At 24.8% G+C, this 461,373-nt stretch carries 494 protein-coding genes, 24 tRNA genes, 3 rRNA genes, 2 other RNA genes, 18 pseudogenes, 1 riboswitch and 1 other annotated feature (1 of these 543 cut by a window edge); of the genes and pseudogenes, 337 read left to right on the forward strand and 204 right to left on the reverse strand.

Annotation, left to right across the window (positions count from 1 at the left end; genetic code table 4):
- The 7 genes from prfA to AACK95_RS00290 form a co-directional block, all read left to right on the forward strand.
- Positions 1-845, forward strand: the 3' portion of a protein-coding gene (gene prfA, locus AACK95_RS00260) for a peptide chain release factor 1 (RefSeq protein WP_338980281.1). Its footprint begins 253 nt before the window's first position; the window shows 845 of its 1,098 coding nt (coding positions 254-1,098); its start codon lies off the left edge, out of view; the stop codon is at positions 843-845.
- Between the two features lie 17 nt (positions 846-862).
- A complete protein-coding gene (locus tag AACK95_RS00265) occupies positions 863-1,264 on the forward strand; it encodes a hypothetical protein (RefSeq protein ID WP_338980282.1) in 402 nt (133 codons plus the stop codon).
- 26 nt (positions 1,265-1,290) lie between these two features.
- Positions 1,291-2,130 (forward strand): peptide chain release factor N(5)-glutamine methyltransferase, encoded by an 840-nt coding sequence (prmC, locus tag AACK95_RS00270; protein WP_338980284.1) that lies wholly within the window; start codon positions 1,291-1,293, stop codon positions 2,128-2,130.
- Between the two features lie 239 nt (positions 2,131-2,369).
- Positions 2,370-2,915, forward strand: a complete 546-nt coding sequence (locus AACK95_RS00275) for an L-threonylcarbamoyladenylate synthase (protein ID WP_338980286.1) — start codon at positions 2,370-2,372, stop codon at positions 2,913-2,915.
- A gap of 36 nt (positions 2,916-2,951) precedes the next feature.
- Positions 2,952-3,560: a hypothetical protein gene (locus tag AACK95_RS00280; protein ID WP_338980288.1), complete on the forward strand. Its 609-nt coding sequence runs from the start codon at positions 2,952-2,954 to the stop codon at positions 3,558-3,560.
- 83 nt (positions 3,561-3,643) lie between these two features.
- Positions 3,644-3,892, forward strand: coding sequence for a hypothetical protein (locus tag AACK95_RS00285; RefSeq protein WP_338980290.1), 249 nt, complete (start codon positions 3,644-3,646; stop codon positions 3,890-3,892).
- Positions 3,893-3,954: 62 nt separating this feature from the next.
- A complete protein-coding gene (locus AACK95_RS00290) occupies positions 3,955-4,653 on the forward strand; it encodes a hypothetical protein (protein WP_338980292.1) in 699 nt (232 codons plus the stop codon).
- 76 nt (positions 4,654-4,729) lie between these two features.
- On the opposite strand, the gene AACK95_RS00295 is transcribed toward AACK95_RS00290, so the two are convergent.
- Positions 4,730-5,680 (reverse strand): IS30 family transposase, encoded by a 951-nt coding sequence (locus AACK95_RS00295; protein ID WP_338980293.1) that lies wholly within the window; start codon positions 5,678-5,680, stop codon positions 4,730-4,732.
- Between the two features lie 138 nt (positions 5,681-5,818).
- On the opposite strand from AACK95_RS00295, the gene AACK95_RS00300 reads away from it, so the two are divergent.
- The gene (locus AACK95_RS00300; RefSeq protein WP_338980294.1) at positions 5,819-6,415 is read left to right on the forward strand and encodes a hypothetical protein; all 597 of its coding nucleotides are present in this window, start codon (positions 5,819-5,821) and stop codon (positions 6,413-6,415) included.
- 70 nt (positions 6,416-6,485) lie between these two features.
- On the opposite strand, the gene AACK95_RS00305 is transcribed toward AACK95_RS00300, so the two are convergent.
- Positions 6,486-6,893: a hypothetical protein gene (locus AACK95_RS00305; RefSeq protein ID WP_338980295.1), complete on the reverse strand. Its 408-nt coding sequence runs from the start codon at positions 6,891-6,893 to the stop codon at positions 6,486-6,488.
- A gap of 146 nt (positions 6,894-7,039) precedes the next feature.
- Here AACK95_RS00305 and AACK95_RS00310 point away from each other — a divergent pair, with 146 nt between their 5' ends.
- The 16 genes from AACK95_RS00310 to secA all read left to right on the forward strand — a co-directional run bounded on the left by AACK95_RS00310 (position 7,040) and on the right by secA (position 22,331).
- Entirely contained in the window at positions 7,040-7,234 is a 195-nt protein-coding gene (locus AACK95_RS00310; RefSeq protein WP_338979555.1) for a helix-turn-helix domain-containing protein, read from the forward strand.
- A gap of 269 nt (positions 7,235-7,503) precedes the next feature.
- The gene (locus AACK95_RS07085; protein ID WP_422397148.1) at positions 7,504-7,989 is read left to right on the forward strand and encodes an IS30 family transposase; all 486 of its coding nucleotides are present in this window, start codon (positions 7,504-7,506) and stop codon (positions 7,987-7,989) included.
- Between the two features lie 435 nt (positions 7,990-8,424).
- Positions 8,425-9,069 (forward strand): uracil phosphoribosyltransferase, encoded by a 645-nt coding sequence (upp, locus tag AACK95_RS00315; RefSeq protein WP_308699596.1) that lies wholly within the window; start codon positions 8,425-8,427, stop codon positions 9,067-9,069.
- Positions 9,070-9,353: 284 nt separating this feature from the next.
- A complete protein-coding gene (locus tag AACK95_RS00320) occupies positions 9,354-9,479 on the forward strand; it encodes a hypothetical protein (protein WP_338980297.1) in 126 nt (41 codons plus the stop codon).
- Positions 9,480-10,286, forward strand: a complete 807-nt coding sequence (locus tag AACK95_RS00325; protein WP_338980299.1) for a F0F1 ATP synthase subunit A — start codon at positions 9,480-9,482, stop codon at positions 10,284-10,286.
- A 101-nt stretch (positions 10,287-10,387) separates the two neighbouring features.
- Complete coding sequence (gene atpE / locus AACK95_RS00330) at positions 10,388-10,606, forward strand: ATP synthase F0 subunit C (RefSeq protein ID WP_422397149.1); 219 nt, start codon at positions 10,388-10,390, stop codon at positions 10,604-10,606.
- A 33-nt stretch (positions 10,607-10,639) separates the two neighbouring features.
- Positions 10,640-11,167, forward strand: a complete 528-nt coding sequence (atpF, locus tag AACK95_RS00335; RefSeq protein WP_338980302.1) for a F0F1 ATP synthase subunit B — start codon at positions 10,640-10,642, stop codon at positions 11,165-11,167.
- 12 nt (positions 11,168-11,179) lie between these two features.
- The gene (locus AACK95_RS00340) at positions 11,180-11,722 is read left to right on the forward strand and encodes a F0F1 ATP synthase subunit delta (protein WP_338980303.1); all 543 of its coding nucleotides are present in this window, start codon (positions 11,180-11,182) and stop codon (positions 11,720-11,722) included.
- An 11-nt stretch (positions 11,723-11,733) separates the two neighbouring features.
- On the forward strand, positions 11,734-13,317 hold the full coding sequence (atpA, locus tag AACK95_RS00345) for a F0F1 ATP synthase subunit alpha (RefSeq protein ID WP_338980304.1): 1,584 nt from the start codon (positions 11,734-11,736) through the stop codon (positions 13,315-13,317).
- A 27-nt stretch (positions 13,318-13,344) separates the two neighbouring features.
- Positions 13,345-14,196: an ATP synthase F1 subunit gamma gene (gene atpG / locus AACK95_RS00350; RefSeq protein ID WP_338958301.1), complete on the forward strand. Its 852-nt coding sequence runs from the start codon at positions 13,345-13,347 to the stop codon at positions 14,194-14,196.
- 17 nt (positions 14,197-14,213) lie between these two features.
- Positions 14,214-15,776 carry a F0F1 ATP synthase subunit beta gene (atpD, locus tag AACK95_RS00355; RefSeq protein ID WP_338980306.1) on the forward strand — a complete coding sequence of 521 codons (1,563 nt, stop codon included), beginning with the start codon at positions 14,214-14,216 and terminating at the stop codon, positions 15,774-15,776.
- Positions 15,777-15,790: 14 nt separating this feature from the next.
- Positions 15,791-16,108, forward strand: coding sequence for a F0F1 ATP synthase subunit epsilon (locus AACK95_RS00360; RefSeq protein ID WP_338980308.1), 318 nt, complete (start codon positions 15,791-15,793; stop codon positions 16,106-16,108).
- 5 nt (positions 16,109-16,113) lie between these two features.
- Positions 16,114-16,344: a hypothetical protein gene (locus AACK95_RS00365; RefSeq protein WP_174480957.1), complete on the forward strand. Its 231-nt coding sequence runs from the start codon at positions 16,114-16,116 to the stop codon at positions 16,342-16,344.
- Positions 16,345-16,603: 259 nt separating this feature from the next.
- Complete coding sequence (locus tag AACK95_RS00370) at positions 16,604-18,661, forward strand: PTS transporter subunit EIIC (RefSeq protein WP_338980310.1); 2,058 nt, start codon at positions 16,604-16,606, stop codon at positions 18,659-18,661.
- Between the two features lie 117 nt (positions 18,662-18,778).
- Positions 18,779-19,729: an IS30 family transposase gene (locus tag AACK95_RS00375; protein WP_338980311.1), complete on the forward strand. Its 951-nt coding sequence runs from the start codon at positions 18,779-18,781 to the stop codon at positions 19,727-19,729.
- 217 nt (positions 19,730-19,946) lie between these two features.
- Entirely contained in the window at positions 19,947-22,331 is a 2,385-nt protein-coding gene (gene secA, locus AACK95_RS00380; protein WP_338980313.1) for a preprotein translocase subunit SecA, read from the forward strand.
- Positions 22,332-22,793: 462 nt separating this feature from the next.
- On the opposite strand, the gene AACK95_RS00385 is transcribed toward secA, so the two are convergent.
- Positions 22,794-24,188 carry a peptidase M17 gene (locus AACK95_RS00385; RefSeq protein WP_338980315.1) on the reverse strand — a complete coding sequence of 465 codons (1,395 nt, stop codon included), beginning with the start codon at positions 24,186-24,188 and terminating at the stop codon, positions 22,794-22,796.
- A 145-nt stretch (positions 24,189-24,333) separates the two neighbouring features.
- Between AACK95_RS00385 and pepF the strand changes: the two genes are divergently transcribed.
- From pepF to AACK95_RS00410, 5 genes and pseudogenes are all read left to right on the forward strand, one after another.
- Positions 24,334-26,172 carry an oligoendopeptidase F gene (gene pepF, locus AACK95_RS00390; RefSeq protein ID WP_338980317.1) on the forward strand — a complete coding sequence of 613 codons (1,839 nt, stop codon included), beginning with the start codon at positions 24,334-24,336 and terminating at the stop codon, positions 26,170-26,172.
- 129 nt (positions 26,173-26,301) lie between these two features.
- Positions 26,302-27,291, forward strand: coding sequence for a GMP reductase (locus AACK95_RS00395; RefSeq protein ID WP_338980319.1), 990 nt, complete (start codon positions 26,302-26,304; stop codon positions 27,289-27,291).
- Positions 27,292-27,538: 247 nt separating this feature from the next.
- Positions 27,539-28,504, forward strand: a pseudogene (locus AACK95_RS00400) (IS256 family transposase); the annotation flags it as partial.
- A 104-nt stretch (positions 28,505-28,608) separates the two neighbouring features.
- Entirely contained in the window at positions 28,609-29,559 is a 951-nt protein-coding gene (locus AACK95_RS00405) for an IS30 family transposase (RefSeq protein ID WP_338980321.1), read from the forward strand.
- 193 nt (positions 29,560-29,752) lie between these two features.
- On the forward strand, positions 29,753-31,024 hold the full coding sequence (locus AACK95_RS00410; protein WP_338980322.1) for a hypothetical protein: 1,272 nt from the start codon (positions 29,753-29,755) through the stop codon (positions 31,022-31,024).
- Positions 31,025-31,159: 135 nt separating this feature from the next.
- Here AACK95_RS00410 and AACK95_RS00415 read toward each other — a convergent pair whose 3' ends face one another.
- Both AACK95_RS00415 and AACK95_RS00420 read right to left on the reverse strand, forming a co-directional pair.
- A complete protein-coding gene (locus AACK95_RS00415) occupies positions 31,160-32,398 on the reverse strand; it encodes an IS256 family transposase (protein WP_338980932.1) in 1,239 nt (412 codons plus the stop codon).
- A 275-nt stretch (positions 32,399-32,673) separates the two neighbouring features.
- Entirely contained in the window at positions 32,674-33,786 is a 1,113-nt protein-coding gene (locus AACK95_RS00420; RefSeq protein ID WP_338980324.1) for a hypothetical protein, read from the reverse strand.
- 40 nt (positions 33,787-33,826) lie between these two features.
- On the opposite strand from AACK95_RS00420, the gene AACK95_RS00425 reads away from it, so the two are divergent.
- Together AACK95_RS00425 and AACK95_RS00430 are read left to right on the forward strand one after the other, a co-directional pair.
- Positions 33,827-34,777: an IS30 family transposase gene (locus AACK95_RS00425; RefSeq protein ID WP_338980326.1), complete on the forward strand. Its 951-nt coding sequence runs from the start codon at positions 33,827-33,829 to the stop codon at positions 34,775-34,777.
- 207 nt (positions 34,778-34,984) lie between these two features.
- A complete protein-coding gene (locus AACK95_RS00430; RefSeq protein ID WP_338980328.1) occupies positions 34,985-36,379 on the forward strand; it encodes a hypothetical protein in 1,395 nt (464 codons plus the stop codon).
- Positions 36,380-36,523: 144 nt separating this feature from the next.
- Here AACK95_RS00430 and AACK95_RS00435 read toward each other — a convergent pair whose 3' ends face one another.
- Together AACK95_RS00435 and AACK95_RS00440 are read right to left on the reverse strand one after the other, a co-directional pair.
- Positions 36,524-37,459 (reverse strand): hypothetical protein, encoded by a 936-nt coding sequence (locus AACK95_RS00435; RefSeq protein ID WP_338980330.1) that lies wholly within the window; start codon positions 37,457-37,459, stop codon positions 36,524-36,526.
- A gap of 151 nt (positions 37,460-37,610) precedes the next feature.
- Entirely contained in the window at positions 37,611-37,763 is a 153-nt protein-coding gene (locus AACK95_RS00440; protein WP_338980332.1) for a hypothetical protein, read from the reverse strand.
- A gap of 351 nt (positions 37,764-38,114) precedes the next feature.
- On the opposite strand from AACK95_RS00440, the gene AACK95_RS00445 reads away from it, so the two are divergent.
- The 3 genes from AACK95_RS00445 (at position 38,115) to AACK95_RS00455 (ending at position 39,726) form a co-directional block, all read left to right on the forward strand.
- A complete protein-coding gene (locus AACK95_RS00445) occupies positions 38,115-38,462 on the forward strand; it encodes a helix-turn-helix domain-containing protein (protein WP_338980334.1) in 348 nt (115 codons plus the stop codon).
- A 12-nt stretch (positions 38,463-38,474) separates the two neighbouring features.
- On the forward strand, positions 38,475-39,065 hold the full coding sequence (locus tag AACK95_RS00450; protein ID WP_338980336.1) for an IS30 family transposase: 591 nt from the start codon (positions 38,475-38,477) through the stop codon (positions 39,063-39,065).
- A 73-nt stretch (positions 39,066-39,138) separates the two neighbouring features.
- The gene (locus AACK95_RS00455; RefSeq protein WP_338980338.1) at positions 39,139-39,726 is read left to right on the forward strand and encodes a C-terminal helicase domain-containing protein; all 588 of its coding nucleotides are present in this window, start codon (positions 39,139-39,141) and stop codon (positions 39,724-39,726) included.
- Between the two features lie 65 nt (positions 39,727-39,791).
- Here AACK95_RS00455 and AACK95_RS00460 read toward each other — a convergent pair whose 3' ends face one another.
- Positions 39,792-40,124, reverse strand: a complete 333-nt coding sequence (locus AACK95_RS00460; protein WP_338980339.1) for a hypothetical protein — start codon at positions 40,122-40,124, stop codon at positions 39,792-39,794.
- Between the two features lie 23 nt (positions 40,125-40,147).
- On the reverse strand, positions 40,148-40,768 hold the full coding sequence (locus tag AACK95_RS00465; RefSeq protein WP_338980340.1) for a ribonuclease H family protein: 621 nt from the start codon (positions 40,766-40,768) through the stop codon (positions 40,148-40,150).
- Between the two features lie 174 nt (positions 40,769-40,942).
- Here AACK95_RS00465 and AACK95_RS00470 point away from each other — a divergent pair, with 174 nt between their 5' ends.
- The 5 genes from AACK95_RS00470 to AACK95_RS00485 all read left to right on the forward strand — a co-directional run bounded on the left by AACK95_RS00470 (position 40,943) and on the right by AACK95_RS00485 (position 42,968).
- Entirely contained in the window at positions 40,943-41,137 is a 195-nt protein-coding gene (locus AACK95_RS00470) for a helix-turn-helix domain-containing protein (protein ID WP_338980341.1), read from the forward strand.
- A 165-nt stretch (positions 41,138-41,302) separates the two neighbouring features.
- Entirely contained in the window at positions 41,303-41,674 is a 372-nt protein-coding gene (locus AACK95_RS00475; protein ID WP_338980343.1) for a hypothetical protein, read from the forward strand.
- Complete coding sequence (locus AACK95_RS07090) at positions 41,605-41,892, forward strand: IS30 family transposase (RefSeq protein WP_422397150.1); 288 nt, start codon at positions 41,605-41,607, stop codon at positions 41,890-41,892. The genes AACK95_RS00475 and AACK95_RS07090 overlap by 70 nt, the downstream gene beginning before the upstream one ends.
- On the forward strand, positions 41,893-42,444 hold the full coding sequence (locus tag AACK95_RS00480) for a hypothetical protein (protein WP_338980345.1): 552 nt from the start codon (positions 41,893-41,895) through the stop codon (positions 42,442-42,444).
- Between the two features lie 32 nt (positions 42,445-42,476).
- Positions 42,477-42,968, forward strand: coding sequence for a hypothetical protein (locus tag AACK95_RS00485; protein WP_338980346.1), 492 nt, complete (start codon positions 42,477-42,479; stop codon positions 42,966-42,968).
- A gap of 286 nt (positions 42,969-43,254) precedes the next feature.
- Here AACK95_RS00485 and AACK95_RS00490 read toward each other — a convergent pair whose 3' ends face one another.
- Complete coding sequence (locus AACK95_RS00490) at positions 43,255-44,004, reverse strand: IS30 family transposase (RefSeq protein ID WP_338980934.1); 750 nt, start codon at positions 44,002-44,004, stop codon at positions 43,255-43,257.
- A 6-nt stretch (positions 44,005-44,010) separates the two neighbouring features.
- Positions 44,011-44,154 carry a hypothetical protein gene (locus tag AACK95_RS00495; RefSeq protein ID WP_338980076.1) on the reverse strand — a complete coding sequence of 48 codons (144 nt, stop codon included), beginning with the start codon at positions 44,152-44,154 and terminating at the stop codon, positions 44,011-44,013.
- A gap of 397 nt (positions 44,155-44,551) precedes the next feature.
- On the opposite strand from AACK95_RS00495, the pseudogene rpsJ reads away from it, so the two are divergent.
- The 41 genes and pseudogenes from rpsJ to AACK95_RS00700 all read left to right on the forward strand — a co-directional run.
- Positions 44,552-44,854 (forward strand): annotated as a pseudogene (gene rpsJ, locus AACK95_RS00500) (30S ribosomal protein S10); the annotation flags it as partial.
- Between the two features lie 115 nt (positions 44,855-44,969).
- The gene (rplC, locus tag AACK95_RS00505; protein ID WP_338980347.1) at positions 44,970-45,662 is read left to right on the forward strand and encodes a 50S ribosomal protein L3; all 693 of its coding nucleotides are present in this window, start codon (positions 44,970-44,972) and stop codon (positions 45,660-45,662) included.
- A 23-nt stretch (positions 45,663-45,685) separates the two neighbouring features.
- Positions 45,686-46,315 (forward strand): 50S ribosomal protein L4, encoded by a 630-nt coding sequence (gene rplD, locus AACK95_RS00510; protein WP_422397151.1) that lies wholly within the window; start codon positions 45,686-45,688, stop codon positions 46,313-46,315.
- 1 nt (position 46,316) lies between these two features.
- Positions 46,317-46,610, forward strand: a complete 294-nt coding sequence (gene rplW, locus AACK95_RS00515; RefSeq protein WP_252319250.1) for a 50S ribosomal protein L23 — start codon at positions 46,317-46,319, stop codon at positions 46,608-46,610.
- 24 nt (positions 46,611-46,634) lie between these two features.
- Complete coding sequence (gene rplB, locus AACK95_RS00520) at positions 46,635-47,498, forward strand: 50S ribosomal protein L2 (RefSeq protein ID WP_338980349.1); 864 nt, start codon at positions 46,635-46,637, stop codon at positions 47,496-47,498.
- Positions 47,499-47,512: 14 nt separating this feature from the next.
- Positions 47,513-47,785 carry a 30S ribosomal protein S19 gene (gene rpsS, locus AACK95_RS00525; protein ID WP_338980350.1) on the forward strand — a complete coding sequence of 91 codons (273 nt, stop codon included), beginning with the start codon at positions 47,513-47,515 and terminating at the stop codon, positions 47,783-47,785.
- Positions 47,786-47,797: 12 nt separating this feature from the next.
- A complete protein-coding gene (gene rplV, locus AACK95_RS00530) occupies positions 47,798-48,130 on the forward strand; it encodes a 50S ribosomal protein L22 (protein WP_338980351.1) in 333 nt (110 codons plus the stop codon).
- Between the two features lie 16 nt (positions 48,131-48,146).
- Positions 48,147-48,890 (forward strand): 30S ribosomal protein S3, encoded by a 744-nt coding sequence (gene rpsC / locus AACK95_RS00535; protein ID WP_338958185.1) that lies wholly within the window; start codon positions 48,147-48,149, stop codon positions 48,888-48,890.
- Between the two features lies 1 nt (position 48,891).
- Positions 48,892-49,377, forward strand: a complete 486-nt coding sequence (gene rplP, locus AACK95_RS00540; protein WP_281748520.1) for a 50S ribosomal protein L16 — start codon at positions 48,892-48,894, stop codon at positions 49,375-49,377.
- Positions 49,358-49,852, forward strand: coding sequence for a 50S ribosomal protein L29 (rpmC, locus tag AACK95_RS00545; protein WP_338958179.1), 495 nt, complete (start codon positions 49,358-49,360; stop codon positions 49,850-49,852). The genes rplP and rpmC overlap by 20 nt, the downstream gene beginning before the upstream one ends.
- Positions 49,852-50,130: a 30S ribosomal protein S17 gene (rpsQ, locus tag AACK95_RS00550; protein ID WP_338980352.1), complete on the forward strand. Its 279-nt coding sequence runs from the start codon at positions 49,852-49,854 to the stop codon at positions 50,128-50,130. The genes rpmC and rpsQ overlap by 1 nt, the downstream gene beginning before the upstream one ends.
- Positions 50,131-50,151: 21 nt before the next feature.
- Positions 50,152-50,520, forward strand: a complete 369-nt coding sequence (rplN, locus tag AACK95_RS00555; RefSeq protein ID WP_174480924.1) for a 50S ribosomal protein L14 — start codon at positions 50,152-50,154, stop codon at positions 50,518-50,520.
- Between the two features lie 13 nt (positions 50,521-50,533).
- A complete protein-coding gene (gene rplX / locus AACK95_RS00560; protein ID WP_338980353.1) occupies positions 50,534-50,881 on the forward strand; it encodes a 50S ribosomal protein L24 in 348 nt (115 codons plus the stop codon).
- Positions 50,882-50,902: 21 nt separating this feature from the next.
- A complete protein-coding gene (gene rplE / locus AACK95_RS00565) occupies positions 50,903-51,460 on the forward strand; it encodes a 50S ribosomal protein L5 (RefSeq protein ID WP_174480922.1) in 558 nt (185 codons plus the stop codon).
- A gap of 1 nt (position 51,461) precedes the next feature.
- The gene (locus AACK95_RS00570) at positions 51,462-51,647 is read left to right on the forward strand and encodes a type Z 30S ribosomal protein S14 (RefSeq protein ID WP_174480921.1); all 186 of its coding nucleotides are present in this window, start codon (positions 51,462-51,464) and stop codon (positions 51,645-51,647) included.
- A gap of 13 nt (positions 51,648-51,660) precedes the next feature.
- A complete protein-coding gene (gene rpsH / locus AACK95_RS00575) occupies positions 51,661-52,065 on the forward strand; it encodes a 30S ribosomal protein S8 (protein WP_174480920.1) in 405 nt (134 codons plus the stop codon).
- A gap of 12 nt (positions 52,066-52,077) precedes the next feature.
- Positions 52,078-52,632, forward strand: coding sequence for a 50S ribosomal protein L6 (rplF, locus tag AACK95_RS00580; RefSeq protein ID WP_338980354.1), 555 nt, complete (start codon positions 52,078-52,080; stop codon positions 52,630-52,632).
- 30 nt (positions 52,633-52,662) lie between these two features.
- Complete coding sequence (rplR, locus tag AACK95_RS00585) at positions 52,663-53,013, forward strand: 50S ribosomal protein L18 (RefSeq protein WP_338980355.1); 351 nt, start codon at positions 52,663-52,665, stop codon at positions 53,011-53,013.
- Positions 53,014-53,031: 18 nt separating this feature from the next.
- On the forward strand, positions 53,032-53,736 hold the full coding sequence (gene rpsE, locus AACK95_RS00590; RefSeq protein WP_338980356.1) for a 30S ribosomal protein S5: 705 nt from the start codon (positions 53,032-53,034) through the stop codon (positions 53,734-53,736).
- A 9-nt stretch (positions 53,737-53,745) separates the two neighbouring features.
- Complete coding sequence (gene rplO / locus AACK95_RS00595) at positions 53,746-54,189, forward strand: 50S ribosomal protein L15 (RefSeq protein ID WP_174480916.1); 444 nt, start codon at positions 53,746-53,748, stop codon at positions 54,187-54,189.
- Positions 54,190-55,548, forward strand: a complete 1,359-nt coding sequence (gene secY, locus AACK95_RS00600; protein ID WP_338958165.1) for a preprotein translocase subunit SecY — start codon at positions 54,190-54,192, stop codon at positions 55,546-55,548. It begins immediately after the preceding gene.
- A gap of 9 nt (positions 55,549-55,557) precedes the next feature.
- Positions 55,558-56,223, forward strand: coding sequence for an adenylate kinase (locus AACK95_RS00605; RefSeq protein ID WP_338980357.1), 666 nt, complete (start codon positions 55,558-55,560; stop codon positions 56,221-56,223).
- Positions 56,216-56,998, forward strand: a complete 783-nt coding sequence (gene map, locus AACK95_RS00610) for a type I methionyl aminopeptidase (RefSeq protein WP_338958159.1) — start codon at positions 56,216-56,218, stop codon at positions 56,996-56,998. The genes AACK95_RS00605 and map overlap by 8 nt, the downstream gene beginning before the upstream one ends.
- On the forward strand, positions 56,998-57,318 hold the full coding sequence (infA, locus tag AACK95_RS07095) for a translation initiation factor IF-1 (RefSeq protein WP_348774424.1): 321 nt from the start codon (positions 56,998-57,000) through the stop codon (positions 57,316-57,318). Before map ends, infA begins: the two co-directional genes overlap by 1 nt.
- Positions 57,319-57,339: 21 nt before the next feature.
- Complete coding sequence (rpmJ, locus tag AACK95_RS00620) at positions 57,340-57,453, forward strand: 50S ribosomal protein L36 (RefSeq protein ID WP_174480911.1); 114 nt, start codon at positions 57,340-57,342, stop codon at positions 57,451-57,453.
- 24 nt (positions 57,454-57,477) lie between these two features.
- On the forward strand, positions 57,478-57,876 hold the full coding sequence (rpsM, locus tag AACK95_RS00625; protein ID WP_174480910.1) for a 30S ribosomal protein S13: 399 nt from the start codon (positions 57,478-57,480) through the stop codon (positions 57,874-57,876).
- 17 nt (positions 57,877-57,893) lie between these two features.
- On the forward strand, positions 57,894-58,286 hold the full coding sequence (gene rpsK / locus AACK95_RS00630; RefSeq protein ID WP_252319229.1) for a 30S ribosomal protein S11: 393 nt from the start codon (positions 57,894-57,896) through the stop codon (positions 58,284-58,286).
- An 18-nt stretch (positions 58,287-58,304) separates the two neighbouring features.
- Positions 58,305-59,273 carry a DNA-directed RNA polymerase subunit alpha gene (locus tag AACK95_RS00635; RefSeq protein WP_338958153.1) on the forward strand — a complete coding sequence of 323 codons (969 nt, stop codon included), beginning with the start codon at positions 58,305-58,307 and terminating at the stop codon, positions 59,271-59,273.
- Positions 59,274-59,291: 18 nt separating this feature from the next.
- Positions 59,292-59,657, forward strand: a complete 366-nt coding sequence (gene rplQ, locus AACK95_RS00640) for a 50S ribosomal protein L17 (RefSeq protein ID WP_338980358.1) — start codon at positions 59,292-59,294, stop codon at positions 59,655-59,657.
- A gap of 397 nt (positions 59,658-60,054) precedes the next feature.
- Positions 60,055-60,480, forward strand: coding sequence for a M60 family peptidase N-terminal accessory domain-containing protein (locus AACK95_RS00645; RefSeq protein WP_338980359.1), 426 nt, complete (start codon positions 60,055-60,057; stop codon positions 60,478-60,480).
- A gap of 71 nt (positions 60,481-60,551) precedes the next feature.
- Positions 60,552-61,499, forward strand: a complete 948-nt coding sequence (locus AACK95_RS00650) for an IS30 family transposase (RefSeq protein WP_338980360.1) — start codon at positions 60,552-60,554, stop codon at positions 61,497-61,499.
- A gap of 192 nt (positions 61,500-61,691) precedes the next feature.
- Positions 61,692-62,534: an energy-coupling factor transporter ATPase gene (locus AACK95_RS00655; RefSeq protein ID WP_252320168.1), complete on the forward strand. Its 843-nt coding sequence runs from the start codon at positions 61,692-61,694 to the stop codon at positions 62,532-62,534.
- Complete coding sequence (locus tag AACK95_RS00660) at positions 62,510-63,388, forward strand: energy-coupling factor transporter ATPase (RefSeq protein WP_338980361.1); 879 nt, start codon at positions 62,510-62,512, stop codon at positions 63,386-63,388. Before AACK95_RS00655 ends, AACK95_RS00660 begins: the two co-directional genes overlap by 25 nt.
- Positions 63,389-63,401: 13 nt before the next feature.
- Positions 63,402-64,250 carry an energy-coupling factor transporter transmembrane component T family protein gene (locus AACK95_RS00665; RefSeq protein ID WP_281748540.1) on the forward strand — a complete coding sequence of 283 codons (849 nt, stop codon included), beginning with the start codon at positions 63,402-63,404 and terminating at the stop codon, positions 64,248-64,250.
- A 163-nt stretch (positions 64,251-64,413) separates the two neighbouring features.
- Positions 64,414-64,713 (forward strand): hypothetical protein, encoded by a 300-nt coding sequence (locus AACK95_RS00670; RefSeq protein ID WP_338980362.1) that lies wholly within the window; start codon positions 64,414-64,416, stop codon positions 64,711-64,713.
- Between the two features lie 57 nt (positions 64,714-64,770).
- Complete coding sequence (locus AACK95_RS00675) at positions 64,771-66,009, forward strand: IS256 family transposase (protein WP_338980936.1); 1,239 nt, start codon at positions 64,771-64,773, stop codon at positions 66,007-66,009.
- Between the two features lie 581 nt (positions 66,010-66,590).
- Positions 66,591-66,667, forward strand: a tRNA-His gene (locus AACK95_RS00680).
- A gap of 156 nt (positions 66,668-66,823) precedes the next feature.
- Positions 66,824-67,360 (forward strand): DUF402 domain-containing protein, encoded by a 537-nt coding sequence (locus AACK95_RS00685; protein WP_338980363.1) that lies wholly within the window; start codon positions 66,824-66,826, stop codon positions 67,358-67,360.
- A gap of 342 nt (positions 67,361-67,702) precedes the next feature.
- Positions 67,703-68,584 (forward strand): IS30 family transposase, encoded by an 882-nt coding sequence (locus AACK95_RS00690; RefSeq protein WP_338980364.1) that lies wholly within the window; start codon positions 67,703-67,705, stop codon positions 68,582-68,584.
- 342 nt (positions 68,585-68,926) lie between these two features.
- Complete coding sequence (locus AACK95_RS00695; RefSeq protein ID WP_338980365.1) at positions 68,927-70,216, forward strand: hypothetical protein; 1,290 nt, start codon at positions 68,927-68,929, stop codon at positions 70,214-70,216.
- Positions 70,217-70,273: 57 nt separating this feature from the next.
- Positions 70,274-71,512: pseudogene (locus AACK95_RS00700) on the forward strand (IS256 family transposase).
- Between the two features lie 150 nt (positions 71,513-71,662).
- On the opposite strand, the gene AACK95_RS00705 reads toward AACK95_RS00700, so the two are convergent.
- From AACK95_RS00705 to AACK95_RS00715, 3 genes are read right to left on the reverse strand one after another with little or no spacing between them, the layout of a single operon-like run.
- Positions 71,663-71,857 carry a hypothetical protein gene (locus AACK95_RS00705; protein WP_338980366.1) on the reverse strand — a complete coding sequence of 65 codons (195 nt, stop codon included), beginning with the start codon at positions 71,855-71,857 and terminating at the stop codon, positions 71,663-71,665.
- Positions 71,818-71,952: a hypothetical protein gene (locus AACK95_RS00710; protein ID WP_338980367.1), complete on the reverse strand. Its 135-nt coding sequence runs from the start codon at positions 71,950-71,952 to the stop codon at positions 71,818-71,820. The genes AACK95_RS00705 and AACK95_RS00710 overlap by 40 nt, the downstream gene beginning before the upstream one ends.
- Before the next feature lie 24 nt (positions 71,953-71,976).
- Positions 71,977-72,381: a hypothetical protein gene (locus AACK95_RS00715; protein ID WP_338980368.1), complete on the reverse strand. Its 405-nt coding sequence runs from the start codon at positions 72,379-72,381 to the stop codon at positions 71,977-71,979.
- A 159-nt stretch (positions 72,382-72,540) separates the two neighbouring features.
- On the opposite strand from AACK95_RS00715, the pseudogene AACK95_RS00720 reads away from it, so the two are divergent.
- From AACK95_RS00720 to AACK95_RS00735, 4 genes and pseudogenes are all read left to right on the forward strand, one after another.
- Positions 72,541-72,792, forward strand: a pseudogene (locus tag AACK95_RS00720) (ISNCY family transposase); the annotation flags it as partial.
- A gap of 105 nt (positions 72,793-72,897) precedes the next feature.
- Positions 72,898-73,092: a helix-turn-helix domain-containing protein gene (locus AACK95_RS00725; RefSeq protein WP_338979555.1), complete on the forward strand. Its 195-nt coding sequence runs from the start codon at positions 72,898-72,900 to the stop codon at positions 73,090-73,092.
- Positions 73,093-73,179: 87 nt separating this feature from the next.
- Entirely contained in the window at positions 73,180-73,755 is a 576-nt protein-coding gene (locus tag AACK95_RS00730) for an IS30 family transposase (protein ID WP_338980938.1), read from the forward strand.
- Between the two features lie 93 nt (positions 73,756-73,848).
- The gene (locus AACK95_RS00735) at positions 73,849-74,274 is read left to right on the forward strand and encodes a hypothetical protein (RefSeq protein ID WP_338980370.1); all 426 of its coding nucleotides are present in this window, start codon (positions 73,849-73,851) and stop codon (positions 74,272-74,274) included.
- Here AACK95_RS00735 and AACK95_RS00740 read toward each other — a convergent pair.
- From AACK95_RS00740 to AACK95_RS00775, 8 genes and pseudogenes are all read right to left on the reverse strand, one after another.
- Positions 74,261-75,499, reverse strand: a pseudogene (locus AACK95_RS00740) (IS256 family transposase). The gene AACK95_RS00735 and the pseudogene AACK95_RS00740 sit on opposite strands and share 14 nt — an antisense overlap.
- A gap of 266 nt (positions 75,500-75,765) precedes the next feature.
- Positions 75,766-76,302 (reverse strand): hypothetical protein, encoded by a 537-nt coding sequence (locus AACK95_RS00745; RefSeq protein ID WP_338980371.1) that lies wholly within the window; start codon positions 76,300-76,302, stop codon positions 75,766-75,768.
- Positions 76,303-76,487: 185 nt separating this feature from the next.
- Positions 76,488-76,727 carry a hypothetical protein gene (locus AACK95_RS00750; RefSeq protein ID WP_338980372.1) on the reverse strand — a complete coding sequence of 80 codons (240 nt, stop codon included), beginning with the start codon at positions 76,725-76,727 and terminating at the stop codon, positions 76,488-76,490.
- Positions 76,728-76,799: 72 nt separating this feature from the next.
- Positions 76,800-77,150: a hypothetical protein gene (locus AACK95_RS00755; RefSeq protein ID WP_338980373.1), complete on the reverse strand. Its 351-nt coding sequence runs from the start codon at positions 77,148-77,150 to the stop codon at positions 76,800-76,802.
- Between the two features lie 234 nt (positions 77,151-77,384).
- The gene (locus tag AACK95_RS00760) at positions 77,385-77,621 is read right to left on the reverse strand and encodes a hypothetical protein (RefSeq protein ID WP_338980374.1); all 237 of its coding nucleotides are present in this window, start codon (positions 77,619-77,621) and stop codon (positions 77,385-77,387) included.
- Between the two features lie 61 nt (positions 77,622-77,682).
- Positions 77,683-78,432, reverse strand: coding sequence for an IS30 family transposase (locus tag AACK95_RS00765; protein WP_338980940.1), 750 nt, complete (start codon positions 78,430-78,432; stop codon positions 77,683-77,685).
- A 6-nt stretch (positions 78,433-78,438) separates the two neighbouring features.
- Positions 78,439-78,633 carry a helix-turn-helix domain-containing protein gene (locus tag AACK95_RS00770; protein ID WP_338979555.1) on the reverse strand — a complete coding sequence of 65 codons (195 nt, stop codon included), beginning with the start codon at positions 78,631-78,633 and terminating at the stop codon, positions 78,439-78,441.
- Positions 78,634-78,964: 331 nt separating this feature from the next.
- Positions 78,965-79,477: a hypothetical protein gene (locus AACK95_RS00775; RefSeq protein WP_338980375.1), complete on the reverse strand. Its 513-nt coding sequence runs from the start codon at positions 79,475-79,477 to the stop codon at positions 78,965-78,967.
- A gap of 195 nt (positions 79,478-79,672) precedes the next feature.
- On the opposite strand from AACK95_RS00775, the gene AACK95_RS00780 reads away from it, so the two are divergent.
- From AACK95_RS00780 to AACK95_RS00840, 13 genes are all read left to right on the forward strand, one after another.
- A complete protein-coding gene (locus AACK95_RS00780) occupies positions 79,673-79,969 on the forward strand; it encodes a hypothetical protein (protein WP_338980376.1) in 297 nt (98 codons plus the stop codon).
- Positions 79,970-80,033: 64 nt separating this feature from the next.
- Complete coding sequence (locus tag AACK95_RS00785; protein WP_338980378.1) at positions 80,034-81,380, forward strand: BMP family ABC transporter substrate-binding protein; 1,347 nt, start codon at positions 80,034-80,036, stop codon at positions 81,378-81,380.
- A 333-nt stretch (positions 81,381-81,713) separates the two neighbouring features.
- Positions 81,714-83,021 (forward strand): BMP family ABC transporter substrate-binding protein, encoded by a 1,308-nt coding sequence (locus AACK95_RS00790; RefSeq protein ID WP_338958108.1) that lies wholly within the window; start codon positions 81,714-81,716, stop codon positions 83,019-83,021.
- A 17-nt stretch (positions 83,022-83,038) separates the two neighbouring features.
- On the forward strand, positions 83,039-84,619 hold the full coding sequence (locus tag AACK95_RS00795; RefSeq protein ID WP_338980379.1) for an ABC transporter ATP-binding protein: 1,581 nt from the start codon (positions 83,039-83,041) through the stop codon (positions 84,617-84,619).
- Positions 84,612-86,912, forward strand: coding sequence for an ABC transporter permease subunit (locus AACK95_RS00800; protein ID WP_338980382.1), 2,301 nt, complete (start codon positions 84,612-84,614; stop codon positions 86,910-86,912). Before AACK95_RS00795 ends, AACK95_RS00800 begins: the two co-directional genes overlap by 8 nt.
- On the forward strand, positions 86,912-87,832 hold the full coding sequence (locus AACK95_RS00805) for an ABC transporter permease (RefSeq protein ID WP_338980384.1): 921 nt from the start codon (positions 86,912-86,914) through the stop codon (positions 87,830-87,832). The genes AACK95_RS00800 and AACK95_RS00805 overlap by 1 nt, the downstream gene beginning before the upstream one ends.
- Before the next feature lie 279 nt (positions 87,833-88,111).
- Positions 88,112-88,861 (forward strand): hypothetical protein, encoded by a 750-nt coding sequence (locus AACK95_RS00810; protein WP_338980385.1) that lies wholly within the window; start codon positions 88,112-88,114, stop codon positions 88,859-88,861.
- A gap of 128 nt (positions 88,862-88,989) precedes the next feature.
- Positions 88,990-89,937 (forward strand): IS30 family transposase, encoded by a 948-nt coding sequence (locus AACK95_RS00815; protein ID WP_338980387.1) that lies wholly within the window; start codon positions 88,990-88,992, stop codon positions 89,935-89,937.
- A gap of 161 nt (positions 89,938-90,098) precedes the next feature.
- Positions 90,099-90,536 carry a glycerophosphodiester phosphodiesterase gene (locus tag AACK95_RS00820; RefSeq protein WP_338980388.1) on the forward strand — a complete coding sequence of 146 codons (438 nt, stop codon included), beginning with the start codon at positions 90,099-90,101 and terminating at the stop codon, positions 90,534-90,536.
- A gap of 29 nt (positions 90,537-90,565) precedes the next feature.
- Positions 90,566-90,826 carry a hypothetical protein gene (locus AACK95_RS00825; RefSeq protein WP_338958078.1) on the forward strand — a complete coding sequence of 87 codons (261 nt, stop codon included), beginning with the start codon at positions 90,566-90,568 and terminating at the stop codon, positions 90,824-90,826.
- 44 nt (positions 90,827-90,870) lie between these two features.
- Positions 90,871-92,274, forward strand: a complete 1,404-nt coding sequence (locus AACK95_RS00830; protein ID WP_338980389.1) for an MFS transporter — start codon at positions 90,871-90,873, stop codon at positions 92,272-92,274.
- Positions 92,275-92,422: 148 nt separating this feature from the next.
- Complete coding sequence (locus AACK95_RS00835; RefSeq protein ID WP_338980390.1) at positions 92,423-93,328, forward strand: ABC transporter ATP-binding protein; 906 nt, start codon at positions 92,423-92,425, stop codon at positions 93,326-93,328.
- Entirely contained in the window at positions 93,321-94,184 is an 864-nt protein-coding gene (locus AACK95_RS00840) for an ABC transporter permease (protein WP_338980391.1), read from the forward strand. Before AACK95_RS00835 ends, AACK95_RS00840 begins: the two co-directional genes overlap by 8 nt.
- 113 nt (positions 94,185-94,297) lie before the next feature.
- Here AACK95_RS00840 and AACK95_RS00845 read toward each other — a convergent pair whose 3' ends face one another.
- The 14 genes from AACK95_RS00845 to AACK95_RS00910 form a co-directional block, all read right to left on the reverse strand.
- Positions 94,298-94,429, reverse strand: coding sequence for a BspA family leucine-rich repeat surface protein (locus AACK95_RS00845; RefSeq protein ID WP_338958066.1), 132 nt, complete (start codon positions 94,427-94,429; stop codon positions 94,298-94,300).
- 30 nt (positions 94,430-94,459) lie between these two features.
- Positions 94,460-94,582: a hypothetical protein gene (locus AACK95_RS00850; RefSeq protein WP_338958064.1), complete on the reverse strand. Its 123-nt coding sequence runs from the start codon at positions 94,580-94,582 to the stop codon at positions 94,460-94,462.
- 323 nt (positions 94,583-94,905) lie between these two features.
- Entirely contained in the window at positions 94,906-95,265 is a 360-nt protein-coding gene (locus tag AACK95_RS00855) for a hypothetical protein (protein WP_338980392.1), read from the reverse strand.
- A complete protein-coding gene (locus AACK95_RS00860; protein ID WP_338980393.1) occupies positions 95,198-95,425 on the reverse strand; it encodes a hypothetical protein in 228 nt (75 codons plus the stop codon). Before AACK95_RS00860 ends, AACK95_RS00855 begins: the two co-directional genes overlap by 68 nt.
- Before the next feature lie 170 nt (positions 95,426-95,595).
- The gene (locus AACK95_RS00865) at positions 95,596-95,841 is read right to left on the reverse strand and encodes a hypothetical protein (protein WP_338980394.1); all 246 of its coding nucleotides are present in this window, start codon (positions 95,839-95,841) and stop codon (positions 95,596-95,598) included.
- A gap of 84 nt (positions 95,842-95,925) precedes the next feature.
- The gene (locus AACK95_RS00870; protein ID WP_338980395.1) at positions 95,926-96,456 is read right to left on the reverse strand and encodes a hypothetical protein; all 531 of its coding nucleotides are present in this window, start codon (positions 96,454-96,456) and stop codon (positions 95,926-95,928) included.
- A 9-nt stretch (positions 96,457-96,465) separates the two neighbouring features.
- Positions 96,466-97,521 carry a hypothetical protein gene (locus AACK95_RS00875; RefSeq protein ID WP_338980396.1) on the reverse strand — a complete coding sequence of 352 codons (1,056 nt, stop codon included), beginning with the start codon at positions 97,519-97,521 and terminating at the stop codon, positions 96,466-96,468.
- A 2-nt stretch (positions 97,522-97,523) separates the two neighbouring features.
- Positions 97,524-97,715 (reverse strand): hypothetical protein, encoded by a 192-nt coding sequence (locus AACK95_RS00880; RefSeq protein ID WP_338980397.1) that lies wholly within the window; start codon positions 97,713-97,715, stop codon positions 97,524-97,526.
- A 209-nt stretch (positions 97,716-97,924) separates the two neighbouring features.
- On the reverse strand, positions 97,925-98,248 hold the full coding sequence (locus tag AACK95_RS00885) for a hypothetical protein (RefSeq protein WP_338980398.1): 324 nt from the start codon (positions 98,246-98,248) through the stop codon (positions 97,925-97,927).
- 12 nt (positions 98,249-98,260) lie between these two features.
- Entirely contained in the window at positions 98,261-98,521 is a 261-nt protein-coding gene (locus AACK95_RS00890) for a hypothetical protein (protein ID WP_338980399.1), read from the reverse strand.
- Between the two features lie 35 nt (positions 98,522-98,556).
- On the reverse strand, positions 98,557-98,757 hold the full coding sequence (locus tag AACK95_RS00895) for a hypothetical protein (RefSeq protein WP_338956925.1): 201 nt from the start codon (positions 98,755-98,757) through the stop codon (positions 98,557-98,559).
- Positions 98,758-98,945: 188 nt separating this feature from the next.
- Positions 98,946-99,071 (reverse strand): hypothetical protein, encoded by a 126-nt coding sequence (locus tag AACK95_RS00900; protein WP_338980400.1) that lies wholly within the window; start codon positions 99,069-99,071, stop codon positions 98,946-98,948.
- A gap of 1 nt (position 99,072) precedes the next feature.
- On the reverse strand, positions 99,073-99,411 hold the full coding sequence (locus AACK95_RS00905; protein ID WP_338980401.1) for a hypothetical protein: 339 nt from the start codon (positions 99,409-99,411) through the stop codon (positions 99,073-99,075).
- A gap of 537 nt (positions 99,412-99,948) precedes the next feature.
- Complete coding sequence (locus tag AACK95_RS00910) at positions 99,949-100,173, reverse strand: hypothetical protein (protein WP_338980402.1); 225 nt, start codon at positions 100,171-100,173, stop codon at positions 99,949-99,951.
- 212 nt (positions 100,174-100,385) lie between these two features.
- On the opposite strand from AACK95_RS00910, the gene AACK95_RS00915 reads away from it, so the two are divergent.
- The 12 genes from AACK95_RS00915 (at position 100,386) to AACK95_RS00970 (ending at position 113,734) form a co-directional block, all read left to right on the forward strand.
- Positions 100,386-101,213: a purine-nucleoside phosphorylase gene (locus AACK95_RS00915; RefSeq protein ID WP_338958059.1), complete on the forward strand. Its 828-nt coding sequence runs from the start codon at positions 100,386-100,388 to the stop codon at positions 101,211-101,213.
- Positions 101,188-102,126 (forward strand): tRNA (adenosine(37)-N6)-threonylcarbamoyltransferase complex transferase subunit TsaD, encoded by a 939-nt coding sequence (tsaD, locus tag AACK95_RS00920; protein ID WP_338980403.1) that lies wholly within the window; start codon positions 101,188-101,190, stop codon positions 102,124-102,126. The genes AACK95_RS00915 and tsaD overlap by 26 nt, the downstream gene beginning before the upstream one ends.
- Before the next feature lie 10 nt (positions 102,127-102,136).
- Complete coding sequence (gene coaE, locus AACK95_RS00925; protein ID WP_338980404.1) at positions 102,137-102,730, forward strand: dephospho-CoA kinase; 594 nt, start codon at positions 102,137-102,139, stop codon at positions 102,728-102,730.
- A gap of 189 nt (positions 102,731-102,919) precedes the next feature.
- Positions 102,920-103,085: riboswitch (cobalamin riboswitch) on the forward strand.
- Positions 103,086-103,242: 157 nt separating this feature from the next.
- Positions 103,243-104,262 (forward strand): class 1b ribonucleoside-diphosphate reductase subunit beta, encoded by a 1,020-nt coding sequence (gene nrdF, locus AACK95_RS00930; RefSeq protein ID WP_338980405.1) that lies wholly within the window; start codon positions 103,243-103,245, stop codon positions 104,260-104,262.
- A 17-nt stretch (positions 104,263-104,279) separates the two neighbouring features.
- Positions 104,280-106,886, forward strand: coding sequence for a class 1b ribonucleoside-diphosphate reductase subunit alpha (nrdE, locus tag AACK95_RS00935; protein ID WP_338980406.1), 2,607 nt, complete (start codon positions 104,280-104,282; stop codon positions 106,884-106,886).
- A gap of 200 nt (positions 106,887-107,086) precedes the next feature.
- A tRNA-Ser gene (locus tag AACK95_RS00940) sits at positions 107,087-107,177 on the forward strand.
- 100 nt (positions 107,178-107,277) lie between these two features.
- The gene (gene cls / locus AACK95_RS00945; RefSeq protein WP_338980407.1) at positions 107,278-108,801 is read left to right on the forward strand and encodes a cardiolipin synthase; all 1,524 of its coding nucleotides are present in this window, start codon (positions 107,278-107,280) and stop codon (positions 108,799-108,801) included.
- A gap of 50 nt (positions 108,802-108,851) precedes the next feature.
- Entirely contained in the window at positions 108,852-109,553 is a 702-nt protein-coding gene (locus AACK95_RS00950; protein WP_338980408.1) for an acetyltransferase, read from the forward strand.
- 14 nt (positions 109,554-109,567) lie between these two features.
- Complete coding sequence (locus tag AACK95_RS00955) at positions 109,568-111,352, forward strand: hypothetical protein (RefSeq protein ID WP_338980409.1); 1,785 nt, start codon at positions 109,568-109,570, stop codon at positions 111,350-111,352.
- Between the two features lie 6 nt (positions 111,353-111,358).
- On the forward strand, positions 111,359-112,810 hold the full coding sequence (proS, locus tag AACK95_RS00960; RefSeq protein ID WP_338980410.1) for a proline--tRNA ligase: 1,452 nt from the start codon (positions 111,359-111,361) through the stop codon (positions 112,808-112,810).
- Positions 112,811-112,993: 183 nt separating this feature from the next.
- Positions 112,994-113,242: an MG284/MPN403 family protein gene (locus tag AACK95_RS00965; RefSeq protein ID WP_338980411.1), complete on the forward strand. Its 249-nt coding sequence runs from the start codon at positions 112,994-112,996 to the stop codon at positions 113,240-113,242.
- Positions 113,243-113,251: 9 nt separating this feature from the next.
- Entirely contained in the window at positions 113,252-113,734 is a 483-nt protein-coding gene (locus AACK95_RS00970; protein WP_338980412.1) for a hypothetical protein, read from the forward strand.
- Positions 113,735-113,753: 19 nt separating this feature from the next.
- Here AACK95_RS00970 and AACK95_RS07100 read toward each other — a convergent pair whose 3' ends face one another.
- Positions 113,754-114,062, reverse strand: a complete 309-nt coding sequence (locus AACK95_RS07100) for an IS30 family transposase (protein ID WP_422397152.1) — start codon at positions 114,060-114,062, stop codon at positions 113,754-113,756.
- Positions 113,972-114,691, reverse strand: coding sequence for an IS30 family transposase (locus AACK95_RS00975; protein WP_338980413.1), 720 nt, complete (start codon positions 114,689-114,691; stop codon positions 113,972-113,974). The genes AACK95_RS07100 and AACK95_RS00975 overlap by 91 nt, the downstream gene beginning before the upstream one ends.
- Positions 114,692-115,035: 344 nt before the next feature.
- Between AACK95_RS00975 and AACK95_RS00980 the strand changes: the two genes are divergently transcribed.
- From AACK95_RS00980 to AACK95_RS01000, 5 genes are all read left to right on the forward strand, one after another.
- Positions 115,036-115,716 (forward strand): hypothetical protein, encoded by a 681-nt coding sequence (locus tag AACK95_RS00980; protein WP_338980414.1) that lies wholly within the window; start codon positions 115,036-115,038, stop codon positions 115,714-115,716.
- A 64-nt stretch (positions 115,717-115,780) separates the two neighbouring features.
- Positions 115,781-116,191 (forward strand): hypothetical protein, encoded by a 411-nt coding sequence (locus AACK95_RS00985; RefSeq protein ID WP_338980415.1) that lies wholly within the window; start codon positions 115,781-115,783, stop codon positions 116,189-116,191.
- A 60-nt stretch (positions 116,192-116,251) separates the two neighbouring features.
- The gene (locus AACK95_RS00990) at positions 116,252-116,506 is read left to right on the forward strand and encodes an acyl carrier protein (RefSeq protein WP_174480328.1); all 255 of its coding nucleotides are present in this window, start codon (positions 116,252-116,254) and stop codon (positions 116,504-116,506) included.
- Between the two features lie 25 nt (positions 116,507-116,531).
- Complete coding sequence (locus AACK95_RS00995; protein WP_252319930.1) at positions 116,532-116,993, forward strand: Fur family transcriptional regulator; 462 nt, start codon at positions 116,532-116,534, stop codon at positions 116,991-116,993.
- Between the two features lie 59 nt (positions 116,994-117,052).
- A tRNA-Trp gene (locus AACK95_RS01000) sits at positions 117,053-117,127 on the forward strand.
- Between the two features lie 50 nt (positions 117,128-117,177).
- Here AACK95_RS01000 and AACK95_RS01005 read toward each other — a convergent pair.
- The gene (locus AACK95_RS01005; RefSeq protein WP_338980416.1) at positions 117,178-118,059 is read right to left on the reverse strand and encodes a DegV family protein; all 882 of its coding nucleotides are present in this window, start codon (positions 118,057-118,059) and stop codon (positions 117,178-117,180) included.
- A 399-nt stretch (positions 118,060-118,458) separates the two neighbouring features.
- Here AACK95_RS01005 and AACK95_RS01010 point away from each other — a divergent pair, with 399 nt between their 5' ends.
- A complete protein-coding gene (locus AACK95_RS01010) occupies positions 118,459-118,665 on the forward strand; it encodes a hypothetical protein (RefSeq protein WP_338980417.1) in 207 nt (68 codons plus the stop codon).
- Positions 118,666-118,818: 153 nt separating this feature from the next.
- Here the strand turns inward: AACK95_RS01010 and AACK95_RS01015 are convergent, their stop codons facing one another.
- From AACK95_RS01015 to smpB, 3 genes are all read right to left on the reverse strand, one after another.
- Positions 118,819-119,967 carry an IS256 family transposase gene (locus tag AACK95_RS01015; protein ID WP_422397153.1) on the reverse strand — a complete coding sequence of 383 codons (1,149 nt, stop codon included), beginning with the start codon at positions 119,965-119,967 and terminating at the stop codon, positions 118,819-118,821.
- Entirely contained in the window at positions 119,945-120,082 is a 138-nt protein-coding gene (locus AACK95_RS07105) for a hypothetical protein (RefSeq protein ID WP_422397147.1), read from the reverse strand. The genes AACK95_RS01015 and AACK95_RS07105 overlap by 23 nt, the downstream gene beginning before the upstream one ends.
- 877 nt (positions 120,083-120,959) lie before the next feature.
- Positions 120,960-121,391: an SsrA-binding protein gene (smpB, locus tag AACK95_RS01020; protein ID WP_252320720.1), complete on the reverse strand. Its 432-nt coding sequence runs from the start codon at positions 121,389-121,391 to the stop codon at positions 120,960-120,962.
- A 276-nt stretch (positions 121,392-121,667) separates the two neighbouring features.
- On the opposite strand from smpB, the gene AACK95_RS01025 reads away from it, so the two are divergent.
- The gene (locus AACK95_RS01025) at positions 121,668-122,060 is read left to right on the forward strand and encodes a hypothetical protein (protein WP_174480342.1); all 393 of its coding nucleotides are present in this window, start codon (positions 121,668-121,670) and stop codon (positions 122,058-122,060) included.
- Here the strand turns inward: AACK95_RS01025 and AACK95_RS01030 are convergent, their stop codons facing one another.
- The 5 genes from AACK95_RS01030 to AACK95_RS01050 form a co-directional block, all read right to left on the reverse strand.
- Positions 122,061-122,675 carry a hypothetical protein gene (locus tag AACK95_RS01030; protein ID WP_338958013.1) on the reverse strand — a complete coding sequence of 205 codons (615 nt, stop codon included), beginning with the start codon at positions 122,673-122,675 and terminating at the stop codon, positions 122,061-122,063.
- Positions 122,648-124,924, reverse strand: a complete 2,277-nt coding sequence (rnr, locus tag AACK95_RS01035) for a ribonuclease R (RefSeq protein WP_338980418.1) — start codon at positions 124,922-124,924, stop codon at positions 122,648-122,650. Before rnr ends, AACK95_RS01030 begins: the two co-directional genes overlap by 28 nt.
- A gap of 106 nt (positions 124,925-125,030) precedes the next feature.
- A complete protein-coding gene (gene secG / locus AACK95_RS01040; RefSeq protein WP_174480339.1) occupies positions 125,031-125,294 on the reverse strand; it encodes a preprotein translocase subunit SecG in 264 nt (87 codons plus the stop codon).
- A gap of 170 nt (positions 125,295-125,464) precedes the next feature.
- Positions 125,465-125,635, reverse strand: a complete 171-nt coding sequence (locus tag AACK95_RS01045) for a hypothetical protein (RefSeq protein WP_286642093.1) — start codon at positions 125,633-125,635, stop codon at positions 125,465-125,467.
- A 23-nt stretch (positions 125,636-125,658) separates the two neighbouring features.
- Positions 125,659-126,441 carry a hypothetical protein gene (locus tag AACK95_RS01050; protein ID WP_338980419.1) on the reverse strand — a complete coding sequence of 261 codons (783 nt, stop codon included), beginning with the start codon at positions 126,439-126,441 and terminating at the stop codon, positions 125,659-125,661.
- 170 nt (positions 126,442-126,611) lie between these two features.
- On the opposite strand from AACK95_RS01050, the gene AACK95_RS01055 reads away from it, so the two are divergent.
- From AACK95_RS01055 to ssrA, 5 genes are all read left to right on the forward strand, one after another.
- Entirely contained in the window at positions 126,612-126,896 is a 285-nt protein-coding gene (locus AACK95_RS01055) for a hypothetical protein (protein ID WP_338980420.1), read from the forward strand.
- Between the two features lie 152 nt (positions 126,897-127,048).
- Positions 127,049-127,492 (forward strand): hypothetical protein, encoded by a 444-nt coding sequence (locus tag AACK95_RS01060; protein WP_338980421.1) that lies wholly within the window; start codon positions 127,049-127,051, stop codon positions 127,490-127,492.
- Between the two features lie 85 nt (positions 127,493-127,577).
- Positions 127,578-127,721 (forward strand): MspA/MspB/MIB-like signal-anchor domain-contatining protein, encoded by a 144-nt coding sequence (locus AACK95_RS01065; protein ID WP_286642118.1) that lies wholly within the window; start codon positions 127,578-127,580, stop codon positions 127,719-127,721.
- 224 nt (positions 127,722-127,945) lie between these two features.
- Positions 127,946-128,368 (forward strand): BspA family leucine-rich repeat surface protein, encoded by a 423-nt coding sequence (locus AACK95_RS01070; protein WP_338980422.1) that lies wholly within the window; start codon positions 127,946-127,948, stop codon positions 128,366-128,368.
- Positions 128,369-128,464: 96 nt separating this feature from the next.
- Positions 128,465-128,880: a transfer-messenger RNA gene (gene ssrA / locus AACK95_RS01075) on the forward strand.
- A 135-nt stretch (positions 128,881-129,015) separates the two neighbouring features.
- On the opposite strand, the gene AACK95_RS01080 is transcribed toward ssrA, so the two are convergent.
- Positions 129,016-129,966 carry an IS30 family transposase gene (locus tag AACK95_RS01080; RefSeq protein ID WP_338980423.1) on the reverse strand — a complete coding sequence of 317 codons (951 nt, stop codon included), beginning with the start codon at positions 129,964-129,966 and terminating at the stop codon, positions 129,016-129,018.
- 194 nt (positions 129,967-130,160) lie between these two features.
- On the opposite strand from AACK95_RS01080, the gene AACK95_RS01085 reads away from it, so the two are divergent.
- The 9 genes from AACK95_RS01085 to AACK95_RS01125 all read left to right on the forward strand — a co-directional run bounded on the left by AACK95_RS01085 (position 130,161) and on the right by AACK95_RS01125 (position 131,054).
- Positions 130,161-130,236, forward strand: a tRNA-Cys gene (locus AACK95_RS01085).
- A gap of 107 nt (positions 130,237-130,343) precedes the next feature.
- Positions 130,344-130,420 (forward strand) — tRNA-Arg (locus tag AACK95_RS01090).
- 1 nt (position 130,421) lies between these two features.
- Positions 130,422-130,498: transfer RNA gene (locus tag AACK95_RS01095), tRNA-Pro, on the forward strand.
- Positions 130,499-130,509: 11 nt separating this feature from the next.
- Positions 130,510-130,585 (forward strand) — tRNA-Ala (locus AACK95_RS01100).
- Positions 130,586-130,617: 32 nt separating this feature from the next.
- Positions 130,618-130,694: transfer RNA gene (locus AACK95_RS01105), tRNA-Met, on the forward strand.
- Between the two features lie 7 nt (positions 130,695-130,701).
- Positions 130,702-130,778 (forward strand) — tRNA-Ile (locus AACK95_RS01110).
- Between the two features lie 13 nt (positions 130,779-130,791).
- Positions 130,792-130,881 (forward strand) — tRNA-Ser (locus AACK95_RS01115).
- 21 nt (positions 130,882-130,902) lie between these two features.
- Positions 130,903-130,977 (forward strand) — tRNA-Met (locus AACK95_RS01120).
- Between the two features lies 1 nt (position 130,978).
- Positions 130,979-131,054: transfer RNA gene (locus AACK95_RS01125), tRNA-Asp, on the forward strand.
- Positions 131,055-131,426: 372 nt separating this feature from the next.
- Here the strand turns inward: AACK95_RS01125 and AACK95_RS01130 are convergent.
- Positions 131,427-132,377, reverse strand: a complete 951-nt coding sequence (locus tag AACK95_RS01130) for an IS30 family transposase (protein ID WP_338980424.1) — start codon at positions 132,375-132,377, stop codon at positions 131,427-131,429.
- 219 nt (positions 132,378-132,596) lie between these two features.
- On the opposite strand from AACK95_RS01130, the gene AACK95_RS01135 reads away from it, so the two are divergent.
- The 3 genes from AACK95_RS01135 to AACK95_RS01145 all read left to right on the forward strand — a co-directional run bounded on the left by AACK95_RS01135 (position 132,597) and on the right by AACK95_RS01145 (position 135,552).
- Positions 132,597-133,208 carry a hypothetical protein gene (locus AACK95_RS01135; protein ID WP_338980425.1) on the forward strand — a complete coding sequence of 204 codons (612 nt, stop codon included), beginning with the start codon at positions 132,597-132,599 and terminating at the stop codon, positions 133,206-133,208.
- A 22-nt stretch (positions 133,209-133,230) separates the two neighbouring features.
- Positions 133,231-134,856: a hypothetical protein gene (locus AACK95_RS01140; RefSeq protein WP_338980426.1), complete on the forward strand. Its 1,626-nt coding sequence runs from the start codon at positions 133,231-133,233 to the stop codon at positions 134,854-134,856.
- Between the two features lie 234 nt (positions 134,857-135,090).
- Positions 135,091-135,552, forward strand: a complete 462-nt coding sequence (locus tag AACK95_RS01145; protein WP_338957920.1) for a hypothetical protein — start codon at positions 135,091-135,093, stop codon at positions 135,550-135,552.
- A 198-nt stretch (positions 135,553-135,750) separates the two neighbouring features.
- Here AACK95_RS01145 and AACK95_RS01150 read toward each other — a convergent pair whose 3' ends face one another.
- Positions 135,751-136,701, reverse strand: coding sequence for an IS30 family transposase (locus tag AACK95_RS01150; RefSeq protein WP_338980427.1), 951 nt, complete (start codon positions 136,699-136,701; stop codon positions 135,751-135,753).
- A gap of 243 nt (positions 136,702-136,944) precedes the next feature.
- Here AACK95_RS01150 and AACK95_RS01155 point away from each other — a divergent pair, with 243 nt between their 5' ends.
- The 4 genes from AACK95_RS01155 (at position 136,945) to AACK95_RS01170 (ending at position 141,395) form a co-directional block, all read left to right on the forward strand.
- Entirely contained in the window at positions 136,945-137,565 is a 621-nt protein-coding gene (locus AACK95_RS01155; protein WP_252319172.1) for a hypothetical protein, read from the forward strand.
- Between the two features lie 23 nt (positions 137,566-137,588).
- Positions 137,589-139,169 carry an AAA family ATPase gene (locus AACK95_RS01160; protein WP_338957914.1) on the forward strand — a complete coding sequence of 527 codons (1,581 nt, stop codon included), beginning with the start codon at positions 137,589-137,591 and terminating at the stop codon, positions 139,167-139,169.
- A gap of 14 nt (positions 139,170-139,183) precedes the next feature.
- The gene (locus tag AACK95_RS01165) at positions 139,184-140,671 is read left to right on the forward strand and encodes a VWA domain-containing protein (RefSeq protein ID WP_338980428.1); all 1,488 of its coding nucleotides are present in this window, start codon (positions 139,184-139,186) and stop codon (positions 140,669-140,671) included.
- Between the two features lie 88 nt (positions 140,672-140,759).
- Entirely contained in the window at positions 140,760-141,395 is a 636-nt protein-coding gene (locus AACK95_RS01170) for a hypothetical protein (protein WP_338980429.1), read from the forward strand.
- Between the two features lie 23 nt (positions 141,396-141,418).
- On the opposite strand, the gene AACK95_RS07110 is transcribed toward AACK95_RS01170, so the two are convergent.
- On the reverse strand, positions 141,419-141,817 hold the full coding sequence (locus AACK95_RS07110; protein ID WP_422397154.1) for an ankyrin repeat domain-containing protein: 399 nt from the start codon (positions 141,815-141,817) through the stop codon (positions 141,419-141,421).
- A gap of 104 nt (positions 141,818-141,921) precedes the next feature.
- Between AACK95_RS07110 and AACK95_RS01175 the strand changes: the two genes are divergently transcribed.
- The 3 genes from AACK95_RS01175 to AACK95_RS01185 all read left to right on the forward strand — a co-directional run bounded on the left by AACK95_RS01175 (position 141,922) and on the right by AACK95_RS01185 (position 145,130).
- Positions 141,922-142,872: an IS30 family transposase gene (locus AACK95_RS01175; protein WP_338980430.1), complete on the forward strand. Its 951-nt coding sequence runs from the start codon at positions 141,922-141,924 to the stop codon at positions 142,870-142,872.
- Positions 142,873-143,083: 211 nt separating this feature from the next.
- Positions 143,084-144,385 (forward strand): hypothetical protein, encoded by a 1,302-nt coding sequence (locus tag AACK95_RS01180; RefSeq protein ID WP_338980431.1) that lies wholly within the window; start codon positions 143,084-143,086, stop codon positions 144,383-144,385.
- Positions 144,386-144,506: 121 nt separating this feature from the next.
- Positions 144,507-145,130: a hypothetical protein gene (locus tag AACK95_RS01185; RefSeq protein WP_338980432.1), complete on the forward strand. Its 624-nt coding sequence runs from the start codon at positions 144,507-144,509 to the stop codon at positions 145,128-145,130.
- A 19-nt stretch (positions 145,131-145,149) separates the two neighbouring features.
- Here the strand turns inward: AACK95_RS01185 and AACK95_RS01190 are convergent, their stop codons facing one another.
- Positions 145,150-146,100, reverse strand: coding sequence for an IS30 family transposase (locus AACK95_RS01190; RefSeq protein ID WP_338980433.1), 951 nt, complete (start codon positions 146,098-146,100; stop codon positions 145,150-145,152).
- 302 nt (positions 146,101-146,402) lie between these two features.
- On the opposite strand from AACK95_RS01190, the gene AACK95_RS01195 reads away from it, so the two are divergent.
- The 17 genes from AACK95_RS01195 to rrf all read left to right on the forward strand — a co-directional run bounded on the left by AACK95_RS01195 (position 146,403) and on the right by rrf (position 166,933).
- Positions 146,403-146,478 (forward strand) — tRNA-Phe (locus tag AACK95_RS01195).
- A gap of 132 nt (positions 146,479-146,610) precedes the next feature.
- The gene (gene nagA, locus AACK95_RS01200; protein WP_338980434.1) at positions 146,611-147,804 is read left to right on the forward strand and encodes an N-acetylglucosamine-6-phosphate deacetylase; all 1,194 of its coding nucleotides are present in this window, start codon (positions 146,611-146,613) and stop codon (positions 147,802-147,804) included.
- Positions 147,805-147,831: 27 nt separating this feature from the next.
- Positions 147,832-148,581 (forward strand): glucosamine-6-phosphate deaminase, encoded by a 750-nt coding sequence (gene nagB / locus AACK95_RS01205; RefSeq protein WP_338980435.1) that lies wholly within the window; start codon positions 147,832-147,834, stop codon positions 148,579-148,581.
- Between the two features lie 16 nt (positions 148,582-148,597).
- A complete protein-coding gene (gene tpiA / locus AACK95_RS01210; protein WP_338980436.1) occupies positions 148,598-149,347 on the forward strand; it encodes a triose-phosphate isomerase in 750 nt (249 codons plus the stop codon).
- A gap of 41 nt (positions 149,348-149,388) precedes the next feature.
- Positions 149,389-150,765, forward strand: a complete 1,377-nt coding sequence (locus AACK95_RS01215; RefSeq protein WP_338980437.1) for a hypothetical protein — start codon at positions 149,389-149,391, stop codon at positions 150,763-150,765.
- Between the two features lie 17 nt (positions 150,766-150,782).
- Positions 150,783-152,318, forward strand: coding sequence for a 2,3-bisphosphoglycerate-independent phosphoglycerate mutase (gene gpmI / locus AACK95_RS01220; RefSeq protein WP_338980438.1), 1,536 nt, complete (start codon positions 150,783-150,785; stop codon positions 152,316-152,318).
- A gap of 191 nt (positions 152,319-152,509) precedes the next feature.
- Positions 152,510-153,436 (forward strand): hypothetical protein, encoded by a 927-nt coding sequence (locus tag AACK95_RS01225; RefSeq protein ID WP_338980439.1) that lies wholly within the window; start codon positions 152,510-152,512, stop codon positions 153,434-153,436.
- Between the two features lie 29 nt (positions 153,437-153,465).
- Entirely contained in the window at positions 153,466-153,729 is a 264-nt protein-coding gene (locus AACK95_RS01230; RefSeq protein ID WP_338980440.1) for a hypothetical protein, read from the forward strand.
- A gap of 248 nt (positions 153,730-153,977) precedes the next feature.
- The gene (locus AACK95_RS01235) at positions 153,978-154,481 is read left to right on the forward strand and encodes a hypothetical protein (RefSeq protein WP_338980441.1); all 504 of its coding nucleotides are present in this window, start codon (positions 153,978-153,980) and stop codon (positions 154,479-154,481) included.
- Complete coding sequence (locus tag AACK95_RS01240) at positions 154,469-155,794, forward strand: hypothetical protein (protein ID WP_338980442.1); 1,326 nt, start codon at positions 154,469-154,471, stop codon at positions 155,792-155,794. The genes AACK95_RS01235 and AACK95_RS01240 overlap by 13 nt, the downstream gene beginning before the upstream one ends.
- A 119-nt stretch (positions 155,795-155,913) precedes the next feature.
- The gene (gene eno / locus AACK95_RS01245; RefSeq protein WP_338957874.1) at positions 155,914-157,218 is read left to right on the forward strand and encodes a phosphopyruvate hydratase; all 1,305 of its coding nucleotides are present in this window, start codon (positions 155,914-155,916) and stop codon (positions 157,216-157,218) included.
- A gap of 106 nt (positions 157,219-157,324) precedes the next feature.
- The gene (locus tag AACK95_RS01250; protein ID WP_338980443.1) at positions 157,325-158,377 is read left to right on the forward strand and encodes an ATP-dependent 6-phosphofructokinase; all 1,053 of its coding nucleotides are present in this window, start codon (positions 157,325-157,327) and stop codon (positions 158,375-158,377) included.
- Positions 158,378-158,395: 18 nt separating this feature from the next.
- Positions 158,396-159,802, forward strand: coding sequence for a pyruvate kinase (gene pyk / locus AACK95_RS01255; RefSeq protein ID WP_338980444.1), 1,407 nt, complete (start codon positions 158,396-158,398; stop codon positions 159,800-159,802).
- A gap of 43 nt (positions 159,803-159,845) precedes the next feature.
- Complete coding sequence (gene thrS / locus AACK95_RS01260) at positions 159,846-161,780, forward strand: threonine--tRNA ligase (protein WP_338980445.1); 1,935 nt, start codon at positions 159,846-159,848, stop codon at positions 161,778-161,780.
- 312 nt (positions 161,781-162,092) lie between these two features.
- Positions 162,093-163,614: ribosomal RNA gene (locus tag AACK95_RS01265) — 16S ribosomal RNA — on the forward strand.
- Between the two features lie 192 nt (positions 163,615-163,806).
- Positions 163,807-166,744 (forward strand): 23S ribosomal RNA (locus tag AACK95_RS01270).
- Between the two features lie 82 nt (positions 166,745-166,826).
- Positions 166,827-166,933 (forward strand): 5S ribosomal RNA (gene rrf / locus AACK95_RS01275).
- The 16S, 23S and 5S rRNA genes sit together here, the layout of an rRNA operon.
- 82 nt (positions 166,934-167,015) lie before the next feature.
- Here the strand turns inward: rrf and AACK95_RS01280 are convergent.
- A complete protein-coding gene (locus AACK95_RS01280; RefSeq protein ID WP_338980446.1) occupies positions 167,016-167,288 on the reverse strand; it encodes a hypothetical protein in 273 nt (90 codons plus the stop codon).
- Between the two features lie 278 nt (positions 167,289-167,566).
- Between AACK95_RS01280 and AACK95_RS01285 the strand changes: the two genes are divergently transcribed.
- From AACK95_RS01285 to AACK95_RS01355, 15 genes are all read left to right on the forward strand, one after another.
- Positions 167,567-168,670, forward strand: a complete 1,104-nt coding sequence (locus tag AACK95_RS01285; protein WP_338980447.1) for a DNA alkylation repair protein — start codon at positions 167,567-167,569, stop codon at positions 168,668-168,670.
- Between the two features lie 146 nt (positions 168,671-168,816).
- Positions 168,817-169,566, forward strand: a complete 750-nt coding sequence (locus AACK95_RS01290; protein WP_338980448.1) for a hypothetical protein — start codon at positions 168,817-168,819, stop codon at positions 169,564-169,566.
- Positions 169,566-170,036, forward strand: a complete 471-nt coding sequence (locus AACK95_RS01295) for a hypothetical protein (RefSeq protein WP_338980449.1) — start codon at positions 169,566-169,568, stop codon at positions 170,034-170,036. The genes AACK95_RS01290 and AACK95_RS01295 overlap by 1 nt, the downstream gene beginning before the upstream one ends.
- A gap of 316 nt (positions 170,037-170,352) precedes the next feature.
- Positions 170,353-170,895, forward strand: a complete 543-nt coding sequence (gene infC, locus AACK95_RS01300) for a translation initiation factor IF-3 (protein ID WP_338980450.1) — start codon at positions 170,353-170,355, stop codon at positions 170,893-170,895.
- Between the two features lie 16 nt (positions 170,896-170,911).
- Positions 170,912-171,100 (forward strand): 50S ribosomal protein L35, encoded by a 189-nt coding sequence (gene rpmI, locus AACK95_RS01305; protein ID WP_338959025.1) that lies wholly within the window; start codon positions 170,912-170,914, stop codon positions 171,098-171,100.
- 16 nt (positions 171,101-171,116) lie between these two features.
- The gene (gene rplT, locus AACK95_RS01310; protein WP_338980451.1) at positions 171,117-171,476 is read left to right on the forward strand and encodes a 50S ribosomal protein L20; all 360 of its coding nucleotides are present in this window, start codon (positions 171,117-171,119) and stop codon (positions 171,474-171,476) included.
- A 145-nt stretch (positions 171,477-171,621) separates the two neighbouring features.
- Positions 171,622-172,482: a YwaF family protein gene (locus AACK95_RS01315; RefSeq protein ID WP_252320318.1), complete on the forward strand. Its 861-nt coding sequence runs from the start codon at positions 171,622-171,624 to the stop codon at positions 172,480-172,482.
- Positions 172,483-172,513: 31 nt separating this feature from the next.
- Positions 172,514-173,017: a dUTP diphosphatase gene (locus tag AACK95_RS01320; RefSeq protein ID WP_338980452.1), complete on the forward strand. Its 504-nt coding sequence runs from the start codon at positions 172,514-172,516 to the stop codon at positions 173,015-173,017.
- A 35-nt stretch (positions 173,018-173,052) separates the two neighbouring features.
- On the forward strand, positions 173,053-173,760 hold the full coding sequence (locus AACK95_RS01325; RefSeq protein WP_338959036.1) for a SprT family zinc-dependent metalloprotease: 708 nt from the start codon (positions 173,053-173,055) through the stop codon (positions 173,758-173,760).
- A 69-nt stretch (positions 173,761-173,829) separates the two neighbouring features.
- Positions 173,830-174,516: an RNA methyltransferase gene (locus AACK95_RS01330; RefSeq protein WP_338980942.1), complete on the forward strand. Its 687-nt coding sequence runs from the start codon at positions 173,830-173,832 to the stop codon at positions 174,514-174,516.
- Positions 174,517-174,580: 64 nt separating this feature from the next.
- Positions 174,581-175,645 carry a phenylalanine--tRNA ligase subunit alpha gene (gene pheS / locus AACK95_RS01335; RefSeq protein WP_252320310.1) on the forward strand — a complete coding sequence of 355 codons (1,065 nt, stop codon included), beginning with the start codon at positions 174,581-174,583 and terminating at the stop codon, positions 175,643-175,645.
- Positions 175,646-175,669: 24 nt separating this feature from the next.
- Positions 175,670-178,075, forward strand: a complete 2,406-nt coding sequence (pheT, locus tag AACK95_RS01340) for a phenylalanine--tRNA ligase subunit beta (RefSeq protein ID WP_338980453.1) — start codon at positions 175,670-175,672, stop codon at positions 178,073-178,075.
- Between the two features lie 75 nt (positions 178,076-178,150).
- Positions 178,151-179,572, forward strand: a complete 1,422-nt coding sequence (locus AACK95_RS01345; protein ID WP_338980454.1) for an MATE family efflux transporter — start codon at positions 178,151-178,153, stop codon at positions 179,570-179,572.
- Positions 179,573-180,030: 458 nt separating this feature from the next.
- Positions 180,031-180,540 (forward strand): hypothetical protein, encoded by a 510-nt coding sequence (locus AACK95_RS01350; RefSeq protein ID WP_338980455.1) that lies wholly within the window; start codon positions 180,031-180,033, stop codon positions 180,538-180,540.
- Positions 180,541-180,657: 117 nt separating this feature from the next.
- Complete coding sequence (locus tag AACK95_RS01355) at positions 180,658-181,860, forward strand: IS256 family transposase (protein ID WP_338980944.1); 1,203 nt, start codon at positions 180,658-180,660, stop codon at positions 181,858-181,860.
- Positions 181,861-181,901: 41 nt separating this feature from the next.
- On the opposite strand, the pseudogene AACK95_RS01360 reads toward AACK95_RS01355, so the two are convergent.
- Positions 181,902-182,234 (reverse strand): annotated as a pseudogene (locus tag AACK95_RS01360) (transposase); the annotation flags it as partial.
- A 57-nt stretch (positions 182,235-182,291) separates the two neighbouring features.
- A complete protein-coding gene (locus AACK95_RS01365) occupies positions 182,292-183,209 on the reverse strand; it encodes an agmatine deiminase family protein (protein ID WP_338980457.1) in 918 nt (305 codons plus the stop codon).
- 483 nt (positions 183,210-183,692) lie between these two features.
- On the opposite strand from AACK95_RS01365, the gene AACK95_RS01370 reads away from it, so the two are divergent.
- The 6 genes and pseudogenes from AACK95_RS01370 (at position 183,693) to AACK95_RS01395 (ending at position 189,225) form a co-directional block, all read left to right on the forward strand.
- Entirely contained in the window at positions 183,693-184,325 is a 633-nt protein-coding gene (locus AACK95_RS01370; protein WP_338980458.1) for a hypothetical protein, read from the forward strand.
- A 72-nt stretch (positions 184,326-184,397) separates the two neighbouring features.
- Positions 184,398-185,348 carry an IS30 family transposase gene (locus tag AACK95_RS01375; protein WP_338980459.1) on the forward strand — a complete coding sequence of 317 codons (951 nt, stop codon included), beginning with the start codon at positions 184,398-184,400 and terminating at the stop codon, positions 185,346-185,348.
- Between the two features lie 147 nt (positions 185,349-185,495).
- Complete coding sequence (thyA, locus tag AACK95_RS01380; protein WP_338980460.1) at positions 185,496-186,365, forward strand: thymidylate synthase; 870 nt, start codon at positions 185,496-185,498, stop codon at positions 186,363-186,365.
- Positions 186,365-186,853, forward strand: coding sequence for a dihydrofolate reductase (locus AACK95_RS01385; RefSeq protein WP_338959497.1), 489 nt, complete (start codon positions 186,365-186,367; stop codon positions 186,851-186,853). Before thyA ends, AACK95_RS01385 begins: the two co-directional genes overlap by 1 nt.
- Positions 186,854-186,924: 71 nt before the next feature.
- Positions 186,925-187,596, forward strand: a complete 672-nt coding sequence (locus AACK95_RS01390) for a lysophospholipid acyltransferase family protein (RefSeq protein WP_338980461.1) — start codon at positions 186,925-186,927, stop codon at positions 187,594-187,596.
- Positions 187,597-187,984: 388 nt separating this feature from the next.
- A pseudogene (locus tag AACK95_RS01395) lies at positions 187,985-189,225 on the forward strand (IS256 family transposase).
- 83 nt (positions 189,226-189,308) lie between these two features.
- On the opposite strand, the gene AACK95_RS01400 reads toward AACK95_RS01395, so the two are convergent.
- Complete coding sequence (locus tag AACK95_RS01400; protein WP_338980463.1) at positions 189,309-190,259, reverse strand: IS30 family transposase; 951 nt, start codon at positions 190,257-190,259, stop codon at positions 189,309-189,311.
- Between the two features lie 175 nt (positions 190,260-190,434).
- On the opposite strand from AACK95_RS01400, the gene AACK95_RS01405 reads away from it, so the two are divergent.
- On the forward strand, positions 190,435-190,647 hold the full coding sequence (locus tag AACK95_RS01405) for a hypothetical protein (RefSeq protein ID WP_338980465.1): 213 nt from the start codon (positions 190,435-190,437) through the stop codon (positions 190,645-190,647).
- Positions 190,648-190,719: 72 nt separating this feature from the next.
- Complete coding sequence (locus AACK95_RS01410; RefSeq protein ID WP_338980463.1) at positions 190,720-191,670, forward strand: IS30 family transposase; 951 nt, start codon at positions 190,720-190,722, stop codon at positions 191,668-191,670.
- 12 nt (positions 191,671-191,682) lie between these two features.
- On the opposite strand, the gene AACK95_RS01415 is transcribed toward AACK95_RS01410, so the two are convergent.
- A complete protein-coding gene (locus tag AACK95_RS01415) occupies positions 191,683-192,027 on the reverse strand; it encodes a hypothetical protein (protein ID WP_338980467.1) in 345 nt (114 codons plus the stop codon).
- 300 nt (positions 192,028-192,327) lie between these two features.
- On the opposite strand from AACK95_RS01415, the gene AACK95_RS01420 reads away from it, so the two are divergent.
- Positions 192,328-192,987, forward strand: a complete 660-nt coding sequence (locus AACK95_RS01420; protein WP_338980469.1) for a hypothetical protein — start codon at positions 192,328-192,330, stop codon at positions 192,985-192,987.
- Between the two features lie 39 nt (positions 192,988-193,026).
- Here AACK95_RS01420 and AACK95_RS01425 read toward each other — a convergent pair whose 3' ends face one another.
- Positions 193,027-193,977: an IS30 family transposase gene (locus tag AACK95_RS01425; protein WP_338980470.1), complete on the reverse strand. Its 951-nt coding sequence runs from the start codon at positions 193,975-193,977 to the stop codon at positions 193,027-193,029.
- 153 nt (positions 193,978-194,130) lie between these two features.
- Between AACK95_RS01425 and ruvX the strand changes: the two genes are divergently transcribed.
- The 4 genes and pseudogenes from ruvX to AACK95_RS01445 form a co-directional block, all read left to right on the forward strand.
- The gene (gene ruvX, locus AACK95_RS01430) at positions 194,131-194,556 is read left to right on the forward strand and encodes a Holliday junction resolvase RuvX (RefSeq protein WP_338980471.1); all 426 of its coding nucleotides are present in this window, start codon (positions 194,131-194,133) and stop codon (positions 194,554-194,556) included.
- Positions 194,557-194,572: 16 nt separating this feature from the next.
- On the forward strand, positions 194,573-194,914 hold the full coding sequence (locus tag AACK95_RS01435) for a hypothetical protein (RefSeq protein WP_338980472.1): 342 nt from the start codon (positions 194,573-194,575) through the stop codon (positions 194,912-194,914).
- An 82-nt stretch (positions 194,915-194,996) separates the two neighbouring features.
- Positions 194,997-196,235: an IS256 family transposase gene (locus AACK95_RS01440; RefSeq protein ID WP_338980946.1), complete on the forward strand. Its 1,239-nt coding sequence runs from the start codon at positions 194,997-194,999 to the stop codon at positions 196,233-196,235.
- Positions 196,236-196,266: 31 nt separating this feature from the next.
- Positions 196,267-196,530, forward strand: a pseudogene (locus AACK95_RS01445) (uridine kinase); the annotation flags it as partial.
- A gap of 98 nt (positions 196,531-196,628) precedes the next feature.
- Here AACK95_RS01445 and AACK95_RS01450 read toward each other — a convergent pair.
- From AACK95_RS01450 to AACK95_RS01460, 3 genes are all read right to left on the reverse strand, one after another.
- Complete coding sequence (locus AACK95_RS01450; RefSeq protein WP_338980474.1) at positions 196,629-196,841, reverse strand: hypothetical protein; 213 nt, start codon at positions 196,839-196,841, stop codon at positions 196,629-196,631.
- Positions 196,842-197,792 (reverse strand): IS30 family transposase, encoded by a 951-nt coding sequence (locus tag AACK95_RS01455; RefSeq protein WP_338980475.1) that lies wholly within the window; start codon positions 197,790-197,792, stop codon positions 196,842-196,844.
- A gap of 278 nt (positions 197,793-198,070) precedes the next feature.
- Positions 198,071-201,139: a DNA polymerase III subunit alpha gene (locus tag AACK95_RS01460; protein WP_338980476.1), complete on the reverse strand. Its 3,069-nt coding sequence runs from the start codon at positions 201,137-201,139 to the stop codon at positions 198,071-198,073.
- 366 nt (positions 201,140-201,505) lie between these two features.
- Between AACK95_RS01460 and AACK95_RS01465 the strand changes: the two genes are divergently transcribed.
- Together AACK95_RS01465 and AACK95_RS01470 are read left to right on the forward strand one after the other, a co-directional pair.
- Positions 201,506-202,228: an ankyrin repeat domain-containing protein gene (locus AACK95_RS01465; protein ID WP_338980477.1), complete on the forward strand. Its 723-nt coding sequence runs from the start codon at positions 201,506-201,508 to the stop codon at positions 202,226-202,228.
- Between the two features lie 142 nt (positions 202,229-202,370).
- Complete coding sequence (locus AACK95_RS01470; RefSeq protein ID WP_338980948.1) at positions 202,371-203,609, forward strand: IS256 family transposase; 1,239 nt, start codon at positions 202,371-202,373, stop codon at positions 203,607-203,609.
- Positions 203,610-203,715: 106 nt separating this feature from the next.
- Here the strand turns inward: AACK95_RS01470 and thiI are convergent, their stop codons facing one another.
- Genes thiI through AACK95_RS01490 form a run of 4 tightly spaced genes read right to left on the reverse strand, consistent with a single transcriptional unit; the run spans position 203,716 to position 208,101 of the window.
- Entirely contained in the window at positions 203,716-204,888 is a 1,173-nt protein-coding gene (gene thiI / locus AACK95_RS01475; RefSeq protein WP_338980478.1) for a tRNA uracil 4-sulfurtransferase ThiI, read from the reverse strand.
- A gap of 23 nt (positions 204,889-204,911) precedes the next feature.
- Positions 204,912-206,606, reverse strand: coding sequence for a hypothetical protein (locus AACK95_RS01480; RefSeq protein WP_338980479.1), 1,695 nt, complete (start codon positions 206,604-206,606; stop codon positions 204,912-204,914).
- A 44-nt stretch (positions 206,607-206,650) separates the two neighbouring features.
- The gene (locus AACK95_RS01485) at positions 206,651-207,424 is read right to left on the reverse strand and encodes a type III pantothenate kinase (protein ID WP_338980480.1); all 774 of its coding nucleotides are present in this window, start codon (positions 207,422-207,424) and stop codon (positions 206,651-206,653) included.
- A gap of 2 nt (positions 207,425-207,426) precedes the next feature.
- The gene (locus tag AACK95_RS01490; protein WP_338980481.1) at positions 207,427-208,101 is read right to left on the reverse strand and encodes a DNA integrity scanning protein DisA nucleotide-binding domain protein; all 675 of its coding nucleotides are present in this window, start codon (positions 208,099-208,101) and stop codon (positions 207,427-207,429) included.
- A gap of 230 nt (positions 208,102-208,331) precedes the next feature.
- On the opposite strand from AACK95_RS01490, the gene AACK95_RS01495 reads away from it, so the two are divergent.
- From AACK95_RS01495 to AACK95_RS01505, 3 genes are all read left to right on the forward strand, one after another.
- Positions 208,332-208,877, forward strand: coding sequence for an IS30 family transposase (locus AACK95_RS01495; RefSeq protein ID WP_338980482.1), 546 nt, complete (start codon positions 208,332-208,334; stop codon positions 208,875-208,877).
- A gap of 58 nt (positions 208,878-208,935) precedes the next feature.
- Positions 208,936-209,088 (forward strand): hypothetical protein, encoded by a 153-nt coding sequence (locus AACK95_RS01500; protein ID WP_338980483.1) that lies wholly within the window; start codon positions 208,936-208,938, stop codon positions 209,086-209,088.
- Between the two features lie 86 nt (positions 209,089-209,174).
- Positions 209,175-210,125, forward strand: coding sequence for an IS30 family transposase (locus AACK95_RS01505; RefSeq protein WP_338980484.1), 951 nt, complete (start codon positions 209,175-209,177; stop codon positions 210,123-210,125).
- Positions 210,126-210,237: 112 nt separating this feature from the next.
- On the opposite strand, the gene gmk is transcribed toward AACK95_RS01505, so the two are convergent.
- Positions 210,238-210,816: a guanylate kinase gene (gene gmk / locus AACK95_RS01510; RefSeq protein ID WP_338957663.1), complete on the reverse strand. Its 579-nt coding sequence runs from the start codon at positions 210,814-210,816 to the stop codon at positions 210,238-210,240.
- A 14-nt stretch (positions 210,817-210,830) separates the two neighbouring features.
- Complete coding sequence (locus tag AACK95_RS01515) at positions 210,831-211,388, reverse strand: RsmD family RNA methyltransferase (protein WP_338980485.1); 558 nt, start codon at positions 211,386-211,388, stop codon at positions 210,831-210,833.
- A 101-nt stretch (positions 211,389-211,489) separates the two neighbouring features.
- On the opposite strand from AACK95_RS01515, the gene def reads away from it, so the two are divergent.
- Both def and AACK95_RS01525 read left to right on the forward strand, forming a co-directional pair.
- Positions 211,490-212,080 carry a peptide deformylase gene (gene def, locus AACK95_RS01520; protein ID WP_338980486.1) on the forward strand — a complete coding sequence of 197 codons (591 nt, stop codon included), beginning with the start codon at positions 211,490-211,492 and terminating at the stop codon, positions 212,078-212,080.
- Between the two features lie 160 nt (positions 212,081-212,240).
- Complete coding sequence (locus AACK95_RS01525) at positions 212,241-213,953, forward strand: ribonuclease J (RefSeq protein WP_338980487.1); 1,713 nt, start codon at positions 212,241-212,243, stop codon at positions 213,951-213,953.
- A 72-nt stretch (positions 213,954-214,025) separates the two neighbouring features.
- Here the strand turns inward: AACK95_RS01525 and AACK95_RS01530 are convergent, their stop codons facing one another.
- The 6 genes from AACK95_RS01530 to AACK95_RS01555 all read right to left on the reverse strand — a co-directional run bounded on the left by AACK95_RS01530 (position 214,026) and on the right by AACK95_RS01555 (position 218,868).
- Positions 214,026-214,874: a hypothetical protein gene (locus AACK95_RS01530; RefSeq protein WP_338980488.1), complete on the reverse strand. Its 849-nt coding sequence runs from the start codon at positions 214,872-214,874 to the stop codon at positions 214,026-214,028.
- Between the two features lie 148 nt (positions 214,875-215,022).
- Positions 215,023-215,514 carry a hypothetical protein gene (locus AACK95_RS01535; RefSeq protein ID WP_338980489.1) on the reverse strand — a complete coding sequence of 164 codons (492 nt, stop codon included), beginning with the start codon at positions 215,512-215,514 and terminating at the stop codon, positions 215,023-215,025.
- A complete protein-coding gene (locus AACK95_RS01540) occupies positions 215,515-216,210 on the reverse strand; it encodes an IS30 family transposase (RefSeq protein WP_338980950.1) in 696 nt (231 codons plus the stop codon).
- A gap of 3 nt (positions 216,211-216,213) precedes the next feature.
- Entirely contained in the window at positions 216,214-216,465 is a 252-nt protein-coding gene (locus AACK95_RS01545) for a helix-turn-helix domain-containing protein (RefSeq protein WP_338980490.1), read from the reverse strand.
- Between the two features lie 72 nt (positions 216,466-216,537).
- Positions 216,538-218,373 (reverse strand): ankyrin repeat domain-containing protein, encoded by a 1,836-nt coding sequence (locus tag AACK95_RS01550; RefSeq protein WP_338980491.1) that lies wholly within the window; start codon positions 218,371-218,373, stop codon positions 216,538-216,540.
- A 69-nt stretch (positions 218,374-218,442) separates the two neighbouring features.
- Complete coding sequence (locus AACK95_RS01555; protein WP_338980492.1) at positions 218,443-218,868, reverse strand: GNAT family N-acetyltransferase; 426 nt, start codon at positions 218,866-218,868, stop codon at positions 218,443-218,445.
- Between the two features lie 116 nt (positions 218,869-218,984).
- Here AACK95_RS01555 and AACK95_RS01560 point away from each other — a divergent pair, with 116 nt between their 5' ends.
- The 9 genes from AACK95_RS01560 to AACK95_RS01595 all read left to right on the forward strand — a co-directional run bounded on the left by AACK95_RS01560 (position 218,985) and on the right by AACK95_RS01595 (position 224,265).
- Positions 218,985-220,184: a hypothetical protein gene (locus AACK95_RS01560; RefSeq protein WP_338980493.1), complete on the forward strand. Its 1,200-nt coding sequence runs from the start codon at positions 218,985-218,987 to the stop codon at positions 220,182-220,184.
- Positions 220,185-220,292: 108 nt separating this feature from the next.
- Complete coding sequence (locus AACK95_RS01565) at positions 220,293-220,433, forward strand: hypothetical protein (protein ID WP_338980494.1); 141 nt, start codon at positions 220,293-220,295, stop codon at positions 220,431-220,433.
- A 342-nt stretch (positions 220,434-220,775) separates the two neighbouring features.
- Complete coding sequence (locus tag AACK95_RS01570) at positions 220,776-221,066, forward strand: SemiSWEET family sugar transporter (protein WP_338980495.1); 291 nt, start codon at positions 220,776-220,778, stop codon at positions 221,064-221,066.
- Positions 221,059-221,364, forward strand: a complete 306-nt coding sequence (locus AACK95_RS01575) for a SemiSWEET family sugar transporter (RefSeq protein ID WP_338980496.1) — start codon at positions 221,059-221,061, stop codon at positions 221,362-221,364. Before AACK95_RS01570 ends, AACK95_RS01575 begins: the two co-directional genes overlap by 8 nt.
- A gap of 42 nt (positions 221,365-221,406) precedes the next feature.
- The gene (gene plsY / locus AACK95_RS01580) at positions 221,407-222,120 is read left to right on the forward strand and encodes a glycerol-3-phosphate 1-O-acyltransferase PlsY (protein ID WP_338980497.1); all 714 of its coding nucleotides are present in this window, start codon (positions 221,407-221,409) and stop codon (positions 222,118-222,120) included.
- A gap of 167 nt (positions 222,121-222,287) precedes the next feature.
- Complete coding sequence (rpsO, locus tag AACK95_RS01585) at positions 222,288-222,554, forward strand: 30S ribosomal protein S15 (RefSeq protein ID WP_338980498.1); 267 nt, start codon at positions 222,288-222,290, stop codon at positions 222,552-222,554.
- A gap of 210 nt (positions 222,555-222,764) precedes the next feature.
- Positions 222,765-222,917: a hypothetical protein gene (locus tag AACK95_RS01590; RefSeq protein ID WP_338980499.1), complete on the forward strand. Its 153-nt coding sequence runs from the start codon at positions 222,765-222,767 to the stop codon at positions 222,915-222,917.
- A gap of 17 nt (positions 222,918-222,934) precedes the next feature.
- On the forward strand, positions 222,935-223,228 hold the full coding sequence (locus tag AACK95_RS07115) for an ankyrin repeat domain-containing protein (RefSeq protein WP_422397155.1): 294 nt from the start codon (positions 222,935-222,937) through the stop codon (positions 223,226-223,228).
- Between the two features lie 86 nt (positions 223,229-223,314).
- Positions 223,315-224,265, forward strand: coding sequence for an IS30 family transposase (locus AACK95_RS01595; RefSeq protein ID WP_338979845.1), 951 nt, complete (start codon positions 223,315-223,317; stop codon positions 224,263-224,265).
- A 487-nt stretch (positions 224,266-224,752) separates the two neighbouring features.
- On the opposite strand, the gene AACK95_RS01600 is transcribed toward AACK95_RS01595, so the two are convergent.
- The 5 genes from AACK95_RS01600 to AACK95_RS01620 form a co-directional block, all read right to left on the reverse strand.
- Positions 224,753-224,986, reverse strand: a complete 234-nt coding sequence (locus AACK95_RS01600; RefSeq protein WP_422397156.1) for a YneF family protein — start codon at positions 224,984-224,986, stop codon at positions 224,753-224,755.
- A gap of 16 nt (positions 224,987-225,002) precedes the next feature.
- Entirely contained in the window at positions 225,003-227,009 is a 2,007-nt protein-coding gene (tkt, locus tag AACK95_RS01605; protein WP_338980501.1) for a transketolase, read from the reverse strand.
- Positions 227,010-227,217: 208 nt separating this feature from the next.
- Entirely contained in the window at positions 227,218-228,456 is a 1,239-nt protein-coding gene (locus tag AACK95_RS01610) for an IS256 family transposase (RefSeq protein ID WP_338980932.1), read from the reverse strand.
- Positions 228,457-228,682: 226 nt separating this feature from the next.
- Entirely contained in the window at positions 228,683-229,177 is a 495-nt protein-coding gene (locus tag AACK95_RS01615; protein WP_338980502.1) for a hypothetical protein, read from the reverse strand.
- The gene (locus AACK95_RS01620; RefSeq protein WP_338980503.1) at positions 229,107-229,877 is read right to left on the reverse strand and encodes a hypothetical protein; all 771 of its coding nucleotides are present in this window, start codon (positions 229,875-229,877) and stop codon (positions 229,107-229,109) included. The genes AACK95_RS01615 and AACK95_RS01620 overlap by 71 nt, the downstream gene beginning before the upstream one ends.
- Positions 229,878-230,183: 306 nt before the next feature.
- Between AACK95_RS01620 and AACK95_RS01625 the strand changes: the two genes are divergently transcribed.
- Positions 230,184-230,510 carry a hypothetical protein gene (locus AACK95_RS01625; protein ID WP_338980504.1) on the forward strand — a complete coding sequence of 109 codons (327 nt, stop codon included), beginning with the start codon at positions 230,184-230,186 and terminating at the stop codon, positions 230,508-230,510.
- 163 nt (positions 230,511-230,673) lie between these two features.
- On the opposite strand, the gene AACK95_RS01630 is transcribed toward AACK95_RS01625, so the two are convergent.
- From AACK95_RS01630 to AACK95_RS01670, 9 genes are all read right to left on the reverse strand, one after another.
- Positions 230,674-230,913 carry a hypothetical protein gene (locus AACK95_RS01630; protein WP_338980505.1) on the reverse strand — a complete coding sequence of 80 codons (240 nt, stop codon included), beginning with the start codon at positions 230,911-230,913 and terminating at the stop codon, positions 230,674-230,676.
- A gap of 62 nt (positions 230,914-230,975) precedes the next feature.
- Positions 230,976-231,602 (reverse strand): hypothetical protein, encoded by a 627-nt coding sequence (locus AACK95_RS01635; RefSeq protein WP_338957690.1) that lies wholly within the window; start codon positions 231,600-231,602, stop codon positions 230,976-230,978.
- A 182-nt stretch (positions 231,603-231,784) separates the two neighbouring features.
- Positions 231,785-232,534 carry an IS30 family transposase gene (locus AACK95_RS01640; protein ID WP_338980952.1) on the reverse strand — a complete coding sequence of 250 codons (750 nt, stop codon included), beginning with the start codon at positions 232,532-232,534 and terminating at the stop codon, positions 231,785-231,787.
- Positions 232,535-232,540: 6 nt separating this feature from the next.
- Complete coding sequence (locus AACK95_RS01645) at positions 232,541-232,735, reverse strand: helix-turn-helix domain-containing protein (RefSeq protein ID WP_338979555.1); 195 nt, start codon at positions 232,733-232,735, stop codon at positions 232,541-232,543.
- A 76-nt stretch (positions 232,736-232,811) separates the two neighbouring features.
- The gene (locus AACK95_RS01650) at positions 232,812-232,976 is read right to left on the reverse strand and encodes a hypothetical protein (protein ID WP_338980506.1); all 165 of its coding nucleotides are present in this window, start codon (positions 232,974-232,976) and stop codon (positions 232,812-232,814) included.
- A gap of 643 nt (positions 232,977-233,619) precedes the next feature.
- Positions 233,620-233,982, reverse strand: coding sequence for a hypothetical protein (locus tag AACK95_RS01655; protein ID WP_252318892.1), 363 nt, complete (start codon positions 233,980-233,982; stop codon positions 233,620-233,622).
- A gap of 24 nt (positions 233,983-234,006) precedes the next feature.
- Positions 234,007-234,426 (reverse strand): HIT family protein, encoded by a 420-nt coding sequence (locus AACK95_RS01660; RefSeq protein WP_338980507.1) that lies wholly within the window; start codon positions 234,424-234,426, stop codon positions 234,007-234,009.
- Positions 234,427-234,477: 51 nt separating this feature from the next.
- The gene (locus AACK95_RS01665; RefSeq protein WP_338980508.1) at positions 234,478-236,193 is read right to left on the reverse strand and encodes a hypothetical protein; all 1,716 of its coding nucleotides are present in this window, start codon (positions 236,191-236,193) and stop codon (positions 234,478-234,480) included.
- A gap of 16 nt (positions 236,194-236,209) precedes the next feature.
- Positions 236,210-238,249 (reverse strand): hypothetical protein, encoded by a 2,040-nt coding sequence (locus tag AACK95_RS01670; RefSeq protein ID WP_338980509.1) that lies wholly within the window; start codon positions 238,247-238,249, stop codon positions 236,210-236,212.
- 300 nt (positions 238,250-238,549) lie between these two features.
- Here AACK95_RS01670 and AACK95_RS01675 point away from each other — a divergent pair, with 300 nt between their 5' ends.
- From AACK95_RS01675 to AACK95_RS01700, 6 genes and pseudogenes are all read left to right on the forward strand, one after another.
- Positions 238,550-239,833: an aminotransferase class V-fold PLP-dependent enzyme gene (locus AACK95_RS01675; RefSeq protein WP_338980510.1), complete on the forward strand. Its 1,284-nt coding sequence runs from the start codon at positions 238,550-238,552 to the stop codon at positions 239,831-239,833.
- Positions 239,820-240,278 (forward strand): Fe-S cluster assembly sulfur transfer protein SufU, encoded by a 459-nt coding sequence (gene sufU / locus AACK95_RS01680; protein ID WP_338980511.1) that lies wholly within the window; start codon positions 239,820-239,822, stop codon positions 240,276-240,278. Before AACK95_RS01675 ends, sufU begins: the two co-directional genes overlap by 14 nt.
- Positions 240,262-240,822, forward strand: coding sequence for a 5-formyltetrahydrofolate cyclo-ligase (locus tag AACK95_RS01685; protein ID WP_338980954.1), 561 nt, complete (start codon positions 240,262-240,264; stop codon positions 240,820-240,822). The genes sufU and AACK95_RS01685 overlap by 17 nt, the downstream gene beginning before the upstream one ends.
- Positions 240,823-241,162: 340 nt before the next feature.
- Complete coding sequence (locus tag AACK95_RS01690) at positions 241,163-241,345, forward strand: hypothetical protein (protein WP_338980512.1); 183 nt, start codon at positions 241,163-241,165, stop codon at positions 241,343-241,345.
- Positions 241,323-242,240: an SGNH/GDSL hydrolase family protein gene (locus AACK95_RS01695; protein ID WP_338980513.1), complete on the forward strand. Its 918-nt coding sequence runs from the start codon at positions 241,323-241,325 to the stop codon at positions 242,238-242,240. Before AACK95_RS01690 ends, AACK95_RS01695 begins: the two co-directional genes overlap by 23 nt.
- Positions 242,241-242,279: 39 nt before the next feature.
- Positions 242,280-243,599 (forward strand): annotated as a pseudogene (locus AACK95_RS01700) (oleate hydratase); the annotation flags it as partial.
- An 82-nt stretch (positions 243,600-243,681) separates the two neighbouring features.
- Here the strand turns inward: AACK95_RS01700 and AACK95_RS01705 are convergent.
- The 4 genes from AACK95_RS01705 to AACK95_RS01720 are packed head-to-tail and all read right to left on the reverse strand — an operon-like array spanning position 243,682 to position 245,151.
- Complete coding sequence (locus tag AACK95_RS01705) at positions 243,682-244,044, reverse strand: hypothetical protein (protein WP_338980515.1); 363 nt, start codon at positions 244,042-244,044, stop codon at positions 243,682-243,684.
- A gap of 9 nt (positions 244,045-244,053) precedes the next feature.
- On the reverse strand, positions 244,054-244,317 hold the full coding sequence (locus tag AACK95_RS01710; protein ID WP_338980516.1) for a hypothetical protein: 264 nt from the start codon (positions 244,315-244,317) through the stop codon (positions 244,054-244,056).
- A 41-nt stretch (positions 244,318-244,358) separates the two neighbouring features.
- Complete coding sequence (locus tag AACK95_RS01715; protein WP_338980517.1) at positions 244,359-244,541, reverse strand: hypothetical protein; 183 nt, start codon at positions 244,539-244,541, stop codon at positions 244,359-244,361.
- A 13-nt stretch (positions 244,542-244,554) separates the two neighbouring features.
- A complete protein-coding gene (locus AACK95_RS01720) occupies positions 244,555-245,151 on the reverse strand; it encodes a hypothetical protein (RefSeq protein ID WP_338980518.1) in 597 nt (198 codons plus the stop codon).
- A gap of 40 nt (positions 245,152-245,191) precedes the next feature.
- Here AACK95_RS01720 and AACK95_RS01725 point away from each other — a divergent pair, with 40 nt between their 5' ends.
- Positions 245,192-245,575: a helix-turn-helix domain-containing protein gene (locus tag AACK95_RS01725; RefSeq protein WP_338980519.1), complete on the forward strand. Its 384-nt coding sequence runs from the start codon at positions 245,192-245,194 to the stop codon at positions 245,573-245,575.
- Positions 245,556-245,903 (forward strand): IS30 family transposase, encoded by a 348-nt coding sequence (locus AACK95_RS01730; RefSeq protein ID WP_338980520.1) that lies wholly within the window; start codon positions 245,556-245,558, stop codon positions 245,901-245,903. The genes AACK95_RS01725 and AACK95_RS01730 overlap by 20 nt, the downstream gene beginning before the upstream one ends.
- Positions 245,904-246,151: 248 nt before the next feature.
- On the opposite strand, the gene AACK95_RS01735 is transcribed toward AACK95_RS01730, so the two are convergent.
- The 8 genes from AACK95_RS01735 to AACK95_RS01770 all read right to left on the reverse strand — a co-directional run bounded on the left by AACK95_RS01735 (position 246,152) and on the right by AACK95_RS01770 (position 249,676).
- Positions 246,152-246,424 (reverse strand): hypothetical protein, encoded by a 273-nt coding sequence (locus AACK95_RS01735; protein WP_338980521.1) that lies wholly within the window; start codon positions 246,422-246,424, stop codon positions 246,152-246,154.
- A gap of 105 nt (positions 246,425-246,529) precedes the next feature.
- Positions 246,530-246,658, reverse strand: coding sequence for a hypothetical protein (locus tag AACK95_RS01740; protein ID WP_338957714.1), 129 nt, complete (start codon positions 246,656-246,658; stop codon positions 246,530-246,532).
- 1 nt (position 246,659) lies between these two features.
- Positions 246,660-246,848, reverse strand: a complete 189-nt coding sequence (locus AACK95_RS01745; protein WP_338980522.1) for a hypothetical protein — start codon at positions 246,846-246,848, stop codon at positions 246,660-246,662.
- On the reverse strand, positions 246,848-246,973 hold the full coding sequence (locus tag AACK95_RS01750; protein ID WP_338957716.1) for a hypothetical protein: 126 nt from the start codon (positions 246,971-246,973) through the stop codon (positions 246,848-246,850). Before AACK95_RS01750 ends, AACK95_RS01745 begins: the two co-directional genes overlap by 1 nt.
- A gap of 1 nt (position 246,974) precedes the next feature.
- The gene (locus AACK95_RS01755) at positions 246,975-247,838 is read right to left on the reverse strand and encodes a hypothetical protein (protein WP_338980523.1); all 864 of its coding nucleotides are present in this window, start codon (positions 247,836-247,838) and stop codon (positions 246,975-246,977) included.
- Between the two features lie 126 nt (positions 247,839-247,964).
- On the reverse strand, positions 247,965-248,168 hold the full coding sequence (locus AACK95_RS01760; RefSeq protein ID WP_338980524.1) for a hypothetical protein: 204 nt from the start codon (positions 248,166-248,168) through the stop codon (positions 247,965-247,967).
- Between the two features lie 59 nt (positions 248,169-248,227).
- Positions 248,228-248,503, reverse strand: coding sequence for a hypothetical protein (locus AACK95_RS01765; RefSeq protein WP_338980525.1), 276 nt, complete (start codon positions 248,501-248,503; stop codon positions 248,228-248,230).
- Between the two features lie 225 nt (positions 248,504-248,728).
- Positions 248,729-249,676: a rolling circle replication-associated protein gene (locus AACK95_RS01770; RefSeq protein WP_338980526.1), complete on the reverse strand. Its 948-nt coding sequence runs from the start codon at positions 249,674-249,676 to the stop codon at positions 248,729-248,731.
- Between the two features lie 120 nt (positions 249,677-249,796).
- Here AACK95_RS01770 and AACK95_RS01775 point away from each other — a divergent pair.
- From AACK95_RS01775 to AACK95_RS01785, 3 genes and pseudogenes are all read left to right on the forward strand, one after another.
- Positions 249,797-250,269: pseudogene (locus AACK95_RS01775) on the forward strand (oleate hydratase); the annotation flags it as partial.
- A 322-nt stretch (positions 250,270-250,591) separates the two neighbouring features.
- A complete protein-coding gene (locus AACK95_RS01780) occupies positions 250,592-250,969 on the forward strand; it encodes a S1 RNA-binding domain-containing protein (protein WP_338980527.1) in 378 nt (125 codons plus the stop codon).
- Positions 250,970-251,139: 170 nt separating this feature from the next.
- Positions 251,140-252,450 carry a glucose-6-phosphate isomerase gene (locus tag AACK95_RS01785; RefSeq protein WP_338980528.1) on the forward strand — a complete coding sequence of 437 codons (1,311 nt, stop codon included), beginning with the start codon at positions 251,140-251,142 and terminating at the stop codon, positions 252,448-252,450.
- A 105-nt stretch (positions 252,451-252,555) separates the two neighbouring features.
- Here the strand turns inward: AACK95_RS01785 and AACK95_RS01790 are convergent, their stop codons facing one another.
- From AACK95_RS01790 to AACK95_RS01800, 3 genes are all read right to left on the reverse strand, one after another.
- Positions 252,556-253,506, reverse strand: coding sequence for an IS30 family transposase (locus tag AACK95_RS01790; protein ID WP_338980529.1), 951 nt, complete (start codon positions 253,504-253,506; stop codon positions 252,556-252,558).
- Between the two features lie 161 nt (positions 253,507-253,667).
- Positions 253,668-253,856, reverse strand: a complete 189-nt coding sequence (locus AACK95_RS01795; protein ID WP_338980530.1) for a hypothetical protein — start codon at positions 253,854-253,856, stop codon at positions 253,668-253,670.
- 445 nt (positions 253,857-254,301) lie between these two features.
- Complete coding sequence (locus AACK95_RS01800; protein ID WP_338980531.1) at positions 254,302-254,730, reverse strand: hypothetical protein; 429 nt, start codon at positions 254,728-254,730, stop codon at positions 254,302-254,304.
- Positions 254,731-255,013: 283 nt separating this feature from the next.
- On the opposite strand from AACK95_RS01800, the gene AACK95_RS01805 reads away from it, so the two are divergent.
- From AACK95_RS01805 to AACK95_RS01835, 7 genes are all read left to right on the forward strand, one after another.
- Positions 255,014-255,089, forward strand: a tRNA-Val gene (locus tag AACK95_RS01805).
- A 7-nt stretch (positions 255,090-255,096) separates the two neighbouring features.
- Positions 255,097-255,173 (forward strand) — tRNA-Thr (locus tag AACK95_RS01810).
- Between the two features lie 11 nt (positions 255,174-255,184).
- Positions 255,185-255,269: transfer RNA gene (locus tag AACK95_RS01815), tRNA-Tyr, on the forward strand.
- Between the two features lie 10 nt (positions 255,270-255,279).
- Positions 255,280-255,354: transfer RNA gene (locus AACK95_RS01820), tRNA-Gln, on the forward strand.
- Between the two features lie 16 nt (positions 255,355-255,370).
- Positions 255,371-255,445, forward strand: a tRNA-Lys gene (locus tag AACK95_RS01825).
- 6 nt (positions 255,446-255,451) lie between these two features.
- Positions 255,452-255,539: transfer RNA gene (locus AACK95_RS01830), tRNA-Leu, on the forward strand.
- Positions 255,540-255,604: 65 nt separating this feature from the next.
- A tRNA-Leu gene (locus AACK95_RS01835) sits at positions 255,605-255,686 on the forward strand.
- 73 nt (positions 255,687-255,759) lie between these two features.
- On the opposite strand, the gene AACK95_RS01840 is transcribed toward AACK95_RS01835, so the two are convergent.
- On the reverse strand, positions 255,760-256,797 hold the full coding sequence (locus AACK95_RS01840) for a hypothetical protein (protein ID WP_338980532.1): 1,038 nt from the start codon (positions 256,795-256,797) through the stop codon (positions 255,760-255,762).
- A 310-nt stretch (positions 256,798-257,107) separates the two neighbouring features.
- On the opposite strand from AACK95_RS01840, the gene AACK95_RS01845 reads away from it, so the two are divergent.
- From AACK95_RS01845 to AACK95_RS01860, 4 genes are all read left to right on the forward strand, one after another.
- Entirely contained in the window at positions 257,108-258,058 is a 951-nt protein-coding gene (locus AACK95_RS01845; RefSeq protein WP_338980055.1) for an IS30 family transposase, read from the forward strand.
- A 139-nt stretch (positions 258,059-258,197) separates the two neighbouring features.
- A complete protein-coding gene (locus tag AACK95_RS01850; RefSeq protein ID WP_338980533.1) occupies positions 258,198-262,547 on the forward strand; it encodes a PolC-type DNA polymerase III in 4,350 nt (1,449 codons plus the stop codon).
- Between the two features lie 31 nt (positions 262,548-262,578).
- A complete protein-coding gene (locus tag AACK95_RS01855) occupies positions 262,579-263,394 on the forward strand; it encodes a Pr6Pr family membrane protein (RefSeq protein WP_338980534.1) in 816 nt (271 codons plus the stop codon).
- Between the two features lie 83 nt (positions 263,395-263,477).
- Entirely contained in the window at positions 263,478-264,317 is an 840-nt protein-coding gene (locus tag AACK95_RS01860) for a class II fructose-bisphosphate aldolase (RefSeq protein ID WP_338980535.1), read from the forward strand.
- A 169-nt stretch (positions 264,318-264,486) separates the two neighbouring features.
- On the opposite strand, the gene AACK95_RS01865 is transcribed toward AACK95_RS01860, so the two are convergent.
- The 5 genes from AACK95_RS01865 to AACK95_RS01885 all read right to left on the reverse strand — a co-directional run bounded on the left by AACK95_RS01865 (position 264,487) and on the right by AACK95_RS01885 (position 268,716).
- Positions 264,487-265,608 (reverse strand): site-2 protease family protein, encoded by a 1,122-nt coding sequence (locus AACK95_RS01865; RefSeq protein ID WP_338980536.1) that lies wholly within the window; start codon positions 265,606-265,608, stop codon positions 264,487-264,489.
- A gap of 24 nt (positions 265,609-265,632) precedes the next feature.
- Complete coding sequence (locus AACK95_RS01870; RefSeq protein ID WP_338980537.1) at positions 265,633-266,646, reverse strand: phosphatidate cytidylyltransferase; 1,014 nt, start codon at positions 266,644-266,646, stop codon at positions 265,633-265,635.
- 34 nt (positions 266,647-266,680) lie between these two features.
- Positions 266,681-267,190, reverse strand: coding sequence for a ribosome-recycling factor (locus AACK95_RS01875; RefSeq protein WP_338980538.1), 510 nt, complete (start codon positions 267,188-267,190; stop codon positions 266,681-266,683).
- A 169-nt stretch (positions 267,191-267,359) separates the two neighbouring features.
- A complete protein-coding gene (locus tag AACK95_RS01880) occupies positions 267,360-267,608 on the reverse strand; it encodes a hypothetical protein (RefSeq protein WP_252319735.1) in 249 nt (82 codons plus the stop codon).
- A gap of 229 nt (positions 267,609-267,837) precedes the next feature.
- Positions 267,838-268,716: a hypothetical protein gene (locus AACK95_RS01885; protein ID WP_338980539.1), complete on the reverse strand. Its 879-nt coding sequence runs from the start codon at positions 268,714-268,716 to the stop codon at positions 267,838-267,840.
- A 199-nt stretch (positions 268,717-268,915) separates the two neighbouring features.
- On the opposite strand from AACK95_RS01885, the gene AACK95_RS01890 reads away from it, so the two are divergent.
- A complete protein-coding gene (locus tag AACK95_RS01890) occupies positions 268,916-269,866 on the forward strand; it encodes an IS30 family transposase (RefSeq protein WP_338980540.1) in 951 nt (316 codons plus the stop codon).
- Between the two features lie 115 nt (positions 269,867-269,981).
- Here AACK95_RS01890 and AACK95_RS01895 read toward each other — a convergent pair whose 3' ends face one another.
- Positions 269,982-270,881: a hypothetical protein gene (locus tag AACK95_RS01895; RefSeq protein WP_338980541.1), complete on the reverse strand. Its 900-nt coding sequence runs from the start codon at positions 270,879-270,881 to the stop codon at positions 269,982-269,984.
- 323 nt (positions 270,882-271,204) lie between these two features.
- Positions 271,205-271,342, reverse strand: coding sequence for a hypothetical protein (locus AACK95_RS01900; protein ID WP_338980542.1), 138 nt, complete (start codon positions 271,340-271,342; stop codon positions 271,205-271,207).
- Between the two features lie 534 nt (positions 271,343-271,876).
- Here AACK95_RS01900 and nusA point away from each other — a divergent pair.
- The 4 genes from nusA to rbfA are packed head-to-tail and all read left to right on the forward strand — an operon-like array spanning position 271,877 to position 275,579.
- A complete protein-coding gene (gene nusA / locus AACK95_RS01905; RefSeq protein ID WP_338957112.1) occupies positions 271,877-273,052 on the forward strand; it encodes a transcription termination factor NusA in 1,176 nt (391 codons plus the stop codon).
- An 18-nt stretch (positions 273,053-273,070) separates the two neighbouring features.
- On the forward strand, positions 273,071-273,361 hold the full coding sequence (gene rnpM / locus AACK95_RS01910; RefSeq protein WP_338957115.1) for an RNase P modulator RnpM: 291 nt from the start codon (positions 273,071-273,073) through the stop codon (positions 273,359-273,361).
- A gap of 27 nt (positions 273,362-273,388) precedes the next feature.
- Positions 273,389-275,218: a translation initiation factor IF-2 gene (gene infB, locus AACK95_RS01915; RefSeq protein WP_338957117.1), complete on the forward strand. Its 1,830-nt coding sequence runs from the start codon at positions 273,389-273,391 to the stop codon at positions 275,216-275,218.
- 1 nt (position 275,219) lies between these two features.
- Entirely contained in the window at positions 275,220-275,579 is a 360-nt protein-coding gene (gene rbfA, locus AACK95_RS01920) for a 30S ribosome-binding factor RbfA (RefSeq protein ID WP_338980543.1), read from the forward strand.
- A gap of 46 nt (positions 275,580-275,625) precedes the next feature.
- Here rbfA and AACK95_RS01925 read toward each other — a convergent pair.
- Positions 275,626-276,405: pseudogene (locus tag AACK95_RS01925) on the reverse strand (IS256 family transposase); the annotation flags it as partial.
- Positions 276,406-276,490: 85 nt separating this feature from the next.
- Between AACK95_RS01925 and AACK95_RS01930 the strand changes: the two are divergent.
- Positions 276,491-276,637: a hypothetical protein gene (locus AACK95_RS01930; protein WP_338980544.1), complete on the forward strand. Its 147-nt coding sequence runs from the start codon at positions 276,491-276,493 to the stop codon at positions 276,635-276,637.
- A 21-nt stretch (positions 276,638-276,658) separates the two neighbouring features.
- Here the strand turns inward: AACK95_RS01930 and AACK95_RS01935 are convergent, their stop codons facing one another.
- On the reverse strand, positions 276,659-276,877 hold the full coding sequence (locus AACK95_RS01935) for a hypothetical protein (RefSeq protein WP_338980545.1): 219 nt from the start codon (positions 276,875-276,877) through the stop codon (positions 276,659-276,661).
- A gap of 40 nt (positions 276,878-276,917) precedes the next feature.
- On the opposite strand from AACK95_RS01935, the gene AACK95_RS01940 reads away from it, so the two are divergent.
- From AACK95_RS01940 to AACK95_RS01960, 5 genes are all read left to right on the forward strand, one after another.
- A complete protein-coding gene (locus AACK95_RS01940; protein ID WP_338979399.1) occupies positions 276,918-277,868 on the forward strand; it encodes an IS30 family transposase in 951 nt (316 codons plus the stop codon).
- Positions 277,869-279,167 (forward strand): hypothetical protein, encoded by a 1,299-nt coding sequence (locus AACK95_RS01945; protein ID WP_338980546.1) that lies wholly within the window; start codon positions 277,869-277,871, stop codon positions 279,165-279,167.
- A 4-nt stretch (positions 279,168-279,171) separates the two neighbouring features.
- Positions 279,172-279,573, forward strand: a complete 402-nt coding sequence (locus AACK95_RS01950; protein ID WP_338980547.1) for a hypothetical protein — start codon at positions 279,172-279,174, stop codon at positions 279,571-279,573.
- 156 nt (positions 279,574-279,729) lie between these two features.
- Positions 279,730-280,635 carry a hypothetical protein gene (locus AACK95_RS01955; RefSeq protein ID WP_338980548.1) on the forward strand — a complete coding sequence of 302 codons (906 nt, stop codon included), beginning with the start codon at positions 279,730-279,732 and terminating at the stop codon, positions 280,633-280,635.
- An 89-nt stretch (positions 280,636-280,724) separates the two neighbouring features.
- Positions 280,725-281,963: an IS256 family transposase gene (locus tag AACK95_RS01960; protein ID WP_338980956.1), complete on the forward strand. Its 1,239-nt coding sequence runs from the start codon at positions 280,725-280,727 to the stop codon at positions 281,961-281,963.
- A gap of 74 nt (positions 281,964-282,037) precedes the next feature.
- Here AACK95_RS01960 and AACK95_RS01965 read toward each other — a convergent pair whose 3' ends face one another.
- From AACK95_RS01965 to AACK95_RS02010, 10 genes are all read right to left on the reverse strand, one after another.
- Positions 282,038-282,385, reverse strand: coding sequence for an IS30 family transposase (locus AACK95_RS01965; RefSeq protein ID WP_338980549.1), 348 nt, complete (start codon positions 282,383-282,385; stop codon positions 282,038-282,040).
- 4 nt (positions 282,386-282,389) lie between these two features.
- Positions 282,390-283,628 carry an IS256 family transposase gene (locus AACK95_RS01970; protein ID WP_338980959.1) on the reverse strand — a complete coding sequence of 413 codons (1,239 nt, stop codon included), beginning with the start codon at positions 283,626-283,628 and terminating at the stop codon, positions 282,390-282,392.
- Positions 283,629-283,710: 82 nt separating this feature from the next.
- On the reverse strand, positions 283,711-283,869 hold the full coding sequence (locus tag AACK95_RS01975) for a helix-turn-helix domain-containing protein (protein WP_338980961.1): 159 nt from the start codon (positions 283,867-283,869) through the stop codon (positions 283,711-283,713).
- Between the two features lie 155 nt (positions 283,870-284,024).
- Positions 284,025-285,767 (reverse strand): aspartate--tRNA ligase, encoded by a 1,743-nt coding sequence (gene aspS, locus AACK95_RS01980; RefSeq protein ID WP_338980550.1) that lies wholly within the window; start codon positions 285,765-285,767, stop codon positions 284,025-284,027.
- The gene (gene hisS / locus AACK95_RS01985; RefSeq protein WP_338980551.1) at positions 285,751-287,043 is read right to left on the reverse strand and encodes a histidine--tRNA ligase; all 1,293 of its coding nucleotides are present in this window, start codon (positions 287,041-287,043) and stop codon (positions 285,751-285,753) included. Before hisS ends, aspS begins: the two co-directional genes overlap by 17 nt.
- Before the next feature lie 259 nt (positions 287,044-287,302).
- Positions 287,303-289,555 (reverse strand): RelA/SpoT family protein, encoded by a 2,253-nt coding sequence (locus tag AACK95_RS01990; protein WP_338980552.1) that lies wholly within the window; start codon positions 289,553-289,555, stop codon positions 287,303-287,305.
- Positions 289,556-289,568: 13 nt separating this feature from the next.
- Positions 289,569-290,090, reverse strand: coding sequence for an adenine phosphoribosyltransferase (locus tag AACK95_RS01995; protein WP_252319153.1), 522 nt, complete (start codon positions 290,088-290,090; stop codon positions 289,569-289,571).
- A gap of 9 nt (positions 290,091-290,099) precedes the next feature.
- Positions 290,100-293,264: a protein translocase subunit SecDF gene (gene secDF / locus AACK95_RS02000; protein WP_338980553.1), complete on the reverse strand. Its 3,165-nt coding sequence runs from the start codon at positions 293,262-293,264 to the stop codon at positions 290,100-290,102.
- A 121-nt stretch (positions 293,265-293,385) separates the two neighbouring features.
- Positions 293,386-294,330, reverse strand: coding sequence for an AAA family ATPase (locus tag AACK95_RS02005; RefSeq protein WP_338980554.1), 945 nt, complete (start codon positions 294,328-294,330; stop codon positions 293,386-293,388).
- Positions 294,320-294,697: a helix-hairpin-helix domain-containing protein gene (locus tag AACK95_RS02010; protein WP_338980963.1), complete on the reverse strand. Its 378-nt coding sequence runs from the start codon at positions 294,695-294,697 to the stop codon at positions 294,320-294,322. Before AACK95_RS02010 ends, AACK95_RS02005 begins: the two co-directional genes overlap by 11 nt.
- 150 nt (positions 294,698-294,847) lie before the next feature.
- On the opposite strand from AACK95_RS02010, the pseudogene AACK95_RS02015 reads away from it, so the two are divergent.
- Positions 294,848-295,201 (forward strand): annotated as a pseudogene (locus AACK95_RS02015) (transposase); the annotation flags it as partial.
- A gap of 852 nt (positions 295,202-296,053) precedes the next feature.
- Here AACK95_RS02015 and AACK95_RS02020 read toward each other — a convergent pair.
- Positions 296,054-297,004 carry an IS30 family transposase gene (locus AACK95_RS02020; RefSeq protein ID WP_338980556.1) on the reverse strand — a complete coding sequence of 317 codons (951 nt, stop codon included), beginning with the start codon at positions 297,002-297,004 and terminating at the stop codon, positions 296,054-296,056.
- Positions 297,005-297,044: 40 nt separating this feature from the next.
- Here AACK95_RS02020 and AACK95_RS02025 point away from each other — a divergent pair, with 40 nt between their 5' ends.
- The 15 genes from AACK95_RS02025 (at position 297,045) to AACK95_RS02095 (ending at position 307,896) form a co-directional block, all read left to right on the forward strand.
- Positions 297,045-297,383, forward strand: a complete 339-nt coding sequence (locus AACK95_RS02025; protein ID WP_338980557.1) for a hypothetical protein — start codon at positions 297,045-297,047, stop codon at positions 297,381-297,383.
- 2 nt (positions 297,384-297,385) lie between these two features.
- A complete protein-coding gene (locus tag AACK95_RS02030; protein ID WP_338980558.1) occupies positions 297,386-297,706 on the forward strand; it encodes a hypothetical protein in 321 nt (106 codons plus the stop codon).
- Entirely contained in the window at positions 297,682-297,843 is a 162-nt protein-coding gene (locus tag AACK95_RS02035; RefSeq protein ID WP_338980559.1) for a hypothetical protein, read from the forward strand. The genes AACK95_RS02030 and AACK95_RS02035 overlap by 25 nt, the downstream gene beginning before the upstream one ends.
- Complete coding sequence (locus AACK95_RS02040; protein ID WP_338980560.1) at positions 297,843-298,088, forward strand: hypothetical protein; 246 nt, start codon at positions 297,843-297,845, stop codon at positions 298,086-298,088. The genes AACK95_RS02035 and AACK95_RS02040 overlap by 1 nt, the downstream gene beginning before the upstream one ends.
- 1 nt (position 298,089) lies before the next feature.
- Complete coding sequence (locus tag AACK95_RS02045; RefSeq protein WP_338980561.1) at positions 298,090-298,914, forward strand: hypothetical protein; 825 nt, start codon at positions 298,090-298,092, stop codon at positions 298,912-298,914.
- A gap of 16 nt (positions 298,915-298,930) precedes the next feature.
- Positions 298,931-299,089, forward strand: coding sequence for a hypothetical protein (locus tag AACK95_RS02050; RefSeq protein ID WP_286640945.1), 159 nt, complete (start codon positions 298,931-298,933; stop codon positions 299,087-299,089).
- A gap of 40 nt (positions 299,090-299,129) precedes the next feature.
- On the forward strand, positions 299,130-299,318 hold the full coding sequence (locus AACK95_RS02055; protein WP_338979693.1) for a hypothetical protein: 189 nt from the start codon (positions 299,130-299,132) through the stop codon (positions 299,316-299,318).
- A gap of 1 nt (position 299,319) precedes the next feature.
- Positions 299,320-299,505, forward strand: coding sequence for a hypothetical protein (locus AACK95_RS02060; RefSeq protein WP_174480219.1), 186 nt, complete (start codon positions 299,320-299,322; stop codon positions 299,503-299,505).
- A gap of 17 nt (positions 299,506-299,522) precedes the next feature.
- Positions 299,523-299,900: a hypothetical protein gene (locus AACK95_RS02065; RefSeq protein WP_338980562.1), complete on the forward strand. Its 378-nt coding sequence runs from the start codon at positions 299,523-299,525 to the stop codon at positions 299,898-299,900.
- Between the two features lie 18 nt (positions 299,901-299,918).
- Positions 299,919-301,103, forward strand: coding sequence for a hypothetical protein (locus AACK95_RS02070; protein ID WP_338980563.1), 1,185 nt, complete (start codon positions 299,919-299,921; stop codon positions 301,101-301,103).
- 14 nt (positions 301,104-301,117) lie between these two features.
- Positions 301,118-302,836, forward strand: a complete 1,719-nt coding sequence (locus AACK95_RS02075; RefSeq protein ID WP_338980564.1) for a hypothetical protein — start codon at positions 301,118-301,120, stop codon at positions 302,834-302,836.
- A 3-nt stretch (positions 302,837-302,839) separates the two neighbouring features.
- Positions 302,840-304,537: a hypothetical protein gene (locus AACK95_RS02080; protein ID WP_338980565.1), complete on the forward strand. Its 1,698-nt coding sequence runs from the start codon at positions 302,840-302,842 to the stop codon at positions 304,535-304,537.
- Positions 304,538-304,681: 144 nt separating this feature from the next.
- Positions 304,682-305,929: a hypothetical protein gene (locus tag AACK95_RS02085; RefSeq protein ID WP_338980566.1), complete on the forward strand. Its 1,248-nt coding sequence runs from the start codon at positions 304,682-304,684 to the stop codon at positions 305,927-305,929.
- On the forward strand, positions 305,874-306,626 hold the full coding sequence (locus tag AACK95_RS02090) for a hypothetical protein (RefSeq protein WP_338980567.1): 753 nt from the start codon (positions 305,874-305,876) through the stop codon (positions 306,624-306,626). The genes AACK95_RS02085 and AACK95_RS02090 overlap by 56 nt, the downstream gene beginning before the upstream one ends.
- Positions 306,616-307,896 (forward strand): hypothetical protein, encoded by a 1,281-nt coding sequence (locus tag AACK95_RS02095; RefSeq protein ID WP_338980568.1) that lies wholly within the window; start codon positions 306,616-306,618, stop codon positions 307,894-307,896. The genes AACK95_RS02090 and AACK95_RS02095 overlap by 11 nt, the downstream gene beginning before the upstream one ends.
- A gap of 61 nt (positions 307,897-307,957) precedes the next feature.
- Here AACK95_RS02095 and AACK95_RS02100 read toward each other — a convergent pair whose 3' ends face one another.
- The 5 genes from AACK95_RS02100 to AACK95_RS02120 all read right to left on the reverse strand — a co-directional run bounded on the left by AACK95_RS02100 (position 307,958) and on the right by AACK95_RS02120 (position 311,381).
- Positions 307,958-309,196 carry an IS256 family transposase gene (locus tag AACK95_RS02100; protein ID WP_338980965.1) on the reverse strand — a complete coding sequence of 413 codons (1,239 nt, stop codon included), beginning with the start codon at positions 309,194-309,196 and terminating at the stop codon, positions 307,958-307,960.
- Between the two features lie 57 nt (positions 309,197-309,253).
- A complete protein-coding gene (locus AACK95_RS02105) occupies positions 309,254-309,478 on the reverse strand; it encodes a hypothetical protein (RefSeq protein WP_338980570.1) in 225 nt (74 codons plus the stop codon).
- The gene (locus tag AACK95_RS02110) at positions 309,439-309,573 is read right to left on the reverse strand and encodes a hypothetical protein (RefSeq protein WP_338980571.1); all 135 of its coding nucleotides are present in this window, start codon (positions 309,571-309,573) and stop codon (positions 309,439-309,441) included. The genes AACK95_RS02105 and AACK95_RS02110 overlap by 40 nt, the downstream gene beginning before the upstream one ends.
- A gap of 151 nt (positions 309,574-309,724) precedes the next feature.
- Positions 309,725-311,029: a hypothetical protein gene (locus tag AACK95_RS02115; RefSeq protein WP_338980572.1), complete on the reverse strand. Its 1,305-nt coding sequence runs from the start codon at positions 311,027-311,029 to the stop codon at positions 309,725-309,727.
- The gene (locus AACK95_RS02120) at positions 310,995-311,381 is read right to left on the reverse strand and encodes a hypothetical protein (RefSeq protein WP_338980573.1); all 387 of its coding nucleotides are present in this window, start codon (positions 311,379-311,381) and stop codon (positions 310,995-310,997) included. Before AACK95_RS02120 ends, AACK95_RS02115 begins: the two co-directional genes overlap by 35 nt.
- A gap of 73 nt (positions 311,382-311,454) precedes the next feature.
- On the opposite strand from AACK95_RS02120, the gene AACK95_RS02125 reads away from it, so the two are divergent.
- Positions 311,455-312,615, forward strand: a complete 1,161-nt coding sequence (locus tag AACK95_RS02125) for an Mbov_0401 family ICE element transposase-like protein (RefSeq protein ID WP_338980574.1) — start codon at positions 311,455-311,457, stop codon at positions 312,613-312,615.
- A 1,074-nt stretch (positions 312,616-313,689) separates the two neighbouring features.
- Here AACK95_RS02125 and AACK95_RS02130 read toward each other — a convergent pair.
- Positions 313,690-314,640 carry an IS30 family transposase gene (locus AACK95_RS02130; RefSeq protein WP_338980556.1) on the reverse strand — a complete coding sequence of 317 codons (951 nt, stop codon included), beginning with the start codon at positions 314,638-314,640 and terminating at the stop codon, positions 313,690-313,692.
- 40 nt (positions 314,641-314,680) lie between these two features.
- Here AACK95_RS02130 and AACK95_RS02135 point away from each other — a divergent pair, with 40 nt between their 5' ends.
- The 15 genes from AACK95_RS02135 to AACK95_RS02205 all read left to right on the forward strand — a co-directional run bounded on the left by AACK95_RS02135 (position 314,681) and on the right by AACK95_RS02205 (position 325,532).
- On the forward strand, positions 314,681-315,019 hold the full coding sequence (locus AACK95_RS02135) for a hypothetical protein (RefSeq protein WP_338980557.1): 339 nt from the start codon (positions 314,681-314,683) through the stop codon (positions 315,017-315,019).
- Between the two features lie 2 nt (positions 315,020-315,021).
- Positions 315,022-315,342 carry a hypothetical protein gene (locus AACK95_RS02140; protein WP_338980558.1) on the forward strand — a complete coding sequence of 107 codons (321 nt, stop codon included), beginning with the start codon at positions 315,022-315,024 and terminating at the stop codon, positions 315,340-315,342.
- Positions 315,318-315,479, forward strand: a complete 162-nt coding sequence (locus AACK95_RS02145; RefSeq protein ID WP_338980559.1) for a hypothetical protein — start codon at positions 315,318-315,320, stop codon at positions 315,477-315,479. Before AACK95_RS02140 ends, AACK95_RS02145 begins: the two co-directional genes overlap by 25 nt.
- The gene (locus AACK95_RS02150; protein WP_338980560.1) at positions 315,479-315,724 is read left to right on the forward strand and encodes a hypothetical protein; all 246 of its coding nucleotides are present in this window, start codon (positions 315,479-315,481) and stop codon (positions 315,722-315,724) included. The genes AACK95_RS02145 and AACK95_RS02150 overlap by 1 nt, the downstream gene beginning before the upstream one ends.
- Before the next feature lies 1 nt (position 315,725).
- Positions 315,726-316,550: a hypothetical protein gene (locus AACK95_RS02155; RefSeq protein WP_338980561.1), complete on the forward strand. Its 825-nt coding sequence runs from the start codon at positions 315,726-315,728 to the stop codon at positions 316,548-316,550.
- Between the two features lie 16 nt (positions 316,551-316,566).
- Entirely contained in the window at positions 316,567-316,725 is a 159-nt protein-coding gene (locus tag AACK95_RS02160) for a hypothetical protein (RefSeq protein ID WP_286640945.1), read from the forward strand.
- A 40-nt stretch (positions 316,726-316,765) separates the two neighbouring features.
- A complete protein-coding gene (locus AACK95_RS02165) occupies positions 316,766-316,954 on the forward strand; it encodes a hypothetical protein (RefSeq protein ID WP_338979693.1) in 189 nt (62 codons plus the stop codon).
- A 1-nt stretch (position 316,955) separates the two neighbouring features.
- On the forward strand, positions 316,956-317,141 hold the full coding sequence (locus AACK95_RS02170) for a hypothetical protein (RefSeq protein ID WP_174480219.1): 186 nt from the start codon (positions 316,956-316,958) through the stop codon (positions 317,139-317,141).
- A gap of 17 nt (positions 317,142-317,158) precedes the next feature.
- On the forward strand, positions 317,159-317,536 hold the full coding sequence (locus AACK95_RS02175; protein WP_338980562.1) for a hypothetical protein: 378 nt from the start codon (positions 317,159-317,161) through the stop codon (positions 317,534-317,536).
- Positions 317,537-317,554: 18 nt separating this feature from the next.
- On the forward strand, positions 317,555-318,739 hold the full coding sequence (locus tag AACK95_RS02180) for a hypothetical protein (protein WP_338980563.1): 1,185 nt from the start codon (positions 317,555-317,557) through the stop codon (positions 318,737-318,739).
- Between the two features lie 14 nt (positions 318,740-318,753).
- Entirely contained in the window at positions 318,754-320,472 is a 1,719-nt protein-coding gene (locus tag AACK95_RS02185) for a hypothetical protein (protein ID WP_338980564.1), read from the forward strand.
- Positions 320,473-320,475: 3 nt separating this feature from the next.
- Positions 320,476-322,173 carry a hypothetical protein gene (locus AACK95_RS02190; protein ID WP_338980565.1) on the forward strand — a complete coding sequence of 566 codons (1,698 nt, stop codon included), beginning with the start codon at positions 320,476-320,478 and terminating at the stop codon, positions 322,171-322,173.
- A gap of 144 nt (positions 322,174-322,317) precedes the next feature.
- The gene (locus AACK95_RS02195) at positions 322,318-323,565 is read left to right on the forward strand and encodes a hypothetical protein (protein ID WP_338980566.1); all 1,248 of its coding nucleotides are present in this window, start codon (positions 322,318-322,320) and stop codon (positions 323,563-323,565) included.
- A complete protein-coding gene (locus AACK95_RS02200; protein WP_338980567.1) occupies positions 323,510-324,262 on the forward strand; it encodes a hypothetical protein in 753 nt (250 codons plus the stop codon). The genes AACK95_RS02195 and AACK95_RS02200 overlap by 56 nt, the downstream gene beginning before the upstream one ends.
- Positions 324,252-325,532, forward strand: a complete 1,281-nt coding sequence (locus tag AACK95_RS02205; protein WP_338980568.1) for a hypothetical protein — start codon at positions 324,252-324,254, stop codon at positions 325,530-325,532. The genes AACK95_RS02200 and AACK95_RS02205 overlap by 11 nt, the downstream gene beginning before the upstream one ends.
- Positions 325,533-325,593: 61 nt before the next feature.
- Here AACK95_RS02205 and AACK95_RS02210 read toward each other — a convergent pair whose 3' ends face one another.
- The 5 genes from AACK95_RS02210 to AACK95_RS02230 all read right to left on the reverse strand — a co-directional run bounded on the left by AACK95_RS02210 (position 325,594) and on the right by AACK95_RS02230 (position 329,017).
- Positions 325,594-326,832: an IS256 family transposase gene (locus AACK95_RS02210; RefSeq protein WP_338980965.1), complete on the reverse strand. Its 1,239-nt coding sequence runs from the start codon at positions 326,830-326,832 to the stop codon at positions 325,594-325,596.
- A 57-nt stretch (positions 326,833-326,889) separates the two neighbouring features.
- Complete coding sequence (locus tag AACK95_RS02215) at positions 326,890-327,114, reverse strand: hypothetical protein (RefSeq protein WP_338980570.1); 225 nt, start codon at positions 327,112-327,114, stop codon at positions 326,890-326,892.
- Positions 327,075-327,209, reverse strand: a complete 135-nt coding sequence (locus AACK95_RS02220; RefSeq protein WP_338980571.1) for a hypothetical protein — start codon at positions 327,207-327,209, stop codon at positions 327,075-327,077. Before AACK95_RS02220 ends, AACK95_RS02215 begins: the two co-directional genes overlap by 40 nt.
- A 151-nt stretch (positions 327,210-327,360) precedes the next feature.
- Entirely contained in the window at positions 327,361-328,665 is a 1,305-nt protein-coding gene (locus AACK95_RS02225; RefSeq protein ID WP_338980572.1) for a hypothetical protein, read from the reverse strand.
- Complete coding sequence (locus AACK95_RS02230; RefSeq protein ID WP_338980573.1) at positions 328,631-329,017, reverse strand: hypothetical protein; 387 nt, start codon at positions 329,015-329,017, stop codon at positions 328,631-328,633. Before AACK95_RS02230 ends, AACK95_RS02225 begins: the two co-directional genes overlap by 35 nt.
- 73 nt (positions 329,018-329,090) lie before the next feature.
- On the opposite strand from AACK95_RS02230, the gene AACK95_RS02235 reads away from it, so the two are divergent.
- On the forward strand, positions 329,091-330,251 hold the full coding sequence (locus AACK95_RS02235) for an Mbov_0401 family ICE element transposase-like protein (RefSeq protein ID WP_338980574.1): 1,161 nt from the start codon (positions 329,091-329,093) through the stop codon (positions 330,249-330,251).
- Between the two features lie 275 nt (positions 330,252-330,526).
- Here AACK95_RS02235 and scpB read toward each other — a convergent pair whose 3' ends face one another.
- The 5 genes from scpB to acpS all read right to left on the reverse strand — a co-directional run bounded on the left by scpB (position 330,527) and on the right by acpS (position 335,063).
- Entirely contained in the window at positions 330,527-331,108 is a 582-nt protein-coding gene (gene scpB / locus AACK95_RS02240) for an SMC-Scp complex subunit ScpB (RefSeq protein WP_338980575.1), read from the reverse strand.
- Positions 331,101-331,853, reverse strand: a complete 753-nt coding sequence (locus AACK95_RS02245) for a segregation/condensation protein A (RefSeq protein ID WP_338980576.1) — start codon at positions 331,851-331,853, stop codon at positions 331,101-331,103. Before AACK95_RS02245 ends, scpB begins: the two co-directional genes overlap by 8 nt.
- Before the next feature lie 155 nt (positions 331,854-332,008).
- Positions 332,009-333,331, reverse strand: coding sequence for a hypothetical protein (locus AACK95_RS02250; RefSeq protein WP_338980577.1), 1,323 nt, complete (start codon positions 333,329-333,331; stop codon positions 332,009-332,011).
- Between the two features lie 75 nt (positions 333,332-333,406).
- Entirely contained in the window at positions 333,407-334,714 is a 1,308-nt protein-coding gene (locus AACK95_RS02255; protein ID WP_338980578.1) for a thymidine phosphorylase, read from the reverse strand.
- Between the two features lie 28 nt (positions 334,715-334,742).
- The gene (gene acpS / locus AACK95_RS02260) at positions 334,743-335,063 is read right to left on the reverse strand and encodes a holo-ACP synthase (protein WP_338980579.1); all 321 of its coding nucleotides are present in this window, start codon (positions 335,061-335,063) and stop codon (positions 334,743-334,745) included.
- A gap of 131 nt (positions 335,064-335,194) precedes the next feature.
- Between acpS and AACK95_RS02265 the strand changes: the two genes are divergently transcribed.
- From AACK95_RS02265 to AACK95_RS02285, 5 genes are all read left to right on the forward strand, one after another.
- Positions 335,195-336,055 (forward strand): ribonuclease HIII, encoded by an 861-nt coding sequence (locus AACK95_RS02265; protein ID WP_252319664.1) that lies wholly within the window; start codon positions 335,195-335,197, stop codon positions 336,053-336,055.
- Between the two features lie 106 nt (positions 336,056-336,161).
- Positions 336,162-337,112: an IS30 family transposase gene (locus AACK95_RS02270; RefSeq protein ID WP_338979587.1), complete on the forward strand. Its 951-nt coding sequence runs from the start codon at positions 336,162-336,164 to the stop codon at positions 337,110-337,112.
- Positions 337,113-337,304: 192 nt separating this feature from the next.
- On the forward strand, positions 337,305-339,476 hold the full coding sequence (locus AACK95_RS02275; RefSeq protein ID WP_338980580.1) for a hypothetical protein: 2,172 nt from the start codon (positions 337,305-337,307) through the stop codon (positions 339,474-339,476).
- 157 nt (positions 339,477-339,633) lie between these two features.
- The gene (locus AACK95_RS02280; protein ID WP_174479916.1) at positions 339,634-339,789 is read left to right on the forward strand and encodes a hypothetical protein; all 156 of its coding nucleotides are present in this window, start codon (positions 339,634-339,636) and stop codon (positions 339,787-339,789) included.
- A 169-nt stretch (positions 339,790-339,958) separates the two neighbouring features.
- Complete coding sequence (locus AACK95_RS02285) at positions 339,959-341,197, forward strand: IS256 family transposase (protein WP_338980967.1); 1,239 nt, start codon at positions 339,959-339,961, stop codon at positions 341,195-341,197.
- 40 nt (positions 341,198-341,237) lie between these two features.
- On the opposite strand, the gene AACK95_RS02290 is transcribed toward AACK95_RS02285, so the two are convergent.
- A complete protein-coding gene (locus AACK95_RS02290) occupies positions 341,238-342,476 on the reverse strand; it encodes a DEAD/DEAH box helicase (protein WP_338980581.1) in 1,239 nt (412 codons plus the stop codon).
- A gap of 558 nt (positions 342,477-343,034) precedes the next feature.
- Here AACK95_RS02290 and AACK95_RS02295 point away from each other — a divergent pair.
- Positions 343,035-343,985, forward strand: coding sequence for an IS30 family transposase (locus tag AACK95_RS02295; RefSeq protein WP_338980582.1), 951 nt, complete (start codon positions 343,035-343,037; stop codon positions 343,983-343,985).
- A gap of 129 nt (positions 343,986-344,114) precedes the next feature.
- On the opposite strand, the gene AACK95_RS02300 is transcribed toward AACK95_RS02295, so the two are convergent.
- The 4 genes and pseudogenes from AACK95_RS02300 to AACK95_RS02315 form a co-directional block, all read right to left on the reverse strand.
- Positions 344,115-344,495: a RidA family protein gene (locus tag AACK95_RS02300; RefSeq protein ID WP_252320861.1), complete on the reverse strand. Its 381-nt coding sequence runs from the start codon at positions 344,493-344,495 to the stop codon at positions 344,115-344,117.
- A gap of 527 nt (positions 344,496-345,022) precedes the next feature.
- Positions 345,023-346,262, reverse strand: a pseudogene (locus AACK95_RS02305) (IS256 family transposase).
- A gap of 239 nt (positions 346,263-346,501) precedes the next feature.
- Complete coding sequence (locus AACK95_RS02310) at positions 346,502-347,452, reverse strand: IS30 family transposase (protein WP_338980583.1); 951 nt, start codon at positions 347,450-347,452, stop codon at positions 346,502-346,504.
- A gap of 86 nt (positions 347,453-347,538) precedes the next feature.
- Complete coding sequence (locus AACK95_RS02315) at positions 347,539-347,676, reverse strand: hypothetical protein (RefSeq protein WP_338980584.1); 138 nt, start codon at positions 347,674-347,676, stop codon at positions 347,539-347,541.
- Positions 347,677-347,752: 76 nt separating this feature from the next.
- Here AACK95_RS02315 and AACK95_RS02320 point away from each other — a divergent pair, with 76 nt between their 5' ends.
- The 6 genes from AACK95_RS02320 to AACK95_RS02345 all read left to right on the forward strand — a co-directional run bounded on the left by AACK95_RS02320 (position 347,753) and on the right by AACK95_RS02345 (position 352,416).
- Positions 347,753-348,070: a DivIVA domain-containing protein gene (locus AACK95_RS02320; RefSeq protein WP_338959370.1), complete on the forward strand. Its 318-nt coding sequence runs from the start codon at positions 347,753-347,755 to the stop codon at positions 348,068-348,070.
- A 29-nt stretch (positions 348,071-348,099) separates the two neighbouring features.
- An RNA gene (gene rnpB / locus AACK95_RS02325) (RNase P RNA component class B) lies at positions 348,100-348,449 on the forward strand.
- 31 nt (positions 348,450-348,480) lie between these two features.
- On the forward strand, positions 348,481-348,960 hold the full coding sequence (locus tag AACK95_RS02330; RefSeq protein ID WP_338980585.1) for a CinA family protein: 480 nt from the start codon (positions 348,481-348,483) through the stop codon (positions 348,958-348,960).
- 53 nt (positions 348,961-349,013) lie between these two features.
- Positions 349,014-349,997, forward strand: a complete 984-nt coding sequence (recA, locus tag AACK95_RS02335; RefSeq protein ID WP_338959372.1) for a recombinase RecA — start codon at positions 349,014-349,016, stop codon at positions 349,995-349,997.
- 153 nt (positions 349,998-350,150) lie between these two features.
- On the forward strand, positions 350,151-351,743 hold the full coding sequence (gene rny, locus AACK95_RS02340) for a ribonuclease Y (RefSeq protein ID WP_338980586.1): 1,593 nt from the start codon (positions 350,151-350,153) through the stop codon (positions 351,741-351,743).
- Between the two features lie 220 nt (positions 351,744-351,963).
- Entirely contained in the window at positions 351,964-352,416 is a 453-nt protein-coding gene (locus AACK95_RS02345) for a hypothetical protein (RefSeq protein WP_338980587.1), read from the forward strand.
- A 2-nt stretch (positions 352,417-352,418) separates the two neighbouring features.
- Here AACK95_RS02345 and AACK95_RS02350 read toward each other — a convergent pair whose 3' ends face one another.
- Positions 352,419-353,312, reverse strand: coding sequence for an IS30 family transposase (locus tag AACK95_RS02350; RefSeq protein WP_338980588.1), 894 nt, complete (start codon positions 353,310-353,312; stop codon positions 352,419-352,421).
- Between the two features lie 146 nt (positions 353,313-353,458).
- On the opposite strand from AACK95_RS02350, the gene AACK95_RS02355 reads away from it, so the two are divergent.
- The 7 genes from AACK95_RS02355 to AACK95_RS02385 all read left to right on the forward strand — a co-directional run bounded on the left by AACK95_RS02355 (position 353,459) and on the right by AACK95_RS02385 (position 360,759).
- Positions 353,459-354,697, forward strand: coding sequence for an IS256 family transposase (locus tag AACK95_RS02355; RefSeq protein ID WP_338980969.1), 1,239 nt, complete (start codon positions 353,459-353,461; stop codon positions 354,695-354,697).
- 611 nt (positions 354,698-355,308) lie between these two features.
- Entirely contained in the window at positions 355,309-355,509 is a 201-nt protein-coding gene (locus tag AACK95_RS02360) for a hypothetical protein (protein ID WP_252320689.1), read from the forward strand.
- Positions 355,510-355,578: 69 nt separating this feature from the next.
- A complete protein-coding gene (gene yihA, locus AACK95_RS02365) occupies positions 355,579-356,193 on the forward strand; it encodes a ribosome biogenesis GTP-binding protein YihA/YsxC (RefSeq protein ID WP_338980589.1) in 615 nt (204 codons plus the stop codon).
- Positions 356,194-356,374: 181 nt separating this feature from the next.
- On the forward strand, positions 356,375-357,325 hold the full coding sequence (locus AACK95_RS02370; RefSeq protein WP_338980590.1) for an IS30 family transposase: 951 nt from the start codon (positions 356,375-356,377) through the stop codon (positions 357,323-357,325).
- Between the two features lie 80 nt (positions 357,326-357,405).
- Complete coding sequence (locus tag AACK95_RS02375; RefSeq protein ID WP_338980591.1) at positions 357,406-357,864, forward strand: hypothetical protein; 459 nt, start codon at positions 357,406-357,408, stop codon at positions 357,862-357,864.
- A gap of 263 nt (positions 357,865-358,127) precedes the next feature.
- A complete protein-coding gene (locus tag AACK95_RS02380; RefSeq protein ID WP_338980592.1) occupies positions 358,128-360,425 on the forward strand; it encodes a cation-translocating P-type ATPase in 2,298 nt (765 codons plus the stop codon).
- 61 nt (positions 360,426-360,486) lie between these two features.
- Positions 360,487-360,759, forward strand: coding sequence for a hypothetical protein (locus AACK95_RS02385; RefSeq protein WP_338959512.1), 273 nt, complete (start codon positions 360,487-360,489; stop codon positions 360,757-360,759).
- A 430-nt stretch (positions 360,760-361,189) separates the two neighbouring features.
- Here AACK95_RS02385 and AACK95_RS02390 read toward each other — a convergent pair whose 3' ends face one another.
- The 3 genes from AACK95_RS02390 to AACK95_RS02400 are packed head-to-tail and all read right to left on the reverse strand — an operon-like array spanning position 361,190 to position 363,372.
- Positions 361,190-362,050, reverse strand: coding sequence for a hypothetical protein (locus AACK95_RS02390; protein WP_338980593.1), 861 nt, complete (start codon positions 362,048-362,050; stop codon positions 361,190-361,192).
- Entirely contained in the window at positions 362,050-362,307 is a 258-nt protein-coding gene (locus AACK95_RS02395) for a hypothetical protein (RefSeq protein ID WP_338980594.1), read from the reverse strand. Before AACK95_RS02395 ends, AACK95_RS02390 begins: the two co-directional genes overlap by 1 nt.
- A 9-nt stretch (positions 362,308-362,316) precedes the next feature.
- Positions 362,317-363,372: a hypothetical protein gene (locus tag AACK95_RS02400; RefSeq protein ID WP_338980595.1), complete on the reverse strand. Its 1,056-nt coding sequence runs from the start codon at positions 363,370-363,372 to the stop codon at positions 362,317-362,319.
- A gap of 682 nt (positions 363,373-364,054) precedes the next feature.
- Here AACK95_RS02400 and AACK95_RS02405 point away from each other — a divergent pair.
- Together AACK95_RS02405 and AACK95_RS02410 are read left to right on the forward strand one after the other, a co-directional pair.
- Positions 364,055-364,372, forward strand: a complete 318-nt coding sequence (locus AACK95_RS02405; RefSeq protein WP_338979691.1) for a helix-turn-helix domain-containing protein — start codon at positions 364,055-364,057, stop codon at positions 364,370-364,372.
- 42 nt (positions 364,373-364,414) lie between these two features.
- On the forward strand, positions 364,415-365,005 hold the full coding sequence (locus AACK95_RS02410) for an IS30 family transposase (RefSeq protein ID WP_338980596.1): 591 nt from the start codon (positions 364,415-364,417) through the stop codon (positions 365,003-365,005).
- A 119-nt stretch (positions 365,006-365,124) separates the two neighbouring features.
- On the opposite strand, the gene AACK95_RS02415 is transcribed toward AACK95_RS02410, so the two are convergent.
- The 8 genes from AACK95_RS02415 to AACK95_RS02445 form a co-directional block, all read right to left on the reverse strand.
- Entirely contained in the window at positions 365,125-365,943 is an 819-nt protein-coding gene (locus tag AACK95_RS02415) for a Cof-type HAD-IIB family hydrolase (RefSeq protein WP_338980597.1), read from the reverse strand.
- A 213-nt stretch (positions 365,944-366,156) separates the two neighbouring features.
- Positions 366,157-366,241: transfer RNA gene (locus tag AACK95_RS02420), tRNA-Leu, on the reverse strand.
- Between the two features lie 4 nt (positions 366,242-366,245).
- Positions 366,246-366,321, reverse strand: a tRNA-Lys gene (locus AACK95_RS02425).
- A 56-nt stretch (positions 366,322-366,377) separates the two neighbouring features.
- A tRNA-Glu gene (locus tag AACK95_RS02430) sits at positions 366,378-366,452 on the reverse strand.
- Positions 366,453-366,476: 24 nt separating this feature from the next.
- Positions 366,477-366,551: transfer RNA gene (locus tag AACK95_RS02435), tRNA-Asn, on the reverse strand.
- Between the two features lie 202 nt (positions 366,552-366,753).
- Entirely contained in the window at positions 366,754-367,383 is a 630-nt protein-coding gene (locus AACK95_RS07120) for an IS30 family transposase (protein WP_422397157.1), read from the reverse strand.
- A 3-nt stretch (positions 367,384-367,386) separates the two neighbouring features.
- Complete coding sequence (locus AACK95_RS02440; protein WP_338980598.1) at positions 367,387-367,704, reverse strand: helix-turn-helix domain-containing protein; 318 nt, start codon at positions 367,702-367,704, stop codon at positions 367,387-367,389.
- Between the two features lie 309 nt (positions 367,705-368,013).
- Positions 368,014-368,676: an FMN-dependent NADH-azoreductase gene (locus tag AACK95_RS02445; protein ID WP_338956870.1), complete on the reverse strand. Its 663-nt coding sequence runs from the start codon at positions 368,674-368,676 to the stop codon at positions 368,014-368,016.
- Between the two features lie 535 nt (positions 368,677-369,211).
- Here AACK95_RS02445 and AACK95_RS02455 point away from each other — a divergent pair.
- Together AACK95_RS02455 and typA are read left to right on the forward strand one after the other, a co-directional pair.
- A pseudogene (locus AACK95_RS02455) lies at positions 369,212-370,205 on the forward strand (IS256 family transposase); the annotation flags it as partial.
- 67 nt (positions 370,206-370,272) lie between these two features.
- Positions 370,273-372,117 (forward strand): translational GTPase TypA, encoded by a 1,845-nt coding sequence (gene typA / locus AACK95_RS02460; RefSeq protein WP_338980601.1) that lies wholly within the window; start codon positions 370,273-370,275, stop codon positions 372,115-372,117.
- Positions 372,118-372,177: 60 nt separating this feature from the next.
- Here the strand turns inward: typA and AACK95_RS02465 are convergent, their stop codons facing one another.
- The 4 genes from AACK95_RS02465 to AACK95_RS02480 form a co-directional block, all read right to left on the reverse strand.
- Positions 372,178-372,720, reverse strand: coding sequence for a rolling circle replication-associated protein (locus AACK95_RS02465; protein ID WP_422397158.1), 543 nt, complete (start codon positions 372,718-372,720; stop codon positions 372,178-372,180).
- Positions 372,721-372,723: 3 nt separating this feature from the next.
- Positions 372,724-372,972 carry a hypothetical protein gene (locus tag AACK95_RS02470; protein WP_338980603.1) on the reverse strand — a complete coding sequence of 83 codons (249 nt, stop codon included), beginning with the start codon at positions 372,970-372,972 and terminating at the stop codon, positions 372,724-372,726.
- Positions 372,973-373,186: 214 nt separating this feature from the next.
- Positions 373,187-374,137 carry an IS30 family transposase gene (locus AACK95_RS02475; protein WP_338980604.1) on the reverse strand — a complete coding sequence of 317 codons (951 nt, stop codon included), beginning with the start codon at positions 374,135-374,137 and terminating at the stop codon, positions 373,187-373,189.
- 154 nt (positions 374,138-374,291) lie between these two features.
- Positions 374,292-375,674 (reverse strand): MFS transporter, encoded by a 1,383-nt coding sequence (locus AACK95_RS02480; RefSeq protein WP_338980605.1) that lies wholly within the window; start codon positions 375,672-375,674, stop codon positions 374,292-374,294.
- Positions 375,675-376,198: 524 nt separating this feature from the next.
- Here AACK95_RS02480 and trxA (AACK95_RS02485) point away from each other — a divergent pair.
- Complete coding sequence (gene trxA / locus AACK95_RS02485) at positions 376,199-376,540, forward strand: thioredoxin (RefSeq protein ID WP_199188855.1); 342 nt, start codon at positions 376,199-376,201, stop codon at positions 376,538-376,540.
- A gap of 10 nt (positions 376,541-376,550) precedes the next feature.
- Positions 376,551-377,096 (forward strand): HAD family hydrolase, encoded by a 546-nt coding sequence (locus AACK95_RS02490; RefSeq protein WP_338980606.1) that lies wholly within the window; start codon positions 376,551-376,553, stop codon positions 377,094-377,096.
- Here the strand turns inward: AACK95_RS02490 and AACK95_RS02495 are convergent.
- Together AACK95_RS02495 and AACK95_RS02500 are read right to left on the reverse strand one after the other, a co-directional pair.
- Positions 377,093-378,043, reverse strand: coding sequence for an IS30 family transposase (locus tag AACK95_RS02495; RefSeq protein ID WP_338979845.1), 951 nt, complete (start codon positions 378,041-378,043; stop codon positions 377,093-377,095). The two genes, AACK95_RS02490 and AACK95_RS02495, sit on opposite strands and share 4 nt — an antisense overlap.
- Before the next feature lie 154 nt (positions 378,044-378,197).
- Positions 378,198-379,580 (reverse strand): MFS transporter, encoded by a 1,383-nt coding sequence (locus AACK95_RS02500; protein WP_338980605.1) that lies wholly within the window; start codon positions 379,578-379,580, stop codon positions 378,198-378,200.
- 524 nt (positions 379,581-380,104) lie between these two features.
- Here AACK95_RS02500 and trxA (AACK95_RS02505) point away from each other — a divergent pair.
- Positions 380,105-380,446 (forward strand): thioredoxin, encoded by a 342-nt coding sequence (gene trxA / locus AACK95_RS02505; RefSeq protein ID WP_199188855.1) that lies wholly within the window; start codon positions 380,105-380,107, stop codon positions 380,444-380,446.
- A 10-nt stretch (positions 380,447-380,456) separates the two neighbouring features.
- Positions 380,457-381,281 carry an HAD family hydrolase gene (locus AACK95_RS02510; RefSeq protein WP_338980607.1) on the forward strand — a complete coding sequence of 275 codons (825 nt, stop codon included), beginning with the start codon at positions 380,457-380,459 and terminating at the stop codon, positions 381,279-381,281.
- A gap of 746 nt (positions 381,282-382,027) precedes the next feature.
- Here the strand turns inward: AACK95_RS02510 and AACK95_RS02515 are convergent.
- Positions 382,028-382,618: an IS30 family transposase gene (locus tag AACK95_RS02515; protein WP_338980608.1), complete on the reverse strand. Its 591-nt coding sequence runs from the start codon at positions 382,616-382,618 to the stop codon at positions 382,028-382,030.
- 12 nt (positions 382,619-382,630) lie between these two features.
- Complete coding sequence (locus tag AACK95_RS02520) at positions 382,631-382,978, reverse strand: helix-turn-helix domain-containing protein (protein ID WP_338980609.1); 348 nt, start codon at positions 382,976-382,978, stop codon at positions 382,631-382,633.
- A 279-nt stretch (positions 382,979-383,257) separates the two neighbouring features.
- On the opposite strand from AACK95_RS02520, the gene parE reads away from it, so the two are divergent.
- The 3 genes from parE to AACK95_RS02535 all read left to right on the forward strand — a co-directional run bounded on the left by parE (position 383,258) and on the right by AACK95_RS02535 (position 389,313).
- Positions 383,258-385,180, forward strand: a complete 1,923-nt coding sequence (parE, locus tag AACK95_RS02525) for a DNA topoisomerase IV subunit B (RefSeq protein ID WP_338980610.1) — start codon at positions 383,258-383,260, stop codon at positions 385,178-385,180.
- Between the two features lie 20 nt (positions 385,181-385,200).
- Positions 385,201-387,714: a DNA topoisomerase IV subunit A gene (gene parC / locus AACK95_RS02530; protein WP_338959200.1), complete on the forward strand. Its 2,514-nt coding sequence runs from the start codon at positions 385,201-385,203 to the stop codon at positions 387,712-387,714.
- 159 nt (positions 387,715-387,873) lie between these two features.
- Positions 387,874-389,313 carry an NADP-dependent glyceraldehyde-3-phosphate dehydrogenase gene (locus tag AACK95_RS02535; RefSeq protein ID WP_338980611.1) on the forward strand — a complete coding sequence of 480 codons (1,440 nt, stop codon included), beginning with the start codon at positions 387,874-387,876 and terminating at the stop codon, positions 389,311-389,313.
- A gap of 60 nt (positions 389,314-389,373) precedes the next feature.
- Here AACK95_RS02535 and AACK95_RS02540 read toward each other — a convergent pair whose 3' ends face one another.
- On the reverse strand, positions 389,374-390,324 hold the full coding sequence (locus AACK95_RS02540; protein WP_338980612.1) for an IS30 family transposase: 951 nt from the start codon (positions 390,322-390,324) through the stop codon (positions 389,374-389,376).
- 298 nt (positions 390,325-390,622) lie between these two features.
- Here AACK95_RS02540 and AACK95_RS02545 point away from each other — a divergent pair, with 298 nt between their 5' ends.
- Both AACK95_RS02545 and AACK95_RS02550 read left to right on the forward strand, forming a co-directional pair.
- Positions 390,623-391,573: an L-lactate dehydrogenase gene (locus AACK95_RS02545; protein WP_338980613.1), complete on the forward strand. Its 951-nt coding sequence runs from the start codon at positions 390,623-390,625 to the stop codon at positions 391,571-391,573.
- A gap of 20 nt (positions 391,574-391,593) precedes the next feature.
- Positions 391,594-392,421: a formate/nitrite transporter family protein gene (locus tag AACK95_RS02550; protein WP_338980614.1), complete on the forward strand. Its 828-nt coding sequence runs from the start codon at positions 391,594-391,596 to the stop codon at positions 392,419-392,421.
- Between the two features lie 42 nt (positions 392,422-392,463).
- Here the strand turns inward: AACK95_RS02550 and AACK95_RS02555 are convergent, their stop codons facing one another.
- A complete protein-coding gene (locus tag AACK95_RS02555) occupies positions 392,464-393,414 on the reverse strand; it encodes an IS30 family transposase (RefSeq protein ID WP_338980615.1) in 951 nt (316 codons plus the stop codon).
- A gap of 384 nt (positions 393,415-393,798) precedes the next feature.
- Here AACK95_RS02555 and AACK95_RS02560 point away from each other — a divergent pair, with 384 nt between their 5' ends.
- From AACK95_RS02560 to nusB, 7 genes are all read left to right on the forward strand, one after another.
- On the forward strand, positions 393,799-394,209 hold the full coding sequence (locus tag AACK95_RS02560; protein WP_338980616.1) for a hypothetical protein: 411 nt from the start codon (positions 393,799-393,801) through the stop codon (positions 394,207-394,209).
- 115 nt (positions 394,210-394,324) lie between these two features.
- Complete coding sequence (locus AACK95_RS02565) at positions 394,325-395,098, forward strand: hypothetical protein (protein ID WP_338980617.1); 774 nt, start codon at positions 394,325-394,327, stop codon at positions 395,096-395,098.
- 166 nt (positions 395,099-395,264) lie between these two features.
- On the forward strand, positions 395,265-395,414 hold the full coding sequence (rpmG, locus tag AACK95_RS02570) for a 50S ribosomal protein L33 (RefSeq protein ID WP_174481164.1): 150 nt from the start codon (positions 395,265-395,267) through the stop codon (positions 395,412-395,414).
- An 83-nt stretch (positions 395,415-395,497) separates the two neighbouring features.
- Positions 395,498-396,574, forward strand: coding sequence for an aminopeptidase P family protein (locus AACK95_RS02575; protein WP_338980618.1), 1,077 nt, complete (start codon positions 395,498-395,500; stop codon positions 396,572-396,574).
- Positions 396,575-396,576: 2 nt separating this feature from the next.
- A complete protein-coding gene (gene efp / locus AACK95_RS02580; protein ID WP_174481165.1) occupies positions 396,577-397,140 on the forward strand; it encodes an elongation factor P in 564 nt (187 codons plus the stop codon).
- A gap of 14 nt (positions 397,141-397,154) precedes the next feature.
- Positions 397,155-397,523 carry a hypothetical protein gene (locus AACK95_RS02585; protein ID WP_338980619.1) on the forward strand — a complete coding sequence of 123 codons (369 nt, stop codon included), beginning with the start codon at positions 397,155-397,157 and terminating at the stop codon, positions 397,521-397,523.
- A complete protein-coding gene (nusB, locus tag AACK95_RS02590) occupies positions 397,489-397,893 on the forward strand; it encodes a transcription antitermination factor NusB (protein ID WP_338980620.1) in 405 nt (134 codons plus the stop codon). Before AACK95_RS02585 ends, nusB begins: the two co-directional genes overlap by 35 nt.
- Positions 397,894-397,984: 91 nt before the next feature.
- Here nusB and AACK95_RS02595 read toward each other — a convergent pair whose 3' ends face one another.
- The 5 genes from AACK95_RS02595 to AACK95_RS02615 form a co-directional block, all read right to left on the reverse strand.
- Positions 397,985-398,680, reverse strand: a complete 696-nt coding sequence (locus AACK95_RS02595; RefSeq protein WP_338980971.1) for an IS30 family transposase — start codon at positions 398,678-398,680, stop codon at positions 397,985-397,987.
- 3 nt (positions 398,681-398,683) lie between these two features.
- Positions 398,684-398,884, reverse strand: coding sequence for a hypothetical protein (locus tag AACK95_RS02600; RefSeq protein WP_338980621.1), 201 nt, complete (start codon positions 398,882-398,884; stop codon positions 398,684-398,686).
- A 236-nt stretch (positions 398,885-399,120) separates the two neighbouring features.
- Positions 399,121-399,399, reverse strand: coding sequence for a hypothetical protein (locus AACK95_RS02605; protein WP_338980622.1), 279 nt, complete (start codon positions 399,397-399,399; stop codon positions 399,121-399,123).
- 179 nt (positions 399,400-399,578) lie between these two features.
- Positions 399,579-400,355, reverse strand: a complete 777-nt coding sequence (locus tag AACK95_RS02610; RefSeq protein WP_338980623.1) for a BspA family leucine-rich repeat surface protein — start codon at positions 400,353-400,355, stop codon at positions 399,579-399,581.
- Between the two features lie 120 nt (positions 400,356-400,475).
- Positions 400,476-400,664: a hypothetical protein gene (locus tag AACK95_RS02615; protein WP_338957506.1), complete on the reverse strand. Its 189-nt coding sequence runs from the start codon at positions 400,662-400,664 to the stop codon at positions 400,476-400,478.
- A 135-nt stretch (positions 400,665-400,799) separates the two neighbouring features.
- Between AACK95_RS02615 and AACK95_RS02620 the strand changes: the two genes are divergently transcribed.
- Positions 400,800-401,567, forward strand: coding sequence for an IS30 family transposase (locus AACK95_RS02620; RefSeq protein WP_338980626.1), 768 nt, complete (start codon positions 400,800-400,802; stop codon positions 401,565-401,567).
- A 243-nt stretch (positions 401,568-401,810) separates the two neighbouring features.
- Here AACK95_RS02620 and AACK95_RS02625 read toward each other — a convergent pair.
- A pseudogene (locus tag AACK95_RS02625) lies at positions 401,811-403,051 on the reverse strand (IS256 family transposase).
- A gap of 123 nt (positions 403,052-403,174) precedes the next feature.
- Here AACK95_RS02625 and AACK95_RS02630 point away from each other — a divergent pair.
- Positions 403,175-404,029, forward strand: coding sequence for a DUF1295 domain-containing protein (locus tag AACK95_RS02630; protein ID WP_338980628.1), 855 nt, complete (start codon positions 403,175-403,177; stop codon positions 404,027-404,029).
- Between the two features lie 34 nt (positions 404,030-404,063).
- Here the strand turns inward: AACK95_RS02630 and AACK95_RS02635 are convergent, their stop codons facing one another.
- From AACK95_RS02635 to AACK95_RS02655, 5 genes are all read right to left on the reverse strand, one after another.
- Positions 404,064-405,185: a DnaJ C-terminal domain-containing protein gene (locus AACK95_RS02635; protein ID WP_338980630.1), complete on the reverse strand. Its 1,122-nt coding sequence runs from the start codon at positions 405,183-405,185 to the stop codon at positions 404,064-404,066.
- 20 nt (positions 405,186-405,205) lie between these two features.
- Positions 405,206-407,053, reverse strand: a complete 1,848-nt coding sequence (gene dnaK / locus AACK95_RS02640) for a molecular chaperone DnaK (protein WP_338980632.1) — start codon at positions 407,051-407,053, stop codon at positions 405,206-405,208.
- 14 nt (positions 407,054-407,067) lie between these two features.
- Complete coding sequence (locus AACK95_RS02645) at positions 407,068-407,712, reverse strand: nucleotide exchange factor GrpE (RefSeq protein ID WP_338980634.1); 645 nt, start codon at positions 407,710-407,712, stop codon at positions 407,068-407,070.
- A 15-nt stretch (positions 407,713-407,727) separates the two neighbouring features.
- Positions 407,728-408,741: a heat-inducible transcriptional repressor HrcA gene (gene hrcA / locus AACK95_RS02650; protein WP_338980636.1), complete on the reverse strand. Its 1,014-nt coding sequence runs from the start codon at positions 408,739-408,741 to the stop codon at positions 407,728-407,730.
- Between the two features lie 83 nt (positions 408,742-408,824).
- The gene (locus tag AACK95_RS02655; RefSeq protein WP_338980638.1) at positions 408,825-410,966 is read right to left on the reverse strand and encodes an ATP-dependent Clp protease ATP-binding subunit; all 2,142 of its coding nucleotides are present in this window, start codon (positions 410,964-410,966) and stop codon (positions 408,825-408,827) included.
- A gap of 327 nt (positions 410,967-411,293) precedes the next feature.
- On the opposite strand from AACK95_RS02655, the gene AACK95_RS02660 reads away from it, so the two are divergent.
- The 4 genes from AACK95_RS02660 to AACK95_RS02675 all read left to right on the forward strand — a co-directional run bounded on the left by AACK95_RS02660 (position 411,294) and on the right by AACK95_RS02675 (position 414,506).
- Entirely contained in the window at positions 411,294-412,061 is a 768-nt protein-coding gene (locus AACK95_RS02660; protein WP_338980640.1) for a hypothetical protein, read from the forward strand.
- Positions 412,062-412,165: 104 nt separating this feature from the next.
- On the forward strand, positions 412,166-412,879 hold the full coding sequence (locus AACK95_RS02665; protein ID WP_338980642.1) for a hypothetical protein: 714 nt from the start codon (positions 412,166-412,168) through the stop codon (positions 412,877-412,879).
- 76 nt (positions 412,880-412,955) lie between these two features.
- Complete coding sequence (locus AACK95_RS02670) at positions 412,956-413,906, forward strand: IS30 family transposase (RefSeq protein ID WP_338979395.1); 951 nt, start codon at positions 412,956-412,958, stop codon at positions 413,904-413,906.
- Positions 413,907-414,050: 144 nt separating this feature from the next.
- Entirely contained in the window at positions 414,051-414,506 is a 456-nt protein-coding gene (locus tag AACK95_RS02675) for a DxFTY motif-containing membrane protein (RefSeq protein WP_338980644.1), read from the forward strand.
- A gap of 97 nt (positions 414,507-414,603) precedes the next feature.
- Here the strand turns inward: AACK95_RS02675 and AACK95_RS02680 are convergent, their stop codons facing one another.
- Both AACK95_RS02680 and AACK95_RS02685 read right to left on the reverse strand, forming a co-directional pair.
- Positions 414,604-415,716: a hypothetical protein gene (locus AACK95_RS02680; protein ID WP_338980646.1), complete on the reverse strand. Its 1,113-nt coding sequence runs from the start codon at positions 415,714-415,716 to the stop codon at positions 414,604-414,606.
- A 70-nt stretch (positions 415,717-415,786) separates the two neighbouring features.
- Entirely contained in the window at positions 415,787-416,737 is a 951-nt protein-coding gene (locus AACK95_RS02685) for an IS30 family transposase (RefSeq protein WP_338980648.1), read from the reverse strand.
- A 204-nt stretch (positions 416,738-416,941) separates the two neighbouring features.
- Positions 416,942-417,014: a sequence feature (ribosomal protein L21 leader region), on the forward strand.
- 11 nt (positions 417,015-417,025) lie between these two features.
- On the opposite strand from AACK95_RS02685, the pseudogene rplU reads away from it, so the two are divergent.
- The 5 genes and pseudogenes from rplU to AACK95_RS02710 form a co-directional block, all read left to right on the forward strand.
- Positions 417,026-417,316: pseudogene (rplU, locus tag AACK95_RS07125) on the forward strand (50S ribosomal protein L21); the annotation flags it as partial.
- A gap of 334 nt (positions 417,317-417,650) precedes the next feature.
- The gene (locus AACK95_RS02695) at positions 417,651-417,962 is read left to right on the forward strand and encodes a ribosomal-processing cysteine protease Prp (RefSeq protein WP_281748879.1); all 312 of its coding nucleotides are present in this window, start codon (positions 417,651-417,653) and stop codon (positions 417,960-417,962) included.
- 2 nt (positions 417,963-417,964) lie between these two features.
- Positions 417,965-418,252: a 50S ribosomal protein L27 gene (rpmA, locus tag AACK95_RS02700; RefSeq protein WP_174481212.1), complete on the forward strand. Its 288-nt coding sequence runs from the start codon at positions 417,965-417,967 to the stop codon at positions 418,250-418,252.
- A 102-nt stretch (positions 418,253-418,354) separates the two neighbouring features.
- Entirely contained in the window at positions 418,355-419,527 is a 1,173-nt protein-coding gene (gene coaBC, locus AACK95_RS02705) for a bifunctional phosphopantothenoylcysteine decarboxylase/phosphopantothenate--cysteine ligase CoaBC (RefSeq protein WP_338980652.1), read from the forward strand.
- 105 nt (positions 419,528-419,632) lie between these two features.
- Positions 419,633-420,115, forward strand: coding sequence for a helix-turn-helix domain-containing protein (locus AACK95_RS02710; RefSeq protein ID WP_338980654.1), 483 nt, complete (start codon positions 419,633-419,635; stop codon positions 420,113-420,115).
- Here the strand turns inward: AACK95_RS02710 and AACK95_RS02715 are convergent.
- From AACK95_RS02715 to AACK95_RS02725, 3 genes are all read right to left on the reverse strand, one after another.
- Positions 420,102-420,257, reverse strand: coding sequence for a hypothetical protein (locus AACK95_RS02715; protein WP_338980656.1), 156 nt, complete (start codon positions 420,255-420,257; stop codon positions 420,102-420,104). The two genes, AACK95_RS02710 and AACK95_RS02715, sit on opposite strands and share 14 nt — an antisense overlap.
- Positions 420,258-420,261: 4 nt before the next feature.
- Positions 420,262-421,500 carry an IS256 family transposase gene (locus tag AACK95_RS02720; protein ID WP_338980973.1) on the reverse strand — a complete coding sequence of 413 codons (1,239 nt, stop codon included), beginning with the start codon at positions 421,498-421,500 and terminating at the stop codon, positions 420,262-420,264.
- Between the two features lie 213 nt (positions 421,501-421,713).
- Complete coding sequence (locus AACK95_RS02725; protein WP_338980658.1) at positions 421,714-422,316, reverse strand: hypothetical protein; 603 nt, start codon at positions 422,314-422,316, stop codon at positions 421,714-421,716.
- A 292-nt stretch (positions 422,317-422,608) separates the two neighbouring features.
- Here AACK95_RS02725 and obgE point away from each other — a divergent pair, with 292 nt between their 5' ends.
- The 4 genes from obgE to AACK95_RS02745 are packed head-to-tail and all read left to right on the forward strand — an operon-like array spanning position 422,609 to position 426,494.
- On the forward strand, positions 422,609-423,895 hold the full coding sequence (obgE, locus tag AACK95_RS02730) for a GTPase ObgE (protein ID WP_338980660.1): 1,287 nt from the start codon (positions 422,609-422,611) through the stop codon (positions 423,893-423,895).
- A gap of 23 nt (positions 423,896-423,918) precedes the next feature.
- Complete coding sequence (locus AACK95_RS02735) at positions 423,919-425,010, forward strand: DNA recombination protein RmuC (RefSeq protein ID WP_338980662.1); 1,092 nt, start codon at positions 423,919-423,921, stop codon at positions 425,008-425,010.
- 2 nt (positions 425,011-425,012) lie between these two features.
- Entirely contained in the window at positions 425,013-425,759 is a 747-nt protein-coding gene (gene nadE, locus AACK95_RS02740; RefSeq protein ID WP_338980664.1) for an NAD(+) synthase, read from the forward strand.
- Between the two features lie 12 nt (positions 425,760-425,771).
- Positions 425,772-426,494, forward strand: a complete 723-nt coding sequence (locus tag AACK95_RS02745; protein ID WP_338980666.1) for a YebC/PmpR family DNA-binding transcriptional regulator — start codon at positions 425,772-425,774, stop codon at positions 426,492-426,494.
- A 244-nt stretch (positions 426,495-426,738) separates the two neighbouring features.
- Here the strand turns inward: AACK95_RS02745 and AACK95_RS02750 are convergent, their stop codons facing one another.
- From AACK95_RS02750 to AACK95_RS02765, 4 genes are all read right to left on the reverse strand, one after another.
- Positions 426,739-427,977 (reverse strand): IS256 family transposase, encoded by a 1,239-nt coding sequence (locus AACK95_RS02750; RefSeq protein ID WP_338980975.1) that lies wholly within the window; start codon positions 427,975-427,977, stop codon positions 426,739-426,741.
- Between the two features lie 395 nt (positions 427,978-428,372).
- Positions 428,373-428,684, reverse strand: a complete 312-nt coding sequence (locus tag AACK95_RS02755; protein ID WP_338980668.1) for a non-canonical purine NTP pyrophosphatase — start codon at positions 428,682-428,684, stop codon at positions 428,373-428,375.
- Entirely contained in the window at positions 428,660-428,968 is a 309-nt protein-coding gene (locus tag AACK95_RS02760) for a non-canonical purine NTP pyrophosphatase (RefSeq protein ID WP_338980670.1), read from the reverse strand. Before AACK95_RS02760 ends, AACK95_RS02755 begins: the two co-directional genes overlap by 25 nt.
- On the reverse strand, positions 428,968-429,501 hold the full coding sequence (locus AACK95_RS02765) for a cob(I)yrinic acid a,c-diamide adenosyltransferase (RefSeq protein WP_338980672.1): 534 nt from the start codon (positions 429,499-429,501) through the stop codon (positions 428,968-428,970). Before AACK95_RS02765 ends, AACK95_RS02760 begins: the two co-directional genes overlap by 1 nt.
- A gap of 316 nt (positions 429,502-429,817) precedes the next feature.
- Here AACK95_RS02765 and AACK95_RS02770 point away from each other — a divergent pair, with 316 nt between their 5' ends.
- Positions 429,818-430,291 carry a phosphotransferase gene (locus AACK95_RS02770; protein WP_338980674.1) on the forward strand — a complete coding sequence of 158 codons (474 nt, stop codon included), beginning with the start codon at positions 429,818-429,820 and terminating at the stop codon, positions 430,289-430,291.
- A 176-nt stretch (positions 430,292-430,467) separates the two neighbouring features.
- Here the strand turns inward: AACK95_RS02770 and AACK95_RS02775 are convergent, their stop codons facing one another.
- The 4 genes from AACK95_RS02775 to topA form a co-directional block, all read right to left on the reverse strand.
- A complete protein-coding gene (locus AACK95_RS02775; RefSeq protein WP_338980676.1) occupies positions 430,468-430,740 on the reverse strand; it encodes a hypothetical protein in 273 nt (90 codons plus the stop codon).
- Positions 430,741-430,876: 136 nt separating this feature from the next.
- Positions 430,877-431,761, reverse strand: coding sequence for a riboflavin biosynthesis protein RibF (ribF, locus tag AACK95_RS02780; RefSeq protein WP_338980678.1), 885 nt, complete (start codon positions 431,759-431,761; stop codon positions 430,877-430,879).
- A complete protein-coding gene (truB, locus tag AACK95_RS02785) occupies positions 431,754-432,677 on the reverse strand; it encodes a tRNA pseudouridine(55) synthase TruB (protein WP_338980680.1) in 924 nt (307 codons plus the stop codon). Before truB ends, ribF begins: the two co-directional genes overlap by 8 nt.
- 9 nt (positions 432,678-432,686) lie before the next feature.
- The gene (gene topA, locus AACK95_RS02790) at positions 432,687-434,648 is read right to left on the reverse strand and encodes a type I DNA topoisomerase (RefSeq protein WP_338980682.1); all 1,962 of its coding nucleotides are present in this window, start codon (positions 434,646-434,648) and stop codon (positions 432,687-432,689) included.
- A gap of 246 nt (positions 434,649-434,894) precedes the next feature.
- On the opposite strand from topA, the gene AACK95_RS02795 reads away from it, so the two are divergent.
- Both AACK95_RS02795 and AACK95_RS02800 read left to right on the forward strand, forming a co-directional pair.
- Positions 434,895-435,485, forward strand: coding sequence for a hypothetical protein (locus AACK95_RS02795; RefSeq protein ID WP_338980684.1), 591 nt, complete (start codon positions 434,895-434,897; stop codon positions 435,483-435,485).
- Between the two features lie 156 nt (positions 435,486-435,641).
- A pseudogene (locus AACK95_RS02800) lies at positions 435,642-436,739 on the forward strand (IS256 family transposase); the annotation flags it as partial.
- 32 nt (positions 436,740-436,771) lie between these two features.
- Here the strand turns inward: AACK95_RS02800 and AACK95_RS02805 are convergent.
- Both AACK95_RS02805 and AACK95_RS02810 read right to left on the reverse strand, forming a co-directional pair.
- A complete protein-coding gene (locus AACK95_RS02805; RefSeq protein ID WP_338980977.1) occupies positions 436,772-438,010 on the reverse strand; it encodes an IS256 family transposase in 1,239 nt (412 codons plus the stop codon).
- Positions 438,011-438,092: 82 nt separating this feature from the next.
- On the reverse strand, positions 438,093-439,400 hold the full coding sequence (locus AACK95_RS02810) for a hypothetical protein (protein WP_338980688.1): 1,308 nt from the start codon (positions 439,398-439,400) through the stop codon (positions 438,093-438,095).
- 279 nt (positions 439,401-439,679) lie between these two features.
- Here AACK95_RS02810 and AACK95_RS02815 point away from each other — a divergent pair, with 279 nt between their 5' ends.
- From AACK95_RS02815 to AACK95_RS07130, 3 genes are all read left to right on the forward strand, one after another.
- The gene (locus AACK95_RS02815; protein WP_338979555.1) at positions 439,680-439,874 is read left to right on the forward strand and encodes a helix-turn-helix domain-containing protein; all 195 of its coding nucleotides are present in this window, start codon (positions 439,680-439,682) and stop codon (positions 439,872-439,874) included.
- A gap of 165 nt (positions 439,875-440,039) precedes the next feature.
- Positions 440,040-440,180 (forward strand): hypothetical protein, encoded by a 141-nt coding sequence (locus tag AACK95_RS02820; RefSeq protein ID WP_338980690.1) that lies wholly within the window; start codon positions 440,040-440,042, stop codon positions 440,178-440,180.
- Between the two features lie 20 nt (positions 440,181-440,200).
- Complete coding sequence (locus AACK95_RS07130) at positions 440,201-440,629, forward strand: IS30 family transposase (RefSeq protein WP_422397159.1); 429 nt, start codon at positions 440,201-440,203, stop codon at positions 440,627-440,629.
- Between the two features lie 146 nt (positions 440,630-440,775).
- On the opposite strand, the gene AACK95_RS02825 is transcribed toward AACK95_RS07130, so the two are convergent.
- From AACK95_RS02825 to AACK95_RS02835, 3 genes are all read right to left on the reverse strand, one after another.
- The gene (locus AACK95_RS02825) at positions 440,776-441,834 is read right to left on the reverse strand and encodes an MSC_0882 family membrane protein (RefSeq protein ID WP_338980692.1); all 1,059 of its coding nucleotides are present in this window, start codon (positions 441,832-441,834) and stop codon (positions 440,776-440,778) included.
- A gap of 15 nt (positions 441,835-441,849) precedes the next feature.
- The gene (locus AACK95_RS02830) at positions 441,850-442,161 is read right to left on the reverse strand and encodes a hypothetical protein (RefSeq protein ID WP_338980694.1); all 312 of its coding nucleotides are present in this window, start codon (positions 442,159-442,161) and stop codon (positions 441,850-441,852) included.
- Positions 442,162-442,281: 120 nt separating this feature from the next.
- Entirely contained in the window at positions 442,282-443,466 is a 1,185-nt protein-coding gene (locus AACK95_RS02835) for a prolipoprotein diacylglyceryl transferase (RefSeq protein WP_338980696.1), read from the reverse strand.
- A gap of 278 nt (positions 443,467-443,744) precedes the next feature.
- Here AACK95_RS02835 and AACK95_RS02840 point away from each other — a divergent pair, with 278 nt between their 5' ends.
- Positions 443,745-444,713: a hypothetical protein gene (locus tag AACK95_RS02840; protein WP_338980698.1), complete on the forward strand. Its 969-nt coding sequence runs from the start codon at positions 443,745-443,747 to the stop codon at positions 444,711-444,713.
- A 183-nt stretch (positions 444,714-444,896) separates the two neighbouring features.
- Here the strand turns inward: AACK95_RS02840 and AACK95_RS02845 are convergent, their stop codons facing one another.
- The 4 genes from AACK95_RS02845 to lepA form a co-directional block, all read right to left on the reverse strand.
- On the reverse strand, positions 444,897-446,135 hold the full coding sequence (locus tag AACK95_RS02845; protein ID WP_338980979.1) for an IS256 family transposase: 1,239 nt from the start codon (positions 446,133-446,135) through the stop codon (positions 444,897-444,899).
- Positions 446,136-446,275: 140 nt separating this feature from the next.
- Positions 446,276-446,788, reverse strand: a complete 513-nt coding sequence (locus AACK95_RS02850) for a hypothetical protein (protein ID WP_338980700.1) — start codon at positions 446,786-446,788, stop codon at positions 446,276-446,278.
- A 75-nt stretch (positions 446,789-446,863) separates the two neighbouring features.
- Positions 446,864-447,217, reverse strand: coding sequence for a hypothetical protein (locus AACK95_RS02855; protein ID WP_338980702.1), 354 nt, complete (start codon positions 447,215-447,217; stop codon positions 446,864-446,866).
- Between the two features lie 524 nt (positions 447,218-447,741).
- Positions 447,742-449,550, reverse strand: coding sequence for a translation elongation factor 4 (lepA, locus tag AACK95_RS02860; protein ID WP_422397160.1), 1,809 nt, complete (start codon positions 449,548-449,550; stop codon positions 447,742-447,744).
- Positions 449,551-449,773: 223 nt separating this feature from the next.
- Here lepA and AACK95_RS02865 point away from each other — a divergent pair, with 223 nt between their 5' ends.
- The 7 genes and pseudogenes from AACK95_RS02865 to AACK95_RS02895 all read left to right on the forward strand — a co-directional run bounded on the left by AACK95_RS02865 (position 449,774) and on the right by AACK95_RS02895 (position 454,956).
- A complete protein-coding gene (locus AACK95_RS02865) occupies positions 449,774-450,448 on the forward strand; it encodes a BspA family leucine-rich repeat surface protein (RefSeq protein ID WP_338980706.1) in 675 nt (224 codons plus the stop codon).
- A gap of 38 nt (positions 450,449-450,486) precedes the next feature.
- Positions 450,487-451,077 (forward strand): hypothetical protein, encoded by a 591-nt coding sequence (locus AACK95_RS02870; protein ID WP_338980708.1) that lies wholly within the window; start codon positions 450,487-450,489, stop codon positions 451,075-451,077.
- Positions 451,078-451,139: 62 nt separating this feature from the next.
- The gene (locus AACK95_RS02875; protein WP_338980710.1) at positions 451,140-451,799 is read left to right on the forward strand and encodes an ETX/MTX2 family pore-forming toxin; all 660 of its coding nucleotides are present in this window, start codon (positions 451,140-451,142) and stop codon (positions 451,797-451,799) included.
- Between the two features lie 158 nt (positions 451,800-451,957).
- Complete coding sequence (locus tag AACK95_RS02880) at positions 451,958-452,206, forward strand: hypothetical protein (protein ID WP_338980712.1); 249 nt, start codon at positions 451,958-451,960, stop codon at positions 452,204-452,206.
- Positions 452,207-452,511: 305 nt separating this feature from the next.
- Positions 452,512-452,655 carry a hypothetical protein gene (locus AACK95_RS02885; RefSeq protein ID WP_286641345.1) on the forward strand — a complete coding sequence of 48 codons (144 nt, stop codon included), beginning with the start codon at positions 452,512-452,514 and terminating at the stop codon, positions 452,653-452,655.
- Positions 452,656-452,755: 100 nt separating this feature from the next.
- A pseudogene (locus AACK95_RS02890) lies at positions 452,756-453,898 on the forward strand (IS256 family transposase); the annotation flags it as partial.
- 107 nt (positions 453,899-454,005) lie between these two features.
- Entirely contained in the window at positions 454,006-454,956 is a 951-nt protein-coding gene (locus AACK95_RS02895; protein WP_338980714.1) for an IS30 family transposase, read from the forward strand.
- 12 nt (positions 454,957-454,968) lie between these two features.
- Here AACK95_RS02895 and AACK95_RS02900 read toward each other — a convergent pair whose 3' ends face one another.
- From AACK95_RS02900 to AACK95_RS02915, 4 genes are read right to left on the reverse strand one after another with little or no spacing between them, the layout of a single operon-like run.
- Complete coding sequence (locus AACK95_RS02900) at positions 454,969-455,538, reverse strand: hypothetical protein (RefSeq protein ID WP_338980716.1); 570 nt, start codon at positions 455,536-455,538, stop codon at positions 454,969-454,971.
- A 42-nt stretch (positions 455,539-455,580) separates the two neighbouring features.
- On the reverse strand, positions 455,581-456,528 hold the full coding sequence (gene fmt, locus AACK95_RS02905) for a methionyl-tRNA formyltransferase (RefSeq protein WP_338980718.1): 948 nt from the start codon (positions 456,526-456,528) through the stop codon (positions 455,581-455,583).
- Positions 456,515-458,269: a DUF2779 domain-containing protein gene (locus AACK95_RS02910; protein WP_338980720.1), complete on the reverse strand. Its 1,755-nt coding sequence runs from the start codon at positions 458,267-458,269 to the stop codon at positions 456,515-456,517. Before AACK95_RS02910 ends, fmt begins: the two co-directional genes overlap by 14 nt.
- 36 nt (positions 458,270-458,305) lie before the next feature.
- Positions 458,306-458,914: a hypothetical protein gene (locus AACK95_RS02915; protein ID WP_338959091.1), complete on the reverse strand. Its 609-nt coding sequence runs from the start codon at positions 458,912-458,914 to the stop codon at positions 458,306-458,308.
- 515 nt (positions 458,915-459,429) lie between these two features.
- On the opposite strand from AACK95_RS02915, the gene rpsT reads away from it, so the two are divergent.
- A complete protein-coding gene (gene rpsT, locus AACK95_RS02920; protein ID WP_338980722.1) occupies positions 459,430-459,690 on the forward strand; it encodes a 30S ribosomal protein S20 in 261 nt (86 codons plus the stop codon).
- A 106-nt stretch (positions 459,691-459,796) separates the two neighbouring features.
- Here rpsT and ilvA read toward each other — a convergent pair whose 3' ends face one another.
- Positions 459,797-461,047 carry a threonine ammonia-lyase gene (gene ilvA, locus AACK95_RS02925; protein WP_338980724.1) on the reverse strand — a complete coding sequence of 417 codons (1,251 nt, stop codon included), beginning with the start codon at positions 461,045-461,047 and terminating at the stop codon, positions 459,797-459,799.
- Between the last annotated feature and the right edge of the window lie 326 nt (positions 461,048-461,373).

The following is a 461,373-nucleotide window of genomic DNA, read 5'->3' on the forward strand; positions in this document are numbered from 1 at the left end:
AAGCAAATGAAATTGAATTAGAAAAAGCAGAAAATGAATTAAAACTAACACTAATTCCTAAAGATATAAATGATGATAAAAATGTTATTATTGAAATTAGAGGAGCTGTTGGTGGCGATGAAGCAAATATTTTTGCTGGTGATTTATATCGTATGTATAGTAAGTATTGTGAAATTCAACGATGAAAAATTGAAACTATTGAAGCAAAAGAAGCAATAAATGGTGGATTTAGTTATATTGCTTTTATGATTAAAGGTAAACATGTATTTGCTAAATTAAAGTTTGAAGCTGGTGGACATCGTGTTCAGAGAGTTCCAAAAACCGAATCACAAGGACGAGTTCATACTTCAATTGCAACGGTTGCTGTATTGCCAGAAGTTAATGAAGTTGAAATTAAAATAAATAATTCTGATTTAAGAATTGATACTTATCGTTCTAGTGGTGCTGGTGGTCAACATGTTAATACTACCGATTCAGCAATTAGAATTACTCATATTCCAACAGGTGTTGTTGTAACTTCACAGGACGGACGAAGTCAACATGATAATAAAGATAAAGCAATGCGGGTATTAAGAGCTAAGCTTTATGAAAAAAAAGTTGAAGAAGAACAGGGAAGAATTGGTAATTTAAGAAAAACAGCTGTTGGTAGTGGTGATCGTTCAGAAAAAATTAGAACATACAATTATCCACAAAATAGAGTAACCGATCATCGAATTGGATTATCTTTATTAAAGTTAGATCGTATTATGGAAGGTAATATTGATGAAATTATTATTGCTTTAATTAGTAGTGAACAAAAAGAAAAATTAGAAAATATTGATGAAAATATTATAGTATTAAAGTAAAAAAGGAAGAAATTATTATGGATTTTAAGATTTTAGACTTTAGAACAAAAATTTTGTTTTTAATATCAGTTATTTTTTTATATGCGGCATTAGGAACGTTTATTACATTAACTTTTAGTAGTGGTATTATTCACATTTTATTTTTAGTTTTAACATTATGATTTGCTAATGCATCTAGTTTAATTTTTCATTATTTATTATGAAAAAATTTAGAATTTTTACGAAATATTAATGGTAATAATATTAATAATTTTGGTTTTATTATTAGTATTTGTAGTTACATTATTCTTTTTCCAATTATTTGTTTATTAACAATTAGTTTTTTATTTATTTTTAGTATTATTGTTTTAATTCTCGTTGTTAATAATTTAATAAAAAAAACTTCAAGAAATAATAATTCATCTGTTAATTTTCAATAAAATATTTATTTTTGGAGTATAAATTAATGACTTATAGAGATTATCTTTTATTAGCAAAAAAAATTAATAAAAAAAATGAACAAATTAATAAGATAATTTTATTAAAGTTTATTAATAAAGATTTATCTTGATTATATGCAAATCTTAGTCAAACAATAGCAATAGATTTTTTAGAATCATATTTACAACTAGTTAAAAAATTTGTTGCTGGCTATCCTTTACAATATATTATTGGTTATCAATGATTTCTTGATCATAAGTTTGTTGTTGATAATAGAGTATTAATTCCTCGTAATGAAACCGAAGAACTAGTTAAAAATGTTTTTGTCTATGCGCAAAACATTTTTAATAATGATAATTTAAAAGTATTAGATTTAGGGACAGGCAGTGGTGCTATTGCTATTAGTTTAGCGTTAAAGAAACCTAATTGAAATATAGTAGCAAGTGATATTAGCAAAGATGCATTAACTATTGCTAAGATTAATAATGATAATTTTAACCTAAAAAATATTAATTTTGTTGAAAGCGATATATTTACAAATCTTAAAAATCATAAATTTAATATTATTGTTTCAAATCCACCATATATTGATGAGACAGCAAATACTTTTTCAAAACATAATTTACAATATGAACCAAAATTAGCTTTATTTGCTGATCATAAAGGATTATATTTTTATGAAGTAATTTTTCAACAATGTCATGCAGTTTTAGAAAAATCTTTTTTATTAGCATTTGAATTTGGTTTTGATCAAAAAGAAGCACTAACTATTCTTATTAAAAAGTATTTACCACAATATAATTACAAATTTATTAAAGATATTAATAATAAATGAAGAATGCTATTTATTTGGCAAGCATTATAACATATGCTGAATTATACTTGTAAGTGCAAGTATAATTCAGCATATAAATATTAATCTATATTAAATTAAGATGTTTATTAAACCATTAATGAATGATTTTCCAATCTTTAATTAGTAATTTTAAGGTTTATTTTAAATTACAAATATCATTTATAAGTTTTTTATTCATTATTTTGAAACAACTATTATATTTAAAATAATAGGTGTATAATTTAGTTAAAATTTATAGTGGTGTTTTCATGATAACTTTACAGCAAAATAAAATTAAAGAAATTAGTCAAATCATTGCTAATGGCGAAGTGCTTGCTTTACCAACAGATACAATTTATGGTCTTGTTTGTAAATTTAATGATGACAAAGCTATTAATAAAATTTATCAAATAAAAAAACGTGATTATACTAAAGAACTGCCAATTTTAGTTGCTAGTTGAAAACAAGCTAAAAGCATTGGTATAATTAGCGATCAATTACAGTCATTTTTAATAAATAATTTTAGTGCTGGTAAAGTTACTGTTATAGTTTTAAAACAACCTAGTTTAAACACATCATATTGAATAAATAAAAAGACAATAGCAATTAGAGTTAGTTCTTCACATTTTATTCAAAAATTAATTAAATTAACAGGGCCTTTAGTAGCTACAAGTTGTAATTTAAGTAATGAACAACCAATTAACGATTATCATAATATAAACTTGCCTAACTTAAGGTATAGAGTAGCAGGTGAGATTTTAACAAATAAACCATCAACTATTTTTAATAGTTTTAATGATAAAATTATTAGATAATAATTAGATAACAGTATTAAAAAAGGAGATAATACTATGAATTGATGAATAATTTTAATTATTATTGCATTCAAAACAATATTGATTTTATTAATTGCACTAATTTTATTAATTAAAAAAAATAAACAAAAGAAAATATTAAAAATTACTAAAGATATAAATACTTTATATAAATACTTAAAATTAAAAAAAATAAATACTAAAGAATTACCAGTTTCAATAGAAAAAATTAAAGAAGATATTTATTATAGTGACAAAGTCATTTTGGGAAAGTATGAAGTTCTTAATAAGATTTCTGGCCAAAATATTCTTTTAAAAACTGAATATAGTGATGCCAAAAAATTATTTTTACGTTATAAAATTAAAGACATTAATCTTATCAAATCATCAGATTTTATACCTTTAAATCAAATAGACTTGTTAATTTCACGAAATAATCTTTATTTTATTGATTCTTTTGAACTACAAATAATACCATTAGTTAATGTTAAAAGTATTACATTTTTTTGAGAAAAAAATAATTATATAAAAAATAAACAAAAATATATTGGTATTGAAATTAATTTTCAAAATAAACATTTATTTTTTCTTTTTAATAAATATGAAGAAGCAATTAGTTTTGCTGTTCATGTTATTAGTTTATAACAATTATTATTTAATAATTAAAAATTTTGCTTTTTTTGTGAAAATGATATAATTATACAAAATATATTATTAGGAGCAAAATTATGGCAAAAAAAAACTTTAAATTTAATACTTGAAAGTTTATTCAATTTACTGGCTTTTTTTTAATTACTTTAGGAATTATATTTTCTTTTTCTTCTTTTAAAGTTAGCCTATTGTTATATTTTGGTTTAGTATCAGTATTAATAGGTTCTATTAATATTTTAATTTACTATATTTTTATTGGAACAAATAGTTATAAAAAATATTCAAGAAAACAAAATAATAATAAGTTAATAATCAAAAATAATTAAGAAATATAAAGTTAAAACTAAGAAGATTAGTTTTTTTTCGAGAGAATAATAGGTGAAAAACTATGAGAAAAATATTAAAAGTATTTAAAACGATGTTTTTAACGAGCATTATTTCTTTATCACTTATTGCATGTGATAAGGTAAATGAAGCAAATCAAAAATATGTTGATATTAGTAATATTAATATGGAAGTTACTAATGCTCCTGTTGAATTAAATAAAGATATTTATAATACAGCTTTAATTAAATTTAAAACTAAAGTACAAACTGAAATTAATAAATTAGTTCCAGAAGGAAAAAAACCAGAAAATGGAACCGATTATAAAATAACAATTGTTAATCATAATGATATGTATGCTAAAATTGATAAATTTGAATCACTTGCTGTTAATGTATCTGCTTCAAATAATAGTAATTTTTTAAAAGGTAGTTTTAATGCTTGTGTAAAATTAGTATCAAAAGCTAAAGACATTAGTAATCTTAATATTGATAAGCAAGAAGAAAAAATTAAAATTAATACCACTACTTTTGGTGAAGCAATTGCTTTACGTTGTTTATCATTAATTGAAAGTAAAATTAATGCTATTGTTGCAACAGCAAAACAAAATAGTGACTATATTGTTAATGTAGAAGGTCATACTTTATCAGAATCTATTAAAACATTTGATGATGTTCATATTAATGTTAATACTATTGAAGATGATTATCATTTTTTATTACATGGTAGTTTTAGTTTTGTCTTAGCTTTTGTTAAAGATTAATTTATATTATTTTGGGTAATAAAAAAGAAAACTTGATTTTCATTATTATCATGCTAAATTGTAAAGGTAAGTGCAACTAAATTATTTTTCTATCCAAATATTCGATTGGTGAAAGATAATTTAATATTTTTCTCGGTCTTTGATTTAAAGACAATATAAATTTATGAACTTCATTTTTATTAGTTTTTGAAAAAATAAATTTTTTAGGAAATTTTTCTCTAATTAAACCATTAGTATTTTCATTAGTACCTCTTTGTCAAGGTGAATATGGATTGGCAAAATAAATTTTTACATCTAAATTTTTTTCAAGTTGTTGTCAATTTGAAAATTCTTTGCCACGATCAAAAGTAATAGTTTTAACAATGTTTTTAGGAAGAATTGATAAATAATAACTGACATTTTTATTAATAACTTTAGTAGTTCTGTTTTTAACTAATATTGCTAAAGTAAATCGTGATACTCTTTCAACTAAAGTTATTAAACATGATTTGCTTTTGCCTCTTGATGATACTATAGTATCTCCTTCTCAATGACCAAGTGTTATACGATCATTAACATTTATATCTCGTTCTTTAATTGATTTACCATTAAACTTGCCACGATTTTCTTTAGATTTTCGTTTTTTACCTTTTCTTCTTAAATTTTTACTAGTAACTTTATCAAGCATTCCAAAATAAATTCAAGTATAAATTGTTTTAAAACTAATAACTCACTCTTTATGAAAATTTTTAATTCTGCCATAAATTTGTTCAGGTGATCAACCTAATAGTAATTTTTGTTGTACATATTTTACTAAATTCTTATTTTTAAACTTATGAAAACTAATATGTGATTGTTTTCGATTTTCAGCTTTATTTTGTGCAATTAATGAAAAATAATGATTATTATCTTTATTTCTATTAATTTCTCGAATAATAGTACTAATACTTCGATTAAAATTTTTAGCTATTTCACTAATTTTAAATTTAAATTTCAATTGATTCTCAATATAAATCCTTTCATCTATGCCAAGATGTTTATAACTCATATAAAAACTCCTTACTTTTTTCTAAACTAAATTTAGCATTATGAAATTTTTATATGAGAATTTTTTGCAATTTTATTTACTTGCACTTACAAGTATAATTCAGCTCATAAAAATAAAGTAGTATAGTATGGGGTAAGCATGTCAGAAGTAGAAAAATTATTAACAATGAATTATGAAAATGTTTGTAATTTTTTAAAAAATAAATATGGATGTATTTCAAAAAATTATTTTTCAGATGCAACAATGTCTAAGAAATCACAAGGAATAACAAGGGGAAAAGAAGGTTTATATATTCATCATATTGATGAAGATAAAGCAATTTTGTTATCTACTCCCAAATGAGCTCAAAAGTCACCATTTGCATATCAATATGCTGATCGATTAGTTTATTGTAATTTACTAGAACATTTGGTTTTGCATATTAAAATTTTTGAATATCCTCATCCAAATAAACATAATTTTATGGAAGTTGATGTTGGTGGAATTTATGCTTTTATTGTTCCTGAATTAAATGATATTTATAGTGGTATTCAATATAAACAACCATGAAAACAGAAAGTTACTGAAGTTGTTTTACCATTAAAAGGAGATTATTTTAAATGTATTAAAAAATTAGTAGAACTTGGGTTTTCTTATCCTTTGCTTACTTCTTTTAATCATCAATTTGGTACATGAAATAATAGAAATAATAATAGGTTATATGAAGAAATGAAAAAAATGGGTGTTAAACAGTAACTTTTTTTTATTGTTATTTAATCATAAATAAAAAATGTTAGTAAATTACCAACATTTATTTTTATTAAGTTTATGAAAAAGTTAATTGACAATGATTTTGATTAATTATTGGTAATTGTTCACCATTAATACTTGTTATATCGTTATTTCTTAATAATGGAGTTCTTTCAGATATTTGTTGTTCGTTATTACTTTCAACATTAATATCAGAAATATTTGTTGGAAAACATTTATCATAAATATTTGAAATGGAAGTGCTAATTCCATATCCTAGTTTAGAACCTAAAAATGCTCCAATAAAAGTTGAATCTGTTATACTAACCATTATTCCAAAGAGTGCCATTCCTGCTTCTGGATCATATAAAGCTTCCTTATTTTTTGAAATTAAATCATAATAAAAATAACTTATGCCACTTAGCGCTGCACTACCACCTAATATTCCACCTGTATATGTAAAGTATTTTTGAATTTTTTTCATTTTTTCTCCTTTCAAAATAAAAAAACTATTTATTTTAAAATTGCTGAATTATACTTGTAAGTGCAAGTAAATAAAATTGCAAAAAATTCTCATATAAAAATTTCATAATGCTAAATTTAGTTTAGAAAAAAGTAAGGAGTTTTTATATGAGTTATAAACATCTTGGCATAGATGAAAGGATTTATATTGAGAATCAATTGAAATTTAAATTTAAAATTAGTGAAATAGCTAAAAATCTTAATCGAAGTATTAGTACTATTATTCGAGAAATTAATAGAAATAAAGATAATAATCATTATTTTTCATTAATTGCACAAAATAAAGCTGAAAATCGAAAATAATCACATATTAGTTTTCATAAGTTTAAAAATAAGAATTTAGTAAAATATGTACAACAAAAATTACTATTAGGTTGATCACCTGAACAAATTTATGGCAGAATTAAAAATTTTAATAAAGAGTGAGTTATTAGTTTTAAAACAATTTATACTTGAATTTATTTTGGAATGCTTGATAAAGTTACTAGTAAAAATTTAAGAAGAAAAGGTAAAAAACGAAAATCTAAAGAAAATCGTGGAAGTTTAATGGTAAATCAATTAAAGAATGAGATATAAATGTTAATGATCGTATAACACTTGGTCATTGGAAAGGAGATACTATAGTATCATCAAGAGGCAAAAGCAAATCATGTTTAATAACTTTAGTTGAAAGAGTATCACGATTTACTTTAGCAATATTAGTTAAAAACAGAACTACTAAAGTTATTAATAAAAATGTCAGTTATTATTTATCAATTCTTCCTAAAAACATTGTTAAAACTATTACTTTTGATCGTGGCAAAGAATTTTCAAATTGACAACAACTTGAAAAAAATTTAGATGTAAAAATTTATTTTGCCAATCCATATTCACCTTGACAAAGAGGTACTAATGAAAATACTAATGATTTAATTAGAGAAAAATTTCCTAAAAAATTTATTTTTTCAAAAACTAATAAAAATGAAGTTCATAAATTTATATTGTCTTTAAATCAAAGACCGAGAAAAATATTAAATTATCTTTCACCAATCGAATATTTGGATAGAAAAATAATTTAGTTGCACTTACCTTTACAATTTAGCAATTAAAATAATAGTTTAAAAACTTGTATGAAGTTTTATCTTTTAATTTTAACATAAGATTTTTTTTGATAAAAATAAGACAAAAATTACTATTAATAGTTTATTATAAATATATAATTTTCTATATCAATAAAAGAAATTTATTGAATTTATATTTTAGATTATATTTTTTTAAAATAAAAACAAAGTTATTAAAATAAAATTTATAAATTATATTTTTATTTAGTTAATTTTGAACTATAAGAATGTTATTAACAATTAAAAAAATAATTTTTGAATAAATCTTTTATCTTTTTTCGTTATTTTTATTGTTATTTTATTGATTTATAAATTAAAAGGCGTAAAATTTCATATTAGTATATATTTTAAATTATTGAAAATATACGCATTAAAGATAAAGGAGTGTTTTTAGTGGAAAGTAGTAAAAATCTGTTTATTGTTAATCATCCTTTAATACAAGATAAATTAACAAGAATTAGAAATCACTTAACTCAAAAAAAAGATTTCAAAGAGAATTTAAGCGAAATTGCAACGTTAATGGCTTATGAAGTATTTAAAGATATTCCTCTTGATGAAATTGAAGTTGAAACACCCATTACTAAAGTTATTGGTAAAACATTAACCAAGACAATCATTCTTTCTCCGATTTTAAGAGCAGGATTAGGGATGACAAATGGATTTGAGTATGTAGTACCTAATGCAATTATTAGTCATGTTGGTCTTTATCGTGATGAAGAAACTTTAAAACCACAAAAATATTTTTTTAAATATCCCAAAAATATTAAAAATATAAGTGATGCATTAGTATTTATCTTAGATCCAATGCTTGCTACTGGTGGTACTGCTGATGCTGCTATTAAAGAATTAAAAAAAGTAGGTTTTAAAAATATTACTTTAGTTTCCATTGTAGGAGCACCAGTAGCTATTAAGAAAATTAATCATAATCATCCTGATGTTAAGATTTTTTTAGCAGCGTTGGATAAAGAATTAAATGATGATGGTTATATTGTACCTGGATTGGGTGATGCTGGTGATCGAATTTTTGGAACTAAATAAATATTTTAATGAAAAAAATTAGAAATAACCTTTTTCTTTCAATACTTTTTACAATGTTATGCTATTGATTATTAATTAATGTAGGATTAATTATAACTGTTATAATTAATACAAACCATTGGTTATTAATTGCTGGATTTAATATTGGTTTTATAGGAAGTATGATTGGGTTATGCTTTTTATATTTATCGTCAAAATGATTAACCAGCGGAATACATTTAAAACAAACCTTAGCATATTTTGGATTCTTATTAAGAATGTTAATTTATGGTTCAATTATAGTTTTGAATATTTTCTTTAACTTTGCTAATATTTTTACTATAATTGCCGGAATGTCAATATTAATGGTTGCTACTATTACTGCAACATTATGTGTATATCAAAAAAATAACTTAAAAGAAGGAATTTAAATGGAAACTTTAGCTGGATTGGAAAGTTGGAATTATTTACAAATTATGCCACAATTGGTAACAATTTTGATAACAACAGTCTTTATCAGTGTTATTAGTTATATTTATTATTATAAAATAAAACGAATGAAGCCTGATGAAGATCCAAGAGGTATTGTTTTAGTTGTTGAATTAATAATTAAATCAGTTGAAAAAATTGTTGTTGATGTTCTTGGTGTAAAGTATAAAAACCTGACAGTTTATTTGTTATATGTAATGGGTTATATTTTAATTGGTAATTGATTATCGATTATTGGTCTTGAACCACAGTCATCAATGTATACTGTTACTTTATCAATGGCATTAGTTACTTTTATTGGAATATATTATATTGCTATTAAATTTCAGAAACTTTTATTTTTTAAAAAATTTATTATTAACCCTCTAGAATTAATTACTCAATTTGCACCTTTGATTTCTTTATCTTTTCGTTTATTTGGTAATATTTTAGGTGGAAGTATTATTTTGGCAATGCTTTATGGGGTAACTGCTAATATTTGAAGTAATATCCCAATTATTGGTCAGATGAATTTATTAATTGGTGTAATTGGACCATTCTTACATATTTATTTTGATTTATTTGCTGGAAGTATTCAAGCCTTAATTTTTGGCATCTTAACTCTTGTTTATTGGAAGTTACAAATGGAGGAAGGAAGTTCTCATAAGGGAGAACTTACTATTAAATTACCAAAAAAACTTCGTAAACAACAAGCAATAAATCATGAAGAAGAAATTTATACCGAACGTTCAATTATGGAAAAAAAATAAAATACAAAAAGGAGAATTTATTTATTATGGAATTATTAACAACAGTAATGACACATGTCTTTCATTTTTTTAATCATTTAGCAGCTGATCCTAATGGATTGATGAATTTAAAGTTTGTTGGAGCTGGAATTTCAACTATTTCTTGTGCAGGAAGTGGAATTGGTCAAGGTTTTGCTGCTGGTAAAGCTGTTGAAGCGGTTGCTCGTAATCCTGAAGTAGAATCTAAAATTAGAACACAATTTATTATTGGTGCAGCTATTGCCGAATCAGGTGCTATTTATGGATTAGTTGTTTCTCTGATTTTAATATTTGTAGCATAAGGTATTAAAAAATATTAAAAAGTAGGTGATTTTATGAATTTTAATTTCAATGATTTAGTATCAGGTGATGATATTATTAATCAATTATTTCCCAATCTTCCTGTTTTTATTGCTCATATTTTTGCAACATTAATTTTATTAATGGTACTTTGAAGATGAGTTTATGCTCCGTTTCGTAAGGCTTTACATTCGCGACATTTAGTAATTAAAGAAAAACTTGATGATGCTGCTTGCAAGCAATCATTAGCTAATCAAGATCGTGGTGAAGCTAGTCAAATATTAAAAGCTGCTAAAATTGAAGCTCAGGAAATTATTGCTAATGCACAAAATGATGGTTACAATAAGCGTAAACAAATTATTGATAAAGCGCAAGAAGAGAGTATGCGTATTACTAATCAATCAAATCGTGATTTAGTTCGTGCTCGTAAAGAGGCAGAAGCAAAGATTAACGAAGAAATCAAAGTAGTAGCATTAGAAGTAGCTAAAAAAATTATTGGTGCTGAAATGAATGCTAAAAAACATGAACAATTAATTACTGATTTTATTAAGAATTTGGAATAGTGGTGAAGTTAAATGATAGATGAAGGATTAGCTAATCAATGAAGTAATGGTCTTTTTCAATTAGCAAGAGAAATAAAAAAAATTACTCAATTTGCTGAAGAAAGTAATAAATTAATTGATATTTTTACTACTTATCCAGAATTTATTGATATTACTAGTAGTAGTAATATAACTATTGAAACACGTAAACAAATTATTAGTGAAACTTTTAAAAATCATATTGAACCATATATGTTAAATTTTTTCTTTTTGTTGATTGATGAACATCATTTCCAGTCTGTTCGTTTCATTTTAAAAGAATTTCGCAAATTATGTAATGAATATCAAGATGTAAACTATGGCATTATTTATTCAGTAATAGAACTTTCAAACCAACAAATAAATCAAATAAAATTGAAAATTGAGAAAGTCATTAAACATAAGATTAAAGTCGTTAACAAGATTGATAAATCATTAATTGGCGGTATTAAAGTTAAAGTACGGAATCAAGTTTTTGATGGTTCCGTTAAAGGTCAAATTGATCAATTAAAACAAGAATTATTAAGTCATGAATAGAGGTAAAACAAATGTCCTTAAATGTTAATCAAATTTCAGAAATTATAAAAAGCCAAATTAAAAATTATGGTAAAAAAATTAGTGCTAATGAGGAAGGCATTGTTGTTACTGTCGGTGATGGAATTGCGCTAATTCATGGTTTAGATAAGGCTGTTAATGGTGAATTAGTATTTTTTCCTAAAAGTAATATTTATGGTATGGTTTTGAGTTTAGAAGAAACTGCTGTTGGTGTTACTTTAATGGGGGATGACACAGGTATCAAAGAAGGAGATATTGTTAGTAGAACAGGTAATGTTGTTGAAACACCAGTTGGTAATATGCTTTTAGGAAGAGTTGTTAATGCACTAGGGCAAAAGATTGATGGTAAAGGTCCAATTAAAACTACGAAAACTAGACCGATTGAAAGAATAGCGCTGGGTGTGATGACTAGAAAATCTGTATCAGAACCTTTAGCAACAGGATTATTATCAATTGATGCAATGATTCCGATTGGCAAAGGTCAAAGAGAGTTAATAATTGGTGATCGTCAAACTGGAAAAACAACGATTGCTATTGATACTATTATTAATCAAAAGGGTAAAAATGTCTTTTGTGTTTATGTTGCTATTGGTCAAAAAGCTTCAACTGTTGCTCAAATTGTTGATAAATTAACACAACTAGGGGCAATGGAGTATACAACTATTGTTGCTGCTACTGCTAGTGAAGTTGCTCCTTTGCAATATATTGCTCCTTATACAGGAGTAACTATTGCCGAAGAATGAATGGAAGAAGGTAAAGATGTCTTAATTGTTTATGATGATTTGAGTAAACATGCAGTGGCCTATCGTGCTATTTCCTTATTATTAAGAAGACCACCAGGAAGAGAAGCTTATCCAGGAGATGTTTTTTATCTTCATTCACGTTTATTAGAGCGTGCAGCTAAATTAAATGAAAAACATGGTGGTGGGAGTATTACTGCCTTACCTATTATTGAAACACAAGCCGGTGATATTTCTGCATATATTCCTACTAATGTTATTTCAATTACTGATGGTCAAATTTTTTTAATGTCAGAATTATTTAATGCCGGAATTCGTCCAGCAGTTGATGTAGGTTTATCAGTTTCACGGGTAGGTTCATCAGCACAAATTAAAGCAATAAAACAAGCAGGTGGAACATTAAAATTAGAATTAGCACAATTTCGTGAATTACAAGCTTTTTCACAATTTGGTTCTGATTTAGATGAAAATACTAGAGCTGTTATTGAACATGGTAAACGTGCCATTGAAATTTTAAAACAAAAACAAAATGAACCATTAAATCAAATTGATCAAGCAATTATTTTATTAGCAATTAAAAATAAGGCAATTAAATGATTACCAGTAGAAATGATGGATTTTTTTAAAAAGGAAGTAATAACTTATTTTCAAAAACAACAACGAAAAAGTTATTTAAAGTTACAGCAAGATCAAGCATTTAGTGAAGAGTTACAAGTGAGCATTAGTCAAGGCATTATGCAGGTTGTTTATAATTTGACTAATAAGCTAAATGACTATAATCCTAAAATATATGGTAGTCTTGAAGAATGGGAAACACTAATTAAAACATTCAAATAATGTATTAGGAAGGTAAGGTGAAATATCATGGCTCAAAGCATGGAACAAATTAGACAAAAAATTAAATCTGTTAATACTAGTTATAAAATTACTAAAGCAATGCAACTAGTATCAACAGCTAAATTAAAAAAAGTAGGTAAAAGAATTGAGATGATTAAACCTTATTATTCTGAAGTTTATGATACATTCAATCAACTAATACCTAAATTAAGTAATTCAATTTATTTAAAAACAAAGGATCAAGTTATTAATAAAACAATATGAGTTGTTTTTAATTCTAATTTAGGATTATGTGGTGGTTTTAATAATAATTTAAATAAATTAGTACTAGAACAATATCAACCACAAGATGAAATAGTTGTTATTGGTAGTAAAGGAGTTTCATACTTTACTAATCATCATTGTAAAATTATGCAATCTTATACTGAAATTAACATTCAATCATCATATAATGAGTCGCAAGAGATATCTTTGTTGTTACTTTCTAAGTTTAATAATAAAGAAACTGATGCTATTAAAATTGCATATACAAAATATGTAAATACGGTAACAACAATTCCAACAATTATTGATTTATTACCAATTGTTTCTATTAAAACTAATCAAGAAAGTAATTTAATTCAAACTGATTTTGAACCAGACGCTAATACTGTTATTAATAGTGCTATTCCTTTATATGTTGGTGCCATTGTTTATGGTGCATTAGTAGAATCACAAGTGTCAGAGCAAGCATTACGAAGATTAGCAATGGAAAATGCTTCAAATAATGCCAAAGAAATGAAAGATAAATTATTAGTAAGTTATAATCGTGCCCGTCAAGGTGCTATTACCCAAGAAATTTCAGAAATTATTGGTGGCGCTGATGCCCAATCATCATAATAAAGGAGTAAACTAAAATGAAAAATGCAACTAGTAAAAAATCTATAACAATTAAAGAAAAAAATGTTAGTGATAAAAATTCTTTAAAAAAAGATAACACTAAAGTTATTGCTAAAGTAAAAGCAAAAGTGACTAAAAAAGTAGTTAATAGCAAAGAAAGTGTTAAAACTAGTAAACAATTACCAACTAAACGAAATATTGGAAAAATTGTTCAAATTTCAGGTCCAGTTATTGATATTCGTTTTAATGATAATAGTTTACCTAATTTAAATAATGCTATTAGTATTGATAATAATGGTCAAAAATTAATTGTTGAAGTTGCAAAACATATTGGTGATGATAGTGTTCGTTGTATTTCAATGGGTCCAACTGAAGGATTACTACGTGGTCTTGAAGCAGTTGATTTAGGAATACCAATTAGTGTTCCTGTTGGTGAAGAAGTTTTGGGTAGACTTTTTAATGTATTGGGTGAAGTCATTGATGATGGTAAAGAACTTAAAACTAAATTAAAATATCCTATTCATCGTACACCTCCTAGTTTTGATGAATTACAATCAAAATCTGAAATTTTAGAAACAGGAATTAAAGTTATTGATTTATTAGCACCTTATGCTAAAGGTGGAAAAATTGGTTTATTCGGTGGAGCTGGAGTTGGTAAAACAGTTTTAATTCAAGAATTAATTAATAACATAGCTAAAGAACATGGTGGTATTTCTGTCTTTTCAGGAGTTGGCGAAAGAACACGTGAGGGTAATGATTTATATTATGAAATGCAAGAGTCAGGTGTTATTAGTAAAACTGCTTTAGTGTTTGGTCAAATGTCAGAACCACCAGGTGCTAGAATGCGTGTTGCATTAACTGGTTTAACAATTGCTGAATACTTCCGTGATGAAAAACAACAAGATGTATTATTATTTATTGATAATATATTTCGTTTTACACAAGCTGGTAGTGAAGTATCAGCTTTATTAGGAAGAATGCCTTCAGCAGTAGGGTACCAACCAACATTATCGACAGAAATGGGTGCTTTACAAGAACGTATTGTATCAACAACACGTGGTTCTATTACATCTGTACAAGCAGTATATGTACCAGCTGATGATTTAACTGATCCAGCTCCTGCGACAACATTTACTCACTTGGATGCCAAAATTGTTTTAGATCGTAATATTGCTGCTTTAGGGCTTTATCCTGCTGTTCATCCTTTACAATCTTCATCAAGAATGTTAGATCCTGCTATTGTTGGTCAGGAGCATTATGATGTTGCGCAAAGAGTTATTGAAACAATTCAACGTTTTTCTGAATTAGAACCAATCATTGGTATTTTAGGAATGGATGAGTTGAGTGAAGAAGATAAAAAAATAGTAGCTAGAGGAAGAAGAATTCGTAATTTTTGTTCACAACCATTTCATGTTGCTGAAAAATTTTCGGGTTTAAATGGTATTTATATTCCGATTAGTAAAACTGTTAATAGTTTTAAACAAATTTTAGATGGTGAATGTGATGATTTACCAGAGCAAGCCTTTTTATATGTAGGAACTATTGAACAAGCAATTGAAAAGGCAAAGAAATTGAGATAATTGAAGGTGATAGTATGGCATTAAATCTTAAAATTATTACTCCTGATGGTATTTTTTTCGATGGAGAAGTACAGTGAGTTAATGTTAAAACAACTGAAGGCTATGTTGGTATTCTTGAATGGCATACACCTTTGATTGCTAATATTCAAATATCGAAAATGTCATTTAAAATTAAACAAAAAATTCGTAATTTAACGATTTCTGGTGGACTTTTGGTAACTGATTTACATATGGTTCGTATTATTAGTGATAAAGTTGAATATACATCAATTTTAAAAGAGCAAGAAACAAAGGTATTTGATGAGCGTATTAAAAGGATTAGTGGAGGTTAATAAATATGCATGATTCACATTTAATAAAATGAATAATTGAAATAAGTATTTATCTTTTTAGTTTTATTGCTAGCGGATTTGCTGTAAAAGCAATTCCTTTTAATAAATTTCTTGATCATAAAAGAATAAAAGAATCATGAATTTTATATATGTTAACAACTTTAGTTTTTACTTATTGTATTGGTACGTTAATTATTAAATTTATTGGTTTAGATATTTGGTTTAATTTAAATTAATACTTAAAATTAAAAAAATAAAAATAGTAAGTGTTTTAAAATACTTACTATTTTTTTAATTACAATATATTATTAAAATTTATAGTAGTTATTGATAATACCTATATATATTATAAAATTTCTCCGAAATTACTATTATAGTAGTAAAAAAATCGTTTTTATTTATTTTATTGTTGTTTTTACTATTATATATATATATATATATATATATATATAATATTTTTATCTGTATAGAACAATATAGAATGGAGGTAAGAAAATGAGTAAATTTTTTCATAGTAAACAAACAACTCCTGAGGATAAGAAAAATCCTAGTTTTACTTTTAAAGGAACTTTTAATAAATTAGGTGGCAAAATGTTTGGTAAAATGCAAAACTTATCAAGAGCCATTGTTTTACCAATAGCCACATTACCAATAGCTGGCTTATTGTTAGGAATTGGTGGTGGAGTTGCTAGTGCTTTAAAGCAATTACCTAATCATGATAGTCTTGTTGGTATTATTAATATTTTTTCAATTATGCAATCATCTGGAAACGTTGTTTTTGCTAATTTAGGATTGATTTTTGCTATTTCTATTGCTTTTGGTTTTGCAAAAGCTAGTAAAGGTGTAGCTGCTCTTTCTGGATTTATTACTTTTATTGTTATGACTTCAGTTATTAGTGGCATGTTTTTTTGAAATCCTAAAACAGGAATGTTGGGATTTGATCCATGAGGTTTAGGTGAAGGTGCAAAGATTACTCCAGAAAGTGGTAAATCTTCTGGTTTATTTTCTTCTGTCTTAGGATTATTTCCTACGTTTGATACTTCAGTTTTAGGTGGCATTCTTGTTGGTTGATTAGTATCAGTTGTTCATAATCATTCATACAATATTCGTATGCCAAGAGTATTAGCTTTTTTTGGTGGTGAACGTTTTGTGCCAATTTTAGCTGTTTTTGTTGGAATAGGAATGGGATTAGCTTTTTTCTTTATTTGACCAATGTTATTAATTGCTTTTAGAGAAATTGGTAATGGCTTAGCAGCTGGTATGAATACAGGTCAACTTACTGATGGACAGTTAACTGGTGATAATTTTCATCCAACAGTTGGTGGAGCATTTATTGCAATGTTTTTTGGAATTACTGAACGTTTATTAATACCAACAGGATTGCATCACGTTCAATATGCACCTTTCTGATATACTGGAATTGGTGGTACGTGAACTAATGGATCTGACACATTTGTAGGAGCGTACAATATTTTCTTTGGACAATTTGCTTCTAATGCAGTAGGACACATGAATCAAACACCAGGAACAATGTTTATGAGTGGGCGATTTGCATATATGCAATATGGTTATCCATTTGCAGCGCTTGCTATGTGAATGTTAGCACGACCAGAAAATAAAAAAATGGTTGGTGGTATTTTAGGATCTGCTGCTCTAACTTCTTTCTTAACAGGAGTTACAGAACCATTGTTGTTTTCATTCTTATTTGTAGCACCATTATGTTTTGTTTTCCATGCATTTATGGCAGGAATTAGTTTTATGATGGCGTATTTATTAAATATAGTTGTTGGTCAAGGTTTTGCTGCTGGATTTATTGACTTTTCTTTCTTTGGAATATTACCAAGTATTCTTGGTAAAGAAACAGGCTTCTATTGAGTATTTGCTACTGGATTAATTATGGCACCTGCTTATTTCTTTGGGTTCTATTACATTATTAAGTGAAGAAATTACAAAACTTTAGGTCGTGAAGAAGGAGAATTAGCAACCAACTTAGCTTTACAAAGTGTTGAAAGTTCTTTAGATAAGTCTTCAAAAAAAGGTAGAACAAAAGTAGAAAATTTATTACTTGGACTTGGTGGAACATTAAATATTATTGATGTTAACGCTAAAGATAAAGTATTAGTTGTAACTTTAAAAGATGCAAATATTTATTCAAAAGCTTTATTAAGATTAAGTGGAACTAAAAATATTAAAGTAATTGCCAATAAAGTTGAAATTACTTATCTTGATGGTGCAGAGTCTATTCATAAAACTTTACAAGCAGAAATGACAAAGAAACAAACATTAACACCTGATACTAATAAAGATAAAAATAATGATATGTTAGAAAATATTTTTAAAGGTCTTGGTGGACGAAGTAATGTTAAATTATTAGACAATTGTGCTACAAGATTGCGTGTTACAGTTTTTGATGAAACTAAAGTTGATGATAATATTTTAAAATTAACTGGTGCAGTTGGTATCTTTAAAAAAGGTACAGCTATTCAAGTAATTTATGGGCCACAAGTAGGTAATATTAAAAATGATTTATTAAAAACTTGAACTCCAAAATAAACTATTACTAAAAGCTGAATTATACTTGTAAGTGCAAGTAAATAAAATTGCAAAAAATTCTCATATAAAAATTTCATAATGCTAAATTTAGTTTAGAAAAAAGTAAGGAGTTTTTATATGAGTTATAAACATCTTGGCATAGATGAAAGGATTTATATTGAGAATCAATTGAAATTTAAATTTAAAATTAGTGAAATAGCTAAAAATCTTAATCGAAGTATTAGTACTATTATTCGAGAAATTAATAGAAATAAAGATAATAATCATTATTTTTCATTAATTGCACAAAATAAAGCTGAAAATCGAAAACAATCACATATTAGTTTTCATAAGTTTAAAAATAAGAATTTAGTAAAATATGTACAACAAAAATTACTATTAGGTTGATCACCTGAACAAATTTATGGCAGAATTAAAAATTTTCATAAAGAGTGAGTTATTAGTTTTAAAACAATTTATACTTGAATTTATTTTGGAATGCTTGATAAAGTTACTAGTAAAAATTTAAGAAGAAAAGGTAAAAAACGAAAATCTAAAGAAAATCGTGGCAAGTTTAATGGTAAATCAATTAAAGAACGAGATATAAATGTTAATGATCGTATAACACTTGGTCATTGAGAAGGAGATACTATAGTATCATCAAGAGGCAAAAGCAAATCATGTTTAATAACTTTAGTTGAAAGAGTATCACGATTTACTTTAGCAATATTAGTTAAAAACAGAACTACTAAAGTTATTAATAAAAATGTCAGTTATTATTTATCAATTCTTCCTAAAAACATTGTTAAAACTATTATTTTTGATCGTGGCAAAGAATTTTCAAATTGACAACAACTTGAAAAAAATTTAGATGTAAAAATTTATTTTGCCAATCCATATTCACCTTGACAAAGAGGTACTAATGAAAATACTAATAGTTTAATTAGAGAAAAATTTCCTAAAAAATTTATTTTTTCAAAAACTAATAAAAATGAAGTTCATAAATTTATATTGTCTTTAAATCAAAGACCGAGAAAAATATTAAATTATCTTTCACCAATCGAATATTTGGATAGAAAAATAATTTAGTTGCACTTACCTTTACAATTTAGCATAGTAATTAAAATAATTATAGTAAATTATTTTTTCTAACTTCGAAGAGAAAGAAAAAAATATAATATAAATACAATTTTTTTTGGGTACTAAGTTTTCTAAGTTTTTTTATGTTAAAATAATAAAGATTTTATTACTTTACAAGTAATAATAAGTATAAGTAATAATAAAGAAAAAAATGGTGATTTACTTTATGTGAGATCGTAAAATTTTACGAAAAATTAATAAACAAGTTAAGGCAATAATTAGCCTTGATGAAACAATGAGAAAAATTAAAGATGAAGAATTAGCAAATAAAACAGTTGAATTCAGAACCAGATTGGCAGAAGGTGAGGCTTTAGATGATATTTTAGTTGAAGCTTTTGCGACAATTAGAGAAGCAGCACGAAGAATTAGTGGATTACATCCATATCCTGTTCAATTAATTGGTGGTATTGTTCTTCATAATGGTGATGTTGCTGAAATGCGAACTGGTGAAGGAAAAACTTTAACTGCTGTGATGCCAATTTATCTAAATGCTTTAAGTAGTAAAGGTGTTCATGTTATTACTGTTAATGAATATTTGGCGGTAAGAGATGCTGAATTAAATCGACCAATTTTAGAATTTTTGGGAATTACTATTGGCGTTAGTCTTCGTGATCATTCTACTAATCAAAAACGTGAAGCGTATTTAAAAGATGTTACATATACAACTAATTCGGAATTAGGCTTTGATTATTTGCGTGATAATATGATTAAGGTTTATCCAGAAAAAGTTCAACGTCAGCTTAATTATGCTATCATTGATGAGGCGGACTCTGTTTTAATTGATGAATCAAGAACACCTTTAATTATTTCTGGTGGTTCAAAAAATCGTACTCCTTTATATCAAGCATCAGATGTTTTTGCAAAAACTTTAATACCTGAAGATTATAAAATTGATTGAGAATCACGTCAAATTGCATTAACAGTAACGGGTGTTAATAAAGCTCAAAAACAGTTTAATTTAAAAAATTTATTTGATATTGATAACTCGGAATTATTTCATCATATTCAAAATGCACTTCGTGCTAATCATGTTTTCAAATTAGATGTAGAATATGTTGTTAAAGATGGTGAAATTGTGCTAGTTGATCAGTTTACTGGTAGATTAATGCCTGGTAGAGTATATAGTGATGGACTTCATCAAGCTTTACAGGCTAAAGAAAATGTTACAATTCAACAAGAAACAACAACAGTAGCTACTATTACTTATCAAAACTTTTTCCGTTTATATAATAAATTAAGTGGTATGACAGGAACTGCTAAAACCGAAGAAGAAGAATTTGTAAAAATTTATAATATGAGAGTAATTAAGATTCCTACTAATAAACCAATTATTCGAGAAGATAAACCTGATCATGTTTTTGCTTCATTAAATGCTAAATTTAAATCTTTAATTGCAGAAGTTAAAGAACGACATACTAAAGGACAACCAATTTTGATTGGTACTGCTAATGTTGATGTATCAGAACGAATTGCTAATATGTTAACTTTGGAAGGAATTAAGCATGAGATTTTAAATGCTAAAAATCATGCTCGTGAAGCTGATATTATTGCTAGAGCTGGTGAAAAAGGATCAATTACTTTAGCAACTAATATGGCAGGACGTGGAACTGATATTAAACTTGGTAAGGGTGTTATTGAACTTGGTGGCCTTGCTGTATTAGGTACCGAAAGAAACGAAGCACGAAGAATTGATAATCAATTACGTGGAAGAGCCGGAAGACAAGGTGATCCTGGATTTTCACGATTTTATGTTTCAATTGAAGATGATTTGATGTTACGTTTTGGTGGTGAAAAATTAAAAAAAGCTTTTGCAAGTTTAGGTGAAGACTATATTAGATCAAAAATGTTAACTAGATCAATTACTAGAGCACAACAAAAAATTGAAGGTATGAATTTTGATGCACGAAAAAACTTATTAGATTATGATAATGTTATTGCTCAGCATCGTGAAGCTACATATCATCAACGTGATAATATTTTACTTGCTGATGATTTATTAGATTTAATCAAAAATATGCACAGAACAGTAGCACGTGATTTACTAAATATTTTTAATAAAGTTGTTGGTAGAGAACAGTTTATTGATTATGATGAATTAGTTAAAGGTATTGAAAATAAATTAATTAAGCCTAATGATTTAATAGCAGAAAAGTTAAATCGATTAAGTACTGAAGAAAATATTGATTTAATTGTTGAAAAATCTTATAATTTTTATCTTGAAAAAAGAGAAAAGTTAAATGATGTTATTATAAAACAAATTGAAAATAGTGTTATTTTACAAACTTTTGATCAATATTGAACTAATCACATTGATGCTTTAAGTAAACTGCGTGCAGGAATCCATTTGCTTGGTTATGCGCAGTTAAATCCCTTACAAGCTTATATTGAGGAAGCTTCAAAATTATTTAATCGTATGAAAATCAATGTTGCTCATCAAGTTATTATTATGTTACATAGCATTGATCCAGAACAACATCAGGTCCGTGGTGGTCAAGATGTATTGGATACAGTATTAGCAAGTAATGTTGAAACTAAAACTAAAATTGGATAATCAATCTTTATTTAAAAAACTAAGTATTTTAATACTTAGTTTTTTAAATATGTTTTTTTATTCTATTTGATTTTTTTCTTTATGTTTTCATGACTTCTTTTTAAATATGTTTTTATTTTTTTTACTGTCATAAGTGACTGAAGTTGTTCAATGGGGGAAATTATTACCTTTAGTAATAGCATTACTATTATTCATGGGTACTAAATTTTTAATATAATTAGTTCCATCTGCTGTGGTGGGGCGTTCATAAACAATAGTTCAATTTGCTGAATTATACTTGTAAGTGCAAGTATAATTCAGCATTAAATTAAATGATACTATTGATACAAGTAATCGATTAAATATTAATAAAATTAATAATTCTCAACTACCACCAATATTAAAAACACTACAAAAAATAGAATCAAATATTATTTCAATACCAATTAACTAAAAATATTGTTAAATAACTTTTTTATAACTTTATTTACTTGTACTATAATTTTTCATATATTGAACTAATGTTTTAATTAATACACCCATACCACGATCATTTTTATAAGCAGTTCCCGCAATATCTAAATGTAAAAATGGTTTATCTTCACTAAATTCTTTTAAAAATGCAGCAGCATTTGATGAACCACCATATGGATCTTTAGAAAGATTACTTAAATCAGCTATTTTAGATGAACGCATATTTAAAATATTTTGTTGATGAATTGGCATTCTTCAAATTTCTTCATTAGTTTGTTGTGATGATAAATCAAAATCATTAAATAATTTATCATCAGTAGCAAAAGCACCAGTCATATAACTACCTAATGCAACTAGCATTGCACCAGTTAAAGTTGATAATTCAATAATACGATTTGCTTTTCCTTTACGTAAAGCATATGTCATAGCATCTGCTAATACCAACCTTCCTTCGGCATCGGTATTATTAATTTCTACAGTTTTACCATTCATTGAAGTAAAGACTGTTTCTACTAAAGTAGCATGACTACCAATCTTATTTTCTGTTAAACAAGCAACAGTTACAAAGTTTATTTTTAATTGTAATTTAGCAGCAGCAATGGCAGCATTACATACACTAGCTGCACCCGACATATCAAATTTCATACCTTTCATTGCTGAAGAAGGTTTTAGTGAATAACCACCACTATCAAAAGTAATTCCTTTACCAACTAATCCTAAAATATCATCGGCATGCTGTGGATCACCTTTATATTCTAAAACAACAACACGAGCATCAAAATTACTTCCAGCATTAACTGCTAATAATAAATTCATATTTAGTTCTGTTATTTCTTTTTGCCCTAAAACCTTTACTGATAAATTTTTAATACTTTTTGCTGCATCTTGAATTTTTTTTGCAAAAACTTCGGGATATAACAAATTAGGTGGCATATCTTGGAAATTACGTGCTAAATTAATACTTTCTCCTTGAATTTTGATTTGTTGTTGTGAAGTATAGTTAGGGAATTTTGCTGTTGAAACAACATTATATTTAACTTTTTTTTCTTCATTGTTTTTACTTTTTAAAGTATATTCTTTAAAAGTACCGAATCATAATGCTTCATATATAGTTTGTAAAAGTATACTTTCATCTAAATTACTCGTAACAAAAGATTTGACATCAATATCCAAATCTTGACTATTATTACTACTAAAATTTACAAAAAAATTATAAACATCATTACGAGTTAAGCCCTTACTATCACCTAAATATAGGTAATAAGTTTTATCTTCAGAAATTAATGTTAATTTATTTTTTTCTTTAGCAATCAATTCATGAGGAACTTTATCAGCAAATACCGCTGTTAATTTTAATTTTAATTCAAGTTTACTACTAACATTAAGTAGAATATTTTTATCCATATTTTCACTCCTAAATGGTAATATTAAAATAATTACAATATATCTGAATTAATATTTTCGAAAATTACAACAAAAATAGATAAGTTAAACAATATTATTGTATTATTATTGTATTGTAATATTACCATAGAATGGAGCAAAAACTATGAAGCGTTCTGAATTAAATGAAAAAGATAAAAAAAAGTACTGCTGAGATTTTAAGCATTTATTTATTAATAATGACTCTTGAAAAAAAGCTTTACCTGAGTTTGATAAATTTGCCAATCAACTTTTAACTTTTAAAGGAAAATTAAATAATATTGATAACTTTAAAAAATATTTAGCAATTAGCAAAAAAATATCAATGTTAGGGTCTAAAGTTGTGCAATATTTACATTATGGAGATTTAGATCAAACTAACTTAGAATTGCAACAATTATCTAGTTTATTTGCGACTCAACAAAGTAAGTTATCGGAAAAGTTAGCATGAATTGAACCAGAAATCAAAACTATTGGTTTACAAACTATTAAAAACTGAATTAATAATGACCCCTCATTAATGATATATAAACATGATATGGAAGTTTTCTTTAAATTTGAAAAATTTATTTTAAGTGAGCACGATGAAACTTTACTAAGCAAAGTTAGCAAATCAAGAAGTGCTGCTGGTGGTTTATATGATAGTTTGGTTTATGCTGATAAACAAAAAACAATGTTTAATTATCAAAATAAAGAACAAGAATTAACACAAACTTTATATTTAGACATTTTAGAAAATAGTAATCCAGTAAAAGATCAACAATTAAGAATTGATATTTCAAAAAAATTTTATGAAGATATTAAAAATAAAAAACATTCATTAGCACAAGTTTATGAAAGCATTTTAGAAGTAGCTGTTGAAGAAATAAAAATTCGTAACAACGATAAAGAAAAAGATAATAAAAAACATTTAACTACTTTAGAATATAGTCTATTAAGTGATGATGTACCATTAATACTATATGAAAATTTAATAAAAACAGGACAGAAACACGCTATTTTAGTAGAAGAATTTTATAATTTAAAACGTAAATTTTTTAAATTTAAAAAATTTTATAGTACCGATACTAGTTTAAAAATGACAACAATACTAACCAAAAAATTCAGTGTTGAAGAAGGTATTAATTCAGTCAAAGAAATTTTAAGTATCTTAGGTGATGAATATTTAGAGCAATTAAACTTAGCATTATTACCAGGTAGAATTGACTATTATGAAGACATAAATAAACGAATTGGTGCTTATTCAACGGGTGGTAATGGCGTAGAACCCATTATTTTAATGAATTGAGATGATACTATTAATTCACTTAATACACTAGCTCATGAATTAGGTCATTCTGTTCACACCCTATTTTCAGAAAAATATCAAAAATATCCAAATGCTGACTATCCAATTATTTTAGCTGAAGTTGCTTCAACAGTTAATGAACATCTAGCCTTTGATTATTTATATAATAAAGCCTCAAATAATCAAGAACGCATTTACTTACTACAAACTCATATTGAAACTGTAATTGGTACTTTTTTTCGTCAAATTCAATTTGCTGAATTTGAATGAGAAGCACATAAATTAGTAGAAAAAGAAGTGCCATTAAATGCCGATATTTTGGCTGATTTATTTGAAAATACAGCTAATAAATATGGACAAAAATTATTAGATAAATACGAAGAAAAAGCAAAAGGATACTCATGACCACGAATTCTTCATTTTTTCCACTCACCTTATTATGTTTATAAATATGCTACTTCAATTACCGTTTCTTATAAACTTTATGAAGATGTTAAAAACGGCAAAAAAGAAAATTTACTTAACTTTTTAAAAGCCGGTGGCAGCAAATATCCATTAGATATTTTAAAAGATGCGGGTGTTGATTTAACACAAATTGATGTTTATAACCCATTAATTACTAATTTAAAGAAAATGATTAATCAATTATCAGACTTAATTAATAATAAAGATAATTAAATTGCAAAAAAATAATATATAATACTAATGGTGTTTTAGTCCTTTAGCATTTTATTTAAAACGTTATAAAATAATATGTACATATTTTGACTATTACAATTAGTAAAGACTAAGGAGAATAAATAAAAAATGAATGTGAAATTTGATTTTGAAGATATAAATCTAATTGCAAATAAAGGAATAGTTAAATCACGAAAAGAATGTGATACCAGTCTTAAACTAAATGGTTTTACTTTTAAAATTCCAATTATTCCAGCAAATATGAGTGCTGTCATTAACCAAGAATTATGTATTTGATTGGCTAAAAATAATTACTTTTATGTAATGCACCGTTTTAATATCGATCAAATTAAATTTATTAAAAGTATGCACGAACAAAAGTTATATGCTTCAATTAGCATTGGTGTTAAAAAAGAGGATAAAGAGTTACTTGAACAATTAATCAAACTGAATCTAATTCCGGAATTTATTACTATTGATATTGCTCATGGTCATAGTAATGCTATGGAAGAAATGATTAAATTTATAAAAACTACTTTTGCTAAAACAAATACTAAACCTTTTATTATTGCTGGTAACGTTATGACAAAAACTGCTGTTAAAGATTTAGAAAAATGAGGCGCTGATGCAATTAAATTTGGTGTTGGTCCAGGAAAAGCTTGTATTACTAAACTAAAAACTGGATTTGGTACAGGTGGTTGACAATTAAATGCTTTACAAGATGTTGCCAATAGCACCACTAAACCATTAATTGCAGATGGTGGTATTAGATGTAATGGTGATATTGCTAAAGCAATAGCTTTTGGTGCCACTATGATTATGGCAGGAAGTATTTTAGCGGGTTATGATGAATCACCTGGCAAAATTGTTACAATAAATGGTCAATCTTACAAAGAATATTTTGGATCAGCAAGTATTTTTAACAAAGCGGAAGCAAAAAATATTGAAGGTAAAAAAATACTTGTTCCATATAAAGGTTCAATTGCTGATACTTATAAAGAAATGGAAGAAGATTTACAATCTGCTATTTCTTATGCTGGTGGTAAAGATTTATCTGCATTAACAAAATGTGATTATGTTATTGTTAAAGGTACTATTAATAATGGTGATGATCGTTAATAACTTTTAATTTTTCTTTAAAAACAATTCTGGGTACCCAGAATTGTTTTTTATTAAAATAGAAGCAAATCAAACTGCCTATGATGATAATTGAATTCACTGTGATAATTGTTTAATGATATTAAAGAATCTAATAATTAAATTATTTTTAATGGTAATGTTTAGTAATCTGTATAACTTACAAAAATAACTATGTTTAATTAATTCTAGTAAATATAATTAAATGACTAGAAAGAGTGAGTTACAGATGGCTAAAAAAGATAATTTTAATAATAATGATCCAATATCAAAAGCAGTAGATTTATTATTAGAAAATACTGAAGATTTAACAACAGTTTTTAAAGAAGGGGGTTTATATAAAGAATTAACAAAACGTTTAGTTGAAAAAATGTTGAATTCTGAGATGCAAAATTATTTAGGATATGAAAAAAATCAACATAATAATAGTGACAATGCTCGTAATGGTATAAGTTCAAAAAAATTAATAACTCAACAAGGTAAAATTGAGATTGATGTACCACGAGATCGTAATAGTAATTTTACTCCTGTAATAGTGCCAAAAAGACAGAGAAGATTTGATGGTTTTGATCAACAAGTTCTTTCCTTATATGCAAAAGGTATGACATTATCAGATATTAGAATGCAGTTACAAGAGTTATATCATGGTGCTGATATTAGTGAAAGTGTTATTAGTCAAATTACTGATGATGTGATTGATGATGTCAAAGCATGACAAAATAGACCATTAGAAGGCATTTATCCCATTGTTTATTTTGATTGTATAGTAGTTAAAGTACGACAAGATAAACGCATTATTAACAAATCAGTTTATATAGCTTTAGGTGTTGATTTAGAAGGTAAAAAAGATGTTTTAGGTTTATGAATTAGTGAAAATGAAGGCGCTAAATTTTGATTAGCAAATTTCACAGAAATGAAAAATCGTGGCTTAAATGATATTCTTATTGCTTGTAATGACAACTTAACAGGCATGTCAGAAGCAATACAATCAGTTTATCCTAAAACTGAACATCAATTATGTATAGTTCATCAAATCAGAAATAGTTTAAAATATGTTTCATACAAACATCGAAAATCACTAGTTACAGATTTAAAGCCAATTTATAATGCATGTAGTGAAGAACAAGCAATGCAAGCTTTAGAATCATTTGAAAATAAATGAAATAAACACTATCCTCAAATTGCTAAATCTTGAGCTGAATTATACTTGTAAGTGCAAGTAAATAAAATTGCAAAAAATTCTCATATAAAAATTTCATAATGCTAAATTTAGTTTAGAAAAAAGTAAGGAGTTTTTATATGAGTTATAAACATCTTGGCATAGATGAAAGGATTTATATTGAGAATCAATTGAAATTTAAATTTAAAATTATTGAAATAGCTAAAAATCTTAATCGAAGTATTAGTACTATTATTCGAAAAATTAATAGAAATAAAGATAATAATCATTATTTTTCATTAATTGCACAAAATAAAGCTGAAAATCGAAAACAATCACATATTAGTTTTCATAAGTTTAAAAATAAGAATTTAGTAAAATATGTACAACAAAAATTACTATTAGGATGATCACCTGAACAAATTTATGGCAGAATTAAAAATTTTCATAAAGAGTGAGTTATTAGTTTTAAAACAATTTATACTTGAATTTATTTTGGAATGCTTGATAAAGTTACTAGTAAAAATTTAAGAAGAAAAGGTAAAAAACGAAAATCTAAAGAAAATCGTGGCAAGTTTAATGGTAAATCAATTAAAGAACGAGATATAAATGTTAATGATCGTATAACACTTGGTCATTGAGAAGGAGATACTATAGTATCATCACGAGGTAAAAGCAAATCATGTTTAATAACTTTAGTTGAAAGAGTATCATGATTTACTTTAGCAATATTAGTTAAAAACAGAACTACTAAAGTTATTAATAAAAATGTCAGTTATTATTTATCAATTCTTCCTAAAAACATTGTTAAAACTATTACTTTTGATCGTGGCAAAGAATTTTCAAATTGACAACAACTTGAAAAAAATTTAGATGTAAAAATTTATTTTGCCAATCCATATTCACCTTGACAAAGAGGTACTAATGAAAATACTAATGGTTTAATTAGAGAAAAATTTCCTAAAAAATTTATTTTTTCAAAAACTAATAAAAATGAAGTTCATAAATTTATATTGTCTTTAAATCAAAGACCGAGAAAAATATTAAATTATCTTTCACCAATCGAATATTTGGATAGAAAAATAATTTAGTTGCACTTACCTTTACAATTTAGCTTTTAATAAAAAATAAATTAAATAAACTTTATTTAAAATACTAGATAAAAATATATTGTAAAATACGTTTTATTTCTTTATAATAAATATAAAAATTAATATAAGTTTTTTAAACCATTTACTTTCATTTTAAAGTAAATGGTTTTTTTATTTTGAAAGGGATGAAAAAATGATTAATACAGAAAAATTACCTTTATTAAAGGAAAATGAACATATTAATTATAATGGAATTAATAATTTACATATATCAATAAATCATAATGATTCATCTAGTACTGAAAGTATTATAACTTTAAATGATGTTCAAATAACAAATGCAAGAGAAAATAATAATTTAAACAATTTATTATTTGATGGTGATTCAGTACATACTATTGTTAATTTTAGCAATGATTGAAGGGATACTGATGATCGTTATGGTGGAAAAACACAAAAAAGATTAAATATTAATGGTAATTGAGAATATAATACGAAATTTATAACAGGTGATGTTTTAAATGAAAAAATAGCAAATATTAATAATCAATTATATTTAATGAAAGAAATTATATTAAATGATGGTGCAGTTATTTTAGAATTATCAAATTTAAATGAAAATAAAAAAATTGAAACAAAATATAAAATATACAATAATCAAGAAGAAAGAGAAAACAATAATAATTTAAATAACTTGGATTTAACTACTTTTTTACCAATAAATAAAGAAAAACCTAATTTTTTTAAAAAATTTTTAAGTTCAAAATATATGTTTTTACCTAATACAATTTTTTTAAATTTTGCTTTCGGATCAGTATTATTATTTGAAGCTAAAAATTATTTTCATAAAGAAAAGTTACCTGAAAATCTTTATCATAATTTTTGAGATGTATTAATGAGTGGTATTAGTGGTGTTATAGTAATGAATTTATCTTATTTAAATTACAAACTTATTTCTTTAAAAAATAAATGAAAATACTTATCTTTTTCTTTAGTAATTGGTGGTATTAGTATTTGAGATCAATTTTTATATTTACATGTTAGTGAAGAAAATTTCAACTTCATATCTTTTATAGAAAGAATAAGTATCTTTTTTACTAGTATTTTAATTGAAGAATTAATTTTTGATAAAATTGCTCAACCTTGCATTGAAAAATTATGACAAAATTTAAAAAATCAAAACTTTTCAAAAATTATTAAATATGGTAGTACTGTTAGTATGCTTCTTTTTGTATCAATTTTTAAAAATATATTAACTGGTCTTTATGACGAAGAAAAAGAAATAAATTTAGAAAATATTAAAAAAGCACTTCCACTAACACTATTGACAGTAATTCTTGAAAATACTCTTACTTCTTTTTCTTTTTCTTATTTTGATTGATTTTGAACAAAAATTTCAATTGCAAAAGAAATAGCAACCAATAGTATAAAAGGAATAGAAAGATTTGCTAATCAACAAGCATAAAATTATAGTTTTAAAAAATTAATAAAACAATTTAATTTTCAACCATTTAATGCAAACTTAATAAATGAAAGCGAACCGATAGATCATCCAGATTGAGGCTTTTTAGTAATCTGTGTTTCTTTGTTTTACAAAGTACTAGTTCAGATTAATTCTGTCTTCAAATTTTATCATAAAATGAGCAATTGCTGTATTTCAATTTTGAATGGGCATTGTTCATTTTTTTGTTATATTTTCAATTGCTAAATAAAATATTTTGAAAACTGCCATATCATTTGGAAAAACTTTTTTATTTCTGATGACTTTTCGTAATTGACTATTAACAGATTCAATAGAATTTGTAGTATAAATCACTCTTTTGATTTCTGGAGGATAACTAATAAAAATCATTAAATTATCTCAATTTTTATATCAAGATTTAGCAATTTGAGGATAGTGTTTATTTCATTTACTTTCAAATGATTCTAAAGCCTGCATTGCTTGTTCTTCACTACATGCATTATAAATTGGCTTTAAATCTGTAACTAGTGATTTTCGATGTTTGTATGAAACATATTTTAAACTATTTCTGATTTGATGAACTATACATAATTGATGTTCAGTTTTAGGATAAACTGATTGTATTGCTTCTGACATGCCTGTTAAGTTGTCACTACAAGCAATAAGAATATCATTTAAGCCACGATTTTTCATTTCTGTGAAATTTGCTAATCAAAATTTAGCGCCTTCATTTTCACTAATTCATAAACCTAAAACATCTTTTTTACCTTCTAAATCAACACCTAAAGCTATATAAACTGATTTGTTAATAATGCGTTTATCTTGTCGTACTTTAACTACTATACAATCAAAATAAACAATGGGATAAATGCCTTCTAATGGTCTATTTTGTCATGCTTTGACATCATCAATCACATCATCAGTAATTTGACTAATAACACTTTCACTAATATCAGCACCATGATATAACTCTTGTAACTGCATTCTAATATCTGATAATGTCATACCTTTTGCATATAAGGAAAGAACTTGTTGATCAAAACCATCAAATCTTCTCTGTCTTTTTGGCACTATTACAGGAGTAAAATTACTATTACGATCTCGTGGTACATCAATCTCAATTTTACCTTGTTGAGTTATTAATTTTTTTGAACTTATACCATTACGAGCATTGTCACTATTACTATGTTGATTTTTTTCATATCCTAAATAATTTTGCATCTCAGAATTCAACATTTTTTCAACTAAACGTTTTGTTAATTCTTTATATAAACCCCCTTCTTTAAAAACTGTTGTTAAATCTTCAGTATTTTCTAATAATAAATCTACTGCTTTTGATATTGGATCATTATTATTAAAGTTATCTTTTTTAGCCATCTGTAACTCACTCTTTCTAATCATTTAATTATATTTACTAGAATTAATTAAACATAGTTATTTTTGTAAGTTACACAGATTACTAAACATTACCTCCAGATTCAAATCAACCATCTATCCAAGTTATGTAAAAGTAAAGTCATTAACTTCTCTTTTGATGAAATATAAAAAAATAACACATTTTAGTTAAAAATATTAACTGAAAAAATACATTATATAATAATAAAAAAGTGAATTATTAATTCACTTTTTTATTATTACAATTATTTAATATATTAAAACGAAGAAGTAAACCCCCTATCATCGTTATATCCAATTTCATTGAAACAGCGATTAGGATCCATTTCATTTCAAGATACAGCATGTCTAGATGTTGAAGGTTGAGATTGCATAGTTGCTTGATTTCTTAATCCAGAAATCTTTTGTTTAATTTCATATAATTTTGCCTTTTTTTGTTGTTTAATTTCATTGCTTCTATTATTATTAAAACGACCACAACTAATAATAACTCAAAATTTATTAGAAAAATTTCGCCTTCCTTTATCTGTTTCTAATTTTTGGATTTCTTTTTCTAATTTTTCTAATTGAGCTTGATATTGATTTAAAGTTAATTCATATTTATATTTTTGAAATTGTTTATTCAATCAAATAAAAGGAGATTTTAATAATATTTTTATTTGTGTTTTTATACTTTGTGAATTATAAATTTGTCTTACTGCTGCAAGACAACCATTAATTTCAATATTTTTTTTATTTATACTAAAATTTAATTTTGCAATTTTTTTATCTATTTTTGCAATATCTAAATTTCTTCTACTCATACTACGATTTAAATCACAAATATTTTCCATCTTCAATTTTAATCTTATTTTTAATCTTGCATCTAAAACCTCTTTTTCTGATTTTAGATTTGGACATAATCATCAATTTTCTTGTTTTATTGAAAAAAATTTATTTGCTATTTCAAGTTCATTTCTAGCAATTTTACAAAATATTCTTTTTGTTTTGTATGTTCTTCTTTCTAACTTAACAGTTAATCTTGCTGTTTTTAATTTTAACTTTGATAAAATTAATTTTTTATTTAAATCATGAGCATTAAAATTTTCAATTTGCTGTTCTATATTTGTTCCTTCAACTTCCAATACTCTTATTTCACTATCTAATTTCTCTTCTCGTATCATTTCTTTGGATATCTCTTCATCTAATGCCACTATGTTTTCTTTTCATTTTTTTATCATATATGTTGTTTGTAATTGTTTATTTGGTAATTGATTTTTTAATTTTAATATTTCTTCTCTATTTTTTTCTATTTGTTTTTGTATTTGCTGAATTATACTTGTAAGTGCAAATAAATAAAATTGCAAAAAATTCTCATATAAAAATTTCATAATGCTAAATTTAGTTTAGAAAAAAGTAAGGAGTTTTTATATGAGTTATAAACATCTTGGCATAGATGAAAGGATTTATATTGAGAATCAATTGAAATTTAAATTTAAAATTAGTGAAATAGCTAAAAATCTTAATCGAAGTATTAGTACTATTATTCGAGAAATTAATAGAAATAAAGATAATAATCATTATTTTTCATTAATTGCACAAAATAAAGCTGAAAATCGAAAACAATCACATATTAGTTTTTATAAGTTTAAAAATAAGAATTTAGTAAAATATGTACAACAAAAATTACTATTAGGTTGATCACCTGAACAAATTTATGGCAGAATTAAAAATTTTCATAAAGAGTGAGTTATTAGTTTTAAAACAATTTATACTTGAATTTATTTTGGAATGTTTGATAAAGTTACTAGTAAAAATTTAAGAAGAAAAGGTAAAAAACGAAAATCTAAAGAAAATCGTGGCAAGTTTAATGGTAAATCAATTAAAGAACGAGATATAAATGTTAATGATCGTATAACACTTGGTCATTGAGAAGGAGATACTATAGTATCATCACGAGGTAAAAGCAAATCATTTTTAATAACTTTAGTTGAAAGAGTATCACGATTTACTTTAGCAATATTAGTTAAAAACAGAACTACTAAAGTTATTAATAAAAATGTCAGTTATTATTTATCAATTCTTCCTAAAAACATTGTTAAAACTATTACTTTTGATCGTGGCAAAGAATTTTCAAATTGACAACAACTTGAAAAAAATTTAGATGTAAAAATTTATTTTGCCAATCCATATTCACCTTGACAAAGAGGTACTAATGAAAATACTAATGGTTTAATTAGAGAAAAATTTCCTAAAAAATTTATTTTTTCAAAAACTAATAAAAATGAAGTTCATAAATTTATATTGTCTTTAAATCAAAGACCAAGAAAAATATTAAATTATCTTTCACCAATCGAATATTTGGATAGAAAAATAATTTAGTTGCACTTACCTTTACAATTTAGCATATTCAATTATATTTTTAATAAAAAATAAATTAAATAAACTTTATTTAAAATACTAGATAAAAATATATTGTAAAATACGTTTTATTTCTTTATAATAAATATAAAAATTAATATAAGTTTTTTAAACCATTTACTTTCATTTTAAAGTAAATGGTTTTTTTATTTTGAAAGGGATGAAAAAATGATTAATACAGAAAAATTACCTTTATTAAAGGTAAATGAACATATTAATTATAATGGAATTAATAATTCACATATATCAATAAATCATAATGATTCATCTAGTACTGAAAGTATTATAACTTTAAATGATGTTCAAATAACAAATGCAAGAGAAAATAATAATTTAAACAATTTATTATTTGATGGTGATTCAGTACATACTATTGTTAATTTTAGCAATGATTGAAGGGATACTGATGATCGTTATGGTGGAAAAACACAAAAAAGATTAGATATTAATGGTAATTGAGAATATAATACGAAATTTATAACAGGTGATGTTTTAAATGAAAAAATAGCAAATATTAATAATCAATTATATTTAATGAAAGAAATTATATTAAATGATGGTGCAGTTATTTTAGAATTATCAAATTTAAATGAAAATAAAAAAATTGAAACAAAATATAAAATATACAATAATCAAGAAGAAAGAGAAAACAATAATAATTTAAATGACTTGGATTTAACTACTTTTTTACCAATAAATAAAGAAAAACCTAATTTTTTTAAAAAATTTTTAAGTTCAAAATATATGTTTTTACCTAATACAATTTTTTTAAATTTTGCTTTCGGATCAGTATTATTATTTGAAGCTAAAAATTATTTTCATAAAGAAAAGTTACCTGAAAATCTTTATCATAATTTTTGAGATGTATTAATGAGTGGTATTAGTGGTGTTATAGTAATGAATTTATCTTATTTAAATTACAAACTTATTTCTTTAAAAAATAAATGAAAATACTTATCTTTTTCTTTAGTAATTGGTGGTATTAGTATTTGAGATCAATTTTTATATTTACATGTTAGTGAAGAAAATTTCAACTTCATATCTTTTATAGAAAGAATAAGTATCTTTTTTACTAGTATTTTAATTGAAGAATTAATTTTTGATAAAATTGCTCAACCTTGCATTGAAAAATTATGACAAAATTTAAAAAATCAAAACTTTTCAAAAATTATTAAATATGGTAGTACTGTTAGTATGCTTCTTTTTGTATCAATTTTTAAAAATATATTAACTGGTCTTTATGGCGAAGAAAAAGAAATAAATTTAGAAAATATTAAAAAAGCACTTCCACTAACACTATTGACAGTAATTCTTGAAAATACTCTTACTTCTTTTTCTTTTTCTTATTTTGATTGATTTTGAACAAAAATTTCAATTGCAAAAGAAATAGCAACCAATAGTATAAAAGGAATAGAAAGATTTGCTAATCAACAAGCACAAAATTATAGTTTTAAAAAATTAATAAAACAATTTAATTTTCAACCATTTAATGCAAACTTAATAAATGAAAGCGAACCGATAGATCATCCAGATTCAAATCAACCATCTATCCAAGTTATGTAAAAGTAAAGTCATTAACTTCTCTTTTGATGAAATATAAAAAAATAACACATTTTAGTTAAAAATATTAACTGAAAAAATACATTATATAATAATAAAAAAGTGAATTAATAATTCACTTTTTTATTATTACAATTATTTAATATATTAAAACGAAGAAGTAAACCCCCTATCATCGTTATATCCAATTTCATTGAAACAGCGATTAGGATCCATTTCATTTCAAGATACAGCATGTCTAGATGTTGAAGGTTGAGATTGCATAGTTGCTTGATTTCTTAATCCAGAAATCTTTTGTTTAATTTCATATAATTTTGCCTTTTTTTGTTGTTTAATTTCATTGCTTCTATTATTATTAAAACGACCACAACTAATAATAACTCAAAATTTATTAGAAAAATTTCGCCCTCCTTTATCTGTTTCTAATTTTTGGATTTCTTTTTCTAATTTTTCTAATTGAGCTTGATATTGATTTAACGTTAATTCATATTTATATTTTTGAAATTGTTTATTCAATCAAATAAAAGGAGATTTTAATAATATTTTTATTTGTGTTTTTATACTTTGTGAATTATAAATTTGTCTTACTGCTGCAAGACAACCATTAATTTCAATATTTTTTTTATTTATACTAAAATTTAATTTTGCAATTTTTTTATCTATTTTTGCAATATCTAAATTTCTTCTACTCATACTACGATTTAAATCACAAATATTTTCCATCTTCAATTTTAATCTTATTTTTAATCTTGCATCTAAAACCTCTTTTTCTGATTTTAGATTTGGACATAATCATCAATTTTCTTGTTTTATTGAAAAAAATTTATTTGCTATTTCAAGTTCATTTCTAGCAATTTTACAAAATATTCTTTTTGTTTTGTATGTTCTTCTTTCTAACTTAACAGTTAATCTTGCTGTTTTTAATTTTAACTTTGATAAAATTAATTTTTTATTTAAATCATGAGCATTAAAATTTTCAATTTGCTGTTCTATATTTGTTCCTTCAACTTCCAATACTCTTATTTCACTATCTAATTTCTCTTCTCGTATCATTTCTTTGGATATCTCTTCATCTAATGCCACTATGTTTTCTTTTCATTTTTTTATCATATATGTTGTTTGTAATTGTTTATTTGGTAATTGATTTTTTAATTTTAATATTTCTTCTCTATTTTTTTCTATTTGTTTTTGTATTTCATAAAGTTCATTAATATTTATAATCTTGTCTATTTTTTTAATTTGTTCAAAATGTTTTTTTCTTTCTTTTTCTAATTTTTTTTTTAATCTTTAAAACTATTATTTTGTTTTGTTTTGTTTTTATTACACTATCTATTTTTTTGATTTCTTCTTTAAAAATTTTTGATTCCTTTCTAATTGTTTCTATCACTAACTTCTTCCTTTCTTTTTTATTTAATATAAAAAAAAATCATTATTTTCTTAAAAAAATAATAGATTGAAAACTATATTTAGTTTTTCTTTTACATTGTATATAAATATAATAAATTTACATGATATATACATTAATACTATTTTCTATATACAATTCAATAACTTATAATTCTTTTAAAAATAAATTATTAATAATCTAATATTTACTAATAAAAATAAATTATTTTTTAATTTATATTAATTTTGCTGAATTATACTTGTAAGTGCAAGTAAATAAAATTGCAAAAAATTCTCATATAAAAATTTCATAATGCTAAATTTAGTTTAGAAAAAAGTAAGGAGTTTTTATATGAGTTATAAACATCTTGGCATAGATGAAAGGATTTATATTGAGAATCAATTGAAATTTAAATTTAAAATTATTGAAATAGCTAAAAATCTTAATCGAAGTATTAGTACTATTATTCGAGAAATTAATAGAAATAAAGATAATAATCATTATTTTTCATTAATTGCACAAAATAAAGCTGAAAATCGAAAACAATCACATATTAGTTTTCATAAGTTTAAAAATAAGAATTTAGTAAAATATGTACAACAAAAATTACTATTAGGTTGATCACCTGAACAAATTTATGGCAGAATTAAAAATTTTCATAAAGAGTGAGTTATTAGTTTTAAAACAATTTATACTTAAATTTATTTTGGAATGTTTGATAAAGTTACTAGTAAAAATTTAAGAAGAAAAGGTAAAAAACGAAAATCTAAAGAAAATCGTGGCAAGTTTAATGGTAAATCAATTAAAGAATGAGATATAAATGTTAATGATCGTATAACACTTGGTCATTGGGAAGGAGATACTATAGTATCATCAAGAGGTAAAAGCAAATCATGTTTAATAACTTTAGTTGAAAGAGTATCACGATTTACTTTAGCAATATTAGTTAAAAACAGAACTACTAAAGTTATTAATAAAAATGTCAGTTATTATTTATCAATTCTTCCTAAAAACATTGTTAAAACTATTACTTTTGATCGTGGCAAAGAATTTTCAAATTGACAACAACTTGAAAAAAATTTAGATGTAAAAATTTATTTTGCCAATCCATATTCACCTTGACAAAGAGGTACTAATGAAAATACTAATGGTTTAATTAAAGAAAAATTTCCTAAAAAATTTATTTTTTCAAAAATTAATAAAAATGAAGTTCATAAATTTATATTGTCTTTAAATCAAAGACCGAGAAAAATATTAAATTATCTTTCACCAATCGAATATTTGGATAGAAAAATAATTTAGTTGCACTTACCTTTACAATTTAGCAACTATGCCCAAAGCACAAACCGCAATTTATTATGATACTCTTGAAACTATGAAACAAGAATTATTTTATAATAAAAAATCTAAAATAACTTTTTTACAAATATTTACGAAATTAAGAACTATTTGTTCAACACCTATTAATGAGGGAATGAAAGAATTAGGAGCAAAATTTAATTGACTACTAGACTACTTACATGATAATGAAAATGATTCAATTATTATTTATAGTAGTTTTAGTGATAAAGGAATTAACATTTTAAGTAACATTTTAGATAAACATAAATTAAATCATCAATTAATTACTGGTAAAGTAAATCATGAACAAAGGCTTAAAGCTATTAGTGATTTTCAAAGTAAAAAAGTTAAAATTATTTTATGTAATATTAAATCTACTAATGTTGGTATCACATTAGATAAAGGTGATGTTATGATTTTTCTAGATCGTGAATTAAACCCAACCGAAAATGAGCAAGCTGAAAGTCGCTTTTTTCCAACTCAATTAAACGATAATAAAACTAGAGAAATTATTAATTTATATTGTGCTAATACTATCGATTTAAAAATTAGAGACATCCTTAATAATAAAATTGATATTAATAAAATAATTAATGATCAAGGTATTAAATTTTTTGAATAATTTTATTATGTTTAATAAACTAAACGAGGATTAAAAACAAGATCTGCATTATTATTAGGAATGAATTATTCATCATTAATTTCAAGAATATATTCTTGCAATAAAGGCGCAAATTCGTTTGAAGATTGAAAAGAATGAGTGTTATCAATGATTTGTTGACTTTCAAAAAATTCTCTATAATCACCATTATCTTCTTCATCATTTAAACAACAAAAAAGACCTGAAATAAAACCAAAAAGAGCACCAGTAAAACATCCTGAAAGCACTGTTATAGCTGAAATAATATCAAATTCAAGAATATTTTGTTCTCTTTTTTGATATAGATCAGAAAGAGTAAACAAACTACCTCCAATAATATTTCCTAAACAAGTTGCTAATATTATTTTTTTATTAATCATGTTATTTACCACCTTTTTAACATTTAAATTATTGGTTTAGACATTTTTTTTAAATTAAATGCTTTTCAAGCAAGAGCATCTGCTTCATCATTATATATATTACCACTATGACCTTTAACTCATTTAAAATAAACATTAACATCTTTTGCTATTTTATCATAAAATGCTTTATATGCCTTTGTTTCTACTTTAGTAGTTTTTCATTCACCAGTACATCATTTACTAATTCCAACATAATCATGACAAATTAAAATTGTTTTTATATTATTTTCCAAAGCTAACTGCATTGCCTTTTGTGCACCCATTATTTCTCCAGCAACATTTCTTAATTTTGCTCAATTTTCATCATCAAATTTTTCATAAAATATATCTTTTTTGCCATTATTTAAGAAAACAAGTCCATAAGAAAATTGATTAATTTCTTTTTTAAAACTACCATCAGTATATGCTATTACTTCATATTTATAGTGATTTTCAGATTTTATTTGAATTTTATCATCTAAATAATTTTGAGCTTCTTTTTTAGTTGCAAATTTTTTATACTGAGCACCAGCATAACCTCTAATTTGTGTTTCACATTCATTCCAGTTTTCAAATATTCCAATGACTCTACCTTTTTTTACTGCATAAAATTTACTTGCCATAATTATGACTCCTCTATTGTTTATTTTAATTTTACAATAATATTAAATTTTATCTAATTAAAATTACAACGCTGAATTATACTTGTAAGTGCAAGTAAATAAAATTGCAAAAAATTCTCATATAAAAATTTCATAATGCTAAATTTAGTTTAGAAAAAAGTAAGGAGTTTTTATATGAGTTATAAACATCTTGGCATAGATGAAAAGATTTATATTGAGAATCAATTGAAATTTAAATTTAAAATTAGTGAAATAGCTAAAAATCTTAATCGAAGTATTAGTACTATTATTCAAGAAATTAATAGAAATAAAGATAATAATCATTATTTTTCATTAATTGCACAAAATAAAGCTGAAAATCGAAAATAATCACATATTAGTTTTCATAAGTTTAAAAATAAGAATTTAGTAAAATATGTACAACAAAAATTACTATTAGGTTGATCACCTGAACAAATTTATGGCAGAATTAAAAATTTTCATAAAGAGTGAGTTATTAGTTTTAAAACAATTTATACTTGAATTTATTTTGGAATGCTTGATAAAGTTACTAGTAAAAATTTAAGAAGAAAAGGTAAAAAACGAAAATCTAAAGAAAATCGTGGCAAGTTTAATGGTAAATCAATTAAAGAATGAGATATAAATGTTAATGATCGTATAACACTTGGTCATTGAGAAGGAGATACTATAGTATCATCAAGAGGCAAAAGCAAATCATGTTTAATAACTTTAGTTGAAAGAGTATCACGATTTACTTTAGCAATATTAGTTAAAAAAGAACTACTAAAGTTATTAATAAAAATGTCAGTTATTATTTATCAATTCTTCCTAAAAACATTGTTAAAACTATTACTTTTGATCGTGGCAAAGAATTTTCAAATTGACAACAACTTGAAAAAAATTTAGATGTAAAAATTTATTTTGCCAATCCATATTCACCTTGACAAAGAGGTACTAATGAAAATACTAATGGTTTAATTAGAGAAAAATTTCCTAAAAAATTTATTTTTTCAAAAACTAATAAAAATGAAGTTCATAAATTTATATTGTCTTTAAATCAAAGACCGAGAAAAATATTAAATTATCTTTCACCAATCGAATATTTGGATAGAAAAATAATTTAGTTGCACTTACCTTTACAATTTAGCACACCAAAAACTTTTGAAGGAATAATAGCTGATTATCATTATTGAAAAGATAATCCTGCATGAGAACTTGGCGAAAAATTTAAAGAGGATATGATGCAACGATATAATTCTAATGATATTTCAATTACTGCAATTTTTCCATGAACATGAAAAGAAATACAACAAGTAGGTAAAACAATTTGAGATAATTTTTCAAAAATTGAAAAAGTATATACAGATAGTTCTAGAAAAGAACGTATAGAAATTGTACTTTATGAAAAACCATTTAATTGATTTGATTTTGAATCAGTAAGAATAATAACAGAAGATGAGAAATATTATCCAAATAATCGTCTTGATAATTTAGAAAATGATTTTCCAGATTGAAATAAAGATATAAAAATTAATTTAGGAAAAATTAATCATAACGTTGATAACGAAATTAAAAGTGCCATAAAGAAAAAATATCATAATTTTAAATTATCAGAAGTTTATTTATTGGATAAATCTAATTACTCACACTTTATTGGCTATTTTGAAAAAAAATAATTGTTGGTACTTTTAGTCCCTATTCTTATGGTTTGACAAAACCAACTTTTACCTATGTAACACAAGATAAATTTAATGAAATTTCAAATATTATAGCAAATGATTCAAAAGTTAAACAATGATTTGCACATATAAATGAATGAAATTCTACTTTACCACAAGCAATCAATAATTCTAAAACATTTAATCCTCAAGCATTATATAATTGAAAAAGACAAGAAAAAGAAATAATAAAAGGTTATATAAGAGATTGAAGTTATATTTCAACTTTAATTGAACATGAATTAAAGTTAGATGAATTAAACAAAAATATTCAAGGAATCAAAGCAGATTTTGAAACTTTAAAAAAACAAGTTAATGAACTTGACAACAGACTTCTAAATCTAGAAAATAAATCAAATTTAAATTGTGAAAACACATTAACTATTGTTAATGGTGCTTTAAATACTATTCCCATAATTGGTAATGTTGTTGGTGGTATTACAACAATGGCTTCTGGTGCTTGTGCTATTGGTGGTGTATAATTTTATTTTTTTATATCTTTAAAATCAATTTTAAGGCATCAAATTTGCTGCTCGACAAACGATTTAAAATTTTATATAGTTAAAAAGTATTCACAAAAATAATCTTTTATAAAAAGAATTTTATCTAATTTTAATTTGGTATTAGGTAATGTTTAGTAATCTGTGTAACTTACAAAAATAACTATGTTTAATTAATTCTAGTAAATATAATTAAATGACTAGAAAGAGTGAGTTACAGATGGCTAAAAAAGATAACTTTAATGCTAAATTGTAAAGGTAAGTGCAACTAAATTATTTTTCTATCCAAATATTCGATTGGTGAAAGATAATTTAATATTTTTCTCGGTCTTTGATTTAAAGACAATATAAATTTATGAACTTCATTTTTATTAGTTTTTGAAAAAATAAATTTTTTAGGAAATTTTTCTCTAATTAAACCATTAGTATTTTCATTAGTACCTCTTTGTCAAGGTGAATATGGATTGGCAAAATAAATTTTTACATTTAAATTTTTTTCAAGTTGTTGTCAATTTGAAAATTCTTTGCCACGATCAAAAGTAATAGTTTTAACAATGTTTTTAGGAAGAATTGATAAATAATAACTGACATTTTTATTAATAACTTTAGTAGTTCTTTTTTTAACTAATATTGCTAAAGTAAATCGTGATACTCTTTCAACTAAAGTTATTAAACATGATTTGCTTTTGCCTCTTGATGATACTATAGTATCTCCTTCTCAATGACCAAGTGTTATACGATCATTAACATTTATATCTTGTTCTTTAATTGATTTACCATTAAACTTGCCACGATTTTCTTTAGATTTTCGTTTTTTACCTTTTCTTCTTAAATTTTTACTAGTAACTTTATCAAGCATTCCAAAATAAATTCAAGTATAAATTGTTTTAAAACTAATAACTCACTCTTTATGAAAATTTTTAATTCTGCCATAAATTTGTTCAGGTGATCAACCTAATAGTAATTTTTGTTGTACATATTTTACTAAATTCTTATTTTTAAACTTATGAAAACTAATATGTGATTATTTTCGATTTTCAGCTTTATTTTGTGCAATTAATGAAAAATAATGATTATTATCTTTATTTCTATTAATTTCTCGAATAATAGTACTAATACTTCGATTAAGATTTTTAGCTATTTCACTAATTTTAAATTTAAATTTCAATTGATTCTCAATATAAACCTTTCATCTATGCCAAGATGTTTATAACTCATATAAAAACTCCTTACTTTTTTCTAAACTAAATTTAGCATTATGAAATTTTTATATGAGAATTTTTTGCAATTTTATTTACTTGCACTTACAAGTATAATTCAGCTTTAATAAAAATCTTTATTTTTTACAACTAAATTAATAGTTAAAAGATTATGAACAAAAAACCCATTATTTTTTTTGTATTTTTTGTATTTTGCTATTCCCTTTTACCATTACACTATGTTATACTTACAAGGCGTGATTGTTATTTATAAATGCTGATACACTGATATCAGTTGTCATTATATCACATGTTTTGTTCTTTATTTTATTAAAAATCGTTCTAAGGAGGATATAGCCAATGGCAATCATAGGAGAAAAAGTAAAAATTCGTTTAGAAAGTTATGATCACTCAGCTATTGACCAAATAGCACAGAAAATTAAAGATGTGTTAAAAAAAGAAGGTGCTGAAGTGGTAGGTCCAATTCCATTACCAACTCATAAAGAAATTTTCACTATTCTTCGTTCACCGCATAAACATAAAGATTCACGTGAACAATTTGAAAAGAGAACTCACAAAAGAATTATTGGTGCTCAATTATCACCAAAATCTTTAAATGCTCTAAGTGGACTTACTATCCCTAATAGTGTTAGTATTTCTTTGATAATCGAATCTAAAGATGAAAAAAAATCAACTTTAAATCAAGTATCAAAAAAGATTAATAAAAAAAATTATTAAAATCGATAAATATTAATTATTTACAACATATTCCAAGGAGGAAATTATGAAAGGAATCTTAGGTAAGAAACTAGGAATGTCACAAGTTTTCTTAAACAACGGACAACTAGTTCCAGTAACAATTATCGAAGTACAACCAAATGTAGTAAGTCAAGTTAAAACAAATGTAAAAGACAAATATAGTAGTTTACAACTTGCAACGTTCGATCTTCGCGTTACTTTATCAAACAAACCAACAATCGGACACTTTAAAAAAGCCGACAGCCAACCTAAGCGCTTCGTGAAAGAAATTCGTAACATGAACGGATTTAATCATAAAGATCTTATTAATGTTGCTGACGTATTCACAGCAGGTGAATTCGTTGATGTCCAAGGAACTTCTAAAGGTAAAGGATTTACAGGACGTATTAAACGTCATAATCAATCACGTGGTCCAATGGGTCATGGATCAGGTTTACATCGTCAAATGGGTTCAACAGGTTCTATTAATGCTAACCGTGTGTTTAAATCACAACCAATGCCAGGGCAAATGGGAAATGTTAAACGTAGTGTTGCTAACTTAGAAGTTATTAAAGTAGATAAAGAAAATAATTATCTTTTAGTAAAAGGTTCAGTTCCAGGACCAAAACAAGGCTTTCTTGTTATTAAACAAGCAGTTAAAAAACCAATTCTCAAAACCCCAGTATCATTAGTTGTTAGAAATCAAAATACTACAACCGAAGTTACTAATGGTCAATAAAGTTAATTATGGAGGATAGCAAAATGAAAATTAATGTTGTTAACAACGTTGGAACAAAAGTTAGCGAATTAACTTTAAACGAAAAAATTTGAGGAATTGAACCCCACAAGCAAGCGCAGTTTGATAGTTTATTAAGTTATAATGCTACAAAACGTCAAGGAACACACGCTGTTAAAAGTCGTGCTGAAGTTGCTGGCGGTGGTAGAAAACCATGAAAACAAAAAGGAACAGGGAATGCGCGTCAAGGCTCAATTCGTTCACCACAATGAAAAGGTGGGGGGATTGTTTTTGGACCAAATACTGATCGTAATTATTTAATTGGATTACCAAAAAAAGTAAGAAGATTGGCAATAAAATCAGCATTGGCTGCCAAATTCCAAAATAAAAACATAGTTGTAATTGATGAATTAAACTTTGAAAAACCTTCAACTAAAATTATGTTAGAAACTTTAAAAGTTTTAGAATTAGCAAACAATAAAACACTAATTGTTTCAGGAATAAGCAATAAAGAAACAGTTATTAAATCAGGTCGTAATTTACCTAGAACAACAACAATCGCTGCTAATAGTATTAATATTTACGATTTATTAAATGCTAAAAAAGTATTGTTTACTACTGAGGCAATTAAAATCGTTGAGGAGGCTTTAATTTAATATGCATTTAAGTGAAGTTATAGTAAAACCAGTATTAACTGAGAAAACTTATAAACAAATGGCTGAAGGTATCTATACATTTACTGTTAACCGTAAAGCTAATAAAAGTCACGTTAAAAAAGCCTTTGAACAGATTTTTGAAGTTAAAGTAGCAGACGTTAATATTATTAATAGTAAACCAAAAACTAAAACTGTTGGTAGATTTGTTGGAAAAACATCGGCAGTAAAAAAAGCTCTTATTAAATTAGCTCCTGGTGAACAATTAAGTTTGTTTAGTTCTGAAGAACAAAGCTAATGAGATTGGAAGGAGAAAAAAACAATGGCAATTAGAAAAATTAATCCCACTACTGCAGGAAGACGTAATATGACCGTTCTGGATTACAAACAGAACTTAACTATTGGTAATAGCCCTGAAAAATCTTTATTAGTAAATTTAGTTAAACAAGCTGGTAGAAATAATCAAGGTAAAATTACAGTAAAACATCAAGGTAATGGTCATAAGGTTAAATACCGTATTATTGATTTTAAACGTAACAAAGACAATGTAGTTGGAACAATTAAAACAATTGAATACGATCCAAATCGTAATGCTAACATTTGTCTTATTTCTTATCTTGATGGTGAAAAGCGTTATATCTTAGCACCAAAAGGAATCAAAGTAGGAGATAAGTTATTAAGTGGTGAAAACAGTGATACTGTTAAAATTGATATTACTGTTGGTAACTGTTTACCATTATCACAGATTCCACAAGGAACAGTTGTTCATAATGTTGAATTAAAACCAGGTAAAGGTGGACAAATGGCACGAAGTGCTGGTGGTAGTGTTCAAATTCTTGGTCGTGATGAAACAGCTAAGTATACATTATTAAAATTAACATCAGGTGAAGTTAGAAAAGTATTAAGTAATTGTCGAGCTACAATTGGTACAGTTGGAAATGATGATCATAACTTAGTAAACATTGGTAAAGCGGGAAGAAATCGTTGAAAAGGAATTAGACCTACTGTTCGTGGTAGTGTTATGAATCCAAATGATCACCCACATGGTGGAGGAGAAGGTAAAGCTCCAATCGGAAGAAAAGCTCCAGTAACACCATGAGGTAAAAAAGCATTAGGTTTAAAAACTCGTGATAGTAAAAAAGCATCAAATAAATTAATTGTACGAAGAAGAAATGCAATAAAGTAGGAGGAAAGTAATATATGTCAAGATCTTTAAAAAATGGACCCTTTGCTGATAGTCATTTATTAAACAAAGTGGAAACTCAAAATAAAAATAAATCAAAAAAAATTATTCAAACTTGATCTCGTCGTTCAACAATTTTCCCACAATTTGTTGGACATACATTCGGTGTACATAATGGAAAAACACATTTACCTGTATATGTAACAGAAGATATGGTTGGTCATAAATTAGGAGAATTCGCACCCACACGTAAGTTTGGTGGTCACGGTTCTGACAAGAAAAAGCGTTAGGAGATAGAAATTATGGAAGCAAAAGCTCATTTAGATAAATTACGCATTAGTCCAAGAAAAGTGCGTTTAGTAGCCGATTTAGTTCGTGATAATGCTGTTACCAAAGCTCTAGTAATTTTAGCTCATGAAAAAAAACGCGCAGCACAGCCAATTATAAAATTAATTAATTCAGCAGTTGCTAATGCTGCTAATAACTATGGAATGGAAGCCAACAAATTACGTATTAAGGAAATATTTGTAAATGAAGGTCCAACTATGAAAAGATTTATGCCCCGTGCTCATGGTAGAGCATATCAAATCTTAAAAAGAACAAGTAAAATCACTATCGTGGTTAGCGATAATTAGGAGGTAAATAAGTAATATGGGTCACAAAGTTAGTCCAAATGGATTAAGATATGGTATCAATAAAGATTGACAATCACGTTGATATACAACTAGTAACGAAGATTTAGCAAAATGAATTTTAGAAGACCACAAAATTAGAAAAGCACTATTTGCACATTTAAAAACTTCTGGTGTTTCTAAAATTGAAATTGAAAGAACTAAATCACAAATTACCTTATTTATCCACTGTGTTCGTGTTGGTTCAGTTTTAGGGCAAGGCGGTTCAAACATTGAAGTATTAACAACACTAGTTCGTAAAACAATTAAAAATCGTAAAATAGGTATTAGAATTAATGTTGTTGAAATTAAAAATCCTGATATTGATGCGCAAACAATTGCTAATACATTAGCACAACAAATAAGCAATCGTATGTCACATCGTACAACACAAAAATTAGCAATTCGTAAAGCACTTCGTGCTGGAGCAAAGGGAATTAAAACTCGTGTTTCAGGAAGACTTGGTGAAGCGGATATGGCACGTGTTGAAGGTTATTCAGAAAGTAGTGTTCCTTTAGCAACATTACGTAGTAATATTGATTATGCTACTGCTGAGGCAAAAACAACTTTTGGTCAAATTGGTATTAAAGTTTGAGTATATAAAGGTGAAATTTTATCAGGAACTGACTCAACTCAACCTGAAATTATTTCAAAATATAATCAAAGAAATAATAACAATCGCCGAAATAATTACTCACAACAACCACGTAAGGAGGTAAAGTAAGATGGCTATACCTAAGAGATATAAACACTCTTGCGTCCACCGTTTAAGTTATGAAGGAACTGCAAAAGGTTGTAAAACAGTTGCTTTTGGAACTTACGGACTTCGTGCTGAAGAAGGTTCTTACATTACTGAAAGACAAATTGAAGCAGCCAGAGTAGCAATGACACGTTACATGAAACGTGGTGGAAAAGTTTGAATTAGAATCTTTCCACATTTACCAATTACTAGAAAACCAGCGGAAGTACGTATGGGATCAGGAAAAGGTTCAATTGATCATTGAGTTTCAGTAGTAAAAGCAAAAACAGTTATGTTTGAAGTATCATATCCTAATGAAGCAACAGCACGTGAAGCATTGCGTCTTGCAATGCACAAGTTGCCAATCAAATGTAAAATTGTTACTAGAGAAATAAAACCAACAGAAGAAGTAAAGGTTGCTAAAAATTTAACAACAGAATTGGGTGAAGCAAATGGAAATGCAAGTAATTAAAAATAAATCAACTTTAGAATTACAACAACATGAAGAAACTCTTCGTGCGCAATTGTTTGCTTTACGAATTCAAAGTTCGTTAGGTAAACTAGAAACTCCGCATATGATAAATAATCTTCGTAAGGATATTGCTCGTATTAAAACTGAATTAACTATCAGAATTAATAATGGTGAAAAAATCAAACCATTACATATTAATAAAATGGTATTACCAGAAGAAAATAAAGAAAGCAAAAAAACTAAAAAAGTTGCTAAAGTTGATGATAAAAAAGATATTAAAGTTAAAACAATAACTAAATCAGAAGTTATTAAAGAATCAGATAAAATTGCTAAAAAAGAAGTTACTGAAAAAACAACTAAAGCAAAATCATCAAACAAAGAAGTTAAAAAAGTTACTACTACTAAAGTAGAAAAACCATCTAAAAAACCTACAGTTAAGAAAACTGTGACACCAGCTAAGGAGGACAAAGAATAATGACAAATATTATTCCAAGCAAACAACGTAAAACTTTTGTTGGAATTGTAAGTTCTGACAAAAATGATAAAACAATTACTGTTGTTGTTGAAACTTCAAAACGACATCCAATGTACCATAAAAGTTTTAAGTCAACTAAAAAGTATCATGCCCATGATGAAACTAACCAAGCTAAAATTGGTGACAAGGTTGAAATCATTTCAACTCGTCCACTTTCAGCTCTAAAACGCTTCCGTTTGTTAAAGATTATTGAATTTAAAACAAATAAAAAAGCTTAATTAACCAGGAGGATAAGAAAGATGTTACAAAATCTATCGTGAGCCAATGTGGCTGACAACACTGGTATTAAAGAAGTTATGGTTATTAGAGTTTTGGGTGGTAGTACTAAAAAATTTGCTAAAATCGGTGATATTGTTGTTTGTTCAGCAAAATCAGTAACACCTAATAGTGCAATGAAAAAAGGACAAGTTGTTAAAGCAGTTGTCGTACGTAGTAAATTTGGTGTAAAACGTAATGATGGTTCTTGTGTAAAATTTGATGATAATGCAGTAGTAATTATTAAAGAAGATAAAACGCCACGTGGTACTAGAGTATTTGGTGTCTTGGCTCGTGAAGTTAAAGAGCGTGGTTATAATAAAATTGCTTCTTTAGCAGAAGAAATTGTTTAGGAGGATGAAATAAATGGCAAGCAAAAAGAAACCAGTTATTAGTCTTAATACTAAATTAAAAAGAGGCGACCAAATTAAAATCATTGCAGGAAAGCATAAAGGTCATACCGGACCAATTATCCAAGTACTTCGTGAAAAAAATCGTGTTATTATTGAAGGTATTACTGCTAAGAAAAATAAAAAACCTACCCAAAATGATCAAGAAGGTGGAATTGTGGAAGTAAAAACTAGTGTTCACATTTCTAATGTAATGATCTTTGATGGTAAAAAAGATAAAAAAGTAACAAAAATTGGGTACAAAATTGATAAAGATGGCAAAAAAATTCGTATTGCACGAAGATCTGAAACAGAATTACGATAATAAAGGAGTAACAGCATAAAAATGAATCGTTTACAAGAAAAATATAATAAAACTATTATTCCCCAATTGCAAAAAGAATTAAATTTTACATCAATAATGCAAGTACCCAAAATTGAAAAAGTTGTTATTAATATTGGCGTTGGAGATGCAAGTAGTAATCCAAAAGCCATTGATAAATCAGTATCTGAATTATCAAAAATTACTGGTCAAAAACCAATTATCACTAAAGCAAAAAAGTCAATTGCCGGCTTTAAATTAAGAGCAGGAATGCCAATTGGTTGTAAAGTTACATTACGTGGCGAAAAAATGTATGATTTCCTTGATAAATTTATCTCAATTTCTTTACCAAGAATTCGTGATTTTCAAGGTTTATCAGTTAAAGCATTTGATCAAAATGGTAATTACACTGTTGGTATTAAAGAACAAATTATTTTCCCTGAAATTAATTATGAAGAAGTAGATAAAGTTCGTGGTATGGAAATCTCAATTATTACCACAACATCAAATAATGCAACAGCATTATTGTTATTAAAAAAAATAGGATTACCGTTTAAAAAACAAGGAAAGCAGGTGGCATAAGATGGCAAAAACTTCATTAAAAGTAAGACAAGCCCGTAAATCAAAGTTTAGTACGCAAGCATATACACGCTGTCAAAAGTGTGGCCGTCCTCATGCGGTTATTCGTAAATTTATGTTATGCCGTATTTGTTTTCGCGGTTTAGTATACCAAGGACAAATTCCTGGTATTAGAAAAGCATCATGATAGGAGGTATATAATTATGATGACAGATCCAATAAGTAATATTTTAACAGTTATTCGTAATGCTATTAGCGCTGCGGATAGCAGTAAACATCGAGTAGTTAGTGTACCTTCTTCAAAACAACTAGTTAAGATAGCTGATATCTTGCAAAAAAATGGTTATATTGAAAAATATCGTGTTACTAAAGAAAATCCTAGCAAACCTAAATTAGAACTTTTATTAGTTCATACTGGTAAAAGTCCAATTCTTGGTTTAAAAAGAATATCTAAACCAGGATTAAGAATGTATGCAAAATGTGAAGACTTACCAAGTGTGTTAAATGGTTATGGAATTGCAATCATTTCTACATCAAAAGGTATTATGACAAATAAACAAGCAAAAAAACTTGGTCTTGGTGGCGAAGTTCTTGCTTATGTATGATAAGGAGGAAACTATATGTCACGTATTGGTAACCGTATCCTTACCATTCCAGTAAATACTTCAATAACGCTAGATGCAAGTAACTTGTTAACTGTTACAGGAGCAAAAGGTTCTTTAAAAAAACTATTACCAAATGTTATTAAAATTAACGTTGATAAAGAGAAAAAAACAATTACTACAACAAGACCTGATGATAACAAAAAAAATAAACAACTTCACGGAACAACTAATTCATTAATTAATGGAATGTTAGTTGGTGTATCAACAGGTTTCATGAAAGAATTAGAAATAAATGGTGTTGGATATCGTGCTGCTGTTCAAGCTAATATCTTAAATTTAACATTAGGATATTCTCATCCTATTAAGTTTGAAATTCCGCAAGGAATTACCATTGTTGCTCCTAAACCAACAGTATTACAAATTAGTGGTATTGATAAACAATTAATTGGAGAAGTTGCAGCCAAAATTCGTAAATTCCGTAAACCAGAACCATATAAAGGTAAAGGAATTAAATATAAAAATGAACACATTCGTCGTAAGGAAGGAAAAGCTGCTGGTAAAGGTAAATAATCTTATACTGGCACTTAAGGAGAATAGAAAATGATTAATAAACAACAAGCTCGTAAAGTTCGTCATTATCGTATTCGTAGTAAAATTATGGGTACTAGTGAAAGACCACGCTTAAATATCTTTAAATCTAATAATAGTTTTTATGCTCAAATTATTGACGATACTGCTTCAAATACAATTATTGGTGTATCAACATTAACATTTAAAGATTTAGCATCAAAAAGCAATATAGATGTTGCTACTAAACTTGGAGAAACAATTGCTAATTTAGCTATTAAGAAAAAAATTAAAAAAGTGGTTTTTGATCGTGGTGGATATTTATATCATGGTAAAGTGAAAGCATTCGCAGAAGCGGCGCGTAGTGCTGGATTAGAATTCTAAAAAAGGAGAATTAAAAGTATGAGTTTAGAAAATAAAAAAACAATTATTGATGATAAAGAAAATACTGAAGTTCAAAAATCAGTAGCAAAACCTTCTGTTAAAGCAGAAGTAAAAAATCCTGCTAGTAATGAAAATAAAATTAGACATACTAATTCATCACAACCAAGAAATAGCCACGATAAAAAAGAAAATAAAGTTCGTGAACCACGTAAAAATTTTGAACGTAAACCAAAAACTCCAAGTGAATTTATTGAAAAAGTGATTTGAATCAGAAAAATTAACAAAGTAACAACTGGGGGAAGAAGATTGCGTTTCTCTGCTGCTGTTGCTATTGGTAATGGTAAAGGAGTAGTTGGTTTTGGTATATCTAAAGCCAATGAAGTTCCTGATGCAATTAAAAAGGCAATTGAAGCTGCTCACAAAAATTTAACAACAATTACGATAACTAAAAACAATAATTCTATTGTTCATGAAGTTAAAGGTAAATATTGTGGAAGTGAAATTTTATTAAAACCAGCTAAAGAAGGAATCGGAATTAAAGCTGGTGGATCTGCTCGTGATATTTTAGAATTAGCTGGTATTCATAATATTTATTCAAAAGCATTTAGATCTAGAAATAAAATTAATTTAGCTAGAGCAACAATTGCAGGTCTTGGCAATGTTAAACCAGCAGAATATTTTATAAAAAATAAAAATCTTACTACTAAGCGTAGTAATGGTTAGAGGTGGATTATGGAAACAACATTACATAACTTAAAACCAACACCAGGTTCTCGTAAAGACATTAAACGTTTAGGTAGAGGAACTTCATCTGGAAAAGGTAAAACGGCTGGTAAAGGGACAAAAGGACAAAATGCCCGTACCGGTGGTGGAACAAGACCCGGATTTGAAGGAGGACAAACACCACTGTACCGTCGTATTTCAAAACGAGGGTTTACTAACTTTACTACAACCAATTATAGTATTATTAACTTAGAACAAATTGATTTAATTAAAGAGCATGAAATAACACCTGAACTTTTATTTCAATTAAAATTGATTAGAAGTAAAAAAGATGGTATTAAAGTTCTTGGTAAAGGTAAATTAACAACACCAAAAACAATTAAAGCTCATAAATTTTCAAAATCAGCAATTACTGCTATTGAACAAGCCGGAGGAAAAGCGCAGGTGATCTAAGTGTTCACAACAACCCGTGAATTAATAAAAAAGTATAAAGAAGTTATAATTAGAATTTTATTTACCATTTTTATTTTATTTATCTTTCGTGTTGGAGCATTTATTACAGTTCCAGGAGTAACTTTGAATGAAGATTTAAGTAGCAGTAATAGTAGTGGTATTGAATTCTTTAATTTAATTTCAATGTTAGGTGGTGGTGCTATTAGCAGATTTTCTGTTTTTGCACTTGGAGTCTCACCTTACATTACTGCATCAATTATTGTGCAGTTATTATCAACTGATGTTGTTCCTACTTTAACAAGATGGGCTAAATCAGGCGAAAAAGGTAAGAAAAAATTAGAGTTAATGAATCGAGTATTAACTGTTCCCTTTGCTATTATGCAAGGTTTTGCCACTATCTTTGGCTTACAATCTCAACATATTATTAGTGTTGATTGAAGTTCGGGATCGGGAGCAGCTGGACCAGAAGTTTTCTATTATGTATTAATTCCAGCTATTTTACTAGCAGGGACAATGTTATCATTATGAATGGCTGATCAGATTACTAATCGTGGTATTGGTAATGGAATTTCACTAATTATTTTTGGTGGAATTGCTGCTAATTTACCATTTAACTTAGCTTCAACTTTTAAGTATTGAGTAGGACCAGATACTAATAACGGTGTTATTTTTCAAGGGGCTTTAAAATTTGCTCTTTATTTTGCAGCCTTCCTACTGATTATTCTTGTTGTTGTATTCTTTAGTGAATCAGAGCGACACTTACCAATTCAACAAACTGGTAGTGGTTTAACTTTAAAGGGTGATAAAAGTTCTTATTTACCTTTAAAAGTTAACTCAGCCGGAGTAATTCCTGTTATTTTTTCTTCGGCACTAATTACTGCTCCAATGACAGTGGCACAAATTGTTGATCAAAATAGTGGTTTTGCTAATTTTGCTAGAAATTATTTATCTTTACAGTCGTGGCCGGGAATTAGTATTTTTGCTATAATGACGATTATGTTTACTTTCTTATATGCACAAGTGCAAATTAATCCAGAACAAATGGCTAAGAATTTTCAAAAATCAGGAACTTATATTCCTGGCGTTCAGCCAGGGAAGGAAACAGAAATTTATATTAAAAGAATGTTAAATCGTTTAAGTACGATTGGTTCCTTTTTTTTAACTGCTGTTGCAGTAACTCCATTTTTGATTTCTAAATTTACTAATCTACCTTCTTCATTAGCAGTTGGTGGAACTGGATTAATAATTATGGTTGGAGTAGCATTAGATACAACAAAACAAATTAAGGGACGAATTACTCAACATTCATTCTTAAATTATAAGGACAACAAAGATGTTAAAGAACACTTATGGTCTTAGGGGGTAACGATGAATTTAATTATTTTAGGTCCACCAGGATCAGGGAAAGGGACACAGTCACAGTTTCTGAAAGAACAATATAATTTAATGCATTTATCAACTGGTGATTTGTTTCGTGATGAAATCACAAAACAATCACCAGTAGGTAAAAAAGCTCAAACTTATGTTAATAAGGGTCAATATGTTCCTGATGAGATTACAAATGAGATTATTAGTAATACTTTAAAAAATATTAAACATAATTTTATTCTTGATGGTTATCCAAGAACAATCTCACAAGTAGCATCATTAGACAAAATATTAACAAGTTTGAATGAAACGCTTTCAATGGTATTGTATCTAGATATTAATGAAGAAACAGTTATTAAACGTTTGTCTTCAAGAGTTACTTGTCCTCAATGTAAAGCAATTTATAATCTTAATTTCCTACCACCAAAGATTACTGGTATTTGTGATAATGATGGGGTAAAATTAATTAAGCGAATTGATGATAGTGATGAAAAGACAATTATCAATCGTTTAAAAACTTACAAAGTAGCAACGGTACCATTGGTAGATTCTTATCAAGAACGTGGACTGTTAAGAACAGTGGATGCCAACCAAGATAATAGTGATATTAAAAAACAAATTAAATCATATTTATCATCATTAAAAGGAAATAAAAATAATGGTTAGCATTAAAAGTCAAAGTGAAATTCAAAATATCAAAGCCGCTAGTCAAGTTGTAGCACTTATTCATAAAGAGTTAGCAAAGATAATAAAAGTTGGGATAACGGGTAAAATACTTGATAAAGTGGCAGCACAAATTATTAAAGAAAATAATGCTGTACCTTCTTTTTTAAATTATCATGGGTTTCCTGCCACAATTTGTGTTTCAGTTAATGAACAATTAATTCATGGCATTCCTAATGATAAACCTTTTAAAATGAATGATATTGTGAAAATTGATGCTGGTGCTGCTGTTAATGGTTATCATGCAGATGCTGCCTTTACAATGTGTGTTGGTGGGAAACCAACACCAGAACAAGCAAAACTTATTAATGTGACTAAAGAATCATTAAATAAAGCAATAGCAATTATTGCACCAGGAGTTAGAATTGGTGATATTAGTAACGCCATTCAAACTTATGTAGAAAGCGAAGGCTTTTATTTACCAACATCATATACTGGGCATGGTATTGGTAAAAAACTCCACGAAGACCCAGCTATTCCTAATGTTGGTAAGCCCAACACTGGAATAAAATTGCAGTCAGGAATGACAATTTGTATTGAACCAATGGTTCAAACAACAACTGATAAAATTCTGGTTTTAAGTGATAAGTGAACAGTAGTTGCTGCTGATAAACAGCAGACTGCTCACTTTGAACACACTATCCTAGTAACTAATGATGGATGTGAAGTACTAACAATACTTAATGAAAATCAAAAAAATAATGAGGAATGTAATTAATGGCTAAACCAAAACAAGTAGTTAAACCCAAAGTTCAAAAAGTAAAAAAAACTAATGATAGTACTATTGAATGTGAAGGTATAGTAATAGAAGTCTTACCTAATGCTAGATTTAAAGTAAAGTTGAATGAATATGACTTTACTCCTATTGTAAGACCATCTGGTCGTATGCAAACACATAAAATTAAAATTATCAAAGGTGATCATGTAAAAGTTGAATTATCAACTTATAATTTAACTGAAGGACGAATTACTTTTCGTAACAGAATGGCTACTACACATTTACCGATAAATAAAGATGATGAAAACAAAGAAAACTAATAGTTTAACAGGAGGAAAATGATGAAAGTACAAGCATCAGTTAAAAAAATTTGTGACAAATGTCAACCAATCAAACGTAAAAAACGTAATGTAATCATTTGTGAAAATCCTAAACATAAGCAACGTCAAGGATAGAAATATTAAGGAGGAAAAATAAATATGACATCAAATACTAATAATGCAAGTCGAAGAATTGCGCAAGTAAATATTCCTGGAAATCAACATACAGTAATTGGTTTAACAAGAATTTATGGAATTGGTCGCAGCAAATCTTCAGAAATATTAAAAGAACTAAAAATTGAAGAAACTAAAAAAATTAATGAATTAACAGAAAAAGAATTAAGTTCAATTAGTCAATTAATTGAAAAGAAATATAAAACTGAAGGTGAACTAAGACGTGAAGTGTCTTTAAACATTAAGAGATTAATGGAAATTGGATGTTATCGTGGTATTCGTCATCGTAAAGGATTACCAGCCAGAGGACAATCAACAAAAACTAATGCAAGAACTTGCAAGGGACCACGTAAAACGGTTGCTAACAAGAAAAAAGCAAGTTAATTAGGAGGAAAAAAATAATGAATATAAAAACAACAGTAAAGAAAAAAATTAAAGTTAATCCTAATTTTATTAAAGCAAAAGCATTTATTAAAGCAAGTTTTAATAATACTATTGTTACTATTACTGATCTTAATGGTAATGTTATTGCTTGATCAAGTGCTGGAGCAGTAGGTTTCAAAGGAACTCGTAAATCAACTCCTCACTCAGCACAGTTAGCAGCTGAAGCTGCAGGTAAAACTGCTATGGAACACGGAGTTAAAATTTTAAGTGTTTTTGTTAATGGAACAGGACCAGGAAGAGAACCATCAATTCGTAGTTTACAAGCAGTAGGTTTTGAAATCAAAGATTTAAATGATGTGACACCAATCCCTCATAATGGTTGTCGTCCACCAAAAAAACCAAGAAAATAAAGTAGGTGAAAATAAAACATGGAACAACAATTTTTAAAACCAAAATTTAGTTTAAACAGTGAAAATAGTGCTATTAATTACAGTGAATTTATTGTGAGTCAATTAGAACGTGGTTATGGAACAACTTTAGCTAATGCCTTAAGAAGAACATTATTATCTTCAGTACCAGGTATTTCTGTATATGCAATTAGAATAAGTGGTGTATCTCATGAATTTACTGCAGTTAAAGGTGTAATTGAAAATGTTTCTGAAATAATTTTAAATGTTAAGGACTTAGTTTTAGCTTTTGATGGTGATATTCAAAAGGACGAAAAAATTGCTAATTTAAAAATTAGTATTACTGGTGAACAAGATATTACTGCCGGAGATATTATTTGTCCAACTGATGTTAGAGTAGTTAATCCAGAATTAATTATTGCTCGAACAACTTCAAGAAATGTTCTTTTTGAAATGGAATTAATGGTAAAGAAATCTCGTGGTTATTCTTCATTTGAGGAAAATAAAAAAGAAATTGCTAATAGTTCAGGCATTATTGCTATTGATTCAAACTTTTCACCTGTTGAAAAAGTTGATTATAAAATTGAACCTGTAACTAAAACATTAAAGGGTATTGAATATGAAAAATTAATTCTTCGTGTACAAACTAATGGTTCAGTTAAAGCAGCATCAGCTATTGCAATGGCAGCTAAAATTTTAATGAGTCATATTGAGTTTTTTGTTAATTTAGATGATAATGTTAAAAACTTTGAAGTTATTTCAATTACTAATGAGCAAGAAAATAATGATTTAAACAAAGCCTTAGAAGAATTGAATTTAACTGTTCGTTCATACAATTGTTTAAAACGTGATGGTTATAAAACTTTGGGTGATATTGTAACTAAAAGTTTAGATGAAATTAAACAAATTAAACATTTAGGTTCAAAATCAATTAAAGAAATTGAAGATTGTGTATCAAAACATAATTTAGAGTTTTCTATTAAAAACTAAGAAGGAGGATAAGAAAAAATGTCATATATTAACGATATCGGAAGAAATAATGCTAAAGTAGATGCTGAAATCCGTAATTTAGCAAGTGAATTAATTGTTCATGGAAAATTAGTTTTGTTAGAAAAAAGAGCAAAAAGATTACAAACATTTATTGAACCTTTAGTAACGTTAGCTAAACGTGGTGATTTGCATTCAAGAAGAATGGCAATTGCTAAATTGCGTAAAATTACAACTAAAGAGCATCCAAAGGATGGTGTTATTCCAACATTATTTGATAATATTGCTGAAAGATATAAAGACCGTAAAGGTGGATATACAAAGTTAATTAAAGTAGATAATAGAACTGGTGATAATGCACCAATGGTATTAATTACTTTTGTTTAATTAAAAATATTAAAGCAAGAAAATTTTGGAAAGAGTAAAGCATTTTTATGTTTTCTCTTTTTTATATGTTGACAATTTTAAATAAAATTGTATTTTTTAATACAATTATTGATAAATATTTTTTTATGGTATTTTTATTATTTCAATGTTATATTACATATATAAGTTTTATTTTATAAAAATTTATAGATTATTACTCCTTATTTTTGTAAGGAGTTTTTAGTTTTTTTAATTAAAAATAAAACTTATATATTTGATCGGGATAGTATTTGGATTATTTGTATATAAAACAATAATTATCAAAAAAATATCAGTCAATAATTAAAATTATTTTTGTAAAGAAATTTACTAGATATAGTAATTTTTAAATATTTATCTCAAATAAAGGAGAAAAAATATGAAAAAAATGGTTGTTGCTAATGCACAAGGTATTGTTGAAGAAAATCTTACTAAGGAACAAAGAGTACTTAATCATTCTAAATTTACTCCAACAGGAATTTTTGTAGTTAAAGGATCAAAAATAACAATAAAATTATTAGAAAATGATGAATCTTTACTTAGCATTTTTATTGGACAATGAGGAAGTTATAAAAATTTAAATGATGGTCAAAGTTTAAAACCAAAAGAGTATGTTATTAATGAAGAAAATCAAACTATTATTTCTGAAATAGAAGGTATGTTATATCTGTATAATAAAAGTGAAAGTACTGATTACGAAGTATTAATTACTGCTGAATCAGAAGTAGAAGATCCAACATTTGTTGTTGTATCAACAACAAATGAAGAATTTCGCTGAATTATACTTGTAAGTGCAAGTAAATAAAATTGCAAAAAATTCTCATATAAAAATTTCATAATGCTAAATTTAGTTTAGAAAAAAGTAAGGAGTTTTATATGAGTTATAAACATCTTGGCATAGATGAAAGGATTTATATTGAGAATCAATTGAAATTTAAATTTAAAATTAGTGAAATAGCTAAAAATCTTAATCGAAGTATTAGTACTATTATTCGAGAAATTAATAGAAATAAAGATAATAATCATTATTTTTCATTAATTGCACAAAATAAAGCTGAAAATCGAAAACAATCACATATTAGTTTTCATAAGTTTAAAAATAAGAATTTAGTAAAATATGTACAACAAAAATTACTATTAGGTTGATCACCTGAACAAATTTATGGCAGAATTAAAAATTTTCATAAACAATGAGTTATTAGTTTTAAAACAATTTATACTTGAATTTATTTTGGAATGCTTGATAAAGTTACTAGTAAAAATTTAAGAAGAAAAGGTAAAAAACGAAAATCTAAAGAAAATCGTGGCAAGTTTAATGGTAAATCAATTAAAGAACGAGATATAAATGTTAATGATCGTATAACACTTGGTCATTGAGAAGGAGATACTATATCATCAAGAGGTAAAAGCAAATCATGTTTAATAACTTTAGTTGAAAGAGTATCACGATTTACTTTAGCAATATTAGTTAAAAACAGAACTACTAAAGTTATTAATAAAAATGTCAGTTATTATTTATCAATTCTTCCTAAAAACATTGTTAAAACTATTACTTTTGATCGTGGCAAAGAATTTTCAAATTGACAACAACTTGAAAAAAATTTAAATGTAAAAATTTATTTTGCCAATCCATATTCATCTTGACAAAGAGGTACTAATGAAAATACTAATGGTTTAATTAGAGAAAAATTTCCTAAAAAATTTATTTTTTCAAAAACTAATAAAAATGAAGTTCATAAATTTATATTGTCTTTAAATCAAAGATCGAGAAAAATATTAAATTATCTTTCACCAATCAAATATTTGGATAGAAAAATAATTTAGTTGCACTTACCTTTACAATTTAGCATAAACTAAATTTTATTAGAAAATGAACAATAATTTAACTTCAATTTTGAACAGATATTGTTCATTTTTTTCTTTTTTTATAATTTTTATAAATTATAAATTGATATATATATAAAATTACTGTTATAATTTTACTAGCATAATATTTAAAATGGAGTTAGAAGTAATATGAGTAAATCTAAAATTTCATTAAGTTTAAAAAATGTTGAATTTCGTTATAAACCAGAATACAATAACGCTGTTGATAATGTTAGTTTTGATATTAATCATGGTGAATATATTACTATAATTGGTCATAATGGTAGTGGTAAGTCAACACTTTCAAAAATTATTATTGGTGTTTTACACAAACAAAAAGGTACAATTCAATTATTTGGTGAAACAATTACTAATAAAAACATTAAACAATTACGTCGTCACTTAGGTATTGTTTTTCAAAATCCTGATAACCAATTTATAGGTTCAACTGTTCGTGATGATATTGCTTTTGGCTTGGAAAATCATTTAGTTGAGCCCAGTGATATGCCAGCAATTATTGACAGAGTTTCTAGGGCAGTGGGTATGGAAAAATATTTAGATCATGAACCACTATGATTATCTGGTGGTCAAAAACAACGTGTAGCTATTGCTTCAGTTTTAGCTTTAGAACCTGATATTATTATTTTTGATGAGGCAACTAGTATGCTTGATCCAAAAGGTAAACGAGAAGTTAAAGAAATTATGTTAAAATTACAAGAACAACGCAATAAAACTATTATTTCTATTACTCATGATATGGATGAAATTATTAATGCCGATAAAATTATTGTTATGAATAAAGGTAAATTAGTTCGTTATGGAACTCCATCTGAAATATTAAAAGAATGAGAGTTTTTACAAAGTATTCATTTAGATATTCCTTTTGTTTTAAAAGTATCGTTAGGTTTAAAAAATAAGGGAATTAATATTAATGAAACATTAAGTGAAGAGGAGCTGATTTCTAGCTTATGTCAATTAAATTCAAAGAAGTAAGTTATACTTATTCTCCAAAAACCTCTTATCAATATCAAGCATTAAAAGATATTACTATTGAAATTGTTGAACAAAAAATAGTTGCTATTATTGGTGAAACTGGCAGTGGTAAATCAACTATGATTCAACATATTAATGGTTTATTAGTTCCAATGGCAGGTTCAGTTGCTATTAATGATTTTATTATTAAGGCTAATCAAAAAAAAATTCGTGATATTAAAAAAATACGTAAACAAATTGGCTTAGTTTTTCAATTTCCCGAATATCAGTTATTTGAAGAAACTATTGAACGAGATATTATGTTTGGACCAGTTAATTTTGGTGAGAAAAAAGATAAAGCACGAGAGTTAGCAAAAAAATATATTAATTTGATTGGATTAGACGAAACATACTTATCAAGAAGTCCATTTGATTTGTCTGGTGGTCAAAAACGAAGAGTTGCTATTGCTGGTATTTTGGCATTACAAGGTCATACTTTAATTTTAGATGAACCAACAGCAGGACTTGATCCCGATGGTGAAAAAGAATTAATTAATTTATTTTATGATTTAAATCATAAAGAAAATAAAACTATTATTTTAGTAACTCATAATATGAATCATGTACTAATGGTTGCTGATGAAGTTATTGTATTACATAATACACAGATTTATAAAAAAGCAGATCCAATTACTATTTTTAGAGATAAAAAATTAATTACCGAAACCGGAATTGAGCCACCAAAAATTTATAGTTTTTTATATAAATTAGAAGCAGCAGGATTTGATACATCAAAAATTACTGCTAGAAGTGATTCAGAATTAATTGACCAGTTGTCAAAAATATTATCCAAAAAAAATAGCAATAAAAAGTAAGGAGTAATAAATAATGAAAGTTAGTTTTGGTCGTTATTTACCTTTAAATTCAATCATTCATCGTGTAGATCCAAGAATTAAATTACTAGTTTTAATTTGTTTAATTGCTTCACTTTTTTTTCATACTGGTTTTGAAGGTTACGCTCTTATTGGTTTTACTGTCATAACAATTTTCTTTTGTGCAAAATTACCTTTTATGATGTTATTAAAATTAATGCGCCCCATTTTATTTATGGCATTTATTTTATTTATAATTAACTGTTTTTTAACTGATGGCCCTAATGTTGGAATGATTTGACGTTGGCATGGTATTAAAGTATCGTATAAAGCTATATTTGTTAGTATTTATATTGCTCTTAGAATTTATTTAATGATTTTAATTACAACAATTTTAACAACCACAACTCAACCATTAGATTTAACATTAGCATTAGAAGATTTAATGTTACCACTAAAATTAATTAAATTTCCAGTACATATTATTTCAATGATTATTTCTATTGCTCTTCGTTCAATTCCTACATTATTAGATGAAGCGGGCAGAATTTTAAAAGCGCAAGCATCACGTGGTGTAGATTTAAAGAATGGTCATTTTAAAGAAAAAGTTAAATCGTTAGTATCATTAATTATTCCCTTATTAGTTTCTTCATTTCAAAAAGCAGAAGATTTAGCATACGCTATGGATTCAAGGGGTTATGATCCGCAAGGTAAAAGAACACGTTTTCGTCAATACCATATTGATTTTAAAGATATATTTTTCTTTATTATTGGTGTAGGATTGTTAGCATTTCTTATATCTTATACTTATCATCCAGAAATATTTTGAAGAATTCCATTTATTGATGATTATTATTCACAATAATATATAAAAAAATAATTAAATTTTTATTTATATATTTAGAAAATATTTGTAATTATATTTTTCTTAAGTATAATAATTTTATAAACTTAATATAGTTTTTAACCCGTTGTCTTATTTTAAAGTATATGGGTTTTTTATTTTTTTAAAAGAGGAGAAATTAAGTATGTCTAGAGAATGAAAATTTGAAAGAAGAGATTTTGAAGAAAATCAGAAACGTATTGAAAAAGAAATCCAAGAAAGAATAAAACAAAATGAAGAAGAAAGAAAATTAGAAAAGGCAAAAAATTTACAAGAAGAATGTAAAAGAGCTGAAGAAGAAAAATTAAAAAAAGAAAATAAACTTATTAAAAAAATTAAAAAAAGTAAAAAACACAAAAATAAAAGACATAAAAATAGAAAAGAAGTAAGCATTTTAAAAGAAAAAAGAGTAATGTTTAGTAATCTGTGTAACTTACAAAAATAACTATGTTTAATTAATTCTAGTAAATATAATTAAATGACTAGAAAGAGTGAGTTACAGATGGCTAAAAAAGATAACTTTAATAATAATGATCCAATATCAAAAGCAGTAGATTTATTATTAGAAAATACTGAAGATTTAACAACAGTTTTTAAAGAAGAGGGTTTATATAAAGAATTAACAAAACGTTTAGTTGAAAAAATGTTGAATTCTGAGATGCAAAATTATTTAGGATATGAAAAAAATCAACATAGTAATAGTGACAATGCTCGTAATGGTATAAGTTCAAAAAAATTAATAACTCAACAAGGTAAAATTGAGATTGATGTACCACGAGATCGTAATAGTAATTTTACTCCTGTAATAGTGCCAAAAAGACAGAGAAGATTTGATGGTTTTGATCAACAAGTTCTTTCCTTATATGCAAAAGGTATGACATTATCAGATATTAGAATGCAGTTACAAGAGTTATATCATGGTGCTGATATTAGTGAAAGTGTTATTAGTCAAATTACTGATGATGTGATTGATGATGTCAAAGCATGACAAAATAGACCATTAGAAGGCATTTATCCCATTGTTTATTTTGATTGTATAGTAGTTAAAGTACGACAAGATAAACGCATTATTAACAAATCAGTTTATATAGCTTTAGGTGTTGATTTAGAAGGTAAAAAAGATGTTTTAGGTTTATGAATTAGTGAAAATGAAGGCGCTAAATTTTGATTAGCAAATTTCACAGAAATGAAAAATCGTGGCTTAAATGATATTCTTATTGCTTGTAGTGACAACTTAACAGGCATGTCAGAAGCAATACAATCAGTTTATCCTAAAACTGAACATCAATTATGTATAGTTCATCAAATCAGAAATAGTTTAAAATATGTTTCATACAAACATCGAAAATCACTAGTTACAGATTTAAAGCCAATTTATAATGCATGTAGTGAAGAACAAGCAATGCAAGCTTTAGAATCATTTGAAAGTAAATGAAATAAATACTATCCTCAAATTGTTAAATCTTGATATAAAAATTGAGATAATTTAATGATTTTTATTAGTTATCCTCCAGAAATCAAAAGAGTGATTTATACTACAAATTCTATTGAATCTGTTAATAGTCAATTACGAAAAGTCATCAGAAATAAAAAAGTTTTTCCAAATGATATGGCAGTTTTCAAAATATTTTATTTAGCAATTGAAAATATAACAAAAAAATGAACAATGCCCATTCAAAATTGAAATACAGCAATTGCTCATTTTATGATAAAATTTGAAGACAGAATTAATCTGAACTAGTACTTTGCAAAACAAAGAAACACAGATTACTAAAAAGCCTCGAAAAAAGAAAATTAATATTTTTATAAGTTTTATTTATTTAACTAAGAATACTAGTAATATTTCTTATTTTAGAATAATTATTTATTTTTGTTTGATTTCAAAGAAATACCATTATTATTTGTGATAATTTTTCAATCGTGTTGATTTGTTATGATATAAAATATGTTAATTTTACAAGAGTTTTCTCTTTATTTTCATTTTTATTAAATAAAATATTTTCAATAGGAACACTATTACAAAGTTATTACTATGACTAGTGTTTTAATCAGTAAACTTCCTAATTTCTAAATATAATATGGCTTAAAAGTGTATTAGGATATACACACATAGAAAAGGTATTAAGAGTATTTAAATCAATTATTATGATTAATTATTAATTTTAAATTGTTTTCTAATTGTTAATAGTAACATTGTTTTTTATTATTACTGTTATATACGAAAATTAGATGATTATTTTTGTAGTTTTATGAAAAAAAATATTAAAAAATCATAAATTTATTGTATAATATTTAACGGTTTTACTTATAGAAACTAATATGGCGACTGTGGCGTAGCGGTCTAGCGCATCAGTTTGTGGAACTGACATTCGCGGGTTCGAATCCCGTCAGTCGCCCCATTTAATAAAATTATGTTTTTTTACTACTCCTTTTTGGAGTTTTTTCTTTTTTAAATAAATATTATTATAAATTTATTTTCGCTTTTTATTTACTAAATAAATAATGGTATAATTATTATGTTTTATGATTTGCAGAAAGTTGAGGTTTAAATGTATATGTACCTTAAAGAAGGGCAAATACTTTCAATTCATGCATATAAGCATAATGGCGATTTATATCGTAGTTGAAATAATTCAATTGTTTTAGAAGATACTGAAAAATATTTAGTTTTAGTAAATGAGAATGTAACAATTACTGAAATTAATGGTCGTAAATGAACAACCGTTGATCCAGCAATTTGGTTATTTTTTAAAAATGATTGATACAATATTATTTGTATGATTCGTAATGATGGTGTTCATTATTATTGTAATATTGCCAGTCCTTTTATTTTAGATTCGCAAACAGTTAAATACATTGATTATGATTTAGATGTTAAAGTATTTCCTAATCGTTCTTATAAACTGTTAGATTTGAAAGAATTTAAAACTAATCGTCGAATATGAAAGTATCCAATACCTTTACAAAATATATTATGACAAAATATAAATAAATTAAAAAAAGGAATTAAGAAAAATGAAATTAATTTATTTAATGATGATGTAATTTTAAATTATTGAAAAAGTTATGAAGACCAAAGTTTACAAAAATAGTAAGAACATATGTTCTTACTATTTTTGATATTAAAACTTTTTATAACTAAATTAAATTTTTTTATAAAATAGGTAATGTTTTTGCATAATTATGTTCTCTCATAATACTGTTTATATTACTTTTTTTACTTTTATCTTCAATACTATTATTTATATTTTGAATATCTATATCATTAAATTGTATTTTCTTTTTGTAATTATGATAATTAATAGCATATGTTTTTAATTTTTTTATTTCGCTGAATTATACTTGTAAGTGCAAGTAAATAAAATTGCAAAAAATTCTCATATAAAAATTTCATAATGCTAAATTTAGTTTAGAAAAAAGTAAGGAGTTTTTATATGAGTTATAAACATCTTGGCATAGATGAAAGGATTTATATTGAGAATCAATTGAAATTTAAATTTAAAATTAGTGAAATAGCTAAAAATCTTAATCGAAGTATTAGTACTATTATTCGAGAAATTAATAGAAATAAAGATAATAATCATTATTTTTCATTAATTGCACAAAATAAAGCTGAAAATCGAAAACAATCACATATTAGTTTTCATAAGTTTAAAAATAAGAATTTAGTAAAATATGTACAACAAAAATTACTATTAGGTTGATCACCTGAACAAATTTATGGCAGAATTAAAAATTTTCATAAAGAGTGAGTTATTAGTTTTAAAACAATTTATACTTGAATTTATTTTGGAATGCTTGATAAAGTTACTAGTAAAAATTTAAGAAGAAAAGGTAAAAAACGAAAATCTAAAGAAAATCGTGGCAAGTTTAATGGTAAATCAATTAAAGAACGAGATATAAATGTTAATGATCGTATAACACTTGGTCATTGAGAAGGAGATACTATAGTATCATCAAGAGGCAAAAGCAAATCATGTTTAATAACTTTAGTTGAAAGAGTATCACGATTTACTTTAGCAATATTAGTTAAAAACAGAACTACTAAAGTTATTAATAAAAATGTCAGTTATTATTTATCAATTCTTCCTAAAAACATTGTTAAAACTATTATTTTTGATCGTGGTAAAGAATTTTCAAATTGACAACAACTTGAAAAAAATTTAGATGTAAAAATTTATTTTGCCAATCCATATTCACCTTGACAAAGAGGTACTAATGAAAATACTAATGGTTTAATTAGAGAAAAATTTCCTAAAAAATTTATTTTTTCAAAAACCTCAAAAATGAAGTTCATAAATTTATATTGTCTTTAAATCAAAGACCGAGAAAAATACTAAATTATCTTTCACCAATCGAATATTTGGATAGAAAAATAATTTAGTTGCACTTACCTTTACAATTTAGCAAATCAATTTAAATTATATGCAGTATCTATTAATGAACCATTAACTGAAAATAACATTGATAATTTATATATTATTAATAATTATTCACAACCTTATCAAAATCCAAAAACAAGAAGTACTAAAAGTATTACTATTATTAAAATTAAAGATTTTAAAACAAGAGATGGTTATCCAATCATTATTAAATTACAAAAACCATTAGATAAAGATACCAAAGTTATTGGTTTAAAGATTAAATCCTCTAGAAGCATGCTTTTCGGCAATATAAAGGTACTTGGTGAAGTTGACAATATGAAAGTATACCCAAAGTTATTTGTTAAAGATAAGATAGCATTTCCACTATTATCAATGCCTATTGAAACTCAACCAAAAGTTAGAATATTACAACAATGATTTAGTGAACAAATATTATCTTGAAATTTAGCAAAACAATTTATAGGTCAAGAAAAATCAGTTTTAGATTTAATTGCTATTGGTGGTGGAACTGAAACAAGAAAAGAAATTATTAATAATGCAAGAGTAACTAATGCTAAAATTGGTTATGATGTTACTAAAAATTCAAAAGTATGACCCTTATCTGATGAACTAGAATTAAAAGATACAAAATTAGAGTCATGATTTTTAGTAAGTAACTATAATTTATTTATTTCTACAACTAATAAATTTCATGATGTTGAATTAGAAATAAAAGATAGACCACCAATTGATAGTTTACAAAAAGTATTATTAGATATGCTAACTTATACATATAGTTATAATAGAAATTTTGATGGTGCAGAATATAATAATGGTAATCCATCAAATGAGATAGCTAAATTACGTCAAAAATTCGAAGGACAAAAACCAGATGATGTAATTACTAATTTATTTAAACAATGAGAATTAGATTATCCAAATTATATAAATTTACCACAAGTTAAAATATTAAAACAAATAGTTATAATGTTATCAAAAAATATTTATTTAACAATGTCTATTAATAAAGGTTTAAATGATGATTATAAGTTATTATTACCTTATTATTTTGAATTAAAATCAAATCCAATACATTCTACACCCGATAAAGTTTGAGAATTTAAAGATGTAAAAGTAATAGTAAAATCTGAATATTTTGATTTTACAGATATGAATAATATTAAATTAAAAAATAATGATATTAGCCAAAACGAATTATTTAAACTAGATGATAATCAATTTAACTGATTATCCATAACAAATGAGTTAGAAAGTAATAATATACCATCATTAATTCCTACTGATTGAACATTAGGAAATGCTGAATATGGAAAATACTTTACAAGAGTAGTTATTAACAAAACTAAGATTGAAAATGCTTTAAATTTATATGGTTCAAATAAATCACAATTGTTTTCTAAGTTAGAATTTTATAAAGAAATATTACATATTGATAATAATAGTGAATTTGAGTTACAAATTGAAAATCCAATCAATAGCTTAAATCGAGTTGAAATTAGTGGGATATTTGGTGCTGGTAATTATGAGGTAATGTTTAGTAATCTGTGTAATTTACAAAAATAACTATGTTTAATTAATTCTAGTAAATATAATTAAATGACTAGAAAGAGTGAGTTACAGATGGCTAAAAAAGATAACTTTAATAATAATGATCCAATATCAAAAGCAGTAGATTTATTATTAGAAAATACTGAAGATTTAACAACAGTTTTTAAAGAAGGGGGTTTATATAAAGAATTAACAAAACGTTTAGTTGAAAAAATGTTGAATTCTGAGATGCAAAATTATTTAGGATATGAAAAAAATCAACATAGTAATAGTGACAATGCTCGTAATGGTATAAGTTCAAAAAAATTAATAACTTAACAAGGTAAAATTGAGATTGATGTACCACGAGATCGTAATAGTAATTTTACTCCTGTAATAGTGCCAAAAAGACAGAGAAGATTTGATGGTTTTGATCAATAAGTTCTTTCCTTATATGCAAAAGGTATGACATTATCAGATATTAGAATGCAGTTACAAGAGTTATATCATGGTGCTGATATTAGTGAAAGTGTTATTAGTCAAATTACTGATGATGTGATTGATGATGTCAAAGCATGACAAAATAGACCATTAGAAGGCATTTATCCCATTGTTTATTTTGATTGTATAGTAGTTAAAGTACGACAAGATAAACGCATTATTAACAAATCAGTTTATATAGCTTTAGGTGTTGATTTAGAAGGTAAAAAAGATGTTTTAGGTTTATGAATTAGTGAAAATGAAGGCGCTAAATTTTGATTAGCAAATTTCACAGAAATGAAAAATCGTGGCTTAAATGATATTCTTATTGCTTGTAGTGACAACTTAACAGGCATGTCAGAAGCAATACAATCAGTTTATCCTAAAACTGAACATCAATTATGTATAGTTCATCAAATCAGAAATAGTTTAAAATATGTTTCATACAAACATCGAAAATCACTAGTTACAGATTTAAAGCCAATTTATAATGCATGTAGTGAAGAACAAGCAATGCAAGCTTTAGAATCATTTGAAAGTAAATGAAATAAACACTATCCTCAAATTGCTAAATCTTGATATAAAAATTGAGATAATTTAATGATTTTTATTAGTTATCCTCCAGAAATCAAAAGAGTGATTTATACTACAAATTCTATTGAATCTGTTAATAGTCAATTACGAAAAGTCATCAGAAATAAAAAAGTTTTTCCAAATGATATGGCAGTTTTCAAAATATTTTACTTAGCAATTGAAAATATAACAAAAAAATGAACAATGCCCATTCAAAATTGAAATACAGCAATTGCTCATTTTATGATAAAATTTGAAGACAGAATTAATCTGAACTAGTACTTTGTAAAACAAAGAAACACAGATTACTAAAAAGCCTCAATTATGATTTAATTTTAATAACTAATAAGCAAGAAATAAAATTAACTAATATTAATTTATTTGATAAATATAACGAAAACACTTCATATATAAATTTAGAAATTTAATTTATTGATTAAAATATCAATTAGGATATTTACCATCTCAGACAATATCACCTGTATGTATTGGCTTATTACCAAAATATAATATAAACTTATCACTACTAGTAAACTTATTTAATCAGATAGTTGTATCACCATATATTCTTTCGCCATTTGGTTTTAAATAATATTTGGCACCACCAACATTATGGGTAAGCACCCCCCCATGATTAATCCTATTGTTCCAGTTGTAGCACCAGTTAGTGCTAATGCTAATGTTATTTTACTTAAATTTGTTTTTATTCATGTTTTCATATTAAATTACTCCTTTTTTAAATTTTATAAAACTGTACGATTATTTGAATAATAATGATTTTGTTCATTATTTGGCGTTTTATTTATATGATTTACTAGATTTTGAATATTAGTATTTTTTTGTCTTTTTTTAAAAATTAAATTTCATATGTTAATTTCTTTATTTAATCTTTTTATTTTTTCATTAATTTCAAAAATTTTCTTTTTATTTTTTTTGTTTTTGTTAATAATCCCAAAACTAAAAAGTGTAATAAAAAAATTTTTAACTTTTGGTTGTTTTTTAATTTTTGTTATTTCATTATTCATATCATTAATTGTAGTTTTTGCTAGTTCAACTTTATTTTTAATTACTTCTTCATTACCATTATTAATTTGTGCAGATTTTAAAAAATTAAAAACTCAATTATATTCCAATTCTAATGTTTTCATTTTTTTCTCCTTTTTCCTTGATTTTACTTATAAATTGTACTATTTTTGATTATTTTTACAAGTATGCTTTTAAACTTTGTCATTATTTAGTGATAATTTCCTATTAGTTATCGAGCAAAAATTTCCCAAAAGTAAAGTTAAATATACTTGGTGATAAATATGGAAAGAAGCATGACTATGAAAGAAAAATATAAGTTTAATATTATAAATGACATTATTATTAATAAATTATCTAAACATCAAGCTAAGAATAAACTTAACCTAACTATTAGAAGAATTAACCAATTAATTCAAATTTTCAATAGAGAAGGTAAAGTTGGTTTTATTCATAAATCCCGAAATAAAATTTCTATTAAAACAACAAATTTTGAAATCAAAATTAAGATTATAAATTTATATAAAACCAAATATTGCTGAATTATACTTGTAAGTGCAAGTAAATAAAATTGCAAAAAATTCTCATATAAAAATTTCATAATGCTAAATTTAGTTTAGAAAAAAGTAAGGAGTTTTTATATGAGTTATAAACATCTTGGCATAGATGAAAGGATTTATATTGAGAATCAATTGAAATTTAAATTTAAAATTAGTGAAATAGCTAAAAATCTTAATCGAAGTATTAGTACTATTATTCGAGAAATTAATAGAAATAAAGATAATAATCATTATTTTTCATTAATTGCACAAAATAAAGCTGAAAATCGAAAATAATCACATATTAGTTTTCATAAGTTTAAAAATAAGAATTTAGTAAAATATGTACAACAAAAATTACTATTAGGTTGATCACCTGAACAAATTTATGGCAGAATTAAAAATTTTCATAAAGAGTGAGTTATTAGTTTTAAAACAATTTATACTTGAATTTATTTTGGAATGCTTGATAAAGTTACTAGTAAAAATTTAAGAAGAAAAGGTAAAAAACAAAAATCTAAAGAAAATCGTGGCAAGTTTAATGGTAAATCAATTAAAGAATGAGATATAAATGTTAATGATCGTATAACACTTGGTCATTGGGAAGGAGATACTATAGTATCATCAAGAGGTAAAAGCAAATCATGTTTAATAACTTTAGTTGAAAGAGTATCACGATTTACTTTAGCAATATTAGTTAAAAACAGAACTACTAAAGTTATTAATAAAAATGTCAGTTATTATTTATCAATTCTTCCTAAAAACATTGTTAAAACTATTACTTTTGATCGTGGCAAAGAATTTTCAAATTGACAACAACTTGAAAAAAATTTAGATGTAAAAATTTATTTTGTCAATCCATATTCACCTTGACAAAGAGGTACTAATGAAAATACTAATGGTTTAATTAAAGAAAAATTTCCTAAAAAATTTATTTTTTCAAAAACTAATAAAAATTAAGTTCATAAATTTATATTGTCTTTAAATCAAAGACCGAGAAAAATATTAAATTATCTTTCACCAATCGAATATTTGGATAGAAAAATAATTTAGTTGCACTTACCTTTACAATTTAGCAAAATATATATAAGTATTTTTAATAAGCAATTTGCCTTACCTATTGATAATAATAAATCTGCTATGATTAAAGCTCCAAACCAAGAAGAAATAAATATTTATCTTTCAAGATTTTCTAAAAGAAAAACGGATAGTGGTTCAACTATAACATATTATGGTAAAAAGTATTTTTCTTATAAAAATAGCAAAGTTCAATACATACAACCTAGAACTGATGTAATTGTACTTAAATCGTTTATTAATGAGTTATATCTTAGTTATAATCATCAAATATATGAATTAAAAGAAATAGCACCAAAACCAATTATCAAAGAAGAGTTGATAAAAACTAAAAAGGTTTATATACCGAGGCTTTTTAGTAATCTGTGTTTCTTTGTTTTGCAAAGTACTAGTTCAGATTAATTCTGTCTTCAAATTTTATCATAAAATGAGCAATTGCTGTATTTCAATTTTGAATGGGCATTGTTCATTTTTTTGTTATATTTTCAATTGCTAAGTAAAATATTTTGAAAACTGCCATATCATTTGGAAAAACTTTTTTATTTCTGATGACTTTTCGTAATTGACTATTAACAGATTCAATAGAATTTGTAGTATAAATCACTCTTTTGATTTCTGGAGGATAACTAATAAAAATCATTAAATTATTTCAATTTTTATATCAAGATTTAGCAATTTGAGGATAGTGTTTATTTCATTTACTTTCAAATGATTCTAAAGCTTGCATTGCTTGTTCTTCACTACATGCATTATAAATTGGTTTTAAATCTGTAACTAGTGATTTTCGATGTTTGTATGAAACATATTTTAAACTATTTCTGATTTGATGAACTATATATAATTGATGTTCAGTTTTAGGATAAACTGATTGTATTGCTTCTGACATGCCTGTTAAGTTGTCACTACAAGCAATAAGAATATCATTTAAGCCACGATTTTTCATTTCTGTGAAATTTGCTAATCAAAATTTAGCGCCTTCATTTTCACTAATTCATAAACCTAAAATATCTTTTTTACCTTCTAAATCAACACCTAAAGCTATATAAACTGATTTGTTAATAATGCGTTTATCTTATCGTACTTTAACTACTATACAATCAAAATAAACAATGGGATAAATGCCTTCTAATGGTCTATTTTGTCATGCTTTGACATCATCAATCACATCATCAGTAATTTGACTAATAACACTTTCACTAATATCAGCACCATGATATAACTCTTGTAACTGCATTCTAATATCTGATAATGTCATACCTTTTGCATATAAGGAAAGAACTTGTTGATCAAAACCATCAAATCTTCTCTGTCTTTTTGGCACTATTACAGGAGTAAAATTACTATTACGATCTCGTGGTACATCAATCTCAATTTTACCTTGTTGAGTTATTAATTTTTTTGAACTTATACCATTACGAGCATTGTCACTATTACTATGTTGATTTTTTTCATATCCTAAATAATTTTGCATCTCAGAATTCAACATTTTTTCAACTAAACGTTTTGTTAATTCTTTATATAAACCCCCTTCTTTAAAAACTGTTGTTAAATCTTCAGTATTTTCTAATAATAAATCTACTGCTTTTGATATTGGATCATTATTATTAAAGTTATCTTTTTTAGCCATCTGTAACTCACTCTTTCTAGTCATTTAATTATATTTACTAGAATTAATTAAACATAGTTATTTTTGTAAGTTACACAGATTACTAAACATTACCTATATATCAAATAAAAACCATCCTTGAAGATATGGATACTAATAATACCAAATTAAAATTAGATAAAATTCTTTTTATAAAAGATTATTTTAACTATATAAAATTTTAAATCGTTTGTCGAGCAGCAAATTTGATGCCTTAAAATTGATTTTAAAGATATAAAAAAATAAAATTATACACCACCAATAGCACAAGCACCAGAAGCCATTGTTGTAATACCACCAACAACATTACCAATTATGGGAATAGTATTTAAAGCACCATTAACAATAGTTAATGTGTTTTCACAATTTAAATTTGATTTATTTTCTAGATTTAGAAGTCTATTGTCAAGTTCATTAACTTGTTTTTTTAAAGTTTCAAAATCTGCTTTGATTCCTTGAATATTTTTGTTTAATTCATCTAACTTTAATTCATGTTCAATTAAAGTTGAAATATAACTTCAATCTCTTATATAACCTTTTATTATTTCTTTTTCTTGTCTTTTTCAATTATATAATGCTTGAGGATTAAATGTTTTAGAATTATTGATTGCTTGTGGTAAAGTAGAATTTCATTCATTTATATGTGCAAATCATTGTTTAACTTTTGAATCATTTGCTATAATATTTGAAATTTCATTAAATTTATCTTGTGTTACATAGGTAAAAGTTGGTTTTGTCAAACCATAAGAATAGGGACTAAAAGTACCAACAATTATTTTTTTCAAAATAGCCAATAAAGTGTGAGTAATTAGATTTATCCAATAAATAAACTTCTGATAATTTAAAATTATGATATTTTTTCTTTATGGCACTTTTAATTTCGTTATCAACGTTATGATTAATTTTTCCTAAATTAATTTTTATATCTTTATTTCAATCTGGAAAATCATTTTCTAAATTATCAAGACGATTATTTGGATAATATTTCTCATCTTCTGTTATTATTCTTACTGATTTCAAAATTAAATCAATTAAATGGTTTTTTATAAAGTACAATTTCTATACGTTCTTTTCTAGAACTATCTGTATATACTTTTTCAATTTTTGAAAAATTATCTCAAATTGTTTTACCTACTTGTTGTATTTCTTTTCATGTTCATGGAAAAATTGCAGTAATTGAAATATCATTAGAATTATATCGTTGCATCATATCCTCTTTAAATTTTTCGCCAAGTTCTCATGCAGGATTATCTTTTCAATAATGATAATCAGCTATTATTCCTTAAAAAGTTTTTGGTGTAAATGAACAAGTTACTTTACCTCAACTACCCCTTATTTCGTTTTTACCATTTAATGTTCTTTTTAATCGATTTCTGTGTTTTTCATGACGATGTTTATTCATATTTATTTTGCTATTTGTTGTTGGGTTGTTAATAATAAAATCTGTTTGATTATTACTTGCAAAATTTAATTGTTGATTTACTAAATCTAAACTAGTCGTATTTTTTCTAACTCAATTTTTAATATTTGAATTATCAATTGACTTACCATTAATACCTTGTATTTTATTATTTAAAAGTGGAGCAGTTAATACTCACAATTTAAATCAATAACTTGGACTAAAATATTTCATAATTTTGTTCTCCTTTGAAAGTAAATATTTTTATATTTACTTTCAAAACAAAGCAACTTTTATTTGTTAAATTTTACTTCTTTTTTATTTTTTTTGATAAATATTTTTGGGAAATTTTCACTCGATATTGACATTAATATATATATATATATATCAAATATATTAACTTTGTAAATTATTTTCATATATTTTCATATTTTTTGAAATAATGTTTTAGTAAATTTAATCAATTATCTAAATTAGAACCATATTTTTTTCTAAATCTCATAAAAAATTACCATATACATCATTACCGCCAACCAGTACATAAGTTTCTTTTCAACTAATTTTTCCTTCTTCTAGTTTAATTTCTTTTACAAAACCAAGGTTTTTTAGATCACTATCAATTAAACTATTTTTTTCATTTTCTTTTCAATAATGTTCTATTATTTCTCCATTTTCATTTTTTGTAAATCAAAATTCATCTCCCACTTTACCAATTAAGTTATTAAAATTTTTATTATTTATTGCTAAATTGTAAAGGTAAGTGCAACTAAATTATTTTTCTATCCAAATATTCGATTGGTGAAAGATAATTTAATATTTTTCTCGGTCTTTGATTTAAAGACAATATAAATTTATGAACTTCATTTTTATTAGTTTTTGAAAAAATAAATTTTTTAGGAAATTTTTTTCTAATTAAACCATTAGTATTTTCATTAGTACCTCTTTGTCAAGGTGAATATGGATTGGCAAAATAAATTTTTACATCTAAATTTTTTTCAAGTTGTTGTCAATTTGAAAATTCTTTGCCACGATCAAAAGTAATAGTTTTAACAATGTTTTTAGGAAGAATTGATAAATAATAACTGACATTTTTATTAATAACTTTAGTAGTTCTGTTTTTAACTAATATTGCTAAAGTAAATCGTGATACTCTTTCAACTAAAGTTATTAAACATGATTTGCTTTTGTCTCTTGATGATACTATAGTATCTCCTTCTCAATGACCAAGTGTTATACGATCATTAACATTTATATCTCGTTCTTTAATTGATTTACCATTAAACTTGCCACGATTTTCTTTAGATTTTCGTTTTTTATCTTTTCTTCTTAAATTTTTACTAGTAACTTTATCAAGCATTCCAAAATAAATTCAAGTATAAATTGTTTTAAAACTAATAACTCATTGTTTATGAAAATTTTTAATTCTGCCATAAATTTGTTCAGGTGATCAACCTAATAGTAATTTTTGTTGTACATATTTTACTAAATTCTTATTTTTAAACTTATGAAAACTAATATGTGATTATTTTCGATTTTCAGCTTTATTTTGTGCAATTAATGAAAAATAATGATTATTATCTTTATTTCTATTAATTTCTCGAATAATAGTACTAATACTTCGATTAAGATTTTTAGCTATTTCACTAATTTTAAATTTAAATTTCAATTGATTCTCAATATAAATCCTTTCATCTATGCCAAGATGTTTATAACTCATATAAAAACTCCTTACTTTTTTCTAAACTAAATTTAGCATTATGAAATTTTTATATGAGAATTTTTTGCAATTTTATTTACTTGCACTTACAAGTATAATTCAGCTCTTGGTTTAGTAATTGGAGTTGGTTCAATTGTTGTTACATTATTACTATTAATTATTGTTAGTATTGCCAGTCTTGGCAATGGAGTAATAACTTTAGTATTAGGATTATCATTTGTTTTTATTGGATTAAATGGTGGTTTAGTTGCTTGTGGTTCATTATTTGGTTTAATTAGTGCAAAAAATATTATAAATTTATGAAATGCAAAGAAAAAGTAGATATAATCTACTATTTGTTATTTATGTATTTACTTCATGGTAATTGTAAATTTGTTAATGTATAATGCATTAATTGTCGATGTATGCTAATAATTAAAACGTTAAATATTGTTACAATAAGTAAAATTCATCAATGATCGTTTAAAGTATTAAAATAATCAAGTTTGATTTTAAAAACGGCAGTTTCAACTAACATAAATAATGCATTTAAAATGAAAAAAATTAATCAACCAAAACTAAATAGAATAATTAGATAACGATAAAATTTAGTTTGAAAAGTACTACCTTTGACTTTAATTTGATAAACTGTTTCATAAGTATAATGATTAATAGAAAAAGCAAACAAAATTAATAGAATTAAACTATTTATGCCAACTATTAATAAAATATTAATTATTTTTTCACTAGTAGTATTTATTAAAATTAAACTTATTATTATAAATATAATTTGAACAATTAATCACAAAATGCTAACATAAAAAAAACTTTTTTTTGTTCAGTATTTAATTAATTCATTTTCCATTTTGTATCACCATATTAATTTTAGTATATTTTATGCAAATATAGAATAAAATTTATCTTTTTATAATTTTTCATAACATAATAAGTTTGAGAATAACTAAAATTAGAGAGGGAAATAAAATGGCAATTGAAGTAGAAATTAGGCGTATACGTCTAAGACTTGGTTGAACGCAAGCATATTTGGGGAAATTAGTAGGTGTTCAACCAAGCAACAATTAGTAGAATTGAGAGTAATGCTAAAAATTCTTCATGAGGAATAATTCATAAAATTCTTTTAGCATTATTAGTAGATATGAATGATATAAAAGGTTTTACGCATGATTTTGTATTAAAAGAAAATGATTTTGAACTATTTATTAAACTGTTAATGGCTAATTCACAATTAAAAACTAATATTTTATATAATCCTGTTCATTGTGCACGAATTATTCTTGATGCATATAATAGAGGAATTATTAATTTTGATGAAAAATATGGTAAAAATAAAGTATAAAAAAATTGTAAATAAATATTAATATTTTTACTGTAGTACATTTTTTTATTTATAGGAGAAATTTATGAAATATTTTTTAAAATTATTAATTATTACTTTGTTAATAAATAGTTCATCAGTAGGATTAATTGGATGTAGTATTCCTAGTGTTGGTGATATTTGAATAATTACTGATGGTGGTGATTTATTCGATAAAGCTTTTAATCAGCAAGTATTAGAAGGTTCAAAAGAGTTTACTAAAACATTTAATGATAATCGTATTATGATTAGTAATTTACCCGGTAATGAAGTTTGAAAAAATAAAAAAATGAAAACGCGTTGAATTATTTCACGAGATAGTACCGTTTCAACTTTACAAAATAATTATAATTTAGCAACATTTGCTGGTGCTAAAACAATTATTGTTGTTGGGTTTAATCATCTTGGTGCATTAACATCAGCTATTCAAAATCAATATAAAAAGTTAGGTGTTCGTTTTATTTTAGTTGATGCTAAATTAGAAAAGCCAGTTGATGTAGCGTGTTTAAGTTATTCAGCAGAACAATCAGGGTTTTTATCAGGATTAGCAGGAGCAATATGATTAGCAGCTAATCATAAAACATATGATGATAATGGTTTAAAAATGTCAACTTTTGGTGGTTTACCAGCTGATACTATTGTTAGTTATATGATGGGTTATTATTGAGGTGTATATTATTTTAATAAATATCGTAATAGCAATGATAATTTATTGGAAATGACTAATGCCATTAGAATTAAAGAGGGTAAGGAAAAAATTGAAAAATGAACTAATAAATTTGATATTCATTTTGATAAAATTGCTAAACAATTTACAGGTAGTTTTGAATCCGGTACAAAATCATCAAAAGCGATAACTTCACAATTAATTGATGGATATAAAGATGATATTGTAATGCCTGTTGCAGGAGCACAAACAATTGATTTAGTATCAGCTGTTAAAAACTCTACTACTAATAGCAAAGCAAAAATTATTGGTGTCGATGTTAATCAAAGTGTTCAATATAGTTATGCTAAAGATATTTTTATTACATCAGCTTTAAAAGGAATTCATAAGTCAGTTAATACTTGATTATGACATTCTTTTAATTTAGATTATAATGAGGATGGTATTAAACCTATTAATGGTGAACAATACTTTGATGGTAGCATACCACAACCAGCATTAGGTGGTCAGCAATATCTTGGAATTGCTAATAATGATTCTATTAGTGCTATTTATAATAATTTAATTATTGATAGTAATGATTATTGACATTTGGCACAAAAAGTAACTGATGCTTATAATAAATTAGTTGCTGATTTAGCTAATGATTCTACTTGTGATAAGTGAGAAAATGCTTGAAAAAATTATGTTGATGAAAGTGTTGAAAAGTATAAACCACAGTTTTAATAAAACTTTACTATATATTTTAAAAAATTTATAATTATTCTTGAATTTTTAAAGAATAAGTTTTATTATCTTATATAATGGTAATTATGCCATTAAAAGGAGAAACTAGTGTTTAGAGTTAATTGTGAAAATAAGAAAATAATTAATATTAAATACATATATACTGTATTTTTTAATAGTAAGTTATTCCCACCCATTTATTTTCAAAATTTATTTATACACAGTTTTATTTTATTTTGAATAATTGAATTAAGAAAGCAATGTTTTTGCTTTCTTTTTTTATATTTTTTTTATATAAATATTTATATATAATTGTAGGAGGAATATAATAGTATGCGTAAAATTTTTACTGTATTTAGTGCAATATCATTGTCAGTAATAATGATATTACCAATCATTGCTTGCAATAGTCAGTTTAATGATCCAAATATTTATCGAATAACTGTTGTAACTGATGGACATACTATTAATGATGCTTCTTTTAATGAATCATCATATAATGCTGCCCTCAAGTTTAAACAAGAGTTTAATGATTGAACACATAGTGATTATGTTGATCCTCAATATAAAAATAAAAGAGTTGAGGTTTCTTGAGATAATCCCCAATTAACTAATACTGATGATTTAATGACATCATATAATAAAGCCGTTTTCATAAACAGTAAAGTAATTATTGCTTCAGGATTTTTACATCATAATGCTTTGGTTAAAGCACAAAATACTATTTTAAAACATAAAGTGAAATTTATTTTTATTGATGGTGATACTGCAAATAAAGAAGTACCAAAATCTAATAAACAATTGGCTGGTTTACTTTACAAAGCAGAACAATCAGGCTTTTTAGCCGGATTGGCAGGGGCAATATGGTTAACTGCTCATGCTAATCAATATGGTGGACTTGATAATTTAAAAATGTCAACCTATGGTGGACTTGATATTCCAGCAGTTACTAATTATATGTATGGTTATTATTGAGCCATACAGTTTTTTAATAATAAATTTAAAAATAAAGAAGATGAAGAAAAATTAATATCATGAGTTAAAATTTTAAATTCAGATTTTAAAGAATCATTACCAAATATTAAATTTATAACTTCAGGTACTCAATTTAGTGGTGATTTTACTCAAGGTTCAAAAGGTTCACAAGCAATTAATGATGATCTTGCTCGACAAAAAACTAATATTATTTTTCCGGTAGCAGGACCACAAACCGAAGATACTTTATCATCATTAAAAAAATCTGGTCAAGGTAAAATTATTGGTGTTGATACAGATCAACAACTTCAATACCCACAATCTGCAGATAGGTTTATTACTTCTGCAGAAAAAGATTTAATTAGTTCAATTAAACTTATGCTCTGAAAATCAGTTGGTAAAACTGATCAGAATCCAGAGCATCCAACTGATCCAACTGCCGATCAAACATTTATTGATGATGCACCATACAGAGGTGGGCCTAATTTTACTGGAATAGCACCAAATAAAGCAATTAAAGATGGTGATAAAGATATTTACACACCATTAATGACAGAAACTACTAATTGATTAGATAAAATTTCTGCTGGATGACAAAAAGTACTCAATTTAAAAGATCATTATTGAATTAATGGTATTAAAAAAGAATATGATCCATTTAAATAATTAAGAGGGGTGATAAAATGCAAGTAAATATTGAAAAACAGAACTTACAATATGCTGTTGAAATGGAAGGTATTACTAAAGTTTTTTTAGATACTATTATTGCTAACAATAATATTTCTATTAAAATTAAAAAAGGAGAAATTCACGCTTTGGTTGGCGAGAATGGTGCAGGTAAATCGACACTAATGTCAATCTTATTTGGACTATATCAACCAACAAAAGGTATTATTAAAATTAATGGTAAAGAAGTAGTAATATCAGGACCAATTAGAGCAGGCGAATTAGGTATTGGAATGGTACATCAACATTTTAAATTAGTTGATAACTTCACTATTTTACAAAATATTATTTTAGGTAGTGAGCCGGTTCATAAATGACAGTGAATTAATTATAAAAAAGCTAAATCTAAAATTTTAGAAATTTCAAAAAAATATAAATTAGATATTAAACTTAATTTAAAAATTGAGAATGCTAGTGTTGGTATGCAACAACGTGTTGAAATTTTAAAAGTTCTTTATCGTGGTGCTAGTATTATTGTACTTGATGAACCAACCGCGGTTTTAACACCACAAGAAATTACTAGTTTATTAACAATTATTGAAGAACTTAGACGTGATGGTAAAACTATTATTTTTATTAGTCATAAATTAGAAGAGGTTAAACAAGTTGCTGATAATGTTACAGTAATTCGTTTAGGTAAAGTTATTGAAACTTTTGAATCTAAGAGTAAAACTAAAGAAGAAATTGCTACTTTGATGGTTGGTAGAGATTTAGTTGATATTAGAAATCAAGGTAATGTTGTATTAGGGCCAGTATTATTAAAAATTGATAATTTATTTGTTCATAAAATTGGTAATAGGAAATCAATAATGGGTCTTTCTGATTTTAGTTTAGAAGTTAAGTCACGAGAAATTGTGGCTATTGCTGGTATTGAAGGTAATGGTCAAACTGAATTAATTTCAGCAATTACTGGTTTGATTAAGCCAGAAAAAGGTGATATTTTTTTTGGTAATAAGAATATGAAACACAGTTCAATTCAAAGTTTATATAAAAGTGGTTTAAGTCATATTCCTGAAGATCGTCATAAATATGGACTTGTTTTAGATTATAATGTTATTGATAATATGGTTTTACAAAATATTAGCAAATATCCTTTTTCTAAGCATGGTTTGATTCGCAGTAAAGCTATTCAATCTTATGCACAAAATATTATTAATAATTATGATGTTCGTGGTAGTAAAAGTGGTTTTGCTTTAGTTAGAGGTTTGTCAGGTGGTAATCAACAAAAAGCGGTTGTTGGTAGAGAATTAACAAGAAAACATAAAATTTTAGTTGTTGCTCAGCCAACACGTGGCTTGGATATTGGTGCTATTGAATATATTCATAGTCGTATTCTTGATGAAAAAAATGAAGGTAATGCAGTATTATTAATTTCTTATGAATTATCAGAAGTTATGTCATTAGCAGATCGAATTGTTGTTTTACATGCTGGTAAAATTACTGGTAATGTTAGTCCTAAAAATGTTACTCGTGAACAATTAGGATTAATGATGGCGGGACAAAAAATGTTAATGGAAGGAAATGAAGATAATGTTTAAACAAAAAACATGATTTTTAAAACGACGAAGTCGTTTATATCTTGGTTCAAAAGAAATGAATAGTAGTCTTACTAAATTTAAGGGTTCAATTTTTGCAATTATTTTTGGATTAATTATTGCTTGTTTTGTTATAATTGGTTCAGGTCAAAATGCTTTTACTTATTTTCAGTTGTTATTAACATATGCTTTTACAAGTTGGCCAGCTAATAATTGAGATAATACTTTAGTTTGATGAGCAATTTATATTGTAGCAGGATTAGCACTAGTTATTTCTTTCCGCTCAGGAATGTTTAATATTGGAGTTGCGGGTCAAATGTTAGCAGCAGGAGCTGTTGTTATCGCAATTGGTGTCCGTTATGACTTATCACAACCATTAGCTATAATTAGCGCGCTTTTTGCTGGAGTATTAGCAGCGATATTGGTGGCGTTGGTAACAGTGTTATTAAAAGTTTTTTTTAATGTTCATGAGGTTGTTACTTCTATTTTATTAAATTGAACAATTTGATATTTAGTAAAATGACTATTTAAAATCAATAAAGATTTATATGATGCTGATCATGGAACATCAGCAACTATTCATGATAGTATGAGTATGAGTATTAATGGTTATAATTGTATACTACCATTATTAATTTCTATTATTTTAATAATAACAGTTTGATTTTTATTGAAAAAAACAACTTTAGGTTATAAAATTCGAACAGTAGGTTTAAATCCATTTGCTGCGGTTTATAGTGGTATTAATCATAAACATTATTGCATAACATCATTTGTTATTTCAGGAGCATTAGCAGGAGTAATGGCTGTTATTTATTACATTGCCAAAAATCCTTCAATTAGTTTTTTAACTGATGATTTACCAACTATTGGTTTTGATAGTATAGCTGTTGCCTTAGTTGGTCAAATTAATCCAATAGGTGTTGTGGGTTCTGCTTTTCTTTGAGGCTTAATTAAGAGTGGTGATTCAATTGGTTCAGTATTAACATTACCAACAGCAACTGGTGATATTATTTTTGGTGTTATTATTTATTCAGCTGCTTGTGCAGTTTTATTATCTCGTTTACAGCCAATTAAATTTTTAATTCGTTATTTAAATATAGCCTTTGATGGAGAAAAACGAAAAGTTACAAATAGTTTTATTGCCAAGATGTACTATCATTTTATTGAAAATTTTAAAATAAAGAGACAATATAATAAGTTAAAATCAGATTTAATTAAAGAAAAAAATAATAAAATTAATCACTTAAAGATAGAATATAATAAATCATTATCAGATTATGAGTCAAAAGTTAAAAATTTAAAACAAAATCTTTCACAAGAAATTAATAAATTGAAACAAGAATTAAGTGATCAATTAAAGTCATTAAAAAATGAATTAGTTAAAACTAATGATAAAAAATTAAAAGAACAATTAATTTTAAAAAAATGTCAACTTCAAATTACTTATAAAATTGAAACTAAGGAATTAATTAAAAAATATAAAATTGATAAAGAACAATTAAAAGGAAAATATAATAAAATACTATGAGATGATAAGTCAGTAGTTAAAAATTTAAAACAAAATCTTTCACAAGAAATTAATAAAGTTAATAGTGATATCAACTTACAGTTACAAGCAGTTATTAAAAATAAAAATGATAAAGTTGGTGTTAATTGAGCACAATTTTTCCAAGAAAATAAAGCTTTAAATCATTATATATATAAACAATATAATGCAATTTGAAAAAAAGGTAAAATTGGTAATTGAAATAATTTTCAACAAGAAATAAAAACGATTTATGGTGAAAGTTTAAATATGTATATTAATGAAAAAATGAAATATGAAAATAATATTTATAACTATAAGCAAGATTTAATTCGAGAAATAGTATTATTAAAAAAACAAAAAGCAATATTAGATAAGTCAAGAGTAAAAGACTTAAAATTAAATCTTTATCGAGAAATTAATAAATTGAAACAAGAATTAAGTGATGAATTAAAGTTATTAAAAAATCAAACAGTTAAAACTGACAATAAAAAAATAAAAAAACAATTAATTTTAGCAAAACATCAACTTCAAACTAATTATAAAAATAATGTTAAAGACTTAATTAAAAATTATAAAATTGACAAACAGCAATTAAAAAGTCAAATTATCCCAATTAATAGTAATATTAATATATTAACTAAACAATTTACTAAAAAAGCGGAAATTGAAAAGACAACTTTTATTAATAAATTTACTGATATATTTAAAAATGAACAACAAGCAATTATGAAAATAAAAACTGAAAGAACAGGAGGAAAAAGTTAATGGAAGCACTCAAAATAATTCTTGAACATTCTAGTTTAATTTTTGTTGTTTTAGTACTTGGTGCATTATCTGGATTAATTTCAGAACGTGCTGGTGTTGTTAATATTGGTATTGAAGGAATGATGACAATTGGTGCTCTTGCTTTTTCTTCATTTGGAAAAAATATAGGTGTTAATTGAGGTAATTGATCACAAATTGTTGCTTTATTAGTAGCTGGATTAGCGGGAATGGGATTTGCTTGTTTCCATGCTTTTGCATCAGTTACTTTAAAATCTGATCAAATTATTTCTGGCGTTGCAATTAATATTTTAGCAGCAGCAATTGCAGTTTTTGTTGTTCAGTTACCAGGGAATAATGGTTTTATTTCATTAACAAATATTTATCAATTACCAAAAATTGGTAATAATGAATTTTTTAATTTATATTTATTTTTAGCAATTATAGTTTTAGTAAGTATTGCTATTATTCTAAAATATACTAAATGAGGATTACATCATGTTGCGACTGGTGAAAATCCCAATGCGGTTGATGCTGCAGGAATTAATGTTATTAAACAACGATATGTTGCTGTATTATTATCTGGTTTTTTAGCAGGAATTGCTGGTGGTATTTTTCCAATGTATGCTAGTCAAACTTTTCGTGGGACAGTTAGTGGAAATGGTTTTATTGCTTTAGCTATTTTAATTTTTGGACAATGAAGAGTACCATTGATTACAATTGGTGCTGCCTTATTTGCTATTGTTGAAACAACAGGTGCCAGAATTACGTTTTTACCAAATATTCTTCAATGAATATCAAGTAATTCTGATATATGGAATATATTGCCTTTTGTAACATCTTTATTAGTTTTAGTGTTTACATCAAAATGAAGTAAAACACCAAAAGCATTGGGTATTGCTTTCAATAAATCTAAACGATAAAATTAGTTATTAATAATTTTAATGATGAATTAATTTTGAAATTAAATTTTACTTTTTTAGTAATATTTTCTAAGATTTAATTAAAAATATAATAAAATAAAAAATTTTATGGGTATTTTATACTATAAAATTTTTTATTTTATTAAGAATTTGAAAAAAATTGCAATAATACAGTTTTATTTATCAAAAAAAATAAATATAATTTTTGATAGATAGAAAAAATGTTGTAAAAGTTTAAATTAAATTTAATTAATTATGTTTATAGGAGGAGCAAAGCATATGGATAATGAAAGTATAGTTATTAATGTACCTTATTTATTTCAAAAAAATAAAGAAAAAAGACAAGAATATAAGCAAAGACCTGAAGTGAAAGTAAGGAGGAGAGAATATGATAAAAAAAGATATCAGCTTATTAAAGAAAAACAGCGAGAGTATAGTAAATTATGATATTGACGCAATAAAGAAAGGCAACAAGAATATAGAAAAAAATGTTATCATCTTAATAAAGAACTGGAACTAAAAAATAGTAAATTATGATATCAACGCAATAAAGAAAAAAAGCAAAAACAAATAGAATTGCAATCTAGTCATGTTTCTACTTTAAAACAAAATTTTGATTTAAGCAGTTTTAATTATGATGATATGTGTAGTGAACAAATAAAAAATATTGCATGAGATGTTTTAGAATTACAACTTTATTCAGAAACACAAGAAACAGAATTAGATAAGTTGTTAGAGGAAATAAAATTTGAATATATGGCTAATGAAGAACAAAGTTCGGTACTAAGTAGTGAAAATTTGTCATCTAATTTAATTTTTGATGATATGTGTGGTGAACAAGTTATAAAAGATGTATTAAATAATTTAGAATTAGATCAATTAAATTTATTAGATAAATCTATTGAACAATTGTTACTTAGTGAAAAAATAGCAGAACAAAACTTTGAATGAAATAATAGTATTCTATTTGTAAGTAATTTAGATAGTGATATTTATGATTATAATTCAGTAACGACACTTATTCCTTAATTAAATTTATTTTTAATTGTTAATGCTGAATTATACTTGTAAGTGCAAGTAAATAAAATTGCAAAAAATTCTCATATAAAAATTTCATAATGCTAAATTTAGTTTAGAAAAAAGTAAGGAGTTTTTATATGAGTTATAAACATCTTGGCATAGATGAAAGGATTTATATTGAGAATCAATTGAAATTTAAATTTAAAATTAGTGAAATAGCTAAAAATCTTAATCGAAGTATTAGTACTATTATTCGAGAAATTAATAGAAATAAAGATAATAATCATTATTTTTCATTAATTGCACAAAATAAAGCTGAAAATCGAAAACAATCACATATTAGTTTTCATAAGTTTAAAAATAAGAATTTAGTAAAATATGTACAACAAAAATTACTATTAGGTTGATCACCTGAACAAATTTATGGCAGAATTAAAAATTTTCATAAAGAGTGAGTTATTAGTTTTAAAACAATTTATACTTGAATTTATTTTGGAATGCTTGATAAAGTTACTAGTAAAAATTTAAGAAGAAAAGGTAAAAAACGAAAATCTAAAGAAAATCGTGGCAAGTTTAATGGTAAATCAATTAAAGAACGAGATATAAATGTTAATGATCGTATAACACTTGGTCATTGAGAAGGAGATACTATATCATCAAGAGGTAAAAGCAAATCATGTTTAATAACTTTAGTTGAAAGAGTATCACGATTTACTTTAGCAATATTAGTTAAAAACAGAACTACTAAAGTTATTAATAAAAATGTCAGTTATTATTTATCAATTCTTCCTAAAAACATTGTTAAAACTATTACTTTTGATCGTGGCAAAGAATTTTCAAATTGACAACAACTTGAAAAAAAATTAGATGTAAAAATTTATTTTGCCAATCCATATTCACCTTGACAAAGAGGTACTAATGAAAATACTAATGGTTTAATTAGAGAAAAATTTCCTAAAAAATTTATTTTTTCAAAAACTAATAAAAATGAAGTTCATAAATTTATATTGTCTTTAAATCAAAGACCGAGAAAAATATTAAATTATCTTTCACCAATCGAATATTTGGATAGAAAAATAATTTAGTTGCACTTACCTTTACAATTTAGCAATTGTTAATTTTTACTTAAACTTAAAAAAATAAAATTTTATAGTTGAATTTTTGGGAAACACAAAGTACTTTTTTAATTACAAAACAAGTCTAGTGTAAAATAATTAGGTATAGGAATATTGGGGGTGTTTATTTTATGGCATTATTAGTGGCACATCGTGGATTTCGTTCTACAGAAGGTGAAAATCGAATCATTGATTTCCAAAATGCTTTGAAAATTTGCCAAGCAGTAGAGTTTGATATTCGATTAACAAAAGATAATAAAGTAATTATTTTTCATGATGATACATTTGAAAGAATTACTAATAATAAAAGTGAGGTTAGTAGTTTATTATATGAAGAAATTATTAATTTGGAATTTTTTAAAAATAATAAAGAATGAATTCCACCATTATTTAATGATTTTATTGAAAAATTAAGTAAAAATTATCAAATGATTAATGTTGAAATTAAAGAAGAAATTAATCGTAAATATACCTCAAATCAACTAATGGTTATTTTTTCAGAAATTAAAAAATTAGAAAAAAAAGTAAAGCTGAAATTATTGTTTCTTCATTTAATCACCAGTTATTAAACGAAATTGTTAAAAGAATTAAATATCCTATGAAAAAAGGTTATTTATTTGAAAATAAAAATGATTTTAGTGAAAGGTATATTAAAAACTTTGATTATTTGCATCCTTCAATTTCCGTAGTTTTAGATTTTGAAATGATTAGTAAGTTAAAAAAATTAAAAAAACCGTTAAATATATGAACATTTAAGAGTGATGAAGAAGCTGTGAAGATAAATGAAATCTATGGTAATCAAGTAGCTGGCTATATTAGTGATAATCCTAAATTATTATGAAAGCAGAAAAATAAATAATGAAGATATTTTTAAGTAAATGTTGAAAAAGTTTTACGCACAACTTGGATAATAAAACTATTTTGATTATTAGCATTTTAGCTTTATCTGATTTATTTGTTTTTAGTGGAGTACTTTATTTACGATATATTATTCCTAACTTTAATCAGTATATTAATTTAAATCAAGATGAGTTTGATTTTGTTGTTGCTATTTATGGTTTTGTTGCTCTTATTTCTAGAATTCCAGGCGGTTGACTTACTGATCGTTTTAGTGCAAAAAAAATAATGATAGTATCACTTATAATAACTGGATTATGTGGTTTATGATGAACATTAATAATTCAACTTAATATGGATAAAAATATACGAATGATTCAATTGTATATTATTTATACAATATGGGGTATTTCGATTGCCGGACTTTTTTGAGCACCACTTTGAAAATTAGTATCACAGAATGTAACAAAAGAACAACAAGGGGTTGCTTATGGTCTTGAAGGCACAGTTTTGGGATTATTTGGTTTAATTTTTATTGCTGGAATTGCAACAGGAATAACAATTTTAACTAAAAATTTACAAAATCAGTATGGTCAAAATGATTTTATTACAAAAATACCATTTTTAGTTTTTGCTTATTTTATTTGTGGTATGGTACTTATAATGGCATTATTAGTTTGAATATTTATTCCTAATAAAAAACGTGAAGAAACAGAAATTATTTGAAAAGAAAAAATAATTTTACTATTTCAACCAATGAAATTTTTGCGAGTTTGACTTTGTGGTATTTTTGTTTTTGGAATGTACATGTTCCAGTCTACTTTTGCATATTATATGAAAGATGCTTTAACAGAAGTTGGTGTTACTGTTGGTGTAGTAACTATTCTTGGTGGAATTCGTTCATATGGTTTAAGATTTTTAGTTGCTAGTCCAATTGGTCGTTGAGCTGATAAGTGAAAGTCTTACGTTTTGGGTTTAATATTTTTATTATTAGTTGGAATGATTGCATGTTCTTTATATGTAGTTATCCCTGGTTGAGGTAATGCTTGATTTTTACAGTCATCAAAAGCAGTTCAAATTTTATTTCAAGTTATAATGTGTTTACTTTTTATGTTTATTGGTTGTGTAGGTTGAGCATTATTGACGTTAAGATTTGTTCAAGTTGGAGAATTACCAATGGAAAAAAATAGTTATGCTAGTACAATATCATTAATTTCTTGAATTGCTTTTACTCCAGATGCTTGATTTAATTATGTTGCTTCAGCCATTGGAAAATTGCCAAATAATTCTTATGTGGTTGATGGTCATCGAAATTATTCATTGCAGGGAATTCAAATTTTATTAATTATTGCTATCGTTTGTGTTTTAGTTGGTTTAATTGCCGGAATAATTATTTATATTTTAAATAAACGAGAGTTAAAGAAACTAAATAAAACTTCATTTCGTTTTCGTGAGTTAGGAAACGTTTAATTATTTAATTAAATTAAATGATAATTTTTTATAAAACTTGAAAATAGTATATTAAAGATTCTTTTATAAAAAGAAACATACCATTATTTATATTTTCTTCTTTTTGGTTTATAATAATTTCATGAATTAGTTTAGTTTGGAGGAAAATATGAATATAATTCAATTAAAAAATTTAACTAAAGAATATTCTCCAAATATTGGTTGTTTTGATATTAATCTTTCAATCAACAAAGGTGAAGTTTATGGTTTTATTGGCCCTAATGGTGCTGGAAAAACTACTGTTATTAGACAAATGATAGGTTTTATTAAATCTGATACTGGCTTTGCAAAGATTTTAGATTATGATTGTTGAAAAGAATCGGCAAAAATTATGGAATCTCTTGGCTATTTAGCTGGTGAAGTAACATTGCCTGATTATATGTCAGGAATTGCTTATTTAAAGACAGTAGCTAATATTAGAAAAAATATTTCTTGGGCATATGTTGAAAAATTAATTAATTATTTTGAACTTGATGCAAAAAGAAAAATTAAAAAAATGTCTAAGGGTATGAAACAAAAAGTAGCGATTATTTCAGCTTTTATGCATAAACCAAAAGTTTTGGTTTTAGATGAACCAACTTCAGGTTTAGATCCTTTAATGCAAGAAAGGTTTAATACTTTAATTAGAAATTCTAAAAATGAAGGTGCAACAATATTTATGAGTTCCCATATTTTTGGCGAAATTGAAAATATATGTGATAAAGTTGCTGTTATTAAAAAAGGGAAAATAATTTCTGAAATATCAATTAAGGAAATACAAAATTCTACTAAGAAAAATTATGAAATTAAATTTTCAACAGTGAAAGATTATAATGATTTCTTAAATAAAAAATGAGATATTATTGAAAAAAATAATATAACAAAAGTTATTAAACTGAATGTTTTAAGTACTAATGTTGATAAGTTTTTAAAAGAATTATCGCTTTATAAAGTTGATAATTTTAAAGAATTACCATTTAGTTTAGAAGAATATTTTATTAAATTTTATAAGGATGAGGTAAATTTTAATGATTAATTTTAGATTTGTTAAATCACAATTTAAAAATATTAAAATTCCATTAATATTATTTTTTATAATTTTATGTATTTTAATAGCTCCCATTTTAACACAAGATTATCTTGCTCCAACTATGACATTAATTGGTGAAGAACATGGAGTATCAGGTTTAGGTGGATTAGGTGGCATGAATTATCTTAATTTTGTTTTTTTTGGTATTCCGGGGTTAATATTAATTTTTTCTTTTAGTTTAATTTTAAATCATATTTTGGTTTCTAAAGAAATTGATAAAGGTTATTTAGCTTCATGATTAACAATGCCAATGTCTAGAAAAACTATTTTAAATTCAAAACTTTTTGTTTTGCTTTTTTCAATATTAATATTATATGGTTCAGTTTTTGTTTTTCAATTAATTATTTTTCCAATTAGATTTCAAGATTTTAAGCTTCAAGAATTTGGATATCTTGTTTTATATAATTTGGGTTTAATATTATTGGCTTTACTTTGAGCATCAATTAATTGAACTTTTATTAGTTACTTTAATAAGTCAGTTATTTCTCTTTCAGTAGCAACATGTATTTCAACAGTATTTATTTTGTTTCAAACAATGACATTATTCTCTTCTATGCCTGGACTTGAGTACCTTAAATATTTTAAATATATGACAATTGCTTCTTTATTTAATTCTCCATTTAAGTTTGGTGATATTCCAAATATAAGACCAGCTCCCGGTGTTACAGAAGTAGCAAAAGCACCGCTTTTTTCTATTAGAGCATTAGATTTTGCTTGACAATATCCAATAATGTTAATAGTACCTCTTGGTTTATTTCCATTAGGAAATTATTTTCTTATTAAAAAAGATTTATCTTTGTAAATTGATAATATTGTTTAATAAATGAGTTTAATAAAAATATCTTTAAAGTTTTAAAGATATTTTTATTTATTTAATGTCAATAAGATATTACCTTTTTATTAAAATTTTTGATTTTAGTTTTTAAATTTTGGTAATTTATTAGAATTATCAATTTGTGAACCAATAGCAAATTCTTCATGACTTGTTACTTTATTTACATTTCATTTTGAAAGATCTTGGTTAAATGATTTGGCTTCTATGAACATTTTTCTCAAAGAAGTTATTTCTGGTGGTAATTAATTAGGTATTTTTTCAATTGTTCTTGGCATATTAACAACTTGAATTTCTCCTGATATATTTTTAAAAAATCCAATTTGACTAATTTCTTTACTATTTATCTTTGATAAATCTTTTTTCATTAGTTGTTATTTGTTTTCCGTTTTTATCAATATAAATTGTGTCTTGTTGTGTTTTATTTTCAATATAATTAGTTATAATATTATTTTTTGAATAAACTAGTTAAATTACCTGTGGTTGTTGCAAGTGTTAAAACACTTAATGTTTTGATTAATGTTTTCATTAAGATCTCCTTTTTTTTGTTTTCCCTAATAACTTCTTAAGTTTAAGAAGTTAATTATAATTTAAGTTGTTTAAAAATAAATTCAATAAGTGTTTAGTTTATGATAGAAATAAAAAATAACTAATTTCATTAATGAAATTAGTTATTTTTAAATATAAAAATTTATTTAAATGGAGAACTATATGGATTGCTATTTGCCCTTCTTTCTCAATGAGAACAACTAGGTGTTTCATTAATTTTGATTTTATTAGTTTCATTCCATGAACTTTTTAACTTTTCACCAGTTTTTAAAACTGTATCAAAAAGTATACCAAAAGTTCCATCATGATAAACAGATGGTTCATTCATACGTACATGCTTTAATTTTTCAAATTCTTGACTTTTTAATGCTTCTCGTTGTTTTCTCTCTTCTTGACAATATGGTCTATTTTTTATTACTTCTATTTGTTTATAATTATTTATTCATATTTTTTCTTCTTTTCGCAATTTTTGTTCTAATGGTCTTATTATCATTTGTTTCAATTACTCGTTCTGCTTCTGTTCTTCAATTTATTTGATCTAATTTTTCTCATTCAAAATATATTTTTTGTTGTAAATATTTCCGATTTTCAGAAGAACTTTTCATTTTTCTTTGGCATTCTTCTATTTCTTTTTTATTTCCTTTAGTTAAATTTTTAAACATTTATGTTTCCCACCTTTTTAAAATAAAAACTCATTTACTTTAAAATAAAGTAATGAGTTTTTTATAAACTAAACATTATTTAGTTCAAGTATATAGGGACTACGTCCCTCGCCACTACGTGGCTCACCCAAATTATAGTTCCAGTAGGTTCACTGGAACTATAATCATTTTTATTTATCTTTATTTTTAGGTTTATCTTTCTTCTTTAAAATATTATCTAATTTATCCAAACCAGCAGATTTAATATCACTATAAGTCATATCAATACTACTTGCTTCTTTAAGATATTTTTTAGGTGACAGTTCACTTTTAAGTTCATGTACATAATGTAAAGCACGCGAATTATACCTTTTTAACCAATGTCTAGGAAAAAATAAGGTCATAGCCATTGCTTCACCACTATAACTTGGAGGCATAATACCTTTTTCATCATTTTCTTTGTTCTACGACGTGAAAACACTACTTTATTATAATCGTCAATATTAGTATATAAATTAATATTAAACACAACAAAAAAAGAATAAAACACGCATTCTTTTAACTTGCACAACATACTCTACTTTTTCTCTTGCTTGTACTGGTATTCTATTAGGGTGTTGTTCAATCAAATACATAGTACCATTAAACATATGACCTATTAATTTACAAAATTGACCTAAACTTTCTTGTTGATTTTTAAACTGCATTCCTAAATCATTAGAATTTATCTTTAATGCTAATTCATCTAAAATTATTAAATCTTGTTCCTCAAAAGCATAATTACTTGCTAACTGATTAAAAGTAAAAACATCATTATAATTAACCAAATAAGAATAACCATTTTTTAATTTAATAGGGAAAGGACTAATTACTCTTTTCTTATGAGTTTGTGCTAAACAACAAGCAAGAGCAGACTTACCAGTTCTTGGAGGTGCTGAAATAATATAACTACCAACTCGTTTTAAAATTTTAACATTACAAATAGTTATACAAATTGGATAAATAATCATAATTAAACCTATAACTAATAACACATAACCATATCAAGGCATAATAAACTCCTAACCTACAATTAAACTAATTGCTCTAACAAACAATCATAAAGGTATAATATTTTCTATTCCACTAACAATATCAACATTTAAAGCAGTACTAATAGTATCTGAAAAAATATGTCGTAATAAACTATCTGTTGTAAAAAGAAACTGTCTTAATGGTTCTACTGGTAAAACTTTACCAACAACGCCATAAAGTAATCACCTAAAAACATTACGTAATTGACCAAAAACATCATATCAACTAACTCGCTCATACTCTGGATTAAAAGGACTAATTGGTGGTACTGGATTAATATCTTGGGCAGAAAAAATATTCATCTGACCAAACTTAACATACAAACCGTTACCACTAGTTAGTGAAGCTAAATCAAAATTAATGGTTAAATGTTTTAAATTTGGAACACGAACTGGCATAGTAACAAAATTATATTTTCCTAAATTATAAACACTATCCTTATCGTTTAATACACCTTTAAAATTATAACGAATATTACCTTCATAATCTAAAAATGAAAATGTATAAACAGAAGAAAAATAACTAAAATTTTGAGCAGAAAGATAAAACATAAAACCTTGAATATAAAAACTTAAAGGTTTTGTAATTTCAAAAGTCAATTTAAAACTTAAATTATTAGAAACATTATTATTTCAAAAAACTAATTCATTAAACTTACCTGATTGTATATAATTATGATTAAATAAAATAAAAGATAATTGTTCTAAATCTTGCTCTGTAAACGTATAATCCGTATATAAATCATTAATTCACCTATCAAAATTACCTACAACATCAGAATGAAATTGAATTGAATAAGGAGTAACAGCAGTTTTATGAATATTAGCAGAAACTAACTTTAAATCGGGTTGCCCAACATCAAAATATGCAGAATTTCATGGAACACTCGCTCAATCATTAAAATCATTATATTTAACAGCTTTAACCATATCCTTAGTTATAGTATAATCACTTTCACTAGGTACATTTGAAACAATCAAAGAAGTTGGTGCTTGAATAGAAGTATTTACAACAAAAAATAACTTGACAAACTTAAATCACATAATTATTTACCAAACAAACATCTTAAAACTCATCATAAACCATAAAATATAATAAATCCAATAAAAAATTCTGTTCCATAAACTACTAAATTTCATAAAATAGTAGTAAATTGGTCAACTGGGCTTCCTATAAACATAGTTCAATAATCAACAATACATTGATGTATTTTATTATAAATATCTCAAACACTCATACTTAACACCTACCCAAATAATGACCTAAAAATAAATTTAATACTACGATAAATAAAATTAAAAAATACACCTAATACTAACCAAAAAGTCAAATTAAACAAAATATAAATATGATTATTGATATTCATTGTATTTAAAAATATACCAATATCCTTTTTAGAAAATATAAAAATAAAATGCAATATACTATTAACAAAATCACTCATAACTAAGTACCTATAAACTTCCCTTTTTTATTTTCAACACCCTTAGCCTTATTTCTTAAACGTTTTCTTTCATGTTGTTTAGCCATTTGCTTACCAACAAATCTTGAACTACCTTTAATATTTCTATAACTTTGCTTTACAGTACCCGATGTAGAAACTGGCTGAATATCAATATTTAAAAAAACTGACATAGCAAACTTTATTAAAAGAATAAAAACAACAAAAGTTCCTAAATTAAAACCTAAATCTGCCATTGGCAAATTTCAAAATTTCATAAAAATTTGTCCAAATAATTCTATAACTTTTGAAATAAAAGCAACACCCATAATAAATTACTCCTATATTATTTTTAATAATTTTAAAATTAATGAAAAAGTAAAAAGTACTAAAATAATTGCTAACAATGGTACTGGCATTGAAACTATTTGTTGTGAACTATCACCAAAAATAAAACTTTTAATAACCAAAGACAAATTATGTAAACCAGAAAAATCAGTAATATAACTTTGCAAAATATTTTGCACAATATTATTTAAAGAAGGTAAACTTTTACCTAATAAAGGAAAAACAAAAATTATTGCAAAAAATAATTTAATCATAACTATTACCTCCTAAAAACCAACTTTAATTTTTTCTATCTAAATCCACGAATAATATGTCCAATAAATTCTTTAATAAATACTAAGACCATCATAAATATTGGAATTAATACCGGTCAATTTGTCATTATAGAATCACCCGCAAATACTCAGTTAAAAACATAACTAAAAGATTCTAATAATTTTTGGCCAATACCTCCAATCATTTCTATTAAAGCACTTAATCCTTTTGGCATACTAATCACCTCCCTCCTCTAATTCTTTTCTTGCTCTTTCTTTACGTTTTTGTTCTTTACAATACCAACAATCTGGGTCAATTACATTGTGTTTTTTATGTTTAAATTTTCAAATTATTTTTTAATAGTACCTTTAAAAGCCCAAGAAGTACCAAGCACAGCCAATATCACAACTATTCATTTAACCATTATTTTTTACTTCCTAAAAAATTATCAAAACTCATATTTTCACTTAATCTTTGTTCAAAATTTCTCTTTGCTTTTTTCTTGTGTAACTTTTGTCTTGACATATTTTTTCATTTATCTTTTTTCATTTTAAATACCACCTAATGTATAAGCATAAGAATAATCCCAGTTTAAACTTGCTCTATCTAAATTAATCTCCGACATACTATCATCATTTAAATCAACATCAATCATACTGTCATTTGTACTTTGATAATCATTAACACTACCATTAATTAATCTTGCTCTTTCACCAGTAAATACTTCTTGTAACTCTGTATTATTATGTGTATTTCCTAATGGCAACAATAAAGTATTTATAATCTCACTTGCTCCGGCAATAATGGTAGGAATAGCAAAATAATTATTAAAATTATTGTTTATACCCATTGCAACACCACTTGAAATCAAACAACCACCAGTAGCCATATTTGCTATTTTTCTTATATTTTCAAATCTATTAGGTATTAACTCAGTTAAACCACTAATAACATTCGCTATACCAAAACTATTTAAAGATATATAAGTATCTCAATCTACAAAAGGTATATCAATTATAGGTTTAACAGTTGTAAACGGTGGATATGTTGGTCTTGGGGGTTCAGTAGGGCAAGGTGGTCAAAAACAAGGTTCATCTCTTAATAAAGCAACTGACTTATCTATATACTGAACAAACTTAGCATAATTAATTAAACCAATTGTTCCTAAACCTAAAAATATCTTTTTATAACTATTAATAACTTTATTTCTAGTAGTAGGTCTTTGATTAATATTTCATATATCAATTCCTAACTTTTTACTAAATAGCTAAATTGTAAAGGTAAGTGCAACTAAATTATCTTTCACCAATCGAATATTTGGATAGAAAAATAATTTAGTTGCACTTACCTTTACAATTTAGCATTTTAATTCTCATTAACCCTAATAAAATTATAATATACAACACAAAATAAATAAAATAATATTTTAATGTAAAACTCTTTTCTTAAAATCTATTTTTTCAACTTTATTACCAAAAACTCTATCAGCCCAAGTCAAAACATCTTTATCTCTTTGAATTAAATAACCTATTTCACTAGTCCGTAAGTAGTGCTTATGTGATAAAGCACTTAAATATACATATCGTTCATAATCTTCATATTCTTTAAAATAATCATTTACAATAGTACTTTCAATAATACCACCAATCATAACAGTATTACCATTACTATCTTTTTGGGTTTTAAAATAAAATACATTTGTTGCATTAAAACTTGCTTTAATTATTTTCTTTAATTAGTATGAAAAGTTATAAAATTAAATTTAATTTTTAAAATAAAAAACTAGTCATTAAAAATATTAATGTTGTTACTAAATTAACAATATATTATAATAACTATTATTATTTAAAAAAAGGAGAATATATGGAAAATAAAGAAAAAATTCCAACAGCTCATATCAAAGCTGCTCGTGATCAAATTGCAAAAGTAGTAATTATGCCAGGTGATCCATTACGTGCTCAATTTATTGCTTCTAATTTTTTACAAGATTGAAAACAAGTAAATAATGTTCGTAATATGTTAATGTTTACTGGAAAATATAAAGGATATAATATTACTATTGCTGCTAGTGGTATGGGTATGCCTTCAATTGGTATATATTCATATGAGTTATTTAAATTTTATGATGTTGACTGTATTATTCGTGTTGGTAGCGCTGGTTCATATCAAAAAGATGTTAAAGTTTATGATATTATTAATACTACTAAAGTATATAGTGAATCTACTTTCGCTAAATATGCTGCTAATATTGATGAAAATCAAATTGAATCTGTTGGTAATATTAGCAAAATTATTAATAAAGTGGCACAAAAAATTGATAATGAATTTGATCAGCAAAAAAATGAAAATTCTTCGTATATAGTAAGTGAAAAAATAAATTTAAGATCGGGTTTAATTCATTCAAGTGATGTATTTTATCGTATTAATGATAATGATTATAAAACTAATCCTTTAATTAGTAAATGCTTAGCAGTAGAAATGGAATCTTTTGCCTTATTTGCTAATGCAAAACATTTAGAAAAAAATGCGGCTTGTTTATTAACAATTTCTGATTCTTTTATTACCGGTGAATCAATTTCAGCAGCATTACGCGAAACTAGTTTTAAAAAAATGATGATTTTAGCTTTAGAATCAGCAGTTGCTTATTATAAAGAAGAGGATATTGATGATAATCTTAGCGATAGAAACTAGTTGTGATGAAACTAGTGTTGCTGTTATTAAAGATAAAAAGGTTTTAAGTAATATTATTGCTTCACAAATTAAGCTTCATCAACAATATGGTGGTGTTGTTCCAGAATTAGCAGCACGAGCTCATAGTGAAAATATTGCTACTGTCTTACAAACAGCAATTGAAAAATCTAACATTTCAATTATGGATATTGATTTTGTTGCTTATACTAATACTCCTGGTCTGGCTAGTTGTTTACACGTAGGTAAAATTATAGCAGAAACTATTGCTGCTTATTTAGAAAAGCCATTGCTTCCGTGTAATCATTTGTATGGACATTTGTATGCTTCTTTAATTAATAATGAATGAGAATTTCCAGTACTTGGTTTATTAGTTAGTGGTGGTCATACACAGTTGATGTTGGCAAATGAACATTTAAATTTCACTATACTTGGTCAAACATTAGATGATGCTGTTGGTGAATGTTATGATAAAATTGCAAGAATGTTAGGTTTAAAATATCCGGGTGGTCCTGAAATTGAACGAAGTGCTAAATTGGGAAAGCCAACTTATAAATTACCATTACCTAAAAATGATAATAGTTTAGATTTTAGTTTTAGTGGTTTAAAATCAGCCTGCGCTAATTTGATAAATAAAGAAAAAGGTAAGTTACAATTTAATAATTTTGCAACTTCTTTTCAAACAACAGTTATTCAAGTATTGATTAATAAAATTGAATTAGCATTAAAAAAACATAATCCAAAAACTTTAGTTTTAGCAGGAGGAGTTAGTGCTAATCAGCAATTAAGATTAGCAGTATTAGATTTAAAAATTAAATATCCAAATTTAAAAATAATTGTTCCAAAATTAGAATACTGTACTGATAATGCAGCAATGATTGGTATTCTTGCAAGTTATCAAATTGAACATAAGTAAGGGTGAACTCATGATTATTGGTATTATTGGTGAAGCGGGAGTAGGTAAGACAACTGCTACAAATTTTTTTCAAAATAAAGGTGCGTATGTTATTTTTGTTGATAAAATTGTTAAACATATTTATACACTAAAAGAAACAAAAAAAGCATTAATTAATGAATTCGGTGATACTTTTATTAATAATGATAAAATAATTAATAAAATAAAATTACGGTATGAAGCATTTCAACACCCTCATATTTTACGTAAATTAGAAAATATTATTTGACCAAAAATGATAAAAATTGTTGAAGAAGATATTATTCGTAATAAAATACACCAAGAATTAATTGTTATTGATTGTGCAGTATTATTTAATGCAAATTTAAATTTATTAGTTGATAAAATTCTTTTAATTGAGGCTGAGGAAGATAAAAAAATCCAACGAATAAAAGAACGTGATAATGTTAATGATTTACAAGTTATTTCATTATTAAATCAACAAAAAAAATATTTAATTTTAAATAAAGATATTGATTTTATTGTTAAAAATAACGGTACTATTAATGATTTTATTAAACAATTACAAAAAGTTGAAAAAAAGTTATTAACAAATAAAGTATAGAGATTAATGTTTTTTTACTTTAAAAAACAATAGTAAAATATATTAAATTATTTTTGTATATTAAAATGAAAATTTTCATAATAAAAAAATTAAGAATAATTTTAAAATAGTTGAGGTTAAAAAAATACATAGTAATGTATTTATAAATTACCAAAATTGTTTTTCTTGTAGTAGAATATTTATACAACTAAATAACAAGGAACTTTAGATGTTCGGGAAAAAGATGAGAATTCTTTGCTGCCCCAGCAACTGTGATGTTGATGAACGTTACAAAACCATTGAAGATAAAACTTTGAGAAGGGTAACAAGTAAAATGAAGCTAAGCCAGTAGACCGGTCTAATTTTTTAAGTAATATTATATTCCTGGGTGTGAATTAATGATTATTTTTAATAATTGCTTTTATTTTTTAATATTTGTAATTTTAATAAAGTAATTTTTAATAATGACAACATCCTTTATATAATATAGGGGATGTTTTTAGTTGTGTAATTAAGTAGAGGGGTAATAATAAATGGCAAAAGATAACAAATATTTTCAACAATCACAGTCACCATTAGAATATATTATGAAAAATTTTAATGGAAAAATGCGGTCTGTAAATTGAAATGTAATCAATGATGAAAAAGATTTAGAGGTTTGAAACCGTATTACTCAAAATTTTTGGTTACCAGAAAAAATTCCTGTTTCTAATGACTTAACTTCTTGAAAAACATTAAATCCAAAATGACAAGAGTTAATAACAAGAACATTTACAGGTTTAACTTTATTAGATACAATTCAGGCAACAGTTGGTGATATCGCACAAATACCTAATTCTTTAACTGATCATGAACAAGTTATTTACACAAATTTTGCTTTTATGGTAGCAGTTCATGCTCGATCATACGGAACAATTTTTTCAACTTTATGTTCTAGTGAGCAGATTGAATCTGCTCATGAATGAGTAATTAATAATGAAAGTTTACAAGCCAGAGCACGTGCACTAATTCCTTATTATACAAGTGATGAGCCTTTAAAATCCAAAGTAGCTGCCGCTTTAATGCCAGGTTTTTTATTATATGGTGGTTTTTATTTACCATTTTATTTATCTGCTCGTAGTAAATTACCTAATACTTCAGATATTATTAGATTAATTTTACGTGATAAAGTTATTCATAATTATTATAGTGGCTATAAATATCAAAGAAAAGTTGAAAAGTTACCAAAAGAAAAACAAGAAGAAATGAAAAAATTTGTATTTGATTTATTGTTTAAATTAATTGATTTAGAAAAGCAATATTTAACAGAATTATATCAAGAATTTAATTTAGCTGAAGATGCTATTAAGTTTAGTTTATATAATGCTGGTAAGTTTTTACAAAATTTAGGATATGATTCACCTTTTAGCGAAGAACAAACAAGAATTAAACCAGAAATTTTTAATCAATTATCAGCTCGAGCTGATGAAAATCACGATTTCTTTTCAGGTAATGGTTCATCTTATGTAATGGGCATTACTGTAGAAACGCAAGATGAAGATTGAGAATTTTAATTTTAAAGGAGAAAAAAATGCATAATGATGTTGTAAAAGTTTCAAACCAAAAAATATTAAAGCCAGAGGGAAAAATTCATGTTGTTTATTTTTCTTCTTTGTCAAATAATACTCATCGTTTTATTCAAAAATTAGAGGTTTTAAATTCAAGAATTCCTCACGATTTACAAGAGGAAATTTTAGTTGATAAAGATTATGTGTTAATAACACCAACATATAGTGGGGGTGGTGATATTAAAGAAGGGGCGGTTCCTAAACAGGTAATTAAATTTTTAAATAATAAGCAAAATCGTAATTTTTGTCGTGGTGTTATTGCGTCGGGGAATACTAATTTTGGTGATACTTTTGCAATTGCCGGGCCAATTCTTTCAAAAAAATTAAATGTCCCACTATTATTTCAATTTGAATTATTAGGAACTAATAATGATGTATCAACAATAAAAAATATATTAGTAGATTTTTGAGATAAAGATAAAAAAAATACCAATGAAATAAATACTTTATCTGGAACTTTAGAAAGTGATGAATATGTTACTTTAAATGCTAGAGCAAAAACTACTAATAATGCACAATTTGATTTGCAAGCAGCACAATCTTATATGAAAAATCATATTAAACCAAATTTATTGCTTTTTAAAACCGTTAAAGAAAGAATAGAATATTTAGTAAAAAATCAATATTATGATGAAACAATAATTAATAAATATTCAATTACGGAAATTGAACGATTAACAAATGAAGCATACAGTTTTAATTATCAGTTTACGAGTTTTATGGGTATTTTAAAATTTTATAATTCTTATGCTTTAAAAAGTTTTAATGGTAAACAATATTTAGAAAATTATGAAGATAGAGTTGTTATGAATAGTTTATTTTTCGCTGATGGTAATATTGAACATGCTAGTAAAATTTTAAGACAAATTATGTCTGGTAGATTTCAACCAGCTACTCCCACATTTTTAAATGCAGGGAAAAAACAAAGAGGTGAATACACTTCATGTTATCTTTTACGAATTGAAGATAACATGGAATCAATTGCTCGCGCTATTACTACTTCATTACAGTTATCAAAACGTGGTGGTGGAGTTGCTTTGTGTTTAACAAATTTAAGAGAATTTGGAGCTCCAATTAAAAATATTAAAAATCAAGCAACAGGCGTTATCCCAGTTATGAAAATTTTTGAAGATTCATTTTCATATGCTAATCAATTAGGTCAAAGACAAGGTGCTGGGGCAGTTTATTTAAATGTTCATCATCCAGATATTATGTTATTTTTAGATTCAAAGCGTGAAAATGCAGATGAAAAAATTCGTATTAAGTCAATGTCTTTAGGAGTAGTTATTCCTGATATTACTTTTGAATTAGCAAAAAACAATGAACAGATGGCACTTTTTAGTCCTTATGATATTGCAAAAGTTTATGGTAAAGCAATGACAGATATTTCTATTACTAAAGAGTATTATAATATGTTAAAAAACCCTGAAATTAGTAAAAATTTTATTAGTGCTCGCAAATTATTTCAAATGATTGCTGAATTACATTTTGAAAGTGGATATCCTTATTTATTATTTGATGATACAGTAAATAAAAATAATGCTCATCCCGGTAGAATTGTTATGAGTAATTTGTGCAGTGAAATTATTCAAGTAAGTACAGCTAGTGAATTTAATAGTGATTTAAGTTTTAAAGAAATTGGTGAAGATATTAGTTGTAATTTAGGAAGTATTAATATTGCAAAAGTAATGGAAAGTGGAAGTGAATTTGGTGAGGTTATTTTTCAAGCAATTCATTCATTAGACCACGTATCAAGAAGTAGTGATTTTTCTAGTGCTCCGTCAGTTGCATATGGAAATAAAAAAAATCATGCTTTGGGTTTAGGCGCTATGAATTTACATGGATTTTTAGCAACAAATCATATTTTTTATGATTCAAAAGAAGCAATTGATTTTACTAATATTTTCTTTTATGTTATGGCTTATCATGCTTTTAGTGCTTCAAATAAATTAGCATTAAAATTTGGAAGTTTTGGTGGATTTAAAAATTCAAAATTTGCTGATGGTTCATATTTTGATAAATACATAAAATGTCAGTCAGATAAATGAACTCCTGAAACAAAAAAAATACAAGAATTATTTACAAAATATAACATTATGATTCCAACTCAGAAGCAATGAAAAGAATTAGTAATAAAAATTAAAGAAACGGGATTGGCTAATTCACATTTAATGGCAGTAGCACCCACTGGTTCAATTAGTTATTTATCTTCGTGTACACCAAGTCTACAACCGGTAGTCGCTCCTGTTGAGGTACGAAAAGAAGGGAAATTAGGTCGTGTTTATGTTCCTGCTTATAAGATTGATGATAATAATTTATCATATTACACTGAAGGTGGATATGAATTAGGTCCTAATCCAATTATTGATATTGTAGCAGCTGCACAACAGCACGTTGATCAAGCAATTTCTTTAACTTTATTTATTACTGATAAAGCGACAACTCGTGATTTAAATAAAGCTTATATTAGAGCCTTTAAAAAAGGTTGTTCATCAATTTATTATGTTCGTATTCGTCAAGAGGTTTTAGAGGATAGTGAAAATTATCAATGTAATGTTTGTGTTGTATAAATTAATTAGATTATTGAATAGTAGTTTCAAGTAAAAAATAAATTTGTAACAAATTTAGTAATATATTATTTATTTAATTTAAAAAATAGTGAAATTTTATTTTGGAATATAGGATTTTTAAAAAAAATTAAAAAATACATAGTAAATTTTAAAATTAAAGTTATAATAATAATTGTAAAAAAAATAATTATTATAACTTTGGAGTGGTACTCAAGAGGCTGAAGAGGACTGATTGCTAATCAGTTAGGACGGGAAACTGTCGCGAGAGTTCGAATCTCTCCCATTCCGCCATTATTTAAAAAGCATTAATTGCTTTTTTTACTTTTAAATAATAAATTTATTAATAATTAGATATAATTTAATAAAGAACTCTTTATATTAAGGAGAAATCATGCGTAAACGAGTAAACTTACTTTTATCATTAATCTTATATATTGCTTTGATTGCAACAATAGTTTTTGTTATATTTAATTATATTAAATATTCATGAATTATTTTGATGATAATTATTACTTTAACTATTTTAACTGGTATTATTATTTTCATTACCAATCGTATGCAAGATGCAAAACTATCATGAATTATGGTTACCTTATGTTTGCCAATCATCGGTATTTTTTTATATTGAACTTTTGGTCGTCCTTATCGTTATCGACGAAAACAAAAAGCTTATTTAAAAACAAATAGTTATTTTTATACCCAAGAAGATTGAACTTTTGCTAATTCAATTTTAGAATCAAAAAAAATAACTTTGAGTGAAGATACTTTATCTTTATTTAACTATACAACAAGAATTTCTCATCGACCATTTTATAATAATACTGATGTTCAAATTTTAAATAATGGTCCTAATAAATTTGTTAAATTAATTGAAGATTTAAAACAAGCAAAAAGTTATATTTTTATTAATTATTTTATTCTTGGTGAAGGGGAGCTATTAGAAGTAATTATTAATGTTTTAAAAGCAAGGATTGAAGTGGGAGTTAAAGTTTATATGATTTATGATGCTGTTGGTTCATATTTTAGTTTATCAAAATATAAAATATGAAAAATGAAAAAAATGGGAATTATTATTCATAAATTTTCACCAGTTAGATTACCATTTATGACAGGAAATTATAATTTTCGTAATCATCGTAAAGATATTATTATTGATGGGAATATTGGCTATGCTGGTGGAGTTAACTTAGCAGATAACTATATTTATCTTTCTGCAAAGTATGGCTTTTGAAGAGATACCCAAATTAGAATTGTTGGGGAAGCTGTTAAATCAATTGATTTAATATTTAGACAAGATTGGCATTTTATTACTGGTAATATTCTTGATATTAGTGCTGAAAAATCTGAAATAAAAATTAAAAATAATATTATTGTCCAAGTAATTGATGATGGACCTATTACTAAAGAAACAATTCAAAAAGATTTATTTATTAAATTTATTAGTAATGCTAAAAAGCGAGTTTGAATTAGTACTCCTTATTTAATTCCAACTAGCGATTTAATTACTGCATTGCGTAATAGTGCTTATTCTGGTGTTGATGTTAGATTATCATTACCCGGAATTACTGATAAATTTTTATCATTAGACATGTCAAGAACTTATTATGATTCATTGATTGAGTCAGGTGTTAAAATTTACGAATATAATAATGTTTTTAACCATTCTAAGTCTGGTATTTTTGATGATGATATTACTATTATTGGTTCAACTAATCTTGATTATCGTAGTCTTTATTCAGATCATCAAACTTTAGTAATTGTTTATGATAGTAAAACAAATAGTGATTTATCTGCTTCATTTGAAAAAGATTTTATTCATTCTAGTTTAATTATTAGTAATCCACTACTACATCGTAGTTTTGCCTATCGGGGTGTATTTTTATTATTGCTTAGAATTTTAGCACCATTATTTTAAAAAAATTTAGTATAATTAGGTAAATATTAATAATAAGGTGGTCATAATTTATGGGTTGAAGTCGACGAATTAAAAAAATTAAAGAATATTTTAGTGATGAAAATCAACCTAATTTGGATATTTCTAAATTATCAGAAGACAATGAAAAAAAAACTCCTTTTTTTAATAGGTTTAAAAAACAAAAAAAATCTAATAAATCTTCTACTTCAACGAATAATAAAAAACGTAATAATATTTTTTTAAATTTTAGAAGAAGATCAACTATTCAAATTATTAAACATTTAGAAAATAAAAATATTTTTAACTTATTTTTTTATACTGATGTTAGTAATATTACTTTAATATTAGAACAAGGAATTAAACCTTCTTCACAAATTAAATTATTGCCAAAGCAAGAATATATTGTTTGAACTTATTTAGAACATGCTACTTATTTAGAATTAGAGTTAGGTAATTCAACACGTCATTTTTTTTGAAAGTGATGTGCAGAGCAAAATGTTGATGTTAATAAAATAGTTATTATTTCTGTTGATATTCATAAACTATTTCAAAGCACTACTAAAGATTGAGGTTTAAATGTTGATACTAATCGTGTTCAAATATACGAAACAATTCCTGTTGAAGCTATTGATTGAATTTTGGTTAAAGATCGCAAAATGTTTCGTTTAGCTAAATTATATATTGATAATCAAAGACTAAAGTTAAAACTTTTCCAAGGAAATAGTGGTAATATTACTTTAGGCTCTGATTAAATGGAGGTAAAATTATGCGTTGATCTGCAATTGTAATTATTGCTTTAATTCCTTTTATGACAATAATAATTATTTTATTTATACGTTTAAATCATCGTAATAATCAATATTATAATGTTATCCATGGTGATTTGTTAAGTTTAGTTCCATTGAAAATTGATTTAAAAAATGAAATCATTACTTTTTCTGAACGCTTAGAAGTTTTAAATCGTAAAAAACGAATTTCATTGTTTGTATTTAAATCAATGATGAATCGTAAAACTAAAGTAAAAATTGAAATTTTTATTCAAGATTTATTAGTGAATAAAGTTCCATTTGAGCCGTGTCATTTTTCTGTTTCCTTTCAATTAGGAAGTAAAGTTATTGTTTATGATTTATCAATTGATTATTTTGATAATAATAATAAAGTTTTGTATGGTCAAATGCAAAGTAATATTCGTTATAATCGTTTTGCTATTTCACAAGCAATTATTTTACAACAAAATGAGTTAACAGTGGTAAAGTCAGTTTTTGTACAAACTATTTTAGATAATTTTAGTCAAAAAAAATATAATAAAAAAATAAATAGTCAATTTGAATATATGATTTTAATAAAAATAAAAAATTATTTAGCATTAGAAAATATTTTAACTGTTAATAATATTGAACGAATGGAATTATTAATTTCATATTATAGTAAAATAACTTTAGGATTAGATAATACTATTATTTGTAAATATTATGATGGTCAGTTTTTAATTTATTCTAGAAATAAGAAAATAAATTTATATCGATTCCAAAAAAAAATAAATAGTTATATTAAACGTAATTTAGTAGAAAAAAGTAGTTATTTGCAGATTCAAAGTCAAATATTATGTGTTTATGCTTCAGTAAAAACTGATGCTTCAAATGTCTATATATTATATAATAAAATTATTGATAAGAATCAATTAGAAGTAGTACAAAGTAGAGACTTAATTGAAATCAAATTGAAGACAAATGATATTTTAAATTATCCCGATTATAATCATTATTCACTTCTACAATCAGAACAAATGGAAAAATTATTAAGTGTTAGTATTAGACCAGTATATAAAAGTGATAATTCAAATGAGCCAAATTGTTACTATGCTTGATGAAATTTTGTTAAAAATTCTTATTATGTTTCGTTTATTGTTTTGATGCGTAATATTCAAGATTCAGGATTGTGGTGAAAAGTAAATGAGCCTTTATTTATTCAAACATTTGAAAAATTTGCGAAATTAAAACAAGAAAAAAACCTTATTCTTCCTGTTAGTTTAATTGAGTTACAAGATAAAACTATTTTAACAAAGTTAATTGCTCTTGTTAATAAGAGAAAAAATCTTTTTGAAAATTGTGATTTAATTTTTGATTTTCAAGATATTGGTGAAATTAATAGTTGGAATAAGTATGATTCAATTATTAAAACTATTCGTAGTAATAAAATAAAAATTTCTTTTACTCATGATTTACGTCATATTGATAATTTTAAATTAATTAATCATTTTAAACCTGATTATGTAGTTTTAACTTCTAATTTATTAGAACAAGTTACTTTTAGTTTTAGTAAATATATTGTTGTTATTATTTGTTTGCATTATTTAAGAATTTTAGGTATTAAAAATATTTTAGCTCGTGGTATTATTAACGTTCCTGAAATTATTATTTTAAAAGGATTAAAGGTTGACTATTTACTAGGAAAAGTATTAGAATCAGAACAAGCAAATAAAGTGCTAGATGCTTTAAATTACCCAAATTATTGGAAGTGACATAAAAGTCAATCAACGAAAGGTGAATAGATCATTATGAATAATGCAAAGAATAAAAATATTACAGCAAGAGAGATTGATTTTGCCAAATGATATACTGATATTATTAAGAAAGCAGAACTTTGTGATTATGGCGCAGAAAATGGTTCAGCAGCCGGTACCATTATTTTTCGTCCTCGCGGATATGCAATTTGAGAAAATATTCAACATTTATTAAATCAAAGATTTAAAATTTTAAATATTGAAAATGTAATGCTACCACTTTTAATTAGTCAAAAAGCATTTCAAGTTGAAAAAGATCATATTGAGGGTTTTGCACCAGAATGTGCAACTGTAACTAAAGTTGGAAATAATCAATTATCAGAGGAACTAATTATTCGTCCTACTTCAGAAGTTTTATTTTGTCGTCATTTTTCAAAAATAATTAGTTCATATAAACAATTACCATTATTATATAATCAATGATGTAATGTTGTTAGATGAGAAAAAAATACAAAACCATTTTTAAGAACTAGTGAATTTTTATGACAAGAAGGGCATACAATGCATAATAACGATGAAGAAGCAAAAAACTTTACATTAAAAATGATTAAGTTGTATGCTGATTTTGTTGAAAAACAATTAGCAATTAAAGTTATTGTTGGTGCAAAAACAATTCACGAACGTTTTGCTGGGGCAAAAATGACATATACAATTGAAACTATGATGCAAGATGGACAAGCATTACAAGCCGGTACTAGTCATTATTTTGGTCAAGAGTTCACAAAGGTATTTAATATTAAATTTAGTAATAAAGATAATAAACAAGAATTAGGATATCAAACATCATGAGGTGTATCGACAAGATTAATTGGTGCTTTAATTATGGCGCATAGCGATGATCTGGGTTTAGTATTGCCATCTACAATTGCACCGCATCAGATTATGCTTTTAAATTTATCACCTAAAAGTGATAAAGTTAAAATAATTGTTGAAAGAATATTTAAAATTTTAAGTTCTCATTTCCGAGTATTAATAAATGAAGATAATAAAAGTTTTTCTTATAAGAAAAGTGAAAGTCAAATTAAAGGTATTCCAATTACTATTGCAATTGGTGAGCAAGAAATTGAAAACCAAGTAATTAAATTAATTTTACGTCATAATTTAGATACTATTGATGTTGAAATTAATAATGAAAAACTATTAGTAACAACTATTATTAATCAATTAAATAAATTAAATAAAGATTTATTTAATAATTCACAAAAAAAATTAAATACAAGTTTAAAAGAGTTAACAGATTTCAATGAATATCATAAATTAGTTAAAATTCATAAAGGTTTCTTTATTGTACCTTTTTGTGATCAAATAAAGTGTGAAGAAGAAATTAAAAGTTTAACTGGTACAACATCACGTTGTATTCCTTTAGAACCGTATAAAAAATCAAGTAATTGTTTTAAGTGTCAAACTCCTAATAGTGTCTGAACTTATTTTGCAAGATCATATTAAAATTAGTAAGTTAAATAGAAATAAAATAGAGGAAAGATAATTATTTGTTCTTAAATTATTATTGAGGTGATAATAATGAAAGAACAAATAAGTGCTGATAAGCAACTAATTGCTGCTATTTTTGTTAAATATGAATAAGCAAAATTAACATTAGCAAATAATAATTTTAAAGAAAATTATGTTTTGAAAGAGGATAGTGTTCACTATGCTAATAAGATAGCGATAAATAAAGATTTAAAAAATTATGAGAAACATGTGCAAATTGTTGATACAGTTTTAGCATTATTACCAAAAAATGAATATAGTTATATTGTTAGAACGTTCTTAGTTAAATCAAATAAAAATTGATGAAAAAAATATTATCATATCAAAGAATATGAAAAATTAGAAAAAACGACTATTAAGCGTTTTTTATACTTATATTTAATTTAAGGATATAAAATGAATATTAATAGTATTGATTTATTGAATTCGCGTAGTTTTTTAGAACAAAAACTGAATTTAACGAGTGATGTAAAAAACAGCCCCATTTATGAAAAAGAATTATTTTTAATTCCAAGATTTACAGTGGTTGGTTTTCCGATCCAAACTTTGCAAAAAAGCAGTTATTATTATATTGAATTTCAAATTGTAGAAGCATATAGTTATGATTTTGATATTAACAAAGAACCAAGTGAAGGATTACTTGACGATGTAACGTTTCAATATGATTTGAATTATAGTAATATTAAGCAAGCAAGTGGACAACTTGTGATATCTAAATCAATTAAGTGAGTATTTCTTACTTCTTCATATTTAGAATTACTTGAAAATAATAAACTTGGTCCATATGCTGATATTTCTTTTTTACATATGGTTATGAAAACTTATAAGATAATTTTACCAGCAATAGCAATTAAAAAAGATAATATAAATATTTGCTAAATTGTAAAGGTAAGTGCAACTAAATTATTTTTCTATCCAAATATTCGATTGGTGAAAGATAATTTAATATTTTTCTCGGTCTTTGATTTAAAGACAATATAAATTTATGAACTTCATTTTTATTAATTTTTGAAAAAATAAATTTTTTAGGAAATTTTTCTCTAATTAAACCATTAGTATTTTCATTAGTACCTCTTTGTCAAGGTGAATATGGATTGGCAAAATAAATTTTTACATCTAAATTTTTTTCAAGTTGTTGTCAATTTGAAAATTCTTTACCACGATCAAAAGTAATAGTTTTAACAATGTTTTTAGGAAGAATTGATAAATATTATTAATAACTTTAGTAGTTCTGTTTTTAACTAATATTGCTAAAGTAAATCGTGATACTCTTTCAACTAAAGTTATTAAACATGATTTGCTTTTGCCTCTTGATGATACTATAGTATCTCCTTCTCAATGACCAAGTGTTATACGATCATTAACATCTATATCTCATTCTTTAATTGATTTACCATTAAACTTGCCACGATTTTCTTTAGATTTTCGTTTTTTACCTTTTCTTCTTAAATTTTTACTAGTAACTTTATCAAGCATTCCAAAATAAATTCAAGTATAAATTATTTTAAAACTAATAACTCACTCTTTATGAAAATTTTTAATTCTGCCATAAATTTGTTCAGGTGATCAACCTAATAGTAATTTTTGTTGTACATATTTTACTAAATTCTTATTTTTAAACTTATGAAAACTAATATGTGATTGTTTTCGATTTTCAGCTTTATTTTGTGCAATTAATGAAAAATAATGATTATTATCTTTATTTCTATTAATTTCTCGAATAATAGTACTAATACTTCGATTAAGATTTTTAGCTATTTCACTAATTTTAAATTTAAATTTCAATTGATTCTCAATATAAATCCTTTCATCTATGCCAAGATGTTTATAACTCATATAAAAACTCCTTACTTTTTTCTAAACTAAATTTAGCATTATGAAATTTTTATATGAGAATTTTTTGCAATTTTATTTACTTGCACTTACAAGTATAATTCAGCATTTTAAATTATAGTTTTAATTGTAAAAAACCTAGTAATTTAAAGCAAGTTCGTCATATTAATAATAAACATAATTATGGAACACTTAGTTTTTACTTTAATAGTAATCCACAGTATCAATTACAAATTAAACCAAAAATGTTTATTACAACAAATTTTAATTTGGAAATTAAAAATCCCATTATTTTAACGACAAATTTCTCTGATAAAGGATTTTATCATATTTTTTCTAAAAAGATTATGAAGAACATGATAGTTGGTGGAAAATCAAGATTAGATGAGGTTTTTAAGTTTTCTGGTAATAATATTAATACTGCAAATATAGTGCCAATAAGAATAAAACGTTATCTAGTATCACATTTTCCAAAAGTAAAAGATTATTATTATGATGATAAAGAAACAATATTACGTAAAATATTAATATTTAATAATAATTTTGATTTACAACAAAATATATCATTAAATATTAATGAAAATCTATCAAAATTTTATCAAAATAATAAAATACCAGCTTTTTTATTACGTAATAAAAAAAATATTGATGAATATTATTTAGAATTTTATAGTACTATTTATAATAGCATTGTAAATAAAATAGTATTGAATGATGAAATAGGAAAAAATCAATTTGATTTACCAAGATTTGAATGTTTTCACTTTAATATAAATATTCCATTTAATTTTCAAACCTTTTTTAAATATGATATTAATTTAAAATTTATTGAAGAAAGTAGTGAACCAATTATTGGTGGTCCATATCATTCTATTTTTATTAAAAAATTAATAAGAAATAATAGTGAAAATTGAGTGGCAACCACTAATTTTAGTTTAACTTACAATGAAATATTAAAATTTTATAGTAGTGATAACTTTAGTTTTATTGATTATAAGTATTTAATTCATAGTCAAATAAAGGTATAAAATGTTTATACGTAGGTTACAAATTAGCATTTTAATTATTACTATCACTATTACATTAAGTATTATGTTATTTTTTATTATCAAAAATTTTTCAACTAATAAAAATTTAAATGAAATGGTAAAAGAATATGATGTAGAATTAGAGACCGTAGATGATAAAAAAGAAAATTTAAATCCAGACATAGTTGTAGAAGCTATTGATATTAAAAAATTAAATGAAAGTATTACAATTATTTTAGATAAAAATAGTACTATCTTAGCAAATCAGTCACAGATTATATATAAAATACAATTTAATCAAAATTTATTTCAATACATATTTTTAAAGTTAATTATTAAAACATTTCCACAATGAAAAATTAATAATTTTATTTTTCATTTTAATATTTTAAATAATGCTGTATGAGTTGAATATAATACTAATTTAAAACTAGATTATTTAGAATGATATTTTAAAATAACAAATAAAATTTAATGCTCTATGTTATACTAAGTATAACTGTTAATAAAAATGATTTAAATTAGGAGTGAATTTATGGATATTTTAAGTGAAATTCATCAAATTATTAAAAAAGATTATCCAGAAATTAAAGAAAAAATTACACCCAAAACTAAATTTAAAGATGTAAAAATTGACTCTCTTAAATTAGTAATGATTGTTATTAAAATAGAAGAAAAACATAATGTAAAAATTAATGATAATAAATTACTGGATTTACAAACAAAAACAGTTCAAGATTTAATAAATGAAATTGAAAGATTAGTAGCAATTGAAAATAAAAAAAAGTAATATTATATTTTATCAGGAGATTAGTATGAATAAAAATTTTGAAAATATTATCCAAAAGTTGAAAGATAAAGACTATCGTTTAACTGATGTTCGTAAAGCAGTTATTAAAGTATTAACGCTTAAGCAACATGTTAGTATTAATGATATTATTAGTTTTTTAACAAAAGAAGGTAATGATAATATTAATATTATGAGTATTTATAATACTATTGATTTATTAATGACAGAACATATTATTCATGCTAATGTTTTTGAAGGAAAACAAATAATTTATGAACTATCAGAAAATACCGTTCATATTATTTGTAATTTTTGTAATAAAATTATTCATGCCTCTTTCGAAGATAAACAACAAATTTCACCATTACAAGAAGAAAAACTTGAAAAATTAGCAACTAAAAATAATTTTTATTTTTCACATTATAAGTTAGAAATTCATGGAATTTGTGATAAATGTGAATTAAAAATAAAAAAAATGAAATTTTAATTGAACTTAAAACTTCTTTCGCGTAAAATTAAACATGTACTATTTAAATTAAATATTTTAGGGGTGTAGTTCAATGGTAGAACATCGGCCTTCAGATCCGAGTGTTGTGGGTTCGAGTCCTGCCACCCCTGCCATTATTAAAAATCACTTTTAAATGTTTCTCATAAAAGTGAATTTTTTATTATTATAATTTTGGTAACTTATCTTTATCTAAATTAAAAGCAACAAAACTGAAGGTTCCAATTCCTGTATGAGCACAAATTACGTTTGCTAAATTAATAGTTTTGACGTTTTTAATGCCATAATCTTTAACAAATTTTGTAATTTTTTCTATTTCTTTTGCTTCAGCAAAAGCATGAATAATGTAAAAGAGAGTAATGCTTTCTATTTTTTTACTTTTATTAATTTCTTTAAGAGTATTTTTAATTGCTTTATCTCATGTTCTTGTTTTATCAAATTTATCAATGGTTCCGTCAAAAGATAAAATTGGAGTTATTTTTAACATAGTAGCTAAGGCTGTTGCTGATTTTGAAATTCTACCACCACGAACTAAATAATTTAAATCATAAGGTAAAATAAATGCTATATAGTTATCTCTTATTAATTTTAGTGCTTCTATAATATCATTAACATTATTTTTTTCGTTAAGTGACATTTGATATGCTTTTTTAACTAATAGTCAGTTAATAACTGAAACACCATTACTATCAAAAACAAAAACTTTATCTTTAAAATTAGATTCTTTTGATAACATAGTAGCAGTGTTATATTGACCCGATAACCCCTTTGATAAAGGAATAAAAATAATCTTTTCAAATTTAGTTAAAGCATCTTCTCAAATTATACTCATTTGACCAAGTGGTGTTTGCGAAGTTTTGGCAGATTGTTTTTTATGAACTATTCTATTATAGAATTCTTCATCCTCTAGAATGTTAGGGTCATCAATAATAGTTGTATCATCACTAAAAGTGATTAATAATGGACAAAATCCAATATTCATTTCTTTTAAATCTTTAATTGAAAATCCTGAAGAGGAATCAGCAACAATACCAATTTTTTTTTTCAATTTTCTCACCCTAACTATAATATTTTTTACTTATTTATTAAATTATAACATATATTTTTTACTTAAAAATGGACTTTCATCGTTGAAAGATATATAAAATAGTTAATATGTTGTTTTTGGGGTGGTTGATTCTTGTTTCTTAGATTTTTTATCAGAACATTAATTTTAAAAAACTGAATGTATTCTAAAAACAATTGTGTTATATAATTAACACTTACCTTTACAATTTAGCAAACAATCATTGCATCAACTGCATTAACTAGTGGTATTCCTGCTGAAAGTGGTATTTTAACTAAAATAGAAACTGAAACAGAAAATGAATTAGAAGAAAAAGATAAAAGAGCAAATTCTACAAAAAAAAGAGTTAAAAGACAAACTCCACCAAGTTTACAAAAAGCAATGACAACAATTAATATTGGTCAAATTGAAGCGAATGATAAACAACATATTATTCAAAGATTAAGAGAAATTAATCATCCAATTTTATCTAGAGAAGATTTTTTAGAAAATATTGAATTTGAAAACATTACAAATATTAATGCAACAGTACATGCTGGTATTAACATTTACGATCAAAATCCCGCAAGAAATATTCCAAAAATTTAAATTTTACTATTAACTTTACACCTCGAAGATTAACATTATCAAGTATTCTTATTAGAACTGAGTTAGGAGAATTGTTAGATAATGCACCATTAACAATAATAGAGAGATTAAAGAGGCTTTTTAGTAATCTGTGTATCTTTGTTTTGCAAAGTACTAGTTCAGATTAATTCTGTCTTCAAATTTTATCATAAAATGAGCAATTGCTGTATTTCAATTTTGAATGGGCATTGTTCATTTTTTTGTTATATTTTCAATTGCTAAGTAAAATATTTTGAAAACTGCCATATCATTTGGAAAAACTTTTTTATTTCTGATGACTTTTCGTAATTGACTATTAACAGATTCAATAGAATTTGTAGTATAAATCACTCTTTTGATTTCTGGAGGATAACTAATAAAAATCATTAAATTATCTCAATTTTTATATCAAGATTTAGCAATTTGAGGATAGTGTTTATTTCATTTACTTTCAAATGATTCTAAAGCTTGCATTGCTTGTTCTTCACTACATGCATTATAAATTGGCTTTAAATCTGTAACTAGTGATTTTCGATGTTTGTATGAAACATATTTTAAACTATTTCTGATTTGATGAACTATACATAATTGATGTTCAGTTTTAGGATAAACTGATTGTATTGCTTCTGACATGCCTGTTAAGTTGTCACTACAAGCAATAAGAATATCATTTAAGCTACGATTTTTCATTTCTGTGAAATTTGCTAATCAAAATTTAGCGCCTTCATTTTCACTAATTCATAAACCTAAAACATCTTTTTTACCTTCTAAATCAACACCTAAAGCTATATAAACTGATTTGTTAATAATGCGTTTATCTTGTCGTACTTTAACTACTATACAATCAAAATAAACAATGGAATAAATGCCTTCTAATGGTCTATTTTGTCATGCTTTGACATCATCAATCACATCATCAGTAATTTGACTAATAACACTTTCACTAATATCAGCACCATGATATAACTCTTGTAACTGCATTCTAATATCTGATAATGTCATACCTTTTGCATATAAGGAAAGAACTTGTTGATCAAAACCATCAAATCTTCTCTGTCTTTTTGGCACTATTACAGGAGTAAAATTACTATTACGATCTCGTGGTACATCAATCTCAATTTTACCTTGTTGAGTTATTAATTTTTTTGAACTTATACCATTACGAGCATTGTCACTATTACTATGTTGATTTTTTTCATATCCTAAATAATTTTGCATCTCAGAATTCAACATTTTTTCAACTAAACGTTTTGTTAATTCTTTATATAAACCCCCCTTCTTTAAAAACTGTTGTTAAATCTTCAGTATTTTCTAATAATAAATCTACTGCTTTTGATATTGGATCATTATTATTAAAGTTATCTTTTTTAGCCATCTGTAACTCACTCTTTCTAGTCATTTAATTATATTTACTAGAATTAATTAAACATAGTTATTTTTGTAAGTTACACAGATTACTAAACATTACCAGATTAAATTTTTTAAATCCCGATTTGCATTTACGTTATCCTAGTTTTACAAATAGACATCCTATAGGCATAAATAATTTTCAAATTTTATCAGAAAATGTTTATGATTTTCAACAAAATAATCCTCATATTGTTTTTGATAGTGATTTAAATGTAACTTTTACTATTAATGAACAAAGCATAAGATTATCGACTTTACTTAGAAATACTAATTTAGGACAAATTAGACGTAATGATCCGAGTACTATTATGGAAAGGTTATGAGAATTAAATCCTGATTTAGTTTTTCATTTCGACTTTGTGCCGGGTATAGATTTCTCTCCATTTTTAACTTCAACTACATTAATAATTCCGCTATCACAAATTCATGAACTCCCAATGATGCAGTACTCATTCCTAACGCAATATTTAACAAAATCAAAAAACAAAAATTTGGTACAATTAAAACTAAACAGCAAGTAACCAAAAGTCAACTATGCATTCATCAAATATACAACTTTCTTTTTTTAAATTTTGCAGTAAAAAAAGTAGCTGGTATAGCAAAAATAATTACAGTAAACGAAATAATCACTGTAATACTAATTGCTTCAGTTACTAAATTAGTTAATGATAAAACTAAAAAATTATTAATAGCTTTTAAACTATTAATACCAAGATAAAGAAAAAAATAATAACTAATAAATAATCATTGCCACTTATTTATCTTTTGCTTAAAAAGAAAAAATAAATAAAAACTTGTAAATAAACAAAAGATTATTAAGAAAGGTAATCATATTATCATAGTTTTTTCCTTTCTTAATTAAATTATTATTTTTTGATTTGTCTTACTGCATCACGATTTTTAATGGTCTCTCTTTTATCATAATTTTTTTTACCACGAGCCAATGCTATTTCTAACTTTGCTCTACTTTTACTATTTAAATATATCATTGTTGGAACAACAGTTAAGTTTTTTTGCTTTTGTTCTTGTTGAATTTTTTTAATTTCACGAGCATTTAAAAGTAATTTTCTTTTTCTTAATGGATCAAGTATATAACTAGTAGTAAATTTATAAGTAGTAATGTTCATATTAATAATATAAGCTTCATTATTACTAAAAGTTACATAACTATCCTGTAAAGATACATTACCTAAACGAATTGATTTAATTTCAGAACCAGTCAAAACAATTCCCACTTCTAATTTTTCTAATAATTCATAATTAAAGTACGCTTTTTTATTTTTTGCAATTATTTTCATTGTTTCCACCATTATTTTCATAAACTTTATAATTAGATTATATAATAATAATTTCATAAATACTGAAATACTTACTTAAATTTGTTTTTTATTAAGAACATGCTATAATCTAATGAAGGTTAGATTAATCAATAGTTTTTCTAGCAATGATTAATGTAAAATTAAACATAAAATTAATATTTTTTGTATAGCGACCCAAGAAATAGATTTTATATTTGTTTTACGGGTTTTTGTTAATTTTATATATTAATAAACAACTGAAAGGAGTCTAAGGACATGGCAGGAGAGTTAAATACTAAACCAACAGCAGTAAAAAATAGTCAATTTTATCAAGGCGATTTGGGTTTTGATAAAAATAATAATGATAAAGTAATTATTTATAAGATTTTAACTGGTAAAAAACTTGAGGTTTGCAAAATTATTATTGATGAACAAAATCATATTTTAAAAATTTCTACGAAAACGGAAATTATTAATGAAGATGAATTTGAAATTTACACATTTGCTTTAGAAGCAGATACTGCTGATTTTATTTTAAAACTTATTGCTAAAAATCAAATTAATGCTGAAATTAATTATGCATTTATAAATAATATTGAAGATTCTTATAATATATCTGAATCAGACTCATTAGAAGAAAAAAAGAAAAAAATTAGGAAACTTTTTTAACTATTTATAAATTTCTTCTCAATTATAAACTGAACCATAACACAAAGCTTTAATTTTAAAATCATTGTTATTATTGATAATTTCTAAAATAGTTTGAGCAATAGAAATCCCTGAGGCAACTATATCATCAATAATAATAATGTTTTTTTTATTAAAAAATTTAATATATTTAGGTAATAAATGAATTTTATTAGTAATTTCCATTTGTCTTTCGCTAACTTTTAATTTATTTTCTCAAAATTTACGGTAGTTATCAACTTGGAAAATATTATTAATAAATAATATCTCATAATTTAATTTTTTTTTAATAATTTTAACTAATTCAATTATTACTAATTCTAAACTACTAACTGAAGTAGGTTTTTTTGGCATCATAATAAAATAATCTAAATTTTCAAACAAATTAAATTTTTGACCAACTTCAAATAAATTAGTTGCTAATCTTATTACAGTATCTTGTTCAATATTTACTTGCTTAATTAAGTTATAATCTTCATTAACTCATAATAAATCCGGATATTGTTTTAAGCCTGGCGATTTAAAATAATTATAATAATAGCATTCAATGTTAAGATTGCTTTGTTGAATTAATCTTTTTTGCCCTTGTATTTTCATTTTTTTACTCCATTTTTCTTTTCACTTTTATTTTTTTTAACTTTACCATTTAGTTTTATCTTTTTTCTATATTTAAAATTATTTGCTTTATACATTTTTGATGATTGATTATTATTATTTTTATCACGGTTTTTATTTTGCTGACCATTTTCTTCTAAAATAAAATCAATAGTTCTAGCAACTTTATTTGCACTTTTAACAAGAACACTGACCTTTTGACCAAGAGCATACTGTTTTCGTTTTCTTTCACCAAACAAAATCATTGCTTTTTCATTAAAAATATAATAATCATCAGTCATATCTGAAATTCTAATTAAACCCTCAATTGTATTATCTAACTCAACAAATAATCCAAAGCCAGTTACACTAGAAATTATACCTTCAAATTTATGACCAATAAATTGCATCATGTATTCTGCTTTTTTCATTTGATCTACAGCTCGTTCACACTCTAATACTTTTAATTCCATATTACTAGATTGCTCAGCAGCTCAATTAGTAAAACTTTGATATTTCTCAATTATTTTAGCATTTATTTCTCTTTTAACTATATATTGGCGCAATAAACGATGAACTATTAAATCAGGATAACGTCTAATTGGCGAAGTAAAATGTGTATAATAATCACTAGCAAGTCCAAAATGGCCAATACATTTATTAGTATACTGTGCTTTTTCCATACTTCTTAATAATAAAGTTGATAAAACTTGAAATGTTGGTAATTGTTTTAAAGAATTTAATAATAATTGTAAATCTTTTGAACTAATATTTGTGATTTTTGGATTTAGTTTAATGCCCATTAATTTCAGAATTGTAACCATTTGATGCATTTTTTTAGAACGAGGATATTCATGAACACGATAAATAAAAGGTAATTTCATATCAAATACAGTTTTAGCAACTACTTCATTAGCTCTAATCATAAAACTTTCAATTAATTTTTCAGCGATATCACGAGTTCTTAAAATAATATCAGTTACTTCTCCATTGTCATTAATAATTGTTTTTGCTTCATTAATTTCAAAATCAATTATTCCAGCATCTTGTTTAAACTTTCATAAAATTTGGTGCAATTCTTTTGCTTTTAGTAACATTTCTCAAATTTGTGGATGTGTTTTAATAAAATTTGGATTTTTACCATTATATCCATCATTTACTTCGTCATAATTCATTCTTCTTGCTGATTTCATAAATGCCTGATAAATTTTATGTTTTACTGTTAAACCATTCTTATCAATTTCCATATCACAAACCATACATAAACGTTCTACTTGTTCATTTAAAGAACAAATACCATTTGATAACTGCGTTGGTAACATAGGAATAACACGATCTGCTAAGTAAACAGATGTACCGCGATTAAATGCCTCTTCATCTAAAGGACTATTTTCTGTTACATAATGACTAACATCAGCAATAGCTACAATTAAACAATAATTACCATTAGCTAGTTTAGTAACACAAATAGCATCATCAAAATCTTTAGCATCTTTACCATCAATTGTAACTAATAACTCTTTAGTCAAATCAATACGACCAATTTTATCTGATTCTAAAACTGTTACTGGCACCTTATCTGTTGCTGCTAATGTTTCAACATCAAATTGTGCTTTAATGCCAATTTCATAAATAACAGCTAAAATATCAACACCAGGATCATTAATATTACCCAATATTTTAGTAATAGTAACATTAAAAATATTTTGTTCAAAATTTTTAATTTTTGCAACAACAATATTATTTTTTAACGCTTTATCAGGATTTAAAATATTAACTTCATACTGTTGTAACTTTGCATTTTGAATTAATAATGTTTTTACTTTCGTATCTGCATTAACAATAACAGTACCAACAAGAAGATTAGTATCACGTTTAATAATTTTTAATACTACAGCCTCATCATTCTGATTATTAATTTTTACTAACTTACATAATACTTCATCATTATTTAACGCATTATTTATGTTTTTTATATTAACGTAATATTCTTCTTCACTATTTAATAATTTAACAAATCCAAATCTTTTTTTAGTAATTTGAATTTTACCAATAAATAAATTATTATTTTTTAGCATATAAAATTGTTGTTCTTTATTTTCCAAAATAATTTCACTATTTTTCAATTCTTCTAAATCAGCAATAAGTTCTTGCTGTTGATGATAATTAGTAATATTAAGTTTCACTGTTAAATCAACGGTTGATAAAGGTGTAATACTATTTTGTAACTCATTAATAATCTCTTGCTTCATTTCAATCAATCCCAACTTTATCCTAATTATATAATTAATTATAATCTATCTTTTAAAATTTATAAAAAGGCACATTTTAGTGTGCCTTTTTATAAAATAATTATCATTAATTTATAACTCCAATAGTATTAATAAGAATTCTTACTATTATTGCCATAGTAAATAACGATATACCTAATACTAAAGTGGCAATAGAAAATAACTTACTTCAACCACGTTCTTTAGTACTAGCAAATAATTCTTGATTACCCCCACTTAAAGCACCAAGTCCATTATGATTTTTTTTACCTTGTAATAAACCTAAAATTACTAATAATATAGCGATAATTAAGGCAATAATTTCAAAAGCAAAAATAATGTTTTGACTCATTTTGTCACTTCCACTTCTTTATAATATTATTAATTTTACACTTAATTTTACTAAAAATAAAAAAATTTTCATAATTATTATTATGACTTATTCCAAAATTAAAATTTTAATTATGAAATAAGCCTAATATGTTATGTTTTATAATTCTTTTATAGGAAAATTTATTAACTTTATTCTGGTTCAATTTCTAAGTAATTTCCAACAGCATTTGTTACAATCTTTCATCCATGTTGATTGGTCATCATATAAAAAATGTTTATTTCTGAAAAATTATTATACATAACTTTAACCAAAGTTTTTAAATTACTATCACTTAAACTATTTGCTAAGGTTCCTATCAATTGTGGAAATTTAGTAATTTCACTTAAAATTTTTTTTCAAAAAGTTGATAGTCATCTTTATTATCTTGATAAATTTCTGCTAATTTTATTCACATATCATTACTAATACCTAATTTAATTTTACTTGATTCTGTATATTGTGGAGTTTTATTGTCTAAAGGTATGTAATATTTTTCTATTTTATTATATTGATTATGGGAATTGATATCAGCATTATGAGCATGCGATCAATTATACACTAAATATGCTATTCCACCAACTATAATTACTCCACCCACAACTCATCCAATAGGCCCTCCTTCAATCATAACAGATGCACCTTCTTCACCAACCTCTTCGCCAATAGCAATCGCACCTTCTTCACCAACCTCTAATAAAGGCACTGCTTCTTCTGTTTCAACTACTGTTGTAGCTTGTGGAGAACTTATTCATTTAACAACTTTATATGCAGGTGGAATACTCATAGTTGTGGTAGTGGCTAGACCTTTTAATAAATATTCATTTTTATTAGGTGTTATAAAAACGATTCCATATTTATGCAATTCAACAATTTTTTCAAATTGTGTTCAACTAGCATCAGTAAAATGTTGTCCATAAATTTCTGTTAGTTTTTTTCTTACATTATTTTTACTTTCTGTAGATGTGGTGTAATAAATATCTAATAATTTTTGATCAATAATTTGTGTTTTTAAAATATCACACTTTGGTTTCTGATTTGTTCTAGAGCCTGTACTTTGATTACTGTGTTGATTTCTATTTCTAGAACTAGTTCCAATGTTAAAAGATTGTTCAGATGTTGATGGCAAAACAGCGCTTCCACCTGCTGAAGGTGAAGGGGTTGTTGTTGTAGTGGTCTGCAAATTACTTGGTTTATAATTTGATATATCTTCAAGTGTAGTAAAAGTAACACTAAAATCACAATCATAAATAATATTCAAATTTTCTGTAAATATTATACTGTTTGGACGAAAAATTAATGTTCAATGAACAATATTTTGTAAAATCACATGCTTTTTTAACTTTTACTATACTTATTGTTCCGGGATTATTGGCAAGTTTAATTATTATACCAATTAATATGCTTACGCTTAATATTTCAACTATTACAATTTCAAAAATCAGTTATTTTATTATTGCTGCTTTGTGTTTTTTCATTTTGACTTTTTTCATGTCTTTTCTTTTGCGAGAAGATCCAAAAAATATGGGTATGCATGATGAAATAGTTTTAAAAAAATTAAAACTTTTTCTCAATGAAAAATAATAATTTTAATTATCTTTGGATTAACTATTTATTTAATTTATTATTTAATAAATTCTCAATTTTTTAATTATAAAATAAGTAATATTGATCAAAGATGGCATGTTTATAAAACTTTATTTACTACTTTGCCACAAGTAATTGGTGTTTTTTTATTGGGATGATGATTATATTATTTTTTCAGTGCTAATATTGCTTTATATTTTGGTTTTGGAATCTATATAGTAAGTATTATGATTAGTTTAGTAACTATTAATATTTACGCAGTTTTGATTTCACAAATTTTATCCAATATTGCTTTTGGCATTTGCAGTTTTGTTATATATAGTTTGGTTTTAGATTGAAATTATCGACAATTAATGCCTATCACAGGAATTTATGCATCATGTATAGCTATTTTAACTTGTAGTGTTGATTTACTCGATAGTTTTATTAATTATAATTTAATTACTTTAAATAATGAAATAATGTTTTATATTGGTAATATTATTGCGTTATTAACTGTTATTAGTTTAATATTTATTACGTTATTTTCTTCAAATTATTGAGTGACAGAAAAGCATCATGTTTTAACAAATCACAATTGAAATAAAATTTAAGTATATTAAATACTTTACTACATAAAATTATATAAAATATGGTCATGCCATTATAAAAAAATAAGAATTTAAGAGAGGTTTTTTTATGTCTGAAAAAAGTAAAAAAAAGAAAATTATTACTGCAATTGTTGGTGGTACTACTTTAGTTGGTGGAGCCACTGCTGGTATTTTGTATACTTCTGATATAGAAGCAAAAAACGAGGAAGAAAATGAAAAAGAAAAAAAATAAAATCACAATCTAATCCAAAGATTTTATTACCTAAACCACCAAATTCAAATAGACAATCAAATCGTTATAAATATACAATAATACAACAACAAGATACAATTTACGTTGATAGTAATGGAGAAGAGCAAACAACTAGTAAAATAGACTTATCAGATATAAAAACTATTGAAATTGTTCAAATTGGATTTTATGAAAATAAAATTGGAGAAATTCAAGCTGTTAAAATGCCAAAAACAATTCAAAAAGTGCCAGATCAGTTACCATCAGAAATAACAAGTACAAAACAGATGTTTCAAAGTGCTTCATCATTTGATCAGAATATTTCAGTTTGAAGAGTAGAAAAAGTAAAAATTATGAGAGGTATGTTTTTTAATGCACATGCTTTTGATCAAAATATTTCAAGTTGAAATGTAAATAAAGTGACAGATATGCATGGTATGTTTGCTGGTGCAAGAAAATTTAATCAAGATATTTCGGGTTGAGATGTTTCAAATGTAATAACTATGCATTCTATGTTTGCCGGTGCAATAACGTTTGATCAAAATTTATCACAATGAAATGTTTCAAAAGTAATAATTCATGATAATTTTGCCATTAATTCTTGAATTAGTAATAGCATTGATAAATTGCCAAATTTTAATTTTTAGATTTTATAATTTATGATGAAAGTTTGAAAGAATTATTAGTAATTTTTAAGAAAACCAAAAATTGCTTTATAGTAGAAAATAATGTATAATATTAGCGGGGATGTTCTGGTTTCGACAGGAGTGAACAACTAATTGTGGCAGTGGTTTGGTAGACCATAATACTACGAGGTTTCATAACCGGAAAACAAACTAAAACCGTAGTACCTAACTGATTCACAACAAAGTTAAACAACTTTGGATTTGGTTTAGGAAATCAAGCAGTTTTACCTGCTTAATTACTTAAGAAGTAAATACTACCGTTACTAATAACAAGTTTATTATTATTAGTAACGTATCATAGGATAAACTAGAAAAAATGATGTTAATAAATTTTTTCGAATTTCCATTAACTAGCTATTCATAATTTCGTATAATTTATTATTAAATAGTGATTTTTCTAAATTATACTAAACTGTAGATACAGTTAGTCAGTTAACTTTTGGACGCGGGTTCGATCCCCGCCATCTCCACCATAAATTAAATGCACAATTGTGCTTTTTTTATTATTTAATTTAATAATTAATTATAAATACCTTTATAAAATTTTAATTAGTGAAATAAATAATAAAAAAATATTTAAATATGCTAAATTGTAAAGGTAAGTGCAACTAAATTATTTTTCTATCCAAATATTCGATTGGTGAAAGATAATTTAATATTTTTCTCGGTCTTTGATTTAAAGACAATATAAATTTATGAACTTCATTTTTATTAGTTTTTGAAAAAATAAATTTTTTAGGAAATTTTTCTCTAATTAAACCATTAGTATTTTCATTAGTACCTCTTTGTCAAGGTGAATATGGATTGGCAAAATAAATTTTTACATCTAAATTTTTTTCAAGTTGTTGTCAATTTGAAAATTCTTTGCCACGATCAAAAGTAATAGTTTTAACAATGTTTTTAGGAAGAATTGATAAATAATAACTGACATTTTTATTAATAACTTTAGTAGTTCTGTTTTTAACTAATATTGTTAAAGTAAATCGTGATACTCTTTCAACTAAAGTTATTAAACATGATTTGCTTTTACCTCGTGATGATACTATAGTATCTCCTTCTCAATGACCAAGTGTTATACGATCATTAACATTTATATCTCGTTCTTTAATTGATTTACCATTAAACTTGCCACGATTTTCTTTAGATTTTCGTTTTTTACCTTTTCTTCTTAAATTTTTACTAGTAACTTTATCAAGCATTCCAAAATAAATTCAAGTATAAATTGTTTTAAAACTAATAACTCATTGTTTATGAAAATTTTTAATTCTGCCATAAATTTGTTCAGGTGATCAACCTAATAGTAATTTTTGTTGTACATATTTTACTAAATTCTTATTTTTAAATTTATGAAAATTAATATGTGATTGTTTTCGATTTTCAGCTTTATTTTGTGCAATTAATGAAAAATAATGATTATTATCTTTATTTCTATTAATTTCTCGAATAATAGTACTAATACTTCGATTAAGATTTTTAGCTATTTCACTAATTTTAAATTTAAATTTCAATTGATTCTCAATATAAATCCTTTCATCTATGCCAAGATGTTTATAACTCATATAAAAACTCCTTACTTTTTTCTAAACTAAATTTAGCATTATGAAATTTTTATATGAGAATTTTTTGCAATTTTATTTATTTGCACTTACAAGTATAATTCAGCATATTTTATGAATAATATTGTAAAACAAGTTGCAAATAGTAACTAGTCTTGGTAATATTGAAAAGTCTTTAAATTTTTTTAATTATATTTGGAGCCGTGGCCAAGTGGTTTAAGGCATAAGTCTGCAAAACTTTGATCGTCGGTTCGAATCCGATCGGCTCCTCCAAAATATTAATAATATTTGCAAATATACTTGTAAATATTACTTTTAATAAGTTATAATTGATTAGGTTTAATGATTTAATGAGTTACTATAAATTTTAGTAATTAAATGCGCCTGTAGATCAATTGGATAGATCGTTTGACTACGGATCAAAAGGTTGTGGGTTCAAGTCCTGCCAGGCGCACCATCGGGATGTGGCTCAGCTTGGTAGAGCGCTCGGTTTGGGACCGAGAGGTCGCAGGTTCGAATCCTGTCTTCCCGACCATTATTAAATAAGGGCCCTTAGCTCATTTGGTAGAGCGCCTGCCTTGCACGCAGGAGGTGGTCGGTTCGATCCCGATAGGGTCCACCATTATATATCGGTTAAACATTTAAACTAAAACTGGCGAGGTAGCTCAGTTGATTAGAGCGTTCGGTTCATACCCGAGAGGCCATGGGTTTGAGTCCCATCCCCGCTACCATAGTCTAGGACCCTTAGCTTAGTTGGTTAAAGCTCCCGGCTCATAACCGGGCGAGCATTGGTTCGAATCCGATAGGGTCCACCATACTTAAATACTCGGAGGCTTACCCAAGTCCGGTTGAAGGGAACAGTCTTGAAAACTGTCAGTGCGCAAGTGCTCGAGGGTTCGAATCCCTCAGCCTCCTCCATTATTATTAAATTTTATACATCGCGGAGTGGGGAAGTGGTATCCCGTCGGGCTCATAATCCGAAGATCATTGGTTCAAATCCAGTCTCCGCAACCACGGTCTTGTGGTAAAGTGGTTAATACGCCTCCCTGTCACGGAGGAGATCGCGGGTTCGATCCCCGTCAAGACCGCCATTTAGAAAATAAAACATAAGCAGTATTAATTTAGAGAGTAAGTAAAAGGTCTTACTCTTTTTTTTATTGGTATAATGAATAATTATTTTACTTATTATGGAAGAAAGTTTTTGATTGATTAAGTAAATTAAGAATATTAAAATACACGTATAGTTTAAATAATAAATATAATTTTATTTAAATTTAACTATTATTAAATAATAGTTTTTAATTTTTAATAACTCATCTTCAAGTATCGTAATTAGCAATAATGTTGAGACATTGATACCAGTGAATAATGCATTAACATTAGAAAATGGTATCAATGAACCAATTTTAAAAAATATATTATCATTAAATTTTTTATATGCTAAATTGTAAAGGTAAGTGCAACTAAATTATTTTTCTATCCAAATATTTGATTGGTGAAAGATAATTTAATATTTTTCTCGGTCTTTGATTTAAAGACAATATAAATTTATGAACTTCATTTTTATTAGTTTTTGAAAAAATAAATTTTTTAGGAAATTTTTCTCTAATTAAACCATTAGTATTTTCATTAGTACCTCTTTGTCAAGGTGAATATGGATTGGCAAAATAAATTTTTACATCTAAATTTTTTTCAAGTTGTTGTCAATTTGAAAATTCTTTGCCACGATCAAAAGTAATAGTTTTAACAATGTTTTTAGGAAGAATTGATAAATAATAACTGACATTTTTATTAATAACTTTAGTAGTTCTGTTTTTAACTAATATTGCTAAAGTAAATCGTGATACTCTTTCAACTAAAGTTATTAAACATGATTTGCTTTTGCCTCTTGATGATACTATAGTATCTCCTTCTCAATGACCAAGTGTTATACGATCATTAACATTTATATCTCGTTCTTTAATTGATTTACCATTAAACTTGCCACGATTTTCTTTAGATTTTCGTTTTTTACCTTTTCTTCTTAAATTTTTACTAGTAACTTTATCAAGCATTCCAAAATAAATTCAAGTATAAATTGTTTTAAAACTAATAACTCACTCTTTATGAAAATTTTTAATTCTGCCATAAATTTGTTCAGGTGATCAACCTAATAGTAATTTTTGTTGTACATATTTTACTAAATTCTTATTTTTAAACTTATGAAAACTAATATGTGATTGTTTTCGATTTTCAGCTTTATTTTGTGCAATTAATGAAAAATAATGATTATTATCTTTATTTCTATTAATTTCTCGAATAATAGTACTAATACTTCGATTAAGATTTTTAGCTATTTCACTAATTTTAAATTTAAATTTCAATTGATTCTCAATATAAATCCTTTCATCTATGCCAAGATGTTTATAACTCATATAAAAACTCCTTACTTTTTTCTAAACTAAATTTAGCATTATGAAATTTTTATATGAGAATTTTTTGCAATTTTATTTACTTGCACTTACAAGTATAATTCAGCATTTATTTTAAAATAATAATTTGATTATTTTATATATTTAAAATTCGGATATAAGTTAACTATATAGTTTTTAAATAAAATGCATTATAATTATTTTATAGGATGGGTGAAAGATATGGATAAATCATTAGATAAACAATTTTTAACTACAAGTAATCTTATTGGTCAAAAAGAGTTAAAGAAATTAAAGGAAACTCCTTTACCTTCATTATTAGATTTAAATTTAACAAGAGTTTACTTTACTAGTCTTGGTGATGGTTTTTCGCGAATATTTATTTTAACTATTCAAATTTTTTGAATTGGCTTGATTTTTTTTAATGGCATTGGTTTTGGTCAATTGGTTGCTAATCTTCCTGGTATACCATCAGCACCAGTTTTTCAAAGTGCAATATTAAAAGTAGTAGCAATGTTAATTACTGTTTTATTTGCTTTTATAATTTTAATTATGATTTTACCCGTTTTTTTATCTAAAACTATTAGAGGTATTGGTTTAAGTTGTTTATTTTTTTTAATATTTGGTTCTATTGTTAATTTAATAATTATTGGTATTAGTTTTTTTATGTTTTCTTATAGTGACAGTCCTTATCGAATCACAGTATTGATTTTCGCGGTTATAGCACTCTTATTATGATGAATTGCTATTTTGCATTGATGATTAAATACTATTGAAAATAAAAAATATTTAATTAAAAGTATTATTAAAATGTATGAATTAAGTTTTAGATAATGGAAATTTAGGTGAATAATATATGGCTAAAAAGAAAGATAATGATGATTGAAGAAAACTAAATAATATTACTAAATACGTTACTGGTAAAGTAGAACCAGTAAAAGTAAAAAAAACTTTTCTGACAATAACTATTTCTTTAATTATGATAATTTGTTTAGCAATTAGCACTTTTTTTATTGCTCTTGCTATGCAGAGTGCTTTTAATATTGGTGATTTTAAACAAAATATTCCAGAAGAATCAATTATTGTTGATATGAATGATGTTCCAATTGATAGTAGTAATAAAAATTTACGTTTGCCATTTTTTGAAGAAGAATCAAAAAAACAAGTTTTTGATTTATTAATAAAAGAATCTTGATGAGATAGTTTTTTTCCAACTAATATTACTAATTATGATTTCACTTTTTATAAACCCAATAGTAATGATGAATTAGATAAGAGTTTAATTAAAACTGATGGTGTTACTAAATTTGATTTAAAATTAAAGTTACAATCTTCATTTATTGAATTTAAAATACCAGTAATTGCATTAATTAAAAATACTGCTAAATTTTATGAAAAATTTATGATGTTTAATCAATTTGAAGGAAAATTTAGTAAACATGTTTCAGGAAAATTTCCAAATGGTAGTGATTATTTGCAAGAACAATGAACACATGGTTATTTACCAACTAATTTTTATTATGCGGATAAAATTGATAATACTGTTATTTATAAAACAATCGAAGATGAAATTAATAAATTTATTAATGATTATAAAGAAGAATTTGCTAGTGATACTCATCTTTATCCAATAATATCAACAATTCCTTTAGCAGATATTGATTTTAATGATGTAGCTACTATTAAACCATATTTCGAACTAGTTCATAATCCCGAATTAAATTATGTTGGTAATGCTGTGAATAGTTCCAAAGAATATGTTAATCTTTATTCATATTCTTCAAATTTTCCATTAAAACCTTTTTATATAACATATGTTTCTAATCCAAATGTTGTTTATGATTTCATTGATTTAAAACCAACAAGTATTGAAGAGGTTATTGATTATCTTAAAGTTAATCCTATTGATTTTGTTCCTTTTAGTATGGTACAAGAAGCAGTAGATAGTGATGAATCATTAATAAAATATAGTCCTCCACATGTATTATTGACTAGTGATAATAGTGGTAATCATTTTAAATATAAGGAATTGAGTTATTATTTTGGCTTTTCAAATTCAATAAATAATAGTATTGAAAATATTAATGTTAATGATTATATTAATATTGGTGATTTAGAAACTTTTTTAGAAAATAAATATTGACAAGAAATGTATCAATTTGCAAAAAATAATTCTACTTTTTTCTTATTAGATTATCCTGATTCGACGGTTGATCCAAATATTAATTGAAATTTTGTTATTAAATCACTTGCTACTTTTAAAGGATATTTTGTTAAAGCTTTAAAGGTGCAAATTAATGAGTTAAGTGCTTTTACTTTTTTAGATATTGATGGTAATAATTTATCATTAAAGGCAACTGATATTATTAAGACTAATGATATTAAAAAAATTAGATTTCATATTGGAAAAGATTTGATAAGCAGTGACTATGTTCCCAAGCCCCATAGTTTTAATTTTACTTTTAAAGTAAAGTGAATTTAAATACTTAAAAATAAGTATTGATTTTATGAAAATGGGTTAAATTTTGATAACTATAATTTAATATTCATACTACTTATATAAAATAGTTTTAATTATATAGGTTATTAATTGTAAAATTAATATAAATTTGTTATTATTCTTGTGTATAAAAAATATAAATAATATAGTAGTTTTTAACCCATTGTTTGTTGAGATAAAAGCAAATGGGTTTTTATTTTGAAAGGAAAATTATAAATGATATTGCAAAAATATAAAAAATTAAAATTAGTAACCTTATTTTTATTTATTTTAACTATTTTAATTATGGTAATTGGTTTAATGTTAATTGGTTTTTCTAATTTTAATAAAAGTTTTTTTGAACATCTTAAATTATATAAAGAAAAAAGACTTATTATAGAAATAACAATAGAAATAACAAATGGATTTAGTTTATTAAATTATATGAGTGTAAATTATATTTTAAATCATTCTGCAGAAAATATATGTTCATCAGTAGTTCATAATTATGATGGTTATTATGATTGAGTTCAATTACAAATTGGAGTTATTTTTTGTATAATTTTAACTCCAATTTTTGGATTTTTTACTATTGCATTAACTTTTTTAATTATTGGTTTAAAAGTAAAAATAAAAAATAATAATTTTTGAGATGCAATCCAAAAATGTGAAATAATTAACAGTTATTATGTTCATTAGGTATTTTGTTTTTAAAATATATTAAGTATTATTTTTAGTGAATCAACAAAATGTTTTATTTTATATAATGATTTATAATGATTTATAATTTCTTATTTATTTAAAAAATATTTTTAATAATTATTTAAATTTGGATGGTCAAAGTTAAATAATTATTTTTTTGTTTTTAATTTTGCTAAATTGTAAAGGTAAGTGCAACTAAATTATTTTTCTATCCAAATATTCGATTGGTGAAAGATAATTTAATATTTTTCTCGGTCTTTGATTTAAAGACAATATAAATTTATGAACTTCATTTTTATTAGTTTTTGAAAAAATAAATTTTTTAGGAAATTTTTCTCTAATTAAACCATTAGTATTTTCATTAGTACCTCTTTGTCAAGGTGAATATGGATTGGCAAAATAAATTTTTACATCTAAATTTTTTTCAAGTTGTTGTCAATTTGAAAATTCTTTGCCACGATCAAAAGTAATAGTTTTAACAATGTTTTTAGGAAGAATTGATAAATAATAACTGACATTTTTATTAATAACTTTAGTAGTTCTGTTTTTAACTAATATTGCTAAAGTAAATCGTGATACTCTTTCAACTAAAGTTATTAAACATGATTTGCTTTTGCTTCTTGATGATACTATAGTATCTCCTTCTCAATGACCAAGTGTTATACGATCATTAACATTTATATCTCGTTCTTTAATTGATTTACCATTAAACTTGCCACAATTTTCTTTAGATTTTCGTTTTTTACCTTTTCTTCTTAAATTTTTACTAGTAACTTTATCAAGCATTCCAAAATAAATTCAAGTATAAATTGTTTTAAAACTAATAACTCACTCTTTATGAAAATTTTTAATTCTGCCATAAATTTGTTCAGGTGATCAACCTAATAGTAATTTTTGTTGTACATATTTTACTAAATTCTTATTTTTAAACTTATGAAAACTAATATGTGATTGTTTTCGATTTTCAGCTTTATTTTGTGCAATTAATGAAAAATAATGATTATTATCTTTATTTCTATTAATTTCTCGAATAATAGTACTAATACTTCGATTAAGATTTTTAGCTATTTCACTAATTTTAAATTTAAATTTCAATTGATTCTCAATATAAATCCTTTCATCTATGCCAAGATGTTTATAACTCATATAAAAACTGCTTACTTTTTTCTAAACTAAATTTAGCATTATGAAATTTTTATATGAGAATTTTTTGCAATTTTATTTACTTGCACTTACAAGTATAATTCAGCATTTTAAAAAAATAAATTTAAATTTGATAATTTTGTAAAATTAAACACTTATAATTTTTATTTATATCAGATACTATTATTAAGTTTTAATACCTAAAATAAGTTATAATATAAATAAAAAATAAGGGGTGTTAGATATATGGAAGAAAAAAAAGATGACTTAAAAAATACTCCATTGTCAAATGTTGATAATAGTATTATCAAACCAAATAATGATAATCCATCATTTAAAGATATTGAAGAACAACGTTTTACTACTTATAATCCGTTATTAAGTGATAGTATTAAATTTAAAAGAATGTATTGAAGTTCAAAAATGGAAAATATTGCTCGTATTTTGTTACTTACAGTTTCTTGTTTTCATTTAATTTTTTCTTATTTTTTAGCTAACAATTTGGTTAATCAAATTTTGAGTAATAAAGGTAGTAACATGAACCCAACTTATATAATTTATATATTTTTAATTATAACTCTGGGATTTAATTTTATATTTTATTTACCAGTAGCGATTGGTCGCACTGCTAGTGCTATGTTTGGATGATCAATTGTTTATATTATTTTAGCAATTGCTTATTTTATAGTTTTAGAAGTATTTTGTACAATTTTGTTAGTGGTTAATGGATTAGTAAATGAAACTGTTTCTGCAGAAGTTCCAATATTTATGATTATTGTTTTACTAATAACTGTTTTATGATTAATTGCTGCTTGTTTATTAATTGTTAAAAGTGATGATGTAAGAAGAGAATTAAGTGTCGAATAAATAATAAGTAAAGGAGAATATAAATGAGTACAGATAGTTTACTTTCTAAGCGAATTGAACAATTAATTAAAGTAATTAGCGCTGATGTTTATGAAAAAGAAACTGTTTTTAAACTTGCTATTTTGGCGTTATTATCAGGAGAATCAATATTTTTATTAGGATTACCAGGAATTGCTAAATCATTAATTTCACGACGAATTAAATATGCGCTCCATGATGGGCGAAATTTTGAATATTTAATGAATCGTTTTTCTACTCCAGAAGAAATTTTTGGACCAATCTCAATCAAAGATTTATTAAAAGGTAACTATGTAAGAATTATTGATCAATATTTGCCTGCTGTTGATATTGCTTTTTTGGATGAAATTTGAAAAGCAGGCCCTTCAATTCAAAATACATTACTAACTATTATTAATGAAAAAATCTTTCGTAATGGTGGTGTTGATATCAAAGTACCATTAAAACTATTAATTTCAGCTTCCAATGAGTTACCAGAAAGTGGTAAAGGTTTAGAAGCTTTATTTGATCGTTTTATTATTAGAATGATAGTTTATGGTTTAACTAATGAAGAAAATTTTAATGATATGTTAGAAAGTATTACTAGTTTAGAAGTAAAAGTTCCACTTGAATTACAAATTAAAACTTCTGAATATGAAAAGTGATTAAAAGAATTGGAAACTACTGTTACTTTAAGCAAAGAAACATTAAATTTTATTTCTCGTTTTCGTAAAATTTTAACAGAAGCAACTAATGGTAAAGCTTACATTTCTGATCGAAGATGAAAAAAAATTGCTAAATTAATAAAAGCTTCAGCTTATTATAATGGTAGAACAACTACTGATAAGCCTGATTTATTGATTATTCCTTACTGTATTTGAGATAATGAAGATCAAGAAAAAGAGTATACAAAACTTTTCAATGAAGCATATTGTGAAGATTTAACTTACACATTGAAACAAAATCAGATTGAACTGGAAAGTGAGTTGGAAACATTAAGTAATAATGCCGAAAACATTAAAGATAGTCAAAATCAACCATCTATTTACTCCAATCCATTTTCTGAACAAATTAAAGGCATATATTATCGTTTATTATGACATAGTGATGAGTTTCCAATTTGTTTTATTAGTAGAAAGGATTTTCAGTTATTATTACGACGTAATAAAAAGAGTCATAATATTCAATTATTTTATGGTAAAAGTTTAAGTAAAATGGAAGGTAATCAGAAGTTTGAGTTGCAATTAAAGAATTCTAGTGAATTAATAAATATTACAAATAATTCTATAATTCAAGTTGAATTAACTAATACTGATAGTAAATCACAATTTGGAAATATTAATAGTCAAATGAAAGATTTAAAGCAACAAATTAATGAATTAAAAGTACATTTTGAACAAGAATATCATCGTTTAAGTAAAACCGATTCTATATTTTTTGATGAACAATTTAAATCACTATTAGAAATGGCATTTTTTGATAAAATTTCACAAATACCAGAAGCAGAAACCGAAACGACTCTTTCATCAGAATCACTAACTGAAGATTCACCAATAACTATTTCAAATGTTAATGATACTAATAATAATAATTCTGATATTAATTAAGATAGGTGATTATTATGGAACAATTAATTGAATCCCATGTTTCACAAATTTTAGAAACTAAATTGAAAAAAATGTCTTTATCAGAAACAAATTTGAGTAGTTTTACTTGATTTAAAAAAAATTTTGCTTGATTAGCTCCAGAATTTGATCAACAAATTAGTCATTTTTATTTAAATGAAGTTTTAGAAAAAAGTAAAAATATTGTTATTAGTCCCATCATTAAAAGAGAATTACGATTATATTTCTGAGTTATGATTAATGGTATTGATAGATTAAAAAATAATTGACAAGAAATTTACACTAGGGCAAAAATTCTTGATTCACCAATGATTAATTATTTTCATTATTTTCAAGAAAAATTTAAGGATCGTAAACTTAATAGTAAATTAACTTTTGATAATTTTATAAGACATTGAGAAAGTTTAATTGTTCAAAGAATTGTAAATTATAAATTATTTGAAACTATGCAAATGCGTCAAAAATATTTAACAATGTGAAGTAATAATATTAAAATTATTAATGAAGTAAGACATATTGTTGGTTTTGCTTGAAATTTTTTTGGACGATTTTGAGAAGGAGATTTAAATGATTTTAAAAAAATTAATTTAAATACTATTATACAATATGGTGAAATTTTAAATAAGAATCCATCTATTATTGAAATTGCTAGACTACTTGGTCGTTGAAAAGGAATTTCGGATTTAACAGAAAAGCAGGTTCATCAAAAAGTACAAATTGAATATCAATTAAAGCCATTAGGAAAATGGCCTGAAGAAATAGTAGGAATTACCGAGGGTAAAGATTTAGAACATTTATTACCATTAGAATTAGTTAATCTTGCTATTCCAGAGTTAAATGCTATTTTTTATAAAAAATTTGTTGAAGAAAAGTTAGCAATTACAGAGTTTGAATCAATGGATTTAGTTGCCACTGAACATCTTGTTGAAGAAGTTGTAGAAGTACCAATTCCCGAAAGTGAAGGCCCTTTTATCTTATGCATTGATACATCTAAATCGATGAGTCATAGTCCAGAAATTATTGCAAAATCAATTGCGCTTGCTATTAGTAAAATTGCTTTACAAGAAAAAAGACCATGCTATATGATCAATTTTTCTGGTAAATTTGAAACTTATGATTTATCTAATTTAGTTTCATCAATTCCCAATCTAATTCATTTTTTAGGTCATAGTTTTAAAGGACATACTAATATTAATCCAGCTATTAGTCACGCTTTAACAATTATGCAATCTAAAACATATCATAATGCAGACTTATTGGTAGTTTCTGATTTTTTATCTGCTAATATTACTAAAAATAATATTAATTTAATGTTGCAACTAAAAGCAAAAGCTAATCGCTTTCATGCTATTAATATTGCTTCTTCAACATTGTCTAATAATTTTAAAAAATATTTTACTAATTATTGACATTATGATCCTCGCGATCCATTTGCTGCGCGAAAAATTGCATTAAATTTAGTTAAAACTAAAAATAAATCTTAATCTTAATTTTGATAGTTATTTTTTTGCTTTAATAATGATAAAATATTATTAGAGTGAAAAAGTAAACTGATAATGAGAGATGGATAATATGAAAAAAAATAATTTAATTTTAAGCAAAACATTAGTTATTATTAGTGTTTTAACAGTAACAATTAGTTTATCAATTTTTCCATTATTTAATTGAGGTGTTCCATTAAAAAACAATATTGCTATTATTATTGCTTTAATCGTTAATAAAGAACCAATTACTAGTAGTTTTTATAAACAATTAATGACTAGTGATAGTATAGTTTCTTTATATACTTTTGAAACATTATTGATTTTTAATTTAACTTATTTAATACCATTAATTTTTATTAAAAAACCTTTTTCAAGATCAGTTTTTGCTATACACATGTTATTAATAACCTTAGTATTGATACTTTTTGTATTAGTACTTTTTAATTACTTTAATATTAGAAATTTTCAAACTATTCCTTTTAAAGATTTATGAACAATTCCTTGAGCAGGTATTGGTTTAAGTTTACTTACTATTTTTTGATATGGCTTAAAAAATTTATGATTTAATCCTCCACAGTTATCAAAAAAAAGTAATGATTATAGTAAAAACAAAAAAGAAGAAATTAAAAGTGATGATTTACCATCATATGAAGATTTACAATTACAATTAAAAATGTTAAAAAAACAATTAAAAGAAGTTAGAAATATTAAAGGTAAGAAATAATAAAAGTTATTTTAGATTTTTAATTAGATCATTAGCAAACTTTGTTTTTTGATATTTGTTGTTGGTTGATTACTATAGTTAGGTGAATTTATTTCATTTTTACTTGAGTTTAAAATTCATGATTGCAAATATTCTTTCACTTCTAGATTCACTTTATTTATTGATTCTCAAAAATTATCTATACATTCAATTTTAGCACCATTTTCTATTAGAAACTTAACTCCCTCTATATTATTATTATCAGCAATTAGAATTAAGGCAGTTTTACCATTTTGATTTGTATGATTAATATCAGCGTTATTTTCTACTAAAAATTTAATAACATCTAAGTGATTATTTTGAGCAGCTCGTGTTAAAGTACTTTCTTTATTATAATTAATTATATGGTTAACATCGGCATCGTTTTCAACTAAAAATTTAATGCTGAATTATACTTGTAAGTGCAAGTAAATAAAATTGCAAAAAATTCTCATATAAAAATTTCATAATGCTAAATTTAGTTTAGAAAAAAGTAAGGAGTTTTTATATGAGTTATAAACATCTTGGCATAGATGAAAGGATTTATATTGAGAATCAATTGAAATTTAAATTTAAAATTAGTGAAATAGCTAAAAATCTTAATCGAAGTATTAGTACTATTATTCGAGAAATTAATAGAAATAAAGATAATAATCATTATTTTTCATTAATTGCACAAAATAAAGCTGAAAATCGAAAACAATCACATATTAGTTTTCATAAGTTTAAAAATAAGAATTTAGTAAAATATGTACAACAAAAATTACTATTAGGTTGATCACCTGAACAAATTTATGGCAGAATTAAAAATTTTCATAAAGAGTGAGTTATTAGTTTTAAAACAATTTATACTTGAATTTATTTTGGAATGCTTGATAAAGTTACTAGTAAAAATTTAAGAAGAAAAGGTAAAAAACGAAAATCTAAAGAAAATCGTGGCAAGTTTAATGGTAAATCAATTAAAGAACGAGATATAGATGTTAATGATCGTATAACACTTGGTCATTGAGAAGGAGATACTATAGTATCATCAAGAGGCAAAAGCAAATCATGTTTAATAACTTTAGTTGAAAGAGTATCACGATTTACTTTAGCAATATTAGTTAAAAACAGAACTACTAAAGTTATTAATAAAAATGTCAGTTATTATTTATCAATTCTTCCTAAAAACATTGTTAAAACTATTACTTTTGATCGTGGCAAAGAATTTTCAAATTGACAACAACTTGAAAAAAATTTAAATGTAAAAATTTATTTTGCCAATCCATATTCACCTTGACAAAGAGGTACTAATGAAAATACTAATGGTTTAATTAGAGAAAAATTTCCTAAAAAATTTATTTTTTCAAAAACTAATAAAAATGAAGTTCATAAATTTATATTGTCTTTAAATCAAAGACCGAGAAAAATATTAAATTATCTTTCACCAATCGAATATTTGGATAGAAAAATAATTTAGTTGCACTTACCTTTACAATTTAGCATTTTAATAATAATTTTCCCTTTACAAATGATTATAATTGGTGTATTATTATTAGAAATTATATATTTGTAAAATTAAGCCTGTTAATAAATTAAATTTATTAGTGTGGCTTTTTATTATTTTTATATAATTCATTAGCAAACAATATTAATTAAAAACAAATTAAATATGTTAAGGAGAGATTTAAGTGTCAGAGTTAGATTTTTTATTTAATGAAGAAAAAGTAGAACAATTTATTAAAGAAGCAAAAAAAGATGAACAAATGAAAAAATATAATAAATCTTTTAATGATTTAAATGAAATTTTAAAACAATATTATAGTTGTTTAGATAGATATAATGCTTTTATAAATTCAAACAATAATAGACAATTAAATTTAAAAAATAAAATAAAAAAATGATTTTTGTCAAAAAATATTCAATTTTTAAAAATAAAAAGAAGTTTAGCAGAAAAAAAATTACGATTTGCTGAACATAATATTTATTGGAAAATATTATCCTTATATTTTGATGATAATTCTTTAAATGGTAAAAGATTATATTTTTATGAATATGAACAATGAAAAAAGATATTTATTGAATTTGCTAATATAAAAATGAATGAATTACAAGGATTTGATTTAGAAAATATTAAAATAATAACTAATACAGTACAAACTTTATTTTTAGATGTATTTCGTGATGAAACTTTTCAAAACAAACATGAATTGGAAGTTATAAAAGTAAAAAATTTAATGGAAAAATTTATTTATGAAACAATTAATAGTAAAGAAATATTAAGTTTTCAAGTAGCGTTTGCCAATCATAAATTAGTTAATGAACAATATAACAATCTAAAAGATAATCAAGAATCAGTTCTAAAAGAAATTAATTTAAAAATAAAAGTTATTACAGATAAAATAGAAAAAAACAATATGAAGCTACAAAAAATAAAAAACATATGATTTTATAAGATTTGAAAATGTAGACAGTTAAAGAAAAGTAACAAAAATTGAGAAATTAAATTAGGTGAAAAGATTGCAGAAAAAGAATTTTTTTTAAAAAAATTTAAAGATCTTTATACTAAATCACTAGATCAGTCAACACTTAAAAAAGCAGAATTGGATTTATCTGCTAAACTATTAGCATTTTATTTAGAACAAAACAAATCTAAAAATTTAAAATTTTCTGAATATGAAGTGTGAAAAGTCGAATTTATTACTACATGTGAAAAAGTAATTAAAAATCTTGAATTTAATAGTTTAAAAATAGAGTTAATTAGTAATTTTGCAGTAACTTTATTTAAAGATGTTTTAAAAAATATTGAACTTCAAAAAAAATACGAAATTAAAGTTATTAATGATGATAATGATTTATCATCTCAATTAGATTCTGATACATGTCTTGTTTCTGAAAGCGGCATTAGTGAGTGAAGTGATAGTTTTGGTGAAAGTATTAATATTGATATGAATATTAATTTTCATTCTCCTAAACAAACAGTTGTAACATAAGTTATTAATAAAATAAATTATTAAAATTATAGATATTGAATTTTTATAAAATATAAATAAATTATCGGATTAAATAGTGGGTTATAGAGATATATTTGAACTAATGGAAAGAATGATAAAAATGGATATTAAACTTATAAACAAATGAGAAGTAATAATTAAATTAATAATATATTCACAAGCAATAAGAGAATATCAAGAGTATTTTAATGTTTTACAAGAATTAGAAAAAGAACGTATAACTAGATTAGAAGATCTTGAAAATAAAAAACAAGAAATAATAGAAAAAATAAATAATAAACAATTAGTAATTCCAATTATTACTGCATTATTAAATTGTTGAAGAAGAAATAAAATTCAAGATTTTGATTTTTTGATTAAAAAATTGAAAGTTAAAACTCCTCATAATAATATGAGAAAAGTATGACGTAATGTTTGAAAAGAAATATTAACTTATTATTGTGATGGTGATTTAACTAAGACAATTAATTCCGAAGAGTTTAAAGAATGACAGGATAAATTTATCGAAAATTGTGAATCATTAATTGAAAAATGAAAAGGTAAAGAAAAATATAAATTGATATTAGATACTTGTAAAAAATTATGTGAGATTGTCAAAAGTTTAGTAAATGATGTGTGTAGTGATCATGAATTTCAAAGAAGTGAATCATTAAATATTATTGGTAATAATATATTTTTACAAGCAAATATTGCTAAAGAAAATGGGTCTACTGATTTATGCTAAATTGTAAAGGTAAGTGCAACTAAATTATTTTTCTATCCAAATATTCGATTGGTGAAAGATAATTTAATATTTTTTTCGGTCTTTGATTTAAAGACAATATAAATTTATGAACTTCATTTTTATTAGTTTTTGAAAAAATAAATTTTTTAGGAAATTTTTCTCTAATTAAACCATTAGTATTTTCATTAGTACCTCTTTGTCAAGGTGAATATGGATTGGCAAAATAAATTTTTACATCTAAATTTTTTTCAAGTTGTTGTCAATTTGAAAATTCTTTGTCACGATCAAAAGTAATAGTTTTAACAATGTTTTTAGGAAGAATTGATAAATAAAAACTGACATTTTTATTAATAACTTTAGTAGTTCTGTTTTTAACTAATATTGCTAAAGTAAATCGTGATACTCTTTCAACTAAAGTTATTAAACATGATTTGCTTTTGCCTCTTGATGATACTATAGTATCTCCTTCTCAATGACCAAGTGTTATACGATCATTAACATTTATATCTCGTTCTTTAATTGATTTACCATTAAACTTGCGACGATTTTCTTTAGATTTTCATTTTTTACCTTTTCTTCTTAAATTTTTACTAGTAACTTTATCAAGCATTCTAAAATAAATTCAAGTATAAATTGTTTTAAAACTAATAACTCACTCTTTATGAAAATTTTTAATTCTGCCATAAATTTGTTCAGATGATCAACCTAATAGTAATTTTTGTTGTACATATTTTACTAAATTCTTATTTTTAAACTTATGAAAACTAATATGTGATTGTTTTCGATTTTCAGCTTTATTTTGTGCAATTAATGAAAAATAATGATTATTATCTTTATTTCTATTAATTTCTCCAATAATAGTACTAATACTTCGATTAAGATTTTTAGCTATTTCACTAATTTTAAATTTAAATTTCAATTGATTCTCAATATAAATCCTTTCATCTATGCCAAGATGTTTATAACTCATATAAAAACTCCTTACTTTTTTCTAAACTAAATTTAGCATTATGAAATTTTTATATGAGAATTTTTTGCAATTTTATTTACTTGCACTTACAAGTATAATTCAGCTTATCAAATAATAATTGAAAAGAAGAAATTAGAAGAGACTCAAATCACTTAATGCCAAAAACTGAAAAATCTTGTTGAAGAAGATATGTAATTAGAAGATAATTAGTAAAAAAATAAATATATATTTAAATAAATTAAAAAATAAGTTTTAACCCCTTGTTATTTTTTACTTTTATATGCTATTATTGTATAGGTAACGGCTCGGTAGCTCAGTTGGTAGAGCATTCGCCTGAAGAGCGAAGTGTCAGTGGTTCGAATCCGCTTCGAGCCACCATTATTTAAAATATAGGCAATTAAGCCTTTTTTTTAATTATTTTTCTTAGATTTAGGTTTAAGTTAAAATTTTAGGTATAATAGTGTCATTAGCAATTTTAAACAATTAATAATTCTAGAAAGAAGGGTATTAGTGTCTAAAATTTTAGTTTTAAATAATGCAAAAATAATTAGCATTAAGAAAATAATAAATAATGGTTTTTTAGTAATTAAAGATAATTTAATTTTCCAAATTAATGAAGGAAAGTATAATTATGAATTTCAAGATGCTCAGGTTATTGAATGTCATAATCAAACAATAATACCTGGTTTTATTGATTTACATGTACATGGAGGTTATGGCTATAGTTTAATGGATGGTACCATTGAATCAATTAATAATTTTGCAAAATTAGTTCCAAAAGAGGGAGTAACAAAGTTTTGTTATGCAACAGTTACTGCCAGTAAAAAAGAAATTGATAATATTCTTTCAGTATTTGCTAAGTATATGAAAACAGAAAATAAAGGTAACAAGGCACGAATTATTGGTGCATATTTAGAAGGACCTTTTATCTCAAAATTACAAAAAGGTGCACATACTCCGTCATTACTTCATATTCCTGATCTTAATTTAGTAAAATCTTGAAATATAATTAGTAACAAAAATTTAAAATTTATTGTTTATGCTCCTGAGATAGATCCTAATTTAAATAATAAAAATTCAAATTTTATTTCTTCATTAATTAAAAATAATATTATTCCTAGTGTTGGTCATAGTAATGCTACTTTTAAAGAAATAACTAAAACTGTTGAATATGGTTTAACGCATATTACCCATCTTTATAATACAATGAGTCCCTATAATCATCGCGATCCTGGTGTTGTTCCAGCATCATTATATTATGATCAATTAGTTACTGAGTTAATTTGTGATGGAATTCATGTTGATATTGATATTTTAGCAATAACATATAAAATTAAAGGTGCCGATGGAATTTGTATGATTACTGATGCCATGAGTGCAAAGGGACAGCCTGATGGTAAGTATTTATTGGGACCATTACCTGTCATTAAAAGTAATAATAAGGTTACTGTTGAAGCAACCGGAAAATTGGCAGGCAGCATTGCAACAATGATTGCTGGTTTTAAAAATTTATTAAAAATTACTAATAATAATTGACAAGATTGCATTAAAATGGCCTCTTATAATAGTGCTAAACAAGTAGGAATTGCAAATAAAACGGGTGATATTGTTATTGGTAAATTAGCAGATATTATTGTATTAACTAAGAATAATGATATTTTTTTAACAATATGCGAAGGAAAAATTGCGTATCAACAAGAATAAATAAGTAATGTAAGGGGTTTTTAAATTATGAAATTAATTATTTTAAAAGATAAAACTGAGGTTGCTCAATTATTAAGTAAAATTATTATTGATATTATTAAAGTTAAACCAAATGCTATTTTAGGATTAGCAACAGGAAGTAGTCCAATTGAAACATATAATTTATTAATAGCAGATGCAAAAAATAACAAAAGAGATTGATCAAAAGTTGTAACATTTAATTTAGATGAATATTTTGGTTTAACTCCAGATCATGTAAAAAGTTATCGTTATTTTATGAATCATCAATTATTTAATCATATTAAAAGTCTTAATTTAAAAAATACGTATGTTCCTAAAGGTATTGGTGATTTAGACCAAAATGTGGAAGAATATGAAAAATTATTAAAAGAAAAAGGACCAATTGATTTACAAATATTGGGTTTAGGTACTAATGGTCATATTGCTTTTAATGAACCAGGTACTCTTGCAAGTAGTAAAACACATGTTGTTAATTTAACTAAAGAAACAATTGAAGCTAATAAAAGATTTTTTTCTAAAGTTGAAGATGTACCAACCAAAGCTGTTACGATGGGCATTCATACTATTTTACAAGCTAAATTGATTGTTTTAATTGCTACAGGAACTAATAAAGCACAAGCTATTCGAGAGTTAGTTGAAGGTAAAGTTTCTCCAAATTATCCATGTACTTTTTTACAAAATCATGATGATGTTACAATTATTATTGATGAAGAAGCAGCAGCATTATTAAAACCAACTATATCAAAAAAAAATTAACTTAAAGGAGAAACAAATGGAACGTAAAAAGATTATTATTGGAAATTGAAAAATGTATAAAAATATAGAAGAAACTCAATTTTTTTTAAATGAATTTAATAAATTAATAAAAACTAAAAATATTAAATATGATTATGGAATAGCAGCTAGTTTTATTAATTTACCCTTACTAAAAATGAATAAAACTTCTGCTTTAATTATTGCAGCTCAAAATTGTCATTATGAAACCGAAGGTGCATATACTGGTGAAATTTCAATTAAGATGCTAAAAGATATGATGGTTAGTCATGTTATTATTGGTCATTCTGAACGCAGAATGTATTTTAATGAAGTAGATGAAACAATAAATAAAAAAATACATTCACTATTTAATGCTAATATTATACCAATTTTATGTTGTGGTGAAACTTTAAACCAATATGAAAATAAAGAAACTAATGAAGTAATTAAAAATCAAATTAAGTTAGCATTAAAAAATATTAAAGCAGAAAATATTGCTAAGTTAGTAATTGCCTATGAGCCAATATGAGCAATTGGTACTGGTAAAACAGCAACAGCTCAACAAGCCCAAACGGTTTGTAAAATGATTCGTGAATTTATTAGTGAATTATATAATAAAAATGTTGCAGAACAAGTACGTATTCAGTATGGTGGTTCAGTAAAACCCGATAATATTAAATTAATACTTTCTGAACCCGACATTGATGGTGCATTAGTTGGAGGTGCTTCATTAGTATCACAATCTTTTTTTGATTTACTAATTTAACTCTATTTAAATTACTAATAAAAATAAGGAGTTAACTAAACATGGAATTATCAAAGATACAAATTAAAAGTATGTGAACAAAACTAACAAAAAAAATTAAACATCGTGCCTTTCCGGCAACCACTTTTGTCAATGCTTTTAGGAATAAGTCAGAAATTTTAGCATTGTTTAGTAAAAATGGTGAAGACACTAATCAATTAGAACAAATTGGCTTTATTATTTGTACTAAAACTATTTTTGCTCCTAGTAGTGATAGTATTGTTAGTGACAAAGGTATTGTTACTAATGAATATTTTACTGGTGAAGTAATTGATGTTAATAATACTCTTATTCCTAATACTTATATTCATTTAGTTAAGGTTAATAGTGGACCAATCGTTATTAACGATATTCCATTGTATTTAACTATCAATGAAAGTCATCATCAATCATTAGTTAATAATAAAATTGGTGCTAAATTATTTATAAATAGTTTGATGAAACAATTAAATTATAAAACTTCTAATTTTAGTTCTATTTCTATTACTGAACAAAATTTTATTGTTGCTCTTAATAATTTAAAGATAAATAGAAAACAAATATTGCAAAGTGAATTTATCATTAATTCTTTATTAGAACAAAAATTATCATTAGAACAGTTAATTTTATTGCAAAATAAAAAAGAATATAGTTATTTAAAAAAATTTAATGAAGTTGAATTACAAGAAATTATTAATTTGCAAAAAATAGCAGTTGTTGCTATTAAAACTAATAAAGATCAGCGAAAAATAACATTAATAGCAGGTAATAAACAACGAATTGAAAACTTTTTTATTAATGCTAAAAAACCAATCATTATTGCTATTAATGCTATTAATAAAAAAATTAGAGCAATTAATCAGCCCGAAAATATTCAACCAATAGCACCGATAACTAATATTACTAATTATCAAGATTTATGACAATTACAAAAAATTCATAAAGAACTATTGAAGTCATTTTCAAAATGGCGGATAGTATCTCAAGATATATTAGAAAATTTATCACAGACTTTTGCTTATGGTTATTATTCAGAAGTCATTGATAATTTGAAAATTACTCATTATTCTTTTAATAATGATTTATTAGATTATAATTTAATGGAAATTAAAGGACACAATTTATTAGCTAATAGTAGTAATACTATTTTATTTCTTTCTAATAATATTAGTGATAATCCTAGTATGGTTATTTTATTAAGTGAAGATTTAAAATCAATTTGTGATTTAAAAACAATAATTACTAAAATTACTAAAAAGCAATCTATTAAAATAGTCTTTAAAAAAGATATTGTTATTTTGAGTACTGTTCATTATCAATGTATTACTGATTTTATTACTAAAATGATTACTATTTTTAAATCTGATAATTTTAAACATCAGTTACAAGTTATTAAATAAAATATGAGGTGAAATTTATGAAAACAAAACAACCAATATTACTATGTATTTTAGATGGTTTTGGTATTGCAAAATCTAGTTCAACTAATGCTATTAGTTCTGCAACAAAACCTAATTTGGATTATTTATTAAAAACTTATCCGCATACTGAAGTTTCAGCTTCTGGCCTTGCAGTTGGTTTACCAGAAGGACAAATGGGCAACTCTGAAGTTGGACATTTACAAATTGGTGCCGGTAGAGTAATTTATCAGTCATTAACATTAATTAATAAGTCAATAAATGATAAAACATTTTTTAAAAATGAAACAATATTGTCAGCAATTAATCATGCCAAAAAGAATAATAGTAATATTCATATTATTGGTTTACTAAGTGTTGGTGGAGTACATGCTCATATTAATCATATTTTAGCATTATTAGAAATTGCTAAACAACAAAATTTTAAGAATGTTTATGTTCATGCTATTTTAGATGGTCGTGATACAAAAGCTGATATTTCTAAAATTTATATTGAACAGTTATTAAAAACTATGAAACAATTAGGCATTGGTATGCTTGCTACTATTTCAGGAAGATATTATGCTATGGATCGCGATAAACGTTGAGATCGTTTAAAAATAGCATATGATGTAATAGTTAATCATGAAGGTGCTTCATTTATTGATCCTATTGCTTATGTTAATGCAGAATATAGCGCTGGTCGTAATGATGAATTTATTATGCCTGCTTATAATTCTGAAATTAATAATGGTAATATTAGGAATAACGATAGCATTATTTTTGCTAATTTCCGCCCTGATCGTGCAATTCAATTAGCATCAGCATTAACAAATAATAAATATGATTTTAATATTAGTATGAAAATACCAACATTAAAAAATACTTTTTTTATTTCAATGATGGAATATGCTAAAAGTGTTAAACCACAAGGTGTTATTTTTCCACCTATATCAATGCTTGATGCTTTAGGGGAATGATTAAGTAAAAATCAATATCATCAATTACGAATTGCTGAAACTGAAAAATATGCACACGTAACTTATTTTTTTGATGGTGGTGTTGATGTTGAATATCCACTATCAACAAGAATTTTAATTCCTTCACCAAAAGTAGCAACTTATGACTTAAAACCAGAAATGAGTGCTCGCGAAATTACTACTCGTTTAGAAAGTGAAATTTCTAAAAACATATATGATGTTATGGTTTTAAATTTTGCTAATCCTGATATGGTTGGTCATACTGGTGTTTTAAATGCTGCCATTGATGCGATTGATGTTATTGATGAATGTATTGGAAAATTGTATCAAGCAATAAAAAAAGTGAATGGTATTTTAATGATTACTGCTGATCATGGTAATGCTGAAATCATGATTGATAAAGAGGGTAATCCTAATAAAAAACATACATCGCAACCAGTACCATTTATTATTTGTAAAACAGGATTAAAATTAAAATCAGGTGGTTGCTTAGCAAATATTGCTCCAACGCTATTAGACGTTTTGGGTTTAGTTAAACCAACTGTTATGACCAGTGAGTCTTTAATTATTAAATAGAAATATATTGATTTTTCTTTTTATTGATAAGTGCTTGTTTTAAGAATATAAAAGTATTAAAATATAGGCATATGAATTAAATATAGTATTTCCCCTTTTATTTTTTTAAATAAATATAAGGGGTTTATTATATTTAGTTCCTATATTATTTTAGAAATCTATACATTTATTAAAAATTATGGAGGTAAAGTATGCCATTATCAGAAACAGTAGAATATCGAGAACTTAATGACTTTCTACAAAAATCATTAAGTTCTAAAAAAGATGAATCATCACCCAATATAACTTTAAATAGTTTGGAAGTTAAGATTGATGATATAAAAACACAATTAGATAGTAGTTTAAAAGAATATATTATTGAACTTGTATATGTAGATGAAAAGGGACGTTTAGTAAAAAATACTAATGATGAAAATGTTAGTATTATTCAACAACCACCTTTAGCAATTAATAGTGATCAATTACAACAACTAGTAATAGTAAAAGAAAAATTAGATAGTTCTCTAGTACATTTATATCGAACTAAAAAAGAAAATGATAAGATTATTCTTGAATATTTAGGTAAAAAAGAATTACCGGCATTATTATTAAAAATTCAATCAGAATCCAATAATTTAAATAATGAAGAATATAAAGAAGAGTTAGATGATCTTAATGTTAATTTTATAAAAAGATCTGAAGAGCCTATGAAATTATCATTTGCTGAAAATGGAACGTGTTATTTGTTTATTGATAATAAAAACAAAACAATTGTTCCTATAGATGTAAATGATGCTAAGGAATTTAAAAACTTTGTAGCCAAAAAATGTCCTCGTAATGGTAGTATAAATATTGAAGTTGATAAAAATGGAAAGATTTTGTTTGCATATATTATTGATAACCAGACTCATAAGAGGAAAGATATAAAAATTGATGAAAAATTAATTGATACTCTTGAAAGAGTAATTAGTACAGCCTCTTCTTTACATTCACAAGATTCACAAAATAATTCTGTTGCACCTAAAAAAGAAGTACAAAGTAATAATTCTTTTCCTGCAAAGGAAATTAATGGTACTGAAGCACCATCAAAACCAGTAGAACAAAACGTTAAGTCAGTTTTATCTAAACCAACACCATAAATGTAATAATTAAAGGAGAAAATATAAAAATGCCACTAATGGAAAATTTTAAATGATTTACAAACATTATGAGAAGTATATATCAATCAGAAATAAGTGATGTTGAAGATATTGCTATTGAAGTAGAGGATGACCTATATTCAAAAAAGAATACACTTAATATTTTGAAGAATTCTTCTTTCAATATTAATCCATTAAAAGTAAAAAAAATAGTTAGTTTAAATCAAGATGGAAAATTTGTTGTTGATAGTGGTTCATTAGTTAATACTATATTATTAGTGATGAATCATTAATTCAAAATGATCAAAGTATATTTAAAAAAGACCAATTAGTTTTCGTTGACGATAAAACTGACAATACTAAAATTAAAGTATATAAAATTTTATTTGATGAATCTGAAGGTGAAATAAGACCTGAATTAGGATTATTAGGAAGTATAAATTTATTAAAATTTAATGAAATTTTTATAAATTCTGGACTGTTTAAAGAAAATGATGTTTTAATTAATCAAAAGATTAAAAGTTTATTAGATACTCCACAGTTGCGAAATCCATTTGAACAATCAAACCCAGTTTGAGATGTGGAACAGTATAAAATTAATGATTATTCTTCAAATAGTACAATGATCGAAGATTTTAAAAAACATTTAAACTTAGTGAATGTTGAAAAAGACTATTTTATTTATCGTCAAGGAAATGAAATTTTTATTAAAAATGTTACTGATCCAAATGATACTTTTATAATCTCAACAACTGCTCAAAGTATTACTGATAATGATATTTTTTATTTAAATAAAAAGATTAACGAAAATGGAGAAATTTTTTGAGAAACCTATAAAATAACAAAAAAACCTCTTCTAGGATGATTATATGATAATGTAAAATATCAAGGACATAAAGTTAAATCTTTAACCGACCAGCAATTTGATGATTTAAAAGCATTAAGTACTCCTCCACAATTGGGATTTACTATAGAACCAACAATTAATATTGGATTAGCATCTGTTGTTAAAGAAGAACAAGAAGAGTTGCTATGCGTTTTTTAGTTATTGCACCAGAAGTGTTACCAGAAGATTTACCTGAACCTTTATCGATTACAAATAATATCATTGAAACATTACAAAATAATAGCATAGAAGGTTTGTATAGTTTAGTAATAGAAAATGGTAAAATAAAAATATCAGATGCTAAATCAGATCCAGAAAATGTAATTTTTGAACAAGAACTTTCTCGGGATAATAAAAAAATATGAAATGATATAAAAGTTGCTGGTAAGTATCAAAAAGTATACTTTGCAAAAAACCCAAGTAATAATTTAGTAGAAAAATGAGTAGTTATTGCTGATCAAAATCAACTACAATGTATTGGAACACTTTCTTTATTAGAGTTAAAAAAAAGTTTTGCAAATAATAATTTATTTCCTAATGGATTAAAGGGTATTCACTGTGGAGAAAATGGATCACAAGTTAAAGTGGCAAGAGCTGCTGCTGAAAAGGTAATATCACCAAAACCATCAGCTACAAAATTATCTCCAGTTATTGTTAAAAATGTTATTAATTTAAAATGAGATGATAGTAGAGAATTATGAGATTTAAACATAACAACTGATGAGCAAACATTGGATAAAAAATTAAAATTAGAAAAAGATGAAAATGATATTTTGAAAAATTTAATAGATAAAAATAATAATGCAAATACTGTTATTTTATTTAATAAGTGTGATGGAAAATTTTTAAGAGCATATTATTTTGATGAAAATAATAAAAAAGTAAATTGCTCTAATAAGTTAAGTGATGAAGATAAAGAACAACTTAGTATCATAAATCAGAAAGCAAAAGTAAGAGTATCAGAAACAAGAACAGTAAGACCAATACATGATTTAAAATCAAACTTATTTTCAAAAAATATTAAAACTTTTAATTTTAATATTTTTAATGGAAAATGTTATGTTTTATGTAATGATGAACTTGGAATTCCATTAAAAGCAGAAGTGAAACTTAGTCCTGAACAAATTCGTGCATTATCATATTTAACTAAAAATGAAGTAATTTTTTCTTTAACTTTTGATAAAGATGATAATTTTAAAAGTATAAGTTATATCTTTTATAGAGATGAAGTAAAACAAAATGTAACTATTAACAGAAAAGATTTATCTAATAGTAATAATTTTAATCAAAAAACGATTGAAACTGATGAATTAATGGAAGTAATAATTACTGCTCTTAATAATCCTGAAAGTTTAATACCAGAGGATGATGGAGTAACTCCAAAACCATGAAATAGTGATACTGCTGCTAAAGTTAATGATACATCATCACCAAGTAGTACAACTCAACATTCACAACAACAACAAATGTAATTAAATCATCATTATTTTAGAAGCACAAATAAAAAATATTTGTGCTTTTTTTATTCTAAACAATATTTTTTTCTGTATAATAATTAGTAAAATATTAAAGAAAGAAGGAATTAACAAATATGTCTTGCATTATTGATATTAGAGCACTACAAGTAATAGACTCAAGAGGAAATCCAACTATTCAAGTTGAATGTTGAACTGAAGATGGTGGATACGGGATTGCTTTAGTGCCATCAGGTGCTTCAACAGGTACTAGAGAAGCTTTAGAACTACGAGACAAAGATACTAAAGTTTATGGTGGACTTGGTGTTATGAAAGCTATTAAAAATATTAATGAAAATATTGCCGAAGCCATTATTGGTTTGGAAGTTACTAATCAAAGATTAATTGATCAAACAATGATTAAGTTAGATGGAACAGAAAATAAAACAAAATTAGGTGCCAATGCTATTTTAGGGGTATCATTAGCAGTTGCTAAAGCTGCCGCTGATGAATTATATGTGCCCTTATATACATACTTAGGTGGTACTAATGCTTGTCAGTTGCCAGTCCCAATGTTAAATGTAATTAATGGTGGTGCTCATGCTGATAATAATATTGACTTTCAAGAATTTTTAATAATGCCAGTTGGTGCTAAAACATTTTCAAAGGCAATCCAAATGGCTGCTGAAACTTTTCATGCTTTAAAAAGTATTTTAAAAGGTAAGGGTTTAGTTACTGCAGTTGGTGATGAAGGTGGTTTTGCTCCTAATTTAAAATCAACTGAAGAAGCATTAGATTTAATTGTTGAAGCTATTAAAAAAGCGGGTTACACTCCAAATAAAGATATAAAAATTGCTATGGATTGTGCATCATCAGAGATTTATAAAAATGGTAAATATGTTTTTGGCAATAAAGATGGTAAAAGTAAAAATACTGAAAAATTATTAACTTCAGCGCAACTAGTAGATTATTTAGTTGATTTAACTAAAAAATATCCAATTATTTCAATTGAAGATGGTTTGGCTGAAGGTGATTGAGAAGGATTTAAATTATTATTAGAAAAATCAGAAGGTAAATTCCAAGTTGTTGGTGATGATTTATTCGTTACTAATCCAAAAATTATTAAAGAAGGAATTATTAAAAACGTTGCTAATTCAGTATTAATTAAACTAAATCAAATTGGAACATTAACTGAAACTATGGAGGCTATTGAAATGTGTCAAAAAGCTGGGTGAACAGCAGTAGTATCTCATCGTTCTGGGGAAACTGAAGATACAACGATTGCTGACTTAGCAGTAGCTTTTAATACTGGACAAATTAAAACAGGTTCAATGTCAAGAACTGATCGTGTTGCAAAATATAATCGTTTATTAACAATTGAAGCCGATTTAGCAGATCAAGCTAAATTTTTAGGTGACGATGTATTTTATAATATTAATTAATTAAAATCATATTTTATGGTTAAATTTACTGATATCCTTTTTAATTTTAAACAAATTATAATAATTATCACTAAAATAATGTAATTAGAAGAGAGGATGACTAAATATGCAAGAATTAAATAAAAGAAGAATTGGAATCTTAACTTCTGGTGGTGATTCACCAGGTATGAATAATGTTATTAATGCAGTATATAAGACTTTTCGTGGTATAAATCATGAAAATAGTAAAATTGCTACTGCTGATAAAAGACCATTTGAATTAGTTTTAATAAAAAATGGTTATAAAGGAATAATGACAAATGACATTCACGTTATTGATAACAATTGAGCAAATTTAATTGATTTAGGAACTGAGATGGGGGGAACAATCATTGGGTCTGCTCGTTTTAGAGAATTTGAGCAAGAAGAAACTCGTAAAAAATGTATTGAAATTTTAAAATCTAAAAAAATTGAAGGTTTAATTGCTATTGGTGGTGATGGCACATATAATGGTTTGCAAAAATTAAGTAATGAAGCAGCTATTCAATGTGTGGGTATTCCAGGTACTATTGATAATGATATTAGTTCAAGTGAGTTTACTATTGGTTTTGATACCACTCTTAATACAATTGTTGAAAATCTTGATAAAATTCGTCAAACTGCTAATTCTCACGGAAGAATTATGATTGTTGAAGTAATGGGTCGTAATTGTGGTGACCTTGCTCTTCACAGTGCTGCTGCTGCAAATTGTGATTTAGTTGCAACTAAAGATTTAGGAATTGGAGAACAGTCATTGATTGATATTATTAAACAGTTGTACACTAAAAAACAACGTCGTTCATTAGTAATAGTAGTAACTGAACGTCAATATGATGTTAATAAAATAGCTAAAATCATTGAAAAGGATACTGATTGTGAAACAAGAGCAGTAATATTGGGTCAAATTCAACGTGGGGGAACACCAAGTGCATTTGATCGTTATTTAGCAACAATGATGGGTATTTTTGCTGCTGAAAGATTTGCAAATAGTAATAAATCTAGTATTTGTATTGGATTACAAGATAATAAATTAGTAGCTATTGAAATTCAAGATGCATTAAACACACCTTCAATAAATAAAAATAACGTTGCTAATAAAATTTTACGTTTGTCAGGAGTTATTTTTAAAAAAAATACTTAATAAAAAGAGGTGAATAATTTGATATCAATTATAAAAAGAACTAAATGTGTAACTACTTTAGGACCTGCTTCAAATTCTGCTGATGTTATTAAACAACTAATAGAAAATGGCTCAATTTGTGGGCGTTTAAATTTTTCTCATGGTACTCATGATGAACATTTAGCAAGGGTTTTAATGATTAGAGAAGTATCTAAACAATTAAATGTACCAGTTGCTATTATGTTAGATACTAGAGGTCCGGAAGTTAGAACACATACCTTTACAAAGGGTAGTGTAGAAATCAAAAAAAATGAAATTATTACGATAATTGATAATAAAGAGATTATTGGTACTGCGGATAAGTTTTCTGTAAATTATGGTAATTTAGCAAAGGATATTAAAGTTAATGATAATTTACTAGTAGATGATGGTAAATTAACATTAAAGGTTACAGCGGTTAAAGACCATACTGTTATTTGTCAAGCTTTAAATACACATACTATTAAAGATCGTCGTGCTATTAATATTCCAAATGTTAAATTATCTTTACCTTTTATTTCTGAAAAAGATAGAGCAGATTTAATTTTTGGTTGTCAGCAAAAAGTAGATTATGTTGCTGCATCATTTGTTTGTTCAGCAGCTGATATTAAAGAAATCCGCAAAGTTTTAGATGATAATGATGGTAAACATATTCAAATCATTGCTAAAATTGAATCACAATTAGCAGTTAATAATTTTGATGAAATTTTAAAAGAATCAGATGCTATTATGGTTGCTCGTGGTGATTTAGGAGTTGAAATTCCTTTTGAAAAAGTTCCTTTTTTAGAACATGAATGAATTAAAAAATGTCGTACTGTTAACAAACCGATAATTGTTGCTACGCAAATGCTAGATTCAATGATAGATAACCCTCATCCAACACGTGCTGAAGTTACTGATGTTTGGGTTGCTATGGATTGGGGAGCAACATGTACAATGTTATCGGGTGAATCTGCTAATGGTAACTATCCTGTGTTATCAATTGCAACAATGAGTAAAATTCTTGTTGATGCTGAAAGTCATCAAGAACAGATTAAAATTGCTACTGATTTATTGCATACAAAAGATCAATTAGTTGCTAAAACTATTAAAAAAATTATTGAAGAAAAACCACAATATTTAATTACTAATAGTCAAGATAATAATTATATTAGAACTATTGCTAATGCTCATTTGCCAGTTTATATAATTCCTATTGTTAATAATGTTATTGATTATAATAAATTTGCAATAAATTTTGGAATTTATACTTTTTTAGCAACTGAAGGAATTCCAGTAGAATTAAGTAATTCTTCGCAATTAGTTAAAAGCATTAGTAACACTTATATAATCCCTACTAAATCAAAAGTATTAGTAGTAGATATTAATAATAATACTAATCCTTTTACAACTTTTATTGTTAAATAACCTAGTACTACTGAGGTAAATTAGAAAAGGAATTAGGTAAAACATGAAAATTAATGTAATTAAATTAAATGGCAAAACGATGATTTATAATATTGAAAATCCAATTACTGGTTATCAATTATTAAAACAGGAAAATGAAAATATAGATTCTTCAATTATTGCTTTTACTCTGAATGGACAATTAAAAGATTTATATTGAGAAATTAAAGAAGATGCTGAAATCAAGTTTATTAAAAAAGATGATGCTTTAGGATGAACTATTTTAAATTATGGATGTGCTATGATTTTAGCTCATACTATTAAATTAATGTATCCACAAGCGTTAATTACGATTGCTAATACTAATGATAATGGTTTTTATTTAGATTTTGATTATGAAAAACGACTTTCTAATGATGAATTAATTAAAATTGAAGAGAAAATACGTGAAATTTTAATAAAAAATATTGAAATTAAAAGAGTTTGTCAAACTAAAGAAGAATCTTTAAAAACTCATAAAGACAATCCTTTTGCTTTAGAATATATTAAATTAAATCATGTTAATGGATTAAAATGCTCTTATTTAGTTGATAATAAAACTTTAGTAGTAGCATCGGGTGTTGCTATTAATAATTCTTCATCAATAAAAGATTTTAAATTATTAAGTATTACTGGTGCATATTGATTAGGAAATGATAAAAATAAACAATTACAGCGCATTTCTGGAATTTGTGATTATTCAAAAGTAAAATTAGTAGATAAACTTAATGAACTTGAAGAACAAAAAAATCGTGATCATCGTAAACTAGGTAAAGAATTAAGTATTTTTACTTTTAATGATGATTGTGGTAAAGGATTACCTATATTTTTACCAAATGGTATGGTTATTAAAAAAGTTTTGCAGGAATATTTGAGAAAACAAGAATTTATGTGAGATTATCAAGAAGTAGCGACACCAGTTTTAGGTTCTGTTGAATTATATAAAAAAAGTGGTCATTGAGATCATTATCGTGAAAATATGTTTACTCCAATTAAAAAAGAAGAAGAACAATTGGTATTAAGACCAATGACTTGTCCTCATCACTGTATGATTTATAAAAGTGCTCTTCGTAGTTATAAAGATTTGCCTTTGCGTTTAAGTGAACATGCTTTATTATATCGTTATGAAGCAAGTGGGGCTTTAACTGGTTTAGAACGAGTAAGAAGTATGGAATTAACCGATTCTCATATTTTTGTTAGATTTGATCAAATGAAAACAGAGTTTAAACGTTGTTATCAGTTAATTGCTGAGGTTTTAAAAACTTTAAATATTAAAATTGATTATTTATCATTATCTTTACGAGATCCTGCTGATAAAGAAAAATATTTTAATGATGATAAAATGTGAAATCAAGCAGAAACAGCATTACGTGAAGTATTAGATGAATTACAATTAGAGTATAAACCAATGATTGGTGAGGCTGCTTTTTATGGACCAAAATTTGATGTTCAAATTAAAACAGCATTAGGTCATGAAATTACATTATCTACTATTCAATTCGATTTCTTATTACCGAAAAAGTTTAATTTAACTTATATTGATGAAAATAATAATGAAATAAATCCAGTTATTGTTCATCGAGGATTAATTGGTACATATGAACGTTTTATTGCCACATTATTAGAACAAAATAAAGGTGTTTTTCCACTATGATTAGCACCAAGGCAAATTGCAATTTTACCAATAAATGAAAAAGAAAAAACCTTAGAATATGCTAATAAATTATTGCAAACTTGTAAACAACATAATTTACGAACTGAAATTATTAGCAGTGGAACTATTGGCAAACGTATTGTTGAAACACAAACTCAAAAAATTCCTTATCAAATTATTATTGGTGATAAGGAAATAGAAAATAATAATTTAAGTTATCGTCAGTATGGTCAAAAAGAAAGTAAAATTGTTACTTTATCAGAATTTTTAAAATTATTAACAAAACAAGTTGATAATAAAATATAATTATAAAAATTAAAAAACCATTTAAGGTTCTAATTCTTAAATGGTTTTTTTTAGTTAATTAAGCAATTTAATTTTACTAAGTATATTAGTAAAATTTAAACCATTTTTTTATACAAAAAAAATATTTATATTTTTAGTATTATTTTCATTGACATTGGGTTTTGTTTTCTGTAAGATACTTATTGTGCCCGAAAATAAATGGGTTACAAACTAGAAAAAACGATCTTTGAAAACTAAATAGAACAAGAATTAATCCGTCAATTTTTTATTAAAAATTAAATAAGTCAGACATCATCTTTTAACAAAAACAATTTTATTGAGAGTTTGATCCTGGCTCAGGATTAACGCTGGCGGCATGCCTAATACATGCAAGTCGAACGAAAGTAGCAATACTTTAGTGGCGAACGGGTGAGTAACACGTATCTAACCTACCATTTAGTGGGGAATAACTGTTGGAAACGACAGCTAATACCGCATATGTTATTTATTTGCAATGATAAATAATGAAAGGAGCATTTGCTTCGCTAATTGATGGGGATGCGGTGCATTAACTAGTTGGTAAGGTAATGGCTTACCAAGGTAACGATGCGTAGCCGATCTGAGAGGATGAACGGCCACATTGGGACTGAGACACGGCCCAAACTTCTACGGAAGGCAGCAGTAGGGAATTTTTCACAATGGGCGAAAGCCTGATGGAGCAATGCCGCGTGACTGATGAAGGTCTTCGGATTGTAAAGGTCTGTTGTAAGGGAAGAAGTGCTAGAATAGGAAATGATTTTAGTATCGACCATACCTTACCAGAAAGCCATGGCTAACTATGTGCCAGCAGCCGCGGTAATACATAGGTGGCAAGCGTTATCCGGATTTATTGGGCGTAAAGCGTGCGTAGACGGTTTTGCAAGTCTGAGGTTAAATTTAGGGGCTCAACCCCTAACCGCCTTGGAAACTACATTACTAGAGTATAGGAGAGGTTAGTGGAATTTCATGTGTAGCGGTGGAATGCGTAGATATATGAAGGAACACCAGTGGCGAAGGCGGCTAACTGGCCTATTACTGACGTTGTGGCACGAAAGCGTGGGGAGCAAATAGGATTAGATACCCTAGTAGTCCACGCCGTAAACGATGAGTACTAAGTGTTGCCATGAGGCAGTGCTGTAGCTAACGCATTAAGTACTCCGCCTGAGTAGTATGCTCGCAAGAGTGAAACTCAAAGGAATTGACGGGGACCCGCACAAGCGGTGGAGCATGTGGTTTAATTCGAAGCAACGCGAAGAACCTTACCAGGTCTTGACATACCTTGCGAAGCTATAGAGATATAGTAGAGGTTAACAAGGATACAGGTGGTGCATGGTTGTCGTCAGTTCGTGTCGTGAGATGTTTGGTTAAGTTCAGCAACGAACGCAACCCTTGTCCTTAGTTGCCAGCATTAAGTTGGGGACTCTAAGGAGACTGTTAGTGTAAGCTAGAGGAAGGTGGGGACGACGTCAAATCATCATGCCCCTTATGACCTGGGCTACACACGTGCTACAATGGCTGATACAAAGAGTCGCTAAACCGCGAGGTCAAGCAAATCTCAAAAAGTCAGTCTCAGTCCGGATTGAAGTCTGCAACTCGACTTCATGAAGTCGGAATCGCTAGTAATCGCGAATCAGCAGTGTCGCGGTGAATACGTTCTCGGGTCTTGTACACACCGCCCGTCAAACCACGAGAGTTGGCAATGCCAGAAGTCGGTGTCCTAACCGTAAGGAGGGAGCTGCCAAAGGCAGGGTTGATGATTGGGGTTAAGTCGTAACAAGGTATCCCTACCGGAAGGTGGGGATGGATCACCTCCTTTCTATGGAGTTTAGTTTCTAATAAGAAACCAAGACAACAAGAAAAATTAGATGGATGATTTATTGGATTACTTCTTTTGTTCTGTTTAGTTTTCAGGGATTGTTTTCTCTGAGCAATTGTTCTTTAAAAACTGGATAATAGATATCTTTTAAAAAAAATAAGATAATTTTTATCTTGCAATAGGATATTCTAAAAATAAATTATTAAGAGCGTATGGTGGATGCCTTGGAATTGGAAGACGATGAAGGACGCGATTACCTGCGATAAGCTTCGGGGAGCTGGAAATAAGCTTTGATCCGGAGATGTCCGAATGGGGAAACCCACTATCTTTAATCAGATAGTACTGTACAATGAATTCATAGTTGTGCAGAGTGATACCTAGAGAATTGAAACATTTTAGTACCTAGAGGAAAAGAAAGCGAATGCGATTCCCTTAGTAGCGGCGAGCGAAAAGGGAGCAGCCTAAACCAGTCGTCAGACTGGGGTTATAGGACTGTCTATTAGGTTCGACCTATGAAGAGTTACAAAATTTATATATAGCAGAAGTTTTTGGGAAGCAACGCCATAGATGGTGAAAGCCCAGTATGCGAAATGTATAAATCTCTTGACAGTATCCTGAGTACGGCGAGGCACGTGGAACCTTGTCGGAATTTGCGCAGACCACTGCGTAAGGCTAAATACTAACCAATTACCGATAGTGAACCAGTACCGTGAGGGAAAGGTGAAAAGTACCCCGAGAGGGGAGTGAAATAGTTTCTGAAACCATATGCTTACAACAAGTCGGAGCCCGTTAATGGGTGACGGCGTGCCTTTTGTAGAATGAGCCGGCGAGTTACGATTACATGCAAGGTTAAGTTGAAAAGACGGAGCCGAAGTGAAAGCGAGCCTGAATAGGGCGTTTAGTATGTGGTCGTAGACCCGAAACCAGGTGATCTAGCCATGAGCAGGTTGAAGTTAATGTAACAGTTAATGGAGGACCGAACCAACGTTCGTTGAAAAGACCGTGGATGACTTGTGGCTAGCGGTGAAATTCCAATCGAACCTGGAGATAGCTGGTTCTCCCCGATATAATTTTAGGACTAGCGTCAGAATTAGTGCAATGGAGGTAAAGCTCTGAATGTATGATGGCCCCACCTCGGGGTACTGAATGCAATTAAACTGCGAATGCCATTGTTACATATCTGGCAGTCAGTCTATGGGTGATAAGGTCCATGGACGTGAGGGAAACAGCCCAGATCATCAGCTAAGGTCCCCAAATCAATGCTAAGTGGAAAACGATGTGGAATTGTTCAGACAGCTAGGAGGTTGGCTTAGAAGCAGCCATCCTTTAAAGAGTGCGTAACAGCTCACTAGTCGAATGATTCTGCGCGGAAAATGTACCGGGGCTAAGCATTGTACCGAAGCTATGGGTCTATATATATGTTTACATATATTGTGGGCGGTAGGGGAGCGTTCTAATCTGCGACGAAGTTAGACCGGAAGGACTAGTGGAGCGTTTAGAAGTGAGAATGCCGGCGTGAGTAACGATTGAAGGTGAGAATCCTTCATGCCGATTGACCAAGGTTTCCTGGGCTAGGTTCGTCCACCCAGGGTTAGTCAGGACCTAAGGCGAGGCCGAAAGGCGTAGTCGATGGATAACAGGTTGATATTCCTGTACCACCATGGTGACTGATGGAATGACGGAGAAAGCTAAAATGTCCCAGTGGTTGGTAGTGCTGGGCTAAGTACAAAGAGGGTTGTGTAGGCAAATCCGCACAGCGTTAACCTTGAAGTACGATGGGGAGTGAACGGTTCGCTTAGTAACGAAGCATTTGATGCCATACTTCCAAGAAAAGTTTCTAAAGACATCACCATGGTGCCTGTACCGAGAACGGACACACGTGGTCAAGGAGAATATCCTAAGGCAAGCGAGATAACTATAGCTAAGGAACTCTGCAAAATAACCCCGTAAGTTAGCGAGAAGGGGAGCTCATAGCAATATGAGTCGCAGTGAAGAGGTCCGGGCGACTGTTTAGCAAAAACACAGCTCTCTGCTAAGTCGTAAGACGATGTATAGGGGGTGACGCCTGCCCAGTGCTGGAAGGTTAAAGAGATTTGTTAGCGTAAGCGAAGCTTTGAACTGAAGCCCCAGTGAACGGCGGCCGTAACTATAACGGTCCTAAGGTAGCGAAATTCCTTGTCAGGTAAGTTCTGACCCGCACGAAAGGCGTAACGATCCGGACGCTGTCTCGGCTATAGACTCGGTGAAATCTTAGTACCTGTGAAGATGCAGGTTACCCGCGATTAGACGGAAAGACCCCGTGGAGCTTTACTACAACTTGATATTGAATTTTGGTGTAGTTTGTACAGCATAGGTGGGAGACGTTGATATGCAGACGCTAGTAGGCATGGAGTCACCATTGGGATACCACCCTTGCTATATTGAAATTCTAACTTGAGACCATAATCTGGTCTAAGGACAGTGTCTGGTGGGTAGTTTGACTGGGGCGGTCGCCTCCTAAAAAGTAACGGAGGCGCCCAAAGGTACCCTCAATATGAATGGAAATCATATGTAGAGCGCAAAGGTAAAAGGGTGCTTGACTGCGAGACATACAAGTCGAGCAGGAACGAAAGTTGGGCTTAGTGATCCGGCGGTGCTGTGTGGAAAGGCCGTCGCTCAACGGATAAAAGTTACCCCGGGGATAACAGGCTAATCTCTCCCAATAGTTCATATAGACGGGGAGGTTTGGCACCTCGATGTCGGCTCATCGCATCCTGGAGGTGTAGTCGCTTCCAAGGGTTGGGCTGTTCGCCCATTAAAGCGGTACGCGAGCTGGGTTCAGAACGTCGTGAGACAGTTTGGTCCCTATCTGTCGTGGGCGCAAGAAATTTGAGGAAAGCTGTTCCTAGTACGAGAGGACCGGAATGGACCTACCTCTGGTGCACCAGTTGTCACGCCAGTGGCACAGCTGGGTAGCTATGTAGGGCATGAATAAGCGCTGAAAGCATCTAAGCGCGAAGTCAGTTCCAAGATGAGATTTCTCATTCGAAAGAAGTAAGATCCCTTGAATACTACAAGGTTGATAGGTCAGGTGTGTAAGCATAGTGATATGTTCAGCTTACTGATACTAATAGATCGAGGATTTATTGAAGAATATATTCTCTATTGCAAATCAAAAGTAATCAAATTTAAAGATGTCTGTTTCTAGTTTTTAGGGAGCAATTGCTAAACTATTTGGTGTCCATGGCGGAGTGGTCACACCTGTTCCCATCTCGAACACAGCAGTTAAGCACTCCAGCGGCGAAAATACCAGCAATGGGAAAATAGCACAATGCCAAATTTTTTTTATTGTTAATTTTAATGTAAAAATTAAGATTTTTTTAATTTTTACATTAAAATAAGTAAAAAAATTTATTTTTAATTTATGATTGTTTTAAACCACTTATACGCTCTGCTATTGATAAATCATTTTTTATTCATCAATAAATAGTAATAATAAATTCAATTAATAATATATAAGTTATATATTGTAGTAAACTGCAAAGTCCATAGATTAGTTTTTCTTTACGATTTGATCCAACATTAATTCCGGTGACGATTTCACCAACAGATCTAATATTAAAAATTCATAAAATAGCATTAATAATAAATAAAAAATTATTAATTAAACTTTTAATTAAACGTTTTGTTTGCATATTATTCTCCTTTAAACTAAAAATATTAATAATAATAATTTTAACATTTTAACTATAAAATATATTATTTTTAAACATTACCTTTATTATTGATATTAAAATAATATTAAATTAAAAATAATCTTGATGCTTTATCATAAGAAATGTAACAAATATTAATGTAAAGGAAATTGATATTAATTATTTTTTCATTGGTTTTTTATGTATAAAAAAGAAGGAAAAACAATGATAAAATATTATTAATAATTTTTTTTAATAAAAATTAAAAGGAAAATAGTATGCCAAAATTATTAAAAAATAGGTATAATTATCAGTTACTCCAAGATCTGGCTGTAACTATTAGAACCATATACCCTTTATTTAAAATTGATGATTTTATCAATGACATTATAGATGAAACATGAGATAAGTTAGAATTGAAAGCCCGTATGAGGAAAATTGCTATTAATTTAGGAAGATATTTACCAACCAGTTATGAACAGGTACTTGCTATCATTGATAAGATCATTGATCTTTATCCTGTAGGATTTAATGATTTTTCACTAATGTTTTTTCCAAATTTTGTTGAAATCTATGGACAAAATGAACATCATTGGGATTTGTCAATAGCTGCATTAGAAAGGTATACACAATTTTCATCTTCTGAATTTGCAGTGAGACAATTTATTATAAAACATGAAAAGCGTATGATGCAGCAAATGCTTGTTTGATCTAAGCATGATAATGAGCATGTGCGACGACTTGCTAGTGAAGGTTGTCGTCCCCAATTACCATGAGGACAAGTATTAACAAATTTCAAAAAAAATCCATATCCAATCCTTAAAATTTTAGAACAATTAAAAGCCGATCCCTCTTTTTATGTTCGTAAAAGTGTAGCAAATAATCTAAATGATATTTCTAAAACAGATCCTGACTTGGTTACAAAAATTGCAAAGGAATGATATGGTAAAAACAATCAGACTGATTGGATTGTAAAGCACGGTTGTAGGACCCTTTTGAAAAAAGGCAATATGGAGGTAATGAAAATCTTTGGTTTTACCAATATTGATTGTGTAAATGTGATTGATTTTGCTTTAGGTACTGAATTTGTTTCTATTGGAGAAAATATGACTTTTTCTTTTAAGATTGAGACAAAAAAAGCAATCAAGGTACGATTAGAATATGGTATTGATTATGTGAAAGCAAGTGGTAAACGGAATCGTAAAATATTCCAAATATCAGAGATATATTTAAAGGAAAATATGAAGAAATTTTACGCAAAAAAACATTGTTTTGCAGATATAAGTACAAGGAAACATTACCCAGGAATTCATTCAATTACACTTATTGTGAATGGTACTGATTGAGATACATTAGATTTTAAGATATTGGCTATTAGATAGTGTAACTAATTATTTGATTAACCTAAATATCGATTTTATTAGATTACAAAATTGGAAAATTAAAAGATTTGTTTTTTTATTTTAAAAGATTTAATATATATTGTATAGTATAAAAAACTATTATTAGTATCAAAAAGGGGGTCTTTATGAAAAAAATAATAAAAACATTAAGTGTTTTAACACTTGCAACAACCACAGGAAATTTAACTAATTTATTAAACAGAATTGAGCAAAAAACTAATATTACAACTAATTATATGCAAAATAAAAAACGTTTAGAAAATAAACATAGTGCAATTAACTTAGCAGATATAATAGTAAATAATAATTTAGGACTTATTAATAGTGGTAAGGATTTAGCACCATCTAAAATGAGTTTACTAATAGGTATTATTGAAGCAAATCATGCAATTAAATCATTAACTATTAATGATTTTGATATTAAAAGACAAGATACTAGTATTGCTACAATTATTGGCAAAGGTGATTATATAGGAACAGTTAATTTGTATTATAGTATTACTAATTTTGTTTCTCAAAAATTAACAAATGGAAACATTTATGCTTTAGGTGTTGATTCACAAGGTAATATTTTTAGAGCACAAGAAGATAAGGTTTATAAGATTACTCCAACAGGATTAGAAATTTTAATGGCAGGATTAGAAGGATATTGGGCAGTTAGAGCCTTAGTAATTGATAATGAAGATAATGTTTATGTTGGTAGTGATAATGGCTTTGTTTATAAGAGCGATGGTGTACGTAGTTTTGAAAAAATTATAATACCAGGACCAAAAAACTGAATTTGAGCTTTAATATTTGATAAAAATACTGAAACCGTTTATGTTGGTAGTGATACTGGTGTATTCAAAATCAGCAAAAATGGAAGACTAGTTTAATGCAAGGAACAAATGGTGATCATATTAGAAGTTTAGCAGTTGATCCAGATGGTTCAATTTATGCTGGTGATGATGATCGTGGAATAATTTATAAAACCGATAAAATAAGTCAAACTTTTGGAATATTTCAACAAATAAACGATGGACATCAAATTGATAGTTTAGTAGTTGACAAGGATAATACTGTTTTTGCTGGTTCTTGAAATGGTCGTCTTTATAAGATAAAGAATGGAATATATGAGGTAATCTTAGAAACAAATCCAAACCACGAGATTAAACGTTTAGTCATTGAGATAATAATTTATTTGTTGGTATTGACTCCAATAAAGTATATAAAAAATAGAAGGTACAGATTTATGTTGTGAATTATCTGGAATAAAAAATACTGATGATCATATTTTTGCTTTAGCAGTTGGTCCAGATGGTTCAATTTATGCTGCTGGATCGCAAGGAATCTTATATACAGCTAAAAATTTTCATAAAAGATAGGTTATATATAAGTAATTAGTATTAAAATTAATAAAAATAAAAGACTTGCTGCCTAATTATATAGTAAGTTTTTTTATTTTTATTTAAATTTATGTATTAACATATTAAAAAAATCTTGTAATTTATTAAAAATCTAATATAATAATACTTGACATAAAGAAAGTAGTTTTTACGCTCACCTGATAGCTAAGTTGTTATAGGTTCAATGCTTTAAATTTTTATTTTTAAAATAAAGTTTTGTAGTGGTGAGTGTGCGTTTTAGCACACTTTTATTTATGCAAATTAAAGGAGGTATGTATGGCTTTTAAAAATAATGATAATTTATGAAATAGTAATATTCCCTTTTATGAATTTTTATTAATTGGTAATGATGGTACTAATTATGGTTTAATGAAAAAAAATGATGCTTTAAAAAAAGCAGAAGATTTAGGATATGACCTATTATGTATATCACCAAATGCTAAACCACCTGTTTGTAAAATGTTTAAATTTGATACATATCGTTTTGAACAACAAAAAAAGGAAAAAGAAGTTAAAAAAGCACAAAAATTAACAATTGTTGAAGAAAAAGAAATTCGACTAAGTGTTGTTATCAATAACAATGACATTAAAACAAAGGCAAATAAGGCTCGTAAATTTCTAAGTAATGGTAACAAAGTAAAAGTTACATTAAAATATCGTGGTCGTGAATTACATAATCCTGAAGCAGGATTTGAAGTAATTACAAAATTTTATAAAGAATTAGAAGATATTTATATTTATGATAAAAACTTTGATAAAAAAGAAAAAAATATACAAACTATTTATCTTTTTCCAAAAAAGAAAAATCAAGAAAATTAACAATAGGAGGTAAAATATGCCAAAAATGAAAGCAAAAAAAGCTTTAAAAAAAAGAATTAAAGTAACAGGAAGTGGTAAATGAATGCGTAGTGGTGCTTTTGTTTCTCACTTAGCTCAAAATAAAACAACAAAACAAAAACGTCAATTACGTGGGTGAAGTGAAGTATCTGCTTCTGACTATAAGCGTTTAAAAGATTTAATTTAGGAAGGTGACAAAATAAATGGCTAGAGTTAAAGGTGGTTATACAACTAATCATCGTCGTAAAAAAATACTAAAAGCAGCAAAAGGATATTATGGAGCAAAACATAGTTTATATCGTACAGCAAATGAACAAGTAATGAACTCATTAGCATATGCTTATCGTGATCGTAAAAATTGTAAACGTGAGTTTCGCAAGTTATGAATTCAAAGAATTAATGCAGCTGTTCGTAATTATGATTTATCATATTCACGTTTTATTGATGGCTTAAATAAAGCTAATATTAATCTTAATCGTAAAATATTGTCTGAGTTATCAATTATTCAACCAGAAGAATTTGAAAAATTAGTTTTGGCATCAAAATCTGCTTTAGCAAAATAATTAATTGCATAATTTTATATAAATTTCAAAGAATATTTTTTTATCACAAACTTTATTTTATAATATATTTAATGGTAAAATTAAAAAATAAATTCGCTTCTTAGTATAAAAATAAGAAAGAAATTTAAAAAAAGAGGGGGCCATTATGCAATTTGTTTTTCTTGGATTTTTTGATGGTAATCCACAAGCAGTTATTAATCCTTTATTTGGTATGTATTATTGAATTGGCTTATCTATATCATTATTCTTGATAATTAGTTTATTTATTTTTAAAAGGTTTTATGCTAATTTAAGTAAGTGCTATAGTTTTAAATGTAGTTTAGGTATTTTTCAAATACTTTTATATATTAGTTTTTATATTGTTCATGGATTGAATGGTGATAATTATCAATGGTATGATTATTTTCCTTTTCAATTATGTTCGGTATTAAATATTACTAGTGGTATACTATTAATTATTCCTAATAAAAGTTTATTTAATATTACTTTTCCTTTAATTGGTCCTGTTATTTTGGCATTTTTATTACCAGATAAAACAAAATGAGTTTTTGGTCCACAGCATTTTCTTTATTGAAATTATTATTTTATTCATATTATTATTCTTTTTTCTTATTTACTTTTATATTTATATGGTCATATTGAATATGACAAAATATATATCAAAAAAAGTATATTATATTTAACTTTATTTGGTAGTGGTGTTTTTATTTTTAATACTTCTTTTGGTACTAATTACTTATTTATTGGTAATGCTGGTTATACAGCAAGTTTTGGTAAAAAAGTATTAGACACTTCAGTGTGGTTACCAATTTTACGTTTTACATTTATGTCTGTTGTTGGTATTTCATTACTAGTTTTAACATATATTTTTATTATAAAAACTTTATCTCCTTTTTATTTAGAAAAAGGAACAAAAATTAATCCTATTTATAAAGATAAAAAATCATTAATTACAAAATTTTATAAAAAATTAAATTTAAAAGATAAAAAAATAATGAAATCTTAATTAATAATTAAAAAAAGAAAGTGAGTTAATTATGTTAAATTCAAAACAATTTTTAACAATTATCCAACTTCAAAATGAGTTAGATAAAAAAATAATTATTAATCGTGGTGTTAGCGATATTAAAACATTAAATTCTAGATTTTTAGCACTTTTAGTTGAATTAGGTGAATTTGCAAATGAACAAAGATGTTTTAAATATTGAAGTTCAAAATCAAGTAGTGAAAAATCAGTAATGCTTGAAGAATATATTGATAGTCTTCATTTTATTCTTAGTATCGGTAATAGCCTTAATATTGATTTTCAAAATTTTAGTTTTTCAGAAAAAACAAATTATCAAGATCTTAATCTTGCATTCATTGATTTATTTGCTTTTGTTACAACTCTTTTTAAATCAAAATCAAGTAATGATTTTTTTGAATTATTAAATATTTATTTTACAATTGGTAAAAAATGTAATTTTAATAGTGAAGAGATTATTTCTTGTTATATTTATAAAAATGAAATAAATCATTTACGACAATCACAAAATTATTAATGGAAATAAGTGATCGTTTTATTTAGGAGATTAAAATGACTAATGTTAAAATTTTCAATTATAATAATACAAAATGAGAGTACATTATTACATATAAACAACAAAAACATATGTATTTAAAAGTGCGCAATGATCAAATTATTATTAGTGCTCCATTTTTTATGCAAGAAAAATTAATTGAAGATTTCATTTTAAAAAGTTTACCTAAAATTTTAAAAAAGAAAACTATATTAAAACCTAATATTGTTATTAATAATAATGACAGTTATCTTTATTTTTTAAGTAAAAAATATAAATTAATTACTAAGTATCATTCAAAAAAAACCATTATTTATTTTGAATTTAATAATTTGGTAGTATGCACAAATATTCAAGATGATAAGCAAATATTAATTAAAATTCAAAAATTTTTAAAAGAAGAGTCAAAAAATATTTTTATGAGTCGCTTACAATATTGATCAGAAATTATCAATATTGAGTTTTCAGTACTAAAAATTCGTTCGATGTTAAATAAATGAGGTGTTTGTCAACCAAATACTAAAATCATTACACTTAATTATAAATTAATTCATTTTGATTATGCTGTAATTGATTATGTTATAATTCATGAGTTAACGCATATAATTCATGCTCATCATAAAAAAACATTTTGAAATTTTGTTGCTCAATATTGTCCAGATTTTCAAGATTGTCAAAAAATATTAAAACAAGGAGTTATGGATGAAACAAATAACCTCACTTAAAAATCCAATAATTCAAGAATTAGTTTTATTACATGAAAGAAAACATCGCAATGTTAAAAAAAGTTTTTAATTGAAGGAGAACATTTAATTAGTATTGCATTATTAAAAAAAAGATTACTTGCAGTATATGTTGATGAGAAGTATTTAGACAAATATGCAAATTTATTAAAAACTTGTAATAATATTGAAGTTATTGTTGTAAATAGTATGATTATTAAAAAAATTTCACAACAAAAAACACCACAACCAATAATTGGCGTTTGTAATATTGTTAAAGCTTTAAATTATTTTTATTCTTCTCATATTATTCTAATTGATACAATTCAAGATCCAGGTAATTTAGGAAATATTTTACGCAGTGTTACTGCTTTTAATATTTCTGAAGTATATTTATCAAATGAAAGCATTGATTTATATAATCACAAAGTAATTAGTGCAAGTCAAGGAGCTATTTTTTATACTAATGTGTATTATGAAAATTTTGATCAATTTTTATTAAAAGTAAAAAATGCAAATTATATGATTTATGGTACATTTCTACATGAAGATAATAGTACTAATTTATCTGAAATTACCTTTAAGCAAAAGAATGCTTTTTTATTTGGCAATGAAGGACAAGGTATTAATAAAAAGTATAAAGATAAAATTAATAGTAATATTTTTATTCCAACTTCTTTTAATGTTGAATCATTAAATTTAGCAACAAGTGTAGCAATAGTAACGTATTGCTTATTTACTAGTAATATATTAAAATAAATTATACTTATTTTGAATTATAAAAATTTAATTATACATATTAATAAATTAATGGAGGAATAGAATGTTAGCGGTTAACGATTTAAAAAAAAGATTAGAAATTATTAGACAGCAAGCATTTAATAATATTGATGAAGTTGCTGATTTACATAAATTGCAAGTTTTAAAATCACAATATTTAGGTAAAAATTCGGATATTAATAATATATTAAAATCTTTAGAAAAGTTTCCTCATAATTTTAGAATTGAAATTGGTCAAGCAGCTAATAAATTAAAAAAAGAAATTAATGAATATATAATAAAAAAATTTAATGAAATTGAGAAAGATAACATTAATGAGCGTCTTAAATCTTCAGAAATTGATTTAACACTACCGGGTATTGATTTTAATATTGGTCACACCAATCCTTTATTAAAAACTGTTACCGAAATATCTGAAATTTTTAAAAATTTGGGTTATCAAATCATTAGTGGTAATGAAGTAGAAAATGAAGAATATAATTTTAATCGCTTAAATTTACCATTTGATCATCCAGCAAGAGATATGCAAGATACTTTTTATCTTGAAAATAATAATGACAAACTTAATCGTTGATTATTAAGAACACACGCTACAAATATGACTGCACGCATTCTTAGCGAGCAAGATAAAAATTCAAAAGAAACCACGGCTATTATTAGTTTAGGAAATGTTTATCGAAAAGATGATGATGATGTTACTCATTCTCACCAATTTATGCAAGTTGATGGGTTTTTAGTTGGATCTAATATTACTTTTGCAAATTTAAAATGAACATTAAATTATTTTTGTCAGCAATTTTTTGGTATGGAAACTAAAACAAGATTACGTCCTAGTTATTTCCCATTTACGGAGCCTTCAGTTGAAGTAGATGTAAGTTGCCCAAAATGTAATACAGAAGGTTGTTCATTATGTAAGTATACTGGTTGAATTGAAGTTTTAGGTGCTGGTATGATTCATCCAAATGTTTTTATTGCTGCTGGTTTAGATGAAACAACAGCAGGTTTTGCCTTTGGTGTAGGCATTGAAAGAATTACTATGATTAAATATGGCATTGACGATATCAGATTATTTTATAATAATGATTTTCGATTCTTAAAACAATTTTAAAAATTAAAAGGAGTATAAAATAAAATGATAGTTTCACGTAAAATCATTTCGCAGTGATTGAATATTAATAGCATTAAAGATTATGAAATCGTTGATGTTTTAAATAGTTTGGGTTTTGAGGTTGATCAAGTAAAAAATTTAATGTTCAGTAATACAAACTTAGTTGTTGGTCAAATTACTAAAATTACTAAACATCTTAAATCAAATAAATTAAATATTTGTGAAGTAACAGTAGGCACTGAAATGTTAACTATAGTTTGTGGTGCAGCAAATGTAGTTATTGGTATTAAAGTTATTGTAGCAAGGATAGGAAGTACTTTAGGTAATGGTCTTACTATTGTTGAAAGAACAATTCAAGACGTTGTTTCTTCAGGAATGCTTTGTTCATTAACAGAATTAGGATTAAGTGGTATTGTTCAGAATAAAGAAGAATTAAGTGGTATTATTCATTTACCAGATGATGCAATGGTTGGTAATATTAATCCATTACAATATTTAAATTTAGATGATACAATTTTTTTTATTGATTTAACAGTAAATCGTAGTGATTGTTTGGGGATTTATAGTATTGCTAGAGAATTAAGCGGTTATTTTAAAATTCCTTTAAAAAACATGGAAGTTAGTAGTATAGGAAAATTTGATAATAAAAGTCAAGTTAGTGTTCTTAATGGTAAAATTCAAGCTTTAGCAACATTAAAGATTGAATTTGATGATAAATCTGTAATAACACCAATTTGAATTAGAAGAACACTACAACTTGCAAATATTGTACCCAAAACTTTATCAGAAGATATTATTCATTTAGTAATGTTAGAATTGGGTCAACCCTTAATTACTTTTAGTGCCGATGTTTTAAAAAAACCATCTTTAAATATTTCACCTAAATCATACCCAGAAGGTAATTTGCAAATTAAAGAGGGTGATATTTTATTACATGATAAATATTTGGCTTTTAGTGTTTTAGGAGTTAGTCATAATATTGAATATGAAGTTAAACCAAGTTCCAAAGAAGTTTTTATATTTTCAATTAATCCTGATGTTACCTTAATGAGTAAACAAGCAAAGCGACATGGTGCTCTTATTAATACATTATTAGAACGTTTAACAAGACCAGTTGTTCCTGATTATTATTTAATTGCTTTACAACGTTATTTGTTTATTTTAGGACAATTACAAGTTAAATATGAAATTACTGGTTTTAGTAATGATGTTCCTTATCAAGTTAAAACAAAAGTGATCAATTTTAATTTTAATTTTATTAATAAAATTTTAGGTACAAATTTTGGGGTTAATGAAATAATTAATTATTTGACTATTATTGGTTGTCAAATTGAAATTGATGCAAAAAATCAAGAAATTTTAAAAGTAACAGTTCCTAATCATCGTAGTGATTTAAATAATGCTAATGATTTTAGTGAAGAAGTTGCCAGAGTATTTGGATATGATAAATTACCAGTTATTAAACCACAATTTAATGTATCATTTAAGTCACCAACGGCAATGGAAAATTTAATGATGAAGTGAAGACAACATTTAACAAGTTATGGTTTTAATCAAGTAAAAACATATAGTTTAACAAGTATGCAGAGATTAAATGATTTTAATTTTTTTAAATATAAAATACCTGTAAAATTAGAAGCACCTTTGACATTAACAAGAGAAGTTATGCGTTTTAGTTTGACAGATAGTTTATTAAGAATTTGTCAATATAATTATGCACGTAAAGAAACACAATTAAAAATTTTTACTGATGAAACTATTTATACAGGTGATGAAACTGATGATAATCATCATTTAGCTTTTATGATTATGGATAATTTTTGACCAAAAATTAATACTAATAGAATTACTAATAGTACGTATTATTTTATTAAAGGTTTTTTAGATGGTTTTTTAGCAAAAGTTATGCCAAATTTATTTAACTCTATTGTTTATAAAACAAATAATAATTCTTTAATGCATCCGTATTTAAGCGCAGATATTTTTTATGAGCAAGAACATATTGCTACTATTGGCGCACTGCATCCACAAACTGAAAAAATAATGAATGTTGAAAAAATATTCTTAGCAGAAATTAATTGTAGTAAGTTAGTTAAAATCATAGAAGAACAACAAAAAGTAGTTTCTAAATTTAAGCTTTGATCAAAATTTAATGCTTTAAGTCGTGATATATCAATTATTGTTAATAGCGATATTCAATTTTCTGATGTAAAAAATGCTATAATATTTGCAAATATTGATTTTTTAGAACAAATATCTTTGGAAGATTTTTATAATGATGAAAAATTAAAATCACAAAATCAACACTCATTAACTTTTAATTTGAAATTTAATAGTCAAGAAGAACAATTAGATGAAACAAAAGTAAGTGGACAAATAAGTATTATTCAAGAAATATTAAAGAAAAAATTTCAAGCAATTATTCGTTAAAAATATAACAAAATATTAAATAATAACATTAATATATTTTTTTATTATATTAATTTTTAAATTGGGTGAGATAATATGAAAACATTAAACAAAGATAATTTAAACTTTTATAAAATGGCATTATTATTTATGATTCCAATTTGTGCACAATCTTTAATTGAAACATTAATAAACTTAATGAATAATTTTGTGGTTGGTCAATTTGGAAATGATGATGCTATTGCTGGAGTTGCATCATCAAGTAATATTTATGATATGGTTTGATATATCTTTTTTGCTATCGTTGCTACCGGTAATATTTTTACTGCTCAATATTTAGGTATTAAAGATAAGAAGAAAATTCAAGAAACTACTAATATAAAATTATTTTATACTTTAATTTTTTCAATATTTTTTGTTGTAATATTAGAATTATTTAGCAAACAAATTATGGGAGTAATTCTTGGTGCTGAAGATAATTCTCATGAAAATGCTATTGGTATTGCTGAAGAATATAGTAAATTAATTGCTTGAAATTACCCATTGTTAGGTTTTGCTTTTATTATGTCAATTACTATGAATACATGTGGTAATGTTAAAACACCATTGATAACTTCTATTTGCTCATTACTCTTAAATACATTTTTAGTTTGTATTTTATCATTACCATATAGTGGGGAACCACAATTAGGTATTGAAGGATTAGCAATAAGTTTAATTATTTCAAGAGCAGTAGAATGTTTTATATTGTTAGGTTATTTAATTTATAAAAAACCAATTTATGCTCCTAATTGAAATATTTTTAAATTTACAAAAGATTTACATAAAAAATATATTATTACTTTTATTCCTTTATTTGCTAGTCAAGTATTATTTGGTGTTTCAGTAGTAATGTTAACAGCTTTATATTCTCATTTTTGTGATACTGAAGTTGTTGCCGCTGTGCAAATTGTTGGTAGTGTTGTTGCTATTTTTTATTCTACTTTTAGGGGATATAATGCTTTAGTTGGATATGCTGTTGGTAGCAAGTTAGGTTCAGGAGAACTAGTACTGGCTAAAGAAAATGCTAACAAGATATTAAAATTGAGTTTTGCTATTTCAACTGTTATTGCTTTAATTATTTTGGGTAGTGCTTTTTGAGTTCCAAAAGTATTATTTCCAAATTTATCTAATAATGCTATGAAACTTGCAGTTTGATATATGGCTTTTTCAGCAGTAACTTATTTTTTCATTAATATAATGCAACCATTATTTAGTTTTCTTTATGCTGGTGGCTATACTTTAATTATTAGTATTGCTGATCTATTTTTAATTTGATTTATTGATATTTTTATTACTTTTGCTTTATTGCAGTGAACTGACTTAAGTATTAAAATGGTAATTATGATTTCGTGTTTAAGTAAATCAGCTGATTTTATTTGTGCTTATGTATTTTATAAAGTAATTCCTTGAAATAAAAATATTATTAATTCTAAAGTAGAAAATGTACCTCATCCGACATTTGAACCACATGGATAATATAAAAATCCCTTTTTAATAATAGATTTTATTTTAATAAATTTTGTTTAAAAAATGTTAAAAAAATTTTATTATATTTTAGCAAATAAATTCATATTTATAGTTTTATTTTTATTGTATTTAATATACAATTATTATAGTTACTGGTGTGATTTTAGAGGATGGTAGAAGTAATGATTTTTTTATTTTTAGTTATAATTAAACTTTTATAATAATTAAATTTTAAATAACTAAATAAATACGGACATTAAAAATTTTGACATACCTTTATTATAAGAAATTTTTATTTTTTGAAAGAATTTTAAAAATAAGTTTAAGTAAATATATAAAAATAGTAATAACACCAGAACTAATAAAATCATTTTGGAATTAAAAAAGAAATTAAGAAATAATAAAAAAATAAAAAAAGCATGGTTGTTTTAAAATTTTTTTATTTTTTTATAAAAAGGAGAAAGAAAATGTTAAAGTTTATAAGAAAATTTTATAATAAGTATCTTAAAAAGTACTTTAAAAAGAAAAATAAAGAATTACAAAAATTAAGAAAAGAAATTCTTGATATAGAAGAAGAGATGAAAAAACTAAAAGAAGACAATATTTTTTTATTTAAGACTATTAAAATGTTTTTAAATTATCAAAATAGTTCAATTGATAATCCTTTATATTTTAATCAAGATGATCATATTTATGAAGAAATAAAAGAAAAAACTATTTTTGAAAAATTTATTTATGAAAATATAAAAGATGAAACAACTTCATTGAGTTCAGTTGGTAATAATATTCCTCCACAATTACCACCAAGAAATAAAACAAGTGAAAATAATATGAAAGTAACGACCGAAGAAACTAATGAAATTAAACCATCAAATATTACAAAAAAAGTAGAAGAACAACCTATTTATGAAAAAATAAATACCGATCCAATTTATGATGAAGTTAAATCAAATGTTAAACCATTTGGTAATGTTTAGTAATCTGTGTAACTTACAAAAATAACTATGTTTAATTAATTCTAGTAAATATAATTAAATGACTAGAAAGAGTGAGTTACAGATGGCTAAAAAGATAACTTTAATAATAATGATCCAATATCAAAAGCAGTAGATTTATTATTAGAAAATACTGAAGATTTAACAACAGTTTTTAAAGAAGGGGGTTTATATAAAGAATTAACAAAACGTTTAGTTGAAAAAATGTTGAATTCTGAGATGCAAAATTATTTAGGATATGAAAAAAATCAACATAGTAATAGTGACAATGCTCGTAATGGTATAAGTTCAAAAAAATTAATAACTCAACAAGGTAAAATTGAGATTGATGTACCACGAGATCGTAATAGTAATTTTACTCCTATAATAGTGCCAAAAAGACAGAGAAGATTTGATGGTTTTGATCAACAAGTTCTTTCCTTATATGCAAAAGGTATGACATTATCAGATATTAGAATGCAGTTACAAGAGTTATATCATGGTGCTGATATTAGTGAAAGTGTTATTAGTCAAATTACTGATGATGTGATTGATGATGTCAAAGCATGACAAAATAGACCATTAGAAGGCATTTATCCCATTGTTTATTTTGATTGTATAGTAGTTAAAGTACGACAAGATAAACGCATTATTAACAAATCAGTTTATATAGCTTTAGGTGTTGATTTAGAAGGTAAAAAAGATGTTTTAGGTTTATGAATTAGTGAAAATGAAGGCGCTAAATTTTGATTAGCAAATTTCACAGAAATGAAAAATCGTGGCTTAAATGATATTCTTATTGCTTGTAGTGACAACTTAACAAGCATGTCAGAAGCAATACAATCAGTTTATCCTAAAACTGAACATCAATTATGTATAGTTCATCAAATCAGAAATAGTTTAAAATATGTTTCATATAAACATCGAAAATCACTAGTTACAGATTTAAAGCCAATTTATAATGCATGTAGTGAAGAACAAGCAATGCAAGCTTTAGAATCATTTGAAAGTAAATGAAATAAACACTATCCTCAAATTGCTAAATCTTGATATAAAAATTGAGATAATTTAATGATTTTTATTAGTTATCCTCCAGAAATTAAAAGAGTGATTTATACTACAAATTCTATTGAATCTGTTAATAGTCAATTACGAAAAGTCATCAGAAATAAAAAAGTTTTTCCAAATGATATGGCAGTTTTCAAAATATTTTACTTAGCAATTGAAAATATAACAAAAAAATGAACAATGCCCATTCAAAATTGAAATACAGCAATTGCTCATTTTATGATAAAATTTGAAGACAGAATTAATCTGAACTAGTACTTTGCAAAAGAAAGAAACACAGATTACTAAAAAGCCTCATCAAATCTTCTCTGTCTTTTTGGCACTATTACAGGAGTAAAATTACTATTACGATCTCGTGGTACATCAATCTCAATTTTACCTTGTTGAGTTATTAATTTTTTTGAACTTATACCATTACGAGCATTGTCACTATTACTATGTTGATTTTTTTCATATCCTAAATAATTTTGCATCTCAGAATTCAACATTTTTTCAACTAAACGTTTTGTTAATTCTTTATATAAACCCCCTTCTTTAAAAACTGTTGTTAAATCTTCAGTATTTTCTAATAATAAATCTACTGCTTTTGATATTGGATCATTATTATTAAAGTTATCTTTTTTAGCCATCTGTAACTCACTCTTTCTAATCATTTAATTATATTTACTAGAATTAATTAAACATAGTTATTTTTGTAAGTTACACAGATTACTAAACATTACCGGACTTTTTTCATGATTTTCTGTCTCTGACTTAGTTATAAATAATGGTGCTGGTTGATGTAATTTAGTTACTTTTATTTTTCGTCCTTTAGTATCTGTGCTATTTTTAAGAAACATTAAAGCTTCTAAACTACGTTCATATTGAGGATCATTTTTATCATCAGTTCATGTTAAAACAACATGACCAGGTGTAATGATATGTAGTAGATTATCAACATGACCACTTGTTTCATCATTATAAACACCACGAGGAATTCATATTATTTTTTGTGCATTTAAATATTGTTTTAAATGTTCTTCAATCTCTTCTTTTGTTAAATCAGGATTTCGATTAGGGTTTAATAAACATTCTTCTGTAGTATAAATTGTTCCTTCACCATCTTGATGAATGCTTCCGCCTTCTAATACAATTGGTGCTTGATAATAATCAATGTTACTATTTTTAGTCATTTCAATTCCAACTTTATTATCAATTTCATAATTTCAATTTCAACTGGGTGGATTAATATTTGGTTCATTTTTCATGCCTCATGCAGTGAAGTGAAAATGAACAGCTCTTCGTTGTCCTTTTTTATTTATTAAATAAATTGGTCCCATATCACGCGCTCAACTATCTTGATATTTAATATCGATTAATTTGATAGTTGGTTCTAATAGTTTGCGAGCTTCATTTCAATTACTTTTATTAATAAAAATTTTTACTGGTTCATGTTTATTGATTGAGTTGGCTATTTTTGCAAAAACAGTTCGTGCTGGTTGACATTCTTTTTGTCAATTATCTTTCATAAGCGGTCAAATCATTCATGTGCCTTTATGTTCTATTGATTCAATTGGGGCAAAAAAACCATCTTTTTTTGGTGTTGATGTTAATAATTTGCTCATAATTTTCTCCCCCTTTAAGTAGTACTATTTATAATAGTGGATTTATGTAACCCCTATTCTATATATAAATAGTATTTTTATTATAAAATATTTTATTTACAAAATAAAATTTATTTCATAATAAAAGTGTTAAAGTTAATTGAATATGATTTTATTTATCATTTTAATTAATAAAATTAATGTAATATAAAGTATGATTTTTGTATATTATTTGCAATACATTTTATACATGCTATTATTTAGCAATAGTTATCTCAAATATTTGAGATAAACTATATGCATTATTATAGGTAATTAACAAGAGATTTTAGAAATTGTTAATTAACTTTTTCAAATAAATTATAATTAATTTATTTTAGAATTGTTCCTTTGCTTATTTTAATGAAAATTTAAAATAAAAAATTTAAAAAAATATGTTTTTCAAGCCCATTGTTTTATTTTTAATAAAATAAATGGGTTTTTTATTTGAAAGGATGTAAAAAAGTGCCTACAGAAAGTCAAGAAATAGGTTCTGATAATAAAAAGCAAAAAAATATTAAGGATTTTAGAAAAGAAATAACTTCTAAGATTACAAGTGCAAAAATAGAAAAAAAATATTGCAAACAATTAATAAAAACAATTAATAGTGATGACCTTACTATATTTTTTAATAGTTTAATTAAAGCAGATTCATTATTTTGCTTTTTAAATATTATTCATCATCTTTATCAAGAGTTAGTTTTTCTTTATAATAATAAAAAGTTTTTAGTATTTGATGAATTTTTATTAGAAAGTTTAAAAAATTCATGACAATGAATTGAAAAAGAAAAGCAAATTTTTAATGAAGAACATAACTTAATTATTGAATTAAAAAATATAGTTAAAGAATCATTTCCAGAACAATATTTTGAAATTATAAAATTTAAACAAGAACAAGCACGAATTAATTTTGATTACTTTTTTCCTGAATTAAAACTTCCCAATAATGCGATTAATTTTTGAAAACAAATTATACAAGAAGAAAATTTAGAACAGTTTTTATCGGTAGAGTGAAAAGAAAAAATTGCTGAGTTGTGTAATGTTTTTATTAATTTTGAAAAAATATGCTGAATTATACTTGTAAGTGCAAGTAAATAAAATTGCAAAAAATTCTCATATAAAAATTTCATAATGCTAAATTTAGTTTAGAAAAAAGTAAGGAGTTTTTATATGAGTTATAAACATCTTGGCATAGATGAAAGGATTTATATTGAGAATCAATTGAAATTTAAATTTAAAATTAGTGAAATAGCTAAAAATCTTAATCGAAGTATTAGTACTATTATTCGAGAAATTAATAGAAATAAAGATAATAATCATTATTTTTCATTAATTGCACAAAATAAAGCTGAAAATCGAAAACAATCACATATTAGTTTTCATAAGTTTAAAAATAAGAATTTAGTAAAATATGTAAAACAAAAATTACTATTAGGTTGATCACCTGAACAAATTTATGGCAGAATTAAAAATTTTCATAAAGAGTGAGTTATTAGTTTTAAAACAATTTATACTTGAATTTATTTTGGAATGCTTGATAAAGTTACTAGTAAAAATTTAAGAAGAAAAGGTAAAAAACGAAAATCTAAAGAAAATCGTGGCAAGTTTAATGGTAAATCAATTAAAGAACGAGATATAAATGTTAATGATCGTATAACACTTGGTCATTGAGAAGGAGATACTATAGTATCATCAAGAGGCAAAAGCAAATCATGTTTAATAACTTTAGTTGAAAGAGTATCACGATTTACTTTAGCAATATTAGTTAAAAACAGAACTACTAAAGTTATTAATAAAAATGTCAGTTATTATTTATCAATTCTTCCTAAAAACATTGTTAAAACTATTACTTTTGATCGTGGCAAAGAATTTTCAAATTGACAACAACTTGAAAAAAATTTAGATGTAAAAATTTATTTTGCCAATCCATATTCACCTTGACAAAGAGGTACTAATGAAAATACTAATGGTTTAATTAGAAAAAAATTTCCTAAAAAATTTATTTTTTCAAAAACTAATAAAAATGAAGTTCATAAATTTATATTGTCTTTAAATCAAAGACCGAGAAAAATATTAAATTATCTTTCACCAATCGAATATTTGGATAGAAAAATAATTTAGTTGCACTTACCTTTACAATTTAGCATTTAGTAAGGAGACTTTTTTTATGACAAGATATAGTAAGGAACTAAAATTAAAACTTAGAAAAAAAATATTTTTTGTTAAAATATAATTGATTTAATTTGATTTATGAAAGAGGTAATGATTATGAAACAATATTTAGATTTATGTCAATATGTTTTAGAAAAAGGATATAAAAAAGCTGATAGAACAGGCACTGGTACTGTTTCTATTTTTGGTTATCAAATGCGTTTTGATTTACAAAAAGGTTTTCCCATATTAACTACAAAAAAAGTTCATTTTGCTTCTATTGTTCATGAGTTATTATGATTTATTGCTGGTGATACTAATATTGAATATTTAGTTAAAAATAATGTTAGAATTTGAAATGAGTGACCTTATAAGAAATTTATGGAAAGTAAAAAATATCAAAATGAAACTTTAGAAGAATTTGTTGAAAAAATTAAAACTGATCATCAATTTGCTCTTGAATTTGGTGATTTAGGACCTGTTTATGGTAGACAATGACGTAATTTTAATGGTGTTGATCAATTGCAGGAGTTAATAGAAAATTTAAAAAACAATCCTTTTTCACGAAGACACATTTTATCAGCATGAAATCCTGCAGAAATTAAGAATATGGCACTACCACCATGTCATACTTTAATTCAATTTTACGTTTCTGATGATAAAAAATTATCTTGTCAATTATATCAACGTAGTGCAGATATTTTTTTAGGAGTTCCTTTTAATATTGCTTCTTATGCATTATTAACAATAATGTTAGCACAAATATGTGGCTATCAGTTAGGAGAATTTATTCATACTTTAGGTGATGCTCATATTTATAGTAATCATTTTTTACAAATTAATGAACAATTAAGTAGAAAACCAAAATCATTGCCAATTTTAGTTATTAATAAAAATATTACTAATTTATTTAATTTTAAATTTGAAGATTTTAAATTAGAACAATATGATCCATATCCGTTGATTAGAGGTCAGGTTGCAGTATAATGGTAATTTTAGTTTGAGCAATGACCAAAGAAAAGGTAATTGGTTTTAATAATAAATTGCCCTGAAAAATTAAAGAAGAAATGCAATATTTTCAGAGCATTACTTTAAATAAAAATGTATTAATGGGTTCAAAAACTTTTGAAAGTATTGGCAAACCACTAAAAAATCGTTACAATATAGTTGTTACTAATCATCAAGAACGTTATCAACAATTTCTAAATGATAATAATATTACTTTCACAAATGATATTATTTCATATTTAAAACAATATCAAGGTAATAAAAAAAGAGATATTTGTATTATTGGTGGTGCTGAAATTTATAAGCAGGCATGAGATTATGCTGATTATTTATATGTTTCAGTCATTAAAAATTTATATAATGGTGATCTTTTATTTCCTGTTAGTAATTTTTCTGATTTTAAATTAATCAAAACAACAGAATTTGCAGAATTTGTAGCGAATGTGTATCAAAGAAAGGAAAAATAATAATAATGAACATTTGAAAAGCAATTTTAACTTGACCTTATTTATTACAAACTTATAGTAAATCAGGTTCAATGACAAGAAAGGTATTAAAAGACCCAAGTTTAGTTTCTGAAGCAAAACGATATATTTGATTGAAAAAACGTGTGCGTTATATTAAATGATTATATAATATTAAATTAACCGTTCATAACATTAAAAATTGACCAAAAAGAAAAGGTTGTGTAATGGTTGCCAATCATCAATCAAATTTTGATCCATTATTAGTATTATCAGTAAATGATTATAGTTTATATGCACCTTTAGGTTTTATTGCAAAAGAAGAATTAAAAAAAAGCCATTTCGCACGAAGATTTATTTTTTTAATTGATGTTTTATTTATTGATCGTAATAATCCACGCACAGCCATTACGACTTTTCAAGAAGCAAAGGAATTAATTAGAATTCCGCGTACAATGATGATTTTTCCAGAAGGAACAAGAAGTCATCAACAAGAAATGCAAGAATTTAAAGCAGGTGCTTTTAATATGGCATATCAATCTTATGTACCAATTATTCCTGTTACTATTATTAATTCTTATCAAATTTTTGATCGAAAATATAAAGGCAAAAAAGATATTCATCTTATTTTTCATAAGGCAATTGAACCAAGTGAATTTATTAAATTATCTACTGATGTATTATCAAAGCAAGTATTTAATATTATTAAAAAAGGAATTGATGATTTTAGCAATAATAAAATTTAAGTAGTAATAATAAAAGGTTGTTAACTAACAACCTTTTATTATGTTTAAGAGTCAATAATTAATTTCTGATGTGATTTTTGTTTTTTATAATTACGTAAATTTTTTACTGATGTAATTATTAGTGAAGAAGATGTATATCAAATTATTACGATAATTAATCATAGTAGGATATTAATAAATTGTTCTTTATTTAAGCCAAGACCATTTTGTAATAATAAGAATACACTTAAGTAAGCACAAATAACACCAATTGATCCACCTAGTGTGAAAGCAATTGGTGGTTTAATTTCATAAGGTAATGTTTAGTAATCTGTGTAACTTACAAAAATAACTATGTTTAATTAATTCTAGTAAATATAATTAAATGATTAGAAAGAGTGAGTTACAGATGGCTAAAAAAGATAACTTTAATAATAATGATCCAATATCAAAAGCAGTAGATTTATTATTAGAAAATACTGAAGATTTAACAACAGTTTTTAAAGAAGGGGGTTTATATAAAGAATTAACAAAACGTTTAGTTGAAAAAATGTTGAATTCTGAGATGCAAAATTATTTAGGATATGAAAAAAATCAACATAGTAATAGTGACAATGCTCGTAATGGTATAAGTTCAAAAAAATTAATAACTCAACAAGGTAAAATTGAGATTGATGTACCACGAGATCGTAATAGTAATTTTACTCCTGTAATAGTGCCAAAAAGACAGAGAAGATTTGATGGTTTTGATCAACAAGTTCTTTCCTTATATGCAAAAGGTATGACATTATCAGATATTAGAATGCAGTTACAAGAGTTATATCATGGTGCTGATATTAGTGAAAGTGTTATTAGTCACAAATTACTGATGATGTGATTGATGATGTCAAAGCATGACAAAATAGACCATTAGAAGGCATTTATCCCATTGTTTATTTTGATTGTATAGTAGTTAAAGTACGACAAGATAAACGCATTATTAACAAATCAGTTTATATAGCTTTAGGTGTTGATTTAGAAGGTAAAAAAGATGTTTTAGGTTTATGAATTAGTGAAAATGAAGGCGCTAAATTTTGATTAGCAAATTTCACAGAAATGAAAAATCGTGGCTTAAATGATATTCTTATTGCTTGTAGTGACAACTTAACAGGCATGTCAGAAGCAATACAATCAGTTTATCCTAAAACTGAACATCAATTATGTATAGTTCATCAAATCAGAAATAGTTTAAAATATGTTTCATACAAACATTGAAAATCACTAGTTACAGATTTAAAGCCAATTTATAATGCATGTAGTGAAGAACAAGCAATGCAGGCTTTAGAATCATTTGAAAGTAAATGAAATAAACACTATCCTCAAATTGCTAAATCTTGATATAAAAATTGAGATAATTTAATGATTTTTATTAGTTATCCTCCAGAAATCAAAAGAGTGATTTATACTACAAATTCTATTGAATCTGTTAATAGTCAATTACGAAAAGTCATCAGAAATAAAAAAGTTTTTCCAAATGATATGGCAGTTTTCAAAATATTTTATTTAGCAATTGAAAATATAACAAAAAAATGAACAATGCCCATTCAAAATTGAAATACAGCAATTGCTCATTTTATGATAAAATTTGAAGACAGAATTAATCTGAACTAGTACTTTGTAAAACAAAGAAACACAGATTACTAAAAAGCCTCTTTCATAGTTTTTATCTTGCTAAATTGTAAAGGTAAGTGCAACTAAATTATTTTTCTATCCAAATATTCGATTGGTGAAAGATAATTTAATATTTTTCTCGGTCTTTGATTTAAAGACAATATAAATTTATGAACTTCATTTTTATTAGTTTTTGAAAAAATAAATTTTTTAGGAAATTTTTCTCTAATTAAACCATTAGTATTTTCATTAGTACCTCTTTGTCAAGGTGAATATGGATTGGCAAAATAAATTTTTACATCTAAATTTTTTTCAAGTTGTTGTCAATTTGAAAATTCTTTGCCACGATCAAAAGTAATAGTTTTAACAATGTTTTTAGGAAGAATTGATAAATAATAACTGACATTTTTATTAATAACTTTAGTAGTTCTGTTTTTAACTAATATTGCTAAAGTAAATCGTGATACTCTTTCAACTAAAGTTATTAAACATGATTTGCTTTTGCCTCTTGATGATACTATAGTATCTCCTTCTCAATGACCAAGTGTTATACGATCATTAACATTTATATCTCGTTCTTTAATTGATTTACCATTAAACTTGCCACGATTTTCTTTAGATTTTCGTTTTTTACCTTTTCTTCTTAAATTTTTACTAGTAACTTTATCAAGCATTCCAAAATAAATTAAAGTATAAATTGTTTTAAAACTAATAACTCACTCTTTATGAAAATTTTTAATTCTGCCATAAATTTGTTCAGGTGATCAACCTAATAGTAATTTTTGTTGTACATATTTTACTAAATTCTTATTTTTAAACTTATGAAAACTAATATGTGATTGTTTTCGATTTTCAGCTTTATTTTGTGCAATTAATGAAAAATAATGATTATTATCTTTATTTCTATTAATTTCTCGAATAATAGTACTAATACTTCGATTAAGATTTTTAGCTATTTCACTAATTTTAAATTTAAATTTCAATTGATTCTCAATATAAATCCTTTCATCTATGCCAAGATGTTTATAACTCATATAAAAACTCCTTACTTTTTTCTAAACTAAATTTAGCATTATGAAATTTTTATATGAGAATTTTTTGCAATTTTATTTACTTGCACTTACAAGTATAATTCAGCAAACATGTCTAATAAATATAATTTGCATAATACAATCGTTTATACTGATCGCGGAATACAGTTTAGAACTCATGATTATTGAAATTATGCTAAAAAATAATATTCAATTAAGCATGACAGATGGCTATGCTTCATATCAAAATGCAATTGTTGAAACTGTATTTAAAATTTTAAAAGTTGTTTATTTTAAAAGACAAAAATTCAAAAATATAAATGTATTTTTATTACATATGAATCATGGTATTTGAAAATGCTGAATTATACTTGTAAGTGCAAGTAAATAAAATTGCAAAAAATTCTCATATAAAAATTTCATAATGCTAAATTTAGTTTAGAAAAAAGTAAGGAGTTTTTATATGAGTTATAAACATCTTGGCATAGATGAAAGGATTTATATTGAGAATCAATTGAAATTTAAATTTAAAATTAGTGAAATAGCTAAAAATCTTAATCGAAGTATTAGTACTATTATTCGAGAAATTAATAGAAATAAAGATAATAATCATTATTTTTCATTAATTGCACAAAATAAAGCTGAAAATCGAAAACAATCACATATTAGTTTTCATAAGTTTAAAAATAAGAATTTAGTAAAATATGTACAACAAAAATTACTATTAGGTTGATCACCTGAACAAATTTATGGCAGAATTAAAAATTTTCATAAAGAGTGAGTTATTAGTTTTAAAACAATTTATACTTTAATTTATTTTGGAATGCTTGATAAAGTTACTAGTAAAAATTTAAGAAGAAAAGGTAAAAAACGAAAATCTAAAGAAAATCGTGGCAAGTTTAATGGTAAATCAATTAAAGAACGAGATATAAATGTTAATGATCGTATAACACTTGGTCATTGAGAAGGAGATACTATAGTATCATCAAGAGGCAAAAGCAAATCATGTTTAATAACTTTAGTTGAAAGAGTATCACGATTTACTTTAGCAATATTAGTTAAAAACAGAACTACTAAAGTTATTAATAAAAATGTCAGTTATTATTTATCAATTCTTCCTAAAAACATTGTTAAAACTATTACTTTTGATCGTGGCAAAGAATTTTCAAATTGACAACAACTTGAAAAAAATTTAGATGTAAAAATTTATTTTGCCAATCCATATTCACCTTGACAAAGAGGTACTAATGAAAATACTAATGGTTTAATTAGAGAAAAATTTCCTAAAAAATTTATTTTTTCAAAAACTAATAAAAATGAAGTTCATAAATTTATATTGTCTTTAAATCAAAGACCGAGAAAAATATTAAATTATCTTTCACCAATCGAATATTTGGATAGAAAAATAATTTAGTTGCACTTACCTTTACAATTTAGCTTTTTTTAAAGATTTTATAAGATGTGATTTTTCTTGATTTTTAAATCAGTGGTGATGTACTATTTTTCGTGAATAAAAATCAACAAATGCTCATAAATATAATTTTTGATTATTAATTTTAAATTCACTAATATCTAAAGCAATTTTTTCTAATGGTTTATTAACACTAAAACTAATGCTATCATCAGATTGTTTTAGTAAATTAGGTGCTATAAATCAAATATAAATTATCTTTCTACTAACTTTATTTTCTTTGCTTAATGTTGTGGCATATTTACCAGCAAAATATTGTTCTATTATTTTTAATTTTAGTTCCTTACTATATCTTGTCATAAAAAGAGTCTCCTTACTAACTTAAAACATTGTTTTTTGTTGTCATAAAAAGAGTCTCCTTACTAACTTAAAACATTGTTTTTTGCAACTTAGGGGTGACCCTTTCACATATTCAAAAATTTGTAAAATACACTTAATAAATATTTATTTTTTATTATGTCTATGTATAATTAAGATTAAATATCAATATCATATTTCATGTTATTTGAAAGGAAAATTAAATTGAGTCAAAATGAAGTATTTAGTTGAATAGGTGTTATTTCTGGTTCTAGCTTACTTATTTCTTTTATATTACTTTTAATGTTTTTACTAATAAAATTTTTATTAAATTATAAACAAAAAAACAAAGTTAAAAGAATACTTTCTTCAAATGATTTTAGTCAAATCATAGGAACGAAAAAAGAATTAAAAATAAAACTAAGAAAATATTTTAAAGAAATATTTATTAGAGATGTTGATATAAATTTATTTAAAAAATTTCTAAAATCAGAAAGTGGAATTAATAAAAAACCAACAAAAATTGCCTGAAATTTTTTTATAATTTTGACAAGTTCAATATTAGTAAATAAATCCGAAGGAAGAGTTTCTGAAGCAATTAAAAGTATTAAAAATACTTTTGATGAAAGTAAACAATTATTATTAACTTCCGATAACAATAACTTAGTAACAGATGTAATTTTAAAAATTATGAATTTAAAAATCAGACCAATCTTAATTGCTAGTAGATCACTAACAAAAATAGACACTAATGGTAATTTCATCATTAATGATGAAAATTTAAGCAAAGAAGAAATCGAAGATTTTTGAAAACAAATTGATAAAGTTAGAAAAGATTTAATAGAAAACAAATACTTATATTTTATTTCAATACTTTCACTTTCAACTGCAACTAATGAACAACTCAAAAAATTATTAAACTACACAAATCAGTATAAAATACATAAAAAAGAAGCATTATAACAATAATTTTTTTAAGCTAAATTGTAAAGGTAAGTGCAACTAAATTATTTTTCTATCCAAATATTCGATTGGTGAAAGATAATTTAATATTTTTCTCGGTCTTTGATTTAAAGATAATATAAATTTATGAACTTCATTTTTATTAGTTTTTGAAAAAATAAATTTTTTAGGAAATTTTTCTCTAATTAAACCATTAGTATTTTCATTAGTACCTCTTTGTCAAGGTGAATATGGATTGGCAAAATAAATTTTTACATCTAAATTTTTTTCAAGTTGTTGTCAATTTAAAAATTCTTTGCCACGATCAAAAGTAATAGTTTTAACAATGTTTTTAGGAAGAATTGATAAATAATAACTGACATTTTTATTAATAACTTTAGTAGTTCTGTTTTTAACTAATATTGCTAAAGTAAATCGTGATACTCTTTCAACTAAAGTTATTAAACATGATTTGCTTTTGCCTCTTGATGATACTATAGTATCTCCTTCTCAATGACCAAGTGTTATACGATCATTAACATTTATATCTCGTTCTTTAATTGATTTACCATTAAACTTGGCACGATTTTCTTTAGATTTTCGTTTTTTACCTTTTCTTCTTAAATTTTTACTAGTAACTTTATCAAGCATTCCAAAATAAATTCAAGTATAAATTGTTTTAAAACTAATAACTCACTCTTTATGAAAATTTTTAATTCTGCCATAAATTTGTTCAGGTGATCAACCTAATAGTAATTTTTGTTGTACATATTTTACTAAATTCTTATTTTTAAACTTATGAAAACTAATATGTGATTGTTTTCGATTTTCAGCTTTATTTTGTGCAATTAATGAAAAATAATGATTATTATCTTTATTTCTATTAATTTCTCGAATAATAGTACTAATACTTCGATTAAGATTTTTAGCTATTTCACTAATTTTAAATTTAAATTTCAATTGATTCTCAATATAAATCCTTTCATCTATGCCAAGATGTTTATAACTCATATAAAAACTCCTTACTTTTTTCTAAACTAAATTTAGCATTATGAAATTTTTATATGAGAATTTTTTGCAATTTTATTTACTTGCACTTACAAGTATAATTCAGCAAATTAATATATTATTAAAATTAAAAAAAATATTAAGTATAATAAAATTATGAAATATTTAGGCATTGATTTAGGTAGTAAAACATTAGGGCTTGCTCGTGGTGAAGGAAAAATTGCTTTTTCTTGAAAAACTATTCGTTTCCCAGAGCATGATTTTAATAATGCTATTATCCAACTCCAAAATGCTATTAAAGAATATGATGCTGATATTCTTGTTTTTGGTTACCCTTTAAACATGGATAGCACAGTCAGCCTCAGAGCAAAAATTGTTTTAAATTTTATTGATAAATTTAAATTAACACAAAATAATGATAAACTAAATATTGTTTTACAAGATGAAAGAAGAACTACCTATTCTTCGCAGCAAATATTAATTAAATCTAATGTTTCTTCAAATAAAAGAAAACAAGTTAAAGATCAATTGGCTGCTGCTATTATTTTACAATCATACTTTGATAAAATAACTCAATCTTAAATTTTAGGAGATAAATGTGAAATATAAAAAAATTAATTTAATCGCTATCGCTGGCGGCAGTGCTTCAGGAAAAATAACAGTAGCAGAAAAAATTACTGAAGCTTGTAATAAAAAAAATGTCATTTTTGTACAAATGGATAATTATTATCATGACCTTAGTAACTTAAAAGTTGAAGAAAGAAAAAAAACTAATTTAGAACAATTATTACTTGGCAATGCTATTGAAGAGCCTATTTATGATTTTAAAATCAATAGTCGCAGTAAAAACACTGAGATTATTGGTCCGGGTGATGTTATCATTCTGGATGGTATTTTTGCTTTAGAAAATCCTATTATTCGTGAATTAGGTAATGTTTAGTAATCTGTGTAACTTACAAAAATAACTATGTTTAATTAATTCTAGTAAATATAATTAAATGACTAGAAAGAGTGAGTTACAGATGGCTAAAAAAGATAACTTTAATAATAATGATCCAATATCAAAAGCAGTAGATTTATTATTAGAAAATACTGAAGATTTAACAACAGTTTTTAAAGAAGGGGGTTTATATAAAGAATTAACAAAACGTTTAGTTGAAAAAATGTTGAATTCTGAGATGCAAAATTATTTAGGATATGAAAAAAATCAACATAGTAATAGTGACAATGCTCGTAATGGTATAAGTTCAAAAAAATTAATAACTCAACAAGGTAAAATTGAGATTGATGTACCACGAGATCGTAATAGTAATTTTACTCCTGTAATAGTGCCAAAAAGACAGAGAAGATTTGATGGTTTTGATCAACAAGTTCTTTCCTTATATGCAAAAGGTATGACATTATCAGATATTAGAATGCAGTTACAAGAGTTATATCATGGTGCTGATATTAGTGAAAGTGTTATTAGTCAAATTACTGATGATGTGATTGATGATGTCAAAGCATGACAAAATAGACCATTAGAAGGCATTTATCCCATTGTTTATTTTGATTGTATAGTAGTTAAAGTACGACAAGATAAACGCATTATTAACAAATCAGTTTATATAGCTTTAGGTGTTGATTTAGAAGGTAAAAAAGATGTTTTAGGTTTATGAATTAGTGAAAATGAAGGCGCTAAATTTTGATTAGCAAATTTCACAGAAATGAAAAATCGTGGCTTAAATGATATTCTTATTGCTTGTAGTGACAACTTAACAGGCATGTCAGAAGCAATACAATCAGTTTATCCTAAAACTGAACATCAATTATGTATAGTTCATCAAATCAGAAATAGTTTAAAATATGTTTCATACAAACATCGAAAATCACTAGTTACAGATTTAAAGCCAATTTATAATGCATGTAGTGAAGAACAAGCAATGCAAGCTTTAGAATTATTTGAAAGTAAATGAAATAAACACTATCCTCAAATTGTTAAATCTTGATATAAAAATTGAGATAATTTAATGATTTTTATTAGTTATCCTCCAGAAATCAAAAGAGTGATTTATACTACAAATTCTATTGAATCTGTTAATAGTCAATTACGAAAAGTCATCAGAAATAAAAAAGTTTTTCCAAATGATATGGCAGTTTTCAAAATATTTTATTTAGCAATTGAAAATATAACAAAAAAATGAACAATGCCCATTCAAAATTGAAATACAGCAATTGCTCATTTTATGATAAAATTTAAAGATAGAATTAATCTGAACTAGTACTTTGCAAAACAAAGATACACAGATTATTAAAAAACCTCGTGAATTATCTACTATCAAAATTTTTGTTGATACTAATAGTGATACTAGACTACTAAGAAGAATTAAACGAGATGTTAGTTTTAGAAATCGTACTCTTGACAGTGTTTTACAACAATATGCATTAACTGTTAAACCTATGCATGATGCTTTTGTTGAACCAACTAAACGTTATGCTGATATTATTATTCCTTTTGATTTTCATAATACTGTAGCTATTGATATTATTGCTACTAAAATTAAAGCAATTATTTAATAATTGCTTTAAGCTTTAATTTTTAAAATAACAATAAAATGCATCTTTAAGATGCATTTTTAAATTGTTTTTTATTGTTTTTTAAGTTAACAAGAAGATTATCAACTTAAATAATCAATTTTATTTTCATTTAAAAAAGATAAAATATTAAATTTCTGTATTTGCATTATTTGTTCATAAACACTATTTTTTATTTCATATTTTTTTTCTATACTATCAATATTTAAAACTTCAATTACTGTATTTCCATTTTCATGTGTTACTAAACCAAGTTCATTATTTAAATTGCTAAATTGTAAAGGTAAGTGCAACTAAATTATTTTTCTATCCAAATATTCGATTGGTGAAAGATAATTTAATATTTTTCTCGGTCTTTGATTTAAAGACAATATAAATTTATGAACTTCATTTTTATTAGTTTTTGAAAAAATAAATTTTTTAGGAAATTTTTCTCTAATTAAACCATTAGTATTTTCATTAGTACCTCTTTGTCAAGGTGAATATGGATTGGCAAAATAAATTTTTACATCTAAATTTTTTTCAAGTTGTTGTCAATTTGAAAATTCTTTGCCACGATCAAAAGTAATAGTTTTAACAATATTTTTAGGAAGAATTGATAAATAATAACTGACATTTTTATTAATAACTTTAGTAGTTCTGTTTTTAACTAATATTGCTAAAGTAAATCGTGATACTCTTTCAACTAAAGTTATTAAACATGATTTGCTTTTGCCTCTTGATGATACTATAGTATCTCCTTCTCAATGACCAAGTGTTATACGATCATTAACATTTATATCTCGTTCTTTAATTGATTTATCATTAAACTTGCCACAATTTTCTTTAGATTTTCGTTTTTTACCTTTTCTTCTTAAATTTTTACTAGTAACTTTATCAAGCATTCCAAAATAAATTCAAGTATAAATTGTTTTAAAACTAATAACTCACTCTTTATGAAAATTTTTAATTCTGCCATAAATTTGTTCAGGTGATCAACCTAATAGTAATTTTTGTTGTACATATTTTACTAAATTCTTATTTTTAAACTTATGAAAACTAATATGTGATTGTTTTTGATTTTCAGCTTTATTTTGTGCAATTAATGAAAAATAATGATTATTATCTTTATTTCTATTAATTTCTCGAATAATAGTACTAATACTTCGATTAAGATTTTTAGCTATTTCAATAATTTTAAATTTAAATTTCAATTGATTCTCAATATAAATCCTTTCATCTATGCCAAGATGTTTATAACTCATATAAAAACTCCTTACTTTTTTCTAAACTAAATTTAGCATTATGAAATTTTTATATGAGAATTTTTTGCAATTTTATTTACTTGCACTTACAAGTATAATTCAGCAAATAAAAAAAGTAGATAATAACTTTTGAGATGCTATTGAAAATTGTGAAATTATTAATAATTACTATGTTCATTAATTTTTTATTTATTATTAGAAATTAAAGTAAGAAATTTAAAAACTATTAATTATATTTATTATTTAATATAGTAAGCATATAATTTTATCTATGCTTACTATAAATTTTTAATTACTCTTGATAAAATTAACTGAATATTATCATTATAAATTTCTACCTTTCCTTCCATTAAAATTACTTTATTAACTTGTAAATATTCTTGGTATATTTGATATAACTTTTCAAAAACCGTTACTTCAATAACATTACTATCATTTTGCATTTCAAAAAAAGCCATTAATTTTTTAGTTTTAGTTTTAATTACTCTAATATTATTGATAACTCCATATACTCTAACATGTTGATCAACATAATTATTAATATATGCTAAATCAATAGCTTTATTATGAGGATCTAATTGCTCTTTTCATAGTAATTTAGGATTATATTTTAAATAAAGTCCTAATGCACGATGTTCATTAATACTATTATTATTTCAATCATCTTCTCTTTGTAACATAATTGGTTTAGCAATTAAATTAAAATTTAATGATAATTCGCCACTAGTTTCATTTTTTACCTGCACCATATTGGCATATTCTAATGCAGCATCCAAGTTTAATAATAACATTGTTCGATTTGATTGAATATCATCTAAAGCACCAGCAGCAATTAAATGTTCAATGTTTTTACGATTCAAACCAATAAATATTGCTCGAGCACAAAAGTTAAAAAAATCTTGAAAAAATCCATTACTAGTACGTTCTTTAATAAGATTACTACAACTACCTTGACTCATTTGCTTAATTGCTTGTAAACTATAACGAATAGCTTTTTTAGCACCATCAATTAAAAAATCAATGTCAGAAAATTGAATTGATGGTGGTAAAACTTTAATTTGATATTTTTGACATTCATTCAAATATTGTAACATTTTTTGATCATTACCAATAACGCTACTTAATAACGACACCATAAATGCCAATGGATAATTTGCTTTTAAATAAACTAAATAATAACTAATTAATGAATAAGCGACAGCATGAGATCGATTAAATCCATAACCAGCAAATTTTTCAATATCTTCTCATATTTTCTTAACAACTCTTAGTGAATAACCTCTATTAACAGCACTTTTAATAAATGAGTTTGCTTGTTCTTTCATAACTATAGTATCTTTTTTACTAATTGCACGACGAATTAAATCAGCTTTTCCTAATGAATAACCAGCAACTTTCTGTAAAATTAATAATATTTGTTCTTGATAAATAATAATGCCATAAGTTGATGCTAAATAAGGTTTTAAATCTTCATGAATATACGTAACTTTTTGTTTTCCTAATTTACGATTAATATAATCTTGAATGTACTCTTGTGGTCCAGGACGAAATAAAGAAGAACTAGCAATAATATCTTCTAAGTTATCAACTTTCATTTTAATTAAAATTTGACGCATTCCTGAAGATTCCAATTGAAAAATACCGGTTGTATCACCATTTTTAATAATGTTAAAACTTTTTTCATCATTTAAAGGAATTTGAGATAATTTTAAATTTAAAAAATAATGTTTACTTACTTGTTGTAAAATATTTTGCAAAATAGTTAAATTACGTAATCCTAAAATATCCATTTTTATCAAACCAAGAGTTTCTAGGGTTTGCATTGGAAATTGCGTTTGATAAATACCTTGAAATCCTAATTGTAATGGAATAGCAGTAACTAACGGTGCTCTTGTAATAACGATTCCTGCTGCATGAGTACTAGTTTGTCGTGGAAAACCAAGAATTTCTTTGGTTAAAATAAACAATAAAGGATACTTATTTGCATATCATGCTAATTTTGGTGATTGTTTAATAGCCATATCTATTTCAAAATTATATTGAATTGGTATTAATTTTGTCATTTCATTAATATCTTCAATATTAACTTGAAAAACTCTTCCCAAATCACGAATTGCCATTTTACTAGCAATTGTTTGAAAAGTAACAATATATGCAACATATTCTTTGCCATATTTTTGATGAATATAATTAATAACTTCATCTCTTCTTGTATCTTCAAAATCGATATCAATGTCTGGTAATGATATTCGTTCTGGATTTAAAAATCTTTCAAAAATTAAATTATAAGCAATAGGATCAACACCAGTAATTCCTAAAACATATGCCACTAAACTACCAGCAACACTTCCTCTACCTGGTCCAACCATTATATTCTTACTTTTTGCAAATTTAACATAATCATTAACAATTAAAAAATAATCAGCAAAACCCATTTCATTAATTACTTGTAATTCATATAAAACTCTTTTAACGTATGTTTCAGGAATTTCACGACTTTGAAAATGCGCTTCTAATCCCTGCTTACATAATTCTTGCAAATATAAATTACTAGTAAGATTATTAGGGCAAGTAAATTTTGGTAAACTTAATTCTGCACTATTTGGCTTATTTTTAGGAAATTTTAAATTACATAATCAAATAACCTTTTCAATATTTTCAATAATTTCATTTGGATAATGTTGCATTAAATCTTGTTTAGTTTTATATAAAAACTCATTACTTTTTGATAAATCTTCTGATTTTAATGTTTTTTGTTCTTTAATAGCTTGTAAAATTTGATAAGTACGATGTTGTTTTTCATCTAAATATAAAACCAAATCAATTGGAATAATATTAGATGTAATCGATTTTAATAAAGTAATATTATCCATATCACTAGGTACTAAACCAAAATAAACTAATTCATGACCTGTTGAATTTAAAATATCATAATTATTTTTAATATATCTAATATTTTTATTATTAGCATGAATAATAACTAAAACTTCACGTGTTTGATTAAGATATTTTTTTACATCATTAGTAGTAACAATATTATTATTAGTACTAATAATAGTAGAAAGCTCTATTAATCTTTGATAACCAGCATATGAAGTTGCCATAATAGTTAATTCAACTTTATCAGTAGCACTTTCTCAAACACAATTTAAACCAATTAATGGTTTAATATCATTCTCTATACATAAATTACAAAATTCATAAGCACCATACATTATATTTTTATCTACTAAAGATAGAACTTTTAAATTATTTTTTTTAGCAAATTCAATATAATCACTTATTTTAATAGTTGATGAAAGAAATGAATAATTAGAACGAACATTTAAATTAACTATATATTTCATACTATCCCTTACAATTCTTGAATGACTTATATTACAAGTTAATTTTAACATCATTTTATCTTGCTAGGTTATTCTTAAGTTATTGTTTTTAATACAAAACTATTTAAAACACTTAAAATCAACTTTTTTAGAAATAAAATAAAAAAATAAATTTTATTTCTAAAATTTATATTAAAAAAGAAAAAATAAACATTATTTTTTTCAATAATTAATAATTAATAATTTGGGAAAAATTTTAATATATTTTTTTACATATTAAAACCAATAATATGTTAAAATCTGCATAAACTTAATACAAGTTTTCAACTTATTACTTCATTTTAAAGTAAGTGAGTTTGTTATTTTTAATCAAATAAGGAGAAAAAAATGGATATTCAAAATATTAATTTAATAAAAGCTGCTAAAATCGGTGATCTACAAGTAATTAAAAAAATAATTAAAAATAGTGGCAATGTTAATTATATATGCGATGATATAACCGCTTTAATATGAGCAGCGCAAAATGGTCATTTAGATGTAGTTAACATCTTAATAGATAATGGTGTTAATATTTATCATGTAGTTAAAAATAGACCTGATCCTTGAATATTAAATAATATTAATGGACAAATAATTATAGCCAAATATTTAAAAACAAATGGTTATTATAACTATGCTAATCTTTTACTAGATACCATTGAAAATGGTGATACAGCTTTAACAATAGCTGCTAAAAACAAACACCCAAAAATAGTTGAAAGATTAGCCTATGAAATTTATGAACAAGAAATAAAGCAACGATATAAATTTGGATTACCTACTATTCTTAATGTTACAACCAATAAAAATAATTTTGAAGTTAAATCTCTTCAAGAATTAGCAAATGAAGTACAAAAAATAACAACCAATATTGACTTTAGAGAACCAAATCCATATCAAAAATTACAAATAAATTTAAAACTTGCTCAATTAGAAATTGATAAGAAAAAAATAAATGAAATCAATAAAAGAATTGAAAAAACAAAATTATTAGTAAATGAAATAAATGCAATTGATTTACAAAATCAACCTTCAACAAGTAATCAAAATACTTATTGTAATATTTTATAGTTTACTATTAAAAAATAACAAAAAGAGTGAAACTTCACTCTTTTTTTAGGTAATGTTTAGTAATCTGTGTAACTTACAAAAATAACTATGTTTAATTAATTCTAGTAAATATAATTAAATGACTAGAAAGAGTGAGTTACAGATGGCTAAAAAAGATAACTTTAATAATAATGATCCAATATCAAAAGCAGTAGATTTATTATTAGAAAATACTGAAGATTTAACAACAGTTTTTAAAGAAGGGGGTTTATATAAAGAATTAACAAAACGTTTAGTTGAAAAAATGTTGAATTCTGAGATGCAAAATTATTTAGGATATGAAAAAAATCAACATAGTAATAGTGACAATGCTCGTAATGGTATAAGTTCAAAAAAATTAATAACTCAACAAGGTAAAATTGAGATTGATGTACCACGAGATCGTAATAGTAATTTTACTCCTGTAATAGTGCCAAAAAGACAGAGAAGATTTGATGGTTTTGATCAACAAGTTCTTTCCTTATATGCAAAAGGTATGACATTATCAGATATTAGAATGCAGTTACAAGAGTTATATCATGGTGCTGATATTAGTGAAAGTGTTATTAGTCAAATTACTGATGATGTGATTGATGATGTCAAAGCATGACAAAATAGACCATTAGAAGGCATTTATCCCATTGTTTATTTTGATTGTATAGTAGTTAAAGTATGACAAGATAAACGCATTATTAACAAATCAGTTTATATAGCTTTAGGTGTTGATTTAGAAGGTAAAAAAGATGTTTTAGGTTTATGAATTAGTGAAAATGAAGGCACTAAATTTTGATTAGCAAATTTCACAGAAATGAAAAATCGTGGCTTAAATGATATTCTTATTGCTTGTAGTGACAACTTAACAGGCATGTCAGAAGCAATACAATCAGTTTATCCTAAAACTGAACATCAATTATGTATAGTTCATCAAATCAGAAATAGTTTAAAATATGTTTCATACAAACATCGAAAATCACTAGTTACAGATTTAAAGCCAATTTATAATGCATGTAGTGAAGAACAAGCAATGCAGGCTTTAGAATCATTTGAAAGTAAATGAAATAAACACTATCCTCAAATTGCTAAATCTTGATATAAAAATTGAGATAATTTAATGATTTTTATTAGTTATCCTCCAGAAATCAAAAGAGTGATTTATACTACAAATTCTATTGAATCTGTTAATAGTCAATTACGAAAAGTCATCAGAAATAAAAAAGTTTTTCCAAATGATATGGCAGTTTTCAAAATATTTTACTTAGCAATTGAAAATATAACAAAAAAATGAACAATGCCCATTCAAAATTGAAATACAGCAATTGCTCATTTTATGATAAAATTTGAAGACAGAATTAATCTGAACTAGTACTTTGCAAAACAAAGATACACAGATTGTTAAAAAACCTCTTTTTTTATATTTAAAGTAAATAAACTGTAATTTATTAAAACTATTAAATTATTAATAAATTTATTTATATTTTTTCAATATCTTTAAAACTATTTATTAAAATTTGTTCTCAATCAATTATTTGCTTTAAATCATTTTCTAAAAGTTCACATTCTTTAATCTTTGGTTGTGTAACAGGGTTTTTGGGAACAAATAATGAACAACAATCAGCGAATGGTAAAATTGATGTTTCATAAGTACCAATTTTTTTAGCAAGATTAATAATATCAACTTTATCTTCGGCAATTAAACTACGCAAAATTGGTAAATTGCTAACAATATTAATAGCATTAATACTTGCTAATGTTTGTGAAGCAACCTGACTAATCGCTTCACCGGTTGCTAATGCTTGAATTTTATATTTTTCTGCAAATAAACTAGCAATTCTAATAAACATTCTACGCATTAAAGTAATACGATAACTTTCTTTCTTAATATGACTTAATTCATTTTGCAAGTTAGTAAAATTGCAAATATATAAATTTTTACTACCAGCATTATAAGGTGCTAAAATTTGAACTAAAGTTTCTACTTTTTTTAATGCTGTTGGTAAAGTAAAAGGTGGAATAGCAAAATGTAAATATTGAACTTGTAATCCTCGTTTCATTAATTTATATGCTGCTACAGGGGAATCAATACCACCGCTCAATAATAATAACACTTTCCCTGAACTACCTACTGGAAATCCACCAGCACCAATAATTTTATTTGCAAATAAATAAATATCATCCTTATTAACTTTGATATTTATTTTTAAATCAGGATTAGTAACATTAACTTTTAAATCTGTTTTTTTTAAAATTATAGAAGCTATAATTTTAACTATTTGTTCTGAATTTAATGAAAAACTCTTATCACTACGACTAACAAAAAGTTTAAATGTTTTAAAATTTGTTAGATCTTGACTTAAAATTAATGATATTACTTTTTCTGATAATATTTCCATATTTTTAGCAATTCTAAAAGCAGGTGATAATGAACTAATACCAAATATTTTCACCAAAATATTAATAACATCATTCATTACGTCAAGAGATAAATTAGTTAGTTCCATCCGATCATGAAAATGAATAATATTTATTTGTTTATAATCACTAAGAGCATACTTAATATTTATTTTTAATTGTTTAATAAAATCAATCCGATTTTTACTTTTAGTTGTTAATTCACCATAACGAATAATAATAATTGGTACCATTTAAATTTCCTCTTTTTTAAAATTTATTCCATTAATTCCAATAATAATGTTAATGCTTTTTGATTATGATTATTAGTGATATTATTTTCAATTTCATTAAATTTACTATTAAGTTGCTGATTAATTGAACGATGACGATTAGCATAAACAAGAGTTAAATGTGATAATTTATGAATAGTAATTTCCATTTTTAATTCAGTATAAAGATGAAAAATTTTATTTTGTAAATCATTAAATTTACTAAAAGAAGAATTATCATAATTTCCATTTTTAAAATTTAAAATAGTATCATTTATTAAATATTGTAAATCACTAAACTTTTCTTTATAAATTTCATTTAAATAATAAAAATTAATATTATTTAAAATATTATCAATTTGTAACATCATTGAATTGATTTTATCAACATAAGTTTTAAATTTAATTTTTGCTTTATTTTGTTCATTCAACAATTTATTATACTCTTTTAAACTATTAAAAACAACAATACTATTTTCAAATAACGCCGCTAATAACATCACTAATGTTTCATAACTAGTATTTTTTATTGATTTTTGATGTTCTATGATTAATAAATTATCAAAATCATTAACAGTAGCAAGTTGTTTATTAATAATAGTTTCTAAGTTAGTTATTTTGCTATTTTCTATCATTTTAGAATTAATTTTATTTGAAAGAGCAATTTCATTTTTAATAGTTTCAAATATTTCATTAAAATTAAAACTCATAACTAAAAATTTTTCATAATTTTGTTTAAAAATATTATAAAATATTTGTTCTTTATCAATTTTATTACTAAAAGTGGCAATTAATTTTAATATTTCTTGAGTGTTAACCTTAGCTTTTTTGTATTGTAAATTATTAATTTGTTTATTAATAAAACTTAACTTTTCATCAACGTTTGCTACTAATTGTTCGTATTGTAAAAGTAAAGTATTATTTATTTTTATCATTTGATATTTATTTTTTAAGGCCGCCATTTTTTGTTTAATTTCATATGTTATAATATAACCAAGTGTTGGTAAATTATCTAAAATTTCTGCCAATGTTACAACAGCAATCGCAATCTCACTTAAAATAGTAATAATTTGACTAACATTAATAGCATTAATATTTGTTTCTAATTCTTTAAACATATCATTAATTATTTTAATAACTTCATCTAATTGTTCTCGATTAAGATCATTTTGTAAATTAATCTTGATCATTTGATCTTGTAAATAATTAAAATTTTGTTTAAAAAATAATTGATATTCTCGTAATAATTGATCAATACTAATAAAATAATCTATTTCAATTGTTAATAACTGCAATTGATTTTTTAAATTATTACTTTTATTATGCATTCTATACATTAATTTATATCTTTTTCATAATTCTTTATTATTTTGTAATTTTAAAATTTGAATATATTTTTTAAAAACCTTATTTAAATCTTTTTTTAAAAAAAGATTATAACGACTAATTCAAATCCCTAAAATAGAACTATATTGTTCATTTGCTTGTACCATTTGATTAATACGATTTAATCTTTCTTTAATATTAATATTTTGAATATATTGCAAATTTTTATAAACCATAAATTGTTTATTTTTATATGAACTAAAAATTACTAATAAACTTGTTAAAACGATAATAGTAAAAATTAATAAACTAATAATAGTTATTATAATAATTTGTGCACTAGTTAATTTATAAATTTTTATTAACATCAACATAGTTTTATTCTCCTTTCCTTATATTTTAAATATATTAAAAGATATTAATCTTTTATTTTATTATTACTTCTAAAATATTTAATAATATCAACTAAACCTAAAAATAACATTTGTGGTTCATAAATATATGAAAAATCAAAATAAGATTTTAAAATTGGTACACTACCTCCTGTTAAAATTACAGGTAAACTAATATTTGTTTCATTTTGAATTCTAGCAACTATACTATTAATCATTGCACTAAAACCATAACCATAACCAATTGATAAAGCATGATTAGTATTTTTACCTAACATTGATTGATAATGTTGCATTTCAAAATCAACAAGTAAAGCAGCATTATCAATTAATGCATCTTTACTTGTACTAAATCCAGGTCCAATAATAACACCAACCAAAACATCATTAACAACAACACTATAGGTAGTAGCAGTTCCCAAACTAACAACTATCGCATTGTGATACTTAGTATAAGCAGCATATGATAATGCTATCAAATCACTACCTAATTGACGATTTTCTAAATTAAGTTTTAAAGGTAAAGAACTTAGTAAATTAAAATCAACAATTAACGATTTTAAATTATATGTAAAAACAATTAATTTTTCTATTATTATTAAAAAATTTGGAACAACACAACTAATAACAGCTTCTTCAAAATGTAATTTTTTATTTAATTTAAATGCTTTTTTCAATTGAACAATTGCAGTTTTACTTTTGGTTTCTATTACTGCTCATTGTTCAATAATTTCACTATCATTAATCATAGCAATCTTAATTAATGTATTACCAATATCTACTAATAACAAACTTTTCATTATTATACTTGTTGAACCATTTCTTTAGTTGAAGCTAATTCATCATATAGTGTACGAACAAGATTATTTAAGTTTTCAACTTGTAAAAACTTACCACTACGAGCTATTGAAACAGAACCATTAGTTTCACTAACAATAACTGATACTGCATCGGTTTGCTCTGATATTCCAATAGCAGCACGATGACGTGAACCAAATTGACTAGATATTTTTTTATTAGTTAGTGGAAAATAAGTAGAGGCACATTCAATACGACCTAAACGAATAATAACTGCACCATCATGCAATGGTGAACCTTTAATAAAAATAGATTGTAATAGTTGTGAAGTTACTTCACTATCAATTTTTACTCCCAAATCAGTATATTCATTTAATGAAACATTCCTTTCAATAGTAATCAGTGCTCCAATTTTTTCTTCTGCTAATTTAATCACTGCTTCTGCTAAAACACTTGCTAACATTCTTTTTTCTGAAGTTGCTAGTAGTTTCATATGAGATTTATTTCTTGTTGTTCATCAAACTTTTTTACCACGAATAAAGGTATTCATAACTATTAAAATAAGAATTGTCATTAATAAAGAAATGGTTATTCCAAATAAAACCGCTATTTCAGCAATAACTGTTCCAATATCTGCTGAAATTACAGTCGAAATAATATTTAACGGTAATACACTCATATTAAATACCACCATTCCTTTATTTTTTGATTTCATTACTTTAATTATAAAGTAAAAAAATTATTTTTGATATTATTAGTATAACAACTTATCATAATTTACAAAATACTCCTTTTAAATTTATTTGCTGAATTATACTTGTAAGTGCAAGTAAATAAAATTGCAAAAAATTCTCATATAAAAATTTCATAATGCTAAATTTAGTTTAGAAAAAAGTAAGGAGTTTTTATATGAGTTATAAACATCTTGGCATAGATGAAAGGATTTATATTGAGAATCAATTGAAATTTAAATTTAAAATTATTGAAATAGCTAAAAATCTTAATCGAAGTATTAGTACTATTATTCGAGAAATTAATAGAAATAAAGATAATAATCATTATTTTTCATTAATTGCACAAAATAAAGCTGAAAATCGAAAACAATCACATATTAGTTTTCATAAGTTTAAAAATAAGAATTTAGTAAAATATGTACAACAAAAATTACTATTAGGTTGATCACCTGAACAAATTTATGGCAGAATTAAAAATTTTCATAAAGAGTGAGTTATTAGTTTTAAAACAATTTATACTTGAATTTATTTTGGAATGCTTGATAAAGTTACTAGTAAAAATTTAAGAAGAAAAGGTAAAAAACCAAAATCTAAAGAAAATTGTGGCAAGTTTAATGGTAAATCAATTAAAGAACGAGATATAAATGTTAATGATCGTATAACACTTGGTCATTGAGAAGGAGATACTATAGTATCATCAAGAGGCAAAGGTAATGTTTAGTAATCTGTGTAACTTACAAAAATAACTATGTTTAATTAATTCTAGTAAATATAATTAAATGATTAGAAAGAGTGAGTTACAGATGGCTAAAAAAGATAACTTTAATAATAATGATCCAATATCAAAAGCAGTAGATTTATTATTAGAAAATACTGAAGATTTAACAACAGTTTTTAAAGAAGGGGGTTTATATGCTGAATTATACTTGTAAGTGCAAGTAAATAAAATTGCAAAAAATTCTCATATAAAAATTTCATAATGCTAAATTTAGTTTAGAAAAAAGTAAGGAGTTTTTATATGAGTTATAAACATCTTGGCATAGATGAAAGGATTTATATTGAGAATCAATTGAAATTTAAATTTAAAATTAGTGAAATAGCTAAAAATCTTAATCGAAGTATTAGTACTATTATTCGAGAAATTAATAGAAATAAAGATAATAATCATTATTTTTCATTAATTGCACAAAATAAAGCTGAAAATTGAAAACAATCACATATTAGTTTTCATAAGTTTAAAAATAAGAATTTAGTAAAATATGTACAACAAAAATTACTATTAGGTTGATCACCTGAACAAATTTATGGCAGAATTAAAAATTTTCATAAAGAGTGAGTTATTAGTTTTAAAACAATTTATACTTGAATTTATTTTGGAATGTTTGATAAAGTTACTAGTAAAAATTTAAGAAGAAAAGGTAAAAAACGAAAATCTAAAGAAAATCGTGGCAAGTTTAATGGTAAATCAATTAAAGAACGAGATATAAATGTTAATGATCGTATAACACTTGGTCATTGAGAAGGAGATACTATAGTATCATCAAGAGGCAAAAGCAAATCATGTTTAATAACTTTAGTTGAAAGAGTATCACGATTTACTTTAGCAATATTAGTTAAAAACAGAACTACTAAAGTTATTAATAAAAATGTCAGTTATTATTTATCAATTCTTCCTAAAAACATTGTTAAAACTATTACTTTTGATCGTGGCAAAGAATTTTCAAATTGACAACAACTTGAAAAAAATTTAAATGTAAAAATTTATTTTGCCAATCCATATTCACCTTGACAAAGAGGTACTAATGAAAATACTAATGGTTTAATTAGAGAAAAATTTCCTAAAAAATTTATTTTTTCAAAAACTAATAAAAATGAAGTTCATAAATTTATATTGTCTTTAAATCAAAGACCGAGAAAAATATTAAATTATCTTTCACCAATCGAATATTTGGATAGAAAAATAATTTAGTTGCACTTACCTTTACAATTTAGCATTATAGTTTTCTATACTATTATATTTTTATACAAATTAACATCGTTAAATGTTTTTAATATTTAATTCTAAACTATCAAATCAAAAACTAATTAATATTATTTTTAATAATATCTGTTATTTCTTTAACAGCAATATCTAAGTCATCGTTAATAACAATATAATCATATTCATGTTGAACTTTAAATTCTTCTTTTGCTTTATTTAACCTTTTCTCAATAATTGCTTCTGACTCACTAGCACGCATACGAATTCTTTGTTCTAATTCTTGATAAGAAGGAGGCATAATAAAAATACTCATAATATCATTGCGATGTTCATAATTTTTTAAAACTTGACTAGCACCATCAACCTCAATTTCCAAAATAACGTTATAACCTTGATTTTGCAAATTTAAAACATAACTCTTACTAGTACCATAGTAATTACCAATAAAATTTGTATATTCTAAAAAATCATTACCTTTAACATGATTTAAAAAAGTTGATACATCAACAAAAAAATAATTAATGCCATCTTGTTCTTTATTACGTGGTTTTCTTGTTGTCATCGAAACTGAATATGCTAAATTTAATGATTTATCAGCAAATAATTTAGCAATAATTGCACCCTTACCAACACCACTTGGTCCAGAAAGAATAATTAATTTTCCTTTTTTTTGTGCCATTTACATTCTACTTTCTACTTTTCATAAAATTGAATTATTTTAATATATATTTTACCGTATTTTTTATTAGATACTACTTTAAAATGGAAATTTAATTGTAAATTTTCAAGTGGTACATTTGTTTCTAAAACAATTAAAGCATTATTAGCAAGTAAATTATTTTTATAAAAGAAATCAATAATTCACTGTTGACAAGTAATATTTGCAAACGGTGGATCAATAAAAACAATATCACACTGTTGTACTAGTGTTTTACTAAAAATTTGATAATCCAAATTACTTAATTTAACTTGTTCTTGTAAATTACAAGCAAAACAATTTTGATTAATAATATTACAAGCAGCTTTATTAATATCATTTGCAAAAGCAAATTTTGCCCCTCATGATAAACTTTCAAGAATTAAATTACCACTTCCAGCAAATAAATCAACAACAATTTTATCTTCAAAACTACAATAATTTAACATAATATTAAAAATATTTTCTTTAATTCGATTTAATGTTGGCCGTGTTGATAAACTATCTAAAGTAATTATTTTTTTTCCTTTTAATTTTCCAGCAATAATTTTCATGTTTTCTCCAAAATTTAGTTTATAATAACTTTATCATTAAATTTGATAAAAGCAAATTAGTTTAATTTATTATTTATTACAAACTGATGAAAGGATCTGCAATGTTAAAAAAATTACAAAACGAAGTACCATCAGCATCTTGAATTACTGAAGATACAAAACCTAGTTTATTAAAACCTTGTGCTGATGTTATTTTACCCTTAACACCTAAAGATGAAAATATTATGAAACGTATGATTGATTGAGTAAAAGCATCACAAGATAAAGAATTTAATGCTAACAACATTTTAACCGAAGCTATTGGTATTGCTGCACCACAAATTGGAGAAAATATAAAAATGTATTATATTTTATTACCAATTCCTGATAAAAATGAAAAGATTATTTACTATGAACATGCATTAATAAATCCAAAAATCATTGGTAAAAGCGAACAAATAGCTTATTTAAAAAAAGGTGAAGGTTGTTTAAGTGTAACTAATCACCCTCATGAAGGTTTAGTTCCACGTAGTTATAAAATCAACGTTACAGGTTATGACTATTTAAAAAAGAAAAAAGTAACTTTAACTGTTAGAGGTTATGAAGCAATTGTTTTTCAACATGAGCAAGACCATTTAGAAGGAAAACTCTTTTATCATCACATTAATAAGGATAATCCTTGACTTAATGATGATAAATGGATTATGATATAAAGTAGAATGATAAACTTAAGTTTTTAAATTGTTTTATTATAGTTAAATATAATATACCAAATAAGTAATAAGTAAAAACATGATTAAATTCATTACATTTTTTTATGTTATGTTTTATGTTATTTCCTTATAATTTTAAAATGAATGAAGGAGAAAAAATATGAGTGATACACCGACAAAAAATACTATGCCAGTTAAAAAGTTCGTCACGAAAATCTTTGCGCTTGGTGGGCTAGAAGAAGTTGGAAAAAATACTTATGTAATTGAACAAGATAATGAAATTATTATTATTGATGCTGGAGTAAAATTTGCTGATGCTTCTATGCCAGGAATTGAAGCAGTAATTCCTGATTATAGTTACTTAAAAGAAAATAAACATAAAATTAAAGGAATATTTATTACTCATGGTCATGAAGATCATATTGGTGGTATACCATACTTATTAAAAGAAATTAGTGATATTCCAGCTATTTATGCTCCTAACTTAGCAGCAGCTTTAATTCGTCATAAAATTAAGGACAAAGGAATAAAATCAAAAATAAAAATAAATATTGTTGATGGTAATAGTAAAATTAAAACTAACAGATTTATTATTAGTTTTTTTGCTGTTAATCATTCAATTCCTGATGCATATGGAATTTGCGTAGAAAATTCAAATGGAACTGTTGTAACAACAGGTGATTATAAATTCGATTGAACACCTTTAGGTCATAAAGCAGATATTGATAAAATGGCACAAATGGGTCAAAAAGGAGTAACATTATTTTTAGCAGATTCAACGAATGCTGAAGTACCCGGTTATACAATGACAGAAATGCTTGTTGTTAAAAGAATTAGTGAAATATTTGCTAAAGCGAAGGGCAGAATTTTAATTTCTACTTTTGCTTCTAATGTACACCGTTTACAACAAATTATTGAAGTTGCAACAAAACATAATAGAAAAGTTATTGTTGTTGGAAGAAGTTTAGAAAGAATAGTTAATGTTATTCGTCAAATGGGACATTTAAAAGTTCGTGATAGTTCATTTATTAAAGCAGAAGAAGCTAAAAAATATGATAATAATCAAATTGTTATTATTTGTACGGGTTCCCAAGGTGAACCAATGGCAGCATTATCAAGAATTGCTAATCGCGAACATCGTCAAATAAAAATTATACCCGGTGATACAATAATATTCTCTTCATCAGCAATTCCCGGTAACCGTGCTGACGTTGAAAGAGTAGTTAATAAATTAACACGATTTAGTGCGATTGTTGAAGAAAATTCACCATTAAATTGATTGCATACTTCTGGTCATGCTTCACAAGAAGAACAAAAATTAATGTTAAATTTAATTAAACCATCATACTTTATGCCAATGCATGGTGATTATCGAATGTTAAAAGTTCATAAAGAAACAGCTGTATCAATTGGAATCCCTGAAGAAAATATATTTATTTGTTCTAACGGTGATCCAATTATTATGGATAATGGTAAATGTTCTTTAAGCGATAAACGCATTGCTGCTGATCCTATTTATGTTGATGGTGGTAAAGATATGTCAGGAGTAACAACTGCTGCAGTAATCCGTGATAGACAAATTCTTTCTAAAGATGGTTTAATTGCAATTGTTGTTTCTATTGATTCACAAAATAATAAATTATTAGCACCACCAACGTTTATTTCTCGCGGTTCTTTCTATGTTCGTGATGCAGCACCTTTAGTATCTGAAGCAATATCATTACTAACAAAAGCTATTAATGAAGTATTAAAAAGCGAAAGACCTACTTTTGCTACAATAAAAAATGCTATCAAATCAACATTAGCACCTTATATATTTAAAAAGAAAAGAAGAAACCCTTTAATTATTCCTGTTATATTAAATAAAAAATAGTTTTAAAAACTATTTTTTATTTTTTTTGATATATTTTATTAAACATAATTAGCATTGAATATGATGTTATTATTAAGGGTTAACTATTAATTCTTCTCCTACAAGAATCATAACTTCACCGATTTTAAATCTAACTGTAATTTTATCATTGGCCATAAAATTACCTATTGATTTATCATTTTTTGTTACTAATAATTTTAGTGATCCTTTATTTAATAATTTTTGGATTCCAAAGATTGTTTTAACATTATCTTTAGAATTATCTAACATTGAAGTCAAATCACTCTTAATTTGAAATTTACTTACTGATTGACCTACTTTAAATTCAATTTGAAAATTACTATTAAAATCTGTTTTTTTAATTGGAAAAATATCATGACCAACTACTCCGTTTGGACTTGTTTTTATAACTACTTTATATTTATCAGTTTTTGTAACACCATTTGTAAACATTATATTATATGAACCTTTTACAATGTAAAAATCATTTTTGTCTGTTATTGGATTTAAATCAACATTAATATTTGAAATAATAGTAGTTACATTATTTAATTCTGTTTCATTAAAAATAGCATCTTCTAATTTTGTGCCACTATCAATTTTAATATTTAAGGCATTTTTTAAAAATTGAAAACTTTCTTCATCTTTAGCTTTTTTATCATTTTTAATCAAATTTATTACCTTAATATTAGTTGGATTGATTTTTCAGGTTACTTGTGATTTATCATTTTCATCAATATTAATAGTAGGCATTAATAATCCTTCACCAGTAGCATTAGTCAATTTTAAACCTTGTGAAACTTTTGCATTTAATAAATTTTCTTCGAAATCTTGATTATCACATGCAATAACTGAGCTTGTGCTAACTGTAGTTAAAGTAACTGCTGACATTAATCTTAATACCGATTTTATAATATTCATATTTTTCTCCTTAATCTTTAAATCTTTTTTACTATACCTATTATATACAATTTTTGTTATATTACATTAATTATTATTTTATTATGATTTGAGTGTTTACTTAATTAATTGTATAAATTTAATCTGTATAATTAAATGAAAATTACCTTTATATTTGTAAAGTTTGTTTATTATTAATTGTTAAAAAATTATTATCATCTTCAATTAAATTTATGTTATTTTTAAAATAATCAAAAGCATCAATAGCAACTTTATTAACATCATAATAATAATTTATAATGTTAAATCTATTTTTATTAGCATTTTTATCTTTTTTATCTAAAGGTTTAATAAAACAAGATTTTTTTCTTGATAATAAATCAATATTTTTTTCTAAAAATATTCTATCTTCTTCATTTATTTGAACTTTTGATTTAATTGCTAAAGCATTTTCTTTTTTTAGTAACATACAAGCATGATTTCATGCTGAATTCCCCGAACTATCTTTATAATCAATATCAACTGATCATTTTGTTACTAAATAAGTTACTAATTTTTGTCAATCATTTAATACTGCTATATGCAATAATGAATAATTTTCCTCTTCAAATTTTAGACTATTAATAAATTCTTTTTTGCTAAATTGTAAAGGTAAGTGCAACTAAATTATTTTTCTATCCAAATATTCGATTGGTGAAAGATAATTTAATATTTTTCTCGGTCTTTGATTTAAAGACAATATAAATTTATGAACTTCATTTTTATTAGTTTTTGAAAAAATAAATTTTTTAGGAAATTTTTCTCTAATTAAACCATTAGTATTTTCATTAGTACCTCTTTGTCAAGGTGAATATGGATTGGCAAAATAAATTTTTACATCTAAATTTTTTTCAAGTTGTTGTCAATTTGAAAATTCTTTGCCACGATCAAAAGTAATAGTTTTAACAATGTTTTTAGGAAGAATTGATAAATAATAACTGACATTTTTATTAATAACTTTAGTAGTTCTGTTTTTAACTAATATTGCTAAAGTAAATCGTGATACTCTTTCAACTAAAGTTATTAAACATGATTTGCTTTTGCCTCTTGATGATACTATAGTATCTCCTTCTCAATGACCAAGTGTTATACGATCATTAACATTTATATCTCGTTCTTTAATTGATTTACCATTAAACTTGCCACGATTTTCTTTAGATTTTCGTTTTTTACCTTTTCTTCTTAAATTTTTACTAGTAACTTTATCAAGCATTCCAAAATAAATTCAAGTATAAATTGTTTTAAAACTAATAACTCATTGTTTATGAAAATTTTTAATTCTGCCATAAATTTGTTCAGGTGATCAACCTAATAGTAATTTTTATTGTACATATTTTACTAAATTCTTATTTTTAAACTTATGAAAACTAATATGTGATTGTTTTCGATTTTCAGCTTTATTTTGTGCAATTAATGAAAAATAATGATTATTATCTTTATTTCTATTAATTTCTCGAATAATAGTACTAATACTTCGATTAAGATTTTTAGCTATTTCAATAATTTTAAATTTAAATTTCAATTGATTCTTAATATAAATCCTTTCATCTATGCCAAGATGTTTATAACTCATATAAAAACTCCTTACTTTTTTCTAAACTAAATTTAGCATTATGAAATTTTTATATGAGAATTTTTTGCAATTTTATTTACTTGCACTTACAAGTATAATTCAGCTTTTAAAAAAAAGATTTAGTTGTCCATCAATATTTTTGGTTTTTTTATTAATATAATCTTCATAATTTTGCAATATTTTAATACATTTTCTTTCTATTTTTTTTGAATAAATTCTTTCTTTATTTTTATTAAAAATAATATTCATTTTATTTATCATTTTTTTAACATTTAATAAGTTTTCTCTTTTTAAACTATTTACTTGCATGATTATCTTTTTTATCTGTCAATGATTATATTTGGTTGCAAATAATAAAGCAGTATTGCCATTTACGTCTACAACATCAATATTAGCATTATGTGCTAATAAAGTTTTAACTATATCCAAATGTCCATTTTTAGCAGCTCACATTAAAGCATTGCAACCTTTTTCATTTATACAATTAACATTTGCACTATTTATTAATAAAGTTTTAACTATATCCAAATGTCCATTTTTAGCAGCAACAATTAAAGCGGTTTCTTCAATTATATTTTCATGATTAACATTAGCGCCATTTTTGATTAAAGTTTTGACTACTTCTAAATGACCTTTTTCAGCTGCTCACATTAAGGCACTCAAACCATTGATAGTTACATGATTAACATTATTTCCATTTTTGATTAAGGTTTTAACTATTTCTAAATGACCTTTACCAGCAGCAGCAATTAAAGCAGTATAACCACAAATTTTTGTTATAGAGTAAACATTTGCACCTTTATTTAATAACAAATTAACTACTTCTAAATGACCATTCCTCGCAGTTCACATTAAAGGCGTATCACCATTTTCATTTATACAATTAACATTAGCTCCCAATTCTAATAAAGTTCTGACTATTTCTAAATGACCATTCCTCGCAGTTCACATTAAAGGCGTATAACCAAACATATTTTTTCTATTAACATTAGGATAATTTGTTAATAAGGCATTAGCTATATCTAAATAATTAGATTTAATTGCTAATATTAAAGCAGTATTACCATTTATAGAGACATGATTAATATTAGCGCCATTTGCTAGTAAATCATTAACTATTTCTGTATATCCATTTTTAGCAGCCACTAACAAAGCAGTTTCGCCATATCGATTTTCATGATTAACATTAACATTATGTGTTAATAAATTTTTAACTATTTCCAAATTTCCATTTTCAGCACTTAAAATTAAAGCAGTATTACCAAATTGTTCCTCACAACTAAAATTAGCATTATGTTCTAATAACAGATTAACTATTTTTGTATAATTTTTTTTAGCAGCTAAGATTAAAGCAGTATTACCATTTATAGAGACATGATTAATATTAGCGCCATTTGCTAGTAAATCATTAACTATTTCTGTATATCCATTTTTAGCAGCCACTAACAAAGCAGTTTCGCCATATCGATTTTCATGATTAACATTAACATTATGTGTTAATAAATTTTTAACTATTTCCAAATTTCCATTTTCAGCACTTAAAATTAAAGCAGTATTACCAAATTGTTCCTCACAACTAAAATTAGCATTATGTTCTAATAACAGATTAACTATTTTTGTATAATTTTTTTTAGCAGCTAAGATTAAAGCAGTATTACCATTTACAGATATGTAATTAATATTAGCATTATGTGCTAATAAAACATTAACTATTTTTAGATAACCTTTTTCAGCTGCTCACATTAAAGGCGTATAACCAGTTCTATCAATATAATCAATATTAATATCATATTTTAATATTTTATTAACTAAATCTAACTTTTTATTTTTAATAGCATCTATCATTTTTGCTTCTTTGTTATTAATATTTATATTTATTCCAAATATTTCTCTAACTCACTCAAACATATTCTTTTCCTTTCATTGTTTTTAAAAAAACAATGTATTTAAAATATTATTCTTTAAAATTTACCTTCATTATATATTTTTTTCCATTTTACAATGTTTAATTCCAGCGTCCAAAAATATTTCAGAACAAACTTTATAACCCAAATTTTTATAAAAATTTAGTGCTTGAATTTGGGCATGAAGAGATATAACTTTAAATTGATTTTTAATTGCAACTTTTTCCATAAATTCCATTAATTTTTTACCAATACCTAATTTACGATATTTTTGTAATATACACACTCTTTCAATTTTTACAATATCTTCAACTTTTCGCATTCTACTAGTAGTTATTGGTTTATTATTATCATCAAAAACTAAAAAGTGAATCGATACATCTTCAAATTGATCAATTTCTTCTTCAAAAGGAACCTTTTGTTCATTAACAAAAACTTTTTTTCTAATCAAAAATGTTTGTTCTAACATTTCAATATTATTAACTATTTCAATTTTCATAGTTTTCTCCTTAAATATAAATAATATTTTAAATTAATTATATAATTAATTTTTAATTAGTGCTACAATTTAAGTAAGCGATTTTAAAAAATATTTTTTTTGGGGGGGAATAAATTTTGGAAGGACAAAAAATTCAATTTAAAAAATTACGACCGCATAATTTTTTGGGAGGGCAATATTTTGTTTTATTATTTTTTTGAATAATATTTATTACATTACTAATTACTGCATTAGTCTTATTTTTAAATAAAAGAACAAGAATTGATAAAGAAAATAATGTTAAAGAACTACTAGAACAAATTGCTAATACAAAACAAGAAAGTGACAAAACTCCTTTCTATAAAAAATTAATGGATATTTATTATCCATTAATTGATTTTTCATTAATGTCATTTATTTTTACTAAACATGATGATTCACCAATAAGTGACTGAGGAAGCGCATGAACACAACGTTTAAATAGCATTAATACTGCTTATTCATATATCTTTATTACAATTTTAATCGCTTTAATCGCTTTACTTTTTTATATTATTATCATTATTAAACTTTATCGTCGTCGAGCATTTCAAAGAAAATATGGTTTAACAACTCAATTTGCAAATGATTATCCAATTTATGATATTAAAATGTATCTAGATTTTACAGTTAATTTAGCTATTGTTTTTAGTTTTTTCAATTTTCTAACAACTATCATTGTATTAATTTATGGTATTATCTTGGTATTAACTTCTTATTTCTTTTGATATATTTTAAAAATTAAAACAGAAATATTAATTATGCATAAATGATGAAAAACACCAAACTTTGCTTTATTTTTATCTGTTATTTTATTTCAAAATGGTTATACTTTATTAAAATCAATATTTGCTCAAAAGTTTAATGTTAACTTAGACTTAATTTTATCAATTATTTTACCAATTGGAACAATTACCATCTTCATTACCTTATTAATCAAAAATATGCTTAATTCACAAGTTACAACAGTAAAAAATGCTATTAAAACAATTGCTGCTAAAATTAGTGCTTTTCAAATTTTCTATTATACACAAAAAGAAAAATCTTTAGAAGACTACATGTTTGTTAGTCAATTGCCAACACTTGTTCGTATACCATTACAAAATAATAGCATTAATACCAAACAAGCAGTAACGCTAATGGCAACTATTGATGAAACAATAATATTTTTTAAAAAACACTTTCATAAACCAAAAGAATTAAACTATATGCTTTTTCACTTATTTAATAGAATAACTGATATTGAAGAAATTGAAGAAATCAAAAATAATATTCTTAAAATAGAAAAAAATAATTAATCAAAATTTAACAAAAAAAGTTTTAAAAATAGTTAATACTATAGAAAATAATAAAATTTGTTATAATTGAGTAGAGTAATTATGATATGAGGAAAGGAAGTTATATACATGTGACCATTTAAAAAAAAGGATAAAACTGGAGAAGCAAAAGATCAAAAAAAATGTGATGGTTGTGGGAAAATGAAAAATTCATCTGAATGTACTAAAGCAGCAGATGGTAAATGTTTGTGTAAAGATTGTGCTAAATAAATATATTAAATAAGTGTGTTAATGACACACTTATTTAATATATTTAGAAAGGAAGGATATAATGAAATGATTCAATAAAAAAACAAAAAAACTGATGATGAATCTTTAACAAAAACTGTAAAATGTTTTGATTGCGGAATGATGTTTGAACCTTTTGACATTCTTGATATAAAAGAAGGAAAATCTTTATGTAAAAAATGTTTCATTAAAGAAGAAGAAAAATAAATTAATGATATGTTTAGCAAAACACATTTTTTATTATTTAAAATAAAATAAATAACTATTTTCACAATATTTTATTATAATTATTATGATAAATTAAATTAATTAAAAGGAGAAAAAATGAACATTTTTATAGAAATATTGGGGTATCTTGCAGCCATTTGTATTCCTTTGGCATTCTTACCACAAATTATTAAACTAATTAAAACAAGAAATACTTCAGGTCTTTCTATTTTTTCATATAGTATCTATCAACTGGGGGGTCTTACTTTTTTAATATTTGGCATACTTCGTAATGATATTCCCATGATTACTTGTCAAACTATTACTGCTACATTAAATTTCATAATAATTGGGATTATTGTTAACAATTTAATTAAACAAAAAAATAAGGAGGAAAAAAATGTCTAATATTGCAATTGATATTATTGGATATATAGGTACCTTTTTTATTTCAGTTGCCTTTTTACCACAAACTATTAAACTAATTAAAACTAAAAACACAAAAGGTTTATCGTTAATTTCTTATAGCATATATCAAATAGGCTTAACTTCATTCATAATTTATGCTAGTTTAATTAAAAACATTCCCTTACTAGCAGCAAATGCCTTTGGTACAGTTATTAATATCATATTATTAACATTAATAATTTATAATTTATATTATAATAATAAAGATAAAAAGAACAATTTAACTTCCAAAAAATAAAATTTTTATTAACATAATACTTGCACAAGAATGGAGAAAAAAATGGCACATATTAATCTATTAGGAACTTTTATTTTTATTATCATTGGTTATTTAATTGGCTCAATCTCACCTTCAATTATTATTAGTAAATTAAAATTTAAAACCGATGTTAGAGATTATTACTCTAAAAATGCTGGTGCTACTAATTCAACACGAGTTATGGGTGGTAAATGGGGAGCTATTATTTTAATTATTGATGGTTTTAAGTCCGCTATTCCTATTTTAATTGCATACGGTTTAACCTTTATTGATATTACTAATCCTAATTATGAAACAATGTTTAAACAAGCATATATTTATCCAACTGGTCTTGCTGCAATTATTGGTCACTGTTGACCACTATTTTATGGTTTTCGTGGTGGTAAAGGAGCTGCATCTTCATTAGGAGTACTATTAATGACTAATCCTATTTATTGCGTTATCACAATTGCTAGTTGATGATTTATTTTATATTTAAGTAGAATGTCATCTTTATCTTCAATGTTAATGATGATACTTGCTTTTATCTTATCATGAATACCGAATATACCACTGCATTCTTTTCTTTCCCAACAAGACACTCAATACTATATTGTTAATATAACTATGGCTCTAATTTGAATATTAATTATTATTCGTCATTGAGATAATTGTAAAAGAATTCTTAATCATACTGAACGTAAAGTGACTATTTTTGATAAAAAAAATAAAAAAGCAAATGAAGAAAAAAAATAAAAAATCATCTCTTTATACAAACTCAATAAAAATATTTTTTAAAAAAATACTTGTTTTATGTTTAAAATTAATGTACTATTATAAGCGTGTTGACTTAACATTGTTAATATTCTCTCCGATATTAGCTTTGCTTAAGCCGAATTATATTTAAAGGAGAGTTGTCAAATATGGAACAAATTAAACAAGATGAATTGATTAAAAAATTTCGCTTAAATGCCAAGGATACTGGTTCTTTTGCAGTTCAAATTATTAACTTAACAAAAAGAATTTTAGAATTAACAGCCCATCTACAAGTACAAAAAAAAGATATTACTGCAAAACGAAGTTTGTTAAAAATGGTAGCAAGCAGAAAACGTTTCTTAAAATACTTTAAAAAACAAGATGTTACTACATACAATAAATTATTAACAGCACTATCACTAAAAGATAACTAATATTAAATCAGTATTTACTTATTAATACTGATTTTTTTATATACATCTAAATAATATTAAACATAGAAATAGATTTACAAATGATTTAAACAATAATAAAATTAATACTAAAAGTGTTATAATATAGTTATTAATTATTATATGTTTCTAACCCATTTATTTTTTACTAAAATAAATGGGTTTTTGATTTCAAAAAGGAGGAACAAAATAATGAATGATAAAGATATTAATGGTGAAAAAATAATATCAGTTATTTTAAATTCTGTCACTTCATATCAAAATATTACATATTTTAATTATTGGGATTATATAATTAAAGAAGAAAAAATTAGTTCTGAAATAAAAAAAAGATCAATATTTTAATAGAAAAAAATACTAATATAAATTATACAAACGAAAATAGTGATAGTCCTTTAATAATAGCAAGTCACTATTATCAACTTATAGATTCCATTAAAATTTTAATAGAAAATGGCGCTAATATCAACCATGCAAACCAAAATGGTGATACAGCCTTGCATTTAGCTGCTAAAAATGGACTAGCACAAATAGTTAATACTTTACTAATAAATAATGCAAATATTCATTTCATAAATCAAAATGGTGATACGGCTTTGACAATCATTATTAATAATAGTTTATTTTATGATAAAAACGCTGAATTATACTTGTAAGTGCAAGTAAATAAAATTGCAAAAAATTCTCATATAAAAATTTCATAATGCTAAATTTAGTTTAGAAAAAAGTAAGGAGTTTTTATATGAGTTATAAACATCTTGGCATAGATGAAAGGATTTATATTGAGAATCAATTGAAATTTAAATTTAAAATTAGTGAAATAGCTAAAAATCTTAATCGAAGTATTAGTACTATTATTCGAGAAATTAATAGAAATAAAGATAATAATCATTATTTTTCATTAATTGCACAAAATAAAGCTGAAAATCGAAAACAATCACATATTAGTTTTCATAAGTTTAAAAATAAGAATTTAGTAAAATATGTACAACAAAAATTACTATTAGGTTGATCACCTGAACAAATTTATGGCAGAATTAAAAATTTTCATAAAGAGTGAGTTATTAGTTTTAAAACAATTTATACTTGAATTTATTTTGGAATGCTTGATAAAGTTACTAGTAAAAATTTAAGAAGAAAAGGTAAAAAACGAAAATCTAAAGAAAATCGTGGCAAGTTTAATGGTAAATCAATTAAAGAACGAGATATAAATGTTAATGATCGTATAACACTTGGTCATTGAGAAGGAGATACTATAGTATCATCAAGAGGCAAAAGCAAATCATGTTTAATAACTTTAGTTGAAAGAGTATCACGATTTACTTTAGCAATATTAGTTAAAAACAGAACTACTAAAGTTATTAATAAAAATGTCAGTTATTATTTATCAATTCTTCCTAAAAACATTGTTAAAACTATTACTTTTGATCGTGGCAAAGAATTTTCAAATTGACAACAACTTGAAAAAAATTTAAATGTAAAAATTTATTTTGCCAATCCATATTCACCTTGACAAAGAGGTACTAATGAAAATACTAATGGTTTAATTAGAGAAAAATTTCCTAAAAAATTTATTTTTTCAAAAACTAATAAAAATGAAGTTCATAAATTTATATTGTCTTTAAATCAAAGACCGAGAAAAATATTAAATTATCTTTCACCAATCGAATATTTGGATAGAAAAATAATTTAGTTGCACTTACCTTTACAATTTAGCAAACATAAAAAATATATTAGAAAACATATTTTATCAAGAATATGAAGAATATATTACAAATAAGGCAAAAGTAGAAATTATTAAATACAGACCAGAATTTTCAAATAACTCATTATTTCATGATATTAAAGATAATATATTAATACATTTAAATACAAATAATTCAGTAAAAAATATAAAAGAAAATTTAATATTAATTGGATTAAAAATTGATAAGAAAAGGATTTTAAAAATTGAACAAAAAATAAAGAAAATATTTAAATGTAACATTAATAAATTAAATATTAATCAAGAAAAAGAAAAAAAATGACAGAAAAAAATTAAACAAGAATTAAAAGAAGAAAATTATCCAAAAAATAAGCCATCAACAAGTGGATATATAAAACATTAAATTTATCAAAATATAATGAATAAAAATAGTTACCATTATGGTAACTATTTTACAATTTATATTTAATAAAAATTATCGTTTTTTAGTAGTACTTTGTTGACGTTTCATTGCTTGCATTACTGATTTAATTTGAGATTCAGTAGGTTTACGCCCCATTTGTAAATACATTGCACGAATCATATTTTCATTAATAGGAGGATTTTTCTGTAATTGTTTTTCGAAAATCTTCTTAGTAACAATAAAACCAACTAATCCACCAATTAACGCACTAGCAATGCCAATGATAAATACTGCTCACCAAACCATCATTATTAATTTCTCCTTACTTACTGTTTAAAAACTTATTAATTTTATCACACACTTGATTTGATGTAAAGCCATATTTTTCTAGTACTACCTTATCAGGAGCAGAAATACCAAAAGTACTTACGCCAATAACAAAGCCATTACCTGCAACATATTTATATCAACTATCTTTAGAACCCATTTCAATAGCAACTTTTATAATATCATTAGGTAAAATTCTATTTTGATATGTTTTATCTTGTTTATCAAAAATAAAAGTAGAAGGCATTGAAACTACACGAACATTAAGTTTTTGATCGTTTCATAGTTGTTCTTGACTAGCAATAGCTAATGAAACTTCACTACCGGTAGCAATAATAATTAAATCTAAAGCTTTACTACTATTCTCTTTACTAATAATATAAGCACCTTTTTGAACTGCCTCAATATTACTATTTGCAAGTTGTGGTAAATTTTGTCTAGTAATAATAATAGCACTAGGGTTAGTTTTATTAGATAATGCCATTAAATATGCACCAATTGTTTCTTTTGTATCAGCAGGGCGAATTACATTAAAATTAGGAATAGTTCTTAACATTGTTAGTTGTTCAACTGGTTCATGGGTAGGACCATCTTCGCCAACTGCGATACTATCATGACTAAAAATAAACAAAGATGGAATTGACATTAAAGCTGCTAATCGTAATGCAGGCTTTAGATAATCACTAAACACAAGAAAAGTAGAACCAAAAGGAATTGTGCCTTGATGTGACGTCATACCGTTAACAATAGCACCCATTGCAAATTCTCTTACTCCATAATGAATATGTCTTCCTGAATGGTCAAGAGGTAGAAAGTCTTTGTCTGTTACTAATGCTTTAGTTGAGCCAGCTAAATCAGCACTACCACCAATTAATGTTGGACAATGAGCTGATAAAAGTTTTAAAATATTACCAGAGTCTACTCTTGTTGCTTGTGGATTTACCCCAATAATTGAAGTTCAATCAATTTTATTTAATTGATAATCTTCATTAAAAATTTCATTTTTCAATGCTGATTTAATTTCTTTATACAAATTTGGATATAATTTTGCATATTTTTCAACTTTTTGATTTCAAACTAATTCTATTTTAGAACCATGATTAAGTGCTGTTTGTGTGAAGTAAGTACTTACTTCTTTTGGAACAGTAAATTCAGGATATTCTCAGTTTAAATTTTTAGCAACTGTTTTAATATCTTCCATTAAAGGAGAGCCATGAACACTCGGTGTTCCTTGTTTACTAGCCCCATAACCAATTATAGTTTTAATTTCAATTAAAGTTGGTTTATCACTAACTTTTGCCTTTTTAATAGCTTCAGAAATAAGTTTATCATCTTCACCATCTTCAACTTTTAAATAATTTCACTCTAATGCTTGAAGACGCATTTTTAAATTTTCTGAATATACTAATTTAACAGATGAATCTAATTGAACATCATTTGAATCATATAAAATAATTAGTTTATTTAATTTAAAATGTCCAGCAAAACTAAGTGCTTCTTGTGCAATACCTTCTTGTAAATCACCATCACCACAAATTGCATATGTATAATGATCAATAATATTAAGATCTTTTTGATTATATTTAGCACTAAGAAAACTCTCAGTAAGCGCCATTCCAACAGCATTAGCGATACCCTGACCTAATGGTCCAGTAGCCGTCTCTACTCCATAGTCTAAATGATATTCGGGATGACCAGGTGTATTACTATTTAATTGACGGAATTGTTTTATATCATTGATTGTATATTTATAACCAGCATGATGTAATATTGAATATAATAAAGCACTACCATGACCTGCTGATAAAACAAATCGATCACGATTAAATCATTTTGGATTTTTTGGATTAAAAGATAAATGATTTTTGAATAAAGAAAAAGTCATTGGTGAAGCACCTAAAACAATACCAGGATGGCCACTTTTAGCAGCATTAACTGCTTGTACTCCTAACATACGAATTGAATTAATAGTTAATTTATCTAAATTAATTTTATTTTCCATAATTTCTCCTTAAATTTTTAATAGTTATTATTTAATATAATATTAACAATATTCTTAATAAAATAGGTAATTTTTTAAAAATAATTAAAAAAGTATAAATAATAATGACAAAAAATATAATTTTATTTTAACTAAATTGAATCTTTGAACAAATTAAAAAAGAAAAGGAGGCTTTTTAGTAATCTGTGTTTCTTTGTTTTACAAAGTACTAGTTCAGATTAATTCTGTCTTCAAATTTTATCATAAAATGAGCAATTGCTGTATTTCAATTTTGAATGGGCATTGTTCATTTTTTTGTTATATTTTCAATTGCTAAGTAAAATATTTTAAAAACTGCCATATCATTTGGAAAAACTTTTTTATTTCTGATGACTTTTCGTAATTGACTATTAACAGATTCAATAGAATTTGTAGTATAAATCACTCTTTTGATTTCTGGAGGATAACTAATAAAAATCATTAAATTATCTCAATTTTTATATCAAGATTTAGCAATTTGAGGATAGTGTTTATTTCATTTACTTTCAAATGATTCTAAAGCTTGCATTGCTTGTTCTTCACTACATGCATTATAAATTGGCTTTAAATCTGTAACTAGTGATTTTCGATGTTTGTATGAAACATATTTTAAACTATTTCTGATTTGATGAACTATACATAATTGATGTTCAGTTTTAGGATAAACTGATTGTATTGCTTCTGACATGCCTGTTAAGTTGTCACTACAAGCAATAAGAATATCATTTAAGCCACGATTTTTCATTTCTGTGAAATTTGCTAATCAAAATTTAGCGCCTTCATTTTCACTAATTCATAAACCTAAAACATCTTTTTTACCTTCTAAATCAACACCTAAAGCTATATAAACTGATTTGTTAATAATGCGTTTATCTTGTCGTACTTTAACTACTATACAATCAAAATAAACAATGGGATAAATGCCTTCTAATGGTCTATTTTGTCATGCTTTGACATCATCAATCACATCATCAGTAATTTGACTAATAACACTTTCACTAATATCAGCACCATGATATAACTCTTGTAACTGCATTCTAATATCTGATAATGTCATACCTTTTGCATATAAGGAAAGAACTTGTTGATCAAAACCATCAAATCTTCTCTGTCTTTTTGGCACTATTACAGGAGTAAAATTACTATTACGATCTCGTGGTACATCAATCTCAATTTTACCTTGTTGAGTTATTAATTTTTTTGAACTTATACCATTACGAGCATTGTCACTATTACTATGTTGATTTTTTTCATATCCTAAATAATTTTGCATCTCAGAATTCAACATTTTTTCAACTAAACGTTTTGTTAATTCTTTATATAAACCCCCTTCTTTAAAAACTGTTGTTAAATCTTCAGTATTTTCTAATAATAAATCTACTGCTTTTGATATTGGATCATTATTATTAAAGTTATCTTTTTTAGCCATCTGTAACTCACTCTTTCTAGTCATTTAATTATATTTACTAGAATTAATTAAACATAGTTATTTTTGTAAGTTACACAGATTACTAAACATTACCAAGAAAAGATCACCCCAAGATAAAAAAAATAATATTTCATCTTAAATAAGATAACTCTTTTCTTAATATTTTACATTTGTGATGTTCTTGGTTTATTTAAGTTTATTAATGGTAGGTTTGCTGATTCATTGTTTACTTGTTGTTTATTAAAATCTTTTCCAGATGATTTTGAAAATAATGTTGGATTTGTTTTTGGTTTTTTACTACATGATTCTGATATTTTTTTCATTTTTGACTAATTTCTATTTCAATTTTCTTATTTTTATTAATTTTTCCAAAAGTTACTAATTTAATTAAGAAATTTAAAATTTTATTTATTTTTTGTTGTTCTAAAACTTTAATTTCTTCTATTTCAGATTTTTTGATTACTTGCATTAAATTTGATTGTGTTTTTGCTGATTTTTCAAGTTCTTCTTGTTCTTCTAAATATAAACCAATTGCTTTATTATTTCTTTCCTGTCTTTTTAATGATAAAGCCTCTAATGTAATCGCTCTATCAATATCTTTTTGCTCTTGTTCTACATTAAATTGGTCTTGCAATGACAATGCAATCGCTCTATCAATATCTTCTCTTTCTTTCTCAGATACTTCTTCTGATTGTAAGGAATAATGGTACTGATTTTTCAAGTTCTTCTTGTTCTTCTAAATATAAACCAATTGCTTTATTATTTCTTTCCTGTCTTTTTAATGATAAAGCCTCTAATGTAATCGCTCTATCAATATCTTCTCTTTCTTTCTCAGATACTTCTTCTGATTGTAATGTTTTATAAGGTTCATCAACAACTACAAAACCAAATTCATCATCTTCATTGGTTGCTTGTAAATCTAAACTACTTTCATAAAGAGATGGTGAAATGGTTGGTTCGGAAATTATTACCTTTTCTTGATGACTATTATTTGTACGTTGAATTTGAGGTTGAATAATCTTACTTCCTTTGGGTCTTACTCCTTGTTTTAGTATTTCCTCTTCAGTAACTAATTTTATTTCTGTCTCTACTTTAAATGTTTGTGATGAGGGCATTGATGTTTCTTTAAATTCTTTTACTATTATGTCAGATTGTTTTTCTTTTTCTAACGATAATTTTTTTGCCAGTTCCACTTGTTCTTCTTCTGATAATCTCATGGCTTCAGCAATAAGATCTGGATCAATTGCAAGTTGTTCCATTTGTTCAAGTGTAAATGTTCTCATTTGTTCCATTGTAAATACTGGTGTTTGTTTTTTATCAATCGCTTCTCTTTGCTCTTTTGTCAATGAACGGATTTGTTGTGTTGTGAATGCAAATGTTGGCGATAATTTTAATTTTCTAATATAAGTTTCAGCTGCCATTATTTTTTCTTCCTTTCTAAAAATAAAAAACCCATTTATTTTAAAATTAAAATAAGAGGATTAAAAAACTTTATATTCTTTTGTAGAATATTATCATAATAATAATATTTTTCCAATGATAAAAGTAATAATCTAGTGGCTATTTATTATAATAATTAAAAAAACACTAATAATATTATTAATGATAAAATAAATTATTCTTTTTCAGATTGACAAAATGGAACATCAATCGCTACTGATAATTCTAATGTTTATAATATTCTTAAGTGAAGCAATTACGCGAGAGACTGAAATACCTTCACTAATATGTATCCAACTTTTTCTTTTATTAATTCATATTTCAAAGTATCAACTTTAACAGGAATTGAAAGTAGTCCAACACTAGCAACTAATACTGCAAAAATTGAACAATATAAAAACCCTGGTAATGCTAATGTTCTTTTTATTGCTTATATTAATACTAAAGATGGTGGAGGATGAGGAACAGAAATTGCTCTTAACTTAGATCTTTGACATTATAATAATAATATTTACTTTCAATGGTATTGTTTTTTAAATTCTTCATTTGGTCGTATGACATATGTTAACATTGCATTAAACAATATTAATTTTCATAACATAATGAACAATTAATAACTTTATTTACAATTTTTAATTAATAAACAAAATTAATAATAAGGACAAAGTTTATTTTGTCCTTATTATGATTATAAAGATATATTTTTTGTTATTATAATAATTTAAGTAAATCTATTCGAAAAAATTTATCTAATTTTTCTCATCCAAGATCACGATTTTATTCAGGAGTCATTATTCAACGACCAAAAGCTTCTGGAAATAAATCAATATATGATGTTCTTCCATATCAACTTCTAACAATACCATAACTTAAAAGTTTTTGATAAGATTTGTTATTAATCTTAGTTCCGTTTGCTAATGATGAAATCATATATTTTCTTGCATCAAAATTATTATTTTGTTTATTACGAATTAAAGAATCCAAAATATGACTATATTCATGTACCATAACTTCCATTCCATACTTTATATCTCTAAAAATCTGTATCAAGTATTATTTTAGTATTACACATATTATCATTACAAGAACCAAAATATGCTTCTCCTGACATATTTATTTTTAGATTGTTCTCACAACTTTTGATCTAATTCAATTTTTTCTAACATTTTAAAAACATTATTTTTTCCATATAATTGAGCTAAAATATTATAAAACCGACATATTCCTGTTTTTAATTCATCAATGTTTGCATTTATATGATAATTACTAATTGTTTTAATAAATGATTCAAAATCAATTTTGCCATCAAATAAAAGATGATGATCATTAAATTGTTTTTTTAAATCTTCAAAATCTTTAAAATTATCATTATTATTTTCTAACTTTTTAAAAGCATTATTTGATTCTTCACTTGCTTTAAATTTAACTTGTTCATTTAAAATATTAATAAAATCATTTACAGCAGGTAAATTTTTAAATTCATTATCATTTAAAATATCATTTTTTCCAAATAAAATTTCTTGATGATGTTGATAAGAGTAAGTAGGAACTTGTTTATCTCTTATATTCAAATCAGGAACAATATAATCTAACGTTACAAAAGATCTATTAGGACTATACTTAAGCTTTACTGTTCCAATATAGATATCTTCATTTATTGAAGTAATTATTGCTTCATTTTGATTAGTAACAATTTTAATTTCCAAACTAGTTACATCTATATTATATTTATTACTAAAAATATCTATAATTTCTTTTTTTACTTTTTCATCATCATTTATAGTAGTTATGTTTTGTCCAATATAAATTTTACCTAAATTTCTTTTTCCTTTAGGAAAAATTATTTCTAAGTTTTTTTTCTTTTGCTAAATTGTAAAGGTAAGTGCAACTAAATTATTTTTCTATCCAAATATTCGATTGGTGAAAGATAATTTAGTATTTTTCTCGGTCTTTGATTTAAAGACAATATAAATTTATGAACTTCATTTTTATTAGTTTTTGAAAAAATAAATTTTTTAGGAAATTTTTCTCTAATTAAACCATTAGTATTTTCATTAGTACCTCTTTGTCAAGGTGAATATGGATTGGCAAAATAAATTTTTACATCTAAATTTTTTTCAAGTTGTTGTCAATTTGAAAATTCTTTGCCACGATCAAAAGTAATAGTTTTAACAATGTTTTTAGGAAGAATTGATAAATAATAACTGACATTTTTATTAATAACTTTAGTAGTTCTGTTTTTAACTAATATTGCTAAAGTAAATCGTGATACTCTTTCAACTAAAGTTATTAAACATGATTTGCTTTTGCTTCTTGATGATACTATAGTATCTCCTTCTCAATGACCAAGTGTTATACGATCATTAACATTTATATCTCGTTCTTTAATTGATTTACCATTAAACTTGCCACGATTTTCTTTAGATTTTCGTTTTTTACCTTTTCTTCTTAAATTTTTATTAGTAACTTTATCAAGCATTCCAAAATAAATTCAAGTATAAATTGTTTTAAAACTAATAACTCACTCTTTATGAAAATTTTTAATTCTGCCATAAATTTGTTCAGGTGATCAACCTAATAGTAATTTTTGTTGTACATATTTTACTAAATTCTTATTTTTAAATTTATGAAAACTAATATGTGATTATTTTCGATTTTCAGCTTTATTTTGTGCAATTAATGAAAAATAATGATTATTATCTTTATTTCTATTAATTTCTCGAATAATAGTACTAATACTTCGATTAAGATTTTTAGCTATTTCACTAATTTTAAATTTAAATTTCAATTGATTCTCAATATAAATCCTTTCATCTATGCCAAGATGTTTATAACTCATATAAAAACTCCTTACTTTTTTCTAAACTAAATTTAGCATTATGAAATTTTTATATGAGAATTTTTTGCAATTTTATTTACTTGCACTTACAAGTATAATTCAGCATTTCAATTTCAATTTCTTCTTCAATATTTTCTTCCATTTCAGAATTATATAAAATACCAGTAGTTGCACCACTAATTAAAACCACAGAACTAATTATTCCAGCAATAATTTTTGAATTTTTATTTTTTTTAGACATATAATACTCCTCCATATTTTGATTTCAGAAATAAGTTCTTTATATTCTTGCCTTTGATATCAATAGATATAGACTAGTATTGTTTTTAATTCTAATTTGTTTTATTAACAATTAAGATGAAAATTGTTTTAGATTTCTAAAACAATCAGCAAAAATTTTTAAAATTAGTTGATAAGGGCTATTGATAATAGTATAAATTTTATTAATAATCAAAAAATTATTGATTAGCACACTCTGGGCATTTCATAATTTTTCTTGCTGTTTTTGAGTTTGAAGCTAAATCATTACCATTAATTTCTTTATTACAACTTGAACAATGTAACACTTTTCTTTTTTTTATATCTCAATCTCCTTTATCTTTTTTTATTAATGCTTAAAATTATAGCATCATTAATAAAAAATGCTTTTTTGATGAAAACAAAAAGGTAGTTATGCCACTCATCAATTAATAATTTTTATAAAATTTGATAATAATAACTATTATAATATTTTTTTCTTATTATTTATGTTGAAAATAAACTCTAAAAATATTATTAATTATTTATTAAAAATTGATTTAATACTATTTTCAACCAAAATTATAAAAAAAATATTGGACAATATATTATCCAATATTTTAAGTTATTAATAATTATTTTATGACTTATTTACTATTAAATATTCATAAAATAGAGCCAAACGCCATGATAATATGTGGTAAAGCATTAATATAAGTTCATGTTGACTTATAATCTACATCTTTGCCAACAAATAAACCAATAACTATTATAACTGAAAGAAATGATATAAATAATGCTCATAGTCTTGATCATAATCCGGGTTTAACTGAAAATGGTATTAGAATATAAATAATACCTATTATAACTAATGTAGCTCCATTTTCATTTCAGCCATAGAAACTATAAGTTATAACTCCCGCTGCATACAATAAACTAAAAACAATAATTCATACAGCACCAATTAGCATTAATATTTTAGGTAAAGTTAATAACTTAAGACTTTTCATTTTTTTCCTCCTTAAATATTTGTTTTACATTAATTGTAATTTTAGTATTTTTTTAAGATTATTAATATCATCAATTGTAACATTTTCTTTTGTCCTATTAATTAAAAACCCTTTTTCACGAATATATTTTGGAATAATATGAACATGATAATGAAATACTTCTTGAAATGCTTCGCTACCATTATTAGTTAAAATATTAAATCCTTTAATTTCGGGAATAGTTTTTATTAGCAAATTAGCAATTTTATGAGTTGTGATACTAACATCGCTCACTATTTTAGGTGTAGTATCAATAAAAGTTTCAAAATGTTGCTTTGGAATTACTAGAATGTGTCCTTTAGTTACGGGATTGATATCCATGAATGCTGCTGTATTTGTATCTTCAAAAATTAAGTTATTTGTATCTTTAATAATTGTACAAAAAATGCATGCTTTATTTGTCATATATTTCACCTCAACTTACTTTATAAGTATAACTTAAAATATTAAGTATTATTATGGATAAAACTCTTTTACCTTATTTCAAAACTCTTCTTCATATATATTATTTTTTGGAATATATGTTGGAAATAAATTTTGGGCAGCGATTTTAAAGTTTTCAGCTGCTGGTGAATCTTTAGTTGCAGAATCACTAGCAGATATAGAATATAACATTTGTCAAAATATATTTCACTTTGTTTCTTCGGTAATAGTGCTTTCCTTACCATCAGCTCTTATATACTTAGAGAAATCTGTCTTAAGACTAGCATTACCACTAATGTTTCATGAATGAATTAAATTACTAATTTCTGGAACTCAGCCTTCGTTTTTATTACTTAAAAAACTAAAATCTAAATTTTGTAGAAGGTTTAGGAAATAAATAGGAGCAGAGTAAGTAAATGTAGCAATATTATTATTCGTAGTATAATGTAATCCACCATTAGATACTCAACCTGCAGCCAATTGATTATTAGTTGCAGTACTTAAGAAACCATTAGCACCAAAATTAGGATCAATTTCACTAATAGTTGAGGCATTACCGCTTGTTAATTGAGTAAAAAAATCAGAATTTAAAGTTTTTCCTTTTCCTGAATCATCATCTTTAACAATTGACTCTCACTTTGGAGGTTCAGAAGGACTACTATTTCATTTTTTATCAATGCTTTGCGCATTTGCTAAATCAGTAGTAAAGTTTCAATTTACATTATAGTTACTCTTTTGTCAACCAGTAGTATCTTGTAATTGACTTATGTAAAGGTTATTTGTTTGGGTTGAAATTATTGGTTTACCTGCTTCATTATCTTTAATATCAACAATATTGTCTAAAATATAAGACATTGTAAATAAAGTTTGATTTAATGCTGGTAAAATTTCATATTGATAATATTGTTGATAACGAAAACGTAATCATCATTGGAAACGTTTTAAATATTTTGAATAAGTTGGAATATCAGTACCAGAAAGACTTTTTTGTGTTTTATTAATACCAGCACTACTATTTCATTTTTTAGCATCATTTGGTAATAATTTACCAATTTCATTACTATAATTGTCATCTGGATGTTTAGCAATGGCAGCTAATTGTTCATCAAAAGCAGCATCTTTATCACCATAATCTTTATATAAACTATCAGGAATAAATATTTGATCAGGATCATTAACTTTAGCAGTATCTTTATTTTTTTCTTTATAAAAATCTACATTTTGATAATTAAATTTACTTGTACCATCCTGATGTCAACTTTGATTTTGAAATAATAACTCATTATTATCTGCTGCTGATACTTTATCTAATGAATTAGCTGTATTAATACCACTTAAGTACTTTTGAGTTAATAAACTTAATCCTAAATCATCTTTAAGTTTTATAAAAGCTTTATTGGCTTCTCCCATTATTGCAGTAGTACCATCTGCATTTTTTGTGTCTTCACTATAATGAAGTTTCTTATGAAAAAATTCATAAAATTTTTGCTGAGCAATTGTTCCTTCAACATCTTTTAAAATAAAATCAAGACCTTGTGAATAAGTATTCTTAAACTGAGCAGAAATCGTTTCATTAAAATTTACTCCTAAAAAATTAAATAATACACGATTTTTATAATCATCAGGAATTTTACCACTAGGTAAATTACTCATATCACGTTCATTATCACAAGCAACTAATAATAATACAGGGCCAGATAAAAGAGTAACTGAAGTTAATAATGGTAAAATCTTTTTTATCTTTTTCATTTTTAATACCTCCCGTCTAAGAACTAATGATACTTGGATCATATCATCATAATGTTCGTTTCCCAACAACATCTAGATAATTAGCAATATTAGTATCCATACGAGCAACTGGTGCATCTTGTGTAAAGCCATCTCATGTATTATTAGTTTTTATAATATTATCCTTAAATGTTGCATTAATATTAATACCTTGTCTATTGTTTCAACGATTTTCTTTAGTTTTATCAAATCAACTTTTCATTTTTTCAACAAAGCTATTAATTTTCGTATCAGTTGGATCAAGAGGACTTGAACCAAATATATCCTGTAAATTTCAATGAATTAAACTCGAGTTATTATTAAAGTATAAATTATAATCTCATCAAGTTGCATCACCAAGGCTACCAGTACCTCCAGTAAAGGCTGTTAATGCATCATTTAAATTAAAAGTAAGAGTTGTATTTGGAGTATATTTTTGTAGTAAAAAACCAGTTTGTAAATAATCAAGATAAGGAGAATCAGATAATCCACCTGGACGCTCAGATAACGGTGCTAAGTCTTTTCACTGATAAGTATCTTTTCTATGATTTTTAAATGTTTTAATTATATTATAAGTTGATTCATCGCTTTTAGGTTTGTCTTGCTGTTGATATGTGATACCTGGCGTTTGAATAAAATGAATACCACCAGTATCAATAAAAATGCCAACTCCAGGTCCATTATTAACTGCAGCATCAGGAAGTTGTGGTCCTTTTATATCTTTCATATAAACTAAATCATTATATTGGCTAGTACCATCTTTACCTTTATCTTTAATACTATCACGGTCTATATAAGGAATTAAGTCATCTAAACCCTTTTCCTTGTCAGTTGGTGAAGTAAATTGTGTTAATTTATATGGTTGAATACCATCAACATTTTTACCAACACCTTCAGCACTAGTTACATAACGATATAAGTAATAATAAAAAGGACTATTCTCTTGTGAAGATTTAGTAATATCCATTAATCCTAAATCACCAGTTTTACTAACATCAGTAGTAGCGGCCCCTTTTTCTTCAGTGAATGTTTGATCAAAACCATTAGTTCTAATATTCTTTAAAATTTCATTAATTTTAGTTTTATTTTGAGAAAACTGAGAAGCACTAATCTTTTCTTGTAAAGGTTTAGCAGTAGAATCAAAAGGAATAACAATTTGACGAGTTCAAATTAATTCTTGATTTCTTAACATTACTTTAGCTATTTTAGATTGATTATCACTTAATAAGCCATCAATAGTATTGTATGAATCTGTTTCATAATTACTATCATTCTTATCATCACTAGTTTTTACAACAGGGAAACTAATATTAACACCAGTTCATGTTTTAGCAGCTTTAACAGCATCATCTAATTGTTTAAAATCAGTAAGATCAGGATTTAAACTATTGGCATTAGCAACAACTCAAATTTTGCTAGAATATTTACCAGCATCAGTAATACTTGTTTTACCATTAATGTATTGTTGTACACTATCATAAGTACCATTTGGATTGTTTTCACTCTTTACTTGTTCTCATAAATCCTTTAATCAAATATTAATTTCATTTTGATTGTAGTATTTATAATCCTTATAATTACTAGTAACATAACTACGTTGAATAATACCTAAAGCACTCTTTTTTAAAATATTATCAATGTAAGTATTAACATCATCATCGCCCAATACTTTCTTTCATTGTTTTTCTCATGAACGACCATATTTTGCTTGTAATGATTTTATTTTATTTTCTATCTCAGATTGAGCTGCTGTCAAAGTAGCAAGATAATCATCTTTATATTCTGGAGTATTTTTTAAAATTGAAAGATTAATATATTGATTAATATCAGTATATAATGTTTTACCTCATCCACTATTGGGATTATTTAATAAGTAATTAAAAAAGGTGTCAGTCGTAGTACTTGTATCTATAAAAGCACTATTTCAGTCGAAAACATTAGTTGTGCCTCTTTCATTTGAATTATTACAAGCTATAATAGACATAGTTGATGTTGATGATAACGTGAAAGCTGCAACTAAGGCAAGAATATTGCGCACTTTATTCACTCCTTTTAATTAAATCTATAGCAAAAAAAGATTTTTTAATTTATTTTACTAAGATATCTTAACATAAAATTTATATTTAAGGGATAGTTTTTTCTAATTAATTTTGAAATAACTAATTACCAATTATTTATTTTAAAAAATTTAAAATATTAATTTTTTTAAATATTATTACTTTATAGTACACAAATAATATTTTATTCATTTTTTAATTTTAAGAAAATTAGCACAAAATTAAGTGTATAATCATTAGTATAAGTATATTATATTTGGTGTAATGATATAGGAGTAAATATGAATAAAAAAATAAACATTAATGATAATACCTTTAAAACTGATTTTCCCTTTTTTAAAAATAATCCTGATTTAGTTTATTTAGATACAGCGGCTTCTTCACTAAAACCACAAATAGTTATTGATGCTGTTAGGGATTATTATGAAAAATATTGTATTAATCCACATAGTCAAGATTATCAACTTGCTGTTAAGGGAAATGATATATTTGAAGATACTAGAAAAACAATTAGTAAATTTATTAATAGTAACGAAAACGAAATAGTTTTTTGTCCTTCAGCAACTTTTGCTTATAATCAAATTGCTTTTGGCTTAGAAAAATATTTACAAGAAAATGATGAAATTTTATTAACCACTTTAGAACATAGCTCATTACTCTTACCATTTTATCGTTTGATACAAACTAAAAAAATTAAAATAAAATTTATTGAAACAAATAAACAAGGAGTCATTACTGTTGAAAATTTAAAAAAAGTTTTAACACCTAAAACTAGAATAGTTGCTTTTGCAAATATTAATAATTCTTTAGCAATAAAAAATGATACTGAAACATTAACTAATTTTATTAAAGAATACGGTAAAAAAAATGTTAAAAGTGATAATTGAATTTTTAAAAATATTTTAGTAATAATAGATGGTGCACAATCAATAGGACATATAAAAACCGATGTTAAAAATTGAAATATTGATTTTTTTGGATTTTCTGGTCATAAAGTTTTTGGTCCAACTGGAATCGGTGTCTTTTGAGGAAAAAACGAATGATTAAATATGCTAGATCCACTAATATTGGGTGGAGGTATGAATGGTGATATTTATGAAAATGGTAAATTTAACTTATTAGATAGTCCTTATCGTTTTGAGGGTGCAACACAAAATATTGCGGGTGTATTTGGGCTAGGTGCAGCTATTAAGTATTTATTAAACATTGGTATTGAAAATATTAGAAATCATGAAATTTTACTAAAAAAATACGCAATTGAACAATTAACAGCGCAGTTAGGAAATAACATTGAAATTTATAATATTGATGGCAATAGTAGTAACATAATATTTAATATTAAAAAAGTATTTGCACAAGATGTTGCTAATTTTTTAGGAACACAAAATATATGCGTACGCAGTGGAACTTATTGTGCTAAATTATTACCTAATATAATTAACGCTGAAGTAACAATTCGTCTTAGTTTTTACATATACAATTGCAAAAAAGATATTGACTTATTAGTAATAGCTTTAAAAAAAGGGATTAATGAAGGAGGAGATTTTTTAAATGAATTCTTTTAATAACAATCAAGACTATTATCGCAAACTAATTGTTGAACACTATAGTAATCCAAAAAATAAAGGTTTTAAAAATTTACCAAATAGTTTGACATATCATCAAAATAATGAATCATGTGTTGATAATTTTCATGTTGAAATTTCTATTAAAAATAAAGTTATTAATAGCGCACACTTTACTGGAATTGGGTGTGCTATTTCAACTGCAGCAACCGATCTTTTTTGTATTTTAATTGAAGGTAAAACAATATCACAAATAAAAGAAATTATTATTAATTATCAAGCAATGTTATCAGAAAAGCAATTTAATGATAAAATAATTGAAAATATGATTGCTTTTAAAAATGTACCAAGACAACGTAATCGAATTAAATGTGCCCTTATTGGTATTAATGGTATTAATAAAATAATTGAGAAAGAATGTGAAAAAAATGGAAATGGAAATTAAGGATAAAATTAGTTTAAGAACCATTTATTTAAAAAAATTAAAAAATGTTTCTAAAAATAATTATCAAAAGTGAAATAAAATTATTTTCAATAAATTTAATGAATCACATTATTTTAAACAAAATAATGTATTTGCTCTTTATAATTCCTTACCATATGAAGTAGAAACTAAAGAAATTATTGAATTATTATGAAAAAATCTAAAACAAGTTTGTTTACCAAGAATGAATGGTGAGCATTTGGAATTTTACTTTATTAATAGTTGAAACGATATCGTATTTGATAATGATTTTAAAATTGGACAACCAAGTTTAAATTGCCAAAAAGTTATAGGAAGTCAAATTGATTGTATGTTAGTACCATTGATTGCCTTTGATAAAGATTATTATCGTATTGGTTATGGTAAAGGTTTTTACGATCATTATTTATCTAAAAATAAATTTAACTTTAGTAAAATAGGACTTGGTTTTGCTATTCAAAAAATTCCTTATATAATTAATCACGATAATTGAGATATACCATTAGACTATATTTTTACTAATTAATATTTTAATCTAAAAATTAAATACACTAATCAATAAATAAAAGATAGTTTAATTAATCAAATTATCTTTTTTTATTTTTATTGTATATTCATTTTTTTAATTATAGACTTAAATTAAGATTTACTTAGAATAATTATTTTAAAAAGATTAAAACTAATCATTAGTTTAGTTTATACACACTTGAATTTTATAAAAACTGAATCAATTAAAATTATTTTATATTTTTTATCAAAATGAATCCAAAAATAAATAATAAAAATGATATTTTTAGTAAATCTTAATACTAAAAAATAAATATTTCTAAAAAAATAATGAAAAAATACATAGGAGGCAAATAAACATGCGTTGATATAACTTAACATGTGCTACACTTTTAAGTTCATTATCATTATTAACTATTAATTCAAAGCATTGTTATTTAAATAAAGAAGAACAAGCTATAGAACAAGTTGATAATTTATACGTTATTGGTGATAGTTTATCAGATAATGGTGCACTTGTTGGAGCTGGAACACAATTTTAAAGGTAATAAAATTCTTCCAAAAATTCAAGAAATTAAAATGGAAGAACCTTATCATAATAATCAGTTTTGTAATGGTCCAAATGCAGTTAGTGTTGTAGCAAATTATTTTCATAAACCTTTAACACCAGCATGGAAATTTCAAAAAATACCATTTGTTGGCAAAACTTATCAACAAATTGGCGAAAATTATGCTGTTGGTGCTGCTAGATTAGGATATAGTATTTATCCAGGTGGATTTTTTGTTAGTAAATTTTCAGCACAAGCACAAGTTACTTCTCTACTTTCACAACATAAAAATATTAATGATCATGATTGAGTACTATATGTAATGGGGGCTAATGATCTTTTGGCAGTAATGCAAGATACAACTTCTCCTTTCTTAACATGAAAACTTTATTTAGATTTTGCAATCCTTAATGAAAAAATATCACTAATGCGACTACTTAAAAATCATGTAGCGAATATTGTTGTTACTGATGTTCCGGATATTAGTGAAACTCCTGCTTATAATAATGATCCTATCCTAGAGACAAAAGCAGCAGCAGCTTTTAAATATTTTCATTCACAATGAAAAGCAATGATAAAAACTTTAAAAGAAGATTACCCAAAACAAATTAATGATTTTGAACTTTCATCAGTTGTTAAACAAACATTAAATGATTTAGATAAAAGAGGAATGGATATTAAAGAAGGAGCTAGTGATATTAGTTTTTATGAATCATTTTTAAAAGATGGAATTTTACAATCCAAATTAAATCCGGGGGTAACTTTAGATACAGTTAATAACTACTTTTTTGTCGATACTGTTCATCCAACTGAAATACCATCAAAAGTAATTGGTATGCAGTTAGCTCATTTTATTACTAATAAAATTAAACAAAATTTAAATGATTAACAAAAAAATAAAAAATAACAAATAGGAGGTACAAATTATATGTATAAAAGCAATGGAAATTATGAAGCATTTGCACAACCTAAACCAGCACAAGAAATAGAAGATAAAAAAGCATTTTTAGTAGGAGCAGGATTAGCTTCTTTAGCCGCTGCTACATTTTTAATCAGAGATGCAAAAATGAATCCAGAAAATATCCATATTTTTGAAGAATTAAGTATTGCTGGTGGTAGTTTAGATGGGATTTTAAATCCAGATAAGGGTTTCATTAGTCGTGGTGGACGAGAAATGGAAAACCATTTTGAATGTCTATGAGATTTATTTCGCTCTATTCCATCTTTAGAAATTGAAGGGGCTTCAGTTTTAGATGAATTTTACTGATTAAATAAAGAAGATCCAAATTATTCTAAGTGTCGACTTATTCATCAACAAGGGAAAAGAACAGAAGATGATGGTAAGTTTACTTTGAATGAAGAGGCTTGTAAAAAAATAATTGAATTATTTTTAACAAAAAAAGTAAATCTAAATAATAAAACAATCGAAGAAGTATTTCCAGAAGATTTTTTTAAATCAAATTTTTGATGATATTGATCATCAATGTTTGCTTTTGAAAAATGACATAGTGCTATGGAAATGAGAAGATATATTATGAGATTCATTCATCACCTTGGTGGATTACCAGATTTATCAGCACTTAAATTTACAAAATACAATCAATACGAATCACTTGTTTTACCATTAATTTCTCACTTAGAAGAACAAGGTGTTGTTTTTCACTATGAAACAATAGTAAAAAATATTATAATTTCAGAAAATGAAAATAAAGAAAAAATTGCAAAAAAAATCATTTTTCAAAAAAAGAATAAAGAACAACAAATAATATTAAAAGAAAATGATTTTGTTTTTGTAACTAATGGCAGTATTACTGAAAGTACAACATATGGTGATCATAATACTCCAGCACCAATTAGTGAACAACTCCAATTAGGTGGAAGTTGAGAATTATGAGAAAATTTGGCAAAGCAAAGTAAAGATTTTGGAAAACCAGAGAAATTTTATGCAAATTTACCAAAAGAAAGTTGATTTATCTCAGCAACATTAACAACTCTAGATAAAAAAATGGCACCTTATATTGAAAAAATCAGTAAAAGAGATCCATATGCTAAAAAAGTTGTAACTGGTGGAATTGTTACTGCTATCGATTCAAGTTGAATTTTAAGTTATACCTTAAATCGTCAACCACACTTTAAAAGCCAATCAGATGATCAATTAGTTGTTTGAATCTATAGATTACTTTCAAATAAGGAAGGAGATTATATTAAAAAAAGTATTACTGAATGTTCTGGCATGAAAATAGCTCAAGTATATAGGGACTACATCCCTCGCCACTACGTGGCTCACCCAAATTATAGTCGCAGTAGGTTCACTGCGACTATAACTATTTTTATTTATCTTTATTTTTAGGTTTATCTTTTTTCTTTAAAATATTATCTAATTTATCTAAACCAGCAGACTTAATATCAGTATAAGTCATATCAATACTACTTGCTTCTTTAAGGTATTTTTTAGGTGACAATTCACTTTTAAGTTTATGCACATAATGTAAAGCACGTGAATTATACCTTTTTAACCAGTGTCTAGGAAAAAATAAAGTCATAGCCATTGCTTCACCACTATAACTTGGAGGCATAATGCCTTTTTTAATCATTTTCTTTGTTCTACGTCGTGAAAACACTACTTTATTATAATCATCAATATTAGTATATAAATTAAGATTAAATATAACAACAAAGCCCAAAAAACGCATTCTTTTAACTTACACAACATACTCTACTTTTTCTCTTGCTTGTACTGGTATTCTATTAGGATGTTGTTCAATCAAATACATAGTACCATTAAACATATGACCTATTAACTTACAAAATTGTCCTAAACTTTCTTGTTGATTTTTAAACTGTACTCCTAAATCATTAGAATTTATCTTTAATGCTAATTCATCTAAAATTATTAAATCTTCTTCTTCAAAAGCATAATTACTTGCTAACTGATTAAAAGTAAAAACATCATTATAATTAACCAAATAAGAATAACCATTTTTTAATTTAATAGGAAAAGGACTAACTACTCGTTTTTATGAGTTTGTGCTAAACAACAAGCAAGAGCAGATTTACCAGTACGTGGTGGCGCTGAAATAATATAACTACCAACTCGTTTTAAAATTTTAACATTACGAATAGTTATAAGAATTGGATAAATAATCATAATCAAACCTATAACCAATAACACGTAACCATATCAAGGCATTATTTCACAACTCCTAACCTATAATTAAACTAATTGCTCTAACAAATAATCATAAAGGTATAATATTTTCTATTCCACTAACAATATCAACATTTAAAGCAGTACTAATCGTATCTGAAAAAATATGTCGTAATAAACTATCTGTTGTAAAAAGAAATTGTCTTAATGGTTCAACTGGTAAAACTTTACCAACAACACCATAAAGTACTCATCTAAAAGCATTACGCAAATGACCAAAAACATCATATCAACTAACACGTTCATAATCAGGGTTAAAAGGACTATTTGGTGGTACTGGTACAATATCTTTGGAAGAAAAAATGTTCATCTGCCTAAACTTAACATGCAAACCGTCACGATTAGTTAACGAAGATAAATCAAAATCAATTGTTAAATGCTTTAAATTTGGAATACGAACCGGCATAGTAACAAAATTATATTTTCCTAAATTGTAAACACTATCTTTATCATTTAATACACCTTTAAAATTATAACGAATATTACCTTCATAATCTAAAAATGAAAATGTATAAATAGAAGAAAAATGCTGAATTATACTTGTAAGTGCAAGTAAATAAAATTGCAAAAAATTCTCATATAAAAATTTCATAATGCTAAATTTAGTTTAGAAAAAAGTAAGGAGTTTTTATATGAGTTATAAACATCTTGGCATAGATGAAAGGATTTATATTGAGAATCAATTGAAATTTAAATTTAAAATTAGTGAAATAGCTAAAAATCTTAATCGAAGTATTAGTACTATTATTCGAGAAATTAATAGAAATAAAGATAATAATCATTATTTTTCATTAATTGCACAAAATAAAGCTGAAAATCGAAAACAATCACATATTAGTTTTCATAAGTTTAAAAATAAGAATTTAGTAAAATATGTAAAACAAAAATTACTATTAGGTTGATCACCTGAACAAATTTATGGCAGAATTAAAAATTTTCATAAAGAGTGAGTTATTAGTTTTAAAACAATTTATACTTGAATTTATTTTGGAATGCTTGATAAAGTTACTAGATAAAGTTACTAGTAAAAATTTAAGAAGAAAAGGTAAAAAACGAAAATCTAAAGAAAATCGTGGCAAGTTTAATGGTAAATCAATTAAAGAACGAGATATAAATTTTAATGATCGTATAACACTTGGTCATTGAGAAGGAGATACTATAGTATCATCAAGAGGCAAAAGCAAATCATGTTTAATAACTTTAGTTGAAAGAGTATCACGATTTACTTTAGCAATATTAGTTAAAAACAGAACTACTAAAGTTATTAATAAAAATGTCAGTTATTATTTATCAATTCTTCCTAAAAACATTGTTAAAACTATTACTTTTGATCGTGGCAAATAATTTTCAAATTGACAACAACTTGAAAAAAATTTAGATGTAAAAATTTATTTTGCCAATCCATATTCACCTTGACAAAGAGGTACTAATGAAAATACTAATGGTTTAATTAGAGAAAAATTTCCTAAAAAATTTATTTTTTCAAAAACTAATAAAAATGAAGTTCATAAATTTATATTGTCTTTAAATCAAAGACCGAGAAAAATATTAAATTATCTTTCACCAATCGAATATTTGGATAGAAAAATAATTTAGTTGCACTTACCTTTACAATTTAGCAATTTTAAAATTAATGAAAAAGTAAAAAGCACTAAAATAATTGCTAACAATGATGCTGGCATAGAAACTATTTGTTGTGAACTATCACCAAAAATAAAACTTTTAATAACCAAAGATAAATTATGTAAACCAGAAAAATCAGTAATATAACTTTGTAAAATATTTTGCACAATATTTTTTAAAGAAGGTAAAAGTTTACCCAATAAAGGAAAAACAAAAATTATCGCAAAAAATAATTTAATCATAACTATTACCTCCTAAAAATAATTTTAATTCTTTCTATCTAAATCCACGAATAATATGTCCTATGAATTCTTTAATAAATACTAAGACCATCATAAATATTGGAATTAATACCGGTCAATTTGTCATAATTGAGTCCCAGCAAATACTCAATCAAATACATAACTAAAAGATTCTAATAATTTTTGGCCAATACCTCCAATCATATTTAATAGTGCGGTTAAACCTGCGGGCATTCTAATCACCTCCCTCCTCTAATTCTTTTCTTGCTCTTTCTTTCCGTTTTTGTTCTTTACAATACCAACAATCTGGGTCAATTACGTTATGCTTTTTATGTTTAAATTTTCAAATTATCTTTTTAATAGTACCCTTAAAAGCCCAAGCAGTACCAAGCACAGCCAATATCACAACTATTCATTTAATCATTATTTTTTACCTCCTAAAAAATTATCAAAACTCATATTTTCACTTAATCTTTGTTCAAAATTTCTTTTTGATTTTTTCTTATGTAACTTTTGTCTTGGCATATTTTTTCATTTATCTTTTTTCATTTTAAACACCACCTAATGTATAAGCATAAGAATAATCCCAATTTAAACTTGCTCTATCTAAATTAATCTCAGACATACTATCATCGTTTAAATCAACTTCAACCATACCGTCATCTGTACTTTGATAATCATTAATACTGTTATTAATTATTCTTGCTCTTTCATCAGTAAATACTTCTTGTAATTCTGTATTATTATGTGTACTTCCAAATGGTAATAATAAAGTATTTATAATCTCACTTGCTCCTGCAATAATCGTAGGAATAGCAAAATAATTATTAAAATTATTATTAATACCCATAGCAACACCAGTTGAAATCAAACAACCGCCAGTTCCCATATTTGCTATTTTTCTTATATTTTGAAATTTATTAGGTATTAATTCAGTTAAACCACTAATAATATTCGCTATACCAAAACTATTTAAAGATATATAAGTATCTCAATCTACAAAAGGCACATCAATTATCGGTTTAACAGTTGTAAATGGTGGATACGTTGGTCTTGGGGGTTCAGTAGGGCAAGCTGGTCAAAAACATGGTTCATCTCTTAATAAAGAAACTGACTTATCTACATACTGAACAAACTTAACATAATTAATTAAACCAATTGTTCCTAAACCTAAAAATATTTTTTTATAACTATTAATAACTTTATTTCTAATAGTTGGTCTTTGATTAATATTCCATATATCAATTCCTAACTTTTTACTAAATAACAAAGAATTAATAGAACCTAAAATTGGGTCTTTTAAATATTGACCATAATAGGCACTAACTCCAACCATAGCACTTAAAGGACTTAATCCAGTTCTTAAAATTTTAGTTAAAGTATAATTACTAGTTTGTTCTAACTCATTAGGCATAAATAAAACTCCTTATTTAATTTTTACTTTTTTCTTTTATTCTCTTTTCTTATTCGTTCCATTTCATTAGCAACTCTGTAACACATTTCACAACCATATACTCTTTCATAAGTCCAATCACTACATTTATGTCTCATAATTTAACTTACTTTCTTGTTGTCTCATTGATTTATTTAAAGCAATATCTAATATACAATTTGGACAATAATATTTTCTAGTATATAAGTTTTGTAAAACTCTTTTTGGACAAATAACTTGGTCGCAAAGTTTACATATATAAATTGCTAAATGAAATGCTTGTTCACATGAACAATTATTATTTTTAGCCATAATTTAAACTTAACTCCTAACATAAAATAATTATTTAAAATTACCCTTTTAATAAATAACTATTTTCAATTAGAAAGTTTTTTAATATTACCGCTTAAATCAAGTTCAAGTGAATAAAAATTACCAACTTTTAAATCAACACTAGATAAACAATTATTAAAATCACTAGCAAATTCTGGATTATATCATTTATCACGTGTTTGACCAGTTGGCACGCTTGTTTGTTTATTTATTTCTACAAACTTCAAAACATCAAACTTTAATGTTTGACCTTTATTATTTTTATCGGGTATAATATGCCCTTTTTCAATATTAACTAATTGAACTTTAAACATAAAAAAACTTAACCTCGACTATTCATTAAAATTTAATTTAATAAGTTAAGCATAGTAGGGTAAAACCTATACTTATTAATAATATATCATAAAAATATAAAATTTCAACAAAAAATAAAAAAATGAACACTAGTAAGAATAGTCGTAATTACTAATGTTCAATAAACATTATATATATATATATATATATATACAAGTAAAAATATAGAAAAACTAGTTTTTTTTCTAATGTAAAACTTTTTTCTTAAAATCTATTTTTTCAACTTTATTGCCAAAAACTTTATCTACCCAAGTCAAAACATCTTTATCTCTTTGAATTAAATAACCTATTTCACTAGTCCATAAATAATACTTATGCGATAAAGCACTTAAATATACATAACGTTCATAATCTTCATATTCTTTAAAATAATCATTTACAACAGTACTTTCAATAATACCACCAATCATAACAGTATTACCGTTACTATCTCTTTGAGTTTTAAAATAAAATACATTTGTTGCTTTAAAACTTGCTTTAATTATATCTTGGATTGTAATTTTTTTAATACCACGAACTACAATAGGATTTTTACAATTACGACTAAAAGCATAAGCCTTTACACTTACATCTGTTTGATTTATAGATTTAACATCATCTATTGCTTTTGTAACATACTTTCCTAAATATTTAATAACAAATTCATTTGTACCTTTTTTAACTACTTTTAAATCATTAAAACCGTGAGTTCATCATTCTGCTAGCATACTTTTATGTATCTTTCTATTAAAAATTATATGAAAATGAATAGCACCACGAGATTGATATTCATAAACATAAAAATACTTTAATTCTCCTAAATGTTCAAAACGTTTAGGGTCATTTCACCATTTCTTTAATTTAAGAAAAAATAAACGAATATCTTTTTTTGCTTTTTTAATATCTTGTATATTATCTTTATAAGTTAAAGTAATAAAACTCAACATTTTACTATCATAAAAATTATGTAATGCTTTTTGAATTAAATTAGTTTTAGTACGAACAGTATTATTTCTTAATTTTTGTTTATTACCAACATAACATTTACCTTTTTTATTTCCAATATTATTTAAAAAAGAAATAGGTAAAACAACATTTTTAACATAACAAGCATAAAAAATCTTTTTAACATAAAAATCTTGTTGAAAATCCATATATAAAACTTAACTATTTTAGGTTTTAAAAAAACCAATTTTATACATTTTAATAACAAACAAATCTTAACATAAAAAATTATAAAAATAAATATAAAACAAAAACGATACTTAATCATGGAAATAGCTCAAGAGTGATTATATCATATTGGTGTTCCTGAAGAAGAAATCTTTAACTTGCTAAAAACTCATGTAATGTGGTACCAGTTTATATGCCATTTATTACTTCATACTTTATGCCAAGAGAAATTGGTGATCGTCCTTTAGTAGTTCCGGAAGGTTCAAAAAATTTAGCGTTTATTGGTAATTTTAGTGAAACTGAAGATGATACAGTTTTTACAACCGAATATTCAGTGAGAACTGCTATGGAAGCTGTCTATAAATTATTAAAGGTTGATAGAGGAATACCAGAAGTTTTTGCTTCAGCATATGATATTAGAGTACTATTGAATTCAACTCATATTTTATGAGATAAGAAAAAAAATAATGATATACAAGTTCCTCTCATCTTAAAAATTTTCCGTAGAGGTGCATTAAAAAAAATCAAGGGAACTTTTCTAGAAGAATTACTTGAAAAATCAGGATTATTATAATAAATCCTAATATTTTTAATAATATTTATAAAATAAAATATCTATATTAACTTACCATTTTAAGTATAAAATAAAAAAAAATATTAAAAAAAAATTAGTAATATTGTTACAAGTAACATTCATTTCTTTAAAAATAAAGAAATTGCTAACAAATTTAATATTTTAATAATCTTTAAATTTAAAATCAATTAATAATTTCTCATTCTAATGTTTAAAAATTCATAAAATTAATAATATTAATTTTAACTTCAAGATTAAATATAATGTTATAATATTTTTATGTATTATTAAATTATACAAAAGAAAGAGGAATTAACTTATTATGAGTACAATTATTAAAAATGAAGAAAATGAATCAAATGTTCAACAATTTCAAGTTGGTGACATTATTACCGTAACTCCAACTGGAATAAAGGAATTTGGAGTTTTTTGTAAGTGTCCAAATGGATTTTCTGGTTTAATTCACATTAGTCGTATTACCCCTAAATTTGTTAAAAATGTTAGTGATTATTTTACAATTGGTACATCAGTTAAAGCAGAAATAACAGGTATTGATCATACTAAACAACAATTAAGTTTAAGTACAAAAGAACAAGGATTAGTTGCAAAGAATAATTCTTCAATTGAAGAAAATGGTAAAGGATTTGCACCAATAAGAGAAAGTGTTGATAATTGATTTAAAAAAGAAGAAAATAATTAAAATACTATTTTTCTTCCAAATAATAAAAAATATTGCTATTTAATGGCAATATTTTTTATTTTTTTCTTGCAATCTAAAATTTTTACAACTATATTTTTATTATAAATATTAAATAGTATTATTACGAATTAATATTTTAATTTTAAATACTATAAGGAGGTTATAGAATAGTGATAAAAACTAATTTAAAGTTTACTAATTTAGATATGAAAGAATTATCAACTTTATATCAAGAAAAAGTAACGGTGATTAACGCTGAACTGGAAAGTAATGCTAAAAATAAAGATGGTTGATTAGGATGAATTGATTTTCCATTTGCATACCAAAAAGACATTACTTTTCAAGACTCTTGAAAACGAATGAAAACTCTAGCATTGAAACTACAAAAAGAAATACAAGTTTTAGTAGTAATTGGTATTGGTGGATCATACTTAGGTGCTAGAGCAGGAATTGATATGGTGCAAGGTTTATTTAATAATACCGCTCCTGTTAAAGTAATTTATATGGGTAATACCATGAGTTCAACTTATGTTCACCAAGTTTTATCATCTTTAAAAGATAAAGAATTTGCCATTAATGTTATTTCTAAATCAGGAACTACTACTGAACCAGCAATAGCCTTTCGTTTGTTAAAAGAACTATTAATTAAACAAAAAAAAAATAAGAATATTGTTAATAACAGAATTATCGCTACTACTGATAAAACAAGAGGAGTACTCCATGATTTGGCAAAAGAAGAAGGATATGAAAGCTTTGTTATTCCCGATAATATCGGTGGTAGATACTCTGTTTTAACTCCTGTTGGTATTTTTCCGATGATGGTAGCAGGAATTAACTGTGAAGAAATTATTGCTGGTGCGCAATTAGCAGCAAAAGAATGTAAAAGTGATAAAATTGATGTTAATGATGCCTATTTATATGCAGTTTCTCGCTATCATTTACATAAAACTAATAATAAAGCAGTTGAAATTTTAGTAAGCTATGAATTACAAATGCAAATGTTATGTGAATGATGAAAACAATTATTTGGTGAGTCAGAAGGTAAGGATGGCAAAGGATTATTACCAGCTAGTGTTGTTTTTTCAACTGATTTACATTCAATGGGCCAATTTATTCAAGAAGGTTCAAAAATGTTTTTTGAAACAGTAATAAAAATCAAAAAACCTAATGAAGATATCAAAATTCCACTTGATAAAGAAAACAATGATCAATTAAACTATTTAACAAAACATTCTTTACATGAAATTAATAATATTGCCTTACAAGGAACTATTGAAGCTCATAGTGATGAAATAGTAGGAAAAACACCAAATATTTTATTAGAATTGGATACAATGGATGGCAAAATGTTTGGTTATGCTAGTTATTTCTTTATGAAGGCTTGTGCTGTTAGTGCAAAATTATTAGGTGTTGACCCATTTAACCAACCTGGTGTTGAAGTATACAAAAAGAAAATGTTTACATTATTAGGTAAAAAATAATTTCCTAATAATAAATTTAATAAAACATTAAAATATAGTTATATAAAAACCATTCTTTTCAGAATGGTTTTTATATAATTTGCTAAATTGTAAAGGTAAGTGCAACTAAATTATTTTTTTATCCAAATATTCGATTGGTGAAAGATAATTTAGTATTTTTCTCGGTCTTTGATTTAAAGACAATATAAATTTATGAACTTCATTTTTATTAGTTTTTGAAAAAATAAATTTTTTAGGAAATTTTTCTCTAATTAAACCATTAGTATTTTCATTAGTACCTCTTTGTCAAGGTGAATATGGATTGGCAAAATAAATTTTTACATCTAAATTTTTTTCAAGTTGTTGTCAATTTGAAAATTCTTTGCCACGATCAAAAGTAATAGTTTTAACAATGTTTTTAGGAAGAATTGATAAATAATAACTGACATTTTTATTAATAACTTTAGTAGTTCTGTTTTTAACTAATATTGCTAAAGTAAATCGTGATACTCTTTCAACTAAAGTTATTAAACATGATTTGCTTTTGCCTCTTGATGATACTATAGTATCTCCTTCTCAATGACCAAGTGTTATACGATCATTAACATTTATATCTCGTTCTTTAATTGATTTACCATTAAACTTGCCACGATTTTCTTTAGATTTTCGTTTTTTACCTTTTCTTCTTAAATTTTTACTAGTAACTTTATCAAGCATTCCAAAATAAATTCAAGTATAAATTGTTTTAAAACTAATAACTCACTCTTTATGAAAATTTTTAATTCTGCCATAAATTTGTTCAGGTGATCAACCTAATAGTAATTTTTGTTGTACATATTTTACTAAATTCTTATTTTTAAACTTATGAAAACTAATATGTGATTGTTTTCGATTTTCAGCTTTATTTTGTGTAATTAATGAAAAATAATGATTATTATCTTTATTTCTATTAATTTCTCGAATAATAGTACTAATACTTCGATTAAGATTTTTAGCTATTTCACTAATTTTAAATTTAAATTTCAATTGATTCTCAATATAAATCCTTTCATCTATGCCAAGATGTTTATAACTCATATAAAAACTCCTTACTTTTTTCTAAACTAAATTTAGCATTATGAAATTTTTATATGAGAATTTTTTGCAATTTTATTTACTTGCACTTACAAGTATAATTCAGCATTCATTATGAGCATCATTAAAAGCAATAACTTTAGTTTCATTAGTATTTACTTTTGCTAATAAATTTTAATTGGTTTAATAATTGAATTAATATTGGGTGAAAATAAATTTCCTTTTTTAGCAAAGCCATTAACCATATCAACAATAAATATAATATTATGACCTTTTAAAGTTTTAAAATTTAAATTAACTGTTTTATCCAAAGTTTTATTTATAATTTCAATAAATGAATCATTATTTTTCATTATTCACCTCTATTTTTTAAAAATTAATCGTTTAATAATAAATCAAATTATACTACAGCCAGAACAAATTGGCATTAAGAAAATAGTAAAAATAATTCCTACTTTTAAAAAGAAAATATCTACTGTTATTCCCTGACTACTTTGATAGATTAAACTATCAATTACACCATTTATATAAATAAAATTAAATCCATTAAAAATGTTTTCTATTTTAATACTTAATAACATAATTAACCCTAATAACAAAAATATAAAACCAGAAAAAAATAAAATAGTAATTATTTTTTCATCAAGAGGTAATTTTTTTCATCAATTTTTAGTTATCATTATTATCACCTATTTTTTTTAATTATATCATTGTTATATTACTGCTATAAAATAAATAAAAAAATTCTTACTTTAATGTGAAAAATAAGAATTTTTTAAAATTAATAAATCGCTATTTTTATTTTTTTACTACTTTTAAATAACAACTGTATCCAAAAATAATAAGACTTGTAAAAAATAAGATTGGAGTAGCAATAACCGCTAAGATTACTCCTATTTGTAACTGTGCTGCTGTACCTGTTAAAGTTGCAGTTCCACCTAATGCAGCAACTGCAATTTTTAATTTATCAAAAAAATCAGTTAATGATATAGTAACACCAAAATTAGTTATACTACCCTTAATAAAATCTCCAATAGTTCAAGGATGAGAATTTCTTAAAATTCAAAACCCATCATGACTTTCAGCTGCTTTAGCTCCTAGAGGTCTAACTGTTCAAGATACTGTTCCAATTAAAATTAATCCTAAAATCATTACTATTAACATAGTTATAAATACGTAAATGCTAATTTTATCTAACTTTGATAATTTTTTTCAAATTTTTTGCATAAATTTTCCCTTTCTTTTAATATAAATATGGCTCAAAAAAATTTTAGCAAACTTTAAAAAAATATTATATTTAAAATATATAAAACTGAAAATAGGTATAAAATAGTAATATTTAACATAAAATTATTTTTTTTGATTTTTTCTTTTAACTTTTCTTTTAAAAAATAATTAAAAATAAAATAATTTTACATTATCTTTAAAAAATAATTGTAAATGTGAAAAATATCTATTATAATGATTAAGGTTTTTTAAGAATAAATAATTCTAATAAAACAATAAATAAGGAGTATTAGCTCAGCTGGGAGAGCAATTGCCTTACAAGCAATAGGTCGGCGGTTCAAGTCCGTCATACTCCACCATTTACCTGCTGATGTGGCTCAATCCGGCAGAGCAACGGTTTTGTAAACCGTAGGTTGCAGGTTCGATTCCTGTCATCAGCACCATTATTATTTATGGAGGGGTAGCAAAGTGGCCAACTGCACCTGGCTGTAAACCAGATCTCTTCGAGTTCGGGGGTTCGACTCCCTCCCCCTCCACCATATTACTTATTGGGGTGTAGCCAAGCGGTAAGGCAACGGCCTTTGACGCCGTCATGCGTTGGTTCAAATCCAACCACCTCAGCCATATATTTTATTAATTTGTCCTCGTAGCTCAGCGGTAGAGCACTCGGCTTTTAACCGAGGTGTCGCAAGTTCGATCCTTGCCGGGGACACCATTTGATGCCCAGGTGGTGAAATGGCAGACACGTCGGGCTTAAGATCCGATGACTTTTACAGGTTGTGCGAGTTCGAGTCTCGCTCTGGGCACCATTTTATATATTTATTAATGACGAGGAAGTATTCCTCATTTTTTATAAGCAAGTAAACTATATTTTGCCCAGATGGCGAAATGGCAGACGCAGTAGACTCAAAATCTACCGAGAAATCATGCGGGTTCGAGTCCCGCTCTGGGCACCACTAATATTAAATTATTAGTATAAAAAGGTATTCTTAAAAGAATACCTTTTTATTTTTATAATATTAAATATTATTAAACTGATAATCGACGTTCTGAAGATTGTTGTTTAACAGGCAAACGTTCTTCAGAATTTAATGCTGCTGTATTAAATGGTTTAGGATCAGCTATTTCAACAACATGAGAAGTTGACATGACTGATTGTGTTTCCTCTCCATTATTAATTTTTTCTGGATTAAAAGGTTTATTTAATAATGGATTATTATCATCACTATCTTCAGAACTTGATGATGATGGTGAAGATGTACTGCTAGAAATATTTTCATAATTATCTTCCTCATCAAAATCATTAACATCCGCACATCAATTTTCATATAATTTCATTCCAGTATTTACTAATAAACCAGTACCAACTATTGCAAGACCAGCTATTGTGTTTCAAAAAGCCGTTGATCTTTTCTTATAAAATGGTTGGTCATCATCATTATTATTTGGATTACTTAATTCATGATATGCAAAAAGACTAACACCAGTAATTGCACTAGCAATAGTTATTGGTGCTAATAAACTTGCAGCTGTATTACCTATTTTTTGTCATATATTATGTTGTTGATTTATTGCATTTTCTTCATTATTAGGTGCACAACATTCTGATATTTTTTTACTAATTGTCACTATATGATTTAAACTTGAAGCTGCTGCTGCTGTAATAAAAGCATATGTAACAGGTAATGTATCTGGATTGGGTGTTGGTCAGTTAAGTCAAGCTACTGCTAGTGGTAATAATGGTGCTGTTGCAAAACTCACTCCTGTTAATAAATTATTAATCCTTACATTATTAATATTTCAATATCTTAATATTAAATTAGTTAACGAAATTTTTGAATTAATTCCTCCTTCCAACATAAAAAATAATGCTGGTGCTAGTGATAATACTCCATCTTGATATAATAAATAGTTACCCCCAGTTACCATTCAATTACCAAGAGTAAGTAACACATCTCTTATAGTAGGTACTACCCTATTTCTATTATTAGTTGATATTAAATCATTTGGTAATAATTGTTCTGTAGAAGAATAACTTCTTGCTGGTGATGAATCCATATTTTTCATCCTTTCTAAAAAATAATTTAAAGTAATAAAATTAATATAAAAACACCCATATTAAGAATTACAATTCTTAAATATGAGCTAAACTCTAGTCTTTATTTATTACTTCTTGTATTATAACCCTATATTAAATAAATGAAAGTAATATAATCATTAATATTGAAATTATGAAAAATAATTTTAATAACTTAAATAATTAAATTAATAATGCTGAATTATACTTGTAAGTGCAAGTAAATAAAATTGCAAAAAATTCTCATATAAAAATTTCATAATGCTAAATTTAGTTTAGAAAAAAGTAAGGAGTTTTTATATGAGTTATAAACATCTTGGCATAGATGAAAGGATTTATATTGAGAATCAATTGAAATTTAAATTTAAAATTAGTGAAATAGCTAAAAATCTTAATCGAAGTATTAGTACTATTATTCGAGAAATTAATAGAAATAAAGATAATAATCATTATTTTTCATTAATTGCACAAAATAAATCTGAAAATCGAAAACAATCACATATTAGTTTTCATAAGTTTAAAAATAAGAATTTAGTAAAATATGTACAACAAAAATTACTATTAGGTTGATCACCTGAACAAATTTATGGCAGAATTAAAAATTTTCATAAAGAGTGAGTTATTAGTTTTAAAACAATTTATACTTGAATTTATTTTGGAATGCTTGATAAAGTTACTAGTAAAAATTTAAGAAGAAAAGGTAAAAAACGAAAATCTAAAGAAAATCGTGGCAAGTTTAATGGTAAATCAATTAAAGAACGAGATATAAATGTTAATGATCGTATAACACTTGGTTATTGAGAAGGAGATACTATAGTATCATCAAGAGGCAAAAGCAAATCATGTTTAATAACTTTAGTTGAAAGAGTATCACGATTTACTTTAGCAATATTAGTTAAAAACAGAACTACTAAAGTTATTAATAAAAATGTCAGTTATTATTTATCAATTCTTCCTAAAAACATTGTTAAAACTATTACTTTTGATCGTGGCAAAGAATTTTCAAATTGACAACAACTTGAAAAAAATTTAAATGTAAAAATTTATTTTGCCAATCCATATTCACCTTGACAAAGAGGTACTAATGAAAATACTAATGGTTTAATTAGAGAAAAATTTCCTAAAAAATTTATTTTTTCAAAAACTAATAAAAATGAAGTTCATAAATTTATATTGTCTTTAAATCAAAGACCGAGAAAAATATTAAATTATCTTTCACCAATCGAATATTTGGATAGAAAAATAATTTAGTTGCACTTACCTTTACAATTTAGCTAAGTTATAATTAAAATATGAAATTTGATTAAACATTAGAATAATGATTTAATATATTTTAATTAAAATATAGTTATTATTGTCAATTATTTAGTATTAAGAGAGGGAAAAATATATGAATCAAGATTTACAAAAACTTTTCCATGAAATGGATTTTAATGATGTTAATAATGAATTTAATCATGCTACTATTAAAAAAGTACAATATTTTCATCATAATCAACAAGTAATAATTACCATCAACTTACCTAATTTTCTAACAACTACTACTTTAAAAAGTTTTGAACAACATTTTGAAAAATTACCTGTTTCGAATATTAGTGTCGATTTTAATGTTTCCCTTACTGCTGATGAATCAACTGTATTAACATATTTTCATTATATTAAAACTCATAAATTGCAACTATTAGCTAGCATTTATTATTCTTTACCCGACTCAGCAATTAATTATAAAAATAATATTATTACCATTACCATTCATAATAGTATTGAAGAAAAATTAATAACTAATGAATTTTTACAATTTATTAACTACTTTCAACAATATGGTTTTAAAAAAATTCAATTAAAAACTAAAATAAATAAAGCAGAGCAACCATTTATTAGTTATGAAAATGAATCTAAAGCAGAAATTAGCAAAATTACTAACAATTTAAAAACTAAAATTCCTAACAATAATATAAGTAAAAATTTTAATACAACTACTTATCGCAAAAAAGCAAAAGTTAATTTAGAAATAACAGACCCAACTCATAGCATTAAAGATATCATTGGCGATGAACCCAATATTATTATTAGTGGTAAAGTTTTTAAAATTAATAAATTTTTAACTAAAACTCAAAAATGATTTTATTCATTTTCAATTACTGATTATAGTGATGCAATTACTTGCAAAGCATTTATTAATAGCGATCAACCAGATGAAAAATTTGATAATATTAAAGTTGATGATTGAATAAAAATTAATGCTAATAGTCGTTATGATAATTATAGTAAAGAACAAGTACTATGAATTGATGATTTAATTATTGATTTAAATAATAAAAATACTAACAATAATGATGATGCTAAAACTAAAAGAATTGAATTTCATACTCATACTAAAATGAGTGCTATGGATGGTATTACTTCAGCAAGTGATTATATTAATCAAGTAGCTAAATGAGGACACCAAGCAATTGGTTTTACTGATCACTTAAATGTACAAGCATACCCAGATATTGCTAATGCCGCTAAAAAACATCCAAACTTAAAAGTAATGTATGGTGTTGAAATGGATTTAATCCCCAATAATATTAGTATTACTAAAAATAATATTAATACATCATTATTAGATTTAGAATACATTGTTCTTGACTTAGAAACAACTGGTTTATCAACCAATTACCACGAAATTATTGAATTTGGTTATACAATTGTTAAAGATAATATGATTTTAAAACAAGATACAATTTTAATTAAACCAAATAATCCCGTACCTGAACATATTACTGAACTTACTAGTATTACCAATGTTATGTTAAAAGATAAACAAACATTACAACAAATATTGCCAACAATTATTGAAATAATTGGCAATAAAACAATAGTTGCTCATAATGCTAACTTTGACTTTGGTTTTTTACAAGCAGCAATGAAACAATTGGGTTTCATGCCTTTAAATAATCCTGTCATTGATACTTTGCAATTATCTAGAGCAATTCTACCACAACTAAAATATTATCGATTAGGTACTATTTGTCGTACTTATGGCATTAAATATGATGATGAAATTGCCCACCGTGCTGATTATGATGCTAATGTATTAGCACAAGTATTTTTAAAAATGTTACAACAATTAAAAACAGAATTTAATTGTATTAATTTACAAGAAATTAATAACTTAATTAATGAACAAATTAATTTTAAACTTCATGGTGAACATATTACTATTTTTGCAAAAAATCAATTAGGATTAAAAGATTTATATCAATTAGTTTCACTATCTCATACAAAGTATTTTTATAAAACACCAAAAATCATATCAGAAGCAATTAATGAAAATAGAAAAGAATTATTAATTGGTAGTAGTTGTATAAATGGTGCTGTTTTTGAAACAGCATTAAATAAAAGTGAAGAAGAACTAATTAAAATAATGAAATGATTTGATTTTATTGAAATCCAACCACCTGCTGTTTATAAACACTTAATACAGTTAGGAAATATTACTAAAGAACAATTACATGATACTATTAAAAAAATTATTAATAATGCTCTTAAATTAAATAAATTAGTAATTGCTACTAGCGATGCCCACTATTTACATCCCCATGAAAAAATGTATCGTGATGTTATTATTAATAGTAAAGCAATTGGTGGTTTGTTACACCCATTATTTGATCGTAAAGGTAAAGTTACATCATATCCCGATCAACATTTAAGAACTACTAATCAAATGTTATCAGAATTTAACTTTTTAGATGACCCTAATTTAATTAATGATATTGTTATTAATAATCCTTTGCAATTAGCAAAACAATTTGAAATGGTTAAACCAATTAAAGATGGCTTATTTACACCAAGTATTGTTAATGTTGATACTAAATTACGTAATCTTTGTTATGAACAAGCATGAAATCGTTACGGTAATCCATTACCAACATATGTAGAAAAACGTTTAACTCGCGAATTAGATGCAATTATTACTCATGGTTTTGCTGTTGTTTATTGAATTGCACACAAATTAGTAGAAAAATCTTTACAAGATGGTTATCTTGTTGGTAGTCGTGGCTCAGTTGGTTCATCTTTAGTAGCTACTTTTGCTAACATTACTGAGGTTAACCCACTACAACCACACTATTTATGTCCACAATGTAAAACTAGTGAATTTATTAGTAATGGTTCTTATAAGTGTGGTTATGATTTACCAAAAAAAATATGTTCACAATGCAATATTGATTTAATTACTGATGGTCATGATATTCCTTTTGAAACATTCTTAGGATTTGATGGTGATAAAACACCTGATATTGATTTAAACTTTTCTGGTGAATATCAAAATAAAGCTCATGATTTTACTAAAGAAATGTTTGGTGAAGAAAATGTTTTTCGTGCTGGAACAATTTCAACAATTGCCAATAAAACAGCTTATGGTTATGTTAAAGCTTATGCAGAAAAAATTGGTCAATCAGATATGCGTGCAGCAAAACTAGAGTTACTAAGTCAAGGATGTGTTGGTATTAAAAGAACAACTGGTCAACATCCTGGTGGTATTATTGTTGTACCAAAAGAATATAATATTAACGATTTTACACCAATTAATTTTCCAGCTGATGATACTAGTTCTACATGAAAAACTACCCACTTTGATTTTAATGCTATTCATGATAATTTATTAAAATTAGATATTCTAGGTCACGTTGATCCAACAGCATTAAAAATGTTAGAAAATTTAACTGGTATTGATCCAAAAACTATTCCTAATCAAGATGAAAAAGTTTTATCATTATTTTCTAATTTAAGTGCCTTAAATATTACTAGTGATGATTTACTTGGCGAAAAAACAGGAGCAATTGGTATCCCTGAATTTGGTACTGGTTTTGTTCGTAAAATGTTAAGTGATACATTACCTACTTCATTTTCTGAATTAGTACAAATATCTGGTTTATCACATGGTACTGATGTTTGATTAAATAATGCTGATGAATTAATTTCACAACAAGGTTTAAAACTAAAAGATGTAATTGGTTGTCGTGATGATATTATGACTTATTTAGTATATCAAGGGTTACCAGCAAAAATTGCCTTTAACATTATGGAAGATGTCCGTAAAGGAAAAGGCATTAAACAAGAATATGAAAAGTTAATGCAAGAAAAGAAAGTTCCTAATTGATACATTAAATCTTGCAAAAAAATTAAATATATGTTTCCTAAAGCACACGCTACTGCTTATGTATTAATGGCATGAAGAGTAGCTTGATTTAAAGTTTATTATCCGCATGAATATTATGCTACTTATTTTACAACAAGATGTGAAATTTTTGATATTAAAACTATGTTACAAGGCATTGGTGCTATTACTAATAAATTAAAAGATATTAATAACAGATTAAGAAAAAATGATGGTCAAAAAAATACAGTTACTACTAAAGAAAAAGATTTAATCCCATTATTAGAAGTAGCATTAGAAATGAATGCTAGAAATATTAAATTTAGCAATATTAGTTTAGAACATTCTGATGCTAAACTTTTTCAAGTTAAAGTAATAAATGGTGAAAAACAAATTTTACCACCTTTTATTACTTTAGATGGATTGGGTGAAATTGTGGCTAATTCAATTGTTAAAGCAAGGAGTGAACAAGCAATTACTTCAAAAAATGATTTACAACTACGAACTAATATTACTAAAACTAATTATCAACTATTAAATGACTTAGGAGTATTAGAACATTTAGAAGAAAATACACAATTAATGTTAGAATTATAATACAAAAAAAAAGAAAAGATGTGGGATTATTATGTATAAATTAAGTAACAAAGCCAACTTTTATATACGTTTATCTGCATTAATAATGATAATTTTATTTTTAATTATTGATTTAATTAGTGCAATATATTATCCAATGGAAAAATTTGAAGATTTAGGATATGGTGAACGAGTAAGTAACTACTATGCTTTTTTTACTACTGAGAGTAATTATATGGTTGTTATTTATTTTTGTGTTTATTTATTTGATTCTTATTTTCGTGGTACTAAACCAAGTTTTCAAACTCGATTAGCAGTAACTGTTTATATTACTATTACGATGTTAGTATTTTGAATAGGTATTTTCACTGCTGAGCAAGATCCAAAACAATACAGTGCTTATAATTGAATTGCAACATTAATTTTACACTTATTAATGCCAATAATTATGATTACTAGCTTTATTGTTACATCAGGTCATCAATATATTAATATGAAACAACAACATAAAATATATTTATGATTAATTGTTATTTATCCAGCAATTTATTGTATTGTTATTCTAATTAGAGGTCATTTACGTTATTTAGATTTTATAGAAACTGGTCATCCACCAAGAGATACATGATATCCATATTTTTTCTTTGATTATTCAAATGGTGAATATGGATGATTAATCGCTGCTAGTGCCGTTGTTTTTGTTTTTGGTTTAGTTTTCAGTTTACAATATTTTTATATTTGAATTAATAACTTAATGTTCAAACGTTATCAAACTTCTGAACATCGTTTATATGATTTTTATCAAAAAATATTACGTCAACTTAATAAAAAAAAGAAAAGCAAAATTAAAAAGAAAAGAAAAAAGTAAAAATTTAAAATATATCTTATATTCCTTACATGATAAATATTATTGATATAATTAAATAAAAAAGAAAAGTTAGGTGATTGTAATTGAAAATTAACTTGAAAACAATGTTAAAATATGCACAAATTAACAAATACGCAATCCCAAGTTTTAACTTTGATAATTTAGAAATGTTAATTGCAATTACTAATGCAGCCGAAAAACAAAAAGCACCAATATGTTTAATGATAACACCTAACACTATTAATTGTATTGATTTAAAATATATACTTGCTATTACTAACAATGTTATTAATCGTGCAAAAGTACCAATTTTTTTACAACTAGACCACTGTCTTGATCCACACTTTATTAAAACTAAAATTACATCTGATTTTAGTTCAGTTATGTTAAATTACAGTAACTATCCAATTAAAGAAAATATTGAAAAAACTAAAGATATTGTTCATTTTGCTGCTCCTTTGGGTATTATTGTTGAATCAGAGATTTTTTACAATAATACAAAAGGAGATATTACTAATGATATTAATTTAATTGAACAAGCAATATTATTTAGAAATAAAACTAATATTAATGGTCTTGTATTTACTGCTATCAATAGTCATCATCAAGATAATAGACAAGATTTAAAAATTTCTCTAATTAAAGAAATTGCTATTAAAATGCCTGAAATTTTTTTAGTATTACATGATAATGTTACTATTAATAATGAACAATTAACTCTAGCAATTAAAGCTGGTATTACTAAAGTTAATATTAGCAGTGATTTAAGAAAGATTTATGTTGAAAGTCTAAAAAAAAGTTTGCAAACTAACTCTAATTTATCTAATATTAATACCTTAATAGAAAATGCAATGATAGCTATTCAGAAATTTGTTGAAGAAAAAATAATTCTCTTAGGAGCAAATAATCGATATAAATTTTAGTTTTTATACTTATAGATTTTATTTCAAAATAAAAAGTGAACAATATTGTTCACTTAAAATAGTTACTATTTTATTTTTTTAAAATATAAATAATTAAGAAAATTGCTCAAAACTTTTTCATTCAAATTTATTATCCTATTTATAATAGGATTTTATTATAAAGTAAAGATTAAAAAAATATATCTTTAATAGTAATAGCAATAAAGATAACTAAAAATAATATAGCTCCAGCAATACTGACAATAATTTTATATTTTTCATTTAATTTTTTTCTTGTTACCGCTTCAACTGCATTTTCAACAAATTTATAACCATCCAATGGCGGAATTAGTAACATATTTAATAAAAATAAATTAGATGATAATAATGCTGCTCAACGAAAATATGTACTTGTTGCTTGTGTTGATGATAAATCAGGATTTAAAAAACTATTAGTTGATTTAACAATACCAACAGGTCCTGATAAATTTTGTCAATGAAAAGTAACTAATTGTCCTAATGCTTGTAAAAGACTGTAACTATCTTTAAAAGTATCAATGATACCATTACTAATAACTTGCCCTGCATTTAAATAATAACTACCTTGACTAACACCAATGAATAATACTCCTTTTTGTTCTACAGGTTTAAAAGTAACAGTTTTATCATCTTTACTATCAAAAGTAATTTTGTAGTCAGCAATAACTGTACCATTAGTAGTCTTTTTATTATATTTACTTAATCATGTTTGTAAATCATAATATGATTTAATTGATTGTTTAGATTCAATATCACCAGTATTATAAATACCAGTAATAGCATCAGTATCTAAAATTGGTAAACTTGGATTATCTTTATTATATTTTTGAACAGCTTCATATAATGGTCCTGTTGTTGCATAGATTGGTGGCAAGTTAGGATCATATTTATGTGGATAAATTCCATATCCAATCATTAATAAAATAAAAGCTAATAATAAATTCATTAGTGCACCTGCACTAATGAAAGCTGCTTTTTTACCACGTTGCAAGTTTTCCATAATTCGTTTACTATCAATTACTTCATCTTCTCGTCCTTTAGGAGCATCAGCAATTTCTGAAGCAATAGAAACATAACCACCCAATGGTAATAGTCTTAAAGTATAACGTGTTTCTTTTTTACCTCACTGCAAAAGTTTTGGTCCCATACCAATAGCAAATTCATATACATATGCTCCTGATAATTTAGCAATTATAAAATGAGCAAATTCATGCAAGGTAATTAAAAATAATATTGTAAATAAACCAATTAAAATGGCTAAAAATATATACATAACTTCATCCTTAAATTTTATATATTAAGCAATAGCTGCTAGAGTAATTAGAAAACCAAAAATAACTACTGTTGAAAATGAATCTAAACGATCTAATAATCCTCCATGTCCAGGTAGAATATTTGAAAAATCCTTAACATGATAATTACGTTTCAAATAAGAAAATAATAAATCACCCATTTGACTAGCAATTGAAAGAATAAAACTAGTAGCAAAATAAGCAATATAGATTGGTGCTTTACTATTAACTTCTAAAAAAGGTAAGGGATTATAATTACTTGTTTCTAAAAAAACAGTTACTGTTATCATACTTAAAATAATTGCTGTTATTAAACCAGTAATAGCACCTTCTCAAGTTTTATTTGGTGATACACTTGGTGCCATTTTTGTTTTACCATAAATTATACCACCAATAAAAGCACCAACATCATTAGACATAACAATAATGAATAAAAACAATAATGTTGGTCATCCTAGTTTTGAAAGTTTAATTTCTGATAACATTAAAAAATTAACAGCTTTAACAACAAACACTAAATAAATAATTCAAGTAAAAATAAAAATAACATCACTTAATTGAAAATTTTTACTTCGTCAAGCAATTAAAATAAACATACAAATGAAAAGTAATAAAATTAATAAAGTCATTCAAGTTTCAAATCAATAATGATTATAAATATATGGACCAAAAGTTTCTTTACCAAGCGGAACTCATAAAAGTATGATTCCTGTTAAAATTATAGAAATTTTAAGTACAATTGATCAATTTGATTCTTTTTTTAAATTAATAATTTCTCATAAACAACCAATAAAAATTAAAGTATTAATTATCATAAATATATACGCTGATCACTGTGGTTTATTACCAAAAATTGGTTCTAAATAAACTGCCCCAATAAACATTCATAATACACCACAAGCAATTAACATAAAGCTTGTAAGAATACGATTTCGATAGGTTCTAAAAAAAATACTAAGTTTTGCAAAAAAAGAAACTTTAGATTTTATATTTTCTTTATTTATTATCTTTTTTTTCACAATATTTAACCCCTAACTATTTATTGCTTTATTGCTAAATTTTCATTAAATCGGCTTTTTTATTGTTTTCTATTAATACAAGTTCTTTAATTTTACTATCAGTTAAATCTTGAATTCTAGTTTCTGCATGCTTTTCTTGATCTTCTGGTAATTTTATTTTTTTCAGATTTTGAACAGCATCACGTCGACAATTACGGATTTTAACTTTATATTCTTCAGTTTTTTTACTCAAATCTTTAACTAAAGTTTTACGAACGTCTTCTGTTAATTGTGGGAAAATTAAACGTATATTCTCTGCTTCGCTTTTAATTTGTAATTTCAAATCAGCTTTTGTAACAGCTTCTGTAATGTCTTTAATTAAACTACGATCATATGGTTTAATTAATAATTGATGTGCTTCTGCTACTTTAACTTGGGCAATATTACTTAAACTATCAACACCACCATAACATCTAACATTAATTCCTTCTAAGATATTAGGATTAGCTCTTCCGGTGCGAATTTTGTTAATTTCATTTTTATAACGTAAAATTATTTCATTCATCAGATTTGTGGCTTCTAAAATAATAACTTCCATATTTGTTTTCCTCCTAGTTAATAATTTTAAGTTGTTTTTAAATCAAACTATAAAAATTATATAATAATTTTTATTAAAACCAATGGAAAACTATTTAAAAAAATAAAAAACATCATTAATTAATGATGTTTTTTTATTAATATCTTTGGATTTTATTTTCATCATTGTTTAAATCAACTAATATAAAAATACCACCAATAATACCTAATGCAGCACCAAAGATAATTCCTAATATTGCTAAAGCAATTTTTTGATCAGTAGTCGCTTCACCTTTACTTACTTTTTTGTATAAAATAAAACCGGGTATTGTTCATAATAAAGGAATTATAAATATTGATTCTAAAATAAAAACAATAAATATTAATATACTTCCTGCTTTTAACATTTTTTTCTCCTTCTTTAATTTTTATAATTAATAATATCACTTAATAAAATTGAAATATACAATTGTGTCCTCATTTAAAGTTTAGTTTTTTAACTTATCAATGTTATCACTTTAATTACTATCGATTTCAAATGTCTAATTATTAATAATTTTCATTTATATTAATAGTAACAAAAAAATATGATAATTAACAACAACTGTCATTATATTTTTTAAAATATTTAATGATTTAAACAATTGATGGTATACCACAGTCTATTCTAGGTAAAAGATGAACATCACCAAAATATATTGCTAAATAAACTTTTAAATTTCTAAAATTTCCTGTTACTAATGGACCATCAGCAACTCTAGCATGAAACTGGGTACTAACATTTGTATTTAATAGTTGAACTAGAGAATCAAATTGTTTTTGTTTACTTTCTGATTTTATTACTAATTTAAAATCAGTAACAGATTCACCTTGTTTAAATCTTTGCGCAGCAGTTAATTTTAAACCATTTTTATCACTAATAAGTTCAGTAATAACTATTTTTGAAATGTATAACCCATCATTTTTAGCAGTATTGATAGTATAAGATTTTAATACACTATCATCATCTTTACTTATAATATCAATTTTACAAGTACCAACAAGAACTTTAAAATCAGTTCCTGTATTATTTTCTTCAGTTTTACCTGCTTCAGTACTTGTAACTTTTGCAGATAAGGTAGTAATTTTTTTAACATCATCAGGTGAATATTCTTCATTTTCACTACCACTTGTAATTCCTAATTCTTTCAAAAATGCTGCAGCATCAGCATCTTTTGCTTGATTTGGATTTCTAATTTCGTTTGCGTTTAATAAACTGTTTTTAAAATTAGTCATTATAATTTTTGTGTCATCAGCCTTAATTGAATACTTCTCTTTACCAGTAGTATCATCCTTCTTTAATTCTTGATTAATTAAACTTGTATTTTCATCACTATATCATCCTAATAATTTTGCATATTTACCATTTAATATTGGTGCTTTTGTTTCAAAGTCACAGGCAACAATTGAACTTGCTGCAGTTGTAGTTAAAGCAGTAGCAGCCATTAATCGTAATAATGTTTTTATATTTTTCATATAATGTTTTCTCCCCTTTTAGATAATTTTCTAAAAAATATAAATTATTTTCTGCTATTTATTATTATTCTTAAATTGAAACTATTTTTATAATTGCTGAATTATACTTGTAAGTGCAAGTAAATAAAATTGCAAAAAATTCTCATATAAAAATTTCATAATGCTAAATTTAGTTTAGAAAAAAGTAAGGAGTTTTTATATGAGTTATAAACATCTTGGCATAGATGAAAGGATTTATATTGAGAATCAATTGAAATTTAAATTTAAAATTAGTGAAATAGCTAAAAATCTTAATCGAAGTATTAGTACTATTATTCGAGAAATTAATAGAAATAAAGATAATAATCATTATTTTTCATTAATTGCACAAAATAAAGCTGAAAATCGAAAACAATCACATATTAGTTTTCATAAGTTTAAAAATAAGAATTTAGTAAAATATGTACAACAAAAATTACTATTAGGTTGATCACCTGAACAAATTTATGGCAGAATTAAAAATTTTCATAAAGAGTGAGTTATTAGTTTTAAAACAATTTATACTTGAATTTATTTTGGAATGCTTGATAAAGTTACTAGTAAAAATTTAAGAAGAAAAGGTAAAAAACGAAAATCTAAAGAAAATCGTGGCAAGTTTAATGGTAAATCAATTAAAGAACGATATATAAATATTAATGATCGTATAACACTTGGTCATTGAGAAGGAGATACTATAGTATCATCAAGAGGCAAAAGCAAATCATGTTTAATAACTTTAGTTGAAAGAATATCACGATTTACTTTAGCAATATTAGTTAAAAACAGAACTACTAAAGTTATTAATAAAAATGTCAGTTATTATTTATCAATTCTTCCTAAAAACATTGTTAAAACTATTACTTTTGATCGTGGCAAAGAATTTTCAAATTGACAACAACTTGAAAAAAATTTAAATGTAAAAATTTATTTTGCCAATCCATATTCACCTTGACAAAGAGATACTAATGAAAATACTAATGGTTTAATTAGAGAAAAATTTCCTAAAAAATTTATTTTTTCAAAAACTAATAAAAATGAAGTTCATAAATTTATATTGTCTTTAAATCAAAGACCGAGAAAAATATTAAATTATCTTTCACCAATCGAATATTTGGATAGAAAAATAATTTAGTTGCACTTACCTTTACAATTTAGCAATTTTAATAAATTAATAAAATTTTTTAAGTGATAAAAAAGAATATAAATTAAAAAAGATTGCAATTGCAATCTTTTAAAATATTTAATGATTAAGCAGGAGCAATATCGCAATCAATTCTACTTGAAAGTACTACACTAACAAAACTTATTTGTAAATAAACTTTTGAATTTGGAAAATTTCCTGTTACTTCTGTTCCTGCAGAAGCATTATCAAAAAACTTTGTAGTAACATTTATTTTTAATAATTTAACTAAAGAATCAAATTGCTTTTGTTTAACTGCATTTTTTATTTTTAATTTAAAACTAGAAACAGGTTTTGTTCGTTTAAATCCTTGCGCATCAGTTAATTCTAAACTATCTTTATCTGTTATAAGTTTATCAGTACCAATAACTTCAGTTGAAATATTTAATGCATCTTTCTTAAGAGTGTTAATAGTATATTTTTTTACAGATTTGGCATCATCTCCAGTTGCCTTATCCATAATATTAATTTGACAAGTACCAGCTTCAACTTTAAAATCAGTTGTATCAGCAGCTTCAATTTTACCTGCTTCAGTACTTTCAACTTTTGCAGATAAAGCAGTAATCTTTTTAACATCATCAGCTGAATAAAACTTCTTGCTATCAGGTGTAAATCCTAAATCTTTTAAAAAGGCTGCAGCAGCATCACTTACTGCTTGACTTTTATCAGAATCAGTACCAGTACCTGCTTTTAATAATTTTTCGTTAAATTTAGTTGCTGTAATTTTTGTATTATCAGCAGCACTAACAGCAATTGAATAACTTTCTTTACCAGCAGTATCATCCTTCTTTAATTCTTGATTAATTAAACTTGTATTTTCATCACTATATCATCCTAGTAATGTTGCATATTTGCCATTCAATGCTGGCGCTTTTGTTTGAGTTCCACATGCAACAACTGAACTTGCTGCAACTGTTGTTAAAGCAGCAGCACCCATTAGTCGTAGTAATGTTTTCATGTTTCTCATATTGTTTTTCCCCCTTAGATAATTTTTCTGAAAAATATAAACTATTTTCTGCTCTTAATTATACATTCTTTTTTATTTGGTGCTCTTTTTATAATATTTTTCATTATTAAGTGTTATTTTGCTTTTTTTAAGAAAATAATTTCAAAAATGTTAGGATTAATTTGTTCATTAATTGAACATTCTTATTATTTTTTATATATACTCTACAGTACTTCCAAGATTATTGAGTAATATAATGTAAAAAGACCTGAAAATTTTTCAGGTTTTTTTATATTTAAAAATTAAGAACAGAAAATAAAGCTAAATTGTAAAGGTAAGTGCAACTAAATTATTTTTCTATCCAAATATTCGATTGGTGAAAGATAATTTAATATTTTTCTCGGTCTTTGATTTAAAGACAATATAAATTTATGAACTTCATTTGCTGAATTATACTTGCACTTACAAGTATAATTCAGCATTTAATAAAATTTAATAAATAAATCTTAACATTTTTACTAATGTTTGAAAATATTTTAAAAAAATGTCTAATCTTTGATAAGCAGAATATATAGGAGATTAATATCAATATAAGAACAAATTAGTATTGAAAAGCAATTTAGTTCCCATTGATTTTAAAAAATAGAAACTTTAAAATGAATGTTATATCTTTCAATGATAATAGAACAAAAACAATTACTACTATATAAATAATTATATTTAATCAGTTTAAAACTTGAAAATTACCATTAATATAATGAAAGATATTTATACAATATAATCTACGATAATAAAACTCTATCATTTAATAAATTTCTATTGTTTTCAAATTAATAATATTGTATAATGAACAATGAATTAGAATTATAGCAAGACAGCTACCAGCTGTCTTTATTATTTCTAGTGTAATATATTTTATTTTTTTATTTAAGTATATTTTCATTTTGAAATAAATCTATTTCAAATACTATTAAATAATAAACAACAATGTTTATAAAAAACAAGGAGGAGAAAAAGTGGACAAAGAAATTAGTCAAATCATTTTAAATGCCATAAATGAAATTGCTGAAGAAAAACAAATAGCAAAAGAAGATATCATTGAAGCTTTAAAAGAAGGACTAAAAAAAGCATATGAATATCAAAGTCATCGTGATGATAGTACAAATATCAGAATTGAAATTGATCAAAATAAAGGTACTATTAAAATTTTAAAGGATTTAATTGTTGTTCCAAAAGTTGAAGATCCTGAATTAGAAATTGCACTTTCAACTATTAAAACAAAGAATCCCGGCTTAACAATTGGTGATACATATACGCAAATAATTCCTAGTGATCAATTCTCTCGTTTATCAATTTTTAAAGCTATTCAAGTAGTGAAACAATCAATTCGTGAAGCAGAAAAAACATCAATTTATGATGAATTTATTGATAAAAAAGATCACATATTAATTGGTACTATTGAAAGCGTTGAAGAAACTTATATGTTAATTAAAATTGGTAGAGCCTATGCTTTCTTACCAAAACAAAATCAAATCCCTAGTGAGATCTTACCAAAAAATAAACCAATCGCTAATAATACTTACATCAAATTTTATGTTGAAGATATTATTAAAAATAAAAACTATGGTCAAATTTTAGCATCAAGAACTCACGTTAATTTTTTACGTTGTTTACTAGAATTAGAAGTTCCTGAAATAGCACAAGGTGTAATCGAAGTTAAAGATATTGCTCGTATTCCTGGAATTAGAGCTAAGGTTGCAATTGTTAGTCATGATCCAAGCATTGATGGTATTGGTGCATGTATTGGTCCAAAAGGCGAAAGAACAAAATTAATTACGCAAGAATTAAGTGGCGAAAAAATTGACATTATTGCCTGAAATCCTAATATAAAAGAATATATAATTAACGCTTTAACACCAGCTAAAGTTATTTCAATTGATATTAATGAAGAAGAAAAACAAGCAAATATTATTGTTCCTACTGAACAATTATCATTAGCTATTGGTAAAAATGGTATGGCTGCTAAATTAGTTGCCGGTGTAACTCACTGAAATATTAATATTACTTCATTAGAACAAGCAAATGAAAATAATATTAAATTTACTTGAAATGGTAATATTAAAGAAAGTGAATATGAAAAGTTTATATCTGAATTATTAAAAAAAACACAATGAAAAAATAAAAATCAATAAACAATAAAGTAGGTCGTTATGAATAAAATACCTTTAATTCAACGTAAAAAAATACCAATGCGTAAATGTATAGTTACAAATACTATTTTACCTAAACGTGAATTAATTAGAATTGTTATTAATAAAGAAGGACAATTATTCATTGATAAAACTGGCAAACAAAATGGTCGAGGTGCCTACATCCAACCTAAACTTGAATTAATACCTTTGCTTATTAAAAATAAGGCATTAGAACGAGCATTAAAAACAAAAATTCCAAATGAATTTTATGAACAATTAATTAATGAAATTAAAAAAAATTGAGATTAATTTTCCCAAGCGAAAGGCGGTATGCAAATGGCAAAAAAACGAATATCTCAACAAACACAAAATATTAATCAACAACTAAAACAAAAAACATCTCAAATTAATGAAAAAGGAGTATTTTTATATAACGAACCTTTAACTATTTCAGAATTTGCTAAAGCATTGCATCATCCAGTAACTGACATTATTAAATACTTCATGAAACAAGGCAAACTATTTAATCAAAATCAAATATTAACTCAAGAATTAATGCTTGAACTTTGTTTGGAATGAAATATTGATTTTGAAAAAGCTAAAGTGGTAACATATGAAAACTTATTAGAAAATATTAATCTAGAAGATGATAAAAAAAATTTAGTAACTCGACCACCTGTTGTTACAATTATGGGCCATGTTGATCATGGAAAAACAACACTATTAGATACTATCCGTAATTCTAAAGTTACTAATCAAGAACACGGTGGTATTACTCAACATATTGGTGCTTATCAAATTAAAACTAATAATAAATTAATTACTTTTATTGATACCCCAGGTCATGAAGCATTTACTGAAATGCGTTCACGTGGTTCTAAAATTACTGATATTGTTGTTCTAGTAGTTGCTGGTGATGATGGTGTGATGCCACAAACTCGTGAAGCAATTGACCATGCAAAAGTAGCTGGTGTTTCAATTATTGTTTTTGTTAATAAAATGGATAAACGAAATGTTAATACTGATCGCATTATGAATGAACTAGCTAATTGTGATTTAACTAGTGAAGAATGAGGTGGCGATACTATTTTTGTTTATGGTAGTGCTTTAAAAAATCAAGGAATTGATGAATTATTAGAAGCCATATTAGTAATTGCTGAATTAAAAGAACTAAATGCTAATCCAAATCGATTTGCTAATGGAACTGTTATCGAATCTCATCATGATAAAAATGTTGGTTCAATTTGTACTTTATTAATACAAGGTGGAACACTAAAAGTTACTGATATTGTAGTTGCTGGTAGTGTTAAAGGAAAAATTAAACGCCTTATTAATGATACTGGTAAAATAATTACTAAAGCTGGACCTTCAATGCCTGTTCAAGTTTTAGGATTTGAAACAGCCCCTACTCCTGGTGAATCTTTTATTGTTTTTAATGATGATAAATTAGCAAGAAAAGTAGCACTGGTACGACAAACAGAAGAAACAAATAAAATTAGAAATAATCGACAAATTAGTTTAGGTAATTTAACACAAGATGTTGCTACAGGTGAATTAAAACAAATTAATGTTATTTTACGAGCAGATACTCAAGGTTCAGTGCAAGCAATCGTTCAAGCAGTAAATAAAATTAATGTTAATGATATTACTGTTAAGTTTATTAGAGCAACTATTGGTGGTATTAGTGAATCAGATATTAAACTTGCTCAAACTTCAGGAAGTATTATTTATGGTTTCAATGTTCGTCCCAATCATGTTATTCGTGAAGCTGCTAACAATGCCGGTGTTGAAATTAGATTACATAATATCATTTATAAAATAACTGAAGAATTAGAATTGGCTGCTAAAGGTTTATTAGAACCAACTTATGAAGATAAAATTCTTGGTCAAGCACGAGTTATTAAAACTTTTCATTTTTCAAAAGTAGGAACAATTGCTGGTTGTGTTGTCATTAATGGTTTCATTCAACGTAATAGCAAAGTTCATATCATTCGTGATGATGTTGTTATTTATAACGGTGAAATCAGTGGTTTAAAACATGAAAAAAATGATTTAAAAATTGCTAAAAAAGAAACTCAATGCGGTATTACTATTAAAAATTTTAATGACTTAAAAGAAAATGATATTATTGAATCATATTTAGTAGAAGAAGTGGAGACAAAATAGGATGTCTATCATTAAATTTGAACAACAAGAAAGTTTCTTAAAAAAAGAAATTACTAATATATTAAAAAAAGAATCAAAAAATATTCTTTTCAAAGATATCACTATTACTAATGTAAAAATAACAAAAGATAACAGTTATGCTACCATTTATTGAACAGTTTACTTAGATAATTTAGATATTAAAACTATTAGTAATGCTTTAGAAAAAGCGAAAGGTTTTTGTCGAAGCGCACTTACCAAAACAAGTAATAAATATAAAGTTCCAGAATTACGTTTTAAATATGATAATACCAACACTAGAGTTAAAAACATTGAAGAAATATTAAAAAATATCAAAAATAATAATTCTTCAAATGAATAAAAATAGAGGCTTTTTAGTAATCTGTGTTTCTTTGTTTTGCAAAGTACTAGTTCAGATTAATTCTGTCTTCAAATTTTATCATAAAATGAGCAATTGCTGTATTTCAATTTTGAATGGGCATTGTTCATTTTTTTGTTATATTTTCAATTGCTAAATAAAATATTTTGAAAACTGCCATATCATTTGGAAAAACTTTTTTATTTCTGATAACTTTTCGTAATTGACTATTAACAGATTCAATAGAATTTGTAGTATAAATCACTCTTTTGATTTCTGGAGGATAACTAATAAAAATCATTAAATTATCTCAATTTTTATATCAAGATTTAGCAATTTGAGGATAGTGTTTATTTCATTTACTTTCAAATGATTCTAAAGCTTGCATTGCTTGTTCTTCACTACATGCATTATAAATTGGCTTTAAATCTGTAACTAGTGATTTTCGATGTTTGTATGAAACATATTTTAAACTATTTCTGATTTGATGAACTATACATAATTAATGTTCAGTTTTAGGATAAACTGATTGTATTGCTTCTGACATGCCTGTTAAGTTATCACTACAAGCAATAAGAATATCATTTAAGCCATGATTTTTCATTTCTGTGAAATTTGCTAATCAAAATTTAGCGCCTTCATTTTCACTAATTCATAAACCTAAAACATCTTTTTTACCTTCTAAATCAACACCTAAAGCTATATAAACTGATTTGTTAATAATGCGTTTATCTTGTCGTACTTTAACTACTATACAATCAAAATAAACAATGGGATAAATGCCTTCTAATGGTCTATTTTGTCATGCTTTGACATCATCAATCACATCATAAATAATTTATAAAAATATAAAAAAAGAAAATACTTTACTACATCTCACTATTCATGAAGGACAAAATCAACAAGTTAAACGTATGATTAAAGCAGTAGGAAGTAGAGTAATTACTTTAAAGCGTTTACAAGTTGCTAATATTACTTTAAAAGATTTAGCAATGGGTGAATATCGTTATTTGACAGAAGAAGAAGTAACAACATTGATGAAATTGAGTCAAAAGAGTTAAAATAAAAGAATAATTTATTTTTTAAATATAACAACTTTTTATATTTTCTGGGTTTGTCTTTATATCAAAAACCTTATTTATTTCAATAATATTATCAGCAAAATCTTTTGCTGTTTTTATTTCGTTTTGTAATTTTTTATTTGTAATAATATCATTTTTAAAATTTTTCAGTATTTGCTGAATTATACTTGTAAGTGCAAGTAAATAAAATTGCAAAAAATTCTCATATAAAAATTTCATAATGCTAAATTTAGTTTAGAAAAAAGTAAGGAGTTTTTATATGAGTTATAAACATCTTGGCATAGATGAAAGGATTTATATTGAGAATCAATTGAAATTTAAATTTAAAATTATTGAAATAGCTAAAAATCTTAATCGAAGTATTAGTACTATTATTCGAGAAATTAATAGAAATAAAGATAATAATCATTATTTTTCATTAATTGCACAAAATAAAGCTGAAAATCAAAAACAATCACATATTAGTTTTCATAAGTTTAAAAATAAGAATTTAGTAAAATATGTACAACAAAAATTACTATTAGGTTGATCACCTGAACAAATTTATGGCAGAATTAAAAATTTTCATAAAGAGTGAGTTATTAGTTTTAAAACAATTTATACTTGAATTTATTTTGGAATGCTTGATAAAGTTACTAGTAAAAATTTAAGAAGAAAAGGTAAAAAACGAAAATCTAAAGAAAATCGTGGCAAGTTTAATGGTAAATCAATTAAAGAACGAGATATAAATGTTAATGATCGTATAACACTTGGTCATTGAGAAGGAGATACTATAGTATCATCAAGAGGCAAAAGCAAATCATTTTTAATAACTTTAGTTGAAAGAGTATCACGATTTACTTTAGCAATATTAGTTAAAAACAGAACTACTAAAGTTATTAATAAAAATGTCAGTTATTATTTATCAATTCTTCCTAAAAACATTGTTAAAACTATTACTTTTGATCGTGGCAAAGAATTTTCAAATTGACAACAACTTGAAAAAAATTTAGATGTAAAAATTTATTTTGCCAATCCATATTCACCTTGACAAAGAGGTACTAATGAAAATACTAATGGTTTAATTAGAGAAAAATTTCCTAAAAAATTTATTTTTTCAAAAACTAATAAAAATGAAGTTCATAAATTTATATTGTCTTTAAATCAAAGAGCGAGAAAAATATTAAATTATCTTTCACCAATCGAATATTTGGATAGAAAAATAATTTAGTTGCACTTACCTTTACAATTTAGCATTTCAAAAAAATGACCAGAAATAAATCCAACAAAATTTACAGATAATATTCAAACTGCAACTACTCATTATGTTAATTTTTTATTAAGTAAAGGTGTTGAATATGCACGTGGTCAAGCAAGTATTGGTCAAGGTGGTATTACTTATTTACAAAATAATCCAGAAGACCCTTATTATATTGTTTCACAAGTATTTAATTATTTAAAAGAAATAAATGAATATCCAACTATGAAAGGTTTTAATCTTGATGTTTCACCTAAACAAAATTGATTTAAAAAAATTATGGGTACTGGTGGTGAACAAAATCCATGAGAAATTTATTTACAATCTAATAATATTAAAAGTAGTGATAATAGAACTAAAATTACTATTAGTCATCCAAAAAATATTATGGGTTCAGTAGTTGATATTGATACAAATGGTATAAAATCATTTAATAATTTAACAACAATTGAATTATTTACTAAATATTTTAGTAATGATACTATGAAATTAGTTGATGGTAAAAAAGGTCAAGAAAAGAAAGTTATTAGTGCTACTGGTGGTATTGGTGAATCATTATGAGAAGTTGATAAAGATAATCCTAATTTTATTGTTCCAAAAGATGATAAAGGTATTGATGTTAATGGTAAAAGAATTATTGATGTTGGTACTCCTACATTTTTAAGTGATGCTACAACTAAAGAATATGTTGATAAAAAACAAGATAAATTAACTGCTGGTGAAAATATTAAAATTGATGAAAATAATAAAATTAGTGCTACTTGCGGGAAAACTGATTTAACTGATTATTATAAAAAAGAAGAAGTAGATAAAAAATTACACAATAAAATGGATAAAGACCAATTCAAATATGCTTTTTCTATAAATACTATTGGTACTGAAATTCCTAATTTAGAAACTACTGATAAAACTGTTGCTGGTGCTATTAATGAAATTAATAAAAAACAATCAAGTCAAAATATTCCACAATGAAAAAAAGTAGCAGATGTTTTTTGTAGTGATAATAAAGATTGAATTACTTATAATTGTTTACCTGATACAAAATATAAAATTTGATACAATATTTCTCCAACAAATTGTACACCATCATCAGAACATACATTTATGTCACAAGAATTTGTATATTCATATAATGGCAAAGTTTCTGCTGTTGTAGTTATTGCAAGTTTAGATAATAAATTATTAAAATTAGAAAAAGGAAATCCTGATAAATTTGGATGAGATAATAATTCATATGGTAATCTTTGAAAATTAGAAGAATTACAGGAATAATATTATGAATAAAGAATTTACTTATTTACATGAAATTAGTTATTGATTATTAAATAAAAGTGATTTTACTCATAGTGAATATAATTTAAGTGGAAGTCGTTATTCAAGTAAAACATATAGTATTGCAGAAGAATTAGCAATATTAATTGCTATTTCAATTAAAGTTAATAAATCAATTGCTATATATTGTTTTAGAAAATTAAATAAAGATATTAATGAATTAACTAAAGAAATTGATGAAGCATTAATTAATATTGGTTTTGATTATAAAGATTTTAATTTAAAATATCCAAATAAACAAGCAGATTTTCGTTTTAAAGGTAGTAAATCATTTATTAGATTATGGGTGTATATAGTAATAGTAATGATAGAATACCACTTAAAGGGCTTTCTCGTAGTGAAATAAAAGGTTTTGATTTAGCAATTGAATGATGTGAAGAAGCAAATGAATTTAGTCAAGCAGAATTTCAAGCAATTACTTTTGCATTAGGTAATGCTAAAAAAAACTATTAAAATAAGAAGTTGTAATCCAGATAATATTTATCAATATTTTATTACTTATATGAATGAACGTGTACCTTTTAATTTAGAAATTATGAAATCTAATAATGAACAAATAAAATCAATAGAAGAAAATCAAATGTTTAAATTATTTCATTATTCAAATTGAAAATTAAATGAACATAATTTAAAACAAGATAAAATTAATGATTTAGAAGAATTAAAAGAATTAGACCCGATTAAAGCACAAAGTTGATATTATGGTGTACCTAGTGTTTTACAAGATGCTATATTTGCAAGATATTTAGATAAAGTAAATACTAAATTAGATTTTCAAGTTTCTAAAATAACTGGTGGTTTAGATATTGGTATGGCTACTAGTAGTAGTGGTCATCCAACTGCTGCTTCATTATGATTTATTGGTGAAAATCATAATGGAAGAAGAGCGCATAAAGTAAGTGAATTTTATCATAGTAATGCTAATATTAATGGTCAACCAGCAATGCATTTTAAAAATACTTATGAATTAGCAAATAGTATTATTGATTATTATTTAATTGAAGCACAAAAATATTTTGCTATGTTTAAAGGTTTTACTTGTTATGTTGATTATGGTAATGGTGGTCAAGCATTTATTGATGTTTTAAATGTAGAAAAAAATAAAAGAAATATGAATTGATTAAATTTTGAACCAGTAGATAAATCAATAATGTATTTAAAAGATAGAATTGATTTTACTACTACTGGATTAATTAAAAATATATTAAGTTATGATTGAAATAATTGTCCAGAAACTAAAAGACAATATAGTTTAATTCAATGATTATCTAAATCTAAAATAGAAAATTCAAATAATGAACCTAAAATGTTAGATTTATATGATGATACTTGAGATAGTGATTGTTATGCATTAATGAATGATATGAAATGATTAATTGAACAAATAAATAATGAATTATTAAGGTAATGTTTAGTAATCTATGTAACTTACAAAAATAACTATGTTTAATTAATTCTAGTAAATATAATTAAATGACTAGAAAGAGTGAGTTACAGATGGCTAAAAAAGATAACTTTAATAATAATGATCCAATATCAAAAGCAGTAGATTTATTATTAGAAAATACTGAAGATTTAACAACAGTTTTTAAAGAAGGGGGTTTATATAAAGAATTAACAAAACGTTTAGTTGAAAAAAAGTTGAATTCTGAGATGCAAAATTATTTAGGATATGAAAAAAATCAACATAGTAATAGTGACAATGCTCGTAATGGTATAAGTTCAAAAAAATTAATAACTCAACAAGGTAAAATTGAGATTGATGTACCACGAGATCGTAATAGTAATTTTACTCCTGTAATAGTGCCAAAAAGACAGAGAAGATTTGATGGTTTTGATCAACAAGTTCTTTCCTTATATGCAAAATGTATGACATTATCAGATATTAGAATGCAGTTACAAGAGTTATATCATGGTGCTGATATTAGTGAAAGTGTTATTAGTCAAATTACTGATGATGTGATTGATGATGTCAAAGCATGACAAAATAGACCATTAGAAGGCATTTATCCCATTGTTTATTTTGATTGTATAGTAGTTAAAGTACGACAAGATAAACGCATTATTAACAAATCAGTTTATATAGCTTTAGGTGTTGATTTAGAAGGTAAAAAAGATGTTTTAGGTTTATGAATTAGTGAAAATGAAGGCGCTAAATTTTGATTAGCAAATTTCACAGAAATGAAAAATCGTGGCTTAAATGATATTCTTATTGCTTGTAGTGACAACTTAACAGGCATGTCAGAAGCAATACAATCAGTTTATCCTAAAACTGAACATCAATTATGTATAGTTCATCAAATCAGAAATAGTTTAAAATATGTTTCATACAAACATCGAAAATCACTAGTTACAGATTTAAAGCCAATTTATAATACATGTAGTGAAGAACAAGCAATGCAAGCTTTAGAATCATTTGAAAATAAATGAAATAAACACTATCCTCAAATTGCTAAATCTTGATATAAAAATTGAGATAATTTAATGATTTTTATTAGTTATCCTCCAGAAATCAAAAGAGTGATTTATACTACAAATGCCATTGAATCTGTTAATAGTCAATTATGAAAAGTCATCAGAAATAAAAAAGTTTTTCCAAATGATATGGCAGTTTTCAAAATATTTTACTTAGTAATTGAAAATATAACAAAAAAATGAACAATGCCCATTCAAAATTGAAATACAGCAATTGCTCATTTTATGATAAAATTTGAAGATAGAATTAATCTGAACTAGTACTTTGCAAAACAAAGATACACAGATTATTAAAAAGCCTCATTATTAATGCTAAATTGTAAAGGTAAGTGCAACTAAATTATTTTTCTATCCAAATATTCGATTGGTGAAAGATAATTTAATATTTTTTTCGGTCTTTGATTTAAAGACAATATAAATTTATGAACTTCATTTTTATTAATTTTTGAAAAAATAAATTTTTTAGGAAATTTTTCTCTAATTAAACCATTAGTATTTTCATTAGTACCTCTTTGTCAAGGTGAATATGGATTGGCAAAATAAATTTTTACATCTAAATTTTTTTCAAGTTGTTGTCAATTTGAAAATTCTTTGCCACGATCAAAAGTAATAGTTTTAACAATGTTTTTAGGAAGAATTGATAAATGAGGCTTTTTAGTAATCTGTGTTTCTTTGTTTTGCAAAGTACTAGTTCAGATTAATTCTATCTTCAAATTTTATCATAAAATGAGCAATTGCTGTATTTCAATTTTGAATGGGCATTGTTCATTTTTTTGTTATATTTTCAATTACTAAGTAAAATATTTTGAAAACTGCCATATCATTTGGAAAAACTTTTTTATTTCTGATGACTTTTCGTAATTGACTATTAACAGATTCAATGGCATTTGTAGTATAAATCACTCTTTTGATTTCTGGAGAATAACTAATAAAAATCATTAAATTATCTCAATTTTTATATCAAGATTTAGCAATTTGAGGATAGTGTTTATTTCATTTATTTTCAAATGATTCTAAAGCTTGCATTGCTTGTTCTTCACTACATGCATTATAAATTGGCTTTAAATCTGTAACTAGTGATTTTCGATGTTTGTATGAAACATATTTTAAACTATTTCTGATTTGATGAACTATACATAATTGATGTTCAGTTTTAGGATAAACTGATTGTATTGCTTCTGACATGCCTGTTAAGTTGTCACTACAAGCAATAAGAATATCATTTAAGCCACGATTTTTCATTTCTGTGAAATTTGCTAATCAAAATTTAGCGCCTTCATTTTCACTAATTCATAAACCAAAAACATCTTTTTTACCTTCTAAATCAACACCTAAAGCTATATAAACTGATTTGTTAATAATGCGTTTATCTTGTCGTACTTTAACTACTATACAATCAAAATAAACAATGGGATAAATGCCTTCTAATGGTCTATTTTGTCATGCTTTGACATCATCAATCACATCATCAGTAATTTGACTAATAACACTTTCACTAATATCAGCACCATGATATAACTCTTGTAACTGCATTCTAATATCTGATAATGTCATACCTTTTGCATATAAGGAAAGAACTTGTTGATCAAAACCATCAAATCTTCTCTGTCTTTTTGGCACTATTACAGGAGTAAAATTACTATTACGATCTCGTGGTACATCAATCTCAATTTTACCTTGTTGAGTTATTAATTTTTTTGAACTTATACCATTACGAGCATTGTCACTATTACTATGTTGATTTTTTTCATATCCTAAATAATTTTGCATCTCAGAATTCAACATTTTTTCAACTAAACGTTTTGTTAATTCTTTATATAAACCCCCTTCTTTAAAAACTGTTGTTAAATCTTCAGTATTTTCTAATAATAAATCTACTGCTTTTGATATTGGATCATTATTATTAAAGTTATCTTTTTTAGCCATCTGTAACTCACTCTTTCTAGTCATTTAATTATATTTACTAGAATTAATTAAAAATAGTTATTTTTGTAAGTTACACAGATTACTAAACATTACCATTATTATCTTTATTTCTATTAATTTCTCGAATAATAGTACTAATACTTCGATTAAGATTTTTAGCTATTTCAATAATTTTAAATTTAAATTTCAATTGATTCTCAATATAAATCCTTTCATCTATGCCAAGATGTTTATAACTTATATAAAAACTCCTTACTTTTTTCTAAACTAAATTTAGCATTATGAAATTTTTATATGAGAATTTTTTGCAATTTTATTTACTTGCACTTACAAGTATAATTCAGCATTTATATTTTCTAATTTTATTAAACTTCTAATCACTTTAAAATTAAAATTTTACTTCTTAAATTCCAAATTTAATATTGATAACTGATCAGATGAAATTTCACTAGGACTATTTGTTAATAAACAAATACCACGATTATTTTTAGGAAAAGCAATAGTATCACGAATTGATTCATTCTTAATTAAAATCATTAATAAACGATCAATGCCAAAAGCAATACCACCATGTGGAGGAACTCCGTAATTAAAAGCTGATAAGAAATAACCAAATTTATTTTCAATTTCTGTTTTACTTAAATCTAATAATTCAAAAATCTTTTTTTGTAATTTATAATCATGAATTCTAATGCTCCCACCAGCAATTTCAAAACCATTTAAAACCAAATCATAAGCATCTGCAGTTAAAGTTCCTAAATCTTTATTTTTTATATCTAATAATTTTTCAGGATTTTTTGGACTTGTAAAAGGATGATGACAAGCTTGTCATTTATTTTCTTCCTGTTCAAACATTGGTCAATCAATAATTCAAATAAATTCAAAGTTTTCAATATTATTCATAAAATCTTTATGATTAATTTGTTTTGACAAATCATTAATATAAAAACTTCTAATAGCACCCATAACTTTATTAGCAACATCTTGTTGTTCATATACGAAAATTAAAAAATTATTATTATATTTTATTTTTGATATTTCTTCTGCTAAAACTAAATCATCAAACTTTACTTTAGAATTATTATGAATAATTTTTTTCTTAATTAAGTCATAAATTATTAATGTTTTTCCTCCATGCTGATTGCTAATTTCTGTTATTTTTTTTATAGTTGTTTCATTCATTTTATCATTAACTATAAAACCCTTATAAATAAATCCATCACTATTATTGTTAATATTAATATTTATTAACTTACATGTACAACGCAAATCAGGTTTATCACTACCATATAAATTCATTGCTTGATCATAGGTAATCGATGAAAATGTTGAGGGAATATTACCAATTTTTAAAGTATTAAAAAGACTTATTATCATATTTTCTACTATTAATTTAATTTCTTTACTAGTAGTAAATGCCATTTCTAAGTCTAATTGTTGAAATTCGGGTTGTCTATCAGCACGAAAATCTTCATCACGAAAACATTTAGCAATTTGATAATATTTGTCAATACCTGATATCATTAATAATTGCTTATAAATTTGTGGTGATTGTGGTAAAGCATAAAAATGTTTTTTTTGAATACGAGCAGGAACTAAAAAATCACGAGCACCTTCTGGTGTTGATTTTGTTAAGCAAGGAGTATCAATTTCTAAAAAATTATTTTGATTTAAAAATGTTCGTAAGCAACTAAGAACTTGGTGTTTAAATTTAATATTATAATTCATTGCTGGTCTTCTTAAATCTAAATAGCGATATTGTAAACGTAATTCTTCACTAGCAAGCGTATTATCATTTTTAATAACAAATGGTAAATTAATAGAATTGCTTAATATTTCAATATCTTTTGCTACTACTTCAATCATATCATTAGCAGTTTTTGCATCTTTATTTTTTCGTAAGACAACTGTTCCAATTACTTTTAAAACAGATTCAACTTTAACATTTTTTATTTCTTGATAATATCCGTTATCTGGTTTAACAATGACTTGTGTTGTTCCATACATATCACGTAAATCAATAAAAATACCAAATTTATTAATACGAATATCTTTAACTCAACCACTAATAATAATTTCTTTTGTAATATCACCCTGCGTTAAATTACCACATGTATGAGTTCTAAAGAGTTTTTCCATATTCTTCATTCTCCTCTAATAATAGATTTTTAACCTTACTAAACAATTGCTGTTCAGTATCAAAAATTAATTTTATCATTTCTTTTTTAACAAAAGAATAAAAACTAACCTGATTTTTTTCTTTTAAAAATAGTATATTTTTGGCTAAACTACGATCAATAATCTGTGACTTATTTTTATCTTGATATAAATTATATTCCATATCAATATGATAATTTTCTTTACGTAATTGTAATAATAAATCGGAAGCTATTATTAATCCTAATTCGCTTAAAGCAATAATTTGTAAATCAATAATTGGTGGTTTATTAATATTTTTATTTTCTACCAATAATAACATTAATCTTTCAATACCAATTGCAAAACCAATAGCAGGTATTTTTAATGGTGAGCCCAATTCATTAAATAAATTATCATATCTACCACCACCAAGTAAAGTATTTTGACTTTCACCAATTCGTGAATCAATAGTAGTTATTTCAAAAATAATACCATTATAATAATCTAAACCACGAACTAAATGCTCATCAATAATAAAATTAACTTTATTATTTTTTAAACTATTAATAATGGTTGTAAAATATGTTTTTTCTTCATTAGTTAAAAAATCATTTAAATATGGTATTTCTAAATTTAATTTAGTACAAATTTTACAATCAAGAACTCTTAGTGGCGATACTTTAACTCTAATTTGACAATTTTCACACAATTGCTTACTTTGATTTAATAATTGTTCTTTAAGTGCTATTTGGTATTTATTTTTTGTTTCATTAGATCCAAAATAATTAATATTTAAAGTTAAATTTGGTATTGAAAAACTTTTTATCATTTCTAGGGCCATCATCATTACTTCAACATCAACTAAAGGATGTTTAACACCAACAGTTTCGATACCAAATTGATTAAATTGACGTTGACGCCCTTTTTGAGGTCTTTCATATCGAAACATTGAACCATAATAAAAATACTTTAACGTTTGCTTAGATTTATATAATTTATTTTCAATTATAGCACGAACAATACCCGCTGTTCCTTCAGGACGAAGAGCTAATAATCTATCATTTTTATCATTAAATTGATAAATTTCTTTCTGAATAATATCAGTTGTATCTCCCATGGCTCGTAAAAATAGTTGAGCATTTTCAAAAATAGGAGTAATAAATTCTTGATAATTATATTTAATTGCACACTGTGTTAAAGATTTAATAATATTACGATATATAATAACCTCTTCATTATACATATCACGTGTTCCTCTTGCTTTTTGAAATTGCATACTTTTTTTACTCCTTTTAATAAAAAATAAATCTTCTAAAAAAACGTTCCTTTATTTTAGAAACGTTTCTTAACGCGGTACCATCCTAATTCATTTACAAAGTAAATGCACTTAATTATAATTTATCATATTTAATTAATTAATAATACAAGCAATTTAATGTCATAAAATTAGTTAACCAATGTTTGCACCAACCACACTGTCTCTTAATGTTTACCCTAAATTTACTTTTAAATGCTGAAAATATTATACTAAAATATTACATAATTATTCTGTTTATTGCAATAATATCAGGAATTTTTTTAATTGATGAAATAATTTGATGTAAACGTTCAATATTAGAAACTTTAATTAAAATTTTTAAACTTCCATGATTTTCCTTAAGCTTATTATTAGCATCAATACTTTGAATTTGTGCCTTTAAATAGCCCAAAATATTTAAAACATCAGTCATCAATGCTGGTCGATCTAAATATTGAATTTGAATTTTTGAATTATAAAGATGATGACTGGTTGCTAATAAATTTCACTTAGTATCAATAATACGTTCTTTACGCTCTGGCAAACTAACATTAGGACAAATTAAACGATGAACTTTAATACCTTGCCCTTTAGTAATATAACCCGCAATTGGTTCATCAGGGATAGGTAAGCAACAATGAGCCAATGATGTTTTAGTATTGGGGGCATTTTCAATAATAATTTCATTATTACTACTTAAATTCATTGTTGTTTGTTGTTTAGTTTTTAATTCTTGAAATGTTACTGAATCACTATATAAAATAGTAGTAACCGCCTGTTCAATTGTATAAGTTCCATTAGCAACATCTAAGCAAAAATCTTCATACGTTTTATATTTTAATGATCTAATTCTTGATATAATAACATTACGTTTTGCAATTTTTCAACGAATGTGATTTTCAATAATATATTCTTCTATTTTTTCCTTTGTTTTTTTTATTTTCTCTTTGTTTTCTGTATCTTTAATTTTATTTTCTTGATTAAATTTTTCTTGCTGATTATTTAAATATTTTTTTATTTTATGTTGAGCAAAATTGGTCTTAACAATATTTAATCAATCACGAGAAGGGCGTGCAGTTTTAGCAGTTTTAATTTCAACAATATCACCTGATTTTAAAACAGTATTAATAGGAGAATAAATACCATTTATTCTTGCACCTACTGTTGTTTCACCAATTTCAGTATGAACTTTAAAAGCAAAATCTAAAACAGTTGAACCAAATGGTAATGTTATAACATTACCATTTGGAGTTAATACATAAATTAAATCACTAAAAATATCTTGTCGAATTTCTTTTTCTAAATTATTATCTTTGGCAATATTATCTGCTAATATGTTTTCATCAACATTTGGATTTAAGTCATTTAAATTTAATATTTCTTGAAAAATATTTAATTTTTCATCAATTTCTGCTTGACGTTTCTTAGGATTTTTATTTTCCCCTTCTTTATATCTTCAATGCGAAGCTGCACCTGCTTCAGCAAAATCTTCCATTTCTTCAGTTCTAATTTGTAATTCATAAATTTCATTATCAAAAACAACAGATGTATGTAATGATTGATACATATTATTTTTTGGTGTTGCAATATAATCTTTAAATCTACCCGGAACAGGAGTAAAACTTTGATGAATATAACCCAAAATGGCATAACAACTATCAATAGAATTAGTAACAACTCTAATTGCTAAAATATCATGTATATCATCAAAATCTTTTCCAAAATAATACATTTTACGATAAATAGAATATAAGTGTTTACTACGACCATAAATTTTAAAAATTAAATTTTTATGTTGTGATAATGTTTTAGTTAATTCTTTAATAATTTCATTAACTAATTTTTCACGTTTTTCACGATCCAAATTAATAAGATTATCAATTTTTTTATACTCTTTAGGATGTAATATTGCAAAAGAACGATCTTCTAGTTCTGATTGTAATTTACGAATACCTAGACGATGAGCAATAGAAGCATAAACTTCTAAAGTTTCTTTAGCAATAATTATTTGTTTTTCGGGATTTAAAAAATTAATAGTTCTAATATTATGTAAACGATCTGCCATTTTAATAATAATGACACGAATATCATGAGCTAAACTTAAATATAATTTACGTAAATAATTAGCTTTAATTTCATTTCTTTTTTCTTTTGCAAAATGACTAACTTTAGTTACAGTTAAAACTAAATTAGCAACTTCCAAACCAAATTCTGCTACTAACTCATCAAAAGTTGTTGGTGTATCTTCTAAAATATCATGTAAAAATCCTGCTTGTATTGAAGAGACATCTAAATGTCATAATACTAAATTATATGCTGTTGATAAAACATGATAAACATAAGGATCACCATTCTTTCGATATTGATCTTTATGTTTTAATAATGCATATTCATAAGCTACTTTAATTTTTGTAATTTGCTTAGGATCTTTGATAAATGTTTTTGCTTCCGCTAATAATTGGTTAAAATCTTTACAAGTTAAATTATTCATTATTTACTACTTATTAAAACTGAATTATTTCTAACAGCGGAATATTATCAAAATGATGTTTATTAGCAAATTCAGAAAGCGAAATTAAAGTAGCAATGCCAACTGATTGAGCATTACTTTGTTTTATTAAATTAAGACAAGCATTAATTGTTCCCGAAGTTGCAATCAAATCATCAATTATTACTACTTTATCTTTTGTTGAAAGTACATTTTGCTGCATTTCTAATATAGCAGTACCGTACTCTAAATCATAAGTTACTTTATAGGTTTTACCTGGTAATTTACCTTTTTTGCGTGCAAGAACTAATTTGATACCCAACTTATATGCTATAGCAGCACCAAAAATAAATCCTCTTGCTTCAGGTGCTAAAATTGCTGTTGCTCCACATTTTTTAATAAAATCTACAAAAATATTAACAACACTTTGAAATGCTTCTGGATTACTTAATATTGGGTTAATATCTTTAAATTGGATACCTTTAATTGGAAAATCAGGAATATTAATAATAATTTTTTTTAATGATTCTTTTGTCATTGCAACCACCTATTCATTAATACCTTTAATAACATATTCATCTGCACCAATGAAATGTTTTTTAATTTTATTAATACGTTTTTTATATCTATAAACTCTTCATTTCTCAAAATAAATTCAAATAAAAGGAGCAATAAAGTAAGATGATACTAAACTTACTATACAACCTATTAATAATGATAAACTAACTATTCAGAAACTAGGAATAATAAACATAACAATTACTGATGTTATTAATACTACACCATTAATAACTAATGTTCTTGGTAAAGCCTTTTGAACACTTTTATTTGAAATTTCAATTATTTCTTCTGTGCTAATAACTTGTGTTTGATTATTATTAATCTTAATTTCACGAATATTATCAAAAATTGACATAATACTAATTATTGTTAAAATCATTACTTCCAATAATATTCCAACAATTGAAGTAGAAATTACAATTTGGAAAATACTAATAATAGCAAGTGTCATTAGTAAACTAAAAATAATAGCTAAAATTAAAGGAATAACATAAGTTAATTGAAATCTAATAATAATATAAATTAAAATAACAATAAAAGATAAAGCAATTGAAATAATCATATTAACTAATAAATCTACACCTGACTTAGCAACAACTAGATCAATTTCTCCTCATTGTAAAATAGATTCTTGTTTTCAATTTCTAGTAATCTCCCCTAAAAAATTCTTAAACCTTTGCTGCATACTTTGAGAATTTACTGTTGTTTGAACAATAATTTTAAACTGATATGATTTTCCTTCACCACCAGCAATTAAGGAAAAATTAATATTTTTAAAATATTTACTAAATTGACTATTATTTTGAATTTCTTTACTAATAAAATCTTTTGCTAATTCTGCTTCTTTAATAATATTGTAACTAGGATCACTTGGATCTTGAGTAATTGTACCCATTCCAACAAAATCAGTTTGTTGATCAAAACCAGAACCAAAATTTGAACCAATTACACCATAAGTAATACCTGAAGCAAGAACAATAACAGCAGAGCCTGAAAGAATTCATTTTGTTAATTTATGAAAATAATTTCAGTTACTTATTTTAAGTTTTGAAAAAACATTTTTAAAATTAATAACTAATATTTTTTTGTCTTTTGCTTTAACTATTTGAATTTTTAACGGTTTTAATGCATTAATTAATTCTTGTTTCAATTTATTAATTTCTTGTGAAAGATTTAATTTTAAATCTTTTACTTTTGACTTATAAACTGATCTTGATTTACTATGTTCTTTTTTTAATTGCTGTTTATCAACTTTAAATTTTTTAATTAATTCTTTAACTTTATTTTTAAAATTAATTTGAAGCTGACATTTTTCTGAAATTAATTGTTTTTTTATTTTTTTATCACTACTTTTAATATTATTTGTATCTATTGAATTATTTAAAACTATAGTGCTTTTTCTACTAATATTATTAGTTCCTAAAAGTTGAGGTTTATTTTCTAACCAGTTATTTCGTAATAATGTTCATAACATTAATCTTAATAAGATAATTCCAAAAATAATTACACCAAAAGTAGCAATAGAAGTCATAATAATAAAACCTTTGATAGCACGAGTTCCAAATCAGAAAATAGTTAAATTAACAATTAAAATAATAGCGCTACAATCTAATGAAGAAGATAATGTTTTCTTATTTGCTGATTTAAAAGCACTAATCAAAGTTTTACCTTGCATATATTCATTTTTAAAACGTTCCAACAAATTAATAATCGTATCTAATAATAGTGCAAAACCAATAATTAAAGCAATTACGCTTTCAGGAGCAATTATGCCATTAATGAAAACAAAACTAACAATAGTAAATAATAAAAATAATGATATTATAATTAGAACAATAACTCCTAACATACGATAATAAAACAGAACAATAGTCATAAGAACAAAGGTAACTAATATAATAATAACAACTGCAATTTTTAAAGATGTTGCACCTAGCGTTGGACTAACATTAGCATAAGATAACATAGTAAAATTATTTTTTGACAATCCTGATGTTAAAACACTTTTCATTTGTTCAACTGTTTCAAGATTAAAAGTATCTGAATTAATTGAAATACTATTGTTAGTTACTTTAACTTCACCAACTCAATATGGAATATAACGATAATCAATAACATCTTCATGTAAAATATCTGAAACATCTGGTAAACGTAATAAATCTTTAATATAAGGCAATCATGCATTCATAGGTGAACCAACAATAGGAGAAGCAAAAGGATCAAAGCGATTAGCAGGATCATATGTATTTTTTTCATCATTAGTATCAACAGAAAGACTATGAACTGAACCTAAATTATCAGAATAAATTCAATTAATACCAAATTGACCATTTTGATTAGGATTTAATAGTCGTGCTAAAGTAGGGTCTTGTGCTTTAGCTCTAGCTAAAATATCAGTACCTTTACCAAGACCTGGTGTATTATTATCTAATAATGATGTTAATGATGCTTTAATCTTACCATCAGTATCATTTTTAAGATTATCAATTATAAAAGCAAGGGAGCGAATACCCTCCATACTACTTCGAATATAATCTAATAACTGACCAATATCTGAATAAATATAAAATGTATTTTCTTTGGCAGAAGTAAGTTTTTTTAAAACTGAATCATTTTTAACATCAAAAACAAGTTCTGGGCGATGAGTAACAGAATTATTAACAGCTTTAATAGCAGAAAAAACATCACTAGTTAATAATCTTTTATCTCTTTTTGTTCAAGTAGTAGCTTTGTCATCTTTCTTTTCGGTTGCTAATAAGTCATTACCATCTTTATCAACAATATAAGAATAACCACGTCGTGATACACTGTGAACAAAAGTAGAAATATCAACTCCCGCATCTTTACTCAACGCTAAATTATACTTATTATTATTGCTAGTAATGCTTTCAATATAAACGTTACTAGTACCTAAAGGGTCAACTCTATCTTTTAATAAATTAATAACATCTTTTTGTTTACTTTTACCCTCATATTGAACTTGTGTTTGATAACCACCAGCAAACTCAATACTTAATTTACTATTATTTTCAACATATTTAGCACTAAACACTACTGAAATTATTATTGCAGAAACAATAATTATTAAACTAAAAATCCTTAAAAAAAATCCAAAATTTTTAGTTTTTCTTGTCCTAGAAGAAGTGTTCATATTTCTTCACTCCTAAATCATTTTATTTGTATAAACATAGATTGTATATTATTTAAGCACTATATAAGAATACCAACATTCGTTATAAATAACAATTGTTTTACAGTAATATCAAAAATAATTATTTTCTAAATAAAATTATATTATTATTAATATACTCTTTACCAATAATTGTTATTTTACGACCCTTAGTTGTCTTAGTAATTAAACCACAATGAATAAGTCAAGGTTCATAATGAATTTCAAGATTTTTTCTTTCTTCATTCAAAAGTTGACAAATAGTTTCAATACTCAAACTTTTATCTAAATTTACATTATTAAACAATGCTAAATATGCCAATTGTAAACTATTTAAACCTAAAGGATAAATTTGCAAAAAAAATAAAATTTGCAAAATATTAGTTTCATTTAAATCTACATTCATAACAACACAATAATTATACAATTGTTTAATGATGTTAATAATGAGTCGCGGAATATTACGACAATGATTAGCAATAATATTTATTATATTATTTTCTAATTTTCAATTTAAACTTAAAGAAACTTGTGAAATAATACTTTTAATATCCTGATAATTATAATCAGATAATTGTAAAATATTAGGAATACGACTTATCAACGCTTTAGTTAAGATTCCTACTTTATTAGTAGCACCAATAAATGTAAAAGAGGGTAAATTAATTTTAACAAATTTATTATTATAATCTTTACCAATCATAATATTAATAAAATTACCTTCTAATGCAGAATATAATACTTCTAATATTTCATAGTTAACAACATGAATTTCATCAATAAAAACTATATCAGATTGTTTGATATTTGCTAAAATACTAATAATATCGCTAGTTTTATTAATGCTTGTTCCTTCTAAACTATGAAAATTTACTTGCAATTCTTCTGCTATTAATCGTGCAATAGTTGTTTTTCCAATACCAGGAGGACCAATTAATAAAATATGACTTAAAGCAATATTTTGAATTTTACTACCTTTGATTAAAATTAGAATACGTTCAATAACATTATTTTGTCCAACAAAATTATTAAAACTACTAATACCCATATTTTATTTCCTTAATAGCTAATGCAATAATTTCTTCAACTTCCAAATCTCAATTAATATTTCTTAATAAAAAATTATTAATTACTATTGAACTAAAACCTAATTTTAATAATGTATCAAATACTAAATCTGATTTTTCATTTTGACTAGTTCTTAAATTACTTACTAGTTTAATATGATTACTAAAATAATTAATAATATTATTAGCAATTTTATGAGTTATACCTTTACACTGTTGCAATATCTTATAATCTTGTTTGCTTATAGCCAACTTAATACTATCAAGTGATAGTTGATTTAGTAATCTTAAAGCAGTTTTTGGTCCAATATTACTAATATTAAGTAAGTGAATAAAAAAGGTTTTTATTGGTTTTGATACAAACCCAAAAAATTATTCATAAGTTGGTTTTTGATGAAAATAAAGGTAATGTTTAGTAATCTGTATAACTTACAAAAATAACTATGTTTAATTAATTCTAGTAAATATAATTAAATGACTAGAAAGAGTGAGTTATAGATGGCTAAAAAAGATAACTTTAATAATAATGATCCAATATCAAAAGCAGTAGATTTATTATTAGAAAATACTGAAGATTTAACAACAGTTTTTAAAGAAGGGGGTTTATATAAAGAATTAACAAAATGTTTAGTTGAAAAAATGTTGAATTCTGAGATGCAAAATTATTTAGGATATGAAAAAAATCAATATAGTAATAGTGACAATGCTCGTAATGGTATAAGTTCAAAAAAATTAATAACTCAACAAGGTAAAATTGAGATTGATGTACCACGAGATCGTAATAGTAATTTTACTCCTGTAATAGTGCCAAAAAGACAGAGAAGATTTGATGGTTTTGATCAACAAGTTCTCCTTGGGAGCATGTTGAAGATGTCAATAACTAAAAAGTTTTAAAAATAGCTCCTTTCTTTTTTAAACCCTTAAATTAAAAATAAATGACAAAAGACGAGAATAAAAATCTTGTCTTTTTTTGTAATTGTAAAATTTTAAAATTTTTATTATTAACATCCTTTAAATATCTACTACACGCAGTGACCAAGTAGGAGAAAGTTAATAATTAATAACCCTCTTTAACGCTATTATCAACACGTGTTAGGGAACTAAAAAAGTGAACTACAACACAGTTGTTAAAAATAGTAGCTAGAACATGTGGACTTGCATGTATAAATAAAAAGTGGAGTGATACCTAATAAAATATACTAACCATTAATGGTAATTCTTGGGGTGGGAGCGAATTGGAAACTAGTGTATATAGACCTGTTGTAGGGACCTATTGTATTAATTCTATTCTTTATTTAACCAACCTTGCCACTCCCCAGTGAGCAAGTGTTGGTTTTATTTTTTATTTTTTTTGAAAAATTTTTTGGGCGAGAAAATAAATTTCAAACTTGTAAAAAAAAATGAGCGGTGCCGGTTCAATTAAAGTATTAATTTGTTAAACACAAATTAAATAAATATTGAATCGAATGCCTCAATGTTTTTTAAAATTTCACAATTTATTTTTGAGCCCAGAATTTCTGGAATGAATAAAACGAATAGTATTAATAATATAAAAATAAAAATATATATTCTTTATGCTACAAGCAACAGAATATATTAGAAAGAACTATTATGAAAAAGTATTTTTGTTGAACATGTAAACAACATAAATTAGATTATTTATTCTTTAATACTGATGATGCTAAATTGTAAAGGTAAGTGCAACTAAATTATTTTTCTATCCAAATATTCGATTGGTGAAAGATAATTTAATATTTTTCTCGGTCTTTGATTTAAAGACAATATAAATTTATGAACTTCATTTTTATTAGTTTTTGAAAAAATAAATTTTTTAGGAAATTTTTCTCTAATTAAACCATTAGTATTTTCATTAGTACCTCTTTGTCAAGGTGAATATGGATTGGCAAAATAAATTTTTACATCTAAATTTTTTTTAAGTTGTTGTCAATTTGAAAATTCTTTGCCACGATCAAAAGTAATAGTTTTAACAATGTTTTTAGGAAGAATTGATAAATAATAACTGACATTTTTATTAATAACTTTAGTAGTTCTGTTTTTAACTAATATTGCTAAAGTAAATCGTGATACTCTTTCAACTAAAGTTATTAAACATGATTTGCTTTTGCCTCTTGATGATACTATAATATCTCCTTCTCAATGACCAAGTGTTATACGATCATTAACATTTATATCTCGTTCTTTAATTGATTTACCATTAAACTTGCCACGATTTTCTTTAGATTTTCGTTTTTTACCTTTTCTTCTTAAATTTTTACTAGTAACTTTATCAAGCATTCCAAAATAAATTCAAGTATAAATTGTTTTAAAACTAATAACTCACTCCTTATGAAAATTTTTAATTCTGCCATAAATTTGTTCAGGTGATCAACCTAATAGTAATTTTTGTTGTACATATTTTACTAAATTCTTATTTTTAAACTTATGAAAACTAATATGTGATTGTTTTCGATTTTCAGCTTTATTTTGTGCAATTAATGAAAAATAATGATTATTATCTTTATTTCTATTAATTTCTCAAATAATAGTACTAATACTTCGATTAAGATTTTTAGCTATTTCACTAATTTTAAATTTAAATTTCAATTGATTCTCAATATAAATCCTTTCATCTATGCCAAGATGTTTATAACTCATATAAAAACTCCTTACTTTTTTCTAAACTAAATTTAGCATTATGAAATTTTTATATGAGAATTTTTTGCAATTTTATTTACTTGCACTTACAAGTATAATTCAGCTAGTTATTGTAGAAAATTTCTTTTTAAGTTCAAAACAATTATTAACTAATCCATTAGCAACTCCTAAAATTATTGGTGCATTAATGGTATTAGTACAAAATGTTTTCAACTGAGATTATCTAGAAAACCACCCAAAAAATAAAAATAAAATAACAAATTATAAAGGAAATATAAAATTAACAAAACATGAACAAGATGCTTATAAGCATATTCAATATTATTTAAAAAATCATAAGAAAATATTGATTTTTGATAATTATTTAAGGAAATTATAAAAATGAAAGATAAAGAAAATTATATCAAATTAAAAGTAAAACTGAGTAACACTATTGAAGCAAAATATTACGAAAAAGGTAATAAGGAATTATATTATAGTGTTCGTGGTCAATGAAATGGATTAAATTATGTTACTTTAATTTTTAATAACCCAAAATTTTATAGACGATGTATTTTATTAAACAAAAACGATGAAATTATTGTAACTGGTCAAATCTTTAACACTTTAAACATTCCTAAAATCGTGCATTTTGTTCAATCAATGTTAAATGATTTAAAAAATGAAAAGAGTAAAAAATGATATTATGAAAAATTTTATTAATAGCACCAATATTAATAACAAGTATAACACTAATAATATTTTTAATATTTATTATTAAAGAATTAAAAAATGAATATAAAGTATTGAAAATATTAAGTGAAATTGCTAATCAAATTAAAAATAAGGAGAATAATTAATGATAATATTACCTACTTTGTTTGAAAATAAAGATGAAATTGAAATATTATCACCATTTCCAAAAGCAATTCATACAAGTAATGATATTAGAGCAATTATTTTAAGACAATATCCAAATGTTAAATCAAAACACATAATTGTTTCTGACCCAGAAAGTAATGTTGCATTAATAGTTGGTGATAATGATGTTTATCAAGATTGAATTAAAGTAACAGTTAAAAAATTAGAAATTAAAGGAGAATAAAATGCCAAGTATAGAAAATACACAATCAAATTATACTTTAACTAAATTAATTAGAACTGGAATAAGTCCAATTTGTGCAATGATTGGTACAAGTGCTTATTATGGTCAAGTAATTGCAAATCCAGTATTAGGTTCAATTAATAGTTTATTATTTGGTAAAAAATTAGGTTTAGATATTTGAAATTTAAATCAAAGACCAAATACTAAAACTAAATTAATTAATAGTAGTAAAAAAATATTACTAGGTTTAGGAACAATTGGATTAGCAAATTATAGTAAATGAACTGAAAATAATATTAATCCTATTATTCCAACAACACCAGCTCCAATCACAACTACAACAGAAGGTCCGCCATGATTACTATTAAATAAACAAGAAAATCAGTTATTAATGGATTGAGATACATATATTAGTTTAAATGCTTATGGTATTTCAAATCTTATTAGTGGATTAACTGAGTTAATACCTAATAAATTTGAAACAATAAGAAAGATTTGTAATATGGCTACTGGTGGATGTTTAATATCAAGTGGTGTTGCTATGGGTATAAATAATGATTTTAATAATGCTTATGCAGTACCTACCATAATTGCTGGTGCAAGTGAAATTATTCATAATTTACTACCTATGGAAACTACAAATCATATTCAAGAAATGCAAGAAACACCATTTAATAATGAAACTGCAAGACTAATTAATGATAATAGATTTACTATTAATAGTGAAACTGCAAGTCAATATTATGGTAGTCATAATATGAGCGAAGTACCATTAAATCATGATAATGCTTCATTAAATTGAGATTATAATCACATGAGTTTATAAAGGAGGTGAATAATTTATGAATAAAGAAAAAATACTTGAATATTATAATAATGAAATTCATACATATAAAGAGAGAATGGAACAATTAAATAAAGAAATTGCCTTATTAGTAAGCATTATAAGTAATTCAAAATCGATGATTGAAAGAATTAATGGTGGTCAATTTGATGAATAATTAAAAATTAAAAATAAATAGTTGAAAGGAAAATATTCACATGAAAGAATTTTTACATGAATTAATAATTATTGGAACAAGTATTGGAATATTAATTTGCAGAGAAATTATTGTTTTATTAAAAAGATTTATCACAACTCCAAAACATGTTAGAGCAAATAACAAAATTATAAAACATCAAAAAAAATTAGCAAAATTAAACGAAAAAATTAATAAAGGAGAAAAATAATATGACAAAAATTGAATTTAATGAAAAATATAGAAAACAAGATATCAGTATTGATAGAGATTTTGATTTACATATTGATAATTGTTTTAAATTTTCTGATATCAATACATTAGAAAATGCTGTTAATGATTATAAAAAACTAATAAGTGAAATGCCACAATTAGTTAAAGATTGATTATTGGGATAAGATTAGGAGAATGTTAAATGTTAGAAAATGAAAATAATGTTCAACAAACAACTGAATCTTTAACTGAAAATAATGCTCAACAAGAAATAGAAAATAAAGTTAATGAAGCAGAAAATAAGTTAAATAAACTTAATCAAGAAATTAAAGAAAAAGAAATGATTAATATATTTAAAAAATATCAAGTTAAAACTGAATTTTATGATTATTTAAAATTTAAAACTAATAATTTAGAAAATTCAAAAATTGAAGAAACTATTAAAAAAATGGTTAAAGAACAACCAGTATTTAAAGAAATAATTAATACAGGTGGCAATAAACAAATAATTATTAATAATAATAAAACAAATGATAAAGAAAATTTTTTAATTAATTATAAAAAGAAAAATTATTTATAAACGAAAGGAAGAAATAAAATGTCAGTACCATTTAATCAAAATTTAGACAATACAGAGAGATTAGTAGAAGCACCAGAATTTATAGAGTTTTTTAAAATTTCAAATAGTCCATGGGCAAACTTTTTTCCTACTGAAATTGTTGACTCAGTAAATATTGAGTTTATTGTTAAAAAACCAAAAAAACCGGAAGTAAAAATTATTGCTTGGGATGATAAAAGTAAAAGATATGAATTACCATATGTTGATACAGATAAAATTAGTAAAAAAATAACTAAAAAATATCTTGCAGGAGAAATTATTGCAGATGTAGATTTAAAAGCAAATAATGGACAAAATTTATTAGATAGTATGCAATATGAAGTTGCAAATGATTTAGCAGATAAATTAGCAATTGATGATACACAAGCAATTGCAAAATTTGTTACTAAAATCGATATTGAAGATACAAGACCAGTAGGCTATTTAAAATCAATGTTATCTGCTTGAAATACTTTGTTTCAATTTAGAAACATTGCAAATAGTAAATTTTTTATTACTAATGGTCTTTATGATAGTTTAGTTTATTTAGCAGATAATAAAGGTTTAATTACCGATAATCAGTTGGCACAACAATTACGTTTAAATGGAAATAATTTATATGTAAAAGGCGTATTATGTGAAATCGTTCTTGATGACTATATGATTTTTACTAATGATAAAAATGAACAACAATTAATGACCTTTATTTTAGCAACACCAAGAGCAATGAAAAGATACATGATAGAAAATACAGTTATTTATGTAGATTTTATTAAAGATGATAAAGCAGGAAGAGCATATAAAGTTGCTGGTGAAGTTGTTGGAGAAGCAATCCCATATATTTCTAATAATGAAAAAACATCACGTTGAATGTTATGTGGAGTTATTAAAACAGAAAAAACTGATTTAAAAACTAAGATTACAACTTTAACAACTAATATTACTGCAAATGTTAATAACAATAATAATGAATTAAATACAGAAATCAAAAGTACTAATGAACTTAAATCATTAAATCCAAATTTAACAAATCCAACTATTAAATATTTTAGTGATGCACAAGGTAAAACTAATGTAAGTAATCAAAAACAAAAAGCAGGTGACTTATACATAGTTATTTCTTCAAATGTTAATGATTTAAATTATAAAGGTTCAACAAATCCAATTAAAATAACTCTTAAATAAAGGAAATTAATATCATGCCAATTGGTACAACTAGTACAGCAATACTTTTAAACATAAATAAACCAAAACATACTAGAACAAGTAAACAACAAGAAAATAAAAGTTTTTGATGAGAAATTTTAGAAATGATTGGTGTACAAGTTATAGCAGTAGCACTTGCTCCTTTTACTGGTGGATTAAGTGAAAGTGTAGCCCTTGGATTAGGTGCAAGTGATTTTATTGCAAGTACTATTAATTTTGGTATTTATGCTACAACTGATTTTACTATTAATCAAGTTTATGATTATTTGAAAGGAAATGTAACAAAATTAAATACTTTCTTTAATATACTACCTGCATTTGCTGGACTGAATAAAATTAGTCGTGGTTATCGTACAACTAAATTTATTAAATTAGCACAAGAAACTAAAACATTAGAACAAGTTGGTATTAAAGAAGTAAAAAACTTACAAGAAATTATTAGTCAAGTAGGTGGAAAAGAAATTTTAACAGATAAAATTATTGGTAATAAACGTTATTTAATGAATTATAGTTTTACTCCTAATCGTGAAACAGTATTACGAGATTTAGGTTATATTGCTGAAAGACAATATAAAAATAATTTTCAAAAATTAGAAGCACAGGAGTTAAAAGATTACTTATTATTACAAAATACATTAATAAAATTAAGTTCACAATTAACTCCTAAATTTAAAATCAAAGATATTGAAAAAGCAAATAATTTTTTAAAAAAATATAATACTGATTTAAAAAAAGTATTATCTATGAACCAACATGATTGATTAAATTTAGTTCATACAATACACACAGAAAATAGATATGGAAAAACTTTAATTTTAGATTTACAAAAAATTCGTGCTAATTCTATTAAATTTAATTTTAAAAATAATGTTATTCATCAACTTGTTTTAAAAGCAAATCAAAGTTTTAAATATTTTGATATTAGATTTTATTTAAAAAAAGGTTTAAATAAATTTTGAAAAGATACTCCATATTTTGAAAAATTACGAGAAAGTATATATAAATTACAAGAAAAATTTGAAAAGTTAGAAAAACAAGCATTTGAAAAAATTAATAAATTAAAAGAAAAAGCAACTGATTTATTTACTAGTGCAGAGAAAAAAGCAATTAAACATGCACAATTAATTCCATTAAATTCCCCAGTATTTATGGGTTGTAAAATTCAACCTTTATCATTAGATAAATGTGCAATTACTATTTATCATCGCAATCCTAAATATAAACCAATTACAGTTGTTGATAGTATTCTTAAAGCAAAAACTTTTGTTACTCAACTACATCCATTCCATTGATATCGTTGATATAGTGGTTGATACATTGGTTATGGAGTTAATCAAAATAAATGATTAAAAGCAATAGTATTTGCTCCACCAGTTATTCAACAAGTAATTAGAGATAGTTTTAAAGTTTATAGAGAAATATTTAGAACTATTAGAACTTATCATAAAGTAGTAAATGTTATTAATAATCCTATTGAAAATATTAACAAATCATTTAAAAATGTTGGTTTAAAATTTTCAGTAAATACTTTATTTGGTACGGGATTATTACATCATTTAGAAAAATTTGCATATAGTCAAGTTATAGCAAAAAGTAAGAAAAAATTAAAAAAAGGCAAAAATAAAATACAAAAAGAAATTGAACATATAACACATAAAAAAACAAAAAAACATACTCATCATTATAAACAAGCATTTTTTAAGGAATGATAAATTATGATTAATAAACTTTGAACTGGTGTCAGTCTAGAAAATTATAATAACTGATATCCATTAACTGGAAAAATTACAGAAACACCACAGCAATATATACAAACATGACCTAATGTTAATGATTGATTTAAAACTTTTGCTATTCGTGCTCAAAATGATATTAATGCTTATCTTGATTTTATTTTATCTAAATTTCCCTTTGATAGTTTTAAAGATGAATTAATTAAAGAAACATTAAGAGATATGGTTTATGTTATGGTTGAACATTGAGTATTTAATCGTACACCAATTGAATTTAATGTTGATGCTACTATTCAATTTAATAATGGTAGTCAATTTAGTGCAAATAGTACTCCTACGATTAATGTTTGAGATTTAGCACCTAGTAGAATGAAAATATGAGCAAGATTAACTGAATTAAAACAAATATTTTCAAGTTATAATGATGATGAAATAGATGTTGAAAAAATTGACTTAAAAGCATTTTATACTAGAAATCAAGTTGATGAATTAATTGAACAACAAAAAGAATTTACATTATTAAAACAAATTAAATTATATGATGATTTAGTTGATGATAATGAAAATGAAATATATAGAGGTTCTGTTAGTAAATTTATTAATAAAGGTTATGTTGCAACAGATTACGATAAAGAAACTGAAACAATGATTTTAGATTGACCTGATGAAATTGGAACATTACCACCAGAAGCATTACAAAATAATCCACAAATTGGTGATTATACACATGCTCCAACTTGTGATTTTTCTGCTAAACAACAAAAAAATATTACAGCTTTAACTAATACTAAACAAAATAAATTAAGTACTGGTCATGGCATTAATCTTACAGAAGATAATGTAATATCTGTAAGTTCTTATTTAGTAACACCACAAGATTTTTTAAATAATCCACAATGAGAAGAACAAAAATCAATGATTTTAACAAGAAATACATATTATCAAATTTTTTGGTCACCTAATATGTCAAACAGTCAAGGACATAAAGGAGTATTTTTCTTTTATGGTGCAGTACCAACAGCCCATAATGTAGCTATTGATTCAGCAGGTTATTATTCAAATTCTACTAATGAAATTAAAGCTCATTTAAGTGTCCAACCCGAAAATGATGAATTAATACTATCATATTTTGATGGTAATTCTTGAATAGTAACTAATCTAGATGGAAATAAACTAGGAACTAAAATATATAAGCCTAAGACAAATAATAAAATTTATAGAATTAAAAGTAATACATTAGATATTACTTCACCAAGTGTAATTAATATAAATAAACCTATAAAAATTAATTCAAAAAGTTTAGAAACTAATGAAATAGAAGAAAATAATTGAGATATTGAATTAAAAGATATTCCTCCAACACCAAGTCCAAGTAGTTCAAATTGAAAAGATGTAGGAACAAGAGAGAAAAATAAATGAGATAATTGACAAATTACTTATGATTTTCAAGAAAATAAACATTATAGAGTTTATTATTCTTGAAGTATATATAATTCAGTTTATACTATTCAAGAATTTATTATAACTAATAAAAAAATTGCTGGTGTACAAATACAAACCTTTAATGATAGTACTAATATAATAATTTTATCAGTTCAACATGCAAAATGGATTACTATTTATACTGGAAAAGGTAATTTAAAAGGTAATGTATGAAAATTAGAAGAATTACAGGAATAATATTATGTTTTTTAAAATTATAAAAATTATTTTAGGTTTAATAGGAGTAATTTTATCATCAGCAACAGCAGGTTTAATTATATTTATCATTGTAAAAATCATATTAAAAATTAATCAAATATTTTAAGAAAGGTGGTGAATATTATGTTAGGTAAATTTTTTAGAAAAGATAAAAGTAATATTAGTGATAATCAAAATGAAAAAGTAAAATTTTTAAATAATAAAAATAAAAGTACTCATGCTTCAATTTTAAATTATTTTGGTTTTAATGATTTTAATCATGAAACTTATTTCACTGATTTTGTAGCAGAAAATAATGCTAATTTATATAATGCTCCATTAGATATTAATAATGAAACTATTAAAAAATACTTAATTCAACAAGAATTTTATAGAAAAAATTGAAATTCTATTTTTAAATTAAGCAAATTAGGAATTAGTGGTTATTTAATTTATATTGCTAATGATGATTTATATTTTCAAGTAGTAGATATACAACAAAGAGTTTATGATATTGGTGGTAAATTAACTCAATGTACTATTTTTTATGATAGTTATCAACAAAATGCACAAACTGTAAGATTATTTGAAATTTATACATTAAATAATGAACAAGTAACAATTAATCGCTCAATTTATAGTATTAGTGATAATAAAAAACAATTTCCATTAGATTTTAAATCATTTATTAATAATCCTAATCTATTACAAGAACAAAAATTAAATATTAATTATATACCAATATCAATTATGCGAAATAAAGCAAATGAGTTAGCAGATTGTAATAAAGTAATGGATAAAATTAAAGCATTAGATGTTATTTATGAACAAATTGTTTTAGATACTATTTTAAACTCACCTAAATTTATTTTTAATCAAACTTATGGTAATGTTCAATCAACATTAGAAGAAGCAGTAAGAACATTAGTTACTAAAAACTACATATTTAAAAGTGGCGGAGATAATAATGAACAAAACGAAAATATCAATATGACAAATAGTAATTTTAAAGGTAAGAATTTAACTGATATATACGATTGAAATGTTAATGAAATATTTAAACGTTGTGGTATTCATATACCAAATCAAAAAAAATCTGCACAACAATCAGTTCCAGAAAGTACAGCAGTAAATATTTCAACTATTAATTACATTGAACAAAAATTATGACAATTTAATATTGATATTCTTAAATTTATTCAAATATTAGTACGTATGGATAAAGATTTATTAAATAGTAAAACATTTAACATTAATGATGAACAAAAAATTAATAATTTAACAGTTAAATTAAAATTATTTAACCCCGAAAATAACCAATTAATAGGAGATAACAATGGAAAACAACAACAAACCACAAACGAAGTTTCCTCAGAAACAGAAACAAACTAAACTTAATCAAGCAGAAGTAGAAAATGATTATTTAATTGATAATATTCCTTATGACTTTACTAATATGATGCGCGCTACTAGTGACCCAGATATTAATAGAGCATACGATGAATTTAAAAAAAGAACTTTATATATTTATGAAATTGAACGCTTATTTAAAAATAATGAAAATAATAGTTTAAGATTTTCAGCAAATACTATTAAAATTGGTTTTATTGATATTGATAAAGTATTAAAAGCTACTGCTGTTGAAACATCAGACTTTACTATGCAATTAAATCAAAGAGCAAGTACAAATATTAATGATAATACAATTGAATATAGTATGACTGATATTAAAAATTTAATATTTCAAGAAATAAATTTATTAAATCAATTTAAGTTATATGCAGTTAGTATTAATGAACCATTAACTGAAAATAATATTGATAATTTGTATATCATTAATAATTATTCACAACCTTATCAAAATCCAAAAACAAGAAGTACTAAAAGTATAACTATTATAAAAATTAAAGATTTTAAAACAAGAGATGGTTATCCAATCATTATTAAATTACAAAAACCATTAGATAAAGATACCAAAGTAATTGGTTTAAAAATTAAAGCCCCTAGAAGCATGATTTTTGGCAATATAAAAGTACTTGGTGAAGTTGACAATATGGAAGTATACCCAAAAGTTATTTGTGAAAGATAAGATAGCATTTCCACTATTATCAATGCCTATTGAAACTCAACCAAAAGTTAGAATATTACAACAATGATTTAGTGAACAAATCTTACCATGAAATTTAGCAAAACAATTTATAGGACAAGAAAAATCAGTTTTAGATTTAATTGCTATTGGTGGTGGAACTGAAACAAAAAAAGAAATTATTAATAATGCAAGAGTAACTAATGCTAAAATTGGTTATGATGTTACTAAAAATTCAAAAGTATGACCATTATCTGATGAACTAGAATTAAAAGATGCAAAATTAGAGTCATGATTTTTAGCAGGTAACTATAATTTATTTATTTCTACAACTAATAAATTTCATGATGTTGAACTAGAAATAAATGATAAACCACCAATTGATAGTTTACAACAACTATTATTAGACATGTTAAGTTACACATATACTTATAATAGAAATTTTGATGGGTTTGACCCAAATGATTTATCAAAAGATATCGCAAAATTAAGAGCAAAATTTGAAAGTCAAAAACCAAATGAAGTTATTACTAATTTATTTAAACAATGAGAATTAGATTATCCTAACTACACAAACTTACCACAAGTTAAAATATTAAAACAAATAATTACAATGTTATCAAAAAATATTTACTCAACAATGTCTATTAATAATGGTTTAAATGATGATAATAAATTATTATTACCTTATTATTTTGAATTAAAATCAAATCCTATACATTCTACACCTGATAAAGTTTGAGAATTTAAAGATGTAAAAATAGTATTAAAATCTGAATATTTTGATTTTACTGATATTAGTAATATTAAATTAAAAAATAATGATATTAGTCAAAATGAGTTATTTAAACTTGATGATAATCAATTTAATTGATTATCTATTACAAACGAATTAGAAAGTAATAATATACCTTCATTAATTCCAGCAGATTGAACATTAGGAAATGGTGAATATGGAAAATACTTTACAAAAGTAATTATTGATAAAGGTAAAATTAGAGATGCTTTAAATTTATATGGCTCAAATAAATCTCAATTATTTTCTAAATTGGAATTTTATAAAGAAATATTACAAATTGATAATAATAGTGAATTTGAACTACAAATTGAAAACCCGATTAATAACTTAAATCGGATTGAAGTTAGTGGAGTATTTGGTGCTGGAAATTATAATTTAATTTTAATAACCGACAAACAAGAAATAGACTTAAAAAATATTAATTTATTTGATAAATATAATGAAAATATTTCTTATATAAATTTAGAAATTTAATTATTAAAATAGCCATGAATGAGGCTTTTTAGTAATCTGTGTTTCTTTGTTTTGCAAAGTACTAGTTCAGATTAATTCTGTCTTCAAATTTTATCATAAAATGAGCAATTGCTGTATTTCAATTTTGAATGGGCATTGTTCATTTTTTTGATATATTTTCAATTGCTAAGTAAAATATTTTGAAAACTGCCATATCATTTGGAAAAACTTTTTTATTTCTGATGACTTTTCGTAATTGACTATTAACAGATTCAATAGAATTTGTAGTATAAATCACTCTTTTGATTTCTGGAGGATAACTAATAAAAATCATTAAATTATCTCAATTTTTATATCAAGATTTAGCAATTTGAGGATAGTGTTTATTTCATTTACTTTCAAATGATTCTAAAGCTTGCATTGCTTGTTCTTCACTACATGCATTATAAATTGGCTTTAAATCTGTAACTAGTGATTTTCGATGTTTGTATGAAACATATTTTAAACTATTTCTGATTTGATGAACTATACATAATTGATGTTCAGTTTTAGGATAAACTGATTGTATTGCTTCTGACATGTCTGTTAAGTTGTCACTACAAGCAATAAGAATATCATTTAAGCCACGATTTTTCATTTCTGTGAAATTTGCTAATCAAAATTTAGCGCCTTCATTTTCACTAATTCATAAACCTAAAACATCTTTTTTACCTTCTAAATCAACACCTAAAGCTATATAAACTGATTTGTTAATAATGCGTTTATCTTGTCGTACTTTAACTACTATACAATCAAAATAAACAATGGGATAAATGTCTTCTAATGGTCTATTTTGTCATGCTTTGACATCATCAATCACATCATCAGTAATTTGACTAATAACACTTTCACTAATATCAGCACCATGATATAACTCTTGTAACTGCATTCTAATATCTGATAATGTCATACCTTTTGCATATAAGGAAAGAACTTGTTGATCAAAACCATCAAATCTTCTCTGTCTTTTTGGCACTATTACAGGAGTAAAATTACTATTACGATCTCGTGGTACATCAATCTCAATTTTACCTTGTTGAGTTATTAATTTTTTTGAACTTATACCATTACGAGCATTGTCACTATTACTATGTTGATTTTTTTCATATCCTAAATAATTTTGCATCTCAGAATTCAACATTTTTTCAACTAAACGTTTTGTTAATTCTTTATATAAACCCCCTTCTTTAAAAACTGTTGTTAAATCTTCAGTATTTTCTAATAATAAATCTACTGATTTTGATATTGGATCATTATTATTAAAGTTATCTTTTTTAGCCATCTGTAACTCACTCTTTCTAGTCATTTAATTATATTTACTAGAATTAATTAAACATAGTTATTTTTGTAAGTTACACAGATTACTAAACATTACCCCATGAATATATATACTATCTCATTTTACATCATGATTTGGTTGTTTTGGAATATTTGAAAAATATAAATTCATTTTTTTGGTTCCACTACTATCAAAATAATCTGTTCAAATTGTAGTATCACCAAAAACAACTTCATGATTTGGTTTTAGATAATAATTAAATTTTTTATTTTCATGGGTAAGCACCCCCCCATGATTAATCCTATTGTTCCGGTTGTAGCACCAGTTAGTGCTAATGCTAATGTTATTTTACTTAAATTTGTTTTTATTCATGTTTTCATATTAAATTACTCCTTTTTTCCTTGATTTTACTTCTAAATTGTACTGATTTTTTATTATTTTTATAAGTATGCTTTTAAACTCAAAATAATGCCTAAATTAAAAGTGTTTATTTTGTGATACCTATACTATTAATTGTATTAAAATTGTTTATTATATAGCAAATGTGAAGATACTTTTTTTCACAGTAGCATTATTTTTACCACGAATGACATTTTTATATGGATATAGTGCATAAAATAATGCATCATATGGGTCTTGATACATATTTTTGTCAGGAATGTTAGTTTTTGTTTCATCATAACGTAATTCTTCTAAACATTGAGTTGTTTTTGATAAATCATCTTTATTTGCATAAAAGTTTCCATAACTCATAATATTTCTCATTCAAACTACTCTATTAGTTAATCCGGCTTCTTGATTTAAATTTGAAGCATGTTTAATAGCAGTTTGTGTTATTAAAATAGTATTGTGTTCATCAATTAATTTTTGATTTAATCAATCCATTGCTGTTCTTGCTTTATCATCATAAAAATAAATTGCTTGTTCAAAATTTTCAAAATTATCAATTAATCCTAAAATTTCATTAACATAAGCATTAATTTTTTCATTTTCATTAATAAAATCATTTGGTGTAACAACTAATTCACAAATAATATAAGCATCATAATAACCAGTATTATTATATTCTTTAAAACCAACTATCATAAATAAAGTATGGTCTTTATGTCCAGTTGCTCAATCAACACCAACTGAATAAAAATCAAATTTATACATATCTTTTTCTTGATTATAAAATTGTTTTAAATCATATGGTTGTCAATATTTTACTGTTTTTTGAAATGGAAAAATTGTTGCATCACTATCTAAAAATTCAAAACCATAAAAAACAGTATTAAATTCATCAGGATTACTTTTTTTCATTTCTAATAATGTTCTTTTTTGAATATCTGGTAATTTATTTCAAAATGGTTGAATAGTAAATCTTAAAACAAATAAACCTAAACCACTAAACATATCTTTATTTTCATAATAAACTTTACCAACTTTTTTAAGATTTTCCATCACTTTATCATTTAATGGTAAAAATGGCGTGCAATACTTTAAATAAAATGGATGGTATTTATCATAAGGATTACATGTAAAAGTAATGAAAAAACTTTTATAAAAATAACGAGTAATCTTTTGTCCAAAGTTAGAACTATATATATTTTTATCAATAAATGTTCAACTTCATTCTTTAATTGGTTCATTTGATACTTTAATACGATTACTTCTAAACATAGAATTTTGTAATCTTTCATATCGATATGTTAATTGCTTTTCAGTTAATGTTTCTTTTTCTTCAGCCATTATTATTTCATCTGTTCTTGAACCTAAAAAACTTGAGCCACCTGCTTCTTTTCCAAAAATCTTATTACCATTAGCATAGCCAAGTAATTTTTCATTTAATACCATGTGGATTATTAGGTAATAAATTAATATCATATTTATCTAGTAAAACTTGACAAACATTCATCAATGCCCCAATAGTAGTTTCACTATGAGTATTTTCATATCTTCTTACTTCTTGAACACTGCTATCACTAAAATTACAGCATATAAATAAATCAAATGCTAAACAATTTCAAGTTTTTCTTGTTCCCCGTGCAGTTGGAATAAAACGATAAAAATAATTAGTAGTAAAATATTCTGCTCATTCATCACCAACAAATTCTTTAAAAATATCTCAACTAAAACCATAATTATTATCACTAAAATTAAGATTATATTTTTTATTTAATTGTCCATAACTACTAATAAAAGCCATATTTACTCCTTATTTTTAAAAAAAATTAAACTTAAATTATTAACAAACAAAAATTTAGAAAGGAAAATTAAAAATGTTTATACTACCATTCACTAATCATTTTGATTGAGACAAACACGATTTTAATCAAGATGAATTAAATTTACAACAAACAGAAGAATTATTTGCAAAAATAGATGATTATTTATGAAGTATATGTGATAAATCTGAATATAAATCATATAGATTTAGAAAAAGAAAATTAAAAGCAAAAAAGGGTTTATTAAATTATAAACGACGTATTTGTACACATTATAACTCAAAAACACAAAAAAAGGAATTTGTTTCATTGTTAGATAATTATCTTGGAGTTAAAAAATATAGTAAACTTGCACCTAATGTCATTAAACAAATTTTAAAATATTTTGCTGATGATAAAAAGTATCGTGATGTTTGTGATACTTTTATTGAAGGTTTAATAAGTAATAGTACAGTTTGCAGAACATATCAAAAATTTGAATTACCAAAAGTTAATATTCCTAAAATTGTATTACAACCAAATCAAACATTATATATAAATATTGATGATGGACATCGAAAATTTAAGTTTAATGAAAAACACAATACTAAAAATTGTAAAAAATGTTCTATGAGATTAATAGTATTTTGTACTGGTAAAAAGAAAAATGGAAAATTAATTAATAAAAGAGCAGTTTGTAAAATAAGAGTATCAAAAACAGAAATTGGTGCAGAAAAAACTGCAAAATTAATTGAAAAATATGGTAATTTATTTTTTGAAAACTTTGACCAAGCAAATTTAGTAGTTTGTGGAGATAGTGCAAAATGAATTAGAAAAACTGCTACAATTTTAAATGCTAAATTTATTTTAGATAAATTCCATGCTTTTCATGTTTTATTTCTTGGAATAATGGCCGGAAGAAGAAAAAATAAAATTGCTAAATTACACTATCAAAATGCAATAACTTTATTTGAAAAAGGTCAATATTATGAATTAATTGATTTTTTACAATCATTAACTTTGCAATATAAAAAATTAAAAGTTGGTTATTTTATTAATGCAAAAGATGGTGTATTAAACCAAGCACTAGTTGAAAATATTGGTTGCTTTACTGAAACTAATATTAAACAAATTTTAAAACATATGATTGGTGATAGAACCTATAACATTGATATGTATACAAAAATGGTTAATTTTAAATGCTATCAAATAAATACTGCCATCCAGTTATTATAAATTAAAACTTAAATTCAAAAATAACTAAAAATAAAACAAAACTTATTAAAGTTTACTTTAATAAGAATTTTTGAGTTATAAAAGTAAGTATTATTGTTGACTAATATTTTTGAAGTGTTAAGATTAACATACAATTGCATATTGAAGTCAAAATTATTCTCGTCTAACTTTATAATTTTAAGACAAATTTGAATATTATTGACAACATCGGTACGCTCCCTCCTTGGGAGCATGTTGAAGATGTCAATAACTAAAAAGTTTTAAAAATAGCTCCTTTCTTTTTTAAACCCTTAAATTAAAAATAAATGACAAAAGACGAGAATAAAAATCTTGTCTTTTTTTGTAATTGTAAAATTTTAAAATTTTTATTATTAACATCCTTTAAATATCTACTACACGCAGTGACCAAGTAGGAGAAAGTTAATAATTAATAACCCTCTTTAACGCTATTATCAACACGTGTTAGGGAACTAAAAAAGTGAACTACAACACAGTTGTTAAAAATAGTAGCTAGAACATGTGGACTTGCATGTATAAATAAAAAGTGGAGTGATACCTAATAAAATATACTAACCATTAATGGTAATTCTTGGGGTGGGAGCGAATTGGAAACTAGTGTATATAGACCTGTTGTAGGGACCTATTGTATTAATTCTATTCTTTATTTAACCAACCTTGCCACTCCCCAGTGAGCAAGTGTTGGTTTTATTTTTTATTTTTTTTGAAAAATTTTTTGGGCGAGAAAATAAATTTCAAACTTGTAAAAAAAAATGAGCGGTGCCGGTTCAATTAAAGTATTAATTTGTTAAACACAAATTAAATAAATATTGAATCGAATGCCTCAATGTTTTTTAAAATTTCACAATTTATTTTTGAGCCCAGAATTTCTGGAATGAATAAAACGAATAGTATTAATAATATAAAAATAAAAATATATATTCTTTATGCTACAAGCAACAGAATATATTAGAAAGAACTATTATGAAAAAGTATTTTTGTTGAACATGTAAACAACATAAATTAGATTATTTATTCTTTAATACTGATGATGCTAAATTGTAAAGGTAAGTGCAACTAAATTATTTTTCTATCCAAATATTCGATTGGTGAAAGATAATTTAATATTTTTCTCGGTCTTTGATTTAAAGACAATATAAATTTATGAACTTCATTTTTATTAGTTTTTGAAAAAATAAATTTTTTAGGAAATTTTTCTCTAATTAAACCATTAGTATTTTCATTAGTACCTCTTTGTCAAGGTGAATATGGATTGGCAAAATAAATTTTTACATCTAAATTTTTTTTAAGTTGTTGTCAATTTGAAAATTCTTTGCCACGATCAAAAGTAATAGTTTTAACAATGTTTTTAGGAAGAATTGATAAATAATAACTGACATTTTTATTAATAACTTTAGTAGTTCTGTTTTTAACTAATATTGCTAAAGTAAATCGTGATACTCTTTCAACTAAAGTTATTAAACATGATTTGCTTTTGCCTCTTGATGATACTATAATATCTCCTTCTCAATGACCAAGTGTTATACGATCATTAACATTTATATCTCGTTCTTTAATTGATTTACCATTAAACTTGCCACGATTTTCTTTAGATTTTCGTTTTTTACCTTTTCTTCTTAAATTTTTACTAGTAACTTTATCAAGCATTCCAAAATAAATTCAAGTATAAATTGTTTTAAAACTAATAACTCACTCCTTATGAAAATTTTTAATTCTGCCATAAATTTGTTCAGGTGATCAACCTAATAGTAATTTTTGTTGTACATATTTTACTAAATTCTTATTTTTAAACTTATGAAAACTAATATGTGATTGTTTTCGATTTTCAGCTTTATTTTGTGCAATTAATGAAAAATAATGATTATTATCTTTATTTCTATTAATTTCTCAAATAATAGTACTAATACTTCGATTAAGATTTTTAGCTATTTCACTAATTTTAAATTTAAATTTCAATTGATTCTCAATATAAATCCTTTCATCTATGCCAAGATGTTTATAACTCATATAAAAACTCCTTACTTTTTTCTAAACTAAATTTAGCATTATGAAATTTTTATATGAGAATTTTTTGCAATTTTATTTACTTGCACTTACAAGTATAATTCAGCTAGTTATTGTAGAAAATTTCTTTTTAAGTTCAAAACAATTATTAACTAATCCATTAGCAACTCCTAAAATTATTGGTGCATTAATGGTATTAGTACAAAATGTTTTCAACTGAGATTATCTAGAAAACCACCCAAAAAATAAAAATAAAATAACAAATTATAAAGGAAATATAAAATTAACAAAACATGAACAAGATGCTTATAAGCATATTCAATATTATTTAAAAAATCATAAGAAAATATTGATTTTTGATAATTATTTAAGGAAATTATAAAAATGAAAGATAAAGAAAATTATATCAAATTAAAAGTAAAACTGAGTAACACTATTGAAGCAAAATATTACGAAAAAGGTAATAAGGAATTATATTATAGTGTTCGTGGTCAATGAAATGGATTAAATTATGTTACTTTAATTTTTAATAACCCAAAATTTTATAGACGATGTATTTTATTAAACAAAAACGATGAAATTATTGTAACTGGTCAAATCTTTAACACTTTAAACATTCCTAAAATCGTGCATTTTGTTCAATCAATGTTAAATGATTTAAAAAATGAAAAGAGTAAAAAATGATATTATGAAAAATTTTATTAATAGCACCAATATTAATAACAAGTATAACACTAATAATATTTTTAATATTTATTATTAAAGAATTAAAAAATGAATATAAAGTATTGAAAATATTAAGTGAAATTGCTAATCAAATTAAAAATAAGGAGAATAATTAATGATAATATTACCTACTTTGTTTGAAAATAAAGATGAAATTGAAATATTATCACCATTTCCAAAAGCAATTCATACAAGTAATGATATTAGAGCAATTATTTTAAGACAATATCCAAATGTTAAATCAAAACACATAATTGTTTCTGACCCAGAAAGTAATGTTGCATTAATAGTTGGTGATAATGATGTTTATCAAGATTGAATTAAAGTAACAGTTAAAAAATTAGAAATTAAAGGAGAATAAAATGCCAAGTATAGAAAATACACAATCAAATTATACTTTAACTAAATTAATTAGAACTGGAATAAGTCCAATTTGTGCAATGATTGGTACAAGTGCTTATTATGGTCAAGTAATTGCAAATCCAGTATTAGGTTCAATTAATAGTTTATTATTTGGTAAAAAATTAGGTTTAGATATTTGAAATTTAAATCAAAGACCAAATACTAAAACTAAATTAATTAATAGTAGTAAAAAAATATTACTAGGTTTAGGAACAATTGGATTAGCAAATTATAGTAAATGAACTGAAAATAATATTAATCCTATTATTCCAACAACACCAGCTCCAATCACAACTACAACAGAAGGTCCGCCATGATTACTATTAAATAAACAAGAAAATCAGTTATTAATGGATTGAGATACATATATTAGTTTAAATGCTTATGGTATTTCAAATCTTATTAGTGGATTAACTGAGTTAATACCTAATAAATTTGAAACAATAAGAAAGATTTGTAATATGGCTACTGGTGGATGTTTAATATCAAGTGGTGTTGCTATGGGTATAAATAATGATTTTAATAATGCTTATGCAGTACCTACCATAATTGCTGGTGCAAGTGAAATTATTCATAATTTACTACCTATGGAAACTACAAATCATATTCAAGAAATGCAAGAAACACCATTTAATAATGAAACTGCAAGACTAATTAATGATAATAGATTTACTATTAATAGTGAAACTGCAAGTCAATATTATGGTAGTCATAATATGAGCGAAGTACCATTAAATCATGATAATGCTTCATTAAATTGAGATTATAATCACATGAGTTTATAAAGGAGGTGAATAATTTATGAATAAAGAAAAAATACTTGAATATTATAATAATGAAATTCATACATATAAAGAGAGAATGGAACAATTAAATAAAGAAATTGCCTTATTAGTAAGCATTATAAGTAATTCAAAATCGATGATTGAAAGAATTAATGGTGGTCAATTTGATGAATAATTAAAAATTAAAAATAAATAGTTGAAAGGAAAATATTCACATGAAAGAATTTTTACATGAATTAATAATTATTGGAACAAGTATTGGAATATTAATTTGCAGAGAAATTATTGTTTTATTAAAAAGATTTATCACAACTCCAAAACATGTTAGAGCAAATAACAAAATTATAAAACATCAAAAAAAATTAGCAAAATTAAACGAAAAAATTAATAAAGGAGAAAAATAATATGACAAAAATTGAATTTAATGAAAAATATAGAAAACAAGATATCAGTATTGATAGAGATTTTGATTTACATATTGATAATTGTTTTAAATTTTCTGATATCAATACATTAGAAAATGCTGTTAATGATTATAAAAAACTAATAAGTGAAATGCCACAATTAGTTAAAGATTGATTATTGGGATAAGATTAGGAGAATGTTAAATGTTAGAAAATGAAAATAATGTTCAACAAACAACTGAATCTTTAACTGAAAATAATGCTCAACAAGAAATAGAAAATAAAGTTAATGAAGCAGAAAATAAGTTAAATAAACTTAATCAAGAAATTAAAGAAAAAGAAATGATTAATATATTTAAAAAATATCAAGTTAAAACTGAATTTTATGATTATTTAAAATTTAAAACTAATAATTTAGAAAATTCAAAAATTGAAGAAACTATTAAAAAAATGGTTAAAGAACAACCAGTATTTAAAGAAATAATTAATACAGGTGGCAATAAACAAATAATTATTAATAATAATAAAACAAATGATAAAGAAAATTTTTTAATTAATTATAAAAAGAAAAATTATTTATAAACGAAAGGAAGAAATAAAATGTCAGTACCATTTAATCAAAATTTAGACAATACAGAGAGATTAGTAGAAGCACCAGAATTTATAGAGTTTTTTAAAATTTCAAATAGTCCATGGGCAAACTTTTTTCCTACTGAAATTGTTGACTCAGTAAATATTGAGTTTATTGTTAAAAAACCAAAAAAACCGGAAGTAAAAATTATTGCTTGGGATGATAAAAGTAAAAGATATGAATTACCATATGTTGATACAGATAAAATTAGTAAAAAAATAACTAAAAAATATCTTGCAGGAGAAATTATTGCAGATGTAGATTTAAAAGCAAATAATGGACAAAATTTATTAGATAGTATGCAATATGAAGTTGCAAATGATTTAGCAGATAAATTAGCAATTGATGATACACAAGCAATTGCAAAATTTGTTACTAAAATCGATATTGAAGATACAAGACCAGTAGGCTATTTAAAATCAATGTTATCTGCTTGAAATACTTTGTTTCAATTTAGAAACATTGCAAATAGTAAATTTTTTATTACTAATGGTCTTTATGATAGTTTAGTTTATTTAGCAGATAATAAAGGTTTAATTACCGATAATCAGTTGGCACAACAATTACGTTTAAATGGAAATAATTTATATGTAAAAGGCGTATTATGTGAAATCGTTCTTGATGACTATATGATTTTTACTAATGATAAAAATGAACAACAATTAATGACCTTTATTTTAGCAACACCAAGAGCAATGAAAAGATACATGATAGAAAATACAGTTATTTATGTAGATTTTATTAAAGATGATAAAGCAGGAAGAGCATATAAAGTTGCTGGTGAAGTTGTTGGAGAAGCAATCCCATATATTTCTAATAATGAAAAAACATCACGTTGAATGTTATGTGGAGTTATTAAAACAGAAAAAACTGATTTAAAAACTAAGATTACAACTTTAACAACTAATATTACTGCAAATGTTAATAACAATAATAATGAATTAAATACAGAAATCAAAAGTACTAATGAACTTAAATCATTAAATCCAAATTTAACAAATCCAACTATTAAATATTTTAGTGATGCACAAGGTAAAACTAATGTAAGTAATCAAAAACAAAAAGCAGGTGACTTATACATAGTTATTTCTTCAAATGTTAATGATTTAAATTATAAAGGTTCAACAAATCCAATTAAAATAACTCTTAAATAAAGGAAATTAATATCATGCCAATTGGTACAACTAGTACAGCAATACTTTTAAACATAAATAAACCAAAACATACTAGAACAAGTAAACAACAAGAAAATAAAAGTTTTTGATGAGAAATTTTAGAAATGATTGGTGTACAAGTTATAGCAGTAGCACTTGCTCCTTTTACTGGTGGATTAAGTGAAAGTGTAGCCCTTGGATTAGGTGCAAGTGATTTTATTGCAAGTACTATTAATTTTGGTATTTATGCTACAACTGATTTTACTATTAATCAAGTTTATGATTATTTGAAAGGAAATGTAACAAAATTAAATACTTTCTTTAATATACTACCTGCATTTGCTGGACTGAATAAAATTAGTCGTGGTTATCGTACAACTAAATTTATTAAATTAGCACAAGAAACTAAAACATTAGAACAAGTTGGTATTAAAGAAGTAAAAAACTTACAAGAAATTATTAGTCAAGTAGGTGGAAAAGAAATTTTAACAGATAAAATTATTGGTAATAAACGTTATTTAATGAATTATAGTTTTACTCCTAATCGTGAAACAGTATTACGAGATTTAGGTTATATTGCTGAAAGACAATATAAAAATAATTTTCAAAAATTAGAAGCACAGGAGTTAAAAGATTACTTATTATTACAAAATACATTAATAAAATTAAGTTCACAATTAACTCCTAAATTTAAAATCAAAGATATTGAAAAAGCAAATAATTTTTTAAAAAAATATAATACTGATTTAAAAAAAGTATTATCTATGAACCAACATGATTGATTAAATTTAGTTCATACAATACACACAGAAAATAGATATGGAAAAACTTTAATTTTAGATTTACAAAAAATTCGTGCTAATTCTATTAAATTTAATTTTAAAAATAATGTTATTCATCAACTTGTTTTAAAAGCAAATCAAAGTTTTAAATATTTTGATATTAGATTTTATTTAAAAAAAGGTTTAAATAAATTTTGAAAAGATACTCCATATTTTGAAAAATTACGAGAAAGTATATATAAATTACAAGAAAAATTTGAAAAGTTAGAAAAACAAGCATTTGAAAAAATTAATAAATTAAAAGAAAAAGCAACTGATTTATTTACTAGTGCAGAGAAAAAAGCAATTAAACATGCACAATTAATTCCATTAAATTCCCCAGTATTTATGGGTTGTAAAATTCAACCTTTATCATTAGATAAATGTGCAATTACTATTTATCATCGCAATCCTAAATATAAACCAATTACAGTTGTTGATAGTATTCTTAAAGCAAAAACTTTTGTTACTCAACTACATCCATTCCATTGATATCGTTGATATAGTGGTTGATACATTGGTTATGGAGTTAATCAAAATAAATGATTAAAAGCAATAGTATTTGCTCCACCAGTTATTCAACAAGTAATTAGAGATAGTTTTAAAGTTTATAGAGAAATATTTAGAACTATTAGAACTTATCATAAAGTAGTAAATGTTATTAATAATCCTATTGAAAATATTAACAAATCATTTAAAAATGTTGGTTTAAAATTTTCAGTAAATACTTTATTTGGTACGGGATTATTACATCATTTAGAAAAATTTGCATATAGTCAAGTTATAGCAAAAAGTAAGAAAAAATTAAAAAAAGGCAAAAATAAAATACAAAAAGAAATTGAACATATAACACATAAAAAAACAAAAAAACATACTCATCATTATAAACAAGCATTTTTTAAGGAATGATAAATTATGATTAATAAACTTTGAACTGGTGTCAGTCTAGAAAATTATAATAACTGATATCCATTAACTGGAAAAATTACAGAAACACCACAGCAATATATACAAACATGACCTAATGTTAATGATTGATTTAAAACTTTTGCTATTCGTGCTCAAAATGATATTAATGCTTATCTTGATTTTATTTTATCTAAATTTCCCTTTGATAGTTTTAAAGATGAATTAATTAAAGAAACATTAAGAGATATGGTTTATGTTATGGTTGAACATTGAGTATTTAATCGTACACCAATTGAATTTAATGTTGATGCTACTATTCAATTTAATAATGGTAGTCAATTTAGTGCAAATAGTACTCCTACGATTAATGTTTGAGATTTAGCACCTAGTAGAATGAAAATATGAGCAAGATTAACTGAATTAAAACAAATATTTTCAAGTTATAATGATGATGAAATAGATGTTGAAAAAATTGACTTAAAAGCATTTTATACTAGAAATCAAGTTGATGAATTAATTGAACAACAAAAAGAATTTACATTATTAAAACAAATTAAATTATATGATGATTTAGTTGATGATAATGAAAATGAAATATATAGAGGTTCTGTTAGTAAATTTATTAATAAAGGTTATGTTGCAACAGATTACGATAAAGAAACTGAAACAATGATTTTAGATTGACCTGATGAAATTGGAACATTACCACCAGAAGCATTACAAAATAATCCACAAATTGGTGATTATACACATGCTCCAACTTGTGATTTTTCTGCTAAACAACAAAAAAATATTACAGCTTTAACTAATACTAAACAAAATAAATTAAGTACTGGTCATGGCATTAATCTTACAGAAGATAATGTAATATCTGTAAGTTCTTATTTAGTAACACCACAAGATTTTTTAAATAATCCACAATGAGAAGAACAAAAATCAATGATTTTAACAAGAAATACATATTATCAAATTTTTTGGTCACCTAATATGTCAAACAGTCAAGGACATAAAGGAGTATTTTTCTTTTATGGTGCAGTACCAACAGCCCATAATGTAGCTATTGATTCAGCAGGTTATTATTCAAATTCTACTAATGAAATTAAAGCTCATTTAAGTGTCCAACCCGAAAATGATGAATTAATACTATCATATTTTGATGGTAATTCTTGAATAGTAACTAATCTAGATGGAAATAAACTAGGAACTAAAATATATAAGCCTAAGACAAATAATAAAATTTATAGAATTAAAAGTAATACATTAGATATTACTTCACCAAGTGTAATTAATATAAATAAACCTATAAAAATTAATTCAAAAAGTTTAGAAACTAATGAAATAGAAGAAAATAATTGAGATATTGAATTAAAAGATATTCCTCCAACACCAAGTCCAAGTAGTTCAAATTGAAAAGATGTAGGAACAAGAGAGAAAAATAAATGAGATAATTGACAAATTACTTATGATTTTCAAGAAAATAAACATTATAGAGTTTATTATTCTTGAAGTATATATAATTCAGTTTATACTATTCAAGAATTTATTATAACTAATAAAAAAATTGCTGGTGTACAAATACAAACCTTTAATGATAGTACTAATATAATAATTTTATCAGTTCAACATGCAAAATGGATTACTATTTATACTGGAAAAGGTAATTTAAAAGGTAATGTATGAAAATTAGAAGAATTACAGGAATAATATTATGTTTTTTAAAATTATAAAAATTATTTTAGGTTTAATAGGAGTAATTTTATCATCAGCAACAGCAGGTTTAATTATATTTATCATTGTAAAAATCATATTAAAAATTAATCAAATATTTTAAGAAAGGTGGTGAATATTATGTTAGGTAAATTTTTTAGAAAAGATAAAAGTAATATTAGTGATAATCAAAATGAAAAAGTAAAATTTTTAAATAATAAAAATAAAAGTACTCATGCTTCAATTTTAAATTATTTTGGTTTTAATGATTTTAATCATGAAACTTATTTCACTGATTTTGTAGCAGAAAATAATGCTAATTTATATAATGCTCCATTAGATATTAATAATGAAACTATTAAAAAATACTTAATTCAACAAGAATTTTATAGAAAAAATTGAAATTCTATTTTTAAATTAAGCAAATTAGGAATTAGTGGTTATTTAATTTATATTGCTAATGATGATTTATATTTTCAAGTAGTAGATATACAACAAAGAGTTTATGATATTGGTGGTAAATTAACTCAATGTACTATTTTTTATGATAGTTATCAACAAAATGCACAAACTGTAAGATTATTTGAAATTTATACATTAAATAATGAACAAGTAACAATTAATCGCTCAATTTATAGTATTAGTGATAATAAAAAACAATTTCCATTAGATTTTAAATCATTTATTAATAATCCTAATCTATTACAAGAACAAAAATTAAATATTAATTATATACCAATATCAATTATGCGAAATAAAGCAAATGAGTTAGCAGATTGTAATAAAGTAATGGATAAAATTAAAGCATTAGATGTTATTTATGAACAAATTGTTTTAGATACTATTTTAAACTCACCTAAATTTATTTTTAATCAAACTTATGGTAATGTTCAATCAACATTAGAAGAAGCAGTAAGAACATTAGTTACTAAAAACTACATATTTAAAAGTGGCGGAGATAATAATGAACAAAACGAAAATATCAATATGACAAATAGTAATTTTAAAGGTAAGAATTTAACTGATATATACGATTGAAATGTTAATGAAATATTTAAACGTTGTGGTATTCATATACCAAATCAAAAAAAATCTGCACAACAATCAGTTCCAGAAAGTACAGCAGTAAATATTTCAACTATTAATTACATTGAACAAAAATTATGACAATTTAATATTGATATTCTTAAATTTATTCAAATATTAGTACGTATGGATAAAGATTTATTAAATAGTAAAACATTTAACATTAATGATGAACAAAAAATTAATAATTTAACAGTTAAATTAAAATTATTTAACCCCGAAAATAACCAATTAATAGGAGATAACAATGGAAAACAACAACAAACCACAAACGAAGTTTCCTCAGAAACAGAAACAAACTAAACTTAATCAAGCAGAAGTAGAAAATGATTATTTAATTGATAATATTCCTTATGACTTTACTAATATGATGCGCGCTACTAGTGACCCAGATATTAATAGAGCATACGATGAATTTAAAAAAAGAACTTTATATATTTATGAAATTGAACGCTTATTTAAAAATAATGAAAATAATAGTTTAAGATTTTCAGCAAATACTATTAAAATTGGTTTTATTGATATTGATAAAGTATTAAAAGCTACTGCTGTTGAAACATCAGACTTTACTATGCAATTAAATCAAAGAGCAAGTACAAATATTAATGATAATACAATTGAATATAGTATGACTGATATTAAAAATTTAATATTTCAAGAAATAAATTTATTAAATCAATTTAAGTTATATGCAGTTAGTATTAATGAACCATTAACTGAAAATAATATTGATAATTTGTATATCATTAATAATTATTCACAACCTTATCAAAATCCAAAAACAAGAAGTACTAAAAGTATAACTATTATAAAAATTAAAGATTTTAAAACAAGAGATGGTTATCCAATCATTATTAAATTACAAAAACCATTAGATAAAGATACCAAAGTAATTGGTTTAAAAATTAAAGCCCCTAGAAGCATGATTTTTGGCAATATAAAAGTACTTGGTGAAGTTGACAATATGGAAGTATACCCAAAAGTTATTTGTGAAAGATAAGATAGCATTTCCACTATTATCAATGCCTATTGAAACTCAACCAAAAGTTAGAATATTACAACAATGATTTAGTGAACAAATCTTACCATGAAATTTAGCAAAACAATTTATAGGACAAGAAAAATCAGTTTTAGATTTAATTGCTATTGGTGGTGGAACTGAAACAAAAAAAGAAATTATTAATAATGCAAGAGTAACTAATGCTAAAATTGGTTATGATGTTACTAAAAATTCAAAAGTATGACCATTATCTGATGAACTAGAATTAAAAGATGCAAAATTAGAGTCATGATTTTTAGCAGGTAACTATAATTTATTTATTTCTACAACTAATAAATTTCATGATGTTGAACTAGAAATAAATGATAAACCACCAATTGATAGTTTACAACAACTATTATTAGACATGTTAAGTTACACATATACTTATAATAGAAATTTTGATGGGTTTGACCCAAATGATTTATCAAAAGATATCGCAAAATTAAGAGCAAAATTTGAAAGTCAAAAACCAAATGAAGTTATTACTAATTTATTTAAACAATGAGAATTAGATTATCCTAACTACACAAACTTACCACAAGTTAAAATATTAAAACAAATAATTACAATGTTATCAAAAAATATTTACTCAACAATGTCTATTAATAATGGTTTAAATGATGATAATAAATTATTATTACCTTATTATTTTGAATTAAAATCAAATCCTATACATTCTACACCTGATAAAGTTTGAGAATTTAAAGATGTAAAAATAGTATTAAAATCTGAATATTTTGATTTTACTGATATTAGTAATATTAAATTAAAAAATAATGATATTAGTCAAAATGAGTTATTTAAACTTGATGATAATCAATTTAATTGATTATCTATTACAAACGAATTAGAAAGTAATAATATACCTTCATTAATTCCAGCAGATTGAACATTAGGAAATGGTGAATATGGAAAATACTTTACAAAAGTAATTATTGATAAAGGTAAAATTAGAGATGCTTTAAATTTATATGGCTCAAATAAATCTCAATTATTTTCTAAATTGGAATTTTATAAAGAAATATTACAAATTGATAATAATAGTGAATTTGAACTACAAATTGAAAACCCGATTAATAACTTAAATCGGATTGAAGTTAGTGGAGTATTTGGTGCTGGAAATTATAATTTAATTTTAATAACCGACAAACAAGAAATAGACTTAAAAAATATTAATTTATTTGATAAATATAATGAAAATATTTCTTATATAAATTTAGAAATTTAATTATTAAAATAGCCATGAATGAGGCTTTTTAGTAATCTGTGTTTCTTTGTTTTGCAAAGTACTAGTTCAGATTAATTCTGTCTTCAAATTTTATCATAAAATGAGCAATTGCTGTATTTCAATTTTGAATGGGCATTGTTCATTTTTTTGATATATTTTCAATTGCTAAGTAAAATATTTTGAAAACTGCCATATCATTTGGAAAAACTTTTTTATTTCTGATGACTTTTCGTAATTGACTATTAACAGATTCAATAGAATTTGTAGTATAAATCACTCTTTTGATTTCTGGAGGATAACTAATAAAAATCATTAAATTATCTCAATTTTTATATCAAGATTTAGCAATTTGAGGATAGTGTTTATTTCATTTACTTTCAAATGATTCTAAAGCTTGCATTGCTTGTTCTTCACTACATGCATTATAAATTGGCTTTAAATCTGTAACTAGTGATTTTCGATGTTTGTATGAAACATATTTTAAACTATTTCTGATTTGATGAACTATACATAATTGATGTTCAGTTTTAGGATAAACTGATTGTATTGCTTCTGACATGTCTGTTAAGTTGTCACTACAAGCAATAAGAATATCATTTAAGCCACGATTTTTCATTTCTGTGAAATTTGCTAATCAAAATTTAGCGCCTTCATTTTCACTAATTCATAAACCTAAAACATCTTTTTTACCTTCTAAATCAACACCTAAAGCTATATAAACTGATTTGTTAATAATGCGTTTATCTTGTCGTACTTTAACTACTATACAATCAAAATAAACAATGGGATAAATGTCTTCTAATGGTCTATTTTGTCATGCTTTGACATCATCAATCACATCATCAGTAATTTGACTAATAACACTTTCACTAATATCAGCACCATGATATAACTCTTGTAACTGCATTCTAATATCTGATAATGTCATACCTTTTGCATATAAGGAAAGAACTTGTTGATCAAAACCATCAAATCTTCTCTGTCTTTTTGGCACTATTACAGGAGTAAAATTACTATTACGATCTCGTGGTACATCAATCTCAATTTTACCTTGTTGAGTTATTAATTTTTTTGAACTTATACCATTACGAGCATTGTCACTATTACTATGTTGATTTTTTTCATATCCTAAATAATTTTGCATCTCAGAATTCAACATTTTTTCAACTAAACGTTTTGTTAATTCTTTATATAAACCCCCTTCTTTAAAAACTGTTGTTAAATCTTCAGTATTTTCTAATAATAAATCTACTGATTTTGATATTGGATCATTATTATTAAAGTTATCTTTTTTAGCCATCTGTAACTCACTCTTTCTAGTCATTTAATTATATTTACTAGAATTAATTAAACATAGTTATTTTTGTAAGTTACACAGATTACTAAACATTACCCCATGAATATATATACTATCTCATTTTACATCATGATTTGGTTGTTTTGGAATATTTGAAAAATATAAATTCATTTTTTTGGTTCCACTACTATCAAAATAATCTGTTCAAATTGTAGTATCACCAAAAACAACTTCATGATTTGGTTTTAGATAATAATTAAATTTTTTATTTTCATGGGTAAGCACCCCCCCATGATTAATCCTATTGTTCCGGTTGTAGCACCAGTTAGTGCTAATGCTAATGTTATTTTACTTAAATTTGTTTTTATTCATGTTTTCATATTAAATTACTCCTTTTTTCCTTGATTTTACTTCTAAATTGTACTGATTTTTTATTATTTTTATAAGTATGCTTTTAAACTCAAAATAATGCCTAAATTAAAAGTGTTTATTTTGTGATACCTATACTATTAATTGTATTAAAATTGTTTATTATATAGCAAATGTGAAGATACTTTTTTTCACAGTAGCATTATTTTTACCACGAATGACATTTTTATATGGATATAGTGCATAAAATAATGCATCATATGGGTCTTGATACATATTTTTGTCAGGAATGTTAGTTTTTGTTTCATCATAACGTAATTCTTCTAAACATTGAGTTGTTTTTGATAAATCATCTTTATTTGCATAAAAGTTTCCATAACTCATAATATTTCTCATTCAAACTACTCTATTAGTTAATCCGGCTTCTTGATTTAAATTTGAAGCATGTTTAATAGCAGTTTGTGTTATTAAAATAGTATTGTGTTCATCAATTAATTTTTGATTTAATCAATCCATTGCTGTTCTTGCTTTATCATCATAAAAATAAATTGCTTGTTCAAAATTTTCAAAATTATCAATTAATCCTAAAATTTCATTAACATAAGCATTAATTTTTTCATTTTCATTAATAAAATCATTTGGTGTAACAACTAATTCACAAATAATATAAGCATCATAATAACCAGTATTATTATATTCTTTAAAACCAACTATCATAAATAAAGTATGGTCTTTATGTCCAGTTGCTCAATCAACACCAACTGAATAAAAATCAAATTTATACATATCTTTTTCTTGATTATAAAATTGTTTTAAATCATATGGTTGTCAATATTTTACTGTTTTTTGAAATGGAAAAATTGTTGCATCACTATCTAAAAATTCAAAACCATAAAAAACAGTATTAAATTCATCAGGATTACTTTTTTTCATTTCTAATAATGTTCTTTTTTGAATATCTGGTAATTTATTTCAAAATGGTTGAATAGTAAATCTTAAAACAAATAAACCTAAACCACTAAACATATCTTTATTTTCATAATAAACTTTACCAACTTTTTTAAGATTTTCCATCACTTTATCATTTAATGGTAAAAATGGCGTGCAATACTTTAAATAAAATGGATGGTATTTATCATAAGGATTACATGTAAAAGTAATGAAAAAACTTTTATAAAAATAACGAGTAATCTTTTGTCCAAAGTTAGAACTATATATATTTTTATCAATAAATGTTCAACTTCATTCTTTAATTGGTTCATTTGATACTTTAATACGATTACTTCTAAACATAGAATTTTGTAATCTTTCATATCGATATGTTAATTGCTTTTCAGTTAATGTTTCTTTTTCTTCAGCCATTATTATTTCATCTGTTCTTGAACCTAAAAAACTTGAGCCACCTGCTTCTTTTCCAAAAATCTTATTACCATTAGCATAGCCAAGTAATTTTTCATTTAATACCATGTGGATTATTAGGTAATAAATTAATATCATATTTATCTAGTAAAACTTGACAAACATTCATCAATGCCCCAATAGTAGTTTCACTATGAGTATTTTCATATCTTCTTACTTCTTGAACACTGCTATCACTAAAATTACAGCATATAAATAAATCAAATGCTAAACAATTTCAAGTTTTTCTTGTTCCCCGTGCAGTTGGAATAAAACGATAAAAATAATTAGTAGTAAAATATTCTGCTCATTCATCACCAACAAATTCTTTAAAAATATCTCAACTAAAACCATAATTATTATCACTAAAATTAAGATTATATTTTTTATTTAATTGTCCATAACTACTAATAAAAGCCATATTTACTCCTTATTTTTAAAAAAAATTAAACTTAAATTATTAACAAACAAAAATTTAGAAAGGAAAATTAAAAATGTTTATACTACCATTCACTAATCATTTTGATTGAGACAAACACGATTTTAATCAAGATGAATTAAATTTACAACAAACAGAAGAATTATTTGCAAAAATAGATGATTATTTATGAAGTATATGTGATAAATCTGAATATAAATCATATAGATTTAGAAAAAGAAAATTAAAAGCAAAAAAGGGTTTATTAAATTATAAACGACGTATTTGTACACATTATAACTCAAAAACACAAAAAAAGGAATTTGTTTCATTGTTAGATAATTATCTTGGAGTTAAAAAATATAGTAAACTTGCACCTAATGTCATTAAACAAATTTTAAAATATTTTGCTGATGATAAAAAGTATCGTGATGTTTGTGATACTTTTATTGAAGGTTTAATAAGTAATAGTACAGTTTGCAGAACATATCAAAAATTTGAATTACCAAAAGTTAATATTCCTAAAATTGTATTACAACCAAATCAAACATTATATATAAATATTGATGATGGACATCGAAAATTTAAGTTTAATGAAAAACACAATACTAAAAATTGTAAAAAATGTTCTATGAGATTAATAGTATTTTGTACTGGTAAAAAGAAAAATGGAAAATTAATTAATAAAAGAGCAGTTTGTAAAATAAGAGTATCAAAAACAGAAATTGGTGCAGAAAAAACTGCAAAATTAATTGAAAAATATGGTAATTTATTTTTTGAAAACTTTGACCAAGCAAATTTAGTAGTTTGTGGAGATAGTGCAAAATGAATTAGAAAAACTGCTACAATTTTAAATGCTAAATTTATTTTAGATAAATTCCATGCTTTTCATGTTTTATTTCTTGGAATAATGGCCGGAAGAAGAAAAAATAAAATTGCTAAATTACACTATCAAAATGCAATAACTTTATTTGAAAAAGGTCAATATTATGAATTAATTGATTTTTTACAATCATTAACTTTGCAATATAAAAAATTAAAAGTTGGTTATTTTATTAATGCAAAAGATGGTGTATTAAACCAAGCACTAGTTGAAAATATTGGTTGCTTTACTGAAACTAATATTAAACAAATTTTAAAACATATGATTGGTGATAGAACCTATAACATTGATATGTATACAAAAATGGTTAATTTTAAATGCTATCAAATAAATACTGCCATCCAGTTATTATAAATTAAAACTTAAATTCAAAAATAACTAAAAATAAAACAAAACTTATTAAAGTTTACTTTAATAAGAATTTTTGAGTTATAAAAGTAAGTATTATTGTTGACTAATATTTTTGAAGTGTTAAGATTAACATACAATTGCATATTGAAGTCAAAATTATTCTCGTCTAACTTTATAATTTTAAGACAAATTTGAATATTATTGACAACATCGGTACGCTCCCAATTAGTGAACATACTCCAGAATTAGCAATAACTTTTTGCAAGCGTTCTAAATCATTATTCATTAGTAAAGTTGTAGATTTCTTGTTCATCATTTTGGTTATTAAATTGAGGCAAAGTTGGCAATTGAGTTAAAGATTCGATATTAAAATGATCCATAAATTCATCAGTTAAATCATATAAAATTGGTTTTCCCGGTAATTCACTACGACCAATCTCGGTAATTAAATTTAAACTTTTTAGTTTAAAAATAATAGAATCACAATTTACACCACGAATATCTTCAATTTGTGGTTTAGTAACTGGATGATTATAAGCAATAATAGCTAGTGTTTCTAAAGCTGCTTGTGATAAACGTATTAAAGGTTGTTGTTTTAATATTTGATAGCGATTATAATGAATAGGTTTTGTTGTTAATTTATAAATATTACCAACTTTAATTAAACTTAAACCACTGGTATCATCATCATTTAATTTCATTTGTAAAGATGCAATTAAATTTTCAACAGTTTTTGGTTTTTTTGTTAATTCTAAATATTCAGCAAGTGTTAATAAATCAAGACCTTCATTGCCAGCAATAAATAATAAACCTTGTAAAACTGCTAATCTTTCGTTTGTTTTTCAATTGCTATTATTCATTTTTCTCACCTCGATAAATTACTGTAATTTCAGTAAAAGTATTAGTTTGTATAATATGTAACATTTGATGATTTGCAAGATCTAAAATTGCAATAAAAGTAATAATAAAATAATGTAAAGTTAATGTTTTAGTAAAAAATAATTGTTCTAAAGTAAAATGTTGCTTGGGATTTTTTTTCAGTAACTGTTTAATTTCTTTAGCTCGATCTTTAGTTGAAATTAAGTTTAATGCTAAATTAACTGGTAATTTATTTTCATTTTGTAGTCTATTAAATAAGTTTAACATTGCTTGTGTTAGTTTATTAACATTATTTTTTACCAAAATTGGTGTAATTTCATCAACTAAATATGTTTTTAAATCACTAGGTGCTTTTGTTAATAATTGGGTTCTATATACAGCCTGTTCTTTAAAATAATTACTTATTTCTTTAAATTTTTTATATTCTAATAAACGAGCAATTAATTTTTGACGATTAACTTCATTTTCATAAGCACTATCTATTACTAGTTCTTGTTTTGGTAATAATTGTTTTGATTGCAATTCTAATAAATAAGCAGCAATCGGTAAATATTCACTTACTAAATCAATGTTTTTAATTAATTCTTCATTAATAAAATGAACATATTGGTTAGTAACATCATTTAGATTTAAATCTAAAATATCAATATTTTTTTCTTTAATTAAATGCAAAAGCAAATCCATTGGTCCTTGAAAAGATTCAATTGTAATTACTGGTTGTAACATTATTCTCGTTCCCTCAATATCATTTTATACTTATTAATATTAATTATAACTTAATTTAATAGTACTTGATTAATCTTTAATAAATAAAAAAAACTTATTTTTAATTTTTTAATGATTAAAATAAGTTTTAAAAGTTATTATATTTTTAAATATTATTATTTAACTTCACGTAACGTAATATGAATATTTTCAGCAGATATTTCAAATTTTGAAGTTGTCTTTATATCTGGAAAGACTTTACTTAGATCATATTCTAATTTAAAGTTTAAATTAAAATAACCATTTTTTTCATTAGGATTAAGATTAAATCTACTTTCAGGATTAGTAATAGTTATTACATTATTTCATTTAGGAACAAGAATACTATAAATTTTATTAATATTAGCAAAATAACCATTTGTTATAACTTGTTCTTTTATTTTTCCATCTTTGTCATAATCTGAATACTTATCTGAAGCTTTTGGTAATTCCTTTACTGTATCAACTGTTCAGTCAGAAAATATTTTTGAAATTTGTGTTGTTGCATCAACAAAAGTTTGGTTAATCTTAATAGCAGTAGTACTTTCAATATCACCAGTATTAAAAGTAGAATTACCATCATTACCAACTAAGAAATCAATAGTAATATTACTAATATTACCATTAAATACAATTGATTTATCATCATTATTGGTCACCGTTGGTTCTGTCATTTTAAATAAAGTTGATTTAGGAACATTTGAAAAATCACCTGAAAATTCAAAACTTAAACTTAAACCAGAATATTGAACTTTATCTTTAATGGCAACATTTAAATTTTGTTTAATATATGATAACTGAGTTCTAGCAATTTCTTCTTTTTCTTCTTTTTCTGCACCTTTAATTTCTCCAGTTATTGGTAAATTTTCAACATTAATATTTAGATTACCTTTAGTAATTTCTTCTTTAATAAAGTCTCTAATTGCATCAGCTTTTTTTTGATCACTAGTATGACTTGTATCATTATTAATTGTAATTTTAATATCTTTAGTAACTGATGGTAAATTTAAATAAGAGATTTCCGCTTTTACTCATAAATGACCATTGACTAATTCACTACCAGTTGGTAAAACAAACTTAGGTTTGTCTTTTTCATCATTATCATTATCTTTTTTTGGAACATAGTCCATAATTTTGATATGTGCATCAGGGTGATATCAATTTGTTGGATGTTCATTGGTACTTTCTTTAAGTTTACTAGAGAAAAAGTTACCAATAGCTGTTTGCACAGAAGTATCTAATTCGCTAAAAATTTTACCTTTTATTTCTCCTATATTGGTATCATCTGATAAATTAAGATCAGCCTTAATTTGCACACTACTATCAGTAACAAAAGAGGCAGCAAAATTAAGAATATCCCTTGGAGTCATTTGATTATTTTCACTACCACAAGCAACAACTGTTACAACTGGTGTTGTTGCTAAAGCAAGTGTGCCCAGTAATTTTAATAAAGATTTCACAAAAACGCTCCTTATCATTTCATTTAATTAATATTTTTTAAAATACTGTAACATTATAAACAATTTTAAACTAAATTACATTATTATTTCTAAAATTATTGGTTTAATATCGTATTTTTTATTAGTAATCTGAAATGTAGAAATTGCCAAATCTAAAAATTGTTGATGAAAATGTTGATCTTTATTAGTATGGAGTTCCATAATTACACTATTTTTTTCAACTTTTTGACCATGAATTTGTTTTAAATAAATTCCTGCCACTGGATCAATGATATCAGTTTTAGTAGTTCTTCCTGCTCCTAATATTACTGATAATTCACCTAAAGCATAATTATTAGTAACATATAAATAGCCCGATAATTGTGCCTTAACTTTAATAATATATTTAGCTGGTGGTAATTTATCAATATTATCAAGATATTTAGTATCTCCACCTTGACTTTTAACAAAATCATAAAAAATTTGTAGTGGTTTTTCACTAGTAAACATAGCATTAACTTTATCAATACCCTCTTTTAAGGTTTTTACGTTTTTAGCTCCCAATAAGGCTAAAGCTACTAAATTACTAACAAGAATTTTCAAATCTTCTGGTCCTTTATTTTTTAAACTTAAAATAACTTCTTGTAATTCTAATGCATTACCAATTGTTTGTCCTAAAGGCTTATTCATATCACTAATAATAGCATAAATTTTTTTATTAAAAGCTTTACCAATATGTACCATTAATTTTGCTAACTTTCTTGCAGTTACTATATCCTGAACAAAGGCACCTTTTCCACATTTAATGTCTAGTAAAATTAAATCAGCACCCATTGCTATTTTTTTAGACATAACACTAGCAGCAATTAATGGCAATGAATCAACTGTTCCTGAAACATCACGTAATGCATATAATTTTTTATCAGCAGGCACTAAATTACTAGTTTGACTAATAATACTCATACCAACTTTATTAACAACTTTAATAAAATCTGATATTTCCAAATCACATTTAAAATTTGGAATTATTTCCAGTTTATCAATAGTACCACCAGTAATACCCAATCCTCTTCCAGAAATTTTTGCAACCTTTAATCCAAAAGCAGCAGCTAATGGACCAAATACTAAACTAGTTTTATCACCAACACCACCAGTTGAATGTTTATCAATACTAAAACCAGTAATTTGTGATAAATCCATGGTTTCACCACTATTAATAACGGCTTTTGTATATTCTACTAATTCATCATTAGTCATTCCCTGAAAATAAACAGCCATTGCTCAAGCACTAATTTGATAGTCTGGTATTGTTTCATTGACAATACCTTCTGTTAAAAATTTTAGTTCTTCTTTATTTAAACTTTGTCCTAATTTCTTTTTAGAGATTAAATCAATCATATACATTTTAATAAAACACCTTACTTTCTTTTTATTAAATAACAATTACAATTGCAATTGCATTAGTTTCATTATGTGATAAAGATAAAAGTAATTGATAATTCTTAATGATAGTTATTGGTTGATTATATTGATTATAACTAATATCAATATTTTTAAATGTTAACTTTTCTTGTGGTAATGCCTTAAAAATTGCTTCTTTTAATGCTCATCTTCCTGCCAAAAATTCCTGTTGACGTTGTAAAGAATATTGATTAAAAAGTATAATTTCTTTCTTACTTAAAATTCTTTTAGCAAATTCTTCAATATTTTCTATTCGATTTACTTCAATAATATCTATACCTACACTACGCATTGTTAACTCCTTATATAAAATAAAAGGTTAAAACCCTAAAATCCTTGTTTTTATTATATAATTAATATGAAAGAAAGTTTGATATTAATTTCAATAAATCAAATAAATTTTGAAAAGATGGTGGTATATTAATGACATTTTACTTAAATCAAAAACAAAAATCATTAATTAAAGAACACTACCAAAACTATAAAGTTGATAATAAAAATAGTAGTTATGAATTATTTCAATATCATAATATAACAATTGAAATTTATCAAGAAAAAGTTATTTTTAAAGGTACTAAAGAGGATATTATTGCAGAATATCGTAGAATTTGAAATCAACTTGATGAAAATCAATCACCAGTCATTGGCAATGCTGAATTTGGTATTAATAATTTTTTTGGTCCACTTGTTATTATTAGTTCTTATATTGGTTCGGGTAATTTAGAAAAATTACGTTTACTTAACATTCGCGATTATAAAGACTTATCACAAAGTAAATTTATTGAATTAGCACAAGATATTATGAAAACAATTATTTTTGAGTCAGTAATCATTAACAATCGTAAATATAATCAATGAATTGATGCGGGTTATAGCCCCAATATTATTAAAACCTGAGGAGAAAATCAAGCATTAGTTCGTATGTTACAACATAGAATTCAATATGATACTATAGTTATTGATCAATATATTAATGAAGATACATATTACAAATACATTGAAAATATGAAAGATAATCGTAATAAAATTATTAAAGATAAAGTTCAATTTGTTACTAATGCAGAAAGTAAGTATTTAGCTATCGCTTGTAGTACTATTATTAGTCGTTATTTATTTTTAGAAGAAATTAAAAAAATAAAAGGTATTGACACTAATACAATTCCATTAGGTACTGGAAAAGAAGTTAATATATTTTTAGAAAAAATTAAAAATGAAAAAACAATTGAATTTAATAAATTTCTTGAACGTCATAGCAAAAAATCATTTACTGAATTTTTTAAATAAATGCTGAATTATACTTGTAAGTGCAAGTAAATAAAATTGCAAAAAATTCTCATATAAAAATTTCATAATGCTAAATTTAGTTTAGAAAAAAGTAAGGAGTTTTTATATGAGTTATAAACATCTTGGCATAGATGAAAGGATTTATATTGAGAATCAATTGAAATTTAAATTTAAAATTATTGAAATAGCTAAAAATCTTAATCGAAGTATTAGTACTATTATTCGAGAAATTAATAGAAATAAAGATAATAATCATTATTTTTCATTAATTGCACAAAATAAAGCTGAAAATCGAAAACAATCACATATTAGTTTTCATAAGTTTAAAAATAAGAATTTAGTAAAATATGTACAACAAAAATTACTATTAGGTTGATCACCTGAACAAATTTATGGCAGAATTAAAAATTTTCATAAAGAGTGAGTTATTAGTTTTAAAACAATTTATACTTGAATTTATTTTGGAATGCTTGATAAAGTTACTAGTAAAAATTTAAGAAGAAAAGGTAAAAAACGAAAATCTAAAGAAAATCGTGGCAAGTTTAATGGTAAATCAATTAAAGAACGAGATATAAATGTTAATGATCGTATAACACTTGGTCATTGAGAAGGAGATACTATAGTATCATCAAGAGGAAAAAGCAAATCATGTTTAATAACTTTAGTTGAAAGAGTATCACGATTTACTTTAGCAATATTAGTTAAAAACAGAACTACTAAAGTTATTAATAAAAATGTCAGTTATTATTTATCAATTCTTCCTAAAAACATTGTTAAAACTATTACTTTTGATCGTGGCAAAGAATTTTCAAATTGACAACAACTTGAAAAAAATTTAGATGTAAAAATTTATTTTGCCAATCCATATTCACCTTGACAAAGAGGTACTAATGAAAATACTAATGGTTTAATTAGAGAAAAATTTCCTAAAAAATTTATTTTTTCAAAAACTAATAAAAATGAAGTTCATAAATTTATATTGTCTTTAAATCAAAGACCGAGAAAAATACTAAATTATCTTTCACCAATCGAATATTTGGATAGAAAAATAATTTAGTTGCACTTACCTTTACAATTTAGCAAATAAAAAACTTAATTTTTATTAACAATATATAAAAAGATATTTTTTATTTAAAAACTATTAAATAAATGATATAATCCAAATCAGATATATGTTTAAATATATTTTTAAGTCCTATTTTGTTTATAAAAACAAAATAGGACTTTTATACTTAAAGGAGAAAATAAAATGCCAAAAGAAGAAAAAAAACCTTTATTAAAAAAAAATAAACATACTAATTATGGAATTACCCAGCAACAATCTTCTATAAATAATAGTAATTCAAGTAGTACTGAAAGTCTTAATAGTTCAAGTACAATCATCGAAATAGAAGATAGTGAAGAAAATAATTGAATAAATTGTAGTAGTCGTTATGGAGGAACAACACAAAAAAAACTCGATGATAATGGAAATTGAAAATATGAAACCCAAATTAAAAATAACTTTGATAGTTTAACTTTTTTTAATGAAAGCACTATTACCATTAATAACAATCAATACTGACAAAAACTAACATTTGTTGAAAAAAATGGAACAGTAATTATAGTGATTTTAGAATTATTAAAAATAAACTTTAATAGAAATACAATAGAAATATATAAAAAAGAATATAATGATGTTGATGAATATATTGATGATAATTTAGATTTAAAAACTTTTCAAAAAAAAGAAAGAAGATTATCACCCGAAGATCAATTCTTAGAAGGTATTACTATAAAAACTATTAATAATCTTAATAAATTTATAACAAATACCAACTCACTTAATGAACAATTAAAATTATTTAAAGAAAATTCTAATAATAGAGATTTAAATGTTTTATTAAAATTATATAAATATTTAACAATAATACAAAATTTTATTGATCAAACAAAACCAGGAATAATAAGAAATATTGCATATAAATTTTTAGGATTATTAGAAATTTATATTGGACTTACTGGTAAAAATTTACAAAGAGTAGTTTCTAATTTTCCCATTGATGGTAAAGAACACACATCCCAAGATTATATTGATGCTATATTTTGAAATTGACAAAATTATGTTATGGTATTACTTGATACTGCACTTGGCACATTTTTCACTTCAGCAGCTTCAAGTTGATCACGAGATGTTTTTTTTAATAAAAAAAACAAAACAAATCCCATTGAAATCAATCAATTTAATACCAGTGACTTTGAAAAATATAAAGAAATATTTGAAACACTTTTATTTGAAGAAGACCATCAAAAATTAATGAAATATTTTTCAAATATTTCCATACTTAATGATTTAATACAGAAATTTAATCAAATTGAAAATTGTGTAGAAACAGAATTTGAATATCATCCAAATTTTAAAAAAGAAATTGAACGAATTAAAAAACTAATTATTAATTCACAAACAGAAAATAATAATGCTAATAATGATATTGAAATTAAACAAGTAATATCTTTAGCAAATAAAACAATTAAAACTATGGAACAACAAAATAATAAACCAATAGCATTAGTAACTAATTGAGGACGTAATCTTTTAGTTAATTTAACTTTAGAAACACTAACATGGGCAGGTAGTCATATTATTCTAACTGGTTCATCAGAAAATACTTCTAAAGAAGATTTTAATTTACATGATTGAATCACGAAAGACATTTTTACTACAGGTGCTTTAGCAGCAAATATAAGTCGTTATTTTGTTATGAGACCAATTAATAATATTTTTAAATCGGGTTTAACAAACTTAGGAATTCCAACTAATCTTTGTCCTGAAAAACTTTCAAAATGAGTTGAAAAACAAACTAGATATAAAAAAATATTAATGGCAATCCCTTTATTTTTATCAGTCACTTGTACTGTTAATGCTGTTAAAACAGAAGCTGCATTAGTTACTGAATATGGATTTCAAAAAGCCACAAAATTATTATATGAAAAATTTGTTAGATGAACAACATTAGGATTTTCAATTGGTGTAACAGCAATTGATATGATTGCTTTTGCTATTTCTGATTTTTATAAAGATGTATTTAATCAACCAATAACTATAAAAAAAATAACAGCAATATTAACTAGTTGTTGTGGATTTACTAAAAAAGAAGCAGTTTTTCTTGAAAAACATTTAGAAAAATTAGAAAACAATGGGAAATTCACAACTTTTGATGAATTGTTTAAAAAATATCAGGAAGAAGAATTTGAAGATTCTGGTATTGAAGAAGTTTTATCACAACAAATAGAATCAGAAAAATCATCAAATGAAAAAGAAACTGATGACGAAACATCAATAGAAGAATTTCCTATTGACAATCCATATGAATTTGCAAATGATATAAATAACCAACCATCAACAAGTACAGTAATATACCATCCAATGCCATTCAATTAAAAGCACTATTTAAATTTAATTTTTAGTCACTCTTTTAAAAAGAGTGACTTTTTTAATATTTTATATTTATTTTTTTTCTAAAAAATGTACACTTATTTTGGTTATTTTAGATATATAAGAATAAATATACCAAAAAAGTAGTGAGAAAGGGATTTTTATGGATGAAAAAAATAAAAGAGAAAAAGAAATAGCAAGAATAAAAGAAAAAATTGCAGCTAATAAATTAAAAAAAGAATCCGAAAAAGCTGAAAAAGAAAGACAACAACAAGAAATCGAAAATAAGAAAAAAAATGAAAATAAAAAAACTTTATAAAATTAATATTTAAAGAAAAAATCACTTAATTATTAAGTGATTTTTTTATAAAAATGATTAATTTTAATATTTTGGGGTAATGTTTAGTAATCTGTGTGACTTACAAAAATAACTATGTTTAATTAATTCTAGTAAATATAATTAAATGACTAGAAAGAGTGAGTTACAGATGGCTAAAAAAGATAACTTTAATAATAATGATCCAATATCAAAAGCAGTAGATTTATTATTAGAAAATACTGAAGATTTAACAACAGTTTTTAAAGAAGGGGGTTTATATAAAGAATTAACAAAACGTTTAGTTGAAAAAATGTTGAATTCTGAGATGCAAAATTATTTAGGATATGAAAAAAATCAACATAGTAATAGTGACAATGCTCGTAATGGTATAAGTTCAAAAAAATTAATAACTCAACAAGGTAAAATTGAGATTGATGTACCACAAGATCGTAATAGTAATTTTACTCCTGTAATAGTGCCAAAAAGACAGAGAAGATTTGATGGTTTTGATCAACAAGTTCTTTCCTTATATGCAAAAGGTATGACATTATCAGATATTAGAATGCAGTTACAAGAGTTATATCATGGTGCTGATATTAGTGAAAGTGTTATTAGTCAAATTACTGATGATGTGATTGATGATGTCAAAGCATGACAAAATAGACCATTAGAAGGCATTTATCCCATTGTTTATTTTGATTGTATAGTAGTTAAAGTACGACAAGATAAACGCATTATTAACAAATCAGTTTATATAGCTTTAGGTGTTGATTTAGAAGATAAAAAAGATGTTTTAGGTTTATGAATTAGTGAAAATGAAGGCGCTAAATTTTGATTAGCAAATTTCACAGAAATGAAAAATCGTGGCTTAAATGATATTCTTATTGCTTGTAGTGACAACTTAACAGGCATGTCAGAAGCAATACAATCAGTTTATCCTAAAACTGAACATCAATTATATATAGTTCATCAAATCAGAAATAGTTTAAAATATGTTTCATACAAACATCGAAAATCACTAGTTACAGATTTAAAACCAATTTATAATGCATGTAGTGAAGAACAAGCAATGCAAGCTTTAGAATCATTTGAAAGTAAATGAAATAAACACTATCCTCAAATTGCTAAATCTTGATATAAAAATTGAGATAATTTAATGATTTTTATTAGTTATCCTCCAGAAATCAAAAGAGTGATTTATACTACAAATTCTATTGAATCTGTTAATAGTCAATTACGAAAAGTCATCAGAAATAAAAAAGTTTTTCCAAATGATATGGCAGTTTTCAAAATATTTTACTTAGCAATTGAAAATATAACAAAAAAATGAACAATGCCCATTCAAAATTGAAATACAGCAATTGCTCATTTTATGATAAAATTTGAAGACAGAATTAATCTGAACTAGTATTTTGCAAAACAAAGAAACACAGATTACTAAAAAGCCTCTATTTTGGTTTTCTTTTTCATTTTGAATTATTATCAACATTACGTTTAAAATCATTTCTATTATTATGAGATGAAAAATTTAATTTAGTTGGTACTTTAACAACATTTTTAGGCAAATCTCAACCTGTAGTATCTAGTAAAGTAATTTCATGATTTTGATAATATTGAATTTCTTGAATTTCATTATATTGAACTCTATTACTTACTAAAGTAATAGCAGTTCCTTGTGCTCCAGCACGAGCTGTTCTACCAATACGATGAGTATAGTATTCATATTCACGTGGAATATCATAATTAAAAACATAATCAATGCCATTAATGTCAATTCCTCTAGCAACAACATCAGTAGCAATTAATACTTTAACCTTACCATTTTTAAATTGTCTCATTGCTTCCATACGTTCTCTTTGACTTTTATCACCGTTAATAACAGCACATTTAATATTATTTTGTTCTAATAATTGTGCAATTTTGTTAGTAAAAGCTTTTGTATTTGAAAAAACAATACTTAATTGTGGTTGTAATTTTTGATATAAAGTAACTAATGCAGTTTCTTTTGTTATATTACGACAATCAAAATAATATTGTTTAATATTTGCTTGTTGTAATTTTTGACTTTCATCTTCAACAGTAATACTAACTGGATTATTTTGATAATCATCAGCAATTTTTAAAACTGGTTTTGACATTGTTGCTGAAAAAAGGACAGTTTGAATATTTTGTGGTGAATTTTCAAATAAGAAATCAATATCTTTTTTAAATCCCATTTTTAACATTTCATCTGCTTCATCTAAAACTAATGTTTTAATTGAATTTAATCTTAAACTACCACGATTAATATGATCAGTAATTCTTCCTGGTGTTCCAACAACTATATTACTAGTTCTTAAATCATATAATTGATTTCTAATATTAACACCACCACATAATAAAGCAACATTAACACCATTTAAAAAATAAGCATATTTTTTTACTTGTTTAGCAACTTGGATTGCCAATTCTCTAGTTGGACAAACAATAATGGCTTGATTACGATATAATTTTATATCTAAATTATGTAATATAGGTAAGACAAAAGCAGCAGTTTTTCCGGTTCCGGTATGACTTTTTCCAATAATATCTTTTTTTTGTAAAGAAACTGGAATTGTCTTCTTTTGAATTGGTGTTGGGGTAGTATAACCTCATTTAGCAATAGCAGCAGTTAATTCTTGTTTTAAATTTAGTTCTGTAAAACTCATATATTTCTCCTTAAGAATAAATTTTGAATAAATTTAGAAAAAATGATAATTATAACCTGAAAAATAACCTCTAAAAGAGGATTTTTTTAAAAAAGGATTAGTTTTATTTATTATTTATATATAATATACTTACTTACATTTTAAAGTATTAATTCATCTAATTTTTCTAAAATTAAAAGTTGTCAAATAATTTCATGATATTATTTATTTCTTTGACATCATTAACAACTTTTTGATATTTTTTTATCAATCATATCTTAAAAGAAAATTGCGAATTAATCAACAACTTAAATATAGTACACTATTTTTAATTAAATGTAAAGATAAATTTTTAGAAATGAAAATATAAAAATAATAATTAAAATACTATACAAATTTTTAATTTTAATCAATTTAAAAATTTAAATTATATTAGAAATTTTTTATCATAACAAAAAAATTTGAAAAATAATATGCTGAATTATACTTGTAAGTGCAAGTAAATAAAATTGCAAAAAATTCTCATATAAAAATTTCATAATTCTAAATTTAGTTTAGAAAAAAGTAAGGAGTTTTTATATGAGTTATAAACATCTTGGCATAGATGAAAGGATTTATATTGAGAATCAATTGAAATTTAAATTTAAAATTATTGAAATAGCTAAAAATCTTAATCGAAGTATTAGTACTATTATTCGAGAAATTAATAGAAATAAAGATAATAATCATTATTTTTCATTAATTGCACAAAATAAAGCTGAAAATCGAAAACAATCACATATTAGTTTTCATAAGTTTAAAAATAAGAATTTAGTAAAATATGTACAACAAAAATTACTATTAGGTTGATCACCTGAACAAATTTATGGCAGAATTAAAAATTTTCATAAAGAGTGAGTTATTAGTTTTAAAACAATTTATACTTGAATTTATTTTGGAATGCTTGATAAAGTTACTAGTAAAAATTTAAGAAGAAAAGGTAAAAAACGAAAATCTAAAGAAAATCGTGGCAAGTTTAATGGTAAATCAATTAAAGAATGAGATATAAATGTTAATGATCGTATAACACTTGGTCATTGAGAAGGAGATACTATAGTATCATCAAGAGGCAAAAGCAAATCATGTTTAATAACTTTAGTTGAAAGAGTATCACGATTTACTTTAGCAATATTAGTTAAAAACAGAACTACTAAAGTTATTAATAAAAATGTCAGTTATTATTTATCAATTCTTCCTAAAAACATTGTTAAAACTATTACTTTTGATCGTGGCAAAGAATTTTCAAATTGACAACAACTTGAAAAAAATTTAGATGTAAAAATTTATTTTGCCAATCCATATTCACCTTGACAAAGAGGTACTAATGAAAATACTAATGGTTTAATTAGAGAAAAATTTCCTAAAAAATTTATTTTTTCAAAAACTAATAAAAATGAAGTTCATAAATTTATATTGTCTTTAAATCAAAGACCGAGAAAAATATTAAATTATCTTTCACCAATCGAATATTTGGATAGAAAAATAATTTAGTTGCACTTACCTTTACAATTTAGCATGAATAAAACTTTTTAAATTTTAAAGTACTTTTTCTAAATAAATCTTGACTTAATTTTATAGTTAAAAATTTAGATATGCAATAAAAAAATAAAATTAGAAAAATTATTTTAAATAAGCAATTGCTTCAATTTCAATTAATGCATCTTTGGGAATTCTAGCAACTTGAACTGCTGCTCTTGCTGGAGCGTGTGTACCAAATATTTCTTCATAAACTTTATTCATTTCAACAAAGTGATTTAAGTCTTTTAAGAAAATATTAACTTTTACAATATTATTTAAAGTAATATTAGCAGCTTCACAAATTGCTTTAATATTTAATAAACTTTGCTTAGTTTGTGAAGAAATGTCAGTGCCAATAAATTCACCTGTTTTACTATTAATTGGTAATTGTCCAGAAATATATAAAAAGTCACCTGCAATTATTGCTTGACTATATGGCCCAATAGCAGCAGGAGCATTAGGCGTATGGATAATATTTTTCATAGTTTATCACTCTTTCTAAAATTATTATGTTTTTGCATCATTGAATATATTAGTAAAATGTAGCGTTATTTTTAAGTTATTTACGTGGTATTAAATAATTAATTAGTAATATAAAATTAGCATCATTAATTATTAAAACTTGAACAACTATAAATATATTTTACATGTTTTTCTTTTCATTTTTTTAATAATTATTTTTCATTTTAATTTTAATTAAATATTTATTTAATATTTTATTATCAGTATTGAAAATTAAATTTTATTTTTATTTTTTAACCTTTATAAGTGTAAAAAAAATATTATTCAAATAATTTTATCATTTTTTTAGAAAAAAAATACATTTTATGGTTCACTTTATAAAATGTTACTATATAATTTGATTACAGACTAGTAACATTTTTAAATTGGTTTAAAGATAACGTAGTTATAATAATATCTATAATAGACATTATAATTATAATTCTTAAAACATTAGGAGGAAATTTTGAGGCTTTTTAGTAATCTGTGTATCTTTGTTTTGCAAAGTACTAATTCAGATTAATTCTGTCTTCAAATTTTATCATAAAATGAGCAATTGCTATATTTCAATTTTGAATGGGCATTGTTCATTTTTTTGTTATATTTTCAATTGCTAAATAAAATATTTTGAAAACTGCCATATCATTTGGAAAAACTTTTTTATTTCTGATGACTTTTCGTAATTGACTATTAACAGATTCAATGGCATTTGTAGTATAAATCACTCTTTTGATTTCTGGAGGATAACTAATAAAAATCATTAAATTATCTCAATTTTTATATCAAGATTTAGCAATTTGAGGATAGTGTTTATTTCATTTACTTTCAAATGATTCTAAAGCTTGCATTGCTTGTTCTTCACTACATGCATTATAAATTGGCTTTAAATCTGTAACTAGTGATTTTCGATGTTTGTATGAAACATATTTTAAACTATTTCTGATTTGATGAACTATACATAATTGATGTTCAGTTTTAGGATAAACTGATTGTATTGCTTCTGACATGCCTGTTAAGTTGTCACTACAAGCAATAAGAATATCATTTAAGCCACGATTTTTCATTTCTGTGAAATTTGCTAATCAAAATTTAGCGCCTTCATTTTCACTAATTCATAAACCTAAAACATCTTTTTTACCTTCTAAATCAACACCTAAAGCTATATAAACTGATTTGTTAATAATGCGTTTATCTTGTCGTACTTTAACTACTATACAATCAAAATAAATAATGGGATAAATGCCTTCTAATGGTCTATTTTGTCATGCTTTGACATCATCAATCACATCATCAGTAATTTGGACTAATAACACTTTCACTAATATCAGCACCATGATATAACTCTTGTAACTGCATTCTAATATCTGATAATGTCATACCTTTTGCATATAAGGAAAGAACTTGTTGATCAAAACCATCAAATCTTCTCTGTCTTTTTGGCACTATTACAGGAGTAAAATTACTATTACGATCTCGTGGTACATCAATCTCAATTTTACCTTGTTGAGTTATTAATTTTTTTGAACTTATACCATTACGAGCATTGTCACTATTACTATGTTGATTTTTTTCATATCCTAAATAATTTTGCATCTCAGAATTCAACATTTTTTCAACTAAACGTTTTGTTAATTCTTTATATAAACCCCCTTCTTTAAAAACTGTTGTTAAATCTTCAGTATTTTCTAATAATAAATCTACTGCTTTTGATATTGGATCATTATTATTAAAGTTATCTTTTTTAGCCATCTGTAACTCACTCTTTCTAGTCATTTAATTATATTTACTAGAATTAATTAAACATAGTTATTTTTGTAAGTTACACAGATTACTAAACATTACCGAAATTTTTATGGCAAAAAGTAATTCTAAAACAAAGACAGAAATTATTAAGATAGTGGCGCAAAAGTCTGACGTCACAATTGCCTTAGCGACTAATATTATTGATTTATTTTTTGAAGAGAGCTAAATTGTAAAGGTAAGTGCAACTAAATTATTTTTCTATCCAAATATTCGATTGGTGAAAGATAATTTAATATTTTTCTCGGTCTTTGATTTAAAGACAATATAAATTTATGAACTTCATTTTTATTAGTTTTTGAAAAAATAAATTTTTTAGGAAATTTTTCTCTAATTAAACCATTAGTATTTTCATTAGTACCTCTTTGTCAAGGTGAATATGGATTGGCAAAATAAATTTTTACATCTAAATTTTTTTCAAGTTGTTGTCAATTTGAAAATTCTTTGCCACGATCAAAAGTAATAGTTTTAACAATGTTTTTAGGAAGAATTGATAAATAATAACTGACATTTTTATTAATAACTTTAGTAGTTCTGTTTTTAACTAATATTGCTAAAGTAAATCGTGATACTCTTTCAACTAAAGTTATTAAACATGATTTGCTTTTGCCTCTTGATGATACTATAGTATCTCCTTCTCAATGACCAAGTGTTATACGATCATTAACATTTATATCTCGTTCTTTAATTGATTTACCATTAAACTTGCCACGATTTTCTTTAGATTTTCGTTTTTTACCTTTTCTTCTTAAATTTTTACTAGTAACTTTATCAAGCATTCCAAAATAAATTCAAGTATAAATTGTTTTAAAACTAATAACTCACTCTTTATGAAAATTTTTAATTCTGCCATAAATTTGTTCAGGTGATCAACCTAATAGTAATTTTTGTTGTACATATTTTACTAAATTCTTATTTTTAAACTTATGAAAACTAATATGTGATTGTTTTCGATTTTCAGCTTTATTTTGTACAATTAATGAAAAATAATGATTATTATCTTTATTTCTATTAATTTCTCGAATAATAGTACTAATACTTCGATTAAGATTTTTAACTATTTCACTAATTTTAAATTTAAATTTCAATTGATTCTCAATATAAATCCTTTCATCTATGCCAAGATGTTTATAACTCATATAAAAACTTCTTACTTTTTTCTAAACTAAATTTAGCATTATGAAATTTTTATATGAGAATTTTTTGCAATTTTATTTACTTGCACTTACAAGTATAATTCAGCGTTTTGATATAAAATTGATGGATTTTGTTTAAAAATTAGTGCTTGTTTTTCATTATTTATAATTTCAATAGTATAATTAATTATAGTTTCAAGAAACATTCCACGGTTAGCATAAAACATTATTTTAATTCCCCCTTACATATAGAATATTACTAACTTTGGAATAGTTTTCCTTTTAATTAAAGGAGGTATAAGTATGAATATTTGTAAAAAGGATATTATAGATAAAGAATTTACTGTTGATTATAAAGGCTATGATTCTAAAGAAGTAGATTTATTTCTTGATTTAGTAGCTACTAATTATGAAATACTAGAAGAATTTGTAAATAAACTAAAAAAGCAAAATGCAATTTTAGAAAATAATAATTACAAGTTACTTAAAGAAATTGATGTTTTAAAAACACAAATTTTAGTTTTAAAACAAGAAAAACAAAAATTAGAAGAAAAAGGTGTAGAAAATGTTGATATTATTACGAGGTTAAGCAAATTAGAAAGTATTGTACATGAAGAATAAATATGTTATAATTTTTTTCTAAAAGAATAAAAAATGAGCTAATCGCTGCATTAGTATGTAGAGGAAAGTCCACGCTCGCACTTTCTGTGATGAAAGTAATGTTTGTGTTAGAGAAAAGAATAACTCTAAGCAGTAATTCTGACGGCTGACAAAAACCTAAGTTTTTTATTAAATAAGGTTCTAGTCTATAAAAGTGTCATAGAGACGAGTTTTAAGGAAACTTAAAAGCTGGAACGAGATAAACCCCACAAGCGAGAAACCCAAATTTAGGTAGGGGCATTGGTTTATTAGAAATGAATAATAAACCGAACTATTGTTTACAATAGTAGATAAATGGTTAGCACTTGCAAGAAGCAAGAACAGAACGTGGCTTATGATTTTTTTATTCTTTTTTTTGTATTGTAAATTATTTGATTGAAGATTTAAAAATGACTGAACTTTTAGTTTTATTAGATAAATTTAATTTTAGAATTAGTTGTTGTGAAAGTATTACTGGTGGACTTTTTGCTCAAGAGATTACTAGTATTGCTGGTGCTTCTAAATATTTTAGTGGTGGTTTTATAACGTATACTAATGAATCAAAAATCAATATTGTTAAAATTAAAAAAACAACCATTGAAAAATATGGTGTAATAAGTAAACAATGTGCTATAGAAATGGCTTTAAATACACAAAAAATTTTAAAAACAAATATTGCTATTAGTTTTACTGGAAATGCAGGACCTAATGCTCTAGAAAATAAACCGGTTGGTTTAGTATATGTAGGTATTGTTATCAATGATAATGTTTGATGTGAAGTGTTAAATATTTCAGGTAATAGAAACGAAATTAGATCAACTATAGTAGCAAAAGCAGTAGTTATTTTAAAAAAAATTTTATTAAGTTTTTAAATTTTAAAAAGGAATTATCTTACAGAGTTATTAATATTTTGTAGGATGATTTTATGGAAATAAACATTAAAGAAAAAGAGCAATTATTAGAAAAGGCCATTAAGCAAATTGAAAAAGAATTTGGCAAAGGTGCTATTATGTTACTAAGTGATAGTAGTATTGGCGATATTGAAGTTATTAGTTCAGGAAGTATATTATTAGATGATATTTTAGGTGTTAAAGGTTTTCCAAAAGGTCGTATTATTGAAGTTTATGGACCAGAATCGGCAGGTAAAACTACATTAGCATTAATGGCTTTAGCAGAAGTTCAAAAACAAAATGGTAGAATAGCATTTATAGATGCTGAACATGCATTAGATCGTCAGTATAGTCAAAAATTAGGTGTTGATATTAGTCGTTTATTAATTACACAACCAGATTCAGGAGAACAAGCATTAGAAATACTAGATATTCTTGTTAAATCAGAAGCTTTAGATATGATTGTTGTTGATTCAGTAGCAGCATTAGTTCCACAAATTGAACTTGATGGTGATATGAATGATCAAACAATTGGTGCTCAAGCGCGATTAATGTCTAAAGCATTACGAAAAATTAGTGGAAGTATCGCAAAAACTAATTGTATTGTTTTATTTATTAATCAAATTCGAGAAAAAGTTGGTATTATATATGGTAATCCTGAAATAACACCCGGAGGAAAAGCATTACGTTTTTATAGTACAATTAGACTAGAAGTACGTAAAGGTGAACAATTAATCAAAAGTAATCAAATAATTGGTCATAAAATAAAAATAAAAGTTGTAAAAAATAAAGTAGCACCACCATTTAAAACAGCAAGTCTTGATTTTTGTTTTGAAGAAGGATTTTCAAAAATTAGTGAAATCATTACAATTGCTGTTGAGAAAGAAGTTATTAATAAATCTGGTGGCTGATACACTTATGAAGATGTAAAATTAGGACAAGGAAAAATAAAAGCAAAAGAAAGTTTAGAAACAAATACTTTTCTTTTAGAACAAATTAAGGAACGAATCAAGTTTTAAAAAAAACATGCTAAAATTAATGTAGGATTATTATCCTACTTATTTGTGTGTAGATATTAAAGAAGAAAAATATAAAATTTTAATTTTATTTAAGTTTTTGAGTGTAAGGATTCTTTTTCTTGTAGGTGTTTTACAGCAAGGAGAAAAATATAAATGGAAAAAAATATGTTAGCTATATTATCAAATATAAGTAGTCAACAGTTTGGAATGTGAGTAGGTATATCAATTTTTCTAGCAATGATAGTAGGGATAATTGCTGGATTTCTAATTAGAAAAATTTATTTAAAAATTAAAGAACAACAAAGTTTTACTAATATTTTAAAGAGAGAAAAAGAATCTCAAAAATTAATTCAATCCTCAAGAGCCGATGCAAAAATTGAAATAAGTAAAATGAAAAAAGATTTGTATTTAGAGATTGAATATCGTAAAGAACAAAATTTAGAATATGAGAAACTTTTAAATAAAAGAGAACGCAAATTAAGTGAACGTGAAGAAATAATTGAAACACAAACACAAAATCTTTATCATCAACGTGAAATTGTAAAAAATGTTAAATTAGAATATCATCAAAAAATTGATCAAATTATTATGGAATTAGAAAAAATTTCTGGTATGAGTCGAAATGAAGCAAAAGATGAATTGTTTAGTAAATTAAAAGAAAAATTATCATTAGAATTTAATAAAATTATTAAAAATCATGAATATAATATTAAACTTCAATCTAAAGAGTTAGCCAATAATATTGTTAGTGAAGCAATAGAACGTTATGCAAGTAATTTTATTGTTGATAAGTCAGTATCATATGTTAAGTTACCTAATGAAGAAATGAAAGGCAGAATTATTGGTAAAGAGGGTAGAAATATTAAATCTTTTGAGTTAACAGCAGGTGTAGATATTATCATTGATGATACGCCAGAAACAATTCAAATTTCTTCATTTAATCCGATCAGAAGAGAAATTGCAACTAGAGCTTTAGAAGATTTAGTTAAAGATGGAAGAATTCATCCAATTAGAATTGAAGAAATCTTGAGATTTCATGAGCAGGAATTAAATGAAGGTTTTAAAGTTGATGGTAAAAAAATTATTGATGAGTTAAAATTAACTGGTTTTGAACCAGAGTTAGTATCTTATATTGGAAGATTAAAATATCGTACAAGTTATGGTCAAAATGTTTTATTACATTCCTTTGAAGTTGCCAAACTTGCAGGAGCAATGGCAGCTGAATTGGGTTTAGATGTTAATATTGCAAAACGTGCTGGTTTATTACATGATATTGGTAAAGCTGCTGATTATGAATTAGAAGGTTCACATGTTTATAATGGTGTGATTTTAGCAAAAAAATATGGTGAAAGTGATATTATTATTAATGCTATTCATTCTCATCATGGTGATGTTGCAAAAGATAATGTTTATTCTTCTTTAGTTTCAGCTGCTGATACATTATCAGCAGCTAGACCTGGTTCAAGAAATAATTCATTAGAAGAATTTATAACTAGAATTAAAGAAATTGAAGATTTGTGTAAATCTGTTAAAGGCGTAGAAAAAGCATATGCTGTTCAGGCTGGAAGACAAATTAGAGTTATTGTGGATCCTAAAGTTATTAATGATTTTGATGCTCATATATTAGCAAGAAACTTAAAACAAAAATTAGAACAAATGATTACAATACCAGGCGATATTCATATTACTGTTATTCGTGAAGTAAGAGCAACAGAATTAATTAATTATTTTTTAGAGAACCCTTAGGTTCTCTTTTTAACTTTATAAAAAAATAGGGAGATTGTCAAAAATCTGGAATAAATTAAATCTATATAGTCTTATTATAAATTTAGATAAGAAATAATTTGGATTTTTATGAAATTGTAAATTTATATTACTATTTTTTAAAATATATTACAACTAAAATACTTATATTAAATTTTATTAAATGCTAAACTTATGAAATAAAGTTAAGGAGATTTTAAAAATGAAACTCAAAAAATTACAGTTAATAACTGTATTACTATTCGTTTTAACTATTTTAATTATGATTATTGGACTATTATTATTAGATTTATTTCATGGAAAAGAAGTAGTAACTATTAAAAATAACCATTTATTTAAAAATATAAAACCTTTAATATATGAATATAATGGTTTTACTTTATGAAGTAAATATAGTTGATATTACATATTAACTAATAATACTATTTCTCTCAAAAATTTTGGAAATGAATATATTATCCATAATTATTATAGTTATTCTTTATTACAGTTAAAAATTGCTGTTATCTTTTCTACAATTATAGTCCCAATTTTTGTATCTATAATTTTGTCATTAACATTTTTAATTATTGGTTTAAAAATAAAAATAAAAAATAATAATTTTTGGGATGCTATTGCAAATTGTGAAATAATAAGCAACTATTACATTCATTAAAACTATGTTTCTAAATTTATCTTATTACCTTTATGAACTTCATTTTTATTAGTTTTTGAAAAAATAAATTTTTTAGGAAATTTTTCTCTAATTAAACCATTAGTATTTTCATTAGTACCTCTTTGTCAAGGTGAATATGGATTGGCAAAATAAATTTTTACATCTAAATTTTTTTCAAGTTGTTGTCAATTTGAAAATTCTTTGCCACGATCAAAAGTAATAGTTTTAACAATGTTTTTAGGAAGAATTGATAAATAATAACTGACATTTTTATTAATAACTTTAGTAGTTCTGTTTTTAACTAATATTGCTAAAGTAAATCGTGATACTCTTTCAACTAAAGTTATTAAACATAATTTGCTTTTGCCTCTTGATGATACTATAGTATCTCCTTCTCAATGACCAAGTGTTATACGATCATTAACATTTATATCTCGTTCTTTAATTGATTTACCATTAAACTTGCCACGATTTTCTTTAGATTTTCGTTTTTTACCTTTTCTTCTTAAATTTTTACTAGTAACTTTATCAAGCATTCCAAAATAAATTCAAGTATAAATTGTTTTAAAACTAATAACTCACTCTTTATGAAAATTTTTAATTCTGCCATAAATTTGTTCAGGTGATCAACCTAATAGTAATTTTTGTTGTACATATTTTACTAAATTCTTATTTTTAAACTTATGAAAACTAATATGTGATTGTTTTCGATTTTCAGCTTTATTTTGTGCAATTAATGAAAAATAATGATTATTATCTTTATTTCTATTAATTTCTCGAATAATAGTACTAATACTTCGATTAAGATTTTTAGCTATTTCACTAATTTTAAATTTAAATTTCAATTGATTCTCAATATAAATTCTCTCATCTATGCCAAGATGTTTATAACTCATATAAAAACTCCTTACTTTTTTCTAAACTAAATTTAGCATTATGAAATTTTTATATGAGAATTTTTTGCAATTTTATTTACTTGCACTTACAAGTATAATTCAGCTCTAGTAAATATAATTAAATGACTAGAAAGAGTGAGTTACAGATGGCTAAAAAAGATAACTTTAATAATAATGATCCAATATCAAAAGCAGTAGATTTATTATTAGAAAATACTGAAGATTTAACAACAGTTTTTAAAGAAGGGGGTTTATATAAAGAATTAACAAAACGTTTAGTTGAAAAAATCTTGAATTCTGAGATGCAAAATTATTTAGGATATGAAAAAAATCAACATAGTAATAGTGACAATGCTCGTAATGGTATAAGTTCAAAAAAATTAATAACTCAACAAGGTAAAATTGAGATTGATGTACCACGAGATCGTAATAGTAATTTTACTCCTGTAATAGTGCCAAAAAGACAGAGAAGATTTGATGGTTTTGATCAACAAGTTCTTTCCTTATATGCAAAAGGTATGACATTATCAGATATTAGAATGCAGTTACAAGAGTTATATCATGGTGCTGATATTAGTGAAAGTGTTATTAGTCAAATTACTGATGATGTGATTGATGATGTCAAAGCATGACAAAATAGACCATTAGAAGGCATTTATCCCATTGTTTATTTTGATTGTATAGTAGTTAAAGTACGACAAGATAAACGCATTATTAACAAATCAGTTTATATAGCTTTAGGTGTTGATTTAGAAGGTAAAAAAGATGTTTTAGGTTTATGAATTAGTGAAAATGAAGGCGCTAAATTTTGATTAGCAAATTTCACAGAAATGAAAAATCGTGGCTTAAATGATATTCTTATTGCTTGTAGTGACAACTTAACAGGCATGTCAGAAGCAATACAATCAGTTTATCCTAAAACTGAACATCAATTATGTATAGTTCATCAAATCAGAAATAGTTTAAAATATGTTTCATACAAACATCGAAAATCACTAGTTACAGATTTAAAGCCAATTTATAATGCATGTAGTGAAGAACAAGCAATGCAAGCTTTAGAATCATTTGAAAGTAAATGAAATAAACACTATCCTCAAATTGCTAAATCTTGATATAAAAATTGAGATAATTTAATGATTTTTATTAGTTATCCTCCAGAAATCAAAAGAGTGATTTATACTACAAATTCTATTGAATCTGTTAATAGTCAATTACGAAAAGTCATCAGAAATAAAAAAGTTTTTCCAAATGATATGGCAGTTTTCAAAATATTTTACTTAGCAATTGAAAATATAACAAAAAAATGAACAATGCCCATTCAAAATTGAAATACAGCAATTGCTCATTTTATGATAAAATTTGAAGACAGAATTAATCTGAACTAGTACTTTGTAAAACAAAGAAACACAGATTACTAAAAAGCCTCCATATTTTTTTCTTCTTATTTCAATTTGGTCTGTTTTAAGACCAAAATTATGTAAATCTAAATTTTTTAGTAATTGTTTTTGGTTAAATTGTGCAATTTGTTTAATATAATCACCATTTGTGTAAACTAATGGTTTTTTAAAACTAAATTGTAATTTAAAATAAATTTTGTTTAAAAAAATCTTCATAATTTCTTTACCTCCTTATTTTTCTTATTTTAAGACTTTTAAATAAGGATTTAGAAATTTATTAACACGGTAAAAAAATATTTTTTTAGTAAAAATACTAGGAGAATATTTGACTGAATCTTTATTTAAAAGTACACTTTTAAAATTACTAATTTTTAAATTAGTATTGTTTTTATTATTATAAATGGAATCGCTGTCAGTCATGATATCACTCTCCTTATATCCTTTGACATTTTAACATGTTTCTCTTTAAAAAGATAACTTTTTTTAATTTATATAATTTTAGGAAAAAGATGATTACTATAAAATATTCAAATTTATTTTATGTTATTATTAATTAATGTTACGTGTTACTTTAATAATTAAAATAATAGGAGGTAAACATGAATACATTTGTAATAGTTGGTATTATTATAATAGCTATTGCTATTATTAGTTTTATGTTATTATTTAAAATTATAAAATGACTTGCTATTTGTATTATTGTTGGTGGTATCATTTTGGCTGCATTATTTTTTGGTTTTGGTATATGACCATTAGATAATATTCATTTTACTAATTTTATTAATATTAATAAAAATTAAAATAATAAATAATAATTAGTTTAAATTTTAACTATTGACTATAATATATTTTTGAATAAGAGGTAAAAAATGGAACGAATTAAGCAAGCACAATTTTTAACTAGTGCTATTAAAGAAGAACAATGGCCGCAGGATGAAATTCCTGAATTTTGTTTTGTTGGTCGCAGTAATGTTGGTAAATCAACATTTTTAAATACAATTTGTAATAATGGTAAGTTAGCTAGAGTTTCACAAACACCTGGTAAAACACAAATGCTAAATTTTTTTACAATTAATAATAATATTTGTCGCTTTGTTGATGTTCCTGGCTATGGTTTTGCTAAAGTATCAAATGAAAAAAAAATCCAATTTGCGACAATGATGGATGAATATTTTCAGTCACGAAAAAATTTAAAAGCAGTTTTTTTATTATTAGATTTAAGACATGCACCCAGTAAAGATGATATTGATATGTTGGAATATTTACAACATTATCATTTAAAAATTCATTTAATTGCTACTAAAGTTGATAAAGTGAAAAATAGTCAATTAGTAAAAAATAAAAAAATAATATTATCAACTTTAAAACTTAGCACTAATACTCCTATTATTTTATTTTCTAGTATTAGTAAACAAGGAATTGATTTAGTAATTAGTAAATTAACAGATGATGTTAATACTGATGAAGTTGAAGTAGAAACTTAATAGTATAATATTTGTTGCTATAAAAAAGATAAAAGTTGTTTAATATGTATATATTCTTATCTATTTTTTATTTATATGCTGAATTATACTTGTAAGTGCAAGTAAATAAAATTGCAAAAAATTCTCATATAAAAATTTCATAATGCTAAATTTAGTTTAGAAAAAAGTAAGGAGTTTTTATATGAGTTATAAACATCTTGGCATAGATGAAAGGATTTATATTGAGAATCAATTGAAATTTAAATTTAAAATTAGTGAAATAGCTAAAAATCTTAATCGAAGTATTAGTACTATTATTCGAGAAATTAATAGAAATAAAGATAATAATCATTATTTTTCATTAATTGCACAAAATAAAGCTGAAAATCGAAAACAATCACATATTAGTTTTCATAAGTTTAAAAATAAGAATTTAGTAAAATATGTACAACAAAAATTACTATTAGGTTGATCACCTGAACAAATTTATGGCAGAATTAAAAATTTTCATAAAGAGTGAGTTATTAGTTTTAAAACAATTTATACTTGAATTTATTTTGGAATGCTTGATAAAGTTACTAGTAAAAATTTAAGAAGAAAAGGTAAAAAACGAAAATCTAAAGAAAATCGTGGCAAGTTTAATGGTAAATCAATTAAAGAACGAGATATAAATGTTAATGATCGTATAACACTTGGTCATTGAGAAGGAGATACTATAGTATCATCAAGAGGTAAAAGCAAATCATGTTTAATAATTTTAGTTGAAAGAGTATCACGATTTACTTTAGCAATATTAGTTAAAAACAGAACTACTAAAGTTATTAATAAAAATGTCAGTTATTATTTATCAATTCTTCCTAAAAACATTGTTAAAACTATTACTTTTGATCGTGGCAAAGAATTTTCAAATTGACAACAACTTGAAAAAAATTTAGATGTAAAAATTTATTTTGCCAATCCATATTCACCTTGACAAAGAGGTACTAATGAAAATACTAATGGTTTAATTAGAAAAAAATTTCCTAAAAAATTTATTTTTTCAAAAACTAATAAAAATGAAGTTCATAAATTTATATTGTCTTTAAATCAAAGACCGAGAAAAATATTAAATTATCTTTCACCAATCAAATATTTGGATAGAAAAATAATTTAGTTGCACTTACCTTTACAATTTAGCACTCATTATTTTGATAAAAATAAATGAGTTTTTATTTGAAAGGAAGATTAAAAGAAATGCCTATAAAAAATGAAATTTTACAAAATCTTGAAGCAAAATCAGAAGAAAATGTAGAACAAAAACCTACAAAATGAAAAAAATTTAAAACAAAACATCGAACAACCGCAAAAATTATAAAAGTGACTAAAGGTGCTGTTGCTGCTGCTAGTGGTGCTTTGTATATTAATCCTATTGCTCAAATAAGCGCTTTAGTTACTGCTACTGTTGCGGGTGGTGTTAGTGTTGTTAGTGACCGTTCTGAAGAACAATTAAAAACTGATATAATAACTGCTGCTGCTAGTGCTGGTGCTGTTGGTGGGATTGCCAATGCTGTAATATTACCTGTTTGTATTCCTGTTGGTGCTGCTGTTGGTGCTATTACTTTTGGCATAGATGCAGCAAAAAAATTTGATGAAAAACGAAGAAGACAAATTGAAGTTGACAATGATAAGTTTGCAGATAAAAAACCGCTATAAATAATATAGATTCACAAATTGAAGTAAAAATAGAATCAAAGAAAATGGCCAGTTTATAATTAATTTTTAGATTTAAGATAGTCTATGTTATAATATAAGTATATTACTTTTTAAGGTAATAAATCCCCAATAACATGATTGGGGATTTAGTTTTTTTAATATTTTTTAACATTAAAATGTGTATAATTTATTTTTATATATATTGTGTGTTAAAAAATAATAAAAAAGATTAAAAGATTAAAATTTGAGGAGATGAAGTTAATATGAATAATACAAGTGATATAAATGATAATTTTGTTATTAGTAGAGCAGTACTGTCAGATGTTTCATGTACCTCTTGTGCTAGTGTCATCGAAAGACATTTTATCAAAGAAGATGGTATTACTGTTAGTATCAATTTTGCTACTAAAAAAGCACAATTTAGTTATGATCCTAAGTTTTGAAATGAAAAAAAAATTAAAAAAGCAATGCATCATTTAGGATATGAAATTTGTAAGTTTGAAACTGAGATTAAAGATATAAAAACGAGTCACCAAGTTGATATGAAAGATATTACAGATGATCATAGTAGTCATAGTCATAGTAGTGAACAACATCAATCTCATATGTCAGAACAACATCATAATCATCAACATAATGTTAAATTACGTGATTTAATTGAACTTATTATTGGTTGAATATTGTTACTACCATTATTATTAATTATGATACCAAATACTTCATTTTTTGATAGTTTACGTAATCCTTATGTCCAACTTGCACTAGCACTTCCAATTCAATTTTATTTTGGTCGTAAATTTTATATTGGTATTTATCGAGAATTAATTAAACAAAAATGACCCGGTATGCATACTTTAGTAGCACTAGGAACAACAACGGCATTTATTTTTTCTATTTATTTAATGATAATTAATAAAACCGAACACTTATATTTTGAAGTTAGTGCTTCAATTATTATGATTGTTTTACTTGGTGATTTAATTAGTGCTGTTGCACAGAAAAGGGCTACTAGTGGCTTAGAAAGTTTAATGTCATTAAAGCCAAAATCAATCTTAAAATATGATTATAATACCAAAACAGAAACTTTTATTAATATTGAAGATGTACAATTAAATGATATTTTAATTATTCGAAAAGGTGAAAATATTCCTACTGATGGTCAATTAATTAGTGAAGAAGCATTTATTAATGAATCAATGTTAACTGGTGAATCGCAAGTTATTACGAAACAAGTTAACCAAAATTTAATTGGTGGAACTAATAATGTTGGTGATAGTTTTAGAATGAAAGCAACTAAAATTGGTAAAGACACAGTATTAGCAAGTATTATTAAGGCAGTTGAAGATGCACAATCTCAGAAACCAAAATTACAAAAATTGGCTGATAAAATTTCTGGGTGATTTACACCAACTGTTATTTTAATTGTCATTTTAGTTTTTCTTATTCGTTATTTTGCAGTAGGTAATGGTGTGCAAGAATCATTAGAAATTGCAATTGCAACTTTAATAATTGCTTGTCCTTGTGCATTAGGGATTGCAACACCATTAGCAGTTGCTGTTGGAATTAATAAAGCAGCAAAAATAGGAATTATTTATAATAAGGCTAGTGCTTTTGAAAAAATTACTAAGATTGATACCATTTGTTTTGATAAAACAGGAACATTAACTACTGGTAATTTGGTTATTACTAAAATTTATGGTCAAGAAAAACATGTTAATAAGGCAATTGCTATGGAAAAACATTCAACACATCCTTTGGCTTTAGCTTTTTCTTTATATGCTAATACTAATAATGTTGGACAATCATTGACAATTACCGAAGTTAAAGAACAAATTGGTTTTGGTATTAAAGCAAAATATCAAACTGAAGAATTACAAATTTCATCACTTGAAAATTTACAAAAAGCAAAAATGCCATTTAGTCCATTTCTAAAAACATTTAATTTTGAAACAGTTACTCCTAGCCAGAAAGTATTGGCATTGGCAATTAATAAAGTTGTTACTAATATTTTTATTTTAGAAGATGAATTACAAACAAATGCATTATTAACAATTGAAAAAGTTAAAAAACAGGGAATTGAGGTTATTTTAATTAGTGGTGATAATGAATCACAAACACTTGCTATTGCTAATCGCGTTGGGATAGAAACATACTTTGCTAATGTTACACCACAAGGTAAATCACAAATTGTTGCTGATTTACAAGCAAAAGGGAAAAAAGTAGCGTTTGTTGGTGATGGTATTAATGATGTTATTGCCTTAGAACAATCTGATTTAGCAATTGCAATGGGCTCTGGTAGTGATATTGCTAAAAAAATTGGTGATATTACTATTCTTGATAATGATATTAGTATTATTTATAAGGCTATTGTTTTAACTAAAAAAACTAAAAATAATATTTGAATGAATTTTATTTGAGCATTTAGTTATAATATTATCATTATTCCATTAGCTGCTGCCGGATTTATTATTCCACCGTTGGCTGCAATTGCGATGGCTCTTTCTGATATAACTGTTGTTGGAAATTCATTAATTTTTAAATGAAGAAAATATAAATATTAGATAATATATAAATTAATAATAAATAAAAAAGTACTTTATTTTTTTGAAAGGGGAAATTTAAATGGCTAGACAAAATGAAGAAAAAAGAGCAGAGCTTGATCAAAAGATATCTATTTTACAGGAAATGATACGTATTATAGAAGAAAAAAATAATGTTGAACCAAACCCTGATGAAAAGTTGATTAGAATTAATCAACTGATAATTGATGATTATAAGAACAAACTTTCTCTATTAGTAAAAGAAAGAGAAAATAATGATTGAGAAACAATTAATTTAGAAGATATTGATAAACCATCTACAAGTCAAAATAAATGAAGTTTATCAAAAATATAAAAAAAGTTACCTTTCTCTATAACCCTACTAGGTAAGTATTTTGATTATACTTTATCATTGTTGATTTGTATAGCAATTTTAGTGTTTTTTTAAAATTTCAATATTTTTTTATATTTAAAAGAGTCAGATTTAAAATCTGACTCTTTTAAGGAATTATCTGTTTATCTATTTGTTTTTAGGATTTTCTTCAGCATTAGCTCATAATGCTGCTGCTTTTCCAAAAGCCTCAGTATGTTTTAATTCTGGGTGTTCTGCTTTAACTTTTGACAATGTAGTTTTCATAAAAATATTAAAAACAGTAGGTTTTTTTTGCTGCCATATTTTCCTTCTCCTTTCACTTTTCTTCAAGTATATAGGGACTTCGTCCCTCGCCACTACGTGGCTCACCCAAATTATAGTCCCAGTAGGTTCACTGGGACTATAATCATTTTTATTTATCTTTATTTTTAAGTTTATCTTTTTTCTTTAAAATATTATTCAATTTATCCAAACCAGCAAATTTAATATCACTATAAGTCATATCGATACTACTTGCTTCTTTAAGGTATTTCTTAGGTGATAATTCACTTTTAAGTTCATGCACATAATGTAAAGCCCTAGAATTATACCTTTTCAACCAATGTCTAGGAAAAAATAAAGTCATAGCCATTGCTTCACCGCTATAACTTGGAGGCATTATGCCTTTTTTAATCATTTTCTTTGTTCTACGTCGTGAAAACACTACTTTATTATAATCCTCAATATTAGTATATAAATTAAGATTAAATATAACAACAAAGCCCAAAAAACGCATTCTTTTAACTTGCACAACATACTCTACTTTTTCTCTTGCTTGTACTGGTATTCTATTAGGGTGTTGTTCATTCAAATACATTGTACCATTAAACATGTGACCTATTAACTTACAAAATTGTCCTAAACTTTCTTGTTGATTTTTAAACTGTACTCCTAAATCATTAGAATTTATTTTTAATGCTAATTCATCTAAAATTATTAAATCTTGTTCCTCAAAAGCATAATTACTTGCTAACTGATTAAAAGTAAAAACATCATTATAATTAACCAAATAAGAATAACCATTTTTTAATTTAATAGGAAAAGGACTAACTACTCGTTTTTTATGAGTTTGTGCTAAACAACAAGCAAGAGCAGATTTACCAGTGCGTGGTGGCGCTGAAATAATATAACTACCTACACGTTTTAAAATTTTAACATTACGAATAGTTATAAGAATTGGATAAATAATCATAATCAAACCTATAACCAATAACACGTAACCATATCATGGCATTATTTAACCACCTTATTTTTATTTTTAAACTTACTTTTAATTCAAAAACAAAATTTCATAAAATATGAACCAAAAACAAAAGAAAAAATAAAATTAAAAATAAACAATAAAAATTGAACATCAAAACCAGAATTTTCATAAAATAATTTTAATTTATCTACATCAAAATTAAAAAATAATGCAGTAACTAATGATATTAAAAAACAAACAACAACTGTAATCAAAATTTCACATCAAAACAATCTTTTATTTTCCATAATAAACTCCTAACCTATAATTAAACTAATTGCTCTAATAAATAACCATAAAGGTATAATATTTTCTATTCCACTAACAATATCAACATTTAAAGCAGTACTAATCGTATCTGAAAAAATATGTCGTAATAAACTATCTGTTGTAAAAAGAAATTGTCTTAATGGTTCAACTGGTAAAACTTTACCAACAACACCATAAAGTATTCATCTAAAAGCATTACGCAGATGACCAAAAACATCATATCAACTAACACGTTCATACTCAGGGTTAAAAGGACTATTTGGTGGTACTGGAACAATATCTTTGGAAGAAAAAATATTCATCTGACCAAATTTAACATGCAAACCGTCACGATTAGTTAACGAAGATAAATCAAAATCAATTGTTAAATGCTTTAAATTTGGAACACGAACCGGCATAGTAACAAAATTATATTTTCCTAAATTATAAACACTATCTTTATCATTTAATACACCTTTAAAATTATAACGAATATTACCCTCATAATCTAAAAATGAAAATGTATAAATAGAAAAAAAATAACTAAAATATTCAGCAGAAATATAAAACATAAAACCTTGTATATAAAAACTCAAAGGTTTTGTAATTTCAAAAGTCAACTTAAAACTTAAATTATTAGAAACATTATAATTTCAAAAAACTAACTCATTAAACTTACCAGTTTGTATATAATTATGATTAAATAAAATAAGAGATAACTGGTTTAAATCTTGCTCTGTAAAATCATAATTTGTAGACAAATCACTAACTCGTCTATCAAAATTACCTACCACATCAGAATGAAATTGAATTGAATAAGGAGTATCAGTAGTTTTATGTACAACAGCAGAAACTAATTTTAAATCTGGTTGGCCAACATCAAAATAAGCAGAGTTTCATGGAATAGTTGCTCAATCATTAAATATAATGATTTTAATGGGTTTAACCATATCGCTAGTTATAGTGTAATTACTTTCACTAGGTGCATTAAAAACAATTAAACTAGTTGGTGCTTGAACAGTACTATTTACAACAAAAAATAATTTAACAAACTTAAATCACATAATTATTTACCAAATAAACATTTTAAAATTCACCATGAACCATAAAATATAATAAATCCAATAAAAAACTGAGTTCCATAAACCACTAAATTTCATAAAATAGTAGTAAAATCATCAACTGGACTACCTATAAACATAGTTCAATAATCAACTATACATTGATGTATTTTATTGTAAATATCTCAAACACTCATAATTAACACCTACCCAAATAATGACCTAAAAACAAATTTAATACTACGATAAATAAAATTAAAAAATACACCTAATACCAACCAAAAAGTCAAATTAAATAAAATATAAACTTCATCAGTAATATTTGGTTGATTTAAAAATATACTAATATCATTACTAGAAAATATAAAAATTAAATGCAATATACTATTAACAAAATCACTCATAAATTAAGCACCTACAAACTTCCCTTTTTTATTTTCAACACCCTTAGACTTATTTCTTAAACGTTTTCTTTCATGTTGTTTAGCAATTTGCTTTCCAACAAATTTTGAACTTCCTTTAATATTTCTATAACTTTGCTTTACAGTACCCGATATAAAAACTGGCTGAATATCAATATTGCTGAATTATACTTGTAAGTGCAAGTAAATAAAATTGCAAAAAATTCTCATATAAAAATTTCATAATGCTAAATTTAGTTTAGAAAAAAGTAAGGAGTTTTTATATGAGTTATAAACATCTTGGCATAGATGAAAGGATTTATATTGAGAATCAATTGAAATTTAAATTTAAAATTAGTGAAATAGCTAAAAATCTTAATCGAAGTATTAGTACTATTATTCGAGAAATTAATAGAAATAAAGATAATAATCATTATTTTTCATTAATTGCACAAAATAAAGCTGAAAATCGAAAACAATCACATATTAGTTTTCATAAGTTTAAAAATAAGAATTTAGTAAAATATGTACAACAAAAATTACTATTAGGTTGATCACCTGAACAAATTTATGGCAGAATTAAAAATTTTCATAAAGAGTAAGTTATTAGTTTTAAAACAATTTATACTTGAATTTATTTTGGAATGCTTGATAAAGTTACTAGTAAAAATTTAAGAAGAAAAGGTAAAAAACGAAAATCTAAAGAAAATCGTGGCAAGTTTAATGGTAAATCAATTAAAGAACGAGATATAAATGTTAATGATCGTATAACACTTGGTCATTGAGAAGGAGATACTATAGTATCATCAAGAGGCAAAATCAAATCATGTTTAATAACTTTAGTTGAAAGAGTATCAGGATTTACTTTAGCAATATTAGTTAAAAACAGAACTACTAAAGTTATTAATAAAAATGTCAGTTATTATTTATCAATTCTTCCTAAAAACATTGTTAAAACTATTATTTTTGATCGTGGCAAAGAATTTTCAAATTGACAACAACTTGAAAAAAATTTAGATGTAAAAATTTATTTTGCCAATCCATATTCACCTTGACAAAGAGGTACTAATGAAAATACTAATGGTTTAATTAGAGAAAAATTTCCTAAAAAATTTATTTTTTCAAAAACTAATAAAAATGAAGTTCATAAATTTATATTGTCTTTAAATCAAAGACCGAGAAAAATATTAAATTATCTTTCACCAATCGAATATTTGGATAGAAAAATAATTTAGTTGCACTTACCTTTACAATTTAGCAAAAGAAAAACGATACTTAATTTATTATTATAATATATTTTAATTATTAGTGTGTTAATAAACTATAAGAGTATATTTTTAAAAATATTAAGTTTTTATTTTTTAAAAACATAATTATTAATAATATATCCAACTCCATGTTCATCATTATTTGGAGCAATAGTTTTACCATATGGTTTTAAAGCAATATTAGCATTTTCCATTACTATTGGATGACCAGATACTTCAAACATTGGTAAATCATTAAATCCATCACCAATCGTTAATGCATCTTTAGTGTCAATATTTAAATGATTACATAATCATTGTAGTGCTGAACCTTTATTAATGTTTTTATTACCAATTGAAAAAACATTTGTATGATATTGAACAATTGTTAAATCCGGAAAGTTAGTTTCAAAATTATTAATGAATTTTGTAATTTCATTAGCCTTTCAATATTTTTCTAAAATAACCATTACTTTTGAAATTGGCATTTTAATATCAGTACTATTAGTTAACTTAATAATTTTAATTTGCAGATTTTCAACTCATGTACTTCAACTATTAGCCGCATGGTTAACATACAAAGTATCAATACTATTAAAATGTAAAATCATTTGTTTATTATATTTGGTTAATCATTCATAAAGTTTAATTGTTGTTTCTGAATTTAATTGTTGTAAATAAATTCATTTATGTTTAGTATATGATCAAATTTCAGCGCCATCATTACCAATAATATAACCATCATATTTTTCAGCATTAATCATTTTACCAACACGAATAGCATTTTCACCATATCTACCTGTATTAATTACAACTTTAATATTATTTTTTTGAGCTTTTAAACAAGCATTAAGATTAATTTCACTTAAGGCACTGCCACTATCAAATAAAGTACCATCTACATCAGTAAAAATTATTTTTACCATCAATCATTTCCTGCTTTCTTTTTTCTATTATTTTATTAATATTATAAAGATAAAATAATAAAATACTATATATTTCCATAGAATAAAATTTCTTAAATTAAAATAAAATATTATGTTTAAAATATAATATTTTATTTTAATTTTTATATAATAAAAATTTCAAAAAAGAAAAAAACCTTTAATGAAAAACATAAAGGTTAATAAAATAATGTATGGTGCGGAACAAGGGACTTGAACCCTCATGCCTTTCGGCGCCAGAGCCTAAATCTGGTGCGTCTGCCAGTTTCGCCAATTCCGCATTTTGGTGTCCCGTATAGGCCTCGAACCTACAACCCTCAGATTAAGAGTCTGATGCTCTGCCAATTGAGCTAACGAGACATCTAGGGGAATAAAAAACAAGTAATTATAATACTTGCAGTCTAAATATTAATTAATGGTGACTCGTACGGGGATCGAACCCGTAATGTAGGAATGAAAATCCTATGTGTTTACCAATTCACCAACGAGCCGTAGAAAACAAGAGTTTAGAATAATGGCGCCCAGTATAGGATTTGAACCTATGACACTTCGATTAACAGTCGAATGCTCTGCCGCTGAGCTAACCGGGCATTTACTAAACCTTAATTATTATATTGAAGAAAAGTATAATTTGCAATAACTAATAAAGTTTTTTTATTTTTTTCTTGATTACGGCAATGTATATGCTTTATTAATCATTTTTAAAAAATTCTCATATAAAAATTTCATTTAAATTAAATGCTGAATTATACTTGTAAGTGCAAGTAAGCTAAATTGTAAAGGTAAGTGCAACTAAATTATTTTTCTATCCAAATATTCGATTGGTGAAAGATAATTTAGTATTTTTCTCGGTCTTTGATTTAAAGACAATATAAATTTATGAACTTCATTTTTATTAGTTTTTGAAAAAATAAATTTTTTAGGAAATTTTTTTCTAATTAAACCATTAGTATTTTCATTAGTACCTCTTTGTCAAGGTGAATATGGATTGGCAAAATAAATTTTTACATCTAAATTTTTTTCAAGTTGTTGTCAATTTGAAAATTCTTTACCACGATCAAAAATAATAGTTTTAACAATGTTTTTAGGAAGAATTGATAAATAATAACTGACATTTTTATTAATAACTTTAGTAGTTCTGTTTTTAACTAATATTGCTAAAGTAAATCCTGATACTCTTTCAACTAAAGTTATTAAACATGATTTGCTTTTGCCTCTTGATGATACTATAGTATCTCCTTCTCAATGACCAAGTGTTATACAATCATTAACATTTATATCTCGTTCTTTAATTGATTTACCATTAAACTTGCCACGATTTTCTTTAGATTTTCGTTTTTTACCTTTTCTTCTTAAATTTTTACTAGTAACTTTATCAAGTATTCCAAAATAAATTCAAGTATAAATTGTTTTAAAACTAATAACTTACTCTTTATGAAAATTTTTAATTCTGCCATAAATTTGTTCAGGTGATCAACCTAATAGTAATTTTTGTTGTACATATTTTACTAAATTCTTATTTTTAAACTTATGAAAACTAATATGTGATTGTTTTCGATTTTCAGCTTTATTTTGTGCAATTAATGAAAAATAATGATTATTATCTTTATTTCTATTAATTTCTCGAATAATAGTACTAATACTTCGATTAAGATTTTTAGCTATTTCACTAATTTTAAATTTAAATTTCAATTGATTCTCAATATAAATCCTTTCATCTATGCCAAGATATTTATAACTCATATAAAAACTCCTTACTTTTTTCTAAACTAAATTTAGCATTATGAAATTTTTATATGAGAATTTTTTGCAATTTTATTTACTTGCACTTACAAGTATAATTCAGCATTTAAAACATCATTTTTTTGTGAACTTGTGTTTAAGACAGTTACAGTTAAACTTCCTATAGTTGATGCAAATGTTAAAACACTTAATGCTGTTAATATTTTTTTCATTTTTCCATCCTTCTATTTTATTTTGACTTTATTTAAGAAGTCAATTTTACTTTACTACTTTTTGAAGACAAATTCACAAAAATTATATTTTTTAAAGTTAAAACTTTTTTGCTGCTTCTTTAATATACTGTTCAAATTTATCCATCGTTTTTTCTGGCCCTAATGCTGACAAACCTCCACCTTTTGCTAATATTTTAGAACCAATAAGTAAATTAGCATCATTTTGATGAAGTTCTTGAACCTTAGTACCACAAATAAGAATTGGTTCTACTACTTTAGCACCTACAAATTCTCATGTCCCTTTTAAATAAGTTGCATGATTACCTCATAAATATCAGCCATATGGTGCTCCTTGTGTCGCCAAAATTTGAACTTTTAAATGTGGTAATAATCCTCTAGCTTCACCTTGTTTGGTATATTTATAATCAAAAGTTTTACCAGCAACTAAGATGTGATCTAAATAATTTTTTGTCATGCTAGTAACATTAAAATTTGTCATTGGTGTTGTATATATAACTTTATTAACATTTTTTAGTTGATTAATATAATAATCAGAATCTTTTTCATTAAAATATGAAGTAAAGTTTTTTTGCGTAATAGTAATACTTGCCATTGGTATTTGATTTAAATCTAATTCAATTATTGAATCTTCTGGATGAAATTCACGATAATATTTAACAAAACGAGATACTAAACTTTCAGAATAAGATAGTTCTTTTTTAATCATAGAAGAACGAATTACTAATATTTTATTTGCCATTATTTTTGCCTCCGAAATATCTAAAATAACTTTATAATTTGATTTTATCAGTTTTTATTTATTATTTTTTAAAAAATAATAAATAAAAATATAGTTTTATGCTAAATTGTAAAGGTAAGTGCAACTAAATTATTTTTCTATCCAAATATTCGATTGGTGAAAGATAATTTAATATTTTTCTCGATCTTTGATTTAAAGACAATATAAATTTATGAACTTCATTTTTATTAGTTTTTGAAAAAATAAATTTTTTAGGAAATTTTTCTCTAATTAAACCATTAGTATTTTCATTAGTACCTCTTTGTCAAGGTGAATATGGATTGGCAAAATAAATTTTTACATCTAAATTTTTTTCAAGTTGTTGTCAATTTGAAAATTCTTTGCCACGATCAAAAGTAATAGTTTTAACAATGTTTTTAGGAAGAATTGATAAATAATAACGGTAATGTTTAGTAATCTGTGTAACTTACAAAAATAACTATGTTTAATTAATTCTAGTAAATATAATTAAATGACTAGAAAGAGTGAGTTACAGATGGCTAAAAAAGATAACTTTAATAATAATGATCCAATATCAAAAGCAGTAGATTTATTATTAGAAAATACTGAAGATTTAACAACAGTTTTTAAAGAAGGGGGTTTATATAAAGAATTAACAAAACGTTTAGTTGAAAAAAATGTTGAATTCTGAGATGCAAAATTATTTAGGATATGAAAAAAATCAACATAGTAATAGTGACAATGCTCGTAATGGTATAAGTTCAAAAAAATTAATAACTCAACAAGGTAAAATTGAGATTGATGTACCACGAGATCGTAATAGTAATTTTACTCCTGTAATAGTGCCAAAAAGACAGAGAAGATTTGATGGTTTTGATCAACAAGTTCTTTCCTTATATGCAAAAGGTATGACATTATCAGATATTAGAATGCAGTTACAAGAGTTATATCATGGTGCTGATATTAGTGAAAGTGTTATTAGTCAAATTACTGATGATGTGATTGATGATGTCAAAGCATGACAAAATAGACCATTAGAAGGCATTTATCCCATTGTTTATTTTGATTGTATAGTAGTTAAAGTACGACAAGATAAACGCATTATTAACAAATCAGTTTATATAGCTTTAGGTGTTGATTTAGAAGGTAAAAAAGATGTTTTAGGTTTATGAATTAGTGAAAATGAAGGCGCTAAATTTTGATTAGCAAATTTCACAGAAATGAAAAATCGTGGCTTAAATGATATTCTTATTGCTTGTAGTGACAACTTAACAGGCATGTCAGAAGCAATACAATCAGTTTATCCTAAAACTGAACATCAATTATGTATAGTTCATCAAATCAGAAATAGTTTAAAATATGTTTCATACAAACATCGAAAATCACTAGTTACAGATTTAAAGCCAATTTATAATGCATGTAGTGAAGAACAAGCAATGCAAGCTTTAGAATCATTTGAAAGTAAATGAAATAAACACTATCCTCAAATTGCTAAATCTTGATATAAAAATTGAGATAATTTAATGATTGCTAAATTTAAAAATATTGCGTATAATTTATAAAATGTCAAAATTTAAGAATAACGGAGAATGAAAAATGTCTGAACAAGAAAAAGTTTCTGCTGAACAAAAAATTATTAATATTGCAGTGATAGCACACGTCGATGTTGGAAAGTCAACATTAGTTGATGCTTTATTAAAGCAATCAAATATTTTTCATCAAAACCAAGTTATTGTTGAACAAATAATGGATAGTAATGATCAAGAACGTCAACGAGGAATTACTATTTATTCTAAAAATTGTTCAATCATGCATGGTAATACAAAAATTAATATTATTGATACACCTGGTCATGCTGACTTTTCCTCTGAAGTTGAAAGAATTATGAAAACAGTAGACTGTGTTATTTTACTAGTTGATAGTGTTGAGGGACCAATGCCACAAACTCGTTTTGTATTGCAAAAAGCACTAGAACATAACTTAAATCCAATTTTAATGATTAACAAAATTGATAAAAAAGACCAAAGAATTGAAGAAGTAAAAGATGAAGTATTAGAACTTTTTATGGAATTAAATGCTAATGATGAACAGTTAGACTTTCCAACACTTTATGGAATTACTAAACAAGGTATTGCCCAATATGAATTAAATCAACCAAGTGAAAATTTAGAACCATTATTTGAAACAATTATTAAACATGCTAAAATTTCTAAATTAGTAAAATATAATGAGCCTTTACAAATGCAAATTAGTTCATTAGATTATGATAGTTTTATTGGCAGAATTGGAATTGGTAGATTATTTCAAGGTACTATTTCTGAAGGACAAGAAATAATTGTTGTTGATGATTATGATTTAAAAAGAAAAGCTAAAGTAAAATATTTATTTGTTTATCAAGGATTAAAACGAGTAGCTGTTAAAAACGCTGTTGCTGGTGATATTGTTTGCATAGCGGGTATTGAAAATATAACAATTGGTAATACTATTTGTGATAAAGATAATGTTGTGCCAATGGAACCAATTACAATACAGGCTCCAACAATGTCAATGAATTTCCTTGTTAATAATTCACCATTTTCTGGAACTGAAGGTAAACTAGTAACTAGTAATAAAATTAAAGAACGTTTAACAAGAGAATTAGAAACTAATGTTGGTTTAAAAATAGAACAATTATCTGGAAGTAATGCTGATGGTTTTAAAGTTTTTGGTCGTGGTGAATTACATTTATCTGTTTTAATTGAAAATATGCGTCGCGAAGGCTTTGAATTAGGTATTTCTAAACCGGAAGTAGTATTTAAAAAAGATGAAAAAGGACACACCACTGAACCAGTCGAAGAAATTATTTTAAATCATCCTACTGAATATAGTAGTACTGTTATTAATAATTTAAATCTAAGAAAAGGTATTATGACTAATATGGATTCTGATAATGTTCGTGATAAAATTATTTTTCATATTCCAACAAGAGGATTAATTGGATTTGGTCGTCAATACGTTAATATTACTCGTGGAACTGGTATTATGGTTCGTAGTTTCCTTACATATGAACCATTAAAAGGCAAAATTAATAATAATAGAAATGGCGTTCTAGTAAGTATGATTACAGGGACAACATTACCTTATGCTTTAAATTCTTTAGAAGAACGTGGTACTTTATTTGTTAAACCACAAACTAAAGTTTATGAAGGAATGATTATTGGTTTAAGTAATCGTGATAAAGATTTAGATGTTAATCCTTGCAAAGCAAAACAATTAACAAATACTAGAAGTTCAGGTAATGATGAAGCTGTTAGATTAACACCACCAACTATTTTTAGTTTAGAAGAATCTTTAGAATTTATTGCTAGCGATGAATTAGTTGAAGTAACACCACAAAATATTCATATGCGTAAAAAATTCTTGACTGAAAATGAACGTAAACAAAATAGAAATCGTAAGTAATACTTACGATTTTTTTAAAGATTAAAAGGATTATAATTTACACAGTTAACTGTAGATACTCTATTTTTCATAATCATCATAATCCTTAAAGTAATCATTTACAACAGTACTTTCAACAATACCACCAATCATAACAGTATTACCGTTACTATCTCTTTGTGTTTTAAAATAAAATACATTTGTTGCACTAAAACTTTCTTTAATTATATCTGCAATTGTCATTTTTTTAATGCCACGAACTATAATAGGATTTTTACAATTACGACTAAAAGCATATGCCCTAACACCTACATCTGTCTGATTTATAGATTTAACATCATCTATTGCTTTTGTAACATATTTTCCTAAATATTTAATAACAAATTCATTTGTGCCTTTTTTAACTACTTTTAAATCATTAAAACCATGAGTTCATCATTCTGCTAACATACTTTTATATATCTTTCTATTAAAAATTATATGAAAATGAATAGCACCACGAGATTGATATTCATAAACATAAAAATATTTTAATTCTCCTAAATGTTCAAAACGCTTAGGGTCATTTCATCACTTCTTTAATTTAAGAAAAAATAAACGAATATCTTTTTTTGCTTTTTTAATATCTTATATATTATCTTTATAAGTTAAAGTAACAAAACTCAACATTTTACTATCATAAAAATTATGTAATGCTTTTTGAATTAAATTATTCTTAGTACGAACAGTATTATTTCTTAACTTTTGTTTATTACCAACATAAGATTTACCTTTCTTATTTCCAATATTATTTAAAAAAGAAACAGGTAAAACAACATTTTTAACATAACAAGCATAAAAAATCTTTTTAACATAAAAATCTTGTTGAATATCCATACATAAAACTCTACAATCTAGGTTTTTAAAAACCAAATTTTATATATTTTAATAACAAACAAATCTTAACATAAAAAATTATAAAAGCAAACACAAAACAATTGTGATACTTAATTAAATTTATTATAACACCGTAACTTTGAAAATAAATAAAATTTTATTAATTTTATTATTAAAATATCATTTTAAAGCTAAATTGTAAAGGTAAGTGCAACTAAATTATTTTTCTATCCAAATATTCGATTGGTGAAAGATAATTTAATATTTTTCTCGGTCTTTGATTTAAAGACAATATAAATTTATGAACTTCATTTTTATTAGTTTTTGAAAAAATAAATTTTTTAGGAAATTTTTCTCTAATTAAACCATTAGTATTTTCATTAGTACCTCTTTGTCAAGGTGAATATGGATTGGCAAAATAAATTTTTACATCTAAATTTTTTTCAAGTTGTTGTCAATTTGAAAATTCTTTGCCACGATCAAAAGTAATAGTTTTAACAATGTTTTTAGGAAGAATTGATAAATAATAACTGACATTTTTATTAATAACTTTAGTAGTTCTGTTTTTAACTAATATTGCTAAAGTAAATCGTGATACTCTTTCAACTAAAGTTATTAAACATGATTTGCTTTTGCCTCTTGATGATACTATAGTATCTCCTTCTCAATGACCAAGTGTTATACGATCATTAACATTTATATCTCGTTCTTTAATTGATTTACCATTAAACTTGCCACGATTTTCTTTAGATTTTCGTTTTTTACCTTTTCTTCTTAAATTTTTACTAGTAACTTTATCAAGCATTCTAAAATAAATTCAAGTATAAATTGTTTTAAAACTAATAACTCACTCTTTATGAAAATTTTTAATTCTGCCATAAATTTGTTCAGGTGATCAACCTAATAGTAATTTTTGTTGTACATATTTTACTAAATTCTTATTTTTAAACTTATGAAAACTAATATGTGATTGTTTTCGATTTTCAGCTTTATTTTGTGCAATTAATGAAAAATAATGATTATTATCTTTATTTCTATTAATTTCTCGAATAATAGTACTAATACTTCGATTAAGATTTTTAGCTATTTCACTAATTTTAAATTTAAATTTCAATTGATTCTCAATATAAATCCTTTCATCTATGCCAAGATGTTTATAACTCATATAAAAACTCCTTACTTTTTTCTAAACTAAATTTAGCATTATGAAATTTTTATATGAGAATTTTTTGCAATTTTATTTACTTGCACTTACAAGTATAATTCAGCTAAATAAAAAAAATTAGCACCCTTATTATGGTGCTAATCTAATAATATTTTTATAATATTTTATTATCTTGATTTTTTGTTCATAGTAAAGCTAATGAAATAATAGCAGCAGCAATACAACCATAAAAGTAATAAAATACATAATCTCAGTTTTCATTACCAATACCAGCAATTACTACTTTTGAAAAAAGAGCATCACCAAGAAAATAACCAGATAATCCTGTAAATCCTGAAGCAGTAGCAGCTGCTTTCTTATTTGTTAGTTCAATAGCAGTAGCACCAATCATCGCTTGTGGCATATAAATACCAAAACCAGCAATCATTAAAGCAGTAATAAGCATAGGCATATTACCACGAGGAGCAACTTGCAATAAAACTAGTCCACAAAGTGCAATTAATAATCCAAATATCATTAATGGTGCTTTACGATTATTAAAAAATCACTTAGCAAAATATGCTGCAGAAATACCACCAAATAAACCAGATAATTCAAAACAGGCAGCAAATCATTTACTGTGTTTTAAATCTAAGCCATGAATATCTTTCATTAAAATTAATGTTCATCCTGCCAGTCCTTGTCGTACAACATATACTCAAATATTAGCAAATGCTAATATTCATAAAAATTTATTTTTTAAAATATATTTTACAAAAATTTCTTTTCAATTAAGTTCTACTCTTTCTTCTTTATGCTCTAGAACACCTTTTCATTTTTCAACAGTAGGTAACCCTTCTGCTTCGGGGCGATCACGCAATCCTCATAAACATAATGGAATCATAGCTAAAGCAAAAATACTAGGAATTCAAAAATATAAACCATAAATTGTTCCACCCGGATCAAGTAATGTTACTAAAGAAATAACAACAACCGGTAATAAAGCAGCACCAATATTTTGTCCTGAGTTTCAAATTCCAATACGTCCCGAACGTTCTTTATCAGTAAATCAATGAGAAAATAGTCTAGCTGTAGCTGGTCAGCCCATGCCTTGGAAAACAGCTAACATCGCAATCAAACTCAACATCATTACAAATGGGCCAACACTAATTTTAGTTCCAGCAAAAGCAACTACACCACCCATAATAATATTTAAAATAGAAGAAACAAATAATCCAAAAATCATGATTACTCTTCCTGAACTACGGTCAGCAACATTTCCAACAATAAATTTAGCACCACCATAAACAACGGCAAAAATTGTTCCCATTAAAGCATACTCCATTTTAGTTATGCTACCATTGCTTTCTAAAGCAGAACCCGCTACTGTATACGCTTGACGAGTAAAGTAGTAAAGAATATATGATAAAATGCTAAAACTAAAAACTTGATTACGTAAAATAATAAATTTTTTATTAATTTGCTTTAAGTCTTCACTAAAAATTTCTTTTTTTGCAGGTGGCTTAAAAACACATGCAAGTCTATTAAAAACAGACATTTTTTTTACTCTCCTTCTAAAAGGATGCATAAATTATAGTAACCCAAATAACCTGCTCTTAAAAACTTAATATAAACATACTTTAACACATAGGTTTTTACAATTTTTGTTTTTGTGGAAAAATAAATAATATTAAAAATTAAAAAATAACTCTCTACCAAACTATTTTTTTGAAATACCATAAATAAATATTAACTCTACACCTTTTAAAATTCATTTACATTTATTTATTAAACAGTTTTGTAAAATGTACTAATAATTTATTTTTCCCCTTCTCAAATTGTTTAGTCCTAACCTATATACTTCAGATTATAACAGATATATTCTAAAATTGAAAAGATATTTCTTTAATTTTAAAAAAAATAATTTACAATTTTCTTATGAATTTATTCTAAAAAAATTATAAATTTTTATATAGTAATAACTAAAATTAAAAAAATTATTTTATCGTTTAATGTTTTAAAAATTAAAACTAATGATAGAATTAAACCATAAAATAAATTAAAAGAAAAGGTAATGAACACATGCATAATGAAAGCAAAATACAACATATTAATTCTATAAAAGAAGTTGAGCAACTTTTACAATCAAAAAAAATAACAGTAATTGATTTTTCAGCAGAATGATGTGGTCCTTGTAAAATGTTAGGGCCAAGATTTGAAAATGTTGCTAATGACGAAAAACACAAAAATATTAATTTTATTAAAGTTGATGTTGACAAAGCTAAAGAACTAGCAAAAGATTATGAAATCCAATCAATTCCAACATTAATTTATTTTAATAAAGAAGGAAAAGAAGTTAAAAAAACTTTTGGTTTAGTTTCTGAAAAAGATATGACTAATATTATCGAAGAAATAGGAAAATAAGGTATTTATAATGGCTATTAAATTAATTGTTCTTGATTTAGATGGAACTTTATTGAAAAGTAGATGAAAAATTCATCCTAAAAATCTAATTGCAATTCAAAAAGCATATCAAAAAAATATTAAAGTTATTATTGCAACAGGAAGAGCACCAAGTTCAACCATTGATATTGCAAAATCATGTTTAATGCATGAAAAAACCGGTCATATTATTTGTTATAATGGTGGTAACATCCTTGATATTACTAATGATAATAGATTAGATATATTGTATGAAAAATCATTAACAAAAGAACAAATACAAACAATAGTTAAATTTGCTAATAAAAATAATTTAGCAATGTGAGGATATAGTACCGATAATAAAACAGGCTTAATTAATCGCAGATCACTAAAAGTTAAAATTATGGAAAATTTTAATAACCTACCAACTAAACAAATTGATGAGAATACCGATGAGGGTATGTATAAAATTTTATTATTTTGTAAAAAGAAAAAACAAGTTAATACAATTTTAGAACAATTAAATATGCTAAATTGTAAAGGTAAGTGCAACTAAATTATTTTTCTATCCAAATATTCGATTGGTGAAAGATAATTTAATATTTTTCTCGGTCTTTGATTTAAAGACAATATAAATTTATGAACTTCATTTTTATTAGTTTTTGAAAAAATAAATTTTTTAGGAAATTTTTCTCTAATTAAACCATTAGTATTTTCATTAGTACCTCTTTGTCAAGGTGAATATGGATTGGCAAAATAAATTTTTACATTTAAATTTTTTTCAAGTTGTTGTCAATTTGAAAATTCTTTGCCACGATCAAAAGTAATAGTTTTAACAATGTTTTTAGGAAGAATTGATAAATAATAACTGACATTTTTATTAATAACTTTAGTAGTTCTGTTTTTAACTAATATTGCTAAAGTAAATCGTGATACTCTTTCAACTAAAGTTATTAAACATGATTTGCTTTTGCCTCTTGATGATACTATAGTATCTCCTTCTCAATGACCAAGTGTTATACGATCATTAACATTTATATCTCGTTCTTTAATTGATTTACCATTAAACTTGCCACGATTTTCTTTAGATTTTCGTTTTTTACCTTTTCTTCTTAAATTTTTACTAGTAACTTTATCAAGCATTCCAAAATAAATTCAAGTATAAATTGTTTTAAAACTAATAACTCACTCTTTATGAAAATTTTTAATTCTGCCATAAATTTGTTCAGGTGATCAACCTAATAGTAATTTTTGTTGTACATATTTTACTAAATTCTTATTTTTAAACTTATGAAAACTAATATGTGATTGTTTTCGATTTTCAGCTTTATTTTGTGCAATTAATGAAAAATAATGATTATTATCTTTATTTCTATTAATTTCTCGAATAATAGTACTAATACTTCGATTAAGATTTTTAGCTATTTCACTAATTTTAAATTTAAATTTCAATTGATTCTCAATATAAATCCTTTCATCTATGCCAAGATGTTTATAACTCATATAAAAACTCCTTACTTTTTTCTAAACTAAATTTAGCATTATGAAATTTTTATATGAGAATTTTTTGCAATTTTATTTACTTGCACTTACAAGTATAATTCAGCTAAATAAAAAAAATTAGCACCCTTATTATGGTGCTAATCTAATAATATTTTTATAATATTTTATTATCTTGATTTTTTGTTCATAGTAAAGCTAATGAAATAATAGCAGCAGCAATACAACCATAAAAGTAATAAAATACATAATCTCAGTTTTCATTACCAATACCAGCAATTACTACTTTTGAAAAAAGAGCATCACCAAGAAAATAACCAGATAATCCTGTAAATCCTGAAGCAGTAGCAGCTGCTTTCTTATTTGTTAGTTCAATAGCAGTAGCACCAATCATCGCTTGTGGCATATAAATACCAAAACCAGCAATCATTAAAGCAGTAATAAGCATAGGCATATTACCACGAGGAGCAACTTGCAATAAAACTAGTCCACAAAGTGCAATTAATAATCCAAATATCATTAATGGTGCTTTACGATTATTAAAAAATCACTTAGCAAAATATGCTGCAGAAATACCACCAAATAAACCAGATAATTCAAAACAGGCAGCAAATCATTTACTGTGTTTTAAATCTAAGCCATGAATATCTTTCATTAAAATTAATGTTCATCCTGCCAGTCCTTGTCGTACAACATATACTCAAATATTAGCAAATGCTAATATTCATAAAAATTTATTTTTTAAAATATATTTTACAAAAATTTCTTTTCAATTAAGTTCTACTCTTTCTTCTTTATGTTCTAGAACACCTTTTCATTTTTCAACAGTAGGTAACCCTTCTGCTTCGGGGCGATCACGCAATCCTCATAAACATAATGGAATCATAGCTAAAGCAAAAATACTAGGAATTCAAAAATATAAACCATAAATTGTTCCACCCGGATCAAGTAATGTTACTAAAGAAATAACAACAACCGGTAATAAAGCAGCACCAATATTTTGTCCTGAGTTTCAAATTCCAATACGTCCCGAACGTTCTTTATCAGTAAATCAATGAGAAAATAGTCTAGCTGTAGCTGGTCAGCCCATGCCTTGGAAAACAGCTAACATCGCAATCAAACTCAACATCATTACAAATGGGCCAACACTAATTTTAGTTCCAGCAAAAGCAACTACACCACCCATAATAATATTTAAAATAGAAGAAACAAATAATCCAAAAATCATGATTACTCTTCCTGAACTACGGTCAGCAACATTTCCAACAATAAATTTAGCACCACCATAAACAACAGCAAAAATTGTTCCCATTAAAGCATACTCCATTTTAGTTATGCTACCATTGCTTTCTAAAGCAGAACCCGCTACTGTATACGCTTGACGAGTAAAGTAGTAAAGAATATATGATAAAATGCTAAAACTAAAAACTTGATTACGTAAAATAATAAATTTTTTATTAATTTGCTTTAAGTCTTCACTAAAAATTTCTTTTTTTGCAGGTGGCTTAAAAACACATGCAAGTCTATTAAAAACAGACATTTTTTTTACTCTCCTTCTAAAAGGATGCATAAATTATAGTAACCCAAATAACCTGCTCTTAAAAACTTAATATAAACATACTTTAACACATAGGTTTTTACAATTTTTGTTTTTGTGGAAAAATAAATAATATTAAAAATTAAAAAATAACTCTCTACCAAACTATTTTTTTGAAATACCATAAATAAATATTAACTCTACACCTTTTAAAATTCATTTACATTTATTTATTAAACAGTTTTGTAAAATGTACTAATAATTTATTTTTCCCCTTCTCAAATTGTTTAGTCCTAACCTATATACTTCAAATTATAACAGATATATTCTAAAATTGAAAAGATATTTCTTTAATTTTAAAAAAAATAATTTACAATTTTCTTATGAATTTATTCTAAAAAAATTATAAATTTTTATATAGTAATAACTAAAATTAAAAAAATTATTTTATCGTTTAATGTTTTAAAAATTAAAACTAATGATAGAATTAAACTATAAAATAAATTAAAAGAAAAGGTAATGAACACATGCATAATGAAAGCAAAATACAACATATTAATTCTATAAAAGAAGTTGAGCAACTTTTACAATCAAAAAAAATAACAGTAATTGATTTTTCAGCAGAATGATGTGGTCCTTGTAAAATGTTAGGGCCAAGATTTGAAAATGTTGCTAATGACGAAAAACACAAAAATATTAATTTTATTAAAGTTGATGTTGACAAAGCTAAAGAACTAGCAAAAGATTATGAAATCCAATCAATTCCAACATTAATTTATTTTAATAAAGAAGGAAAAGAAGTTAAAAAAACTTTTGGTTTAGTTTCTGAAAAAGATATGACTAATATTATCGAAGAAATAGGAAAATAAGGTATTTATAATGGCTATTAAATTAATTGTTCTTGATTTAGATGGAACTTTATTGAAAAGTAGATGAAAAATTCATCCTAAAAATCTAATTGCAATTCAAAAAGCATATCAAAAAAATATTAAAGTTATTATTGCAACAGGAAGAGCACCAAGTTCAACCATTGATATTGCAAAATCATGTTTAATGCATGAAAAAACCGGTCATATTATTTGTTATAATGGTGGTAACATCCTTGATATTACTAATGATAATAGATTAGATATATTGTATGAAAAATCATTAACAAAAGAACAAATACAAAAAATAGTTAAATTTGCTAATAAAAATAATTTAGCAATGTGAGGATATAGTACCGATAATAAAACAGGCTTAATTAATCGCAGATCACTAAAAGTTAAAATTATGGAAAATTTTAATAACCTACCAACTAAACAAATTGATGAGAATACCGATGAGGGTATGTATAAAATTTTATTATTTTGTAAAAAGAAAAAACAAGTTAATACAATTTTAGAACAATTAAATACTATAAAAGATTTAGAACTTGCTACTTCTTCTCATAGTGTTATCGAAATTAATCCAATTGGTGTTAATAAAGCTGCTGCTGTACAATTTTTATGCAAAAAATGAAATATTACTCCTGACCAAGTACTAGCTTGTGGTGATGGTATGAATGATTATAAATTAATAAAATGGGCTAAATATGGTATTGCAATGCAAAATGCTCATCCTAATTTAAAAGAAATAGCATATGATGTTACTAGTAAAAATACTTGTGGTGGTGTTGCAAAAGCTATCGATAAATATGTATTTCCTAAATCAGAGTTTGAATAAATAATAGTTTAATTTTTTAATATAGTTTATTATCAAATATAACTTTAAAAATGCTGGTAATTGTCCAGCATTTTTAATTCAATATCTTTTATACTTAAATAAATATTTTTCAAATTTGCATTCTTTTAATATAAACTAACTATTCATTGAATTATTAAAAGTAGCTTTATCTAATACTATAGAAAAAATAAGACTATCATTATAAAAAAATGAATCTTCACCAATTCAAAATTTAATGTAAATACCAGAAGAATCATGTCAAATAAAAACAGATGAATTAATATATGCATGTCACATAAAACCACTTACAGAAAAATTATTTTGAATTTTAGCAGAATTATCAATCGCTTCTGTTATATCTTTTGTGCTAATTTTAATATTATGTTTTTGAGTACTTTGACTTGAATCACTAGCAGAAATAAAAGAATTATTATCAAAGCTGATACTAGGAAATAAAGTAGTAAAATCATCCCAAGATTTAGCATAGTCAGTTCAATTTGAAAATATATTTTTTTGCTCACTATTATAAACATTTGTAGAATCTGTTCCATTATAATTAGTAGTATAATTAAAATTTACATTTTGTGTAATATTATCATTTTTAAATTTATTATAATAAATTTCAATTAAATTATTATTATCAAAAATATAGTTTAATGAATAGTTCTTGTCACTAATATTAAATGGAAGATTATAAATAAAATTATAAATATCTTTATTATGCTAAATTGTAAAGGTAAGTGCAACTAAATTATTTTTCTATCCAAATATTCGATTGGTGAAAGATAATTTAATATTTTTCTCGGTCTTTGATTTAAAGACAATATAAATTTATGAACTTCATTTTTATTAGTTTTTGAAAAAATAAATTTTTTAGGAAATTTTTCTCTAATTAAACCATTAGTATTTTCATTAGTACCTCTTTGTCAAGGTAAATATGGATTGGCAAAATAAATTTTTACATCTAAATTTTTTTCAAGTTGTTGTCAATTTGAAAATTCTTTACCACGATCAAAAGTAATAGTTTTAACAATGTTTTTAAGAAGAATTGATAAATAATAACTGACATTTTTATTAATAACTTTAGTAGTTCTGTTTTTAACTAATATTGCTAAAGTAAATCGTGATACTCTTTCAACTAAAGTTATTAAACATGATTTGCTTTTACCTCGTGATGATACTATAGTATCTCCTTCTCAATGACCAAGTGTTATACGATCATTAACATTTATATCTCATTCTTTAATTGATTTACCATTAAACTTGCCACGATTTTCTTTAGATTTTCGTTTTTTACCTTTTCTTCTTAAATTTTTACTAGTAACTTTATCAAGCATTCCAAAATAAATTTAAGTATAAATTGTTTTAAAACTAATAACTCATTGTTTATGAAAATTTTTAATTCTGCCATAAATTTGTTCAGGTGATCAACCTAATAGTAATTTTTGTTGTACATATTTTACTAAATTCTTATTTTTAAACTTATGAAAACTAATATGTGATTGTTTTCGATTTTCAGCTTTATTTTGTGCAATTAATGAAAAATAATGATTATTATCTTTATTTCTATTAATTTCTCGAATAATAGTACTAATACTTCGATTAAGATTTTTAGCTATTTCACTAATTTTAAATTTAAATTTCAATTGATTCTCAATATAAATCCTTTCATCTATGCCAAGATGTTTATAACTCATATAAAAACTCCTTACTTTTTTCTAAACTAAATTTAGCATTATGAAATTTTTATATGAGAATTTTTTGCAATTTTATTTACTTGCACTTACAAGTATAATTCAGCATCATTAAAAATTATTAGATAAATATTTATTTTAAATGTATTATATTAAATTTTGTATAGAAACCTTTAACTTTAAATTATAAAATTGATTTAGTTCTTTTATCGACATTATCTTTAAATAAATAAATATATGATAAAATGAAAATGAAATAAATTGTAGTAAGGAGTTTTTTTCATGGCAAATAAACCAAAAAGCAGTGTTTATAATGAATCATCAATTCAAATTTTAGAAGGTCTAGAAGCAGTTAGAAAAAGACCTGGAATGTATATTGGTTCTACTGATAATCGTGGTCTTCATCATCTAGTTTGAGAAATTGTTGATAATGGTATTGATGAAGCATTAGCTGGCTTTTGTACTAGTATTGTTGTTACTATTAATTTTGATAAGTCAGTTACTGTTGAAGACAATGGTCGTGGTGTTCCAACTGGTATGCATGCTTCAAAAAAAAGTACTCCCGAAGTTATTTATACGGTTTTACATGCTGGTGGAAAATTTGACACTAATAGTTATAAAACCTCGGGTGGTTTACATGGTGTTGGTGCTTCAGTAGTAAATGCTTTAAGTAATTGAATGATTGTTACTATTCATCGTGATAAAAAAATTCATGAAATTAAATTTAAAAATGGTGGTAAGATTGATCAAAGTTTAAAAATGATTGGTAGCACTTATAAAACAGGAACTAGGGTACAATTTTTACCAGATTTTCATCGTGTTTTTCTAGGTTGTGATTGAAATGTTCATTTATTTGAACAACATTTACGTGAAAGTGCTTTTTTAATTAATGATTTAAGTATTCAATTAATTGATAAGAGGACAGGTACTGAAGAAACTTTTCATTATGAAAATGGCTTAGTTGCTTTCATGCAATATTTAAATAAAGATAAAAAAAATTTATCACCAATTGTTAGTTTAAAAGGTAAACAAAATAATATTGACGTTGAAATTGTATTACAATATACTGAAGATTATAGTGAAACGTTAGTAGGGTTTGCTAATAATGTTAAAACTGTTGATGGTGGAAGTCATTTAGTTGGTTTTAAAAGTGGTTTAACGAAAGCTATTAATGAATATGCAAGAAAACAAGAATTATTAAAAGCAAAAGATAAAAATTTAGAAGGTAATGATTTGCGAGAAGGTTTGGTTGCTATTGTTTCGTTGCGTATTCCTGAAAATTTAATTCAATATGAAGGTCAAACAAAAGGTAAATTAGGAACGCCCGAAGCAAGAATTGTTGTTGATAATATTGTTAATGAAAGATTTTCATTTTGACTTCACGAAAATAGTGATGTTGCTAAAAAAATTATTGATAAAACCATTAAGGCTCGTGATATTCGTAATGCTTTAAGAAAAGAACGCGAATCATTGCGTAATAAAAGTAAAGATACGCAAAAATTTTTAGTAGGTAAATTGGTGCCTGCACAAAGTAAAAATCCTAACATTAATGAATTATTTTTAGTGGAAGGAGATTCCGCTGGTGGCAGTGCCAAGTCAGGTCGTGATCGTAAGTTCCAAGCGATATTACCGTTAAAAGGAAAAGTAATTAATGCCGAAAAAACTAAAGTAATTGATCTTTTTAATAATGAGGAAATTAGTATGATTATTAATGCGATTGGTGCTGGTGTTGGTAACGAATTTAGTATTGAAAATTGTAATTATAATAAAGTCATTATTATGACTGATGCCGATACTGATGGTGCCCATATTCAAATTTTATTACTAACTTTTTTCTATCGTTATATGTGAGATTTAATTACTTCGGGTAATATTTATATTGCATTACCGCCTTTATTTAAAATTTCTTTTAAAGAAGAAGAGCAAGAGAAACATGTATATGTTTGAAATGAGTTAGAATTAAAAGATAAAGTTGAAACAATTAAAGGTAAATATGACCTGCAACGTTATAAAGGTTTAGGAGAAATGAATGCTGAACAATTATGAGAAACAACTATGGATCCAAATGTCCGTCAATTAATTAAAATTACTATTGAGGATGCTCTATCAGCAGAAACAGAAATTCAAATATTAATGGGTGATAAACCAGAAAAAAGACGAAAATGAATTGAAGAAAATATTTCTTTTGAAGCTAGTGATTATTAAGAAAAAGGAGTTTATAAGTTATGAATAGTAAAGAAGAGATTCAACAAAATAATGAACAAATTTTATCTTATCCTATTGATGATATTGTTGCAGAACGTTTTGGTCGATATGCCAAATATATTATTTTAGAACGAGCATTGCCCGATATCCGTGATGGTTTGAAACCAGTTCAACGTCGAATTTTGCATGCTATGAATGATTTGGGTTTAACCAATGATAAAGCATATAAAAAAGCAGCTCGTGTTGTTGGAGAAGTAATTGGTAAATATCATCCTCATGGTGATACAGCGGTTTATGCTGCTATGTGTAGAATGGCACAAGAGTGAAAGGTAGCATGACCATTAGTACAAATGCATGGTAATAAAGGTTCAATTGATGGTGATAATCCTGCTGCGATGCGATATACAGAAGCGCGTTTATCATTAATTTCAGAATTATTATTGAAGGATATTAAGAAAAATACTGTTAGTTTAATTAAAAATTTTGATGAATCAGAAACAGAACCAACAGTTTTACCTGCCTATTTTCCAAATTTATTAGTAAATGGTGCTTCTGGAATTGCTGTTGGAATGGCAACTAATATTCCACCTCATAATTTACAAGAAGTAATTAATGCAATTGTCATGAGAATAAATAATCCACAATGTAATTTAAGCGAATTAATGCGTGTTATTAAGGGTCCTGACTTTCCAACCGGAGGAATTATTCAAGGTATTAAAGGTATTAAAGAAGCTTATCGTTCTGGTAAAGGGCGAATTGCAATTCGTGCTAAAACTCATATTAATAATGAAGGTGAAATTCCACAAATAATTATTACCGAAATTCCATTTGAAGTTATTAAACAAGATTTGATTAAAAAAATTGATGATGTTAAAACATTAGCAAAAATTCATGGTATTAAAGAAGTACGTGATGAAACGGATCGTTTTGGTTTACGAATAGTTATTGATTTAGTAGAAGATAGTAAACCGCAAGAAATTTTAAATTATTTATTTAAAAATACCAATTTACAAATTTATTATAACTTTAATTTAGTAGCAATCGCTAACAAAAAACCAGTACAAATGAGTTTAATTAATATGTTAGATTTTTATATTAATCATCAAATTGATGTTGTTACTAAGCGTTCACAATATGACTTAGCACAATTAGAACGAAGATTAGAGATTGTTAATGGTTTAGTTATTGCATTAAGTGAAGTTGATAAAGTAATTAAAATTATTAGAACATCAACTGACCGTATGCAAGCAAAATTAAATTTAATATCAGCTTTTAATTTTACTGATATTCAAGCAGAAGCAATTGTACAATTGCGTTTATATCGTTTAACTGCTACTGATATTCAATCATTAGTTTTAGAAAAAGCAGATATTGAAAGTAAAATTATTGTTTTACAAGAAATTCTTAATAATGAAAATTCACTACGTCAAGTTATTATTACTGAGTTAGAACAAATTAATTCTCATTTTTCTGGATTAAGAAAATCACAAATTCAAGGTGAAATTTCTGAAATTACAATTGATGAAAAAGCAACATTGCGACAAGAAAATGTATTTGTTAGTATTAGTTATGATGGTTGAATTAAGGTAATAAGTAGTAAAGTATTTTTACAAAATCTTGATTATCAAGATTTTGGACGTAAGCCAAATGATGTTATTATTGGTGGAGCAATGTTCAATAATTTTAATAATTTATTATTTTTTACAAATAAAGGTAATTATTTTTTAATACCAATTTTTAAATTAGAAGAAAATAAATGAAAAGATAATGGTATTCATGTTAATACGTTATGTAAACTTGAAGGAAATGAAAAAATTATTAGTGTTGCGCAAGTTAATAGTTTTGAACAGCCAAATGTAAATATAGTAGTCGCTACTAGATATGGTTTAATTAAAAGAATGCCACTTTTAGAGTTAGCAACTACTAGATTTAATAAAACCGCCAAATATGTTAAGTTAAAAGAGAACGATAGTGTTATTAGTGTTAATAGTACTACCGGTCATGATTTTATTGTTATTAGTACTCGCAAGGGTATGACTTTAAAATATTTAGAAACGAAAGTTCCATTATTAACTAAAACTGCAACAGGTGTTAAAGCTTTGAAAATTAATTCTGAAGAAGATGAAGTGGTAGGAATGGCTTGTGGTAATAGTAATGATATTTATGCAATGTTAACATCAGTTGGAACAATTAAACGAATGTTATTCAATACTATTGAACAAACTTCACGAACAACAAAAGGTAATAAAGTAATAAAAGTTCCTAAAAGTAAAAGTATTAGTATTATTAAAACCTTCTTATCACCAGCAACATCTTTTATTAATATATTAACGAAAAAAGAAAAATGATTAGTGATTAAAGCAAGTGACATTAATCTTAGCAAGGTAAATGAAGGAACTGGCAAAGTAGTTGCTGATGATATTATTGCTGGTGGTAATAATTTAGTGATTGATTTAAAAACTGATGTTATTGATGCTGATATATCATCAATATCAGAAAATTTTAATACAAAAGAAAGCAACAATGGTATTTAAAATAAACTTTTTTATTGAAAATTATGAACTTTTTTAAAGAATTAGTTTTTTTGATTTTCATAATATAAATTTAAATAATAATTTTAGTTAAGAGTGAATAGGATAGGACTTATATCAATGCTACTATTATTATAGTAGTGATTTAAGGAGGAAGTATAGATGACAAATAATATTATTAAATATCAATCTCTAATTAATGGTGAGTTGTATGAAAATGGTAATTGAATATCAGTTATTAACCCCACTACTAATAAAATAGCAGGCCAAGTTCCTGCCTTAACTAAAGTTGAAATTAAAAAAGTATATGAATTTGCAAAATTTGCTCAAAAAAATTGAGAACAAATGCCTATTTTAAAAAGAATTTCTTTTTTAAATTCTTGAAAACAATTAATTATTCGCGATAAATTAATACTTGCTGAATTAATGACCAATGAAATTGCTAAAGGCACAAAAGCGGCTTGCAGTGAAATTGATAGAACAGTTGAATATATTGAATATACTTTACAAGAAGCATTACGTCTTCATCCTGAATCTTATACAGGTGATAGTTGAGGAAGTATGAACAAATTAGCTATTTTTGAATACGTACCAAAAGGAATTGTTCTTGCTATTTCCCCTTTTAATTATCCGATAAATTTATCAGTCTCTAAAATATTTCCAGCACTTGTGACCGGTAATAGTGTTGTTTTTAAACCTGCAACACAAGGATCATTGGTGGGATTACACTTAGCTAAATTAGCCAAAGAAGCTAACATTCCTAATGGTGTTTTTAATGCTATAAGTGGTAAAGGTAGTGAAATTGGTGATAGTTTAGTTGAAAATGAAGCAATTAATGTTATTTCTTTTACTGGTAGTGCTGTTGTTGGTAATCGTATTTCACAGAAATCTTTAAAAGCTGATTTGATTTTAGAATTAGGAGGTAAAGATCCAGCAATAGTGCTTAATGATGCTGATCTTGAAGATACAGCAACCAAAATCATTAAAGGTGCATTTAGTTATTCAGGACAACGATGTACTGCTATTAAGAGAGTGTTAGTACAAAGAACAATTAGTAGCAAATTAATTCCAATTTTAAAAGAAAAAGTTGAAAAATTAACTGTTGGTTTGCCCACAGATGATTGTGATATTACTCCTGTTATTGATCAACCAACAGTTGATAATGCTAAAAAATTAATTAAAGATGCTTTAGATAAAGGAGCCAATTGTTTAATTGGTAATAAATTTAAAGAAAATTTAATGTGACCAACTATTATTACTGACGTAACAACAAAAATGAATTTAGCATGAGAAGAACCTTTTGCACCATTGTTGCCGATTATTATTTTTGATGAAGTAAAAGAAGCAATTAATATTACAAATGATTCACAATATGGTTTACAAGCTTCTGTTTTTACTACTAATATTAATAGTGCAATGAGTATTGGTAAATTATTAGAAGTTGGAAGTGTTAATATTAATGATCAGTCACAACGTGGTCCCGATCACTTTTCTTTTGTTGGTGTTAAGGATTCAGGTCTTGGCGTACAAGGTATTCGTCCTTCGTTACTTGCTTTTACTAGACCAAAAGGGATTGTTATTAATTGAAAAACAAAAATTTAAAAGAAAAAATAAAACTTATTTTAATAAAAAAATAAGGCTAAATTGTAAAGGTAAGTGCAACTAAATTATTTTTCTATCCAAATATTCGATTGGTGAAAGATAATTTAATATTTTTCTCGGTCTTTGATTTAAAGACAATATAAATTTATGAACTTCATTTTTATTAGTTTTTGAAAAAATAAATTTTTTAGGAAATTTTTCTCTAATTAAACCATTAGTATTTTCATTAGTACCTCTTTGTCAAGGTGAATATGGATTGGCAAAATAAATTTTTACATTTAAATTTTTTTCAAGTTGTTGTCAATTTGAAAATTCTTTGCCACGATCAAAAGTAATAGTTTTAACAATGTTTTTAGGAAGAATTGATAAATAATAACTGACATTTTTATTAATAACTTTAGTAGTTTTGTTTTTAACTAATATTGCTAAAGTAAATCGTGATACTCTTTCAACTAAAGTTATTAAACATGATTTGCTTTTGCCTCTTGATGATACTATAGTATCTCCTTCTCAATGACCAAGTGTTATACGATCATTAACATTTATATCTCGTTCTTTAATTGATTTACCATTAAACTTGCCACGATTTTCTTTAGATTTTCGTTTTTTACCTTTTCTTCTTAAATTTTTACTAGTAACTTTATCAAGCATTCCAAAATAAATTCAAGTATAAATTGTTTTAAAACTAATAACTCACTCTTTATGAAAATTTTTAATTCTGCCATAAATTTGTTCAGGTGATCAACCTAATAGTAATTTTTGTTGTACATATTTTACTAAATTCTTATTTTTAAACTTATGAAAACTAATATGTGATTGTTTTCGATTTTCAGCTTTATTTTGTGCAATTAATGAAAAATAATGATTATTATCTTTATTTCTATTAATTTCTCGAATAATAGTACTAATACTTCGATTAAGATTTTTAGCTATTTCAATAATTTTAAATTTAAATTTCAATTGATTCTTAATATAAATCCTTTCATCTATGCCAAGATGTTTATAACTCATATAAAAACTCCTTACTTTTTTCTAAACTAAATTTAGCATTATGAAATTTTTATATGAGAATTTTTTGCAATTTTATTTATTTGCACTTACAAGTATAATTTAGCAAATAGTGGTAAGATAAAAATGTAATAAATTTTTGTCCTTGTTAATTAGATTTTTATTTTTTTAACATTCTTATATAAAAAGCATAATAAAAATATTACATATCATTGTAACTTTTATTTTAAAAAGTAAGTTATTAAAATAGTGCCGAGGATAAAGTACTGTTACATGAAATGCAAAAAATATGGAGGTAAATATGGCAAAACGAAAAATTGTCCTTGTTGGATGTGGAGCTGTTGGTAGTAGTTTTATTTACAGTGCCATTAATCAAGGTTTAGCCCAAGAATATGTATTAATTGATGCTTTTGAAGGAATAGCTGAAGGTAATGCGATTGATTTTGCTGATTGTCAAGCAGCTTTAGATCATCCTTTTATTTCAATTAAGGCTGGAAATTACAGTGATTGTAAAGATGCTGATATTATTGTTATTACTGCTGGAAGACCACAAAAAGATGGTGAAACAAGATTAAATATGGTAGCAGATAATGCCAAAATTATGAAGAGCATTGCTTTAGAAATTAAAAAATCAGGATTTAAAGGTGTTACTATTATTGCATCTAATCCTGTTGATATAATGACAACTGTTTATCAAAAAATTACACAATTTGATTATCATCAAGTATTAGGTTCTGGTACAATTTTAGATACCTTACGTTTACAATATTTAATTGGAGAAAAAATTGCAGTTAATCCAAAGTCAGTTGCTGCTTATGTAATTGGTGAACATGGTGATTCTTCAATGATTCCTTGAAGTTCGGTTTCGGTAGGTAATAAAACTATTTATCAACAAATTACTGAAGGTAGAATTAAAGAAAAAGATTTAGAAGAATTAAGAAAAGAAGTAGCACAAAGAGCTTATAAAATTATTAAATTAAAACGCGCAACTTTTTATGGTATTGGTGCAGCATTGGCATTATTAGTAAGAAATATCCTTGAAGGACAAAATCACGTTTTAGTAGCGGGTGCTTATTTACAAGGAGAATATGGACAGCAAGGTTTTTATATTGGTGTACCAACAATACTTTACGAAAAAGGTTGAAAAAGAGTAGTTCAGTTACCATTAACGAAAGAAGAGCAAACGGCATTTGATAAATCTTGTGCAATTATTAAAGAAACTTTAGAAACAGCTTTTGTTGCTATTAAATAAAAGATAGGAGTAGTTTATTCGTGAATACAAGTGTAGAAAATATGAATAATGAAGAAACATTAACAAGTATTGAAACTTATATTGCTGTTTATAAGTATGCATTAAAGAAAGCACAAAGTCCGTTATTAAAAACTTTTTTAATGGGTATTGCGGCCGGACTTTTTGTTGGTATTGCTTATATTGCGGCTATTTTTGGTAGTAGAGGATTAAGTGATAATGGTATTAAAAATTTAACATTTAGTTTTATTTTTACTTTAGCAATTACTATGATTGTCTTTATGGGTGGTGAACTTTTTACTTCTAATTCCATGATATTTATGCCATTAATAAAAAAACAAGTTAAGTTAACAAGAATGTTAATTAACTTACTAGTAGTATTAATTGGTAATTTTATAGGTTGTTTTATTCTTTCATTATTTACATGATGAGCAGGATTTTTTGATAATCAAGCTTTTTTGGATAATGCTATTAGTATTTTTAATCATAAATTAGTAATGTCTTGATGAAAAGCCTTTTTTAGTGGTATATTATGTAATTTTTTAGTAGCAGGAAGTGTTTATATTTCTCATGCCACTCGTTCATCTACTGCTAAATTTTTATTAATAGGATTAGTAATTATGGTTTTTGCCTTATCTGGTTTTTCTCACGTTGTAGCAAATTCTTATGTTTGAGGATTAGGACCTTTGTTTAATATTTATGGAATTCATAGTGGATTTAATGACTTTTTACAATTTGGTTATCAAGTACAACTTCCAACCTTATTTGGTAATTTTATTGGTGGTGGTATTTTATTACCTGGTATGTATTATTTAATCTTTAGAAAAGAATTACCAAAAATAACATTATAAATATATTATTAGTTTAATGCTAAATTGTAAAGGTAAGTGCAACTAAATTATTTTTCTATCCAAATATTCGATTGGTGAAAGATAATTTAGTATTTTTCTCGGTCTTTGATTTAAAGACAATATAAATTTATGAACTTCATTTTTATTAGTTTTTGAAAAAATAAATTTTTTAGGAAATTTTTCTCTAATTAAACCATTAGTATTTTCATTAGTACCTCTTTGTCAAGGTGAATATGGATTGGCAAAATAAATTTTTACATTTAAATTTTTTTCAAGTTGTTGTCAATTTGAAAATTCTTTGCCACGATCAAAAGTAATAGTTTTAACAATGTTTTTAGGAAGAATTGATAAATAATAACTGACATTTTTATTAATAACTTTAGTAGTTCTGTTTTTAACTAATATTGCTAAAGTAAATCGTGATACTCTTTCAACTAAAGTTATTAAACATGATTTGCTTTTGCCTCTTGATGATACTATAGTATCTCCTTCTCAATGACCAAGTGTTATACGATCATTAACATTTATATCTCGTTCTTTAATTGATTTACCATTAAACTTGCCACGATTTTCTTTAGATTTTCGTTTTTTACTTTTTCTTCTTAAATTTTTACTAGTAACTTTATCAAGCATTCCAAAATAAATTCAAGTATAAATTGTTTTAAAACTAATAACTCACTCTTTATGAAAATTTTTAATTCTGCCATAAATTTGTTCAGGTGATCAACCTAATAGTAATTTTTGTTGTACATATTTTACTAAATTCTTATTTTTAAACTTATGAAAACTAATATGTGATTGTTTTCGATTTTCAGCTTTATTTTGTGCAATTAATGAAAAATAATGATTATTATCTTTATTTCTATTAATTTCTCGAATAATAGTACTAATACTTCGATTAAGATTTTTAGCTATTTCACTAATTTTAAATTTAAATTTCAATTGATTCTCAATATAAATCCTTTCATCTATGCCAAGATGTTTATAACTCATATAAAAACTCCTTACTTTTTTCTAAACTAAATTTAGCATTATGAAATTTTTATATGAGAATTTTTTGCAATTTTATTTACTTGCACTTACAAGTATAATTCAGCTAATATAAAAATTAATACATTACTTTAGTTTTAAGTAATGGATTTATTAATTTTATGAAAATAAATTAATTGTAAATAGAAGTTATTTGATAAGCATATTTTAAAATTTGTCAAATTAAAGATTTTAAAAAGGAGAATGGTTTTGATAAAAAATATTTTTTAGAAAATAGATTAGAATACTTTAATATTAATTTTTTATTGCATTTATTTTTTTTGAAAATTAAAATGTAATTAACTTCTTAAATTTAAGAAGTTAATGGGGAAAAAGGGGGTTTTCATCATGAAAGCATTATTAAAAAGATTAAGTGTTTTAACACTTGCAACAACTGTTAGCAGTTTAAGTAGTATTTTAAATACTAATAATATGGGTGGTACGAATGCTAATCAGTTACAAGATTTAAAATGTAATCTTCAACAAAATAAAGATGATATTTCTTTAATTAATTTGAATAGAAAAGGTAAATTTTATTTTTTTAATAATAATCTTGGTTTAGTGATTAATGGAAATCAATTATGATTTTTAGATAAAGATAAGAAGTTTCAAGAAATTTCTAATCCTGATCATGTAAGATTCACTGAATTCACTAATGGTCAAGGAGGAAATTACGGAATTTTAACAGAAAAATCTACCAAAAACCTGTATTTATTAACTTCTAATGGTGTTTTAACTTCATTAAAAAGAAATATTTAAAGAATTTAATCTTTATGGCAAGGTAACAGCAATTAGTAATACAAAATTTTTAATTGAAACAAAAATTTTAAATCACACTATACTTACTCTTGGAGAAGTAAAAGATCAAAAATTAATGCCATTAAAATTTGTTTCTTTATTTCATACAATAAAAGAAATTAACTATATTCGTGATGATGAAGTTATTATTAAGTCAGATAATGGAGACTATAGTCTTTTAATAAGTAATTCCGATTTTACTATTAATAAATTATCGTGAACAGCAAAATATTTTTTTAAAACTAATAGGGAAGTTTGAGTAATTAAAGATGATAATAATCAAGTATTAATTTATGATTATGTAAGTAATACATATTCTGAATTAGATCTTTATGAAATTGATATTATTAGATTAAATAGTAAAACATATATTTTAAAAGAAGATAGTAAAAATATTCAAATTATTGATTCATCAGGTCAAGTTATTAAAGGAAAATATAATTTTGAAATTTCTGATGATTATGATTTATTGAATATTAATAGTCAATTATTACTTTTATTTGATCGACAACAAAAAATGACAGTTAGAATAATTGAGAGAAATCTTAATTCTGAAAATGAATTAGTTGTATTAAAAACAATAAATTTAACTAATGAAATAAGTGAAATAAAATTATTAAATAATCAAGAAAATAAGGCTAAATCTTCAACTAATTTTTTCATTAAAACATTAAATAATACAAATTATGTTCTTAATATTGATGCAAATATAAACAAAATTGAGAATTTAGAAATTAATACTAAAAGTATTCTTGATGGAATGAATGGCGAAATTAATAGATATAATAAAACAGTTAGTATTTTTACACAGTATAAAACTGATGACTTATATTGATATCAAGTGTTTTAAATAATATTATTTAAATAATTACCTAGTTACTGATATTTTTTATATTAGTAACATTTTTTCATATAAGGAAGTTTAAAAATAATTCCTTTATTTAATTGAACTAACTATTTAATTATGCAATAATATTGTATTGTATATAACTCAATTATTATTAAGGAGGCGCACAATGCGTGATGGATTAACTTTAAGATGTGAAGTTTGCAAAGAAGAAAATTATATTGCTGATCGTAATAAAAAAACTAAGCCTGAAAAATTAGAAACAAAAAAACATTGTTCTCGTTGTAATCAACATACACTACATAAAGAAAAGAAATAAGTTTTACTTATTTCTTTTCTTTAATTTGCAGTACAATATACTTAGTTATTAATTAATGATTTATTAAAAGGATTGAATTTAAAATGAAAAATTTAAATAAAAAAGAAATTATTGAAACAATATTAACCAAAAATAAAATAGATGCTATGTTATTTTATTCTCCCGAAAATCGCTTTTGATATAGTGATTTTATTTCATCGTTAGGTTATTTATTGATTAGCAAAAATGATGCAAATTTATTATTAGATGGAAGATATATTACTGAGGGAAAAGAAAATGCCAAAAATGTTAAATGCATTCAATTTAGTAATATTTTTTCTTCATTGAAAGATTTATTAAAATCACAAAAAATTAAAAAAATTGGTTTTGAAGCAGAATATATTACTATTGCTCAATTAGAAAGTTGAAAGCAAGAAATTAAAGATATTGAATTTGTTCCAATTTATGTTAGTTCACTAAGAATGATTAAAGATGAAATCGAAATTGCACGAATTGCAAAAGCTTGTGCTATTGGTGATTTGGCTTTTAATGAAGTTTTAAACTTTATCCGACCTGGTGTTAGTGAAAAAGATGTTGAAGATATAATATTACGTTCATTTGTTAAAAATGGTGCAACAAAAGCATCATTTGATACTATTGTTGCTTCTGGAGAAAGAGGAGCAATGCCTCATGGTAAAGCTAGTAATAAAAAAATTGGCAATAATGAGTTAATTACTTGTGACTTTGGTTGTGTATATGAAGGTTTTTGTTCAGATATGACTAGAACTTTTGCGATTGGTAAAGTTAATCCAAAATTAATTGAAATTCATGAAATAGTTAAGTCAGCACAAATGGCAGGAATTAAGGCTGTAAAGCCGGGTATAGCTATTGGTGAAATTGATAAGATTTGTAGAGAATATATTAAAGAAAAGGGTTATGAACAATATTTTACTCATGGTACTGGTCATGGACTTGGTATTGAAATTCATGAATCACCTTGAGTTATTAAAAATGAATCTACTATTTTAGTTCCGGGAATGGTTATTACTGTTGAACCAGGTATTTATATTCCTAATTTAGGTGGTGTTAGAATTGAAGATGATATTTTAGTTACCAAAGATGGTTATCAAATTTTAACAAAATCATCTCGTGAAATTGATATTTGAAAGGAGAAAAAATAAAAATGATTAACGTTAATGATTTTAAACCAGGAATTACTTTTTTACATAATAAAACTGATATTTTAATAGTTATTGAATCAGCACATTCTAAAAGTGGACGTGGACAAGCGCATGTGAAAGTAAAAGCAAAAAATTTAAGAACACAAGCTATTATTAGTATTACTTTTACTGGTGGTGATACAGTTTATCCAGCTATTATTGATAAACGACCAGCAATTTATAGTTATGATGATGGTATGTATTCAGTTTTTATGGATAATGAAGATTATAATGAAATTAGGATTGATCAATCACGCTTATCATGAGAAAAAAAATTTTTAGTTCCTGGTAATGAAGTATCATTAAGGGTTTATAAAAATTTAGAAATATTAGGTATTGATTTACCTCCTTCGGTAGTATTAGCGGTTGTTGATGCTCCACCAGGAGTAAAGGGAAATAGTGTTTCTAATACAACAAAAACAGCTATTTTAGAAACTGGTTTACAATTACAAGTACCAATGTTTATTAATAATGGTGATAAAATTGTAGTAAGTACAGATGAAGGGAAATACAAAACTCGCGCTTAAGAAAGGTGAATATTATGGAAATACTTATTGAAGAAAGTAAAGTTGGAACATTAAAATTATCTTCATTAATTATTAAAAAATTTATTTATATGTTATTAATTAATGATAACTATCAATTAACATTAGAAGATGTTGAAGTTCTAATGTTAGAAACAAATGATATTACTGCTATTAATAATAATATTGTTGTGCGAATAAAATTAATTGTTAATCCAAATGAAAATTTAGTAAATTTAAAAAATAAAATTAATAATTTAATTTTAAGACGTATTGAATCAGCTTTAAATTTATTTTTATTAAATATTCATATAATATTTATTGCTCAAACTAAGGAAGTAGAAATCAACAATGCAAGAACAAAAGAAGATAACCCAGCATCATAAAAGAATTGGCATGATGGAAGTATTATATCAATATTTCCTTGAAGGCCAATCACAACAATCGTTTAAACAATTTCTTTTTGAAGAAGAAGGTAAGAGTTTAATTACTGAACAATGTGAGATATTAAATAAAATAATTGATTATGAATATGATTTAATGGATTTAATCAATAATAATTTAAAACAAGGATGAGATTTTGAAAATTTAAAACCAATTGAACAAGCAATTTTAATTTTAGCAGTGTATGAAATTGTCCATACTAAAACAGATAAAAAAATTATTATTAATGAAGCTATTATTATAACTAAAGCTTATTGTCCAAATGATGCTTATAAATACATTAATGGTGTTTTAGATAAAATAAATAAGTAATTATAACTAGTATATGATTGAATTTAGTTAATAACTATATTTCTAATATAAATATATTATATTATTTGCTAAATTGTAAAGATAAGTGCAACTAAATTATTTTTCTATCCAAATATTCGATTGGTGAAAGATAATTTAATATTTTTCTCGGTCTTTGATTTAAAGACAATATAAATTTATGAACTTCATTTTTATTAGTTTTTGAAAAAATAAATTTTTTAGGAAATTTTTCTCTAATTAAACCATTAGTATTTTTATTAGTACCTCTTTGTCAAGGTGAATATGGATTGGCAAAATAAATTTTTACATCTAAATTTTTTTCAAGTTGTTGTCAATTTGAAAATTCTTTGCCACGATCAAAAGTAATAGTTTTAACAATGTTTTTAGGAAGAATTGATAAATAATAACTGACATTTTTATTAATAACTTTAGTAGTTCTGTTTTTAACTAATATTGCTAAAGTAAATCATGATACTCTTTCAACTAAAGTTATTAAACATGATTTGCTTTTGCCTCTTGATGATACTATAGTATCTCCTTCTCAATGACCAAGTGTTATACGATCATTAACATTTATATCTCGTTCTTTAATTGATTTACCATTAAACTTGCCACGATTTTCTTTAGATTTTCGTTTTTTACCTTTTCTTCTTAAATTTTTACTAGTAACTTTATCAAGCATTCCAAAATAAATTCAAATATAAATTGTTTTAAAACTAATAACTCACTCTTTATGAAAATTTTTAATTCTGCCATAAATTTGTTCAGGTGATCAACCTAATAGTAATTTTTATTGTACATATTTTACTAAATTCTTATTTTTAAACTTATGAAAACTAATATGTGATTGTTTTCGATTTTCAGCTTTATTTTGTGCAATTAATGAAAAATAATGATTATTATCTTTATTTCTATTAATTTCTCGAATAATAGTACTAATACTTCGATTAAGATTTTTAGCTATTTCACTAATTTTAAATTTAAATTTCAATTGATTCTAAATATAAATCCTTTCATCTATGCCAAGATGTTTATAACTCATATAAAAACTCCTTACTTTTTTCTAAACTAAATTTAGCATTATGAAATTTTTATATGAGAATTTTTTGCAATTTTATTTACTTGCACTTAAAAGTATAATTCAGCATTAAAGTTATCTTTTTTAGCCATCTGTAACTCACTCTTTCTAGTCATTTAATTATATTTACTAGAATTAATTAAACATAGTTATTTTTGTAAGTTATACAGATTACTAAACATTACCAAATAATATTGATAATAGTTTTCGCCGCCTGCATATGTTGCTACGTTATTTTTTGTTAAATATTTTCAAACGTTATTTTCAGCAGTAATATTAGATAAATCAACATTACTTACTTTTTTTATATCTTGGTTTAAAATAGTATTAACAGCTTCTGTTTTTTGATTAGTCTTTAAGTTACTACTTAAATTTCCTACAGTTGTACCAAGTGTTAAAACACTTAGGGCAGTAATTAAATTTTTCATTTTAAACACCTTCTTTATATATACGTGATAAATTAAAAGGATATTTTGGATTAATAATAGTTTCTATAAATTTTAGGAATGATAATATTAATCCAAAACTTGGAAATATTTTCTATCCATCTTAATTTTAACACTTTAAGTATTAATATACAAGGCAAGAAAAATTAGTAATATATTAATTAATATATTGTTATAATATTATTTTTAAATTTTGGTAATTTATTAGGATTAGTAATTCCTGAATAATTTGCAAAGTTACTATGTTCTCTTACTTTATTTACATTTCATTTTGAAAGGTCTTGGTTAAATTTTTTAGCACCATAAAACATAAAATTCATATATACTGCATTAGAAGTAATTCAATTTGAAATGTTTTGATTGAATGAGGTTGCACCATAAAACATAAGACTAAAACGGTTTATATTAGATACATTTCATGTTGAAAGGTCTTGATTGAATGAAGTTGCATTTGCAAACATAACAAAAGTACTTTTTACATTAGAAACATTTCAATTAGTAATATTACTATTAAATGAAGTGGCTCCATTAAATGTAAAATTCATATTTGTTATATTGGAAGTATCTCATGTTGAAAGGTCTTGATTGAATGAGGTTGCACCTGTAAACATATTTTTTAAAGATGTGATTTCTTGTGGTAATTTGTCAGGTACTTTTTCAATTGTTCTTGGCATTCTAACAACTTGAATTTCTCCTAATATATTTTTATAAAATCCAATTTGAATAATTTCTTTACTATTTATCTTTGATAAGTCTTTTTCACTAGTTGTTATTTGTTTGCCATCTTTGTCAATATAAATTGTGTCTTGTTGAGTTTTATTTTGAATATAGTTAGTTGTAATATTATTTTTTTGTATAGTTGAGTTTAAGAAACTTGCTAAATTTCCTGTGGTTGTTGCAAATGTTAAAAGACTTACTGCTGTTAATAATGTTTTCATTATGAAAACCCCCTTTTTATTTTTTCCAATAACTTCTTAAATTTAAGAAGTTAACTACATTTTAGTGTTTTTAAAAATAAATGCAATTAACTATTTTTGTATATTTGTATTAATAACAAATTATGAAATACTACAATAACTATTATCTTTGTTTGTTGAATTTTGTTTATTTTGTGTATCATTAGCATTTATTTTATTAACATCTAATTTGTCATTTACTTTTTCTTTTTTAATATTTTTATTTTTTTCTCTTTCTTTTAATAAATCTTGTGTGTAATATATATTAACTATTTCAGTTATTGATGGCATAATTTTAATTCCCCTTTATTTTTTTAAAATTGCTGAATTATACTTGTAAGTGCAAGTAAATAAAATTGCAAAAAATTCTCATATAAAAATTTCATAATGCTAAATTTAGTTTAGAAAAAAGTAAGGAGTTTTTATATGAGTTATAAACATCTTGGCATAGATGAAAGGATTTATATTGAGAATCAATTGAAATTTAAATTTAAAATTAGTGAAATAGCTAAAAATCTTAATCGAAGTATTAGTACTATTAAAAATTTTCATAAAGAGTGAGTTATTAGTTTTAAAACAATTTATACTTGAATTTATTTTGGAATGCTTGATAAAGTTACTAGTAAAAATTTAAGAAGAAAAGGTAAAAAACGAAAATCTAAAGAAAATCGTGGCAAGTTTAATGGTAAATCAATTAAAGAACGAGATATAAATGTTAATGATCGTATAACACTTGATCATTGAGAAGGAGATACTATAGTATCATCAAGAGGCAAAAGCAAATCATGTTTAATAACTTTAGTTGAAAGAGTATCACGATTTACTTTAGCAATATTAGTTAAAAACAGAACTACTAAAGTTATTAATAAAAATGTCAGTTATTATTTATCAATTCTTCCTAAAAACATTGTTAAAACTATTACTTTTGATCGTGGCAAAGAATTTTCAAATTGACAACAACTTGAAAAAAATTTAGATGTAAAAATTTATTTTGCCAATCCATATTCACCTTGACAAAGAGGTACTAATGAAAATACTAATGGTTTAATTAGAGAAAAATTTCCTAAAAAATTTATTTTTTCAAAAACTAATAAAAATGAAGTTCATAAATTTATATTGTCTTTAAATCAAAGACCGAGAAAAATATTAAATTATCTTTCACCAATCGAATATTTGGATAGAAAAATAATTTAGTTGCACTTACCTTTACAATTTAGCAATTAAAAATTCAATTACTTTAAAACTAAAGTTAATTATAAACTTATATTATGTAAGTTTATAATTAAATTATATATTTAAAATATATATTTTAAATATATTTTTGTACAAAATTAAAATTTAAATCTAAGTTATTAAACTTATTTCATTAGTTGTTATAATTGAAATATATTTAATAGAGGCTTTTTAGTAATCTGTGTTTCTTTGTTTTGCAAAGTACTAGTTCAGATTAATTCTATCTTCAAATTTTATCATAAAATGAGCAATTGCTGTATTTCAATTTTGAATGGGCATTGTTCATTTTTTTGTTATATTTTCAATTGCTAAGTAAAATATTTTGAAAACTGCCATATCATTTGGAAAAACTTTTTTATTTCTGATGACTTTTCGTAATTGACTATTAACAGATTCAATGGCATTTGTAGTATAAATCACTCTTTTGATTTCTGGAGGATAACTAATAAAAATCATTAAATTATCTCAATTTTTATATCAAGATTTAGCAATTTGAGGATAGTGTTTATTTCATTTATTTTCAAATGATTCTAAAGCTTGCATTGCTTGTTCTTCACTACATGTATTATAAATTGGCTTTAAATCTGTAACTAGTGATTTTCGATGTTTGTATGAAACATATTTTAAACTATTTCTGATTTGATGAACTATACATAATTGATGTTCAGTTTTAGGATAAACTGATTGTATTGCTTCTGACATGCCTGTTAAGTTGTCACTACAAGCAATAAGAATATCATTTAAGCCACGATTTTTCATTTCTGTGAAATTTGCTAATCAAAATTTAGCGCCTTCATTTTCACTAATTCATAAACCTAAAACATCTTTTTTACCTTCTAAATCAACACCTAAAGCTATATAAACTGATTTGTTAATAATGCGTTTATCTTGTCGTACTTTAACTACTATACAATCAAAATAAACAATGGGATAAATGCCTTCTAATGGTCTATTTTGTCATGCTTTGACATCATCAATCACATCATCAGTAATTTTTGACTAATAACACTTTCACTAATATCAGCACCATGATATAACTCTTGTAACTGCATTCTAATATCTGATAATGTCATACCTTTTGCATATAAGGAAAGAACTTGTTGATCAAAACCATCAAATCTTTTCTGTCTTTTTGGCACTATTACAGGAGTAAAATTACTATTACGATCTCGTGGTACATCAATCTCAATTTTACCTTGTTGAGTTATTAATTTTTTTGAACTTATACCATTACGAGCATTGTCACTATTACTATGTTGATTTTTTTCATATCCTAAATAATTTTGCATCTCAGAATTCAACATTTTTTCAACTAAACGTTTTGTTAATTCTTTATATAAACCCCCTTCTTTAAAAACTGTTGTTAAATCTTCAGTATTTTCTAATAATAAATCTACTGCTTTTGATATTGGATCATTATTATTAAAGTTATCTTTTTTAGCCATCTGTAACTCACTCTTTCTAATCATTTAATTATATTTACTAGAATTAATTAAACATAGTTATTTTTGTAAGTTACACAGATTACTAAACATTACCATTTAATATAATTTAGAGGGGTATTTATTATGGATTTTTATATTATACTTTGAATATTTTTAATATCATTAACTATTAATTTTATTTTCTTTATGATAGCTTTTATTTTTAAAACTGCTATTTTAACTGATATTATTTATTGTTTAAGTTTTATTTGTTTAAGTGTGATCATCGTTGCGTGAAAGCAAAATTTTAGTCCTGTCCAAATTTCGTTGTTTGTTCTTTATAATATTTGAGCTCTAAGATTAGGTAGTTTTTTATTATTAAAAATTATTAAACATAAGGTTGAATATCGTTTTGATAAAATTATTATTAATTTTTGAAAATTTAGTATTTTTTCAATTTTACAAGGAATTTCAGTTTTTATGATTAGTATTCCTACGGTTTTTGCATTAAGTCTTGATATTGTTTATTTTAATAGTACATTTAATAATTACTTACTTATTTTTATTATGCTTGCTATTTTATTTTTAGTTATTGAGACAATTGCAAATTGACAAAAGTTTAGATTTTCCTTAAAGAAAAAACATGATTTATTTTTTATTAATTATGGTTTATGAAAAGATTGTCGTCACCCTAATTATTTAGCAGAAATTGGGTTTTGATATATGATGACAGCATTGTTTATTTGTGATTTATTATTTAAAAATATTAATAGTGATATAAATTATTTATTTCATTTATTATGATTATTAAGTCCGTTGTATTTTAATGTTGTAGTAATTAATATTACCGACATACCAATATGAGAAGTAAAACAATGACAAAGGTTTCACTCTAATGAAGATTATTACAAATATTTAAATGAAACTAGTTGTGTAATGTGTTATATCGGTAAAAAAGTTCCAATTAATAAAGTGAAAAAATTAATATATAAAAAATAAGAACATATGTTCTTATTTTTTATATATTAATTTATTAAATTCTTTTTATTGCACTATTAACAAAATCTTCATTTGGATCAAATTTAGTTTCGTTATTAATATTTCATAATTTTTCTTGCTCTGTTTTAGTAACTTTATTAGGCATTTGTATATCAAGAATAACATGTAAGTCACCACGTTTACTACTATTAGGGTAATAGAATCCCTGATTTTTTAAAGTAATTTTGTCACCGTATTGTAGTCCTAATGGTAATTTATGTTTAATTATTCCTTCAAAGGTAGGAATCATAATAATATTTCCCAAAATAATATCTAAGTAAGATACTGGTAATTTAATATACATATCACTACCTTGACGATCTAAGAAAGCGTGTCGCTTAATATTAATACCAACAAATAAATCGCCTTGAGTACCACCATTATGACCAATTTTACCTTTACCTTTAATTCTAATTTGTTGACCATCAAAAATACTGTGAGGAATATCAAATTCTAATTTTTGATTTTCAATATAATAGCGATGTCCTTTGCATTTTAAACATTTTTGACGAATAATTTTACCAAGTCCTTGACATTGGTTGCAAACACCTTGATGTCTAAACATACCTAATGGTGATTGTTGAACATATTCAAGAACTCCTTTACCTTTACATTTATCACATGTACTAATATCATTAGGAGTTCTAGCACCAGTTTCTTTACAATCCTTACAAGCAACATCAATGTTAATACTAATGGTCATTTTTTTGCCAAAGAATACATCACGATAACTAATTTCAACTTTTGTTAGGATATTATCACCTGGTGTTTTACCATTATAGCGTTGTTGTTGTCTTCTATTACCACCAAATAAGTCACCAAATAAGTCACCAAATGCCGAACTAAAGTCACCGAAACCACCAAAGCCACCGAAACCAGAAGAACTACCAACTCCGGGCATATCATGACCAAATTGATCATATTTTGCTCTTTCATTAGTATCAGATAAAACTTGATAAGCTTCACTTATTTCTTTAAATCGAGCTTCATCACCACCACTTGGTGAATCGGGATGATATTTTTTTGCAAGCGTACGAAACGCTTTCTTAATTTCATCTGGAGTAGCATTACGTGAAACTCCTAGAATTTCATAATAATCACGTTTTTTACTTGCCATTTTGTCCACCTCTAATTATTTTATTTAGTTGTTGCGTCAACATCAATAACATCATCACTTTTATTATCATCTTTTTTAATATGATCTGTTGGTTCTTGTTTTTGTTGGTTCATAAATTGTTGTGCAGCAGCAAATGCTTGTTTTAATTGTTCTAGTTTTTCTTTTAAATCATCATATTTTTTTTCATCTAGTGATTTTTGTAAGTCATTACGTAGTTTTTTCATTTCAGCAATTTGTGGATTTTCTGCTTCGCCTTCTTTTGCTGATTTAGTAACTTCAGCAGTCATTTTATCAATATCATAAATATAGGCTTGTGCTTGATTAGATAATTCAATTTCTTCTTTATGTTTTTCATCGTTTTCACGATTCTTTTCAGCATCTTGTACCATTTTTTCAATTTCGTCTTTACTTAAAGTACCACTATTGCTAATAGTAATTTTTTGTTCTTTATTAGTTTTTAGATCTTTAGCACTAACAGATACAATACCATTAACATCGATATCAAAAGTAACTTCAATTTGTGGAACACCTCTTGGTGCTGGTTCGATACCACTTAATTGGAAACGACCCAGTGAATGATTATCTTTGGCTAGTGGACGTTCTCCTTGTAAAACACTAATATCAACAGCGGGTTGATTATCTTCAGCAGTTGAAAAAACTTGTGACTTTTTAGTAGGAACAGTAGTATTACGAGAGATTAATGGCGTCATTACTCCTCCTAAAGTTTCAATACCTAATGATAAAGGAGTTACATCTAATAGTAAAACGTCAGTAACATCACCCGATAATACTCCTCCTTGAATAGCAGCACCTAAAGCTACTACTTCATCAGGGTTAACACCACGATGTGGTTCTTTACCAATTTCATTTTTAATAACTTCTTGCACAGCTGGGATTCTTGTTGAACCACCAACTAAAATAACTTCATCAATTTCATTTTTGCTTAATTTAGCTTCTTTTAAGGCATCACGAACAGGAGCAATAGTTCTTTCAACTAGTGATTTTGTTAGTTCATTAAATTTGGCACGTGTTAATTTTTCATTTAAATGTAATGGACCTGAGGCATTCATTGAAATAAATGGTAATGAAATATCAGCTTGTACTACTCCTGATAAGTCTTTTTTTGCTTTTTCAGCAGCATCTTTTAAACGTTGCATTGCCATTTTATCTTTTGATAAGTCAACACCATTACTTTTTTTGAATTCACTAACTAAATGTTGAACAATTAAGGCATCAAAGTCGTCACCACCAAGTTTGTTATCACCACTAGTTGATAATACTTCAAATGTTCCACCTGCTAATTCTAGAACTGAAACGTCAAATGTTCCACCACCTAAGTCAAATACTAAAATTTTGTGATCTTTATCTTGTTTGTCTAAACCATAAGCGATGGCAGCAGCAGTTGGTTCGTTAATAATTCTTTCTACTTTTAATCCTGCAATAATTCCTGCATTTTTAGTAGATTCACGTTGTTCATTGTTAAAGTAAGCAGGAACAGTAATAACTGCTTTTGATATTTTTTTACCTAATTTTGATTCAGCAAAAGTTTTAATAGTGCGTAAAATTTCTGCAGATACTTCTTCTGGTTTACGTGTTTTAGTAGCGGCTTTAACTGTTTCTTTAGTTCCCATAATTCTTTTAATTGAACTAACAGTATTATCTGGATCAGTAATAGCTTGACGTTTAGCAACTTCACCAACCATAATTTGACCATCTTTGTAAGCAACAACTGATGGTGTTGTTCTTCCACCTTCGGCATTTTCAATAACTTTTGGCTTATCACCTTCCATTACGGCAACACATGAATTAGTTGTTCCTAGATCGATTCCTAAAATGATTTCTTTATTTGTTGTTTTATTTGTAGACATAATATTTTCACTCCTTAATTTTTCTTTGTTTCTGTTTTTTCTTCTTTAGTTTGAAAAACTTTAACTTTAGTAGTGCTAATGACACGATTATGTAATTCATAACCATTAGCTATAACTTCAACAATAGTATTATTTTTTACATTTTGATAAGCATTGTTTGTATTATCATTAATAATTTCTACTGCCTCATGTTGGTGAGAATTAAATTGATCTCCAACTTTAGCAGTAATTTCTTTTAAACCTTCTTTACCAAGTGCTTTAATTAATTCTTCATAGATAAATTTAAAACCAACTAGGAAATTTTGAACAGCTGCATTATCAGTTTTAAAGTTTAGTGCTCGTTGGAAATTTAATAAAGTATGAACTAAATCTTTAATAATTTTTTGGTTAGCATATTTAATGTGTTCTTTATTTTGAATTTCTAATTCTTTAATGGTATTTAATCTAGTAGCTAGCATTAATTGCTTTTGTTGTGAATTAATTTTATTAAGTTCTATTGTTAATTCTTTAATTTTTGTTTCTAATTCGATTTCTTTATTTAATGATATTTTTTCTTCTTCGACACTTACTGGTGTTTCAGTAACAGGAGTTGAAATAGTTGTATCTTTAGTTTCTGTTGCTGATATTTTATCAATGTTATCTTTTTTAGCTTTTGTCATTTTATCATCTCATTTCTATTTAAAGTTTTTAATCAATGTTTGATTAATCCAATTTAGAATTTCAGTTAGTTTTTCATATTCTAAACGTTTAGGTCCAACAATTACAATTTGTCCTTGTTCACCATCATGAACTTTAAAAGTAGTAGTAATCATTGCCATATCGTTATTTTCATTACCCAGTTCTTCACCAATTTTAATTTGTAGTTGATTATTATTTAATTCATCAAAATACATTCATGGTGATTGTGATTCAATGAATTTAATAATTGTTTTAACCTTATTAATATCATTAAATTCAGGATTTTCTAACATATATTGAACACCGTGTGTTGTTGATAGTGGTCGTGAGAAATTAATTAAAGTGTTAACAAATCCTTGAATAATATATTCTGATTTTTGTACTTGTTGTTCAAGGATTGGTTTTAATAAATTTACTTTCTCACTAATTTCACTAATTTTAGTGCCAATTAATCTGGTGTTAAAAATATCAATGGCAATTGATAAATCGGTTAATGATGTTTCTTGAATATTAAACATTTTGTTTTGAACATGACCATTACTAGTAATACAAATTGTTAAAGCATTATCATTACTAATCGGTATTAATTCAATTTTTTTTAAAGTATCTTCATTAATATTAGGACCAGTAACAATACTAATCAAATTAGTCATTTCACTTAAAATACTACTAGTTTTATTTAATACTTCGGTAATTACTAAGTTACGGTTATTAAATACTTCTGCTATTTTTTTCTTCAAGATTTCTAGTTCTTGATGTTCACCCATATTCATTAAATTATCAACATAATAGCGATAACCTTTTGTTGAAGGAATACGACCACTAGAGCTATGTGCTTTTTCTAATAATCCTAATGTTTCTAATTCAACACATTCATTACGAATAGTAGCACTAGAAAAATTAATATTGTTATTATTTTCTAAAATAGTTTTGCTACCAATTGGTAATCCTGTTTTAATATATTTTTCAACAATGATTTTTAAAATTTGTGATTGTCTGTTACTTAACATTGTTCACCACCTTTTTTAGCATTCATTAACATTGAATGCCAATACTTATATAATTATAATTGAGAGTGTAATAATATCAAGACTTAATTGAATTTTATTTTTTTACTGAGAATAAACATATTGTCTTTATTGATAGTAATTACCATTCGTTTATGGGGTATTAGTTCTTCTTTAATAATAGCTTGTGCGATAATAGTTTCAATATAGTGTTGAATATAGCGTTTAATCGGTCGTGCGCCATATTCTTCATCATAAGCATCTTTTAGTATTTTATTAACTACTTCTGATTCATAAGATAATTGTAAATTTTTTTCTTGTCTTAATCGCAATAATAAAGTATCTAATTCTTTAATAATAATTTCTGTTATTACTTTTTTACTTAATGGATTGAAGATAACAATTTCATCAATTCGATTAATAAATTCTGGTCGAAATGATTTTTTTAAGATATTTAATGCTTGCTCTTTGCTGTTATCTTTACCACTTAATAGTTCTTGTGAACCAAGATTTGAAGTCATAATAATTATTGTGTTTTTAAAGTCAATTAAGAGACCATGACTGTCTGTAATTCTACCTTCATCAAGAATTTGTAATAAAATATTTAATACTTCAGGATGGGCTTTTTCGATTTCATCAAAAAGAATGATACTATAAGGATTTCTTCTTACTTTTTCGGTTAATTGTCCACCGTTTTCATAACCAACATAGCCAGGAGGTGAACCTAGTAATTTGCTAACTGCGTGTTTTTCCATAAATTCTGACATATCAATACGAACCATATTTTTTTCGCTATCAAATAAAATATCAGCTAAGGTTCTAGCAACTTCAGTTTTTCCAACACCGGTTGGACCCAAGAAAATAAATGAACCAATTGGGCGATTGGGATCTTTAATGCCAGCACGAGCTCTAATTAAAGCATCGCTTACCAACTGTAGGGCATTACTTTGACCTTTAATTCTCGTATTTAAAGTTAAGGGTAATTTTAATAATTTTTCTTTTTCAGTTGCTAATAAACGAGTAACAGGAATGCCAGTTCATTTTGCAACAACTTTTGCAATATCTTCACTAGTAACATCTTCGCGTAGTAAAGGATTATCTTTTTTTATATTTTCACTATCTTTAAGTTCTTTTTCTAAGTTGGGAATAATACTATATTGTAGTTCACCAGCTTTTGTAAAATTACCTGATAATTGATACAATTCTAATTCTGATTTAGCATTTTCTAATTTATTTTTTAAACTAGTAATATGGTCTAATGCTGACTTTTCTTTGATTCATTTATCTTCTAATTGTTGTAAAGTATTTTTTTTAGTTTTTAATTGTTTATCGACTTCAATTAGTCTTGTTTGCGAGTTTTCATCTTTTTCTTTGCTTAAGGCTGCTTGTTCAATTTTTAATTGTAAGACTTTTCTTCTTATATCATCTAAATCACTAGGAACCGAAGCAATTTCAGTTTTAATACTAGCACAAGCTTCATCAATTAAGTCAATTGCTTTATCAGGTAAGTAACGATCATTAATATATTTATTAGATAGATACACAGCTTCTCTTAATGCACTATCATGAATTTTTACACCATGATAAGCTTCAAAACGTTCTTTTAAACCACGTAAGATAGCAGTTGTATCTTCTGTTGTTGGTTCTTTAATAATCATCTTACGAAATCTTCGTTCAAGGGCTGCATCTTTTTCAATGTATTGACGATATTCGTCAAGTGTTGTGGCACCAATACAACGTAGTTCACCACGTGCTAACATTGGTTTTAGTAAATTAGAAGCATCCATTGAACCTTGTGTTCTACCAGCACCAACAATTAAATGTAGTTCATCAATAAATAAAATAATTTTTCCATTAGAATTTTTAATTTGGTTAATAACCGCTTTTAATCGTTCTTCAAACTCACCTTGGAATTTAGCGCCAGCAATTAGTGCTCCCATATCTAGTTCATAAATAATTTTATCTTTTAAGTTACTAGGAACATCACCACGAACAATACGTTGGGCTAAACCTTCAATAATAGCAGTCTTACCAATACCAGGTAAACCGATTAAGACGGGGTTGTTTTTAGTTTTTCGTGAGAGTATTTCTTCTACTTTACGAATATCTTCATTACGTCCAATAATAGGATCCATTTTTCCTGTTTTAGCTTGTACAATTAGATTACGAGCAAATTTATCAAGAATTTTAGGATCATTACTATAGTTAGGGATTTCATTTAATTGCATAATGTCACTCCTCTTTTTAGCACTATAATTACTTGATTGCTAATTATATTAATATACTAACAAATAAAATTAGCAGTTTCAAGTAGTAACTGCTAATTTTATATTTAATTGAATTAGGGATAAGTATTTTCAATTAAAGAAACTTAATATAATATTAATATTTGTGATAGATCTTGTAGGTATTTTAGATCTTAAATATATATTTCTCGTGTAAATAATATATATCATATTTTTAAAAGAATTGATATACTAATTACATAATTGCTAGATAAAAATAAATAATAGTAATTTAATAATTTTTAAATATTAAATTTATAAGGAAATATTATGAAACAATTTAAACAAAAATTAATTTTATTACTTAGTGCTAGCAGTTTATTAGTAACCTCAGTATTAAGTATTAGTTTTAATAATAAAAATCATCAAACTAGTAATAGTAAAGTTAGCGGCTTTCATATTACTGTTAAGTCATTAAATCGTAACTTAGTTAATAGTATTAAATCTTGAAATAATGATTCACAATATTTATATAATAATGTTAAAAGTACACCATTAAATGTTAATTTTGATAGTTATGATCAAATTATTAATAATGATTGAACACATAGTAATATTGAAACCAATGATATTATTAATGATCAAGGTTATAGTCAATTAAAAAGTATTATTAATGATAATAGTAGTTATTTTAAAAATGCACAAGGTTTTCTTACTGCGAGTGCTTTTGGTCATACTTTTAATGAAAAAAGTAATAATTTAATTTTACAATATCATCAAACAATTAAAGAAAGTATTGATGCAGGACTTTTTGCAACAATATATGAAGCAAGTGACATTAATACTTTAATGGAAGTTCCATATAATTTACAACCAAGTACTAATTTTCAAAAATCTAATTTTGAAACGCGTGCTAAAATATTTCCAATTGGACCATTTGCAAATACTAAGGATAGTTTTAGTAATGAAATATTTGTTTTTTATGTGCATCCTCCTTTTAAAAAATCAGGATTAGAAATTTCTATTAATAATGAAAACAGAGAAATGAAAAAAATGTTAAAACTAATAGTAATAAAACTTTTGACTATGCTATTTTAAACCAAGATTATAGTAAAAATAAGCCCACTATATATAATGTTAAATGAAACGATAGTGATGGTAGTACTGTTTTAAGACAAGAAACACTTACTATTAATAGTTCTATGCCAGACATTCAAGTTATTAATGAAAAAGAAGTTAATTCTTCATTAATTCATCAATATTTTATTAATGATGAAAAAAATAGTAATTTACAAATGATTGCTTTTAGTCAAATTAAATCAGAAGCTGTTATTACTGCTAATGTTAGTGAAGATAAATGAATATATCAGCGTGTTGATGATAATCTTGTTCCACAAGAAGAAAAGGTAACACCTATTTCAAATCAACCATTAAAAACATATCAATCTGAAGATCATACTATTTATTTATTACAAAGAATAGTAAATGATAAAGTTGATAGTTCTTCAAGACAATATTTAAATATTTATAATATTAATCCTTTATCAACTAAGTTTTCTGGTTTTACTAATTTTGCTAATAGTCAATCTGGTATTGATTTTAATCAGTATTTACAAGAAACCACTAATATAGATTGTGCAATTGATGTACTAAATCCAGGTCAATTACGTTATTGATTATTGTTTTATGAGCACGATTTAATTACTCATTTATATGCTAATGTTAAACATGATGAAAAAAATAAAAATAACCCTTTTGCCTTACCAGAAATAAAACTAAAAACGACAACTTTAATTAATAATTGAAATATTATAATTATTGGTAGTACTTTTTTATTAGTTATTATTGCTATTCCAGTAGTTATAGCAATATTAAGAAGAAAGAAAATGCTGAATTATACTTGTAAGTGCAAGTAAATAAAATTGCAAAAAATTCTCATATAAAAATTTCATAATGCTAAATTTAGTTTAGAAAAAAGTAAGGAGTTTTTATATGAGTTATAAACATCTTGGCATAGATGAAAGGATTTATATTGAGAATCAATTGAAATTTAAATTTAAAATTAGTGAAATAGCTAAAAATCTTAATCGAAGTATTAGTACTATTATTCGAGAAATTAATAGAAATAAAGATAATAATCATTATTTTTCATTAATTGCACAAAATAAAGCTGAAAATCGAAAACAATCACATATTAGTTTTCATAAGTTTAAAAATAAGAATTTAGTAAAATATGTACAACAAAAATTACTATTAGGTTGATCACCTGAACAAATTTATGGCAGAATTAAAAATTTTCATAAAGAGTGAGTTATTAGTTTTAAAACAATTTATACTTGAATTTATTTTGGAATGCTTGATAAAGTTACTAGTAAAAATTTAAGAAGAAAAGGTAAAAAACGAAAATCTAAAGAAAATCGTGGCAAGTTTAATGGTAAATCAATTAAAGAACGAGATATAAATGTTAATGATCGTATAACACTTGGTCATTGAGAAGGAGATACTATAGTATCATCAAGAGGCAAAAGCAAATCATGTTTAATAACTTTAGTTGAAAGAGTATCACGATTTACTTTAGCAATATTAGTTAAAAACAGAACTACTAAAGTTATTAATAAAAATGTCAGTTATTATTTATCAATTCTTCCTAAAAACATTGTTAAAACTATTACTTTTGATCGTGGCAAAGAATTTTCAAATTGACAACAACTTGAAAAAAATTTAGATGTAAAAATTTATTTTGCCAATCCATATTCACCTTGACAAAGAGGTACTAATGAAAATACTAATGGTTTAATTAGAGAAAAATTTCCTAAAAAATTTATTTTTTCAAAAACTAATAAAAATGAAGTTCATAAATTTATATTGTCTTTAAATCAAAGACCGAGAAAAATATTAAATTATCTTTCACCAATCGAATATTTGGATAGAAAAATAATTTAGTTGCACTTACCTTTACAATTTAGCAATTTAGCATTTTAAATTTTTGTATTAAAATAAGTGTTATTTAATAAATATAAATCTTATTTAATTATTGATAAAAGCATGTTAAAATTGTAAAGAATTATATTATAGAAGAGGATAAGTATGGAAAATAAAAACCAAGAAGTTAATTTTGAAAATAATAGTGAAAATACATTTCCAAGAACTAAGTTTTTGATAAGTGTTGGCTATTTAATAATACAAGTATTAATTCCAGAAATTATTCTTTTTTTTACTACTAGTACTGATTTTACTTTTACTTTTAAATTACCTTTTTGAATAATGGTACTTTCTAGTTTAAGTTTAATCATATTTACTTTTATTATAACCTTTATTACATATAAGTTAAAATTACATCAATTAGATCAATTTACATATAGTATTCCATTTGCTTTTGTTTTATCATTATTTTATTTGTCAGGATACTTTTTAACTCCTCAACAAATTTTAATACGTTTTATTATTTCAATCGCTGGTGCTGTTATTGGTATTTTTTTAACGAGTATTATTTTATTATTAGTATTAAGAAAAAAACAAAAAAAATCATATATTAAGTTATAATAAGTGATATAAATCTAAAAAAATAAAACGAAAAAAAGGCGCGTAATATATGTTACACACCTTTTTAAATATATGTTTTTTATTTACTGTATAAAAATTATTCAATATCTAATTCTCATACATTTGTAATTGTTCCAGCAAATAGTTTTTTATCAACTATTAATGATGAATATACTGAAGCATTTAATTCATATTTGTTTTTTACTTGACTAAAGCTTGAATCATGTTCATAAACATTATTATTATCAGTGGTAGCATATATTTTGTTATTTAAATCTTCTATTGATAAAGAAAAAATTTTACCATCTTTCAAATTAATTTTTTCTGTTATTTCATTTTTGATTAAATCATACTGATAAATTTTGTCTTCTGTTGCTAATATTAATTCAGTATCAGATAGTGCTTTAATATCAAAAATAATATTACTTTTATTTTTAAAATCATATTTTAATTTATGGGTTTTAGTTTCTAAATCAATTTCTCATAATTTTCCTTCACTAGTGCCAGCGTATATTTTATTTTCTGTAATTTTAACTAGAGCATTTACATCACCTCAATCGTCAAAATGATATTTTTTAGTATTACTAGTATTAATATCTAATTCATAAACATTACCAATACCAGTACCAACATATAACTTATCTTTTGAACCTTCAATTAAAGTTTTAGAATCATACTTATCACCAAATCCAATGAATTTCTTTTCTGCAGTTTCAGTTTCTAAATCAATTTCTCAAATTGTATTTGTTATTGTACCAACATATACTTTACCATTTGATGCTTTAATTAAACTATTTATACGTTCTTCATTTAATTGATATTTATTGATTTTTGTATTATTAGTAAAATCAATCTCTCAAATATTTCCGTTCTCTGTTGCAGCAAATATTATACTATCTGAGATTTGAAGAAATTTATTTATTTTTCCATCATTTAATTTATATTTATTAGAAATTTGACCTTCACCTATGATAATTGTTAGATTAGTAGTTAAATTTTTAAATGAATCATAATTATAATTAATTTTTGCATCAATAGAACCACTAACTGTGAAGTCTTCATCTTTTAAATCAATTTCTTTATTATTAGTAATTTTGTTTAATGAAAATAAATTATTTTTAAAAGAATTTTTAATAAATTCATTAATTGAATCATTTAATTCCATTACTGAACTTTGAAAATTAACTTTTTTTTGTATATTTTGTTTCATTAATAGCATCAACAATTTTTTCAGAAGAAGCATTAATATTAATTATGCTAAATTGTAAAGGTAAGTGCAACTAAATTATTTTTCTATCCAAATATTCGATTGGTGAAAGATAATTTAATATTTTTCTCGGTCTTTGATTTAAAGACAATATAAATTTATGAACTTCATTTTTATTAGTTTTTGAAAAAATAAATTTTTTAGGAAATTTTTCTCTAATTAAACCATTAGTATTTTCATTAGTACCTCTTTGTCAAGGTGAATATGGATTGGCAAAATAAATTTTTACATCTAAATTTTTTTCAAGTTGTTGTCAATTTGAAAATTCTTTGCCACGATCAAAAGTAATAGTTTTAACAATGTTTTTAGGAAGAATTGATAAATAATAACTGACATTTTTATTAATAACTTTAGTAGTTCTGTTTTTAACTAATATTGCTAAAGTAAATCGTGATACTCTTTCAACTAAAGTTATTAAACATGATTTGCTTTTGCCTCTTGATGATACTATAGTATCTCCTTCTCAATGACCAAGTGTTATACGATCATTAACATTTATATCTCGTTCTTTAATTGATTTACCATTAAACTTGCCACGATTTTCTTTAGATTTTCGTTTTTTACCTTTTCTTCTTAAATTTTTACTAGTAACTTTATCAAGCATTCCAAAATAAATTCAAGTATAAATTGTTTTAAAACTAATAACTCACTCTTTATGAAAATTTTTAATTCTGCCATAAATTTGTTCAGGTGATCAACCTAATAGTAATTTTTGTTGTACATATTTTACTAAATTCTTATTTTTAAACTTATGAAAACTAATATGTGATTGTTTTCGATTTTCAGCTTTATTTTGTGCAATTAATGAAAAATAATGATTATTATCTTTATTTCTATTAATTTCTCGAATAATAGTACTAATACTTCGATTAAGATTTTTAGCTATTTCACTAATTTTAAATTTAAATTTAAATTGATTCTCAATATAAATCCTTTCATCTATGCCAAGATGTTTATAACTCATATAAAAACTCCTTACTTTTTTCTAAACTAAATTTAGCATTATGAAATTTTTATATGAGAATTTTTTGCAATTTTATTTACTTGCACTTACAAGTATAATTCAGCATTTTCTTTTTTTAGTAATTTTTATATTTAAATTATGTGTATAATTCTAAATTTTGTATTGCTTTTAATAAAAAATACTTTATAATATTTAAGACTGTTTATGCAGTTTCAACCGCTCTACTTTAGGTTAACAAGTGATTTATTCCACCTATAAGGCGAGTCTAAACTGGAGGTAATAAGAAAAATGTTTGTAGTTATTCAAACAGGAGGAAAACAAATTAATGTTTCCTATGGTCAAGAAATTTTTGTTGAAAAACTTGTTGGCAAAGCTAAAGATAAAATTATTTTTGACAAAATATTGTTGATTGATCAACAATTCGGTAAACCTTTCCTAAAAGGTGCTGAAGTTCATGGTGAGATTATTAAACAAGATAAATCAAAAAAGATTCGAGTGTTTAAATATAAACCTAAGAAAAATTCAAAAACAATGTATGGACACCGTCAGCCATATACAAAGGTATTAATTACTGATATTTTACTTGCTGGTAAAAGTCTTGTTGATAAGAAGGCAGAACAATCAAAACCAGTAATTAAAGATGAAGTAAAAAAAGAAGTAATTTCTGAAGTAGTAACTCCTATTATTAAAGAGCCAAAATCAGTAGTTAGTAAAGTAAAAAAAGAACTTACAAAAGAAAAAGTTGTTAAAACTAAATCAGTTGTTAAGGATAATATTACAGAATCAGATAACACTAAAACTGTTGTTAGTGAAGGTAATTTAAAAACTATTTTTGATCATAAAAATATGACTGTTAAAGTTGTTAAAGAAGATGATGAAAATAATAAAAAATAATTTAAGGTAATATCAAATTATGGTTAAAGTTACTTATAATTACCAAAATAGTAACATTGTAGAAGTTATAATTACTGGTCATGCTAATTTTTCAAAAATTGGAAATGATATTGTTTGTGCAGGGATTTCAGCCATTGTTATTGGTACATTAAATGCACTTCATGAACTTGATAATAATCAAGTTCAAGTAATTAATAATACTGCTGGATTAGTTAAACTTAAAGTTGCTAGTTTCACTAATAATAGTCAAATAATTTTAAAAACAATGCTTTGACAATTAAAAACTATTAAAGAACAATATCCAAAATATATTAACATAAAGGAGGTGTAATTATGTTTTATAAATTAAATTTACAATTATTTGCTTCAAAAAAAGGAGTGGGTTCAACTCGTAATGGTCGTGATTCACATTCTAAACGTTTAGGTGCTAAAATTGGTGATGGACAAAGTTTAAAAGAGGGAACAATTATTTATCGTCAACGTGGAACTAAAATTCACCCTGGTGAAAATGTAGGACGTGGTGGTGATGATACCTTATTTGCTTTAAAATCAGGAATTGTTAAGTATACTATTTTTAAAAAAAATAAAACACGAGTTTCAGTTATACTTGATAAAAAGTAAAAATAAATTTTTAATAATAAAAACCTATTTTCAATGCTATCATATTTTGAAGATAGGTTTTGTTTGTTTATTTTATGTTTAATGATATGATAGGAGAAAATAATGAAACATATTACTTTAATAATTACTGGTAGTATTGCAGCAAACAAAGCCTTAATTTTATTAAAACAATTAAAAAAAGAATTTTTAGTTGATATTATTTGTACTAAAAGTTCTTTACATTTTCTAGAAGATAAAACATTTTCTTATTATTCTGAAATGTTTGAACAAGAATCATATGTTAAAGGAGATTTAATTACTCACACTAATTTAGCAATTAAAACAAATTTAATTGTTGTTTATCCTGCTACTATGAGTTTTATTAGTAAAGCAAATTTAGCAATTGCTGATAGTTTAGCATTATCAGTATTTTTAGCTTCCAAAGCAAAAAAGATATTATTTCCAGCAATGAATCATAATATGTATCACAATCAAAGTTTTCAAAAAAATTTATTAGAATTATCTAATTTTGAAAATATTACTATTATTCCTCCAGATTCAGGAATGTTAGCCTGTAAGATGATTGGTGATGGACGGGTTAAAAGTCCAGATAATGCATTAACAATAATTAAAGATTTTTTTAAAAAAAGTATTGATTTATCTAATAAAAAAATTTTAATTAATATTGGTCGTACTAGAACTTATATTGATCCAATTCGTTATATTACTAATAATTCTTCAGGAAAAATGGGTAAAGCATTAGTAGATGCTTTTCTTAAAACTAACGCTAAAGTAGTATTAGTTGCAGGTGATTGTGATTTTGAAATTAAATCGCAAAAAAACCTAACTATTATTGAAGCAAATACTAATGAAAAAATGTTCTTAGCAATGAAAGAAAACTTTGATAATGCTGATATTGTAATATGTGGTGCTGCTTTAAATGATTATAAAGTAAGTAAATATATTCCTAATAAAATAATTAAAAATAAAAACGAAAATTTATCTTTATCACTGATTGCTAATATTGATGTATTGGCATTTTTAGGTAAGCAGAAAACAAAACAAGTTTTAATTGGTTTTGCTGCTCAAGAATTTAATGATAAAAATCTTGGTATCGAAAAAATGAAAATTAAAAATTGTGATGGTATTTGTATTAATAATATTAGTGTTATGGGTAAAAATGAAACAGAAATTAATTTTTATTTTAAAAATAATAATTATAATTTAATTGGTTCAAAAGTGGAAGTTGCTAAGCAGATAGTTGATATTATAAGTAAGAATATTTTAAATTATTAATGCTGAATTATACTTGTAAGTGCAAGTAAATAAAATTGCAAAAAATTCTCATATAAAAATTTCATAATGCTAAATTTAGTTTAGAAAAAAGTAAGGAGTTTTTATATGAGTTATAAACATCTTGGCATAGATGAAAGGATTTATATTGAGAATCAATTGAAATTTAAATTTAAAATTAGTGAAATAGCTAAAAATCTTAATCGAAGTATTAGTACTATTATTCGAGAAATTAATAGAAATAAAGATAATAATCATTATTTTTCATTAATTGCACAAAATAAAGCTGAAAATCGAAAACAATCAAATATTAGTTTTCATAAGTTTAAAAATAAGAATTTAGTAAAATATGTACAACAAAAATTACTATTAGGTTGATCACCTGAACAAATTTATGGCAGAATTAAAAATTTTCATAAAGAGTGAGTTATTAGTTTTAAAACAATTTATACTTGAATTTATTTTGGAATGCTTGATAAAGTTACTAGTAAAAATTTAAGAAGAAAAGGTAAAAAACGAAAATCTAAAGAAAATCGGAGGCTTTTTAGTAATCTGTGTTTCTTTATTTTGCAAAGTACTAGTTCAGATTAATTCTGTCTTCAAATTTTATCATAAAATGAGCAATTGCTGTATTTCAATTTTGAATGGGCATTGTTCATTTTTTTGTTATATTTTCAATTGCTAAGTAAAATATTTGAGGCTTTTTAGTAATCTGTGTATCTTTGTTTTGCAAAGTACTAGTTCAGATTAATTCTATCTTCAAGTTTTATCATAAAATGAGCAATTGCTGTATTTCAATTTTGAATGGGTATTGTTCATTTTTTTGTTATATTTTCAATTGCTAAGTAAAATATTTTGAAAACTGCCATATCATTTGGAAAAACTTTTTTATTTCTGATGACTTTTCGTAATTGACTATTAACAGATTCAATAGAATTTGTAGTATAAATCACTCTTTTGATTTCTGGAGGATAACTAATAAAAATCATTAAATTATCTCAATTTTTATATCAAGATTTAGCAATTTGAGGATAGTGTTTATTTCATTTACTTTCAAATGATTCTAAAGCTTGCATTGCTTGTTCTTCACTACATGCATTATAAATTGGCTTTAAATCTGTAACTAGTGATTTTCGATGTTTGTATGAAACATATTTTAAACTATTTCTGATTTGATGAACTATACATAATTGATGTTCAGTTTTAGGATAAACTGATTGTATTGCTTCTGACATGCCTGTTAAGTTGTCACTACAAGCAATAAGAATATCATTTAAGCCACGATTTTTCATTTCTGTGAAATTTGCTAATCAAAATTTAGCGCCTTCATTTTCACTAATTCATAAACCTAAAACATCTTTTTTACCTTCTAAATCAACACCTAAAGCTATATAAACTGATTTGTTAATAATGCGTTTATCTTGTCGTACTTTAACTACTATACAATCAAAATAAACAATGGGATAAATGCCTTCTAATGGTCTATTTTGTCATGCTTTGACATCATCAATCACATCATCAGTAATTTGACTAATAACACTTTCACTAATATCAGCACCATGATATAACTCTTGTAACTGCATTCTAATATCTGATAATGTCATACCTTTTGCATATAAGGAAAGAACTTGTTGATCAAAACCATCAAATCTTCTCTGTCTTTTTGGCACTATTACAGGAGTAAAATTACTATTACGATCTCGTGGTACATCAATCTCAATTTTACCTTGTTGAGTTATTAATTTTTTTGAACTTATACCATTACGAGCATTGTCACTATTACTATGTTGATTTTTTTCATATCCTAAATAATTTTGCATCTCAGAATTCAACATTTTTTCAACTAAACGTTTTGTTAATTCTTTATATAAACCCCCTTCTTTAAAAACTGTTGTTAAATCTTCAGTATTTTCTAATAATAAATCTACTGCTTTTGATATTGGATCATTATTATTAAAGTTATCTTTTTTAGCCATCTGTAACTCACTCTTTCTAGTCATTTAATTATATTTACTAGAATTAATTAAACATAGTTATTTTTGTAAGTTACACAGATTACTAAACATTACCAAAATGAGTTCATAAATTTATATTGTCTTTAAATCAAAGACCGAGAAAAATATTAAATTATCTTTCACCAATCGAATATTTGGATAGAAAAATAATTTAGTTGCACTTACCTTTACAATTTAGCATATAATAAAAATAGAATTTATTGCTTTAATATTTTTTCCTAACAATAGATTACTAAACATTACCTTATTATCTTGAATTTCTTTTAGTTCTTCTTCTAGTTTTTCTTTATTATCCATGTAATCTTGGATTATTTCTTGTAAATGTTCAATACTTTCTGTTGCTTCTTTTAAGTTTGTTTCTAATTTTGTATTTTTATCTTGAATTTCTTTTAGTTCTTCTTCTAAATTTTGATTATTATCCTTATAATTTTTAAGTTCTGTTTCTAGTTTTTCTTTATTATCCATGTAATCTTGGATTATTTCTTGTAAATGTTCAATACTTTCTGTTGCTTCTTTTAAGTTTGTTTCTAATTTTGTATTTTTATCTTGAATTTTTTTTAATTCTTCTTTTAGTTCTTTAACTTTATATTCAAAATTTTTGTTTTCTTTTACTGATTTTGTATAAAGATTGCTTATTTCGTCTAATTTATTACATGTTTCTTGTAATTTTTTATTTAATTTCTCAATTTTTTTATCACATTTATTGCTAGTGGTAATACCTCATCAACTATCAATATCAGATTTTTTTACTATATTTTTATCTTTATCATTTATCATTTTTAAAGTACCCCTTTTTAAATATAAATATTTATTTTTAATAATTGAGATTTATTAAAATATTTTTAATTAAATTTTCATTTATTTTTTCTTATAAATTAAAAAAACATTTTTTTAATTTTCATAAAGCAAAAATAGTTTACAAAAAATATTAACTAGATATAGTAAATTATTATTTTTTTAACAATAATATCTGTATACTAAAATTATATGAAAAATAAAATAGTATTTTACACAAAAATGTTAACACTATATAATAAGAGTTTTTATTAATATAAAAAAGGAGTAAGAAATGCGTTTTATAGATGTAACAAAATTAAAAGTTACTGCAGGCAAAGGCGGTGATGGTGTTGTTGCTTTTCGTCGTGAACTTTATGTAGCCAAAGGTGGTCCATCTGGTGGAGATGGAGGAAGAGGCGGTAATATTATCTTTATTGGTGATTCAGGTATGAATACTCTATTAGACTTACGTAAAAATAAAGAGATAACTGCTGAAGATGGTAAAAATGGTGCACCCAAAAATATGCATGGACGTAAAGGAACCAATACTTATGTAAAAGTTCCATTAGGTACTATTATTAGAGATAACAAAACTCAAAATATTTTTGGTGATATTTTTAAAGATAAACAAGAAATAATAATTGCTGCCGGTGGTCTTGGTGGACGAGGAAATGCTCGTTTTGCTTCGGCAATAAATCGAGTACCTAAAATATGTGAAAAAGGAATGCCTGGACAACATTTTGAAATAATTTGTGAGTTGAAATTATTGGCCAATGCCGGATTAGTTGGGTTGCCTAACGCCGGTAAATCAACATTATTAGGAGCTATTTCTGCTTCAACTCCAACAGTTGCTGATTATCCTTTTACTACTCTTAATCCACATTTAGGTGTTGTTAGAGTTGATAAAAATAATAATTTTGTTCTGGCGGATTTGCCTGGATTAATAGCAGGAGCTAGTTTAGGAAAAGGACTAGGTTTACAGTTTTTGCGTCATATTGAACGTTGTCAAGTTTTAGTACATATGATTGATATTAGTGATAAGACTCAAGATCATTTTTTAAATTATCAATTAATTATGAGTGAATTAGAAAGTTATAATAAAGATTTGACAAAAAAACCGCATTTAATTGTTGCAAATAAAATTGATTTACCAGATGCACAAACTAATTTAGAGAAATTAAAAGAACAAATTAAATTACCAATAATTGCAATTTCTGCTATGAAACATATTAGTTTGGATATATTAATTAAAGATATTGCTAAAGCTGTTGAAAAAGAACAACTGCATCAAGTTAATAATAATGAAAATAATGAAGAACATATTCTTTATGAATATACTAATAAAGAAGAAGTTCCACAAGTTATTATTACTAAATTTGCAAATAATCAATGAACTATTTCTGGTAAAACCGTTGAAGTAATATATCAAAAAAATCCTTTAAATAATTATCATAATATTTTATTATTTAAAATTAAATTACAAGATTTAGGAATTTATGATGAATTAAGAAAGCAAGGAATAAAAAAAGGTGATCATGTTAAGATTTTTAATTATGATATGATTTGAGAAGAAGAATAAAAAAGGGCAAAGGAAAATAGGAAATGGAAATAGTAATTAGTTTATTGGTAGTTATTTTAATTATTAGTAGTATTGGTGGCTTAATAATTTATATGCAAATTAAAAAAAGTCAGAATGTTACTAGTGACCCAATTGCACAAGACTTTTTAAAAATGCAAGTAGAAACTTTAAAAGAACAATTAAATGATTTTAAAACATCATGAAATGGTTCGGATCGTGATAAAACCGAAAAATTAATTAATTTAATGAGTAATATTGATAATTTTCAAAAAAATTTAGATAAAAAAGAAGATGATTATAAACGCAATGCTGATGTCATTCAAAGACAAGTAGTAGATGTTATTAAAGATTTAGCAAAGTTACAAGAATCATCAACTGTTTTAGGAAAAATTAATGATAATATTCAAAGTTTACAAGAAGTTTTTATTAATACTAAAAAACGTGGTAATGTTGGTGAATTTGTTTTAGAAAAAATTTTGACTAATATGTTGGGTTCAAATCAAAAATTATGAGAACGACAATATAAAACAATTGATGGCAAAGTTGTTGATGCCTATGTAAAAACAGATTCTGAAAAAGAAGGAATTGCTATTGATTCAAAGTTTTCAATTGATAACTATCAAAGGTATTTAGTAAGTGAAGATATTAAAGTTAAAGAAAATTATTTAAAAGATTTTCGTAATGATATTCGTAAACGAATTGATGAAGTTGGAAAATATATTAATATTAAAAATAAGATTTCTAGCGCAGTAATGTTTATTCCTTCTGAAGAAATATTTGCTTTTATTTACGCACAATTTGCTGATGATATTGTTGAATATGCTTTTAAGAAACGTGTTTGAATTACCTCTCCTACTACTTTATCTGCTGTTTTATTTACAGTTGATAAAAATCGTAAAGACATTGATTTTAATAAAAATTTAGAAAAAATGGCAAAAAAATTACGTTTATTCAAAGATGATTTTGATCGTTGGGTTGATAGATGAGAAAAAGTTAAGGCTGGTTTTGATACAACTAATAAAGCCATTGAAACTTTAGATAAAACCCATAATAAAATTGCTGGACATTATAACAATATTTTTAAAATGTCTGAAGAAATAAAAGAGAGTGAATAATTATGAATTTAGAACAATATTTAGATGAAATTATTAAATTTTTACAAAGTGAAGTAAAAAAAGCAAATGCCAAAGGTTTAATTGTTGGTTTAAGTGGTGGTGTTGACTCAGCAGTAGTAGCATTATTGATTAAAAAAGCTTTTCCTAATGATCATTTAGCATTAATTATGCCTTGTTTTTCACCAGATATTGATTTAGAATATGCAAATAATTTAGTTAATATTCATAAATTAAATGCCAAAGTAGTTAATTTAAATAATGTTTTTTTAAGTTTTAAAAAAACATTAGAAACTGAAATTAATATAGAAAAATCAAAATTAATTTTAGGCAATTTAAAAGCTAGATTAAGAATGAATACTCTTTATGCATATGCACAAAATCATAATTATTTAGTTGTAGGAACAGATAATAGTGATGAATGACACATTGGTTATTTTACTAAATATGGTGATGGTGGTGTTGATTTATTACCAATTATTCATTTGTTAAAAAAAGATGTTTTTGCTGCAGCAAAGATATTAAAAGTTAGTGAAGAGATCATTATTCGTAAGCCAACTGCTGGTTTATGAGATGGACAAACTGATGAAATGGAAATGCAATTTAAGTATGAACAATTAGATCAATATTTACTAGGAAATAAATCATTAATACCATCATGAGTAATTAATAAAATTGAATTTATGCATCAGAATAGTGCACACAAAAGAATACCTGTACCGCAAGCTCCGAAATGAACAAGAAAAAAATAAAGGAATGAGAATATGGCTGGACATTCACAATATGCAAATATTAAACATCGTAAAGATGCCCAAGATAACAAACGTGGTAAAATTTTTCAAAAATTATCAAGAGAAATTTATGTTGCTGTTAAATTAGGTGGTGCAAATGTTGAAAATAATCCGCGATTGAAATTAATGTTAGAAAAAGCACGACGTATAAATTTGCCAAAGGATAATATTAATCGTGCTATTAATAAAGCTAGTAATAAAAATGAAACAACTAATTATGAAGCAGTCACTTATGAAGGATATGGACCAAGTAATATTGTCATAATTATTCATTGTTTAACTGATAATAAAAATCGAACTGCAAGTAATATTCGAAGTTATTTTAATAAATTGGGTGGTCATTTAGCTGCTACTAATTCTGTTCAATATTTATTTCAAACAACGGGGGTAATTCAATTTTCAAGTTTATTATCAGTTGAAGAAATTTTGGAGTTAATAATTGATTTTGAAATTTTTAATATTGAAAAAAATGAAGATATCATTGATATTGAAGTTAATCCTAAACAGTTAAATGCTGTAACTAATTTATTAGAAAAAAATAATATTAATGATTTTATTACTAATGAAATTGTTAATATTCCCCATGAATTGATTACCATTACTGATCAACAACAAATTAAATTAATTGATATATTGTTAGAAACAATTGAAAATGATGATGATGTGCTTTCAATTGAACATAATTTTAAAAAATAAAAAGGTTTATTTTTCTTTTTCATCTAATTAATAATAAGAATAGAAAAGGAGGAATAAGTCATGGATGAATATTTTTAGGTATTATTAAAGAATTTTATGAAAATAAAATTATTTTTGAATGTAATGATCATGGATATATTATTGAAGGTGTTAATTTACAAACATTACCATTAAATATTAAAGTGAAAATTTATGTTTATTTTGAGGCTTTTTAGTAATCTGTGTATCTTTGTTTTGCAAAGTACTAGTTCAGATTAATTCTGTCTTCAAATTTTATCATAAAATGAGCAATTGCTGTATTTCAATTTTGAATGGGTATTGTTCATTTTTTTGTTATATTTTCAATTGCTAAGTAAAATATTTTGAAAACTGCCATATCATTTGGAAAAACTTTTTTATTTCTGATGACTTTTCGTAGTTGACTATTAACAGATTCAATAGAATTTGTAGTATAAATCACTCTTTTGATTTCTGGAGGATAACTAATAAAAATCATTAAATTATCTCAATTTTTATATCAAGATTTAGCAATTTGAGGATAGTGTTTATTTCATTTACTTTCAAATGATTCTAAAGCTTGCATTGCTTGTTCTTCACTACATGCATTATAAATTGGCTTTAAATCTGTAACTAGTGATTTTCGATGTTTGTATGAAACATATTTTAAACTATTTCTGATTTGATGAACTATACATAATTGATGTTCAGTTTTAGGATAAACTGATTGTATTGCTTCTGACATGCCTGTTAAGTTGTCACTACAAGCAATAAGAATATCATTTAAGCCACGATTTTTCATTTCTGTGAAATTTGCTAATCAAAATTTAGCGCCTTCATTTTCACTAATTCATAAACCTAAAACATCTTTTTTACCTTCTAAATCAACACCTAAAGCTATATAAACTGATTTGTTAATAATGCGTTTATCTTGTCGTACTTTAACTACTATACAATCAAAATAAACAATGGGATAAATGCCTTCTAATGGTCTATTTTGTCATGCTTTGACATCATCAATCACATCATCAGTAATTTGACTAATAACACTTTCACTAATATCAGCACCATGATATAACTCTTGTAACTGCATTCTAATATCTGATAATGTCATACCTTTTGCATATAAGGAAAGAACTTGTTGATCAAAACCATCAAATCTTCTCTGTCTTTTTGGCACTATTACAGGAGTAAAATTACTATTACGATCTCGTGGTACATCAATCTCAATTTTACCTTGTTGAGTTATTAATTTTTTTGAACTTATACCATTACGAGCATTGTCACTATTACTATGTTGATTTTTTTCATATCCTAAATAATTTTGCATCTCAGAATTCAACATTTTTTCAACTAAACGTTTTGTTAATTCTTTATATAAACCCCCTTCTTTAAAAACTGTTGTTAAATCTTCAGTATTTTCTAATAATAAATCTACTGCTTTTGATATTGGATCATTATTATTAAAGTTATCTTTTTTAGCCATCTGTAACTCACTCTTTCTAATCATTTAATTATATTTACTAGAATTAATTAAACATAGTTATTTTTGTAAGTTACACAGATTACTAAACATTACCCAAAAGTATTATATGTTCTAGGAAATCCAATAACAACTACTTCTTGTAATGAATCAACTTCATTTTGCGTTATTTTTTTATATAAACCATTCTTTCATTTTTTAATAATATCACTAAAAAATAAACAAGTAAACTATTACTAAAATGATATAATTAACATAGTATCTTTACTAATTTTTTTTAATTTATCTATTTTACTTAAACTATTATTTAAAATAGTTTCTAAACAAAATTCAATCTTTAAAAAAGAAAAACTGTAAAAAAGAATTAAACCATCCTTTTTATTTTTCATTTTAACTATCTAATTTTGTTCTTGTAAAAATGTTAATAATTGCTGAATTGCTGAATTACGATGAGAAATTTTATTTTTATCTGCCAATGACAATTCACCTAAAGTAGCATGTACTACTGGAACATAAAATATTTGATCGTAACCAAAACCATCATTACCTTTTATCTCAGTAGTGATTTCACCTTCAAGTTTACCAATAAATGCTTTAGTAATCTTATGATCAAAATCAACATAAGCAATAGCAGAAATAAATACTGCTGCACGATTAGTTTCACCTTCCATTTGTTCTAAAATGTCTAACATTGCATCATGATAGGACATTTCTTCCTTTCATCGTGTGCTGAGTTAATACCAGGAAAATTATTTAAAGCTAATATTTCTAACCCTGAATCATCAGCAATTACAGGACCATTCACTAATTTTGCAAGTGTTGTTGCTTTTAAAATTGCATTTTCAATAAATGATGTACCTGTTTCATTAATTTCAAGAGGAGAATTAAGATCTAACATTGATTTGACATTATATCCCTTTGTATGTAAGATACTCTTTAATTCATTAATTTTACCGATATTATTAGATGCAAACCATAAGGTTTTAGCAGTCATTAATAATCAATCCCTTCACGAGCAATTTGACCTTTTTCAAAATAATGTTTAATTGATTTAACTTCACTAATTAAATTAGCACATTGCTCTAAGGCAAAAGATGCATATCTACCAGATAATGCAATTTCAATATGTGATTTTTTATTTTTTAAAATTTCAATTAAGTCTTGTTCTTTAATCAAATTATTTTGAATACACCCTAAAATTTCATCAACAACAATAAGATCAGTATTATCACTTTGACTTAATAGTTTTAATCTAGTAAGACCATAATTAGTTTCTTGTTTTAATTTATTTTTTTCTTCTTCATCCATTTCTCAAAAAAATTTTTGCGAAGATTTATAAAAACTTTCAATTTTAAGTTTAGTATTTTGTTTTAAAAAATTAATTTCACCAGAAGGACGATTTTTTAAAAAACGTAAGTAACTAACATTAAGATTATTACCCAATGTTCTAATTACCATACCATTAAGAATTGAGGTTTTACCTCTTCCTTCACCTTTATAAATATGAATATAACCTTTTTTTAACATACTATCACTTACTTTCAATATTTTTTATTTAATAAATTGTATAATTTTATTACGGACAATACAAGCAAAATAGAGGTGTCATTTTGAAATTTAAAACTATTAAACCACCATATCAATTAGAGATATTAAAAACAAAAGGTTTAACCAATGACTTATTTTTAGTAAATAAACATTTTTTTTAAAACAATCTAAAGATATTTTGCAACCTTTTTTGAATTTTACAAATCAAATTAATGTTATTAAATTAATTAAATCAAAAAAATTTACATTACCTATTAATGAAGTCAATATTAATAATAATAAACTATTAACCTTAATGCCATATTATCATAATTTAATTAATTTAAGCGAACAAATAATTAATAAACAAATATTAGAACAAATTTCATCATTGGTAAAACAACTACATAATATTAAATTTGATAATAAATCATTAATTAAAACTTGAAAAGGTTTAGAACAACTTAATTTATACTGTAATTTAACTACTAGTAATCCTTGTTTAGAAAAAATAACCAGTGAGGTAATCAAATGAATTGCTACTTATCAACCAACAACAATTGTTTTATCTCATAATGATTTAACATTAAATAATTTTGTTAAAAAAAATAATTGTTGATATTTAATTGATTGAGATTTTGCTTGTTGAAACGACGAATTATTTGATATTGCCTCTTTTGCTTCTGAAAGTTTAACTTCTGAAACCGAAATTAATACTTGATTTAATTGTTTTAATTTAAATAATGAACAAATAATTATTGCTAAAAATGAATGAATTATCAAAATTTAATTTGATATTATTGAGCTTGTTATTTATACGAACAAACTAATTTAAACATATATAAAGAAATTAGTGAAAGTAAATTAACTAATCTATTAAAATAAGTTATTTAAATAATTCATCATTTTAAGCCTGATTATGTAGTTTTAACTTCTTAACAAATTGAACCATAATTAGGTAATTTATTAGTAGTCTGTTTTTTTTTGTTCAATTTGTTTTCCTTGTAAATTTATTTCTACTATATTATTAACAGCTGAAATGTTTGATTCTATTTCAATAACTATACATTTATTATTTGAAGCGTGTTCTTGTAACAATGGCATTCTTTCATCATTTAAAATTTGACAATTATCATTTGAAGTAATATTTTTTTGTAAATTTTCTTTATAATCACAGTTTGCGCAAATTTCATTATTATCTTTTATTTGATTTATAAATTCTTTTACTCAATATTTCATTATTTATTTACTCCCTTTTTTCTTTTTTATTTTTTATTAGCATATACAATAAAATTAAATTTTATTGGAAATAGTTTTTAATAAATAGTATTTATAATGTTAATAATTATTGTAAATATAAAGAATATCACAATTATTATGGCTTTAATAATTTACTACTAGAATTAGCAAAATATTTAATTGTTTCTATTAAATCTTTATCCACTTGTTTTTTTAAATCATCTAAATTAGTAAACTTTAAATTATCACGAAGAAAATCTAAAAATCTAAGTTTAATGATTTTTCCATATAAATCTTGATTAAAGTTTAATAAGTAAGTTTCAACTAACGGCTTATTATTACGTAACATAATTACTGTCATACTTTGATAACATTTATTATCTACTTCAGTAAGCGTAATATAAGTAGCAAGACCTGGTAATGCATAGTTTGTTAATAACGATAAATTAGCAGTTGGAAAATTAATCGTTCTAGCCTCTTTAATACCATGAACTACTTTACCACTAATTGTATATGGCTCTTGTTGTAAACAAAGATTAGCACTACTAATATCTTTATTTTGTAAAAGTTGTTTAATATAAGTTGAAGAAACTTTGTTATTATTAACAATAATATCATTACAAAGATAAACTTGTAATGAAGATTGTTGTAATGTTTTAATATTACCTTGCCCTTGATAACCAAACCTAATATTTGGATTAACAACTACTGCTTTAACATTATTTGCCAATAATCATGAAATAAATTGCTCTGGTGAAAGTGTTGCTATTTCTTTACTAAACTTAATTTCCCAATAATAATCAAAATTGTATTTAGCAATTGTTTTAATTTTATCTTCATTACTTAATAAAACCTCATTATTTTTATTACTAATTACACTTTGTGGTTTTCTATCAAAACTAATAATACATGTTTGATAATTATTTATTGTTGAATTAACTAATAATTGTTTAAATAGGGCTTGATGACCTTGATGAATACCATCAAAAAAACCTCAACAAGCAATAATTGGTTTAGACATCAATTTTTGATTTTGAATATTTAGATTTTTCAATTTTAATATCTTCATTACATTTAAAACCTCGTTGGCTTACGTATAAATTATTTTTTTGATTACGATAAATAGCTAATGGCAAATGTTCAGAATTAACAACTAAAACATATGGCTCATTAGTGCTATCAATAACTAAAGGTTTACCATCAATAACACTTTTACTATTATCAACAACAATCGCTGGCATAATATTTTTAACACCATCATAAATACTAATATGATTTTTAATAACTGTTTCTTCATTAATAACATCTAAATTTAGGGCATTACTTAAATCAAAACCCGATTGATGAATTCTTCTCAAATAAGTTAAAGTTGCTGATGTATGTAAAATTCTAGCAATGTCAGTAATCAAAGCTCGAACATAAGTTCCTTTTGAACATACTACTTCAAAAGTAACTAAATCATTATTAAAACTAATTAATTTTAAAGATTTAATATAAACCTTACGTTTTGGTAATTCAACAAGAATATTCTCACGAGCATATTCATAAAGTTTTTTACCATTAATTTTAACTGCAGCATAAGCAGGAATTATTTGCTCATATTGACGATTATTATAAAATTCAAGTGCTTTAACAATTTCTGATTCTTTTAAATCAAGATGTGGTTTTGATTCAATAATTTTACCAGTAATATCGCCGGTGTCGGTTTTTAAAAATAGTTGCATTTTTGCAATGTAAACTTTATCACTTTTTAAAATAAAATCACTAATTTTGGTTGCTTCATTCACAAGTACTACCATTAGTCCTGTTGCTAAAGGATCTAACGTACCTGTATGACCAATTTTATTTAATTTCAAACGTTTTTTAATAATAACAAGACAATCTTGTGATGTCATAAATGAAGGTTTATCTATTAATAATATATAATCTTTTAACATGCGTTTCACCTACTTTACTTCTTTATCAGAAGTAACTTCTTGATACTTTTCAACATGTTTACAATTTGGATAATTAGTACACCCTAAAAATTTTCGATTTTGTTTTGAAGATTTAACAACCATTCAACCATCTGTACATACTAAACAAGGTTTATTTTTTTCTAATTGTTTTTGAATATATCGACATTTTGGAAATGCTGAACAACCGTTAAATTTACCATATCTTCCTGTTCTTTGCACAAGTGGGGCACCACAAAGTGGACAATCTTGATCTAATAAAACCGGTTTAATTTTAAACTCAGTCATTTTATCAAAAGCATCATCAATCCTTGGTTCAAACTTAACTCAAAAGTCTTTTACCACTTGATGCATATCAAAATTACCATGAGCAATTTGATCTAATTGAGTTTCAACTTGTGAAGTATATGTCTCATTAATAATATCATAAAAAAACTCTTGAAGTTTATCATTAGTTAAAAGACCTTTCTCAGTAGCTTTAAAAGACTTATTTTCAATAATAACATAACCGCGTTCTTTAATAGTGTTCATAATTGGATTATAAGTCGATGGTCGACCAATTCCTAGTTCTTCTAATGTTTTAATTAATTTAGCTTCTGTGTATCTTGGTTTTGGTTTAGTAAAGTGTTGCTGTAAATTTACTGACTCAACTTTAATAATTTGATTTTTTTCAAATTTTGGTAAAACTAAAAGTTCTTCATTTTCAAGACTTTCTACATCAAGCATTAAAAATCCTTTAAACTTGATTTGTTGTCCTGTTAAACGAAATTGATAATCATTATTTTTAAATAAAACAGTAGTACTAATTAATTGTGCTGGTGCCATTAATGAACTAAGGGCACGAAAATAAATTAAATTATAAAGTTTTAATTGATCTTTATTTAAAAAATCAATAGCACGTTTATTATTCATTGTTAAATCAGTTGGTCTGATTGCTTCATGAGCATCTTGCACATTTTTTTTATTAGTCTGTTCTTTCTTCTGTCCAAGATATTGTTCACCATATTCATTAACAATTAATGTTTTGGCATTTTCAATAAATTTATCATTTAAACGTATTGAATCAGTACGAGGATAACTAATAAATCCAGTAAGTGTTCCATTAAAATCAATTCCTTCATACAATTGCTGAGCAATAAGCGTTGTTTTAGCAGTACTAAAATTTAATTGTGTTGATGCTGCTTGTAATAAACTACTAGTAGTAAATGGATTTAATGAATTACGCTTACGATTTTGTTCAGTAACAGAAATTACTTGATAACTATCACTTAATGCATTTTTAATAGCAACTGCTTCTTGTTCATTATTAATAACTAACAGTTCTTCTTTATATTTTTCACAATTTAATATTATTTTTTTTTGATAAGTACTATTAATTGTTCAAAATTCTTTACTAATAAAATTAATAATTTCACATTCTCTTGTTGCTATTAATTTTAATGCTACTGATTGTACTCTCCCTGCACTACGTGAACCGATCTTCTTTTGTAATAGATTACTTAAGCGAAAACCAATGATACGATCAACCATTCTTCTTGCTTCTTGACTACGAACTAATGGTAAATCAATACTATGTGGAGATTTAAATGCTGTTAAAATTGCATCTTTAGTAATTTCATTAAAAGTTATTCGTGATGATATATTACTTGTTGCTAATACTTGATCTAAATGATAAGCAATTGCTTCTCCTTCACGATCATGATCGGTTGCTAGATAAACATGAGTAATACTTTTTAATTTACTTTTTAATTCTTTTACCTTTGGCATTTTTTTGCGATCAATTTTGTAAATTGGTTCAAAAGTTTCTAAATCAATTCCCAAACCATATTGACCTTTAATTGCTAAATTACGAATGTGTCCATCCGAAGATAACACTAAATAATCATTACCTAAATATGATTGTACTGCTTTACTTTTAACTGGAGATTCCATGATTACTAATTTTGATGGCATCTTATATCTTCCTCTATATATAATTTATTAGCTTTATTCAAATACTATTTTGTAATATATATAACTTTAACGCGAAAGTCAATATTTTTTTGGATATATGCTTTTTTATAAAAATTTTAAATAACTTATTAACAATTAATATATAAATTATGCTATATTTATTTAGTAAAAATTTAATATAAGTTTTTATTCTATTTATTTTTGTAAATAAATAGGTTTTTATTTTGATTTGAAAGGAACATAAAAATGAAATTTTTAAACACAAATGAGAGCGAAATTAATTCTGAAATACTTTCTAATTTATTACAATCAATACTTCCAAATAATCCTCTTACAGTGGGACTAGTATGTCTTGCTGGTGGAATTGGTTACTATTCATGAAATTTTTACAAAAATAAAAAACAAGAATTAAATATAAAAGTAATACAAAAAAATGATGAAAAGAAAACTACATTAAACTCAAATAATCTAACAAATCAATCAAGTAATATAAGTAAATATGAATATAAAATGATATTAGATGATGCAACTAAAATTAATCAAATAATTTTAGATAATAACAATAGCAAAAATGTTGAAGAACAATATGATATGCTAAATGATGCTAAATCAGAAATAAATGTTGAAGAACAATATGATATGCTAAATGATGCTAAATCAGAAATAAATGTTGAAGAACAATATGATATGCTAAATGATGCTAAATCAGAAATAAATGTTGAAGAACAATATGATATGTTAAATGATGCTAAATCAGAAATAAACAAAGAAGATGAATGGGTAATAATTGATAATCAATCTAATGTAAAAAATACTATTCATAAAAATATTTTATAGACTATATTTTATAAAATATTAAAAAGAAAAAAAGTTAAAAGAATGAGTTTAATTAAAATTAAGGTAATGTTTAGTAATCTGTGTAACTTACAAAAATAACTATGTTTAATTAATTCTAGTAAATATAATTAAATGACTAGAAAGAGTGAGTTACAGATGGCTAAAAAAGATAACTTTAATAATAATGATCCAATATCAAAAGCAGTAGATTTATTATTAGAAAATACTGAAGATTTAACAACAGTTTTTAAAGAAGGGGGTTTATATAAAGAATTAACAAAACGTTTAGTTGAAAAAATGTTGAATTCTGAGATGCAAAATTATTTAGGATATGAAAAAAATCAACATAGTAATAGTGACAATGCTCGTAATGGTATAAGTTCAAAAAAATTAATAACTCAACAAGGTAAAATTGAGATTGATGTACCACGAGATCGTAATAGTAATTTTACTCCTGTAATAGTGCCAAAAAGACAGAGAAGATTTGATGGTTTTGATCAACAAGTTCTTTCCTTATATGCAAAAGGTATGACATTATCAGATATTAGAATGCAGTTACAAGAGTTATATCATGGTGCTGATATTAGTGAAAGTGTTATTAGTCAAATTACTGATGATGTGATTGATGATGTCAAAGCATGACAAAATAGACCATTAGAAGGCATTTATCCCATTGTTTATTTTGATTGTATAGTAGTTAAAGTACGACAAGATAAACGCATTATTAACAAATCAGTTTATATAGCTTTAGGTGTTGATTTAGAAGGTAAAAAAGATGTTTTAGGTTTATGAATTAGTGAAAATGAAGGCGCTAAATTTTGATTAGCAAATTTCACAGAAATGAAAAATCGTGGCTTAAATGATATTCTTATTGCTTGTAGTGACAACTTAACAGGCATGTCAGAAGCAATACAATCAGTTTATCCTAAAACTGAACATCAATTATGTATAGTTCATCAAATCAGAAATAGTTTAAAATATGTTTCATATAAACATCAAAAATCACTAGTTACAGATTTAAAGCCAATTTATAATGCATGTAGTGAAGAACAAGCAATGCAAGCTTTAGAATCATTTGAAAGTAAATGAAATAAACACTATCCTCAAATTGCTAAATCTTGATATAAAAATTGAGATAATTTAATGATTTTTATTAGTTATCCTCCAGAAATCAAAAGAGTGATTTATACTACAAATTCTATTGAATCTGTTAATAGTCAACTACGAAAAGTTATCAGAAATAAAAAAGTTTTTTAATAATCTGTGTATCTTTGTTTTGCAAAGTACTAGTTCAGATTAATTCTGTCTTCAAATTTTATCATAAAATGAGCAATTGCTGTATTTCAATTTTGAATGGGCATTGTTCATTTTTTCGTTATATTTTCAATTGCTAAATAAAATATTTTGAAAACTGCCATATCATTTGGAAAAACTTTTTTATTTCTGATAACTTTTCGTAGTTGACTATTAACAGATTCAATAGAATTTGTAGTATAAATCACTCTTTTGATTTCTGGAGGATAACTAATAAAAATCATTAAATTATCTCAATTTTTATATCAAGATTTAGCAATTTGAGGATAGTGTTTATTTCATTTACTTTCAAATGATTCTAAAGCTTGCATTGCTTGTTCTTCACTACATGCATTATAAATTGGCTTTAAATCTGTAACTAGTGATTTTTGATGTTTATATGAAACATATTTTAAACTATTTCTGATTTGATGAACTATACATAATTGATGTTCAGTTTTAGGATAAACTGATTGTATTGCTTCTGACATGGCTGTTAAGTTGTCACTACAAGCAATAAGAATATCATTTAAGCCACGATTTTTCATTTCTGTGAAATTTGCTAATCAAAATTTAGCGCCTTCATTTTCACTAATTCATAAACCTAAAACATCTTTTTTACCTTCTAAATCAACACCTAAAGCTATATAAACTGATTTGTTAATAATGCGTTTATCTTGTCGTACTTTAACTACTATACAATCAAAATAAACAATGGGATAAATGCCTTCTAATGGTCTATTTTGTCATGCTTTGACATCATCAATCACATCATCAGTAATTTGACTAATAACACTTTCACTAATATCAGCACCATGATATAACTCTTGTAACTGCATTCTAATATCTGATAATGTCATACCTTTTGCATATAAGGAAAGAACTTGTTGATCAAAACCATCAAATCTTCTCTGTCTTTTTGGCACTATTACAGGAGTAAAATTACTATTACGATCTCGTGGTACATCAATCTCAATTTTACCTTGTTGAGTTATTAATTTTTTTGAACTTATACCATTACGAGCATTGTCACTATTACTATGTTGATTTTTTTCATATCCTAAATAATTTTGCATCTCAGAATTCAACATTTTTTCAACTAAACGTTTTGTTAATTCTTTATATAAACCCCCTTCTTTAAAAACTGTTGTTAAATCTTCAGTATTTTCTAATAATAAATCTACTGCTTTTGATATTGGATCATTATTATTAAAGTTATCTTTTTTAGCCATCTGTAACTCACTCTTTCTAGTCATTTAATTATATTTACTAGAATTAATTAAACATAGTTATTTTTGTAAGTTACACAGATTACTAAACATTACCAAATTTCTTGACACCAGCAACAACAATACTACCATTATCATTATCAATTTTATATTTTTTATTTTTAATTATAATTTTATATTTTTCTAATAATTGCTTAAGATCTTTTTCATATAACATTGGGATTCCTATTTTTTTTGCATTTTCTAAATCATTTTCATTAATAACATATTCTCCTACTTCAAACTTAGAAGGTAATTCACGATATCATTTGATTTTAAATTGATTTTTTTCTAAAAGTGCAAGTAATTTTGCTTCTAATGTTATTATTCTAATATTTATTTCTTTAAGTTTTAAACTCATTCCATGCTTATTTTCATAATCATTAAATTGTTTTTTTAATTTTTTTAATCTTTGACTTCAAATATCTATACTAGTATTTAGTTCTTTATTTACTTTCTTTAAAGAACTAGTTTTTTTAATTATTTCATCTTTTTTTGTTTCCATTATTTCTTTACATTTTTGATTTTCTTCTGCAAGTTGTTTTTTTAAATTTTCTTTATCACTTACTTGTATTTCTTCTGCTTTATTATTTTCTAATGAAATTTCAGTTTTTGACAAAGGAAAAACTTCTTTAATTATTTCTAATACTTTATTATTACTAATATTATTGTTGGCATTACCCACCGTCTTTATTAAAAAAAGTATCATTTCCATTTTTTCTTGACTTAATTGATCGCATTCATTTTGTAATTTATTTATAATGGTATTTCAATCTTGAAATAATGAATAATATTTTTCTCTACTGAAATGTCCAAAACTAATATTTTTAAATTGTTTTCTCAATTGTTTTCTTCTCAATTCTGTTTGTTCAACATCACTGATACTATTACTACATAAATTTCTAACTATAAATTCTTCTTTTGTTATATTATTTATTTTACTTGTAAGCTGTTTTCATTGTTCTCTGGCATTAGTAAAACGATTTCATCAATGTGGTTCTATATTTAATACTTCTTGAATTAGTCAAACATTATAAACACCAAAAATATTAAATGATTGGGTACGTAAAGAATCAATTTTTGCTTTTAATTCTATTTCTCTTTTTCTTCAATCTAACGCCTTTTGTTTAATAGTATTAATAGTCATCTCAGTTGCTAAATCATTAAAATTAGTAATTTCCTCAACTAAATTTTGATAAGGAATATGAATATTTTTTTCTTCATTAATAGTACTTTCTTCTTTTTCTAATTCTTTTAATTCTAATTCTATTAGTTTTAAATTTTGCATTTCAGTAATACTTGGACTATTTATTAAAGTTTTTTTGTCTTCCTCTATTTTGATTTTTTTTGGCATTTACTTTCTCATCCTATCTATATATTCTCGAATTTTCTAATTGTAAACTTTAAACTAAAAATAAACCAATGCCTTACTTTTATTAAAATTAACTAAAAATAAAAAAACTATAATGAGCAAACACTCATTAAAGTTTTTAAGTACTATTTTTAGTTAATGTGAATAATTATAACATGCTGAATTATACTTGTAAGTGCAAGTAAATAAAATTGCAAAAAATTCTCATATAAAAATTTCATAATGCTAAATTTAGTTTAGAAAAAAGTAAGGAGTTTTTATATGAGTTATAAACATCTTGGCATAGATGAAAGGATTTATATTGAGAATCAATTGAAATTTAAATTTAAAATTAGTGAAATAGCTAAAAATCTTAATCGAAGTATTAGTACTATTATTCGAGAAATTAATAGAAATAAAGATAATAATCATTATTTTTCATTAATTGCACAAAATAAAGCTGAAAATCGAAAATAATCACATATTAGTTTTCATAAGTTTAAAAATAAGAATTTAGTAAAATATGTACAACAAAAATTACTATTAGGTTGATCACCTGAACAAATTTATGGCAGAATTAAAAATTTTCATAAAGAGTGAGTTATTAGTTTTAAAACAATTTATACTTGAATTTATTTTGGAATGCTTGATAAAGTTACTAGTAAAAATTTAAGAAGAAAAGGTAAAAAACGAAAATCTAAAGAAAATCGTGGCAAGTTTAATGGTAAATCAATTAAAGAACGAGATATAAATGTTAATGATCGTATAACACTTGGTCATTAAGAAGGAGATACTATAGTATCATCAAGAGCAAAAGCAAATCATGTTTAATAACTTTAGTTGAAAGAGTATCACGATTTACTTTAGCAATATTAGTTAAAAACAGAACTACTAAAGTTATTAATAAAAATGTCAGTTATTATTTATCAATTCTTCCTAAAAACATTGTTAAAACTATTACTTTTGATCGTGGCAAAGAATTTTCAAATTGACAACAACTTGAAAAAAATTTAGATGTAAAAATTTATTTTGCCAATCCATATTCACCTTGACAAAGAGGTACTAATGAAAATACTAATGGTTTAATTAGAGAAAAATTTCCTAAAAAATTTATTTTTTCAAAAACTAATAAAAATGAAGTTCATAAATTTATATTGTCTTTAAATCAAAGACCGAGAAAAATACTAAATTATCTTTCACCAATCGAATATTTGGATAGAAAAATAATTTAGTTGCACTTACCTTTACAATTTAGCTATTTAATAAAAAAATATTTACATAATACAAATTAGTTTTTATTTAAAAATAATCTTTATTACATAAAATATTTTATTTAATGACACACTCTAATTATATATAGATAATATTCAATATTTTTTTACTTTTTCTTTCTTCTTTTTAATACAAATATTGGAATAACAATTGCAAAAAATATTAAAGCAGTAAAACCAATAGTAATAATCATACATATTCTATTTATCTTTTTTTTGTATTGATTTAACTCTTGTGGATTAATAATTTCATAGCCATAATAACTTATAATATTACGTTTACGAAATTTAAAAATAACAATATTAATCATATGAATAAAGAAAATAACACCTAAAATAATTGTTAAAGTTATTGCATCTTTAATAATATCAGGAACATTAACTGTTCATTTTTGAATAATAAAAGTTAATTTCTGACCACTAATCAAAAACATAATGCCAATAATAATACCAAGAACAATATAACTACTAATACTTATTCAATTAATAATTATCAAGTTAGCATGAATTTTACGATAATTTCTAATTATAAAATTAGGAGGTAATAATGACCCTTTTAATGTTCTTTCAATATATAAATCCACTTCTCTTCTTAATGTCACAAATTCAATAATATTAATTAAAATAATAGTAAGAGCAATAATTGCTAATGGAATAGTAATTACAGGATGAGGAATAATTTTTATGTTAATCATACCAAAATATAAACCAATAAAAGTTGAAGCAATAATTAATGTCATAACACCAATAAATAATAAAATTAATTGTTTTAGCTTCTCTGATTTAATTTCTCTGCTAATTGGTTTTGGAATTTTAAAACTATTTTTATAACTAACTATTTCCATAGTATTAAATGTTTGTGGTTGATCATAATACATATCTTTTTCTTTAGTAAAGTTTTCATTGATCGGCACTGTCTTTTTTTCTTGTAAAGGTATTATATAAGAACTAGTAACTTGTATATTTTTACCATCATATTTTTTTTCATTATAATCATTTTCATTAAAATCAGAATTATGAATATTTTCTTTATTTTTATTAATTGGTGGTACAACATTGCTAAAATAAGTGTTATTATTAGTTGATTTTTGATAACCTTCTTTATCTGATAACCTATTTTTTTGTGAAAAAAATTTATCAAATAATTTAAATTTTATTTTAGACATATACATCACCTACATTTAATTAGTTAAAATATTTTTTGTCTTTTTAGAAATATGTTTACTTGAATAAAATTTTCTTTGTAATTTGGCAATTTCATGTTCAATTTCCAAAATTTTATCTTCAAATTGATAATCTTTTTCTTCTAAACTTAAGTATCCTTTAATAGAAATCCTTTTGCGTAAATACATTATTAATAAAATTGATAATAATAACAGAAAAATCAAAAGTGCTAACCCACCCATTGAATATAAAAAAGTAGTAATTGGAATCTCAAAACCTAAAAACTTAATGGTATTAGTACTACTATCATCACTTACTACTGCTAACACTAATTTCACCTCATACATTAGTATATAAATATTATAACAAAAACACCAAATCTAATTAATATTATCTATTTAATAGTTTATTTTCTGTTATAATAATTATTTTAATAATAAAAAAGAATATTAATAATATTCTTTTTCATATGTTCATCCTTCGCTACGTAAATATTTTGCTGCAACAAATTGTGCAAATATTGCTAGAAACAGGCCAAAGAAAGTAATCAATAATAAAACTGTATAATCAAGAATTGGACGATTAATTAAAAATAAATCTTCTGGTGGGCGCTGTAACTCTAAAATAAATCTAATTAAATTTCATCCAAAAAAGTAAAGTCCCATTTGAACACCTGCATGCATCATTCGATAATGATGTGGATTATTTATTTCATAAAGTTTTTTGCTTTTATTTATATAATCATTAATTTTCTTACCAGAAGGTTTGACTTCTGCTAATGCTTTATTTACTACATTTTTTGGTACTTGATTATAATAGTAAACTTCATTTCACATTTTAGTTCAAGTCAAATGTTTTGGGTCATGATTTACTTTATTTCAATATTTTGGATTAAAAGTTATTTTTCCTCAGTATTTAAAATTATTTTTAAAATCAAATTGAAACTTATCTGGCTCTACTTTTCATGGCTTTTTACCAAATCATTTACCAAGATTTGGAACAACAAGTGTAATCACTAATCATAATCCTAAATTAGCAATTGATTCATAAAGAAATATTGGTGCACGATAAACAATTTCACCATTAATAGTTTCTGGAGTGCCACTTGGTCCACCATTTAATTTAAAACAATTATCACGAATAAAAGCAGGTAATCATGATAATGAATCATAACTTACAACGTTACCAAGTAATTCATGATTAAAGAAATTACCTCAACGTCCTAATACCTGTCCTAATAAAATATTAGGAATAATTAAATCACCATATATTCATAATGATATTTTATACTTACGACCAACAAAGTAAAAAATAATTGCACCAGCAATAATTCCAAATAAAACACCACCATGAATAGACATCCCTGGTTTTCAAAATGCAAATTTTTCAAAAAAACTAATTGACTTATTAGGATCATCCTTGCCAAGAAAACTAGCACCAAATAATGAAGCAGGAATAATAAATATTATTGATCATGCTAAAGAATCAGTAGGAACACGATAACGTTTAAATTTTACTCAAGAAGCAATAATTGAAGCAAAAATACCCGACATAATAGCAAATGCATAAACATGAAACCATCCACCATAAGTATCAGTAATGCCGTGAGGTCCAACAAAATCTAAATTTAACATAACAAACACCTCACTTACAAGACCATCTTTTAATATAGAATACCATAATAGAATACCATAACTAACTAAGAATCACAATATAAATAAAGGCAAACAATACATATTACATATATAATTTTGATAAAGTGTAATTGTAATTCACATTTTTTTAGATTTTTTATTGTATATTATTTTTTGCAAATATAAACTTAAATTAAGATTTACCAAAAAACAATTACAAAAAATAATGTATTTTTGCTAAATCTTAATTTAATTTTAAAAAAAAGGAGGGAATAAAAATGAAATTTAAACAATTGTTATTATTAATTACCACTGTTACAAGTTTAGGGATGATATTATCAAATAATAAAATAATTAATAGCAATCAAAATACTACTTTTTTAAATAAAAACAATGTTTCTAAAATTAGCTTTAACAAAATGACAGGCACTACTGGTGAAATTAATAGTTTAACTTTTAAGGGGGAACAAACTTATGCCGTTAATAGTGAAGGTATTGTTTATAAAAGTGACAATGGTCAATCTTTTGAAGAAATAAATTTACTTAATTATGATTATAAAATAAAATCACTAATTACAACACCTAATGGCACAATTTATGTTGGAACTTATAATGAAAAAAATAATGAATTAAAAGTTTATATTCTTAAAAATGATCAACTTGCTGAAAAATATACTTTAAGTTCATATCAATTATTAGCAATGACTTTTGACAAAAAAAATAATATTTATATAGGAACAAATCAAGGGGTATATACTAATTCAAGTCCAACAACTGAATTAGAAAAAATAGATGGGGCAACAGGTAGCATTACAGTTTTAAAAACAACTAAAAATGGCTTAATTTATGCTGGTAATACAGAAGGAATGATTTTTAAAAGTATTGGGGGTAATCCTTTTAATTTAGTTGAGCAACTAAAAGATGGTGGTATTACAAGTATTGCTGTTGATAATAAAGAAACAATCTTTGTTACTAACAACAGTAAAAAAGTTTATTATAAACGTGTTACTATTGCTAATTTTTTACCATATAAGCAAATTTTAGAAACAATAAATACAACAGTAATAACTTTTGGAACAGGGGTTTTAGTTGGTGATAAAGATGGTAATATATGAAAAAGTTATCAAGAAAAAAACTTCACTTTATTCTATGAAAATAAATTTAATTCAATTAATGAATTGATTTATAATTCTAATAATTTTACTATTTATGCAACAACTACTGATGGAATATATAAAAATAAATAATCTAATTTAAAATAACTAATTTTAAGTTAGTTCTTTTTTAAAAAAATTGTAATACTTATTGAAAATTTAATAGTAAAATTATAAATAATTTTAATTTTTTATAATTTTGTTTATTCATAAAACATCTCTAATATTTTATTAGGAGGCTTTTTAGTAATCTGTGTTTCTTTGTTTTACAAAGTACTAGTTCAGATTAATTCTGTCTTCAAATTTTATCATAAAATGAGCAATTGCTGTATTTCAATTTTGAATGGGCATTGTTCATTTTTTTGTTATATTTTCAATTGCTAAGTAAAATATTTTAAAAACTGCCATATCATTTGGAAAAACTTTTTTATTTCTGATGACTTTTCGTAATTGACTATTAACAGATTCAATAGAATTTGTAGTATAAATCACTCTTTTGATTTCTGGAGGATAACTAATAAAAATCATTAAATTATCTCAATTTTTATATCAAGATTTAGCAATTTGAGGATAGTGTTTATTTCATTTACTTTCAAATAATTCTAAAGCTTGCATTGCTTGTTCTTCACTACATGCATTATAAATTGGCTTTAAATCTGTAACTAGTGATTTTTGATGTTTGTATGAAACATATTTTAAACTATTTCTGATTTGATGAACTATACATAATTGATGTTCAGTTTTAGGATAAACAGATTGTATTGCTTCTGACATGCCTGTTAAGTTGTCACTACAAGCAATAAGAATATCATTTAAGCCACGATTTTTCATTTCTGTGAAATTTGCTAATCAAAATTTAGCGCCTTCATTTTCACTAATTCATAAACCTAAAACATCTTTTTTACCTTCTAAATCAACACCTAAAGCTATATAAACTGATTTGTTAATAATGCGTTTATCTTGTCGTACTTTAACTACTATATAATCAAAATAAACAATGGGATAAATGCCTTCTAATGGTCTATTTTGTCATGCTTTGACATCATCAATCACATCATCAGTAATTTGACTAATAACACTTTCACTAATATCAGCACCATGATATAACTCTTGTAACTGCATTCTAATATCTGATAATGTCATACCTTTTGCATATAAGGAAAGAACTTGTTGATCAAAACCATCAAATCTTCTCTGTCTTTTTGGCACTATTACAGGAGTAAAATTACTATTACGATCTCGTGGTACATCAATCTCAATTTTACCTTGTTGAGTTATTAATTTTTTTGAACTTATACCATTACGAGCATTGTCACTATTACTATGTTGATTTTTTTCATATCCTAAATAATTTTGCATCTCAGAATTCAACATTTTTTCAACTAAACGTTTTGTTAATTCTTTATATAAACCCCCTTCTTTAAAAACTGTTGTTAAATCTTCAGTATTTTCTAATAATAAATCTACTGCTTTTGATATTGGATCATTATTATTAAAGTTATCTTTTTTAGCCATCTGTAACTCACTCTTTCTAGTCATTTAATTATATTTACTAGAATTAATTAAACATAGTTATTTTTGTAAGTTACACAGATTACTAAACATTACCTTTATTTTAGAGATGTTTTTAAAGATACTTTATAAATATATTAAACTTATATATTTGCTTGTAAATTTGATTTATATAAAAAACTATTACTATTTTTTAACTTTAATTTTATTTCTTTAAAAAAATCAAATCTTTCTTTTTCTTTATAATCATTAGAAAATATTTCTAAAGTTTCAGCATCAGATTTTTCATAAAAATGATATATATTATTGAATACTTGCTCTTGTGTTTCTTCTTCTTTTATTACTCGATATATAAAATTAAGAACTGAACACATTTTTCGATATTTATTATCTTTTCTTAAAGCATTATTAAATTTTTCTTTTTGTTTAGTATTCATTTTTGATATTTTTGAACTATTTTTAACGTTTGTTATATCAATTTCTTCATCGACTAAATAAACTATTTGATCTAAAAAATTTAATACTAATTCATCTACATCTTTTGATTTATATTTTTTTAAGGTTTCTAAATAAGTATCTGCTAAATTAATTGCTAATAAATTTAAAAAATTATTTAAAACTTTTGTTTTTAAATTTTTATTGATATTTAAATCCATTATCAAAACTCCTTAAAATCACCTTCAATAGAGTGATTATATCAATTTTAACCTCATATTTTTGTAAATACAATATTACTTTATTTTTTTACCTTTAATTCGTTTTCTTTTAAGTTCCAATTCTAATTTAGGATTATTATCATGTTTTAAATAATAATTTTGTCTATTTATAGTTAATTTATTTTCTAATATTAACCCTAATCTTTTAGTTTTTTCTTCAGCTAATTCTTTTTGTAATTTTCTGTCTTTTTCATTTTCAAGTGATTCATGTTTAAATCTAGAATCTTGTAAATCTTTTTTATGTTGTCTTTGCTTTTCTTTATCAATTAATTTTGCTTCAATCTTAGCTCTATTTTCTATATACTTTTTAATACTTTTAAAAATAGAAATTGGGTTCAAACAATCAATTATTTTTAATAAAATTTTCACATAACCCCCTACTCCCCATTTAAGTAATTATTATTAATATACTTATTTATAAATTAAAATTTTATCAATTTCTTAGGGAATTGTTTTTTTATTATATCATTTTATTTAAACTTGCTTTTAATTTATTTTTCTATGAATACTAGATTTATTATAGAAAATTATATCATTTTATTTATAATTTTTATAAATAAAATGATATAATAAAAAATATAAATAAATTATTTATAAAACTTTGAAATGGGGAATATAAAATGATTAATAACATAAAAAATATGATTAAAAATTACTCTAGAGAAATTGAGTGTCACGCAATAATAAAAAATAATTTAGAAAATAATCATTTAAAAAGTCAAGAGAATTTAATTAATATTGAAATGCAAAAAAATTACATAAAAATTAAAATGGAAATAATTGCAGAATTAAAAAAATACTATATATTTAACATAAAATTGTGAGAAATCTCATTTTTATTTTCAAATAATCCAATTTAGAAAAAAACAAAGCAAATATTTATAACTTTTTTATTAATTTTCTTCATTTATTTTTAAAACAGCACGAAATGCTTCTGGTGGTAATTCAACATTACCAATCGATTTTATTTTTTTCTTTCCTTCTTTTTGTTTTTCTAAAAGTTTTCTTTTTCTTGTAATATCACCACCATAACATTTAGCAATAACATCTTTTCTAACTGCTTGCACAGTTTGACGAGCAATAATTTTATTATTAATAGCAGCCTGAATAGCAACTTCAAAATTTTGTTTTGGAATTAATTTTTTTAATTTTTCACATAAAACACGCCCACGATCATAAGCAAAATCCTTATGAACAATAACAGATAATGCATCAACAATATTACCTGCTAATAAAATATCCATTTTCACTAATTTACTTTCCTGATAACCAATTAATTCATAATCTAATGAAGCATAACCTTTTGATATTGATTTTAATTTATCAAAAAAATCAATGACAATTTCATTCAGTTGCATATTATAAATAAGAGTTCTTCGTAAATTATCAGCATATTTTAAATCTAAATAAGTTCCGCGTTTATCCTGACATAATTGCATCAATGCACCAACATATTGTTCTGGTGTCATTATTGTTACTTGCACAAATGGTTCTTCTACACTTTTAATTGTCTGCACAGTTGGTCATTTTGCTGGATTATCAATTATTAACTTTTCACCATTAGTTAAATTTACTTCATAAATTACAGAAGGAGCTGTTGAAATTAAAACTAAATTATATTCACGCTCTAAACGTTCTTGAATAACATCCATATGTAATAACCCTAAAAAACCACAACGAAAACCAAAACCTAATGCTTGTGATGTTTCAGCAGTAAAAATTAATGAGGCATCCGATAATTGAATTTTATATAATGCATCCTTTAATTCTTGATATTTATTAGTATCAATTGGATATAAACCACAATAAACCATTGGTTTTAAAGTTTTATAACCCGGTAATGGTGCATCAGCAGGATTAATAACACTAGTAATCGTATCACCAACATGAATATCACTAATTATTTTAATTGCACCACTAATTCAACCAACTTCACCAGCTGTTAACATTTCTCTCTTTTCTTCTTTTGGTGTGCGTACTCCTAATTCAGTAATTTCATATTTGGCACCAGTTGACATCATTCTTACTTTATCGCCAACTTTAATTACACCAGTTTTAATTCTAATAAATGCCATCACTCCACGATATTTATCATATAATGAATCAAAAATTAAAGCACGCAATGGTTCATTATCATCAGCATCAATTGGATAAGGAATATATTTAATAACTGCTTCTAAAACATCGCGAATATTAATACCTGTTTTTGCAGAAATTAAAGGCGCATAATCAGTAGGTAAACCCAATACTTTTTCAATTTCTTCCTTAACTTTTTCTGGTTCAGCACTTGGTAAATCTATTTTATTAATAACAGGAATAATTTCTAAATCATTATCTAATGCTAAATATACATTTGCTAAAGTTTGTGCTTCAATACCCTGAGCAGCATCAACTACTAAAATGGCACCTTCACATGCTGTTAAACTACGCGATACTTCATAAGTAAAGTCAACATGACCTGGAGTATCAATTAAGTGAAGCAAATAAGTATGACCATCTAATGATTGATATTTAAGTTGTACACTATTTAGTTTAATTGTAATGCCACGTTCACGTTCTAAATCTAGTGAATCTAACAATTGATTTTTCATTTCCCTTTTTGAAACAGCATTAGTTAATTCTAAAATACGATCAGCCAAAGTTGATTTACCATGATCAATATGGGCAATAATTGAAAAATTTCTAATGTATTTTTTATCGATACTCATAATATTATTTATTCACCTATCTTTTGCTTATAAACTATTTACTATGTTTTAGTATACCAAAGTTTAAATAAAATTAAATCGAAAGTTGCAGATAATGTTATAAATATATTAAACTATCACTTAACAATATATGAAAAGATATATACATAAATAACTAGTTTTTAAAATCATGTAAAATTATAATAACAAAAAATAAAGGAGGGGGGTTGTTAATAATATGAAAAAAATATTAACAACATTAAATATTTTAGCAATTACAATTACTGTTGGAAATGTAAATAATGTTAATTTAAATAGTAGTTGGCAACAAAATGTACATATAATTAATAAAACTCAACAGGAGACAATTTACATTGACAAAGATGGAGAACAAATAACAACTAATGAAACAGATTTATCAAATATAAATAGCAAAGAAATTGTTCAAATTGGATTTTATAAAAACATTATTAATCAAATTCAAGTGGTTAAAATGTCAAAAACAATTCAAAAAGTGCCAGATCAATTACCAGCAGAAATAACATCATTAAAACATATGTTTTGAGATGCTATTGTCTTCAATCAAGATATTTCAAAGTGAGACATTTCAAAAGTAACAGATTTAAGTCTTATCTTTCAAAATGCCATTGCATTTAATCAAAGTCTTGCAGATTGAAATACATCAAATGTAATAAATATGAATTCAATGTTTGCTGATGCTTTAACATTTAATCAAAATATTTCAAATTGAAATACTTCTAATGTAACAAATATGAATAAAATGTTTTTTAATGCATGATCATTCAATCAAAACCTTTCAAAATCAAATGTAAAAAAAATAATAGAACACAGTAATTTTGCTACTGGCTCAAAAATTTATAATCCCAGTAAATTACCAAAATTTAAACAATAAAAAAATTTAATAAGAAAAAGATAAGGTGGTAAATAATTATGAGAAAACTGCTAAGATTTATATTATCTTTAATGGTTGCAACACCAACAAGTATTAGTTTAGTTGCTTGTGGAGGAGCAGTATATCCTATACATAAAAAAGATTTAAAAGGTTTATCTGATAACTTAGACATTACAACACTTGATAATAATGTAAAAGTTTTTAAAGTTGAATTAATTAATAAATTAAAAAAAACATTTTCAAATTTACAACTAAGCGATGTAAAAATTAGTAAAAATAATAATATACCTCTACAAGATGCTGATATTAAAAATAGAAAATTAATTATAAAAATAATTGCATTAAGTACTTCTATAAACTTTACTGGTGAAAAAACGATAAATATAAATATTACAACCACACAAGAGAAAAAAGACTTAAATTTACTTATAGCAAATCAAAACCTAGGATTTATTAAAATTTTAGCAAAAAATTTAATTCCAACCAAAGAGGAACTTTTAATTGGTATCAAAAGCATAAATTATGATACTAGTATTTTAACTATTAATGATTTTAATATTAAAGGGTCTATTAATACTACAAGTGCTATAATTGAAGGAACTGTGACTATAAAGGTGAAATTACTTTAAGTTATAGACAAGAATTTGATTTTAATATATGAAATTTTCTAGATATTCTTGTAATGGGTCATATGAAAAATAAAGGTTATTGATTGGAAAATATGAAACTTAATATTAAAAATAATGAAATTTTATCAAATGATAAAATTTCATTAATAAATTTAACTAAGACCTTTGAAACTTCTGAACAAACAGAACTTAAAAATAATACAAACCTTGAACAACAACTTAGTACACAAGAATACGATAAAGAAGTAACAAATACTTATTCTGTTACTAATACATATGATGTTGGTATAAGTGAAAAAATATCAATACCTTTTGAAGAAACAACCTTTAATTTTAACTTTAGCCATAGTACCACAAATACAAATTCTGAATCAGTAACATTAAAATATCCATCTCAAAAAATAAATGTATTACCTCATAAAAAGGTAAATATAGATTATGATATATTTTTAAATAATACTAAATCTGACTATATTCTAACTTTAAAATTAGATAAGAGTTCAACTTTTTCTGGAAATTTATATTATTGAGAAGATAATGTTAATAAAGGTTGACAAACATATAATTTCTATGAGCTTCTAACAGAATTAAATAAAAATCAATTTGCTAATAATTGTTTAATGTATGCTAATAATAACGAATTATATTATTCTATTCCATTAACCTTATATGGTAAATCTAATGAATTAGATGTTACAGTCAATCCAGAACAACCAATTTAAAGTTTATATAAAATATTTAATTCAAAAATAACATTTTATGAAAATCATTAATAAGTGCTAAAAATATATAATTTATATCAGAAAATTATTTTTAATTAATTACTAAATTATTAAAAATAACTAAAATTTTTCTAGATTTAAAAGGAGAAAGAAAAAATATGAAAAATATAAAAACTTTATTTAAATTAATGACAGCAGTTATTTTAACAACAGTTAGTACAGGCTCACTCATTGCATGTCAATCAGATGATATTCTAAAAATGAATATGCAAGTACAAAAAGATTTTAATTTTTTAGATTCAAATAATAATTCAACAATCAAATTAGATATCTATCAAAATAATATAACTAAGAAACTCTATTCAACTAAACAATATTACTGCCAGCAATTTATTAGAAAATGATAGCGAAACTACTAAAGCTAAATCTGCTGATGCTGCTAACTTTTTAGTTGATATTTTAAAATTAAAAGCAGTTAGTGGTCAAGGAAAATATAGACTTTTTAAACATAGTGATACACAATCCATTAAGATGAAAGTTAAATCTTACTCACCAATAATTACCAACCACATCTAAGGTATCATTAAATAACTTTAATGATATTCCAGAATTTAAAATTGGACAACCTAAATCAAAATTATTAGTTGGTACAGATTTAACAAACTATCTAAAAAGTCCAATTTATTCTTTAGGAGAAAGAATTGCTGATCTTATGAAACAAGGTGACCACTTTAAAGTTAAAGTAAGTAAGTCCGTAAATGATGGAACTTATTTTGCAAAAGGTGATGTTATTAAAGTAAAATTTTCAATTGGTGAAATTCAATTTAATAGTGAATATACGCTAACTATTATTTAAAATAAAGGTAATGTTTAGTAATCTGTGTAACTTACAAAAATAACTATGTTTAATTAATTCTAGTAAATATAATTAAATGACTAGAAAGAGTGAGTTACAGATGGCTAAAAAAGATAACTTTAATAATAATGATCCAATATCAAAAGCAGTAGATTTATTATTAGAAAATACTGAAGATTTAACAACAGTTTTTAAAGAAGGGGGTTTATATAAAGAATTAACAAAACGTTTAGTTGAAAAAATGTTGAATTCTGAGATGCAAAATTATTTAGGATATGAAAAAAATCAACATAGTAATAGTGACAATGCTCGTAATGGTATAAGTTCAAAAAAATTAATAACTCAACAAGGTAAAATTGAGATTGATGTACCACGAGATCGTAATAGTAATTTTACTCCTGTAATAGTGCCAAAAAGACAGAGAAGATTTGATGGTTTTGATCAACAAGTTCTTTCCTTATATGCAAAAGGTATGATATTATCAGATATTAGAATGCAGTTACAAGAGTTATATCATGGTGCTGATATTAGTGAAAGTGTTATTAGTCAAATTACTGATGATGTGATTGATGATGTCAAAGCATGACAAAATAGACCATTAGAAGGCATTTATCCCATTGTTTATTTTGATTGTATAGTAGTTAAAGTACGACAAGATAAACGCATTATTAACAAATCAGTTTATATAGCTTTAGGTGTTGATTTAGAAGGTAAAAAAGATGTTTTAGGTTTATGAATTAGTGAAAATGAAGGCGCTAAATTTTGATTAGCAAATTTCACAGAAATGAAAAATCGTGGCTTAAATGATATTCTTATTGCTTGTAGTGACAACTTAACAGGCATGTCAGAAGCAATACAATCAGTTTATCCTAAAACTGAACATCAATTATGTATAGTTCATCAAATCAGAAATAGTTTAAAATATGTTTCATACAAACATTGAAAATCACTAGTTACAGATTTAAAGCCAATTTATAATGCATGTAGTGAAGAACAAGCAATGCAAGCTTTAGAATCATTTGAAAGTAAATGAAATAAACACTATCCTCAAATTGCTAAATCTTGATATAAAAATTGAGATAATTTAATGATTTTTATTAGTTATCCTCCAGAAATCAAAAGAGTGATTTATACTACAAATTCTATTGAATCTGTTAATAGTCAATTACGAAAAGTCATCAGAAATAAAAAAGTTTTTCCAAATGATATGGCAGTTTTCAAAATATTTTACTTAGCAATTGAAAATGCTGAATTATACTTGTAAGTGCAAGTAAATAAAATTGCAAAAAATTCTCATATAAAAATTTCATAATGCTAAATTTAGTTTAGAAAAAAGTAAGGAGTTTTTATATGAGTTATAAACATCTTGGCATAGATGAAAGGATTTATATTGAGAATCAATTGAAATTTAAATTTAAAATTAGTGAAATAGCTAAAAATCTTAATCGAAGTATTAGTACTATTATTCGAAAAATTAATAGAAATAAAGATAATAATCATTATTTTTCATTAATTGCACAAAATAAAGCTGAAAATCTAAAACAATCACATATTAGTTTTCATAAGTTTAAAAATAAGAATTTAGTAAAATATGTACAACAAAAATTACTATTAGGTTGATCACCTGAACAAATTTATGGCAGAATTAAAAATTTTCATAAAGAGTGAGTTATTAGTTTTAAAACAATTTATACTTGAATTTATTTTGGAATACTTGATAAAGTTACTAGTAAAAATTTAAGAAGAAAAGGTAAAAAACGAAAATCTAAAGAAAATCGTGGCAAGTTTAATGGTAAATCAATTAAAGAACGAGATATAAATGTTAATGATCGTATAACACTTGGTCATTGAGAAGGAGATACTATAGTATCATCAAGAGGCAAAAGCAAATCATGTTTAATAACTTTAGTTGAAAGAGTATCACGATTTACTTTAGCAATATTAGTTAAAAACAGAACTACTAAAGTTATTAATAAAAATGTCAGTTATTATTTATCAATTCTTCCTAAAAACATTGTTAAAACTATTACTTTTGATCGTGGCAAAGAATTTTCAAATTGACAACAACTTGAAAAAAATTTAAATGTAAAAATTTATTTTGCCAATCCATATTCACCTTGACAAAGAGGTACTAATGAAAATACTAATGGTTTAATTAGAGAAAAATTTCCTAAAAAATTTATTTTTTCAAAAACTAATAAAAATGAAGTTCATAAATTTATATTGTCTTTAAATCAAAGACCGAGAAAAATATTAAATTATCTTTCACCAATCGAATATTTGGATAGAAAAATAATTTAGTTGCACTTACCTTTACAATTTAGCATTTTTTAAATAATCAAATTCTTGATCATTTCAAAAACTATAATTTGATCTAATTTTATTTTTACTAAGAGCATAATAAAGTGGAATAGCAACAAAATAAGCAAAGATAGCTTGAATACTATCAGTAATTAATTCATTAACTGTAATAGCATAATCTTGATAAATTACTAAATAAGACAATGGGTAAATAAGTAGTAAAATAGCAGCAAAAAAGAAAGTATAAACAGTACTTCATCAATATTTATTAATTAATAACTTAATAACAAAAAACATTAAAATTCTAATAAAAATTGTAATAGGAATAACCACAATTTTAACACCACTAATTAAATCAAAAATGCCACCCGCAATTGGTCCTGCAAATAACAGCATTGGCCCTTCAAAAAAAGCACAAAATGGAATAAAAACAGCATCAAATAATTGCAAAGTAGAATTTCCACCAAATAAACTAGTAATTGCTCAACCAAAAAGAAAAGTTGAACAATAACCAATTGTTACTAATAAACCAGTAATAATACCAGTCATTGCTAAATATTTAATTGAGCGAAAACGATACATCTTTTCCTCCTAGATTACCAAAAAATATTAGTTATTTTTTTACTATTTAAAGATAAAACCAATTGCAATTGGATTAATTTTAGAACCATAGTAACAAGCTGCTATAATTTCTTTTTTACCTGCTGGTTGAATAACTTTAATTACTATGTTATTAGTTTTAGTGGCAACAATAATACCTAATTTATTTATTGCAACAATTGTTCCTGGCAGAGCATTTGATAATTCATTAGTTACTGCTACTTGATGAATTTTGTATATATTATCATTCAACGTAGTATAAGCAATTGGTGTATTATACAATCCACGAACATGACATGAAATTAATTGTGCTGAAAGATTTCAATTAATTTTTTCATCACTTCTTTTAATATTTAAACCAAAAGTTACTTTATTTTCATCTTGTTCTTGTTCTTCAATTTCATTATTAATGATTTTTAATAAATATTTTATTAACATATTTTGTGCTAAAGTTATCAACTTATTAACTAAAGAAGTATATGTATCCTCAATACCAATTGAAACTTGTTCTTGAACATAAATTGCTCCTGCATCCATTTTACTTACCATTTTCATTAATGTAATACCAGTAGTTTGTAATCCATTAATAATTGCTCATTGAATAGGGGCACCACCACGCAATGATGGTAATAATGAAGCATGAATATTTAAACATTTATATTTTGGTAAATTTAAAATTGCTTTTGGTAAAAATTGACCATAAGCACAAGTAAGAATAACATCAATATTTAATAATTGTAAATCTTTTAAACTTTCAATAATATTTTCGGATTGGAAAACAGGAATTTGATATTCTTGTGCCAATTGTTTAATTGCTAAAGGAACAACTTCTTGTTTACGACCAATTTTACGATCTGGCTGACAAACAACACCAACTATTTCAATTTCATTTTTCATTGTTAATAACAATGTTTTTAAAATATTTTCAGAAAAAAAAGAAGAACCCATAAATAAAATTTTAAATTTTTTCATAATTTTCGCCCTCAATTTTTGCTTTGTACATTTCAATAATATTTTTTACATGTCAGAATAATACTACCATACCTAAAGTATCTTGAGCACAATATTTTAACATATTTTCACGAAAATTATGAATTCAATTAGTTAAACTAATGTTATTTTCAACTCTTCTACGAAAAACTTCTGATGCCATATCTCCTTTTTTAATAACTAATCCTTCATAAGAAAAGGAAGGTTCAAATGCTGGTAAAGTTTTTTTAATTGAAAGAGAACCATAAAACTGTTCTTTATAAATTTTAAATTCTTTAAAAAAATCTTGTAAATCAATAGTACCATCATGAATTAATGATAATTTATTTTTATATTGAGGGTAATAATAAGCTAATTTTTTAAGAACAGATTTCTCAAATGATTGATTATAAGCAACATACGTACCCTTACCATGAATATTAATTAAATCATAACATAATTTTTTTGTTAACATTTCTCTTGGATCATCATTGCCATCTGCTAAAAATTCATAATGTTTAATTGATTTATAAGTTTTAAAATCAAAATCTGGTGCTAATAACACATGGACAGAATATTGAAAAGGAATTTGTTGATATGGTTTACTATTTTTAAACTTAGGTATTGCAGATTTCATAGTCTCAAAATCATACATATAAATTGGATATTGGTACTTTTTGTATTCAATTTTTAAATCAACAAATTTATTGCCATCAATTAATTTTTCACCATTTTTAATTACATCATATTGTCTTAAATGTAAATTAGACTTTGTTAAAAATGGTAATAATCTTTCATCATTAATTTCTAAGAAATCTTCTTCATAATATCACAATGCTTTCTTAGTTTTTCTTAAACGATATAATTCAAAAATAGTATTATAAATAGAAAAATATTTAAAAATATGAGGACAAAATTGATTACTATTTTCATGACAATAAGGTAAAGTTAATAATTTAACTATTTCGTCAATATCACTAATTTTAATAATATTCTTAATATTTTCATATTGTAATTTCAAATTATTATTTAAAATTTCATCTTGAATTGATTTAAAAAGACTAAAACTTTTTTTAGTATTTGGACTTTTTTGCCAAGTTGATCCATTAACAATAAATAATTTATTTAAATCTATTTTTTCTTTCTTAACATAATTATTATTTAAATACATAATATAAGTATTAACTACTTTAATTCCACATTTGGTTAAAATATCATACTGATAAAGTAAATCTCACATATGTTCTTCTTTAACTCAAGTTACTGCTTTTACTTCAATTAAATCCCAACCATCATTATTTCGCTTTAAAATATCACACTTAGTAACACAACCCTGATATTCAAATCTTGGTTCAAATAAAACATCATACTCTTTATTATTAATAATTTCTATAACATTACTACCCAGTTCAGACTCAAAATTAAAACAAGAATATTTTACTTTAAAATATTCTTGAGCATAGTGCCCAGTTTCAATACCATCTGCAATTGTTTCACCAAGATAAAATTCAGAATCATCTTCTTCATTATAATTATTTTCAAATGTATCATCGTCTAAATCAGAAATAGTAATTAAATTAGATTTAAATTTACTACTTGTTTTAGTATGCGTTAGTTCAACAAAATTTATTATCTTTTTCTCTTCAATTAAATGCTTAGCTAAAGCATAATTTTTTGCATTTAAAAATCATGAAAGTTTTCGACAAATACGGAAATGCTTATAATCATCTTTATAAATTTTCATTACATATCACCCAATTGCCTACTTTAAAATAAAGATTTATTTATCTTTTCATCCAGAAAATTTATCATGAATTGCAATTTTAGGTTTTTCTAAATTTTTAGCACGTTTTTTATTTTCTTTATTTTGTAAACGTTCTTCTTCAATTGCAAGTTTAACGCCTTCATTTTCTTTTTTAATTGCTGCTTTTTCTTCTGCTGTCTTTCTTTTTATTTTAATTTTACCACTACGTTTTTTTGACATTTCAATTTTCTTAAGTGTTTCTTCTAAATCTAATTCACAATTTACTTTTCAAATTGTTTCAAATTCTTTCTTTGATAATTGTTTAGTAAACCCTTCTACCTCAAATGCTTTAGTTGCAAATAAATCATTTTTCTTAGAATCATATAATTTTACAATTACATCAAAAACATCACGATATCGATATTCTTTACTACTACGTGAAACTACTTGTTCAAATTCTACTGTTTTATGTTGCAATTTTAATTCATCACGCATAAAGGATTTAATAATATTTTTTACTTCTTTTTGACGTTGTTTTTTCTCTTCTTTTTTCTTCTTTTTTGCTGAAATGGTTGTAAAAATAAAAATTATTAAAACTACTCCTATAAGCGCTAACATTCATCATTGACTAGATAAATTTCCCATTTTTTATTCCTCTTTTTTGATTTATAAATTTTCCTCGATTACTGCTAATAGTTTAGTTGGACTCATCGGTGAAATTGTTAAAATTAAATTAACATCTTTTTTAATTACAAAATAAAGATGTGTTTTATTTACTCTAATATATTTAAAACTTTTTGTCTCTTCAATATCATAAGACTCATTAATCAATTTTAAACAATATTCACGTAATTGGATATCATTTAAGTCTTACAATTTTAATCTTGTTCTAATCCTACCAATACTATGGTAAGAAAATTGATAAGGGTTACGAAAATAGTAACTCATTTATTTACCACACCTACATTTATCATTAAAGTTTTTAAACAAATAATTTACATTAAAAGTGTAAAAAAATTAAAATATACTATTAACAAAAAGCTAACACATTAATTATACTGAAAAAATAAAAAATATTATACAACATTTATGATTTTTGTTATAATTATTTTTGTTGTAATTAATCTATAAAACATGTTCAAAACAAAAAAGGAGAAAAAATGGCTAACATTGCATCACAAATTAAAAGAATTAAAACAAACCAAAAAAGAAATGAAATTAATAAAAGTTATAAATCTAAAGTTAAAACTGCTTTAAAAAAAGCTGAAATATCAATAAAAAACAAAGCAGAAAATGCTGCAGTACTTGTTAATGAAGTATGTAGTTTAATTGATAAAGCTATTGTTAAAGACATTTATCACATTAATAAAGCTGCTCGTCAAAAATCTAAAATTATGACTAAATTAGCAAAAGCAAAATAACTATAATTTATTTTAAAAAGAGACACTATTAATAGTGTCTCTTTTTAAAATATAATTGATATTTTTAAACTAAATTTTTGTTTTAATAAAATACCAAATTTAAAAACTATTTAGCTAATAATGTAAAGTTAGAACTTGATGCTCTAATCTCAGCAAAAATTTTATTTTTTTGAAATTCATCTGATGTATCCATAACTATAAAAATACTAAAATTACTAATATCTAATTTATTACGATCAAATGTACTGTGAATTTTATAAATAGAGGCACCATTTTTAGTAATAATATTAATAATTTCGCTAATAGTACTATTATTAATTTTACCGTTAACTGAAAAAGGAACTCGTCGATGTGAACTAATTAAGGCGCTATTAATAATTGTTCCTAATGTAGTAATATCAACATTACCACCACTAATTACACAAACAACATTTTTATCTTTACCAATGATTTTATCTAATTTACCAGAAAGAATAGCAGCAACACTAACAGCGCCACTACCTTCAGTTATAATTTTACATTTTTCTAATAAAAATAACATTGCTTGCGCAATTTCTTCTTCGCTAACAGTAACAACTTTATCAACATTTTTCTTTAAAATATTAAATGTTAATTCTCCTGTTTGTTTAACAGTAATTCCATCAGCAATTGAACTTTTACCTTGAATTTTAAATGGTTTTCCTTGTTTTAAAGCTTGATTATAAGAATCAACATTTTGTGCCTCAATCCCAATAAATTTAATATTTGGATTTTTACTTTTTAAATAAATTGAAATACCACTTAAAAGTCCTCCTCCTCCAATTGGAACTAAACAATAATCAATTTCTTTACCCATTGCATTCATTTGCTCATATATTTCTAAACCAATTGTACCTTGACCAGCAATAACAAAATTATCATCATATGGATGAACTAACGTTAACCCTTCTTCTTTTTCAAGTCTTAATGCTTCAAACATTGCATCATCAAACATATTACCACAAAGTTTAACAGTACATTTAGCACCACCAAATTCTTTAGTAGCAGCAATTTTGGCTAGTGGTGCTGTTAAAGGCATAACTATCTTGGATACTAAATTTAAACTTGAAGCTGCTAAAGCGACTCCTTGTGCATGATTACCAGCACTAGCAGCAATTAAACCCTTTGCTTGCTGTTCCTTTGATAAATTAAGAATTTTATTTAAACTTCCTCTAATTTTAAAACTACCTGTTTTTTGTAAATTTTCTAACTTTAAAAATATATTATTACCAGAAAATGAAGAAAGTTTATCTGCTTTTATCAAACTTGTCTTACTAATTTTATCTTTAATTTTTGAATACGTTTCTTCAATTACTTCTTCACTTACTAAATTTTCCAAAATGGTTCCTCCTGAGTTTCTATCTAATTTCTTAAATATAATTAATTATACAATATAATAACTTTTATTTATAAAACAACAAAAGTAATCATTAATAGTATATGGTTTTATAATTAAATGGGATTTGAATTCATAAATGTTGATTTAAAGCATATGTTAAATTGCTATACTACATAATCACTATTTTCAAATCTATATTATATATACATGAAAAACAAAAATTAAAAAATATTTTTCCAAAATATTTAGAATTAATACTGTTTATTTTATTGTTACAAATTTCAATAATTGCTTTTTAACACTTAATTATAGTAGAATCTAATGCA

The sequence above is a fragment of the Spiroplasma endosymbiont of Lasioglossum malachurum genome (assembly GCF_964020065.1).
In the GTDB taxonomy this organism is placed as follows: domain Bacteria; phylum Bacillota_I; class Bacilli_A; order Mycoplasmatales; family VBWQ01; genus Spiroplasma_E.